Below are 461,373 nucleotides of genomic sequence, written 5' to 3' on the forward strand. Positions count from 1 at the left end.
GCCGGTCAGCTTGTCCAGCAAGCCGCGGACCTGCCACGCCAGGGGGAGGGAGTACCAGCCGTTCCGCCCGCCGATACCCTCGATCACTGTCCACACGTGCGCGGGGTCCACGTCGCCGTGGAAGGTCCGCTCGTCGATGTAGACCTTGTGTCCGGCCCAGTCGGGGTCGCTGGGCAGGGGATCGGCCGCCGCCCCCGCATTGGCCCACGTTGTTTGGACCTGGCCGTCGCGTTCCTTGCCAAGGGCCAGGGCGACGGCGCTGCGGTAGGTGGTCAGCCCGCCCTCGGGCTGCGGGATGAACTCGTCGATGTCGTGCTCGTCGGACACGGCATCATGCTGGAGGGACTGGACCAGGGGAACAGCCATGGATAACGGGATGGGGGTGGTCAGGGCAACCCACATGCCGGCGAGCTTGGGCGCCGGGACGGGCAGTGCCAGCACCACCCGGTAAGGGAGTCCGGCTTCGGCCGCGTATTCCTTCATCATTCCGGCGTAGGTGAGGACCTGCCGGCAGCCGATGTCGAACGTGCGGTTGATCGGCCCCTCGAGCGATGCCGCCGAGACAAGGTAGTACAGGACATCCCGCACCGCGATGGCTTCGATCCGGTTGCGGACCCAGCTGGGTGCCGGCATCAGCGGCAGCGTCTCGGAAAGGTGGCGGATCATTTCGAAGGACGCCGAGCCTGACCCGATCACCACGCCGGCCTGGAACACGATGGCGTCCACCGGACTGTCCAGGAAGACTTTCCCCACCGCTTCCCGGGAACGCATGTGGGTGGACAGTTCGACCCCCGTGGGGTGCAGCCCGCCGAGGTAGACAATCCTGCCAACGCCCGCGGCCGCAGCGGCCTCCGCTGCCGTCCGGGCCATGGCCTGCTCCTTGGCCTCAAACCCGGACCCGGCCGCCATGGAATGCACCAGGTAGTAAAAGACGTCGACGCCGTCCAGCGCCTTCCGCAGCGCTCCGCCGTCGTCAAGGCTGCTTTCCACCACCTCCACCTGGTCCCGCCACGGCACTCCGGCAATCTTGTCCGGCGAGCGCACCAGGACCTTGACCGTGTGGCCGGCCTCCAGGAGCTTGGGCACAAGCCGGCCCCCGATGTAGCCGGTGGCTCCGGTGACCAGGACAGTCCTGGAAGAACGCGGGGTGCTGCTGGTTTCAGTCATGGTGGCTCCTTATCGTCCACAGGCCATTCGGAGCGGCCCGCGGTCTGGACGGCTGCTTTCGTAGACTGCCGCCGGCATCAGCTGCCGGACTCGTCCGTCCCTGCCCAGCCTAGCCCCGCGCCAGAGTGCCAGCCCCGCGCCAGCGCACTGGTCCTTTGCCAGCGCGCATTGTCGGAGCTGCGCGGTAGGCTGGGTTTACCCGGGATTCGCAGCGAATTTCGGGTTTTCGCGCTGCCTGCTTTCCCGCAACACCACAGGAGCTTCTGCCATGAGCCTTCCCGGCCCGTCCACTCACGGTCCGTCCCTGGACGGACTCCGCCGCGCACTCGCCGCGGACCAGACCTTCGCGCGCGTCCGTGCCGAGGCTGCCCGCGGGTTCGCGGTCCGTGGCCAGGACTACCAGATCAGTGCACCCGCCGGGCTGCGGGCGGTGCTGCTGGCCGAAATGGCGGACGGCATAGCCGCCGCAGGGAACGACGACGGCGGGTCCGGCGTCGTGCTGGCCGTCACCGCGACGGGCCGGGAGGCCGAGGACCTGACGGCGGCGCTGCGGGCCTACCTTCCGGCGGACTGCGTGGCCGAGTTTCCCAGCTGGGAGACCCTGCCCCACGAGCGGCTCTCGCCCCGTTCGGACACCGTCGGCCGGCGGCTCTCCGTGCTGCGCCGCCTGGCACACCCGGAAACGTCGACGGCGGGCCCGCTCCGGATTGTGGTGGCTCCCGTCCGCGCCGTGGTCCAGCCGGTGGTTGCGGGCCTTGGCGAGCTCGTCCCGGTCACCTTGAAGGTAGGCCAGGAACGGCCCTTCACCGAGGTGGTGCGGAGCCTCTCCGACGCCGCCTACGCGCGGGTGGACATGGTGACGCACCGCGGTGAGTTTGCTGTCCGCGGCGGGATCATCGACGTCTTTCCGCCCACTGAGGACCACCCCATCCGCGTGGAGTTCTTTGGCGACGAAGTGGACCAGATGCGCTGGTTCGCCGTGGCAGACCAGCGCTCGCTGTCCTCGCCCGGGCTGCACCACCCCACCGAGCTGCACGCCCCGCCCTGCCGCGAAATCCTCATCACCCCGTCCGTGATGTCCCGGGCGGCCACCCTCAAGGCGCAGCTCCCGGCAGCAGCAGACATGCTCGAGAAGATCGCCGGCGGAATCGCCGTGGAGGGCATGGAATCCCTGGCGCCCGTGCTGGTGGACGCCATGGTCCCGCTCGTGGAACAGCTGCCCGCAGGCTCGATCTCGGTGGTCATCGAACCCGAGAAAGTCCGCACCCGTGCCCACGACCTCGCCGCCACCAATGAGGAGTTCCTCGAGGCCGCCTGGTCCACGGCTTCGGACGGCGGGACGGCGCCGCTGGACCTCAGCTCGCAGGCAAGCGCCGCGCTCCATTCCGCCAGCTTCCGCTCCCTCACGGAAACGCGCAGCTCCTCCCTGGACCACGGGGTCTCCTGGTGGTCCATCACGTCGCTGGCGCAGGACGAGGAACTGCTCCCGGATATCGACGTCCTGAACCTGCATGCCCGGGAACCGCGGGGCTACCAGGGCGATGTGGCCGAGATGATGGAGTTCATCGGTTCCCACGTCCGGGACCAGTGGCGGATCGTCGTCGCCACTGAAGGCCCCGGACCTGCCCAGCGCCTGGCCGAGCTGTTCCACGAGAACGACATCCCCTGCGCCAGGGTGGACAGCCTGGACCACGAGCCCCAGGCGGGCATCATCGAGGTGACCACTGCCGCCGTCGGACGCGGTTTTGTCCTGGACGGGCTCAAACTGGGCCTGCTCACCGAAGCCGACCTGCTGGGCCGTACCTCCGCCGGGTCAACCAAGGACATGCGCCGCATGCCCTCCAAACGCCGCAACGCCGTGGACCCGCTGCAGCTCGTGGCGGGCGATCACGTGGTCCACGAGCAGCACGGCATCGGCAAGTTCGTGGAACTGATCCAGCGCAAGATCACCGTCGGCGGCTCGAAAGATACAGCCGGGGTGCGGGAGTACCTGGTGCTGGAGTATGCCCCGTCCAAGCGCGGCGCGCCGGGGGACAGGCTGTTCGTTCCCACGGACCAGCTGGACCAGGTGACCCGCTACGTGGGCGGCGATACCCCTGTCCTGAGCAAGATGGGCGGCGCGGACTGGGCCAGCACCAAGTCCAAGGCGCGCAAGGCCGTCAAGGAGATCGCCGGGGAGCTCATCCGGCTGTACTCTGCCCGGATGGCGTCCCGCGGGCACGCGTTCGGCCCGGACACCCCCTGGCAGCGGGAACTGGAGGAAGCCTTCCCCTACGTGGAGACGCCGGATCAGCTGACCACCATCAACGAGGTCAAGGCGGACATGGAGCGCGAGATCCCCATGGACCGGCTGGTCTCCGGTGACGTGGGCTACGGCAAGACGGAGATCGCCGTGCGGGCCGCGTTCAAGGCGGTCCAGGACGGCAAGCAGGTGGCCGTGCTGGTGCCCACCACGCTGCTGGCCCAGCAGCACTACGAAACGTTTACCGAACGGTTCTCCGGCTTCCCCCTGCGCGTGAAGCCGCTGTCCCGTTTCCAGGCGTCCAAGGAGGCCAAGGAGACGGCGGAGGGCGTCAAGAACGGCACCGTGGACGTGGTGATCGGCACGCACCGGCTCCTGTCCAAGGACTTCGAGTTCAAGGACCTTGGCCTGGTGATCGTGGACGAGGAACAGCGCTTCGGGGTGGAGCACAAGGAAGCGCTCAAGAAGATGCGCACCAACGTGGACGTGCTCGCCATGAGCGCGACCCCCATCCCGCGCACGCTGGAGATGTCCCTCACCGGCATCCGCGAAACCTCCACCCTGGCCACTCCGCCGGAGGAACGGCACCCGGTCCTGACGTACGTGGGCCCGTACACGGACAAACAGACCTCCGCCGCCATCCGCCGCGAGCTGATGCGCGAAGGCCAGGTGTTCTTCGTCCACAACCGGGTGTCCACCATCGAACGGACGGCCGCAAAGATCCGTGAGCTGGTGCCCGAGGCCCGGGTCGAGGTGGCGCACGGCAAGATGTCCGAAAGCCGCCTGGAACAGATCATCGTGGACTTCTGGGAGAAGCGCTTTGATGTCCTGGTGTGCACCACCATCATCGAGACCGGGCTGGACATCTCCAACGCCAACACCCTGATCGTGGACGGCGCGGACAAGTACGGCCTGTCCCAGCTGCACCAGCTGCGCGGACGCGTGGGCCGCGGCCGGGAACGTGCCTACGCCTACTTCCTCTACCCGTCGGAGAAGCCGCTGGGCGAGGTGGCCCTGGAGCGGCTCAAGGCCGTGGCCACGCACAACGAGCTCGGCGCGGGCATGCAGCTGGCCATGAAGGACCTGGAGATCCGTGGTGCCGGCAACCTGCTCGGTGGTGAACAGTCCGGCCACATCCAGGGCGTCGGATTCGATCTGTACATCCGCCTGGTGGGCGAGGCCGTGGCGGACTTCCGCGGCGGGGCCGAGGAAAAGGCAGCAGAGATGAAGATCGAACTGCCGGTGAACGCCCACCTTCCGCACGACTACGTGCCGGGGGAGCGGCTGCGCCTGGAGGCGTACCGCAAGCTCGCGGCTGCCCTCACCAACGAGGCCATCGACGAGGTCCTGGCAGAACTGGTGGACCGGTACGGAGAGCCGCCGCTGCCGGCGCAGAACCTTGTGTCCGTGGCCCGCTTCCGCGTGGGCGCCCGTGAAGCCGGCCTCTCCGATGTTGCCCTGCAGGGCAACTTCATCAAATTCTCGCCGGCCACCCTTCCGGAATCCAAGGTCATGCGGCTGAACCGGATGTATCCGGGGTCCCAGTCCAAGCCTGCTCTTGATGCCGTGCTGGTCCCCAAGCCGAAGACGGCAAGGATCGGCGGTCGTGACCTGCAGGATGCGGAGATCCTGGACTGGGCCAACGGAGTCATCCGCAACATCTTCTCCGACGCGCCGCTCACCGCTCCGGCAGTCAGCGGATAGCCGCATGATGGGAGGACACCACGCCGCGTCGGGAGCCGCGGCGTGGGTGGCTATTGCCTCGACGGGCCCGTACACGCTGGGCTGGTACCCGCTGGACGCCGCCGGGATCCTGATCGGTGGAATGGCGACGGCGGGAACAGCCCTGGTGTGCGACTGGGACCACCGGCACAGCACAGTTGCGAATTCCCTGCCGCCGCTGTCCAACGTGATCGCCGTCGGGATTGAAAATGCCAGCGGCGGGCACCGCCAGGGAACGCACTCCGTCCTGGGTGCGGCTTTCTTTGTCCTGCTGGCCACGCTGGCGGGGCAGGTCCAGCTGCAGACGGACTGGGGCCTGCTTTCCGTGGGCGCAGGGCTGCTGTGCATGTTCATGATCAACATTGCGGCCAAGGCCTTGAAGCTGTTCCCGAAGGCGGGGTTCATCAGCAACTGGATCTTCGCGCTGACCATGGCGGGGCTGGTCACCTGGTTCGCGCCGGACCAGTGGACCTGGCTTCCGGTATCCATGCTGACCGGCGTTGTGGTCCATATCGTGGGGGACCTGGTGACCACCGGCGGTGTTCCTTTGCTGTGGCCGCTCGTGGTCAGGCCGCCCAAACCCCTGCGCCGGGTGCCGCTGCTGCGCCAGGTGTGGCGGCCCAACGGGGCGCTGTCCCTCCCGCTGCTGGGACGGGCCGGGTCAAAACGCGAGTGGCTTGTCCTGATTCCTGTGAGCGCCTACGCCATGGTGGGCCTGTCCGTGGCCGCCTGGTCCCTGGCCCACGCCCACTGGGGCCGCGCGGCCGACGCCGCGGTGGCGTGGGCGCGCATCTGGTTCTGAACCTTAAGCAACAAAGAACCCTTGGACCGTCCGGTCCAAGGGTTCTTTGTGGTTTCGTGTGCCTAGTGTTCGCCGGCGGAGTCTGAGCGTCCCAGGATGCTCTGCGGAATCCAGAAGGCCAGGGCAAACAGCGCAAGGCAGACTGCCATGGGCCAGGGGTTATCCAGCGTGAGGAAGGAGAGGGAGTACACGGCTCCCAGGAACAGCGCGATCATGGCGACAAAGAGGAGGATGCTCGTGCCGAGCTTGTTCTCGTTCTGCGGGGTCTGGATGGTCCCTTCGTGGGACGATGAGCCCTGGCTGGACGCCGTGATCTTGCTGGACATAATTCCTCCTCGGCCCCGCGGGGCTCAATCTGTGGCGGCTTCCGGTGCCTTCAGTACGACGACGAACCCTGTTCACCGTTCACAATGGCAATCCCGGAGCTGGCACCAATACGTGTTGCACCAGCTGCAATCATAGCCTGCGCATCCGCAAGGGAGCGTACCCCGCCGGAGGCCTTGACGCCCAGGCCGGGTCCCACCGTTGCGCGCATCAGGGCGATGTCCTCCGCTGTTGCACCGCCCCCGTTGAAGCCGGTGGAGGTCTTCACGAAGTCCGCGCCGGCTTCCACAGCCGCCTGGCAGGCCGTGACCTTCTGGCTGTCGGTGAGCAGCGCCGTTTCGATAATGACCTTCAGAATCGCGCCGCTGGCGTGCACTGCCTCGGCCACGGAGGAGATGTCCTCAACGAGCGCGCCCTTGTCCCCGGCCCTTGCAGCGGCGATGTTGATGACCATGTCCACTTCATCGGCCCCGTCCAGCACCGCGCCGCGGGCTTCGAAGGTCTTGACGTCGGTGGGTGTGGCACCCAGCGGGAACCCCACCACCGAGCAGGTGAGGACCCCGGTGCCCCTGAGCGCGGTCTTGACGGTCTTGACCCAGATGGGGTTGACGCAGACTGACTTGAAACCGTATTCGGCCGCTTCCGCGCATACCTTGAGGACGTCGGCTTCCCCAGCCTCAGGCTTCAGCAGCGTGTGGTCGATGTAGGACGCTATGCTGCCGGAACCTGCGGCGCCGGTGGCTGTGGTCTGAACGGAAGGGGTGGCTTCGTTGCTCATGATGGTCCTCTCCAGGGGCCTGTGGGCCGGGCGTTGTAACGCCCATGACTCGTTTCGGAACCATCTTGCCACAGCAAGGATCGCCGCCTGCCCCGGGGGCGGGAGGCGTCCCTTCGTGCCGTCAGGCCGCTGCCTGCAGCGGGACGGCGCCCGAGTCAGCCGAGGCCGCGGTCAGCAGCTGGGTGGCGCAGGCGCCCGCAGCGGAAGCCGCCGCAACCAGCAGGCCCAGCCGGACGCCGTCGAACGCTGCGGCGTCACCGAGGGCCCAGATGCCGGGAACCGACGTCCGGAAGTCCTGGCTGATGACAATCCCTCCGCTGGGCGCGGTCCGCAGGCCGGCGCTGGCGGCCAGTCCGTCCCGTGAGACCCGCTCCTCCGCCAGAACCACCAGGTCACCGTTCATGCTGCTGCCGTCCTCGAAGATCACCGCGGACGCAGCCAGGCCGGACGCGGACGTGCCGGGAACGACGGCGGCCGGGCGGGCTGTGGTGCGGACCGGGCGGACGCCCTGGGCGCGGAGCACGGCCTCAGCCTGGCCGGCCGCCGTGCCGTTGCCCACCAGGATGCCCAGTGGGCGGCGGCCGAGCTCCCTGGCTACCTCGCTGACGGCCTCCCCGATGCGGGCGGCATCGTCAATGGTGGAGTAGCTCAGGCAGGCGCCCGCTCCTTTCACCGGGCTGGCCACGGGTGCCGATCCGGTGGCGATGACCAGCTGGTCGTAGGCGAATTCCATGCCGTCCGCGGTGGCCACGGTGCGGTTGACGGCGTCGATGTGGCTTGCCGGCTGGCCGAACCGGACCGAGACCTGCGGCAACAGCGCCAGCTCCAGCAGTTCCTCCGGGGTGTCGTCCCGGTTGCTCAGCACGGTGATGGTGCCGGTGAAACGGGCCCGGTCCAGCTGGCTGACAAGCGCCTGGGCAGCAGGACCTGCCCCCGCGATGACAATGCGGGTGGCGGCGGAGGTGGATGTGGAGGGTGCCGGAGCGGACATGTGCTGGCCCTTTCGCTGGCGGCCGGAAGCGGCCGGAACTTCGTGATGGAACCCAGCGTAGGCCCGTGCCTTTTCCGGCGTGTTTCCCGGCAGTTGCTGTTTAAAGCCCCGGTGTTCGCCAGTGTTTACCGGCCGGTAACAGAACCCGTGACCTGCCTCTCATCCGCCAGCTGGCCGACACATTTGCCCTGTGCTGCTGCCCGTCGGTGCTGTCCGTCCCGGGATTCCTAGACGCGGATACGGTAGCCGCGCTTCACCACAGTTTCCACCAGGCGGCCGTCAGGCAGCGAGGAGCGGAGACGGCTGACGGTCATGTCCAAGGCGTGGACGGAACCGCGGAGTTCCAGCAGGTCGGACAGCGATTCCCGGGACAGGACCGCGCCGCCGGCACCGAGCAGGGCGCGCAGGAGCAGCAGCGGTGCGGGGGCGAGCTCCACCGGTTGCCCGTTGATGCGCAGGCTGCGGCCGCGCAGCTCGATGTTGCCGGACCGGGTATCCAGCCGGCGCACGTGGTTGAGCGCGAGGTGCTCGCACACCAGCCGGATCAGTGCACCCATCCGGAACCGTTCCGGGATCAGCGGTGTCACGCCGGCATCCAGCAGGGGCTGCGCCGTGACCGGACCCACCACTGCCGTGGTGACGTTGGTCTTCAGGCTCTCGATCAGCTGCTTGTAGACGCCCATTTCGTGGGCGGTGCTCCACATGGCATCCACCGCGGGTGCGCTGGTGAAGGTGAGGACGTCCAGGTTCCCGCTGCAGGCAGCCTCGATGAGCCGGGGGAGCCGGTCCTCGCCGTCGGGCTTCACCCAGCGGTACGGCGTGACTGTCAGGACGGTGGCGCCGGACATGCGCAGGCGTTCCAGCTGCCGCACATCGGTGTAGCCGTGCAGCTGCACGGCAACGGTTTTCCCGCGCACGCCCTCGGCCAGCAGCATGTCCACCAGCGTTGCGGTGGTTTCGTCGCTGCTTATTCCGACGTCGGCGAGGCCGGCGGCGCGCACCGCACCGCGGGCTTTGGGTCCGCGGACGAACATCCGGCAGGCGCCCAGGGTCTCGAGCAGTTGCTCGCCAATACCGAAGGAATCCGCGGCCTCGCACCAGCGCCGCATCCCGTAGGCGGTGGTGGCGATGCAGAGGTCCGGCCGCGCCGCGATGATGGCACAGGTGTCCTCGATGAGCCGCATGTCCTCCTGCACGGGTGCGATTTTCAGGGCGGGGGCGTGCAGCACTTCCGCCCCGCGGCGTTCCAGCGCCTCGATCAGGTCCTGGGACCGCCGGTGCGAGGTGACACCGATGCGGAAACCCTCCAGTGGAGCCTCTGCGGCGTCGGGTGCTTCTTCAGGCGTTCGTTTGACCTGCGGTGGTTCGGCCGGTGCAAGTGCAGTCATGGGGGTCAATCCTTTCACGAACCCAGCAGCGAGGCCGCCAGCCTGTCCAGGTCGGCTGCGGCCTCGGCATGCCCGCGGTTGGCTTCAGCCACGCGAACCACCTCGCCGATGACCAGCACGGCGGGGTTGCTGCAGCCGGCGGCGGCGGAGGCGATGGTGCCCAGGTCCGCGATGGTGGTGCGCTGGCCGGGGCGGTAGCCGCGCTCCACCACGGCCATGGGCATGTCAGCCCGCATCCCGGCCCGGCGGAGTCCGGCAGCGAGCTGGTGGAGCGTTCCGATGCCCATCAGCACCACGATGGTCCCGCCGAGGCCGGCAAGGTGCTGGTGCTCCTTCTCGGTCAGCGGGGCGTGGCCGGACACCACGGTGAACATGTGGCTGACTTCGCGGTGGGTGACGGGGATGCCCGCGGCAGCCGGGACGGAAATGGCGCTGGTGACGCCGGAGATCACGCGGACCTTGACGCCGGCGGCCACGCAGGCGGCAACTTCCTCTCCGCCACGGCCGAAGACATACGGGTCCCCGCCCTTGAGGCGGACAACATTGTTGCCGGCCAGGGCGCTCTCCACCATGAGCTTCTCAATGTCGCCCTGGCTTACCTTGTGGTGGCCGGGCTTCTTGCCCACGTCCACCAGTTCGGCCGAGGTGAGGGAGGGGAGCTCCTGGTACGGGGCCAGCCGGTCGTAGAACACCACGTCGGCGTCACGGAGGGCCTTGACGGCGGCGACGGTGAGGAGCTCGGTGGTGCCGGGGCCGCCGCCCACCAGGGTGACGTGGCCCGGGGTGCCGGCAGCCGGCTCCACAGCGACCGGAATCCCCGTGTCGCGGCAGCGGCCAAGGAGGGATTCCCAGCCGGGCTGTCCGTCCTCCACGGCCGCCACCAGGAAGGGGCGTTCGGGCAGCGGGCCGTCGTGCGCCGAGCCCTGCGGAGTGCTGAGGCGGTAGACGACGGCGCCGGCGGCTTCGTAGCGGCGGACCGCCTGGCGGGCAGCGTGGTCCGAGCCCGTCACCAGTACTTCACGGCCGGTGAGATCAATGCTGAGCTGCATGCCTATACCTCGTTCTCGTCGCGGGACCTCAGGGGGATGGAAGCGCCAATCAGGACTGGCTGCTGGGCGGCTGCCGCCTTCTCCTCGGCGGTGGCGGGGCGCATCTGGCCGCGCTCGTCCGGGACGAAGGTGATGGAGTCGTCCTTCTGGTCGGGTGCATTGACGAAGGAGCGGAAGCGGCGCAGCCGCTCGGGGTCCTTCAGGGTGTCAGCCCATTCGTCGATGTAGGTATCCACGTGCTTGGCCATGGCGGCCTCGAGGTCAGCGGCGATGCCCAGGGTGTCCTTGACCACGACGTCCTCAACGTGCTTGATGCCGCCGTCGAGCTCTTCCTGCCACCGCGCGGTGCGCTGCAGCCGGTCGGCGGTGCGGATGTAGTACATGAAGTAGCGGTCGATGTATTTGATCAGCGTTTCGTCGTCGAGGTCCTTGGCGAGCAGCTGCGCGTGGGCGGGCGTTGCGCCGCCGTTGCCGCCGACGTACAGGTTCCAGCCGTCCGCGGTGGCAATGACGCCCACGTCCTTGCCGCGGGCCTCGGCGCATTCGCGGGCGCAGCCGGAGACGCCCATCTTGAGCTTGTGCGGGCTCCGCAGGCCGCGGTAGCGCAGTTCCAGCTGGATGGCCATGGCCACCGAGTCCTGGACGCCGAAGCGGCACCAGGTGGAACCGACGCAGGACTTCACCGTACGCAGGCTCTTGCCGTAGGCCTGGCCGGATTCGAAACCGGCGTCCACCAGTTCCTTCCAGATTTCCGGCAGCTGCTCCAGGCGGGCACCGAACATGTCGATCCGCTGGCCGCCGGTGATCTTGGTGTACAGGTTGTACTTTTCGGCGACGGCGGCGATCACGCCCAGCTTCTTGGGGGTGATCTCACCGCCGGCGATGCGGGGGACCACCGAGTAGGTGCCGTCCTTCTGCATGTTGGCCAGGGCGCGGTCATTGGTGTCCTGCAGGGTGCCGCGGCCGGCGTCCAGCACGTAGGCGCTGTTCTGGCTGGCCAGGATGTTGGCGATGGTGGGCTTGCAGATGTCGCAGCCTGCGCCGGTGCCGTACTTGGCCATGATCTCTTCGAAGGAGGTGAGTTCCAGGACGCGGATGGCGTCGAACAGTTCCTGGCGGGACAGTTCGATGTGCTCGCAGAGGGCCTTGGAGACCTCGACGCCGGACTTGGTGAGTTCGGTTTCCAGCAGTTTCTTGAGCATCGGCACGCAGGAACCGCACTGGGTGCCGGCGCGGGTGCAGCCCTTCAGCTCGCCCAGTTCCTGGACGGGGGCGTTGCCCTCGCAGGCGCCGCAGCCGTTGATAGCGTCGCGGATGCTGCCGGCGGTGACGTTATTGCAGGAGCAGAGGGTGGCGTCGTCCGGAAGTTCCGTTTCGGGGGCTTCGCCGCCGCCTGCCGCGGTGAGGAACGCGCCGGGTTCGGCGGGAAGCTCGCGGCCGAGGAGCGGGCGGAGGCTCATGTACGGTGAGGCGTCGCCCACGAAGATGCCGCCCAGCAGGGTCTTGGCATCGTCTGTGGTGACGATCTTCTGGTACACGCCGCGGGCGGGGTCGGCGTACACGATTTCGAGGGCGTGTTCGGTCTTGGCGAACGCATCGCCGAAGCTGGCCACGTCAACGCCGGAGAGCTTGAGCTTGGTGGCGGTGTCGAAGCCGGGGAACGTTGCGTCGCCGCCGTGCAGCCGGTCGGCCACAATCTCCGCCATGGTGTTGGCGGGGGCAACCAGGCCCAGGCACATGCCGCCGAAGTTGGCCACCTCGCCGATGGCCCAGATGCCGGGCACTTCGGTTTCGCAGTAGTCGTTGATGACCACGCCGCCGCGGGGACCCAGGCTGAATACCTGTTCCTCGCCCTCGGCGGCGCGGAAGAGTTCGTCACGGGGCCGGACGCCGATGGCCACAATGACCATGTCTGCTTCGATGATGCGGCCGTCCGCCATGAGGACGCCGGTGACCTGGCCGTCGTCGTCGGACAGGACTTCTGAAGGGAACACGCCGCCGTGGACTTCGAAGCCCTTCGCCTTGATGAGCCGTCCCATGGCCTGGCCGGCGCCTTCGTCCAGCTGCGTGGCCATCAGCCACTGCGATCCGTCAATGACGACCGGGTTGGCGCCCAGCTGCTCCGTGCCGGCGGCGGATTCGAGGCCAAGGAGGCCGCCGCCGATGGTGACTGCGTTGACTTTGCGGCCCAGCTTCTCCTTCAGCCCGGCGATGGCCTCGTTGATGGCCCATACGTCTTCGAGGGTGCGGTAGACGTGCGTATGTTCGGCGCCCGGGATGGGCAGGCGTGCGGCGTTCGAGCCGGTGGCCACCACCAGCTCGTCGTATTCGAAGGTGTTGCCGGCAGCCGTCTCCACGGTCTTGGCCCCGGCATTTATCCTGATGACCCGCTCGCCGGTCTTGAGCTCCAGGGACGGGTGGTCCCACATGGCTGCGGTTCCCAGCGTAAGGTCCACGTCCTTGTCCGTGAGGGCCTTGGAGAGGGCAACACGGTCGTAGGGCAGGTGGGCTTCCTCAGTGAGGACCGTGACATGCCAGCCATCGAGGCCACGGGCATGCATTGCGTCCGCAAAACGGTGGGCCGCGGGGCCGCCGCCGGCGACGACGATGCGGCGCGGAGTCTCTGTGCTTGAAGTCTGTTCGGTCACTGATGGCCTTTCGCATGGGCCGCAGTGGAACTGCAGCCTTCTCTGTCGAGCTGTCCATCCAGACTAGGGAGACGCAGTTTCGCTTCAGTTTCCCAATTGTTTCGTCAACTTAACTTCTGCATCACGAACGCATTTCCGGCCGTGTGAGGTGTCTTTTACGCGCCGGACACATTCACTGCACGCCTCTGAAACACCCGGAGCCTAGCGTGGTTCACGGCTGCAAAGGCGGCCCACTGAGAAGGATTACCCGCACAGGGAGAGGAGCCGGACATGACGGCAACACTGGAACTTGGGGCACTCGAAGCCGGCCTTGACGAGGCGGTATCCGGGATCACGGGCGGCTGGCACAGCGTGTGCCCGGTGGAGGACCTGGAGATTGCCTGGGGCGAGGCAGCCCTGGTTGCGGGACGCCAGATTGCCCTCTTCCGCACGGGCGCCACCGAGGTTTTCGCGGTTGCGCACGAGGACCCGGCCACGGGAGCACACGTCATGGCGCGCGGGATCCTGGGCTCACGCGGGGAGCGCCCCACCATCGCCTCGCCGCTGCACAAAGAGGTCTACGACCTCGAAACCGGTGAATGCTTCAGCACGCCCGGCCTGGCCATCGCCACCTTCCGCACCCGCATCAGCGACGGCATGGTCGAGGTTGAGCTGTAGCGGCTAGAGCCCCAGCGCTTCACTGACGTCGCGGAGCACGTCATCCAGCGCCGCCCGTACTGCCTGGCGGGCGGCCGGCAGTTCCGCGGCGGAACCCACATGCTGGATTACTTCGAGGTAGCACTTGAGCTTGGGCTCGGTGCCGCTCGGACGGATGATCACGCGCGTCAGGTCCCTGGTGACGTACAACAGCCCGTCCGTGGGCGGCAGCTCGTCGCTGCCCTCGGCCAGGTCCGTGTACACCTCAACAGCGGATGATCCGAACGTTTCCGGCGGGGAGACCCTGAGCCGGTTCATCATCGCGTCCAGGAGCCCCAGGTCCGCAACCCTGATGCTGAGCTGGTCGCTGGCGTGCAGGCCGTGCTGCAGGTAGAGCTCGTCCAGGGTGTCGAAGACGGTCTTGCCGTCAGCCTTGGCGGCCGCCGCGAGCTCCGCGATCAGCAGGGCAGCCGAGATCCCGTCCTTGTCCCGCACCAGATCCGGCGCCACACAGTAGCCCAAGGCTTCCTCGTAGCCGTACACAAGCCCGGGAACCCGGGAAATCCACTTGAACCCGGTCAGCGTCTCCTGGTGGGCATAACCGGCCGCTGTGGCGATGCGGGCCAGCAGCCGGGAGGACACGATCGAATTCGCGAACACTCCCTGGGCACCTTCCTCCGTGCCGCCGTCGTCCGTTGCCCTGCCCGCGGCGATCCTGGCGGCCACGTGGGCTCCCAGGAGCGCGCCAACCTCGTCCCCGCGGAGCATCCGCCAAGCGCCGGTATCAGGGTCTTTCGCCGCAACGGCCGCCCTGTCGGCGTCGGGATCGTTGGCAATCACAATGTCTGCCCCCAGCCGTTCAGCCGACTCCAGCGCCAGGTCCAGGGCGCCGGGTTCTTCCGGGTTGGGAAAGCTGACGGTGGGAAAATCCGGGTCCGGCTCGGCCTGCTCCGCCACCAAGGTGATGTCCTTGAAACCTGCGGCGTTCAACACCGACAGCGCGGTCCCGCCGCCCACACCGTGCAGGGGAGTCAGGACGATGCCCAGGTCGCGGGCCGGGAACTCACCGGGCATGGCCAGCGCGGCCGTGGAGCGTTCGTAGTCGGCTGCAATGGTTCCGTCCAGGACAGTCCAGCCGGAAGGGGCAAGGGTGATCGAATCCAGAGGCCCCACCGCGTTGATCCGGGCGGCGATGGCGGCATCGTACGGGGTGACGATCTGTGCACCGTTGCCGTTCTCCGGCACGGCATGGCGGCCCAGGTACACCTTGTACCCGTTGTCCTGCGGCGGGTTGTGGCTGGCAGTCACCATGACCCCGCCGTCGCATTCCAGCGCCCTGACGGCGAAGGCCAGCAGGGGAGTGGGCAGCGCCGCAGGCATCAGGAACGTCTCGATCCCCGCTGCCGTGAAAATCGCTGCGGTTTCCTCGGCAAAGATGTCCGAGTTGTGCCGGGCGTCGTAGCCGACGACGGCGCGCGGCCAGGTTCCCGGGGAGGACTCGCCGACCGCCGAGAGCAGGAAGTCCGCCAGGCCGGCGGCGGCCCGGCGCACCACCACCCGGTTCATCCGGTTCGGACCAGGACCCAGGGCCGCCCGCAGTCCCGCCGTGCCGAACTGCAGGGTCCCGCGGAAGCTGTCCGCGAGTTCCTGGCGGGCTGCCGGGACACCGTTCTCCACCTGCCGGATGAGCTCGAGGAGGGAGGTCGACGTCACCGGATCCGGGTCTTGGGCAGCCCACGCGCGGGCATCATTGAGCAGTCGGATTTCGGCATCGGAAGACGTCATAGGCCTAACGCTATCGTTATTGGCCCGCCACTTCTTCCAACCCCGGCCACGAAATGCCCGTGGCAGGGGCGCCGCGGGTGACCGCGCCGCCGGTCAGAGCCGGGCGATGATCTCTGCCAGCAGCTTCGAAATCCGCGGTCCGGCAGCCTGACCGGACTCGATGACCTCCTGGTGGCTCAACGGCTGGGGGCTGATGCCCGCTGCAAGGTTGGTGACCAGCGAAATGCCGAACACCTCCATGCCGGCGTGCCGCCCCGCGATGGCCTCCAGCGCCGTCGACATGCCCACCAGGTCGGCGCCGATGCGCTTGGCGTACTGCACCTCGGCGGGCGTCTCGTAGTGGGGGCCGGGGAACTGGGCGTAGACGCCTTCTTCCAGGGTGGCATCGACGTCACGGGCCAGTCCGCGGATCCGGGCAGAGTAGAGATCCGTCAGGTCCACGAACGTGGCACCCTCCAGCGGCGAGGCGGCGGTGAGGTTGATGTGGTCGCTGATCAGCACCGGGGTGCCCGGGGTCCAGTTTTCCTGCAGCCCGCCGCAGCCGTTGGTCAGCACCAGGGTCTTGCAGCCGGCGGCAGCCGCTGTGCGGATGCCGTGCACCACCGCGCGCACGCCCTTGCCTTCGTAATAGTGCGTCCTTGCACCCAGCACCAGTGCCCGCTTGCCGCCCGGGGTCAGGACCGAGCGGATGGTGCCCACGTGTCCTTCCACCGCCGGGGCGTGGAAACCGGGGACCTCGTCGGCGGACAGGGTGGCGGTGGTTTCGCCAATCAGGTCGGCTGCCTCGCCCCAGCCGGAGCCGAGGACCAGGGCGACGTCGTGGCTGTCCACGCCCGTTTCCTCGGCGATGTAGTCGGCAGCGGCACGCGCGGCGGCAAAGGGATCGGTGTTCAGGAAGTCAGTTGTACTCACTGGTACAAGCTATCCTGCCGTCCGTCGCGCCGCCCACCCTGGGCCGGTTTTCCTGAGAGACCGTTTTCTTTGGCCGTGCGGGGGAGTTGCAGGAGAATGATTGTTTGTGACTACGCATCCAGATTTCAGTTCCCCCCGGATCGCAATCCTGGGAGGTGGTCCGGGCGGGTACGAAGCCGCCATGGTGGCCGCCTCGCTGGGGGCGCAGGTCACCATCATCGAGCGTGCAGGACTGGGCGGATCGGCCGTGCTGACGGACGTCGTCCCGTCCAAGACCCTGATCGCCACCGCAGACCTGATGACCCGCGTGGGGGAGGCGGGCGAGCTGGGAGTGAAGTTCGACGTCGACGGCGGCGACTTCGTGCCCGTGATGCGCGCCGACCTCAAGCACATCAACGACCGTTTGCTGAACCTGGCCCGCAGCCAGTCCAAGGACATCCATGACGGCCTGGAGAACCTGGGCGTGCGGATCATCACCGGGTCCGGCCGGCTGCTGGATGACCGGACCATTGAAGTCCTCACCGCGGACGGCACCGAGACCGTCGAGGCGGACACCATCCTGCTCGCCGTGGGCGCCCATCCGCGCGAGCTTCCCACGGCACGGCCGGACGGCGAACGGATCCTCAACTGGACACAGATCTATGACCTCGATGAGCTGCCCGAAGAACTGATTGTGGTGGGTTCCGGTGTTACCGGGGCCGAATTCGCCTCCGCTTACAACGGACTGGGATCCAAGGTCACGCTTATTTCCAGCCGTGACAGGGTGCTTCCCGGATCCGACGTAGACGCGGCAGTAGTACTGGAGGAAGTCTTCGAACGCCGCGGCGTCCGGGTCCTCTCGCGCTCCCGTGCCGAGACCGTGGAGCGGACGGACGACGGCGTGGTGGTCACCCTCAGCGACGGGTCCAAGGTCACCGGCAGCCACTGCCTGCTGTGCCTGGGCTCCATCCCCAACACCGCAGGGATCGGCCTTGAAGAGGCCGGCGTGGCGGTCAGCGAAAGCGGCCACATCAAGGTGGACGGCGTGTCCCGCACCTCGGCCCCCAACATCTATGCCGCCGGTGACTGCACCGGCGTGCTGCCGCTGGCCTCCGTGGCGGCCATGCAGGGCCGCATCGCGGTGGCGCACTTCATGGGTGACACCGTCACCCCGCTCAAGCTGCACCAGGTGGCCTCAAACATCTTCACGTCCCCGGAAATCGCGAACGTGGGCGTCTCGGAAGCTGAGATCGACTCGGGCAAGTACCAGGGCGACATCATCAAGCTCTCGCTGCGCAGCAACGCCCGCGCCAAGATGCGGAACCACCGCGACGGCTTCGTGAAGATCTTTGCCCGCAAGGGCTCCGGCACGGTGATCGGCGGGGTGGTCGTAGGACCGAACGCCTCGGAGCTGATCTTCCCCATCTCCATCGCGGTGAAGCAAAAACTGCACGTGGACGACGTCGCCAGCACCTTTACCGTCTACCCGTCCCTCAGCGGCTCCATTTCGGAGGCGGCCCGCCGCCTGCACGTCCACCTGTAGGGGCGCGTCGGAATCCACCGGGTTCCAGGAGCCCGTGAGTCTGGACCACTCCGCGCAGCCTGCATAGACTCCTCAAAGGGACGGCCGGGAATTCCATCAGCGGATTTCCCGGCCGTCCCTGCACCAGCCATCAGAAGGGTAGGCGGAAGAAATGTCAGCAGCACTCGTGAGGCCGCGCAGCGGCAAAATCATCGGTGGGGTGTGCGCGGCCCTGGCAGCCCGTTTTGGGCTTCCAAAATTCCTGGTCCGGTTGGGCTTCGTCATTTTTGGCCTGGTGGGGGTCGGCGAACTGGCCTACATCGTGCTCTGGATCCTTATTCCCAAGGCCCCGGCCTAAGTATGCGCGCACCGGGGACGTTGTGCCCTACTGCTCCACCGCACCCTGCAAGCACAGTGGAGCATGGCTTCCATATACATTGCCTACGGCAGCGTTGAAGGGCAGACGGCCCACATAGCGGAGTACATCGCCGATGTGATCCGGGCGCACGGGCACCACGCTGAAACCGCGGACCTCAAGCATGCTCCGGACAGCATTCCGGACGGGCAGGACGCCGTCATCGTGGCGGCGTCGGTGCATATTGGCAAGCACGAGGGTTATGTTGCGGACTTGTCCGCAAGAACCGCAGCGAACTTGATCGTTTGCCGTCCGCCCTGGTCTCGGTCAGCCTTGCCGCCCAAGGGGATGAAGCCAGTGCGGAGTGCTATGTGGAAAAGTTCGAGGAGGAGACCGGCTGGCACCCCCGCCATGTAGCGATGTTCTCCGGTGCGCTGATGTACACCCACTACAACTTCCTGAAACGCCAGATGATGAAGAAGATCGCCAAGGACATGGGCTCCCAGGACCTGGACACGTCCCGGGACTACGTCTACACCGAGTGGGACGGCGTGAAGCGCTTCGCCGAGGACTTCCTGGCCGGGGTCCCGGGATCTCCTCCTGGCGTCAACAAGTGAGAACGCCGGCAGCCGCACCCGTCCTGTTCCTTGCTGCGTCCGCTTTGCTTGGCGGGTGTTCGCAGCCCGGGAACCAAAATACTCCGGCGCCGGCACCCCGCCCCTCCACCGGCGGGACCAGCCCTGCCTGCGACCTCATCACTCCTGAAATTGCCGCGAAAGTCGTACCCGGGATCATGCCTGCAGGCCAGAACAGCAGTGACAGGCCACCCGGAAGCAAGGCCTACCTCTGCACGTATTCGAGCAAGTCCATGGACGGAGGCATCACGGCCCTGTCGGTGGCACTCACCTCGCCCGCCTCATCGCAGGACATCTCCACAGCGAAGTCGGCGCCCGGCTGCTCACCCGTCACCGGAATCGGTGACTTCGCCTGCCTGCAGTGGACCGGCTACTTCCGGGGCGAGGCCGGGGGCGCCTCCGCGAACGTTGTCCTCACGGCTGTCCGGGGCGACGAAACGCTCGAAATGCCATACGTCACCTCTGCGCCCACGAACGGCGCTCCCGCTCCCGACGGCGATGCGATGGCCCGTGCGCTCGCACAGGCAGCAGTGGACGCCGGCTGGGGCAACGGCACCCCGCTCGGCGTTCCCGCGGCCCCCGCTTCCTAGTCAGGCGGCCTGGACCGCCCGGAAGTGTTTTTCGATAAGCCCCTTGATGTCCTCATGGCAGCCGCCGCAGCCGGTTCCGGCACGCGTTGCCTTGGACACCTCGGCTACCGTGGAGCAGCCCTCCTCAACGGCGCCCTGGATGGCGGCTCCGCTGACTCCGGCGCACCGGCAGACGGTGCCGGCGGGATCGGCGGCACCCGTGCCCGGCAGCTGGTCCGGCCCGTCGAGGCGCAGCAGCAGGGACCGGTCAGCCGGAAGTTCCGCGCCGCGTTCGAACAGCCCCACCAGCTCGGCCGCCGTGCGGGGCATGCCCACGGCCACCAGGGCCTCCAGGACGCCGCCGCGGGTGGTCATTTTGACATAGCGGCCGTGCTCCGGGTCCGCCCACTGGGAAACCTGGAGCCGCGGGCGCCCGTTCACGGCACCGGCAGCAAGGGCGTCCTCGTCCCAGGGCTCTGCGGAATTGTCGCCGGCTACGGCCATGTTCATGCCGCGCGCCTTCAGGACGATCACGCCCGGCTGCTCCGCCGGCAGCGCCGGCAGCAGGGCGGCGTCCTCCCCGCCGTCTGCCAGCAGGGTCAGGTACCCGGCCAGCCACTCGGCCTGCCGCCAGCCCGGCCCCACCAGGCCGGAGGGCCCCTTGGCGTTGCGGCAGGGTGCGCAGTCCGGATCCGGGCAGCGCACCTCGGCGCAGTCACCAATGGCAAAGATGTGCGGCTCGTGGTGCGCGCGGAGTTTGTGGTCCACCAGGATGCCCGCGGACGTGGAGAGCCCGCAGCCCTCGGCGAGTTCAGTGCGGGGGCGGACGCCGCAGGAGAGCACCAGGAGGTCGCCGTCGATCGCGGACCTGTCGTCGAGCAGCAGCGCCGAGAAACCGCCGTCGGGCGCGTTGTGCTCCACGCCCGTGGAGCGCGCGTTGCCGGCCATCCGCACGCCGCAGCGGCGCAGGCTCGCCGCCAGCACGGAGCCGCCGCCGCGGTCGATGTTGCGGCCCAGCGGATGCGGGCCGTTGTGGACCACCGTGACGGTGGCTCCTTCTTCCGCCGCGGCCAGGGCGGTCTCCAGGCCCAGGACGCCGCCGCCCAGGACCACCACCCGCTTGCCGCCGGTCACGGCCCGCCGCAGCGCCTCGGCGTCGCGGAGGTCGCGAAGGGCGGTGACGCCGGCGGGGAGGACGGGGTGGGTGGGATCGGGGTTGATGCCGGTCAGGTTGGGAATGACCGGGCGCGACCCCGTGGCGAAGACCAGCCGGTCGTAGTGGACGGCACCGCCGTCGGACAGGAGGACCTGCTGCCGGGCGCGGTCCACACGCTTCACCCGGACGCCCAGGCGGATGTCGGCGCCCTGGGCAGTCAGCTCCGCGGCGTCTGAGAGGGCCAGGGCCTCGACGGTGGTCCTGCCCACGCCGAGATCGGCCACGAGCACGCGGTTGTAGGCGGCTTCAGCTTCCTCGCCCACCACCGTCAGGCCCACCTTGCCGCTGCGGACGGCAGGCAGGAGTTCGTCAACCAGCCGGGCCGCCACCGGGCCGAATCCCACAATGACAATCTGCTCGCTCATGAGGCCTCCGTCGTTTGAAGCACGTTGGTGGAAAGGGACGCGGCTACGGGCCGGACCCACACGGTGTTGAACTTGAACTCCGGCATCCCGGAGACGGGGTCCGTGGCCGCTTCCGTGAGGCGGTTCGCACTCTCGAGTTCGGGGAAGTGGAACGGCAGGAAGACGGTTTCGGGACGGATGGCGGTGCTGAGCTGGGCCCGGCACTGCACCTCGCCGCGCTCATTGGCAACGGACACGAGCGACCCCTCGGTGATGCCCATCGACGCCGCAGCCGCCGGATGGATCTGCACCTTCGCTTCCGGCTGCGCCGCCAGCAGCTCCGACACCCGCCGGGTCTGCGCGCCGGACTGGTAGTGCTCCAGGAGGCGGCCGGTAATGAGGGTCATGGTTGTCGCTGCGGTGCCGGCCCCTGCAGGGGGCGCAGCAGGAGCACGACGGCGGCGCGGCGTCACCGGGGTCATCACGGCTTTGCCGTCCGGGTGCGCGAACCGGTCCTGGAACAGCCGCGGTGTTCCCTGGCTGCCGGCGGGGTAGGGCCAGTAGGCGGCTTCGCCGCGGTCCAGCATGCCGTAGTCGATCCCGGAGTAGTCCGCCAGTCCGCCGGCAGAGGCAAGGCGGAGTTCCTCGAACACGGTTTCGGGGTCCTCGCTGTAGGTGGAAGGGGCGTCAAGGGCTTCGGCCAGCCGCGCCATGATCCACAGTTCACTGCGGGCGCCGGCCGGCGGAGTGAGGGCCCGGCGGCGGCGCAGCACGCGGCCTTCGAGGTTCGTCAGGGTGCCCTCTTCCTCCGCCCACTGGAGGACGGGAAGGATGAGGTCGGCCTCAGCGGCCGTCTCAGACATAAAGAAGTCGCAGACCATCAGGAAGTCCAGGCTCCGGAGCCCCGCGATCACGGCGTTGGCGTCGGGGGAGGCCACGGCGATGTTGGAGGCGTGGACAAGAAGGCAGCGGACGCCGTCGGGCTTGCCCAGCGACTTCAGCAGCTGCACGGCGGGCAGGCCCGGGCCGGGAATGAGGTCCTCCTCCACGCCCCAGACCTTGGCCACGTGGGCGCGGGCGGCGGGGTCGGTGATCTTGCGGTAGCCGGGGAGCTGGTCGGCCTTCTGGCCGTGCTCGCGTCCGCCCTGGCCGTTGCCCTGGCCGGTGAGGGTCCCGTAGCCGCTCCGGGCCGATCCGGGCAGGCCCAGCAGGAGGCTCAGGTTGATCGCGGCCGTGGCGGTGTCGGTGCCGTCCACGTGCTGCTCCACACCGCGGCCGGTGAGGATATAGCTCCCGCCGTCGCGTGCGCCCCGGGCCAGCCGGCGGGCCGTTTCGCGGATCAGTTCAGCCGGGACGCCGGTGAGGGACTGCACCCGTTCGGGCCAGAAGGAGTTGACGCTGCGGGCTACGGCACTGTAGCCGGACGTGCGCCCAGCCAGGTACGCGCTGTCCACCAGGTTCTCGTGGATGACCACGTGGGAGATGCCCAGGAGAAGGGTAAGGTCGGTGCCCGGCAGGGGCTGGAGGTGGAGGCCGCCGCCGTCGGCCGTGAACGCGGCAGTGGCGGAACGGCGCGGATCCACCACGATCAGCCCGCCGGCGTCGCGCGTTCCCTTGAGATGCTGCACGAACGGCGGCATGGTTTCGGCGACGTTGGAGCCGAGCATCAGGATGGTGCTGGCGGTGTCCAGCGCTTCGAGGGGGAAGGGGAGCCCGCGGTCAACGCCGAAAGCGCGCATCCCGGCCGCCGCGGCCGAGGACATGCAGAACCGGCCGTTGTAGTCGATGCGGGAGGTGCCCAGGGCGAGCCGGGCGAACTTCCCCAGCATGTAGGCCTTTTCGTTGGTGAGGCCGCCACCGCCGAACACGCCGACGGCGTCGGCGCCGTACCGGGCGCGGGCGTCCTTCACAGCGGACACGGCGAGGTCCAGGGCCTGGTCCCAGCTGATGGGCCGGTGGACGCCGTCAGCGCCTTTCAGGAGCGGCTCCGTGATCCGTCCGGGGTGGTTCAGGAGGCTGGCGGAGGTCCAGCCCTTGCGGCACAGGCCGCCGCGGTTGGTGGGGAAATCCCGGCCGCTGACTTCGAGGGGTGCCGCCAAGGGGATTCCGGGGGCGGCAGTTCCCGGCACGGGGACTGACCCCGGCTGGGAAGCCGGGGCCAGTGCCGTGGGAGACGTGAGCGTCATGGCGCACTGCAGGGCGCAGTAAGGGCAGTGCGTGTCGGCGCTTTTGGTCATGTTAGACGTGTCCCATCGCATTTCGGTTGGCGTTGCGGATGTAGCAGGACCAGCACACAACCAGCATCAGGACGTACGCCCCGACGAAGCCGTAGAACGCGGGGGTGTACGAGCCGCTGGCCGAGTTGGAGGCGTTCAGCACCTGCGGGATCACAAACCCGCCGTAGGCGCCGATAGCGGAGATGAGGCCCAGGGCGGAGGAGGCGAGGCGCTGGGTGGCCACCGAGCTGGCGCCGTTCCGGGCAGCGCGGCTGTTGGTGGCAAAGATGATGGGGATCATCCGATAGGTGGCACCATTTCCGAAGCCGCTGGCGGTGAAGAGCATCAGGAAGAGGGCCAGGAAGAGCCAGAAGTTCTTCAGCGGAAGGGTCCAGATCATGGTGAGGGTGATGACGGCCATGGAGGCGAAGGCCGCCACAGTCATGCGGGCACCGCCCATCCGGTCAGCCATGCGTCCGCCGTACGGGCGGGCCAGGGAGCCCACCAGCGGGCCGAGGAAGGCCAGCGACAGTGCCACAGTGCCCACTCCGATGGAGGAGAAAGCCGGGAAGTAGTCCTTGATCAGTTTGGGGAAGACACCGGCGAATCCGATGAACGAGCCGAACGTGCCGATGTAGAGCAGCGCCATGATCCACAGGTGCGGTTCCTTCAGCGCTGCGATGGAGCCTGCCACGTCACCCTTGGCACTGGTGAGGTTGTCCATGTACTTCCAGGCACCGAAGGCGGCGATCAGGATGAACGGGACCCACATCCAGCCGGCCAGGGGCAGGTTGACCGTGCCGACGGCGAGGAGGGTGATGGCAATCGGGACGGCCAGCTGTGCCACGGCGGCACCCATGTTGCCGCCGGCGGCGTTCAGGCCCAGGGCCCAGCCCTTTTCGCGGGCGGGGTAGAAGAAGGTGATGTTGGCCATGGAGCTGGCGAAGTTGCCGCCGCCGAAGCCTGCCAGGGCGGCCACCAGGAGCATGACGCCGAACGGGGTTTCCGGGTTGGAGACACACAGGGCCAGGCCGATGGAGGGGATCAGGAGCAGCAGGGCGGACACGATGGTCCAGTTGCGGCCGCCGAAGCGGGGAACCATGAAGGTGTACGGGATGCGCAGGGTGGCACCCACGAGGCTCGGCATGGAGATCAGCCAGAATATTTCGGAGGTGGAGAAGGTGAAGCCGGCTGCGGGGAGCTGGACCACCACGATGGACCAGAGCTGCCATACGACAAAGCCGAGGAATTCGGCGAAGATTGACCAGTTCAGGTTGCGGCGTGCAATGGAGCGGCCTGCAGTTTCCCACTGCTCCTTGTTCTCGGCATCCCAGTTGGCGATCCAGCGGCCGGGGCGGAATTCAAGGGCGGGGGAGTCTGTGGTGCGGGTAGGGCCGGGCTGTGCGCTGGCGGATGCGGCGGTTCCGGGCAAGGCGGAATCTTCGAGATCAACGGAACTTCCGGTGCCGGCATCGGCGGTGCGGTCAACAGTCACGGGGTACCTCCTTCTGGGGGATGTTGTTCCTCCAAGGTAGGGAAGCCGCGTTTCACGGACGGACGCCGTGTGTTAACGCGCTGTGACATTTGCCTATCGGCGGGCCTTGCCGGGTGTGAGGCGGACGGCGGGGACCACAAAATGAGACACACCACACAGGTCCGCATGCTGGACCTTTCGTCCATTGACTGGACGGAGGGAACTAATATTGAACTCTGACTATTTCGAGCCGTTCCTTTACCCCGGGTCCGGCCGGTCCTCACGAAAGCGTTTACCTATGTCATCCACCCATACCTCCACGGTGTCCGGGTCCCAGCCGGTGAACTCACGCGGACGCGTGATCGTCGCCAGCCTGATCGGCACCACGGTCGAGTTTTACGACTTCTACGTCTACGCCACCGCCGCAGTGCTGGTTTTCCCGCAGCTGTTCTTCCCCAACCAGAACGAAACCACCCAGCTCCTGAGCTCGTTCGCCGTGTTCGGCGTGGCCTTCATCGCCCGCCCCCTCGGCTCGATCGTCTTTGGCCACTTCGGCGACAAATTCGGCCGCAAGGGCACCCTGGTGGCATCCCTCCTGACCATGGGTATTGCGACCTTCCTGATCGGCTGCCTGCCCACCGCACTGGTTCCGGGCTGGGAGTTCTGGGCTCCGGCCCTGCTGGTGGTCATGCGTTTCGCCCAGGGCCTGGCCCTGGGTGGTGAATGGAGCGGCGCCGCGCTGCTGGCCACGGAGAATGCCCCGGCCAACAAGCGCGCCATCTACGGGACCTTCCCGCAGCTGGGCGCGCCCATCGGCTTCATCATCGCCAACGTCATCTTCCTGGTGTTCAGCTACGCGCTCTCGCCGGCTGACTTCCAGGCCTGGGGCTGGCGCGTGCCGTTCCTGCTCAGCGCCGTCATGGTGATCATCGGACTGTACGTCCGCCTGAAGCTGATCGAAACTCCTGCCTTCACCAAGGTGATCGAGTCCAACGAGGTGGCCAAGCTGCCGCTGGGCCGGGTGTTCAAGACCAGCTGGCGCCAGCTCATCCTGGGCACGTTCATCATGCTCGCCACGTACGTGCTCTTCTATCTGATGACCACCTTCACCCTCACCTACGGCACCCGTCCCGCCACGCTGGACGCTGCCAGGGCCGCGGCTGAAAAGGCCGGAAAGCCGATGTCGGAAGCGGCCGCCGCGGCGTTTGTCCCCGGACTGGGCTACACCCGCAACGACTTCCTGTGGATGCTGATTGCCGGCGTCGTCTTCTTCGGTATCTTCACCCTCGTGTCCGGGCCGCTGGCCGAGAAGTACGGCCGCCGCAAGATGCTCCTGGCCGTCACCGGCGGGATCTTCGTTTTCGGCCTGCTGTTCGTCCCGCTGTTCAGCGGCGGATTTGTTGGCACCATGGCGCTGCTGGTGATCGGTTTCTCCCTGATGGGTCTGACGTTTGGGCCGATGGGCGCCCTGCTGCCCGAACTGTTCCCCACCAACGTCCGGTACACGGGGTCTGCAGTGAGCTACAACTTCTCCAGCATCCTGGGCGCAGCGGTGGCCCCGTTCATCGCCGTCGCGCTGTGGGAACTCGCGGACGGCAGTCCCGTGCTGGTGGGCGTCTACCTGACCTCCATGGCCGTGCTGACGCTCATTGCCCTGTTCGTGAGCAAGGAAACCCGCGACCTGGACTACGAGAACAACGTGGCCTAGGGATACGGACCGTACGTTCCAGCCCGGTTCGTGGCTGCGGTGCCCGGTGCGTTCCCCGTCAACAGGGGAGTGCGCCGGGCACTTTTGTGTCCGGGGCCGGAGGAAGTGGGCGGGAACGCACGACGGCGGCGCTTCGGGGCCGTGCGCGGTGTCACCGGGCGTAGCGGTCCACGAAGTTCCGGAGCACCTTCATGGGTTCGGTGACGGTGAACTGCCGGGCGTTCTCCATCAGGTCCTCAGCCGATTCGGGCGGGAAGTAGCCGGCGTTGCGGTAGATGTCGATGCGGGTGATGAGCCCGTCTACGTCCAGTTCGGGGTGGAACTGCGTGGCGTAGAGATTCGTCCGGATGCGGAACATGTGCACCGGGCAGGCCGCGGAGCGCGCAAGCAGCACGGCGTGCGCCGGCAGGGCGGTGCAGGCCTCCTTGTGGCCGGTGAAGGCGGTAAAGGAGCGCGGCATACCCTTCAGGACAGGGTCCTCGAGTCCCGCGTCCGTGAGTTCTATCTCCACTCCGCCCAGCGGTTCACCATAGGTCCTGTCGATGACGGCGCCCTGGTGCGTGCCGAGCGTGCCCACGCCGTAGCAGGCGCCCAGGAACGGGAAATCCCGGGCCACCAGCCTGTCCAGCAGCCCGGACAGCTCACGTTCCACCCGGTGCTGGACGGCTGATTTCCCTTCCGGCGGATCGCTGGAGGTGAAGGGGCTTCCGCCAACAATGACCCCCGAGTAGTCCGCGAGGTCCAGGTCCGGCAGCGGTGCAGCCTCGAGCCTGACGCGGCGCAGTTCCCGCTCTTCCAGGCCGCCATAGCGCAGGTAGGCGTCGTATTCGTCGTCGGCGGCGGCGTCCTCGGCCCGGGAGGCCAGGAGCAGGAAAGGCAGCATCTGCTAAGTGTGCCGGTTTGGGCCGGAGCTGTCAGCTAGGCCGGAGGCTGGGTGAGGGAGCGGCGCGACTGCGGGCGCGCGGCAGGGTCGGCATGCCGGTGCACGAGCTTCCAGTAGCCTTCCTCGCGCCGGAAGATGCTGGTCACCCGGAGGGCGAACTCCTCGGCAACAGCCGCACCGTCCAGGCGGGCCTGGAAGTGTTCGGTCTCCACCAGGTAGGCGGTGTCCCGTGCGGTGTAGGACGTGACGGTGTCGAACCCCAGCATCCGGCCGTCCTGGAACTGCCGGGCAGCCTGGTCCAGCCTTGCCTCCACCTGCGCCCAGCCGCGGGCGATCCCGCCAAAGGGGTTGGCCAGCGTGACGTCGTCCAGCCGGGAATAGAGCTCCTTGACGGGCTCGGGATTGCCCCGGGTAATCTCGGGGACGGCCAGGTGGTACCGGCCCACTTCTTCCTGGAAACTGGGTGCGAGCATGGGTGCCTCCGGCGCTTACTGGTCTTCGATCATGGCGATGATGGCGCCGGCAGACACTGTCTCACCGGAGGACGCCTCCAGCCCGATGACGATTCCGGAGCGGTGCGCCGTCAGGGGCTGCTCCATCTTCATCGCCTCGAGGACCACCACCAGGTCTCCTTCGGAGACGACGTCGCCGTTGGCAACAGCCACCTTGACGATGGTTCCCTGCATGGGGGAGGTCAGGGCATTGCCGGTGGCCGCTGCAGGACCGCCGGAGCGGGAGCGCTTCTTCGACTTTGCCGGCTTCGCTGCTGCCGACCCGCCGGTTCCGAGGGCACCCAGGGATGCGGGCAGGACCACTTCCAGGCGCTTGCCGCCCACTTCCACCACCACGCGCTGGCGGTCGTCGGCTGCGCCGTCCGCGTCGGCGGGCCCGTCGGGGGTCCAGGCAGGAAGGTTGTTGACGAATTCTGTTTCGATCCACCGGGTGTGGACCGTGAACGGGCCCTCGGCCGGGGCGAATGCGGGATCGGACACCACCGCGAGGTCGAACGGGATAACCGTGGGGATGCCCTCCACCACCATTTCCTCAAGCGCGCGGCGGGCACGCTGCAGGGCCTGGGGGCGGTTGGCTCCGGTGACGATCAGCTTGGAGAGCATGGAGTCGAAGTTGCCGCTGATCTCATCACCCTGCTCGATGCCGGAGTCGATGCGGACTCCGGGGCCGGTGGGGTTCTTCAGCACGCGCACGGTGCCCGGCGCCGGCATGAAGTTGCGGCCCGGGTCCTCGCCGGTGATGCGGAACTCGAAGGAGTGCCCGCGCACCTCCGGGTCGCCGTAGCCGAGCTCTTCGCCGCGGGCCAGCCGGAACTGCTCGCGCACCAGGTCGATGCCGGTGACTTCCTCGGACACGCAGTGCTCCACCTGGAGGCGGGTGTTCACTTCCAGGAAGGAGATGGTGCCGTCCTGTCCCACCAGGAATTCGCAGGTGCCGGCACCCAGGTAGCCTGCCTCCTTGAGGATTGCCTTGGAAGACTCGTAGAGCCGGCGGTTCTGCTCCTCGGTGAGGAAGGGTGCCGGGGCTTCTTCGACGAGCTTCTGGTTGCGGCGCTGGAGCGAGCAGTCGCGGGTGGAGACCACCACGACGTTGCCGTGGGCGTCCGCCAGGCACTGGGTCTCGACGTGCCGGGGAGCGTCCAGGAAGCGCTCGATGAAGCACTCGCCGCGGCCGAACGCGGCGGTGGCCTCGCGCACGGCGGATTCAAACAGTTCGGGGATTTCCTCGCGGGTGCGGGCAACCTTGATGCCGCGTCCGCCACCGCCAAACGCAGCCTTGATGGCCACCGGCAGTCCGTGCCGGTCCACGAACTCGAGGATCTCCTCGGCGGATTCCACCGGGTCAGCGGTGCCGGGGACCTGAGGGGCGCCGACCTTTTCCGCGATGTGGCGGGCCTGGACCTTGTCGCCCAGGGCGGAAATGGCTTCGGGGGAGGGGCCGATCCAGGTGATGCCGGCGGCGATCACCTTGGCGGCAAACTCGGCATTTTCGGCAAGGAAGCCGTAGCCGGGGTGGATGGCGTCGGCGCCGGACTGGCGGGCGGCGTCGATGATTTTGTCCATGACCAGGTAGGACTCGGCGGCGGTGTTGCCGCCCAGGGCGTAGGCTTCGTCAGCGAGGCGGACGTGCAGGGCGTCGCGGTCCGGGTCCGCGTAGACAGCCACTGAGGCGATGCCTTCGTCGCGGGCGGCCCGGATGATGCGGACGGCGATCTCACCGCGGTTGGCGATCAGCACCTTTGTGAGGGTCGACTGCGTGGTTCCTGCGGACTGCTCCAAATTTGCTGACAAGGCGTCTCCTTCTTTCCTTCAGGGAGCCTAGCGCGGTTTTGAGGGTTCCGCCGATATTACTTGCGGAATCCGCGTGTAAACGGGCCAAGCTTTGTAGGGAAGCTACAAGACCCTGCCAATTGCGGTGCTTTTGTTGCGGGCGCTGCAGGTGCCGTCAGCCACGCCAGAGGTCAGTGATGCGCACGTTCGCGGCGGCAAGGAGGCTGCGGAGGGTGGAGACGGAAAGTCCGACGACGGTGTGCGGGTCGCCGTCGACCTTCCGGATGAACGCCCCGCCCAGGCCGTCGATGGTGAAGGAGCCGGCACAGTGCAGCGGCTCGCCCGTGGCGATGTAGGCGTCGATTTCTGCCGGGTCCATCTCCAGGAAGCTGACCTCGGCCGAGGCCACCGTCCCGAGGGTGGCGCCGGTGCCGGTGCCGGTACCTTCGCCGTCGGGATGTGTGTCCCGGCAGTCCACCAGCCAATGGCCCGTATGCAGCACCCCGGTGTTGCCACTCATCCGCAGCATGCGCTCGCGGGCGATCTCGGCGGTGTACGGCTTGCCGTGCGCCTCGCCGTCGAACTCGAACACAGAGTCGCAGCCCAGCACCAGCGCGCCCTCAGCTTCCGGCAGCGCCGCCACCGCCTCGGCCTTGGCCCTGGCAAGCAGCAGGGCGGTGTCGTGCGGATCGGTGACGCCGTAGCTGGCCTGGACGGCGTCCTCGTCCACGTCGGACACCAGGATGGAGTGCCGGATGCCGGCCTCGGCCAGGAGCTTGGTGCGGGCGGGGGACTGGGATGCAAGAATCAGGCGGACCACAAATCCAGCCTAATTGACCGGCCCGGCCTGGTGGACCAGTTCCCCGGGAACCGGTGCAGAATCGGACCGGGTGAGCTTGGCGCCTTCCACGTCCACGTCAGGCAGGATCCGGTCCAGCCACCGGGGCAGCCACCAGGACTTTTCACCCAGCAGGTACATCACGGCAGGGACGATGGTCATGCGCACCACGAAGGCGTCCAGGAGTACACCGAACGCCATGGCGAAGCCCAGCGGCCGGACCATGGTGAGGTGGCTGAAGATGAAGCCCGCGAACACGCTGACCATGATGATCGCGGCGGCGGTCACCACAGCGGCCGCGTGGCGGAAGCCCACCCGGACGGCCTCCTTGGCGGTGGAACCGTGCATGTAGGCCTCCCGCATGCCCGAGGCGATGAACACCTGGTAGTCCATGGCCAGGCCAAACAGCACACCGATCAGGATGATGGGCAGGAAGCTCAGCACGGCGCCGGGGTTGGCGACGTCGAACACCCCGCCGAGCCAGCCCCACTGGTAGACAGCCACCACGGCGCCGAAGGCAGCGGCGAGCGAGAGGAGGAAACCGCCCGTGGCCAGCAGCGGCACCACGATGGAACGGAACACCAGCAGCAGCAGGATCAGGGAAAGTCCGACGACGATCGCCAGGTAGGGCGGCAGGGCGTCACCCAGCTTGGTGGAGACGTCGATGTTCCCGGCCGTCTGGCCTGTCAGACCCGTCGCCACGCCGTGCTCGGACTGGATGTCGTCATTGAGGCCGCGGAGCTCGGACACCACGTTGACGGTGCTGGCGCTGGCCGGGCCTTCCTCGGGGATGACCTGGAAGACGGCGGTCCGGCGGTCCTCGCTGAGGGCAACCGGCACGGCTGCCACCACATTGTCCACGGCGCGGAGCTTGTCCGCGACGTCGTACTGCAGGGTCTGTGCCTGGGCTTCATCAAGGCCGGCCGGGAACTCGCCCACGGCGACGATGGGGCCGGTGACGCCCTCGCCGAAACTGCGGGCCGTGAGGTCGTACGCCTGATAGGCCTCGGAGTCCACGGGTTCGGAGCCGCCGTCGGGCAGTGCGAGCTGCAGCTGGGTGGCCGGCAGCGCGAGGGTGCCCAGGAGGAGCACGCCGGCCAGGAGGGCCAGGATGGGGTGGCGGGTGACCAGGCCGCCCCAGCCGCGGGTGCTGCGCTCGCGGTCCCTGGCCTCATCGGCTGCTTCGTGGCCGGGCTCCGCGTTGTGGGCATCGGCTTTGGCCCAGTCCCGCCGGGAGATAATGCGCCGGCCGATCAGGGACAGCATGGCGGGCGTCAGGGTGATGGCCACCAGGACGGCCACGGCAACGGTGCCGGCCGCGGCCAGGCCCATGACGGTGAGGAACGGCAGGCCCGGCACCACCAGCGCGGCGAGGGCGATGATCACGGTCAGGCCGGCGAAAACCACGGCGTTGCCGGAGGTGCCGGTGGCCCGCGCCACGGACTCCTCCGGATCCATCCCGGCAAGCAGCTGCGTCCGGTGGCGGTTGACGATGAAGAGGGAGTAATCGATGCCCACGGCCAGGCCCAGCATGAGGGCCAGCATGGGAGAGATGGAGCTCATGTCGAAGAGGCCGGACAGGGCGAACGTGATGCCGACCCCCACGCCGACGCCCACCACGGCCATCAGCAGCGGCAGTCCGGCGGCGACCAGCGTACCCAGCATCAGGATCAGGACCAGGGCTGCCACCGCAATGCCGATGATCTCAGCGGCGCCGAAAAGTTCGGAAATGTCCTCGGTGATTTCCTTGCTGGCGTAGGCGGTGACGCCGGCGCCGGACGTCTCGTGGGCGATGTCCTGGACCTGCTGGCGGACCTCGGGGCCCAGGCCGTTGATGGAGGTGTTGAACTGGACCTGGGCCACGGCGGCGCGGCCGTCTTCGGACACGAACCGAATGGCCGAGGACGCTTCTGCCTGGCGCTTGCCGAGTTCGAGCTTTGCCTTGCTGGTTTCCAGCTCCCGGGCGCCTGCCTCGAGCCTGGCCTGGCCCTCGGCCAGTGCCGCCTTTGGCTGGCCGAGCTGGGCCTCGATGAGTGTGGCAGGTGCGCCGGCTGCGGAAAGCTGCTGCTCTGCTGCGGCCAGCTGCGCCTGGCCGGCTTCGAGCTGGGCTTGGGAGGCGTCCAGCTGGGCCTGGCCCGCGGCAAGCTGCTGCTCGCCGTCGGTGATGGCCTGCCCTGCCTGGTCCACCTGGGCCTGCGTGGCGAAGGGATCCACGGTGCCGCGGACGTCCGGCACGGTCTCAAGCTTCCTGAGCGCATCCGTGACGGCGGTCCGGCTCTCGGCGGTAAAGCCGCCGTCGGGCGCCTCAAAAACGATGGTGGCCGTGCCTCCGGATGCCGAGGGAAGCTCTTCCTTCAGCTTGTCCGCGATCCGCTGCGTTTCGGTGCCGGGAATCTGGAAGTTGTTGGACAGTGTTCCGTGGAACGCTGCGGCGGCACCGCCCACGGCCAGCAGTGCGGCAAGCCAGAGGGAAATGACCAGCCAGCGCCGGCGGTAGGAGAACTTGCCCAGGCGGTAAAGGAACAGTGCCATATGAGGTGACCGATCTGATCAGGAGGAACGGGAGGCTGAGGATGAGGGGGCGGGCGTGCCGCCGATGGTGAAACCGGAACCGAGCAGGGCCATGGCATCGATCAGGAGCTGCCTGAGCTCCGCGAGGGATGCCGGTGAGAGGTCGGCGCCGCGGCGGGAAAACCAGACCTCCATGGCGGCCTTGCCGCAGGAAATCACCGACCCCGCGAGGGCGCGGAGGTAGAGCTCGTCCGCTGCGCCGGGAGTGGCGGACGCACGTTCGCGGGCCACGGCGGTGATCTGTTCCCGGCAGTGGTCCCAGGCTTCCAGCTCGGAATGGGACATCAGGCTGCTCTGCTGGGTCAGTGTGAACAGTTCTGCCAGCGGGGCCACCGTCATCGGGTCCGCAAGCGCCATGAGTGCCTCTTGGGCGGACTGGAGGACGGGTTCGTCGGCGGGCCGGAGCCTGAACTGCTGGATGGCGTTGTCCAGGAAGCCATGGGTGACGGAAGCCAGGGCGGCGTCCGTGCTGCCGAAGTAGTTGAAGAAGGTCCGGCGTGAAATTCCGGCCGCGTCTGCAATGTCCTCCACGGTGAAGTTCCCGGGCCCGCTGCTGCGCAGGAGGGTCAGCGCCGCGTCCGTGATGGCCTGGCGGGTGGCGGCTTTGTTCAGCTCCCGCCGGGAAGGCGGCGCGGAAGGCTGGTCGCCTGGTTGTCCGGGGGCGTCCGGCGGGGCAGGGGTCATCGACACCCTTTTACACTATGTGCAAGTTTGCACTCTGGGCAACTTATTTTCACAGCAGAATGAAAGGTTCCCGACAGCTCTCCCATGAGTTGCTTGCCGATGCTGGAAATGTCCCGAAAAGGACTGACGATCAGCAGCCGTCCCGGACGGCAGTACCAGGAGACAAGAAATGTCACGCACAAAGAAAATGACCCTCGGCCTGTCAGCCGCGGCGCTGGCCCTTGGTGCCGGCATCGGCGTTGCCGGCATGGCCTCCGCTACCACGACACCCACTCCCACCCCGAGCGCGAGCGCATCGGCCGACGGCAGCACCAGCACCATGCCCGGCGGCATGGGCAAGCACGGCGGCCGGGGCGGTGAGCGGGGAATTGCCCAGGCGTCCGCGCTGGCGGAGAAGCTGGGCGTTGAGGAAGCAAAGGTGACGGAGGCCCTGCAGGCCTTCCGCGATGCCAACAAGCCTGCCGGTCCTCCGGCGGAGGGGGAGAAGCCTGATGCAGCCACCCGCGAGGCCGCCCTTGCGAAGTCGCTGGCTGAATCGCTTGGCATCGAGGAATCCAAGGTCACCGCGGCGCTGGGGGAGCTCCGCAGCGAGCGGCAGGCAGAAAAGGCGGCGGGTCTCAAGACCCGGCTGGACCAGGCGGTCGCGGACGGGAAGCTGACGCAGGCCGAGGCGGACGCCGTCACCAAGGCGGTGGAGAACGGCGTGATCGGCGGCGGCGGGCACTGACCGCACGCCTGGCCTCCTGCCGGGCAGCGCCTTGCACAGAGATGGCGCTTCACACAGAAAGAAGTCCCCGGGAACCGTTGGGTTCCCGGGGACTTCTTTGTGGTGGGTGAGCAGGGGCCTTTAGGCCTTCGCATCCTCAAGGTGGCGCGGAGCGGTGTCCGTGGTGGTGCCGTCCTGGGGAGCGGCGTCAGCGTCGAAGCTGTCGTCGACAAACGGTGTGCCGTTGCGGGGCGCGTTGTACAGGTGCTCGTCCAGGATGCCCTGGCGCTTGGCCACGATGGTGGGAACCAGGGCCTGGCCGGCCACGTTGACCGCGGTGCGGCCCATGTCCAGGATCGGATCAATGGCCAGGAGCAGTCCGACGCCGGCCAGCGGCAGTCCCAGCGTGGACAGCGTCAGCGTAAGCATCACCACGGCGCCGGTGGTGCCGGCCGTGGCGGCGGAACCAAGCACGGAAACCAGGGCGATCAGCAGGTACTGGGTGAAGTCCAGCTGGATTCCGAAGAACTGGGCCACGAAGATGGCTGAGATCGCGGGGTAGATTGCGGCGCAGCCGTCCATCTTGGTGGTGGCTCCCAGCGGCACGGCGAAGGAGGCGTAGGCGCGGGGGACGCCCAGGCTGCGCTCGGTGACTCGCTGGGTCAGCGGCAGGGTGCCCACGGAGGAGCGGGAGACGAAGGCCAGCTGGACGGCGGGCCACACGCCCGAGAAGTACTGCTTGACCGAGAGGCCATGGGCGCGGACCAGGATGGGGTACACCGCGAAGATGACCAGGGCCAGGCCAACGTAGATGGCGAAGGTGAACTTACCCAGGGAACCGATGGTGTCCCAGCCGTAGACGGCAACGGCGTTGCCGATGAGGCCCACAGTGCCCAGCGGGGCGATCCGGATGATCCACCACAGCACCTTCTGGATGACGGCCAGCGCCGAAGCGTTCAGGTTCAGGAAGGGCTCGGCAGCCTTGCCTACCTTGAGTGCGGCAACACCGACGGCGATGGCGATCACGAGGATCTGGAGCACGTTGAAACTGACGGAGGTGGTGACCGCGCCGGATTCGGCAACGGTGGAGCTGGCGCCGAGTCCCAGGAAGTTCTTGGGGAAGAGGCCCACCAGGAAGGCCCACCAGTCACCGGACTTGCCGGAGTACTTGGCTTCCTCTGAGATGCCGGTGTTGGCACCGGGCTGCAGCAGGACACCCAGGCCGATGCCGATCAGCACGGCGATCAGGGACGTGATGGCGAACCACAGCAGGGTGTTCCAGGCGAGCTTGGCGGCGTTGGAGACCTGGCGCAGGTTCGAGATGGAGCTGACCACTGCGGTGAAGATCAGGGGTACGACGGCGGTCTGCAGCAGCGACACGTAGCTTGAGCCGATGGTCTGCAGCGTGGCGCCAAGGGCGTTGGGGCTGGCCTTGGTGCTGCCGGTGTACTTGGCCAGCAGGCCGAGGCCGAGCCCGACGATGAGGGCGGCGATGATCTGGAAGCCGAACGAGCCAGCCCATTGGGGCAGCTGGAAGCCGGTCTTTCCTGCGGGGGGAGGAGTGCTTGTCTGAGTGCTCACCCGAATACGCTAAGGGCCATTCGCATACCACGGCGAACGAACATTGAGAAATATTACGTCCCCCAAGTTTCCACCGAAGCCAAAAATCCTTGTGAGGACAAGGGTTTCAGCCCCCTATGTTAAGTATTCCCGGCCCTGCTGTGGTTAATGTCTCTCTGTTGCAGGGGCAAAAGGCCCGACGTGGGTGCCTTCCGGCAGCTTGCTCCCCACCGGCTCCCTAGCCTCGCAAGCTCGGCCAGGGAACCCTGCCGGCGTGGGCCCATTCAGTGGAACTCAGAGCAGTGCCCGCCTGAGCGTGTCGAGCCCGACTGAGCCGATGTTGAGTGCCCTTGTGTGGAACTCCTTGAGGTCGAACCCGGGGCGTGCCTCGAGTTCCGCGCGGATCTGTTCCCAGAGCCGCTGGCCCACTTTGTAGGACGGTGCCTGGCCCGGCCAGCCCAGGTAGCGCGTGAACTCGAAGTTGAGCTGTCCTTCGCTGATGGGCAGGTTCTCCTTCAGGAACTCATAGCCTTTGTCCGGGGTCCAGGTGCCGGAGCCCCAGCGCCCGGGGACTTCCAGCTCAAGGTGGACGCCGATATCGAACACCACGCGGGCGGCCCGCATCCGTTGCATGTCCAGCATGCCCATGTGGTCGCCGGGATCGTTGAGGTAGCCCAGTTCCTGCATGAGGTTTTCCGCGTACAGCGCCCAGCCTTCGCCGTGGCCGGAGGTCCAGCAGACGTTGCGCCGCCATTTGTTCAGCAGTTCGCGGCGGTAGGTCGCGGTGGCCACCTGGAGGTGGTGGCCCGGCACGCCTTCGTGGTAGACGGTGGTGGTTTCGGCCCAGGTGGTGAAGGTGTCCTCGCCGGCGGGGACGGACCACCACATGCGGCCGGGGCGGCTGAAGTCATCCGAGGGGCCGGTGTAGTAGATGCCCCCTTCGTCGGTGGGCGCGATCAGGCATTCCAGCTTCTTCATGACGTCCGGGATGTCGAAGTGGACGCCGGCGAGTTCGGCCACGGCTTTGTCCGAAAGCTCCTGCATCCATTCCCTCAGCGCCTCCTTTCCTTTCAGCTGGCGCGCGGGGTCGTTGTCCAGGATCTCCTTGGCCTCGGCGATGGTGGCGCCGGCCTTGATGGTGTCCGCCACTTGTTCCTGCCGTGCGATGAGCCTGTCCAGTTCCTCGACGCCCCAGGCGTAGGTCTCTTCCAGGTCAACCGTCGCGCCAAGGAACGAGCGGGAGGCGAGGGCGTAGCGCGCCCTGCCCACGGCGTCCTTCTCGGGCGCGGCGGGCAGCAGCTCCGCGCGGAGGAACTCCGCCAGCCCGGCGTACGCTGCCCGGGCGGCGGCAGCGCCGGCGTCGAGCTCTTCCTGGACGGCGGCGGGCAGCGGCCCGGCGGCCGTGGCTGCCCCTGCCGCGAGCTTCGCAAAGAAGCCGTCCCCGGCGGCGTACTTTGTGACCTGCTCAATGACGATCCTGACCTGGCGCACCGCGGCGACCCGGCCGGCGTCCTTCGCCTGGCGCAGGGATTCGGTGTAGCCGGCGATGGCTGCGGGAACGTTGGACGCGCGGCCGGCAATGTGCTGCCAGTCCTCCACGGTCTCCGTCGGCATGAGGTCGAAGATCGCGCGGATGTCCTGGGCCGGGGAGGCGATGTTGTTCAGGTCGGCGTAATCCCAGCCCGAGGCGTGGATCAGCAGCTGCAGGCCCAGCCGCTCCTGCATGGCGTCGAGCGTCACGGCGTCAACATCGTCCTCCGGCTCGAGGCCTTCGAGGTCGGTCAGTGCCTTGCGCGCGGCCTCTGCAAATTCGGCAATGCCGGCGGGGGAGAAGTCCTGGTATTCGGTTTCGTGCCCGGGGACGCCGAGGGTAGTGGCGAAGGACGGGTTGAGCCTGATGAGGGTGTCGGTGTAGTCATCTGCGACGGCGTCGATGCGGGTATGCGGGCGGGCGGCAGGAGAGGTGTCTGTAGTCACCCTCAGAGACTAACGGCGCTGCGGCTCTTCCGGACAGGCCCACGCCGCCGGAGCGTGCGGCAGGCCCCGCTAGCCGCGGCTCCGCTTCCACGCGCCGGGACCCGGGGTGGGGTCCAGCCTCAGCTGCTGGCGGCGGACCCAGTGCCGGACCGGCGGCTTGTCCGTCCCGGTGTTCTGGACGCCGCCCAAGGAAAGCACGACGGCGGTCAGCGCCGCCAGCTCCTCGGCTGTCGGCTGCCCTTTCACTACTGAGAGGAGGGGCGTGGCGGGTGCGTTGTTGTCGCCAGCAGGCTCGGTGGGGGTCACAGCGGAATGTTCCCATGCTTCTTGGTGGGGAGGCTGGCGCGCTTGTCGCGCAGGGCGCGCAGGCCCCTGATGATCTGCAGCCGGGTTTCGGAGGGGGCGATGACGGCGTCAACGTACCCGAGTTCCGCCGCCTGGTAGGGGTTGAGGAGCTCCTCCTCGTACTGCCGGATCACTTCGGCGCGCCGTGCCTCGACGTCGCCGCCGGCCTCCGCCACCGCGGCGAGGTCGCGGCGGTACAGGATGTTGACGGCGCCCTGGGCGCCCATGACGCCGATCTGGGCGGTGGGCCAGGCCAGGTTCAGGTCTGCGCCGAGTTTTTTGGAGCCCATCACGATGTAGGCGCCGCCGTAGGCCTTGCGGGTGATCACGGTGAGCTTGGGCACGGTGGCCTCGGCGTAGGCGTACAGGAGTTTGGCTCCGCGGCGGATGATGCCCTGGAATTCCTGGTCCTTGCCGGGAAGGAAGCCGGGCACGTCCACCAGGGTAATGATGGGAATGTTGAACGCGTCGCAGTGCCGGACGAACCGGGCGGCCTTTTCCGACGCCGCGATGTCCAGGGTGCCGGCGAACTGCAGGGGCTGGTTGGCAACGATGCCCACCGTATGGCCTTCCACCCGGCCGTACCCGATCATGACGTTTGGCGCGTACAGGGCCTGCATTTCCAGGAAGTGGCCGTCGTCCACGATCTGCTCAACCACCGTGCGCATGTCATAAGGCTGGTTGGCGGAGTCGGGGATGAGCGCATCCAGGGCGAGGTCGTCGTCGTCGAGTTCCAGTTCCTGGGTGTGCTCCAGGACGGGTGCCTCGGACAGGTTGTTGGACGGCAGGAAGTCCAGCAGTTCGCGGACGAACTCGATGGCGTCCCCTTCGTCGGAGGCAAGGTAGGTGGACGTTCCCGTGGTGGCGTTGTGCTGCCGGGCGCCGCCGAGGGTTTCCATGTCAACGTCCTCGCCGGTCACCGTCTTGATGACGTCCGGGCCGGTAATGAACATGTGGGAGGTCTTGTCCACCATCACCACGTAGTCGGTGAGGGCAGGGGAGTAGGCGGCCCCGCCGGCCGAGGGGCCCATGATCAGGGAGATCTGCGGGACGACGCCGGAGGCGTGGACGTTGTTACGGAAGATGTCCGCGAACATCGCCAGGGAGGCCACGCCTTCCTGGATACGGGCTCCGCCGCCGTCAAGGATGCCGACGACGGGGCAGCCGTTGCGCAGCGCAAACTCCTGCACCTTGACAATCTTTTCGCCATTGACCTGGCTGAGCGAGCCGCCGTAGACGGAAAAATCCTGGCTGTAGACGGCCACCAGGCGGCCGTCCACGGTGCCGTAGCCGGAAACCAGGCCGTCGCCCAGCGGCTTCTTCTTCTCCATGCCGAACGCTGTGGATCGGTGCACTGCCAGGGCATCGAACTCCACGAACGAGTCCTCATCCAGCAGGAGGCCGATGCGCTCCCGGGCGGTGTTCTTGCCGCGGGCGTGCTGCTTTTCGATGGCTTCGGGGCCGGAGGGCTGTTCGGCACGCGCCTGGCGGTCGCGGAAATCGGCGATCTTTCCCGCTGTCGTTGTCAGATCGTGGCTCATCAAGTGTCTCCGGCTCTGTAGCAGATTGATTCTGTGGTGCTGAGTTTGCTGGCCGGCAGTTGTGCAGGGTTTTAAGTAGCTTCCACACAAAAGACGAACCCTGCTGGCAAGTCTAGTGACGCTTCCGGCCGCCGCAGCTGTAGGGAACCTACAATTTTCTGCGCCGCGATCACCAGCAATGTCATGTTACTCGTCAGTAACTTAGCTGGGTTAGAGTGGTGCCATGACTTCGAGCAATGATGCTTTGCACGCCCCCGCAGGCCCCTACCGGGCCGCCGCCTCCCTCCACGGACGGACCCTCGTGATCTCCGGCGGAAGCCGCGGCATCGGCCTGGCGATTGCCCTCCGTGCGGCCCGGGACGGCGCCAATATCGTCCTGATGGCCAAGACCGGGGAGCCGCATCCCAAGCTTGCCGGGACCGTCTATTCCGCCGCCCGGGAGATCGAAGACGCCGGCGGACAGGCGCTGCCCCTGGTGGGGGATGTCCGGAACGATGACGACGTGGCCCGCGCCGTCTCCTCTGCGGTGGAGAACTTTGGCGGGATCGATGCCGTGATCAACAATGCGTCCGCCATCGACCTCTCCCGCACCGACGACGTGGACATGAAAAAGTACGACCTCATGCAGGACATCAATGTCCGCGGGACGTTCCTGCTGTCCAAGCTGGCGCTGCCTGCGCTGCGGTCATCGGACAGTGCCCACATCCTCACGCTCTCGCCTCCCCTGAACCTCGATCCCCACTGGGCAGGAAAACACCTTGCCTACACCATGGCCAAGTACGGCATGAGCCTGACAACCCTTGGACTCGCCGAGGAACTGAAGGCGGACGGTATCCGGGTGAATTCGCTGTGGCCGTGCACCCTGATTGATACGGCGGCCATCAGGAACATGCCCCACGGGGAGAGCATTGCCCAGGCAGCGCGCGGCCCGGAGATCATGGCGGACGCGGCCCACGCCGTGCTCACCGGCAGCAACGTGGAAAGCGGCAGCCGGCCCAGCGGGAATTTCTACACGGACGAGGCAGTGCTCACAGCTGCTGGAGTCACTGATTTCCGGCCGTACAGCCTGGGGGCTCCGGAAGACCGCCTGGTGCCGGATATTTTCCTGTAGCCGGCCCTCCGCCGGTCCCGCAGGTGCCCCGGCTGCGGGCAGCCGGGGCCGGGCCGGGTCGGTAGAGTTTAGGTATGGATGACGCACATGCCCCCGGTACGCCGCTGAACCGGAGCGACCTCGCGGACCAGGACTTCCTGTCCGCCACCGGCATCGCACGGCTCGAGGTGGTGGACTCCACCGGGTCCACCAACGCGGACCTGCTCCGGTCGGTGACCGTGGAGCCCTCGGCGTGGCCGGACATGTCGGTGCTGACGGCCGAATACCAGACGGCGGCCCGGGGACGCCTGGACAGGCACTGGGAGGCGCCGCCCCTGAGTTCCGTGTCCGTTTCGGTGGTCCTGAGGCCCGCGAACGCGGAAGGCAGGCCGCTCCCCACCCAAAGCTATTCCTGGCTGTCCCTCATCGGAGCCCTGGCGCTGCGCGAAACCCTGCTGGAGACGGCCGGCCTCCCCGCGGAGCTGAAGTGGCCCAACGACGTCCTGGTGCGCGGAAAAAAGATTGCCGGAATCCTGGCCCAGCTGGGTCCCATGGTGGACGGCTCGGTGCCGCCCGTCATCCTTGGAACCGGCTTGAACGTCACCCTCCGGGAGGAGGAGCTCCCCGTGCCCACCGCCACGTCCGTGGTCCTGGAGGCGCCGCGGACAGCGGACCGGACCGAGTTGCTGAAGAGCTATCTGTCGCACTTTGCCGTTCTTTACCGCAGCTTCTGCAATGCCGACGGCGATCCCGCGGCGGGCCTGGCCGGCGGCCCGTCGCTGCACAAGCGCGTGGAGGCCGTCATGACGACGCTGGGCAAGCAGGTGCGGGCGCAGCTCCCCGGCGACCACGAAATCATCGGCCACGCATCCCGGCTCGACGAGTACGGCTCACTGCTGGTGGTTGACCGGGATTCCCGTGAGCACGTTGTGACTGCCGGCGACGTGGTGCACCTGCGTCCGTGGACCTCCCCGGATGCTTCCGGCCAGGGCGGATATGCGTAAAGACCTCGTCCCGGGCGAGCAGGTGATTGTCACCACCCGCCCGCAGCCGAGGAAGCTGGCGGGGGCAGCCGCAGCCTTCATACTCTCACCGGCACTTGCCGCCTTTGCTTCGGCGTGGGTGGTCCGCGGGGAAGCGTTGAGGGTCATCCCCGGCCTGGAGGCACGATGGACGCCGGCGCTGGTGGCAGGATGCATCCTGGCGGCGGCCGGCGTCTGGCTGGGTTACTGCCTGCCCCGGCTGCTGCGATGGCAGGGCACCCGGTATACGCTCACCAGCCGGAGGCTCATCTCCAGGTCCGGCCTGGTGCGGCGGCAGGACCAGCAGGTGAACCTGGCATCGGTGCGCCACCTGACCGTCCACGAGTCGGTACTTCAGCGCCTGTTGCGCTCCGGGAATATATCCTTGGAAACCGGGTATCAGGGCGTCGTGACTTTCCGGGATGTGCCGGAGGTTGCCAGGTTCCGGGATTTCATCCTTGACGCCCTCGAGGAACTGCCCGACGAACGCGAAGGCCAGTCCGGCGGGGCGCTCGATTACCCTGCCGGAGCATTGCCATGGGAACTGAGAGAAGGTGGACGGGATGAACGATGAGGACCAGCAGGAACGCGTGGACTCGATCACGCCCCCGTCCGCGATGGACGCCCATCCCGCGACGGGCACCATGTCAGCCGAACGGCTCGCCATGAAGGCGCTGGAAGCCCGGCTCCTTGGGGGCGAACGCAAGCTCCGCCGTCGTGAAGTCGCAGCCGGCGCAGGGCTGTCCCTGCTGTCCGCCCGCAAGCTGTGGCGCGCCCTGGGCTTTCCCAACTTCGGCGACGAGGACGTTGCCTTCACCGAGCGGGACCAGGCCGCACTTTCCACCGTGGTGGACCTGGTGCGCTCCGGCAAGCTGACGGAGGAGGCCGCCATCTCTGTCACCCGTTCCATCGGGCAGATGACGGACCGGATGGTGGTATGGCAGATCGAAGCCCTTGTGGAGGACATGGTCCACGAACAGGGGGTCACGGATGCCGTGGCGCGCAAGCGGCTGGTCAACGAACTGCCCGCGCTGGTGGACGCCCTCGAAGAAATACTGGTGTACTCCTGGCGGCGCCAGCTCAATGCCGGCGTGCAGCGGCTCGCCGTCCGGGCGGAGGCGGGGCTCCAGGCCAGTGAGGAAGGCCGGGAAGGCGATGAGGACGACGCGCCGCTGCCGCTGGCACGCGCCGTGGGTTTCGCGGACCTGGTCTCCTACACCAGCCTGTCCCGGCGCATGAATGAAAAAACCCTCGCCCGCCTGGTCCAGCGCTTCGAGAACAAGTGCGCGGAGATCATCTCCGTCGGCGGCGGCAGGCTGGTGAAAACAGTGGGGGACGAGGTCCTGTACATCGCGGAAACCCCCGCTGCCGGCGCTGAGATCTCCCTTGCCCTGGCGCAGGCCTTCACGGAGGATGAAATCCTTCCCGAAGCGCGGGTGGCCATGGTGTGGGGAAGGATCCTGTCCCGGCTTGGTGACATCTACGGGCCCACGGTGAACCTGGCGGCGCGGCTTACCACCCTGGCCGACCCCGGGACGGTGTTGGTGGACTCGATGACGGCCTCGGCCCTGGAGCACGACGAACGGTTCGTGCTGGAGCCCCAGCCGCCCGAAAACGTCCGGGGTTTCGGCGAGATCCGGCCGGTGCGCCTGGAGCGGGGTCTTGGCAAGGGGCTTGTGCTGGACTAGGACGCCTGATTCTTCAGGTGGAGGGACCAGCCCTAAAATAGTTTCTCCAGTTGTTGGTCAATCACGGTATAGTCGGTGCGGCGGCGAAGGACGGCAACCTCCCGTGGGCAGGGCTCCCCATCGCGGCCACATGTGGCCGTGGGTATGCTTGCCACCGGGCAAGTTACCTTTGCCGGCACTCGGCGCCAAGCGTGGCCGGGTGTCATTCATGTCGGGTCTCGGCTGCTTCCTGCCAGGAGCAGCACAACATCAAGGTCCGGGCGAGTCCCGGCCGGACAGCTGCCTGCGGCAGCAGTAATTTCAGGGGATATCAAGCTGTGACAAGTCTGCTGGGGAAACTTGGACTGAATCGGCGCCACAAAAAAATGGTGACGGGCACTGCTTTCAGTGCAGCCGCTGCTGTTGTGGTGACGGGGGCAATTCTGTATCCGGGGTTCAAAACCACCGAGGTGGAATTGAACGACGGCGGCGTGTGGGTGGTGTCCAAGTCCAAGAACGCAGTGGGCCGGTTGAATTATCCTTCCCGGGTCCTTGACGGGGCGGTAACGCCGGCGTCCACGACGTTCGACATCCTGCAGGACGCGGGGGATGTGTTCGTTGATGACGAGACCGGGTCAACGTTGAACCAGGTGTCGCCGGCGAACATGCGGCTGGGCGGGGACAAGCAGCTGCCGGGGTCCGCGGATGTGAGTTTCGGATCTGAGGTGATCTCGGTGACCGACGCAGCGTCAGGCAAGGTGTGGGCGGTGTCTCCGTCCACGGTCAACGGTTTTGACGAGGAAGCCTCCGAGCCCGTCATGGTGGGCTCAGAGGGCATTGTCTCGGCGGTGGGGGAGGACGACCGGATCTATTCGGCGGATCCCAAGTCCGGTGCGGTGACGGTCACCGGTGTTGACGCCAACGGGGAAGTAACGTCCTCGGAGTCCGAGACCTGGGCGGAGCTTAAAGGTGCAGGGGACCTCCAGATCACGGTGGTGGGCGATAAGCCCGTGCTTCTTGATGCGGCGGCGGGAAGGCTGTTCCTGCCCGGCGGGAAGCGTCTCCAGGTGGAGAACGCGCGGGATGCGAAGTTGCAGCAGGGCGGGCCGGGCAGTGATTTCGTGGCGGTTTCGACGCCCAAGGCGCTGTTGAAGCAGCCGCTGGACGGGTCCACGGCGAAGACGGTGACGTTCGACGGCGAGGGTGTGCCGGCTGCCCCTGTCCAGCTGGGCGGGTGTGTGCATGCGGCGTGGTCGGGGGCGAACAAGTATGTTCGGGACTGCGTGAACGATGGCGATGACAAGAACGTTGACGTGCCCAAGGCGAGCGCCTCGCCGTCGTATGTTTTTCGGGTGAACCGTGACCTGGTGGTCCTGAACGACGTGAACTCGGGCAACGTGTGGCTGGTCAACCAGAACATGCAGCTGGTCAACAACTGGGACGACGTCGTCCCGCCCAAGAATGAGTCCGACGAGCAGGACCAGGAGTCCGCGGACAACAACACCATCAACGTCCTTCCGGACCGCACCAAACCCAACCGTCCGCCGGAAACCAAGCCCGACGCCGTCGGCGTGCGCCCCGGCCGCACCACCATCCTCAGCGTCCTGGACAACGATTCGGACCCCGACGGCGACGTGCTCACCGCAGCGGTGGGGGACTCCGGACCCCAGGCCGGAAGCCTCCAGAACATCTACGGCGGCACCGCCTTCCAGATCTCCGTTCCCGCCGACGCGAAACCCGGCACCGAGACATTCAGCTACAGCGCCTCCGACGGCCGCGGCCTCTCCGCCGGCGGGCAGGTCACGCTCAGCGTGGTTGGGCCCGACGAGAACAAACCTCCGCAGTTCAAGCGCGGGGACAACACCACCACCATGCTGGTGGAACAGGGCAAGACAGTCAGCCAGAACATCCTCACGGACTGGATCGATCCCGACGGCGACGACCTGGTGCTCCTCGACGCCAAGGCGGACAACGACCAGGACCAGGTGAAAGTCCGCCGTGACGGCCTGCTCACCTTCCAGGACTCCGGCGCGACAGCCGGCAAGAAAGCCGTGGAAGTCACCATCTGGGACGGCCGGGACACCGTCACCGGGAAAGTCGTGGTCAACGTCCAGCCGCCGGGAGCCCTCGCACCCGTGGTCAACGCCGACCACGTCACTGCCGTGGTGGGCCAGGACCTGGTCATCTCACCGCTGAAGAACGACGTGGACCCCAACGGCGGAGCCCTCCGGCTGGCACAGGTGGAGGCCAACGGCCCCGCCGAACTGGGTCCCGTGACCGACGGCGGAACCTTCACGTTCCGCAGCACCACCCCCGGCCCGGTCTACCTGACGTACATCGCCAGCAACGGCCCGCAAAGCAGCCAGGGGCTCATCCGCGTTGACGTGGAATCCGGAGACGAGGCCGGTGACCCCGTCGCCGTCCACGACGTGGCGCTCATGCCCACCGGCGGCAGCGTGCTGCTGGACCCGCTGGCCAATGACTCCGACCCCTCCGGAGGCGTCCTTGTGCTGCAGTCCGTGAAACTGCCCGAAAACTCGACTGCGTCCGTCAGCGTGATCAACCACGGTGTCCTGCGCATCACCGACATCCTGGGGACCAAGGACCCGATCCTCTTCGAATACACCATGTCCAACGGGAAGAAGTCCGCCACGGGCAGCGTCTCCGTGGTCCCCGTCCCGGCGCCCGCCGTCGTGGAAGCACCCCAGCCCAAACCGGACGAGGTCAACGTCCGCGTCAACGACGTCGTCACCATCCCCGTCCTCGAGAACGACACCCACCCGCAGGGCCAGGAACTCACGGTGGACCCTGTCCTGCCGCAGGGCGTGGATCCAGTGGACGGAAAGAGCTTCGTCTCCGAGAACACCCTCCGCTTCATTGCCGGCCCGCAGCCCAAGACGGTCCGCGCCATCTATAACGCCGTGGACCCGCAGGGCCAGAAGAGCGCCGCCGCGGTCACCATCCACATCCTTCCGCTGGAAGGGGCCGAAAACTCGCGCCCGCAGCCGCGCAACCTGACCGCCCGGGTGGTGGCCGCCGGCACGGTGCGCATTCCCGTCCCGCTGGACGGCATCGATCCGGACGGCGATTCGGTCCAGCTGACCGGCATCGACAGCACGCCGGCGATGGGAACCGCTGCGGTCGGCAGTAACTTCATCGACTTCACAGCTGCCGGTGACGGCGCCGGAACCGACACCTTCCGCTACAAAGTGGTGGACCGGCAGGGCGCCGTCAACACCGGCACCGTCACCGTGGGCATCGCGCCGCGCGGGGAGGTCAACCAGAAACCCACTCCCGTGGATGACGAGGTCCGGGTCCGCCCGGGCCGCCAGATCGCCGTGGACGCCACCGGCAACGACACCGACCCCGACGGCGACCTCATCCGCATCCTCAGCGACGGCATCGAAGCCGACCCCGCGCTGCAGGCCACGGTGAGCAAAACCAGCGGCCGGATCATCCTGCTGGCACCGGAGGAAGCCGGGACCGTCAACGTCCGCTACACCATCGCTGATGACCGGGACGCCACCGCGCAGGCCACCATCCGCGTTGTGGTGGACAACGAGGTGCCCCTCAAGGCACCAGTCGCCCGCGACGACAGGGTGACCTCCGCCCAGACCATGGGGAAGACCGCTGTGGACGTCCCCGTCCTGAAAAACGACGAGGACCCCGACGGCGTCGGGGAGAACCTCAAGGTCAGCACCGAGGCCACCACCGCCCGGCCCGGGGCAGACGGCACCATGATCGTGGACCTGACGGAGCAGCCGCAGCTCATCCCGTACAACGTGGAGGATGTTGACGGCCAGCAGTCGACGGCGGTGATCTGGGTGCCGGGCCTCGGCCAGCAGGTGCCTACCCTGGCCAAGGACGAGGTCCTCGAGGTCGTCGCCGGCCAGTCCGTGGACGTTGACCTCGACGAGTGGGTCAAGGTACGTGAAGGCCGCTCGCCGCGGCTTACCCAGACCGACCGGATCAAGCTCATCGGCGCCGACGGCGGCGACCCCGTCATCGGCGACGGCACAGGCCTGAAGTACACAGCGGGCACCGACTACGTGGGTCCCGGCTCGCTCACTTTCGAGGTCACGGACGGGACCGGTCCGGACGATCCGGAAGGCCTCAAGTCCACCCTCAGCATCCGCACCAAGGTCCTGCCCGACCCCAACAAGAACAATCCGCCGGAACTGTTGGGTGCCAACGTCGACGTGCCCAAGGGCGACTCCGCCAGCACAGACCTGGGCAAGCTGACCTCGGACCCGGACGCGGACGACGTCGAAAAGATGAAGTACGAACTGGTGGGCGGAGCGCCTGCCGGATTCAACGCCAGCATCGACGGCAGGACCCTCAAGGTCTCCGCGGCCGACTCAAGCGGCTCAGGAACCACCTCGGCCGTCCAGGTCAAGGCGAAGGATCCCCGCGGGCTCGAGGCCACTGCCACCTACCAGCTGAAGGTGACCGCCTCCAACCGGCCGAAGCCGGTGGCCAACGACGACGTGCAGGACAACGTTGCCGCGGGCAAGCCCGTGACGGTCAATGTGCTGGACAACGACGCCAACCCGTTCCCGGAGACCGCGCTGAAGATTATTGCGGCCGCCGCGGAAACCGGCAGCGGCAACGTGGACGTGAACGGCGATTCCATCACCGTCACGCCTGCGCCGGGCTTCACCGGCACCATGGTGGTGTCCTACACCGTGGCGGACAAGACGGAGGATCCCTCGCGCCAGGCAACAGCCCGCGTCCGCCTCACCGTCAAGGACAAGCCCCAGGCGCCCACCACCCCGCAGGCGCAGAGCGTGGGGGACCAGACGGCGCTCCTGAACTGGACGGCGCCCGCGGACCGCGGCTCACCCATCACCAAGTACACCGTGTACGGCGAGGGCGGATTCCAGCAGGACTGCCCCGCCAACACCTGCACGCTCAATGGACTGGTCAACAACACCAAGTACCACTTCCAGGTCTCGGCCACCAACGAGTTCGGCGAGTCGGACCGGTCGCCTGCCTCTGCCGAGGTGCGCCCCGACGTGAAGCCAGACACCCCGCTGGCGCCGTCGATGAAGTTCGGTGACAAGGAGCTGTCCATCACCTGGTCCGCCCCTGCAAGCAAGGGCTCGCCGGTGAAGTCCTACGACCTGGAGATCTCACCGCCTCCCGCCGGGCAGAACGCCCAGATCCAGAACCTGACAGCAGTCAGCTATGTCTGGAAGGGACTGCAGAACGGCGTCTCCTACAAAGTCCGGGTCCTGGCGCGCAATGATGCCAAGGAACCGTCCGAATGGAGCCCCTACTCGGCAGCCGAGGTGCCTGCCGGAGTCCCGGCCACCCCTGCTGCACCATCTGCTGCGCAGGCGGGATCCGTGGGTTCGCAGAGCCAGCTGAAGGTGAGCTGGACGGCGCCGAACAACAACGGCGACGCCATCTCGGCCTACACCCTGACCACCCTTCGCGGCGGCGCGGTGGTGGCCAGCCAGCAGGTTGCAGGTACTTCGCAGAACGTGACCGTGGACAACTCGGAAACGAACTACACCTTTACGGTGTCCGCCACGAACAAGGCGGGTACCAGCGGGACGAGCGCCCCGTCGGCGGCCATCCGGGCAGTGGGCAAACCGGGCATGGTGGGCACGCCTGGTGCCACACTGGTTGACACCGGGGGGAACGGCGGAAAGATCGATGTACGGTTCCCGGTATTGACGGCTGCCCAGCGCAACGGTTCGACCTCCGACGAGATTACGTATAAATACAGCCTGACGTCCGGCGGGGGCAGCGGCAATATCCCTGCAGGCGGCGGGATCGTGGCGGCAGCCAATGGCACCCAGACCGCCGTGGTGGTGTGGGCCGTGTCATCCCGCAGCTCCACCGCCGGCGATGCAAGCCCTGCGTCGAACTCCGTCAATCCCTACGGCCTCGCTTTCGCGCCGACCGTTACTGGCAGCAACAGCAGCGGCGTAGGGGACAGGACGGTGTCCTGGACGTGGAACCAGCCGGACGGCAACGGCCGTGCGGTGACCGGATACCAGTACAGCCTGGACGGAGGTGCCTGGCAGGATACCCAGGAGAGGCGTTTTTCCAAGACCGTGGGGTACAGCGAGACGCACACTCTCCGGGTTCGTGCCATCAGTGCCGGCCAGCCGGGACGTATTGGCAGCGATACGTCCCGCAGTGGCGCGGAACCGCCGCCTCCCGTACCCACCTCGTGGAACATCACGGCAACCCCGGTCCGCAGCTGCACCGAGCCCCGCAAGGGAACCGACAGCTACGTTGCCGGCAACCCGTCACAATGCAACGGCGAGGGCAAGTGGCTGGACGCCGGGGCAGCAGCGACGACCGACCGTTACCAGGTCTGGTACAAGACCTCGAACAACCCCACCGGCATCTGGTACCACCTGACCTCGGGCATGGCGGCCGGAAACTGGATCCGCTGCGACACCTCGAACCTTGGGTGCAACCCGCCCAACGGCATGCCAAACCGCTAGCCCGTCACCACCGACGCGACGATGGGGGCCGGTCTCCCGGGCCCCATGAAAAACCTGAAACCTTAAGCAGGAAGAGCAACACGATGACCATGACCCCCGAGCAGGCCGCCTGGTTTGCAGACACGTTCGAGAAGCTCGTTGCCAACGTGGGACAGGCCGTGCTGGGCAAGGAACACGTCATCCGGCTCACCTTCACGGCCATGCTGGCCGAGGGCCACGTGCTGTTCGAGGACGCCCCCGGCACCGGCAAGACCTCCCTGGCCCGGGCGCTGGCCGCCACCGTGCAGGGCTCCAACAACCGCATCCAGTTCACCCCGGACCTGCTGCCCTCGGACGTCACCGGCGTGACCATCTACGACCAGAAGACGCAGAAGTTCGAGTTCCACAAGGGCCCGATCTTCAACAACATCGTCCTCGCGGACGAAATCAACCGTGCCTCGCCCAAGACCCAGTCGGCCCTGCTGGAGGTCATGGAGGAATCCCGGGTCACGGTGGACGGCGTCACCTATGAAGCCGGACGGCCGTTCATGGTCATGGCCACGCAGAACCCCATCGAGCAGGCCGGCACCTACCGCCTGCCCGAGGCGCAGCTGGACCGCTTCCTGATCAAGACCTCCATCGGCTACCCGGACCACGCCTCCACCGTCCGGCTGCTGGGCGGCTCCAACCTCAAGGACCGGTCCCAGGAACTGTCCGCCGTCATCACCACCCAGGCCGTGGCAGACATGGCAGACCTGGCAGCCACCGTGCACGTGGACACCGCGGTGCTGGAGTACATCTCCAGGCTCTGCGAGGAAACCCGCAACGCCCCGGAAACCCGGCTGGGCGTCTCGGTGCGCGGTGCCCTGGCCATGGTCCGGGCAGCCAAGGTCTGGGCCGCCGGGCAGGGCCGCAACTTCGTCCTCCCGGACGACATCAAGGAACTGGCTCCCGTGGTGTGGACCCACCGCTTTGTCATGGATCCCGAAGCGGAGTTCTCGGGAGCAACCGCCGAAGCGGTGCTGACGCGGATCCTGGCGGACATCGCGGCCCCCCAGCAGCGCACCAACGCCTGACGCCCCGGCCAGGACACCACCACTTTCCACGCAACAACGAAGGCACATATATGTCCAGCGGCACCCCGTTGACCCGGCTCACGGAGCGTCTGAAGCAACCCTTCGCCAGGAACGGCAGTCCCGGCGCCCTGCACCCCTCAGCCGTCTGGGCCGAGGCAAGGAACACCGCAGCCATGGCATCGGCCCCCGCCTGGCGTGCCGTCCGTGGAGCCTGGCTGAAGTACGCCTGGCCCGTGCTGTCAGTGGTCAGCGTCCTGGGCTGGTCAGTCCTCGCTGCCGCCATCCTGCTCTGGGCAACAGGGCAGGCGTTTGGCTGGCAGGAGGCGAAGGCCGCGGCCATCGCCGCGTTCGTCATGTTCGTGATTGCGGTGGGGTTCGTCCTGGGCCGCTCGTCCTATGGCGTGGTCCTTGACCTGGCCCGGACCCGTGTGGCGGTGGGGGACAGCGCCGTTGGCAGCATCGCGGTCTCCAACACCTCCGCCCGGCCGCTGTTGCCCGCCGCCCTGGAATTGCCGGTGGGCAGCGCCACCGCCGTGTTCCACCTGCCGCGGATGAAGCCGCAGCAGGTCCACGAGGACCTCTTCACCATTCCCACCGCGCGCCGTGCCGTGATCGTCGTCGGCCCCGTCAGGTCGGTCCGGGCGGACCCGCTGCACCTTTTGCGCCGCCAGGTCCTGTGGACCGAACCGGAGGACCTGTTCGTCCACCCGCGCACAGTGGCACTGGCCGGTTCGGCGGCCGGATTCATCCGGGACCTCGAAGGCATGCCCACCACGGACCTCTCCAGCGCGGACGTGTCCTTCCACGCGCTGCGCGACTATGTGCCGGGGGATGACCGGCGGCACATCCACTGGAAAACAACGGCCCGGACCAACAAGCTCATGGTGCGCCAGTTCGAGGAAACCCGCCGCGCCCACCTGGCCATCTCGCTGTCCATCAACACCGACGAGTACGCCTCGGAAACCGAGTTCGAGATGGCCGTCTCCGCCGCCGCCTCCATCGGCAGGCAGGCCATCCGCGAGCAGCGTGAGCTGGACGTCCTCACGCAGAAAGGCCCGCTGCGCTGCGAAACCGGGCGGAACCTGCTGGACGACATGACACGGATCATCGGCGCGCCCATGCGCCGGACCGCCGTCGACCTTGCCAGGACCCTGGCCGACACTGTTCCCAACGCCTCCGTGGTGTTTTTTGTGGTGGGCAGCCACGTGACCGCCACGCAGCTGCGTTCCGCCGCCGCTTCCGTGCCTCCGGGCGTCCGCAGCCTCGCCGTCCGGGTGGAGGCCGGCGCCTCTCCCACGCGGGCGAACATCGCAGACCTCACCGTGCTGACGCTCGGAGACCTGACTGACCTGGCCATTGTGCTGAGAAAGGCCGCAGCATGACCTCCCCGGAAGGCCTGCGCCCGCGCAGCACGCGCCCCCGCGCCAACCAAACCCGCACCGCACAGCCGCGCACCATCCGCACCGCACCCCGGGACCAGGCAGACTCCGCCTTTGCCAACGGGCAGCCGTTCTGGCACTTTGTGCTCGACGCCGGTGCACTGACTGTGCTGCTGGGGCTGGGCCTGCTCGGGTTCGGGCTCAGTTTCGGCGGCGACCCCTACTACCTGCTGTCCGGCTTCGGCGGAATCTTCCTGGGGCTGGCCCTGGGCGCCCTGAACGCACACCTGCGCCTGGGGCTGCTCATCACCACGGCACTGGCCCTGGGCGCCTACCTGGTCTTCGGTACCCTGCTGGCGGTTCCCGATTCCGCCATCGCCGGCTTCGTCCCCACCCTGGACTCGCTCCGCATCCTCCTGCTGGGGATTGTGTTTGCCTGGAAGGACATGCTGACGGTCGGTGTCCCCGTGGGCACCGCGGGCGGTGTGCTGATCGTTCCGTTCCTGAGCTCCATGATCACCGCGCTGGTGGCCGCCATCCTGACCTGGAGGCTTCGTAGCCCCTACTTCCCGCTCCTGCCCGTGCTGGTCCTGTTCGTCACCGGCATCGCCTTCAGCACCAACGCCGCCTTCCTCACCGTGGAACGAGGCATTGGCCTCACCGTGCTGGGGATCGCCTGGGCCACCTTCCGCAGGGACGCGCTCCGGAAGAACTCCACCCGGAAGGTTTCCGTCAACAACCCGCAGACAGATACCGCCACCGCGCAGCGCGCCAGGCTCCGCCGGCTGGGAATGGCGGCCGGCGTCATCGCCGTCAGCGTGGCCGTCACCGCGCTCGCCGCACCCCTGGTCACGGCGGGCAACGACCGGAAGGTCCTCCGGAACGTCGTGGTCCCGCCGTTCGATCCCAAGGACTACATCACACCCCTCGCAAGCTTCCGGACCTTCGTCAAGGACAAGAAGGACGACACCCTGTTCGTGGTCCAGGGCCTGCCGCGCGACGGCCGCGTCCGGCTGGGCGCCCTGGATTCCTTCAACGGCACCAACTACACGATGGACCCCAACGGCTCCGGCAACTTCAGCAAGGTGGGAGACACCGAATCGATCAACACCCTGGCCGATACCTCCGGCGTTGTTCCCACCAACGACTACGCCATCAACATCACCGTTGAGGACTACCAGGGCTTCTTTGTCCCCGGCGGCCGCAAGACCACCGGGCTGAGCTTCGACGACACCGCCTCAGCCGCGGCATCCGGCCTCTACTTCAACTCCGGCACCGACACCGCCGTCACCACCAACGGGTTGTCCCGCGGCGACTCCTACCGGGTGCAGGTCTCGGACCCCGTAAAGCTGGAACACGGGCAGCTGGCGCAGTACGACTTTGCGAAGCTGTCCCTTCCCGGCGCCGTGGAAGTGCCGCCGGTGGTGGGATCACAGGCCAACGACCTCTCCTCCGACGCGCCCACGCCCATCGACCGGGTCCGCCAGATTGAGGCCCATTTCCAGAAAACCGGGGCCTTCAGCAACGGGCTGGTCAGCGAGGGCCAGCTGCCCAGCGTCTCCGGCCACGGATCCGCCCGGATCAGGGACCTCCTCACGGCCAAGCAGATGCTCGGCGACGACGAGCAGTACGCCGTGGCCATGTCCCTGATGCTGCGCCACCTCGGCATCCCGTCCCGCGTGGTGATGGGCTTCTACCCTGAACCCACCAGCCCCGAGAACGGTGCGGGCGAGGTCAGGATCACCGGCAAGGACGTCCACGCGTGGGTTGAAGTGGCGTTCGAACGGGTGGGCTGGGTGAGCTTCGACCCCACGCCGCCCAAGGACAATATCCCCATCCCGCCGGACCCGGAAAACAAGTCCAAGCCCAAACCGCAGGTGCTGCAGCCGCCGCCCCCGCCGCAGGAGCCGGCGGACCTCCCGCCGGACTCCTCACCCGACGCGCTGGATGCGGATGAGAAGAAGAACAACCCCTGGCTCTTCTGGGGCGCGCTGCTGGGGGCCCTGGGCATCGCCCTGATCCCGCTGGCCGTCCTTCTCTTGCCGCTGCTGCTGATTGCCCTGCTGAAGTCCCGGCGGCGGAAGTCGCGGTTCAGTGAAGGCCATCCCGCGCAGCGCGTGGGCGGCGGCTGGAGCGAGGTGGTCAGCCTGGCCACCGACATGGGTGCCGCCGTTGACTCCCGGGCCACGCGGCGCGAAAGCGCAGCGGTCCTTGCCGAGGCGTTCCCCGCCGCGGGCGGCACCACCACCCTGCTGGCAAGGCGTGCGGACGCGTCCATCTTCGGCGCTGGCCAGCCGAGTGAGGAGGAGGTGCGCGAGTACTGGACCATCGTGGACAGCTCCCTGCAGGAGATGACCTCGACGGCCGGCTTCTGGCGCCGGCAGCAGGCGAGGTTCTCGCCACGGTCGCTCCTGGCCGATGCCCGCCACGCCCTGGCCCTGCGTGGCCCGCTGGCACTGCCTTCCCTTAAGGCCCTCAACCCGGCGTCCCGCCGTCGTACGGGGCCGGCTGCCACCGGCCAGGGTGGGACTGCGCCGGAGCGGAATGAGCCGCAGGGTCCTGCTGCGGAGGGGACTCCGGAGCACGACCGCACGACGCCGGAACCACCCCGGCAGGGACCCGCGGCACCGTGACGGCGGACCTCCAGACGTGCCCCCGCTGCCGGCAGGCCATCCGCGCGGGGGCGGCCTTCTGCACCTCCTGCGGAGCGCCCCTGCCCAACCGGGCGGCGCGCAGCGCCCGCACCCTGCAGCCCGGCGGCGCCGCGGCCAGCGAACCCCTGCACGCGGCGCCGGCTGCCCACGGAACAGGTATTCCCGGTACTATCCCGGTAGTACAAAGATCCCCGGCTGCCCAGGCCGCGGATCCACTCAACGCAGGCACCGGGCGGGGGAGCGCCGGCGGTACCACCGCGCAGTCGGGGTCCGTCCCAGGGGGAGGAACGGGAATGGGAGTGAACCTTCAGCTTGCCCCGGCCACGGCCGGCAAGCGGCTCGGCGCTGCCGTCATTGACTGGCTGCCGCCGCTGGCCGTCCTGGTGGTGACGTTTGCCATCGGCTTTGCCGGGATCACGCGGACCCGCAGCGGGCAGTTCATCACCTATGACACGGCGTCGCTGGTGCTGTCCGGAGGCATCGGCCTGGCGCTGACGGCTGTGTACCTCTTCACGGTCATGGGCATCGAAGCCAGGACGGGCAAGACTCCCGGAAACCTGCTCATGGGCATCCGCAGCGCGGACAACGACGGCTATGCGCCAGGCGCCGGCACGGTGTTCCTCCGGGGACTTATCACCGGTGCCGGGATCATCCTGGCGCTGCTGGCGGCCGTCCTGGTGGTGGTCTTCCGATGGTTCGAGCCCGCCCTGTTCATCCTTGCGCCGCTGGTGCTTGCGGGCGCTGCCTGGGCCGTGCTGGTGGTGGTGTCCAGCCACTGGGACAAGAACAGCGGCCTGCGCGGCTGGCACGACAAAGCAGCCAAAGCACTGGTCTTCGATGTGAAGGCCGGCCGGAACCCCATCACCACCGGCGGCATCCAGGGCCCTTACAGCTTCGCGCCGCTGGACCTTCCCCCGGTGCAGCAGGTGCACTCCCCGGTGGCCGGCCCCCAACCAGCTCCGGCGCCGCCAGGCCCCGTGGTGGCATCCGCGCCTGCCTCGCCTGCCCGGACGCCGTCCGCCCCGACGCCGCCGTCGCAGACCATGCCTTACGCCCAGCCGGCGTCCTTCGCGCCGCCGGCTGCTCATGCGCCAGCCGGCCAGCCTGTTCCCGGCGGCCTTGTTGTGCCCGCTGCCCCGTCCCTTCCCGTTCAGGGTGGGCAGGGCACGCAGCACCACGTGGACGACGACGTCGAACGCACCCAGGTGCGGCCGGGCGCAGGCGGTCCGGCGCCCGTCGCTGTGCTGCGGATCCGGCTGGACGACGGCCGCGACTTCCAGCTGGACCGGAGCGTCCTGGTGGGCCGCAACCCCGTGGGCCAGGCGGGCGAACAGCATGCCCAGCTCCTCGCCGTCGACGATCCCGGCCGCTCCATCTCCAAGACCCACCTCCACCTGCTGACCGATGGCGCAGGAATCTGGGTGACGGACCGGAACTCCACGAACGGCAGCGCCGTGACCACCCCCGACGGCGCCAGGACGCCCCTCGCGCCGGGGGTCCCCACTTTTGTTACCCCGGGATCCAGTGTCCACTTCGGAGACCGGACCTTTTACCTAGGACAGGCATGAACCAACAGCCCGCCAGCGTTCCCTCCACCTTCCAGCCGGGCCTCAGCCTGGGCTACGGCTACGGGACAGACCGGGGACTCCGCCGGGAGTTGAACGAGGATTCCTACATCGCTTCCGATCCTGTGTTTGCCGTGGCAGACGGGATGGGAGGCCATGAGGCAGGCGAAGTGGCCAGCGGCATGTGCGTCCGCGCCCTCGCTGCCATCCCGCAGCTCGCTACGGGTGAACGGACCGTCACCGCAGCGGTCCTGCAGCAGTACCTGGTCCAGGCGGACACCGCCATCCGCGAGGCCACCGGGGCGCGCGCCGGAACCACCCTGGCCGGTGCCGTGGTGGTGGAACAGATGGGCATGCCCTACTGGCTGGTGATGAACATCGGGGATTCCCGCACGTACCGCCTCAGCCAGGGCCGGTTTGTCCAGATCAGCGTGGACCACTCCGAGGTGCAGGAACTGGTGGACGCGGGGGAGATCACCGCCGAACAGGCCACCGTCCATCCCCGCCGCCACGTGGTGACCCGCGCGCTTGGCACGGGAGACGAGACCGAGGCCGACTATTGGCTGCTCCCCGTGGAGGAAGGCGACCGGGTCCTGGTCTGCTCGGACGGCCTCACCGGCGAGCTGACGGACGATCACATCCTCCGCATCCTCAGCACGGTGGGTGACCCCCAGGAAGCCGCCGATGCCCTGATCCAGGCCGCGCTCCGGAGCGGGGGGAGCGACAACATCACGGTGATCGTGGTGGATGCCAGGAATGTCCTGAATGACGCCGGTGCAGCCACCACCGCACCGCGGCGCGACCCTGATGTGGAAGATGAAGACACGCTGCCGCGGTCGCAGGCGGCACAGGCTGGGCCCCAACCCGGCAGCGAAGCAGCCGTGCACCAGGAAGGGGAGCCTTCCGATGACCGGCACTAGCTACGTTCCGGGCACCTGGCTGGGTATCGTCCGTGGGAGCACGGCCGTCATCCTCGGCCCGGATTCCCCGCCGGCTCTGGCAGGTGCGGTGTGGGACCTGCTGGGCACCAATCCCGAAGTCCACGAGGTACTCCATGCGGTGACCAGCAGCTCGGGCGGCTCGCTGGCGCAGATACCGTCCTTCGGCATCCTCGAGGCCACCGGTCCCTTGCGGGTCTTCCTCCGCGGCGACCTCGACCTCGCAGTGGAGCTGTCCGACGGCCGCGTGGAGCTCGACGGCCGGGACGTCACCACCTGGAACGAGCGCCGGTTTGCCCTGCCTGGGGCATGCCGGCTGGCCATTCCGGCTGCCGGCGCCCCGGGGCAGCAGGAACTGCCGCTGGGGGAGGGTGTTGTCCTGCTGCAGTCCCTGGCGCTGGTGCTGGCGCCGCGCCAGCCGGAACTTGGACCGTCCGCAGCCGTTCCCTCGGTTGTGGTGGACTCCGTCGGCATCGCTGACGTCCGGGACACCGCCCCCGATGCTGATGCCTGCGCAGAAATGACCATCGTCCCGGACCACGAGGCCCCGGCGGAGACCGTCGCTCCTGACCACGAGGCCCCAGCGGAGACCGTCGCTCCGGAACACGGCGCCTCGGCCGAGACCGTTGTCGGCATTCTCGACGACGACCTGCCGGCAGACGGCGGCGATCTTGAGGACCGGGAAGGCGACCTGGCGCAGGAAGACGGCGCCGCGCACGTTGGGATGACAGGTTCCGTTCCGGACTCCGGCGCGGCTTCCGACTCTGACGATGCTTCAGCTGACGGCTCCGCGCCGTCAGAAATTATCTTCTCGGAGGTACGTCCGGCGGACGTCCACCCGGCAGAACCCGCTCCCGGCGAGCCGGCACCTCCCGCCAGCGACCACACCGGCTCCTACGACCACCTCTGGGAGAGGACCGTTGTGCGGAGCATCGAGGACGCGGCAGTACGGGACGACGACGAGGAGGAAATCGACGGAACTCCCGAAACGGGCCCGGACGGGGAAGACCAGGCAGAACCCCCAGTTAACGCACAGCCTGACGGACACGAACTCCCGACGGCGGCCCCCACGCCCGCGGCAGGGCCGCCGGCAGCCCCTGCTTCTCCGCTGCCCCTTGCTTCTCACGTGCCGGCTGCATCTCCCGCCCCTGCCGGGGGGCTCATTGACTCCGTTCCGTGGAAGAAGGGTGCGGACGCCGCCGTGCAGGGCAGCGCCCCGCAAATCCATGTCCCGCAGGGCAGCGCCCCGCAGATACCTGACCCGCAGATACCTGTCCCGCAGGCGAATGTCCCGCAAACCGGCGCTGGGCCACGGGCGGCCGTGGCCGCGCCGGCAGCAGCCGCGCAGCAGTCCCATCCCGGCAGCGCCGCCGTCGACACTGACCACGACGGCCAGACGGTCATGAAGAGCAGCATCCCCACGTCAGCCGGACAGCCCGCCCTACCGGTTGCGGAGGATCCGGCGGCCGGGCCCACCGTCCTGGCCCGGGTCTGCCGCCAGGGCCATGCCAACCCGCCCACCCGGGCGCAGTGCGCCGCGTGCGGGGCGGGGCTGCTCCCGGACGCCGTCCAGGTGCCGCGCCCCCGGCTGGGCAGGGTGCGCGTGTCCACGGGGGAACTCCTGGACCTCGACCAATCGCTGGTCATCGGACGGCAGCCGTCCGTGTCCCGGGTCCAGGGCGGCGTCATGCCCAGGCTGGTCCAGGTTCCAAGCCCGGAAGGGGACATCTCGCGGTCTCACGTGGAGGTCCGGCTGGAGGGCTGGCACGTCATGCTGTGCGACCTTAAGGCCACGAACGGTACCGTCCTGGTGCGTGAAGGCCAGTCTCCCCGCCGCCTGGCACAGAACGAGATGGCCATCCTGCTGGACGGTGACATCGCTGAGCTGGGCGACAACATCTCGCTGCGTTTTGAGGAGATTCCTTGAGTTCCAAACGGCCCGTCGCGCCGCCTCCCCGCATCCAGGGGTTCACCTATATCAGCCTGCTGGGGTCCGGCGGTTTCTCCGACGTCTACCTGTATGAACAGGACAGGCCGCGCCGCAAGGTTGCAGTCAAGGTGCTGCTCTCGGACCTGAAGACGGAGGGTGCCCGCCGCAGGTTCGAATCCGAGGCGAACCTGATGGCCCAGCTGTCCTCGCATCCGTACATCGTCACCATCTTCGAGGCGGAAGTGACCGACGACGGCCACTCCTACCTGGCGATGGAGTACTGCTCCAGGCCCAGCCTGGACGTCCGGTACCGCAAACAGCGGTTCAGCGTGGATGAAGTCCTGGCCGTCGGCATCCAGGTGGCCTCCGCCGTCGAAACCGCCCACCGTGCCGGCATCGCCCACCGCGACATCAAGCCTGCCAACATCCTGGTCACGGACTACAACCGCCCCGCCCTCACGGACTTCGGCATCTCCGGCACCCTCGCCGGGGACGCCGACGACGACTCAGGAATGTCCATCCCCTGGTCCCCGCCGGAGCAGTTCACCGACGGCGCGGTGGACGGGGTCATGGTGGACGTGTGGGCCCTCGGTGCCACGCTTTACACCCTGCTGGCCGGCCGGTCGCCCTTTGTGATGCCCGGGGCGGACAACTCGCAGCGCGAGCTGATCAGCCGGATCAGCAACACGCCGGTTCCGCGGCTGGGCCGCGCGGACGTCCCCGAGTCGCTGGAACTGGCGCTCTCCACGGCCATGGCAAAGTCGCCACAGTCCCGATACTCTTCCGCGCACGCCTTCGCCCTTGCCCTGCAGCGCATCCAGGCGGAACTCAACCTCTCCGTCACACCCTTTGAAGTGCTGGAGGAGCCGCACCACGAGGACAGCCAGCCGGACGACGGCGTCGAGGAGACCCGCGTCCGGAGCATCGCGGCGATCGATCCGGAGCGGACCGGCAGCGCCCCCACCTTCCCGGCACGCACCTGGCCCCAGGCCGGCGGCAGCCAAAGCGGTAGCGGCCAGGGCTCCGCAGCGGAGGCCCCGCCGTCGCGCTTTACCCCGACAGCCTCCGCGGGCTTCCCGCCGGCCCCGGCCCCTGCCCCGCAGCCGCAGGAGTGGGCGGATGCCACCGTCCTGCGCGGTTCCGGCGGCAGCGCCGGTGCAGCCCAGGACGAGGGCACGCTGCCCGGAAGCCGCACCGGCTCGGGCGCTGACGCCGCGGACACCACCGTCCACCGGCCGGCAAGGGTGGAGGAGCCGGCCATTGCAGCGCCGGCTGCGGACCACGGCCGGCGCAACCTCTGGCTGGCAATCTCGGGCGGCACCCTGCTGGCCCTCACTGCGGTGGTGGGCCTGGTGGTGGCCAACGCCTCGCCGGAAAAACCCGCTGCGGTGGAGACCCAGCAGGCCAGCAGGCCGCCGGCCGATGCTCTGGACAACGGAACGGTGCCGGATGTGGAAGGCCTCACCGGGACAGTGGCAGGGGACGGCAACGCCTCCTTCACCTGGGTGAACCCGCAGCCCAAAGAGGGAGACACGTATAAATGGCGGGTTTACACCATCGGTGGCGGCGGCGAATACCAGTCCATCGACCAGCCGCCGGTCAGGGTGACGGTCAATCCGGCGGGGGAGACCTGCATCCAGGTCATGATCGTGCGCTCTGACGGCGCCTTCTCCCCGATGGAGGAAAGCTCCATTGCGTGCACCGGCTCCTGAGCCGCGGACCATCCCAGCAGCAAGTACGACGACGAAACGCACCATGCGGCCGCACGACAGGTTGTCGGGCGGCGGCTTGTCCAACGAAAAGTTAGCCGGTGAAATTTTGCCCAACGAGGAGGCACAGAAAATGGGGGATCTAGCAATAGATTTCTGTGGCGAGTGGTACGAGCCATCGGACGAGGACGTCTTCAATATCGGCCGAGAAGGCGACCTGGAGGTCGATGACAACCCTTACCTGCACCGGCAGTTCCTGCAGGTGGCCCGCTACGACGGCATCTGGTGGCTCAGCAACGTGGGCAGCATGCTCTCCGCCACGGTGGCGGATGCCTCCGGCGGAATGCAGGCCTGGCTGGCGCCGGGCGCCCGGATCCCGCTGGTCTTCAGCCATACCAACATCATCTTCACCGCCGGACCCACCACCTACGAGTTCGCGGTGCACCTGAAGACGCCGTCGTTCCGGCAGGAGTCGCGCGAGGGCGACAGCAACGGCGACACCACTATCGGCCCGGTAGTGTTCACGGACTCCCAGAAAGCACTCATCGTGGCGCTCGCCGAACCTATGCTCCGGCGGGAAGGGACCGGCTTCAGCGCCATTCCCTCCTCGGCCGCGGCCGCCAAGACCCTGGGCTGGGCCCTGACCCGCTTCAACCGGAAGCTGGATAACGTCTGTGACAAACTCGACCGCGTGGGTGTGGTGGGCCTAAGAGGGGGCGGCGGGAAGCTGGCCACCAACCGCCGGGCCAGGCTGGTGGAGCACGCCGTCACGTCGCACCTGGTGACCCCCGAGGACCTGTACCTGCTGGAGAAGATGAGGGGCGTGGACGAAGGATGAGGATCCGCCTGACCCTTCGCCGGGATCCTGCCGAGTCCAAGGACCTCGCCGTCACAGTTGACGGCCTGGCCACCGTTGCCGATACCGCTGCCGTGCTCTGGGCCGCGGACCCGGGCCGCAAGGGCACGCCGGCCCCGGACAACCTCTCCCTGCGGATCGAGGAAGCCTTCGTGGGCTCCGGCCTGAGCGGAAACATGCTCACCCGGACCGACAACCTCCTGGAGTCCGGCCTCCGCCCAGGCTCCGTGGTGTCACTGGCCCAGGTCAGCACGCAGTTCGACGTGCCCGGTGCCGGCCGCGGTCCCGCAGCGGCCACCCTCCGGGTCCTTTCGGGGCCCGACGCCGGCCGGGAGTTTTCGCTGCCCACCGGCACCAGCTACATCGGCCGGGACCGTGACGTGGACATCCGCCTCTCGGACCCCCTGACGTCCAAGCGGCACGCCCGGATCACGGTGGGCGACGGCGTGGAAATCGTGGACACCAACTCCGCCAACGGGCTCCTGATGGACGGGCTTCCGGTCACCCGCGCCACCCTCAATTCCTCGGACACGGTGACCTTGGGCGACACCACCGTGACCGTGGTGCCGCTGGGGCACAGCCATGCGGCAGCCCCGACGTCGCCCCTGGTCAGCTTCAACCGCTCACCCCGGGTGGTTCCGCGCTTCGAGGAGCCAAAGCGCGTGGTCCCGTCAGGGCCCAAACGGCCCGAGGACAATCCCTTCCCGTACATCATGATGATTACCCCGCTGCTGATGGGCGCCGTGATCTTCGCCGTGACCGGCAACCCGCTCTCTGTGCTGTTCATGCTGATGATGCCGCTGTTCGTCGTGGGCCACTACGTGGACCAGCAGATGCGGACCAGGCGCCAGCAGAAGGAACAGCTCAAGCAGTTCCGCGCCTCCATGGCCGATTTCCGGCACGACCTCACCGAACTGCAGCAGGTGGAACGCGCCGTCCGCCTGCAGGAGGCGCCGTCCGTCAGCGACACCGTTGACGCCATCTACAAACTGGGTCCGCTGCTGTGGACCCACCGTCCGGAACACCGCGGATTCCTTGGCCTCCGGTTTGGCCTGGGCACCGCACCCTCGCGGGTCCTGCTTGAGGAACCGCAGAACAACGACACCGAAGTCCAGTACGCCCGGGAGATCCAGGACTGCCTGAAGCAGTTCCGCAACGTTGAGGGCGTTCCCGTTGTCTCGCAGCTGCGGAGCTCCGGCTCCCTGGGCATTGCCGGCGCCCGCGGCCTGGTGGATGACGTGGCCCGCGGCATGGTGCTGCAGCTCGTGGGGCTCCACTCGCCCGCGGAGGTGGTCCTCACGGCCATCACGTCAGCCCAGTCCCGGGAACGGTGGAACTGGCTGCAGTGGCTGCCCCACGTGGGCTCAGGGCACAGCCCCCTCGCCGGCGACCACCTGGCGGCCGGCTCAGCCGGCGGGGCTTCGCTGCTGGCCCGGCTCGAGGACCTCCTGGACGCCCGGGAGGCGGCGGCCAAACGCACCGGCGCCGACCTTCGGCCGGAGCTGGACCCCGCCAAGCAGGAGGTGGCCGAACCAGTGCTGCCGGCCGTGCTGGTCATCGTGGAGGACGACGCCCCGGTGGACCGCGGCAGGCTCACCCGGCTCGCAGAGCGCGGCCCTGACTCCGGCGTCCACGTGATCTGGGTGGCCACCGACATCCAGTCGCTTCCCGCAGCCTGCCGCGACTTCATGGTGGTGGACGGTGACCACGGCACCACCACGGGGCAGGTCCGCCTGGGCAGGCACACGTACCCCGTCAGCTGCGAAAGCGTTGACGCGGAACTGGCCGCCCAGCTGGCCCGGATGCTGGCGCCCGTCATGGATGTGGGCAAGCCCGTAAACGACGACTCCGACCTTCCGCGGGCCGTCTCCTATGCCACCCTGATTGGCAAGGACTTCCTGGACAACCCCCAGTCCGTCGCCGAACGCTGGACGGAAAACAACTCCGTGCACGCCAGCGCCGTGGCCAACCGCAAGGACAACGGGACCCTGCGGGCCCTGGTGGGCTCCAAGGGCATCGAACCGCTGTACCTGGACCTCAAGAACGAGGGGCCGCACGCCCTGGTGGGAGGCACTACGGGTGCCGGCAAATCCGAATTCCTGCAGTCCTGGGTGATGGGAATGGCCGCCGCCTACAGCCCGGACCGGGTCAGCTTCCTGTTCGTGGACTACAAGGGCGGGGCCGCCTTCGCCGACTGCATCAACCTGCCCCATACCGTGGGCCTGGTGACAGACCTCTCGCCGCACCTGGTCCGGCGCGCCCTGACCTCGCTGCGCGCCGAACTCCACTACCGCGAGCACCTGCTGAACCGGAAGAAAGCAAAAGACCTGCTGGCCCTGCAGCGCGAGGCCGACCCCGACGCCCCGCCCTACCTGGTGATCGTCGTCGACGAGTTTGCCGCGCTGGCCAGCGAGGTGCCTGAATTCGTGGACGGTGTTGTGGACGTGGCAGCCCGCGGACGGTCCCTGGGGCTGCACCTCATCCTGGCCACCCAGCGCCCGGCAGGCGTCATCAAGGACAGCCTGCGTGCCAACACCAACCTGCGGGTGGCCCTGCGGATGGCCGATGAGGACGACGCCACGGACATCCTGGGCGTGCCGGACGCCGCATACTTTGACCCGTCCATCCCCGGCCGTGGCGCGGCGAAGACGGGCCCCGGCCGGATCCAGGGCTTCCAGACCGGCTACGCCGGCGGCTGGACCACGGAGAAACCGCAGCGGCCGCAGATCGACGTTGTTGAGATGGCCTTCGGCTCGGGGCCCAGCTGGGAAGCCCCGGCACCGGAGAAACCCAAGGCGGCGGAGCCCACAGGCCCCAACGACATCGCGCGGATGACTTCAACCATCGTCCGGGCTGCCGAGACGCTGTCCATCCATGCCCCCCGCAAACCCTGGCTGGACGAACTGGCCAAGACCTACGACTTTTCCAGGCTGCCCAACCCCCGCACGGACGAGCAGCTCCTCCTCGGCGTTGCCGACGATCCCGCCCGCCAGTCCCAGCCCACCGTGTTCTACGAACCGGACAAGGACGGGAACATGGCCATCTACGGCACCGGCGGGTCAGGAAAGTCCGCAGCGCTGCGCGGCATCGCCATTGCCGCGGCCATCACGCCGCGCGGCGGGCCGGTGCATGTCTACGGCATCGACTGCGGCTCCTCCGGGCTGCGAATGCTGGAAGAGCTTCCCCACGTGGGCGGCATCATCAACGGCGACGACGTGGAACGCGTCGGGCGCCTGCTGCGCCTGCTGCGGGACATCGCGGAGCAGCGCTCCGCCCGGTACGCTGAGGTCCGCGCCGCCACCATCGTGGAGTACCGCAAGCTGGCCAACAGGCCCGATGAAAAGCGCATCTTCGTGCTGGTGGACGGCATGTCCGCGTTCCGGGAGGCCTACGAACACAGCAGGCTATCCGCCCTGTGGGACATCTTCCTCCAGCTGGCCACGGACGGCCGCGCCGTCGGCATCCATCTAGTGGTCACCGGCGACAGGCCGAACGCCGTGCCGGCGTCACTGCTCGCTTCCATCCAGCGCCGCCTGGTCCTGCGGCTGTCCTCCGAAGACGACTACATTTCCCTGGACGTGCCCCGGGACGTCCTCAACGCCGCCTCACCTCCCGGACGCGGACTCCTGGACGGCCTCGAAGCCCAGCTGGCAGTCCTCGGCGGGAACTCCAACCTGGCGCTGCAGGCCCGCGAGGTCCACAAACTCAGTGAAGCCATGCAGCGCCAGGGACTGGACGCCGCCCCCGTCATCGAGAGGCTTCCGGAACAGGTGGACCTGGAGGTCCTGCCCGCCGGCAGCCAGGGCCTTCCGGTCATTGGCGTCGACGACGAGACCCTGCAGCCCGCCGAGATCCTGGCCAGGGGACCGCTGCTCCTGGCCGGCCCCCCGGGTGCAGGCCGCACCGTCGCCCTGGTGACACTCGCGTACGCCCTGCGCCGGTCCAGCCCTGACACGGAGCTGGTCTACATCGGATCCCGGCGCTCCGCCGTCGCGTCCCTGCCCATCTGGAACCGGTCCATCGTGGGCGCAGACGACCTCGCCGAGGTGGTGGAGGACCTGGTGGAACACTCCTCCGGGAATCCCGGGGCCCTGGGCATCTTCATCGAAGGACTCACCGAGTTCACCGACACCCTGGCGGAATCCGGAGTGGCCCAACTGGTGACGGCGTCCATCAAGGCGGACCAGTGGGTGGTGGGGGAATCCGAAACCTCCACCTGGTCCTCCGCCTGGTCCCTTGCCCAGCCGTTCAAATCCGGCCGGCGCGGGCTGCTGCTGAACCCCGGCGACATCGAAGGGGAGAGCCTGCTGAACACCTCCCTGGGCCGTGTCAGCCCGGACTTCATCCCGGGCCGCGGCTACGTGGTGGGCCGCGGCAAGGCCCGGAAAATCCAGGTGGCGCTGCCCCCCGAAAACAGGGTCTGACGCATCGCGTTACGCATCGCGTCCACGGAGGGCCGCAGATCCGGTGGATTTGCGGCCCTCCGTGGAGGTATAGAAAACTACCGGGGACACCAGAAAGCCGCAGCGGGGGACTGCGCGCATCGAAAGGTAGCAAATGTCCCCGTCCTTACCAGCACTCCGCGCTGTCCCGGCGACGGCGTCGGCCGCCGTCCTGGCGCTCGCAGTAAGCCTGTCCGCGGCCGGGGCCGCAGCGGCTGAGACTCCGGATCCCACGGCAACCACCATCACCAGCCCCTCGTGCGGGGCATCCTGTACGCCGGAGCCCACCGAAACAAAACCCGGCGAAGGCCGGGCGGACAAACCAAAGGGACCCGACGAGCCGCCCGGCCAGCCAGGTGGCCCTGAGCCGGCGCCCCCGGCGGCGGCCCAGCCAATTGCGACCTCCACCCCGGCACCCCCGCCCGCCGAGTCCATCGTTCCCGCGGCTCCAGACCCCGCGGAAGCATCGCCCGACGGATCCGCCACCCCGGAAGCCGCAATCACGGAACCCGGCACCACGTCCTCGGCCACTGCCTCCACCGAATCAAACTGGACCAAACCCGTCACCAGGCCGGCCAGGCCAACCCAGGCCGCGGCCGTTGCCCCCGCCGGCGGTCCGGGAACGGGAGGGCCGGACCCCCTGACCATCACGGCCGGTGTGCTGCTGGTGGGAACCGCAGGGCTGGCTTTCACCTGGTGGGGCAGGACCCGGTTCCGGGCACACTGACGGACGGTGAGGCAAGATAGGTCTGTGACTACAGGACCTGGCCCCGCAGAAAAGACCGCCTCGATGTCTCCGCACCGGACCCCCGGTGCCGGAACAGCCACCGGCGGGACACCAAAGGAACCTGAGGCCGTCCCCACCGAATCCGTCCGTGAGGAATACGAGAACCTGGTGGACCTGGTCAGGAAGTACCGGTTCGCGTATTACCAGGAAGATGCGCCGCTGGTCTCCGATGCCGAATTCGATGACCTCTTCCGGCGCCTGGAGGAGATCGAGGCGCTCCACCCCGAACTCGTGGCGAACGACTCGCCGACCCAGGAGGTGGGCGGGGAAGTCTCCGCCGCGTTCGAGCCCGTGGAGCACCTGCAGCGGATGTACAGCCTCGAGGATGTTTTCTCCCTCGAAGAACTGGAGGCCTGGCTCGCCAAGGCCGAGGCCGGCATCGGCAAGCTCGGCGACGGCACCCCTGCCGTGGCCTGGCTGACGGAGCTCAAGATCGACGGACTGGCGGTCAACCTCCTGTACCGCGACGGGAAGCTGGTCCGCGCAGCCACCCGCGGGGACGGCACCACCGGTGAGGACATCACGCACAACGTCCTCACCATCAAGGAAATCCCGCAGCAGCTCCAGGGCGGGGACTTTCCGGCCGAGATGGAAATCCGCGGGGAAGTCTTTATCCCGTCCAAGGCTTTCGCCGAATTTAATGAAGCACTGATTGAAGCCGGCAAAGCGCCCCTGGCCAACCCCCGCAACGCTGCAGCCGGCTCGCTCCGCCAGAAGGACCCTGCCGAAACAGCCAAGCGCCCGCTCAAAATGTTTGTCCACGGCATCGGCGCCCGCGAAGGTCTGCAGGCGCGCAGCCAGTCCGGGACCTACGCCCTGCTGAAGGAATGGGGCCTCCCTGTCAGCCCCTACTCCGAGGTGCTTAAAAGCGTCGGGGAGGTCCTGGACTTCATCAAGCGCTACGGGGACCAGCGCCACAAGCTGCTGCATGAGATCGACGGCATCGTCATCAAGGTGGACGACTTCGCCACCCAGCGCGCACTTGGCTACACCACCAGGGTCCCGCGCTGGGCGGTGGCCTATAAATATCCGCCCGAGGAAGTGCACACCAAGCTGCTCGACATCCTGGTGAACGTGGGCCGCACCGGCCGCGTGACGCCCTTCGGCATGATGGAACCGGTCAAGGTAGCAGGCTCAACCGTGGAAATGGCCACCCTGCACAACCAGGACGTGGTCAAGGCCAAGGGCGTGAAGATCGGCGACATCGTGGTCCTGCGCAAGGCGGGCGACGTGATTCCCGAGATCGTGGGCCCGGTCCTTGCCCTCCGCGACCAGCAGGACCCGCCGGTGCGGGATTTTGTGATGCCCACCGAATGCCCCTCCTGCGGTACACCGCTGGCTCCGGCCAAGGAGGGCGACGTGGACATCCGCTGCCCTAATGCGAAGTCCTGCCCGTCCCAGCTGCGCGAGCGCGTGTTCCACCTGGCCGGCCGGGGAGCCTTCGACATCGAGGCCCTCGGCTGGGAAGCCGCCATTGCGCTGACCCAGCCGGCCGAGCCGGAAGTTCCGCCGCTCACCTCCGAAGCCGCGCTGTTCGACCTCACCCGCGAGGACCTGGCCGGCGTCCGCATCCGGCGGGAGAAGCGGTCCAAAGGCGTCCCGACGGGCGAATACGAGCTGGTGCCCTACTTCTACAGCAAGGGCACGGCCAAGTCACCGTCCAAGCCCACGGCCACCACGGAAAAACTCTTCACGGAACTGGAGAAGGCCAAGGCCCAGCCGCTCTGGCGGGTGCTGGTTGCACTGTCCATCCGGCACGTGGGCCCGCGGGCATCCCGTGCGCTGGCTACCGCCTTCGGCACCATGGACGCCATCCGCCAGGCGTCGGAGGAGGACCTGGCGCATGTTGACGGAGTCGGCCCCACCATCGCTGCAGCCCTGAAGGAATGGTTCGCGGAGGACTGGCACCAGGAGATCGTGGACCGCTGGGCGGCCGCGGGGGTCCGGATGGCGGACGAACGCGACGACTCCATGCCCCGCACGCTCGAAGGACTGACGGTGGTGGTCACCGGCTCGCTGCCGAACTTCAGCCGGGACGAAGCCAAGGAAGCCATCCTGGTCCGGGGCGGAAAGGCGGCCGGTTCCGTCTCCAAGAACACCAGCTACCTGGTGGCCGGTGAAAGCGCCGGTACCAAGCTGGACAAAGCCGAGCAGCTGGGCGTTCCGGTGCTGGACGAGGACGGTTTCCGCAAGCTCCTGGCCGGCGGGCCGGCAGCACTGGAGGGCGGGGCTGAAGCAGAGGGGCCTGAGTCCGCGGCTCCGGCAGAACACACTGACGCGGAGGTAACGGCATGACGAGTCCTACAGACCTGCTGGAGGTGGCCAAGGCTGCAGCGGGGGCGGGAGCCGCGGTGCTGGCCGGCCGCAACGCAGAGGCCCTGCAGGCCAGCAACAAGGGCGACGCCGGTGACTGGGTCACGGCATTCGACGTCGCGGCCGAGCACGCCGTCCGGGACGTCATCACGGCAGCCCGCCCGCGCGACGCCATCACCGGCGAGGAACACGGCACCACCCGGCCGGCCGAACCCACCGGCTACCGCTGGTCCATCGACCCGCTGGACGGCACCACCAACTTCATCCGCAACATCGTCTACTACGCCACCTCCGTGGCAGTCGCCGATGCCGACGGCGCCTGGCTGGCCGGCGTCGTCAACGCCCCTGCGCTGGGCCGCGTCTACTACGCCGCACGCGGCCAGGGCGCCTGGCTGGAGGAAGCAGGGAGGGTGACCCGGCTGGAGGGGCCCGTCCCGGGCCGGAAGGGCCAGATCCTGGCCACCGGGTTCAGCTACGATCCCGGGGTCCGGGCCGAACAGGCCGTTTTCCTGGCCGGACTGATGGACGGCTTCGCCGATGTCCGGCGCCTGGGATCCGCCGCCCTGGACCTGTGCCTCGTGGCCGACGGGACCCACGATGCGTACGGGGAGCGCGGCCTCAACGAGCACGATTTCTCGGCCGGTGCGCTCATTGCGGAAGAGGCCGGCTGCTGGGTCCGGCGGCCGCGCCTGGCCAGTCCGCTGGAGGGCGGGCCCACCGACGCCGACCGCCTGGACGCCTGGACCTGCGCCGGGGGCCTGGAGCTTTCGGGTAAATTCCCGCTCTGATAGTTCGCTCACGAAAAGCGCCGGTTTGCCAGGTGCTACCGGCCAGTACCACTACCATTGACGGGTGCAGCCGCAGATAACAGTCCGTCCCGCCGTCGAAGCAGATTACGACGCCGTTGCCCGCATTACGCGTGATTCCTACCTCGCCGCGGGCTACTTTGAGGACGCCGACCACCCCTACATGCGCAAAGTGCAGGACGTGGCGCTGCGGGCCGGGCACGCCACCATTTGGGTGGCCGAACGGGACGGCCAGGTTGTCGGTTCGGTGACACTGGCGCGGGCAGGTGAGCCATACGCGGACATCGCCCTCGAGGACGAGCTGGAGTTCCGCATGCTGGTGGTGGATCCGGCGGTGCAGCGCAGCGGCGCGGGCAGGGCCATGGTGGATGCCATCCTGGACTATGCCAGGCAGCTGGACGGCATCAAGGCTGTTGCCCTCACCACCGGACAGACCTGGGAAAGCGCCCACGGCCTCTACCGCAAGACGGGCTTCCGCCGGGTGCCCGAACGTGACTGGCTGGTCCCCGGAACTGACATAAAACTGCTGGTTTACCGCCTCGACGTGTAGCAGCCCTACAGTGGTGCCGAACCCCATCCAGCAGTGAAAGGCCCACCATGCGCAAAACCTTCGGCACCGGCTCCGTCTGGGAGCAGACCCTCGGCTACTCACGGGCCGTCCAGGTGGACGACACCCTCTACATCTCCGCCACCGCGGCCAGCGGCGAGGACGGAATCGTTGGGGACGATTTCTACACCCAGACCCGGTACATCCTGCAGAAACTCGGCACAGTCCTCGCTGAGGCCGGCTTCTCCTTCGGGGACGTCGTCCAGTCCAAGCTCTACCTCACGGACATCAGCAAGTGGGAAGACGCAGGCCGGGCCCACGGCGAGGTTTTCGGCGATATCCGCCCCACCCTGTCACTGGTGCATGTCCTGCCGTTCCTGGACCCCAAGATGCTCGTGGAGATCGAGCTCGTGGCGCAGAAGGGCAGCAACTAGGAGCACCGGCTCACGTGGCGGGGAGGCCGTAGCGGTGCTCCGGCCTTCCCGTCGTTCCGTACCGCAGCTGGATGTCCACGGCGCCGTCGTCCGCCAGGGAGGACAGGTACCGTTGCGCGGTGGCGCGGGAAACCCCCACCCGGCCGGCCACCTCCGCCGCCGAGTACTGCTCGCCGGGAATCAGGGATTCCAGTACTGCCGCCTCGGTTGCCGAGCGGGGTTTTGACGACGGCGTGACGTCGCCCGGGATCAAAGCGCGCTTGGCGCGCTCCACCGCCTCCTGGTCCAGGGCCCCGGGCTGCGCCAGCAGGCGGCGGTACCGGGCATACGACCGCAGCTGCTGGGACAGCGCCTCCGACGTAAAAGGCTTCAGGAGGTAGCCCAGCGCGCCGCGGCGGAAGGCCACCCGGACGGAAACGGCATCGGAGGCCGCCGTCAGCATGATGGTGTCCACGTCCAGCTGCTGGAGCAGGTCCAGTCCCGACGCGTCCGGCAGGTAGACGTCCAGCAGCACCAGGTCCGGCCTCAGGCTGTGGATGGACTGCAGCGCCAGCGACGCGGTGCCCACCGGTGCCAGCGCCATGAATCCCGCCACGGAATCCACGTAGGCGGCGTGGAGCTTGGCCACGTGGAAGTCGTCGTCCACGATCAGCACCCGAAAATCTTCAGGCATGGGTTTCCTTTCCGGCTGTTCCTGTGCTTGTCCTGCCCGCCGTCCCTGCCGTGGTCCCCGGCAGGGTGGCCATGAATACTGCGCCTGGCCCGCCCGGACTGCCCGATTCCAGGACCCTGACGTCCCCGCCGCGCCGCCGGGCCAGCTGGCGCGCCAGGGCCAGCCCAAACCCCTGGCCGCCGCTGCCGTTCCGGGCCAGCGGCCCGGACGCCGTGCTGAAGCCTTCCGCGAAGATCGCCTCCGGGTCCGTTCCCTCCGCCAGCCCGTCACCCGAGTCGGCGACGACGATGTGCAGCGTGCCGCCGTCGTCGTCCGGCTCGTCCAGCACCTCCAGCTCCACCCAGCGGTCCGTGGCGGAGCCTGCCACCGCGGCGTTGACCGCGTTGTCGATCAGGTTGCCGAGCACTGTGGTGACGTCCTGGGTCTCCGCCACCTGCCCGCGGACCAGGGTCTCGGGGCCGATCCGCAGGGCCACCCCGCGCTCGTCCGCCTCCACGCCCTTGGCGCCCACGAAGGCCTGCAGGTACGGGTCCTGGAGCAGCTCGGCCTGGTCCACCGGGAATTTCAGCGGCCCGGTGGCTGCCAGCCGTGCCAGGTACTCCCGGGCCTGCTGGTGCTGGCCGATGCTCATGAACCCGGCAATGGTGTGCAGCTGGTTGGCGAACTCGTGGCGCTGGGCCCGCAGCGCCGTGGACATGGTTCCCACGGCATCCAGCTGCCGGGTGAGCTGCTGGAGTTCCGTGCGGTCCCGGAGCATCACCACCCAGCCAAGGTCCTCCCGCCGGTGCAGGGCCTTGCGGGCATTGGCCACCAGCACGCGCCCGCCGGCCACCAGCTCAAGCGCCTCGGGGCTGTTGGAGCCTGCCCGGGTGAGGGACTTCACCTGGTCCGGCACCGGAGCGTCCTCCCAGCGGCTGCCGGCCAGGTCCGGCAGGTCCAGCAGCCGTTGGGCGGCTGCGTTGAACACGGTGATCCGCCCGTCGGCGGAGACGCCGACGACACCGTCGTCCACGCCCTGGAGGACCGCCACCTGGTCGTGGACCAGCGTGCTGATCTCCTCGGGTTCAAGCCCCAGGGTGAGCCGCGTCAACCGGCGCCGCAGCAGGAAGGAACCCAGCACGCCCGCCAGCAGCGCCCCGGCGGCGGTGAGGGCGACGGGGCCGATATCCCGTGCCACGCTCTGGCCCACCGTTTCCATGGAGTAGCCCACGCTGACCTCGCCCACCACAGTGGTGCCGTCCGGCGCGTAGACGGGTACCTTCGCCCCGGCAGAGGGCCCCAGCGTTCCCGTGTTCCGGGTGGTGACCTCCCGGCCGGCCAGGGCCTCGGACGGGTCGGTGCTGACCTTTTCGCCCAGGCGCTCCGGGTCCGGGTGGGCAAGCCGCAGGCCGGTCTCGTCGGTGATCACCACGAACAGGGCGCCGGTCCGGGTCCGTGCCGCTTCGGCTGCTTCCATCAGCGGGCCCGCCGCGAGTTCGGCGGCCGGGGGAGTGCCGGGCTGCTGGCTGATGGCCAGCACGTCAGCCCGCACCGAGGCGTCCGAGGCTACGGTCCGCGCCAGCGTCAGGGCCTGGTTTTCGGCCTCGCTGCCCACCCTGTCGTAGGTGAGCCAGGCGTGCACGGCGGCGCTGAACAGGACAACGAGGATCACCACGGACAACTGGAGCAGGAGGGTCTGGGTGGAGAACCGCAACGGCCGCCGGGGCACGGAACGCTGCATGATCCTCCTTGATTAGGGCGGGCAGCCGCGGACACCGGCAGCCGTGAGCACAATGAGCAAAATGCTCCCAATAAGCAGTATGCCAATCAATTGAGCCAAAGGCACGGCCGTGACGGCCGCCACCCTACAGTCTGTAGCACGCGTCACACCGCTGTGCCGCTGTTCACATAGTAAGGAGCCGGCTGTGCTGGTATTACTTGGATTCGCAATGATCGCGGTATTCATGGTGCTGATCATGACGAAGAAGTTGACGCCAGTGCTGGCGTTGATCATCGTCCCCACCGTTTTTGGCCTCTTCGCCGGTGCAGGCCTCGGCATTGGCGACATGGTCATGGATTCCATGAAGTCCATGACCTCAACCGCAGCCCTGCTGATGTTTGCCATCATCTACTTCGGCCTGATGATCGACGTCGGGCTGTTCGACCCCCTGGTCCGGTTCATCCTCCGCAAGCTCGGCAACGACCCCGCCAAGGTGGTCCTGGGAACTGCCATCCTCGCGGCCGCCGTATCCCTCGACGGTGACGGCTCCACCACGTTCATCCTCACCACGGCGGCCATGCTGCCCATCTACCTCCGGCTGAAGATGAGCCCCGTGGTCCTGACCTGCGTGGCCGGCCTGGCCAACGGCACCATGAACATCGTGCCGTGGGGCGGTCCCACCGCCCGAGCCGCCAGCGCCCTGAACATCGACGTCAACGACGTCTTCGTCCCGATGATCCCGTCCCTCCTGGCCGGCATCGCCGTCGTCCTGGCCTTCGCCTGGCTGCTCGGCCTGCAGGAGCGCAACCGCCTCCGCGCCACCCAGCCGGAAATCTGGGCAGTGCCGTCCACGGCAGAGCCCTTTACCGCTGAAGCGTTCGACGGCGGCACGCACCCTTCAGGTGGTACCCGTGGTTCAGGTGCCGGCCGCGGACCCAAGGCGACCAACCCCGGAGGCGCAGCCCCCGCCGTCGGCGGCGTCTCCACAGACGGCTCGTCCGTTGCCGTCCTGGATCGCACCGAGGACCTGGTGGACGAACACGACACAGCCATGGCGGACACCGCCCTGGACCCCAACCGCAGCACCCTGCGCCCCAAGCTGCAGTGGTTCAACCTGGGCCTCACCGTCGCCGTCATGGGCATGCTCATCGCCGACCTCGTGCCCCTGCCTTACGTCTTCATGGTGGGCTCCGCCATCGCCCTGCTGGTCAACTTCCCCAACGTCAAGGACCAGGCCGCACAGATCGTGGCCCACGCACCGTCGGTCGTGGCAGTCGTCAGCATGGTCATGGCCGCCGCAGTCCTGACCGGCGTCCTCACCGGCACCGGCATGGTGGAAGCCATGTCCGCCTGGCTGGTCCAGATCATCCCCTCCAGCATGGGCCCGCTCATGGCCGTCATCACCGGCGTCCTGAGCATCCCCATGACGTTCTTCATGAGCAACGACGCTTTCTACTTCGGCGTGCTGCCCGTCCTGAGCGAGACGGCCGGACACTACGGAATCAGCGCCGCCGAGATGGCCCGCGCCTCCATCACCGGCCAGCCGTTCCACATGCAGAGTCCGCTGGTTCCGGCCATCCTGCTGCTGGTTTCACTGGCCAAGGTCGACCTGGGCGACCACCACAAGAAGGTCCTGTGGCGCAGCGCCGTGGTCTCCCTGGTCATGCTGGGAATCGGCATGCTGACCGGAGCCATCGGAATCGGTTAGTCTATAGCTGCCGTGCTCCCGCCACCCGGTGGCGGAACCCGGCATCAAGGTGCCCGTCTGACGCCCGCTGGGGGATGTCAGACGGGCATCATTGTTTCCCCACTAGAATGGATCGGAAATCAATTCGAACTTTGCAGGGGAGATCCATGGCTGCGATCAACCGTGACGACGTCGCGCATCTCGCGCGGCTCGCTCACATTGAGATGAGTGACCAAGAGCTGGACAGGATGGCCGGAGAACTGGCCGTCATCGTCGATTCGGTCAAATCCGTCAGTCAGGCCGCCGGAGACGACGTCCCGGCCACCTCACACCCCATTCCGCTGAGCAACGTGTTCCGCGAAGACGTTGTGGGCCACACCTTCACCGCGGAACAGGCACTCTCCGGGGCGCCGGATTCCGACGACAACCGTTTCAAGGTCCCGGCAATCCTGGATGAGGCATAACCCATGACTGACACCAACACACTGATCCGCCTCTCAGCCGCACGGCTCGCGGAAAAGCTGGCAGCCGGCGAGGTCACCTCCGTCGAGGTCACCCAGGCCTACCTGGACCGGATCGCGGAGGTTGACGGCGGTGAACGCGGCGTCCACGCCTTCCTGCACGTCAACGCCGAAGAGGCGCTCGCCGTCGCCGCCGAGGTGGACGCCATCCGCGCCGCCGGCGGAGCCGAAGCCGAGGCGCTGCACGTCCTGGCCGGCGTCCCCATCGCCGTCAAGGACCTCATCGTCACCATTGGCCAGCCCACCACCGCGGGCTCCAAAATCCTCGAGGGCTGGCACAGCCCGTACGACGCCACCGTGGTGGAGCGCCTGCGCGCGGCGAAGATGCCCATCCTGGGCAAAACCAACCTGGACGAGTTCGCCATGGGCTCCTCCACCGAACACTCCGCCTTCGGCCCCACCCGCAACCCGTGGGACCTGGACCGTATCCCCGGCGGTTCCGGCGGCGGGTCCGCGGCCGCCGTCGCCGCCTTCGAGGCACCCCTCGCGCTGGGAACGGACACCGGCGGGTCCATCCGCCAGCCCGGCGCCGTCACCGGCACCGTGGGCGTCAAGCCCACGTACGGAAGCGTCTCCCGGTACGGGGCCATCGCCATGGCGTCCTCGCTGGACCAGATCGGCCCCGTGTCCCGGACCGTCCTGGACTCGGCACTCCTGCACCAGGTCATCGGCGGGCACGACTCCCGCGATTCCACCTCGCTGCCTGACCCGCTGGCCGACCTCGTTGCCGCCGCGAAGACAGGCAACGTCGAAGGCATGCGGATCGGCATCATCAAGGAGCTGCACGGCGAGGGCTACCAGGCCGGCGTCGAAAACCGCTTCAATGACTCCCTGGAACTCCTCAAGGAAGCCGGCGCGGAAATCGTCGAGGTCTCCTGCCCCAACTTCCAGTACGCCCTGGGCGCCTACTACCTGATCATGCCCTCCGAGGCCTCCTCCAACCTCGCCAAGTTCGACGGCGTCCGCTACGGCCTGCGCGTCCTGCCCGAGGACGGTCCCATGACCATCGAACGCGTCATGGGTGCCACCCGCGCCGCCGGCTTCGGCGACGAAGTGAAGCGCCGCATCATCCTGGGCACCTACGCGCTGAGCGCCGGCTACTACGACGCCTACTACGGCTCGGCCCAGAAGGTCCGCACCCTGGTGCAGCGCGACTTCGATGCCGCCTTCACCGTGGCGGACGTGCTGATTTCGCCCACCGCCCCCACCACGGCCTTCCGCCTTGGCGAAAAGCTGGACGACCCGCTGGCCATGTACCTCAACGACGTCGCAACCATTCCGGCCAACCTGGCAGGTGTGCCGGGCCTGTCCCTGCCCGGCGGCCTGGCGGACGAGGACGGCCTCCCCGTGGGCATCCAGCTGCTGGCACCGGCCCGCGAGGACGCCCGCCTTTACCGGGTAGGCGCCGTACTCGAGTCGCTGCTGGAGGCCAAGTGGGGCGGACCGCTGCTTGCGCAGGCGCCCGAGCTTGCCGCCGCGGCCGGGCCCGTCGAAACCCTTGTAGGAAGCCAGGAGGCAAAGTAATGGACACAGAGGCAATCCTGAGCTTCGAAGAAGCCATGGAGAAGTACGATCCCGTCCTGGGCTTCGAGGTCCACGTGGAGCTCAACACCAAGACCAAGATGTTCTCCTCCGCGCCCAACGTCTTCGGCGACGAGCCCAACACCAACGTCAACGAGGTGGACCTCGGCATGCCCGGCGTCCTGCCCGTGGTGAACAAGACCGCGGTGGAGTCCTCCATCAAGATCGGCCTGGCGCTCAACTGCAAGATCGCCGAGAGCTGCCGGTTCGCCCGGAAGAACTACTTCTACCCGGACACCCCCAAGAACTTCCAGACGTCCCAGTACGACGAACCCATCGCGTACGACGGGTACCTGGACATCGAGCTCTCCGACGGCACCGTGTTCCGCGTGGAGATCGAGCGCGCCCACATGGAAGAGGACGCCGGCAAGCTGACCCACATGGGCGGTGCCACCGGCCGCATCCACGGCGCCGACTTTTCCCTGGTGGACTACAACCGCGCCGGTGTTCCGCTGGTGGAAATCGTCACCAAGCCCATTGAGGGGGCAGGCTCCCGCGCCCCCGAACTGGCCAAGGCCTACGTGGCTGCAGTCCGCGAGATCGTCAAGAACCTCGGCGTCTCCGATGCCCGGATGGAACGCGGCAACGTCCGCTGCGACGCCAACGTCTCGCTGCGCCCGCACGGCCGTGAACGGTTCGGCATCCGGTCCGAAACCAAGAACGTGAACTCGCTGCGCGCCGTCGAACACGCCGTCCGCTACGAGATCCAGCGCCACGCCGCCGTCCTGGACGCCGGCAACCCGGTGGTCCAGGAAACCCGCCACTGGCATGAGGACACCCGCACCACCACGTCCGGCCGGCCCAAGTCCGACGCCGACGACTACCGCTATTTCCCGGAGCCGGACCTGGTTCCCGTGGTGGCGTCGCGTGAATGGGTTGAGGAGCTGCGTGCCACCCTGCCCGAGCCGCCGGCCGCCCGCCGGAAGCGCCTGCAGGCTGACTGGGGCTACTCGGACCTCGAGTTCCGCGACGTCGTGAACGCCGGCGTCATGGACGAGATCGAGGAAACCATTGCTGCCGGGGCCTCGGCCTCCGTGGCCCGCAAGTGGTGGATGGGCGAGATCGTGGGGCGTGCCAAGAACGCCGACGTCGATCCCGGCCAGCTCGGCGTCCAGCCGGCCACCATCGTTGAGCTCGCACGCATGGTGGAAGACGGCAAGATCAACAACAAAATGGCCACGGAGGTCCTGGACGGCGTGCTGGCCGGCGAGGGCACTCCGGCGGACATCGTGGAGAAGCGCGGCCTGGCCGTGGTCTCCGACGACGGGCCCCTGCTCGAAGCCATCGATGCTGCGCTGGCCGCCCAGCCCGGCGTCGCGGACAAGATCCGCGGCGGCAAGGTCCAGGCCGTCGGCGCCATCGTGGGCGGGGTCATGAAGGCCACCCGCGGCCAGGCCGACGCCGCCCGCGTCCGGGAACTCATCCTGGAGAAGCTGGGCGTCACCGCCTGACACCCCGCCCAACTGGGTAGCAGTAGATGTCGTTTTGAGCGCTCATAACGACATCTACTGCTACCCAGTTGCGTTTAAGTAGTACTTCACTTCCCGGCAGCCGCTGGCTACTCGTGTGCGGCGGTACAGCCCGTCCTACACTGAACCACCAGGGCTCCGCTCACGGGGAATGCCCTGCCGGTGCTGTGGGAGGTGTGGGTTTATGTGGGTAAAGGAACCGCTGGGATTCCGCAAGGCTGCGCTCGGCGGGGCCGTGGCACTCGTCATGACCGGGACCGGGGTGGCGTTCGCATGGGCCACGAACGAGTCGCCGCCGCCTGCACCGCCGTCGTCCTCGTCGCCGGGAAAGTCCGGCGACGCCCCTGGACACAACAGGGCCCGCGGCCAGGACAAGGGGCCGGGACACGCCAAGCCTGACAAGGCCCAGCGCGGGCAGCACCTGCATGGCGAGAGCGTGGTCAAGAATGCTGACGGGACTTTCCACACCGAGGTGACCCAGCGCGGCACCGTGGAGTCCGTCAGTGAAACCTCCATTACCGTTCGAAGCGAGGACAACTACTCGCAGGCCTACACCATCGGCGCGGGAACGAAGATCACGCAGGTGGCAGCCCCGGCGGCGGGTGGTCCGGTGGCAGGGGACGACGGCGGCAAGCGGCCCAAGCGGGCCGACGGAACCATTGCGGACATCACCACAGGCGACGAGGTCCGGATCTCCGGGGTGAAGGATGGCGAGACCGTGACAGCGCAGCGGATCGTTGAGGGCGCCGGCGGGGGTCCGGGCTTGGGGCTGGGCCGCGGCCACGGCAAAGGACCCAACTAGGTAGCAGCAGGTGTCGTTTTGGGGGCTCATAACGACATCTGCTGCTACTTGGTTGGGTCAACCCTGCTCCACTAGCCCCGCCATGATGCCCTGCAGCGCTTCGCAGACCATAGTTACGGACCGCCGCTTCAGGTTTTCAGGCCTGGCCAGCAGGTCGATCCGCCGCCGGGTGCTGATTCCCTTGAGCGGCCGCAGCACGATATCGGGATTCAGTACCGGCCCCGCGGTGTACCTGGGGAGCAAGCCCACCACCCCGCCGGTGGCAACAAGGGCGGCCACCGTGGAGTAGTCGTTGATCCGGTGGACGATGTTCGGCTCGCGGCTGGATACGGCGGCGACGGCGGACAGCACGTCCGCGGGGGAGTAGCCGGCGTGGCTGGTCACCCAGGCCTCGCCGCCGACGTCGTCCGCCGTGACCGCTGCCTTGGCCGCGAGGGGGTGCCCGGCAGGCAAAGCCACGTCCAGGGGCTCGTGGGCAAGCGGGATCACCGTCACCCGTTCGGCAGGCCAGCGCGGGCTGTGGTCCATCCGGTGGGCGAGCACCAGGTCATAGCGCGCGGTGAGGGCCGGGAAGTCCTGCTGGGCCACGTCCTCGTCCGAGAGTTCTATCCGCGGCTGTCCAGGGGCGGCGAGGATGCGGGCGAGCGGGGCGAAGACCGCCTGCCCCGCACTGTGGAATCCGCACAGGCTTACCCTGCCGGCAGCGGATCCGTGGTAATTCCCGATGGCATCCTTGGCATCCGCCATGGCGCTGAGGACGGCGGCCCCGGCGTCGGCCAGCACCTGGCCCGCCTCGGTGAGTACGAGGTTCCTGCCCTCCTTCCGGGTGAGGGGCACCTCGACCTTCCGCTGCAGCAGGGCCAGCTGCTGGGAGACGGCGGACGGGGTGACCATGAGGGTGTCCGCCACTGCCTTGACGCTTCCGAGGGCGCCCAGTTCGCGGAGGATCTCAAGCTGGTGTATCTCCATCACACCAGTCTATGCGTTAGGAAACGCTACATCGTCGATTGAGTATTTTGCTGTTGTGCTAAAGCTTCTACCTCGTTGTAATAGGGAAGGCAGGACCTGCCAACGACAGACAAAGAGTGAGGAAGCCGATGAAGGCTCTGTATAAGGCCGGACCCCAGGCCGGCTTCGAACTGGTGGACCGCCCCGAACCGGTGGCGGGCCCTGCTGATGTGAAGATCCGGGTCATGACCACCGGCATCTGCGGTACCGATCTCCACATCCAGTCCTGGGATTCCTGGGCGCAGGGGATCATTGAAGCTCCGCTCATCCCGGGCCACGAGTTCTATGGCGAGGTTGTGGAAACCGGAGAGGACGTCCGCGACGTCAAAGTGGGAAACCGGGTGTCCGGGGAGGGCCATGTGGTGTGCGGGATCTGCCGGAACTGCCGCGCCGGCAGGCGGCAAATGTGCATCCATACCGTCAGCGTTGGCGTGCAGCGTGACGGTGCGTTCGCCGAGTATGTGGTGATCCCGGAAACCAACGTCTGGGTCCACCACGATTCCTCGGTCACGCCCGAACTCGGTGCCATCTTCGACCCATTCGGCAATGCCGTGCACACCGCCCTCAGCTTCCCCCTGGTTGGGGAGGATGTGCTCATCACCGGCGCCGGACCCATCGGCCTGATGGCCATCGCCGTTGCCCGGCACGCCGGGGCCCGCAAGATCGCCATCACCGACGTTTCGCGCCCACGCCTTGAGCTCGCCCGCCGGTTGGGGGCAGACCTCGCGATCGATGTTTCCACCACCCGCGTGTGTGATGCCCAGCGCGACCTCGGCATGCGGGAGGGCTTCGACATCGGCATGGAAATGTCCGGCCATCCCGGTGCGCTGCCGGAGATGATCGACAACATGAACCACGGCGGCCGGATCGCCATGCTCGGCCTGCCCAGCCAGGACATCATCATCGACTGGGGCAAGGTGGTCACCCACATGCTCACGCTCAAGGGCATCTATGGCCGCGAAATGTATGAAACCTGGTACGCCATGAGCGCCATGCTCTCCTCGAACCCCGTGCTGCATGCGGGAATATCCGCCGTCGTCACGGACACGCTCCCTGCCGGCCAGTGGGAGAAGGGCTTCGACCTTGCCCGCAGCGGCGCAGGTGGCAAAGTTGTCCTCGACTGGACCCAACTCTAAGGAACACCATGTACACCTCGATCAAGGACCAGCTGCGCACGGAGCTGGACGATATCCGCAGCGCAGGCCTCTTCAAGACCGAACGCAGCATCAGTTCCCCGCAGTCCAGCCACATCACCGCCGGACAGATCGGGCAGACGGGCGCGGACGTGCTGAACTTCTGCGCCAACAACTACCTTGGCTTGGCGGACCACCCGGACATCATCCACGCGGCCAAGGCGGCCATGGACGAGCGAGGCTTCGGCATGGCCAGCGTGCGGTTTATTTGCGGAACCCAGGACCTGCACCTCGAACTCGAATCCCGGGTTTCCCGCTTCCTGGGCACCGAGGACACCATCTTGTTCTCCAGCTGCTTTGACGCCAACGGCGGGGTCTTCGAATCGCTCTTCGGGCCGGAGGATGCCATCATCTCCGATGCCCTGAACCATGCCTCCATCATCGACGGGATCCGGCTCTGCAAGGCACAGCGGTACCGGTACGCCAACCAGGACATGGCAGACCTCGAGGCAAAGCTTGTGGAGGCGAAGGACGCCCGCCGCAAGATCGTGGTCACCGACGGCGTCTTCTCCATGGACGGGTACCTCGCCCCGCTGGAGGCCATCTGCGACCTCGCCGAGAAGCACGACGCGCTGGTCATGGTGGACGACTCCCATGCGGTCGGCTTCATGGGTGCGACGGGTGCAGGCACGCCCGAACACGCCGGTGTGTCGCACCGGGTGGACATCTACACCGGAACGTTCGGGAAGGCGCTGGGCGGAGCGTCCGGCGGTTACGTGTCCGGCCGGGCCGAGGTAGTTGCCATGCTCCGCCAGAAGGCCCGCCCCTACCTGTTCTCAAACTCGGTGGCTCCGGCCATTGTCGCAGCCACCATCAAGGCCCTGGACCTGGTGGAGAACTCGGCGGACCTGCGGCGCACGCTCTTCGAGAACGCTGTCCTGTTCCGGCGCAGGATGACTGAGGAAGGCTTCGACCTCCTGCCCGGCGAACACGCCATTGTGCCGGTGATGTTCGGCGACGCCGTGCTGGCTGCAAAGGTGGCTGACCGGATGCTGCAGCACGGCGTCTTTGTCACTGCCTTCAGCTTCCCGGTGGTTCCGCGGGGTGCCGCTCGGATCCGGGTGCAGCTATCGGCTGCGCACTCGGCGGACGACGTCGAAGCGTGCGTGAGTGCCTTCGTCGCCAGCCGTGCCGAGGTAGCAGGCCAGGAAGGGTAGCGCCGGGAGCCAAGTCTGCGAGGATAGGGAAATGGCAGCTCATTATGATGTCCTGATTGTCGGCGGCGGCATTGCCGGACTGTCCCTGGCGTCCGCGCTGGCGGGCAAATGCAGCGTGGCATTGGTGGAGGCGGAACAGGAACTGGCGTACCACACGTCATCCCGCTCGGCCCGCCAGTTCATTCCGAGCTACGGCCCGCCCGTGGTCCAGGAACTGACCGTCCGGACGCTTGAGCTGCTTGCCGCCCGCGATGCGGAGTTGCCCGAACCCATCCTGACGCCCCGCAGCTTTATGCTGATCGGCGCAGAGGAAGACGTGGCCGCGGAAGCCAGTGGGCTCATGCGGTCCATTACCCCCGCTGAGGCGCTGGAGCTTTGCCCGGCGCTGGTCCCCGGTACCTTCGAGGCCGCGGGGCTGGATGAAGGGTCCTTCGGATGCAACGCGCCGCTGCTGCTGGAGGACCACCGGGGGAGGGCCGCCTCTGCCGGGGTGGACATTATTACCGGCGCCAGGGTTCATACCGCGCAACGGCTTGGTTCCGGGTGGCAGGTGGGCGCGGGCACGGAGGGCTTCCAGGCGGGTGTCCTGGTGAATGCGGCCGGCGCCTGGGCGGACGAACTTGCCGTGATCAGCGGCGTGGAAAAACTCGGACTCCAGCCGTACCGGCGCACGGCGGCGATTGCCGCCGTCGACCATCCCTTACCTGAGCACAGCCCCATGGTGGCGGCAGCGGACAATTCGTTCTATTTCCGGCGGGACGGGGATGACGTGCTCATCTCGCCCTCCGAGTCGGAGCCCAGCGGGCCCGAGGATGCCCGGCCCCGGGCGGGTGACATCGAGCGGCTGGTGGACAGGCTGAACCGGATCACCACGCTGGGAATCACGGAAGTCCGCAGGGCATGGACGGGGCTGCGGACTGAGGCGGCCGACGGCGTTCCGGTGGCGGGGTTCGACGCCGAGGCTCCGGGCTTCTACTGGCTCGCCGGGCAGGGCGGCTACGGATTCCAGACGTCTTCGGCCATGGCGGAACTGGCGGCCGCCCAGATTTTGGCGGGCCAGGGCGGTGCGGGCCAGGGTGCTGCGGGCGGGGCCGGTGCAGCTGCCGCAGCCGGGACAGCGGGTCCGGAATCCCGGACAGCGCAGGCGCTGGCGGCCACCCGCTGGTCCGTGCGGCGCTGAAGAATGGCTGTATGAGCACCCTGATTACCAATATTGCCGAGCTGATGACGCAGGACCTGGAGCACCGGGTCCTGAAGGACGCCGCGGTGGTGGTGGAGGGTGAGCGGATTTCATGGATCGGCGCTGCTGCCGATGCTCCGGCCGCGGATGACGCCGTGGACGTGGGCGGCCGCGCCGTGCTGCCCGGCTGGGTGGACTCCCATACCCACCTGCTGTTCGCAGGGGACCGGACCGCCGAATTTGAGGCGCGGATGGCGGGGGAGTCCTACGCGGCCGGAGGCATCGCGGTGACCATGAACGCGACCCGCGCCACGTCGGATTTTGACCTGACCCGCCTGGCGCTTGGCCGTGTTGACGAAGCCGTCTCGCAGGGAACCACCTACCTCGAGACAAAAACGGGCTATGGCCTGGATGTTGAGCACGAAACCCGGAGCGCGCGGATTGCCTCCACCGTGGCGGACCAGGTCACCTACCTGGGGGCGCACCTGGTTCCCGCGGGGCAGGACCCGGAGGAATACACCAGCTTGGTATGCGGTCCCATGCTGGATGCCGTCCGGCCCTTTGTGCAGTGGGCGGACGTCTTTTGTGAGGAAGGAGCCTTCACCGCGGAACAGTCCCGGCGGGTCCTGCTGGCCTGCCGCGACGCCGGCCTGGGACTCCGCGTCCATGGAAACCAGCTTGGCGAAGGTCCGGGCGTGCAGCTCGCGGTGGAGCTCGGTGCCGCCAGCGTGGACCACGTTAACTACCTCGCCACCGGGGATGTCGATGCCCTGGCCGGGACCTGGACCGGTTGGGACGCCGGCACGGGCAGCGGTAGCCGCGGCACGGTTGCGACCTGCCTGCCTGCCTGCGACCTTTCCACCCGCCAGCCGCTGGCCCCTGCCCGGGCGCTCCTGGACGCCGGCGTCCAGATGGCGCTCGCGTCCAACTGCAACCCGGGAACGTCCTACACGAGCTCCATGGCGTTTTGCGTTGCCACGGCCGTGCTGCAGATGCGCCTCAGCGTCCATGAAGCTGTCCGGGCAGCCACGTACGGGGGAGCCCTCGCGTTGCACAAGGACACAGGGAACGACGCCGACGGCGAACGGGCGGTGGGGTCCATCGCCGTCGGCCACCGGGCCGATCTGCATGTCCTCAATGCGCCATCCGCCACCCACCTCGCCTACCGGCCGGGGATGCCTTTGACATACGCTGTGTGGCGGGCAGGAAAGCAGGCGCGGTAGCTTCCGGTTCTATTTGACGTTAGGTGATCGTTTGAGGTCTGTTATGATCATAAAACGTCATCTGGAGTGGTGGCTTGAGTACGTGGAGGCCCTGCATGACCCGCACTGACAGATTGACGGCAATCCTTGACCTCCTTGCACGGACCGGCCAGGTGGAGGTCGAAGAGATTGTCAGCACCCTGAACGTGTCCCCAGCCACCGCCCGGCGCGATCTGGACAGCCTGGCCAAGCGCCGGCTCCTCACCAGGACCCGCGGCGGCGCCACCACGGGAGCCCTTGCCTACGATTTGCCCGGCCGGTACAACCGCGATGACCACGCCGAGGCCAAGGAGCAGATTGCCCACGCTGCCTCTGCGCTGATAGCGCCCGGTGCCGTGATCGGATTGTGCGGCGGGACCACCAGCACAGCGCTGGCACAGATCCTGGCCACGCGCGAGGACCTCAACGCTCCATCCAACCAGCCCACCCTCACAGTGGTCACGAACGCCATTAACATCGCTTCGCAGCTGGCGGTCCGGCCCAGCATCAAAGTCATGGTCACGGGAGGGATCCTCAATCCACGTTCCTACGAGCTGGTGGGTCCCTATACGGACATCATCATGCAGAAGGTGGTGCTGGACATCGCCTTCATCGGCGTGAACGGCATTGATCCCGAAGTGGGGCCAACCAATACGGGTGAGGGTGAGGCCTCCGTCAATGCCCTCCTAGCCAGCAGGGCACGGGTTTCCTACGTCCTGGCGGACTCGTCAAAGGTCGGAGTGCGTGCCTTTGCCACCATGGACGGGTACAACTTCACCCGGCTGATCACAGATTCCGGGATCTCGGCGAAGGACAAGGCCGCCTTCGAAGCCAATGGCACGGAAGTGATCGTCGCCGCCGGCTGAGCAGCTTTGGCTGGGCGGCACCGGCGGCGCGGCGCTGGCTCGTCGCCACCGGATGGGAGGCACTGGCTGGCGTCCCGGGCCCTGCGGATCCAAGCCTGACGGATCCCTTGGAGGCAGCCGGGCAGGTACCCGCGTGACACTGGATGGGCAATCAGCCCGGATCCAGAAACTGAAGGCAAGATGGGAGCATGCTGGTTCCCTCCCGCCGTCGCCTTAGGTTTGAAGTCTGGATTGTCCTGGGCCTGTCCCTGGGCCAGTCTGCTGTGTACTCCGTGGTTCAGCTCTTGGACAAGATGACCCGTGCACCGCTGGCGGAAGGCACCTCCACACTCAACCGCTCGCAGAGCACCCGGGAATACTTCGACCTGACGTACCAGCTGCTGGATATCCTTTTCGCGCTGGTTCCGGTGCTGCTGGTGCTCTATTTCCTTACCGACCATCGGCAGGCGGCGTCCGGCGAAGGCGGCAATACGGGGTCAGCGTTCCACAAGCTTGGCTTCAATTTTGCCCGCCCCGGCCGGGATCTGCTCCAGGGCCTGGGTTTGGCGGCGCTGATCGGCGTCCCCTCCCTGGGGCTTTACGCCGCAGGCAGGGCGCTGGGGATTACCACGGCCATCATCCCCAGCGCACTGGACGCGTACTGGTGGACGGTGCCGGTGCTGATCCTGTCCGCGATGCGCCATGCCGTGGTGGAGGAAGTCATCGTGGTGGGATACCTGATGAACCGCTTTGGGAAGTTCGGCTGGAGCATTCCGCTGTCCATCCTGGCGAGCTCGCTGCTTCGCGGCACCTACCACCTGTACCAGGGCTTCGGTCCTTTTATCGGCAACGTGGTGATGGGGATCGTCTTCGCGTGGCTCTATACCCGAACGCGGCGGGTGATGCCGCTGGTCATTGCCCACGCGCTGCTGGATATTGTGGCCTTCGTGGGCTTCAGCCTGTTCGGCAAGGCAGTCGGGCTGGGCTGAATCCTTGGGGGCGACGGCGGGGGATTGATGGGCACGACTGCGGGGCCGGTGGGCACAACGACGGGCATCAGGTGACATCTAGGTCAGTACCGGTTCCACTTCCCTGAGCGGGTCCTCCGCCAAGACGGGCGGGGCAGCGTAGAAGTGCTCCCAGAGGCAGTCATCAGCCGGGATGTCGTCAGGGTCCACAAGGTTGTCGCCCGCAGGCTCCTCCGAAGGAGGTAGTAATTCCTCCGGTGGGGGTTCTGGCCACGGAAGGTCGCCAGCGAGGCAGCCACGAGCAGCGGGCACGGGCGGGCAGGGCTGCTGGCGGTGTTCTTGCCCCCTGAGACGTTCCCGGCGCTGCTCCTCTGGTTTCAGGTGCGCGGGCATGGCCGAAAGGGCAGACTCTGGCCAGTGGGGTGGTTCCCAGTCCTGGTGTTCGCTTGTGTAGTGGCGTCCGGTGGGTGAGGTCCAGCCGGGTGGTTGGTTTTTGGTGGCTGGTGTCGGTGTCCAGCCGCTGGTGTGCCGGAGTTTGTGGTGTTTCGGGCAGGGCTGTCCCAGGTTGCTGATCCCGGTGGTCCCGCCGTGGTGCCAGGCGAGGAGGTGGTCTGCCTCATTATCCAAAGACGGGTTGCTGCAGCCGGGGAACGGACACTGGCCGTCGCGAAGCCGGAGCCAGTTCCGCATCGCCTTGGTCACCCGGTAGCTGCTCCGCCCGATCTCCAACGGCGCCCCGTCCCGCGGATCAACCAGGACCCGGTAGAACGAATCAGCTCCGTCAGCGACCAGGTCCCGTGCCATCGAGGCTGGGATGGGGCCGAACCCGTCCAGCACCGCCGGCTCCTCCGTCAGGCCCATCAGCGAGAACACCGGCACGGTGACCAGGACCTGCGCCCGGATTGACGAAGACGGGGTGGTATCCGTTCCGGCACCTGCACCTGTACCTGCACCGGTGCTGGTGTCTGCCGGGACGTTGGGACTGTCGGTACTCCCGCGACTGCTGCTGCTGGTGTTGGTGCCGCTGGTGAGGATGGCTTCGGCGAAGGTGTCGGCGCGGAGTTGGGTGAGGGTGCGGGCCTCGTGGGGGCCTTGCATTCCCCGGGAGAGGGCGTTTAGCCGGTTCCAGCCTGCCATGGCCTGGTCGGCGGGGAGGCAGGCCGAGAGCCAGGCCATGCCGTCCTGGTCAGGCCGGTATTCGATCCGCCGGTCCGCCGCGGCCTTGGTATGGCGTTTCCCGATGGATTCGGTGTGGTGGCGTTCACGCCAGGTCCGGGCTTTGTGCCGGAGCCGGTGCGCCGGCATCTCCCCGATCGTGGCTGCGGCGGCTGGCCGTGGTGTGTCCGGGTCCAGGAAGTGGGCTTCCAAGGCGGCGACCCCGGCCGGGTCCAGGGTTGCGGCCTCGTCCACCATGACCCGGGCGTGCTGCCACGAGATCGTGCCGGCGTGCAGGGCCGCGAGGGTCAGCGGCAGGGTGGTGGTCAGTGCGTGGGATACGGACAGGAACGCGCTGGCGGCCCGCGGCCCGAGGGCCAGCACGCACCCGATCTCCGCGGCCACAGCCATTTCCTGTGCCTGCACCGGCATTCCGGGAGGGGCCAGGGCGTGGGCGGTGTCGGCGTACTTCATGGCAGCGCGGGCCTTCAGGCCTGCAAGCCCGGCTTCGGCCTCCCTGGCGCCGGCGAGGATGTCCAGGCTCCCGTCCGCCAGCCCGGCCAACGGATCAGCGGCCGGGAACGGCTCCGAACCGCACGCGTCCACCTCCGCGTTGAGCACGGCAAGGGCGGCCCTGATATCCGCAAACGCCGTCTCCACCGCTTCCCTGCCCATACACCCATCATGGCAAGGGGGTCCGACAATGACGTTTGGCCTAGGGCAGCCGGGAGATAGCACAGTGGCGTCCTGCGCATTGGAACGCAGCTAGGAGACGAATTCGGCCGCCATCGGCGGGTGACGCCGTTGTCACCTGCTGATGGCGGCCGAAGCTTTGTCGGGCAGAAGGCATTTCCTGCCCATGTTGGTGCCCGGACGTGGACGCCCGGGCAGGCGGGCGGAGCGTCAGATGGTGACTGCCCCGTTGGCGGTCTCGAATGTCACTGAAAGGATCCCGGGGGTTCCGTGCGGCGCCACCCACTCCACGGCTACGTCTTCCAGCGGCTTCTCCACTGGTTCACCCAGCCACTCGGTCACCCGGGCTGCCGATCCGGCAATGGTGAGGCAGCTCATCTTGACGTTGCTCTCGTAGGCGTTGGACGGGTGCAGGGAAGGGTCGCCCTCCCACTTGAGCATGTACGGGACCTGGGGGTCGGCGATCAAGCCGAGGATGCCGATCTGCTTCCACACGAGTTCGCGGCCGTCAGGGAATTTGCGGTTGCCGTTGACTGCCGAGCGTCCCAGGCGTTCCTCGAAGGGGGCGAGGTCGTCCACTTCGACGCACCAGCCCATCCATCCGCCACCTGCGGCGGAGCGTGCCCGCACTGCCTGGCCAAAGGGGGCCTTGTCAGAAGCCGGGTGGTCCAGGACCTCAACGACCTCAAGGTACTTGTGCCCCGCAAGCGGGATGATCATATTCCGGGTTCCGAACCGCGGGTGCACTCCACCCTTCACTGCCTCAACTCCGAGGGCAGAGGAAATACGTTCGGTGGTGGCAGCCAGGCCATCGTGTTCACAGGCGTAAGAGACGTGATCCATGCGCATGGCAACATCTTGGCACTTTGTGATCGGGCTCTCAGCTAAGGGTAGCCTTACTGGGATTTTTGGCGGCAGCCGTGCTCGAATTCCCTGCTGACAACGGCCGGGAATGCGCGCTTATGGACCGGTCTGGCTTGCACCCTAAAGCCGGTCGGTCCATATGCTTCCGTTGGACCAGTAGATGATGCCGTTGTCGAAGCGCTGTGCACGAGTGGACGCATTCAAGGAGTACTCATCGGTGACCGGGCGCCCGATGAAGAGATAGCCTCCCCTTCGCTCGTACTCCCATCGGATGGCCCCTTGCAGCAGCCTGGTTCCGTACTGGGGTGTGAAATAAAAGGTTCCGCCCTGAAAGGCTTGGACGGCGCCTCCCTCATACCAGCGGCTCTCGTCGGACACAGGATAACCGGCTACTCCGGTCTGCCCTCCCTTATTCCACCACGCCTCCCGGATTCCGGCTCCGATGTAATGCAGGCCAATCTGCGGTGTGTAGTACATCGTTCCGTTCGTGAAGTGCTGGGCTATGGCTCCGCCGCCTAGAGGTTCCTCGTCCCGGATGGGGTAGCCCGCGTCATGCCCGTTGAACCACTTCTTCTCAATTGCTCCCCACAGCGGGTGTGCCCCACCTGAAGGAGACCAGAAAATCAGGCCATGTTGGAACTGCTGCTGTGCCCCGCCTTGGACGGTCTGCTCCTGGCTGGTGGCAGCGCCCAGCTGCGACGCCGGTCCGCCCATTGAGTAGTACTTGGCCCCGATCGCGCCCCCCACTGCAAAGGCGTTGACCGAAGCTGACGGGGCTTGGAGCAGCCGGTTCGGCGTTCCACTTCCGGTTGCTGTAATGGTTCCCCCGAACGCGGAAGAGACCAGCCGATCAGCCACCTGCCCAGGTGTCAAAAGGGGGTTGCCGGACAGGATGAGTGCGGCAGCGCCAGCCACATGGGGGGTGGCCATGGACGTTCCGCTGAGTGAGGCTGTGGCCGTCGTCGACGTGTGCCAGGTGGAGCTGATGCCAACGCCGGGAGCATAGAGGTCCACGCATTTGCCGAAGTTGGAAAAAGAGGCCTGACGATCCGAAGAATCGCTGGCCGCCACTGTGACGGCGGCGGGGGTGCGGGCCGGGGAAGCCGTGCAGGCGTCCACAGCGTTGTTTCCGGCTGAGACGATGGCAGGCATGCCGTTGGAGATGATGGACTGGACTGCTGCGTCGAGCACGCTGCTGGTGGGGCCGCCGACACTCAGGTTGACGACGGCGGGAGTGCCAGGCCGGTGTTGCCCTGCAATCCAGTCGAGCCCTGCGATGATGTCCGAGTAGAGGCCGGAGCCATCACACGCCAAAGCCCGCACCGGAATGAGGGTGGCGGACTTGGCCACACCATGGACGGTGCCGCCGATTACTCCTGCCACGTGCGTGCCATGTCCGTTGCAGTCGCTTGATCCCAAGCCGTCAGCCTTGAATGTCCACCCCGCCGTGACACGGCCGCCGAAATCGACATGTGACGCGAGGATCCCAGTGTCCACGACGTAGACCCTGATGCCCTGGCCGGTGCCAGCAGGAGTGTAAGTGGTGGAAAGGGGAAGAGCCTGCTGGTCAATCCGGTCGAGCCCCCACGGGGCGTTGCGCTGCGTCTCGGAGACAGTGACGGCGTGGTCCGGCTCCACTGCTGCCGCCCGGCCGGAGCGGAGCAGGGCGGCAGCCTGCGCCGCGCTGGCCTCGATGGCGGCGCCCTTCACGGCCTTCGTAAATGTCCGGGTGACACCGATTCCCTGGGCGCGGAGGGCCGCCGCCTCGGCCGGGACGTCCCTTCCCGGGGCGAATTGGACAAGGTAGCGGCCGCCGTCGTTTGCCGGCGAGGCAACAGGCGCAGCGGGGGCGGCGTCCGCGGCGGGTGCCGGCCAGGACGCTGCTGCCACCGCGCTTGAGCAGAGGGCGACGGCGGAGAGAAGGACGGCGCGACGTGCCAGGCGCAAGAACTGGGGCAACGGAATGTGTTCCTTTGGTGTCTGAGGAGAACTGCCGGGTGACGATTTCCCGGCTCAAATCTAACGGAGGACCGGCGTCAAACGGCCAAACTTCGCGCAATCCTGCGCATCTCCTGTGGAACCTTGGGAAATCAACATCCGGGGCCTCTCCACCCGCCCTGCGTGAGGACAATCCCGCCCCGGACCAGGGCCGGAAGTCACAACCGGTCACACTCATGGCGGCGGACACCCGCTGTTCCTACACTGGGCTCAGGTCATGAGCGCCAGCGCCAAGCCCCGGCTCGCTGGCCGGCAACCCTCCTTCCGCGGTGGGGTGCCCCGGGTGAGGACCTGGCAGTCCGGTAAACGGCCGGATGGCAAGCGCGGCCCGCGGTGCTTCGAGCATGCCGGGCCCAGTCAAAGGAGCCTTAATTGTCCAACGGATGGTCATTCGAAACCCGCCAGATCCATGCAGGACAGGAGCCGGACAGCGCCACGGGCGCCCGGGCACTCCCTATCTACCAGACCACGTCCTTCGTGTTCCCCAGCGCCGAGAGCGCCGCCAACCGCTTCGCCCTTGCTGAACTGGCACCCATCTATACCCGCATCGGCAACCCCACCCAGGAGGCCGTGGAACAGCGGATCGCCAGCCTTGAAGGCGGGCTGGGGGCACTGCTGCTGAGTTCAGGCCAGGCGGCCGAGACCTTCGCCGTCCTCAATATCGCCGAGGCGGGGGACCATATCGTTGCCAGCCCCAGCCTGTACGGCGGGACTTACAACCTCTTCGCCCACACCCTGAAAAAGTTCGGCATTTCCGTCACCTTCGTAGCGGACCCGGACAACCTCGACCAGTGGCGCACAGCAGTGCAGCCCAACACCAAGCTGTTCTTCGGCGAAGTGGTGTCCAACCCCCGGCAGGACGTCCTGGACATCGAAGGCATCTCCCAGGTGGCACACGATGCCGGTGTGCCCCTCATCGTGGACAACACCTTGTCCACCCCGTACCTGATCCGGCCTCTGGAATGGGGAGCGGACATCGTTGTCCATTCGGCAACCAAGTACCTGGGCGGCCACGGCTCCGCGATCGCCGGCGTGATCGTGGACTCAGGCAACTTCGACTTCGGCAAGGACCCCGCAAAGTTCCCGGGCTTCAACACCCCGGACCCCACCTACAACGGGCTGGTGTACGCCAGGGACCTCGGCAAGGACGGTGCCCTGGGCGCCAACCTGTCCTACATCCTCAAGGCCCGCGTCCAGTTGCTCCGGGACCTGGGCTCCGCCGTCTCCCCGTTCAATGCATTCCTGATCGCACAGGGCCTTGAGACGTTGAGCCTGCGCGTGGAACGGCACGTTGCCAACGCCGCGGAAGTGGCGCGTTGGCTGGAAGGAAGGGACGACGTCGAATCCGTCGCCTATGCGGGGCTGCCCTCCAGCCCGTGGTACGAGCGGGGCCGCAAGTATGGCCCCAAGGGCACGGGCGCGATTGTGTCCTTCAACCTCGCTGGCGGAGCCGAGGCCGGCAAGCGCTTCGTGGACGCGCTGGAGCTGCACTCGCATGTGGCGAACATCGGCGACGTCCGTTCCCTTGTCATCCACCCGGCGTCGACCACCCACAGCCAGCTGACCCCGGAGCAGCAGGCTGTTGCCGGCGTAACCCCCGGGCTGGTCCGGTTGTCCGTGGGCATCGAACACATTGATGACATCCTGGCGGACCTGGAAGCAGGCTTCCGGGCAGCGAAGGACGCTACCGGAGCCTAGCCGGACGCCCAGGGAACCCACTGCGGCGGCAAGCCGGGGAAGTCACAACCAGTCACACTCTTGGCAGCAGGCGGGGGCTGTTTCGTACACTCGAACAAGGTCATGAGTGCCAGTGACAGCCCCGGCTTGCTGGCCGGCAACCCTCCTTCCGCGGTGGGGTGCCCCGGGTGAAGACCTGGCCTGCCGGTCATTCGACGGCGGGCAAGCGCGTAGAAGAGGTCTTGCCATGACGGTTACCGTCACCCGTACCACCGTCCCCGAACACGGAATTGTCCGCTATGCCTCCGTTGGGGGGCTGGAACTTGAAGCCGGCGGCTACCTGCCCGACGTCACGCTGGCCTACGAAACCTGGGGCACCCTTAACGCGGATGCCAGCAATGCCGTCCTGATCGAACACGCGCTGACCGGCAGCACCCACGTGACCCGCGGCGACACCGACGAACCGGGCTGGTGGGAGCAGCTGGCAGGGCCGGGTGCGCCCGTGGACACGGACCGTTTCTTTGTGGTGTCCATCAACATTGTGGGCGGCTGTTACGGGTCCACCGGTCCGTCGTCGCCGGCACCGGACGGGGCTCCCTGGGGATCCCGGTTTCCCCTGGTCACGCTGCGGGACAGCACTGTGGCAGAGGCCCGGCTGGCTGACCAGCTGGGGATCAGGAGCTGGTTTGCGGTGCTCGGAGGTTCCATGGGCGGAGCCCGCGCACTTGAGTGGGCCATCACGTTCCCGGAGCGGGTGCAGCGCTGCGCGGTGATTTCCGTGGGGGCCGCAAGCACGGCCGAGCAGATTGCCTTCGCCCAGGCGCAGACCCTGGCGATCCGCCAGGATGCGAATTTCAAGGGCGGCGACTATTACGGCGGTCCCTTCCCGGAGGACGGGCTGGCCCTGGCCCGGCGGATCGCGCACATCACCTACCGCTCAGCGGCGGAACTCGAAGGCAGGTTCGGCCGCGAACCGCAGGCTCCGGAGTCGCCCTTGCAGGGTGGTGTCCTGGCCGCCCGCGGACGCTACCAGGTGGAAAGCTACCTGGACCACCAAGGAAACAAACTGGTCCGGCGGTTCGATGCCAACAGCTACATCGCCATCACCGAGGCCCTGATGAGCCACGACATCTGCCGGGGCCGGGGGCCGCTTCCCGAGACCCTGGCGCGGTCGGGTGCGCGCTTCTTTGTGGCAGCCGTGGATTCTGACCGGCTCTACTTCCCGGCCCAGTCCCGGGAACTTGCCGCCGCCCTGCCGGGAGAAGTGGACGTCCACGTCATTGAAGCTCCGATAGGCCATGACGGCTTCCTGACCGAAATAGGCCAGCTGGGCCGCCAGCTCAGGGCGCACCTTTCGGCTTAAGGCTGCCCCTCACAGGCAGGTAAATGTGCATTTATGCAGATAGCCTCTGCATGATTCGCCGTTGAGCTTGGCGTTCAGGCGGACCATACTCGTTGGGACCCGGCGGTTCGTGGCCAAAATCACACGTATCCGCCTCAGACTGTCCCAGTGGTGTCGAAGAAGATGCCGAAGGAGTTCATCAATGAGTACGGAAAAGTCCGCCGCGCGGCGGCCCGAGGAAACCGACGTCAAGTCCTCAGGCCTGAAGAAGGTCGTCACGGCCTCCATGGCCGGCACCGTGGTTGAGTGGTACGAGTTCTTCCTCTACGCCTCCGCCGCCACTCTGGTGTTCGGCAAGCTGTTCTTCCCCAACTCCGGAACCGAGCTGGACGGCATTATCGCAGCCTTCGTCACCTATGCGGTCGGCTTCGTTGCCCGCCCCATCGGCGGCATCGTCTTCGGCCACTTCGGCGACAAGTTCGGCCGCAAGCAGCTGCTGCAGCTGAGCATCATCCTGGTGGGTGTTGCCACCTTCCTCATGGGCTGCCTGCCGACCTTTGCGCAGATCGGCTACTGGGCGCCGGCGCTGCTGGTGTTCCTGCGCTTCGTCCAGGGCTTCGCGGTGGGCGGCGAATGGGGCGGCGCTGTGCTCCTCGTCGCCGAGCACAGCCCGAACAAGTCCCGCGGCTTCTGGTCAAGCTGGCCGCAGTCCGCTGTCCCCATGGGCAACCTGCTCGCCACCGCCGTGCTGTTCACCCTGTCCTCCACCCTCTCCCCGGAAGCCTTCCTCGGCTGGGGCTGGCGCGTAGCCTTCTGGCTCTCCGCAGTGATCGTCATCATCGGCTACTACATCCGCACCAAGGTCCAGGACGCGCCGATCTTCCTGGAGGCCCGCAAGGAAGTCACTGTCGAGAACAAGGGCTACGGTGTTGCCGAAGTCTTCCGCCGGTACCCTCGCGGCGTGTTCACCGCCATGGGCCTGCGCTTCGCGGAGAACATCCTTTACTACCTCGTGGTCACGTTCTCCATCACCTACCTGAAGGTGGTTGTGCAGACGGACACCTCCCGCATCCTGCTCCTCCTGCTGGTGGCACACTTCATCCACTTCTGCGCAGTACCCCTGGTGGGCAAGATGTCCGACTCCCTGGGACGCCGCCCGGTATACATGGCCGGTGCAATCCTCGCCGGAACCTGGGGCTTCTTCGCCTTCCCCATGATGGACACCGGCAATGACATGGTTATCCTGGCGGCCATCACCATCGGCCTGCTGTTCCACGCCCTCATGTACGCCGGCCAGCCGTCCATCATGGCCGAAATGTTCCCCACCCGCATGCGGTATTCGGGCGTTTCCCTCGGCTACCAGGTGACCTCCATCGTGGCCGGCTCGCTGGCGCCCATCATCGCCAGCTCGCTGCTGGGCAGCTTCGGCTCGTCCGTTCCGGTGGCGTTCTACCTCCTGGGCGCCTGCGTGGTGACTGCGATCTCAGTGTTCTTCCTCAAGGAAACCCGCGGTATCTCGCTGCATGACGTTGATGCCGCCGACGCCCAGGGCACCGCCGACCTTCTGGCCGCAGCCAGGAAATAGCCGTCAGGAAGCAGTCCCCACGGCACAGCATCACGGACACGGCAGCTGCCCGGACCTGCACGCAGCGCAGGGCCGGGCAGCTGCCTGTTGACAACCATAAAGTCAGGAACACCATGCGAGCAGCAGTCCTCTATTCCACAGTCCCTCCCGGCACCAGCTATGCCGAAGCGCAGCCGCTGGTGGTCCAGGAGCTCAGCCGTCCCGAACCCCGCGCCGGCGAGCTGGGTGTCACCGTCACCTACTCCAGCCTGTGCCACTCAGACCTGTCAGTCGTGGACGGATCCCGCGTCCGGCCGCTTCCCATGGCACTGGGGCACGAGGCCGTGGGACGTGTGGCGGCGGTGGGTGAGGGCGTCACCGACGTTGCGGTGGGGGACCACGTTGTCCTCGTTTTCGTCCCCAGTTGCGGTTCCTGCCGCGCCTGCCTGGCGGGGCGGCCCGCGCTCTGCCACCGGGCAGCGGAGGTCAACGGCTCCGGGGACCTTCTGCACGGCGAGGCGCTGCTGCGCACGCCTGCGGGGGAGCGGATCAACCACCACCTGGGGGTTTCGGCGTTCGCGGATTACGCGGTGGTGGCCCGCGAATCAGTGGTGGTGATCGACGACGACGTCCCCGACACAGTCGCGGCGATGTTCGGTTGCGCCGTGCTCACCGGAATGGGTGCCGTCCTCAACACGGCCGACATCCGGGAGGGCCAGTCCATCGCCGTCTTCGGTCTCGGTGCCGTGGGGCTTTCGGCCGTTATGGCTGCCGCGCTCGCCGGTGCCTCCGCCGTCATTGCCATTGATCCGAACACGGCCAAGCACGGACTTGCCCTGAAGTGTGGGGCAACCGCGGTGGGGACTCCGGAGGACGCTGGCCGCCTGATCGCGGAAGCCGCCGGTGACGGTGTGGACATCGCGGTCGAGGCCGTGGGCTCGGCAAGGGTGATTGCGTCCTGCCTCGGGCATGTGACGAGGGGCGGCGCCGTGGTTTCCGTCGGCCTGCCGCACCCCACCGCGGAGCTGACGGTGCCTGCGCTGCAGTTTGCCGGCGCGGGCAAGCGGCTGCTGGGCTCCTACATGGGCGATGCCGTCCCGGACCGGGACATTCCCCTCTACCTGGGGTACTGGCGCGAGGGCAGGCTCCCCGTTGAGCTGCTGCACACGGACACCAGGCCCCTCGCGGAGATCAACGAAGGCCTTGATGCCCTCGCAGCCGGGCAGGTGGTGAGGCGGCTCTTCCAGGCGTGAAACCGGCACGCCGGCCACCACCCGGGCTTGTCAACAGCGCAGTGTCCCAACAGCAGCTCAGGCGGCCAGCAGATCCTGGCGCTCCGCCACCTCATGCTGGAGCGCGCCGATCACGGCCTGCACCCGCGCGGACCGCAGCGACTCCGGGCGGGCCACGGCCCAGATGGGGACCTGGCGCTGGAACGCTTCGGGGAGTACCGGAACGAAATCCGGGTTGCGCGCCACCATGAAGTTCGGCAGCAGCCCGATCCCGGCGCCCCGGCGGACCGCCTCGACTTGGGCAAAAATGCTCGTCGCCTGGAAGCTGGACTTCGGCATCGGCAGCTGCGAGGACCGGTGCCCCAGTTCGGCTACCTGGAGCGCCGACTCAACGTAAGAGACGAAGCCGTGCTGCCCCACGCCGTCGGGCGTTCCCGGCAGGCCGTGCTCCGCCGCGTAGGCGGGGCTGGCGTAAAGCCGGAGGAAGTAGTTGGTCAGGAAGATGGCCTGGGCGTTGCTCACGTCGGTGCGGCCCACCACCACCTCAAGGTCCACGCCGGAGCGGTTCTGGCTGACCCTGCGCGTGGCGCTCAACATTTCCACGTTCAGCAGTGGATGCCGCTGTTGCAGGCGGACCAGCGCGGGCGTGACGAATTCGGCGCCGAAACCGTCCGAGGTGCTGATGCGCACCATGCCGGAGAGAGCGTCCCGGTCCTGGCTTGTGGCAGCGGCCAGTGAACCCAGTGTTTCCTCGATCCTTTCCGCCGCGGCGACGGCCGAAGCTCCGAGCTCCGTCAGTTCCCACCCATGCGGGCTTCGCTCCAGGGTGCGGCCGCCCAGCTGCCTGTCGAGGGCCAGGATCCGGCGCGAAATGGTGGTGTGCGTCGTGCCCAGCGTTTCGGCGACGGCGTTGAAACGCCCCAGCCGGGCCACTGTCAGCAGGATCAGCAGGTCGTCCGGACTCGGCAGCTGCGCCATCCCTGCCTCCCATCTATGTGCATCAGTGCACATGCCATCTGTGATTTTTTCCCTTGATTGCACTATAGCGGGGTGTGATGGTGGACACAGACTTTACGGCCGCCGGCCGGAGACAAAGCAAAGGAGCTTAAGCCATGGCAGTAATCGGTTGGATTGGTTTGGGGAACATGGGCGGGTCCATGTCGACGAACCTGGCAAAGGCCGGGCATGACGTGAGGGGGTTCGACCTCAACCCGGCAGCCTTGGCCGCGGCAGAGGCCGGTGGGGTAAAGCCCGCGGGGAGCATCGCCGAGGCGGTCGCGGGCGCGGACGCCGTGTTCACCATGCTTCCGAAAGGCGAGCACGCCAAGGCGGTCTACCTGGGCGGCGACGGGGTGCTGGCGCACGCCGATACCCGTACCCTCCTCATCGATTCCTCCACCATCGACATCGCAGCCGCGAAGGAACTGCACGACGCCGCCGCTGCCGCCGGCTTCCGCTTCGTCGACGCCCCGGTGTCGGGCGGGATGAGCGGCGCCAAGGCAGGAACGCTGACGTTCATGGTGGGCGGCGAGGCGGATGCAGTGGCCGACGCCAGCCGCTTCATCGAGCCGATGGCCGCCAACATCATCCCCACCGGGGGTGCCACGACGGGACAGGCGGCCAAGATCTGCAACAACCTGATGCTCCTGATCAACCTGGCGTCCACGGCCGAGGGTGCCGTGCTGGCGGACAGGCTGGGCCTGGACAAGAAAGTCTTCTGGGACATCGCCTCGGTTTCCTCCGGAGACAGCTGGGCCCTGCGCACCTGGTACCCCGTACCCGGTGTCGTTCCCACTGCCGCATCCAACAACGGCTTCGCACCCACGTTCACCGCCGAACTGGCGAACAAGGACATCGGACTGGCCATCAGCGCCGCGGAGGACACGGGAACGCCGCTAGAAATCGGCCGGCATGTGCAGCAGCTGTACCAGCGCCTTATCGACGCCGGTGACGCCGGCAAGGACTGCTCCATGATCATCAAGCTTGCCGACGGCTCGCTCGATGCAGCGAAGTAGCTGTTTCCGCGAACCCGCCGTCCACACCACAGCCATCTGAACGCCTTAGAAAGAGACCTCCGTGCACACCATTCCGCATTACATCAACGGCAGCCGCGTCACCGATGCCGAGCGCTTCGGCCCCGTCTTCAACCCCGCCACCGGAGAGCAGGACAAGCAGGTGGCCCTGGCCTCCGCGGCCCGGGTCGAGGAAGCCATTGCCGCCGCCAAAGCCGCGCTGCCCGCATGGAGGGCAACGAGCCTCGCCAAGCGGACCAACATCTTCTTCCGCGTCCGCGAAATCCTGACCCAGCGGAAGCCTGAGCTGGCTGCCATCCTGACCAGCGAGCACGGCAAGGTACTCTCCGACGCCGAAGGGGAGATCTCCCGCGGCCTCGAGAACATCGAGTTCGCCACCGGGCTGTCCCACATGCTCAAGGGCGAACGCTCAGAGCAGGTGTCCAGCGGCGTGGACGTCCACTCGGTCCGGCAGCCCGTGGGCGTCGTGGCCTGCATCACCCCGTTCAATTTTCCGGCCATGGTCCCGCTCTGGATGATCGGCAGCGCCTTGGCCTGCGGCAACACAGTGCTCCTGAAGCCCAGCGAAAAGGATCCGTCGTCAGCCGTGTTCATCGCGGAGGCCTTCGCGGAGGCGGGCCTGCCTGCCGGCGTGCTGAACGTGGTCCAGGGCGACAAGGAGGCGGTGGACGTCCTGCTCGAGCACCCGGACGTCAAAGCCGTCAGCTTCGTGGGCTCAACGCCCATCGCGCAGTCGATCTACAAGCGCGCAGCGGACCATGGCAAGCGGGTCCAGGCCCTGGGCGGCGCCAAGAACCACATGGTGGTCCTGCCTGACGCTGACCTGGACATGGCGGCGGACGCGGCCATTTCGGCTGCCTACGGCTCCGCGGGTGAGCGCTGCATGGCGGTCAGCGTGCTCGTCGCCGTCGGCAATATCGCCGACGACCTCGTCGGGGCCATCAAAACCCGGATGGCCACCCTGAAGATCGGTCCGGGCACCGATCCTGCTTCGCAGATGGGCCCGCTGATCACTGCAGAACACCGCGACAAAGTGGCGTCCTATGTGGCGGGCGCGGAAAACGAGGGCGCCACGGTGGTTGTTGACGGGCGCTCGCAGCAGTTCGATTCAAACGGGTTCTTCATCGGCGTCAGCCTGGTGGACCACGTGAAGCCGGGAATGAAGGTGTACGACGACGAAATCTTCGGCCCCGTCCTGTCCGTGGTCCGCGTGGACACGTACAGTGACGCAGTCCGCCTGGTCAACGACAACGAGTTCGGCAACGGGGTTGCCATCTTCACCCGCGACGGCGGCGCCGCGCGGCAATTCGAGTTCGACGTCGAGGCGGGCATGGTGGGCGTCAACGTGCCCATCCCGGTGCCGGTGGGCACTTTTTCCTTCGGCGGCTGGAAGAACTCGCTGTTCGGGGACACGCACATGTACGGGCCGGAGAGCATCCGGTTCTACACGCGCGGCAAGGTAGTGACCACCCGGTGGCCGGACCCGGCGACCTCAGTCATCGACCTGGGCTTCCCCCAGGTGGACTAAGCCAGCAGGTCGACTGAAGAGACGGACGCCCGCTGTGCCCTAGCCGTCCATGATCTCGCTGCGGCGGGCCATGTACTCCTCAACGGACAGTTCACCGTTGCTGTACTGCTGGTCCAGTTCCGCGAGCTTGCGCGCCCGGAACCCCTGCGGGGCCGACGGCGGCGGGGGAGTGGCGGGGGCAGCGGGCTGCTGCGGGGCTTCTTCGCGCTGGTTCTGCCCGTATGGCTGCTGTCCGTAAGGCTGCTGCCCGTACGGCGGAAACTGCTGGTCCGCGGGCGGGACCGGCGGGATGGGCTGGATCGGGGGCAAAGGCTGGCTGGGCGGGAGCGGCGCCGGCTGCCCGATCTGGCGGAAGCCTCCCGCGAGGTAGTCCTGCTGGGTAAAGCCGTCACGGGGCTGCTTGCTCTGCGGGCCGCTGGAACCGGGGAACTGCCCGGAACCCGGGAACTGGTCCGGGTACCGTCCCGAGAAGGTTTGCTGCTGGTCCCGGCGGGCTACAGACTTCCGGTACATCCGCATGGCCATCGGAATCACGAATGACAGGATGATGATCCAGAAAAACAGGTTGCTCACGGTGCTAAGCCTCTCGTGTGTGTCCCTCCAGCTTAACCCCGGGGCGTTAACACCGGGCTCAGTTCCGGCTGCCGGCTGCCGACCCCAGCGGACCCTCGCCGGATCCCAGCGGAACGCCCGGACCAAAGACGGGACCCGGCGTCGGCCGTTTTGCCGTAATGCCGTCCCCGGACGACTGGTTGCGCAGCCGGCGCAGCACCCACGGCACAAAGTACTGGCGGGCCCACACCAGGTCGCCCGAGCGGGCCTCCCGCCAGCTCCGGGGCGGGAACGGCTTGGGCTGGAGGGGCTGCAGGGTGTGCTCCACGTTCAGCGAATCCAGCACCATGGCGGCAATGGTGTGGTGGCCCAGGGGCGAGAAGTGAAGCCGGTCCTCGTCCCACATCCGGGGATCGCTGAGCTGGCGGAGGGACCACATGTCCGCAATGACGGCGTCGTGCCGGGCGGCGACAGTCCGCAGGTTCTCGTTGTAGATGGCAACCTTGCTGCGGATCCTGCCGAGCACGGACGTGCCGGTGTCCGGGCCGTTGAACAGCACCACTGTGGCGCCGCCCATCGTCAGGATCTGGACCACCGAATCGAGCTTCGCGGCGAGGACATCGGGATCCCCGCCCCTCCGCAGCAGGTCGTTTCCGCCCGCGGACAGGGTGACCAGGTCAGGCTTCAGCGCAAGGCACGGGGCGAGCTGCTGGTCCACGATCTGCTGCAGCAGCCGGCCGCGGACGGCGAGGTTGGCATAGGCGAAATCCGGCTGGGTCCGGCCCAGTTCCTCGGCAACGCGGTCAGCCCAGCCGCGGAACCCGCCCGGGCTTGAGGGCTCGGGGTCCCCGATGCCTTCGGTAAAGGAGTCACCCATGGCCACATAACGGCTCCAAGGGTGGGAGCCGGCGGTCATGGACGGGGTCTCGATGGCGCTTGTGTCACTCACGGTCCTATCCTGCCTTTCGCTTCCCTGGCTACGCCAACGTAGGTAGTTACCTGTGGGTAACTGGTATGAATGGAAACCATGACTGACGCCGAAGTATTTCCTGCCCCTGTTGTCCTGTGGTCCCATCCGGAGGACCAGCGTGATGGCAAACCCCTGCTGGTGCTCCTGCACGGCTACGGCGCGAACGAACAGGACCTGCTGAGCCTGGCCGACATGTTGCCCGGCGACTTTGCCGTCGCGTCCGTCCGCGCCCCCATCGCCATGGGCCCGGGCTTCACCTGGTTTCCGCTCACCGCGTCCATCGACTACTCCCTGGACCGCGTCAAGGAAGCATCGGCCTACGTGCTCGAGTGGATCGACGCCATCCGGGTGGGGCACCCGTCGGTAACCCTGCTTGGTTTCTCGATGGGCATGGCCATGGCCACCACGCTCCTGCGGCAGCGGCCCACCGACTTCGCCGCCGTCGTCGGACTCTCAGGCTTCGTGGTGGACGCCGGCGACGATCCCAGCTTCCGGGACAGCGAACTAAACGGCACCGTGCCCATGTTCTGGGGCCGGGACCAGCAGGACCCCGTGATCACCCCGGACAAGATCGACTTCACCATGGCCTGGGTCCGCAAGCACGTCAAGCTCACCAAGGTCCTCTACACAGGCATGTGGCACGGGATCAACCAGCAGGAGATCGGGCATGTGGGCGAGTTCCTCACGCATGAGGTCCTGAAGAAATAGCAAGGTACGACGGCGGGCGGCCGCTCTGGCCGACCCCGCCGCCGGCGGCCAGCCTGCCCCGGGGCGGCGGTCAGGCCTCCGGCGCGACGACCTTAACGGTCTGGCCGTTCACCGTCACGGTGTCGCCATTGTGCAGCTGCCGGCCGCGGCGGTCATCGATCTCCCCGTTGACTTTGACGAGCCCGTTCTTGATGAGCTCCGCCGCCTCAACACCGTCCTCCACCAGGTTGGCGAGCTTCAGCAGCTGGCCAAGGCGGATCATGCTGTCGCGGATGGTGATCTCTTCAACATTGCTCATACAGGCAATGATGCCTGACGTAGGGTTGATTCAATGACTTCCAGCCCCCGCCTGCCGCTGCTCGCAGGCCTTCCACTCGCGGTGGGCGCGGGCCTCGCCATTCCCGTCCAGGGCCGGATTAACGGCGCCCTCGGCACCCGCCTCAATGACGGCATCGCCGCCGCGGTGGTCAGCTTCAGCACTGGGCTGGTGGTGATGATCCTGATCTCGCTGCTCCTGCCGCGCGGCCGGGCCGGCCTTGCAAAGATCCTGCCCGCGGTCCGCAGCCGGGCCTTTCCGCGCATCTATGTGCTGGCCGGCGGCATCGGTGCCCTGTTCGTCTTCGCGCAGTCCTTCACGGTGGGCATCCTTGGGGTCGCCCTCTTCACAGTGGCAACAGTCACCGGCCAGACCGTCAGCGGCCTGCTGGTGGACAAGCTCGGAATTGGACCGGCCGGCCGGAAGCCGGTGACTGCCATCCGGGTCATCGGATGCCTCCTGACCATCGCCGCCGTCGCCTGGGCTGTGTCACCCCGGTTCGCGGCAGCAGGCGGCACGCCGGGAATGTCGGCCGGGGGCGGCGCAGGGCCGGACGGCCCCGCGGCGCTCCTGGTTCCACTCCTCCTGCCGGTGGCGGCGGGGTTCCTGATGAGCTTCCAACAGGCCATGAACGGGACGGCCACTGTCTACTACGGCACGCCCATCGCGGCCACCCTGGTGAATTTCGTTGCCGGCTCCGTTGTGCTGTGGACGGCCTACGCGGTCAAAGTCTCCGTGGCCGGACCGGGGAACCCGCTGCCCGCCGAATGGTGGTACTACCTTGGCGGCCCCATGGGATGCGTGTTCATCGGCCTCGGCGCGCTGCTGGTCCGGAGCCTGGGCGTGCTGGTCACCGGGCTGGGCATGATCGCCGGACAGCTGCTGGGCTCGCTCGCCCTCGACGTGGTCCTGCCGGCTCCGGGAACAATCGTGGCTCCGGCCACGGTCCTCGGCACAATCCTTACCCTCGCCGCCATCATCCTGGCCACCCTGCCCTGGCCCCGGGGCGCGCTCCGCAGATAACACCTGCGCAGATAACGCCTGCGCAGGTAACATCCGGGCAGGTAGCGGCCGGTAGGCTGGTACACGCAGCTTTTCGCATTACCCTTCATCCGCCCCGCCGTGCAGCCAGAGGTATCCCGCCGCTGGCTTCGCCGGAGCCAGAAACCGCGGACCGCACCCAGCGGCCCTGTAGAAATTGGAGTTACCCCCATGGCAGCAAAATCCGTACTCGACCAGGTCATCTCCCTCTCCAAGCGCAGGGGATTCGTGTTCCAGGCCGGTGAGATTTACGGAGGTTCGCGCTCTGCCTGGGACTACGGGCCCCTCGGCGCCGAACTGAAGGAAAACATCAAGCGCCAGTGGTGGCAGTCCATGGTCCGCGGCCGCGAGGACGTGGTGGGCCTGGATTCGTCCGTCATCCTGCCCCGCCAGGTCTGGGAAGCTTCCGGCCACGTGGAGGTCTTTTCCGATCCACTGGTGGAGTGCCTCTCCTGCCACAAGCGCTACCGCGCGGACCACCTCGAGGAAGAGTACGAGGAAAAGAAGGGCCGCCCCGCCGAGAACGGCCTCAAGGACATCGCCTGCGCCAACTGCGGCACCCGGGGCGAATGGACCGAGCCGCAGGAATTCTCCGGCCTGCTCAAAACCTACCTGGGTCCCGTTGCCAGCGAAGAGGGCCTGCACTACCTGCGCCCCGAAACAGCACAGGGCATCTTCGTGAACTTCAACAACGTGCTCACCACCTCCCGGAAGAAGCCGCCGTTCGGCATCGGCCAGATCGGCAAGTCCTTCCGCAACGAAATCACCCCGGGCAACTTCATCTTCCGTACCCGCGAGTTCGAGCAGATGGAAATGGAGTTCTTCGTCGAGCCCGGCACGGATGAGGAATGGCACCAGTACTGGATGAAGGAGCGCATGGCCTGGTACACCGGCCTGGGCATCCGCGAGGAAAACCTGCGCTTCTTCGAGCACCCGCAGGAAAAGCTGAGCCACTACTCCAAGGGCACTACGGACATTGAGTACCGCTTCGGTTTCCAGGGCTCCGAGTGGGGCGAGCTGGAGGGAATCGCCAACCGTACCGACTTTGACCTCTCCACCCACGCCAAGGCCTCCGGCACGGACCTGAGCTACTTCAACCAGGCCACCAACGAGCGCTACACCCCGTACGTGATCGAACCCGCCGCAGGCCTGACCCGCTCCTTCATGGCGTTCCTGGTGGACGCCTACACCGAGGACGAGGCCCCCAACGCCAAGGGCGGCGTGGACGTCCGCACCGTCCTGAAGCTGGATCCGCGCCTGGCGCCGGTCAAGGCCGCCGTCCTGCCGCTGAGCCGCAACGAGGACCTGTCCCCGAAAGCCAAGGACCTCGGCGCCCAGCTGCGCAAGAACTGGAACATCGACTTCGACGACGCCGGCGCCATCGGCCGCCGCTACCGCCGCCAGGACGAAATCGGCACCCCGTTCTGCATCACCGTGGACTTCGACACCCTCGAGGACCAGGCCGTGACCATCCGCGAGCGGGACACCATGAGCCAGGAGCGCGTCTCCCTGGACAAGGTGGAGGGCTACCTGGCCGCACGCCTGATCGGCGCCTAGCATGGCCATCGAATACCGCGAATGGCGGGAAGGTGACGATCTTGCCCTGCTGGAAATCTGGGGCGACCCGGAAACCCACCAGGCCCGCCAGTTCCGTGGCGCGCTGGCGCTTTCTTCCGCCGGGACCAACGGCACGCCGTGGCGGCGCTGCATCGTGGCCGAGGACGTGATCGACGGCGTCGGGATTCCGGTTGGCGCCGGCGTCGTCTACGAAGCTTCCCTGCATCCCGAACGGCTCTGGGCCTACATCGAGGTGGCACGGGACCACCGGCGCGCCGGGATTGGTGCCACGCTCCTGGCGATGCTGCGCCGCGAAGCTGAACACTCGCCGTCGGGCGTTACCAGGCTCCGCGCCAAGGTGGAGCCGGGCACCCCGGGTGCCGCCTTCGCGGAGGCCTTCGAGCTGGAACCCATCCAGCGTTCCCGGCTGGTGGTCATCGAACCAGGAGCCCTGCGGCTGCCGGTCTTCCCGGCCAAGGACGACGGCGGCAGCCCGGCCAACGACGAGAACGCGGGCTCCGACGTGGTGATGGACCTGGCCACGGGCTCCGTGGAACTGACCGACGTGGTGGGCAGGTATTACACCTCCATCCACGGCTGGGACTCGCCGGGCGTCCTGTCCATGGGCCAGGTGCAGAAGCTCTTCCTGGACGACCTCACCGGCGCGCACGGGGCAATCGTGCTGCGGGCCCAGCCTGAGTCGGCTTTCGGGGCAGGCGTTGCACCCAGCAGAAAGGGCCGGATCCGGGCCTTCGCCGTGAGCTACGCGGCGCCGGCCAATCCGGACGCGGCACCTGGCCAGGAGGATGCCGGGGCGGAAACGCCCACGGACGTCTTCGTCGGCCACGAGCCCGCCCTCGCCGCGGACGACGCCGCGGAAGCCGTGCGCGACATGCTCTCGCTGATCGCGTACCAGCACCCTGTCATGCTGGAACTGGACGATTCCATGACTGCCCTCCGTGCCGCCGTCGAACCCCTGCTCGAAAACGGCAAGGCGCGGCTGGCGGGCGCGGAAACCCTGGTGGTTTCGGACTAGGCGCCGCTGCGCAACCGCGTCGCAGCAGATGTCGTGATGGAGCTCCATGACGACATCTGCTGCTACCTGGCTGGGCGGGGACGACGGCGGCCCTTCGCGGCGTCCTGCGCATCGAGCAGCTGCCGTTCGGGTTCAGTCGGGGCGCTGCCGCCCAGGTGCGCGGGCATCCACCAGGCTCCGGGCTCCGGGAGCAGCGGAAAATCGGCGATGCACGTCCCGATCCCGTCCTGGAGCCGGGCGCGGAGTTCCGCTGTGCGGGCGCCGGCATCGTCCCCCGGTGCGAATACCAGCGGCTCACCCACATGGATCCGCACGGGTGCGCGCCATGTCCTTCCGGCCGAGAAGCCGCGGCCGCGGGTGAGGATCCGGTGGGCGCCCCACACCGCCACGGGGATGACGGGGACGCCGGCTTCGGCCGCCATCCGGACTGCTCCGGTCCTGCACTCGCGCACGGTGAAGCTGCGGCTCACGCCCGCCTCGGGGAACACGCCAAGGTATTCGCCGGCACGCAGCTTGGCCACCGCCGCCTCATAGGCGTCTGCACGGCCGGTGTACCCAACCACCACGTGGCCGGCGGCGCTGATGGCGGGCCCGGCAAGCCAGTGATCGGCAGCGCCCTGGTGGACCAGGAACCGCAGCTTTCCGCGGGAGTGTTTCCACAGCAGCAGTTCGGCGGCGGCAAAATCGACGTAGCCAAAGTGCGTCACGGCGAAAACGGCGCCGCTGCCCGGTACTACGGTCCTGGACTTTTCCGTCCGTGGTCCCGCAGGCGGCAGGTGTTCCGTTCCGCTGCTGATGATCCGGATCCGGAAGGCCCACCGGAGCAGGAGCCCGCTGCGGACGATGACGCGGTAGAAGAGGTCATTGGGTGCGGGGCGCCAGGCCATGGAACCTCCTACAGGGTCACCTGGACCGCTGACTCCGGCAGCAGCCTGGTGTACTCCGCCGGCAGGGGAAGCTCGGCCCCGATGCGTTCGGAGAAAGCCTTCATCACAAAGCCGGTGGTCAGTGTCTGCCACACCCCGATCTTGCGGAGCATGAAGTGGCCGGCGCCCTTGAGGGCAACGTACTGCATGCTGGCGGCCTCGGCAGAGGCACGCCGGGCGAACAGCAGGGACGCCGAGGCGCTGGTCCACCTGTCCGTGGTTCCGTGCACAATGAGCACCTTGCGGTTGGCCACGCCGGATGTGGGTGTTGCGGGGTTGAGCCAGGGGGCAAGGGCGACGACGGCCTCCACACCCGGATGGTCCGCGGCGATCACGGCCGTGAGCCCGCCCATGGAATGGCCTACCAGGAACACGGGCACATCCGGGTGCTGTTCCCGGATCCGGGCGAGTGCCCAGCGGGCGTCCTGCAGCGGAGACATGTCCTGGCCATTCCAGCCGCGAACGCTGTTGCGGAGCGACCACACAGCCAGCCCGTGCGTCCGCCCGGCGCGGTGAAGATGCCAGGCGAAAGGCACCATCCGTGCCGGACTCAAGTGCCTGGCCTCCACCGGCTCACGGCTTTGGGATTTGCCCCCGTGCAGGACCAGGGCCACTCCCCGGGTGGGACCTGAGGATTTCCGGACGCTGAGGACTGCCTGCCGCGCAGCGCCGGGCGCTTCGGAAGGGCGCGAGCCGCCGTTTTTCTCCGTATTGCTGTTGGCCATACCTGGTACCTCCGAGTCCCCGATGATCCATTTATCAACCCTACGGTGCCGGACGTAGAGTTCAATGTATGAGGTTCTACAGCTGATGGGGTCCGGTCACTCCCACGCTTCCACATGTCATTCGGAGCCAACGCCGCAGGCGATGGCCGCCAGGCGGAAGGCAAACCGCATCCTCGCGGCAGTACTCATTCCGCTGACGCTGCTCACCCTCGCAGGGATGGCGATGCTCTGGCCCTCGGGCAGCAAGGAGGGCATCTCCCTGGCCAACCCCTACTCCGCCGCGCCCGGTGTCACCTTCGACACCGGCACCATCCAAAGCGTGGTGTCCGAAAACTGCATGCAGGGTATTGCCCAGCAGGGCCAGGGAGGCCAGGCGCAGACCCAGCAGGGCCAGCAGAGCCAACAGGGATCCGACTGCACCTTTGCCTTCACGGAACCGGACAAGGGAGGAAGCCCGGTCAAGGTGGTGATCAACCCGGACGTCGCGAAGTCCCATGGGGTTAAGCCCGGTGACCAGATCCGGTACCTGAACCTGTCCAACGCCCAGGGCGCGTCCGCCTCCCAGGGTTCGCCCGCCTTCATCTTCGTGGACTTCGTCCGGACCCTGCCGATCGTCCTGCTGGCGCTGCTGTATGCGGCGGTGGTGATCGCTGTGGCCCGCTGGCGGGGCCTCCGCGCCCTGATCGGGCTTGTCGGCGCGTACTTCGTGCTGGCCAGCTTCATGCTTCCCGGGCTGGTGGAAGGGAAACCGCCGCTCCTGCTTGCCCTGGTGGGATCCACGGTGATCATGATCGGGGTGCTGTATTTCGCCCACGGCTTCTCGGCACGGACCTCCACCGCACTGCTGGGCACCATGTTCGGGCTGGGGATCACGGCGCTCCTGGCGGCGTGGGCAACCGGCGCGGCGAACCTCGCCGGGGTGGGGAACCACGAGGCAACCACCCTGGTGAACACCTCCGCCAACATCTCCATTTCCGGCGTCATCCTGTGCGGGCTCATCATCTCCGGCCTGGGTGTCCTCAACGACGTGACCATCACCCAGTCCTCCGCGGTGTGGGAGCTGTACGAACTGGCGCCGGGCAGCAGCGCCCGGAAACTCTTCACCTCGGCCATGCGGATCGGCCGGGACCACATTGCGTCCACCGTGTACACCATCGCGTTCGCCTACGCCGGCGCGGCCCTTCCCATCCTCATCATCGTGATGCTTTACGACCGGCCGCTCGCTGACACGCTCACCAGCGCGGAGCTGTCCGAGGAAGTCATCCGGACCCTCGTGGGTTCCATCGGGCTGGTCCTGGCCATTCCGGTCACCACGCTGATCGCCGTGCTGGTGGTCAAGGCCACCGGCGTCCGGGCAGGACTCCCGGAGGCGCAGGTGCCCCAGGCAACGGAACCAGGCAGCCAGGCGGAGCCGGGCGTGGATGACACGGGGTCGCTGGCCGCAGCAGCCCTTGCCCGCAGGTCGCGCCTGTCCGCCGCTGAACCGGAGGACACACCGCCCACCAGGCGCGGACGCCGGGCAGACCGCGGCTGACCACATTGGTTGGCCAGCACGTCCGGCAGCCCGATTTGCCCGGCTTTGCAACAATGGACAGGTGACTGTTGCAGCAACCCCTCCCGCCCCCAAGCTGGAACTCCCGCCCCTGAAGCTGGGTCCCATCACCGTGGACACGCCGGTGATCCTGGCGCCCATGGCCGGCATCACCAACTCCGCCTTCCGCCGTCTGTGCCGTGAATACGGCGGCGGCATGTACGTGGCGGAGATGGTCACCTCCCGTGCCCTGGTGGAGCGCACCCCGGAGTCCCTGCGGATCATTTCCCACGACGACGACGAAAAAGTGCGGTCCGTCCAGCTGTACGGCGTGGACCCGGTCACCGTGGGCAGCGCCGTGCGGATGCTCGTCGAAGAGGACCGCGCGGACCACATCGACCTGAACTTCGGCTGCCCGGTGCCCAAAGTCACCCGCCGGGGCGGCGGCTCGGCCCTGCCCTGGAAGATCGACCTTTTCACGTCGATCGTGCAGACTGCCGTCAGGGAAGCGTCGAAGGGCAACGTCCCGCTGACCATCAAGATGCGCAAAGGCATCGACGACGACCACCTCACGTACCTCGACGCCGGCCGCATCGCCCGCGACTCCGGAGTGGCCGCCGTCGCCCTGCACGGCCGGACGGCCGCCCAGTTCTACTCCGGACAGGCAGACTGGTCCGCCATCGCGCGCCTGCGCGAGGCCCTGCCGGACATCCCGGTGCTGGGCAACGGTGACATCTGGTCCGCGGAAGACGCGGTCCGGATGGTCCGCGAAACAGGAGTCGACGGAGTTGTGGTGGGACGCGGCTGCCAGGGCCGGCCCTGGCTGTTCGGTGACCTCCAGGCCGCCTTCGAAGGCAGCGATACCCGGCACAAGCCGAATCTGGGCCAGGTGGCCCAAGGCGTGTACCGGCACGCCGAACTGATGGTGGAGACTTTTGGTGACGAGAACAAGGCGCTGCGGGAGATCCGCAAGCACATCGCCTGGTACTTCAAGGGCTACGTGGTGGGAGGCGAACTCCGCACGCGGATGGCCCTGGTGAGCAGCCTGGAGGAGCTGCGCGCCGCCCTGGACGAGCTGGACGCCGGTTCGCCCTACCCGGGCGGCGACGCCGAAGGCCCCCGGGGCCGCGCCGGCTCACCCAAGAGGCCGGCGCTCCCGAAGGACTGGCTGGAGTCCCGGGCCCTCAATGCCGACCAGTCGCGGGACATCTCCGCGGCGGAACTGGACGTTTCCGGTGGCTGAAACGCGCACGGCTGCCCCTGTCCTGCCGGGCTATGACACCCACGACTCCGCGCGCTGGGTGGAGGAGCCGCCCAAGAACGTCTACCGCTCCGATTTCGAACGCGACCGTGCCCGAGTGCTTCATTCCTCGGCGCTCCGCCGGCTGGGTGCCAAAACCCAGGTGGTGGCACCTGACACGGATGATTTCGTCCGCACCCGCCTGACCCACAGCCTTGAGGTTGCCCAGGTGGGCCGCGAGCTGGGCCGTTCCCTCGGCTGCGATCCGGACGTTGTGGACACCGCCTGCCTCAGCCATGACCTTGGACACCCGCCGTTCGGCCACAACGGGGAATCGGCGCTCAACGAGGTGGCGCACGCCATCGGAGGCTTCGAGGGCAACGCCCAGACCCTGCGGCTCCTGACCCGGCTCGAGCCCAAGGTGCTGACGCCGGACGGCCAGCCCGCAGGGCTGAACCTCACCAGGGCCAGCCTGGATGCGGCAGCCAAATATCCGTGGTCCGCACTGGAAGCCCCGGTGATCCACGGCCAGCGGACCAGCAAGTTCGGCGCCTATGAGGACGACCTGCCGATCTTCAACTGGATCCGGGAGGGCGCTCCGGAGCGCCGCTCCTGCCTGGAAGCCCAGGTGATGGACCTCGCGGACGACATTTCGTATTCCGTGCACGACGTCGAGGACGCGATCGTGGCCGGGCACTTCCAGCTGCGCTGGATGGACAACCCGGACCACCGCGCCCGGGTGGTGGGGTACGCCAAGCAGTGGTACCTGCCGCACAACGATCCCGCCGCCATTGACGCCGCGCTGGCCCGGCTCGAAGCCACGGACGTGTGGGTGCGCGAGGCCGACGGCAGCCGCAAATCCATGGCGGCCCTGAAGAACATGACCAGCCAGCTGATCGGCAGGTTCTGCCAGAGCGCGCTGGAAACCACCCGCGCCGTGTACGGCCCGGAGAACCTGACGCGGTTCAACGCCGAGCTCATGGTTCCGGACGAGACCGTCATGGAGATCGCGGTGATGAAGGGCCTGGCCACCACGTTCGTGATGACCACCGAGCACCGCCAGCCCATTTACGAGCGCCAGCGGGAGGTGCTCCACGCCCTGGTCACCGCGCTGAGCGCCACCGGGGACCGCCACCTGGAACCGATGTTCGCGGCGGACTGGCGGGACGCGCCCGACGACGGTGCGCGCCTTCGCGTCGTGATCGACCAGGTGGCGTCGCTGACCGACGGCTCGGCGCTGGCCATGTACGAACGGCTGGTAGGGAGCCTGCCGTCCCTGTGGTGACCCTGGTTACGCCGGCGCGTCCGATGTCCGGCCCCGGCACTAGGATGGCTCTGTGCCAGGCCTGATCAAACGCGAAGACATAGACGAAGTACGCCAGCGCACGGACATCAAGGAAGTGGTTGACGGGTACGTCACGCTCAAGGGCGCCGGACTGGGGACTTTCAAAGGCCTGTGCCCCTTCCACGACGAACGTTCCCCCTCCTTCACCGTCCGGCCGCAGGTGGGCCGCTACCACTGCTTTGGCTGCGGCGAGGACGGGGACGTCATCGCCTTCGTGCAGAAACAGGACCACAGCTCCTTCCAGGAGGCCGTGGAGAAGCTGGCAGCCCGGATCGGCTACGAGCTGCGGTACGAGGACGGCGGAACCGGCCCCAACCGCGAGGAAGTGGGGCGCCGGCAGCGGCTGCTGGACGCCCACAAAATCGCCGACGAGTTTTTCCAGGCCCAGCTGCTGACCCCCGGCGCCGCGGAGGCCCGCACCTTCCTGCATGGCCGCGGGTTCGACCGGGCGGCCGCGGAGCAGTTCGGCGTTGGCTACGCCCCGCAGGGCTGGGACGCGCTGCTGAAGCACCTCCGAGGGCGCGGATTTACGGACGCCGAGCTCAAACTCACGGGGATGTTCTCCGAAGGCAACCGGGGGATCTACGACCGTTTCCGCGGGCGCCTTATCTGGCCCATCCGGGACATCGCCGGGGACACCATCGGCTTCGGTGCCCGAAAGCTCTATGAGGACGACCAGGGCCCCAAGTACCTCAACACCCCCGAGACCGCGCTCTACAAGAAGTCCCAGGTGCTGTACGGCATCGACCTCGCCAAGCGCAGCATCGCCAAGGACCGGCAGCTTGTGGTGGTGGAGGGCTATACGGACGTGATGGCCTGCCACCTTGCAGGAATCACGACGGCGGTAGCCACCTGCGGGACCGCGTTCGGCACCGACCACATCAAGATTGCCCGCCGCCTGCTGTCCGACGACGGCACCGGGGGAGAGGTCATCTTCACCTTCGACGGCGACGCCGCCGGGCAGAAGGCGGCGCTGCGCGCCTTCGAGGAGGACCAGCGCTTCACTGCCCAGACCTACGTGGCGGTGGAGCCCACCGGCGCAGATCCCTGCGACCTGCGGCAAAGCAGGGGAGACGAAGCCGTGCACGCGCTGGTGCAGTCCCGCCGGCCCCTGTTTGAGTTCGCCATCCGGACCACCCTGAAGCAGTTCAACCTGGACACCGTGGAGGGGCGCGTCCAGGGCCTGAAAGCCTCGGTGCCCGTGGTTGCCGCCATCCGCGACGCCTCCACCCGGACCGGCTACTGCCAGGCCCTCACGGGCTGGCTGGGCATGCCGGACCCGAATGAGGTTCTGCGGCTGGTCACCACGGAAGTCAAAAATGCCGGCAAGCGCGGCGACCAGGGTGGGGCTCCCGCCGCCGCTCCGCGGACCTCCGCCCCCGCAGCCCCACCCGGCGGTCCCGGCGTAGCTGCAGGGCCGCCGTCGGGAGCGGTTCCCTCCTACCACCGGCCCGACCCCCGGGACCCCGTGGCCTCCATGGAGCGGCAGGCGCTCGAGGTTGCCCTGCAAGAGCCGTCGCTCCTGGTGGGCGGGGTCTGGGAGCGTTTTTCCGCCGCCCGTTTCGCCACCCCCGCCTTCCAGGCCGTCCACGACGCCATGCGCGCCACGGATCCCGCCCTCACCGCCGACCCCGTCCGGTGGGTTGAGCATGTGATGCACGAGGTTCCGGAACCACTGCGGCCCCTGGTATCCGAGCTTGCTGTTGTTCCGCTGCCCGCCAGCACCGAGGAAGCGGTGCAGAAGTATTGCCGGGACATCCTCTCCCGGCTGTTCGAGCTCCAAATTACCCGGGTCAAGGCGGACAAGATGGGCCAGCTCCAGCGGCTGGACCCTGCGGCCGATCCGGAAACGTACCAGCGGCTCAACCGTGAACTGATGATGCTGGAAATGGAACGCCGGGCACTCAGGTCTGACGCCTGAGCCGTCCCGGCGGCGGAGCAGGGCCCTTTGGCGCCGTGCCCGATTTCGCTTCCAGCCGGGGTCTTTGCTAGGCTAAAACCCGCTTCATTCCTCCTTAGCTCAATTGGCAGAGCATTCGACTGTTAATCGAAGGGTTGCTGGTTCAAGTCCAGCAGGAGGAGCGCACGATCCCCGTTCCGGCCTCCGGAACGGGGATTTTTTGTGCCTGCAACTCCCCGTTCCGGCCCGGGTTGACGCCGATTTCACTTTGGTCGGAAACCTTTGCTAATGTCATACCTGCTTCATTCCTCCTTAGCTCAATTGGCAGAGCATTCGACTGTTAATCGAAGGGTTGCTGGTTCAAGTCCAGCAGGAGGAGCAACAGAGAAAATCCCCGTCCCTCCTTTGTGGGGCACGGGGATTTTTGTTCCTCAGACGAAGTCCATCTCCACCTGCAGGAATCGCTCCGCCTCCGCGATGGCGGCCAGGAACGCCTCCTTTTCCGTGGGTGACGTCCGGGGCTGGCGGGGATTCCATTCGTGGGGAGCCGAGTGTATGCGCACCACTCCGGTGTCCGGCGGCGCGTAGAAGATGCCGAAGCGCTGTACCGGCCATTCGGGGGAGGCCTCGGGGGCTACCAGCAGCGCGGCGTTGAAGGCGGGGTTGAACCACTGGGCGATGGGCCGCCGCCGGTCCTCCGTAAACAGTCCCGCGGCATAGAGTGCTGCCGATTGTTCGCCCGCCTGGGCACACAGCCGTTCCCACCACAGTGGCAGTATCCGGTGGTCGCACCGTTGCCATGTGGCCGGAAGCGGCGGTTGTTCCTGCCAGGAGGGCACAAACCCTATTTTATCGCGGGCGCCGTGCGGGTGGCAGGTACCCCGAGCCCGCCACGCGCTTTGCGTCCGCCCCCGGGGTGCGGCGGCGTCAGGGTCGGTTCCACGGCCCCGGGTTGACCCGGTACAACAGCGCCGACCCTGCAACCATGCCCAGGACAATGCCCATGGCAGGGTTGCCCAGGGCCCGGCCGGCGAAGTAGCCCACGACGGCGCCAATCACCGCTCCGAGGAAAAGTCCCCGGCGGTTCCGGTGCGGCCTGCGCTTTGGCGTGTTCTTCACGGCGTCAGTGGATCGACGGAACGGTACGCGGCCGGACCACCAGCCACAGGGCTGCAATGGCCAGCAGGATGCATGCTCCCTGCACCGCGCCCATGGGGGCGGCGCTGGTGATGCCCAGCCAGCCCACCACCGGGGAGATGAGCCCCGCCATCATGAACGTCGAGAATCCGAGCAGGGAGGCTGCGGTGCCGGCCTGGCCCGCATGGCCGGCCAGGGCGAGTACCTGAACGCAGGGGAACATGAAGCCCGTTCCCAGGATGTAGAACCACAGGGGAACCAGCACACCCCACAAGCCGAACCCGAGCTGGTCGAACACCACGATCAGCGTGGCCATCAGGAACATCCACGCGGTGGCCGCAGCGATGATCCACTGCGGCGGCACCCTGCGGATGAGGCGGGAGCTGGTTTGGATGCCGGCAACAATGCCCAGCGAGTTGATGCCGAACAGCAGGCCGTACTCCTGCGGGGTGAAGCCGAAAACGTCCTGGAACAGGAAAGGGGAGGCCGACAGGTAGGTGAACAGGCCGCCAAAGTTCAGCCCGGCCACCAGCAGCAGCCCAACAAACACCCTGTCGCTGAAGAGGATCCGGTAGCGCTGGCGGGCGGTCATGCCGCTCTGCCGGCGTTTTTCCGGCGGCAGGGTCTCGCGGACCAGGAACAGGGCGGATGTGATCACCACGGTTCCGTAGGCGGCAAGGAACACGAAGATTCCAGGCCATTCCATCACCAGGAGCAGCTGCGAACCGATCACGGGCGCCAGGATGGGTGCCAGGCCATTCACCAGGGCCATGCGGGAAAACATCTTCACCATGGCGTACCCGGAAAACAGGTCCCGGACCATCGCCATGGCCACAACGCCGCCGCCGGCAGCGCCCACGCCCATCAGCACGCGGAAGATGCCCAGGGTGGTGATGTCGGTGGACAGGGCGGCGCCCACGGAGGCTGCAATGTGGACCGCCGTCGCCAGGATAAGCGGGGTGCGGCGGCCGAACCTGTCGCTGAAGGGGCCAACCACCAGCTGGCCGATGGCGAATCCCACGGTGGTGCCTGCCAGGGTCAGCTGGACCTGGGCCTCGGTCACGCCGAGGCTCGCCTCCAGGGCCGGGAACGCGGGAAGGTAAAGGTCGATCGTGAACGGACCCAGCGCCGTCAGGGCGCCGAGCAGCAGGATGTACAGGAGTTTCCGGCGGCGGCTCAGGAGATCGCCCGGATTGCTGGGAATGGTCACGGAGATCAATCCTAGGCCCGGCGCTGCCTAATTTTGCAGCGTTGTAGGCCACGCCGCCCGGCAAGCCCCGAAGTTCGCCCTGAACCTGAATGATAGTTTTGGTGCGGGGACTGTGCAGCTGCACTTTCCTGCAGCACACGGAAGCCGATTCGACCCATAACCAGTAAGGCGGAACCGATGAGCGGACGTCACAGCGGGCGTACCAGCCAGGGATTGCGCATCACTGCGCTGCCCAGGACGCTTAAACTCCTTTTCCGGTTGGCGCCGCGCCAGCTCAATGACGAAATCGCCTTCGCGAAGATCGAGCTTAAGCGCAAGGGAATCCAGGTCGGAGTCGCCGCTGCCTTTTTCGCCGTCGCCCTTGTTTTCCTCCTTTTCCTGGTGGTGGGCCTCATCGTGGCAGCCATCATGGGACTGGCCACCATCATGCCGGCCTGGCTGGCCGCACTCCTGGTGTCCGCGGCGTTCCTGCTGATAGCCCTGATCGGCGGCCTGATTGGCGTCCGGAAGTTCAAGAAGGCCATGCCGCTCGTGCCGGAAGAGACCATCCGCGGCATCAAGCACGATATCGGCGTGGTCAAAGAAGGCTCCGCGTTCAACCCGGCTGTCCTTGACCCGCAGAGCCCCGAAGCCAAGGCGGCGAAGGCGGCAAAGGATGAAGCGGCTGCAAAGGCCAAGGCGGAGAAGGCAGCCAAGGCCGCCGAACACGAGAAGGAATTCCCGCACGCCTCCGAACCGGAGCTGGTGCGCCGGCTCAGCCAGCGCCGCCACCACCTCACCGAAGTGCGCGACGAACTCGGCACCGAGCTGGACGTCAAGCCCCAGGGCAGGTACCTGCTGGCAACAGCCCAGGACAAACTGCGCGAAGGCCAGGCCCTGGCCGGCCACGGCAGGGACATTGCCGGACGGAAATTCGCGGCGTTGTCCGGATCCGCGGACCTGGAACAGCGCTGGAAGCCGCTGGCCGCCTTCATCGCCGCTGGAACCGTCTTCCTGGTCCTGGTGCGCAAACTCCTCCGGACGTACTAGCACCCGGATCGGGCAGGCTCTTCGGCAGCCCGCAGAAGTTCAGGGAACGGCAATAACGCTCGCAGGGGCAGCAGAAAGGAAGGGGGACGGGGTGAAGTTCATTGGTGCCGGCTCCCGTCCCGGACGCCCCCAGGTGGACCACGACCTCGTGTTCACCATCCCCAACCTGCTGACCGTGGTGCGCTTCATGGGGGTGCCGCTCTTCATCTGGCTTGTCCTGGCCCAGAAGGAGTACGGTGCCGCCGTTGTGGTCCTCGCCGTCATGGCCAGCACCGACTGGGTTGACGGCTACATTGCCCGCCGCTTCGACCAGGCCTCGAAGCTTGGCAGGGTCCTGGACCCGATCGCCGACCGGCTGGCGCTGATAGCGGTCGCTGTCACGCTGGTAATTGCCGGCGTCGTCCATTGGCTCTACCTGGCTGCCCTGGTGGTTCCGGACGCCGTCCTGCTGACCATGACGCTCTTTTTCTTCCGTGGCCACCCCGACCTTCCCGTGAGCGTGATTGGCAAGGTGCGCACCGGCCTGCTGCTGCTGGGGACCCCCATGCTGGTCCTCTCACGGCTGGATACAGGATTCTCCACTGAGTTGTTCGTCGCCGCGTGGATAGTCCTGGGCCTCGGGTTGGTCGGCCACTGGATCGCGGCCTACCACTACTTCTGGGCCATCCTGCGAAAGGGCAGAATGCAGGCGCACCACGACGACGGGACCGCCTGATGGTATGGCTGGCAGTTGGGCTTGCGCTGCTTGGTGCGTTTTGCCTGGCCCTTGGTGCGCAGCGCCAGGGGAGCGCCGTCAAGGCCGACACGGGCGGCCTGGCCCTGAGCTCCAACGGCTTCCTGCGCCTGCTTCGAAACCCCCGCTGGGTGTTCGGCCTCCTGCTCCTGTGTGCCGGCATGGCCATGAACGCCGTGGCGCTCGTGTCCGCACCGCTCACTGTTGTCCAGCCCATTGGCGCGATCGCCCTGGTGATCACCACCATCATCAATGCCAAGGACCAGGACCTCACCATCAACCGGGCAACCGTGGTGGCCATCGCGGCCTGCGTGACGGGCTCTGCGCTCTTCGTCCTCCTGGCGGTCAACGTCACGCAGGAAAACCACGACGTAACCCTCGCCGACGAGGTCACCATCGTGCTGCTGCTGGCCCTCGCCGTCGGACTCTTCGGCACCCTGGCCGTGATGTTCAGGCACAGGATCAACGCCTTCGTCTATATCCTCGGCGCCGGGGTCCTCTTCGGGTTCGTGGCCGTCCTGACCCGGATCATCGGCAAGCACCTGCTCGATCCGAACGGGCTGTTCCTGCTGAACGTGCAGTGGTATTCGGTGGTGGCCCTTGTCGCCGCGGGCGGGCTGGGGTCGTGGTTTGTCCAGAGCGCCTACTCGTCGGGTCCGCCGGACCTGGTGATCGCGGGACTGACCGTCATTGATCCCCTGGTGGGAATAGCCATCGGCATTGTGATCCTCGGCGAACTGCGGCCGGATGTCCACGCCGTGATGGCCATTGCCATGGGAACGGCTGCCTCCCTTGCTATCGTTGGGGTGATCGCCCTTTCCAGGCACCATCCCGAGGTCACGAAGCGCAAGAAGGACGCGCGGAAGGCCGTGGGACGGGCGAGCCGCTAGCCACTGACCACCAGATCCCGCCCGTTATTTACGCAAGCAAGATTCACCACGAGGCCAGGCGCCATCGCGCCAACGGCCAACTGTGCTGCCAGTCCATGCTGTGCGCACCGTGACCATCAGGAGCTCTCCACGTGACCACGCCCGCAGACCAGCGTCCCCTGACCATCCTGATCGCTGCAGACACCTACCCGCCCCACATCAACGGAGCAGCACAGTTCGGCTACCGCCTGGCCAAGGGAATGACCGGCCGCGGGCACAACGTCCATGTGCTGGCCTGCCGGGCGGACAACGGAAAGAGCTTCACGGAGTTTCGGCCCGAGGGGACTGTCCACCGGCTGCGTTCCCACGGCGTCCCCACGCACGAGTACTTCCGGATCTGCCTTCCCTGGGAGATCAAGAAGGAGATCAGCCTCCTCTTCGACCGGGTGAAACCCGATGTGGTCCACATCCAGAGCCACTACATGATCGGCGAACATGTCCTGTACGAGGCCGTGAAACGCGGCGTCCGGATTGTGGCCACCAACCACTTCATGCCGGAGAACCTCAACCCGTTCCTGCCGTTTCCGCAGTGGTTCAAGGACATTATCGGCCGGATCTCGTGGAAGGACATGGGCAAGGTCATGGGCAAGGCGGACGTGGTCACCACGCCCACCCCGCTCGCGGCCAAGGCCATGCACCAGCACGCCTTCCTGCGCAAGGTGCTGCCGCTGTCCAACGGTATTGACTCCGCCGCCTACGAACTCCAGCCAGGCGAGCAGATCGAACCCCACCCGTACCCCACCGTGATGTTTGCCGGGCGGCTGGCCGAGGAGAAGCACGTGGATGTGCTCATCGAAGCCGTCAGCAAGACTCCGCCGGAACTCAACGTCCACCTGGAAATCGTCGGCGGCGGCGAGGTGCGCTCCTCCCTGGAGGAGCTGGTCCGCCGGCTGCACATGACGGACCGGGTAAAGTTCCTGGGCCTCGCGAGTGACGAGGAACTGCGCCGGGCCTACATCCAGGCCGACCTGTTCTGCATGCCCGGAACAGCGGAGCTGCAGTCGCTGGTCACGCTCGAGGCGATGTCTGCCTCCACTCCCGTGGTGCTGGCGGACGCCATGGCCCTGCCGCATCTGGTGCGCGACGGCGAAAACGGCTACCTGTTCACGCCGAACGACAGCGACGACCTCGCCAAGAAGATCACCATGGTCCTGGAACTGCCTGCCGACCAGCGTGAAGCCATGGGCCAGGCCAGCCGGCAGATGGTGGAACCCCACAGCATCGAGGGCACGCTGCAGACCTTCGAGGACCTTTACCGTGGAGCCCGCTTCGAGGACAAGGTGGTCTGAACGCTTTCCCGGGTTTGCTAGAGTAATTTTGCCCTGCCACCGCGTACCAATCGCCGGAGGTTCCGGGCATAAGGGGCTATAGCTCAGCTGGTTAGAGCGCGGGACTCATAATCCTAAGGTCCTCGGTTCAAGTCCGAGTAGCCCTACCCCCCCAACGCGGAAACCGCGGCCGTCATACATGCCGGCCGCGGTTTCCTTTCTTAAGCCTTCGATCTGCGGTATGTTACTGAGCAGTAACTTACGGCGCTCCTTCCTGGCGAGCCCCGGTCACCGCTGATCATTGTGAGGTAATCATGTCCACTACCGCTGCCGACCTCAACGACCTTCCCTACGCCGACGGCGACTTCTACGCCTTCGAACAGCTGCTGAGCGACAAGGAGCGGGACCGGCTGGCCGAGGTCAGGGAATTCCTGGCCCGTGAAGTGCGGCCCATCGCCGTGGACTTCTGGAACCGGGGGGAGTTCCCCATGGACCTCATCCCGAAGCTCGCCGGCATCGACCTTGTAAGCCCAGTGCGCCGGCAGGGCCACTCGAACCTGTTTGCCGGCCTTGTCCACGCTGAGTTGACCCGTGCGGATGCTTCCATCGCCACCTTCATGGGGGTCCATGACGGGCTGTTCACCGGGTCCATCGAAGCGCTGGCTTCGCAGGAGCAGAAGGATGCCTGGCTTCCGGACATCTACAGCATGAAGAAGATCGGGGCTTTTGGGCTGACTGAGCCGCTTGGCGGATCGGACGTGGCGGGCGGAACCCGCACCACGGCGCGCAGGGAAGGGGACTCCTGGATCCTCAATGGCGAAAAGCGCTGGATCGGAAATGCAACCTTCTCCGACTGGGTGGTGGTCTACGCCCGCGACCTCGCCGATGACAAGGTCAAGGGCTTCCTGGTGGACACCTCACTCGACGGCTTCAGCGCCAGTAAAATCGAGAACAAAATTGCGCTCCGCACCGTCCAGAACGCCGACATCAGCCTGGACAACGTGGTGGTGCCGGACTTCAACAAGCTTGCCAACGCCAACAGCTTCCGCGACGTCAACAAGGTCCTGAAGGTCACCCGGCTCGGTGTCGCCTGGCAAGCCGTCGGGCAGCAGCTGGCTGCGTTCGACGTGGCCCGGCGCTATGCCGTGGAGCGCCACCAGTTCGGCCGGCCACTGGCATCCTTCCAGCTGGTACAAAGCCAGCTGGTCCAGATCCTGGGCAACGCGGTCAGCTCCATGGGCATGATGGTCCGGCTCTCCCAGCTGGAGGACGCCGGCGAGGCCAAGGATGAGCAGTCCGCCCTGGCCAAGGCGTTCACCACCGCGCGGATGCGTGAGAGCGTGGCGATCGGCAGGAGCCTGCTCGGCGGCAACGGCATTGTGACGGACTTTGAGATGGCCAAGATCTTTGCCGATGCAGAAGCCATCTACTCCTACGAGGGAACGCATGAGATCAACACGCTGGTGACCGGCAGGGCCATCACCGGGATCTCTGCCATCGTCTAGCGTCCATGGCAGGGGCCGTCCGGCCTGCTGCTGCCTACCTGTCCAGCGGCAGCAGGACCGATGGCCTCAGGTCCATCACGAACTGCAGCGGGTCCACATAGTCATCCCCGCGCCGGACGCCCCAGTGGACACAGGGCACGCCCGTGCAGTGTCCGGGGAGAACTGTGCCGATAACCTGGCCCTTCGCCACTGGGGCGCCGGCGGCCAGGGTGCTGTCTACCGGTTCGAAGCTGCTCCGCAGCCCGTCCCCGTGGTCGATCGTGATCACCGGCCGGTCCACCACCACGCCCACGAAGCTGACGGTACCGGCCGCCGGGGAGGTGACCGGTGCGCCGTCGGCCGTTGCTCCCACATCAACGCCCCGGTGCCCGCTCAGCCAAGGCTTGGGCGGGGGATCGAAATGCCGCAGCACCTGCGGGCGGGGGGCAAGCGGCCATTGCCACGAGGGCACGGCCGCCGCCGGGGAACTGGCGTCCGGCAGGGGTTGCCCCGCCTGCTGGATGGAATAGGCCGGCCCGAATGCCAGTGGCTCGCCTGCCGGGGCCAGCGAAGCCGGCAGCAGGAGGAGGGCCGCGAGCCGCAACGGTGGTTTCATGCCACCAGAATGCTCCTGCTTCAAAGGCGGCGGGAGTGCCCATCCTGGCTATGTGGACAAGCCCCATGCCGGTGTCCCTACCGTCCTCGCCGGTGTCCTCCTGCCTAAGGTGCCTGTAGTACACTTGGTGGAGCAGTTTGCTGCGCCCTCAATGCTTTCGGTCCGGCGGATATCCCAGCGGTTTTTCCAACGGTATATGTCCGTGTCCGGAATGCGTCGGCACATCTCATTCAGGAGTGTGGGGGAGCAGCAGCTGACTACGCGCATCCAGCCCTCCAGCAAGCGACGCTCCGGCCTCGCCGATGGGGGATCAGGCCTCCTGCGGTCAGGACCATCGTCCTGATGGGAAGCATGGTGGATGCCAGGAGCACGGCCCAGCCTGGGCCACGCTAATCAACCGTCAACTATTGGCAGGGTAAGAAGCCTTCGGGCTCTCTCATGAATGACCTGCCGGAAGGAGCGTCGGCATGCCCGTCGTAACCATGCGCCAGCTGCTTGACAGCGGCGTCCACTTTGGACACCAGACCCGCCGTTGGAACCCGAAGATGAAGCGCTTCATCTTCACCGAGCGCAACGGCATCTACATCATCGACCTTCAGCAGTCGCTGTCCTACATCGACCGCGCCTACGAATTCGTGAAGGCCACCGTTGCCCACGGCGGCACCGTCCTCTTCGTCGGCACCAAGAAGCAGGCCCAGGAAGCGATTGCCGAGCAGGCAACCCGCGTTGGCCAGCCCTACGTCAATCAGCGTTGGCTCGGCGGTATGCTGACCAACTTCCAGACGGTCGCCAAGCGCATCCAGCGCATGAAGGAACTCGAAGAGATCGACTTCGACGACGTTGCCGGTTCCGCGTACACCAAGAAGGAGCTGCTGCTCCTCAAGCGCGAACTCACCAAGCTGGAGTCCAACCTCGGCGGTATCCGCAACCTGACCAAGGCACCGTCCGTGCTCTGGATCGTGGACACCAAGAAGGAACACCTCGCCGTTGACGAGGCCAAGAAGCTGAACATCCCCGTTGTTGCCATCCTGGACACCAACTGCGATCCCGACGAAGTCGACTTCCCGATCCCGGGCAACGACGACGCCATCCGCTCCGTGAACCTCCTCACCCGCGTTGTTGCCGACGCCGTTGCCGAGGGCCTCATCGCCCGCAACAACCGCGGCACCGGTGCTGCCGAAGCTCCGGAAGAGCCCCTGGCTGAGTGGGAGCGCGAGCTCCTCGAAGGCAGCAAGGCTGAAGAAGCTGCCGCTCCGGCCGCTGAAGAGGCTGCTGCTCCGGCTGCCGAGGAAGCTCCGGCCGCTGCCGAGGCTCCCGCCGAAGACGCCAAGTAACACAAGTACATCCGGATTTTCCGGCGCTGCCTGCAGCGCCGGAGCTGCTGACAGGATGGCGGCCCACCCGTGGGCTGCCGTCCTGTCAGTCCGTACACCACCACACATTTTCTAGACAGAGGGGTTCACATGGCGAACTACACTGCCGCGGACATCAAGGCCCTGCGCGAGCGCACCGGCGCCGGCATGATGGACGTCAAGAAGGCTCTTGACGAAGCCAACGGTGACGCCGAGAAGGCCATCGAAATCATCCGCATCAAGGGCCTCAAGGGCGCTACCAAGCGTGAAGGCCGTTCCACCGCCGAGGGCCTGGTGGCTGCCAAGGTCAGCAACGGCGTCGGCGTCATGATCGAGGTCAACTGCGAGACCGACTTCGTGGCCAAGGCTGACAAGTTCATCCAGCTGGCCGACAAGGTCCTGGCCGTCGCTGTCGAGTCCGGCGCTGCCGACCTCGAGACCCTGCTCGCCACCGATGTTGACGGCAAGCCCCTCTCCGAGGTTGTCGTCGAAGAAGGCGCAGTCCTGGGCGAGAAGGTTGTTGTCCGCCGCATCTCCCGCATCGAGGGCGCAACGGTCGACGCTTACCTGCACAAGACCTCCAAGGACCTCCCGGCCCAGGTTGGCGTGCTGTTCGCTGTTGACGGCGAAGGCGAAGCCGCTGCAACCGCAGCACACGACGTCGCAGTCCACATCGCTGCCATGGCTCCGAACTACCTGACCCGCGAGGACGTCCCGTCCGACCTGGTCGAGTCCGAGCGCCGCATCGCCGAAGAGACCGCCAAGGCTGAGGGCAAGCCCGAGGCCGCGCTCACCAAGATCGTGGAAGGCCGCGTTACCGGCTTCTACAAGGGTGAGGTCCTGGTTGACCAGGCATTCGCGAAGGACGCAAAGAAGTCCGTGGCGCAGGTCCTCGCAGAGGCCGGTGTCAAGGGAACCGCGTTCACGCGTTTCCGCGTCGGCTCCTAGCCGAAACTGCAAGGGGGTGGCCACTTCGGTGGCCGCCCCTTTTGCATGCGCGGGGGAAGGCCCCGTGCGGGACAGCCCGCATAGGGCCTTTGGCCGCGCAGCAGGATAACCTTTTTAGAGTCCACCAACGGGAAGGCATCATGGAAGCCGTCAACACTGTAATCCAGCCAGAGAAAAGCCGACGCCGGGTCCTCTTGAAGCTCTCAGGTGAAGTCTTCGGCGGCGGAAAGCTGGGCGTTGACCCCGAGACCGTCCGCGACGTCGCAAAGCAGATCGCCGCGGCCGTTCCCCAGGTGGAGGTGGCCATTGTCGTCGGCGGCGGCAACTTCTTCCGCGGTGCGGAGCTTTCCCAGAGCGGCATGGACCGGTCCCGCGCGGACTACATGGGCATGCTCGGCACCGTGATGAACTGCCTTGCCCTGCAGGACTTCCTGGAACAGGCCGGCGTCGAAACCCGGGTCCAGAGCGCCATCACCATGGGCCAGGTCGCCGAGGCCTACATTCCCCGCCGCGCCATCCGCCACATGGAAAAGGGCCGCGTGGTCATCTTCGGCGCGGGTGCGGGCCTTCCGTACTTCTCCACCGACACCGTCGCCGCCCAGCGGGCCCTCGAGGTCCACGCCGATGTGGTCCTGATGGCCAAGAGCGGCGTGGACGCCGTCTACACCGCCGACCCTAAGAAGGACCCCACCGCCGAGCGGCTGGAAACCCTCAGCTACGACGACGCCCTCCGCCGCGACATCCGGGTCATGGACCAGACGGCCATGACCATGTGCAAGGACAATGACCTTTCCATGGTGGTCTTCGGCATGGAAGGCGAAGGCAACGTCACCAGGGCTATCCTCGGCGAAAAGCTGGGCACGCTGGTCACCGCCTAGCTGCGGCTAGGATGATTTCAGGACTGTTCCGTCCCTGCCCCTGCGGGCGGGGGCGGGCCGGCATCAAAGAACCACGATTGTGCATGGACCCGGCGCCCCGGACTGCACCAGAATCTGAGGAGAGACCGTGATCGAAGAAACCTTGCTCGAAGCCGAAGAAAAGATGGACAAGGCCGTAGAGGTAGCCAAGGAAGACTTCGCTTCCGTCCGCACCGGGCGTGCCAACCCGGGCCTGTACAACAAGGTCCTCGTGGAGTACTACGGCTCACCCACCCCGCTGCAGCAGCTCGCCTCGTTCGCCATTCCGGACGCCCGCACCATCCTCATCACGCCCTTTGACAAGACGGCGCTGCGGGACATCGAGCGTGCGCTCAGTGATTCCGAGGTTGGCGCGAACCCGTCCAACGACGGCAACGTCATCCGGATCACCATCCCCGAGCTGACCAAGGAACGCCGCAAGGAGTACGTCAAGATCGTCAAGACCAAGGGCGAGGACGCCAAGGTCTCCATCCGCAACATCCGCCGCAAGGCCAAGGAAACCCTGGACCGCCTGGTCAAGGACGGCGAAGCCGGCGAAGACGAAGGCACCCGGGCCGAAAAGGAACTGGACAGCCTCACCAAGGCGCATGTGGACGGCATCGATGAGCTGCTCAAGCGCAAGGAAGCAGAGCTGCTCGAAGTCTGATGGGCCAGGCAGATCAGGCCCCCGCACCCAGGGCGCGCATACGGGGGAAGCAGCCCAGGAGCAACCCGACGCCGAAGGCAGGGAGGAACCTCCCTGCCGCCGTCGTGGTGGGCCTGGCAATGCTCTTCGCCGTACTCGGCGGACTGCTGCTGCTCCCGCTTGCCTTCGTAGCGGTCACCACCACCTTCGCCGTTTTCGGCGTGTGGGAAATCTACCGCGCCCTGGAGGCCAACGGCACCAGGATGCCCATCATCCCGGTCATGACCGGTACGGTGGCCATGCCTTTCGCCGCCTACCTCGGGGGCATTGAGAGCCTCCTGTTCGCCATGCTGCTGAGCTCGGTGGCCGTGCTGTTGTGGCGGTCCATCGAAAGCGCGGCAGGTTCGGCCAACAGCATCTTCGCCGGAGTTTTCACGCTCGGCTGGGTACCGTTCTTCATCAGCTTCGCCGTCCTGCCGCTGCACGCCGCCGGCGGTGCAACGCCGCTGGGCCTCTGGCCGGGCGGGACGGTTCCCCACGGCGCCTGGCAGGTGGCCGTGATGCTCCTGCTGGTGGTCTCCAACGACACCTTCGGATACCTGGTGGGCGCGTCCCTGGGCAAGCACCCCATGGCGCCCAAAATCAGTCCCAAGAAGTCCTGGGAAGGATTCGCCGGCTCCATCGGCGGGGCCATGCTCATTGGAATCCTGGCCTGCCTCTTTGTGCTGGACCAGCCCTGGTGGGTGGGCGTCGTACTGGCGGTCGGCCTGGTGGCGGCTTCCACGGCGGGCGACCTGGCGGAATCCATGGTCAAGCGCGAACTGGGCATCAAGGACATGAGCAGCATCCTGCCCGGACACGGGGGAGTCATGGACAGGCTCGACTCCATCGTGTTCGCGTCCCCGGCCGCGTTCATCCTGTACGGACTGGTGTCCGGCGCCTGACACAAACCCTGCCGGACCTGCAGAGAACCCCTGGCACAAATAAGCTGGTGCAGAAGCACCACAGCTGAAGAGCATCGAAGGAAACATAGTGGCATTGGACATTCATCGGCAGATCCCTGCGTCCTTTGAGCGCGTCCAGCGCGGCGAGTACGGCTACAACGCCAAACAGGTGGACCAGTTCCTGCAGCAGGCGCGCGTATCGCTGGAGAACCCGGAGTCAGCGCCGCAGCCCATCAACAGCGCGGACGTGCGGGCTGTCTCCTTCGATCCCGTCAAAGGCGGATATTCCGCCGCCATCGTGGACGCAGCCCTGGACCGGCTGGAGGATGCCTTCGCCCGCCGGGAACGTGATGAGCTGATCGCTGCCAGTGGCGAGGAAGCCTGGCTGCGCGAGATCGGTCACCTCTCGGGCATCCTGCGCGGCCGCCTGCACCGGCCGGACGGCGACCGCTTCCGCCGCCCCGCCAGGAAGAAGGCCCGCAGCTACAACACGGCCGACGTCGACCGGCTGTGCCGTGAGCTCATCGCCTACCTTGAGCAGGACAAGCCGCTCAGCGTGGACAGCGTCCGCCGGGCGGTCTTCCGCCCCGCCGTAGGCCATGAAGGGTACGAGGAAGCCCAGGTGGACGCCTTCCTGGACCGGGTCGTCGAGCTCATGGCTGCCATCGACTGATCCTGCTGGCCCCGCCTCAGCGTTCGGTGGCCAGCGGCCGTTCGGGCGTGTGCAGCCGGGTCATCACCTTCGACATCGTCTTCGGAATCCGCTGCGACGTTGCGCGGGACACGATGACCATCACCGCAAAGGCTGCGGGAACCGTCCACGCCGCCGGCTGGGCCAGCCAGCCCGGCGTGCTGGCGGCCCCGGCCAGCGCTCCTGCGATCATCGCCCCGCCGCACAGCACCCCGCCGGTCAGCATGCCGGCGATGGCGCCGGCGTCAGTCAGACCGCGCCACCAGATGCCCAGCAGCAGCACCGGGCAGACTGTTGACGCTGTGAACGCGAACACCAGCCCCACACTCCCGGCGAGGGCGAACGAGTCGGTCATGAAGGCGAAGCCCAGCGGCACCACGGCGGAAATGACGGCTGCCAGCCGGAAGCTGCCCACGCCCGCGCCCAGGACGTCCTGGCTGATAACGCCGGCCAGCGAAACCACCAAGCCCGACGTGGTGGACAGGAACGCAGCGAAGGCTCCCGCCACCACCAGCGCTGACAACAGGTCGCCTGCTGTTCCGCCCACCAGCTCTCCCGGGAGCAGCAGCACCATGGCGTCCGCCTGCCCCGCGGTCGCCAGGCCGGGAGCGAACATGCGTCCCACCAGCCCGTACGCGGTAGGGAACAGGTAAAACACGGACAGCAGGCCCAGGACGATCAGCGTGGTGCGGCGGGCGGACTGCCCGTCCGGGTTGGTGTAGAAGCGCACCAGGACGTGCGGCAGGCCGAGGGTTCCGAACAGCAGGGCCACCAGGAGCGAGACGTTCTGGTAGAGGCCAGCAGGCGGCGCGCCGGTGGGATTGACCGACGGCGGCGCGATCGCGGGGGTCCCGCTGCCTGCAAGGACAAAGATGATGAACAGGATGGGCACAGCCAGCGCGGTGAGTTTCAGCCAGTACTGGAACGCCTGGACGAACGTGATGGAGCGCATGCCGCCCGCCACCACGGTGAGGCACACAACGATCACCACCGCCACCGATCCCACCCAGGACGGCAGACCTGTGGTGATGCGGATGGTGAGGGCAGCACCATGGAGCTGGGGGACGATGTACAGCCAGCCCACCAGCACCACCACCAGGCTGGTCACCTTGCGGACCGGCAGGGAGTCAAGCCTGGCCTCGGTGAAGTCCGGGATGGTGTACGCCCCGGACCGCCGCAGCGGCGCGGCCACGAAGAGCAGCAGCATCAGGTATCCGGCCGTGTAGCCCACCGGAAACCACAGCGCATCCGTGCCGGACAGCAGGATCAGGCCGGCAACACCCAGGAAGCTGGCGGCGGAAAGGTACTCGCCGCCGATGGCCGAGGCGTTCCACCACGGCCGGACCGTCCGGGAGGCAACATAGAAGTCACCCGTGGTCCGTGAAATCCGCAGGCCGTAAAACCCGATGACCGCGGTGGCCACGGACACCCCTACCAGGGCAGCCAGCGCCACGCCGGGGTTCACGGTGCCCTCACCGGTCCTCGGCCAGGTCCCGGTAGCGGGCCTCGTTGCGCGCCGCCGTCCGGATGTACAGCCACGCACTGAGCCCGATAACCGGATAGATGCCCGCTCCCAGCAGCAGCCAGGCGAACGGAATGCCCGCCACCCGGGTTTCCGCCAGGCCGGGGACTGCTGCGAGCAGCAGGGGGAAAGCGCAAAGGATCAGCAGGAAACCCGCGGCCACCACCAGGGCCAGCCGCAGCTGGGACCTGATCAGGGACCTGACGAACACCTGGCCCACTTCCGAGTCCTGCGCCGCCTCCCTCGTCTCCTTGGCCGGACGAGCCGCAGTCCGCGGAGCCGTGACCCGCACCCTGGTCATGTAATGGGCCTGATCCGGGTGGCCTCAAGCTTTTCCCGGACCGTGGGCAGGTGCCGCCTGCTGATGGGAAGGCCAGCGCCCGCCACCGTGACGCTGGGACCGTCCGCGGCGAGCTTCATCGAGGTCACGTGCTTGAGGGCCACCAGGTAGGACCGGTGCGTCCGGATGAAGCCCGCATCCGCCCACTGCTGCTCAAGGTCGGCAAGCGGGACCCTGATCAGGTAGCTGGCTTCGGCGGTGTGGAGCCTTGCGTAGTCTCCCTGCGCCTGGACGTATGTCACGTCGTCGCGCCTGATCATCCTGGTGGTCCCGCCCTGGTCCACCGTGATCATCTCCGGGGCGGCGCCGCCGTCGCGAAGTTCACTGATGCGCCCCACGCAGCGTGAAAGGCGCTCCGCCCGCACGGGCTTGAGCAGGTAGTCCACTGCCGCGAGCTCGAAGGCGTCCAGTGCGTGGTCCTCGTCCGCCGTCACGAACACGACGGCCGGCGGCCGGCTGCTCCCGGCGATGGCGCGGGCAATGTCCAGGCCGGACACCGCCGGCATGTGGATGTCCAGGAAGACGGCGTCAACAGGGGCGGAGGCGAGCGCTTTGAGCGCATCGCTGCCGGAGGTTGCCCGGAGGATTTTGCCCACGCGCTCGTCCTTGCCCAGCAGGAAGGCCAGTTCCTCTACGGCAGGCAGCTCATCATCAACGACGAGGACGTTAATCATGCTCCTAGGGTAGCTTTCCGGAGCAGGGGCAAGGCGCCGGCGGTACGCTGTGCGGTCCGGGCGGGGTCATGCATCGTGCCCGGGCTGGGACTTGGGGACCCGCATGGTGATCAGGGTTCCTTCCCCGGGCGCGGTCTCGATGACCAGCCCGTGGTCGTTGCCGTAAACCTGGCGGAGGCGGGCATCGACGTTGCGCAGGCCCACATGCTCGCCGTCCGTGTGCCCGGCCAGCATGGACTGCAGCTGCTCCGGATCCATGCCCACGCCGTCGTCCTCGATGGTCACCTCCGCGAACGCGCCGGCGTCGTTGGCGGTGATGCTGATGTGTCCCGGCCCCTCCTTGGCCTCGAGCCCGTGCCGGACCGCGTTCTCCACCAGCGGCTGCAGGCTCAGGAACGGGATCACGGTGCTGAGCACTTCCGGAGCTACCCTCAGGCTCACCTGGACGCGCTCGCCGAACCGCGCCCGTTCCAGCAGCAGGTACCGGTCGATGCAGCGAAGTTCCTCAGCCAGGGTGGTGAAGTCCCCGTGCCGCCGGAACGAATACCGGGTGAAGTCGGCGAACTCAACCACCAGCTCCCGGGCGCGGGCGGGGTCGGTGTTGATGAAGGATGCGATGGCATTGAGCGAGTTGTAGATGAAATGCGGGCTGATCTGCGCGCGCAGGGCCCGCACCTCGGCCTCCATCAGCTGGGTGCGGGAGGCGTCCAGCTCCGCGAGTTCCACCTGCACGGCCACCCAGTCCGCCACTTCGTTGGTGGCCCTGACCAGTCCCGCGCCGGCGGAGGGAGCGAAGGCGGCGACGGCGCCCACCACCCGGGTGCCGGCACGCACCGGTGCGATCACGGCGGCGAGCGGACCGCCGGTGGCCTCCGTCGCGGCGCCGGCGTCCCCGGCGGGAAGGACGGCCGTGCGGCCGCTGGCCAGGACGCCGGCAGCAAGGTCCATCATGCGCGGCTTCAGGTCCTCGCCGGTACCGTCCCACGCCAGCACACCGGAGGTGTCCATGATGGCCAGGGCGTCACAGCCCAGCAGGGTGCGCAGCTGGCGGCTGGCCTTGGCAGCGCCGGCGGGGTTGAGGCCACGGCGCAGGTGTTGGCCCGCCTGGGAAGCGGCATGCAGGGTGTGGTAGGTGGCGCGTTCCGCATCCGTGCCCAGGTCGCGGAAGGACCTGAGCACCTTGAGCCCCACGCCGACGACGACGGCGATGGCCATGGCGATGACGGCCACGGCCGCGGCGGTCAGGAGGGGGGAGTCCGGCATGGTGCCCAGCGTAGCCGCGGGTGCCGTTTGTCGCAGCATCCCGACCGTTGAGCGCCCGCAGGCCTGCAGGCTCTGGAACTGGCGGGATGCAGCCCGCAGAGTGATTGCAGTCACATTTGCGGTATCCCGTCTTCCGGGCCTGCCGTTGGGTGTGTTCAGGCAAGTCTCAACGAGGAGGAACGATGGGTAACGATGCCCACACTCCGGACGCAGCGGCGTCCGTGGACTTCGAGCAGGTCCAGTCGACGGAGCAGTTCAAGGAACTGCGCAAGCGTCACCGCAGCTTTGTCTTTCCCATGGCAGTCGCATTCCTGCTGTGGTACTTCGCATACGTCCTGCTCGCCGACTACGCCGTGGAATTCATGTCCACCAAGGTCTGGGGCAACATCAACGTGGGCCTGATCCTTGGCCTGCTCCAGTTCGTGTCCACGTTCGCCATCACTGGCTGGTACGTCAGCTACTCCAACCGGCGGCTGGACCCCATCGCGAAGGAGATCCGGGACGAGATCGAGGGTCACGAATTCGACAAGCACGGCAACCGAGTGAGCGGAGTTAACAAATGATCGGCATCGCCGCAGCGGTGGACGTGGCCGCCCTCAAGGACACCACGCTGCTCAACATGGGAATCTTCGGCATCTTCGTGGCCGTGACCATGGTGATCGTGCTGCGCGCCAGCCGGAACAACAAAACCGCCGCGGACTACTACGCCGCCGGCCGCTCCTTCACCGGCTCGCAAAACGGAACCGCCATCGCCGGCGACTACCTCTCCGCAGCCTCCTTCCTGGGCATCACCGGCGCCATCGCCATCAACGGCTATGACGGCTTCATGTACTCCATCGGCTTCCTTGTGGCCTGGCTCGTCGCGCTCCTGCTCGTGGCCGAGCTCCTGCGCAACACCGGCAAGTTCACCATGGCCGATGTGCTGTCGTTCCGGCTGAAGCAGCGGCCCGTCCGCATCGCCGCCGCCATCTCCACCCTCGCAGTCTGCTTCTTCTACCTCCTGGCCCAGATGGCAGGAGCAGGCAGCCTGATCTCCCTGCTCCTTGGCATCAGCGACTGGGGCGGACAGGCCCTGGTAATCATCGTCGTCGGCGCCCTGATGATCATGTACGTCCTGATCGGCGGCATGAAGGGCACAACCTGGGTGCAGATCATCAAGGCGATCCTGCTCATCGCAGGCGCAGCCGTCATGACCATTTGGGTCCTGGCCATCTACGGCTTCAACCTCTCCAGCCTCTTGGGCGCCGCAGTGGAAACGGCCAACAACCCGGCTGTGCTGAATCCCGGCCTGCAGTACGGCAAGACGGAAACCTCGAAGATCGACTTCATGTCACTCGGCCTCGCACTGGTCCTGGGCACGGCAGCGCTGCCTCACGTACTCATGCGCTTCTACACGGTCCCCACGGCCAAGGAAGCCCGCAAGTCCGTGGTGTGGTCAATCTGGCTGATCGGCCTGTTCTACCTCTTCACCCTGGTGCTTGGTTACGGTGCAGCTGCCCTGGTTGGTGCCGAGACCATCAAGGGCGCACCGGGCGGCGTGAACTCGGCCGCCCCGCTGCTGGCCTTCTACCTGGGCGGGCCGCTTCTGCTGGGCTTCATCTCAGCTGTGGCCTTCGCCACCATCCTGGCCGTTGTGGCCGGCCTGACCATCACGGCTGCCGCTTCCTTTGCCCATGACATCTACGCCAGCGTCATTTCCAAGGGCAAGGCCGACGCCGACACCGAGGTGAAGGTGGCCCGGCGCACCGTTGTGGTCATCGGCGTTCTCGCCATCCTGGGCGGCATCCTTGCCAACGGACAGAACGTGGCGTTCCTCGTGGCGCTCGCATTCGCCGTCGCCGCCTCCGCCAACCTGCCCACGATCGTCTACTCCCTGTTCTGGCGGAAGTTCACCACCCAGGGTGCAGTCTGGAGCATGTACGGCGGCCTGGGTTCCGCGATCATCCTGATCATCTTCTCGCCGGTGGTTTCCGGCGGAGCAACATCCATGATCAAGGACGCCAACTTCGCACTCTTCCCGCTGAGCAACCCGGGCATCGTGTCCATCCCCCTCGCCTTCTTCCTGGGCTGGCTCGGAACGACGCTCGACAAGAATCGGGAGGACACGGCCAAGCAGGCCGAAATGGAAGTCCGCTCCCTTACGGGGGTGGGTGCCGAAAAGGCCGTCGACCACTGACCTGACGGCAGCAACAACAAAGCCTCCGCACCGGGGAGCAGTTCCCCGGCGCGGAGGCTTTGTTGTGCCGGCCGGGACTACGCTGCCGGCCGCAGCTTGATGTTGGTCATCTTGAGATCGTCAGTGCCCTCGAAACGGTAGGCAAGGTCCACGTTTTTGCCGTCGCAGGTGATCAGGCCCGCGATATCCGCCGACTTAACGCCGTTCTCGGTGGCCACCTTGAGGTCGCTGTAGTCCGGCGTGCAGGTTTCGTCCATCTCCAGGCTGTTGACGCCTTCAATGAAGGCCTCCTTGGACAGCTGCTCCTGCAGGGCGGGGTCAAGGTACTCGTCGTAGGCCCTGGAGCTGTCCCCGGCGAGGACCAGCTTGGTGAAACCGTCAGCCAGGCCCCTGGCCTGGTTGGTGGCGCCGCCCACCACGTTCACCAGAATGATGATGCCCAGGACCACCAGCAGCAGGACGCCGCCGGCGCCCGCCAGGATGATCCACAGTTTCCGCCGGCTCTTCGGCGGGGGCTGCCCCGGGAGCCCAAACGGGGACCCCTGGTCCTGCCCGTAGCGGGAAGGCTGTGCCGGCTGCGGGGACGCGGCGCCGGCGCGGCCCGGCGGAAACGGTTCCTGGGGAGTGCTCAAGGTGGAGCCTTTCCGGAAAATGGTGCATGGCACCGCCTGGAGGCGGGGCGCTGTGCCTGCCGCCGATTAACTGGCATTCAGCCTATAGCGTGCGGCGCCGCCGTCGTGCTCCAGCCCGGCCCCGGCGTCGTGTGTTCCGCGAAAACGCGCCGGCTGCTAGGTGCGTCCAGGGCCGCGTTCAAGGAGGGGCTGGACGCGGAAGGGAATAAGTTCTCCCATGGCAAGCGCCGTATCGGTCCGGTCCACCCCTTCGCACGCCAGGATTTTCCCGTTGATCCTGAACAGGTCCTCGGCGTCCAGCGCCACCACGCGCAGCAGCAGGTCCGCCGAACCGGTCAGGCCATATCCTTCGAGGATCTCGGGAATGTCTGCGAGTTCCTTCGCCAGCAGGGCGAGCCGCTGCTGCTGGACATGGACGGAGATGAAGGCCATCAGCGGGTAGCCCAGGGCCGCCGGATTGATGCGCCGTTCGAAGGACAGGAAGACGTGTTTCTTCTCCAGCTGCGCCATCCGCGCCTGCACGGTGTTCCGGGAGAGGCCCAGCTTCTGGGCCAGGGCCACCACCGTTTGCCGGGCGTCCTGGGCCAGGGCGGAGAGCAGGCGGGCATCGGTGCCATCCAAGGCTTGCATAATGCGCAACGCTAGCACGGTCCCGTGCCCTCCGGCAGAGCATTTTGCTCAGTGATCGCGCTGGTAGTTGTACCTCCTGAGCATTGTGAGTAGGGTCACAAATATCCGGGGCAACGGCGCCCGGGCGGCCGGCGGCCGAAGGGGCCACAAGTCCCAAAACCGCGGGTCAACGACGTGAGAAGGTTGCGGGCTATCGTGTCTACAGACGAAACGGGCCAGGGCGGGCCAGCCGCCCCCAACAGCGCCCGGCACCCCCATGGACAGGGGCGGGATTTGGTCCAACTGGTTACTCCGTCCGGTGAGCGGATCAGCCACCCGGAGTTCGACTATTGGGTCAGGGACGTCACTGACGAGCAGTTGTGTTTCCTCTACGAGGACATGACCGTGATCCGGCGCATCGACGTCGAGGCAACCGCCCTGCAGCGGCAGGGCGAACTCGGGCTCTGGCCGCCGCTGCTGGGGCAGGAAGCCGCGCAGATCGGTTCGGGCCGGGCGCTCCGCACTGACGACTTTGTCTTCTCCAGCTACCGGGAGAACGGGGTGGCCTACTGCCGGGGAGTGGACCTGACGGACATCCTCCGGGTATGGCGCGGCACTGCGTCCTCGGGCTGGGATCCCTACACCATCAACATGGCCACCCCGCAGATCATCATCGGCGCCCAGACCCTCCACGCCACCGGCTATGCAATGGGCATCCAGAATGACGGCGCCGATTCCGTGGCCGTGACCTACTTTGGCGACGGCGCCACCAGCGAGGGCGACGTCAACGAGGCCATGGTCTTCGCGGCAAGCTTCCAGGTGCCCGTGGTGTTTTTCTGCACCAACAACCACTGGGCCATTTCGGAGCCTGTCCGGCTCCAGTCGCACATCCAACTGGCAGACAGGGCTGCCGGGTTCGGCATCCCCAGCCTGCGCGTGGACGGCAACGACGTCCTGGCCGTGATGGCTGCCACCCGCGTGGCCCTGGACCGGGCCCGCCGCGGCGGCGGCCCCACGTTCATCGAGGCCGTCAGCTACCGCATGGGCCCGCACACCACGGCGGATGACCCGACGCGCTACCGTGACGCCAACGAACTCGAGGACTGGGCCGCCAGGGACCCGATCACCCGCATCGCCGCGCTCCTCGAACGGAAGGGCCTGCTGACGGAGGAACTGCAGCAGCAGGTGAAGGACAAGGCCGACGCCGTGGCACGCGAGATGCGGGCGGGCTGCACCACCATGCCGGATCCGGAGCCACTCGACGTCTTCAGGAACGTCTACAGCACGCCCAACTCCTGGCTGGACCGGCAGCAGGACCACTACGCCCGTTACCTGGCAACCTTCGGTGATCCCGCAGGAGCCGTTGCAGAAGAAGGTGCACGCTGATGACCCAGATGACCTTTGCCCGCGCGATCAACGCGGGCTTGCGGAAGTCCCTGGAGAACGACCCCAAAGTGGTGCTCATGGGGGAGGACATCGGCACCCTCGGCGGCGTGTTCCGGGTGACCGACGGACTGCAGAAGGACTTCGGCACGCACCGGGTGGTGGATACGCCCCTGGCCGAATCGGCCATCGTGGGCACCGCCGTTGGCCTCGCCTACCGCGGCTACCGCCCGGTGGTGGAGATCCAGTTCGACGGATTCATCTATCCGGCGTTCGACCAGATCGTCAGCCAGGTGGCCAAGCTCCACTACCGCACCCGCGGGGCAGTCAAGATGCCCATCACCATCAGGGTCCCGTTCGGCGGCGGGATCGGCTCGCCCGAGCACCACTCCGAATCGCCGGAGGCCTATTTCACGCACACGTCCGGCCTGCGCGTCGTCACCGTTTCCAGCCCGCAGGACGCGTACACCGTGATCCAGCAGGCCATCGCCTGCGACGACCCCGTGCTCTATTTCGAGCCCAAGCGGCGGTACCACGACAAAGGCGACGTTGACGAGTCCCTTGACCACACTTCGCCCATGTCCATGGGCGAGGCGCGCGTCCTCACCCAAGGCACCGATGTCACGCTGGTGGCCTACGGTCCGCTGGTCAAGACGGCCCTGGACGCCGCGTCGGCCGCTGCCGATGAAGGAGTTTCCATCGAGGTCATCGACCTGCGCTCGCTGGCACCCGTGGACTACGAAACAGTTGTGGCCTCCGTCCGCAGGACCGGGCGCCTGGTCATCACCCACGAGGCCGCACAGTCGGGCGGCCTGGGGGCGGAAGTGGCTGCCAGTATTACCGAGCGGTGCTTCTACCACCTGGAGGCGGCACCAGTCCGCGTCACCGGATTCGATATTCCCTACCCTTACTCAAAGCTTGAGATGCACCACCTGCCGGGCCTGGACCGGATCCTGGACGGCGTAGACCGTGCCCTGGGCCGGCCGAACTCCCTCAGCGGGCTGGAAGGATGAGCGCGACCATGATCAAGGAATTCCGGCTGCCGGACCTGGGCGAAGGCCTCACCGAATCGGAGATCCTCAGCTGGAAAGTGGGGGTGGGCGATACCGTCTCGCTGAACCAGGTGATCGCCGAGGTTGAGACGGCAAAGGCGGTGGTGGAGCTTCCGTCCCCGTTTGCCGGGGTCATCAAGGAACTCCACGAGCAGCCGGGCACCGTTGTGGAGGTGGGCAAGCCGATCGTCTCCTTCGAGGTGGCGGACGACGCCGGCCCGGCACCTTCGGCGGCAGGCGCCCCTGCCGCTTCGGGCCAGGATGCGGGCCAGGATGCGGGCAAGGATGCGGGCAAGGGCGCAGGGGATGCGGCGGGGCAGGCAGCGGGGGAGAGCTCCGCCGGGACTCCCCGGAGGGAGCCTAACCTCGTAGGCTACGGTGCCGTCGTCGAAAGCACCGGCCGGCCCGTGCGGCGCCCGCGGACCTTCCCCGCGGCTGGTCCTGTCGATGCCTTTGCCGCGGAGACCAGGCCCGCGGCAACCATGCGTGGGGAGGCCGCGCCTGCTGACACGACGCCCGCGGCAACCATGCGCGGCACAGGCAAAACCCCCGCGGTTGAGCACCTCGCAGCTGCGTCCGACCAGCCCGCAGGCGAGCGCCCACGGTCCACCCCGCCTGTCCGGAAGCTGGCCAAAGACCTTGGCGTGGACCTGGCCAGGATTACCGGTACCGGACCCCAGGGGCTGATAACCCGGGAGGACGTCCGGCACTTCATGGACGGCCAGTCCGCGGAGGCAGGGTCGCCCGGCGAAGCTGCCGCGGATCAGGGTGGCGGGAAGGCCGGCCAGGGTGAGCGGGAAACGCGCACCGCCATCAAGGGTGTCCGCAAGTTCACGGCTGCCGCCATGGTGCAGAGTGCCTTCACCGCGCCGCACGCCACCGAGTTCCTGACTGTCGACGTCACGCCGTCCATGGAACTGCTCGCCAGGCTCCGGGAGGGCAGGGAGTTCGCGGGCGTCAAGCTCACACCGCTGACCCTGGCCGCGAAAGCTGTACTGATCGCCCTCCGGCGCAATCCTTCCCTCAACTCGCGCTGGGACGGGGAGAACCAGGAGATCGTCACGTTCCATTACGTGAACCTGGGCATTGCAGCCGCCACGCCCCGGGGGCTCACGGTCCCCAATATCAAGGGCGCGGATTCGCTGTCCCTGGTCCAGCTGGCTCAAGCCCTGTCAGCGCTCGCCGACACGGCCCGCGCCGGAAAGACCCCTCCGTCCGACCTCACGGGAGGCACAATCTCCATCACCAACATCGGTGTTTTCGGGATTGACGCCGGCACGCCCATCCTCAACCCCGGCGAGGCGGCAATCCTTGCCCTGGGAGCCGTGCGCAGGATGCCCTGGGAGTACCAGGGGGACGTTGCCCTGCGCCAAGTCATGACCCTCAGCCTGTCCTTCGACCACCGGCTGGTGGACGGCGAACAGGGCTCACGCTTCCTTGCCGACGTCGGTGCCATCCTCGCTGACCCCGGCCGGGTGCTGACCATGGTGTGACCCCTGGAGTTTTTGTCCGGATCCGCAGGCTTCCCACCGGTTTAAGCCTGCATATCCGGACAAAAACTCCGGGCTTCAGGGGGTGGTTCGGCAGTCCGCCAGCAGCGCGGCCAGGGCCATGCTTTCGAGCAGGGGCCGGGCGGTTCCGGACGCCATCTTCCGGCCGTGGCTGCGCACCGAGTGGGGGGTGGAATTGATAAGCCCGAACGTGGCATGGGCCCGCATCCGGAGCTCCGAAGCGTCGGTCTCCGGATGGAGATCCGCGAGGACCTCCACCCACACCTCCACATAGCTCCGTTGGAGGGTCCTGACCGCCGCCTGGTCCTCATCGGAGAGGCAGCTGAAATCCCTGTCCTGGACCCTGATGACGTCCGGCTTGCCCAGCGCGAAGTCCACCTGGAATGCCACCAGGCCGCGCAGGGCCGCCAGGGGATCTGCGTTTTCCGCCGCCACCCGGCGTCCGCCGTCCAGGAGTTCCTGGCTGACGGTGACCAGCAGGTCCGCCAAGACCGCCTGCTTGCCGGGAAAGTGGCGGTATACGGCCGGGCCGCTGACGCCGGCGGCAGCCCCCAGATCCTCCAGGGAGACGCGGCTGAACCCGTGCAGCGCAAACAGCGAAGCTGCAGCGGACAGCAGCGCCTGGCGGCGGTTCTCCTTGGCCCGGCTGCGCTGGGTTGGGCCGGTGGACTCGGTTGCGCTGCCGGGCTGGGTTGCGCTGCCGGGCCGGGTCGTGCTGCTTGCCGCAGCGGCGTCGGTGCTTGGCACAATTCCTCCTCGGGACCCCGGAAGTCTAGCAAGGCAGCTGCTGTGTTGGACATCACAGTTAATCGAGACTAACCTGAATTTCAGTTATTGGGCACTAACCGAGTTGGCTTTCTTGCCCCCGGCCGGAACAGGAACAGGACGCGTCGATGGAGACCCTTGCCAGCAGGATCGACCCCGCCAGCAGCACTTACCTGGCGAACCGCGAAGCGCAGCTGCTGCTGACGGAGGACCTGCGAAAAAGGCTCGCGGACGCTGCCCTGGGCGGACCGGAAAAGTCGAGGCAGCGGCATATGGGCCGGGGCAAGCTCCTGCCCCGCGAGCGCATCGACCGGTTGCTGGATGACGGCAGCCCCTTCCTTGAGATCGCCCCGCTGGCCGCCAACGGCATGTACAACAACGAGGCTCCCGGCGCGGGCGTCATTGCCGGCATCGGCCTGGTCCACGGCCGCCACGTGCTGGTGATTTCCAACGACGCCACGGTCAAGGGCGGGACCTACTATCCGCTGACGGTGAAGAAACACCTGCGGGCCCAGGAGATAGCCCTGGACAACAGGCTGCCGTGCATCTACCTGGTGGATTCCGGCGGTGCCTTCCTGCCCAAACAGGATGAGGTGTTTCCGGACCGGGACCACTTCGGCCGTATCTTCTACAACCAGGCCCGGCTGTCAGCGGCCAAAATTCCCCAGATCGCCTCGGTCATGGGGTCATGCACGGCCGGCGGCGCCTACGTGCCGGCCATGAGCGACGAAACAGTGATTGTCCGGAACCAGGGCACCATCTTCCTGGGCGGGCCTCCGCTGGTGAAGGCTGCCATCGGCGAAATCGTCACGCCGGAGGAGCTCGGCGGCGGGGAAGTCCATTCGAGGATCTCCGGCGTCACCGACCACCTCGCGGAAAACGATGAACACGCACTGCAGATCATCCGGGACATCGTGTCCACGCTCCCGCCTTCTGCGCCGCCCGCCTGGGAGGTGGACGCCGCCGTCGAACCAACGGCTGCGCCGGCGGAGCTCTACGGTGCCGTCCCCACGGACGTCAACGCCGCCTACGACGTCCACGAGGTCATCGCCCGGCTGGTGGACGGCAGCAGGTTCCACGAATTCAAGAAGGAGTACGGCGCCACGCTGGTCACCGGGTTCGCGCGGCTGCACGGGCACCCGGTGGGGATCGTGGCCAACAACGGTGTGCTCTTCAGCGAATCCTCCCTCAAAGGGGCCCACTTCATTGAACTCTGCGACCAGCGCGGCATTCCGCTGGTGTTCCTGCAGAACATCTCCGGCTTCATGGTGGGCAGGGACTCGGAACAGGGCGGCATCGCCAAGAACGGGGCCAAGATGGTCACCGCCGTAGCCACCGCCCGGGTGCCCAAGCTGACAGTGGTCATCGGCGGTTCCTTCGGTGCCGGCAACTACTCCATGTGCGGACGTGCCTATTCACCGCGGTTCCTGTGGATGTGGCCGGCCGCCCGGATCTCGGTCATGGGCGGCAACCAGGCCTCAAGCGTCCTCGCCACCGTCAAGCGGGACCAGTACGAAGCCGCCGGACAGGAATGGTCCGCCGAGGACGAGGAAGCCTTCAAGGCGCCCATCCGGCAGCAGTACGAGGACCAGGGCAGCCCGTACTACTCCACGGCCCGCCTCTGGGACGACGGCGTGATCGATCCGGCCGACACACGCACCGTCCTTGGCCTGGCACTGGACGTGGTGGCCCGCACGCCGTTGCCGGAAACCTCCTTCGGCCTCTTCAGGATGTGAGCGAGCATATGACCACCCCTTCCCTGGCCGGCACCCCCGCCGCCACCCGGCCGATGTTCGGCACCGTCCTGGTGGCCAACCGCGGCGAAATCGCCTGCCGCGTGATCCGGACGCTCAAGGCCCTGGGCATCCGCCCCGTGGCCGTCTACAGCGATGCCGACGCCGGCGCCCGGCACGTGCGCGAAGCGGACACCGCCGTCAGGATCGGCCCGGCAGCCGCCACGGAGAGCTACCTGAACATCGGGGCGATCATCGAGGCCTGCCGCAGGACCGGTGCGGAGGCCGTGCACCCCGGCTACGGCTTCCTCAGCGAGAACGTGGAATTCGCCCGGGCCTTGGAACAGGCCGGGATCGCGTTCATCGGCCCGGGCGTGGAAGCCCTGAATATCATGGGGGACAAGATCCGGTCCAAGAACCAGGTGGCCGGCTACGGCGTCCCCGTGGTGCCGGGCGTGGCACAGCCGGGAATGACCGATGCGCAGCTGGCTGACGCGGCCGCCGGCGTGGGTTTTCCGCTGCTGATCAAGCCCTCCGCGGGCGGCGGGGGCAAGGGCATGCATGTGGTGCAGCGCCCCGAAGACCTTGCGGCCACGCTGGCCACGGCCAGGCGGGTGGCGGCCAGTGCGTTCGGCGACGACACCCTGTTCCTGGAACGCCTGGTCACCACCCCGCGGCACATCGAGGTGCAGGTCCTGGCGGACAACCACGGCAACGTCATCCACCTGGGCGAACGCGAATGTTCGCTGCAGCGGCGGCACCAGAAGGTCATCGAGGAGGCGCCGTCGCCGCTGCTCGAGGGCCTGCCCGACGGCGCCGCCATCCGCGCCCGCATCGGTGAAGCAGCCTGCAACGCGGCCCGCAGCGTGAACTACAGCGGCGCCGGAACGGTCGAATTCCTCGTCTCCGACGACGCGCCGGACCAGTTCTACTTCATGGAGATGAACACCAGGCTGCAGGTTGAGCACCCCGTTACGGAAATGGTCACCGGCATAGACCTCGTCGAGTGGCAGGTGCGGATCGCCGCCGGCGGGGAACTCACCGTCCGGCAGGCCGACGTCGAACTTCACGGCCACGCCGCGGAAGCGCGCGTCTACGCAGAGGTCCCCGAGAGAAACTTCCTGCCCTCCACCGGAACGGTGCTGCTGCTGGACGAACTGCCCGGTCCGCAGCAACGTCCCGGCGCCCCCGCCCGCGTGGCAATGGAAACGGGCCGCGGCAGGGTGCGCGTGGACTCATCCCTGATGGAGGGCGTGGAGGTTTCCTCCAGCTACGACCCCATGATCTCCAAGGTCATCGCTTGGGGGGAGGACCGCACGGCCGCGCTGGACACCCTGGATGCGGCGCTCGCCGGCTATACGGCGCTCGGGCTGGATACGAACGTGGAATACCTGCGGCTGCTGATCAACGATGCCGATGTCCGCGCCGGACGGCTGGAGACCGGGCTGATCGAACGCAAATTGCCCGGTTTGTCCTTCCGGAGGGCTGCCGACGCCGAGCTGGCGGTGGCAGCGCTCTTCACGCTCGCCATGGAGGGACAGAACAACACGCCCCCCGCGCCCGGGCCCTGGCAGGCGCGCAACGGCTGGCGGCTCGGGGCACCGGCGCCGCGCCTGGTCAGCCTGGGAACGCCCGACGGCGGCGTTGCGGCCGTGCGTGTCAGCGGCGGCCGGGATACGGGCGCGGAAGCGGACGGGACGGCTTCGGACGGCACTGCCCTGGACAGCACTGTTTCCGGAAGGACGTTCCTTGTGGCAGTGGGGGACGGGCCTGCGCGGCCGGCACGGCTGGAATTCCCCTCCCGGCGGCAGGCAGTGCTGACCCTCGACGGCCGCACCAGTACGTACTCCATTGCGCCGGTCTTCCGCGGCCCGGCGGACCCAACACGTGATTCGCCGGTTGTCGGCATACCCGCGGAACTGTTCCTGGGCAATGGGGGCTGGTCCTGCCGGCTGGTCGTACTGAGCCGGGAAGCGCGGCTTGACCGGGTGCTTGCGGCCCTCCAGCGGGAGGAGGGTGCCACCGATCCCGCGGTGCGTTCACCCATGCCGGGAACAGTGGTCTCGGTTCCGGTCAGTGACGGGGACACCGTTGCGGCCGGCCAGCTTCTCGTCTCGGTCGAGGCCATGAAGATGGAGCACCAGCTGGTGGCCCCGCTGGACGGCACCGTCCATCTCACCGCCCGCCCCGGCGACCTGGTGAAGGCGGACCAGGTGCTGGCCACCATCCACCCCCGCGCGGGAGACGAAGGCGCAGGCACAAACACCGACACAGATGCATTCAAGGGCGAAGGAGCCTAGACATGGCAGGTTTTGAACTCAGCGAGGAATACCAGGACCTCAGCGACACTGTCCGGGACTTCGCGGACACGGTGGTGGCGCCCGTTTCCGCCAAGCACGACGAGGAGCACAGTTTCCCGTACGGCGTCGTCAAGCAGATGGCGGAAATGGGGCTGTTCGGCCTGCCCTTCCCCGAGGAATTCGGCGGCATGGGCGGGGACTACTTCGCGCTGGCCCTCGCCCTGGAGCAGCTGGGCCGGGTGGACCAGTCCGTGGCCATCACCCTGGAAGCCGGCGTCTCGTTGGGAGCCATGCCCATCTACCGCTTCGGCACGGACGCCCAGAAACAGGAGTGGCTGCCCATGCTCGCGTCCGGCCAGGCGCTCGCAGGCTTCGGGCTGACAGAACCCGAAGCAGGATCGGACGCGGGCGGCACCAAAACCACGGCGCGGCGCGAGACAGTCGGAGACAAGACAGAGTGGGTGATCAACGGCAACAAGGAGTTCATCACCAACTCCGGAACCGACATCACCCGGCTGGTGACGGTCACCGCCGTTACGGGGCAGAAGGAACGCGGGGACGGCACGGTGCAGAAGGAAATCTCCACCATCCTGGTGCCCACGGACACCCCCGGGTTCAAGGCGGAAAAGCCGTACAACAAGGTGGGGTGGAACGCCTCGGACACCCACCCGCTGACGCTGAAGGACGTCCGCGTTCCGGAAGGGAACCTGCTGGGGGCGGAGGGCCGCGGCTACGCCAATTTCCTGTCCATCCTGGATGAAGGGCGGATCGCCATTGCCGCCCTGGCTGCTGGCGCAGCACAGGGCTGCGTGGACCTGTCAGTCAAGTACGCCAAGGAGCGGAGCGCCTTCGGCCACCAGATCGGCAAGTACCAGGCCATCTCCTTCAAGATCGCGCGCATGGAGGCCCGTGCCCACACCGCGCGCCTGGCCTACTACGATGCGGCGTTCCGTATGCTTGCCGGAAAGCCGTTCAAGACCCAGGCGGCCATCGCTAAGATGGTCGCAGGCGAGGCAGCCATGGACAACGCGCGGGATGCCACCCAGGTATTCGGCGGCTATGGCTTCATCAACGAGTTCACCGTGGCACGCCACTACCGCGACTCCAAGATCCTTGAAGTGGGGGAAGGCACCACGGAGGTGCAGCTGATGCTGATCGCCCGCGAACTGGGTCTGTAGTACTGGCACTGTAGTAACTGGCACCGTAGCCGGCCTGAGAGGATCACCGATGATTGACAAGGTTGTTGCCAGCGCTGGGGAAGCCGTAGCAGACATCCCGGACGGAGCGTCCCTGGCGGTGGGCGGATTCGGCCTCTGCGGAATCCCCGTGACCCTCATTGACGCGCTGCACCGGGCAGGGACAACGGACCTGGAAACCGTCAGCAACAACTGCGGCGTGGACGACTGGGGACTCGGCATCCTGCTCCGGGACGGGCGGATCCGCCGCACCGTCAGCTCCTACGTGGGCGAGAACAAAGAGTTCGCACGGCAGTACCTGGCCGGCGAGCTTGAAGTGGTGCTCACCCCGCAGGGCACCCTGGCCGAGAAGCTGCGCGCCGGCGGCGCCGGGATCCCCGCCTTCTACACCAAGGCGGGCGTGGGCACCCAGGTGTCAGAGGGCGGGCTGCCCCAAAAGTACGACGCCGACGGCGGGATTGCCGTGGCCTCCGCACCCAAGGAGGTGCGGTCCTTCGGCGGGGTCGACTATGTGCTGGAGGAAGCCTTGACCCCGGACTTCGGGCTGGTCCATGCCTGGAAAGGTGACCGGCACGGAAACCTGGTCTTCCACGCCACCGCCATGAACTTCAACCCCCTGTGCGCCATGGCCGGCAGGATCACCATTGCCGAGGTGGAGGAACTCGTGGAGCCGGGCGAGCTGGACCCGGAACACATCCACACCCCGGGCATCTTCGTCCAGCGCGTGGTCCTCGCCGCCAACGCGGAGAAACGCATTGAAAAACGGACCGTGGCCCTGGCCCGCCCCGGACAGGCAGCATCCGCAGACAACGCCGGCGACCCCCGGCAGGCAGGAGCATAGCCATGGACCCCAACAGCCCCGACGCTCCCCGGCCCGAAGGCGTCCGCCCCGAGTACCGCCGGGCCGCGGCGCAGCAGCACGAGGTGCAGGCTGACGGAGCCGGCGCCAAAGGGTGGACCAGGAACGAACTTGCCGCCCGGGTGGCCAAGGAGCTCAGCAACGGCCAGTACGTCAACCTCGGCATCGGCATGCCCACCCTCATCCCCAACTACATCCCCGATGGCGTGGAAGTGGTGCTCCACTCGGAGAACGGAATCCTCGGCGTCGGACCCTATCCGGAGGAAGACGCCATTGATCCGGACCTGATCAACGCTGGCAAGGAGACTGTGACCGTCAACAAGGGGGCTGCTTTCTTCGATTCGGCTTCGTCCTTCGGTATGATCCGCGGCGGCCACGTGGACGTGGCCGTCCTGGGGGCCATGGAGGTGGCCGCCAACGGCGACCTGGCCAACTGGATGATTCCGGGCAAGATGGTCAAGGGAATGGGCGGCGCCATGGACCTGGTGTTCGGGGCCAAGAAGGTGATCGTGATGATGGAGCACGTGGACCGCAACGGGAACCCGAAGATCGTCCAGCAATGCTCCCTGCCGCTGACCGGCAAAGGCTGCGTGGACCGGATCATCACGGACCTGGCCGTCATCGACGTCGTGGCGGACGAGTACGGGTCCCGGCTGGTGCTGCGCGAACTGGCGCCCAACGTGTCAGCGGAGGACGTTGCCGCCGCCACCGGGGCCGAGCTGTTCGAAGAGGACCAGGAACTGACAGTATGAGCGGCGCCGCGGCAGGCCCAGCCGGCGGGGAACCGCGGGTGATCGAACAGCGGGGACTGTACTTCGAGGAACTGGAAGAAGGGGTCACGTACGCCCACCGCCCCGGCCGCACCGTAACAGAGGCGGACAACGTCCTCTTCACCACGCTCACCATGAACACCCAGGCCCTGCACCTGGATGCCGCCTGGAGCGCCGGGCAGCCCTTCGGCCAGCGGCTCATCAACTCCATGTTCACACTGGCCACAATGGTGGGCCAATCCGTTTCCCAGCTGACGCAGGGGACCATCATCGCGCAGCTGGGCCTGACGGAGGTCTCGTTCCCGCACCCCCTCTACCACGGCGACACGCTCTACACCGAGACGGTCATTAGCGGAAAGCGGCTGTCGGGCTCCCGGCCCGGGCAGGGAATCGTCACCATGGAGCACACCGGCCGCAACCAGGACGGCACGGTGGTGGCACTTGCCACGCGGAGCTGCCTGATGTGGACGCGGGAAGCCCATGCGGGCCAGCCCGGCAGCGGGCAGGGGAACGGACAGGAGACAATGCCGGTATGACTTTTGTGATGGGCCCCGCCCTGCTGTTCTGCCCCGCCGACCGGCCCGAGCGCTACCAGAAGGCCGCTGCCCGGGCGGACGCCGTGATCCTGGACCTCGAGGATGCCGTGGCGCCAGCGGACAAGCAGCGTGCCCGCGGCGCCATCCTCGCCCAGCTGGGGACCACCGGGGTGGAGCCGGAGCTTGAACCCAGCTGCACCATCGTGCGGGTCAATCCTGCCGGCACCGAGGAGTTCGAGAAGGACCTTCACTGCCTTGCCCACACGCCCTACCGGACGGTCATGCTGGCCAAGGCGGAAACTGTCCAGCAGCTCGAAGCCCTGGACGGCTACAAAGTCATCGCGCTGTGTGAAACAGCGCTGGGAGTCCTCAACGCCTCCGCCATTGCCGCCGCCCCCAATGTAGTGGGCCTCATGTGGGGGGCAGAGGACCTGCTGGCATCGCTGGGCGGAACGTCCAGCAGGAAGGCCGACGGCGGCTACCGGGACGTGGCGCTGCACGCCCGTTCCGCCGTGCTGCTGGCTGCGCGCGCCCACGGCAAGGAAGCGGTGGACGCGGTGTACACGAACATCCCGGACCTTGCCGGGCTGGAGGTGGAAGCGGCCGACGCCGTCGCCTCCGGTTTCAGCTCCAAAGCATGCATCCATCCGAGCCAGGCCGCCGTGGTCCGGGCCGCCTACGCACCCTCCGCCGCCGAAGTGGCGGACGCTGAAGCCCTGCTGGAGGCTGCAGCATCCGCCGGCTCCGGAGTGTTCAAGCACCAGGGAAAGATGATCGACGGCCCCATCCTCAAGCACGCGCAGGAAATCATCCGCCGCGCCCAGGCCATCGGGTAGCCGGCCCGCTCATCCCGGCCGCCCGGGCGACCGCCGCAATGACAACGGCGGAATCGGCTCGTAGAGCAGCGTCCGCACCCAACGGTTTCCGGTCTGCCTGAACTCTTTCCGGCCGGCAAAGCGGTAGTGGTAGCTGCGCACGCGCACCCAGCGTGGCGGTGCGCCGTCGAACGGGTCATGGCGGAGGAGCCGCAGGGTCTGGCGGTCCGCCTCCAGCAGCTTTCCCAGGAAGGCATAGAACCATTCCTCGTGGACGGTCCTCAGCGGCAGGAACCACATCAGCCAGTCCAGCCGCAGGTGGTAGGGAGCCCATTGGCGGGGGAGCCTGCGGACGTCACCCGGCTTGCCCCTGAAGCCGTACTCACGCCAGTCGGAGGTGTCGTCCGGATCCTCGTCGAGGGTTCCCTCCACCACAATCTCGATCCGCTGCTTGGTCACGGTGCCAAATGCCCCATAAGTGTTGACCAGCTGCCACCGGTTGAAGCTGGCGTTCATCAGCTGGCGGCGGGAGAAAAGGTTGCGCAAAGGCCAGTAGCTGAGGACCACCAGCAGCAGCGTGGCCGCCAGGGTGAGGGCCAGCCACCACAGGGGAGCCTCCCTCTCGACGCCCGCCTGGCCGTGCCAGTCCAGGGGGATGGCCGGCAGCACGGCATGCGCAACGGGGTCGCTGACGGCGGCGAAGGCAAGCACGATGGCAATCCAGTTCAACCAGGCGAAGTTGCCGGTGGCCACCAGCCACAGCTGCGTGAAAATGACGATGCCCGCGGCCACGCTGGCGATCGGCTGGGGCGCGAACAGGAAGAACGGCACCACCAGTTGGGCGAAGTGGTTGCCGAGGACTTCAACCTTGTGCAGGGGCTTCGGCAGGAGGTGCGCCTGCCGGCTCAGCGGCCCCGGCATCGGCTGGGTCTCGTGGTGGTAGTACAGGGCCGTCAGGTCGCGCCATTCCCGGCCGCCGCGGATCTTGATCATCCCGGCACCGAATTCCAGGCGGAACACGAGCCACACGATCAGGATCAGGATGGTGCGCGGCGGGTCCGTCTGGTCCGAGCCCAGGAAGGCAACGGTGAAGCCGGCCTCCAGGAGCAGCATCTCCCATCCGAAGCCGTAGAACGTCTGCCCCACATTGACGATGGACATGTACAGCAGCCACAGGGCCAGGAACGCGATGAGCGGAACCCATGGCGGGCCCTGCTGCGGGATGCCGGCCACCAGCAGCGCCGACACCAGCAGCCCGGCGGCGCACACCCAGCGCAGCAGCCGGTCCGTGTACCGCCAGCGGAACAGGGTGGGCCGCCGCAGGCGGCTGAAGCCGGACAGGAAGTCAGGTACCGGGAGGAGGCCACGCTCACCCAGAAGCGCCGGGAACTGGTTCAGTGTGGACAGGAACGCAACGAAGTACAGGGCCGCCACGCCCCGCTGCAGTACCTGCCGGGCGAATTCGTATTCCGGCGCATCAAACCAGGAGAGCCAGTCCACGCAGTCCACGTTACGCCGACCCCCGCCAGGGAGGCCACAGGGGAATGCCACCGCGGGAGGCCACCGGGGAATGCCACTAGGATCGAGGGATGTTCGTGCTGGTGCTGGTCGCCGTTATTGCAGGCGCGCTGGCCCAGCGGATCGCGGGCCTGGGCTTTGGGCTGCTCGTTTCCCCGGTGCTGGTGGTGCTCCTGGGCCCTTTCGACGGCGTGATGATCATCAACCTTTGCGGCGCCACGTCGTCGCTCCTTATCCTCTCCCGGGTGTGGCGGCACGTGGCCTGGAAGAAGTACTTCGGGCTGGCGCTCGCAGCGTTGGCCGGCGTACTGCCCGGCGCCTGGCTGGCGAGTAATGTCCCGGAGGCCCCGCTGGAGATCTGCATCGGCGTCCTGCTCATCACCGCCCTGCTCGTGTCCCAGCGGCTGACCCGGAGTTCCTGGCGTGCCAGCGGCCCCGTCCCCATGGCATCCCTGGGGTTCTCCAGCGGCCTGATGAATGCCGCAGCGGGCGTAGGCGGTCCTGCCATTACGGCCTATGCCATTGCCACCCGCTGGGAGCAGAAGAGCTTCAGCGCCACCCTGCAGCCGTATTTCATCACCACCGGCTTCACGTCGCTGCTCAGCAAATACGTGCTGTCCGGCGGGCACGTGCCCGCGTTGGAAGGCTGGCAGTGGCTGGCGATCCTGGCGGCGATGGTGACGGGCATTGTTGCCGGCGACCTGCTGGCCGGCCGGGTGCGCCCCGCGTCCGCCCGCCGCATCGTCACGGTCATTGCCTACCTGGGTGCCGTGGCCACGCTGGCCAAGGGCCTGCTGGAACTCGTGGCTGCCTGAGTGCTTGGCCGGGTGCCCGGCCCGCACAAACATGTTTTGCTGGATCCATGACACGTGTTGCGGTAATAGGTGCAGGTATCGTCGGGCTGTCCGCAGCCCATTTCCTCCAGAAGGCAGGTGCGGACGTCACCGTCTACGAGTCCGGGACCCCGGGCTCAGGGCAGTCGGCCGGGGAGTCGAGGATCTTCCGGCACGCCCACGACGACGTCCGGCTGGCCGCGTTTGTGCGTCACAGCCGCGCCCTCTGGCGGGAGTGGGAGGCGGAGTTCGGCGTGGAACTGGTCTCCAGCGCCGGTGCGGTGGCTATCGGGGACAGCGTGGAGGACAAGCTCCGCGTTCTCAGCGGCCTGCCGGAAGTTCCCGTAAAGCTGCTGGCACCCGGACAACTTGCGGCCGCGCTGCCGATCCTCGCGGACTTCCAGGGCAAGGCGATGCTCGATGCCCACGGCGGGGCAATCCAGACCCGCGCCGCATTCGAGGCCCTGGCGGGCAAGCTCGGGGACGCCCTCGTGGCGGACCACGTCATGGCGGTCCGGCCCGCTGCCGGCCAGGGCGTGGAGGTCCGGACCGGGACCCGCGTGGACAGGTTCGACCACGCGGTCCTGTGCGCCGGGCGCGGCACGGCAGCCCTGGCACGGGGCGCCGGACTGGACATTCCTGTGGAACTCGCCGCGCACGCCCGCGTGACGTTCCGCGTGCGGGATGTCCAGCCCGCTCCGCTGCCAACATTCCAGGACGGCAGCGGGGTATTCGGGGAGACGGGCGTTTACGCGGCGCCCTCGGCCGACAACCTGCGCTACTCGGTGGGCCTGAGCGAAACAACCGAAGTGCGCCAGGACGGCAGCCTCGCCGACCCGGCGGCGCTGGAGTCGTTGGCGGCACGTGCGGCAGCCTACGTGCGGACCGCGCTCCCCGGCCTGGATCCCGTACCGGCCGGCTACGTCCACTGCTGGGTCACCCGGCTGCCGTGGGGCGATGACGGGGTGGGAATCTGGTCTGCCGGCAGCGTCAGCGCCGTGGCCGGGCACAACCTCTTCAAGCAGGCACCGGCACTGGGCGAGGCGCTGGCGGAAACAGCACTGTCCGGCGTCGTGCCCGCTGTGCTGCGGCCTGAATCACAGCTCGGAAAGTCCTGAACGGCCGGGCAGCACGGTGCGGGATACTTAAGCAATGCAGCCACGCAGAATCGTCCTCCTCGGATCCACCGGTTCCATCGGCACCCAGGCGATTGACGTCGTCGACGGCGCCCCGCACCTTTTCGAGGTGGTGGCCCTCAGCGCCGGGGGAGGCAACCTGGAGCTCCTCGCCCGCCAGGCAGTGCACACCGGCGCGTCCGTGATCGGCATTGCCGGCGGTGACCCCGGAAAGCTGGCATCGCTGGTGGCCGACGCTGCCGCGGCGGCGGGAAAGCCCGGCTACCGGCCGGAGATCATCGCCGGACCGGACGCCTCCACGCAGGTCGCCGGCGTCGAGGCGGACGTGGTGCTCAACGGAATTACCGGATCGATCGGACTGGCCCCCACGCTGGCCGCCCTGCGCTCCGGCGCCACACTGGCCCTGGCCAACAAGGAATCCCTCATTGTGGGCGGATCGCTGGTGAAGGCTGCCGCCCGGGAAGGGCAGATCGTACCCGTCGACTCCGAGCATTCAGCCATCGCCCAGTGCCTGCGCTCGGGCTCGGCCGGGGAAGTGGAAAAACTCATCCTGACCGCCTCCGGCGGTCCCTTCCGCGGCAGAAACAGGGACGAACTGCACGGGGTCACCCCGCAGGAAGCCCTGGCCCACCCCACCTGGGACATGGGCGTCATGGTCACCACCAACTCGGCCACGCTCGTCAACAAGGGCCTGGAAGTCATCGAGGCGCACCTGCTCTTCGACGTGCCGCTCGACCGGATCGACGTGGTGGTCCATCCCCAGTCCGTGGTGCACTCCATGGTGCAGTTCATCGACGGTTCCATCATCGCCCAGGCATCCCCGCCGGACATGCGCCTCCCCATCGCGCTGGGACTGGGCTGGCCGGACCGGGTGCCCAAAGCCGCCGCTGCCTGCGACTGGACTCGCGCGGCCACCTGGACCTTCGAGCCACTGGACACGGAAGCCTTTCCCGCCGTCGGACTCGCCAAACACGCAGCGGGGCTGGGCAGCACGTTCCCCGCCGTGTTCAACGCCGCGAACGAGGAAGCCGTCACAGCCTTCCACGCCGGGCGCATCAGGTTTACCGACATTGTGGACACGATCGATGCCGTCCTCAGCGAACACCCAGGGTCCTCCGGGCTGACGGTGGAGTCAGTGCTGGATGCTGAAAGCTGGGCACGTGCCCGCGCCAACGAACGTTTAGCAGTCAGAAGTCTCTAGGAAGCAGCAGCACGTCAATGACCCCCGTCCTCCTTTTTGTCCTCGGCGTCGTCTTTGTGGCGATCGGCATTGCCGTGTCCATTGCGCTGCACGAAGTGGGGCACCTGGTGCCCGCCAAGCTGTTCAAGGTCCGCGTCACCAAATACATGATCGGCTTCGGCCCCACCCTCTGGTCCAGGCGGAAGGGTGAAACCGAATACGGTGTGAAGGCCATCCCGCTGGGTGGCTTCGTGTCCATGATCGGCATGTACCCGCCCAACAAGGACGACGGCTCCGTCCGCCCCTCCAGCACCGGCATGTTCCAGACCCTCGCCACCGAAGCCCGGTCCATGGCCCACGAGGAAGTGGGGCCAGGTGACGAAGAGCGGGTGTTCTACCGGCTGCCGGTCTGGAAGAAGGTCATCGTGATGCTGGGCGGTCCGGCCATGAACATGGTCCTCGGCGTGCTCCTCACCGCTGTCCTGCTCATGGGCTTTGGCGTGGCCACAGCCACCACCACCATCTCCGAGGTGTCCAAATGCCAGGTGGCGGCTGGGGAGACCGTGGACCCGGATTCGGCGGATTGCCAGCCCACGCCCGCTGCCGCGGCCGGCCTCAGGCCCAACGACAGGATCACCTCCTTCGACGGCAAAGCCGTGACCGGCTGGGACCAGCTGACGGAATGGATCCGGGCCTCCGCAGGGCGCGAGGTGGGCATTACCGTTGAGCGGGACGGCGCCCAGGTGTCCACCACGGTGACCCCGGTGCTGTCGGCCCGGCCCGTCATCGGGGCGGACGGCCGCCAGGAAACGGACGACGCCGGCACCCTCCGCTACCAGGACGTCGGCTTCCTCGGCATCGGCTCCCAGACCGAACTTGTGGCCCAGCCGGCGTCGTCCGTCCTGCCCATGGCGGGGGAGAACATCCGCCAGGTGGCAGGCGTAGTGTTCAACCTGCCGGCCCGCGTGGTGGGTGTGGCAAAGGCTGCCTTCAGCGAGGAACCCCGCGACCCCAACGGCCCCATCAGCGTGGTGGGCGTAGGACGCGTCGCCGGGGAAGTGGCCGCCATGGAAGAAATCCCGGTGCAGTCCCGGCTGGCCGCACTGATCGGGCTGCTGGCGGGCCTGAACTTCGCACTCGCTGTCTTCAACCTGATACCGCTGCTGCCCCTCGACGGCGGCCACGTTGCCGGTGCCCTGTACGAGGGGGCGCGGCGCCAGGTGGCCAAGCTGTTTGGCAAACCCGACCCGGGCGCGTTCGACATCGCCAAGCTGCTGCCTGTGACCTACGTGGTGGCCGCCCTGCTGATGGGCATGAGCGCCCTCCTCATCTACGCCGACATCGTGAAGCCGGTGAACCTCTTCGGCTGACACTGGGTCCTCCATCCGGAGGGACGCCGTGCAGCCACTTCAGGAAGGGCGCCCACATGAATCCGCAGGACACCGGCCGCTGGATCCGCGCGGGACTGTGGGTGCTGCCTGCATCCTGGCTTCTCACCGCATCGTCTTCCCTGGAGCCCCAGCCGGACCAGGAGATTGACCCCGTAGCCTGGGCCCGGTTCGTCAGTTCGGACTCCTACCAGGTCAGCCATCTCGTCGGCAGTACGGGAGGCACCCTCCTGGCGGTCTTCGGGCTCTTTGCGCTGGGCTGTTTTCTGGCGGGCAGCCGGTCAGGACGCCTGGCGCTGGCGTCAATGGTCATGGCGGTTGCCGGTACCACGCTGCTGTTGGTGCCTGCAGTTATTTCCACCTTCGTGACTCCGGCAGTGGGCAGGGCTTACCTGGCGGGAAACCAGGATGTCATGCAGCTTGAGTTCCCAGGATCGATGTCGGCGGCGTTTATGGCCGGGCTCCTGCTTGCTTTTGCCGGGACTGTCCTGCTCGGCGTCGCGGCCTGGCGTTCACGCATGCTCCCGCGGTGGGCAGGAGCACTGTGGGTGGCCGGCGCCGTCGTGTTTTATGCCCTCGGGGTGGTCATGGGGCTGGCAACAACGGGGAGCAGCCTGCCCACCCAAAGCGCCGGAGCTGCGCTGCTGGCCGTGGCCGCCGGTGGGATTGCCTGGCGTGGTACCCGGAAGGGGCGGGAGTTGCCTCCTGCAGGGTGACTGGCAAAAATCAGCCTATTTCGACTGATATTAAATAATCAGCCAGATATGTTTGATTAGCGATACTCACCTGCGTACGGTTAGGGCATGTACGTCCTCACCATCGACCAGCAGGGCAGCACCTCCGATATCGACCGCGTCCCGGAACTGATCGCCGCCTTGCGGAACCTTACGCCCGTGCCCTTCGAGCGTTCAGTCGGCGATGAACTCCAGGGAGTGGTGGAACAGGCTGCCGATGTGGTGGATGTGGCACTGCACGCGCTCCGCGACGGGCACTGGTATGTGGGCATAGGAATCGGGGCGGTGGGGCTGGCACCCGGTGCCAGCCCGCGCGAGGGCTCCGGCAGCGGCTTCGTGGCGGCCCGCAAAGCCGTGGAACTCGCCAAGGGCGCCGCCGGCCAGGTTCCGTTGTCAGTGGTGTCCGGCACCATGGTCCGCAGCAAGGATCTTCAAGCCCACGCCGGGGAGGACGCCATGGCCAGCGCCAATGCCCAGGCGGTGCTCCGCCTGATCGGACGCCTGGTGCAGCAGCGCACCCAGGCTCAGTGGCGGGTGGTGGACCGGCTGCGGGCCATCCAGGGTGAAGCCAGGCATGGCAGCCAGAAGCAGGTTTCCCGGGAGTTGGGAATAACCGAACAGTCGGTGAGCCGTGCCGTGCTGCGGTCCGGGTGGCAGGAAGAATGGGCGGCGAGGCCGGCAGCCGCCATGCTGCTGGACTACGCCCACTCCCTGGCCGCCCGCACTTCAACGGAAGGAAACCAGTGAACGCACTCTGGATTACGGTTGCGCTGCTCGTTGCCGGATTCGCCGGGTGGCCAGTCACCGCACTGGTGTTCAGGTTGGCAAGGACCATCGATGACAGGGCAGACGCAGCCAAGGCTGCGGAGGATGCCACAAGGGCCGCCGAGGATCCGTCCGCGGATGTGACGGTTGACCTGCCGCCAGCCGGCGGGTCCCAGGGTGTCGATGGCGAGCTGACCGCAGCCGCCGATGCGCCGCCGTCTGGTTCTGCCGGCTCCGGACCGGCCGCTCCCACCCAGCGGATCCTTCGGGGCGGTGCCATCATCGGAATCCTTGAGCGGCTGGGGGTGTGCCTTGCCATCCTTACCGGCCAGCCGGTGGCCATCGCCTACATCGTGGCCATCAAGGGCCTGGGCCGGTTCGCGGAGCTCAAGGAAACACCGGTGGCGGCTGAACGGTTCATTATTGGAACGCTCACGTCCATGCTGTGGGCGGCAGGAACAGCCGCAGCCATCAAGGTCCTCTTCCTTGCCTGAGCCAGGGCACCCTGTTCCGTTGCCGCACCGCCCCTCCGGCCAGGCGCGTCCACACTCCGGATGGGTGCGAAGCCAGGCATGGAGATAGGGTAGCGGTATGACAGTTTTTGCCGTTGAGTACGTTTATGCCGCCGATTCTACAGAAGCCCGCAACGAGGCCCGGCCAGCGCACCGCGAATGGCTCGCGGGCCTGGCGGAGGATGGAGCCGTCCTTGCCAGCGGTCCTTACGGTGACGGCGCGGGAGCGCTCCTGATCTTCAAGACAGCAGACGAGGCCGCCCTCAACTCGATCCTTAAGCAGGATCCCTTCGCCGCTGCCGGAGTCATCGCCGGGACACGCATCACGGAGTGGTCACCCATCATCGGCGTGCTCGCCGGCCTCACCGCCTAAGCCGCCTCCCTTTTTCAATCTCTAGGAGTCCACGTGACCTCGGTCAGCCTGGGAATGCCCTCAGCACCGCCACCCGTCCTTGCCCCCCGCCGCAAGACCCGGCAGATCAAAGTCGGTTCCGTGGGCGTGGGATCTGACTCGCCCATCAGCGTGCAGTCCATGACCACCACCCCCACCACGGACATCAACGCCACCCTGCAGCAGATTGCGGAACTGACAGCGTCCGGCTGCGACATCGTTCGCGTCGCCTGCCCTTCCGCTGACGATGCCGAGGCACTGCCCATCATTGCCCGGAAGTCGCAGATCCCGGTGATTGCGGACATCCACTTCCAGCCCAAGTACGTCTTCGCGGCGATCGAGGCCGGCTGCGCGGCAGTGCGCGTCAACCCGGGCAACATCCGCAAGTTCGATGACCAGGTCAAGGAAATCGCAGCTGCCGCCCGCGACCACGGGACGTCCATCCGCATTGGCGTGAACGCCGGATCCCTGGAACCGGGCATCCTCAAGAAATACGGCAAGGCCACCCCCGAAGCCCTCGTGGAGTCTGCTGTCTGGGAAGCGTCCCTCTTCGAGGAGCATGGTTTCCACGACTTCAAGATCTCGGTCAAGCACAACGACCCCGTCATCATGGTGGCGGCCTACGAGATGCTGGCGGAAAAGGGCGACTGGCCCCTGCACCTTGGCGTCACCGAGGCCGGCCCGGCGTTCCAGGGCACCATCAAGTCGGCCACGGCCTTCGGCGCGCTCCTGTCCAAGGGCATCGGCGACACCATCCGGGTATCCCTCTCGGCCCCGCCGGTGGAGGAAATCAAGGTGGGAAACCAGATCCTGCAGTCCCTCAACCTGCGTCCCCGCAAGCTCGAAATCGTCTCCTGCCCCTCCTGCGGCCGTGCCCAGGTGGACGTGTACACGCTGGCCGAGCAGGTCACTGCCGGGCTCGAGGGAATGGAGATTCCGCTGCGCGTAGCCGTCATGGGCTGCGTGGTGAACGGACCCGGTGAAGCCCGCGAAGCCGACCTCGGTGTTGCCTCAGGCAACGGCAAGGGCCAGATCTTTGTGAAGGGCGAGGTCATCAAGACTGTCCCCGAGAGCCAGATTGTTGAGACACTGATCGAAGAGGCCATGCGTATCGCGGAAGAGATGGGGGAGGCCGATGGCGAAGATGCTGTCAAGGGTAGCCCCGTGGTTAGCGTCTCGTAAGGACATCCCCGACCCGCCGGGGATTTCCGTCCGCACCCTTGACGGGGACGACACTGCTGCCCTGGTACTCCTGGCGCAGCGTGATCCGGTCTCCAACGTGTTCATCCTCGCGCACCTGCGCGCAGCCGGCACCGCCGCTCCCACCAGCGGCGGTGCCGGTGTCCTGGGCGTGTTCGACGACGGCGTCCTGGCCGGTGCGTGCTGGGCCGGAGCCAACCTGGTGCCGGTCCAGCTTGATCCCACCCTGGCCGGAGTGGTGGCTGCCGCCGCCAACAGGTCCGGACGCCGCTACGCATCCGCCTTCGGGCCGGCCACCGCCGTGCTCGCGCTGCACGCCGAACTTGTTGAACTGGGACACCGTGCACACGAAGTCCGCCCGGACCAGCCGTTGATGACCATCACCGAGCCGCCTTCCGTGGAGCCGAACCCGGGGCTGGGGCGTGGAAACCTGGCGGACTTCGACCGTATCCTGCCGGCCTGCGCCGCCATGTTCGAAGAGGAAGTGGGGTATTCACCCTTCCTGGGCGGCAGGGAATTCTACAGCCGCCGCGTGGAAGGGCTGATCCGGCAGGGCCACTCCCTGGTGCACCTGAACGAAGCCCGCGAGGTGGTGTTCAAGGCCGAGCTCGGGGCCGTCACCTCCGAGGTCACGCAGATCCAGGGTGTCTGGATGAACCCGGTGTACCGGGGCCAGGGCCTGAGCGCCGGGTACATGGCTTCGGTGGTGGAGCAGGCACGGAAGATCGCGCCCGTCACCAGCCTCTACGTCAACGGCTTCAACACCCGGGCGCGGGCAACCTACGAGCGGGTGGGCTTCAACCAGGTGGGGACCTTCGCGACGGTGCTCTTCTAGGCGATTGAGGTGTCCGTTGATGGCAGGAAAATGGGAAGCACTTGTCATCGTGCGCTGCATCACATAGGTTCGATCTAGCTGCGCTGGAGTGGCGTGGGCGGTCTCACCAGTCCTCACCAGTACTTGGGCGATAACGGCGTAGAGCCACGCCCGGATGCGATGACCAGCCTCTTGGGGGGCCAGGGGCTTTGCATGTCCGGGCGTGGCTCAACTGCGTTCCAGGGTGTTTTGTCTGCCGGGCGGCGCCCCTCACAACCGGGCCGCCGGAAAGGCCCCCGCAAGCCGGTAGATTAGTACCCAGACGAAATGCCCGGCCTGCTGTTGCTCCAGCACCTCCCCAGAAACGGATACCCACCCGTGGTTACAAGACTGTCCCAGCTGTTCCTGCGCACCCTGCGTGAAGATCCCGTCGACGCCGAAGTGGCAAGCCACCGGCTCCTGGTCCGCGCAGGCTACATCCGCCGCGCAGCCCCGGGCATCTACACCTGGCTGCCGCTGGGATTGAGCGTGCTCCGCAAAGTGGAAGCCATCATCCGGGAGGAGATGGCCGGCATTGGGGCGCAGGAAGTCCATTTCCCGGCCCTCCTGCCCCGCGAACCGTATGAGGCCACCAACCGCTGGACCGAGTACGGCGAGGGACTGTTCCGGCTCCAGGACCGCAAGGGTGCCGACTACCTGCTGGCCCCCACCCACGAGGAAATGTTCACCCTGCTGGTCAAGGACCTGTACTCGTCCTACAAGGACCTCCCGCTGAGCCTCTACCAGATCCAGAACAAGTACCGTGACGAGGCCCGTCCCCGGGCGGGCCTCCTGCGCGGACGCGAGTTCATCATGAAGGACTCCTACTCGTTCGACGTTGACGACGCCGGCCTGGACGCCAGCTACGCCGCCCACCGCGGTGCCTACCTGCGCATCTTCGAGCGCCTGGGCCTGGAAGTCATTCCCGTTACCGCGACGGCCGGTGCCATGGGCGGGTCCAAGAGCGAGGAATTCCTGCACCCGACGGACATCGGCGAGGACACGTTCGTGCGCTCCGCAGGCGGCTACGCAGCCAACGTTGAGGCCGTCACCACGGTTGTCCCGGCGGACATCGACTTCAGCGCGGCCCCCGCCGCCGAAGTCCGCGACACCCCGGACACGCCCACCATCGACACGCTGGTGGCCGCCTCCAACCAGATCGCGCACCGCAGCGAGGCCGACGGCGGCGCGTGGACTGCCGCCGACACGCTGAAGAACGTGGTGCTCGCCGTCACCCTGCCCACCGGAGAGCGCCAGCTGGTAGTCATCGGCGTACCGGGCGACCGCGGCGTGGACCTGAAGCGCGTTGAGGCAAACATCGGCTCGTTCCTGCCCATCGGCGGGGAGATCGGCCTGGAAGCGGCCAACGACGACGACCTCAAGAAGCAGCCGCTCATCGTCAAGGGATACCTTGGTCCCGGCCTGTCACTTGACGAGCCCCTGCTGGGCGCCGAAAGCGCAACGAAGCTCCTGTACCTGGTGGACCCCCGCGTGGTCCGCGGCACCTCCTGGATCACCGGCGCCAACGAGGCCGGCAAGCACGTCTACGGCCTGGTGGCCGGACGCGACTTCACGTGGGACGGCGTCATCGAGTGCACCGACGTCCGCGAAGGCGACCCCGCCCCGGACGGTTCCGGCCCGCTGGAGACTGCCCGCGGCATCGAGATGGGGCACATCTTCCAGCTCGGCCGCAAGTACGCAGAAGCCCTGGAACTGAAGGTCCTGGACCAGAACGGCAAGCAGGTCACCGTCACCATGGGCTCCTACGGTGTCGGTGTCACCCGGGCCGTTGCAGCACTGGCCGAGTCGAACCACGACGCCAGGGGACTCGTCTGGCCGCGGGCTGTTGCCCCGGCCGATGTCCATGTCGTCGCGGTGGGCAAGGGCGAGGAGATCTTCGCAACCGCAGAGCGGCTCGCAGCCGAACTTGAGGCAGCGGGGCTCGACGTCCTCCTCGACGACCGGCCCAAGGTATCGCCCGGGGTCAAGTTCGGGGACGCGGAACTGGTGGGCGTTCCCACCATCCTGGCTGTCGGACGCGGCCTGGTGGACGGCGTTGTGGAGATCAAGGACCGCCGCAGCGGCGACGCCGAGAACGTGGCGGTGGACAAGGCTGTTGACTACGTAGTCAACGCTGTCCGCACCAACTGACGCAACGGTGGAGTTCGGACTCGAATCCCTCGGGCTGGCAACTCTCCTTTTGATCGTGCTGGCCGGCTTTGCCGCCGGATGGGTTGACGCAGTGGTGGGCGGGGGCGGGCTGATCCAGCTCCCGGCCCTGCTGCTGGTCCCTGGGATCACCCCCGTCCAGGCGCTGGCCACGAACAAAATGGGGTCCATCTTCGGTACCGCCACGAGCGCCGCCACCTACTACCGGCGGGTTGGGCCCGACCTGAAGACGGCCCTGCCCATGGCGGTAATTGCCCTGGCGGGCAGCTTTGGCGGTGCCGTCCTGGCGGCAAACCTGCCCGCCAGCGTGTTCAAGCCCATCATCGTCACGGCGCTGGTCGCCGTCGCGCTTTTCACAGCCCTGAAACCGGACGTCGGCGGCATCACCGCGCTGCGCCACGATGGCCACAAGCACTATGTGGTGGCCTGCCTGATCGGAGCCGTCATAGGTTTCTACGACGGCCTCATCGGGCCGGGGACGGGCTCTTTCCTGGTCATCGCGCTGGTCTCGGCCATGGGGTATGCCTTCCTTGAGGCCAGCGCCAAGGCAAAAATCGTCAACATGGCCACCAACGCGGGGGCACTGCTGTTTTTCCTGCCCCACGGGTCCATCCTGTGGGGCGTGGGCCTGCTGCTGGGGGCGGCGAACATGGCCGGCGGTTACCTGGGCGCCAGGACGGCCGTGAAGCAAGGGAGCCGGTTCGTCAGGGTGGTCTTCCTGCTGGTGGTGTCGGCATTGATCATTAAGCTCGGCTACGACGTCTGGCAGGAAAACTTCGCCTGATATTGCCCGTCACCAGGGCCTCGTGGGCGCTGGCAGTGGGGCGTAGCATGCAGGTATGTCACACGGCGACGACGACTACGTCCGTGCCCTGGCGGCGGCGGTACGGCACTCCACCGCCTGGCTGCGAAGCCTTCCCGGCCGGCGGGTGGGACCGGCGGCGGCAGCCCACGACCTCACGGATTCCTTCGGCGGGCCGATGCCCCGGGGCGGCATGCCCGCCGAGGATGTGGTGGACCTCCTGGCAAGGACGGCGGAACCGGGTCTGATGGCCATGCCCTCCGGCCGGTTCTTCGGCTGGGTGATCGGCGGGACCCTGCCTGCCGCCCTCGCTTCGGACTGGCTGGTCAGCGCCTGGGACCAGAACGCCGGGCTCCGGTATGCCACCCCGGCCATGGCAGCGATCGAGGAGAGCGCAGGCCACTGGCTCCTGGAGTTGCTGGGGCTCCCGTCCGGTGCCGACGTGGGCTTTGTTACCGGTGCCACCATGGCCAACTTCACGGGCATGGCCGCCGCACGGTGGCGGTTGCTTGCGGACGCCGGCTGGGACCTGGACCGCGACGGGCTGTTTGGCGCTCCGCGGATCCGCTGTCTGGTGGGGCGGGAACGGCATGACACCGTGGACCTCGGCCTCCGCTACCTGGGCCTGGGCAAGCCCGCGGTAGTGGATGCCGACAGCCAGGGACGGTTGATCCCGGGAGCTTTGGACGCGCTACTGGCTGAAGGGTCGGGCCCCGCATTGGTCTGCCTGCAGGCGGGAAACCTCCATTCGGGCGCCTTTGATCCCTTCCCCGAAGCGATCCGTGTTGCCCGGAAGCATGGCGCATGGGTGCACATCGACGGCGCGTTCGGCCTGTGGGCAGCGGCAGCGCCCGAGCTGCGGAGCCTGACCCGCGGTTACGAGGAGGCTGATTCGTGGGGCACCGATGCCCACAAGACGCTCAACGTGCCTTACGACTGCGGCATAGCCATCGTCAGGGACGCTTCAGCCCTCCGTTCGGCCATGGGCCTGCACGCCAGTTACCTGGTGCACGACGCCGAAGGGCCCGGCGATCCGTTCGAGAAGGTCCCCGAACTGTCGCGGCGCGCACGCGGCGTTCCCGTCTGGGCGGCGCTGAAGAGCCTCGGCAGCGACGGCGTCGCAGCACAGGTGCGGGGGCTGGCTGCGGCTGCCGCGGACATCGCAGCAGGCCTCGCCGGGGAAGAGGGCGTGGAGGTACTGAACGACGTCGGCTATACCCAGGTGTGCCTGGCATTCGGCGACGACGCGACCACCCGCGCAGTGACCGCGCGGATCATCGCCGATGGCAGGGTGTGGATGTCCGGCTCCCGCTGGCGGGACCGGGACATCCTGCGCGTCTCGGTCAGCAACTGGCATACCTCGGAAGACGAGGTCCGGACTGCCGTGGACGCGGTCAAAGCCGCGTTCTCCGCCGTGCGCGGCGGCTGACCGCTGCATAGTGCCCACCGCCCGGTGTGCAGGAGAAAGCCGTGCCCGGTTGGGTATTACGTGCCGGGCATCTGGCCGGGCTCCGGCAGTGCATGGGCAGGCGGCAGTCCCTCCAGGGTGCGGCCGGCGAGGGTGCTGGCAACCCAGAGTGACCGCGCCAGGTCGCCGCGGTGGCCTGGCTGCCCGACGTACCCCAGCGCGTTTGCCACCTCCCTGGCAAGGGCCCACTCCCGCGCGGCGTCAGGGTCAAGCCCGGCAGCGGCGCTGAAGTCCGCGCAGCGCTGCCGCAGGCCGGATTCAGGCTGGTTCAGCGGCAGCTCCTGCAGCCGGTTCCACAACAGCGGCGCCAGGCCGAACTCCGCTTCGCCGACCATGGGCTGCGGATCGATGGCGGCGAAGGCTTCAGCCATTGGCCTCCCAGCCGTTGCTTCACCATCCGGCCTGGCCAGGATGTTGAGGAAGTGCAGGTCCGTGTGGACCAGAACGTCCCGCCCCGAGCGACGCCCCACCGCGCCCCGCGTCTGGCACACCTCAAGCGCCGCTTCCAGCAGCCACCGTGGAAAGGGGCGGCCGAGCTGTTCCCAGTCCGCGGGGAGGTCGTCGCTCCACTGTTCGGCGCGAGCGGCAATGTGCTCGAATTCCCGCCACTGCGGCCGGTCGTCCGGAACAAGGCTCAACTGCCGCACAAGCCCGCCCCACACGGCCGCGGCGTCAGCCATGGGGACGCTAGCCAGGGAGCGCACTGCGTCCAGCCTTTCGAGGAGCATGGAACAGGTGCCGGCGTCGGCCGCCAGCAGTGCGACGGCGCCGTGCCCGCCCCATAACGCCAGCGCATGCCGCTCAACGCGCGCTTCCTCGTGCGGGAAGGCGATCTTGAGGGCTGCGGGCCGGCCGTCCTCCCGGCGTACCGGTACCACTACCGCGCCGTGGCCGTTCCACGGCAGTGAGCCAGGGGCGAGGTCCGGCACGAGCCGCCACCGCTCCAGCAGGCCCGCAGTGACGCCGGGCAGGGAAGCGAGCCACTCCCGTCCGGCGGCGGTGCGGGCGTAGCGCACGGAAAGGTCCGGCGGGACTGGTACTGCCGTTGGCTGGCTCATCAGTCCCAGCCTAGGTGCATCGGGCCCTGCCGTGTGGCCTGCACGCATCAGCGGACGGCAGGTTCCCTACACGACACCCGTGGCGCCGAGCATGGTGCCAATGCTGAAGGTGGCAGCGAGTGCCAGGGCGCCGCCCACCACCACCCGGACTGCTGCCCGGGTTTTCGACCCGCCGCCAATCCAGGCACCCAGCGTCCCTGTCAGCGCCAGTGCCACCAGGACAGCGGCGAAGGTCAGGGGAACCCGGATCCCGGGCGGGGGGAGAAGGATCGCCAGCATCGGCAGTATGGCGCCGATGACAAAAGCCACGGCCGAGGCGAAGGCTGCGTGCCACGGACTCACGATGTCCGTCTCGTCGATGTTGAGTTCGGCGGAAAGGTGCGCCGCCAGGGCGTCGTGGGCTGTGAGCTCCTCAGCGACCTTCCCGGCCGTTTCCGGGCTGAGGCCCTTGGCCTGGTAGATGGCGGTGAGTTCGGCGAGTTCCTCTTCCGGTTCCTCGGCCAGCTCCCGGCGTTCCTTCTCGATCAGGGCCCGCTGGCTGTCGCTTTGGCTGCTCACGGAGACGTACTCGCCGAGTGCCATGGACACCGCTCCGCCCACCAGCCCGGCGGCGCCGGCGGCGAGGATGGGACCCGTTTCGGAAGTAGCTCCTGCCACACCCACCACGATCGCCGCGACCGAGACAATGCCGTCGTTTGCGCCCAGGACACCCGCCCGGAGCCAGTTCAGCCGTTGGGCGATGTCTGTTCCATGCGGTTCAGTCTCCATATGGCGGCGGAGTTCGGGGCTCGCGGCGTCCGTGCCCGCAGGCTGGGACGGGTCCTGTGCATCCATGCCTTCAGCAAACCATCAGAACCCCGCCGGGGCCACCCCCTCGGCAGGCCGCCGCCATGGCCCACGGGAGTTCACGTTCCGGTGGATGCGGGAGCAGGGCTGGCCGGAAGCTCCGGAAGCCGGTCCTCGTCGAGCGGGAGGCCGGGAACCGGCCCTACACCGCCGTCCCAGTGGGCAGCGCGCCGCGCGGCGGACTGCAGGGCGGCGATCGCCCAGCTCCGCAGACCGCCGTCTGCCTGCGCAATGACATCCCCGTAGGCGGACAGCGACGCAACTTCCAGGCGGGCCAGTCCGTCGCGGGGGTTCGCGAGGAAGCCCGGGTCCAGCACGAAGCTCGGCGGCTGCGCGGGCGGGGCGCTGCAGGCGGCACGGGTGTGCGCCGCGGCCTGGGCAGCGAGTTCCCGGTGCTGCCCCAGGAAGGCCTCCGCTGCCGGAGCATCGCCAGCGCCAAGGCGTGGGAGTGCAGCCTGGTAGGCGTAGAGGCCCTGCTGCTCGGCCGCCACAGCTGCGGACAACGCACTGCCCAGTACAGCAGACATGCCCGCGGCAGATGGTTCCTGCCCTGCGGCAGCGGGTGCCGGAAGGATTGACGGACAGGCTGACGCCGTAGAATCGCTCGCCGGCGCGCCCGCGGCCGGAGAAACTGCCGCACCGGCATGGGGAAGCGTTTCCGCGGGGACGCCCGCGGCGGCGGCAAGGTCCTCCGCCGCGAGCAGCTGGGCGGTGCCGGCACCGGCCAGCAGCCGTGCCATCCCGCCGTCGGCCGTTGCCGCATCGGTCAGGCGCTGGACACCACTGGCCGAGAGCGCGGAAGCCAGCCCTGCGAGCGTGGGCTCCGCCGTCGTTGCCGCCCCGGCGGCCGGACCGGACTGGCCGGACGGCAGGGTAGTGGCAGACGCCGGGTCATCCTCCGCGGCGGAAGGATCTGCCGGCGAAAGGAGGGCGCGGGCCTGCAGGGTCAGCAATGTCACAGTCTTGTCCGCGGCGGCCGGGCCTGCGCCGCCGCCTGCTGCCGCGCTGGCTGAAAGCCGCCCGGCCGCAGCACGCAGATCCAGCGAATCCTGCAGGGCGGCCGCCCTGGCCTGCTCGGAGAACGGGGGATCCGCGGGCGCCGGCGGATCAGCGGGAATCAGCGAGAAGCCCAGGCTGAGCACAACCAGGGCTGTGAAGGAAATAACGGCGTACCGGAAATAGCGCAGCTTTGGGCGGTTTTCCGGATCGTCTTCTTTCACAACAGACCATGGTGTCACGACGCCGGGGGATCTCCGCCCCACCGGACCGGTAAAATAGCTACGCTAGTACACACAACATCATCTATAAGGGAGGCGGCGCGGCATCGTGAGCAACGCAGAAGCCACGGCTTCATCAGACCAAACCGGAACGGGTAAGGCTGAAGCCGCCCCCGCACACAACCCGGAAGCTGACCGGCTCCGCGCACTCCTTGAACCCGCGGTCCAGGCCAACCGCCTTTACCTGGAAGACGTGGCCATCGTGGCCGGTTCCCACCGGGTAGTCCACGTCGTGGTGGACCTTCCGCAGGAGGAAACCGGCGGCGTCAGCCTTGACGTCATCGCCGACATCTCAAAAATCCTCTCCGACGTCCTGGACAACGATCCCGGAGACGACGGCCGGCCCTATGACCTTGAGGTGTCCTCTCCCGGCGTCGGGCGCCCGCTGACGGAACCGCGGCACTGGCACCGGGCCAAGGGCCGCATGGCCAGGATCAACGTTGTCCAGGGCGAGAACGTCATGGGCCGGATCACGTCGGTGGACGGTGACGGAGTCACCATCGTGCCGGAGATCGCCGTGAAAAAGGGCATGAAGCCCAAACAAGGCGACCCCATAAAACTTCCTTTCGACAGGATCCGCAACGGAAAAGTCGAGATCGAATTCAGCCACCTCAATGGGGATGGTCTGGAACCTGGACACAATGGACCTTCTGAGGAGGCCTGATGGATATTGACATGAGCGCACTGAGACTTCTGGAGCGTGAGCGTGAAATCCCGCTGGACCTCCTGATCCCCACCATTGAGCAGGCGCTCCTGGTGGCGTACCACAAGTCGCCCGGCGCCTTCGAAAAGGCCCGTGCCGAGCTGGACCGCAAGAGCGGCCATGTGACCATCTGGGCTGTGGAGATTGACGACGACGGCGCCCCCATCGGCGAGTTCGAGCACACTCCCGAAGGCTTCGGCCGGATCGCTGCCAGCACCGCACGCCAGATCATCCTTCAGCGCCTGCGCGACGTTGAGGACGACAACGTCCTGGGCGAGTTCAAAGGCCGTGAGGGCGAACTGGTCTCCGGCACCATCCAGCAGGGCAACAACCCGCACATGATCCAGGTCAACCTGGGTTCCGTGGAGGCGCTGCTGCCGCCGCCGGAGCAGGTTCCCGGGGAAAAGTACATCCACGGCAACCGGCTGCGTGCGTTGGTTATCGACGTCCACCGCGGCTCCAAGGGCCCGTCCGTCACCCTGTCCCGGTCCCACCCGGGCCTCGTCCGCAAGCTCTTCGAACTCGAAGTGCCCGAAATTGCGGACCGCTCGGTCGAGATCGTTGCCCTGGCCCGCGAAGCCGGCCACCGCACCAAGATTGCCGTCAAGGCAAACGTTCCCGGCATCAACGCCAAGGGTGCCTGCATCGGCGAAATGGGATCCCGGGTCCGCGCCGTGATGACCGAACTGAACGACGAAAAGATCGACATCGTCGACTTCAGCGAGAATCCGGCTACCTTCATCGCCAGCGCCCTTTCGCCGTCGCGCGTGAATTCGGTCACCATCACGGATGAAGCCACGCGTTCGGCGCGCGTGGTGGTCCCGGACTACCAGCTGTCCCTGGCCATCGGCAAAGAGGGCCAGAACGCCCGGCTGGCGGCCAAGCTGACCGGCTGGCGGATCGACATCGTGTCCGACGCCGCGGCTGCCCGCGATAACTGAACAGATTTCGACGCCCTCCCGTCCTCGAATCGCACGCGCAGTTTCGGGCAGACAGGCCGGGAGGGGCTAGAATAGTAAAGACCGCGCCTAACGGCCGGCAGCCGTGCGCCCTGGGCGTGCCCCATTCCGTTCACACCGGAGGAAGGCCGTCCGAGGCCAGCAGATATGAACGTCAGGAAGATGACCGTGCCAGTAGCAAGCGGGAATCAGCCGGAGCGTACCTGCATCGGATGCCGGAAGAAGGGTGCGCGGAATGAGTTACTCCGGCTCGTCGCCGAAGGCAGCGGATCAAACGCTGTCCTGGTGGATGAACGACGCCGGATGGCTGGCCGGGGTGCATGGCTGCATCCCAGCGAATCGTGCCTGGCTCTGGCGTTGAAGCGGCGAGCATTCGGACGTGCCCTGCGGGGAGCGACCGGTACCGCCGCCGTCAAACGCCGGATCACGTCAGGTCCGAGCGTTGCATGCGTTCCGGCAACTGCAACACCAATCGTCCAACCTGAAAGCGGGTCAGAAAACTGATGGAAACCCGATGAGTTCCCAGCGATGAGTGCGCAACGATGACAACTTTGTTGCGCTCTGCAATGGGCCCTTCTGCAGCATTTGCGGCTTGGGCCCGCAGTAAGAAGTAGACGGTTCGTGCCTGGCTCGGTGCGGACCGAGACAGGAGAAATGTGGCCAAGGTCCGCGTACATGAGCTCGCCAAAGAGCTCGGTATTACTTCCAAAGATGCAGTGACAAAACTGCAGGAACTGGGCGAATTCGTTCGCTCTGCCTCTTCAACCATTGAGGCCCCCGTTGTGCGCAAACTGCGCAACGCCTTCCCCGACGCCGCCCCCAAGGCTGCCGCACCGGCAGCCGCCCCCAAGGCAGCCGCTCCGGCGGCAGAGGCGCGTCCCTCAACACCGGCACCCGGTCCGGCAGCTCCGAAGGCTCCGGCCCCCAAGGCTGAGGCTCCCGCGCCCGCCGCTCCGGCTGCACCGGCACAGGCGGCTGCTCCGGCAGCCCCCGCTGCCAGCGCCCCCGCAGCTCCGGCTGCACCCGCCCCGGCCGCTCCGTCCACCGGAGCGAAGCCCGGCGCACGCCCGGCACCCAAGGCTGAAACCCCCGCTGCACCTGCCCGCTCCGGCGGCTCGGGGCAGGGCGGCTCGGCTCCCCGTCCCGGCGGTCCCCGCCCGGGCAACAACCCCTTCGCCACGTCCCAGGGCATGCCCCGCGGCCGCGGCGGCGACGGCGAGCGTGCTCCCCGTCCCGGCAACAACCCGTTTGCCACCTCACAGGGCATGCCCCGTCCGGGTGGAAGCCGCACCGACGGCGACCGTCCCGGTGGTCCGCGTCCCGCAGCAGGTGCCGGCGGCCCCCGTCCCGGTGGTCCGCGCCCCGCAGCAGGTGCGGGCGGTCCCCGTCCCGCAGCAGGTGCCGGTGGCCCCCGCCCGGGTGCACCGCGCCCCGGTGGCGCCGGCGGGAACCGTCCTACTCCCGGCATGATGCCCAACCGCACTGAACGTCCCGCACCCGCTGGTGCAGGCCGTCCCGGTGCCGGTGGCCGTGGTCCCGGACGCCCCGGTGGCGCTCCCGGAACCGGCGGTCCCGGTGGCGGCGGCGGTGCTCCCGCCGGCGGTGGCTTCGGCAAGGGCGGCCGCGGCCGCGGCGGCACCCAGGGTGCCTTCGGCAAGGGCGGCGCCGGACGTGGCAAGCAGCGCAAGTCGAAGCGTGCAAAGCGCCAGGAACTTGAGCAGATGAGTGCCCCGTCGCTGGGTGGCGTGAGCGTACCCCGCGGCGACGGCAACACTGTGATCCGGCTGCGCCGCGGCTCGTCCATCACGGACTTCGCCGACAAGATCGAGGCAAACCCCGCCGCGCTGGTGACCGTCCTCTTCCACCTCGGTGAAATGGCCACGGCCACGCAGTCGCTGGATGAAGAGACCTTTGCCCTGCTGGGCGAGGAGCTTGGCTACAAGCTCCAGGTTGTGTCCCCGGAAGACGAGGAGCGCGAGCTGCTCTCCGGGTTCGACATCGACTTCGATGCCGAACTCGAAGCCGAAGGCGACGAAGAACTTGAGGCCCGTCCTCCGGTTGTCACCGTCATGGGCCACGTGGACCACGGTAAAACCCGCCTGCTCGATGCCATCCGCAAGTCCGACGTCATGGCCGGCGAGCACGGCGGCATCACCCAGCACATCGGTGCCTACCAGGTCACGCACAACCACGAAGGCGACGACCGCAAGATCACCTTCATCGACACCCCCGGCCACGAGGCGTTCACCGCCATGCGTGCCCGTGGTGCGAAGGTCACCGACATCGCCATCCTGGTGGTTGCAGCGGACGACGGCGTCATGCCGCAGACCGTTGAAGCCCTCAACCACGCACAGGCGGCCAACGTGCCGATCGTGGTGGCCGTGAACAAGATCGACAAGGAAGGCGCCAACCCGGACAAGGTCCGCGGCCAGCTGACCGAGTACGGCCTGGTTCCGGAAGAGTACGGTGGCGACACCATGTTCGTGGAGGTCTCTGCCCGCCAGAACCTCAACATCGACGAGCTGCTCGAGGCCGTCCTGCTCACCGCGGACGCTGCCCTGGACATGCGCGCCAACCCGAACAAGGACGCCCGCGGTATCGCGATCGAAGCCAACCTGGACAAGGGCCGCGGTGCGGTTGCCACCGTCCTGGTTCAGTCCGGTACCTTGCGCGTCGGCGACACCATCGTTGCAGGCACGGCCCACGGCCGCGTCCGCGCAATGTTCGACGACGACGGCAGCGCCCTGACCGAGGCCGGCCCGTCCCGCCCCGTGCAGGTGCTGGGTCTGTCCAACGTGCCGCGTGCAGGCGACACCTTCTTCGTGACCGCTGACGAGCGCACCGCCCGCCAGATCGCCGAGAAGCGTGAAGCAGCCGACCGCAACGCCGCCCTGGCGAAGCGCCGCAAGCGCATCAGCCTGGAAGACTTCGACCAGGCAGTGGCCGACGGCAAGATCGACACCCTCAACCTCATCCTCAAGGGTGACGTGTCCGGTGCCGTGGAAGCCCTCGAAGACGCCCTGCTCAAGATCGACGTCGGCGAAGGCGTGCAGCTGCGCGTCATCCACCGCGGTGTTGGTGCCATCACGCAGAACGACGTCAACCTGGCAACAGTGGACAGCGCCGTCATCATCGGCTTCAACGTCAAGCCTGCCGAGCGCGTTGCCGAACTGGCAGACCGCGAAGGCGTGGACATGCGCTTCTACTCCGTCATCTACTCGGCAATCGATGACATCGAGATGGCGCTCAAGGGCATGCTCAAGCCGGAATACGAAGAAGTCCAGCTGGGCACCGCCGAGGTCCGCGAAGTCTTCCGCTCCTCCAAGTTCGGAAACATCGCCGGCTCGATCGTCCGCTCGGGTGTTATCCGACGCAATTCGAAGGCACGCATCAGCCGCGACGGCAAGATCATCGGTGACAACCTCACCGTTGAGACGCTCAAGCGCTTCAAGGACGACGCCACCGAGGTCCGCACGGACTTCGAGTGTGGTATCGGCCTTGGCTCGTACAACGACATTAACGAAGGCGACATCATCGAGACCTTCGAGATGCGTGAGAAGCCGCGCGTCTAACGTGTTCGTTTAGGTGGGTGCCGTTGGAATTTCCCGGCGGCCCCGCCCCTACGCTGGGCGGCAACGGATCTGCGATCCTTTGCCGCCCAGCTCCGGCAGGCCCGATGCCACTCCCAGGCCGCCGGGAAATTCCAACTGGTCTGTTGATGCCTCACGTTCGGTGTGTGGCCAAAACCTGACATGCGCGCATCCTCACCGGACCGCCGTCGTACGTCCCAAATGTTTCTTTTTATAGGAGTTGTTCATGGCTGATCCGGCACGTGCTGCCAAGTTGGCGCAGCGGATTAAAGTTGTTGTTGCTGAGGCCCTGGGCCGGAAGGTTAAGGATCCCCGGCTGGAGGGCATTACTGTTACCGATGCCCGGGTGACCAATGATCTGCAGCATGCCACTGTCTACTACACCGTTTTTGGCGACCAGGCCGTGCAGGCCGATGCCGCCAAGGGACTGGAGAAGGCCAAGGGGGTGCTTCGGCAGGAGGTGGGCCGGAACATTACCGTCCGCCTGACTCCCAGCCTCGAATTCGTGGCCGACCAGATTCCCGTGGTTGCCTCCAACCTCGAGGAACTGCTGCGGGAGGCTAAGAAGCGTGACGCCGAGGTGGCCGCCCTTGCCGCCAAGGCACAGCACGCCGGCGACGCCGACCCCTACAAGAGCGACGCTGCAGCAGAGGTGGACATCGACGAGGACGACTTCGACGAAGAGGACCTTGACCTCAGCGACGACGGGGAACTCGACGAAGACGGCCACAAGTAAACCGTCAGCACGGCAGAAGGCCCGGACCGCCCATGCGGTCCGGGCCTTCTGCTGTACCGGTGACTGTTCCTTTCCCCGTTACAGGCCTATTTTGATGACCTTGCCTTGAGTGGGATCAGCGAAACTGAAGCCGGCTGTGGCATAGAGCGAGTTACCGCGGATTTCCACTGCAGCCGGGCCGTCGATCGCGAGGAACTGCTTCCTGTGGCTGGCCGAATCATCGATCTCAATGATTTCGTTGCCGAACATCGATGCAACGTACACGTCGCCGTCGTCAGCGATGGCCAGGCCCGTGGGGCTCAGTAGGTCCTCCGCCCACACCTTCGTGCTGCCGGTGGAAGGGTTCACGCGGAAGATGGCCCCCCGGGCTCCCAGGGAAGGATCCTCCGGTCCGCCGGGAAGGGTGGTGACATACAGCCGGCCGTCCGGGCCGAATTCCAGATCCGTCGGGACCGGTTCAAAGGCGTATTCGTGGCCCACCACGCACGCTGGAACCTCTACGGTGGTCCCCTCCATATCCACGGGGATCCTGGTCCCGGCGGGGATCACTGCTGGCTGGGGCGGCAGGACTGCCAGCGTGGAAACGTCACCCGAGTCCAGGTCCACTTCCAGGATGGCGTTTGCGCCCGCGTCCGCGATGTACGCTGTATCACCCTGTATGGCAACGCCGTAGGGATGCGAGTCGAGGCCGCCCTGGTACCGGGCGGGCGGGAAGGCGGGCCACTCTGCCAGGCATGCGTCCGTAACCTCGGGTCCAAAGCCGTAGTGCTGGGCGCCGTCCGGGTTCTTTTCCCGTTCGTAGCCGGCGAGGTCGGCCAGATCATCGATATCACCCTGTGGGTCGATGGCCTTCAGCCAGCCCTGGAGAGCGGCCGGATCACCTCCTCCGGCGCCTGCGCTCTCCACGAAGTACCGCGTTCCGTGCCGGGTTTCCACGCCTCCAACGTCCCACCCCTCTTTCCCCTGGTAGAGGGCAGTGGTGCTTCCGTCGTCGTTGACGCGGCTGAGCAGTCCGGCGAAATTCTGGGTGACCAGGACGGTCTCTTCGTCGTAAGTAACAGTGAGGCTCAGGGGCCCCACCAGCCCCTCCGCCAGAGTGCGCGGCGTCGAATGCTCGGGGTCGGAACCGGCCAGTGCGGGTCCGGCGGGAACAACCATCGCCGCAACAGCGATACATGCGACGATCGGAAACTTTGTCTTCATTGGATACTCCGGTTTGGCGCCCTTGACGGGCCGGATAGGGAGCCTCCTTGCGGGAGGCAGGAACTGCGGAAACCCCCCGGCGCCAGAGTATTCCTGCAAGGTCGGAATGTCGCCGGGATTTCCCCCTATCCGCCCCCTAATGTCATCCCCTAACGGCAGCCCCAATGACTAGGATCTAGCTATGAACGAGCCGAATGACACGGACCACACCGCGAAGTACCTCGAGCAGGCCGTGGAGCTGGCCACCCGGAACGTCGGCGCAGGAGGAGGACCGTTCGGCGCGCTGGTGGTGACCGCCGACGGGCGGGTGCATGAAGGCGTCAACCGCGTAACCCTGGACAACGATCCCACCGCCCACGCCGAAGTGGTGGCCATCCGCGCCGCAGCAACGGCCATAGCCAACTATGACCTGCAGGGAGCGGTCCTCTATGCCAGCTGCGAGCCCTGCCCGCTGTGCCTGGCGTCCGCACTGTGGGCAAGGATCGACCGCGTCTACTTTGCCGCGGACCGCCACGGCGCCGCAGCCGCAGGTTTCGACGACGCAGTTTTCTACGAGTACTTCGACGGGACCCGGCCGGAACTGTTGCCCGTCACCCGAAGCGACATCCCGTCGTCGCACGCGCCGTTCCAGGCGTGGGGGGACTTCGCGGGCAGGAAGGAATACTAGGAATGGAACCCGCACTCACCTCCTGTCCGGCCTGCGGCAAGACCAACAGGGTCCCGGCCCAGGCGGCAGGCAGGCCCCGCTGCGGCAGCTGCAAGGCGGAACTGCCCTGGATCGTGGCCGCGGGGGATGCGGACTTCGCGGCCGTCGCGGAGCAGTCACCCGTTCCCGTGCTCGTGGACTTCTGGGCTGCCTGGTGCGGCCCCTGCCGCATGGTGAGCCCGGTGCTGGACAAGCTGGCCCGGGAACGGCCCGGCCGGATCAAGCTCGTCAAGGTGGATGTGGACAAGTCGCCGGGCCTGTCGCGGAGGTTCGACGTCCAGGCGATTCCCACGCTGATGGTGATGGTTGACGGGAAAGTGGCCGCCCGCCAGGCAGGGGCGGCCCCCGCGGAGGTACTCCGTTCCTGGCTGGACGGTGCGCTGGCGGGACGGGCAAACTAACTGCGCGCCTACGGCAACCGGCCTGCCCGGCCAGACCAGCTGAACTAACCCTGCCCGGTCCGGCCCGGCAGCCGGCCCAGCCCCTCCACGAGATCCTCCTGCCGTCCGCACAGGGCCACCCGGACCCACCCTTCGCCGATGGAACCGAAGGCCGTTCCCGGCGCCAGGGCAACGCCCGAGTCTGCAAGGAACCGCCGCACCCACCCGCGGACGTCCCCGCCGGTGGCATGGGAGACATCCGCCCACAGATAGAACGCCCCCTGCGCCTTAAGGTAGGGAATTCCCTTGGCGTCCAGGACGGCGGCCGCCGCATCGCGGTTTGCCAGGTAATGCCCGTGCGCGTGCTGCACATAGTCCTGCGGCCCGGTCAGGGCAGCGAGTGCAGCGTACTGGGACGGTGAAGCGACGCAGGAGACAATCGCCTCCATCACATTGTCCATTTTCTGCTTGATGCCGGGCGGGCAGATCAGCGCGCCGATGCGCAGCCCGGTGAGCCCGTAGGTCTTGGACAAGGTCAGGGAGGTGAAGACGCGCGCGTCACCCGGCGCATCGCCGTCGAACCTTGCGGGGCTGACGTGCGGCACATCGTAGGTGAAAGCCTCATAGCATTCGTCGGAGATGACCCAGAGGTCGTGACGGCGGGCCAGATCCATCAATTCCCGGGTCAGGTCCTCGCCCAGCACGGCGCCGAGCGGGTTGGAGGGGGAGTTCAGGACCAGTACCCGCGTGCGGTCAGTGACGAGCGCCTCGATGTCCGCGGGCCGGGGCTGGAAGCCGTGGTCCGGGTAGAGCGGGTAGCCCACGGGGACGGCGTTCAGCAACCGGGCGGTCATCGCAAAGGTGGGGTAGCCGGGGTTGGGGACCAGGATTTCGTCGCCGGGGGAGAGCAGCAGGCTCATGGCAAAGTGCAGGCCCTGCTGGGCGCCGTCCACCACGTACACCCGGTCGGCGCCGATGCTGTCGATGCTGCCGCGGCTGGTGCCGGCGCGTTCGCGAAACCGCGCCGCGAAGGCTTCCCGCAGGGCCGGGAGGCCGGCGTTCGGAGTGTAATTGGTCTCATCCCGGTCCAGGCATGCCATGGCTGCTTCCAGCACATGCCGGGGGACCGGAAAGCCAGGCTCGCCGATGCTGAGGACCAGGGCGCCGGGGGTGCGCCACGCGGCCTCGGTGATTTCGCGGATCTGGTTGACGGGCACGTCGCGGACATGGGCGGCAAGCTCAGGCATGCCTGCCATCCTAGCTGGCGGTGGAAGTGCCTCCGGAGTGCCGGTGCCCGGGCGTGGGCAGGGGCCGGGACCAGCGCCGATATACTGGGAGGCGTGCTTTCTGGACTGGTGATAGTGGACAAGCCGCAGGGATGGACCAGCCATGATGTGGTTGGCCGGATGCGGCGCCTCGCAGGTACCCGGAAAGTAGGGCACGCCGGAACGCTTGACCCCATGGCCACCGGCGTCCTGGTGGTGGGCATCAACAAGGCAACCCGGCTGCTCACCTACATCGTGGGCACCTCCAAGACCTACACCGCCACCATCCGCCTGGGCCAGTCCACCGTGACGGACGACGCCGAAGGCGACGTCATTGCCACGGCCGGCACGTCCGGGGTCAGTGAGCAGGGAATCCACGACGGCGTTGCGGCCTTGACGGGCGACATCCAGCAGGTGCCCAGCAGCGTCAGCGCCATCAAGGTCAACGGGGAACGCGCCTACGCGCGCGTGCGGTCCGGTGAAGACGTGAAACTTGCCGCCCGCCCTGTCACCATCCACAGGTTCGAGGTGCACGCCATCCGGCGGGACCCCGAGGCAGACGTCGTGGACCTGGACGTCACCGTTGAATGCTCCTCCGGCACGTACATCCGCGCCCTCGCCCGGGATTTGGGCAACGCGCTGGGAGTGGGCGGACACCTCACCGCGCTCCGCAGGACCCACGTGGGCCCCTACTCCCTGGACCAGGCCCGCACCCTGGACCAGCTGGCCGAAGAGCTCAACGTCCTGGAAATGTCGCAGGCTGCCCGGGCCCTGATGCCCAACCGCGAGCTCAGCGCAGAAGAAACCACCGAGATCTCCTTTGGCCGGCGCATCGCGGCCGGCGCCGCCCCCGGAAGCCCAGCCGCTGCCACCGCCGACCACCCCGCAGCCGCTTTCGCGCCGGACGGAAGCCTGGTGGCACTGTTGGCCGATGCGGGCAGCTTCGCCAAACCCGTGCTGGTGTTCGCCCCCGGCAACGGCGCCCCGCCGGTCCGCAACACGGGGGAGGGGTGACGGTGGACGCGTATTTCTACATCATCCTGGTGGTCGGACTCCTGTCCACGGCGGTGTGCCTTGCGGCGGGCATCCTTCGGAAGGCGCCGAACGATGTCACGATCTTGTCCGTCGCCGCGGTGGAGGTCGCGCTCCTCGTCTACCTGGTGGGATCCGTCATCCGGGTGGTTGCCGGCGAGCCCATCGCCGGCGAGGCATGGGAGTTCTGGGGCTACCTTGTCACCGCCATGCTCCTGCCCCCTGCCGCCGTCTACTGGTCCATCCTGGAACGGACCAGATGGAGCAACTTTGTCCTGGCCGCCGTCGGCGTTACCGCGCTGGTCATGGCGGCCCGAATGAACCAGATCTGGTACTGAAGTGGAAGAAGCACCCAACGTGAAAGACCAGCACACCACAACCACCGGGCCCGACCACGCGGGCAGCAGCGCCTCGAACAGCCGGAACACCGGTCCTGGGCGGCTGCTGATCGCCGTCTACGCCGTCTTTGCGATTTCCGCCTCGGCGAGGGCGGGCTACCAGATCCTCACCAAGTTCTCCGAGGCGCCGCTCGCGTACCTTCTGTCCGCCTTCGCCGCCGTTGTGTACGTTGTGGCCACCGTCTCACTGGCACGGGCCGGAAGCACCTGGTTCAAGGTTTCGGTTGCCGCGGTGCTGGTGGAACTTGTCGGGGTGCTGGTGGTGGGCGCCCTGAGCCTCTTCGACCCCGTCCAGTTCCCGCATGAAACCGTCTGGTCCCTGTTTGGCCGCGGCTATGCCTTCATCCCCCTGCTGCTGCCCATCCTGGGGCTAGTGTGGCTGTACCGCCGCCGCCCGGGTGCGCGGGCCGCTGCCTGAGGCACATCTTCCCACCAGGCCGCGGCCGCTGACGGCTCCTGTAACGGCGCCTGCAAGTGCGGCTGGAAAATTGTGCCGGAACCCTTGTCCGAAAACATGAAATATGCTTCACTGTTTCGTGTGGAGGGGAGTATCCCCCGAATGCCTCGTCGTCAGTCCGGCCGCCCCTGAGCGGCCCGGCGGGGCAGGCTCCCGCCGGGGGCCGGGAAAGACCTCCAGTTGGTACATCTGACTGGAAGCAGGTTCCCACTGATGAACGTTCCCCTATGGGCCTGGCTGGCCGTACTTCTCTTCATCGTCCTGATGCTTGCCCTTGACCTCTTCGCGCACCGCAAAGCCCATGTGATCGGAGTGCGGGAGGCAGCACTATGGTCCGCGGTCTGGGTGGCCTTCGGAGTCGGCTTCGGCGTGCTGGTGTGGCAGGTCTACGGCGCCGAGTATGGCCAGCAATACTTTGCCGGTTACCTCATCGAGAAGTCCCTTGCCGTGGACAACGTCTTTATCTGGGCCATCATCTTCACCTACTTCGCGGTACCCCGGGAATACCAGCACCGCGTCCTCTTCTTCGGTGTCCTGGGCGCCCTGGTGTTCCGTGGCATCTTCATCGCCGCCGGCGCCGCCATCATCGCCAGTGCCGGCTGGGTGCTGTATATCTTCGCCGCGTTCCTGCTCGTCACCGGATACCGGATGATCCGGCACCGGGACGACCACCTGGACCCGGAAAAGTCCCGGGCGTTGAAGCTGTTCCGCCGGCACGTACCCATGACCAATGATTTCCACGGGCAACGGTTCCTCATCCGGCGTGGCGGCGTCCTCCTGGCCACCCCGCTGCTGGCGGTCCTGGTCCTCGTCGAGGTCACGGACATTATCTTCGCCGTCGACTCCATCCCTGCGATCTTCGCCGTCACCGATGACGTGTTCCTAGTATTCACCGCTAACGCCTTCGCCATCCTGGGCCTCCGTGCCATGTACTTCCTCCTGGCGGACCTCATCCACCGGTTCATCTACCTCAAGACCGGCCTGGCGCTCGTCCTGATCTGGGTGGGCATCAAGATGTTCCTGAAGATCGACATCTACTACATCCCCACGCCGATTTCCCTTGCCGTCATTGCCGCGATCCTCCTCGTGTCAGTGGCAGCAAGCCTGTGGGCAACCCGGGGCCAGGGGCGCCGGCCGCTTCCCACGCCGGAGCGTGCACCGTTCGGAACCGCATCACCTGAGGAAATGCGTGCCCTGGAACCGTTGTGGCGGCTCGGGGTGCCAAGCAGGGCCGACCACCCATGACACCAGGAACGACGGAGCATCCATGACAGCTGAGCGTTCCGGCGGAAGCGGCCTGGAAGCTTCACGTCCAGGCGGGCCCGCCCGGCCCGCCTGGACGTTCCTCACCAACCACGGGCACGTCCTGCTGTCCGTGGCAGGGGATCCGGACATCCTGGTGGCAGACATCGCCGAGCGGGTGGGTATCACCACCCGGGCCGCCCTCCAGATCCTCAAGGACCTCGAAAGTGCGGGCTACCTCCAGCGGGCGAGGGTGGGCCGCAGGACCCACTACACCATCCGCCCGCATCAGCATTTCCGGCATCCCGCAACTGCCGCGCAGGAAGTGGACGGCCTGCTCCGCCTGTTTGCCGCACCGGCTCCGGACGAGGGGCCGGCAGCGGCGGCGGAACAATAACAGCCCGGACCCCGCCCTTCCCGTCGTCCGGGCGGGCTCCCGAATGCAGGTAATCTTAGAGAGTTCCGCGGCCGGTACCAGGCCCGAACATTGATACTTGCAAGCGGTTAAGGCGAGGGTGATGGTCTACATCTGGAACGATCCGTCCGAGGTCCCGGCGGACTTCGGCCCATCTGTTGTCACCATCGGGAACTTCGACGGCGTTCACCGGGGACACCAGCAGGTGCTGTCCGAACTGATCCGCACGGCCCGGATCACAAGGTCCAAAGCCGTTGTGGTCACCTTCGACCCGCACCCGGCACAGGTCCACCGTCCCGAGTCCGCGCCTGAACTGATCATGGGGCTGCAGGACAAGCTGGAGGCGCTGGGGGAGTTGGGCCTGGACGCCATCCTGGTCATGAAGTATTCGCTTGACCTGGCCAGCCTCACCCCCGAGGAATTCGTGGAGCAGTACCTGGTGGACTGCCTGCATGCCGGCCATGTTGTGATCGGCCACGATGTACGCTTCGGCCGCGGCAATTCAGGGGACCTGGACACCATGAAGCAGCTCGGCCGGAAGTTCGGGTTTGAGGTGCAGGTGATCAGCGAGTTCGGCTCCGAGGGCTACCCCCTGCATGACGACGACGGCACGGACCGCCGCTGTTCCTCCACCTGGGTGCGGGAAGCCCTGCAGGAGGGTGACGTTGCCACGGCGTCCGCTGTCCTGGGACGCCCGCACCGGATGCGCGGCGAGGTTGTGCACGGCGCCGCCCGCGGCCGTGCGCTCGGTTTCCCCACCGCCAACCTGGCCAGCAACGCCAGCGGACTGATTCCTGCCGACGGCATTTACGCGGGCTGGCTGGTGGACCAGGCAGGGACCCGGTGGCCGGCGGCCATCTCAGTGGGCTCAAACCCCACGTTCGACGGCGTCAGCCGCCAGGTGGAAGCCCATGTGATCGACCGGCCCAAAGAGGACGTGGAAGACTTCGATCTGTACGGCCAGACAGTAGTTGTGGAATTCGTTGCCCGCCTCCGGGGCATGGTGGCCTACCGTGGGCCTGAAGCACTCGTGGAGCAGATGCGCCTGGACGTCGTCCAGGCACACGAGCTGCTGGCCAGGCGCTAGGGGCGCCCACCAGGGAAAGGCAGCACCGTGTCCGTCGAAAAGAACACCCGGAAGCTGGACAAGGGCATTGTCCGCGACTTCAGTTCGCGGATGAGCTACTCCTCCTACCTCCAGCTGCCAACCCTCCTCAGCGCGCAGCAGCCGGTCAGCGAGCCCGAGCACCACGATGAGATGCTTTTCATCATCCAGCACCAGACCACGGAGCTGTGGCTCAAGCTGGTCCTGCATGAACTGCGCAGCGCGGCGGCCTGGCTGCGGGCCGATGACCTCGGATCAGCGCTGAAGGGCATTGCCCGGGTCAAGCACATCCAGAAGACCCTGACCGAACAGTGGTCGGTCCTGGCAACGCTGACCCCCACCGAGTACTCCCAGTTCCGCGGCTTCCTGGGCAACTCCTCGGGCTTCCAGTCGAGCCAGTACCGGGCCGTGGAGTTCGTGCTGGGCAACAAGAACCGCAAGATGCTCCCGGTGTTCGAGTCGGACCCGGATGCCCACGCCATGCTGGAGGAACTGCTGGCAGCCCCCAGCATCTATGACGAATTCCTGGGCTACCTCGCCCGGCAGGGCTTCGACGTTCCGGCGTCGGTCCTCCAGCGGGACGTGACCAGGGCCCACGAGTACACGCCGGCCCTGGTGCCACTCTTCAAGCACATCTACGAGAACGCCGCAGCCAACTGGGGCGCGTACGAGGCCTGCGAGGAACTGGTGGACCTTGAGGACAATTTCCAGCTGTGGCGGTTCCGGCACCTCCGGACGGTACAGCGGACTATCGGCATGAAGGCGGGCACCGGCGGCTCGAGCGGCGCGGCCTTCCTGCAGAAGGCGCTGGAACTGACGTTCTTCCCTGAACTGTTCGCAGTCCGGACGGAAATCGGCCAATGAGCACGCACCAGGGGGCGCTCCGCCCGGGCACCAACCACCAGCCGGTCCACGGGAAGGCGGCCATCACTTTGCAGCAGCGCGCGGAAGAGCTGGACAGCCATGATCCGCTGGCCCACTACCGCCACCACTTCATCGGCTCGGACACCCCGGTGTCCTACCTGGACGGCAACTCCCTGGGCCGGCCCCTCAAGCGGACCGCCGACGACGTCGCCGCCCTCATCCGCGACGACTGGGGCGGCCGCCTCATCCGCAGCTGGGATGAACGATGGCTCGCGATGCCCCAGGCCATCGGTGACCAGCTGGGCCGGGCAGTGCTGGGAGCGGCTCCCGGCCAGACCATCATTGCGGACTCCACCACCGTGGTGCTGTACAAGCTGATCCGTGCCGCCCTCGCCGCGGTGGCCGACCCAGACCGCAACGAGCTGGTCCTGGACACCGAAAACTTTCCCACGGACCGCTACCTGGTGGAGGGCATAGCGCTGGAGGAGAGACTCACCCTCCGCTGGATCCAGGCGGATCCGGCCGCCGGGGTCACCGTTGACCAGGTGCGCGAGGCAACCGGCCCGCGCACCGCCGTCGTCCTCCTCAGCCAGATCGCCTACCGTTCCGGCCACCTGGCGGACCTTCCCGCCATCACGGCCGCAGTGCACGACGCCGGCGCACTGGTGGTGTGGGACCTGTGCCATTCCGCGGGGTCGGTGGAGATCGGGCTGGACGATGCGGGCGTGGACTTCGCCGCCGGCTGCACCTACAAATACCTCAACGGGGGACCGGGGTCGCCGGCTTTTGCCTATGTTAACCACCGGCACCTGCCGTCGCTCAACCAGCCGATCTGGGGGTGGATGGGCCGCAAGGACGCCTTTGAGATGGCTGCAGGATATGAGCCGGCCGCCGGGATCCGGGGCTTCCTCAGCGGAACGCCCGCCATCTTCGGAATGATCGCCATGCAGGGCACCCTGGACCTGATCGAGGAAGCGTCCATGGCTGCCATCCGGGAGAAATCGGAGAAGCTGACAGCCTTCGCCGTCGAGGTTTTTGACGTCCTGCTGGCTCCCCTCGGGGCGGAGCTGGCAACGCCGCGGGATCCCGCCCGGCGGGGCAGCCACATCACGGTGGACCACGCGGAGTTTACCAAGGCAACAGTGGAGGCGCTCTGGGACGGGGACGTCATTCCGGACTTCCGTGCTCCGCACGGCATTCGCGTGGGCCTCTCTCCGCTGAGCACCAGTTTCCGGGAGGTCCTGCAGGGCATGGAGGCCATGCGGAAGCGCCTCCAGGCATAGCGCGGGCACTGTTTCGACAAGATTAGGCACCGGCCGGTAAACTGAACGATGGATCCGGCTGCAGTCCGTGGCGGCTGGTTCCTGTTGCGTACGGCGCTGACCGGTTTCCGGTTGCCAGCCGCGGCAGCAGACCCGGCAGTGAAGTACTGACCTGGGCCCTCACGGCACATCCCAAGGAGATATTGTGGCACTTGACGCCGCTGTAAAGCAGTCCATCATCAAGGAATACGCAACCGGCGAAGGTGACACCGGTTCACCCGAGGTCCAGGTTGCTGTCCTGACCCAGCGGATCAAGGATCTGACTGAGCACATGAAGGAGCACAAGCACGACTACCACACCCAGCGCGGTCTGCTGGCCATGGTTGGTCGTCGCAAGCGCATGCTGAGCTACCTCAAGAAGACTGACATCGCCCGCTACCGTTCGCTCATCGAGCGCCTCGGCCTGCGCCGCTAGTCACACTTGGGGCGGCCCTTTCCTCCGTGGAACGGGCCGCCTTCTTCACCTGAATAACTAAACAGGAGGATCAACCGCATCACGCATTCGCGGTCCTCGGTAGTGATCCCCGGGAACGGCTTCCTTGACGGAAGCCCCGGCCCGTGGGTCTCGATCGATGACCGGGTGCAGGGCCAGTAGACAGATGCTGGCTGGGTTGATGCGGCTGGACTTCCGTAAAACAGAAACGGAGGTGACTCTCTTGGAGGGTCCCGAAATCCAGTTCTCAGAAGCAGTCATTGACAACGGCCGATTCGGCAAGCGGGTCATCCGCTTTGAAACCGGCCGCCTTGCCAAGCAGGCAGCCGGCGCGGCAATGGTGTACATCGACGACGACACCGCACTGCTGTCCGCCACCACCGCGGGCAAGCATCCGCGTGAAGGCTTCGACTTCTTCCCGCTGACGGTCGACGTCGAAGAGCGCATGTACGCTGCCGGCCGCATCCCGGGCTCGTTCTTCCGCCGCGAAGGACGCCCGTCCACCGAAGCCATCCTGGCCTGCCGCCTGATGGACCGCCCGCTGCGCCCCGCCTTCATCAAGGGCCTGCGCAACGAGGTCCAGATCGTGGTGACCGTGCTGGCCATCAACCCCGACGAGCTCTACGACGTGGTGGCCATCAACGCCTCCTCCATGTCCACCCAGCTCTCCGGCCTGCCGTTCTCCGGGCCCATCGGCGGCGTCCGCGTTGCCCTGGTTGCCGACGAAAACGGTTCACAGTGGGTTGCTTTCCCCAAGCACTCCCAGCTGGAAAACTCCGTGTTCAACATGGTTGTTGCCGGCCGTATCGCCGGTGACGACGTCGCCATCATGATGGTGGAAGCCGAAGCCACGGACAACTCCTGGAACCTCATCAAGGAACAGGGCGCCACCGCCCCCACCGAAGAGGTTGTCTCCGAGGGCCTTGAGGCTGCGAAGCCGTTCATCAAGGCACTGTGCGACGCCCAGGCCGACCTCGCCGCGCGTGCAGCCAAGCCGACCGTCGAGTTCCCGGTCTTCCTCGACTACGAGGACGACGTCTACGCCGCCGTTGAGGCCGCTGCGGCCGAGAAGCTCACCGCTGTCTTCCAGATCGCTGACAAGCAGGAGCGCGACAACGCTTCGGACGCCCTGAAGGACGAGGTCACCTCTTCACTGGCCGGCCAGTTCGAAGGCCGCGAGAAGGAGCTGTCCGCAGCGTTCCGCTCGGTCACCAAGCACGTTGTGCGCCAGCGCATCCTCAAGGACCAGATCCGCATCGACGGCCGTGGCCTGACGGACATCCGCCAGCTCACCGCCGAGGTTGAGGTCCTGCCGCGCGTCCACGGCTCGGCCATCTTCGAACGCGGCGAGACCCAGATCATGGGTGTCACCACGCTTAACATGCTGAAGATGGAACAGCAGATCGACTCGCTGTCACCGGTCAAGACCAAGCGCTACATGCACAACTACAACTTCCCGCCGTACTCCACCGGCGAGACCGGCCGCGTGGGCTCGCCCAAGCGCCGAGAAATCGGCCACGGCGCCCTGGCCGAGCGCGCGCTCGTGCCGGTCCTGCCGTCCCGCGAGGAGTTCCCGTACGCCATCCGCCAGGTGTCCGAGGCTCTCAGCTCCAACGGTTCGACGTCGATGGGTTCCGTCTGCGCCTCCACCCTGTCCATGCTGAACGCCGGTGTGCCCCTCAAGGCCGCCGTCGCCGGTATCGCCATGGGCCTGGTGTCCGACCAGGTTGACGGCCAGACCCGCTACGCGGCCCTGACCGACATCCTCGGTGCCGAAGATGCCTTCGGCGACATGGACTTCAAGGTTGCCGGCACGTCCGAGTTCGTCACGGCCATCCAGCTCGACACCAAGCTCGACGGCATCCCCGCATCAGTGCTGGCAGCAGCCCTGAAGCAGGCCCGCGAAGCCCGCCTGCACATCCTCGAGGTCATCGACTCCGCCATTGACACCCCGGACGAGCTCTCCGAGTTCGCGCCGCGCGTCATCGCAGTGAAGATCCCCGTGGACAAGATCGGCGAGGTCATCGGCCCCAAGGGCAAGATGATCAACCAGATCCAGGAAGACACCGGCGCCGACATCTCCATCGAGGACGACGGCACGGTCTACATTGGCGCCACCAACGGTCCGTCTGCCGAGGCAGCACGCTCCGCCATCAACGCCATCGCCAACCCGCAGGTCCCGGAAATCGGCGAGCGCTACCTTGGTACGGTCGTCAAGACCACCACCTTCGGTGCCTTCGTTTCGCTGACCCCGGGCAAGGACGGCCTCCTGCACATCTCCGAGCTCCGCAAGCTGGCCAACGGCAAGCGCGTGGACAATGTCGAGGACGTCGTCTCCGTCGGCCAGAAGGTCCAGGTGGAAATCACCAAGATCGACGACCGTGGAAAGCTCTCCCTCGCCCCCGTAGTTGCCGAGGAAGAAGGCGCCGCGGCCGAGACCGAGCGTGCCCACGCCACGGAACCTGCTGAAGGCGCTGACGTCTAGCATTCCGCCTTGCGGGCACGGCCTGCAGGTTGAAGTATGAATCGGCGGGGCCGGTGGATGATCCACCGGCCCCGCCGCTGTTACGATGGCAGCCAGATCCCGGCTGCCCCTTTTGAAAGGCCTCAATGACTGTTGTACCCCTGCCGCTTGAGCAGAACCACCCCGGCGACACCCTGGTCCACGGTTCCGACGGCGGCTCCGAAGTCCGGCGCTCGGTGCTGCCCGGGGGAGTGCGGGTACTCACCGAGGCGATGCCCGGGCAGCGGTCGGCCACCATTGGTTTCTGGGTGGGCGTCGGTTCACGGGATGAGGCACCGGGACAGCACGGCTCCACCCACTTCCTGGAACACCTCCTGTTCAAGGGCACCAGGCGCCGGACGGCGCTGGAGATCGCTTCGGCCTTCGACGAGGTGGGCGGCGAGTCAAACGCCGCTACGGCCAAGGAGAGCACGTGCTACTTCGCGCGGGTCCTGGATACGGACCTGCCCATGGCTATCGACGTCATCGCGGACATGATCACCGGAGCCGTCCTGGACCCCGCTGAGATGGAGCAGGAGCGCGACGTCATCCTGGAGGAAATCGCGATGGACAGCGACGACCCCACCGACGTCGCCCATGAGCACTTTGTGGCGGCCGTGCTTGGCAGCCACCCCCTGGGCCGCCCCATCGGCGGCACCCCGGACGCCATCAGGGCCGTGGCCCGCGACTCGGTCTGGGAACACTACCAGCGGTACTACCGCCCGGATGAGCTGGTCATCACCGCAGCCGGAGGACTGGACCACGACGTCGTCTGCAACCTCGTGGTGGATGCCCTCGAGTCGGCCGGCTGGTCGCTGGAGTCCGATGCCGCACCGGTGGAACGCCGGTCCACCGACCGTGCCCTCATCACGGGAACGGCGGGCCTGCACGTGGTCAAGCGCGCCGTGGAACAGGCCAACATCATCATGGGCTGCCCCACCATCGTGGCCACGGACGAAAGGCGCTACGTCATGAGCGTCCTGAATGCCGTGCTGGGCGGGGGCATGTCCTCACGGCTGTTCCAGGAGATCCGGGAGAAGCGCGGGCTCGTGTACTCCACGTATTCCTTCGCATCCTCCTATGCGGACGCCGGCTATTTCGGCATGTACGCCGGGTGCACACCGTCGAAGGTACGCCAGGTGCTGGAGTTGCTGGCCGTTGAGCTGGACAAACTGGCGGAGCACGGAATCTCCGACGACGAGCTCCGCAAGGCCGTGGGCCAGCTGGGTGGCGGAATCGTGCTGGCCCTGGAGGACACCGGTTCCCGGATGTCCCGGCTGGGCCGCGCCGAGCTCGTCTCCGGCGAATACCAGGACATCGACGAAACGCTTCGGCTGATCAAGGCTGTCACCGCCGAACAGGTCCAGGAACTGGCGGCCGAACTGGCTGCTGCACCCCGGACCGTGACCGTGGTGGGACCGTTCGAGGAGACTGAAACTTTCGGCTTCTGATCTCCGGGGCCCAGGCTTAGGATGAACCCGTGAAGGGCAGGCCACTGCCCGGGCTAGGGGAGGACGAAACATGGACCGGCCCCGCACCGATCATGGCCACCCGGCCCTGGCGAACCTGCTGGGCCGGTGGCGGGGGACCACACGGCTCGAGTCCGGCCCCTGGGGCGCGGAACGGACCGTGGACGCCGAAATGACGTTCACCCTGGTTGCCGGAGGCTCGGCCGTGGTGCAGAGCTACCGTCACACAGAATCGGATGGAAGCCACTTCGAGGGCCACGGCATCTTCACGGTCGATCCCGTCCGCCGGGATGTCCTTTGGTACTACGTCGACAACGTGAGCCCCGGCCCGGACGCTCCTGCGCGGTGCACCTGGCATGGCGGGGACCTGCAGATGGAGCGCCACACCGGAGCGGGTTCCATCCGCCACACCCTGCGAGTCAGAGACGGAGTCCTCCTGGACGTCGCTGAACTCCGCCGGGATGACTCTGCCGGTGCGGATCTTCGCATCCGAAGCGCAGCTGACGGGGCAGCGGCCTCCTACAAACCCTTCATGACTTCCCGGTACAGCCGTGATCCCGGCGTGCCGGCTGTGTGACTCCCCGCGCCGTGGACTGGAATGCCGGACGCCCGGTCCTACGTTGGTGCGGCTGTCACCACGTGCCCGGTCAGGGCCAGCATCAGGTAGAACTCCCCAAACACATCCTGCGGGAGGTCGCACTCGGCTACGCCCGGGTCTTCCGGAGTCTCGAATTCCGGCAGGTCCACCAGGGGCGGATCATCCCCGGCAGTTTCGGGAGCACCGTCCAGATCTGCATTGGCCGGGTAGGGGGCATGGCCTGCCAGCCCGCTGTCGCCCTGCCCGACGCGGTCGCTGTACCCCAGCGTCAGATGCTCCGGCCAGTGGGGTGGTTCCCAGTCCTGGTGTTCGCTTGTGTAGTGGCGTCCGGTGGGTGAGGTCCAGCCGGGTGGTTGGTTTTTGGTGGCTGGTGTTGGTTTCCACCTGCTGGTGTGCCGGAGTTTGTGGTGTTTCGGGCAGGGCTGTCCGAGGTTGCTGATCCCGGTGGTTCCGCCGTGGTGCCAGGCGAGGAGGTGGTCTGCCTCGTTATCCAACGACGGGTTGCTGCAGCCGGGGAACGGGCACTGGCCGTCGCGAAGCCGGAGCCAGTTCCGCATGGCTTTGGTGACCCGGTAGCTGCTCCTGCCGATCTCCAGCGGGGCCCCGTCCCGTGGATCGACCAGGACCCGGTGGAACGACTCCGCCCCGTTGGCGATCAGGTCCCGTGCCATGGAGGCTGGGATGGGTCCGTACCCGTCGAGCATGGCTGGCTCGTCGGTTACTCCCATGAGGGAGAGGACCGGCACGGTGACGAGGACCTGCGCCCGGATTGACGAAGACGGGGTGGTATCCGTTCCGGCACCTGCACCGTCGCCGCTGCTGGCATTGGTGCCGCTGGTGAGGATGGCTTCGGCGAAGTGGTCGGCACTGAGTTGGGTGAGGGTGCGGGGTTCGGTGGGTCCTTGTGCGGCGCGGGAGAGGGCGTTGAGCCGGTTCCAGCCTGCCATGGCCTGGTCGGCGGGGAGGTAAGCCGAGAGCCAGGCCATCCCGTCCTGGTCAGGCCGGTATTCGACCCGCCGGTCCGCCACCCCCTTGGCATGGCGCTTTTCGATGGATTCGACGTGGTGGCGTTCGCGCCAGGTGCGGGCTTTGTGTTTGAACCGGTGCGCGGGCATCTCCCCGATCGTGGCTGCGGCGGCTGGTCGTGGTGTGTCCGGGTCCAGGAAGTGGGCTTCCAAGGCGGCGGCGCCGGCGGGGTCGAGGGTGGCTGCCTCGTCCGCCATGACCCGGGCGTGCTGCCACGAGATCGTGCCGGCCTGGAGGGCCGCGAGGGTCAGGGGCAGGGTGCTGGTCAGCGCATGGGATACGGACAGGAACGCGCTGGCGGCCCGCGGCCCGAGGGCCAGCACGCACCCGATCTCCGCGGCCACAGCCATTTCCTGTGCCTGCACCGGAGTCCCGGGAGGGGCCAGGGCGTGGGCGGTGTCGGCGTACTTCATGGCAGCGCGGGCCTTCAGGCCTGCAAGCCCGGCTTCGGCCTCCCTGGCGGCGGCGAGGATGTCCAGGCTCCCCTCTGCCAGCCCGGCTAACGGATCGGCAGCAGAGAACGGCTCCGAACCGCACCCGTCCACCTCCGCGTTGAGCACGGCAAGGGCGGCCCTGATATCCGCAAACGCCCTCGTCACCGCTTCCCTGCCCATAAACCCATCCTGCCAAGGGGGTCCGACAATGAGGGACAGAACAGGAGGACCGGCCGGATAGGCGTTCCTTACCCCCCGGCGAAAGGTGGCAAAACGTCCACGACGTCGCCGGCTTTTAACACAACTGAGTGGTCACGCACCGCCACTTCGTTGAGCAGGAAGCTGCTCCGGGAGAGGATGCGGGGAAGCGGGGGAGTGCCGGCCGGAGGTTCAGGGCGCTCCACGGCCAGCACGGCCTCCAAAAGGTCAGCCACGGTGGCGCCCTCCGCGAGGTGGAAGCTCTCTTCGTCCAGGCCGGCAGCAGCGCGTGCGGCAGCGAAGTAACGTACGTCCAAGAGATTCAGCCCCCGATGGCGCTCATGCTGCGGTCCGGCTGGACGAAGTCCGGAGCATCAAGTCCCACGTGGTCCATACCGTGGGCCTTCGGCTTAAGCCACATTGCGTCCTGCCAGCGCTGGGCGAGGGCTGCGTCGCCGGCACCCGAGCGCAGCAGTCCCAGCAGATCGAACTCCTCGCGGGAAAAGAGGCAGCTCATGATCTTGCCCTCCGCCGTGATCCGGGTCCGGCGGCAGTCGGAGCAGAAGGGTTCCGTCACGGACGCAATGATTCCCACGGTTCCCAGCACCGGACCGGACCCGGCATCGGAGCCCGCCGTCCGGCGTCGTACTTCAAAACGTTCCGCAGGCGCACCATCACGGGCCCGGGGATCGGCGCTGAGGACAAAGTCCTCGGAGAGCAGCCGGCGGATCTCGGCAGCCGTAATCATGTTCCGCCGTGTCCAGCCGTGGTCGGCATCCAGCGGCATCTGCTCGATGAAGCGAAGTTCGTAGCCGCGGCCGAGCGCCCAGTCCAGCAACGATGGCGCCTCGGCGTCGTTGATTCCACGCATCAGCACCGCATTGAGCTTGACCGGCCCAAGCCCCGCGGCCCACGCGGCATCCACGCCCGCCAGTACCTGGTCCAGGAACGGCCGGCGGGTCAGCTGGGTGAAGGTTTCCTCGTGCAGCGAGTCAAGGGACACGTTGATACGGGTCAGTCCGGCGGCCTTCAGGGCGGCCGCCTTCTTCGCCAGGCCAACGCCATTGGTGGTCATAGAGATCGGCAGGTCCGGGTGGTTGCTGCGCAGGGCGGAAATGATGTCCACGAGGTCGTGCCGGACCAGCGGCTCGCCGCCGGTCAGCCGCAGCTCGCGGACTCCCAGCTGCCCGACCCCAATGCCCACGATGCGGACGATCTCCTCCGCGGTCATCACGGCCTGCTTGGAAAGCCACTCCAGACCCTCTGCCGGCATGCAGTAGGTGCAGCGCAAGTTGCATTTGTCAGTCAGGGACAGCCTCATGTCCGTCGCCCTGCGGCCATACCGGTCTGCGAGCCCGGCCGGCGCATCCCCGGGGCGTGCGGCCGGAACTGACGGCAGGGGTGCGTCTGCTTCCCCCCGTGGCTGCGGCATGCCTAGCTGGACACTCATGAATTCAGGCTACGCCACCTTGGGGCGCACATCACACACGGTGCGGATCGGAGGACGCAACACATTCCCGGCAGGACCGGCGCCATGCGTATTCCGCGAACCTATGCTGGAGGGGTGAGCAGCTCCGAGCCAGGGCAGGCAACGCCATCAGCGCAGGCAAGGCAATCACGGCCGCCAGGGCAGGCAACGCCATCAGGGCAGGCAACGCACGACGGCGGGCCGCGGCACCCTCCGCGGGCCGCAGCAGCTGCCGGCGTCGTCGCAGTGGGGAGCGCCGCCGTGCTGGGAGAACTGCTGGCCGGATTCTTCAGTCCATCGCTGTCACCCGTCACCGCTGTTGGCGGAGCGGTGATCGACGCCGTTCCCCCGGGCGTCAAGGACTGGGCGGTAGCGGCGTTCGGCACCGCGGACAAGGCGGCCCTCCTCGTGGGCATGGGCCTGGTGATGGCTGCACTGGCGGCCCTGGCAGGAATCCTGGAATACCGGAAGCGCTTTGCCGGCGCGGCGCTGACCGGCATCTTCGGCACGGTGGGCCTGGCCGCCGTCCTGACCCGGGCCCAGGCCAGTGCCAACGCCGCAGTGCTGGCCGTGCTCACCGCCGTCGTCGCCGTACTTTTGCTCAGGTTCCTCATTCGCAGGCTCCAGGAATGGGAGACCCACCCGCTGGAGCCTGCCCCCGGTGCCCCGCCGCGCCGCCGTTTCCTGCAGGCGCTGGCCGGGGGAGCGGTGTTTACGGCGGCAGGAGGCCTGCTGGCGGGACTCTGGCGTGGTGCTGCAGCCGTCGCCGGCGAGGCCCGGAGCCGCGTGACCTTGCCCGTTCCCGCATCACCGGCACCGGCCATACCCGGCGACGCCGAGGCCGGAGTGGACGGCATGCAGCCGCTGGTCACCCCCAACAAGGACTTCTACCGCATCGACACCGCCCTGACGGTTCCCGCCGTGGACCCTGCCACGTGGGTCCTCAAAGTCACAGGGCTGGTGGACCGCGAGGTGGAACTGACCTTCGCCGACCTCCTGGCCAAACCCCTGACCGAGCGCCACATCACCATCGCCTGCGTGTCCAACACCGTGGGCGGAGACCTCATCGGCAACGCCCGCTGGCTCGGCTGGCCCGTCCGCGAACTGCTGGCACTGGCCGGACCCAGGACCGGCGCGGACATGGTGCTGTCAAGAAGTGCCGACGGCTGGACGGCCGGCACGCCGCTTGAGGTACTCAGCGACGGCAGGGACGCCTTGCTCGCCGCCGCCATGAACGGCGAACCGCTGCCCCTGGAGCACGGCTTCCCCGTCAGGCTGGTGGTGCCCGGGCTGTACGGGTACGTCTCGGCCACCAAGTGGGTCACGGAGCTGAAAGTCACCCGGTTCGCGGACGACGTTGCCTACTGGACGCCGCGGGGCTGGTCCGAGCGCGGGCCCATCAAGACCTCTTCGAGGATCGACGTGCCCCGCCCCGGAAGGCAGGTGAAGGCCGGGACAGTCATGTTCGGCGGTGTCGCCTGGGCGCAGCACACCGGCATCGGCACCGTAGAGCTGCGGCTGAACCGCGGACCCTGGCGCCAGGCAGACCTGGCCCAAGGCATCTCGGTGGACACCTGGTACCAGTGGAAACTGGGCGTGGAGCTGACGGAGGGCCAGTACGAAGTCCAGGTCCGTGCCACGGACCTCGCGGGACGCGCCCAGGACGAGCGGAGCCGGCCGGTTGTCCCGGACGGAGCCACCGGGCTCCACACGATTAGAGTGGACGTGACACCCTGAACGCTCGACCTGAAGGCGGAACCATGGCCAGCCCGCAACCGCATGGAACGTCTGCAGAGGCGGAGCGCCGGACGGAGCACCAGCGGCATCACGCACAGCACCAGGCGAGGTCCGTGGCAGACCATGCAGCCGCCGTCACTGCGTTGCTGGAGCCTTTGCACTCGGTGCACCGGACGGAAACGTTGCCCCTTGCGGATGCCCTGGGCCGCGGCCTGGTGGCGGACGTGCGTGCCGCCCTCAGCCTGCCGCCTTTCGCCAACTCCCAAATGGACGGCTATGCCATCCGTTCCGTAGACGTGCCCGACGGCGGCGCAGAGCTGGGCATCATGCCTCCCGTCCCAGCGGGCGCAAGCCCTGCACCACTCCAACCCGGCATGGCTGCCCCGATCATGACCGGAGCCATGCTGCCGGCGGGGGCTGACGCCGTCGTCCCTATCGAGCGGGCCGTTCCGGACCGCTTCCTGCCAGCCGCCGCCCAGGCCAAGGAACACGCCACCGTGTGGCTGCCGCCGGCAGCGGCAGGCACGTTTGTCCGCGCTGCAGGCAGCGACGTGCAGGCCGGAGCCACGGCCCTGGCGGCGGGCACCTTCCTTGGCCCGGCCCAGCTGGGACTCCTGGCCGCGCTGGGCATCCCGGACGTGACGGTGTACCAAGCCGTGACCATCCTGCTGGTCACCACTGGCGACGAAGTGGTGGAGCCCGGCCGTGAGCTCCCGCCCGGCAGGATCTTCGACTCCAACGGGACCCTCCTGGAAGCCGCCATGAAACAGGCAGGACTGCACGTCCGCCGTGCTGGCATCGCCACGGACAACCCGGACGCGCTCAGGACGCTGCTGCGGGAAGAAGGTGCCGGAACGGACTTGATCGTGACCACCGGCGGGGTCAGCCAAGGCGCGTACGAAGTGGTCCGGCAGGCCATGGCGGACCAGCCGGTCGAGTTCCTGCATGTGGCCATGCAGCCGGGCGGGCCGCAGGGGATCGGCACCTTCGAGGGACGTTCCTTCCTCGGGTTCCCCGGCAACCCGGTCAGCTGCCTCGTGTCCTTTGAAATGTTCCTCCGCCCCGTCCTCGCTGCCCTGCTGGGCGCCCCGGCGCCCCGCCTGCCGGTCCGCGCCCGGCTCAGCCAGCCGCTCACCTCGCCCGGGCACAAGCACCAGGTCCGCCGCGGCACCCTCAAAGCGGACGGAACCGTCGAACTGCAGGGCGGCGAAAGCTCACACCTCATGCACGCGCTGGCAGGCTCCAACGTGCTCGTCCATGTTCCGGAAGGAGTGGCCGTGCTCGCGGCAGGGGCGGAGGTGGAAGTATGGATGCTGTGAATGCAGAACAGACCCCGGCCGCGCTGACGCACCTGCGCCAGGACGGCAGCGCCCAGATGGTGGACGTCTCCGCCAAAGCCGAAACCACCCGTGAGGCCACAGCCACCGCTACGGTCCGCACCACCGCAGAGGTCATGGGCCTGCTCGGCTCGGGCGGCCTGCCCAAGGGGGACGCCCTGGCCGTGGCACGGGTGGCCGGGATCATGGCCGCCAAAAAGACCCCCGAACTGATTCCGCTGTGCCATCCGCTTCCCCTGTCCAAGGTCACCGTGGACTTCGAGCTGGCACCGGAGGCCGTCTCCATCCTGGCTACCGTCAAGACGCGCGGCGTTACCGGCGTGGAGATGGAAGCACTCACGGCAGCCTCGGTGGCGGCGCTCAGCGTTTACGACATGGTCAAGGCGGTGGACAAGCACGCCGTCCTCACCGACATCAAGGTGCTGGCCAAAAGCGGCGGCAAGAGCGGGGACTGGACACTGTGAGCAGCCCCGGCACCCTGAATGCCCCCGACCCCCACAGCCACGGCGACGTGCAGGGCAGGAAGGCAGGCGTCGTCATTGCCTCCACCCGTGCTGCGGCCGGGATCTACGACGACGAAACCGGGCCCGTCATCACCGACTGGCTCACGGAACACGGGTTTGACGTGTTTCCCGCCATGGTGGTTCCCGACGGCGAGCCGGTAGGAGCAGCCATCCGTGCCCTCCTGACCCAGCGCCCCGCCGTCGTCATCACCAGCGGCGGCACGGGCCTCAGCCCGGACGACCGGACCCCCGACGTCACCCTACCGCTGCTGGACCGCGAAATTCCCGGCATCATGGAAGCGGTCCGCCGTGCCGGAGCCGCGAAAACCCCGCTGGCGGCGCTCAGCCGTGGTTATGCCGGTGCAGCCGGGACCACGTTCATCATCAACCTGCCCGGATCACCCAAGGGAGTCATGGACGGGCTGACCGTCCTTGCCCCGGTGATCGGGCACCTTTGCGACCAGCTGGAAGGCGGACATGGGCACTGAAGCAGCATTCGAGGTAGTCAACGCCGTGCTGAGCGCGGAACCCATCTCCGTCGACCAGGCCATCGCCGCGGTGGAAAGTGACACAGCCGGTGCGGTGGTGAGCTTCAGCGGCGTGGTGCGCAATCACGACGGCGGCAAGGCGGTTGAGCGGCTCAGCTACAGTGCGCACCCCACGGCCCACCAGGTGATGGCCGACGTCGTGGCCCGCCTTGCAGCCGAACAGCAGGCTGCCCGCGGCAGCGGCGAAGGCGAAGGCGGCACCGGCCCGTTGCCGCAGCCCGTGCGGATCTGGGCAGCGCACCGGATCGGCATGCTGGAAATCGGTGATCCCGCGCTGGTGTGCGCCGTGTCCGCGGCCCACCGCGGGCAGGCCTTTGCGGTGTGTGCGGAACTGGTGGACAGGATCAAGGAGCAGGTGCCCATCTGGAAGGAACAGTTCTTCGCTGACGGCACCGTGGAATGGGTGGGTGCGGGCAGCTGACGCTGCTGCTGCGGTTCCGCTGCCGCCATAGCCGGCCCTGTTCCTGCGAGGTAACGCACAGTCCCCGGTTCCCCTGCCTCCCTGCCCCGCCGGTAGGGTTAACGGCATGACCGAACAACTCTCCGATCCCAAGCTGGTGGCCGTCCTGGGCGCCAATGGCCGCATGGGCGCCGAAGCCGTAAAAGCCGTTGAAGCCGCACCCGACATGAAACTCGTTGCGGCCCTGGGGCGGGGTGATTCGCTGGACAAAATCACTGCTGCCGGCGCCCGGTACGTTGTGGACCTGACCGTTCCGGAAAGCACCGAAGCGAACGTCCGCTTCGCCGTCGAGCATGGCATTCACGCCGTGGTGGGCACCACCGGCTGGGATGCCGACCGCCTTGCCGGGCTGGAGGGCCTGCTGGCCGGCCACCCGGAGACGGGCGTCCTGATCGCCCCGAACTTTGCCCTTGGTTCGGTGCTCGCCTCGGCCTTTGCCGCCAAAGCATCCAAGTACTTTGAATCCGTGGAGATCATTGAGCTCCACCACCCGGACAAGGTGGATGCCCCCTCCGGCACCGCGGTCCGTACCGCGCAGCTGATCGCGGCCGAACGCAACGCCGCAGAGGTGCCGCCCAGCCCGGATGCCACCACCAGTGAGCTGGCGGGAGCGCGTGGCTGTGAGGTTGACGGCATCCGGGTCCACAGCGTCCGCCTCCGAGGACTGGTGGCACACCAGGAAGTCCTGCTGGGCGGTTCCGGTGAGCAGCTGACCCTGCGCCACGACTCCTTTGACCGTGCCTCCTTCATGCCGGGCGTGCTTCTTGGCGTGCGCAACGTGGCTGCCCACCCCGGGCTGACGGTGGGCCTGGACGGCTACCTGGACCTGGGGTTCTAGGCCATGGGCGGACTGCTGGCAGGGTTCCGGAAGAACCGCACCAAGATCTGGGTGGGGGCGGTAACGCTGCTGCTGGTCTTCTACCTGGTGGTGTCCTTCCAGCGTTCCATCCTCCTCCTGACGGACAGCAACCTGGCGGCCCAGGCAATCGGGGCTGCGTACCTGGTGCTGCCGGTCATAGGTGCGTGGGCCCTGATCCGGGAACTGATGTTCGGGGCCCGGACCGAGCAGATGGCAAAGGTCCTGGAGGCCGAGGGCGGCCTGCCGGTGGATGAGCTGCCCCGCACGCCCGCTGGCCGGATCGTCCGCTCGGCAGCGGATGCGGAATTCGAGAAGTACAAGGCCGAGGCCGAGGCCGCTCCGGACGACTGGCGTTCCTGGTTCCGGCTGAGCTGCGCCTATGACGCCGCGGGCGACCGCAAGCGTGCCCGGGCCTCCATGCGCGACGCCGTCAGGCTCTTCCAGGGAAACGCCCCCGCCTAGGGGAGGACAGCCTTGACCTGGCCGCGGCCCACCTGGTTTGCCGCGTGACCCAGCCATTCGAGGGGGCCGCGCCACTTGAGCAGCACGAACACGATGCCCACGATCATGGCCGTGGCGGCCTGGGCAAAATACATCCCGTCCTCGGTCCAGCCGGCGGGCAGCGGCTTCAGGTAGAACCCTGAAACCACCCAGACGTGGACGGTGTAAAGGCTCAGGGTCATCGCGCCCGCGCCGCGCAGCGGCAGCAGCAGGTCCAGGTCCACCCATTCGGCCAGCCGGCCCAGCAGGAGGCATGCCCCTATCACGGCCACGGCCACGGCGGATGTGTGCAGCAGGTCCAGGGTGGTTGCGGAGTGTGGCGCGGCAGATGCCAGCCACCACCAGGAACCCTCCTGTGGGATACCCGTCAGGTTGACCTGCAGCACGCTGTCCAGCGGGTATCCGGGGGAATTGAGCACCTCCTCCAGGGCAGCGCGGCCGCCCCAGCTTTCCATGGCGGTGACCCCCAGGGTCTTGGCCAGGACGGCAGCCACCGAACCGGCCACCAGCAGGACCACCGGAACCATCGCCCTGCCCAGCACCAGCCGGCCCACGATGAGCCCCACCAGCAGGTACGAAAGCCACTGGAACACGGGGTAGTAGCCGGTGAAGAACACGTCGGCCAGCAGCCGTGACGGAGTGGCGAGGTCCTCCCAGGACGGGTTGTGGCCCAGTTTGAGAGGAGGCTCGGCGGCCAGGAGCCATGGGCGCAGCATGTACGCCAGGACGGGGGAGGCCAGGATCCAGCCGCCGGCCCACACGCAGAGCCGCCTCAGGCCCATCCCGAGGAAGGGCAGGACACACAGGAACAGCACAGCGTAATGGACCAGGATGATGGCAAGGTTGACTTCCAGCCCGCCCAGGGTAAGTCCGACGGCGGCTATCACCAGGGCGCGCAGGGCAATGCCGCGTCGGGCGGCGGTGAGGTCCGGGCCCTGCACCGGCTTGTGCTTGCCCGTGGACAAGGCCAGGCCCACCCCGGCCAGGACAGCGAACAGCGCTGCTGCCCTGCCCGAAAACGTGAGACCGATCCATGTGGGAGTGAGGCCGGCGTTTGATTCGAAGGTGGGGAGCAGATGGGTGGCCATCATCCCGAGCAGCGCGAGGCCACGGGCCGCGTCGATGCCGTGGAGGCGCCCCGAGGCGGGCTGCCCGCCGGATTTCCGGGACGTTCTGGCCGCATTACGGGACGTCATGACCAGATCGTCTCACACCTCCCTGTGCCGGGGTTGCCCGCCGGACCTCCTTGTATTCGAATATATGTTCGAATAAGATTGCCGCCATGTACACTCCATCATGCGGAAGCCCTGCCGATAACTCCGGCAGTGACGGGCTCGCCAAGGCCATGAGCCCGGGGGTCGTCGACTACCTGTTCCGCCAGTTGGTGGCCGGCCGGCCGCCCGAGGATGTCCAGTGGGAGCGGGAGGGCATCAGCCTCGCGGCCCAGCCTGAGGGAGCGGAGCTGGCCCGGCGCCTCGCCGAGACGGACATCGATGCGCTCACCCCCGTGGAGCTTTTCCACTACGTCAGGGCCGCCCAGCGGCTGTCGTCGTGGGCCGAGGACCTGCGCCAGGCCGCCGTCGGACGGTATTGCCACCCGCCGGCTTACCGCCCGCCGGTGGAGCCGTCCCGCCCCGCCCGGCACCCTGCCTCCTGACCAGCGGGGCACCCCATTCCTTGGCCGGCTCCCATGACCGGCGGTGCACCCCATGTATGACTGGCGGGCGACCCACGTCCTGGCCGGGGGCGGCTCCCGCTGCTGGTTCGGTGCCGGGCGTTGACCGGAAAGTGGTGGCGGAAGGGGTGGGTCGCGCGCGGCGGTGGTTCGGCCGGTCCAGTATTTGACGTGCATCACGCCCCTGGCATTGTCCTAACCAGCCGTGGACAGGGTAACGTTTTTTCCATGGCTGACACATCCGCGCATCTCCCTGCCCTTGGTACTCTTCTGACCGCCATGGTCACACCGTTCACCAAGGACGGCGCAGTGGATTATGAGCAGGCTGCAGCACTGGCCAGCAGGCTGGTGGACGACGGCTGCGACGGCCTGGTGGTTACCGGAACCACAGGCGAAACCTCCACGCTGACCGACGAGGAAAACCTCGGCATGTTCCGCGCCGTCAAGGACGCGGTGGGCGGCCGTGCCGCCATCATCGCCGGCACAGGCACCAACGACACCGCCCACTCAGTCCACCTGTCCCGGCAGGCCGCAGCCCTCGGCGTCGACGGCCTCCTGCTGGTGACGCCGTACTACAACAAGCCCAGCCAGGCCGGTGTCCGCGCGCATTTCGAAACCGTCGCCAACGCCGTGGACGTCCCCGTGATGCTGTACGACATTCCCGGACGATCCTCCATCCCGATCGAGCCCGACACCATGATCCGGCTGGCACAGCACCCGAACATCGTGGCGGTGAAGGATGCCAAGGCCGACTTCGTCGCTGCCACCCGCGTCATGGCCGAGACGGATCTCCTGTTCTACTCAGGTGACGACGGACTGACCCTTCCATGGATGGCGCTGGGCGCCGTCGGCCTTGTGGGCGTTACAACGCACGTGGCCACGCGCCGCTTCCGCGAGCTCATCGACGCCGTCAACGCGAACGACCTCAGCACCGCCCGCAAGATCAACTTTGAACTCCAGCCCGTGGTGCGTGCCACCATGACCCGGGTCCAGGGCGCCGTTGCGGCCAAGCAGATTCTTAAATGGCAGGGAGTCCTGCCCAACTCGATTGTCCGTTTGCCCCTCGTGGAGCCGGACGAAGCCGAGATCGAAACCATCCGCGGGGATTTGGCGGAAGCGGGGCTGGTCTTTTCCTGAGGAGTAAGACCAGCACCCTTCCGCCTGGAAAGTAGTGCAATATGACCCAAACTGCCCTCACCGGCCTTGTCACCCCTCCCCGCCTGCCGCAGGGAACGCTCCGGATTGTTCCTTTGGGCGGACTGGGGGAGATCGGCCGGAACATGGCCGTGTTCGAGATCGACGGCAAGCTGCTGATCGTGGACTGCGGCGTCCTCTTCCCCGAGGAAACCCAGCCCGGCGTTGACCTGATCCTGCCCGATTTCTCCTACATCGAGGACCGGCTGGACGACATCGTGGCTGTTGTCCTCACCCACGGCCACGAAGACCACATCGGGGCCGTTCCGTACCTGCTGCGGCGCCGCAACGACATCCCGCTGGTGGGCTCCCAGCTCACCCTCGCCCTGATTGAGGCGAAACTGCAGGAGCACCGCATCCGGCCTTACACGCTCACTGTTGAGGAAGGGCAGGTGGAGAAGTTCGGGCCCTTCGAATGTGAGTTCGTGGCCGTCAACCACTCCATCCCCGACGCCCTCGCCGTGTTCATCCGGACAGCCGGCGGCACAGTGCTGCATACCGGCGATTTCAAAATGGACCAGCTGCCGCTGGACGGGCGCATCACGGACCTCCGCCACTTCGCCAAGCTCGGCGAAGAAGGCGTGGACCTCTTTATGTCCGACTCCACCAACGCCGATATCCCGGGCTTCACTACCGCCGAGAAGGAAATCGGCCCCACGCTGGAACGGCTTTTCGGCCAGGCCACCAAGCGCATCATCGTCGCGTCCTTCTCCTCGCACGTGCACCGCGTGCAGCAGGTCCTGGACGCAGCCGCCAAGCACAACCGCAAGGTGGCCTTCGTTGGCCGCTCCATGGTCCGCAATATGGCGATTGCCGAAAAACTTGGCTACCTGGACGTCCCCCCGGGCCTTATCGTCGACATCAAGAACATCGACAACCTGCCGGACAACCGCGTGGTGCTGATGTCCACCGGATCCCAGGGCGAGCCCATGGCCGCCCTGTCCCGGATGGCGAATGGCGACCACCGGGTGGTGGTGGGCGACGGCGACACCGTCATCCTGGCCTCAAGCCTTATCCCCGGCAACGAGAACGCCGTGTTCCGGATCATCAACGGGCTGCTGAAGCTGGGCGCCGACGTGATCCACAAGGGCAACGCCAAGGTCCACGTCTCCGGCCACGCCGCGGCCGGGGAGCTGCTGTACTGCTACAACATCCTCGAGCCGTTGAACGCCATGCCGGTGCACGGTGAAACCCGCCACCTGATCGCCAACGGCAAGATCGCCATCGAGTCCGGTGTTCCGGAAGCAAGCGTCATCCTCGCGGACAACGGCACGGTCATCGACCTCAAGGACCACCGCGCTGACGTGGTGGGACAGGTCGAAGTCGGCTTCGTCTACGTGGACGGCTCCAGCGTGGGCGAGATCACCGACGCCGACCTCAAGGACCGCCGGATCCTCGGCGACGAAGGCTTCATCTCCATCATCACCGTCATCCACCGCGCCACCGGCAAGGTGGTGTCCGGGCCGGAAATTCACGCCCGCGGCGTGGCAGAGGATGATTCCGTCTTCGACGACATCATCCCCAAGATCAACGCTGCGCTGGAGGAAGCCGTGCTCAACCATGCGGACCACACCAGCCACCAGCTCCAGCAGGTGGTCCGCCGGGTGGTGGGCACCTGGGTCAACCGCAAGCTGCGCCGCAAGCCCATGATCATTCCCGTGGTGCTCGAGGCCTGACATCCGCTGCCGCTGCCGGCCTGCGTTCCCGTGCCCCACGGGACCGCGGGCCGGAGGCGTTTAAGGGGCCGCGAACCGGGGAACGGCGGCACCCAAATCCCCGGAAATCCGGCCCAACTCGGGTACCGTGGCTAGTATGGCCACTCGTACTACTTCCGCGCCCAATGGATCCAGCAGGGGCCGCGCCGGCAGCAAAACCGGCAGCTCCTCCGGCCGCGGCGCTGGCTCCACGGCCGCCAAAACCGGACGTGCCGGCGGCTCCACGAGCACTGCACGCACCCGCCAGCTTCCCGCCGTCGAGCACCACCAGCCGTGGCTGCTGCGCGTGGTGGGCGGGGCATGGCTGGGCCTCGGCCACCTGGTAGGCGGAGGGGTGCGGCGCATCGGCCATGACGTCAGCGACCTCCCGTCAGAGGACCGCCGGGACGGCGCCGCCCTGTTCAACCTCGCCCTCGGAATCTTCATCGCCACCTTTGCCTGGTGGGGCCTTACCGGCTGGTTCCCGGACGCCGTATATGCCGTGGTCAACGGAACCTTCGGCTGGATATCACTCCTGCTTCCGCTCATGCTGTTTGTCTGCGCGTTCCGGCTCTTCCGCCAGCCGTCCGACGGGCGGGGCAACAACAGGGTGGGCATCGGCTTCCTGATCATGACCTTTGCCGGCTGCGGGCTGGCACACGTCCTGGGCGGGCAGCCCACGGTTGCCCAGGGCTTTGACGGCCTCCGCCAGGCCGGCGGAATGCTCGGATTCCTTGCCGCATCGCCCCTGGCCGCCATCCACTCCGCTGTTCCGTTGGTGCTGTACTCCCTGCTGGCGTTCGTCTCACTGCTGATCATCACCGCCACGCCGTTCACTGCAGTCCCGCGCAGGCTGCACGCTGCCTACGACCACCTCATGGGCATCGACCTCCTGGATGAACAGGACCGTGACAAGCACGACCGCAGCTACCTGGAACGGACCCCCGCCGCCGCACCCCCCAAGAATGCCAGGAAGAAGAAGCGCCGCTTCTTCGGCAAGGATGAGGAGGACGGCGACGCCGGACTGGAAGGCTATGTGGGCGACGAAGCGTTCGAGCACGCCGTGATCGACGACGACGACCCGAAGCCGCCGCGGCCGGCCCCCGGCGTCCGCCGTCCCACCCAGGCGGAGATCGCCGTCGAAAAGATCAAGGCAGCCCAGGGACTCGGTGCCGGCGCCCCGCCCTCCGCAGGGGAGAACGCCACCGAAGCCATCCCTATGATCACCCCCGGCATGGCCCCGCCAGCGGCAAAGCCGGCCGCCGCGCCCACCGTGCCGTCCAACCCGGTGGCACCCGCACCACCGCCGGTTCCCATCCCGCAGCGCACCGAGCAGCTGTCCCTCGCCGGCGACGTCACCTACACGCTCCCGGCCTCGGACTACCTGACCCCCGGATCCATCCCGAAGGAGCGCACGGAAGCGAACGACGCCGTCGTCGCTGCCCTGACCGACACCCTCCAGCAGTTCAACGTCGATGCCACGGTCACCGGCTTCAGCCGCGGCCCCACCGTGACCCGGTACGAGATCGAGCTGGCCCCGGGCACCAAGGTGGAGCGCGTCACCGCACTGTCCAAGAACATCTCCTACGCCGTGGCGTCCAGTGACGTGCGCATCCTCAGCCCCATCCCGGGCAAGTCCGCCATCGGCATCGAGATCCCCAACACCGACCGCGAAACCGTCTCCCTGGGCGACGTCCTCCGCAGCCAGAACGCCCGCCGCACGGACCACCCGATGGTGATGGGCGTTGGCAAGGACGTGGAGGGCGGCTACGTGGTGGCCAACCTCGCCAAGATGCCCCACCTGCTGGTGGCCGGTGCCACCGGTGCCGGTAAGTCATCCTTCGTGAACTCGATGATCACCTCCATCCTGATGCGCGCCACCCCCGACGAGGTGCGCATGGTCATGGTGGACCCCAAGCGCGTGGAGCTCACCGCCTACGAGGGCGTCCCGCACCTCATCACGCCCATCATCACCAACCCGAAGAAGGCGGCCGAGGCGCTTCAGTGGGTGGTCCGCGAGATGGACGCCCGGTATGACGACCTCGCCAACTACGGCTTCAAGCACATCGACGACTTCAACAAAGCGGTCCGCGCCGGCAAGGTCCAGCCGCCGGTGGACTCCAAGCGCGTCATCCGGCCCTACCCGTACCTGCTGGTGATCGTGGACGAGCTCGCCGACCTGATGATGGTGGCTCCCCGCGATGTTGAAGACTCGATTGTCCGCATCACCCAGCTCGCCCGCGCCGCCGGCATCCACCTGGTCCTGGCCACCCAGCGGCCGTCCGTGGACGTGGTGACCGGCCTCATCAAGGCGAACGTGCCCTCACGCATGGCGTTTGCCACGTCCTCGGTGACCGACTCGCGCGTGGTCCTGGACCAGCCCGGGGCCGAAAAGCTTATCGGCCAGGGTGACGCCCTGTTCCTGCCCATGGGTGCCTCCAAGGCCATGCGCGTCCAGGGCGCATGGGTCACCGAATCGGAAATCCACAAGGTGGTTGAGCACGTCAAGGGACAGCTCCAGGCCACCTACCGCGACGACGTCGCAGCCGAAGCGCCCAAGAAGCAGATCGACGACGACATCGGGGACGACCTCGAAGTCCTGCTGCAGGCCACCGAGCTTGTGGTCACCACGCAGTTCGGCTCCACGTCGATGCTGCAGCGCAAGCTGCGGGTCGGCTTCGCTAAGGCCGGCCGGCTGATGGACCTGCTGGAATCACGCGGGGTCGTTGGCCCCTCCGAAGGCTCCAAGGCCAGGGATGTCCTGGTGAAACCGGACGACCTCGCACCCGTCCTTGCCGCCATGAAGGGGCAGGAAGCCCCGGCAGCACCCGATTCGCAGACCGCCGCGCTGAGCGACAACGCCAACGCCAACATCGCCCAGGGCGGCTACGCCGAAGACCTGGTGGCCGCAGACCTTGACCAGCGGAAGCAGAACGTCGAATATTACGACGGCTCGGATTCCCCGCCCGGCGGCTATGACGACGAAGACGGCTCCGAGGACGCCTGGTCCCTGACCGGGCGTTAGCCCGGGGACTGTAGCCTAGAAACGTGACTAGCACCGATGCAACCGCCGCCGGCCCAGGCCGTGCCGGGGTCTGGAACCTTCCCAACATCCTGACCATGATCCGCATCGCACTGGTGCCGTTTTTTGTCTGGTTCCTCATCGCGGACGCCCCCGGGCTGCGCAGTGAGGCAGGCGTGTGGCGCTGGGCGGCGGTCCTTGCGTTCGCCGTCGCCATCTACACGGACAAGCTCGACGGCGATATCGCCAGGAGCCGGAACCTCGTCACCGACTTCGGCAAGATCGCCGACCCCATTGCGGACAAGCTCCTCATCGGCTCGGCGCTGGTGATGCTCTCGGTGCTCAGCGAACTGCCATGGTGGGTTACCGTACTCATCCTCGTCCGCGAATGGGGCGTCACGGCCCTGCGCTTCTTTGTGATCCGCTACGGCGTTATCCCGGCCTCCCGCGGCGGCAAGCTCAAGACCGTGGTCCAGACCGCAGCGATCTTCCTGTACCTCCTGCCGCTGGGCTCTTTTGCCCCGTGGCTCGTGTGGGTGGCGTTTGCAGTGATGATGGCCGCTGTGGTGATCACAGTGTGGACCGGCGTGGAATACGTGGTGGAAGCACTGCGGATCCGGGCCAAGGGAAAGCTGCAGGCGCGCAACGAAAAACGCCAGGAACCCGCATGACCAATCTCCACCACTTGTCGGCTGAAGCGGTCCGCAAAGCCCTCGACGCAGGGCGGACCGTGGCCACCGCCGAATCACTGACCGCCGGCATGGTGTCCGCAGTCCTTGCGGACACCCCAGGCGCCTCAGGCATCCTGCAGGGCGGCGTGGTTGCCTACCAGAACTCCGTTAAGGAAAAAGTCCTGGATGTCCCGTCCGTGCTCCTGGCGCGCGTCGGATCCGTCGACCCGGACGTTGCCGCGGCCATGGCGGCAGGAGCCCGGACCGTCCTCAACGCTGACATCGGCATCTCCACCACAGGCGTTGCCGGGCCGGAGGCACACGACGGAAAGCCCGTGGGCACCGTCTACGTCGGCATAGCCACCGCAGCCGGAACGGCGGCCTTCGAGTACGCCTTTTCGGGAAGCCGGGCCGAGATCCGCGGACAGGCGTGCGGGGCGGCCCTTGAAAGGCTCCTCGAAGCCCTGTCCGGGTAGGCCCGGTACCCCGAAGTTACTGGGCGTAAAGTTGATGGGAACAAAAGCCGGTACCGATTAGTTATTACATTGTGTCGCTTCCGGAGAGCGGAGGCGCCTAGGATGAAATGACCACGACGGTTCGCCTTAGGGCGGACCTGACCAATGAGGGAGCAAGGCGATACAGATGGTAAAGCAGCCCGTATCCGTAAACGGCGTTGTCCGCTGGAAGGATGTGGGCCTCGCCGATCAGGGCAAGAGCGAACAGAAGGAGCGCAAGATGGTTGTACTTCGTCACGAAATTGGTGATGTCCTGCGCGATGTCCGCCAGCGTCAGGGGCGTACGCTCCGTGAAGTTTCGCACAGCGCCCGTGTCTCCCTGGGTTACCTCAGTGAAGTGGAGCGCGGCCAGAAGGAAGCATCATCCGAACTGCTGTCCTCGATCTGCTCGGCCCTGGACGTTCCGTTGTCCAGCATGCTTCGCGAGGTGAGCGACAGGGTGGCGGTTGCAGAAGGCGTTGCCGTTCCGGACACCGTTCCCCAGGAATTCTCCCAGCGTTATGGCCGCGACCTTGAGCGCGACCTCAACACTGAACTTAACGACGAACTTTCCACGGGCCTCCTTTCCGGCGCCCGGTAGGGTTCCGCCGGAAGGCGGCTCCCGGAATGTAGCAAACACTGAAGCCCCCGGCCGCGGCCGGGGGCTTCAGTGCGTTTCTGCTATTGATTTTCCAGGGTGGGCGCCTGGCCATCCTTCGGGAAGCCGTCCCGTTCGTAGGTCGAGTTAAGCTTGGCCATGCAGCGGGCCAGTTCCTCGAGTTCCTCCACGGGCCACTCGCCGAGGCGTTCCCGGAACACCTGCCGCCGGGCGTCCTGGACCTGGTGCATCTTTTCCTCGCCCTTGGGGGTCAGCCGGATTGCCTGCGCCCGTCCGTCCAGGGGATCTGCCTCCTTGGACACAAGACCCAGGCTCTCCAGGAAAGCGATTTGCCGGCTGACGGACGGCTTGCCGACGCCGATGTTCATCGCCAGGTCGGTGAGGCGGATCGGTCCCTCACGACGGATCACCGTCAGGAGGCCGTACGCCGCCGGCTCCATGTCCGGATGGACCTCGCGGGAAAGCTGGTTGGAGATCGACCGTGCGCGCCGCCAGAAGAGACTGATCTGGTGTTCCACGTTTTGGACCGCGGCGTCCACGGTCGCCTCATCATGGCGGCCTTGCGGGGAGGGGACGTCAGGGGAGTTGCTCATGGCAACAATTCTAGTGCGCCGGATCGTGAGAGACTTTTCTGGTGCGAATCAGCGATTATTGGCGACTCATGGACGACGAATTCGGCGCCGGGTACTCGCGGGTCCTCAGCAGCAGCCTTGTCCTGGCAGGGGTGGGCGGGCGCACCGCGGACCAGGCGCTTGCCGCCGGCATAGAGCCCCGCAGGGTGTGGCTGGCCGTCTGCGACGTGCAGGATGTTCCCGCCGAGCGCCGCCTGGGCCGGGATATCAAGCCCCGCACCGACTAGCCGGTTTCTCCTGACACGCCGTGCGGTTGTTCGAATACCTGTTCGGGTAAAGCTATGCTTTTCCTAGCGGGTTATCCACATAGCCGCCCTCACCCGGCCGGAATGTCAGTGGGTCCCAGTAGCGTCAGAGATGACCAATAAACGGCCGCTGAGGCCACTCCAAAGCGAGAAAGCATTAGAGGTGTGAACCATGGCGGCAGCCCCGGATCGTGCAAAAGCGCTCGAAGCAGCGCTGGCCCAGATCGACAAACAGTTCGGTAAAGGCTCGGTCATGCGGCTCGGCGACGAAGTCCGGGCCCCGATCGAGGTCATCCCCACCGGATCCATTGCCCTGGATGTTGCTTTGGGAATTGGCGGCCTTCCCCGTGGCCGCGTTGTCGAAATCTACGGGCCGGAATCGTCCGGTAAGACCACCGTGGCGCTCCACGCCGTGGCCAACGCCCAGCGCTTGGGCGGCATCGCCGCCTTCATCGACGCCGAGCACGCCCTTGACCCCGAGTACGCCGCCAAGCTCGGTGTGGACACCGACGCCCTCCTGGTCTCCCAGCCGGACACCGGCGAGCAGGCGCTGGAAATCATGGACATGCTGGTGGGCTCGGGCTCCCTGGACATCATTGTGATCGACTCCGTCGCAGCGCTGGTGCCCCGCGCCGAAATCGAGGGCGACATGGGTGACAGCCACGTCGGCCTCCAGGCCCGCCTCATGAGCCAGGCCCTGCGTAAGATCACCGGCCGCCTCAGCCAGACCAAGACCACTGCGATCTTCATCAACCAGCTCCGCGAGAAGATCGGCGTCTTCTTTGGCTCCCCGGAAACCACCACCGGCGGTAAGGCCCTGAAGTTCTACGCCTCCATCCGTATCGACGTCCGGCGCATCCAGACCCTGAAGGAAGGTGCCGATTCCGTTGGCAACCGGACCAAGGCGAAGATCGTCAAGAACAAGATGGCTCCGCCCTTCAAGGTGGCCGAATTCGACATCATCTACGGCCAGGGCATTTCCCGTGAGGGCGGCATCATCGACATGGGCGTCGAGCACGGCATCATCAAGAAGTCCGGCTCCTGGTTCACCTACGACGGCGACCAGCTTGGCCAGGGCATGGAGAATTCCCGCAGGTTCCTCCGTGACAACCCTGAACTTGCTGCCGAACTCGAGCGCCTGATCAAGGAAAAGCTCGGCGTGGGCGTCAAGCCTGCGGAACCGGAGTCCAAAGACTCCCCGAAGCTGAAGGCCGTTGACGGGTTCTAGCCGTTGACCGGTATCGACAATCCGCGTCCCCGCCGGGCGACAGCCGGCGGGCGGCGCGGAGTTTCAGATGACGGCGCGTTCCAGGTCGGCCCGGACCACGGCTCTTCCGTTGCCGGGGACGCAGAGCCGGATCCGGTGTCCGTTGCGCAGAACATCGTGTACCGGCAACTGACCGCGTCGGCCAAAAGCAGGCTGCAGCTCGCCCGGAAACTCGCCGAACGGAACATCCCGGAGGACGTCGCCGAGGCAGTCCTGGACCGCTTCCAGGAAGCACGCCTGATCAACGACGCCGAATTCGCGGACATGTGGGTGAGGAGCCGCTCCCAGTCGCGCAAACTTGCGAAAGGCGCGCTGCGCCGCGAACTCGCGGAGAAGGGCATCGACCAGGAAACCGCCGCCGCAGCCTTGGACCAGCTGACAGACGCGGATGAGGAAGCCGCCGCCCGGCAGCTCGTGGAGCGGAAGCTCCGCCCGGGAACGGATCTGCAGGACCAGGCTGCAAGGGACAAGGCAACCCGGCGGCTGGCCTCCATGCTGGCGCGCAAGGGCTATCAGCCCTCGCAGGCGTTCCGGATCGTCAACGAGGTCCTGGACTCCTGCGCCGGAGCCGACCGTGGCAACCCGTAAAACCGGTACCCTTAACAGGTGAGTTTGACCATCCCTTCCCCTTTTCCCGGTACCAGCCCCTCTGCAGAAGCTGGCGGTGCTCCGCAATCCGGTGCTCCCAAGCCCCGCACCTACCAGGTGCGGACGTTTGGCTGCCAGATGAACGTCCACGACTCGGAGCGGATGGCCGGGATGCTGGAGGACGCAGGGTACGTGCCGGCAGACGGTGAGCAGGCCGACGTCGTGGTGTTCAACACTTGCGCGGTCCGGGAGAACGCTGACAACAAGCTCTACGGCAACCTTGGCATCCTGGCTCCGGTGAAAGCAGCAAACCCCGGCATGCAGATTGCTGTGGGCGGCTGCCTCGCGCAGAAGGACAGGGAAACCATCCTGAAGAAGGCCCCGTGGGTGGACGCCGTTTTTGGCACCCATAATGTCGGCGCCCTGCCCGCCCTGCTGGACCGCGCCCGGCACAACAACGAGGCACAGCTTGAAATCCTCGAGTCGCTGGACGTCTTCCCCTCCACGCTTCCCACCAAGAGGGACTCCGTCTACTCAGGCTGGGTATCGATCTCCGTCGGCTGCAACAACACCTGCACTTTCTGCATCGTGCCCGCCCTCCGCGGAAAAGAGAAAGACCGCAGGCCGGGAGACATCCTGGCGGAGATCCAGGCCCTGGTGGACGACGGCGCCATCGAGGTCACACTCCTGGGCCAGAACGTCAACTCCTACGGTGTCGAGTTCGGCGACCGCCAGGCATTCTCCAAGCTCCTCCGGGCCTGCGGGGACATCGAAGGCCTGGAGCGGGTCCGCTTCACAAGCCCACACCCAGCCGCTTTCACCGACGACGTCATTGACGCCATGGCCGAGACCCCCAATGTGATGCCGCAGCTGCACATGCCGCTGCAGTCGGGGTCGGACAAGGTTCTTCGGGACATGCGGCGTTCCTACCGGTCCAGCAAGTTCCTGGGGATCCTGGACAAAGTGCGCGAAAAGATCCCGCACGCGGCGATCTCCACCGACATCATTGTGGGATTCCCCGGCGAAACCGAAGAGGACTTCCAGGCGACGCTGGATGTTGTGGAGAAGTCACGCTTCGCCACCGCCTTCACGTTCCAGTACTCCAAGCGCCCCGGAACCCCTGCCGCTGACCTGCCGGACCAGCTTCCCAAGGCAGTGGTCCAGGAACGGTTCGAACGCCTGACTGCCCTCCAGGACCGGATTGCGGCAGAGGAGAACCGGCTCCAGCTCGGCCGCCGCGTTGAGGTTATGGTGACGGCGCAGTCCGGACGGAAGGCAGGCGAGACGCACCGTCTGTCCGGCCGTTCGCAGGACCAGCGGCTGGTGCACTTCTCGGTCCCTGAGGGTGCTCCCGCTCCCCGGCCGGGAGACCTGGTCACGGTGACCATCACCGAGGCCGCGGCATTCCACCTCGTCGCCGATCCGGCCCTGGAGGATTACAGCCTCCGGCGTTCCCGGGCGGGCGACGCCTGGGACAGGTCGCAGGCAGATTCCTGCGGAGCACCCACGCCCGGGGCAGGGGCAGGCGGCAAGGGCGTTTCGCTGGGCATGCCCTCCTTGCCTGTCCGCACGCGCTGACCGGTGGGCGCACCGCCTGTCATCGCCGTCGTTGGCCCCACAGGGTCCGGCAAGTCAGACCTCGCCGTAAGCCTTGCCCTTGAACTCGGCGGCGAGGTCATCAACGCCGACGCCATGCAGTTCTACCGCGGCATGGACATCGGCACCGCAAAAATCACGGACGCTGAACGCAGGGGAGTTCCCCACCACCTGCTGGACATCCTGGAGGTAACCCAGGAAGCCAGCGTGTCGCAGTTCCAGCAGCAGGCCCGGGAACTCATCTCGGACATCCACGGCCGCGGCAAGCGCGCCATCCTGGCCGGCGGGTCCGGCCTCTACGTGCGGGCCGCGCTGGACGTCCTTGAGTTCCCGGGGACTGATCCGCTGGTGCGGCAACGGCTGGAAGCCGAACTCGCTGCGCAGGGGACCGCGGTGCTGCTGGAGCGGCTGCGGGAGGTGGACCCTGTGTCCGCCGGCAGGCTCTCGGATGACCGGCGGATCATCCGGGCCCTGGAAGTCCATCAGCTCACCGGGCGGCCGTTCAGCTCCTTCATGCCGCAGCGCGAGTACTTCCAGCCTGCCGTCCAGATCGGCCTGGCAGTGGACCGCGAGGTGCTTCGGGACCGGCTCGCCGGACGCGTCCACCGCATGGTTGACGCCGGCCTGCCCGCCGAAGTCCAACGGCTGGACGCCCGCGGGCTGCGGCAGGGAAAGACCGCCCCCCGCGCCCTGGGGTACTCACAGTTCCTGCGGGTTATCGACGGCGAATGGACCGTTCCCGAGGCCGCGGAGGCCACCATCGTGGCCACCCGGCAGTTCGCCCGGCGCCAGCTCACCTGGTTCCGGGCCGATCCGCGCATCCACTGGCTGGACTGGCAGGATCCGGCCCTGGTGGACAAAGCGGCGGCGCTCTCCCGTTTTTAGCGCTGCACCGCCCGGCCGGTACCCTTGGAAGCATGGACACAAGCCTCGCAGAAACCACCGAGCCGGCCTTGCGCACCCTGAGCGGGCTCCGCTTCTCCAAGGGGCACGGCACCGGCAATGACTTCGTCCTGGTGGCTGATCCCGAGGGCGTCCACACCATCAGTGCCGACGCCGTGGCCGCCCTGTGCGACCGGCACCGGGGGATCGGCGGGGACGGCCTCATCCGGGCGGTCCCGTCGCGCTTGCTTCCGGAGGGCCGCGAGCTGCTGGCCGCCGACCCCGACGCTGAGTGGTTCATGGACTACCGCAACGGCGATGGGTCGCTGTCCGAAATGTGCGGCAACGGCGTCCGCGTGTTTGTCCATTTCCTCCGGACCGAGGGCCTGATCGAACTGCCCGACGGCGGCGCCCTGGCCATCGGCACCCGCGCCGGGATCAAGACCGTGGTGCGCACGGGCGACGACTACGCCGTGGACATGGGGCCGTGGGAGTTCATCTTCCCCGGGGAAGCTACGGCCAAGGCCATGGATTCACTGGTGACCGCCGAAGGCCTGGAAGTTCCCCGCCCTGCCCTGTCCGTCAGCATGGGCAACCCGCACACCGTTGTTGCCCTTGCCGAGCTTTCCGAACTTGCCGGAACGCGGCTGTTCACCGCGCCCGTGGTGGACCCCGTCCCCGCCAACGGGACCAACGTGGAATTCGTGGTCCCGTCCGAGCCGCTGGTGCACGACGGCGTCGGATCCGTGACCATGCGGGTGCATGAACGCGGCGTGGGGGAGACCCAGTCCTGCGGAACGGGTGCCTGCGCCGCCGCTGTGGCCATCCGCCACTGGGCTGGGGCGGAAGCCCCGGACTCCTGGCGGGTCCACGTCCCCGGGGGCATCGTGGGAGTGAAGTTCTTCGCTGGTCCCGCAGGCCACGAACATGTCGAGCTCAGCGGGCCGGCAGTCATTGTGGCAACCGGGACGCTTTCCTGACCTTGAGGATCCGGAACGACTTCGAGGTGGCTTCCCGGCTGACGGTGAACGATTCGTCCAGCTCAGCTGCAAGCCACCGCTGCAGCGAGTCCGCCCCCAGGTTCTTCTGCACCACCAGCCAGGCGGTTCCGCCCGGAGCCAGGCGGGGCAGCCATAGTTTCAGCAGGGAGTGCAGTTCGTCCTTGCCGATCCGGATGGGCGGATTGGACCAGATCGTGTCGAAACGCAGGTCGGGGTCCACCGCGTCAGGGGTGCTGGCAGTCACGTTGGCCAGCCCCAGGGCTGCGGCGTTCTCGTTTGTCAGCGCGATGCAGCGCTCGTTGACGTCCACCGCGTAGACCCGGGCGGACGGCGCCTTGAGGGCCATGGTCAGGGCAATCGGCCCCCAGCCGCAGCCGATGTCCAGGAGGTTTCCCTGCGGCGCCGGTGCGGGCACCTCGGTAAGCAGGATGGCCGTGCCTTTGTCGATCCCGTCGGGGCTGAAGATGCCGGAGGAAGTCTGCAGCCTGCGCGTTTCCCCTGCCAGCTCAACAGTCAGGGGCTTGCGGGTAAAAGGGCCGGCGGGTGTTGCGCTGAAATAATGTGCGGACTCCATAACTGGCCAGAGTAGTTCCCCTTGCAGCGTAAAGGGAAACCGTGGGCAGGGCGCTCTGCTACGCTGGAGGGCATGTTCCTGATCTTCGAGTAACCGGCACGGGCCACGCCCGTCCCGAAGCCTGCCCTCCAGCGGCAGCATGTCCCACCAGCGACGCCGGTCTTTCGACCCTTCCGCTGCGTGCACCGGACCAAGCAGATCCCGTTTGCTCCGGTCGCCGGACCACACTCGAAAGTCAGCCTCCCGCTGAACTTATCGCCGTTTCCGGCTGCTTTCCTTCCGCCGCGTATCCGTACGTGGCACGTCTGCCGGCGCCGCCCTCCGCGGCACCGGCCCAGCATGCCAGGAGGCGTGGATGACCGCAGGCCGTCAGCCCAGCGCGAATACTTCCCCCACCACCAGCAATCGGCACTATTCTGGAACTGCCGAATCTTCAAAGGAGACCATGACCAGCCAGCCCAACACCGGATCAGATCCAGCCGCCCAGGACATGAGTCCCGAGGAAATCCAGGCTGTCATCGACCGGATTCTCTCCAAGGACGTACCTGCCAGGAACCCCGGCACGCAAAACGGCGACGGGAAGGGCAGCGACGGAAAGGCAGTGTTCGGCAAAGCCCAGGCAATTTCCCGCCTGGACGAAGAACATTCAACGTACGACGGCGACCAGCAGGACCTTGAGGAACGGCGCGCCTTGCGCCGTACCGCAGGACTGTCCACCGAACTGGAAGACGTCACCGAGGTCGAGTACCGCCAGCTGCGCCTTGAGCGGGTGGTCCTGGCAGGGCTCTGGTCCGAAGGCACCCTGGCCGACGCCGAGAACTCGCTCCGGGAACTCGCCGCCCTTGCGGAAACAGCCGGCTCCGAGGTCCTTGACGGACTGGTCCAGCGCCGGGACAAGCCGGACCCGGGGACATTCCTGGGCTCGGGCAAGGCGCTTGAGCTTCGGGACATCGTGATGTCCACCGGCGCGGACACCGTGGTGGTGGATGCCGAGCTTGCACCCTCCCAGCGCCGAGGCCTGGAGGATATCGTCAAGGTCAAGGTCATCGACCGGACAGCCCTGATCCTGGATATCTTCGCCCAGCACGCCAAGAGCCGCGAGGGCAAAGCCCAGGTGGAGCTGGCGCAGCTCGAATACCTCCTGCCACGCCTTCGTGGTTGGGGCGAGTCGATGTCCCGCCAGGCAGGCGGCCAGGTGGGCGGTGCCGCCGCCGGCATGGGCTCGCGCGGTCCCGGTGAAACGAAGATCGAGCTGGACCGCCGTCGCATTCGCACCCGGATGGCCAAGCTGCGGCGGGAGATCGCCGCAATGAAGCCGGCCCGCGAGACCAAGCGGGCCAACCGCCGTCGTAATGCCGTGCCGTCCGTGGCGATCGCCGGCTACACCAACGCGGGCAAGTCCTCGCTGCTCAACCGCCTGACCGACGCCGGAGTCCTGGTGGAGAACGCTTTGTTCGCCACCCTGGACCCGACTGTCCGGAAGGCGGAAACCGCGGACGGACTGGGGTACACGCTCGCGGACACCGTGGGCTTCGTCCGGTCCCTGCCCACGCAACTGGTGGAGGCGTTCCGCTCCACGCTGGAGGAAGTTGCCGACGCAGACCTGATCCTCCACGTGGTGGACGTTTCGCACCCTGACCCTGAGGGTCAGATCGCTGCCGTCCGCAAGGTCTTCAGCGAAGTGGATGCCCGCAAGGTGCCCGAAATCATCGTGCTCAACAAGGCCGACGCCGCTGACCCCTTTGTGGTGGAACGGCTCAGGCAGCGCGAGCCGCGGCATGTGGTGGTGTCCGCCCGCACGGGGCAGGGCATCGCGGAGCTGCTGAAGGCCATCAGCGACGCCATTCCCAGGCCAAGCGTCAAGCTGGAGCTGCTCATCCCGTACGACCGCGGAGACCTGGTCAGCAAACTCCACGAGTCCGACGCCGAGATCATCAGCGTGGACCACGTGGAGCAAGGCACGCGGGCCGTGGTGATGGTCCGTGAAGGCTTTGCGGCCGAACTGGAACCCTTCGTCAGCAATGACTGACCTCGTGGCGCCGGAAGCCACGGAAGCGGCCGGCGAGCAGTTCGTGATCGAACTGCTCGACCGGGCCGTTGCCGGCATGGGCGGGCAAAGCCGTGCCGGCCAGCATGAGATGGCCAGGCAGGTGGCCCGTGCGCTGGGAACGGGGGACCACCTCCTGGTCCAGGCAGGCACGGGCACCGGAAAGTCACTGGCCTACCTGATACCCCTCATTGCGCACGCTTTGGAAAGCAACAAGCCTGCGCTCGTGTCCACGGCCACGCTTGCTCTTCAGACCCAGATCGTGGGCCGGGACCTGCCCCGGCTGCTCAAGGCCATAACTCCTGCCCTGGACCGGCCTGTCAAAGTGGCCATGGTCAAGGGGCGGTCCAACTATGTTTGCAGGCACAAGCTGGAAGGCGGCTTCCCGAGCGAGGAACCGTCGGAAGGCCAGCTGTTCAGCCTGGGCGAGGACACCAGCGTCCCGCACTTCGCGGCAGCCGTGGGCGGCCCCTCGTCCCAGCTCGGCAAGGAAGTGGTGCGGCTGCGGGAGTGGGCGGAGAAGACCGCCACGGGTGACCGGGACGAGCTCCTGCCGGGTGTCACGGACCGGGCTTGGCGCCAGGTGTCCGTGACGTCCATGGAATGCCTGGGCGCCCAAAAGTGCCCCATGGCAGCAGAGTGCTTCAGCGAACTTGCCCGCCAGGACGCTGCCGAGGCCGACGTTGTGGTCACGAACCACGCCATGCTTGCAGTCAGCGCCTTTGAGGGGCTGGCGGTCCTGCCCGAGTATGACGTGGTGGTGGTGGACGAGGCGCACGAACTCCAGGACAGGGTTACCGGTGCAGTGTCCGGCCAGCTCTCGGTGGCCATGGTGCACGCCGCGGCCGCCGGTGCCCGCAAGCACACCGCCATCACCGTTGACGCCCTCAACGCCGCGGCCGCCAACCTGGAGCTCGCCCTTGCCGGCGTACCGAACGGACTGCTGCCCAACGGACTGAATGACGAACAGCTTGATTGCGTGGACCAGTTGCGCGACGCCTGCCGGGCCGCCCTCTCGGATTCGAAGGGCGACAGCAATACAACGCCCGACGGCGGCCGGCAGCTTGCGCGGTCCCGCCTGATGCTCATCCTGGAACTTTGCGAACGGCTCCTCGCTGCCCGGGAGAACCGCGAAGTCGTGTGGTTTTCCCGCGCCAGCTCCTTTGACCCCGCACAGGGGTTCTCCCCGCCGGATGACTCAGCGCCGGCGTTGATCAACATTGCACCCCTCTCGGTGGCCGGGCGGCTGCGGGAAGGCCTGTTCGCCGGACACACCGTTGTGCTGACCTCCGCCACGCTGGCCATTGGTTCAGCCTTTGAACCTGCCGCCGGCGGACTGGGCCTGGTGGGTGAGGGTGCTCCCCGCTGGAAGGGCGTGGACGTGGGCTCGCCGTTCGACTACCCCAAACAGGGGATCCTCTATGTGGCCGGGCACCTGCCGAAGCCCGGCAGGGGCGCATCCCCGGAAGCGCTGGACGAGCTCGAGTCCCTGATCCGCGCTTCCGGCGGGGGCGCACTGTGCCTGTTTTCTTCCCGGCGCGCCGCAGAGGAAGCCGCCGAGGCCCTGCGCCCAAAGCTGGACATGACGGTCCTCTGCCAGGGTGACTCCACCATGACCGCACTGGTGAAGCAGTTCGCCGACGAGCCCGACACCTGCCTTTTCGGAACCATGTCCCTGTGGCAGGGCGTGGACGTTCCGGGCGGTTCATGCCGGCTTGTGGTGATAGACCGGATTCCCTTTCCGCGGCCGGACGATCCCCTCATGACGGCGCGCTCCCGCGCCGTGGCGCAGGCCGGCGGAAACGGCTTTATGTCAGTTTCGGCCACCCATGCCGCCATCCGGCTTGCCCAGGGCGCAGGCCGCCTGATCCGCTCTACCGGGGACAAGGGGGTGGTGGCAGTACTTGACTCCAGGCTCGCCACCGAGCGCTACGCCGGGTTCCTCCGGGGAGCGCTGCCGCCGTTCTGGTCCACAACGGACCGGAAGACGGCAATCGCCGCCTTGGAGAGGCTGGCCGGGGAGAACCCCTGACGTCCCTTCACATGCCGGGGCTCCGGGAAGCCCGCACTGCGCAGGGCCGGATCTGCCCAAGGTGGATCCGGCCAGCGCTGCGCACGGCCGAATGTGCCTCGGGCTGACTGTGTTGTGGGCTGGCCCTGCCTGGGGCCAGGAGCGGGCGGCTACAGCGAGCGGAGCACCGACACGACCTTGCCCATGATGGTGGCGTGGTCCCCGAGGATGGGCTCGTACTGGGTGTTCTGGGGGAGCAGCCAGGTGTGGCCGTCACGCTGCCGGAACGTCTTCACAGTGGCTTCGTCATCAAGGAGGGCAGCGACGATGTCCCCGTTGGCCGCGTCCGCCTGGCGGCGGACCACCACCCAGTCGCCATCACAGATGGCTGCGTCCACCATCGAATCGCCGGCCACTTTGAGCATGAACAGTTCGCCCTGGCCCACCAGCTGCCGGGGGAGCGGCATAACGTCCTCCACCTGCTGGTCGGCAAGGATGGGACCACCAGCAGCGATGCGGCCAACGAGCGGGACCATCGCGGTGTCCAGGGCCGTAGGCAGCTCCGTGACGGTGGCACCGCCGGCTGGAAGTCCGGCTGATGGCTGGCTGCTTGGCTTGGCCGCACCGCCGTCCAGGGTCAGGGGCATGAGGACTTCCATGGCGCGCGGACGCTTCGGGTCACGGCGGAGGTAGCCGAGTTTCTCCAGCTGGGCCAGCTGGTGCGTGACACTTGAAAGGCTGGCCAGCCCCACCGTGTCACCGATCTCCCGCATGGACGGGGGGTAACCGTTCTCATTGACGGAGCGCTGGATGGTTTCGAGGATTTTTTTCTGCCGTGGCGTCAGGCCCTTGGCGGTCCTCTTCGGTTGCGCGGTTGCCCTGCCCCCGGCGGCTGCTGCTGCCATATTCGCCAATGCCTTTCGGTGTCCGCCGGCCCCTCCACGGCCAGGCCCTGGAGGATCCCGCCCCATAATGTCAGACCCTGCTGATCGACTGTCCGGGTGGTTGTTCTTTCGTTCAAAACTAGGCCAGCCACACTGCTTTTTCAAACATTTGTTCTAGCGAGTCTCGACAATGTTCGTTGATAGGTGCTAAAACAGAGAAAGCAAAGTTCGAATATATGTTCTACTGCGAACCCCGGCCATTCGATGATGGTGCCGGGAAGCCCCCAGAGGGGCGCGGAGCAGAACATCCGGGCAGCACAGTATGGTCCAGGAGGGCTCAGTTCATGTCAGCTACATCTGTTTCGCGGGGTTCACGTCCACAGCTGCTCTCAGTGCAGCAACTTCTCTCCGGGCCTGAAGAGCGGCAGCCGGAACGGCCGGCAGCCCTTCCGCCCCTGCGGCTGACCCGCCGCGGCCGCATCGTGCTGATCGGGATTCCCCTGGTGCTCCTGGCCGCCCTGCTGCTCTCACTGGCAGGCTTCTTCAACTCCCCGGCGAAAGCCTCCGACTCTGCTGCGGACCTTGAGACAACGTCCGCGGTCACCGTGACGGTCCAGCCCGGCCAGTCACTGTGGGGCATCGCGGCCACCGTTGCGCCGGAGCGCGACGCACGCGATGTTGTGGCGGACATCGTGCAGCTGAACAACCTGTCCGCAGGTGCGGTCTTCCCCGGGCAGCAGCTGTTCGTCCCCGCCGGCTGATCCGGCACATGCCGAGGGCGAACAGGATGCCGTCACATTTTCCGGCACCCGGCACGGGCACTAAACTGTTCAGGTGAATGACCAGCTAGAACGCCTGAACCGGCTTCCCCTCCGCAGCAACCTCCGCGGGCTTACCCCTTACGGTGCGCCGCAGCTGGACGTCCCCATCCTCCTCAACGTCAACGAGAACACCCATGGTGTTCCGGCGGACGTGCGGGCCGCCATCAGCGCGGCGGTGTCCGAGGCCGCCGCCGGGCTCAACCGCTACCCGGACCGCGAGTTCACGGAACTGCGGAAAGCGCTGGCGGAATACCTCGGCCACGGATTGGACGAGACCAACCTCTGGGCCGCGAACGGCTCCAACGAGGTGCTCCAGCAAATCCTCCAGGCCTTCGGCGGCCCCGGACGCACAGCGCTCGGCTTTCCGCCCACGTACTCCATGTACCCGCTGCTGGCCAGTGGAACGGACACCGAATACATCGTTGGTGAGCGCGCCGAAGGCTACGGCCTCAGCGCTGAATCCGCAGCGCGGCAGGTCAAGGAACTGCAGCCCAACATCGTCTTCCTCTGTTCCCCCAACAACCCCACGGGGACGGGGCTGGGCCTGGACGTCGTGGAGGCCGTCTACGAGGCCGGTGAAGCAAGCCAGACCATCGTCATTGTGGATGAGGCCTACCATGAGTTCGCCCACGACGGGACGCCCAGCGCGCTGACGTTGCTGCCCGGCCGGGAGCGGCTGATCGTGTCCAGGACCATGAGCAAGGCCTTCGCGCTGGCGGGAGCACGCCTGGGCTACATGGCTGCAGCACCCGAAGTCGCCGATGCGCTGCGCCTGGTCCGGCTGCCGTACCACCTCTCCGCCATCACGCAGGCCACCGCGCTGGCCGCCCTCCGGCACCGCGAGGCGCTGATGGCGGATGTGGAAGACATCAAAAAGCAGCGGGACCGCATCGTGTCGGAGCTGACGCGCATGGGCCTCAAGCCGGCGGCGTCCGACTCCAACTACGTCTTTTTCGGCGGACTTGAGAACCCGCACCGGGTCTGGCAGGAACTGCTGGAGGCCGGGGTGCTGATCCGGGACGTCGGGATCCCGGGCCATCTCCGCGTCACGGCCGGAACTGAGACCGAAACCACAGCCTTCCTCACATCCCTGGAAAGCATCCTTGCAAGCCAGGCCACGCTTCCCGCCTAGACTGGAAGCAGAGGCGCTGGACGCCCTGAACCGCCCCTTCTGCCCAAAAGGACCCAACGCATGAGTACCACCGGATCGAACGTGGCTGCGGCCCGCACTGCGCGCATGGAACGTGCCACCAGTGAGTCGTCCGTGCTCGTGGAAATCAACCTGGACGGCACCGGCACCTCGGACATCGACACGTCGGTACCGTTCTACGACCACATGCTCACGGCGCTGTGCAAGCACTCGCTGATCGACATGACCGTCAAAGCCACGGGCGACATCCACATCGACGTCCACCACACCGTGGAGGACGTCGCCATCACCTTCGGAGAGGTGCTGCGCACCGCACTGGGGAACAAAGCCGGCATCCGCCGGTTCGGAGAGGCCACCGTTCCCCTTGACGAGGCGCTTGCCCACGCAGTCGTCGACGTTTCCGGGCGCCCCTACCTGGTGCACGGCGGCGAGCCCGCGGGCCAGGAATACCACCTGATCGGCGGCCACTTCACCGGATCCCTCACCCGCCACGTCTTCGAGGCCATCACCCTGCACGCGGGCATCTGCCTGCACATGAACGTCATCGCAGGCCGCGATCCGCACCACATCGTCGAGGCCCAGTTCAAGGCGTTCGCGCGGGCGCTCCGTGCTGCTGTGGAACCGGATCCCCGCGTTGAGGGGATCCCCTCTACCAAGGGTGCGCTGTGAGCGGCCAGGTCCTGCGGGACGGTGCCATCGTCGATCCCTCGGCCTCCCGGAAGCTGCCCTCGCCCGAGGGCAAGCCCACCGTCACCGTCCTGGATTATGGCTCCGGAAACGTCCGGTCCGCCGTGCGGGCGCTGGAACGGGCCGGTGCGGAAGTCATCCTGAGCTCAAAGCCCGAGGACGTCCTGAACGCCGATGGCCTGGTGGTCCCCGGAGTCGGAGCGTTCGAAACCGTGATGCGTGAGCTCAAAGCCGTGGACGGCATCCGCCTCATCGGCAGGCGGGTGGCCGGCGGGCGGCCGGTCCTGGGTATCTGCGTCGGCCTCCAGGTCCTCTTTGAGGCCGGAGTTGAACATGGCACCGAAGCTGAAGGCATGGGTGAATGGCCCGGCAAGGTGGAACTCCTGCCGGCCGACGTGGTGCCGCACATGGGCTGGAACACCGTCAAGGTGCCCGAAGGCTCGAAGCTGTTTGCCGGCGTCGAAAACGAGCGGTTCTACTTCGTGCACTCCTATGGCGTCCAGGAATGGAACTTCGATGTCATCCAGCCACGGATGGCAGCGCCCCTGGTGACGTGGTCCGAGCATGGCGCCCCGTTCATTGCCGCCGTCGAGAACGGCCCGCTCTGCGCCACCCAGTTCCACCCGGAGAAATCCGGTGATGCGGGCGCGCGCCTGCTCCACAACTGGGTGGAAGCGCTACGCAGGCCCGCTGCCGGCGGCCACGCTGACAACACCCACCACGCCGAAGCCAGCACGGCCGCCGACACCCTGTCCGGCAGCAACCAGGCCAACGGCGGGACGCCGGCGCCGGAAAGCGGCACCGCTTAGATGTGGTCCGTTCTCCTGATGGGGCTTGCCGGCGTGCTCGTCGGCGGTGCCCTGTCCTTCAGGCAGCAGCACAAGCCGCTCTGGACACAGATTTCGTTTTATGTTCTTGCGGGCATGTCGCTGCTCGCCGCCTATCTGCTGACGCTGCCGGGCAACTGACCGCGGCAGGCCATCCTGCCCCCACCCTGAGGATTCACCATGACCACTGCAACTGACCTTCCCGTTCTCGAACTGCTGCCCGCCGTCGACGTCGTCAACGGCCAGGCCGTCCGGCTGGTGCAGGGGGAAGCGGGCAGTGAGACCAGTTACGGGACGCCGCTCGAAGCGGCGCTGAACTGGCAGCAGCAGGGAGCTGAATGGGTCCACCTGGTGGACCTGGATGCAGCCTTCGGCCGCGGCTCAAACGCGGAGCTGCTCCGCGAAGTGGTGGGCAGGCTGGACATCAAGGTGGAACTGTCCGGCGGGCTGCGTGACGATGAAACGCTCGAAGCGGCACTGGACCTCGGCGTTGCCCGCGTGAACCTGGGAACCGCCGCGCTGGAAAACCCCGAATGGACCCGCCGGGCCATCGAGCGCTTTGGTGACAAAATCGCCGTCGGGCTCGACGTCCGCGGAACCACGCTGGCCGGCCGCGGCTGGACGAAGGAAGGCGGAGACCTCTGGGAGGTCCTGGGCCGCCTTGAGGAAGCCGGCTGCAGCCGCTATGTAGTCACGGACGTGACGAAGGACGGAACCCTGCAGGGGCCCAACGTGGAACTCCTCCGCCAGATGGTGGAGAAAACGGGCAAGCCCGTAGTGGCTTCCGGCGGCATCTCCAGCCTCGACGACCTCAAGGTCCTCCGCTCCCTGGTGCCCCTGGGCGTTGAAGGTGCCATCGTGGGCAAGGCCCTCTACGCGGGCGCCTTTACGCTGCCCGAAGCCCTCGACGTCGCCGGCCGCCGCTAAGGGCGCACACCGGCATGGCCAGCAATGAATCAGGGACTCCGTCAGCCCGCCAGCTGCCGGGGCACATCGCTGCGGCGCTGGCAGGTGCCGGCGGTGCCACGGACTCCGCGGGCCGGCCCTGGGCAGGCCGGAGCCTGGCCGGCGACGACGCCAGGATCCACAACTTCGAGAACGACGACGGGACGGCCAGCGGTGCCTATCTCGCCGCCATAGCCGCACTCCTGGGCGGAACCGGGGACGAGGCGGCCGTCGTCGCCTCGCTGGCCACCGCACGGGTGTTCATCCCGATTGTTGCCCAGCTCGCGGAGGAAGCGGAAGGCCAGGACGGCCTGCAGGCCGACAAGCAGGCCGACATGGCGCTGGTCACGCTCAAAGCCGCCGACGGCAGGACCGCAATGCCCGCCTTCACGTCCACGGCGGCCCTGGCCGCCTGGCATCCCGGAGCCAGGCCCGTTGCCGTGTACGCCGCACGCGCCGCGCTCTCGGCCGTCGCCGAAGGCGCAGAACTGCTGGTCCTTGATCCGGGCTCTGCCTTCACCTTCGTGGTGCGGCGGCCTGCCGTGTGGGCGCTGGCCCAGCAGCAGCAGTGGACCCCGTCCTACAAGGACCAGGAACTCGCTGCCGAGATGGGCAGGGCGGCGGCCGTTTTTCCCGCTGTCCGGAACCTCGAACTGGTGCAGGGCAGGGGAGTGGCCGCCCGTGCCGCCGACGGGACCGTGGCGGCAGGCGGCGGCGCCGGGCCGGAACTGCAGGTGGTGCTTTACCTGGAGGACGGGCTGGATGCCGCGGGGGTCCAGGAGCTGGTGGGCGGACTCCAGGCCGAATGGTCTCGGAATGTATTGTTTGGGGAGCGCGTCGACTCGATCGACATCAAGTTGAGGCGTGCAGACCACTAGCCGGCAGCCAGCGGGGTGATCCCCGGCCACTGCGGCAGGACTTAAGGATCACTCCGTGAATTTCGCTCTCTACCGGGAGTTGCTTGCCGTACGGCCTATCCGCCGGCTGTTGCTGGTGGGCATGGTTGCCCGCATTCCCCACTCCGCTGCCGGAGTGCTGCTGACCCTGCACATCGTCCTCAGCCTGGACCAGGGGTACGCCGCCGCTGGCGCTGCCGCGGCCGTCATGACCATCGGCATTGCGGTCGGCGCACCATGGCGCGGGAGGCGGGTTGACACCGTGGGCCTCCGGACAGCACTCATCCCCTCCGTCATCTCGGAAGCGGTCATCTGGTCGGTTGTCCCGCACGTGTCCTACCAGTGGCTCCTTCCGCTGGTGTTTGTGGGCGGCCTGCTCACGCTTCCCATTTTCAGCGTGGTGCGCCAGTCCCTGGGTGTGCTGGCCGACGGCGACCAGCGCCGTACGGCCTTCGCCCTCGATGCGATCACCACTGAGGTGGTGTTCATGATCGGTCCCGCTGCAGGCGCCATCGTTGCCACCAGCGGCTTTACGGTGCTTGGCCTCACCATCGTGGGAGTTTCCACCTCGCTGGCCGGGCTGTTCCTCATGTGGTTCAACCCGCCCACCCGGAGCCCTGCGCAGGATGAGGAATGCAGTGCCGATGAACGCCACGCCGCCGAGGCCGCCGTGGTGTCCGCCGCCCCTGCCCACCTGCAGGAGGCGGCGGCAGAACTGGTGCCTGCGGGCGCAACGCACCGCGGACCGGGCCTGCGCAGCAAGGTGGCCCACAACTTCGCCTGGTTCACCGCCACCGTGGCGGCCGTCTTCGCCGTGGCGGCGGGAGCGGGCATGGTGCTGAGCGGAACCGACGTTGGCATCGTCGCCGCCCTGGAAACCGGGGGACGCCAGGCAGAAATCGGCATCGTCTTCCTCTTCTGGTGCGCCGCGTCCGTGGTGGGGGGCCTGGTATACGGGGCCATGCACCGCCCGGTCTCGCCGATCCTCCTGCTGCTCGGAATGGCTGCGCTGACAATCCCAATGGGTTTCGCGCACGATACGTGGTCGCTGGCGTTCACCGCGATCCTGCCGGGACTTCTTTGCGCACCCGTATTGTCGTCCGCGTCGGAAAAAGTTGCGGACCTGGTGGCCGAGGAACGCCGCGGGGAGGCCATGGGCTGGTACGGCTCGGCACTGACCGGCGGCGTGGCTTTGGGTGCACCGCTTGCGGGTGTCTTCATCGACGTGACGGGGCCGTCCGGAGGCTTCGTCTCGGTGGGTGCTGCCGGCGTCGTACTCTGCTTCGCAGGCCTTATCCTCCAGCAGCGCCGCCGGGGCAAATCCCCAGCCCAGTAGGCCGGGTTTTTGTCCGGATACGCAGGCTTCCGAGGCGCTGAAGTCTGCATAGCTGGACAAGAACTCCATTAAAAGCGCGACGGCGGGACGACCTGTGAAGGCCGTCCCGCCGTCGTCAACTGCTTGGGCTGGTTTATCCCTAGTTCACTGCCCCGGTGTACTTCTCGCCCGGGCCCTTGCCCGGGGCATCGGGGATCAAAGACTCTTCGCGGAATGCCAGCTGCAGCGAACGCAGTCCGTCACGCAAGGGTCCGGCGTGCTGGGATCCGATCTCCGGGGCGGCGGCAGTCACCAGGCCGGCCAGTGCGGTGATCAGTTTCCGGGCCTCGTCCAGGTCCTTCAGCTCCTCGGCGTTGTCCTCGGCCGCCAGCCCCAGCTTTACCGCGGCTGCGCTCATCAGGTGGACGGCGGCTGTGGTGATGACCTCGATCGCCGGCACTTCGGAAATGTCGCGGATCTGCTGCGAGACGTCGCCGGCGGCACCTGCCTCATCCGCCGCAGGCTCGAAAACGTATGAATTACTGTCTGGGGTGCTCATACTGGTAAGCTTGACACAGACCGACTGGATGTCGATATTTCAGAGATTGTTCCGAACGATCAAGGTTCCCACCGGCGCTGCACAGCGTTGACGGGAATTTTTTCTGTAAGATGGCATGCAGTTTGCAAGCGGAGTTCTCTCCCACCCGCGCCAGCCGCTGTTCCTATATTCAGGAACGCAAGGTTGCCGGGTACCTGGTTGGGCATGGAGCCGGCATGAGCCGGACCTGTGTGCGCAGTCCCTTCGCGGGACCTGCATCCGATCTTTCAGAGGCCTTCGATTGCTCCGGCAATTGGGGGCCTTCTCTATTTGCCGGATTCCACAACAAAAACAGGAGCTTTAACATTAGCGAGCCAAGAATCAATGAGCGTATCCGCGTCCCCGAGGTGCGGCTGGTCGGCCCTGCAGGTGAACAGGTAGGAATCGTCCGTATTGAGGATGCCCTGCGTCTGGCTGCCGAGTCCGACCTTGATCTCGTTGAAGTTGCACCTCAGGCGAAGCCTCCGGTGTGCAAGCTGATGGACTTCGGCAAGTACAAGTACGAGGCCGCGGTTAAGGCACGTGAAGCACGGAAGAACCAGACGAACACCGTTCTGAAGGAAATCCGCTTCCGCCTGAAGATCGACACCCACGACTACGAGACCAAGCGCGGGCACGCACTGCGCTTCCTCGGCGCCGGGGACAAGGTCAAGGCCATGATCCAGTTCCGAGGCCGCGAGCAGCAGCGTCCGGAAATGGGCATCCGCCTGCTGCAGCGCTTCGCCGACGACGTTGCGGAAGTTGGCGTTGTTGAGTCCAGCCCCCGCATCGACGGCCGAAACATGGTCATGGTGGTTGGTCCGCTGAAGAACAAGGCAGAGGCCAAGGCCGAAGCCCGCCGCGCTACGCAGCGTGCCGAGGCAAAAGCGCAGAACGAAGCCAAGGCTTCCGGCCGCGTTGACACCTCCGGCGACGACCAGGCACCCATGACGCAGTCACTGGCCGACCTGCTGCCTGAGGGATTCACCGTCTCAACCGAACCTGAGGCAGCAGCCGAGGCACCTGCGCAGGAGCCGGCCGCCGTCGTCGAGCCCGCCGCAGCCGAAGCCCCCGCCCAGGCCGCCGAGGCGCCGAAGCAGGAAGCACCCAAGGCTGAAGCCCCGAAGCAGGAGGCCCCGAAGGCTGCCGCTCCCAAGGCGGCTGCTGCTCCCAAGGCAGCAGAGCCCAAGGCGGCACCGGCACCGAAGGCTGCAGCGGAGAAGCCCGCTGCAGCTGCTCCGGCCGCCGCGCCGAAGCCGGCAGCAGTGCCTGCTCCGCCGAAGCCGGTGGCCAGGCCCGCTGCGCCGAAGCCTGCCGCACGGCCCGCCCCCAAGGCGGCGCCAAAGCCGGCCGGCAAGAAGACCACTTAGTCCACAGCTGCCGGAGGTCGCCCTCCGGCAGTCAGCAACCAGCACGCTGCCCTGAGGGGCAGCTGCGCGATAGAGCTGCAGGCCCAGCCTGCGGAACGTAAGGAGATCGGTTCCCATGCCGAAGATGAAGACCCACAGTGGTGCCAAGAAGCGCTTCAAGCTGACCGGCAGCGGCAAGCTGCGCCGCCAGCAGGCCAACCGCCGCCACTACCTCGAGCACAAGTCCTCCAGGCTGACCCGCCGCCTCGCCGGCGACAAGATCGTCTTCAAGGGCGACGCCAAGGTCATCCGGAAGATGCTCGGCATCTAGTTTCCAAGTTCTTTGACTGACCACCACCAGGTGTAAGTCACCTACCAAAAAGCCTTCTCAGGCCGCCGGGAATACCGGCAGTAGATGCTTGGGAGCAGAATTTTCGAAGGAGTACGCACGTGGCACGTGTGAAGAGGGCGGTCAACGCCCACAAGAAGCGCCGGGTTATCCTTGAACGCGCAAAGGGCTACCGTGGACAGCGTTCACGCCTGTACCGCAAGGCCAAAGAGCAGCTGCTGCACTCGTTTGTGTACAGCTACGGCGACCGCAAGAAGAAGAAGGGCGACTTCCGCCGCCTGTGGATCCAGCGCATCAACGCTGCGTCCCGCGCCAACGGACTCACCTACAACCGCCTGATCCAGGGCCTGAAGGCCGCTGAGGTTGAGGTTGACCGCCGCATGCTGGCCGAGCTGGCCGTTTCCGACGCCAACGCTTTCGCAGCGCTGGTCAAGGTTGCCAAGGATTCCCTGCCTGCCGACACCTCCGCCAAGAAGGCTGTCGCCTAGCAAACGGCTGTTCCCCGTCAGGGACAGTTCAAGAACCGGTGGCAGCAGCAACTAAAGTTCTTATATGAACGAAACCGGGCGCCCGCAAGATTTTCCACTGTCCAATCCCCGAGCTGATCGGGTCAGGGACGTGGCAAAGCTTGCCGGGCGCCCGGCCCGTTTAAAGCGTGGACAATTCCTTGCCGAGGGGCCGCAGGCAGTGCGGGAAGCGCTCAGGCTCCATCAGCAGCGCCGTGCCGCGGGCCAGCCAGGCGTGGTCACCGAAGTGTTCGCCAGTGAGAGCTGCCTGGACCGGCACCCGGAGTTCGAGGAACTGTCCCAGGGAGTCAATGCCCGCTTGGCCACCGACGAGGTCCTGGCTGCCATGGCGGACACCGTCAACCCGCAGGGGATCATCGCCGTCTGCCGTTTCCTTGACGTAACGCTGCAGGAAGTGCTCGACGCCGGCCCCCGCCTGGTTGCCGTGCTCTGCCAGGTCCGGGACCCCGGCAACGCCGGAACGGTCCTCCGCGCGGCGGATTCAGCAGGAGCCGACGCCGTGGTCCTCACGGCGTCCAGCGTTGACATCTACAACCCCAAGGCCGTCAGGTCCACGGCCGGTTCGCTTTTCCACCTACCGGTGGTGCTGGGAGCGGACATCGACGAACTTGCGGCCGCCTGCCGTGCCAGGGGGATCGGCGTCCTGGCGGCGGACGGCTATGGGACCCTCAACCTCGACACCCTCCAGGACGAGAACGCCCGGCGCCGGCTGACCGGAGACGGGCCGCAATCCGAGTACGCACTGGAGCGGCCCACGGCCTGGCTGTTCGGCAACGAGGCCCAGGGCCTGTCCCCGGAGGAGCTAGCGCTGGCGGACCACCGGGTAGCCGTGCCGGTGTATGGTTCCGCGGAAAGCCTCAACCTGGGGACAGCCGCCACGGTTTGCCTCTATGCCAGCGCGCGTTCCCAGCACCTGCCGGTCCCGGTAACCGCCTAGGATCTGGACGCCGCGGCTGCCTGCGCATCAGGCAGTGCGCGCCTCAGCAGGCAGGCGGGATTAAACGTATAAGGGCTCCGGTTCACCGGAGCCCTTTGCCTGTTGATGTTCTTCCCGGGAGCGGATCAGGGTGCGCGGGTGGCCTTGCCGCGACCGGTGATTGCTCCGTAGATGCCGGCCACGACCAGGCCGCCGACGATAGCGAGAATCCAGGTGCCGAGGTCGAAGAAGGCAAGATCGCCCCTGTTGAACAGGAGGCTTCCGATCCAGCCGCCGACGATGGCGCCCACGACACCCAGCACCAGGCTGGTTACCCAGCCGCCGCCAACCCGTCCGGGCATAACAGCCTTAACAATGGCCCCTACGATGAGGCCCAGAATAATCCAAGCAAGAAAACCCATGTCTCCTCCTTATAGTGACCGGGATCTCATGGTCCCGATGTGGCTCAAGCTAACACACGGGTCCCCTAAAGTCAGCAGGCCTGCAGGCAGTTTGCCCGTCAGGCCGGCGGGAAGGCCGCCGGGTGCCGGGCCACGAGCGAATCAGCACTCCACGGATCAGGCCGCCAGCGGCCTCTTCCGCTCCAGCAGTCCGCTGGTGATCGCGACGCCGAGCCCCAGCAGGGCGAGGACGGCGCCTACCAGGGCGGGGGCTGTATAGCCCCAGCCCAGGGCGATCACCAATCCGCCCAGGAATGCCCCGAGGGCGTTGGCGACGTTCAGCGCAGCATGGTTCAGCGATGACGCCAGGGAGGGGGCATCGGGGGACGCGTCAAGGAGCCGGGTCTGCAGTGCGGGGATCAGCATGGACCCGGAAGCGCCCACCACGAACACCATGACAAAGGCGGACCACGGCCACTGGACGGCCACGGCGTAGACCACCAGGGCAACGGCGATGCCGGGCAACACCTTGTAGAGGGTGCCCATCACGGACCTGTCCGCAATCCGGCCGCCCACGATGTTGCCGGCCACCATTCCCAGCCCATACAGGGCCACCACCAGGGGAATCAGCGAGGACGGGATGCCGGCCACCATGGTCATGGTGTGGGCGATGTAGGTGTAGGTGGCAAAGAAGCCGCCAAAACCGACAATGCCGATCAGAATGGCCAGCCACACCTGAAGGCGTTTGAGCGCGCCCAGTTCGCGCCGGATGCTTGCATCCGGGTGGGCTTCGTGGAAGGGGACGAATTTCCATACCAGGCCAATGGTCAGCAGGCCGATCAGTCCCACCAGGATAAACAGCAGCCGCCAGCCGTAGGTCTGGCCCATCCAGGTGGCAAACGGAACTCCCACCACGTTGGAAATGCTCAGGCCGGCCATCACCATTGAGATGGCCCAGCCCCGACGCGTGGGCGGAACCAGGGAGGCCGCGATGACTGCTGCGACCCCGAAGAATGCGCCGTGCGGCAGCCCGGCGGCGAAGCGCGACACCAGCATTGTTCCGTAATCCGGGGCGAGGAAGGACGCCAGGTTGGCCACCGTGAAGAACACCATCAGTCCGAGCGCCAGGTGCTTGCGGGGGAGCTTCGCGCCCACCGCGGCCAGCAGCGGGGCTCCCACCACCACCCCCAGGGCATAGGCGGAGATGAGGTGGCCTGCTTCGGGCGTGGAAACCCCAAGGCCCTGTTCGACCTCCGGCAGCAGGCCCATCATGGTGAATTCGGTAACCCCGATGCCCACCCCGCCCATGGCCAGGGCGAGGATGGCCATCGCCAGGTTGGTGGATCGGGCGGGGGCTGCCGTGGACGTTTGGAGGACGCTGCTCATAAGCCTGCTTTTCGAAGGAGGAAAGTGGTGGTGGACCAATGCCACGGCAGTGGGGCTGATGAAGTCCGGACCCTGCAAACAACCCGGAAAGGGGAACCCGTATTCCCGGTGTGGGAGGAAATTTGCAGCTGGTCTATTCATTGTCCCCCATAGAATGGGGCGGTGAACGGACAGATACAGGTGGTAGGCGGAGCCGTCGTGGACAGCCTGGCGGAACCCTCCATGCTGCTGGTGGCGCGGCGCAGCGCTCCGGAGCAGCTGGCAGGACTCTGGGAGTTCCCCGGTGGAAAAGTGGAGCCCGGCGAGGAGCCGGAGGCGGCGCTGGCCCGCGAACTGCTTGAGGAGTTGGGGATCGCCGTCCGGCTCGGCGCTGAGCTCCCGGCGCAGGTTCCGGGCGGCTGGCCGCTGAACCACCGGGCCAGCATGCGGGTGTGGTTCGCGGAAATTGCCCACGGGGAGCCGAAAGCACTCGAGGACCACGATGAACTCCGGTGGGTGCCGGTGGAGGACCACAGCGGCGTCCTGGGCCTGCCGTGGATTCCCGCGGACTTCCCGATAGTCCGGGCCCTGCTCGGTGCCGTCGCCGTCAGGGCAGCAGGCGCACGGTCCTAGAAGAGCGTTGCCTGCCCCTCGGAGGCTGCCTTTTTTCCGGTCAGTGCCTGGCCGGGCGCTGCCGCCTGGGGGACGATGCCGGCGGGATATTCGGCTTCCTCGCCGCGGGGATCGTCCTCGAGGTCCCTGTGGCTGAAGCCGGACGTGTTGGTAAACCCGTGGCGGGCTTTGAAGTACCGGACTTTGCCCGCGAGCCACGAGCGGTACTCCTTGGACGCGTACGAACCTGTCCCGTAGAGCCGCCGGTAGCGGCCCGCCAGCCCGGGATGGTTGGCAGCAATCCACTTCATGAACCACTCCCTTGTCCCGGGCTTGAGGTACAGGGCCCCGGCCGTGACGCCGGTTGCGCCCGCCGCCGCCAGGGACGCGAACAGCGCGTCGAGTGCCTCATCGCTGTCCGAAAGCCACGGCAGGATGGGCATGGCCATGACACCGCAGGGCAGGCCGGCTTCACGGAGGCGGAAAACGAGCTTGAGGCGCGCCCGGGGCCCGGGCGTTCCAGGCTCGATGGCCTCGGACAGGGCTTCGTCCGTCATGGCCAGCGAGATGCCTATGCCCACGGGCACCTGGGCGGCCGCGCTCTTGAGCAGGGGAATGTCGCGGGCAAGCAGGGTCCCCTTGGTAAGGATGGACAGGGGAGTGCCGGACTCGGCAAGTGCGGTGATGATGCCGGGCATGAGCTGGTAGCGGCCCTCGGCCCGTTGGTAAGGATCCGTGTTGGTACCCAGGGCAACCTGCGGACGCGTCCACGATGGCTTGGCCAGTTCCTTCCGGAGAACTTCGGCCGCGTTGACTTTCACCACCACCTGGCTGTCAAAGTCCAGCCCGGCGTCAAAATCAAGGTAGGTGTGGCTCTTGCGGGCAAAGCAGTACACGCAGGCGTGGCTGCAGCCCCGGTACGGGTTGATGGTCCATTCGAAGGGCATCCGTGAACCGGCAGGCACCTTGTTGAGCACCGATTTGGCGGTGACCTCATGGAAGGTGATGCCAGCGAACTCGGGGGTTGTGATGGAGCGGACCAGCCCGGCCAGGGGAAGCAATGCGGGGGATGGGGTTTGCGCAGCCGTTTCCGCTGGCCGGGGCATCAGTGCTTGGGCGTCCCATCTCATGCCGTCCATTCGAATCTATGTTCGAACTAATGTCAAGCATGGGCGGTGTGGTGCGGGGAACGTCTAGGCGCCGGCCAGGAGCTCCCATTCCACGGTGACTGCCACGTCCACCACGGAATTGCCCGCCTCCACGCTGAGGGAATCAACGGCCGCTGCCCGCTGCATCCGTGGCAGCGGCACCGGGCCCCGGGCCGGTCCGTCCTCGGATACGGAAAGCACCCGTCCCAGCCGGGCAGAGGCAAGCTGCGCATACTGCGTGGCGGTGCTGAGGGCGTCCAGCCAGGCGGCCTCCCGGGCGCGTACCCGCACAGCCGCGTCATCGCTGAAAGTGAGCTCCGCACCGTTCAGCCGGACATCGTTCCCGCCCGCCTCAACTGCCTCCGAGATGGCGGCTGAAGCGGAACCCGGGTCCCGCAGCTTCACGGTGAGGGTGCTGGCTGCCACGTATCCGGTGACCCGCTGTCCTTCGCCTTCCCGCCAGGCGAGCTCCGCGCGGACGTTAAGGCCCGACGTGCGGATGTCGGAGTCGGCCACCCCGTGCCTGCGGAAGGACGCCGTCACGGCGTCTGAACCGGTTCCGGCCCGCGCGTAGGCCTGCCCCACCGAATCGGCCCGGCACTCCACTCCGATCGAGACAACCGCAAGGTCCGGCGCAGCTTCCGCCGAGCCCGCTCCCGACACGCGGACCGTGCCGGGAGAAGCGTTGCCGCCGGTGGGGCTCCCACCCGCTTTACCGGCGTCGTACGGAGTGGCCATGGCTCAAACCTCCACTTCAGACGGGCGGCGGCGTGAGGGACGGCGCCGGGTTCCGGGTGCCGGGTATCCGCCGGCCTCAAGGCCGGCGTGGCGCTCGAAGATGTTGCGCGTCCCCGGGTTGCCGGAGCGCACCAGCGACCAGCCTGCGGCCAGGAAGTACAGGGGAAGGAACGGCGCGCCCAGGCACCAGGCGTACTGCGTGCAGTGTTTTTCCTCGTGACCGAGCAGGGCCGGGCGGGACAACATCTCGGCGGCGGTGCACCGGCACAGCACCACGTTGCCCAGCGTAAAAGCTCCGGCGAAAGGCAGCCGCGGCCGGTACCCGGAGGCAAGGATCAGGCCGCGGGGGCCGTTGCTGATCCGGGTGCGCGCGGCAAAGGCGACGGCCAGGCCAAGGGCAGTGCTGCCGTTGGCCATGTTCGCCGCCTGCCGCAGTCTCTGCGCAGCCGTGAGGCGCTTCTGGGCTCCCGGGCGCCGCGGCACTGTCATGAGGCTATGGTAGCCGGAGCCTTCAATTAGACTGGGGGGCAGTGGCCGCCGGCTCAACCGGTGTGCCCTGACCTGGTCATTGAATGAACCGGAATGCACAGTTGGCATTGGGGACATTCATCCATGACCTGCCAGTGACGGACGCGCCGCCGGGAAACCGTGCAGGGCTGCCCCGTTCACCGGCAGCCACGACTCGTAGCTAAGAACAGTAGATGACTGAAACCTTGCCGGGCGCCGCCATCCCGAACCCCACGGATGAAGCCGCCATCACTGCCGCTGTAGACCAGGCCATCGCCGCCATTGCCGGCGCGGGCACCCTTGATGAGCTGAAGGCGGTGCGGCTCGCCCACACCGGCGAGAAGTCCCCGCTCAGCCTCGCCAACCGTGAGATAGGCAAGCTGCCCAAGGACCAGAAGGCCCTCGCCGGAAAGCTGATGGGCGCATCGCGCGGACGGGTCAACAAGGCGCTCGCCGACCGCACGGCAGAGCTGGAAGCGGAAAACGACGCACGCATCCTCCTGGAAGAGACCGTTGACGTCACCGCCGCGCCCCGCCGCCGTCGTGCAGGTGCACGGCACCCGCTCTCCACGCTCCAGGACCGCGTGGCGGACATTTTTGTGGGCATGGGCTGGGAAATCGCCGAGGGGCCGGAAGTCGAATCCGAATGGTTCAACTTCGACGCCCTGAACTTCAAGCCGGACCACCCTGCCCGTGAAATGCAGGACACCTTCTTCGTGGAACCGCCCGAGGCGCACCTGCTGATGCGCACGCACACCTCGCCGGTGCAGGTCCGCTCCATGCTCGAACGCGAGCTGCCCATCTATGTTTTGTGCCCGGGCAAGGTGTTCCGCACCGATGAACTGGACGCCACCCACACTCCGGTGTTCCACCAGTTCGAGGGCCTTGCCATCGACAAGCACTTGAGCATGGCGGACCTCCGCGGCACGCTGGAGCACTTCGCGCGGCAGATGTTCGGCGACGAAGCCCAGATCCGGCTGCGTCCCAACTACTTCCCGTTCACCGAGCCGTCAGCGGAGCTGGACATCTGGCACCCCGGCGCCAAGGGCGGTCCGCGCTGGATCGAGTGGGGCGGCTGCGGCATGGTCAACCCCAACGTGCTCCGCGCCGCCGGCATCGATCCGGACGTCTATTCAGGTTTTGCCTTCGGCATGGGCATCGAGCGCACCCTTATGTTCCGCAACGAAGTGGGGGACATGCGCGACATGATCGAAGGCGATGTACGTTTCAGCGAGCACTTCGGGATGGAGATCTAACAGTGCGTATCCCACTTTCCTGGCTGCGTGAATTCGCAGAGGTACCGGCCGGAGCAACGGCAGAAGACGTCATGACCGAACTGGTCAAGGTCGGTTTCGAAGAAGAGGACGTCCACCGCCCCACGGACACCCTGCAGGGGCCCATCGTGGTGGGCCAGGTCCTGAGGCTGGTCAAGGAACCCCAAACCAACGGCAAGACCATCAACTGGTGCCAGGTCAGGGTGGTTCCCGAGGGTCAGGAACAGACCCTCACCGGCGACGGCATCGACCCCTCCGGCGTGCAGGGCATCATCTGCGGCGCGCACAACTTCGTTGAGGGCGACAAAGTGGTGGTCACCCTGCCGGGCGCCGTGCTGCCGGGCAACTTCCACATCTCTGCCCGGAAGACCTACGGGCACCTGTCCGCGGGCATGATCGCCTCGGTGCGCGAACTCGGCATTGGCGAGGACCACGACGGCATCCTGGTGCTGTCCCGGATCGGGCTGGACCCCGAAATCGGCACTGACGCCATGGAGCTGCTGGGCCTCTACGACCAGGCTGCCGAAATCAACGTGACGCCGGACCGCGGCTACGCCTTCTCCATCCGCGGGGTTGCCCGCGAGTACGCCCACGCCACCGGCACTACCTTCACGGACCCTGCTTCCCGCGTCACCGCTCCTGCGGAGCTGGCCGGCGGGTACGGCGTCAAGATCAATGACGATGCCCCCATCTACGGCAAGCCCGGATGCGACAGGTTCGTGGCCCGCACCGTCCGCGGCGTGGACGCCACAAAGCCCACCCCGCCCTGGATGGTTTCGCGGCTGCGCCTTGCCGGCATCCGTTCCATCTCACTGCCGGTGGATATTTCCAACTACGTGATGCTGGAACTCGGCCAGCCCACGCACTGCTACGACCAGGACACGCTGTCCGGGGACATCGTGGTGCGCCGGGCCCTGGCCGGCGAGAAGATCACCACCCTCGACGGCAAGGAACGCGCGCTCGACGCCGAGGACCTCCTGATCACGGACGCCTCCGGACCGATCGGCATCGCCGGAGTGATGGGCGGCGCCGCCACAGAGGTGGGCGATTCGACGTCGACCGTCCTGGTGGAAGCCGCGCACTTCGACGAGGTGTCCATTGCCCGTTCCCGACGCCGCCACAAGCTGCCGTCTGAAGCGTCCAAGCGGTTTGAGCGCGGCGTGGACTGGCACGTGGCCGGCATCGCCGCCCAGCGCGTGGTTGACCTGCTCGTCGAGCTGGCCGGCGGAACGGCGGACCAGGCCGGAACCGATGTGGGGACCGCCCCTGACTCCGTCAGCATCGAACTTCCGGAGGCCTTCGCTGCCGCCCGCATTGGCATCGACTTCACCGAAGAGCAGATCGTCACGTCCCTCGAGGACCTCGGCGCCGCGGTGGAAAGGAACGACGGCGGCTGGACCGTTACGGCCCCCAGCTGGCGGAACGATCTGGAAACCAAAGAGGACCTCTCCGAAGAGATTGCCCGGCTGGTGGGCTACGACAAGATTCCCGCCACGCTTCCTGTGGCGCCTCCCGGGCGCGGCCTGACGCGGGTGCAGCAGCAGCGCCGCCGCCTGATCCAGGCCCTGGCGGATGCAGGCCTCACCGAGGTCCTGTCCTACCCCTTCGTGTCCAAGGCAGCCAATGACACGTTTGGCGTGGCCGAACAGGGCGCGGACCGGACCGCGGTCAAACTGGCGAACCCGATCAGCGAAGAGCAGGGCTTCCTGCGCACATCCATCCTGCCGGGGCTCATCGAGGTGGCCAAGCGGAACCACTCGCGCGGTTTCCGCGACCTGGCACTCTTCGAGTCAGGCCTGGTGTTCCTGCCCGGCGGCACGGTAGGCACCGCCTCCATCCCGCCGCTGGGGGCCAAGCCTTCCGATGAGGTGCTGGACGGACTGTACGACGGCGTCCCGGACCAGCCATTCCACCTCGCCGCAGTGCTCACGGGACACGACTCCCCGGCAGCCGCCGGCCATACGCCGCGGCCCTGGGACTGGGCTGACGCGCTGGATCTTGCCCGCATTGCCGGGGACGTCCTTGGCGTGGAGGTCCTGGCCAGCCAGGGCAGCCACCAGGCTTTCCACCCCGGCCGTGCGGCCCGGCTGTCGCTCCGCAACGGGAATGTGGTGGGCTACGCCGGTGAGCTGCACCCCAAGCTGCTGGCGGCAGCGGATATGCCTGCACGCTCGGTGGCCCTGGAGCTCAATGCTGACGCGCTGTTCGACGCGGCCCCGGACGTCATCGTGGCGCGCCACATCTCCACGTTCCCCGTGGCCACCCAGGATGTGGCGCTGGTGGTTCCTGCCGAAGTCCCCGCCGACGACGTCCTGGCGGCCCTGCGCGAAGGTGCCGGTGAACTGCTGGAGGACGTGGCGCTCTTCGACGTCTACGCAGGCGAGGGCATCGAGGAAGGCAAGAAGTCCCTCGCGTTCGGGCTTCGGTTCCGTGCCAACGACCGCACCCTCACGGCGGACGAGGCATCAGCGGCACGGGAAGGCGCGGTGGCCCTGGCGGCCGAGCGCTTCGGCGCCGTCCAGCGCTGACCGCAAAACACGCATCAACAGGGAAGGTCCCCGCAGCCGCACGGCTCGGGGACCTTCCCTGTCTCCCGTCCTGTCTGTCCTACGGAACCAGGATGACCTTTCCGGTGGTCTTCCGCCCCTCAAGGTCGCGGTGTGCCTGGGCAGCCTGCACCAGGGGGTAGCGGGCACCGATCCGGACCTTCAGGCTGCCGTTCGCCGCCGCCGCGAACACTTCGCCGGAGCGCCAGCGCCGCTCCGCAGCGTCCCTCAGGTAATGCCCCAAAGTGGGCCTGGTCAGGAACAGCGAGCCGCCGGCATTCAGGCGCTGGGGATCCACGGGCGGAACGGGTCCGGAGGCGGCGCCGAAAAGCACCAGCATGCCCCGGACGCGCAAAGCGGCCAGTGAGCCGTCGAACGTGTCCTTCCCAACGCCGTCGTACACCACGTCGGCGCCGGTGCCGCTGGTGATCTCCCTGACCCGCTCGGCGAAGCCCTCGTACCGCAGCACATGGTCGGCGCCGGCCCCGCGTGCGAGCTGCTCCTTTGCGTCCGTGGATACGGTGGTGATGACTTCCGCACCGCGGGCCTTGAGCAGCTGGATCAGCAGCAGGCCCACGCCGCCCGCGCCCGCATGCAGCAGTACGGTATGGCCCGGTTCCACCTTGAAGGTGGAGTTCATCAGATAGTGGGCGGTGATGCCCTGCAGGGGAAGCGCAGCTGCCGTCAGGTCGTCCAGGCCGCGCGGGACTGGCAGGGCGGCGGCCTCATCAACGAGCGCATAGTCCGCGTAGCAGTTGATGCCCTCCGCCGTGGCCACCCGGTCGCCGGGGACGAACCCCGTGACGCCATCGCCCACCGCTTCAACGGTGCCGGCGGCTTCGGACCCGGGGGTGAACGGGAAAGGGACCTTGTAGGTGCCGCTGCGCTTGTACGTGTCAATGAAGTTGACGCCCGCAGCCCCCACCTTCACCAAAAGCTGGCCGGGCCCAGGGACAGGGCGCTTGACGTCCTCGTAGGTAAGGACTTCCGGTCCGCCTGCCTGACGTGCGACGATTGCGTGGGTCATTGCTCACCTTTCCCGGTCCCGGCGTTTCCGGCTCCGGCTGCTACCACCATCCTAGGGACAGTCCGCGGAAGCCCCATAGCGGGCACCTTCCGCTGCATGCATAAATATCGGTATCAGTGAATACTTTTGCTGTATGGTGGTGGTCATGACTATTTCTGTTGCAGTGTCCGGCGCCAGCGGATACGCCGGGGGAGAGGTCCTGCGCCTCTTGGCCGGGCATCCTGGCGTCACCATTGGAGCCATCACAGCCCACAGCAATGCCGGATCCCGGCTCGGCGAACTGCAGCCCCACCTGCACGGGCTCGCAAGCCGCATCCTCGAGGACACCTCGGTGGAGAACCTGTCCGGCCACGACGTCGTCTTCCTGGCCCTGCCGCACGGCGCCTCCGCGGAGATAGCAGCCCAGCTGCCGGCGGGGACCGTCGTCATCGACGCCGGGGCAGACCACCGGCTGGAGGACCCGGCGGCGTGGGAAAAGTTCTACGGTTCCGCCCACGCCGGCACCTGGCCCTATGGCCTGCCGGAGCTCCCGGGCCAGCGCGAAGCGCTCAAGGGCGCCAACCGCATCGCCGTGCCCGGCTGCTACCCGACGTCGGCCCTGCTGGCCCTTGCGCCCGGCTTCGCCGCCGGGCTCCTCCAGCCCGACGACGTCGTCATCGTTTCTGCCTCCGGCACCTCGGGTGCAGGCAAGGCCGCCAAAGTGAACCTCATCGGTTCAGAGGTCATGGGTTCCATGAGCCCTTATGGCGTTGGCGGCGGACACCGCCACACCCCCGAGATCGAACAGGGCCTGTCCAACGCCGCGGGCGAACAGGTCACCGTGTCCTTCACGCCCACCCTGGCGCCCATGAGCCGGGGCATCCTCACGACGGCGACGGCGAAGGTCAAAGCCGGCACCACGGGGGAGCAGCTCCGCCAGGCCTGGACCGATGCCTACGACGACGAACCGTTCGTGCACGTCCTCCCGGAAGGCCAGTGGCCCGCCACGAAGTCCGTGCAAGGGTCGAACCATGCCGCCATGCAGCTGGCATTCGATTCCCACACCGGCCGGGTGATCGTTACCTGCGCCATCGATAACCTCACCAAAGGGACCGCCGGCGGCGCCGTCCAGTCCATGAACATTGCCCTCGGCCTCGCGGAAACCGCCGGCCTTGACCTGCAGGGAGTTGCCCCGTGACCGTTACCGCCCCCCGTGGATTCCGGGCCGCCGGCGTCACCGCCGGACTCAAGGCCTCCGGCAAACCGGACCTTGCCCTGGTGGTGAATGACGGCCCGTCCAAGGCCGCCGCTGCCGTCTTCACCAGCAACCGCGTCGCCGCAGCACCTGTGCACTGGTCCCGCCAGGTGGTCTCGGACGGCCGCGTGGACGCGGTTGTCCTCAACTCCGGCGGAGCGAACGCCTGCACCGGGCCGGCCGGCTTCCAGAACACGCACAGCACCGCCGAAAAGGTGGCCAAGGTCCTGGACATCTCCGCCACGGACGTGTTTGTGTGTTCCACCGGCCTGATCGGCGAGCAGCTGCCCATGGACAAAATCCTTCCCGGCGTGGAGGCTGCTGCTGCCGCGCTGAGCGCCGACGGCGGCCCCGAAGCGGCGACGGCAATCATGACCACCGACTCCGTTCCCAAGGCGGCGCTGTTTATCGGCACCGATGCGGACGGCGAGGAATTCGCCATCGGCGGGATCGCCAAGGGCGCGGGCATGCTGGCTCCGGGCCTGGCCACCATGCTGGTGGTCCTCACCACTGATGCGGCCGTGGACGCGGAACTGCTCGACGTCGTCCTCCGCGACGCCACCCGGGTCACGTTCGACCGGGCAGACTCGGACGGCTGCATGTCCACCAACGACACCGTGGTCCTGCTGTCCTCAGGTGCCTCCGGCGCCGTGCCGTCGGCAGAGGCCTTCGGTGCCGGCCTGACCCAGGTCTGCGCCGAACTCGCGCGGAAGCTCATCGCCGACGCCGAGGGTGCCAGCCACGACATCGCCATCCGCACCTTCAACGCTGCCAGCGAAGCGGACGCCGAAACCGTCAGCCGTTCCGTGGCCCGCTCCAACCTCTTCAAGGCCGCCATTTTCGGCAAGGACCCCAACTGGGGACGGGTACTGTCGGCCGTCGGCACCACTGACGCCGTCTTCGAACCCGACCAGCTCAACGTGGCCATGAACGGTGTCCAGATCTGCCGCAACGGCAGCATTGGCGACGACCGCGGCCTGGTGGACCTGGAACCGCGCGAGGTCCTCGTGGAAATCGACCTCCAGGCCGGCGACGCCGAGGCTACCATCTGGACGAACGACCTGACCCACGACTACGTGCACGAGAACAGCGCCTACTCAAGCTGACGCACCACCTGAGCCGGCCCCTTCCGGCGCCCGGCAACCTTGGAGAAACTGCCTGATGAACACCCGCACCCGCGAAACCACGTCCACGCTCGACGCCCAAAGCAAGGCCGGCACCCTGATCGAGGCGCTGCCCTGGATCCAGCGCTTTGCCGGCACCACCATGGTGATCAAGTATGGCGGCAACGCCATGGTCAACGACGAGCTGCGCCGTGCCTTCGCCGAAGACGTCGTGTTCCTGCACCACGTGGGCATCCACCCTGTGGTGGTGCACGGGGGCGGGCCCCAGATCAACTCCATGCTGGCCCGGCTGGGCATCGAGTCCGAGTTCAAGGGCGGCCTGCGGGTCACCACTCCGGCAGCCATGGACGTGGTCCGCATGGTCCTCACAGGCCAGGTGGGCCGCGAACTCGTGGGCCTGATCAACTCCCACGGCCCCTACGCCGTGGGCATGTCCGGTGAAGACGGCGGACTGCTGCGCGCCGTGCGCACCGGCACCGTCATCGACGGCGAGGAAGTGGACCTGGGGCTCGTGGGTGAAGTGGTGGGCGTAAACCCGGAAGGCATCCTGGACATCCTCGCCGCCGGCCGCATCCCCGTGATCTCCACGGTGGCCCCGGAGATCGACGTCGAGGGGTTCGCAGCAGACGGCAGCGTCCAGACCACGGGACAGGTGCTCAACGTCAATGCGGACACCGCAGCGGCAGCCCTGGCCGAAGCCCTCGGTGCCTCCAAACTGGTGATCCTCACCGACGTCGAAGGCCTGTATGCCAACTGGCCGGACAAGAGCTCGCTGATCTCCTCCCTGAAAGCATCGGACCTGCGGGAGCTCCTGCCCTCGCTGGAATCCGGCATGATCCCCAAGATGGAGGCTTGCCTCAAGGCGATCGACGGCGGCGTGGAGCGTGCGCACATCGTGGACGGACGCCTGGCCCACTCCATGCTGCTGGAAACCTTCACCACCGCGGGCATCGGCACGCAGGTGGTCCCCGACGAGGAGACGAACGCATGAACGAAACTGTTGACGTGAGTCCGGTCAGCGACCGGGACGCCAAAGCCTCCGTGATGACCGGCAGCGGCAACGGCTCAGAGTGGCTTGCCCGCTACTCCAGCTCCCTCATGGGCGTCTTCGGCACCCCGCAGCGCGTCCTGGTCCGCGGCGCCGGCTGCCTGGTGTGGGACGCCGACGGCAAGGAATACCTGGACCTGCTCGGAGGCATCGCCGTCAACGCGCTGGGCCATGCCAACCCGTTCGTCACGTCGGTGATCTCCAGCCAGCTGGCCACCCTCGGCCATGTCTCCAACTTCTTCACCAGCCCCACGCAGATCGCGCTGGCCGAAAAGCTCCTGGCCCTCACCGACGCCCCTGCCGGTTCCAAGGTGTTTTTCACCAACTCCGGCACCGAGGCCAACGAGGCCGCCTTCAAGTTGGCCCGCCGCAATACGGGCGGCAGCGGTGCCAAGCGGACCAAGATCATCGCCCTGGAAGGGGCCTTCCACGGCCGGACCATGGGCGCCCTTGCGCTGACCGCCAAAGAGGCCTACCGCGAGCCGTTCGAGCCGCTGCCCGCCGGCGTCGTGCACATCCCGTTCGGTGACGTGGAGGCGCTGAAGGACGCCGTTGACGAGACCGTGGCCGCCGTCTTCCTGGAGCCCATCCAGGGCGAGGCGGGCGTGCGCCCCCTGCCGTCCGGATACCTTCGGGCCGCCCGCGAACTGACTGCCAGGGTGGGAGCACTGCTGATCCTCGACGAGGTGCAGACCGGCATCGGCCGTACCGGGAAGTGGCTTGCCAGCGAGGATGCAGGGATCATGCCGGACGCCGTTACCCTGGCCAAGGGCCTGGGCGGCGGCTTCCCGATCGGTGCCCTGATCACCTACGGTCCGGAGACGTCGTCGTTGTTGGCTGCGGGCCAGCACGGCACCACGTTCGGCGGGAACCCGGTGGCGACGGCGGCCGCCCTCGCCACCCTCCACGCCATCGAAAGCCAGCACGTGCTGGCCAACGCCGCAGCCGTGGGTGGCCACCTGCGGGCCGGGCTGTCACGCCTGCCGGGCGTCACCGAAGTCCGCGGCGAAGGCCTCCTCATCGGCTTCGACCTGGACGCGGACGTCGCCCCGGCCGTGGTGCAGGCCGGCCTTGACGCCGGGTTCATCGTCAACAGTCCCGGCCCCCGCACCATTCGCCTTGCGCCGCCGCTTGTCCTGACCACGGCGCAGGCAGACACCTTCCTCGCCGCCTTCCCGGCAATCCTCCAAGCAGCTAAGGACGCCCAGTGACACCAGCAGCCAGCGCTACCCGGCACTTCCTCAAGGACACGGACCTCAGCCCCGCCGAACAGGCCGAGGTCCTCGGCCTCGCAGCCCGAATGAAGGCGGCGCCCTACAGCGTCCAGCCGTACGCCGCCGAGGGCAGCGGCCGCAAGACGGTGGCCGTGATCTTCGACAAAACCTCCACCCGGACCAGGGTCTCGTTCGCCACAGGGATCGCGGACCTGGGCGGCAACGCCCTGATCATCAACCCTGGAGAGGCACAGATCGGGCACAAGGAATCCGTGGAGGACACCGCCAGGGTCCTGGAGCGGATGGTGTCCACCATCGTCTGGCGGACCGGCGCCCACGCCGGTTTGGTGGCCATGGCGGAGAACTCAAGGGTTCCGGTGATCAACGCCCTGTGCGACGATTACCACCCCTGCCAGCTGCTGGCGGACCTGCTGGCCGTGAAAGAGCACAAGGGCGAACTCAAGGGCCTCACCATGAGCTACCTGGGGGACGCCGCCAACAACATGGCCAACTCCTACCTGCTGGCCGGAGTCACGGCCGGGATGCACGTGCGGATCGCCGGGCCGGAGGGCTACCTGCCGGCAGCAGACATCGTGGCCGCAGCAGAGGAACGCGCTGCGGAGACGGGCGGCTCGGTGCTCATCACCACTGACGCGGCGGAGGCCTTGAAAGGCGCCGACGTCGTTGCCACGGACACGTGGGTGTCCATGGGGCAGGAAGCGGAAAAGGAAGCCCGGATGCAGCTGTTCCGGGAGTACGCCGTGGACGAGGCCGCCATGGCACAGGCTGCGGAAGACGCCGTCGTACTTCACTGCCTGCCCGCCTACCGCGGCTACGAAATCTCTGCCGGCGTCATCGACGGACCGCAGTCCATCGTCTGGGACGAGGCCGAAAACCGGCTGCACGCACAGAAGGCCCTGATGGCCTGGCTGATGCACCGGTCGGGCCTGGCCTTCGTCGACGGACTCGCACCCGTTGAAGGCACAGGGGAGAGCACGTTCTAGTGTCCGCCCAACCGGCGTCGCCGGGCTCCAGCCCTGCGACCAAGACAGCCCGCCAGGCGCGCATCACCGCCATCCTGACGGGGGAGTCCGTGCGTTCCCAGGCGGAGCTGGCAGCACTGCTGGCGGACGACGGCGTGCAGGTCACCCAGGCAACGCTGTCGCGGGACCTCGTGGAACTCGGTGCGGTCCGGGTCCGCGGCAAGGAGGGCGTGCTGGTGTACGCCGTACCCGGCGAAGGCGGCGAACGGGCTGCCCGGAGCGGCGTGAGCCAGGAGATCCTGGACGCCCGGCTGGCCCGGCTGTGCAGCGAACTGCTGGTCACCGCGGAGGCCTCGGCCAATATCGCCGTGCTCCGCACCCCGCCGGGGGCCGCGAACTTCCTGGCACTGGCCATCGACCACTCGGTGATGCCGTCCATCCTGGGCACCATTGCCGGGGACGACACCGTGCTGCTGGTGGCCCGGGACCCGCAGGGCGGCCAGGACCTCGCCGCCAGGTTCCTGCAGCTGGCTGAAGAAGCCGGGCAATAAGCTTGAAGACAACATCAACAAACCCCAATCACAAGGAGCATTCGAAGTGACTGAACGCATTGTGCTCGCCTACTCGGGCGGCCTGGACACCTCAGTAGCCATCGGCTGGATCGGTGAAGCCACCGGCGCCGAGGTCATCGCCGTGGCGGTTGACGTCGGGCAGGGCGGCGAGTCCCTGGAAACCATCCGCCAGCGTGCCCTCGGCTGCGGCGCCGTCGAAGCCTACGTGGCCGACGCCTCTGACGAGTTCGCCAACGAATACTGCATGCCCACGCTGAAGGCCAACGGCCTCTACCAGGGCCACTACCCGCTGGTGTCCGCCATCTCCCGCCCGGTCATCGTCAAGCACCTGGTCAAGGCTGCCCGCGAATTCGGCGCCACCACCGTGGCCCACGGCTGCACCGGCAAGGGCAACGACCAGGTCCGCTTCGAAGTGGGCATCCAGACCCTCGGCCCGGACCTGAAGTGCATCGCCCCGGTCCGCGACCTGGCGCTCACCCGCGACAAGGCCATTGCCTTTGCCGAGGAGAAGGGCCTGCCGATCGAGACCACCAAGAAGAACCCGTACTCCATTGACCAGAATGTCTGGGGCCGCGCCGTGGAAACCGGCTACCTCGAGGACATCTGGAACGCCCCCACCAAGGACATCTACGACTACACCGCCACCCCGGAGTTCCCCCCGGCACCGGACGAGGTCGTCATTTCCTTCGAAGCCGGCATCCCGGTGGCGATCGACGGCGTCAAGGTCACCCCCCTGCAGGCCATCAAGGAACTCAACCGCCGTGCCGGCGCCCAGGGCGTGGGCCGCATCGACGTCGTCGAGGACCGCCTGGTGGGCATCAAGTCCCGCGAGATCTACGAGGCCCCCGGCGCCATGGCCCTCATCACGGCCCACAAGCACCTTGAGGACATCACCGTGGAGCGCGAGCAGGCCCGCTTCAAGGCCACGGTTGGCCAGCGCTGGTCCGAGCTGGTGTACGACGGCCAGTGGTTCTCCCCGCTGAAGCGCTCCCTGGACGCGTTCATCGAGGACACCCAGAAGTACGTCTCGGGCGATATCCGCATGACCCTGCATGGTGGCCAGGCCATCGTCAACGGCCGCCGGTCCGACACCTCGCTCTACGACTTCAACCTCGCCACCTACGACACCGGTGACACCTTCGACCAGTCCATGGCGCGCGGCTTCATCGAGCTGTGGGGCATGTCCGCCAAGGTTGCGTCCGGCCGCGACATCCGCGTCGCAGGACAGTAATGGCCTCGGCAACAAACGAAGGTGCACTGTGGGGCGGCCGGTTTGCCGGCGGCCCCGCGGATGCACTGGCGGCGCTGAGCAAGTCCACCCACTTTGACTGGCGGCTCGCCCGCTACGACATTGCCGGATCCAAGGCGCACGCCCGCGTGCTGCACAAGGCCGGCCTGCTGGATGACGCCGAACTGGAAGGCATGCTGGCCGCCCTCACGCAACTGGATGAGGACGTGGCCTCCGGCGCCTATGTGCCGGCGGAGTCCGACGAGGACGTGCACGGCTCGCTGGAACGGGGCCTGATCGAGCGCGCCGGAACCCAGCTGGGCGGCAAGCTCCGCGCCGGCCGGTCCCGCAACGACCAGGTGGCCACGCTGGGCCGCATGTTCCTGCGGGACCACGCCCGGATCATCGCCCGCGGCGTGCTGGCCACGGTGGATGCGCTGGTGGAGCAGGCCAAGGCGCACCACGGTGTTGCCATGCCCGGCCGCACCCACCTGCAGCACGCCCAGCCGGTGCTGCTCAGCCACCACCTGCTGGCCCACGCCTGGGCGCTGCTGCGCGACGTGCAGCGGCTCCAGGACTGGGACAAGCGCGCCGGCGTCTCGCCCTACGGTTCGGGCGCCCTGGCCGGCTCCTCGCTGGGGCTGGACCCGGAGGCGGTGGCCGCGGACCTGGGCTTCTTCTCCGCCTCGCACAACTCGATCGACGGCACGGCCTCGCGCGACGTCTTCGCCGAGTTCGCCTGGGTGTGTTCCATGATCGGCGTGGACCTCTCGCGGGTGTCGGAGGAAGTCATCCTCTGGGCCACCAAGGAGTTCTCCTTCGTCACGCTGCACGACTCCTACTCCACGGGTTCGTCCATCATGCCGCAGAAGAAGAACCCGGATGTGGCGGAACTGGCCCGTGGCAAGGCAGGCCGGCTCATCGGCAACCTGACCGGGCTGCTGGCCACGCTCAAGGGCCTTCCCTTGGCGTACAACCGCGACCTGCAGGAGGACAAGGAGCCGGTGTTCGACGCTGCAGACACCCTGGAGCTCCTGCTTCCGGCGGTCTCCGGCATGATCGCCACCCTGAAGTTCAACACGGAACGGATGGAGTCGCTGGCACCGCAGGGCTTCGCGCTGGCCACTGACATTGCTGAGTGGCTCGTCCGCCAGGGTGTTCCGTTCCGGGAAGCGCACGAGCTGTCCGGCGCGGCCGTGAAGCAGGCCGAATCCCGCGGCGTGGAGCTGTGGGACCTGACGGACGGGGAATACGCGGCCATCTCGGAGCACCTGACGCCGGAGGTCCGCACGGTCCTGTCCACGGAGGGCTCGCTGAACAGCCGCAACTCCCAGGGCGGAACTGCGCCCGCCGCCGTCGAACGCCAGCTGGTTGCGCTGGAAGCCGAACTCGCCGGCGTCCGGGAGTACGCGCACTAACCGTCAGACGCTCTCTCACTTAATGTCGGTTTTTGGCCGACGCTCTCTCACTTAATGTCGGTTTTTGGCCGACGCTCTCTCACTTTCTTCAAGAAAGTGAGAGAGCGTTACCGATTTTCACGCATCAAGTGAGAGAGCGTTGGGCGTTGGGCGCCGGACGCTGCCCGCTAGCATGGTGCCATGAGCGAACCGTTCCACAGGCAACTCCGCGCGCTTCCCGATTTCCCGGACACGCTGCCGGGCTTTGACCCGGAGAGCGCCCCCACGGATCCTGCCGAGCTGTTCAGGCACTGGCTGGGGGAGGCGCTGGCAGCGGGGGAGCGGCAGCCGCATGCGTGCAGCCTGGCCACGGCGGGCGGAGACGGCAAACCGTCGTCCAGGATGCTGATCCTGAAGAACATCGACGACGACGGCTGGCACTTCGCCACGTCCCGCACCTCACGCAAGGGCAGGGAACTGAACGCCAACCCGCATGCCGCCATGACCTTCTACTGGCCGTCCCAGGGCCGGCAGGTCCGCGTGGCCGGGGCCGTCGTCGAACTGTCCGCCGAGGCATCCGCGCGGGACTGGGCGGAGCGGCCCCGTGGCGATGGCAGCACCAACCCGCACTGGCAGCTCTACGCCCTCCGGCCCGCCGAGATCGAGTTCTGGCAGGCCAGCCACGACGGCAACCATGTCCGGCACCGTGTGGCCCCCGACGGATCGCCCCTGGGTTAGGCTGTCGCCATGACAGCTCCCGCACCCGACGAACTGCTTCCGGCGCTCCACAAGGCCGCAGCCGACGTGGCAGCCGACGCTGCAAAGTTCAGCGACTCCGAGGTGCAGGCGCCCTCCGCCCTGCCCGGCTGGACGAGGGGGCACGTGCTGGCCCACCTCACAGGCATCTCCAACGCCATGGCCCGGCAGCTTGAGTACGCTGCGCGCGGAGAGGCCGTGGAGCTTTACGACGGCGGCATGGAAGGCCGGAACAAAGCAATCGACATGGCAGCGGGCCACGACGCCGCCACCCACCGCGCGGACCTCACCGCCGCGCTGGACCGGGCACTCAGGGCCTTCGACGCACTGCCCGGCGTCAAGGATTCAGCCGCGAACCGGACCGGCTGGTACGCGCCCATCACGTATCGCGGGGGCGTGGTCCTGGACGGCGGACTGGCGCTGTGGCGGGAACTGGTCATCCACGGGTCGGACCTGCTGGCGGGGAGGGGCCCGGAAACCTGGAGCCGGCCGTTCTGCGAGCACCTTTTCGATTTCCTGGCGGCCAGGGTCCAGCCAGACGACAGGCTCGTGCTGCAGCCACTGGGGCTCCAGCCGCTGGCCCTCGGCAGCGGCGCCCGGTCCACCGTCATCAGCGGCATGATCACCGACATCGCAGCCTGGCTTGCCGGCCGCGAGCCGACGCTTGGCAGCCTCAGGGCGTCCGCCGCGGCCGACGGCGTGGATTTGCCCGGGCTGCTGCCGTGGCCGTCCGGAACCCCCGCCGCCACACAGGACTGACCCGAAGGGCTAACCGGCTTCGCGCGCCAGCAGGCTCCGCTTGACGGGAAGCCCCCAGCGGAAACCGCCCAGCGTGCCGTCCGTGCGGATCACCCGGTGGCAGGGCACGAACAGCGCGGCAGCGTTGAAGGCGCAGGCGCTGGCGGCTGCCCGCACGGCCCTGGGGTTGCCGGCGAGCTCCGCGTACCGGGCGTACGTGACGGGCTGACCCGGCTGCACCAGCCGCAGGACGTCCCAGGCGTGGACCCGGAAAGGTCCCGACACCTGCCGCACGGGAACGTTCATCGCCGGCACCGGGTCACCGGCATAGAAGGCTTCGACGGCGGACGAGATGTCCCCCAGCCCGGTGACCGGTTCGAGCACGCCGGGCCGGAGGGACGGATGGATCTGCCCGGTCAGCTCACCAGGGTTGTCTGTCCATCCGCTGGAGAGCACGACGCCGTCCTGGGCCAGGATGGTGAACGGACCGTCCGGGGTGGTCATCTGAAGCAGCTGGGCCTTCATCGATTCGCTTCCTCTGCTGGTCTGGTGCCGTGGTCTGAGTGTGCTGCTGTGCGCCTGCGGGTACCGGACGCAGGCCGGGCTGCTGCCCGCCACAGGTGCATGGTGGCGTATGAGCGCCAGGGGCTGGCTTCCCTGAAGTCCGGAGTGGAGGCCGCGGTTCCCTCCCCGAGGACACGGATCCCGTTCCGTACGGCTGCGTCGTTGGCGAGGAAAATATCCGGGGCGCCGAGGATGCGCATGGCAAGGTATCCCGTGGTCCATGGTCCCACGCCGGGCAGCGGCAGCAGTTTGGCGGCCAGGCTTTCCGGGCTGTCGCCATAGCCAAAGTCGAGTCCGCCGTCCGCCATGGCGGCAGCTGCCGCAAGGAGGGCGGCGGTCCGCCGTTGCGGTCCACGCAGGACCGCGGAGCCGCCGCCGGCGATTTCGGCCGGGGTGGGAAACATCCGGTCCAGGCCCTCGCCGGGGCTTTGGCTTGCACGTCCGACGGCGGCCAGCCGGGTGAGGGCGGTCCGTGCAGCTGCAACGGTGATTTGCTGCCCGGCCATGGCCCGGACCAGCATTTCCGCCGGATCCAGGGCACCGGGCATCCTGATCCCCGGAGTGCCCGCCACCGCGGCAGCGAGCCTGGATTCCCCTGCCAGCGCACTGTCGATCGCCACTGGATCCGCATCGAGGTCAAAGAGGCGCCGTACCCTGCTCAACAGGGCCGGCAGGTCCCTAAGGTCCACCGCGCCGATGGTGAGGGTCAGCGGCCGGCCCGGAGCGCCGGCGTCGTAATCCACCCGGAACCTCGCATCACCCTGGGGCAGCCGCAGTGTTCGGGCGTAGGACGCGGGCGTTCCGGCTTCGATCCCGGGGATGGCGCGGACAGCCAGGAAGGTGAAGACGCCGGGGTCGAAAGGTTCCCGGTAGGGGAGGTTGAGGGTGAGGGCGGTGGATCCGGCGGGGGCCTTGGGATGCCTTGCGCTGCGGAGCGCGGTGGGAGTCATGCCAAAAACTTCCGCCATGGTTTCGTTGAACTGGCGGACGCTGCTGAACCCGGCCGCAAAGGCGACGTCGGCGAGCTTCATGGAGGTGGAGACCAGCAGGGTACGGGCAGTCTGCGCGCGGCCGGCCCGTGCAAGCGAGAGGGGGCCCGCCCCGAGCTCCTGGCTGAGGATGCGGTTGAGCTGGCGGGAGGAATAGCCCAGGCGGGCGGCAAGGCCATCGACGCCATCCCTGGTGACCACGCCGTCACTGATCAGCCGCATGGCGCGCCCGGCAATATCCTGGCGAAGGTTCCAGGCGGGTGTACCGGGAACCGCCTCGGGAAGGCAGCGCTTGCAGGCCCGGTAGCCGGCGTCGTGCGCTGCTGCGGAGGTCTCATAAAAGGTGACGTTGGAGGCCTTCGGGGTCCTGGCCGGGCAGGACGGGCGGCAGTAGATGCCCGTGGTCCGGACGGCAGTGTAGAACTGCCCGTCGAACCGGGTGTCCCGGGCGTCGATCGCCCGGTACCGCTGCCAGAAGTCCATTCCTCCATCCTGTCAGCCCTCCCGCGCCCCGGCTAGCGGAAATCGGACACGGCCGTGGCTCCTCCAGCCTGTCAATGGCGGGGTGGCGGCGCCGGCGTTGGATAGAGTCTGGCCATGAGCAGAAATCCGCTGACGGCCGGCCAGCCGCTGCGGGAGTTCCTCTCCGGAGACGCCCGCCAGCTGGCGCCCCTGCTGCTGGGCGCCGTCCTGACCCATGACTCCAGGGACGGTGCTGTGTCGGTGCGGCTCACCGAGGTGGAGGCCTACCTGGGGCCCGAGGATTCCCTGCACCCGGATCCCGGATCACACACCTACCGCGGTCCCACCCCCCGCAATGCGCCCATGTTCGGCCCGGCCGGCCACCTGTACGTCTACTTCACCTACGGGATGCACCACTGCACGAACATCGTGTGCGGGCCGGAAGGAACGGCTTCGGCCCTCCTACTGAGGGCAGGGGAAATCGTGGACGGGGTGGAACTTGCCCGGCACCGGCGGACCACCTCCAAAAGCCCCGCCGACCTGGCAAGGGGGCCCGCCCGGCTGGCCAAGGCGTTGGGCCTGACGACGGCGGACAGCGGCCGTGATGCGCTCGCTCCGCCGTTCGGGCTGGTCCTTCCGCCCGGGCCGGCAGGGCCGGTGAGCTCCGGGCCAAGGGTTGGAGTCTCCGGCGCAGGTGGAACGGACCGCTACTCATGGCGCTTTTGGATCACCGGCGACCCCACGGTCTCCCAGTACAAGGCGGCGAAGCCCAGGGGGGCCAAACCGGATCCTGCAACGTTTCACGGGCGTTAACGGAAATGGTTGTAGAATGGTAGGTCTGTCTTTTGCGATAGGGGAACGTTAATGCTTGACGCCGATTTGGCCCACGAACGCGACTATGTAGCCGGCCTGTACGCACGGCTGGAAGAGCTGCGCGAGGAAAAGCGCCGCCAGCTGGCGCAGGTCCGCCGGGCCGGGGCTGTGGGCACCATGCAGAACGTCTCCGAGCGGGACGCGTTCGCTGCCCTCTACGAGGACCGGCTGGCCCAGCTGGACGCGGTGGACGACCGGCTAGTCTTCGGCCGGCTGGACCTGGACTCCGGCGAAGCCCAGTACATTGGACGCATCGGCCTCACCACCGAGGACCTGCAGCGGCTCATGGTGGACTGGCGCGCGCCCGAGGCCGGCCACTTCTACCAGGCCACGGCCTTCGACCGGCAGGGCGTCCGCCGGCGCCGGCACCTGATCCTGCAGGGCCGTGAGGTCAAGGCCATCGAGGATGACGTCCTTGACGCCGGGATGCTGGCGGACAACGAATCGCTGCAGGGCGAAGGAGCCCTGCTCGCCGCCCTGAACTCCAAGCGCACCGGCCGGATGTCCGACATCGTCAGCACCATCCAGTCCGAACAGGACCGCATCATCCGGTCATCCATCTCCGGAGCGCTGGTGGTGCAGGGCGGACCCGGCACCGGCAAGACTGCCGTGGCCCTCCACCGGGCTGCCTACCTGCTCTATACCCACCGTGACCGCCTCAAGACCGCAGGCGTGCTGCTGGTGGGCCCGTCGTCGTCGTTCATGAAGTACATCGAAAGGGTGCTGCCCTCCCTGGGCGAGACCGGCGTGGTGATGGCCAGTGTGGGCCGCCTGATGCCCGGCATCCACGCCGTGCCGGAACCGGACGCCGACGTCGCCGCCATCAAAGGCCGCCTGGACATGGCCACCGTTGTGGCCAACGCCGTGGCCAACCGCCAACGGATTCCCGCTGAAAACCGGATCCTGGAGGTGGACGGCCGCAAGCTGGTGCTGACGCCGCGACAGGTGCGCCGTGCCCGCGAGCGTGCCCGCTCCACCGGCAAGCCGCACAACGAGGCGCGCGTGACGTTCGTCAAGATCCTGCTGCGCGAACTCACTGAACAGATGACCGAACTGGTGGAAGCCGGGAACATCGGTAATAACGCTGACCGTTCCTACCTGGCGGAGGACGTCCGTTCCGCACGCGATGTACGGATTGCCCTCAACCTCTGCTGGATGCCCATGACGCCGGAGAAGCTGATCTCGGAGCTCTTCAGCAAGCCGGCCATACTGGAATTCTGTACCCCCGCCATGTCCCCGGCCGAACGGGCGCTGCTGCAGCGCCCGGCCGACGCCCCCTGGACTGAGTCCGATGTGCCGCTGCTGGACGAGGCCGCCGAACTGCTCGGCGAACTGGACCCGGCCGCCGGACGCGGGCTCGCCCAGCAGGAGCACGACCGTGCCCGCGACCTTGCGAACGCCAAGCAGACCCTCGTGAACATGCAGGCGGCAGGGGTGGATCCCTTGATGTCCGCCGAGGAACTGGCCGAGCAGAACCAGGAACAGGAAACGCGGCAAACCGCCGCAGAGCGCGCCACCAGCGACCGCACATGGGCCTTCGGCCACATCGTGGTGGATGAGGCGCAGGAGCTTTCACCCATGCAGTGGCGCCTGCTGGTCCGCCGCTGCCCCCTGAAGTCCTTCACCATCGTGGGGGACATCGCGCAGACCAGCTCGGTGGCCGGGGCCAACTCCTGGCAGGGCGCACTCGCACCCATGTTCGGGGACCGCTGGCAGCTGGAGGAGCTGACGGTGAACTACCGCACGCCGTCCCAGATCGCCGAAGCCGCCGTCCGGATGGCCAACGCGGCCGGGCTGGTGGTGTCTGCGCCCAAGGCCGTTCGTGAAGGACGCTGGTCGCCTGTCATCGACGAGGTGGATCCCGGCCAGGTGGTCAGCCGCCTGGTTGAGGTCCTGCCGGAGGAACTGGACGCGCTCGACGGCGGCCTGCTCGCCGTCATTGCCGACGGACACTTCCTGCCGGAAGCCACCGCCGCCCTGCGCGCCGCCCACGGACGCCGGGTGGGCACGGGTGCCGGCAGCTACGAGCAGGACATCGTGGTGATCAGCCCCCGCGAAGCCAAGGGGCTGGAGTTCGACGGCGTCGTGGTGCTTGAGCCGTCCATGATGCTCAACCATGAGCACGGCAAAGTGGGGGACCTGTACGTCGCGATGACCCGGGCCACCCAGCGGCTCCGCCTGATTGCTTCGGAACCGGTGCCGGCAGGGATCAAGCGCTGATCAGGCGCGCCGCATACTGCTAACTTAGAAGGCGTGCCAGAACTCATCAGCCTCGAATCGCAGCAGAACGACCCCACTTTTGCCAACATTTGGCAGGAACTGAAGTGGCGTGGCCTGGTCCACGTCTCCACCGACGAGGCGGAGCTTGAAAAACTCCTCGCCGACGGACCGGTGACGTACTATTGCGGGTTCGATCCCACCGCGCCGAGCCTGCACCTGGGTAACCTGGTCCAGCTGCTCGTCATGCGGCGGCTGCAGCTGGCGGGCCACAAGCCCCTCGGACTGGTGGGTGGGTCAACCGGTATGATCGGGGACCCCCGTCCCACGGCCGAGCGCACGCTGAACACCAAGGACATCGTGGCCGAGTGGGTGGGCTACCTCCAGGCGCAGGTCCGCCGTTTCCTCAGCTTCGAGGGCGACAACGCAGCGCAGATGGTCAACAACCTTGACTGGACGGCGCCGCTGAGCGCCATCGATTTCCTGCGCGACGTTGGGAAGCACTTCCGTGTGGGCACCATGCTGCGCAAGGACGCCGTGGCTTCACGGCTGAGCTCGGATGAGGGCATCAGCTACACCGAGTTCAGCTACCAGATCCTGCAGGGGATGGATTACCTCCAGCTCTACCGTGATTACGGTTGCGTGCTGCAGACCGGCGGCTCGGACCAGTGGGGCAACCTCACCAGCGGCACGGAACTGATCCGCAAGGTGGAGGGCAAGAGCGTCCACGCCCTTGGGACCCCATTGATCACCAATGCGGACGGGACGAAGTTCGGCAAGAGCGAGGGCAACGCCATCTGGCTGGATGCCGGCATGTGCAGCCCATACGCCTTTTACCAGTTCTGGGTCAACACGGCGGATGCCGACGTTGTGGACCGGCTGAAGGTCTTCACCTTCCTTACCAAGGCGGAGATCGAGGAGCTTTCCGTTGCTGTGGCTGAACGGCCGTTCGCCCGAGAAGGCCAGCGGAAGCTGGCCTACGAAGTGACGTCCCTCGTTCACGGCGTGGACGCCACGGAGAAGGTCATTGCGGCATCCGCCGCACTTTTCGGGAACGGCGACTTGACCGCCCTGGACAAGCCCACGCTCCAGGCGGCGACGTCCGAGCTCCCCTTCGCCACTGTGCAGGTGGACGAGATGGGCATTGTGGACCTGCTTGTTGCCTCCGGGCTGTCCGACAGCAAGTCGGCGGCCAGGCGCACCGTTGGCGAAGGCGGGGCCTACGTCAACAACGAGAAGGTGTCGGACCCCGAGGCAGTCATTCCGGAGTCCGAACTGCTGCATGGGCAGTACCTGCTCCTGCGCCGCGGAAAGAAGAACCTGGCAACCGTGGAGGTCCTGGTTCCCTAGACTCTTCCGCCGCTTCATAGAGTCCCCTGCACGCTCCTCCGCAGCCGATTTGCACGGCCGCGGGGGAGCGTGTAATGTTTTCTGAGTCGCCGCCGCTGAAGCGGAAAAATAGCGACAAACCCCCACCAAAAAAGTGAAGCAACTTCACCATGTGCGGAAGCGCAGAACGAAGAAATGCTTCACTTTATGATGGGCGGATTCATTCCACCGAGTGAATTCCGGGAAAACAACCGGATTTGCAAAGTGAAAATGAATGAAATAAGATTGAAACATCGCAGCGAAGAAATACGAAACAAAGAATTCATGAAAATGAATTGTTTCGGGAATATTCGAATGTGTCTGTTGTTTGAGAACTCAATAGTGTGCCAAGTTTGTTGATACCAATTGTTTTAGTGATTGGTTGAATTGACTGGATCGTCCGCCCCTGTGGGTGGTCTGGTTTTTACAGCTGGTTTCAAATTTTGTGCAGCCTTTTTGTCCCGTTTTCCCGGGGCTGGGGGTTGTGTCTGTTTTACTTCAACGGAGAGTTTGATCCTGGCTCAGGATGAACGCTGGCGGCGTGCTTAACACATGCAAGTCGAACGATGATGGGAGCTTGCTCCTGGATTAGTGGCGAACGGGTGAGTAACACGTGAGTAACCTGCCCTTAACTCTGGGATAAGCCTGGGAAACTGGGTCTAATACCGGATATGACTCCTCATCGCATGGTGGGGGGTGGAAAGCTTTTTGTGGTTTTGGATGGACTCGCGGCCTATCAGCTTGTTGGTGAGGTAATGGCTTACCAAGGCGACGACGGGTAGCCGGCCTGAGAGGGTGACCGGCCACACTGGGACTGAGACACGGCCCAGACTCCTACGGGAGGCAGCAGTGGGGAATATTGCACAATGGGCGCAAGCCTGATGCAGCGACGCCGCGTGAGGGATGACGGCCTTCGGGTTGTAAACCTCTTTCAGTAGGGAAGAAGCGAAAGTGACGGTACCTGCAGAAGAAGCGCCGGCTAACTACGTGCCAGCAGCCGCGGTAATACGTAGGGCGCAAGCGTTATCCGGAATTATTGGGCGTAAAGAGCTCGTAGGCGGTTTGTCGCGTCTGCCGTGAAAGTCCGGGGCTCAACTCCGGATCTGCGGTGGGTACGGGCAGACTAGAGTGATGTAGGGGAGACTGGAATTCCTGGTGTAGCGGTGAAATGCGCAGATATCAGGAGGAACACCGATGGCGAAGGCAGGTCTCTGGGCATTAACTGACGCTGAGGAGCGAAAGCATGGGGAGCGAACAGGATTAGATACCCTGGTAGTCCATGCCGTAAACGTTGGGCACTAGGTGTGGGGGACATTCCACGTTTTCCGCGCCGTAGCTAACGCATTAAGTGCCCCGCCTGGGGAGTACGGCCGCAAGGCTAAAACTCAAAGGAATTGACGGGGGCCCGCACAAGCGGCGGAGCATGCGGATTAATTCGATGCAACGCGAAGAACCTTACCAAGGCTTGACATGAACCGGTAATACCTGGAGACAGGTGCCCCGCTTGCGGTCGGTTTACAGGTGGTGCATGGTTGTCGTCAGCTCGTGTCGTGAGATGTTGGGTTAAGTCCCGCAACGAGCGCAACCCTCGTTCTATGTTGCCAGCACGTGATGGTGGGGACTCATAGGAGACTGCCGGGGTCAACTCGGAGGAAGGTGGGGACGACGTCAAATCATCATGCCCCTTATGTCTTGGGCTTCACGCATGCTACAATGGCCGGTACAAAGGGTTGCGATACTGTGAGGTGGAGCTAATCCCAAAAAGCCGGTCTCAGTTCGGATTGGGGTCTGCAACTCGACCCCATGAAGTCGGAGTCGCTAGTAATCGCAGATCAGCAACGCTGCGGTGAATACGTTCCCGGGCCTTGTACACACCGCCCGTCAAGTCACGAAAGTTGGTAACACCCGAAGCCGGTGGCCTAACCCCTTGTGGGAGGGAGCTGTCGAAGGTGGGACTGGCGATTGGGACTAAGTCGTAACAAGGTAGCCGTACCGGAAGGTGCGGCTGGATCACCTCCTTTCTAAGGAGCACCTACAGATTGTTCGTGCCGTGTATGCGGTGCGGGGGTTTGTCAGGAGTACAGCCCGTTGCGCAGACGATTGTTCTGCGGCGGGTGCTCAAGGGTGGAATATCAGCGAATAGCGGCTGCCGGTCTTTTCCGGTGCTTAGTACGGTTCCTTCCTTTGTGGGGGTTCCTGGAAGGGTGCTGGTGTGGGATGGGTGGTTTAGTGTTTGGCACACTGTTGGGTCCTGAGGCAACAGGGCCGTGATGTCTTGCCCCTTCTTTTGTGTGGGGGTGGGGGTTGCGGGTTTGTGTGTTTCTGGTTTCCTGGCTGCAGCGATCATGCATGTTTGTGTGTGTGGGGTGTGTGGTACGGGGTTGTTGTTTGAGAACTACATAGTGGACGCGAGCATCTTTTATAAGAAGCAATTTCCAAGAATATGAACCTGGATCTGGCTGCGCGTGATGGTGTCATCCTTTTGGGGGTGGTGTTGTTGGGTGTGGTTGGTTTCTGTGGTTCTCTCGAAAATTAGCGTTTTTGATCTTTTGTGGTCAAGTTTTTAAGAGCACACGGTGGATGCCTTGGCATTAGGAGCCGAAGAAGGACGTAGGAATCTGCGATAAGCCTGGGGGAGTCGATAACCGGACTGTGATCCCAGGGTGTCCGAATGGGGAAACCCCGCCAGGGGCGCGAGTTGCCTGGTGACCCGCATCTGAACACATAGGGTGCGTGGAGGGAACGCGGGGAAGTGAAACATCTCAGTACCCGCAGGAAGAGAAAACAATAGTGATTCCGTTAGTAGTGGCGAGCGAACGCGGATCAGGCTAAACCGTTCCATGTGTGATAGCCGGCGGGCGTTGCATGGTCGGGGTTGTGGGACTTTCCGTACTGTCTCTGCCGGGGCAGTGGGGTGTGATGTGCAGGCATAGGTGAACGGTCTTGAAAGGCCGGCCAGAGAGGGTGTTAGCCCCGTAACCGTAATGTTGTGTACCGCCCGGATGAGTATCCCAAGTAGTACGGGGCCCGAGAAATCCCGTGCGAATCTGTCAGGACCACCTGATAAGCCTAAATACTCCCTAATGACCGATAGCGGACCAGTACCGTGAGGGAAAGGTGAAAAGTACCCCGGGAGGGGAGTGAAACAGTACCTGAAACCGTGTGCTTACAATCCGTCGGAGCCAGTCTGATTCTGGTGACGGCGTGCCTTTTGAAGAATGAGCCTGCGAGTTAGTGTTACGTCGCGAGGTTAACCCGTGTGGGGCAGCCGTAGCGAAAGCGAGTCTGAATAGGGCGTTGCAGTGGCGTGATCTAGACCCGAAGCGAAGTGATCTACCCATGGCCAGGTTGAAGCGACGGTAAGACGTCGTGGAGGACCGAACCCACTTCAGTTGAAAATGGAGGGGATGAGCTGTGGGTAGGGGTGAAAGGCCAATCAAACTTCGTGATAGCTGGTTCTCCCCGAAATGCATTTAGGTGCAGCGTTGCGTGTTTCTTGCTGGAGGTAGAGCTACTGGATGGCTAATGGGCCCTACAAGGTTACTGACGTCAGCCAAACTCCGAATGCCGGTAAGTGAGAGCGCAGCAGTGAGACTGTGGGGGATAAGCTTCATAGTCGAGAGGGAAACAGCCCAGACCACCAACTAAGGCCCCTAAGCGTGTGCTAAGTGGGAAAGGATGTGGAGTTGCGAAGACAACCAGGAGGTTGGCTTAGAAGCAGCCATCCTTAAAAGAGTGCGTAATAGCTCACTGGTCAAGTGATTCCGCGCCGACAATGTAGCGGGGCTCAAGTACACCGCCGAAGTTGTGGCATTCAGATATTAGCTAAGCCCTTGTGGTTCAGGCGTCTGGATGGGTAGGGGAGCGTCGTGTGGGCGGTGAAGTCGCGGTGTAAACCAGCGGTGGAGCCTACACGAGTGAGAATGCAGGCATGAGTAGCGAAAGACGGGTGAGAAACCCGTCCGCCGAATGATCAAGGGTTCCAGGGTCAAGCTAATCTGCCCTGGGTAAGTCGGGACCTAAGGCGAGGCCGACAGGCGTAGTCGATGGACAACGGGTTGATATTCCCGTACCGGCGAAAAACCGCCCATGCTGAACAGGGGATACTAACTGCCCGAGACCTGCCCGATCGCCCTTGTGGTGTGAGGGTTTTGGTGGAGCGCAGGACCTGATCCTGGGAGGCAAGCGTATTAACAGGTGTGACGCAGGAAGGTAGCCAAGCCGGGCGATGGTTGTCCCGGTCTAAGGATGTAGGGCGAACGGTAGGCAAATCCGCTGTTCATGATGCCTGAGATCTGATGGGACCCCCGTTTGGGGGGATTTGGTGATCCTATGCTGCCGAGAAAAGCATCGACGCGAGGTTTTAGCCGCCCGTACCCCAAACCGACACAGGTGATCAGGTAGAGAATACTAAGGCGATCGAGAGAATTATGGTTAAGGAACTCGGCAAAATGCCCCCGTAACTTCGGGAGAAGGGGGGCCCCAACCTTGATACACCCTTGCGGTGTGGAGGGGATCGGGGCCGCAGAGACCAGGGGGAAGCGACTGTTTACTAAAAACACAGGTCCGTGCGAAGTCGCAAGACGATGTATACGGACTGACTCCTGCCCGGTGCTGGAAGGTTAAGAGGACCGGTTAGCCGCAAGGCGAAGCTGAGAATTTAAGCCCCAGTAAACGGCGGTGGTAACTATAACCATCCTAAGGTAGCGAAATTCCTTGTCGGGTAAGTTCCGACCTGCACGAATGGAGTAACGACTTCCCCGCTGTCTCAACCATAAACTCGGCGAAATTGCAGTACGAGTAAAGATGCTCGTTACGCGCAGCAGGACGGAAAGACCCCGAGACCTTTACTATAGTTTGGTATTGGTGTTCGGAGTGGCTTGTGTAGGATAGGTGGGAGACGTTGAAGCCCGGACGCCAGTTCGGGTGGAGTCATCGTTGAAATACCACTCTGGTCACTTTGGACATCTAACTTCGGCCCGTAATCCGGGTCAGGGACAGTGCCTGATGGGTAGTTTAACTGGGGCGGTTGCCTCCTAAAAAGTAACGGAGGCGCCCAAAGGTTCCCTCAGCCTGGTTGGCAATCAGGTGTCGAGTGTAAGTGCACAAGGGAGCTTGACTGTGAGAGAGACATCTCGAGCAGGGACGAAAGTCGGGACTAGTGATCCGGCGGTACATTGTGGAATGGCCGTCGCTCAACGGATAAAAGGTACCTCGGGGATAACAGGCTGATCTTGCCCAAGAGTCCATATCGACGGCATGGTTTGGCACCTCGATGTCGGCTCGTCGCATCCTGGGGCTGGAGTAGGTCCCAAGGGTTGGGCTGTTCGCCCATTAAAGCGGTACGCGAGCTGGGTTTAGAACGTCGTGAGACAGTTCGGTCCCTATCCGCTGCGCGCGCAGGAAATTTGAGAAGGGCTGTCCTTAGTACGAGAGGACCGGGACGGACGAACCTCTGGTGTGTCAGTTGTACTGCCAAGTGCACCGCTGATTAGCTACGTTCGGATGGGATAACCGCTGAAAGCATCTAAGCGGGAAGCTCGCTTCAAGATGAGATTTCCATACACCTTGTGTGTGAGAGGCCCCCAGCCAGACCACTGGGTTGATAGGCCGGATGTGGAAGCGAGGACTAACGACTCGTGAAGCTGACCGGTACTAATAGGCCGATAACTTACACCACACACCCTTTTCGTGAACGGATTCAAAAGACGTTCACACCAGGAGAGGGTAAAAAGAAAAAACAAGACTGCTTGCGTCCACTATGTGGTTCCCAACCAACAAACCCGCCACGGGCACGTTGCGACAGGAACACAACTGAATAACAACACCACAATGTTGTAACCACACAGACTTCCCACCCCCGGCATCAGACCCGGGCGGACGGGTACAAGGGTTACGGCGGTCATAGCGTGGGGGAAACGCCCGGTCCCATTCCGAACCCGGAAGCTAAGACCCACAGCGCCGATGGTACTGCACCCGGGAGGGTGTGGGAGAGTAGGTCACCGCCGGACACACATTAAAAGGGTCGAGGCCCCAACCACCACGGTTGGGGCCTCCCACATTTAAACCCCCACCACACAAACTGGCCCGGCACCGCTCACAGCCACCACCAGGGCGCCCCCCATCCAGGCCCCCGGCACACCCCACATCAAGTGAGAGAGCATCCCGGGAAACCCCACATCGAGTGAGAGAGCGTCCCGGGAAACCCCACATCAGGTGAGAGAGCGTGTGAATATTCCCACGAAGCGGCCTGCTGGGCTTCACCCGTGCTGCTCTGCGGGGCGGCTCCTCTAGAATTGATGAAGATGTACGGACTTCGAAGCGCTTGATTTCGGGTTGCGTAGGAAACGAAACACGGATACGAGCGGCTGCAGTTGCGCCAGTGGTCGGCTCATAACAGGAGGAATCCACATGGCTGAGCACAACGGCGGCAACCGCGGCGGAAATGACCGCGGCGGATTCCGCGGCAACAACAATTCAGGCGGAGACCCCAGGGGTTTCCGCTCCCGCGGCAACCGCGACGGCGGCGAGTCCTCCGGACGTCCCTCCGGTGGCGGCGAGCGAAAGCCGTTTGGCGATCGAGACCGCAAGCCCTTCGGTGATCGTCCGCGTCGCGATGGCGAGGGTGACCGTCGCGGTTTCGGCGGCGGGGAGCGGAAGCCGTTCGGTGACCGTGACCGCAAGCCGTACGGCGATCGTGACCAGAAGCCCTTCGGTGACCGTCCGCGTCGCGATGGCGAAGGTGACCGTCGCGGTTTCAGTGGTGGTGAGCGCAAGCCGTTCGGTGACCGTGACCGCAAGCCGTTCGGTGACCGTGACCGCAAGCCGTATGGCGATCGTGACCAGAAGCCCTTCGGTGACCGTCCGCGTCGTGACGGCGAAGGGGATCGTCGTGGTTTCAGTGGTGGTGAGCGCAAGCCATTTGGCGACCGTGATCGCAAGCCCTTCAGCGGTGGTGGTGAGCGGAAGCCCTTTGGCGACCGTGACCGCAAGCCGTATGGCGATCGTGACCAGAAGCCCTTCGGTGACCGTCCGCGTCGTGACGGTGAAGGTGACCGTCGCGGTTTCGGCGGGGGAGAGAACAGGAAACCGTTCGGTGACCGCAGCGACCGTACCGGCCGCGGCGACCGCCAGGACCGCGCACCGCGCAGTTTCGATCGTGGCCCCAGCCGGGGAGATGCAGGTCCCCGTACCTTTGGCCGGGACCGCCAGGAAGATCGTCCCGTCCGCGAACCCAACGTCCGCGACCTCCGCAGCGCGAACCGTCCGGACCGGGAGAGGTCCCCGCAGATCGACGAGGACGTTACGGGCAAGGAACTCGACCGCGCCACCCAGCACCAGATCAAAACGCTTGAAGCAAAGAGCGCGGAATGGGTCGCCCGCCACCTTGTGATGGCCGGCCGGCTTATCGATGAAGAACCGGAACTCGCCTTCCAGCACGCCCTCGCTGCAAGCCGCCGCGGCGGCAGGCTGGCGGCCGTCCGTGAAGCCGTGGGCCTGACCGCTTACGCAGCTGGCCATTACGGCGAAGCCCTCCGCGAATTCCGCACCTACCGGCGTATCAGCGGTTCCAACGTCCACCTTCCGGTCATGGCTGACTGCGAGCGTGGACTGGGGCGCCCTGACCGCGCCCTTGACGTAGCCAGGTCCGACGAAGCCCAGGACCTGGACGCTCCCGGTAAAGCAGAACTCGCCATTGTGGCAGCAGGTGCCAGGACCGACCTGGGGCAGCTGGATGCGGCGGTAGCCGAACTGGAAATCCCGCAGCTGGACATCAACCGGGCGTTCTCCTACAGCCCCCGGCTGTTCCGTGCGTACGCTGACGCCCTCGCCGGCGTGGGCCGCGACGATGAAGCCGAGAAGTGGCGGAAGCAGGCCGTGGTTGCCGAAAACGCGCTGGGCCAGGGCGTAGACGAAGAGCCCGACATCATTGACCTCGGCTGGGATGAGGAGGAAGAGGCAAAGGAGGAAGCAGAGCGCCGCCGCCTTCTCGACCGCGCATCACAGGCATCCGAGGCTGCCCCCAAAACCGCATCCAGCGCCGGCGCCGCAACCGCCCCCGCTGCAGACCTGCACGCCGCCGAACTGCACGCCGCCGAGCCGCAGGACGCCAGCATCGACGACCAGGAAGCTGACTACTTCGTTTCCGACGACGCCGAGTCGGACGAGGATTCGGTGGAACGGGACGAGCTGGAGTCCGCTGAAGCCCCGGAAAGCGGCGCTGCCGACGAACACGACGATTCGTCCGCTGCGGGGTACCAGGACCAGCAGGACCGCCGGGAAGACTGACGAATGGCCGACGTTCCCCTGATTTCCCTGTTCGATGCCCTCCTGGCAGACCTGGACGGCGTGGTTTACGCCGGTCCGCACGCCATTCCGGGTGCCATTGAGTCGCTGAAGCAGCTCTCCGGCATCGGCGTAGGCCTGGGATACGTGACCAACAACGCGTCGCGCTCCCCGGGCCAGGTTGCTGCCCACCTCCGCGAGCTCGGGGCGCCCGCCGAAGACAACCAGGTGGTGAGCTCCTCACAGGCCGCCGCGGACCTGCTCGCGTCCCTGCTGGCTCCCGGCTCCCGGGTGCTCATCACGGGAAGCCCTGCCCTCGCCGCCGAAATCGAACTCGTCGGGCTTGCCCCCGTGTACAGCCAGGACGAGGGGCCGGTGGCGGTTGTCCAGGGCTTCAACCCCGAGATCGGATGGAAAGACCTTGCCGAAGCCACGTACGTGGTGAACGCCGGAGCCTTGTGGGTGGCCACCAACACGGACATGTCCATACCGCAGGCCCGCGGCATCGCGCCCGGAAACGGCACACTGGTCTCGGCGGTGGCAGCCGCAACAGGGCAGACACCCCGCGTGGCCGGCAAACCCGAAGCGCCGCTCTTCCACTCCGCAGCCAAGCGGCTCGGGGCAGAACGCCCGCTGGTGGTGGGGGACCGGCTGGACACCGACATCCTGGGCGGAAACAACGCCGGCTTCGCCACCGTGGCGGTACTGACCGGCGTCGACACCCGCCAGACCATCCTGGCCGCCCGCGCCGCCGAACGCCCGGACTACATCATCAGCAACCTGGCGGACCTGCACCGGCCGTACCCTGACGTGACGCACCACGACGGCACGTACGCCTGCGGCACAGCCACAGCGCGGGTGGCGAACGGTGCGGTGGGCATCATTGGCAGCCAGGACAACCTGGACTCCTGGCGCGCCGCGTGCGCAGCGTGGTGGGCGGCGACGCCAGACGCCTCCACCCCGCAGGCTCCCGAGCTGGTGTGGCTGGATCACTAGACTGGTGGAATGACTGAGCTGACCGAACCGGAATCCGCAGCAGCCCAGCCAACCCCGGACTGGCCCGGCATCAGCGATGCGGGAGTGACGGACCCCGTGGTGGCACAGGCGCTGGCCCGGCTGGAGGCACTGCCGCAGGTCCCGGTGTCCGACCACGAAAACGTCTACAACGAACTCCACGACGAACTGCTGGCCGCGCTGAACAGCGTTCCCGGCAACAGCGCGCCCACGAGCGCGGATCCGACGGACGGTGCCGCCTGATGCCGGTACGCCTCGACCAGGCTTTGGTGGCCCGGGGGCTTGCAAGGTCCCGGACGCACGCAGCCGCCTTGATTGCCGAAGGCAAAGTCACGTCAGCAGGACAGGTCCTGGCCAAGGCGTCCCTCCAGGTGGACGAGGACAGGCCCCTGGACGTCGAACATGACGAGCGGGACACCTACGTGAGCCGGGCCGGACATAAACTTGCCGGCGCGCTTGACGCTTTTCCCGGCATCACACCGGACGGCAAAAGGTGCCTCGACGCCGGTGCCTCCACCGGCGGCTTCACCGACGTCCTGCTGCGGCGCGGTGCGGCGCACGTGGTGGCGGTCGACGTCGGGCACGGCCAGCTGGTGCAGCGGCTGCGGGAAGATCCCCGCGTGGACGTCCACGAGGGACTGAACGTCAGGTACATGTCGCCCGCGGACATCGGGGGCGCCGCGGAACTCACCGTGGCAGACCTGTCCTTCATCTCCCTCACCCTGGTGGTCCAGCCGCTGGCACTGTGCACCGAACCCGGCGGGGACCTGGTGCTGATGGTGAAGCCGCAGTTCGAGATCGGCAAGGACCGGCTGGGACGGACAGGGGTTGTCACCTCCGAGCGGGAACGCCGCCTGGCGGTGGAGAAAGTGGCCAGGGCAGCGCTCGACGCCGGGCTGGACCTCTGCGGCCTGGCGGTCAGTCCGCTGCCGGGCCAGGACGGAAACGTTGAATACTTCCTGTGGATAAAACGCAGGATCAGCCAAGACTTGCCTAAGATCGAAGAGCGGGAGGCAGCGGCTGCTGCCTTGCTCGGACGAATCTGGCCGAACCACTAGAGAGCGGAACCTGATGAGCAGGCGTGTACTGGTCCTCGCCCATACCGGCCGCGAGGACTCGCTGAAGGCCGCCTGGGAGGCGTGCGCCCTCCTGCACGCCTCGGGCATCGTGCCGGTCATGCAGGAATCCGAACTTGCAGACATGGAACGGTTCTTCGGACACCTGGCCCAGCCCGTGGAGGTCCTCCACGACCATGTCCAGCTGCCGGATGTTGAACTGGTGATGGTCCTTGGCGGCGACGGCACCATCCTGCGCGCAGCTGAACTGGTCCGGGAGGTGGACGTGCCGCTGCTGGGCGTCAACCTTGGCCATGTGGGCTTCCTTGCCGAAAGCGAGCGGGCGGACCTTGCCCAGACCGTCGAGTGGATCGCCAGCCGCGAGTACACGGTGGAAGAGCGGATGACCATTGACGTCCAGGTGTGGGTCCGCGGCCAGAAGATCTGGCACACGTGGGCGCTGAACGAAGCGGCCATCGAGAAGGCCAACCGCGAACGCATGCTTGAGGTCGTGACCGAAGTGGACGAACGTCCCCTCACCTCCTTTGGCTGCGACGGCATCGTCCTGGCCACCCCCACCGGCTCCACCGCCTATGGTTTTTCGGCCGGCGGGCCCGTGGTGTGGCCCGAAGTGGAGGCACTGGTCATCGTCCCCATCAGCGCCCACGCACTCTTCGCCAAACCGCTGGTGGTCTCGCCGCGTTCCCGGCTGGCTGTGGAGGTCCTGGGCCGGACGGATGCCCAGGGCGTCCTGTGGTGTGATGGCAGGCGGTCCGTGGACCTGCCGCCCGGTGCCAGGGTGGAAGTCACCAAATCAGCAACCCCCGTGAGGCTCGCCCGCACCCACCAGACGCCGTTTTCGGCCCGCCTGGTCCGCAAGTTCGAGCTTCCGATCCACGGCTGGCGGGGACCTGTGCCCAAGGCGGACGCCATCCACACCGGCCCCATACCCGTCGTCCGGACACCGCGGCCCATGCCGCCGCTCCAGGTGCCGCCGGCCGGCCAGCCCGACATTGACTCCGATCCGTCCACCGCAAAGTGAAGCCATGCTTGAAGAACTGAGAATCCGCGATCTTGGCGTCATCACTGACGCAACGCTGCCGCTGGGGCCGGGCCTGAGCGTGGTGACCGGCGAGACCGGCGCCGGCAAGACCATGGTGGTCACCGCCGTCGGCCTGCTCCTGGGCGCGCGTTCCGATGCCGGAGCCGTCAGGAGCGGCGCAAAGAGCGCCACGGCCGAGGCCGTGCTGAAGCTCGACGCTGGCCACCCCGCGATTGCCAGGGCATTGGAGGCGGGGGCGGATACGGAAGAGGTCGATGGCGGCGCGGAGCTGATCCTTGCCCGTCGCCTTGGTTCCGACGGCCGCAGCCGTGCCTTCCTGGGCGGCAGGGCCGCGCCGGTGGGTGTCCTGGCCGAAATCGGCGAGACCCTGGTGGTGGTCCACGGCCAGTCGGACCAGATCCGGCTCAAGGGAGCGGCCGCCCAGCGGGGCGCCCTGGACAAGTTCGCCGGTGAAGCACTGGCCGCTCCGCTGGCCGCCTACCAGGACCTCTACAACCACTGGAAGTCCAGCCAGGCCGAGCTGGACGGCCTCCGCAGCGCTGCGCGTGACAGGCTGCGTGAGGCCGAATCCCTGCAAAGCGCCCTCGCCGAAATCGATGAGGTTGATCCGCAGCCGGGGGAGGACGAAGTCCTCAAAGCCGAAGCGGTGAAACTTGCCAACGTCGAGGAGCTTCGCATCGCCGCGAGCACGGCCCACCAGGCGCTCATCGCCGAGGACTTCGGTGAAGAGGGGGACGCCACCACCCTCGTTGACGCTGCCAAGCGGACGCTGGAACACGTGGCCGAGCACGACGCCGAGCTGGGGTCCGCCGCCTCGCGGCTGGCCGAGGTGGGCTTCCTGCTGAACGACATCGCCACCGAGCTGGCCAGCTACCAGGCCGGGCTGGACACGGAAGGACCCGAACGGCTCGCGGAGATCGAGGACCGCCGTGCCGTGCTGGCCAAACTGGTCCGCAAATACGCTCCCACCATCGACGAGGTGTTGGTCTGGGCGGAGAACGCCCGCGTGCGCTTCGATGAACTGCAGGACGATTCCACCCGGATCGAAAAGCTGGACGCCGAAGTGGTCCAGGCGGAGGCAGACCTGAAGAAGCAGGCCGCGGCCATCAGCAGGATCAGGGCCAAGGCAGCGAAGGACCTCTCGGCCCGGGTCAGCGCGGAGCTTAAGGCGCTGGCCATGGCTGATGCCACGCTGGTCATCAACCTCGAGCCCGGTGGCCAGCTGGGGCCGCACGGCGCGGACGAGATCAGCTTCCTGCTGCAGCCGCACTCCGGGGCCCCCGCCCGGCCCCTCGGCAAGGGCGCCTCCGGCGGTGAACTGTCCCGCGTCATGCTCGCCATCGAAGTGGTGCTGGCAGCCGTGGACCCTGTCCCGACGTTCGTCTTCGACGAGGTGGACGCCGGCGTGGGCGGCCGCGCCGCCGTCGAAATCGGCCGCAGGCTCGCCATGCTGGCCCGCCACGTCCAGGTGCTGGTAGTCACCCACCTGCCGCAGGTGGCCGCTTTCGCGGACCAGCACATCACCGTCACCAAGACTTCCGTCCGGGGAGCCGACGGCGGAACCGCCACCGGGTTCACATCCAGTGATGTCCGCCTCCTCGACGGCCCTGAAAGGGTCCGCGAACTGGCCCGCATGCTGGCCGGCCAGGAGGATTCGGAGTCGGCGCAGGCGCACGCCCAGGAACTGCTGGACGACGCAAAACTCCTGCCCCAGGGGGCCTGAGGGCGGGTTCGGCCGGGGCTCCGCGGGCGGGCCGCCCCTTGATCGGCGGCCGGCACAGGGGCAAACTTGGACGTTTGGGGAACAGTGCCGGCGATCCGTGGAAGGCTCAAATGATGATAGGCTCGAATTCCGTGGTGCAGCGATCAAATTCCCGTGTAAATTCCCGGTTCCCGGGCTCATCCAAGACGACCAAACACATCTTCGTAACCGGTGGTGTGGCGTCCTCGCTCGGTAAAGGACTGACGGCATCCAGCCTCGGTCACCTCCTGCGCGCACGCGGCCTGTCTGTGACCATGCAGAAGCTCGATCCGTACCTGAACGTGGATCCGGGCACCATGAACCCCTTCCAGCACGGCGAGGTCTTCGTCACCGACGACGGCGCCGAGACGGACCTGGATATCGGACACTACGAGCGCTTCCTGGACGAAAACCTGGAAGGTTCAGCGAATGTGACCACGGGGCAGGTGTACTCAACTGTCATCGCGAAGGAACGCCGCGGCGAGTACCTCGGCGACACCGTCCAGGTCATCCCGCACATCACCGATGAGATCAAGCGCCGCATGCGCCTGCCGGCCGAGGGCAAGAATGCCCCGGACGTTATCATCACCGAAATTGGCGGCACCGTGGGCGACATCGAATCCCAGCCGTTCCTCGAATCGGCCCGCCAGGTGCGCCAGGACATCGGCCGCACTAACGTGTTCTTCCTCCACGTCTCCCTGGTCCCCTACATCGGGCCGTCCCAGGAGCTGAAGACCAAGCCAACCCAGCACTCCGTGGCAGCCCTGCGGTCCATCGGTATCCAGCCTGAGGCGATCGTTATCCGCTCGGACCGCGAAGTGCCCGAAGCCATGCGGGAAAAGATCGGCCGGATGTGCGACGTCGATATCGATGCCGTGGTGAACGCCGCCGATGCCCCCAGCATCTACGACATCCCCAAGACCCTCCACACGCAGGGCCTGGACTCCTACATCGTGCGTGCCCTGGACCTGCCCTTCAAGGACGTGGACTGGACAAGCTGGGACAAGCTCCTCGAGGCCGTGCACAACCCCAAGCACGAGGTCGAGATCGCGCTGGTGGGCAAGTACATCGACCTTCCCGACGCCTACCTGTCGGTGACCGAGGCCCTGCGTGCCGGCGGCTTTGCCAACGACACCAAGGTCAAGATCCGCTGGGTTCCCTCGGACGAGTGCGAAACCCGCGAGGGCGCCGTCAAGGCGCTCGACGGCGTCGACGCCATCTGCGTTCCGGGCGGCTTCGGCATCCGCGGACTTGAAGGCAAGCTCGGCGCCCTGAAGTTCGCCCGCGAAACCAAGCTGCCGGTCCTGGGACTCTGCCTGGGCCTGCAGTGCATGGTCATCGAATACGCCCGCAACGTGGTGGGGCTCGAAGGTGCCTCGTCCAGCGAATTCGAGCCCGACTCCAAGTACCCGGTCATTGCCACCATGGAAGAGCAGCTGGAGTTCGTCGAAGGCCGCGGCGACCTCGGCGGCACCATGCGCCTGGGCCTCTACGAAGCAAAGCTCGACCCCGGATCCGTCATCGCTGAGACGTACGGCAAGACCACCGTCAGCGAACGCCACCGCCACCGCTACGAGGTCAACAACAAGTACCGCGACCAGATCGCAGCCGAAGGCCTGGTGTTCTCCGGCACGTCCCCGGACGGCAAGCTCGTTGAATTCGTCGAACTGCCTGCGGACGTCCACCCGTACTATGTGGCCACCCAGGCTCACCCCGAGCTGAGCTCACGCCCCACCCGGCCGCACCCGCTGTTCGCCGGCCTGGTCAAGGCAGCCCTGAAGCACCAGGGGGGCCCCGACACGGCCGCCACCGCGGATGCCGGCGCTGCCGACGCCCTGCAGTCCGGTACGGTAGCCGCTAAGTAGTTCCAACAGAAAAAGGACGGCGCGATGCCCGGTACACCTGAAGCCACCCCTGCTGCGAAGCAGGTTTCGGATGCACCGAGCCCGCGCCGTCTTTTGTCTACCGAGAAGGTCTACGAAGGCCGGATCTGGGACGTGGTCAGCGACAGCTTCCAGCTGCAGGAAACCGGAGAGGCACTTACCCGCGACTACATCGACCACCCCGGCGCGGTGGCCGTCCTGCCCATGAACGCCGCCGGGGAGATCCTCCTCCTCAGGCAGTACCGCCATCCGGTGGGCATGGATCTTTGGGAGATCCCCGCCGGCCTGCTGGACGTTGAGGGTGAGGACTTCGTGGTGGGGGCCGCCCGGGAACTGGCCGAGGAAGCGGACCTCGCCGCGGGTACCTGGAACGTCCTGGCGGATTTCTTCAATTCCCCGGGCTCCTCCAGCGAGGCCATCAGGATCTACCTGGCCCGGGACCTGGCAGACATACCCCATCACGAACGCCACGAGCGGACGGATGAGGAAGCCGAGATCGAGTTCCACTGGATCAGCCTGGACGACGCCGTGGACTCCGTCCTGGCCGGCCGGCTCCACAACCCGTCCGCCGTCGTCGGAATCCTGGCCGCCGCTGCCGCACGCGCCGGAGGGTACCAGGGGCTTCGGCCGGCCGATGCACCCTGGCCGGCGCACCCCAGCCAGCGCTGATGGTTCCCCCTCCCTCCACCGAATTGGCCTCCGCAGACCCGGTCCCCGCCGAGGCAGCCCGTGCAGAGCCGGCCAGGGATGCCGCCCCGCCCGCCCCGCCCACGGCCATCGACCGCGGCATCACCGACTACCTGCAGCACATGGGAGTGGAGCGCGGCCTGGCGGCCAACACCCTCTCCGCCTACCGGCGGGACCTCACCCGCTATGCCCGCTACCTCTCGGCGGCGGGCTGCGCGCGCCCGGAGGACATCACCCGCCACCACGTCACGGGATACGTCCGGGCACTGGCTGACGGGTCCGACGGCGGTTCCACCCTGGGCGTCAGGTCCGCCGCCAGGACCGTGGTGGCCGTCCGCGGACTCCACAAGTTCTGGGCTTTGGAAGGCTTCACGCCCACGGACCCCGCCAGCGAAGTCCACCCGCCCATGCCCGGGAAGCGGCTGCCGAAAGCCATCAGCGTGGATGAAGTCACACGGATCCTCGAAGCGGCGGGAACGGACACAGCAACAGGGCTGCGCGACCGCGCCCTCCTTGAGTTCCTGTACTCCACCGGAGCAAGGATCAGCGAGGCCGTGGGCCTGGACGTTGACGACATCTCCCTGGATGCTGAGGCGTCCGGCCCGGCCATCGTGCGGCTCTTCGGCAAGGGTTCCAAGGAACGGCTCGTGCCCCTCGGCTCCTACGGTGCCAGGGCCATGGAAGCGTATCTGGTGCGGGGCCGTCCGCTGCTGGCAGCCAAGGGAAAAGGCACCCCGGCGCTGTTCCTGAACGCCCGCGGCGGCCGGATCAGCCGGCAGAGCGCCTGGACCATCCTGAAGGCGGCGGCCGAAAAGGCGAACATCACCAAGGACGTTTCCCCCCACACCCTCCGGCACTCCTTTGCCACCCACCTGCTCGAAGGCGGCGCGGACGTCCGCGTGGTCCAGGAGCTGCTGGGCCACGCCTCGGTGACCACCACGCAGGTGTACACCCTGGTCACTGCCGAAACCCTGCGGGAGATCTACGCCGCCGCGCATCCCCGGGCGCTGGGCTGAGCATGGCTGCTGCAGTTGCCCTGTGCTTCCTGCTCCGCGACGTTGACGGCGTATCCCAGGTGCTGCTGGGGCTGAAGAAAACAGGGTTTGGGCGCGGAAAGATCGTGGGCATCGGCGGCCACGTGGAACCGGGCGAGAGCGACGCGGAGGCAGCGATCCGCGAGGTGCGGGAGGAAGCGGACGTCGGGCTCCGCCACGAGGACCTTCGGGACGCCGGAGTCATCCGGTTCGTGTTCCCTGCCAAGCCGGAATGGGACATGCGCACGAGGCTGTTCACAGCGGTGCGCTGGGACGGCGAGCCCACCGAAAGCCTTGAGATCGCCCCGGCCTGGTTTGAGACCGCAGCCCTGCCCGTTGAGCGGATGTGGCAGGATGCCGACCACTGGCTGCCGGTAGTGCTGGAAGGCGGGAAGGTCAATATCGTTGTGACCATGGACTACGACAACGAGGCCGTCGCCTCCTCCGAGAGCCTCCTCTTCTGAAAACTTCGGGAAAACGACGGCGGCCGGGCCCGCAAGGTGACCTGGCCGCCGTCGCGCCTTCCGGCTGGGGCGCCCTGCCCCGCACCAGCCTTAGGACAGGTGCCGCTCCTCCGGGCCGACGTATTCGCTCAGCGGACGGATCAGCGAGTTGGAGTCCAGCTGCTCCATGATGTGCGCCGTCCAGCCCGTGATCCGGCTGGCGACGAACAGGGGAGTGAACGTCTCGGTGTCAAAGCCCATGAGGTGGTAGGTGGGCCCCGCCGGATAGTCGAGGTTGGGCTTGATGGCCTTGGCCTCGTCCATGGCAGTCTCGAGGCCCTGGTACAGGCCCAGGAGTTCAGGCCGGCCGTAGTGCGCGATCATCTTGTCCAGGGCCGCCTTCATGGTGGGCACCCGGGAATCGCCGTGCTTGTACACCCGGTGTCCGAACCCCATCACCTTCTTCTTGTGGGCCAGGGCGTCCTCCATCCAGGCTTTGGCGCGCGCTGCCGCTTCTTCCAGCGATTCCTCCGGCCGGATGCCGATCTCATCGAAGGTGTGCATGACGGCCTCGTTCGCGCCGCCATGCAGCGGGCCTTTCAGGGCCCCGATGGCGCCCGTGACCGCTGAATGCAGGTCCGAGAGCGTGGAGGTGATGACCCGTGCCGTGAAGGTCGAGGCGTTAAAGCTGTGTTCGGCGTAAAGGATCATGGAAACGTTGAAGGCCTCCACCACTTCCGGCACCTGTTCCTCACCGAAGGCCATCCATAGGAAGTTGGCCGAGTAGCCCAGGTCGTCCCGGGGCGCTACCGGTTCAACGGGGCGTCCCGCCGCGTGCCGCCGGCGCTGGTCGTAGGCCACCACGGCCGGCATCGCTGCGAACAGGTCCACGGCCTTTGCCATGTTGGCTTCCCGCGACGAATCACCGGTCAGCGGATGCCTGGCACCCATCACAGAGGCTGCCGTCCGGCAGACATCCATGGGGTGGGCGCTGGTGGGCAGGGCATCGACTACCTGCTTGACCACTGGGTCCAAAGCCCGCCCGGCCCGCTCCCGCGCTGTGAATTCGGCCAGCTGGTCCGCGGTGGGCAGCTCCCCGTTCCAGAGCAGGTACGCGACTTCCTCAAAGCTGCACCGCGCCGCGAGCTCCTGGACCGGGTAGCCACGGTACAGCAGCGAGTTGGTGTCCGGGTTGACCTTCGAGACGGACGTGTAGTCCACTACGACGCCGGCGAGACCTTTTTTGATGTCCTGTTCAGCCATGCTGAAACTCCCTTGTTCCTGTCGCCTTTCGGATGCCGGCCGCGGCCGGCGGTGGTCCTTTAGTGCTTTCCGGGGACCTGGAAATTGAAGACCCCGGTGTCAAAACGGTTGTAGGCCTCGTAGTCCACGAGGTCGTACAGCCGCGCCCGGGTCAGCATGCTGCCGACCTGTGCCTCCTGCGTTCCCTCAGCCTTGATCGAGTCCAGCGTACGCTCAGCAGCGCCCATGGCACTACGGAGCAGGGTGACCGGATAAATCACCATGTTCACGCCCACAGCTGCCAGCTGGTCCACCGTGAAGAGGTCGCTCTTTCCAAACTCCGTCATGTTGGCCAGGATGGGCACGTCCACGGCATCGCGGATGGCCTGGAACTCGTCCAGGGTGGCCATGGCTTCCGGGAAAACAGCGTCTGCGCCGGCGTCCACGAGTGCTTTTGCCCGGTCCTGTGCCGCCGCCAGTCCATCCGTGGCGCGGATGTCGGTGCGGGCCATGATCAGGAAGTTGGGGTCGCGGCGGGCGTCCGCAGCAGCGCGGATGCGTTTGGTGGCGGTGTCCAGGTCCACGACGTTCTTGCCGTCGAGGTGGCCGCAGCGCTTGGGGTTGAACTGGTCTTCGATGTGCAGTCCGGCGAGGCCGGCGTTCTCGAGTTCCTGCACGGTGCGGGCAACGTTCATTGGTTCGCCGAAGCCGGTGTCCGCATCCACGATGGCGGGCAGGTCCGTCATGCGGGCGATCTGTCCTGCGCGGGTGGCCACTTCGGTGAGGGTGGTCAGTCCGATGTCCGGCAGGCCGAGGTCGTTGGCCAGCACTGCACCGGAGATATAAACCCCGGCGAAGCCCTTCTCCTCGATCAGCCGGGCGGAAAGGGGGTTGAACGCGCCGGGGAACTGCTGGATGGTTCCGGAGGCCAGGAGCTCCCGGAACCGGATCCGCTTCTGCTCCGGCGTGGTCCTGGAATACAGCATCAGAACAGTCCCTTGGGTGCGGCGGCGAAGTCGATAACGCCGGGGGCAGCGGTGATGTTCAGCTGGTCCAGCTCACCGGCGGAAAGTTCCGGCAGCCGCTCGGCGGCGGCCAGGAACCGTTCAATCTCGGCTTCCTCCACCAGCCCCGCGGCGAGGGTGCGGAACTTGTTGACGTACTGGTCCCGTCCGAACGGCCTGGCGCCCAGCGGGTGGGCATCAGCCACGGCAATGTCGTCCTTGATGACCGATCCGTCCGTCAGGGTGATCTCAACGGAACCGCCGAAGGCCTTCTCTGCAATGTTGAGGGAGTGGTAGCGGCGGGTCCACTCAGGGTCTTCCTCGGTGCTGACCTTCTGCCACAGGTCCACCGTGTCCGGCCGTCCGGCACGTTCGGGGGAGTAGGAGTCCACGTGGTGCCAGGCGCCATCCTGCAGGGCCACCGTGAAGATGTAGGGGATGGAGTGGTCCAGCGTCTCCCGGCTGGCCTTGGGATCGTACTTCTGCGGATCGTTGGCGCCGGAGCCGATGACGTAGTGCGTGTGGTGGCTCGTCCTGATCAGGACGGACTTCACGTTGGCCGGGTCCGTGGCTTCGGGATGTTCACGGTTCAGTTTCCGGGCCAGGTCAATCCAGGCCTGCGCCTGGTACTCGGCGGAGTGTTCCTTGGTGTAGGTGTCCAGGATGGCGCGCTTTGCTTCCCCGGCCTCCGGCAGCGGCACCATGTAGGAGGCATCCGGGCCGTCCAGCATCCAGGCGATGACGCCGTCTTCACCTTCGTAGATGGGCACCGGAGAGGTCTGTCCGCGCATGGCCCGGTCTGCGGCCTCGACGGCCATCTTTCCGGCGAACGCCGGGGCGTGCGCCTTCCAGGTGGAGATCTCGCCCTTGCGGGACTGCCTGGTTGCCGTGGTGGTGTGCAGGGCCTGGCCGACGGACTGAAAAATGGTCTCGACGTCGAGACCCAGGAGTGTGCCGATGCCTGCGGCTGCCGACGGGCCAAGGTGCGCCACGTGGTCGATCTTGTGCTTGTGCAGGCAGATTGCCTTGACCAGGTTCACCTGGATTTCGTACCCGGTGGTGATGCCGCGGATGAGGTCCTGTCCGCTGGCACCGGTGTGCTGGGCAACGGCAAGGATGGGCGGGATGTTGTCGCCCGGATGCGAGTAGTCGGCGGCCAGGAACGTGTCGTGGTAATCCAGTTCCCGCACGGCAACCCCGTTGGCCCACGCCGCCCATTCCGGTGACACGCGCTCGCCGATGCCGAAAACCTTGGCGCCCTGGCCACCGGTGCTGGGGCCGTGCGCCAGGGCCTGGGCGCGGGCAGCCACAATCGGCCCGCGGTTCAGGGAGGCGATGGCCACCGAGGCGTTGTCGATGACACGGTTGACCACCATGTCGGCCACCTCGGGCGTTACCGCGACGGGGTCGGTGGCAACCTTGGCGATCTTGTAGGCGAGCTGTTCCTCGCGGGGCAGGTTTTCCTCGCTCCTGTAAACCCGGACGTGGTGTTCCTTAACCATGGTGCTCCTTGTGGTGGGGTGTATGCGTGTTCTTGACGTGCGTAAGGCTTCGGTGCAGGTGGAGGATGGTGGCGGCTTCGGCCAGCCGGGGGTTGCGGGCGGCGATCGCTTCGGCGATGGCTGCGTGCTCTGCTGCTGCGGCCGTGAGCCGCTGCGCATCGTCGGCTGCCAGGCGGCGTACGCGCACCAGGTGCACCCGCAGGCCGCGCATGGCCTGCGCCAGGTAGGAGTTGGAGACGGCGGCATCGATGGCGGCGTCGAGGCGTCCGGCCAGATCGTAGTAGGCATGCCTGCCGGGGTCGCTGCCGTCAATGAGGGCGGGGGCTTCGAGGAGCTCCTTGTGGAGCTGGAGGAAAACACCGGGATCACCGCGTTCGGCTGCCAGCGCCGCGGCTTTGCTTTCGAGGGTTTCGCGGAGCTCGAAGAGTTCGTCGATGTCATCGAGCGAAACGTCGGTGACGACGACGCCGCGGCTGCCGGCCGTCGTCGTCAGCCCTTCGGCGGTGAGCCGGCTCAGCGCCTCCCGCAGTGGAGTGCGCGAGACACCAAGCCGTTCGGACTGTTCCACCTCAGCAAGCACCGTGCCCGGCAGGAGGCGCCACTCGGTGATGTCTTCGCGGAGGGCGGCGTAGGCCCGGTCACTGGCGCGCATCGTTGCCTCCTTCGGTCTTGGACTCCTCCCAGTGTATACATGGGGCTCCAATTTGCCAATGAACGGCAGCTAAAACGTGGAATAGCCACATTCATGTATACAAAAACCCTTGTTTCGCCGTCGGGCTCCCGGCTAACATGGCGTCTACACAACGTCGTGGATGGGAAGCACTTTCATGGTCACCAGCAGCTATCGGCAAACGTACGAAGAAAGCCTTGGTAATCCCGGGGAGTTTTGGCTCAATGCAGCCGCAAAGGTTTCCTGGTCGGCGCCGCCCCGGCACGCGCTGGACGCAAGCCGGGCCCCGCTCTACACCTGGTTTCCGGACGGGGTCCTCAACACCTCCTACAACGCCCTGGACCGCCACGTGGAGGCCGGCCGGGGTGACCAGGACGCACTCATCTACGATTCGGCCATGCTCGGCACCCGCCGGCGCTTCAGCTATGCGGAACTCACCGGGCTGGTGGCACGCTTTGCCGGTGCCCTCCGCCGCCGCGGGGTGGGCAAGGGGGACCGCGTCGTGATCTACATGCCGATGATTCCCGAGGCAGCCATCGCCATGCTGGCAACAGCGCGCCTCGGAGCCGTCCACTCAGTGGTCTTCGGAGGGTTTGCCCCGAAAGAACTCGCGGCGCGCATCCGCGACGCCGCCCCCGCCGTAGTGGTCACCGCCTCCGGGGGAATCGAGCCCACCCGCCGCATTGAATACCTCCCCGCCGTCGAGGAAGCCCTCCACCTGGCGGGAGTGCCGGACCTCCCCGTCATCGTCCGGGCCCGGGAGGGCTTCGCAGCCACAGCGGCGGACCATGGCTGGCAGGACTGGGACTCGGAAATGGCCGCTGCGGAACCTGCCGCACCCGTGGACGTCGCGGCCACCGATCCGCTGTACATCCTCTACACCTCAGGCACCACCGGGACGCCCAAAGGCGTGGTGCGGGACAACGGGGGCCACGCCGTCGCTCTCACCTGGACCATGGAAAACATCTACGGCGCTGGTCCGGGGGACGTCATGTGGACCGCGTCCGATGTCGGCTGGGTGGTAGGGCACTCCTACATCGTCTACGGCCCGCTGCTTGCCGGTGCCACCACGGTCCTCTACGAGGGCAAACCGGTTGGAACGCCTGATGCCGGGGCGTTTTGGCGCGTGATCCGGGAGCACGGAGTCAACGTCCTCTTCACCGCTCCCACGGCGCTGCGGGCCATCCGGAAGGCCGACCCCGAGGCGGCCCTGCTGCGGGACTATGACATGTCCAGCCTGCGCACGCTCTTCACGGCGGGGGAGCGGCTGGACACGGACACCTTCCACTGGGCCTCCCGGTCGGTTGGCGTTCCTGTGGTGGACCACTGGTGGCAGACAGAGACGGGCTGGGCCATCTGCGCCAATCCCCGCGGCCTGGAAGAACTGCCCATCAAGGCAGGTTCGCCCAGCGTCCCCATGCCGGGATTCAGGCTCAACATCGTGGACGGCCTTGGCGTGGAAGCGGCACCCGGCACGGAAGGCAACATCGTGCTCGGGCTTCCACTGCCGCCCGGGACCCTGGCCACGCTCTGGGGCAACGACGAACGGTACATCTCCTCCTACCTGCAGGCTTTCGAGGGGTTCTACGCCACCGGGGATTCCGGCTACCGGGACGCGGACGGCTACGTGTTCGTGATGGGGCGGACGGACGACATCATCAATGTCGCGGGGCACCGGCTGTCCACCGGCGCCATGGAGCAGGTGATCGGACAGCATCCGGCCGTTGCCGAATGCGCGGTGATCGGCCTGGCTGATCCGCTGAAGGGCCAGCGCCCCAGCGGCTACGTTGTGCTCAAGTCCGGGGTGGAGGTGTCCGAGGACGTCCTGGCCAAGGACCTGGTGGCGATGGTCCGCCGGGACATCGGCGCTGTTGCGGACTTCAAGCACGTGACGGTTGTTGATGCCCTGCCCAAGACCCGGTCCGGGAAGATCCTCCGCAAGACGATGCGCCAGATTGCCGACGGCGAGGAGTACACGGTGCCGTCCACGATCGAAGACGCCGGGGTGATTGACCAGCTGATCGGGAGCCTCCGTCCCGGCGGGAGCGGAGACTAGCAGCGGACGGAGCCAGTGGCCCGAGTCAGCGGCCGGGTCAGCGCCCGCTCCAGCGGTACTCGTTTTCCGGCCGGCCCGGTGTTCCGTAGCGGGCAGTCCTGGAGACCGTGCCGGCGTCCGCCAGATACTCGAGGTAACGGCGTGCGGTGACGCGGGACATGCCGAGTGCGTCCATGACTTCCGTGGCGGATACGGCGTCGCTCTGTTGCCTGACGAACTCCTGCACCGAGCCCAGCGTGGAAGCGGAGAGGCCCTTGGGCAGGGGAAGTTCCGACGGCGCCCGCAGGCTTGCGAAGGCCTGGTCCACTTCGCTTTGGGACGCTCCGGCCTTTCCGGAGCCGGCGTTCGGGCCTGCGAGCTGCTGCCGGAACTGCCGGTAGCTTTCCAGCTTGTCGGCGAACGTGGCGAACGTAAACGGCTTGATCAGGTACTGAACCACGCCAATGGCCACGGCGCTCCGCACGATCGCCAGCTCCCGGACCGCTGTGATGGCGATGATGTCCGCGAGGATGCCGGCCGCACGCATCCGCCTGGCGATATCCAGGCCGTGGAGGTCCGGCAGGTTCATGTCCAGGAGGACGAGTTCCACCGGGTTGCCCGCCGCCGAGAGCTCACCGAGCAGCCGAAGGGCGGACTGGCCGTCCGGCGCGCTTCCGGCCAGCTCAAAACCCGGCAGCCGCCCGATGTAGGCTGCGTGTGCCGCCGACGCGATGGCCTCGTCCTCAACGACGAGGACCCGGATGTTGCTCACGGTGTGTGCTCCTTTTGCGGGGACGCTGCTGCGGGAAGGAATACTTCGAATTTCGCTCCGCGCCGTCCGTTAATGGTCAGGGTACCGCCCAGCCGCTGCACTGCCTGCCGGACCAGGGCCAGCCCGATGCCCCGGCCGCCGGGCCCGGAAGGCTTGGTACTGAAGCCGTGGCGGAAGATGCTGTCCGCGGCCTGCGCGTCCAGGGCGGCGCCGGAATCGTGGACGGCGATGTCCAGCCCCTCCTCATCCGACTCCACTGTCAGCTCCACCCGCCGGGGCGGGGGAGCGTCCGCAGCCGCATCGATGGCGTTATCCAGCAGGTTTCCCAGGATAGTCACCAGGTCCTGCACAGCCACTCCCGCCACCGTACCGGAACCCAGCGTGGCAACATCGAGCTGGACCCCGCGTTCGTGGGCTTCAGCCACCTTGCCCATCACCAGCGCACCCAGGACAGGTTCATCAACGGAGCTGACCATGTCATCCGTCAGCTGCTGGCTGAGTTCCAGGTCCCGGGTGGCGAAGTCCAGTGCTTCCTGCGTCCGGCCCAGCTCCAGGAGCGAGACCATGGTGTGGAGCCTGTTGGCGTGTTCATGGGTCTGGGCGCGGAGGGCACCGGAGAGGGTCCGCATGGTTTCGAGTTCGTTGCCCAGGGCCTCAATTTCGGTACGGTCCCGCAGCGTGGCCACCGTACCGTACACGGGCGTCCTGCCCCGGGTTCCCGGGGAATCGGGCGCCCTGGCCGGCCCCTGGTTGACCACCAGCACCCGGGAACCGGTAAGGATGATCTCGTCATTGGCCGGCCGGCCGGACTCGAAGAGGTCCCGGAGCTCCTCCTCGAGCGGCAGCTCCGCCAGCGACGGCGGCCTGGTGGGGTCCTTGCTCCCGGCACCTTCGAGGCCCAGCAGTTCTGCCGCCTGGTCGTTGTACATCACCACCCGGCCCTTCGTGTCAATCAGGATCAGGCCTTCGCGCACCGAGTGCAGGACGGATTCGTAGTAGGCGAACAGCTGCGAGAGCTGCTCAGGACCCCAGCCCCGGGTCACCCGGCGAAGGTACCGGCCCAGAAGCCAGGACGCCAGTGAACCGCCCACCAGCAGGGCAAGGCCAATCGACAGCAGGGCGGGCAGGCGTCCTGCGAACGCAACATCCACCGTGCGGACCGTGACGCCCACCGCCACCAGCGCCTTTACCTCACCCGCTTCATCCTTGACCGGGACAATGGTCCGCACTGACGGGCCCAGTGTCCCCGCCGTCACTTCGGTGAGCTGCCCACCCTGCAGTGCAGCGTCGATGGAGCCGATATACGGCCGGCCGATTTCCTCGTCCCGCGGATGGGTCCACCGGGTGCGGTCCGGCGCCATGATGGTGACGAAGTCGACGTCGGCCCCTGCCATGACGTCCCTGGCGTAGGGCTGCAGCGTCGTGGTCGGGTCCGGGCTTGAGGCCGCCTCAAGCACCAGCGGGCTGGCCGCGATGGCAGCGGCGATCCCCGCCATCCGCTGGCCGGCCTCGTCGTAGGTGCGGTCACGGGCATCAACAAAGGTGGCCGAACCGACGACGGCGAGAAACACCACCACAATCAGCAGGTTCGCCACGAAGAGCCGGCGGGCGATACTCCAGGGGTGGATCACGTGTGCCTCCCGCGCCGTTCCGGACGCCATCCGTAGAAACCATGTGCGCCGCGACCAATATGAACGCAACGGTGAGCTGGGTCACGGCGTGCCCAATGATGGATATCACACCGGAGGACGCGTTGAGCCCAGAGAATGTGCCGCAGCGTCTATCAGATTATCCATATAAGGAGACACATCATGGCTTCTCAACGAGGAGAGTCGCTTGACACCGTGAAGACGCGGCGCAAGGGCATCGACAAATCGCATTACCTCTACATTGCCGTCATCGCCGCCGTTATCCTCGGTGCCGTGGTGGGCCTGATGTTCCCCGAGGTCGGCAAGTCCCTGAAGCCGCTGGGTGACGGGTTCATCAAGCTGATCAAGATGATGATTGCGCCCATCATCTTCTGCACCATCGTCCTGGGTATCGGCTCCATCGCAAAGGCCGCCACGGTGGGCAAGGTTGGTGGCCTGGCGCTGGGATACTTCGTGCTCATGTCCACCTTCGCGCTCGCCATCGGCCTGGTTGTTGGCAACCTGATCCACCCGGGCGAGGGCCTGAAGCTGGCGCCGTACGATCCCTCCAAGAAGGCCGAAGTCGACAGCACCGTCGCCTTCCTCCTCGGGATCATCCCGGGAGACATTCCGGTCCTTCCGACGCTCTTCGCCGCACTCCTCGTAGGTTTCGCCCTGCAGAAGATGGGCCCGCAGGGTGCCCCGGTACTCAAGGCCATCGGCCATGGCCAGGCCGTCGTGTTCCGCATCCTCATCATGATCATGTGGCTTGCCCCGGTGGGCGCATTCGGTGCCATCGCCGCCGTCGTGGGAGCCACCGGCTTCCAGGCCATCGTCAGCATGTTCACCCTGATGGCCGCCTTCTACATCACCTGCGCACTGTTCATCGTCATCATCCTGGGCGGTCTGCTGAAGGTTGTGTCCGGGGTCAACATCTTCAAGCTCATGAAGTACCTGGGCCGTGAATACCTGCTGATCTTCTCCACGTCCTCTTCCGAAGCTGCCCTGCCCCGCCTGATCGCAAAGATGGAGCACCTCGGCGTCTCCAAGCCTGTGGTTGGCGTCACGGTACCCACCGGCTACTCGTTCAACCTGGACGGCACCGCCATCTACCTGACCATGGCGTCACTCTTCGTAGCCAACGCCATGGGAACGCCGCTGGACCTGGGAGCCCAGATCTCCCTGCTGGTCTTCATGATCATCGCCTCCAAGGGTGCCGCCGGTGTCACCGGCGCCGGCCTCGCCACACTGGCTGCAGGCCTGCAGGCACATAAGCCTGAACTCCTGGGCGGCGTGGGCATGATCGTGGGCATCGACCGGTTCATGTCCGAAGCCCGCGCCTTGACCAACTTCACCGGCAACGCCGTAGCCACCGTCCTGATTGGCACGTGGGTCAAGGAGATCGACGGCGGCCAGGTCAACAGCGTCCTCTCCGGCGAACTGCCCTTCGACGAGCAGACCATGATCGCCGGCCACACCGGCCACGCCGAACCGGCAGCCACGGATACCGACGCGCCCCGCGTTCCGGCCGCCGTCTAGGCACCGCGCCACGCGCATACAGTATCAACGCAGCAGCCCCCGCAGCCCCGGCCGCGGGGGCTGCTGCGTGCCCCGTCAGAACCAACCTTCGACCTCAGCTAGAGGGTCAAGGCTCAACATGGGGGGAAAGTCAAGTTCCGCCGAATACCGTGTCGGTCGCTGTAACCTTGGGAAGAAGAAGGAACGGCGCTGGCACCCAGCGGCAGGAAATCACCGTCATCGAAAGTGTGGATAGATACGTGAGCAGCGAACAGGGTTCGGCAACTCTGGAGGGCACGGAATTTGACCTGGACAACGCGGTGATGGGCCCCACGGGACGCCCATACCGGGAGTTCCCGGAACCGGCACCGCTGTCCTCCCACGGTCCGGCGCGTGTGATCGCCATGGTGAACCAAAAGGGCGGCGTCGGCAAGACCACCTCCACCATCAACCTCGCGGCAGCTTTGGCGGAGTACGGGCGCCGGGTGCTCCTGGTCGATTTCGATCCCCAGGGTGCGCTGTCGGCAGGCCTCGGCGTGAACCCCCACGAGCTGGACCTTACGGTCTACAACGTGCTGATGGACCGCAAGGTCAACATCCGTGACGCCATCCACCAGACCGGCGTCGAGAACGTCGACCTGCTGCCGGCCAACATCGACCTCTCCGCTGCCGAAGTCCAGCTCGTCAATGAAGTGGCACGCGAGCAGGTCCTGGACCGGGCCCTGAAGAAGGTGGAGGACGATTACGACGTCGTCCTCATCGACTGCCAGCCCTCGCTGGGCCTGCTGACCGTCAACGCCCTCACCGCGGCGCACGGCGTGATCATCCCGCTGATCTGCGAGTTCTTCGCCCTCCGTGCGGTGGCCCTGCTGGTGGAAACCATCGACAAGGTGCAGGACCGCCTCAACCCGCGCCTGCAGGTGGACGGGGTGCTCGCCACAATGTATGACGCCCGGACCCTCCACAGCCGTGAAGTCATCACCCGGCTGGTGGAAGCCTTCGGGGACAAGGTCTTCGAGACCGTCATCAAGCGTTCCATCAAGTTCGCGGACGCCACGGTGGCCGCGGAGCCGATCACCAGCTACGCCGGCAACCACATCGGTGCGGACGCCTACCGGCGCCTGGCCAAAGAACTGATTTCGCGCGGCGGCGCACCCTAGCCAGGACGTGGCCGAATCCAAGCCCGGCTTTGAGGTGCGGCTGGCCAACTTCACGGGTCCCTTCGACCTCCTGCTGGGACTGATCGCCAAGCACCAGCTGGACATTACCGAGGTGGCCCTCGCCACGGTGACGGACGAATTCATCAAGTACATCCGCAACCTGCAGAAACTGGGCGGGGAATGGGCACTGGATGAAGCCAGCGAGTTCCTGGTGATTGCCGCGACGCTCCTGGACATCAAGGCTGCCAGGCTCCTTCCTGCCGGCGAGGTGGAAGACGACGAGGACATGGCGCTGCTTGAGGCCAGGGACCTCCTCTTCGCCCGGCTCCTGCAGTACAAGGCCTTCAAACATGTGGCCGGCCTCCTGGGTGAATCACTGCACCAGGAAGCCATGCGCTTTCCCCGCCAGGTTGCCCTGGAGGAGCATTTCGCGGCGATGCTCCCGGAACTCGTGTGGAAGCACACCCCGGAACAGTTTGCCGCGCTGGCGGAAACTGCGCTGCGGCCCAAGGCGCCGAAACCCACCGAAGTGGGGCTGGCCCATCTCCACGGCGGCAACGTCAGCGTCAAGGAGCAGGCCGAAATCATAGGGCTGCGGCTCCAGCGGGAATCGCCGCTCACCTTCCGGGCCATGATCGCCGACGCCGAATCCACCCTTGTGGTGGTTGCGAGGTTCCTGGCGCTGCTGGAGCTGTTCCGGGACAAAGCGGTGTCCTTCGACCAGCTGTCGCCGCTGGCGGACCTTGCCGTCCACTGGACCGCCGGCGGCCGGCAGTGGTCCGCAGACAACCTAAGTGAAGAGTTCGAGGAGCAGCTGTGACCAGGGAAGCACCGGAAGCCACGCAACCGGGGGAGGAGGACCTCGAAAACCTCCCGGGCGGGGCCAAAGCTGCCGTTGAGGCTGTGCTGATGGTCATCGACCAGCCGGCCACGGAAGAGGAACTGGCCGCCGGCCTTGGCCTGACCGTTGAAAAGGTGAGCGGGCTGCTGGCTGAACTGCAGCGCGAGTATAGCGGCTATACTGTTAAAGCCCCGGATATGGATCAAGCCAGCCACGCTGGTTTCGGCTCCAGCCCCCGGGGTTTTGAATTGCGGAACATCGCCGGTGGCTGGCGGATCTACTCCCGCACGGACTTCGCCGACATTGTGGGCAAGTATGTGCTGGAGGGCCAGACAGCCAGGCTTACCCAGGCAGCCCTGGAAACGCTCGCGGTCATCGCGTACCGTCAGCCCGTCTCCAGGGCCAGGGTTTCCGCAATTCGGGGCGTCAATGTTGACTCTGTGGTGCGGACACTCGCCCAGCGCGGGTTGATCGAGGATTCGGGAACGGATCCGGAATCCGGGGCCATGCTGTACCGGACCACATCGTATTTCCTGGAACGGATGGGCATCGGTTCTGTGGCCGAGCTGCCGCAGTTGTCTCCTCATCTTCCGGGCCTGGACGGCATCGCGGAGTACTACGACGCCGAAGGGATCTAGGCAGTTTCGAGCTGCCTGGGCAAGGATATTTATCAGGGCAGATTATTTCTGCACGGCTGGTTAGGGTTGTCTCTGGACACCTTTCCGGCCAAACAATTGAAGGACGGGTCATGACACAGGCGGGACGCCAGGGTTCACCACGTAACAGCTCGGGACGCAACAATCCCCAGCGCAACACCTCCCAGGGTGGCAAGTCAGCGGGCGCGTTCCGCGGCGGTGCCCCGAAGCGGGGCGGCGGGTTCGGCAGCGACCGCCCGCAGCGCGCACCCAAGCCGCGCGAGGAACGCTTCATCGATCCGGATCTGGCGTCGGACGGCCCCCAGCAGGGCCGTGGCGCCGCAGATCCGAAGGCCGCCAGGCCTTCCTCTCGGAAGCCTGCAGCGCGCAAGCCCGGAGCCAAGAAGGCGCCGGGCACTCCAGGCGCCCTCAAGCCGAAGCCGCGCACCGGGGCACCCGGTGCCGCAGCCTCCCGTGCGTTCGGCAGCGAACGCTTCGGCCAGAACCTGGGGCCAGTGCGCAGGCCGTCACGGAAGAAGGGCCCGCGCGGCGACGTTCCCCAGTCGGAACTGCACGACGCCGACGGCGTGCGCCTGCAGAAGGTCATGGCCTCGGCCGGCGTCGCCTCGCGCCGCGTCTGCGAGGAGATGATTGCCGAGGGCCGGGTGGAAGTGGACGGACAGGTCGTCACCGAGCTCGGTGTCCGGGTTGATCCCAAGACTTCCGTCATCCACGTGGACGGCCTGCGCATCCAGCTGGATGAGAACCTCGTCTACATGGTCTTCAACAAGCCGAAGGGCGTTGTCTCCACCATGGAGGACCCCGAGGGCCGGCCCTGCATCAGCGATTTCCTCAAGAGCAACAAGAACACCGGCGAACGTCTCTTCCACGTGGGGCGCCTCGACGTCGCCACCGAGGGGCTGCTCCTGCTGACGAACGACGGCGAGCTGGCCAACCGCCTGACGCACCCTTCCTACGAAGTGCCCAAGACGTACCTGGTACAGGTCCGCGGTCCCTTCCCCCAGGGTATTGGCGCGCAGCTCAAGGAAGGCGTGGAACTGGAGGACGGCTTTGCCTCCGTCGACTCCTTCCGGCTGGTTGACTCAACCCCCGGCCACGTGCTGATCGAAGTTGTGCTGCACTCGGGCAAGAACCGTATTGTCCGCCGCCTCTTCGACGCCGTCGGCTTCCCGGTGCTTCGGCTGGTGCGCGTCAAGGTGGGCCCCATCGGCCTGGGCGACCAGCGCCAGGGCAGCATCCGCAACCTCGGCAAGCAGGAAGTCGGGCATCTGCTGGCATCCGTAGGGCTCTGAGGCATGTCCGCCTTCCACAGCCAGGGCCGCGGGCACCTGGATGGTCCGGTGGTGGTCCTCGGGACCGGCCTGCTCGGTGCCAGCATTGGCCTGGGCCTGCGCGGACGGGGCGTTCCGGTGTTCCTGTCCGACCCCTCGCCCACGAACCAGGCGGTGGCCGTGGACATCGGCGCAGGCCGGCCGCTGCCGGAACTGGGCAGCGCTGTCCCGCAGCTGGTGGTGGTTGCTGCGCCGCCGGACGTTACGGCCGACGTCGTGGAAAACGCCCTCTCGGATTTTCCCCGCTCAGTTGTGGTGGATATAGCCAGCGTCAAGGCGGGCATCCTGGAAAGCCTGCGGCGCCGCGGCGTCGACCTCTCCCGGTACGTGGGCACCCACCCCATGGCCGGGCGGGAAAAGTCAGGCCCCGTGGCTGCCCGGGGCGAGCTGTTCACCTCGATGCCGTGGGTGGTGTGCCCCTCAGAGGAAACCTCTGGCGCCGCCCTGCAGGCCGCCCGTTCCCTGGCCTCGGACCTGGGCGCAGTTGTATCCCAGTTCACGGCGGATGAGCATGACGAAGCCGTTGCCCTGGTATCCCACCTGCCCCAGGTCATGTCCTCGCTGCTGGCGAGCCGGCTCCAGGGCACGCCGCTGCATGCCCTGTCCCTGGCCGGCAACGGACTCCGGGACGTCACGCGGATAGCGGCGAGCGACCCGTCCTTGTGGGTCCAGATCCTCGGCGGCAACGCTGCGAAAGTCGTGGAAATCCTCTACGGCGTCCGGGATGACCTGAACCGCCTGATCGGAACGCTCGAGGACCCCACGGCTCCGGGCGCACGGCTGGACCTCGCGCAGCTCATGAGTGAAGGCAACGCCGGCCAGGCACGTATTCCGGGCAAGCATGGGGGGCCGCCGCAGGCGTACTCCTGGCTGACCGTCCTGGTAGACGACAAACCCGGGCAGATCGCACGGCTCCTCACGGAAATCGGCGAGATCGGCGTCAACCTGGAGGACCTCCGCCTGGACCACTCGTCAGGGCAAAACGTAGGTATGGTGGAAATCTCCGTGTTGCCGAACAAGCATGACCACCTGATCGAAGCACTCAACGACCGCGGATGGCGGGTACTCCAGTAATGACACAGGAACTTCTCGATACCATGCCTGCGCTGCGCATCGGCCGGCCGCTGGTGGTGGCCATTGACGGCCCGTCCGGGTCCGGCAAATCCAGCGTCAGCAAGGAAGTGGCCCGCAGGCTCAGGCTTGCGTACCTGGACACGGGCGCGATGTACCGGGCCCTCACCTGGTTCTGCGTCAACGAGGGCATCGACCTCGACGACGCCGCAGCAGTGGAGCAGGCCGCACGCGACCTGGTCCTGGAACTGAGCACCAGCCCGCTGGAGGAGTACGTGCGGGTGGACGGTGTTGACGTCACCGACGCCATCCGCGAGCCTGCCATTTCCTCTGCCGTCAGCGCCGTGGCCACCACCCTGGGGGCCCGGACTGAGCTTATCCGCCGGCAGCGGGAACTGATCGAAAAGCACCACCGCCGCATGGTGGTGGAAGGCAGGGACATCACCACCGTCGTCGCGCCCGGAGCGGAAGTGCGGATGCTGCTTACCGCCAGTGAGGAGGCGCGGCTGCGCCGGCGTGGAATCCAGCTTGGCGGCACCCAGAACGCCGAGCAGCTGGCGGCGCAGGTGACCCACCGCGATGCCAAGGACTCCTCCGTCGTGAACTTCACCAAAGCCGCCTCCGGCGTCGTGACGCTGGATTCGTCGGACCTCGACTTCGACCAGACGGTGGCCGCTGCCCTGGTGATCGTCACAAAGGTCCTCAACCGTGACTGACCGCAGGCCCGGCGTTCCCTCCGGACTGACCATGGCGTGGAGCAGGCCGGTGGGCTGGGTCCTCGACCACGTGGTGTACCGGACCACTGTCAAGGGCAGGGAGAATGTGCCCACCGGCGGACCCGTGATCTTCGCGGGCAACCACATCAGCTTCCTGGACGGGCCGGTCATGTTCGGCGCGTCACCTCGCCCCATGCACATCCTGGTCAAACAGGAGATGTTCAAGGGCTTCCTCGGCCAGGTGCTGACCGCTTCGGGCCAGCTGCCGGTGGACAGGCGCGGCGACCGGACCGCGCTGCAGCGGTGCAAGGAAGTGCTCGACGCCGGCCGGTGCGTCGGCATCCTTCCCGAAGGAACCAGGGGGAGCGGGGCAGCGGCGGACATCAACGGCGGCGTCGCCTGGCTCGCGCTGAACTCCGGAGCCCCGGTGGTCCCCGTGGCCATCCTGGGCACCCGCACGGATGCGGAGCACCTCGATTCCGTGCCCCGGCCGGGCAGGCGCTTCCACGTCAGCTTCGGAAATGCCCTCACCCTTGCCCGCCGGGCAGGGGAAAGCGGGCGTGCTTCAATGGACAGGGCGGCGCTGGAAATCCGCGCCGCGCTGGCAGGGCACGTCCAGGACTCCATTCAACTCAGCGGGCAGCCACTGCCTTTCGCAGATGCCCGCCAAGACTTAACAGCAGTAGCCGGGACGCCGGCAGATGACCACTAAGGACAGTGCAATGAGCGATACGACTCAAACTCCCGGCCACTTCGGCGCCGGCGAAGACGAATACACGCCCACGGGCACGGACCAGGTGGCGGAACGGCTGGCTGCCATTGACGACGACGAGGCAGAGCTCCGCGCCGCGTCCCTCCGGGCGGGCCTGGAGGACTATGACCTCGACGAGGAAGATGCCGCACTGCTCAGCGGCGAATACGGGGACGAGGACTTCGACGGCCCCGTCAAGCTCGATCCCGTCCTGGCCATCATCGGCCGGCCCAACGTGGGTAAGTCCACGCTGGTGAACCGCATCCTTGGGCGCCGCGAGGCCGTGGTGGAGGACACCCCCGGCGTCACCCGCGACCGCGTCATGTATTCCGCCAACTGGAACGGGCGCAACTTCACCCTGGTGGACACCGGCGGCTGGGAACACGACGCCCGCGGCATCCATGCCCGCGTGGCCGAGCAGGCAGAAATGGCCGTTGAGCTCGCGGACGCAGTGCTCTTCGTGGTGGACTCCGCCGTCGGGGCAACCGCCACCGACGAGGGCGTCATGAAGATGCTGCGCCGCAGCAAGAAGCCGGTCATCATGGTGGCCAACAAGGTGGACGACTTTGCCCAGGAGGCGGACTCCGCCACCCTGTGGGGCCTGGGCTTTGGCGAGCCCTACCCGGTCTCGGCGCTGCACGGCCGCGGCGTGGCCGACCTGCTGGACCACGTGATGGATGTGCTTCCGGAATTCTCCACCATCGAGGGCCTGGAACGCTCCGGCGGACCCCGCCGCATCGCCTTGATCGGCCGCCCCAACGTGGGCAAGTCCTCCCTGCTGAACAAGCTGGCCGGCACTGAACGGGTGGTGGTGGACAACACCGCCGGCACCACCCGCGATCCGGTGGACGAGTTCATCGAACTCGGTGGCCGGACCTGGCGCTTCGTGGACACGGCAGGCATCCGCCGCCGCCAGCACATGGCGCAGGGCGCGGACTACTACGCTTCCCTCCGCACGCAGGCCGCGCTCGAAAAGGCGGAGGTCGCCGTCGTGCTCCTTGCCGTGGACGAGGTCCTCAGCGAGCAGGACGTGCGGATCCTGCAGCTCGCCATTGAGTCCGGCCGCGCCCTGGTGCTGGCCTTCAACAAGTGGGACCTGCTCGACGACGAACGCCGGCGCTACCTCGAGCGTGAAATCGAGCAGGACCTGGCCCACGTGGACTGGGCGCCCCGCGTGAACATCTCGGCCAAGACGGGGTGGCACAAGGACCGCCTGGTTCCTGCCCTGGACCTGGCCCTGGAGAACTGGGACAAGCGCATTGCCACCGGCCGCCTCAACGCGTTCCTGGGCGAGCTTGTTGCCGCCCACCCGCACCCCGTCCGCGGCGGCAAGCAGCCGCGCATCCTCTTCGGCACCCAGGCCTCCAGCCGCCCGCCGAAGTTCGTCCTGTTCACCACCGGTTTCCTGGACCCCGGATACCGGCGCTTCATCACCCGCCGGCTGCGGGAAACGTTCGGCTTCGAGGGCACACCCATCGAGGTCAGCATGCGCGTGCGGGAAAAGCGCGGCAAGAAGCGTTAATTCCGGTGTTGTCTCCGACACACCACAGGGCTGATTCCGGGAAAGTGTCACTGGCACCCTCCGGGATCGTGTAAGCTCTTCTAGGTGGTTCGGCCGGACTGCTGGTGGAAATCCTCGAAGTGATTCAGGGATGAAGCTCAGCGGAGAACGGCAGAACCAGCGGGCTGTAGCGCAGCTTGGTAGCGCACTTGACTGGGGGTCAAGGGGTCGCAGGTTCAAATCCTGTCAGCCCGACCACAAACAGCAGGGGCCGCTTCCGGAGAAATCCGGAAGCGGCCCCTGCTGTTTAACCTGCTTGACCGTCCTTGGACCCTTCCGCACGGAACCCGTGCCGGGACCGTGAGCCTTCCTACTTCAGGAACTTCGACGTCCTGCGGTCGGCCAGGATCTTGCCCTTCGTCTGGCAGGTGGGGCAGTACTGCAGCGAGGTGTCGGCAAAGGAAACCTCACGAACAGTGTCTCCGCACACCGGGCAGGGCTGGCCCGTCCTGGCATGGACGCGCATGTGGCTCCGTTTCACGTCCTTGAGATCCTTTGGCGGCTTGCCGCTTGCCTCCGCCAGTGCAGTGCCCAGGACGTCATGGATGGCGTCGTACAGCACCTGGACTGTTGCGCGGTCCAGGGATTTGGCCGTGGCGAACGGCGAGATACGGGCGGCATGCAGGATCTCGTCGCTGTAGGCGTTGCCGATCCCGGCGATCACACCCTGGCTTCGCAGGAGCCCCTTGACCTGCTGGGAGCTGGAGCCAAGGATCCCAGCCAGCATGTCGGCGTCGAACGCTTCACTGAACGGGTCCGGGCCCAGCGTGGCGATGCCCGGGACCTCCTGGGGATCCCTCACCACATAAACCGCCAGGCTCTTCTTGGTGCCCGCCTCTGTAAGGTCGAAGCCGCGCGGCCCCCCGGGGCCGGTGAAGGCAAGGCGGGCGGCGATGTGCCCCTTGCCCATTTTCAGCTGGGCGTCGGTGGGGGAGTCCGTGAAGCGGACCCAGCCCGCCCTGGCCAGGTGGAAGACAAAGGAAATGCCGCCGGTGTCAATGCTGATGAACTTTCCAAAGCGCCGGACGCCGGTGACAGTCCTGCCCTCAAGGGCAGTGAAGGGGGGATCGGCTGTCTTGAGTACGGCAAAGGACACGATCTGCACCTTGGATACAACGGTTCCCTGCAGATGGTCGTCCAGGTAGCCTGCCAGGCCGGAAACCTCGGGGAGCTCAGGCATCCGTCACCCGCCGTTCCTGGCGTGGCCGCGGACGATGCATGAGCTCATGCGTCCCATCTTGTCAGAAACCCCGGCGAACGCTCCGGCAGTTGTGCCTATACTTTCAACGCAGCCCGTTTCCCGGGCCGCGTTGACTCTGGTGTTCGACCCGATGAAAGGCCCCTGATGAGCAACATTCCCGAAGATCTGTCCTACACCGCCGAGCACGAGTGGGTCACCGCCCCAAATGCCGACGGCGTGGTCCGGGTAGGCATCACCGACTTTGCCCAGGACGCACTCGGGGATGTTGTCTACGCCCAGATGCCGGAAGTCGGCACCAAGATTACGGCAAACGAAGTTGTCGGCGAGGTGGAGTCCACCAAGAGCGTCAGCGACATCTACGCCCCCGTCAGCGGCGAAGTTGTGGGCCGGAACGAGTCCCTGGACACCGATTCCGCCCTGATCAACACCGATCCCTATGGGGACGGATGGCTGATCGAGATCAAGCTTGCCGAAGCTGACGCCGTCGACTCATTGCTCAGTGCATCGGAGTACGAACAGCAGGTAGGCTAAAGCTAACCGGAATTTCCGGTCCGGCCCGGGGCGAAGCCAGAATGTCTTCGCACGTCAGCTGCCGGATCGGCAGCCGGTTCCGGACCTGCGCGGCAGGCCCGGAGGACATACGTTGGTTGCAGGCCTGACGGCCGCAGCGGAAAGAGGAGGAGTCCATGGCTGGCCACACACAGAACCCTGCCGACGGGGAATACGGCGCGGGTGCGGCCAGGGAGTCGGAGACCACCTCCATCCATCTCACCCCGGTGAGGGATGAGCCCACAATCGCACCCAAGCTCTCGTCCGAGGAGCGCAGCTCCGTGGAGGCACTGCCGGCCGGGTCGGCTCTGCTGGTCGCCCACAGCGGCCCCAATGCCGGCGCCCGGTTCCTCCTCGACTCCGATGTCACCACGGCAGGCCGGCACCCGGACGCCGATATCTTCCTGGACGATGTCACCGTCTCCCGCCGCCACGTCGAGTTCCGCCGCACGGCACGCAGCTTTGAAGTGGTGGACAAGAACAGCCTGAACGGCACCTACGTCAACCACGACCGCGTGGACAGCGTGGAGCTCAAGTCCGGCAGCGAAGTCCAGATCGGCAAGTTCCGCCTCACCTTCTACCTGAGCCCTGCCACCGCTGCAGGCCGCGGCTGAACCGGGGACCACTGCCTGTGGCAATGGCACAACCGGAACGCCGGGGACCCCAGGTCCTCAACATCGGGGAAGTCCTCGCACAGCTCAGCGGGGACTTTCCCGGCATGACTGCGTCTAAAATCAGGTTCCTCGAGGAAAAAGGGCTGATCAACCCCCGCCGGACGCCTGCCGGGTACCGGCAGTACTCCGACGGCGACGTCGAGCGGCTGCGCTTCGTGCTGGCCCTGCAGCGGGACCAGTACCTTCCCCTGAAAGTCATCAAGGACTACCTTGACGCCATCGACAGGGGCGAACGCCCGGAGAACCTGCCGCCCGGCGTCGTTGTTTCCCCCCGCGTCGTCTCCGACGAGCTGGCGGCGGAACTGCAGAGCCGGGGGCGCAAGCTCACCGAGGAACAGCTCCGCACTGAGTCCGGTGCAAGCGTGCCGCTGCTGCAGTCCCTCCTGAGCTTCGGCCTGATCAGCCACACCAACGGGCAGTTCGACGAGCACGCACTCCAGGTGGCCCGTGCCTGTGTCCAGCTGGAGAGCCACGGCCTTGAACCCCGCCACCTGCGCCCCTTCCAGGCGGCTGCCGAGCGGGAGTTCGGCCTCGTGGAACGCGTCGTGGCGCCGCTGGCGTCCCGCAAGGACGCTGCATCCCAGGCTCGCGCGGCCGAGGCCGCCCGCGAAATCAGCGATCTCTGCCTCACCCTGCACCGGGCTCTGGTGCAGGACCATATCTCACGCATGGACATCTGATGATTGAAGTCGAGATTGTAGGCGTTCGCATCGAACTGCCTTCCAACCAGCCGCTGGTCCTGCTTCGGGAGATGCACGGTGAGCGGCACGTTCCCATCTGGATCGGCACGCCCGAAGCCAGTGCCATCGCCCTGGCCCAGCAGGGCGTCGTGCCGCCCCGTCCCATGACCCACGATCTCCTGGTGGATGTGGTGGAAGCGCTGGGGCACTCGGTGGTCAGCGTCAACATCGTGGCAGTGGAGGACAACATCTTCTACGGCCAGCTCCAGTTCGAGAACGGCACCACGGTGAGTTCCCGGGCTTCGGACGCGCTGGCCGTGGCGCTTCGCGCGAAGTGCCGGATCTGGTGCGCCGATTCCGTCATGGATGAGGCCGGCGTGCGCATCACAGAGCACGATGAGGGCGAGGACACCGAGCCCGGCCCCACCGTTGACGAAGAGCGCGAACTGCGCCGGTTCCGCGAGTTCCTGGACGATGTGGAACCCGAGGATTTCGACGGCTAAGGTCACGTTAAGGTTAAAGTTGAGGATGAAACTTTCGACACGCCTCGTGAAACCCCTCAGGGTCTTTGACCTTGCAGGCCGCCGGGCCTAACGTCGAAGTATCAAGTTCCCATTGCTTACGGCAGCCTCGCAAGTCACACTGGAAAGTGCGCCCAGCGAAAATTACATGCATGGTCTTCATGCACCGCTGCTGCAGTAGTTACCCGGGAGCGCATGACAAGGAGGATCCAGGTGAGTCCCAAAGGCGAAGCAGGCGGGCTAAAGCAGCCCACGGCTGGTGTTGCTGTGCCCGCGAGCGGTGCCCAGGGCCTCCTGTTTACCGAGGACCTTCCCGTACTGGACGAGGACGCCGGTTACCGGGGACCCACCGCATGCAAGGCTGCCGGCATCACCTACCGCCAACTCGACTATTGGGCCCGCACCGGCCTGGTGGAGCCTGCGGTCCGCGGCGCTGCCGGGTCCGGATCCCAGCGCCTCTACGGCTTCCGTGACATCCTTGTCCTCAAAGTGGTCAAACGCCTCCTGGACACGGGGGTTTCCTTGCAGCAGATCCGCAGCGCCGTGGAGCACCTGCGGGAACGCGGTGTCGAGGACCTTGCCCAGATCACGCTGATGAGCGATGGCGCGAGCGTCTACGAGTGCACCTCCGCCGATGAAGTCATTGATCTTGTCCAGGGCGGTCAGGGCGTCTTCGGAATCGCAGTGGGCCGCGTCTGGCGTGAAGTGGAAGGCAGCCTGGCATCACTTCCCAGTGAGCACGCCGCCGAACAGTCCTTTCCGGACGACGAACTGAGCAAGCGCCGCGCAGCCCGCAAAATCAGCTGATGTTCAACGGATAAGGGGCCGCCCTCCATATGGAGGGCGGCCCCTTATCTATTAAACCGGGTGTGGGGGCTCGCTGCCTTAGCGGGCGCGGCTGCGCAGGCCGCTTCCCACTGCCATCAGGTTTGCCAGCAGGTCATCGAAGAGTGCCGCCGCGGACTTTGCGGAGTCGCCGGGCCAATGGTGCACGGGGTGGGCGGCGCCCTGGATCTGCTGCCAGTTGGCTTGCTCGGGGATCCGGGGGCTCAGGAGGAGGTCGCCGAACATGGATTCCATTTCCGCGAGCCGGTAGGTGTGTTCGGAGGACCCTGACCGCACCCGGTTTGCCACGATGCCTGCGGGAGAGAGATTGGGGGCGAACTCCTGCCGGAAAAGCTGGATGGCCCGCATGGTCCGTTCGGTCCCCGCCACCGAGAACAGGCCGGGCTCGGCTACCAGTGCCACCTTGTCGCTGGCAGTCCACGCCATCCGGGTCAGGCCGTTGAGCGACGGCGGGCAGTCCACCAGGACAAGCTGGTAATCGCCGCCGGTGGCCAGCACCGAGGAGAGCCTGCGGAGGTCCCGGCGGCGGAGGTCCGGACGGTCGTAGATGCCCGTGTAGGCGGATCCGACGGCCACGTCAAGCACTGCGGGGGCGGAGCCGTTGGCCTGGGTCCGCGCCGTCCAGCTGCTGCGGACCACGTTTTCGGCCAGGTTGGCGCGGCGGGGGCTTTTAAGCATCCGGCCAATATCCAGCTGGTCGCCGGGCTGCACGCCCAACGCAGTGGTGGCATCTGCATGCGGATCAAGGTCCACCACCAGCGTGCTGATGCCTGCGGCCAGCGCCGCGGACGCCAATCCTGTGGTGACGGAAGTCTTGCCGACTCCACCCTTGAGGCTGCTGATGCTGACTACTTGCACTTGAGAGACCAAAACCTAACGCCGGATGCCGTGTTGGGGGTAATGTTTGCTCCGGCAGTGCCGAAGCCGGACGGTCCTGCCGCCCTACTCATCATATGTTGATGCGTCGGCGAATCCTGCTTTATCGGGCGTCGGCATGGCACCGACTGTGCTGCGGGGGCGGTTTCCGCCCGCGGCGGCAAAAGGGTTCGGGACATGACGGGGAAATCTGTGATGGTGGCCACAAAGATTTGTGTTTGTCCTTGTAGGTCCTAGACACTGTGACCACTCACCGATCCACCCGCAATGATGCAGGAGAAGTATGTTTTCCAAAGTTCTGGTGGCCAACCGCGGCGAAATCGCGATCAGGGCCTTCCGCGCCGGCTACGAGCTGGGCGCCAAGACCGTTGCCGTATTCCCCCATGAGGACAGGAACTCGATCCACCGCCAAAAAGCGGACGAGGCCTACCTGATTGGCGAAGAGGGCCACCCCGTCCGGGCATACCTGGACGTTGACGAAGTAGTGCGGGTAGCCAAGGAATCCGGAGCGGACGCAATCTACCCGGGCTACGGCTTCCTTTCCGAGAACCCGGACCTCGCCCGGGCAGCCAAGGCTGCGGGCATCACGTTCGTTGGGCCGCCCGCTGAAGTCCTGGAACTGGCAGGCAACAAGGTGGCAGCGCTGAAGGCTGCCCGCGACGCCGGCGTGCCCGTCCTGAAGTCCAGCGCGCCGTCCAAGGACCTGGACGAACTCATTGCGGCCGCCGACGACATCGGATTCCCCATCTTCGCCAAGGCCGTCGCCGGCGGCGGTGGCCGCGGCATGCGCCGGGTGGATACCCGGGAAGCCCTGCCGGAGGCCCTGCAGTCAGCAATGCGCGAAGCCGATGCGGCGTTCGGCGATCCCACCATGTTCCTGGAGCAGGCTGTCCTCCGCCCGCGCCACATCGAGGTGCAGATCCTGGCCGACGCCGAGGGCAACGTCATGCACCTCTTCGAACGCGACTGCTCCATCCAGCGCCGCCACCAGAAGGTCATCGAAATCGCGCCGGCGCCCAACCTGGACGAAGGCATCCGCCAGGCGCTCTACCGGGACGCCGTCAAGTTCGCCAAGGCACTGAACTACGTCAACGCCGGCACCGTGGAGTTCCTGGTGGACACCGTCGGTGAGCGCGCCGGCCAGCACGTCTTCATCGAAATGAACCCCCGCATCCAGGTGGAGCACACGGTCACGGAGGAGGTCACCGACGTCGACCTGGTCCAGGCGCAGATGCGCATCGCTTCCGGCGAGACGCTGGCTGACTTGGGCCTCTCGCAGGAGACGGTGCACCTCAAGGGCGCAGCGCTGCAGAGCCGCATCACCACGGAGGACCCCGCGAACGGCTTCCGTCCCGACGTCGGCAAGATCACCGGTTACCGCTCCGCCGGCGGCGCCGGAGTACGGCTCGACGGCGGCACGGTTTACTCGGGCGCCGAGATCAGCCCGCACTTCGATTCCATGCTGGTGAAGCTGACCTGCCGGGGCAGGGACTACCCGTCCGCCGTCGCCCGCGCCCGCCGTGCGCTGGCGGAGTTCCGCATCCGCGGCGTCTCGACGAACATCTCGTTCCTGCAGGCAGTACTTGACGACCCCGATTTCATCGCAGGCGACGTCGCTACCTCCTTCATCGACGAGCGTCCTCAGCTGCTCAAGGCCCGCGTCTCCGCCGACCGCGGCACCAAGCTCCTCACCTGGCTGGCCGAAGTCACCGTCAACAAGCCCAACGGCGAACTGACCGTCCACTCCAACCCGGCCAGCAAGCTGCCGTCGGTCAAGGACAAGCAGGCTGCACCCGGCTCCCGCCAGAAGCTGCTTGAACTGGGACCCGAGGGTTTTGCCAAGGCCCTGCGCGAACAGAACCCGGTTGCAGTCACGGACACCACCTTCCGTGACGCCCACCAGTCGCTGCTCGCCACCCGGGTGCGCACCCGCGACCTGGTGGCGGCCGGCCCCGCGGTCACGGCACTGCTGCCGGAGCTGCTGTCCGTTGAGGCCTGGGGCGGCGCAACCTACGATGTGGCCCTCAGGTTCCTGGGCGAAGACCCCTGGGACCGGCTCGCTGCCCTCCGCCAGGCCCTCCCGAACGTGTGCCTGCAGATGCTCCTCCGCGGACGCAACACCGTGGGCTACACGCCCTACCCGGAAGAGGTCACCGAGGCCTTCGTCAACGAGGCCGCAGCAACCGGCATCGACATCTTCCGGATCTTCGACGCCCTCAACGACGTCAGCCGGATGGCTCCTGCCATCCGGGCAGTCCGGGCAACGGGCACCGCTGTGGCCGAAGTGGCCCTGTGCTACACGGCCGACATGCTGGATCCGGAGGAAAAGCTCTACACGCTGGACTACTACCTGGAGCTGGCACAGAAGATCGTGGACGCCGGAGCCCACATCCTGGCGATCAAGGACATGGCAGGCCTGCTCCGGCCCGCCGCTGCCGCGAAGCTCGTTGCGGCCCTGCGGGAACGGTTCGACCTGCCGGTCCACCTGCACACCCACGACACCGCGGGCGGCCAGCTGGCCACCCTCCTGGCTGCCGTGGACGCCGGTGTGGACGCCGTCGACGTTGCCTCGGCATCGCTGGCCGGAACCACCAGCCAGCCGTCGGCCTCGGCACTGGTTGCGGCACTGGCCCACACACCCCGCGATACCGGCCTGAGCCTGGCAGCGGTGAGCTCCCTCGAGCCCTACTGGGAAGCAGTCCGCCGGGTCTACGCGCCCTTCGAGTCCGGACTGCCGGGCCCCACCGGCCGCGTCTACCAGCACGAGATTCCGGGTGGCCAGCTGTCCAACCTCCGCCAGCAAGCCATGGCGCTGGGCCTGGGCGAACGGTTCGAAGCCATTGAGGACATGTACACCGCCGCCGACCGCATCCTTGGCCGCCTGGTCAAGGTCACGCCGTCGTCGAAGGTTGTCGGTGACCTTGCCCTTCACCTGGTGGGCCTGAACGCGGACCCGGCCGACTTCAACGAGAACCCGCAGAACTACGACATTCCCGATTCGGTCATCGGGTTCCTGTCCGGCGAGCTCGGCGACCCCCCGGGAGGATGGCCGGAGCCGTTCCGCACCAAGGCCCTGCAGGGCCGCAGCGTGAAGGTCCGGGACGTGGAACTCAGCGCCGAGGACAGCGCCGCCCTGAAATCCGATTCCAAAACCCGGCAGCACACGCTCAACCGGCTGCTCTTCGACGGTCCCACCAAGGACTACCTCAAGAGCGTGGAAACCTACGGCAACCTCTCCGTCCTGGACACCCGTGACTACCTCTATGGCCTGCAGCGCGGCGCGGAGCACGAAATCCAGCTGGAGAAGGGCGTACGGCTGATCGCTTCCCTGGAAGCGGTGTCGGAGCCGGACGAGAAGGGCATGCGCACCGTCATGTGCACCCTCAACGGCCAGTCCCGGCCGGTTGTTGTGCGGGACCGGTCCGTGGTCAGCAACGTCAAGGCCGCCGAGAAGGCGGACCCGGGCCAGCCCGGCCACGTTGCGGCCCCCTTCGCCGGCGCCGTCACCCTGACAGTCAAGCAGGCCGATGAGGTCAAGGCAGGCGACACGGTGGCCACCATCGAGGCCATGAAGATGGAGGCATCCATCACGACGCCGGTAGCCGGCAAGGTTTCCCGCCTCGCCGTCTCCGCCGTCGAGCAGGTGGAAGGCGGAGACCTCCTGCTGGTCGTCGAGCAGTAATCCCGGCCGCACGGTAAGACAACGAAAAGGGTCCTCCCACTGAACACCAGTGGGAGGACCTTTCCCTTTCCAAACGGCCGCGCTTCCGGACCAGGCAACGGATACAGGCGGCCCCCGGTCCGGCAGCGTGCGTAAAAGGGGCCCTGCGCCCCGGCTCGCCGCGCAGCGGCCTCAGCGGGGCGCGGGGAATAGCACGCAGAGGACCGGGGCCGCCGGACCCCGGCGAACAGTCAGGAACGCGGTGCGGCGTACATCTCCTCGATGACCGTTTCGAAGTCCTTCATCACCTGGGCCCGCTTGACCTTCATGGAAGGCGTCAGGTGGCCGGAGGCCTCGGTGAAGTCGGCGGGCACGATGCGGAACGACTTGATCGCTTCCGCCTGAGAGACGGAGGTGTTGGCTGCGGTGATCAGGTCCTGGACGGCTGCCTTGACCACCGGGTTGTTCGCGGCGTCCGCAAGGGAGGTGTCCGCGGGGAGGTTGTGGCGCTGCAGCCAGCCGGGGAGGGCTTCCTGGTCCAGGGTGACCAGCGCACCGATGAACGGCCGGTTGTCACCCACCACCAGCACCTGCGAGACGAGCGCATCAGCCCGGATCTGGTCCTCCAGCAGGGCCGGGATGACGTTCTTCCCGCCGGCGGTGACAATGATTTCCTTTTTGCGCCCCGTGATCCAGACGAAGCCGTCCTCATCCAGGCGGCCGATGTCTCCGGTGCGCAGCCAGCCGTCGTCGAACGTCTCGCTGGTGAGGTCCGGCCGCTGGTAGTAGCCCCGCATGACGCAGACACCCTTGGCAAGGATCTCCCCGTCCTCGGCGATCTTGACCGAGTTCCCGGGCAGGGGCTTCCCGACGGAGCCGATCTTGATCCTTGACGGTGTGTTCACGGAAATGGGGGCGGTGGTTTCGGTCAGGCCGTATCCCTCAAGGACCTGCAGCCCGATGCCCTGGAAGAAGTGGCCCAGGCGTTCGCCCAGGGGACCGCCGCCGGAGACTGCGTGGGCAACGTGCCCGCCCATGGCCGCCCGCAGCTTTCCATAGACGAGCTTGTCGAACAGGGCATGGCGGAGCTTCAGGCCCAGGCCGATGCGGCCGTCCTGCCGTGCCTTGGAATACGCGATGGCAGTATCGGCCGCCTTGTGGAAGATCGCTCCCTTCCCGCCGTCCTCCGCCTTGGTCAGTGCTGAGTTGTAGACCTTCTCGAAAACGCGCGGCACCGCGAGGATGAACGTGGGCTCGTAGCTCTGGAGGTCCGCCAGGAGGTTCTTGATGTCCGGGGTATGGGCCACCGTGGTGCCGGCAGCCATCGCAAGGACGGAGATAAAGCGGGCGAAGACGTGTGCCAGGGGGAGGAACATGATGGTCTTCGCGTTTTCATGGACGATTTCGCCAATAATGGCCAGCGCGTTGTCCGACAGCTCAACGAAGTTGCCATGCGTGAGTTCGCAGCCTTTGGGCCTGCCTGTGGTCCCGGAGGTGTAGATGATGGTGGCGGTATCGCGCAGTCCGGCGGTCTTCCGGCGGGCCTCAAGGTCGTCGTCGCTGACGCCGCGGCCGGCTTCGCGGAGGGCATCGAGACCGTTGCCTTCCAGCTGCCAGACATGCTGGAGCGAAGTGAGTGCTTCCGCCGTCACGGCCTGGCGGATGATGTCCTCATGGTGGGCTGCCTCGCCGAAGGCGGCCACGGCGCCGGAGTCGCCGAGGTTCCACGCAACCTGGGAAGGTGAGGACGTTTCGTAGATGGGGACCGAGACCGCTCCCGCGAACCAGATGGCAAAGTCCACCAGTGACCACTCGTACCGGGTGCGGGACATGATGCCCACGCGGTCGCCCGCTCCCACGCCGCTGGCCATCAGTCCTTTGGCAAGCGTCCGGACGTCTGCCAGGAAATCGGTGGCGGAAATGTCCTGCCAGGTTCCGGAGGCATCGAGCCGCGAAAAGAGTGCCGGGTTGCTGGCCTTCGCTGCCTGCCGCAGCACAAGGTCGGTGATGTTGGTCTCCGGTGGGACAACAACAAGAGGCGGAACACTGAATTCGCGCACTATAGCTCCTTTGATATCCGAGGTCCCGCGCAGGGGTATGCCTAAAGACTAGTACGCCCATGCGGGACCATGCAGTAACTAAAGTTACTGGCCGGTAACTTTGCCGTCAATGCTGCCTGGCGGACATGTCCGCGGCAGCTCCGCCTGTCCGCGCACGGACGTGGAATGTGCCCACCTAGAATGGGGAACTATGTATGCACCGCCCCCCGGCAAGCAGCCCGGGCCCCTGAGCAGACCTGCCCCCTGGAGGGCGCGGCCCACCTCGCGCGGGGCAGGGACACGGCACGACGGCGGGGGCTTCCGTGAGCATTTGCGCCTCGGCCGCAAGGGCCTCGCCATTGGAATCGACATCGGCGGCACCAAGGTGGCGGCCGGCGTCGTGGATGCCGACGGCCGCATCCTCCGCGAAGCCCGCCGTGCCACGCCCGGCAGCGACCCCCGGGCCGTGGAGCAGGTCATCGTGGAGCTGGTCGAGGAACTGGGCAAGGGGCACCGGATCTGGTCAGTGGGCATCGGCGCCGCCGGGTGGATGGACCTCGACGGCGGCACGGTGCTTTTCAGCCCCCACCTGGCCTGGCGCAATGAGCCGCTCCGGGCCAACCTGCAGCAGCTCCTCCGCAGGCCCGTGCTCCTGACCAACGACGCCGATGCCGCCGCATGGGCGGAATGGCGCTTTGGGGCGGGGCAGGGGGAAGACCGGCTGGTCTGCATCACCCTTGGCACCGGTATTGGCGGTGCCATGGTGATGGACGGCAGGGTGGAGCGCGGGCGGTTCGGCGTGGCAGGCGAGTTCGGCCACCAGATCATCATGCCGGGCGGTCACCGGTGTGAATGCGGAAACCGCGGCTGCTGGGAACAGTATGCGTCCGGGAACGCGTTGGGGCGCGAAGCCCGGATCCTGGCGCGGGCAAACTCTCCGGTGGCGCAGGACCTGCTCGCGGCCGTCGGCGGGCGGACGGATGCAATCACGGGCGCGATCGTCACGGAGCTGGCACTTGCCGGTGACCCGGCGTGCCGGGAGCTGCTTGAGGAAGTGGGGGAATGGCTCGGGCTGGGGCTGGCCAATCTGGCTGCGGCGCTGGATCCGGGACTTTTTGTCATCGGCGGTGGCCTGTGCTCAGCAGGCGACCTGCTGGTGGAGCCCGCACGGAAGGCCTTCGCCCGCAACCTGACGGGGCGTGGTTTCCGGCCGGCCGCCGGCATTCAACTGGCTGCCCTCGGGCCGAGCGCCGGACTCATCGGAGCCGCCGACCTGTCCCGCGTCAGCAGCCGGGCGCGCCGCTGACGGAACGCGCACTCCTCCGGTGTTGAGCACGGGAACAGCGCAGCCCGGGGGAGCAGGCCACGCTAGACGCGTGCGCCGTCGTCGTTCTCGTCCTTTTCCTGCGGAAGCTTCATGATCAGGTAGACCGTTCCGAGGACGAACGCAGCCACAATAGCCACGATGGCCAGGAGCGGGGCGGAGCGCCAGAACATCACGGACAGCAGGAGGGCGACTGGCCCACCCACCGCGGCGAGCCACGCAAGCATGGTCAACGGATCTGTTCCGGCCAGGCTGGGCGGTTCCTCCGGGACGAATTCACCGTCATTCGGGTCCACGTCGTAGTCGCGGGGGCCGGAAGGGAAGCCTGCCTCGACGCCGGGGCCCGGCGTTTCAGCCGAGGCCTGCCGCTCCGCCGCGGACAATTCCGCGGGGACTGCGCCCGCAAGGCCCAGCGGGTCAAAATCCCGGAACACGGGCGGCCTTCCCCCCTGGGCTGAAGCGTCCGGGCGCGGCGCCGCGTCCGTCGCCGGATCGCCGGAAATTCCCGTGCCGCTGATGCCGCCCGTGCCTGCATCAGGGGCTCCGGATTCAAGGCGGGCCACCAGGTCCAGCCAGACGGCGTCGTCCGGGTTCGCTCCCTGGTCCTGGGGTCCGGGGTCAGGCTTGTTCATGGGGCGTGGCCTCCAGGGTCGATGCTGCGCTTGCCGTTGGCCGTTCCGGATTTACGCCGGAAACCACCGCCCGGATGAACTCCACGGAGCCCTGGAAAATCTGGTCGGCGTCGTTGTCCAGGGTGGCCACGTGGTAGCTGTTTTCAAGACGGACCAGATCCAGGGGTGCGTGGGTCAATCCCCGGCGGAGGGCATGGATGCTGGAGTCGGATACCACGTGGTCAATGGTGGACCGGTAGACCCGGACGGGGGCGGTGACCCTGGGCAGGATCCTGATGGTGTCCTTGAACAGCTTGTTGAGCTCATGCGCGGCAGCTACCGGGGTCCGCGAATAGGCGCCCTCGTCCATGCCTTCTTTAAGGATGTCGTTCCCGATGGCAGGCGTACTTTTCATGACCAGCTTCAGGATGCCGGCGAGGGGCGCGCGCGGATCGTCAATGACCAGCCCCGGGTTGACAAGGACCACCCCGGCCACGGGCCGGGTGGCAGCGATCCGCAGGGCCAGCGCTCCACCCATGCTCAATCCTGCTGAAAAGACGTAATCGCAGCTGGCGTCCAGCTCCAGGTATGCGTCGTCCAGGGCGCCGTGCCACTGCTGCCACCGCGTGCGGGCGAGTTCCTGCCAGCTGGTGCCATGTCCGGGCAGCAGGGGCATGCGCACCGCGAAGCCGGCGCCGGCCAGTGCCTGGGCCCAGGCACGCAGCCCGTGCGGGCTGCCGGTAAACCCGTGGGAGAGGACCACGCCGATGCGGGGCCCCCCGCCGGTGCAGCCGCTGCTGAAGGGGCTGTGGTCCAGGCTGGAGGTCATGGAGTCTCCAATGCGGTGTTCTGGCGGGCGAGGGCGTGGACGAAAGCACTGGATTTTGCAAAGATCTCCGGTGCGTCCACGTCCAGCGTAGCCACATGTCCGCTGCTGTGGAGATCCACAACTTCGGCGAGGCGGCTGCCGAGGCCTTTCCGGAGCAGCGCCAGGGACGTCGGCGGTACCACGGCATCGGTGCGGGACTTGAAGACCTGGACAGGCGCCGTGACCTTTGACAGGCCGCGGGCCGCGGCACGAAAGAGCTTCTTCAGCTCGTGCACCGCCGCCAGGGGAGTGCGCGAGTAGTCCCCGTCGTTGGTGACTGCCGCCGTCGCCTGTTCCTCCTCTATGGGGAGTGTTGTCCGCTGGAAGTACTTCAGCACTCCGATCACCCGGACCCGCCGGTCGTAGAAGCTCAGCCCCGGGTTGACCACGGACACCCCGGCAACGGTGTGCCGGGAGGCCGTCAGCAGCGCAATGGCCCCGCCCATGGAGAGCCCGGCCACAAAGCACGTTTCTGTGTTCCGCGCGAGCTCCAGGTAGGCGGCCTCGAAGCTGCGGTACCAGTCGGTCCACCGCGTCCTTGCCAGGTGGCGCCAGTCAGTCCCATGACCGGGCAACAGGGGGACGGTGACGGCGTAACCCTGTGAGGCGAGGTGCTCGGCCCACGGCAGGACACTGAGGGGGCTTCCCGTGAAGCCGTGGCAGATGGCGATGCCGATCCGCGCATTGGGCCCGTGTCCGGGATAGCTGAAAGCGGCAGGAGGGGACGGGATGCTGCTTTCGCTCATGGCTCCATCGTGTCACTGTTCCGGACAAATCTCACTAGAGTAGGGTTGCATTGAACTGCTGGCCAGGCCCGACGCGGGGCCTGCAGGCCGCCTTCCGGAGAGGTTTCTCACGTGTTCTATTGGGTCATGAAGCGGATCTTCCTTGGTCCTGTGTTGAAGCTCCTTTTCCGCCCCTGGGTCAAGGGACTGGACAATATTCCGGCTGAAGGCCCGGCGATTATTGCGTCCAACCACCTCTCCTTTTCCGATTCGATCTTCATGCCGCTGATGGTCCGCCGGCCGGTGGTTTTCCTGGCCAAGTCGGAGTACTTCACCGGCACCGGAATCAAGGGCAGGCTGACTGCCCTGTTCTTCCGGCTGACCAACCAGCTGCCCATGGACCGGTCCGGGGGAGCTGCCTCGGCAGCCTCATTGACCGCCGGCATGGAGGTCCTCACGCATGGCGGACTGCTGGGCATCTATCCCGAGGGCACGCGGAGCCCGGATTCCAGGCTCTACAGGGGCAAGGTTGGCGTGGCCAGGCTTGCGCTGCAGGCCGGGGTCCCGGTGATACCTGTCGCGATGATCGGCACGGACAAGGTCCAGCCCATTGGAAAGCGGCTGCCGAACATCCGCAGGATCGGCATGATCTTTGGGGAGCCGCTGGACTTCAGCCACTACCGGGACCAGGCCGAGGACCGCGACATCCAGCGTAAAGTCACCGACCAGATCATGTTCGAACTGATGCGTCTCTCCGGGCAGGAATACGTGGACGAGTACGCCGCCGTAGTCAAGCTGCGGCTGGCCGGCAAGGCCGTCGAACCGGCGGCCGCAGCCGAACTCCTGGCACCGCCCGCACCTGCATCCGGCAGTACGGGCGAGCCCACTTCCGGTGCCGGCAACGGCGGTTCTTCGGGTGACACACGAACAGCGGACGACGGCGGTGCTGCCGCGGGCTGAGCGGGTTGTGACGCGGCGGGCCCGAAGCGTGACAGTGCGGTGTCCCGGGGACCTGCGCGACCGCTAGTCTTAGATGGTGACTGAGCTATCTGCAAAACCCGCCTTTTCGCTGTCCAGCACCGCCCAGAGCGGAGCAGCCGACTATCCCGGACTTGATAACTGGCGGGACCTTCCCATTTCCCAGCAGCCCAGCTGGCAGGACAGGGACGTGTTCAACGCCTCGGTGAAGGAACTCTCCGTCCTTCCCCCGCTGGTTTTTGCGGGTGAGGTGGATGTCCTCCGCGAGCGGCTGGCCGCTGCTGCCCAGGGCAAGGCCTTCCTGCTGCAGGGCGGTGACTGCGCCGAAACCTTCGAGGCCGCCACGGCAGACAAGATCAGCGCCCGGGTCAAGACCATCCTCCAGATGGCCGTGGTGCTCACCTACGGTGCCGCCATGCCCGTCATCAAAATGGGCCGCATGGCCGGTCAGTTCGCCAAGCCCCGTTCTTCCAATGACGAAACCCGCGGCGGCGTTACCCTGCCCGCATACCGGGGCGACATCGTGAACGGCTACGAGTTCACTCCGGAGTCCCGGGGCCACGACGCTTCCCGGATGCTCCGCGCCTACCACACGTCCGCTTCCACGCTGAACCTGATCCGCGCCTTCACGCAGGGCGGTTTTGCCGACCTCCGTTCGGTGCACCAGTGGAACAAGGGCTTCACCGAGAACCCGGCACACGCACGCTATGAGTCCCTGGCCCGCGACATCGACCGCGCCATCAAGTTCATGGCCTCCTGCGGCGCCGACTTCGAAGCACTGAAGCGGGTCGAATTCTTTGCCAGCCACGAAGCACTGCTGCTGGACTACGAGCGGGCCCTGACCCGGATCGATTCACGTACCGGGTTCCCGTACGACACGTCTGCCCACTTCCTCTGGATCGGCGAGCGGACCCGCGAACTGGACCACGCCCACGTCGACTTCCTTTCACGGGTGCGGAACCCCATCGGCGTGAAGCTGGGCCCGTCCACCACCGGCGACGACGCCCTTCGCCTGATCGACAAGCTGGACCCGGACCGGGAGCCGGGCCGGCTGACGTTCATCACCCGCATGGGGGCCGGCAACATCCGCGAGAAGCTGCCCGCCGTCGTCGAAAAAGTCACCGCGTCAGGCGCGCAGGTGCTGTGGGTCACCGACCCCATGCACGGGAACACCGTAACGTCCCCCAACGGCTACAAGACCCGCAATTTCGACGACGTCATTGACGAAGTGCGCGGCTTCTTCGAGGTGCACCACGCCCTGGGGACCGTCCCCGGCGGCCTGCACGTGGAAATGACGGGCGACGACGTCGCAGAGTGCCTCGGCGGGGCCGATCCCGTGGACCAGGACGCCTTCCTGGACCGTTACGAATCAGTCTGCGACCCGCGCCTGAACCACATGCAGTCCCTCGAAATGGCCTTCCTGGTGGCCGGAGCCCTGGCAAAGCACTAGGCGCCGCACACTCATGACCTGACAGTGGTGTGGCCGGCAGGTCCGGCTACACCACCGTCAGGGTGATGACCGATCCTTCCGGAACCTCTTTGTTCACCGGATCCTGATCCCTGACGGTTCCGAAGAAACCGCCGAGGATGTTATTCACTTTCACCTCGAAGCCGAGTTGGCGCAATGCCTGTTCGGCCTCTCTGGCCTGCTTGCCGATGTAACTGGGGACTTCCACCATCCGGGGTCCCTTGGAGATCGTCAGGGTTACGCTGCCGCCGCGGGTGAGCGTTCCTTCCGCCGGCGCCTGGCTGACCACAGCGCCCTTGGGAATATCCCGGCTAAAGACTTCCTCGCCGGCCACATCCGCCTGGAGTCCGGCTGCCGTGATGGCATCAACGGCATCGTCCTCGTCCTGGCCCACCACCAGCGGCACCGGGATGGGCTCGGGCCCCTTGGAAACCACCAGGCCGACGGGCGTGCCGCGCCGGACCTCCGTACCCGCAGCGGGGTCCTGGGACAGGACTGTACCCGCGGGCGCCTGCTCATCGAACTGCTCCGTCACGGGACCCAGTACCATCTCGGCCGCATTGAGGCCGTTCTTGGCTTCGTCCAGGGTGCCGCCGGCCAGCACTGGCAGCGGAAAAAGCTGGGGGCCCTTGGAAACAAAGAGGGACACTGGCTGGAACTTGCGGATTTCCGTGCCCTCGGCCGGCTCGCTGCCCACCACCAGGCCGGACGGCACCTCGTCGTCGAAGACGTCCCTGGTGGTGGACCGGAACCCGGCCTCGCTGAGCAGGTGCTGCGCCTGCGCCACGGTCTTGTTGGCGACGGAAGGAATGGACGCGGCTGCGCCGGGGCCCATACCGAAAAACCAGCCCGCGCCTGTCGCCAGGAGGGCGGCCACCACCAGCACTATCACCCACAGGACGCCGCGGCGCCGGGGATTCCCTTCCCGAAGGGTCCGTGCGGGGGTGGCTGCGGCACGGGCCCGTGCCTTCTCATCCTCCCTGTCCGCTTTGCGCTGGGCACGTTTGCCCAGCATCGGAGGAGGGGGAGCCCACCCCTGGTCGTCGTCAGGTGGTGACAGTGTCCGCCTGGCAGCACCAGGTGCCGGACCTGAAGGCTGCAAGGCAGAACGGGACTGGCCCGGCGTCGGCTGGTAGGCGGGTCCGGCCGGCTGTCCGTACGGCATCACCGTTGTGGGATTGCTGGTGCGGCCGATGACCTCGGTGGGATGCTGGACGAGCACGGTGTTGTCAGGTTCACGGGATGGCGGAGGACCCGCGGGCGGGGAAGGAATCCGCAGCGGGGCAACCTGCTGGGGCGCGGTTACGGTGCCCACCGCAGCAGCCGCCGGCGGACGAAGGTCCAGTTCAGCATCTGTGAGGTTGGTCCGGATGTGCCGCAGTTCCTGGAGCAGGGCGTTCCCGTCCACCGGCCGGTTCTCGGGGTCGTTGGCGGTGCACCACTGCACGAGTTCATCCACTTCCGCGGCCAGGCCCGGGACCAGGGCCGACGGCGGTCCGACCGTCCCGTTGACGTGCTGGTACGCCACCTGGATGGGGACCTCGCCGTCGAACGGCTGCTGTCCGGTAAGCATTTCGTACAGCATGATGCCCAGGGAGTAGATGTCGCTGCGCGCGTCAGCCGGCCTGCCCAGGACAAGTTCAGGGGAGAGGTAGGCGACCGTGCCGATCAGGGCACCGGTGCTGGTAGAGGTGGTGACAGCGCGGGCCAGGCCGAAATCCCCGATCTTGATCCGTCCGTCGTCCGAGATCAGCACGTTTTCAGGCTTGACGTCACGGTGGATGAAGCCGGCGGCATGCGCGGCACCGAGCCCTTCAACAACCGGGTCGATCAGTGCCAGTGCCAGGCGGGGCGGCAATGCGCCTTTCTCGTTAATCAGGTCACGGAGGGTGTGGCCTTTGATGTATTCCATGACCAGGTAGGCCGTGCGGCCGTCGTTCCCCTGGTCGAGGACCCCCACCACGTGGGGATGGGACAACCTTGCAGCCGCCTTTGCCTCCCGGCCGAGCCGGCCCAGGAAGTTGTCGTCAGAGGAGAGGTGGGGGTGCAGCACCTTCAGCGCCACGTCCCGTTCCAGCCGTTGGTCCGTGGCAAGGTAAACCGTGGACATGCCGCCGCGCGCGAGCTTGGACCGTACGGCGTACCGGTTGTCCACCAGCGTTCCTACAAGAGGGTCTGACACGTGTTCCTGCACCCTACGATCCTAATCCCCGCAACGGAACGGGCCCGAACCTTTACCGGTCCGGACCCGTTCAAAATTCACTGCCCCACAGTGTGCGGGCCGCAGCAGCAGCTCAGCCGAAGTTTTTCTGGTGTGCCTTGATGGCCGCCACATAGGCCTTGGTGTCGTCGTACATGCCGTACTTGCTCACGGAGTACTGGCCCTGGTAGTAGCCGGCGATGGCCGTGTCCCTGTCCTTGCTGGTGGCCAGGAGCTGGCGGATGATTGCCACCCCGGCCGTGGCATTGTCGTAAGGGTCCAGCAGGTTCAGCTTGCGTCCCACCAGATCCGAAGCCCACTGGCCGGAAGTGGGGATGACCTGCATGGTTCCGATGGCGTTGGCCGGGGAAACTGCCCGCTGGTCGAACCCTGATTCCTGGTGCGCGAAGGCGAGGGCCAGGGAGGGTTCCACTCCCATCCTGCGCGCGGTATCTGCCACGATGTTCCGCATTTCAGCTCGGGAGGGCACAGGGGAGGCGTTCAGCAACGCCTTGTTCTCGTTGGCCGAGCTGACCACTGCAGCAGGGTAGCTGAAGCCCAGGAATGAGCTTGGGACCAGAGGCGTTACCGAGGCGGCCGGCTGCGGAGCGGCCGTCTGGCCGTTGGCGCCGGGGATGGCCAGCTTGTTTCCCGGGTAAATGACACTGGTCATGCCCAGGCGGTTGGCGGACAGCAGCTCGGAAAGCTTGACGCCGTGCCGGGACGCGATCGCGGAGAGCGTGTCTCCGGCTTTGACGGTGTAGGAGCCGGAGGCCGGGGCCGCAGGCGCGGCGGGAGCCGATGTTGAGGCCAGCCCGCTTGAGGCAGGAGCCGCGGCGGGCGCGGGAGCCGCGTCACCGGCCCCCACCTTGATCTTCTGCCCGGGGTAGATAACCGAGCGCATGTTGAGGTTGTTCCACGAGAACACATCCGCCAGGCCCACGTTGTGGCGGGCCGCGATGGCACCCAGCGTGTCACCCGGTTTCACCGTGTACGTGGCTCCGCCCGCGGGGGCGGAGGCAGGTGCGGCAGGAGCGGGCGCGGCGGACGGCGCTGCCGGTGCGGCGGCCGAACCGGAAAGCTTGATCTTCTGCCCGGGGTAGATGATCGTGTTCGCCTGCAGGTTGTTCAGCTTCAGGACCTCGGCCGTGCTAAGCCCGAATTTGCCTGCTACGGCGCTGATGGTGTCGCCGCGGGCAATCGTGTACTCCGCCGGGGCCTGCGGCTGTGCGGGCCTGAAGGCTGAGGGGATCGCCGTCGACACCGACGCCGCGGGGATGACTGCCGCTGTGGCCGTCGCGGCCTGGGCTTTCATGGCCGCTGCAAGCGTCCCCGGAATGGCCCGGACCGGCTGCTCTGCAGCTGCTGGCTGGGCCAGCGCCAAGGATGACAATACGACCGCTGGCAGCGCTGCCGTCGTTGCGGCGAGCATAGGCAGGCTCGGCTTGGGGGGCTGCTTGTGCGAGCGGGACATCGTCATGGAAAGAATCCTCTTCTCAACTGCGGGCGCGGGCGGGGATGCCGCTGATTCCGATACTACTGTTACTGCTGTTAATACTGTTACAAATGTGGTCAATGAGAATCTCTCACGGATTGGGGATTAGCACAAGAATTCCGGGAACAGTTGCAAGGAAGAATTTTGGGAGTGTCCGCACGTCAATGGGTTCCCCGGAGTGCATCAACTAGGCGCCAGGGCGCACGCCGTGGCAACCTTGATCCGTGAGTAATGTAGAAAACCTTGTGGGCGACTGGTTGCCCCTGCCCGACGTCGCCCGTTTATTGGATGTTTCCATCACCAAGGTGCACAGCCTGCTTGATGAACGTGCGCTGGCGGCGCTGCGGGTTGGTGAGCGGAAAATCAGGTCGGTGCCTGCAGGGTTTATCCAGGACGGTCAGGTGGTGGACAGCCTCAAGGGAACCATCGTTGTCCTGGCTGACGCAGGGTATTCGGACGAGGACCTGATCGTCTGGCTCTTTACCCCGGATGAGTCACTGCGAGGACGGCCCATCGACGCTCTTCGTGAGGGCCGGAAAACAGAAATACGGCGCAGGGCACAGACCCTCGCCTGGTAGTTCCCGGCCCGGCACTTCGCCTGGCCCGCACTGGACCGCTAGGAGGCCCGGCTGACAGTCGCTTCAGCCAGCCGCCGAAGGGCAGTCTTGGGCAATTCGACCAGCGGAAGTGCCTCCAGGGCCTCGAAGGCCGCGGCACCGAATTCACTGATGAGGACCTCGGTGGCCGCCAGCGCCCCGGACTCCTCGATAATCCGCCGGAGCTCGTCGACGTCTTCCTCCGAGAGGTCCGGGCTTCCGAGCCTGGAGTCGATGAAGGCCGCCTCTTCAGCCGTTGCCTGGTCCATGGCCAGGGCGACCAGCACAGTGCGTTTCCCTTCCCGCAGGTCGTCGCCGGCCGGCTTGCCGGTTGTCAGCGGATCGCCGAAGACACCGAGCACGTCATCCCGGAGCTGGAACGCTTCCCCCAGAGGCAGCGCAAACGCCGAGTATCCGCGGAGCAGGTCATCCGAGGCCCCAGCGAGTGCGCCTCCCAGCGCCAGCGGATGTTCTGTGGAGTACTTGGCTGACTTGAAGCGGATGATGGACTGGGCCCGCGAGACAGCGCCTGCGCGGTCCCTGGCGGGCCCGGCAACCTCTTCCAGGATGTCCAGGTACTGGCCCGCCATCACTTCGGCCCGCATGAGGTTGAAGATCAGCCTTGCCCTGCTGCCCGCTGCGGCCCGCTCGCCGATGTCCGTGAAGGCTTCCTCGCTGAAGGAGAGGCACAGGTCTCCCGCCAGAATGGCAGCTGCCTGGCCGAAGCGTTCGCTGTCCAGCGCCCAGCCCTGTGATCCGTGCAGGTCGCTGAACCGCCGGTGGACACTCGGTCCGCCCCGCCTGGTGTCAGACCGGTCGATGATGTCATCGTGGATCAGCGCGGCGGCCTGGAACAACTCAAGGGCTGCGCCTGCCGTCACTACCTGCTGGGCCGCAGGTTCTCCACCGGCACCCCGCCAGCCCCAGTAGCACATCAGCGCGCGCAGGCGCTTGCCGCCAGTGACAAGGTTGGAGATTGACCCCATGATCGGATCAATGTCCGGCGAAATGGCGGACATGACTGATTGGCGCGAGGCCAGGAACCCCGTCAGTTCGCCGGCCACCGCCGCCACGAAGTCGGCCTGTTCATGCCTGAGCTGCTCGGCCGCCGTCACTTGGCTGACTCAGCTGGCACGTTGGCGCCGATGGTAAAGGTGGAAACTCCGGCTGCTTCAACGACCGAGATATTGACGGTCTCGCTGTCCCCCCGGAGAAAGTCCCTGGAAGCCACGGCCCCCACGGCTTCGCCGGGCACGGCCTTGAAGCCCTGGCCTTCCAGCGCCTTGACGTAGAAATCGAGGACTGCGGCGGTGGGGGCCGCCACCGTGCCCACCAGGGCGGCAGTGGCGGGGGCCGACGCTTTGTCGAAACTGCTCGATACCACTGTGGCCCCCGGCATGAGGGGAAGGAGCTGCTGGGGGAAGCCGTCCACCAGTGCCCCTACCGTGGCGGAGGTATTGGGCGAAGCGGAAGGGCTGGGGGAAGCCGTGACGGTGGAGGCGGCAGTTGCCGGCGCCGATGCGGAGGCGGAAGGGTCCGGGCTTGCTGACGGGGTTGGACTGCAGGCTGCAAGTGCCATGGCTGCGCCGGCAGCTAGGACTGCAGCGCCCGCTGGCTTGAGGTTTCCAAAGACCGTCACAGGGACTTTCCTCCTGGTGTTGATGCCGGATTCAGCCTCCAGTTTAGTCAGTACAAAAGAGCTAGGATTGCAGCCGTGGGGCCCGAAGGTATGAACCAGCCACCCGGAGCGGTGCTTCCGGGACAGCGGCGCAAGTGCATCATGCACGTGGACATGGATGCCTTCTACGTCTCTGTCGAGCTGCGGACGCGCCCTGAGCTCCGCGGCAGGCCTGTCATTGTTGGCTTCCCCGCGGACCGCTCCGTGGTCCTCTCTGCCTCCTACGAAGCCCGTGCATTCGGCGTGAAATCTGCCATGCCGATGGCCGTGGCGTCCAGGATGTGCCCGCAGGCGGTCATCATCGAACCGCGCCACAAGCTGTACTACGAGGTGTCCGCCCAGCTGATGGCCATTTTTGGGTCCGTCACCGAACTCGTGGAACCACTCAGCGTCGACGAAGCGTTCCTCGACGTCACGGGCGCCATACGCCGCCTGGGGGCGCCGCGGGGCATCGGGGAAATGATCCGGCGCAGAGTAGCTTCGGAACTGGGCATTACTGCGTCCGTAGGGATCGCGGAATCCAAGTTCGTGGCCAAGATCGCGTCAACCCGCTGCAAGCCGGATGGACTGCTCCTGATCGGTCCGGACGAAACGGTGCCTTACCTCCACAGCCTGCCGGTTGGTGCGCTGTGGGGCGTGGGTGCCAAGACCGCGGATGTCCTGGCAAGGATGGGCATCAGGACGGTTGCGGACGTGGCGGCAACGCCGGTGTCCACCCTCAAGAGGATGCTGGGTGCTACGGGGGAGCATGTCCACCAGCTGTCGTGGGGCATTGACCACCGTGCGGTGACTCCAATCCGGCTTGAGAAGAGCATCGGTGCGGAAGAGACCTTTGCCGTCGACACGGGTGACGACGCACTGCTCCACCGTGAACTCCTGCGGCTCTCCCACCGGACGGCCTCACGCCTGCGGAGTTCCGGGATGGTGGCCCGGACCATTGCCCTGAAGTTGCGCTTCGCCGATTTCTCCACCATCACCCGCAGCCGGACGGTCCAGACGCCGGTGGACAGTGCCCAGCTGATCTATGCCGTGGCGCTCCAGTTGCTGGAATCGGTGGGGGACAGGACCATGACGGTGCGGCTCGTGGGCGTCAGGGCCGAACAACTGGAGGAAGCGGCCCGCACCTCGCTGCAGCTGAGCATCGACCGGCGGGACGAGAACTGGCGTGCGGCCGAACAGGTCCTCGACGAAGTGGCGCGCAAGTTCGGCAGCAAATCCGTCCTTCCGGCCCGCCTGATGGAGCCAGGAGCCGGCCCTGGATAACACGCCGGTTGCGGCAGCCGGGAGGTCCCGGATAAGTCATTGCCGTCTTTCAGAACAGCCCTCAACAAACTATCCTTAGATGTACATAGTTTTTGAGTGACTGGACTTACTGCCGGACCCTCTTGGACATGCTCCCGCTCCTGCGACGGCGTGCCTGGTTACCGACTTTTGCCATTGTGGGCAGGGCGGGAACCTCTTAGGCACAACAGCCGTTAACGGTGCAGAAGTAGTGGCTGGGATCAGCCCGGACGTTGGCCTACAAAAGGAGGTCGTGATGCCGCTGTCGGAGCACGAACAGAAGCTGCTTGAGCAGCTGGAGAAGCAGCTTCACGAGGACGACCCGAAGTTCGCAAATTCCATGGGGTCAGACCCAGGGCGTTCATGGTCCACGAGGCATGTGGTGATTGGCGTCCTCTGCGCCTTGGCTGGCGTCTTCCTGTTGCTCGTGGGCGTCACTCTCCAAAATATCTTCGTCGGAGTACTGGGCTTCATAGTCATGGGCGGCGGCGTCTACTTCGCCACCATGCGCAGCAGTGCGGGAGCGAAGCCGGGATCCAAGGCCGCCGGCCGAAAGCCCGGCAGGCCGAAGAACTCCTTCATGAGCAGCCTCGAGGAGCGCTGGGACGAAAGGCGCAGGGGAGAACCCTAAACCTCCAGGTGCTGCCCGCGACGGCAACTCCACTTCCCTCCCCCTAGGGGGATAAACGCGAAGAGACCCGCCTTTGGGCGGGTCTCTTGGCGTTTAAGCCGGCAGTGGCCGATATGTTCCTCCTTCGCCCGGACCCGGCCGGAAGGCCACTGGATAGGGTCCCTTGTCCGTGCCCTCCTTCCTGGCCGGGAACCGCCCGGTGACACATTTCCCTCCACTTTCCGCCACCGGGGCGAAATCCGCGCCAATTCAGCCTGCTTTTCCCAGAAAGTGGAGGCCAGGAAGCCCTGTTTGCGTTGACTGTGGGGGAAAGTGGAGTAATGTGGAGGGCATAAGAGGGTAGTTGCAACATAGGGGATGTGCAGTTCCTGACATCGGACAGGCGGTGGGCCAGTGTTTCTTGGCACTCACTCGCCGCGTCTGGATGAAAAGGGACGGATTATCCTCCCCGCCAAGTTCCGCGAGGAACTTGCCAGCGGGCTGGTGCTCACAAGGGGCCAGGAACGTTGCATCTACGTCTTCAGCGAGAAGGAATTTGCGCGGGTCCACGAGCAAATGCGGGAGGCGCCAATCTCCTCGAAACAGGCGCGGGACTACATCCGCGTCTTTCTCTCTGGAGCCTCGGACGAGGTACCTGACAAGCAGGGGCGCGTAACCATTCCACCGGCGCTCCGGGAGTACGCAGGCCTCGGCAGGGAGCTTGCCGTGATCGGCGCCGGTTCCCGCGCCGAGATTTGGGACGCCCAGGCCTGGACTGAATACCTCGCGGAGAAGGAGACGGCCTTCTCTGAAACTGATGACCCCATTCCGGGCATTCTCTGACCGGGGGCAGCAGGCAGTTTCTTGGATGAGATCTCCAGCCGCCCATCGGCTGGCCATCCTGGCTCACTTCCCCGGAGCCAGGCTGGCGGACGATAGGCGCGGATGGGGATCTGATCCCAGAAGCACCAAAGGCAACACCCTACGGCGAGAAAGGACGAGGCATGAACGAACACCCGAAGCCCACGTCCGAACGCCATGTGCCGGTCCTTCGGGACCGGTGCATCAATTTGTTGGCACCTGGATTCGAGGCTGCCAGGCTGCGCGGAGAAACCCCGGTGGCCGTTGACGCGACCCTGGGCATGGGCGGCCACTCCGAGGCCATGCTTCAGCGTTTTCCCGACGTACACCTCATCGGCATCGACCGTGATGAAGAAGCCCTGGCCCTCGCCGGCGAGCGGCTGGCCCCGTTCGCCGCACGCACGGACCTGGTGCACGCCGTCTATGACGAGATCCGGGACGTCCTGGCTGACCTCGGCGTTTCCGAGGTCCACGGGATCCTGATGGACCTCGGCGTCTCCTCGCTCCAGCTCGATGAACGCGAACGCGGCTTCGCCTACTCCTTCGACGCCCCGCTGGACATGCGGATGGACACCAGCCGCGGCCAGACGGCGGCGGATGTTGTGAACAACTACTCCGAAGAGGAACTCGTCAGGATCATCCGCAAGTGGGGCGAGGAAAAGTTCGCGGGCCGAATCGCGAACAGGATCGTTGCAGCGCGGGCCACCAAGCCCTTCGCAACAACCGGAGAACTTGTGGAACAGATCCGCTCGGTGGTGCCGGCATCCGCAGCGAAATCCGGCGGCCACCCTGCCAAGCGGACGTTCCAGGCTCTCCGGATCGAGGTCAACGAAGAACTCGACGTCCTGGAGCGTGCTGTTCCTGCTGCGGTCGACTCCCTGGCGATGGGCGGGCGGATTGTCGTCATGTCCTACCACTCCCTGGAGGACAAAATCGTCAAGAGCGTCCTGCAGGCACGTTCCAAATCCTCGGCTCCGCTCGGATTCCCGGTGGAGCTGGAAGAACACAAGGCCGAACTGAAAACCCTCACCAAGGGCACCGAGGTGCCCACCGCCGTCGAAATCGCCGAAAACCCGCGTGCTGCCTCTGCAAGACTGCGCGCGGCGGAACGAATCAGAGCCAGGAGAGCTGCATGAGCACCGCTGCCGTCAAGAACTTTCCCGCCGTTTCAGGCAGCTCGGCGGCCGGCAGGAATCTTCCCGCCCGCACTTCCGGTGACGGACGGAGGGCCCGCACTCCGCTGTCTGTGGTGCGCACCGTGCCCCGGAAGCGCCGGGCACCCTTCGTGGTGCTGTGCTTCGCCATGCTTGCCCTGGCACTGATTGCCGTGCTGGTGTTGAACATCTCGGTGTCAACCGCCCAATACCAGCTGGTGGAGCTTCGGGCCAAGCAGAGTACCTTGACCAAGCAGAACCAGGACCTCACCCAGCAGGTACAGAATTTCGAGGCACCCCAGAACCTGGCTGCGAAGGCCACGGAACTGGGAATGGTTGCCTCCACTGTCAAAGGCCAGATCGATCTGTCCACCCTGTCAGTCACCGGGAAGGCAACGCCCGCAGTCAAGGGCGGTGCTGCAGGGGCGGTGATCCCCGCGCCCGCCGTTGCCGGGCAGCTGATCGTCGTGCCGCCGGCAAGCAAGGGGGAACCGCTGGAAGGCCGCAAGCCGGCAGAAGCGGCTGCTCCCGCAGCCCAGGGAGCTGAAGCAGCGGATGCTGCTGCTGCGTCCGGAGCAGCAACACCGGGTGCTGCGGCCCCGGCAGCCGGTGATCCCGCTGCCGCGGCTGCTGCCGCTGCGGCTGCCGCGGCTGCTGCAGCAGCACCGGCCGCGGCCGCCGTTGAACTCCACGGGGGATCCGTCCCCGCGCCGGAACAAAAGGTGCCCGGACAGTAATACGGCAGGTCTGACAGGCAGCAGGGTCGAACAGCAAGGGATTTAACGGTGGCGCAGAGGACCGGCAAGGCAAACAACAGCAGGGTTCCCAACGCCACCAAGCGCCTGCGCCTGGGCCTGGGCATCATGCTGACGCTCCTGCTGGTGGTGGGCGGCAAACTCTTCCTGGTCCAGGGGCTCGACGTGGGGGGAATGGCCGAGGCCGCGCTGAACAGCCGGATGAAGCAAACCGTCCTCCCGGCAGAACGCGGAAGCATCCTGGACTCCAGGGGTACCGTGCTCGCCAACAGCGTGATCCGCTACAACGTGGTGGTGGACCAGCGGGTCAATACCAAAACGGAGACATTCAAGCGCCTGGACGACGCCAAAGAGAAGCTGGTGGACGTCAGCCGGGAGCAGGGGCTGACGGAACTTGCGGCTGCCCTCGGCATGGAAAAGGATGCGATCCGCGAGGCAGTCACCGGGCAGCAGCCCTATTACATTGTGGCCAAGGACGTGAAGCCGGACGTTGAGGACCGCATCTCGCAGCTCCAGATTCCCGGCATTGTGACCGAGGGCGTCAGCAAGCGTGTCTACCCGAATGGATCCGTTGCCGGCGGCATCATTGGTTTCCTCCAGGACGGCACCACCGGCCAGGCGGGGATCGAGCAGACCCAGGACGGCCTCCTGAAGGGTGCTGACGGCAAGAGGCTCTTCGAGATCGGTGCGGACGGCCTGCGCATCCCCGTCGGCGTGGATGAACTGACTCCGCCGGAGGACGGCAAGGACGTCAAGCTCACGATCAACTCGGACCTTCAGTACTTCGCGCAGCAGGCCATCCAAAGCCAGACGGAAAAACTGAATGCCGAGTGGGGCTCCATCATTGTGATGGATGCCAAGACCGGTGACCTGGTGGCCATGGCGGACACCAATGCGCCGGACCCGAACGACCCCGGCAGGGTGGCCGCGAAGGACCGCGGTGTCCGCTCCGTCACCGCCGCCTACGAACCCGGCTCGGTGCAGAAGATGATGACCGTGGCCGCGCTGATCGAAGAAGGCAAGGCGGGCCCGCTCGATGAATTCACCCTGGACCCGACCTATACGGTGAACGGCCAAACCTTCAGCGACTCCTTTGCCCACGGCACGGAGGACCGGACGCTCGCCGGCATCCTGGGCTACTCGATGAACACCGGAACCGTCATGGCCGGGCAGCGGCTGAGCAAGGAACAGCGCTACGACTGGCTGAAGAAGTTCGGCATCGGCGAAGCTCCGGACATTGGCCTGCCTGCCACGGCGTCCGGGATACTTACACCCTGGCAGCAGTGGGACGGCCGGCAGGAATTCACGGTCCTCTTCGGCCAGGGGGTCTCCCAGTCCACCCTGCAGACCGTGCGGGCGTTCCAGTCCATCGCCAACAACGGCGTGATGCTGCAGCCGCGCCTTATCGACTCTTATGTTGCCGCGGATGGTACCGAGGAAAAGGTTGCGCCCGCGGAACCACGCCAGATCGTGTCGGAAAGCACCGCCCAGCAGGTGCAGGACATCCTGGAGAGTGCGGTTACCGAGGGCCAGATCAAGGACGCAGGCATCGACGGGTACCGGGTGGGGGCAAAAACAGGCACGTCCGAGTCCCCGTGCGACGACGGCAAGTCCGGCTTCTGCGGCTACACGGCCTCGATCGTGGGCATGGCCCCCATGGATGATCCGCGGTTTATTGTTGAGGTGGTACTCCAGCGGCCCAAGGGCAGCATTTACGGGATTACCAACGGGCCGGTCTTCCGGTCGGTCATGAGCCAGGCACTGCGGACCTACAACGTCCAGCCGTCCACGGGTGAACCGGCCAGGCTGCCCCAGTTCGCCAAGTAATACCCCGGCAGCAGCCGCAGCAGCCCCCGGCTGCCCCGGCTGATCCACGCCGGGCACGGTCCACTAGCACCATCGGAGATCCCTTGTCAGAGTTCAACGCGTCCGGTCAACGCCCAGCCCCGCAGGAAGCGGCTCCCCAGGGAGCTGCCCCGCACGGAACGGGCGGCCAGGCACGCTTCCGCCCCTCGGCTGTGGAGGCGGTCCAGCTGGAAAGCATTGGTGACGCGGTCGGCGTCGTCATTCCGGGAGCCTCGGCGGATGTGGCGGTGACCGGCATCTCCCTGAACTCCCGCACACTGGAACCTGGTGACCTGTACGTGGCCCTGCCCGGTGCCGTCCGGCACGGCGCAGACTTCGCCGCCCAGGCCATTGCAGCGGGAGCCGCGGCTGTCCTGACGGACGACGCCGGTGCGCGCCTCCTGGCCCTGTCCTCCGACACGTCGGTACCTGTGCTGGTGGTTGATGCGCCGCGGAACGTAGTGGGCCCGCTGTCCGCGATGATCTACCGCAGCGGACAGGACACCGCCCCGCAGTTGTTCGGTGTGACGGGCACCAACGGCAAGACCACCACCACGTATTTCATCACCTCGCTGCTGCGCTCCCTTGGCAAAAGGACCGGGCTGATCGGGACCATAGAGATCCTGGCAGGCGGGGACCCCATTCCCAGCCTGCTCACCACGCCGGAATCCCCGGAGGTCCACGGGCTCCTGGCGCTCATGCGTGAAAAAGAACTCGACGCCGCCGCCATGGAGGTCTCCTCCCACGCCATCTCCTACCAGCGGGTGGACGGAGTGCTGTTCGACGTAGCCGGCTTCACCAACCTCACCCAGGACCACCTGGACCTGCACCACACCATGGACGACTACTTCGCCACCAAGGCAGAGCTTTTCACGCCTGCCCGTGCGCGGAAGGCCGTGGTGACGGTCGACGACGAATGGGGCCGCCGCCTTGCCGGCAGCGCCGGGGTGCCGGTCACCACCCTCAGCACCTCAAGGGCGAACCCCGCGGACTGGACCGTGACGGAAACCGTGCCCCGCGGGCTGGGCACCGAGTTCACGCTCAGCGGGCCCGGCGGCACCGTCCTTGCGGTCCACACGGGTCTTCCCGGCAGCTTCAACGTAGCGAACGCAGCCCTGGCCGTGGTGATGGTGCTCGCCGGCGGCGTGGACGCCGCAACGCTGCAGGCCGCACTCGACGCAGGCGACCCCTTTACGGTGGCCGTGCCGGGACGGATGCAGCTGGTCTGCGAGCAGCCCGCCGCCGTCGTGGATTTCGCCCACAACACCGACGCGCTGGCCCGGGCCCTGGAAGCTGTCCGGTCACCGGAACCGGACTCCCGCCTGATCGTTGTGTTCGGTGCGACGGGCCAGCGTGACCAGGGCAAACGGCCGGCCATGGGCGCCATCGCTGCCCGGCTGGCGGATACCGTGATCATCACCGACGACGACCCCCACGACGAGGACGCGGCCGCCATCCGCGCCGATGTCCTTGCAGGGGCACGGGAGGCCCAGGAGCGGGAAAAGCTGCCCTGTACCGTGCTTGAGGTCTTCCCCCGCGACGCGGCCATCCAGCGCGCCGTGGAACTCGCGCGGCCGCACGACACCATCCTGGTGGCAGGCCGCGGCCACGAGGTGTGGCAGGAAGTGAAGGGCGTCAACCTTGCGCTCGACGACAGGGTGGAGCTGCGCAGCGCCTTGACAGCCAGGGGATTCAACGTTCTCCAAGACGACCGGATAGAGTCCTAGACCGAGATGATTGCATTTACTGCGGCGGAAATCGCCGATATCACCAAGGGGCGCCTGGACGCCGATCCTGGAATCACGCCTCTTTCGGTGGTCACGGATTCCCGCGAGGCCGCACCCGGGTCGCTCTACGTAGCGAAACCGGGGGAGTACGCTGACGGCCACGACTTCATAGCGGCCGCTTTCGCCGCCGGCGCCACCCTCGCGCTCGTGGAACGCCCCGTAGCCGGCCCCGACGGTGCTGCCTACCCTTCCATCGTTGTCCCTGATGCCGTGCTCGCCATGGGCGCACTCGCTGCGGAGGCCGTCCGCAGGATCCGCGCCGCACGGGCTGCGGCAAACGGGGAACTGACGGTCATCGGCATCACCGGCTCGGCTGGGAAGACCACCACCAAGGACCTGCTCGCGGGCATCCTCTCGCTGCACGGCAACACCGTGGCGCCGAGGGGTTCCTACAACGGCGAGATCGGAGTGCCCCTCACGGTGTTCACCGCCGGAACGGACACCCGGTACCTGGTCATCGAGATGGGCGCCACAGGCGTTGGCCACATCAGCTACCTCGCAGACATGGTCAAGCCGGACATCGGCGTGGTACTTGGGGTTGGAACCGCACACGCCGGTGAATTCGGGGGAGTGGACAACATCGCCCTGGCCAAGGGCGAACTGGTGGAAGCCCTTGCAGCCTCCGGAACCGCCGTCATCAACCTCGACGACGACCGGGTGTCGGCCATGCGCGCACGCACCTCAGCGTCCGTCGTCGGATTCTCCGCCGAAGGGCGGACCGACGCCGCAGTGCAGGCACTCAATGCTGACACCAACACTGACGGCAACCCGGAATTCGACCTCCTCCTCCCCGGCGAGGACACGCCGCACCATGTCAAAAGCCGGCTGATCGGCGCCCACCACACCGGCAACCTGCTGGCGGCGGCAGCGGCCGCCCGGGCTGCGGGAATCGCCGGCGCAGACATTGCCGCGGCCCTCAGCAGCCAGGCGGCTGCCAGCCGGTGGCGCATGGAGCGCACCGAACGGGCTGACGGCGTGACCATCATCAACGACGCCTACAACGCCAACCCCGAATCCATGCGGGCCGCGCTGCGCACCCTCGCCGACCTGGGGCAGGGCAGGCGCACCTGGGCAGTCCTGGGCGCCATGCTGGAGCTCGGCGAGGATTCCATCCGCGAGCACACAGCCGTGGGCACCCAGGTGGTGCGGCTCAATATTTCCCGGCTGGTGGTGGTGGGCAGGGAAGCCCGCGCGCTCTACGTATCCGCAGTCCAGGAGGGCTCCTGGGGGGACGAATGCGTCTTCGCCGAGACCGCCGAGGAAGCCTACGAACTGCTCAACGCCGAACTCGAACCCGGCGACCTGGTGCTCTTCAAATCGTCCAACAGTGTTGGACTTCGCCACTTGGGCGATCGGATAGCATTACCCGGACAAACCCCGCAACCCGCCGATGGAAGGAGCACTCTGCTGTGATTGCACTTTTGATCGGCGCCGGACTGGCCCTGTTGTTCGCGCTGGTGGGCACGCCGCTCTTCATCCGGCTCCTCGTGCGCCGGGGCTACGGGCAGTTCATCCGCGACGACGGGCCCACGTCCCACCACACCAAACGCGGAACGCCCACCATGGGCGGGACCGTGGTGGTGGCTGCCGTCCTGCTGAGCTACGGCCTGACCCACCTCATCATGCTGATGGTGAACCCGGCCTCCCCGGGCCCCTCCGCGTCCGCCCTCATCCTGCTCTTCCTGATGGTGGGCATGGGGCTTGTGGGTTTCCTGGACGACTTCATCAAGATTTCGCGGCAGCGCAGCCTGGGGCTCGACGCCAAGGCCAAGCTGATCCTGCAGGCCGCCGTCGGCATCATCTTCGCCGTCCTGGCCCTGAACTTCCCCGACGAGGACGGCCTCACGCCGGCCTCCACCAAGATTTCCCTGGTGCGCGACCTGCCGTGGCTGGACCTTGCCTTCGGCGGGACTGTGCTGGGGGCAATCCTCTTCGTTGTCTGGTCCAACCTGATCGTTACCGCTGCAACCAACGGCGTGAACCTCACCGACGGCCTCGACGGGCTGGCTGCAGGGGCCTCGGTCATGGTGTTCGGCGCCTACACGCTCATGGGCATCTGGCAGAGCAACCAGGCCTGCGGCTCGCCCCGGGAAGCGGGCAGCGGCTGCTACTCGGTCCGGGACCCCCTGGACCTCGCCCTGCTGGCAGCGATCATGAGCGCGGCCCTGGTGGGCTTCCTCTGGTGGAACACCTCGCCGGCCAAGATCTTCATGGGCGACACCGGCTCGCTGGCCATCGGCGGCGCCATCGCGGGATTCGCCATCCTGTCCAGGACCGAGCTGCTGCTGGGCATCATCGGCGGGCTGTTCGTCCTGATCACGCTGTCCGTCATCATCCAGGTGGGCTACTTCAAGGCCACCGGAGGCAAACGCGTTTTCAAAATGGCGCCTTTGCAGCACCACTTCGAACTGCAGGGGTGGGCCGAGGTGACCGTGGTGGTCCGGTTCTGGATCCTCGGCGGACTCTTCGTCGCCGTGGGCCTGGGAATCTTCTACGCTGAATGGGTCGTGCTGCTGTGACCGTTTCCCCACGCCTCCAAACCCTCGTGAGCTGGGACTCCGACTGGTCCGGACTCCGGGTGGTCGTTACCGGCATTGGGGTCTCCGGGTTCGCCGCAGCGGACACGCTGATTGAACTCGGCGCCCGTGTGGTGGTGGTGGATGCGGCCACCAGCGACAAGGCGAAAGCCCATGCCGACACCCTGAAAATTGTTGGCGCTGCGGATGTCCTCCTCGGAGAGGATGCAGTCACCCGTATCCCCAGGATCGACGGCGGGCTGCCGGAGCTGATTGTCACGTCCCCTGGCTGGCGTCCGGACCAGGCCCTGCTGGCCGCAGCCGCACGCGCCCACATCCCGGTATGGGGAGACGTTGAACTGGCTTGGCGCGTGCGCGTGCGGGAAGGCCGCAAGACCGCGGACTGGCTTGCCATTACGGGAACCAACGGAAAGACCACCACGGTAGGGCTCACCGAATCAATGCTGCGCGCGGGCGGGCTGAAAGCCATTGCCGTGGGCAACGTTGGCACGCCCATCCTGGATGCGCTCCGGGATCCGGTGGAATACGACGTCCTGGCTGTGGAGCTTTCGAGTTTCCAGCTGCACTGGTCCGAGTCGATCTCGCCGGTAGCCAGCGTCTGCCTGAACGTTGCCGAGGACCACGTTGACTGGCACGGATCCTACGATTCGTACCTGGCGGACAAGGCCAAGGTCTACGAACGCACCCAGAAGGCCTGCCTCTACAACGCGGAGCAGATCGAAACAGAGCGCATGGTGGAAAACGCCGACGTGGTGGAAGGATGCCGCGCCGTTGGTTTCACCACCGTCACCCCTGCCGTCAGCATGCTCGGAGTTGTGGAAGGGCTCCTGGTGGACCGGGCGTTCATCGAAGAGCGCCGGGACAGCGCAGCGGAACTCGCCTCAATGACGGACCTTGGTGCACTGGCGCCGCGGCACATGGTGGCCAACGCCCTGGCGGCAGCAGGACTGGTGCGCGCCTACGGCATCGAGCCCAAGGCGGTCCGGCAGGGAATCCAGGACTACGTGCCGGGGGACCACCGCATCCAGCCGGTGGCACGCCACAACGGCGTCCTGTGGATTAATGACTCCAAAGCCACCAACCCGCACGCGGCATCGGCCTCCCTGGCCGCCTTCAGCAACGTCATCTGGATCGCCGGCGGCCTCTCCAAAGGCGTGACCTACGACGACCTGGTGCGGGAACACGCCCCCCGGCTCAAGGCCGTGGTGCTCATCGGAGCTGATTCCTCCGCACTGGCCGACGCCCTCCGGCGACACGCGCCCGATGTCCCCGTGATCGGGACGGCCCCGGGTGAAACTGAACAGGTGCAGACTGCTGCAACAGACGGCACTGAGGCCGGTTCTCCCGACGCCGGGAAAACCGTCATGTCCCGTGCAGTTGCGTCAGCAGCCCAGCTGGCCGCATCCGGCGATACTGTGCTGATGGCTCCGGCAGCTGCTTCCATGGATCAGTTCTCTTCCTACGCTCACCGTGGTGACACTTTCATCGAAGCTGTCCGCGAGCTGGTGGAAGGGCAGGCCCAGACCGGCGAGGAGTAACAATGGTCAGCACGCCCACACGCCCGCCAGCCCGGAAGCAGGCAGGCAAGCCGCGTCCCGGCTCCTCCGCATCACCGCTCCGGCCACCTGCCGCCGCCGGCACCAGGCTGCGCGCCGCCTACCGGAAGTTCTGGTCGGCGCTTGAAGGGACCGGAACGTCCAGGAACGGCTCCACCTACTACCTCATCCTGGGCTCCACCCTGGCACTGACGGCCATCGGCATCATGATGGTCCTCTCCGCCTCGAGCGTGGAATCGATCGCCGCCGGCAAGTCGCCGTACGGGGATGCGCTGAAACAGGGCATGTTCGCCGCCATCGGCATCTTCACCATGTTCGTGCTGTCCCGCATCAACGTGGTCTGGCTCAAGCGGCTTGCCTGGCCCGCCGTCATCGCCGCCGTCGTCCTCCTTGGACTCGTCCAGCTGGTCGGCGCGGAAGTCAACGGCAACAAGAACTGGATCGACCTCGGCGGTATCACCTTCCAGCCGTCCGAAGCATCAAAGCTCGCACTCGCGCTCTGGATGGCCACCGTCCTGGCCCGGAAGGGAAAGCTGCTCAGCCGGTGGCAGCACGTCGCGGTCCCCGCCGTTCCGATGGCCATCATCATCGTTGGCCTGGTCCTGGTGGGAAACGACCTCGGAACCGCCATGATCATCATGATGGTCACGGCTGCCGCACTCTTCTTCGCCGGGGCGCCTCTCTATCTCTTCGGCATTGCCGGCCTGGCCGCAGCCGCAGGGACGGCTGTCATGGCCGTCACCAGCTCCAACCGCATGTGCCGCATCACCTCATGGTGGACCGGGCAGTCCTGTGCCGACGGTATCGACGCCAACTACCAGGCCACGAACGGCCTCTACGGGCTTGCCTCCGGAGGATGGTTCGGGGTGGGGCTGGGACAAAGCCGGCAAAAGTACAGCTGGATCCCCGAAGCCCACAACGACTTCATCTTCGCCATCATCGGCGAGGAACTCGGACTGGTGGGGACCGTCGTCGTCCTGATCCTCTTCGCCATCCTGGGAGCCGCCATCTACCGCGTGGTAGTGGCTCAGGAGGACATGTTCCACCGTGTCCTCGCCGGCACCATCATGGTGTGGCTGCTGGGCCAGGCAACCGTGAACATGTCCGTGGTGACCGGCCTGATGCCCGTCATCGGCGTCCCGCTGCCCTTCATCTCCTACGGCGGCTCGGCGCTGCTGATGTCGCTCTGCGCCATCGGGGTTGTGCTTTCCCTGGCCAGGGAACAGATGGCCCCGGCCATCCGGCCCAAACGGATGCTCAAGTTCAAGGCCAAGCCGGCGCGGAAAAACGCGGACCGGAAGAAAACTGCAAGAAAGCGTACCTAGCCCTCCATGACCACCAATACCCCGTCCATCGTCCTGGCCGGCGGCGGCACTGCCGGACACATCAGCCCGCTGCTCGCCATCGCCGCGGCACTCCGGGAAGCCTCCCCGGAAGCCGCCATCCTCGCCGTCGGCACGCCGTCCGGCATGGAAACCAGGCTGGTTCCCGCCGCAGGGGTGGAACTGGCCACCATCGACCGGGTGCCGTTCCCGCGGCGGCCTTCCGCGGACCTGCTGCGCCTCCCTGCCAGGCTGGCCGGGGCCGTACGCCAGGCCGGAGCAATCCTGGATACAGCAGGCGCTGATGTCCTGGTGGGAGTTGGCGGCTATGTTTGCACGCCCATGTACCTTGCCGCGCGCAAACGCCGGATTCCCATCGTGATCCACGAGGCCAACGCGCGTCCGGGACTCGCGAACAGGGTGGGAGCCCTGATGACCCGCCGCGTCGCCGTGGCGTTCGCCAACACTCCGCTCCGCCACGCCCGGCACGTTGGAATGCCCATGCGCACCGAAATCTCAGGCCTGGACAGGGCAGCCGCGCGCACCGCCGCCCGCGCTGCCCTCGGCCTGGACCCGGTCCGGCCTGCGCTGATCGTCACCGGAGGGTCCTCCGGCGCCCAGAGCATCAACCGCACCATTGCCGCCGCTGTTGAACGGCTGTCGGCGGCAGGCATCCAGACCCTGCACATCACCGGACGCGGCAAGGCTGTCATGGACAGCGACGGCCGGCCGCTTGCCGCAAAGGACTACCGCCAGGTGGAGTACGTGGACGGTATGGAGCTTGCCTACGCCGCCGCGGATGTGCTCCTGGCCCGCTCCGGGGCGGCCACCGTCTGCGAGGTCGCCGCCGTCGGCGTCCCCGCCGTGCTGGTGCCGCTGCCCATAGGCAATGGCGAGCAGGCCCTGAACGCTGCCGGACTGGTGGCCGCGGGCGGTGCGCTGCTGGTGAATGACCGCGATTTCACTCCCGAATGGGTGGACCGGGAACTGATCCCGCTCATCACGGACCAGCCGCGGCTCGCAGCCATGGCCGGCAGTTCCTACCGGCTTGGCATCCGAAACGCCGATCAGCGCATGGCTGACCTCATCCTGGAAGCAGCAGCATCATGAACCACGCCACCATTCCCAGCCTCGAGTCGCTGGGCCGCGTCCACTTTGTGGGAATCGGAGGCGTCGGCATGTCCGCCGTTGCCAGGATCATGGTTGCCCGCGGCGTTCCGGTCAGCGGCTCCGACGCGAAAGACCTGCCGGTGATGGCCGACCTCGCCGCCGCGGGTGCCCGCATCGCGGTGGGATACGCCTCCGCCAACCTGGGAGATGCCCAGACAGTCGTGGCCGGATCCGCCATCCGCCCCGACAACCCGGAGCTGGTGGCCGCCAGGGAGGCAGGACTGCCCGTGCTGCACCGGTCCGAGGCGCTGGCCGCCACCATGGGCGGCGACACGGTGGTCACGGTGGCTGGCACCCACGGTAAGTCCACCACCACGTCCATGGTGACGGTCCTGCTGCAGGGCGCCGGGCTGGACCCTTCATTCGCCATCGGCGCCAATGTTCCCGCGCTCGGCGTCAACGCAGCGCACGGCAGTTCCGGAATCTTCGTGGCCGAGGCCGACGAATCCGACGGCTCCTTCCTCAACTACCGGCCCAGGATCGCCGTGGTGACCAACGTTGAACCGGACCACCTGGACCACTACGGCACGGCCGAGGCTGTGTACGAGTCCTTTGACCGGTTCACCGCGCTGCTTCCCGCGGACGGCGTGCTGGTTGCCTGCGCGGACGACGCCGGCGCGCTGGCCCTCGCTGAAAGAACACGGACCAGGGGCAACACGCGCGTGGTGCTGTACGGAACCACCGAGGGGGCGGATCTCGTGCTGCACGACGGCGGTCCCGGCGACGTCGCGGTCTCCACGGCTTCCGGACGTTTCCCGCTGGCCCTTCAGGTGCCCGGACGGCACAACGCACTGAACGCCGCGGCCGCGTTCGCCGTCGCGCTTGAACTTGGCGTCGACCCCGCAGCGGCCGCAGCCGCCCTGGCGCACTTCTCCGGCGCCTCCCGGCGCTTCGAGCTCAAAGGCGAGGCCCGCGGAGTCCGCGTGTTCGATGACTACGCCCACCACCCGACCGAAGTCCGGGCCGCCCTCGCCGCTGCCCGTTCGGTCGCCGGCGCACACAAAGTGCACGTCCTCTTCCAGCCCCACCTGTTCTCCCGCACCCGCGAGTTCGCGCAGGAGTTCGCCGAGGCGCTCAACCTCGCCGACACCGCCCTGGTGCTGGATATCTATCCCGCCCGTGAGGATCCCATTCCGGGAGTGACCAGCCAGCTCATTGCCGACCACCTGGACAGCGGGGGACGCCTTGTGAATGCCGGCGACGCCGTCTCCGCACTGACGGCCGCTGCCGCGGACGGGGACATTGTGCTGACAGCCGGCGCCGGCGACGTCACGGCGTACGGGCCGCGGATCGTCGAGGCCCTGCGTGGCTAGCACCCGCCGCCCCACGTACACCTCCACCGGCCGCCCGGCCCGCTCCGGCGGCGCAGGCGGCAGCGATGGAAATACCGGCAACGGTGGAAAGGCCGGACCCGCGGCCGACGACGTCATCTCGGCCTCCCGGAGCGTTCCGGAGCCCGGGCCCGAAGGGGGCGGCAAGGGTACGGATCCGGCAAAACCGAAACGGGCCGGCATTCCAGGCCTGGGCAGGGGCCGGAAGGCGGAACCGTCCGCGGCAGCCGCCGGGAACGTGCTGGTTTTTCCCGAGCCCAAAGGGAAGCGCCGCAAACGGAATATCCTTGCTGTCGCCGGAACGCTCATCGCCCTCGTGGCCGGCCTCCTGGCGGTGGCCACCTTCTCGCCGGTCCTGGCCGTTGACACCATCTCCGTTTCCGGGACGCGCCTGCTGACGCCTGCCCAGGTGGAAACCGCGCTTGAGCCCCTGCGGGGAAAGCCGCTGCCGCAAATCAGCGACGACGAGGTGGCGAGGCTGCTGGAGCCCCTGGTCCAGGTTAAGTCGGTCTCCGCGGAAGCCCGGCCGCCCTCAGGGCTGGCCGTGGCAGTGCGGGAACGGGTGCCGGTGGCACTGGTCAAGCAGGGGGAGCAGTACCAGCTCGTGGACGTCGAAGGAGTCCAGCTGGCGGCCACCGCCGATCCCGAGTCCGTCTCCCTGCCCGTCATCGACGGCGGTGCGGGAGCCATCGGGCAGGATCTCTTCCGCGCGACGGCCGCTGTCCTGGGCGCCCTGCCCGCCGACGTCCTCGCCAGGCTTTCCAACGCCTCCGCCCAGTCGGTGGACGCGGTGGAACTCAAGCTCGTGGACGGCCAGACCATCATCTGGGGCAACGCGGGGGAGAAGGAGCTCAAGGCCAAAGTCCTGGCGGCGCTCCTGAAAGTTCCCGCCGATCCCAAGAACCCCGTCAAGGTTTATGACGTCAGCGTGCCCCGGCACCCGGTGACGCGCTGACGGTTTATTTCCGGTATTAATCCGACACGCGGAGCCGGTTATTGAATGTGGCCAGCAGAGGAAATACCGTCACAGACATGAGTTACTTGACATAACTATAACCTTCAACTCGAAGGTTAAGGTTACTGGCTTCAAGCTCTCCATCAGTTTTCGCAATAAGACACGAACAAGGGACACGTAACGTGGCAGCTCCGCAGAATTACTTGGCCGTCATCAAAGTCGTCGGCATCGGCGGCGGTGGCGTGAACGCAGTCAACCGCATGATCGAGGTCGGCCTCCGAGGTGTTGAATTCATCGCCATCAATACCGACGCCCAGGCCCTGCTCATGAGCGACGCGGACGTGAAGCTCGACGTCGGACGCGAGCTGACCCGCGGGCTCGGCGCAGGCGCCAACCCGGAGGTGGGCAAGCAGGCCGCCGAGGACCACGCCGACGAGATCGAGGAAGTGCTCCGCGGCGCGGACATGGTCTTCGTCACGGCCGGCGAAGGCGGTGGCACCGGCACCGGCGGCGCTCCCGTCGTCGCCCGCATTGCCCGTTCGCTGGGTGCACTGACCATCGGCGTGGTCACCCGTCCCTTCACCTTCGAGGGCCGCCGCCGCGCCGGGTCCGCAGAGGCCGGCATCGACGCCCTCCGGGACGAGGTGGACACCCTCATCGTCATCCCCAACGACCGGCTCCTGTCCATCAGCGACCGCAACGTGTCGGTCCTGGACGCCTTCCGCTCAGCAGACCAGGTGCTCCTCTCGGGCGTCCAGGGCATCACGGACCTCATCACCACCCCGGGCCTGATCAACCTTGACTTCGCCGATGTGAAGTCCGTCATGCAGGGTGCAGGCTCCGCGCTGATGGGCATCGGCTCTGCCCGTGGTGAAGACCGCGCCGTCAAGGCAGCCGAGCTGGCCATCGCATCGCCGCTGCTGGAAGCGTCCATCGACGGCGCCCATGGCGTTCTGCTGTCCATCCAGGGCGGTTCTGACCTTGGCCTCTTTGAGATCAATGAAGCCGCGCGCCTGGTCCAGGAAGTCGCCCACCCTGAGGCGAACATCATCTTCGGTGCCGTGATCGACGACGCCCTCGGTGACGAGGCCCGCGTAACGGTCATTGCTGCCGGCTTCGACGACGTCAAGGCCACCTCGCCGTCCATGGACCAGTCGCAGCCCCAGGTTGCTCCCCAGCGGCCCGCAGCTCCGGCAGCGGCCCCAGCGCCGTCGCAGGCTCCCTCCGCCGGAAACCACCAGGTGCACGTCCAGCCGGTCCACGCAGGTGTCGGGGCAACAGGCCTCAGTAACTGGGGGCAGCAGCGCCCGTCGGCCGTTCCGGCCGATTCCGGCTTCGACGTTGACCTTCCCTCCGTCGTGGAACCGGACCTCACCGGCAGCCGCTCGGATGACCTGGATGTCCCCGACTTCCTGAAATAGGCCGCGGGTTGTTCCATTGGCGGGCCGAGATCCTTCCCGGGGTCTCGGCCGCTTTTACTGACAGCGGTGCGGGGAATCTCGCCCTGCACGTGGGCGACGACGCCGGCGCCGTGCAGCGGCGGCGCGAACAGCTCGAAGCCGCGGCGGGAATCGAACCCCGCAGCCTCCGGTTCATGAATCAGGTGCACGGCACCACGGTGGCCGTGATGGACAGGGGCAGCGGGACGCCGGAAGCAGATGCGATGGTTTCGCGTTCCCAGCCGCTGGCTGTCATGGTGGCTGACTGCATCCCGCTCCTGCTGGCGGGAACGTCCGCTGACGGCCACGTCCTGGCCGCCGTCCACGCCGGGCGGCCCGGCGTGGCCAACGGGGTCATCCCGTCCGCCGTGGACACTATGAGATCGCTCGGCGCGGCGGACATCCGCGCCTGGCTCGGTCCGTCCATTTGCGGCAGGTGCTACGAGGTGCCGCCTGCGCTGCGGGACGAGGTTGCCGCGGCGGTGCCCACCACCTGGTCCACCACCTCCTGGGGAACCCCGGCGCTGGATCTTCCGGCCGGCGCCCGCAGCCAGCTGGAAAACGCCGGGGTCGGCGTTGAATACGCCGGTCCCTGCACCTTGGAAACGGCTTCCCTCTACTCCTACCGCCGCGACTCCGGCACCGGCCGTTTCGCCGGCCTTGTCTGGTGCCATGACTGACCCCGCACTGAACGACGGCGGTGCAGGCGCAGGCGATCCGCGCACCGCCGAGCTTGCCGGGCGGCTCGAAGCAGTCCGGCGCCGGATCGGTGTGGCCGCGGCTGCGGCCGGCAGGGAAGACAGGCTGCCGACCCTGATCGTGGTCACCAAGTTCCATCCCGTGGAGGACATCCGGCGCCTCGCGGCCCTGGGAGTGACCGACGTCGGGGAAAACAGGGACCAGGAAGCTGCGGGGAAAGCGGAAATCCTGGCCGAGTGCGGGCTGACCTGGCACTTCGTGGGCCAGCTGCAGACGAAGAAAGCCAAATCGGTGGTCCGCTACGCGTCCGCCGTGCACTCGGTGGACCGGCCCCAACTCGTGGATGCCCTGGCGAAGGCGGCGCACAACGAGCGCGCCGCGGCGGGGCGTGCGCCACTGGACTGCTTCATCCAGGTCAACCTTGAAGACCATGCCGACGCCGGTGCGCACCGGGGAGGTGCCGCGCCCGGTGACGTGTTGCTCCTGGCGGACAGGATTGCCGAAGCCGAAGGCCTGCGGCTGGCGGGCGTGATGGCAGTGGCGCCCTTGGGCGCCCCACCCGAGCGCGCCTTCGAAAAGCTGGCCGGAGTCTCAGCGCGGCTCGTGGCGCAGCACCCAGGCGCTGCCGCCATTTCCGCCGGCATGAGCCAGGACCTTGAGGCAGCCATCGCGTTCGGGGCGACACACCTGCGAATCGGTTCCGATATTCTCGGATCGCGTCCCGCCGTGGGGTAGCGTCGGAGCTATTGCAAGTGATGGGCGGGGGACTTCAATGCTGTCAAGTCATTGGGCGGCCCGCTTACGGGACACGATTAGGAGTCGACCATGGCCGGCGCTCTGCGCAAGACAATGATCTATCTTGGGCTCGCCGACGGCGATGAGCATTACGAGTCCGAGCAACAGACAACACGTAAGGATGAGGACGAAACTATGGAAGCTGACCGCGAGGAACGCCGTGCACCTGCACCCGTCCGTGAGGTCAGCCGCGAAACGTCCTACACCCCCGAAGAGGAATACCGCGCCCCAGTGACCCCCATCAAACGTGCGGCGTCGAGCCGCGAAGAGACCAGCGGGCTCCGCCAGATCACCACCATCCACCCGCGCTCCTACAACGATGCCAAGCTCATCGGTGAGAGCTTCCGGGACGGCATCCCGGTGATCATGAATGTCACGGACATGGGCGAGGCCGACGCCAAGCGCCTGGTGGACTTCTCCGCCGGCCTGGTCTTCGGACTCCGCGGAAGCATCGAGCGGGTGACCAACAAGGTCTTCCTGCTGTCGCCGTCGTACGTTGAGGTCATCGGTGACGACAAGAAAATCAGCGAAACGCAGGCCAGCTTCTTCAACCAAAGCTGACCCTCGGGCAGTACAGGGATGCCAGGCAGGGACACCTGTCTGGCATCTGTGTTGAAATAGACAGGACACATCGGCAGGAAGCCGCGGTACACAGATGAACATGGAGATATGAGTTAAGTCATGGGAATTGCTTTCGGACTTGTCTATCTCGCGCTGCTCCTGTTCTTCGTTGCCCTGATCATCCGCCTGGTCTTTGACTGGGTGCAGATGTTCGCCCGGGAATGGCGTCCGCGGGGCGTCGCCCTGGTGGCCGCCCACGCTGTGTACTCCATCACCGATCCGCCACTGAAGGTACTGCGCCGGGTGATCCCGCCCCTGCGGCTTGGCGGCATCTCCCTGGACCTGGGCTTCCTGGTTCTGTTCATCGCCGTCAGCATTGCGATGGGAATCACAAGGGGCCTGGCCTGATTTACCCCGTATAGACCTAGCAGCACAGGGTGGACCCGTCCGGGAACAGCTACTGTGAAGCGAAGAAAACTCACGTTTGACACCGCAGTGTTGAATTAGAGTAACCAGACCAAATTTAGGTACCGTAGTTTTGACGGCCGGAAGGCCTACTGACTAACTAGACCAGTGAGGTGACCAGATGGCTTTGACGCCAGAAGACGTTGTCAACAAGCGCTTTCAGCCGACCAAGTTCCGCGAAGGGTACGACCAGGACGAAGTTGATGACTTCCTGGACGAGATCGTCGTTGAACTCCGCCGCCTGAACCAGGAGAACGACGAACTTCGCAAGAAGCTCGCCGAAGCCGGTTCCAGCGTTCCGGCCAGCTCGGCCGCTGCCCCCGTTGTGGAGAAGGTTCCCGCGCCCGTCAAGGCCGACAAGGATGAGGCACGCGAGAAGGCGGAAGCCGAAGCCAAGGCTGCCGAAGCCAGCAAGAAGAAGGACGTCCAGCCTGCCGCCGCTGCTGCCCCTGCAGCAGCTGCCGCCGTCGCCACGCCTTCCGCCGAGTCCGCAGCCGGCCTCCTGGCCATGGCCCAGCAGATGCACGACCGCCACGTGGCCGACGGCCAGGCCCAGAAGGACAAGATCATCGCCGAGGCGCAGATCGAAGCCAGCAGCCTGGTCAACGATGCACAGGAGAAGTCCCGCAAGATCCTGGGCGCCCTCGAGCAGCAGCGTTCGGTCCTGGAGCGCAAGGTGGAGCAGCTCCGCGGCTTCGAGCGCGACTACCGTTCGCGCCTGAAGGCCTACATCGAAGGCCAGCTGCGCGACCTGGACGCCCGCGGTTCCGTGGCTACGCCGGAAGTCAGCGAAGCCAACTAGTCCGTCAAAGCACGTATTCTGAAAGCCGGTGGCTGAGGATTCCTCGGCCGCCGGCTTTTGGCATTGTCACCTGTTGTACGAATGAAAGCACCATGACTGACGAACTTGCTGCGGATCCCGCACGCCCTGTCCCACCCGCACCGCGCCCGCGCCGGGCCGTGCTGCTCTCCGTCTTCGCCGGGTTCGGCCTCTTTGCCTACGTCCTGGACCAGCTCACCAAGCTCTGGGTTACCTCCAGCATGGTGGAGGGCGAACGGATCCCCGTGTTCCCGCCGCTCCTGCACTGGTACTTCATCCGAAATTCGGGCGCGGCCTTTTCCATCGGGGAAAACGTCACCTGGGTGTTTTCGATCATCATGGCCGCGGTGTCCGTGGCCATTCTCTTCCAGGTCCGCAAGCTCGGCTCGGTCTGGTGGTCCCTGGCGCTGGGCCTGCTCCTGGGTGGAGCGCTCGGCAACCTGACCGACCGGCTGTTCCGCGAACCCTCCTTCGGCATGGGCCATGTGGTGGACTTCATCCAGCTCCCCAATTTTGCCATTTTCAACATCGCGGACTCAGCGGTGGTGTCCGCCGTCGCCATCATCTGCATCCTGACGCTGCGCGGCATTACCCTCGATGGAAGCAGGCTGACCCCTGAACGCAAGGACAAGTCCGGCGATGCCTGAAGCAATGCCTGAGCAGATTATCGTTGCCGACGAATACGGGGGAACCCGTGCGGACGCCGGGCTCGCGGCCCTCCTGGGCATCTCGCGGTCCCTTGCCGCGTCCCTCCTTGCGGAGGGGCATGTGGAGAGCAAGGGCAAGCCCTTGGGCAAGTCGGCAAAGCTGGTGGCGGGCGATGTCCTCAGGGTCAGCATGCCGGAGCGGCGTGACCCGCTGGAAGTCGTGGAGGAAGTTGTGGAAGGCCTGAAGATCCTGCTCGACGACGAGGATTTCGTCGTCGTCGACAAACCGGTCGGTGTTGCCGCGCACCCCTCACCGGGATGGGTGGGGCCCACGGTGGTGGGAGGGCTCGCAGGGGCCGGCTACCGCATCTCCACCTCCGGGTCGCCGGAGCGGGCAGGAATCGTGCACCGGCTGGACGTCGGGACATCCGGCGTGATGGTGGTGGCAAAGTCCGAGCGTGCCTACACGGCCCTGAAGAGGGCCTTTAAGGAGCGGACGGTGGACAAGGTCTACCACGCGGTGGTGCAGGGCCTGCCCGACCCCCTGGCGGGTACCATCGACGCACCCATCGGCCGGCATCCTGGGCATGACTGGCGTTTCGCTGTGATCGAGGACGGACGCCCGTCCGTAACGCACTACGAAGTGATTGAAGCGTTCGGCAAGGCCAGCCTGGTGGAAGTCCACCTGGAAACGGGCCGCACCCACCAGATCCGCGTCCACTTTTCCGCGCTCCGGCATCCCTGTGCCGGAGATCTCACGTACGGCGCCGACCCGCGGCTGGCCGCCACCCTCGGCCTGACCCGGCAGTGGCTGCACGCCCGCGAACTGGGGTTTGACCACCCGGTGACGGGGGAGCGCGTCCGGGTCACCAGCGACTATCCGCAGGACCTGGCCTATGCCCTGGAAGTCCTCGGGTCCGGGCAGGCCTAGCGCTTTCGCCGCCTGTCCGGCGCATAGAATAGTGCGGTGACTTCCAGCAATGACTCGTTTGTCCATCTCCACAACCACACCGAGTACTCGATGCTGGACGGCGCCGCCAGGCTCGGTGAGCTGTTCGACGAGACCGAGCGGCTGGGGATGCCCGCACTCGCAACCACCGACCACGGCTACCTCTTCGGTGCCTTCGACTTCTGGAAGAAGGCCACCGACAAGGGGATCAAACCGATCATCGGCGTCGAAGCCTATGTGACTCCGGGAACGGCCCGCGGCGACAAGAGCCGCGTGCGGTGGGGCGAAGAGCACCAGCGCAAGGACGACATCTCCGGCGGCGGTTCCTACACCCACATGACCCTGCTCAGCTACAACAATGCGGGCATGCGGAACCTGTTCCGGGCGTCCTCCATCGCTTCGCTGGACGCCGTGTTCGGCAAATGGCCACGCCTGGACCGGGAACTGCTCAACACCTACTCCGAGGGATTGATCGCCACCACGGGCTGCCCCTCCGGGGAGATCCAGACCCGGCTGCGGCTGGGCCAGTACCGTGAAGCGCTGGAAGCCGCCGCGGAGTTCAGGGACATCTTCGGGGCCGAGAACTACTTCTGCGAGCTCATGGACCACGGGCTGGACATCGAGCGGCGCGTCACCGGCGACCTGCTGCGGCTTGCGAAGGACCTGAACCTTCCCCTGGTGGCCACCAACGACCTCCACTACACCCACGAGCACGACGCGAAGGCCCACGAGGCGCTCCTGGCCATCCAGTCCGGGTCCACCCTCTTGGAGCCCACTTACGACAACGGCGGTTCACGCTTCGCCTTCTCCGGCAGCGGCTATTACCTGAAGTCCCCGCAGGAAATGCGCGAACTGTTCCGCGACCACCCGGACGCCTGCGACAACACGCTCCTCATCGCCGAGCGCTGCGAGGTCTCCTTCAATACCGGCGCCAACTACATGCCGCGTTTCCCCTGCCCGCCTGGGGAGGACGAAACGTCCTGGCTGGTGAAAGAGGTTGCCAAGGGTCTCGAGTACCGCTATCCGGGCGGTGTCCCCGACGACGTCCGTGCCCAGGCGGACTACGAGCTGGGCGTCATCACCTCGATGGGTTTCCCGGGGTACTTCCTGGTGGTGGCGGACTTCATCAACTGGGCCAAGAACAACGGCATCCGCGTAGGCCCGGGCCGTGGTTCCGGCGCCGGTTCCATGGTGGCGTACGCCATGCGCATCACGGACCTCGACCCGCTGCGCCACGGCCTGATCTTTGAACGGTTCCTGAACCCGGACCGCGTTTCCATGCCCGACTTCGACGTCGACTTCGATGACCGGCGACGCTCCGAGGTCATCGATTACGTGACCCGGAAGTACGGCGACGAGCGCGTGGCCATGATCGTCACGTACGGCACCATCAAGACCAAGCAGGCGCTGAAGGACTCCTCCCGCGTGCTGGGCTACCCGTTCAGCATGGGCGAGCAGCTGACCAAGGCGCTCCCGCCGGCCGTGATGGCCAAGGACATTCCGCTGGCGGACATCCAGAATCCGGAAGCCAAGCGCTACGGCGAGGCGGGCGACTTCCGCCAGCTGATCAGCACCGACCCGGAGGCTGCCAAAGTCTTCGAGACGGCTCTGGGCATCGAGGGCCTGAAGCGGCAGTGGGGCGTCCACGCCGCCGGCGTCATCATGTCCTCGGACCCGATCATCGACGTCATCCCCATCATGCGCCGCATCCAGGACGGCCAGGTCATCACCCAGTTCGACTACCCCACGTGCGAGGGCCTGGGGCTGATCAAGATGGACTTCCTGGGCCTGCGGAACCTGACGATCATTTCCGATGCCCTGGAAAACATCAAAATGAACCGCGGCATCGACCTGGACCTCGAGTCGCTGGAACTGGATGACGCCCCGTCCTACGAGCTCCTGGCCCGCGGCGACACCCTGGGCGTGTTCCAGCTCGACGGCGGGCCCATGCGGTCCCTGCTCAAGCTGATGAAGCCTGACAACTTCGAAGACATCTCCGCCGTCCTTGCCCTTTACCGTCCCGGGCCCATGGGCGCCAACGCGCACACGGACTACGCGCTCCGCAAGAACGGAATCCAGGAAGTCATCCCGATCCACCCCGAGCTGAAGGAACCGCTCGCGGAGATCCTCGGCGGAACCTACGGCCTGATCGTGTACCAGGAGCAGGTCATGGCGGTGGCGCAGAAGCTGGCCGGCTACTCGCTGGGCCAGGCGGACATCCTCCGCCGCGCCATGGGCAAGAAAAAGAAATCGGAGCTGGACAAGCAGTTCGCCGGGTTCTCCCAGGGCATGCAGGACAACGGCTACTCAATGGAGGCCGTCAAGACCCTGTGGGACATCCTGCTTCCCTTCTCCGACTACGCGTTCAACAAGGCACACTCCGCCGCGTACGGCGTGATCTCCTACTGGACCGCCTACCTCAAGGCCCACTACGCGCCGGAGTACATGGCCGCGCTGCTGACATCGGTGGGGGATGACAAGGACAAGTCGGCGATCTACCTTAACGAGTGCCGCCGCATGGGCATCACCGTGCTGCCGCCGGACGTCAACGAGTCCGCACTGAACTTCACCCCAGTGGGCAACGACATCCGCTTCGGCATGGGCGCCATCCGCAACGTCGGCGTGAACGTGGTGGAGGCCATGGTGGCCGCCCGCGAGAGCGAGGGCGCGTATACGTCCTTCAAGGATTACCTGATGAAGGTCCCTGCCGTGGTCTGCAACAAGCGGACCATCGAATCACTGATCAAGTCCGGCGCCTTCGATTCGCTGGGGCACCACCGCCGGGCCCTGGCCATGATCCATGAAGAGGCCATCGACTCCGTCATCACCCTCAAGCGGAACGAGGCGATCGGACAGTTCGATCTCTTCGCCGGGTTCGACGAAGCCGAATCCGAGTCATCCCTGAGTATCGAGATCCCCGACCTGCCGGAGTGGGAGAAGAAGGACAAGCTTTCCTTCGAGCGGGACATGCTCGGACTGTACGTCTCGGACCATCCGCTGCAGGGCCTGGAGGGACTGCTCAGCCAGCACGCGGAGATGAGCATCACCTCCGTCCTCGGCGAGGACGGGCCGCAGGACGGCGCCATCATCACCATTGCGGGCATGATCACCTCGCTGAGCCGGCGCATTGCCAAAGCCAGCGGCAACGCGTACGCCCGGGCCGAAGTGGAGGACCTTGGCGGTTCCATGGAAGTCATGTTCTTCGGCCAGGTCTACGGACCCATCGCCTCTGTCCTCGCGGAGGACCTGATCGTGGTGGTCAAGGGGCGCCTCCAGAAACGGGACGACGGTGCCATCACCCTGAACTGCATGGAGCTGTCCGTTCCGGACCTCAGCGAGGGGCTCAACGGGCCGCTGGTGATTACCATGCCCACGTACAAAGCCACCGAGGCTGTGGTCACCGAGCTGGGCGACGTCCTCCGCACGCACCGCGGCAACTCCGAGGTGCGCCTGCACCTGCAGGGCGATACGCGGACGGAAGTCATGGGACTGCCGGTCCACCTCCGCGTGAACCCCAGCCCGTCACTGTTCGGCGACCTCAAGGTGCTGCTCGGCCCTGCCTGCCTGGACGCCTAAGCGGCCTGCTGACGAGAGGACGACGAGGGAAGGACGACGACGGGAGGCGTGTCCCGTCGTCGTCCGCGGGTGGTGGGGGACTGCTAGATCTCGTAGTCCAGCGGGACGGGCTGGCCGTACGCGCCGCCGTGGTACAGCAGCGGTGAGCCGTCGCCGCCCACCTGGCCGTCCACCACCTGGACCACCACCACGGCGTTGTTCTCGAAGGACAGCCGCATCTGCACTTCGCCGATCAGCCAGCCCGCCACGTCCTTCAGGATGGGCACCCCGTGCGGACCGGTTTCCCAATGGTCGCCCTCAAAACGGTTGCCTGCCCCCGCGAACCGGTCGGCCAGCTGCATGTTCTCGAGGCCCAGCATGTGGACCCCCAGGTAGGTGGTGTTGGCGACAGCAGGCCACGACCGGGAGCTGCGGGCCATGTTGAACGTGAAGCGCGGCGGCTGTGCGGACAACGAGGCCACGGAGGTGGCGGTGAAGCCGTAGGGCTGGTCCTGGTAGTTCACCGTGATGATGGCGACACCGGCGGCGTGGCGCCGGAACATCTCCCTGAACGTCCGCTCGAACGGAACGTCATTAGTTGTCACGGAAACTCCTGGTGGCTGGAAGGCGGGTACGTGTGCTCTCATTCAAGGGTATGGCTCTGCCGCTCCGGTAGTGAACTCCCGGAAAGGCCCTGATCCGGCGATGAACGCCGCGGACATTTGTTAAGGTTTGTTGCATGACGAAAGCCACCCGCCGCACACGCCTGCGGCTGCCCTGGGCGATGCTGGTGATCCCGGCTGCGGCAGGTGTCCCGCTGGGCGTCCTTTGGTGGATCCTGGCGCCCGGGGGAATGAACCTGGTCACCAGGGACCCGGCCCTCGGCAGCGGCACCAACCCGAATGTCTGGCTGCCGCGGGACTTGACGCTGGCAGGACTGCTGGTGCTTGCCGGATGCCTCCTGGCCGTTGTCGTGGCAGACAGGAAACGGGCGGATCCGCAGGCGGACCTGGTGGCGGGCCTGGCGGGAGCCCTGTGCGGTGCAGTCCTGGCGTGGCAAACGGGGCTGCTGGCAGCGCAGCTGTGGGCGCCTGCAGTTGATGCCTCAGCCAACGCCAGCATTGCCTTTTCGCTCCGCGCCTGGCCGGTGCTGCTCCTGTGGCCCGCTGCCACGGCCGTCTCGGTTTTCGTGTTGGAGCTTCTCGACCTCATGAGCCGGAAGCCGGCGGCGGACCACGGGAGTCGCCGGACGCAGTGGCAGGGCCAGTAAAATAGGCCAGTGACCATTTCTTCGGAGAACTCCGCCAGCCCAGCCGCCACCGCCGTGGACTTCCGCACCGTTGACCTGCGTGGCCAAAGCCTTACCCTCGCCGGACTCCGGGCCGCCGTGCCGCGGGCCCAGGGCCAGACCGTGGCCGACGCCGAGGAGAAGGTCCAGGACATCATTTCGGCTGTCCGGCAGGGAGGATTCGCGGCGCTGGGCGAACTCGCCCGGCGTTTTGACGGCGTGGCGCAGGACCACCCGCTGGTTCCCGCGGAGGCCCTGGCGTCCGCTCTGGAGGAGCTGGAGCCGTCAGTCCGCGGCGCGCTTGAGGAGTCCATCAGCCGGGCCCGCCGGTTCGCTGACGGCCAGCGTCCGCGCAATATCGAAGTACAGCTCGGCGACGGCGCAGTGGTGGCACAGAACTGGGTTCCGGTGTCGCGGGTGGGTCTTTACGTCCCGGGCGGCCTCGCCGTCTACCCCTCCTCCGTGATCATGAACGTCGTCCCGGCCCTGGCCGCGGGAGTCCAGTCCATCGCCCTGGCGTCCCCTCCGCAAAAGGAGTTCGGCGGGCTGCCCCACCCCACCATCCTTGCCGCTGCCGCGCTGCTGGGCATCACCGAGGTGTATGCCATCGGCGGCGCCCAGGCCATCGCCGCGTTCGCCTACGGTGTCCCGGCAACCGAGGCGGGCCCGGCCCTGGAACCGGTGGACGTGGTGACCGGACCGGGCAACATCTTTGTTGCCACCGCCAAGCGTCTGGTCAAGGGCGTGGTGGGGATCGACTCCGAGGCGGGCACCACTGAAATCGCGATCCTCGCAGACTCCACGGCCCAGCCGCGCCTGGTGGCAGCCGACCTCATCAGCCAGGCCGAGCACGATCCCAAGGCAGCCTCCGTGCTGATTACGGACTCCGGGGACCTCGCCGCCGCCGTCCGTGCCGAGCTCGACCGGCAGGCCGCGGCCACCAGGCACTCCGCCCGCGTCCGCGAGGCGCTGTCCGGTCCGCAGTCCGGGGTGGTCCTGGTGGACAACCTTGAACAGGGCATTGCGGCGTGCGATGCCTACGCGGCAGAACACCTGGAGATCATGACGCAGGATGCCCCAGGGGTCGCCGCCAGGATCCGGAATGCCGGTGCCATCTTTGTGGGCGACTACAGCCCGGTCAGCCTGGGGGACTACTGTGCCGGATCCAACCACGTCCTGCCCACCAGCGGAACGGCTGCCTTCTCGTCGGGCCTGAACGTCACCACTTTCCTGCGGGCCATCCAGGTGGTGAACTACACCCGTGACGCGCTGGCGGAAGTCAGCGGCCACATTGTCAGCCTTTCCGGAGCCGAGGACCTTCCCGCGCACGGGGATGCGGTGACCGCCAGGTTCTCCTGACATCTGCCCGCAATGTCGACATGTAGTGGTGGCAACCACAACATGTAGTACTTACACGCTTGTTATTAGCCGGAGCGGAGACGTAAACTGGGATACGGCGCAGTTGCGCCTGCAGTTTTTCGCCGGCACAGATCCTGGGAGAGGGAGGCACAATGTACTGTCCGTTCTGCCGCAACCCCGATTCCCGGGTGGTGGACAGCCGCATGGCGGATGACGGCTCAGCCATCCGGCGCCGCCGCCAGTGCCCGGAGTGCGGACGCAGGTTCACCACCGTCGAAACCACCAGCCTTTCCGTGATCAAGCGCTCCGGCGTGGGCGAGCCCTTCAGCCGCAGCAAGGTGATCAACGGGGTACGCAAAGCCTGCCAGGGGCGTCCCGTTAGCGAGGACGACCTCGCACTGCTGGCGCAGGAAGTCGAGGAACAGATCCGTTCCTCCGGCGCCGCCGAAATCGACGCCCACGAGGTGGGCCTGGTCATCCTCGGACCCCTGCAGAAGCTGGACAAGGTTGCCTACCTCCGCTTCGCGAGCGTCTACCAGGCCTTCGAATCCCTTGAGGATTTCGAGACTGCCATTGCCCTGCTCCGCCAGGAAGAACAGGACGCCCGGGGCGTTGCCGCGAAGGGCGCCAAGAGCTCCGAGAAGAGCCCCCTCTAAACTCCGGTGGCGGCAGCGGAGGGGAAGCCGAAGCCGCCACCGGCACTCTGTCCCGGCATGTTGCCCGACGGGAGAATGTGCCGCCTGCGGCGGAACTACCGAGCCGGCTGACGGACTCCTGCCACACTCCAGCGGAACCCCCGCGCCGCCGTCGACCCTTATGCCTGCCCTGGCGACGCCACTCCGGCGGCCGGCAGGAAAGGGCCCGCGACTCCCGTTTATCCCTTGTGGGCAGCAAGCCGCTCTCTAAGAGCACTAATTCTGCGGCTGGCGCCCTTGGCCGGTGCCGCCCCGGTCCGGGGCGGCACCGATCCCACGGCTACTTGGCGAGCTTGTGCTGCAGGGCGATTTCGATCGCGGCGCCCACGATGCCGGCCTCGTTGCGGAGGACCGCCGGCACGATCGGCGTGCGCAGCCGCAGGTTGGGCAGGTACTCGTCGGCGCGCTTGGAAATGCCGCCGCCCACAATAAACAGTTCGGGCGAGAACAGGAATTCGACGTGGGAAAAGTAGCGCTGCAGCAGCACGCTGTACTCGTCCCAGGACAGGCCGTCGCGTTCGCGGGCCACCGCGGAAGCCTTGGTCTCGGCGTCGTGGCCGTCGATTTCGAGGTGGCCAAGTTCAGCATTGGGGACGAGCTTGCCGTCGAAGATAAAGGCCGAGCCGATTCCGGTGCCGAGCGTGATGACCAGGACCGTGCCCTTGACACCGGCACCGGCGCCGTAGCGCGCCTCGGCCAGGCCCGCGGCGTCGGCGTCGTTGATGACCTCAACGGGCCGGCCAAGGCGGGCAGTCAGGAGCGCATCGATGTCCGTGTTGAGCCAGCTCTTGTCCACGTTGGCCGCGGAGTGGACCACGCCGTGCTGGATGATGCCGGGGAAGGTCACGCCGACGGGGGAGCCGGCAGCAGGCGCCTCGGGGCGGGCGGACAGCTCGGCAACCACCAGCGCCACGGCTTCGGCAACTGATTCAGGCGTGGCGGGCTGAGGAGTGGGGACACGGAACCGTTCCCCCAGCAGTTTGCCCTTCTTCAGGTCGACAATGCCGCCCTTGATTCCGGTACCTCCGATGTCGATGCCGATCAGCGGGGCGTTCTTGTGCGACTTTTCGTCCTTCTTGGCCAATGGGTTTCCGTTCGTGGCAGGGGCGGTCAGGGTTGCGGCGGCCGGTGGCCGGCCGGGAATTGATGTCCGGTCAAAAACCGGGAAGGGGTGGGGCCATGGTGTGTGCGTCGTAGGGGTGCCAGGTGGGGGCAGGGCTAGGGCAGCGTGAGGATTTCCGCGCCGGAGTCCGTCACCAGCAGCGTGTGCTCGAACTGGGCAGTGCGCTTCCGGTCCTTGGTGACAACGGTCCAGTCATCGGCCCACATGTCCCATTCCACGGTGCCGAGGGTGAGCATCGGTTCAATGGTGAAGACCATGCCGGCCTCGATCACCGTGTTGTAGGCCGGTGCAGCGTCGTAGTGCGGAATGATGAGCCCGGTATGGAAGGCTTCGCCCACGCCGTGCCCGGTGAAATCACGGACAACACCATAGCCGAAGCGCTTGGCGTAGGACTGGATGGCCCTGCCGATGACATTGATTTCCCGTCCGGGAGCCACAGCCTTGATGGCCCGGTTCAGGGACTCCCGGGTGCGTTCCACCAGGAGCCGGGATTCCTCGTCCACGTCGCCCACCAGGAAGGTGTAGTTGGTGTCCCCGTGGACTCCGTTGATGAAGGCGGTGATGTCGATGTTGAGGATGTCCCCGTCCCGGACCACTGTGCTGTCCGGGATGCCATGGCAAATGACCTCGTTCAGGGAGGAGCACAGCGACTTGGGGAAGCCCCGGTAACCGAGGGTGGACGGGTAGGCGTGGTGGTCAAGGAGGAACTCATGTCCCACTTTGTCCAGCTGGTCGGTGGTGACGCCGGGCTTGATGTGCTTGCCCACCTCCACGATGGCCTGTGCCGCGATCTTCCCCGCGATCCGGATCTTCTCGATTGTTTCCGGGGACTTGACCTCCGAACCGGTGAATTTCGCCGGTGCGGGCCTGCCGACGTACTCCGGCCGGGGGATGGACGCCGGGACGGGACGCTGCGGACCTATGGTTCCCGGGGTGAGGGTGCCGATGGGTGCAGTCGAGGCAAGGGAAGGCATAGATTGATCATATAAGGCAGTGCAGAACGCCTAACAACCGGAAGCCGCGCAGGGCCTGCGTAAGAATTTAAGTTACGCGGGTCACGCCGCAGCTTTCCCGCCGCCGGAACGAGGAGCAACGATGACTGAGTACTGGTACAACGTCAATACGCATGAGATCGAAGAGGACCGGCTGTCCGACTGGAGCCAGCTGATCGGACCGTACAAAACGCGGGAGGAAGCCGAACACGCGCTGGAAAAGGTGCGGGCCCGCAATGAGGCCTGGGAAAAGGACGACGACGACTGACCGTCGGGCGGGCAGGCCGGCCGGGTGCCGGCCCGCCTGTTCCGTCGGCGCCTTTTAGAACGAGTGTTCCGGCCCGGGGAACTGTCCTGACCTGACGTCATTGCCATACTGCGTGGCAGCGTCCAGCAGCGTGCTGCGCAGGTCTGCGTACTGCTTGACGAACTTGGCCATCCGCCCGCCCCGCAGCCCGGCCATGTCCTGCCACACGAGCACCTGTCCGGTTGTTTCCTTGCCCGCGCCGATGCCCACGGTGGGGACGGGAACAGCCGCGTCCACGGCAGCTGCCGTCCCGGCGGGGACCATCTCCATCAGCACGCAGAACGCGCCCGCCTCAGCGAGGGCGACTGCGTCGTCGATAAGGCGCTGCGCATCGTCGCCGCGGCCCTGCACGCGGTAACCGCCCAGGGCGTGCTCGCTCTGCGGGGTGAAACCGATATGTGCCATGACCGGAATGCCGGCCTGGACCATGGCCTTCACCGTGGGCGCATAGTAGGCGCCGCCCTCGATCTTGACGGCGTGCGCCAGGCCTTCCTTGAGGAACCTGACGCCGGCCCCGACTGCCTGTTCCGCGGACACCTCATAGCTGCCGAACGGCAGGTCGGCCACGATGAGAGCGCGCTTGGCGCTGCGTGCTACGGCACGGCAGAGAGGCAGCAGTTCGTCCACCGTGACGGGAAGGCTGGTCTCGTTGCCGAACACGTTGTTCGAGGCCGAGTCGCCGACCAGGAGAACCTCGATTCCGGCGGCGTCAAAGATTTCAGCCGTGTACTGCTCGTAGGCAGTCAGCATGGCGAACTTGGTACCGTCCCTCTTGGCCTGCTGCAGGTGGTGGATGCGCACCTTGGCCGGCTTCGGCTCTGCCGCAGCCGCAGGCGCAGCTGCCTGGCCCGGCCCGGTGCCGTAGGGGGCGGGGACGTCGGCGGACATGCTGGAATCGGAGCTGGTGCTTGAGGCCATGGCATGAGCGTAGTGGGGGAGCCGCTGTCCTAGCTACCGCGGACCGGAGGCTCCCCTGGTGATAAGGGTCATAGGGACCGGCCTGCGGCGGGTCCGGACGGTGCGCACAGCCCGGTTGCGCGGCTCAAATCCGGTGGCGGGGCGTTAACGCTGTGTTACGCGCGGCGCAGGCTTCAGCATCGGCGCCGAATGCTTAGTACAGTGTTGGTGAACTGCTGCCGGCTTCCCTTTACTGCGGGCCCGGAGCATGGACGTTGACCGGAGAAGAGGCCATCATGGACCGCCAGCAAGAGTTTGTCCTGCGCACAATCGAAGAGCGCGACGTACGTTTCGTGCGCCTGTGGTTCACCGACGTCGTGGGTTCGCTCAAGTCCGTGGCACTGGCCCCCGCAGAGGTTGAGGGTGCGTTCGAGGAAGGCCTGGGCTTCGACGGCTCCGCCATTGAAGGCCTGGCCCGGGTATTCGAGTCAGACATGCTGGCCCAGCCCGATCCCTCCACCTTCCAGATCCTGCCGTGGCGCGGGGAGACGGAACAGACCTCGCGCATGTTCTGCGATATCCTCACGCCGGACGGCGAACCGTCTGCCGCGGATCCCCGCAACGTCCTGAAGCGGACCCTCGCCAAGGCCGCCGACATGGGCTTCACCTGCTACACCCACCCCGAAATCGAGTTCTACCTCCTCAAGTCCCAGGAACCCGGCCCGGACGGCGCCCCCGTGCCCGTGGACGAGGGCGGCTATTTTGACCATGTTCCTGGCGGCGTGGCCCAGGACTTCCGCCGGACAGCTGTCACCATGCTCGAATCCGTGGGCATCTCCGTGGAATTCAGCCACCACGAGGCGGGCCCCGGCCAGAATGAAATCGACCTGCGCTACGCGGACGCCCTGCAGACCGCGGACAACATCATGACCTTCCGCACCGTCATCAAGGAAGTGGCTCTGCAGCAGGGCACCTATGCCACCTTCATGCCCAAGCCGTTCACCGCCCACCCGGGCTCCGGCATGCACACGCACTTCTCGCTGTTCGAAGGCGACACCAACGCGTTCTACGAGGCCGGCGCCGAATTCCAGCTCTCAAAGACCGCCCGCCAGTTCATCGCCGGCATCCTCAAGCACGCGCCCGAATTCACCGCAGTGACCAACCAGTTCGTTAACTCCTACAAGCGCCTCTGGGGCGGCGGAGAGGCTCCGAGCTATCTGAGCTGGGGCCACAACAACCGCTCAGCCCTGGTTCGGGTTCCGCTGTACAAGCCGGGCAAGGGCCAGTCCGCACGGATCGAGTACCGCGGCATCGACTCCGCGGCCAACCCCTACCTGGCCTACGCGGTCCTGCTCGGGGCCGGCCTGAAAGGCATCGAGGAAGGCTACGACCTCCCGGCCGCCGCCGAGGACGACGTGTGGTCGCTGAGCTCGGCCGAACGTCGCGCCATGGGACACGATCCCCTCCCTGCCAGCCTGCATGACGCCATCCGGACCATGGAAGACTCTGAGCTCATGCCCCAGATCCTGGGAGAGCAGGTGTTTGAGCACTTCCTGCGCAACAAGCGTGCCGAGTGGCAGGACTACCGCCTGCAGGTGACGCCCTACGAGCTGCAGCGCAACCTCGGCATCCTCTAGGCTGCCGGCGTGAGCCTGGCACGCCGCCTCATTGCGGCCGGATTCAGCGACCTCGACAAGGGGGAGCGGTTCCTTGCTGCGCCGGAACTGGAAGGGCTGGACCAGGACAGGCTGTTTGCGGGCCTGCAGCTGGCAGCCAGCCCGGACACCGCGCTGCAGTCCCTGGTCCGCCTGATCGAAAAGCACCCGGCGCTCCGGGAACTGGCCGCCGCCGACCCCGACGCCAGCGAACCGATGTACCGCGTGCTGGGCGCATCCGAAGCCCTGGGGGAGTTCCTGATCCGGCATCCGGAACACCTGGAGGCCTTCCATGTCCGCGCCAGCCCCGAGCCGATGCAGGCCGATCCCGCCGCCCTGCGCGGGGTCCTCCTGCAGTCTGTGGGAGCCGACCCCCGCGCCGTCCGGCCCGTGGCAGCAAGCACCGGGAATGACGCCTATGCGGCGCTTCGCACGGCGTACCGCAGGGGCGTAGTGGACCTGGCCGTCAAGGACCTGTGCGCAGCCGATCCCCTGGACTTCCTCCCGTCAGTGGGGGCGGAGCTCGCGGACCTTGCCGGCGCAGCCATCGAAGCCGCGCTTGCCGTCTCGCGCGCAGAGGCGGTCGAGCAGTACGGCTCCGGGGACGTTGCCGACGTCGGCCTTGCCGTGATCGGGATGGGCAAGTGCGGCGCCCGCGAACTGAACTACATTTCCGACGTCGACGTCATCTACGTGGTGGACCCCGGCGCCCTCGATGACGCGAAGGCGAACACCATAGGAACAGCGCTGGCGAGCGGAATTTCCCGTGCCATTTCCTCCGTTGCCCGTGAACCGGGCCTGTGGGAGGTGGACGCGAACCTCCGGCCGGAAGGAAAGTCCGGGCCACTGGTCCGTACCCTGGCCTCGCACCAGACGTACTATGCCCGCTGGGCTGAAAGCTGGGAGTTCCAGGCGCTGCTGAAGGCCCGGACCATTGCCGGCGACGCCGACCTTGGCCGCCGCTACGAGGAAGCCGTAGCGCCGCTGATCTGGAGTTCGGCCAGCCGGGACGGATTCGTGGAATCGGTGCAGGCCATGCGCCGCCGGGTGACCGAACACATTCCGGCTGCGGAGGAGCAGCGGCAGATCAAGCTTGGCCGCGGCGGGCTGCGTGACGTCGAATTCACCGTGCAGCTGCTCCAGCTGGTCCACGGCAAGGCAGACGAAACATTACGGCGCCGGGACACCACCTCCGCCATTGCGGCCCTGTCCGCCGGGGGCTATATCGGCCGCTCGGACGCGGCCGCCTTCGACAACGCCTACCGCTACCTGCGCCTGCTGGAACACCGCATCCAGCTCTTCCAGCTGCGCAGGACGCACCTGATGCCCGTTGCCGAACCGGCGCTCAGGTCGCTGGCAAAAGCCGTGCTGGGCCCGTTCTCCAACGAGCGGCCCCATCCGGACGCCCTGCTGTCCACCTGGCAGAAGACCAAGCGCTCCGTCCGGGAACTGCACGAGCGCATCTTCTACCGCCCGCTGCTCAACACGGCGGCCAAGCTCAGCAGCGAAGACGCCAGGCTGACGCCGGAAGCTGCCGAGGGCCGCCTGGCTGCGCTGGGGTACCGGGACCCGAAGGGCGCCATGCGCCATATCGAGGCGCTGACCGCCGGGGTCAGCCGGCGCGCAGCCCTCCAGCGGCAGCTGCTGCCGATCCTGCTCGACTGGCTGGCTGAAGGCGTGGACGCGGACGCCGGGCTCCTTGCGTTCCGGCGCGTCAGCGAAGCCCTGGGAACCACGCACTGGTACCTGGGGATGCTCCGGGACTCCAACGCTGCCGCAGAGCGGCTGTGCCACATGCTGTCCAACTCACGGCTCATCGCGGATCTGCTGGAGGTTTCGCCCGAGTCCGTGGCCTGGCTGGGCCAGGACAAGGACCTGGCACCTGTGGGGTTCGATGCCCAGTGGCAGGAAATCACCTCCAAGATGTCTCGGCATGCGGATCCGGAAAGCGCCATGCGCCTCATCCGGCTGATCCGGCGTCGTGAAATCCTTCGGATCGCCATCGCCGATTCGGCCGGCCTGCTGGACCAGGACCAGGTGGGGAGGGCCCTGGCGGACACGGACAGGGCCGCGGTCCTGGGCGCCCTGCGCGTGGCGGAGGGCATCGTCTCCGCCAACGGGCCGCTGAAGACCACCGTGCTGGTGGTTGCCATGGGACGCCAGGGCGGCCGCGAGATCGGCTACGGTTCGGACGCGGATGTGATGTACGTGCACAGGGCCCTGCCCGGGTTCAGCCCCGAAGAAGCACAGGAGCAGGCCACCCGGATCGTCAACAAGGTTTCCACCCTGCTGACGCAGCCGTTGAAGCCGGCCATCATGGCCGAGCGGGTGCTCCAGATGGATGCGGACCTGCGCCCCGAGGGGAAGAACGGTGCCATGGTCCGTTCCCTCGACTCCTTTGCGGAATACTACCGGCGCTGGTCCCTTATCTGGGAGGCGCAGGCACTGCTCAGGGCCCGTCCCATGGCCGGCAATGACGACCTGGCCAAAGACTTCCTGGAACTTATCGACCCCATCAGGTACCCGGAATCGGTTGCGGAGACCGACGTGCGGGAAATCAGGCGCATCAAGGCGCGCGTGGAGTCCGAACGACTGCCCCGCGGCGCGGACCCCGCCCGCCACCTCAAGCTGGGCCGGGGCGGACTGAGCGACGTCGAATGGCTTGTGCAGCTCCTGCAGCTGCAGCACGCTGGCAGCCACCCGGAGCTGCGGACCACGTCCACCCTGGAAGCGCTGGATGCTGCCGCCCGGTCCGGCCTGCTCGCACGGGATGACGCCGGCCTGCTGGCCGCCGCCTGGCGTCTTGCAAGCCGGATCCGGTCCGCGAACGTCATCTGGAGCGGCAAGGCGTCGGACCTTTTGCCGTCGTCCCGGCGGGACCTGGAAGCTGTCGCCCGCTGGTGCGGGTACGAGCCGGGACAGGCAGCGGCGCTGGAGGAGGATTACCTGCGGGTCAGCCGAAGGGCGAGGGCTGTCTTCGAGCGGGTCTTCTACGGCCAGTAGCCGGCAGGGGGCGGCAGGAAGCGGCTGACGCCTGTCAGGGTCCGGTGCTAGGTTGAGCGCATGGCAAGCCAACTCTTCCTCAACCTGCCCGTCCAGGACCTCCAACGCTCGGTCGGTTTCTTCACGGCCCTGGGCTTCACCTTCAACCCTGATTTCACGGACGAGAACGCCACGTGCATGGTGGTCAACGAGAACGCGTACGTGATGCTCCTGGTGGAGGCGTACTTCAAGACCTTCACCACCAAGGAGGTCGCCGGCACCAGCGGTTCAGCGGAGGCAATCATCGCCTACTCCGTGGACAGCAGGGAGGCCGTGGACCAGGCAGTGCAGACTGCCCTGGCCAACGGCGGCTCGGCGTCCCAGGATGCCCAGGACTACGGCTTCATGTACAACCACAGCTTCCAGGATCCGGACGGTCACCTTTGGGAGGTTTTCTGGATGGACCCGGCAGGCCCGCCGGCCGGCTCCCCTTCAGGCGAAGATCCTGCCGGACCGCAGTCCTGAACAGCATGGGCACGGGGGTCTGGCTGATTTCGTTCCAGGACCTCGACGACGACGCCCGCGCCATCCACCTTGAGGCAGTTGCCGGACTCGAAACGGGGCCGGGGCAGGACAGGTTTGTTGGCGATCCGCTCCGCATGGCACTGGCCGGACTCGCCGAGGAATCACGCCGGCCCTATGTGATCGAGTCCGCAGGCCGGGCCGTTGGTGTCCTGACCCTGCAGGCCGGGGCGGCGCGCCTGGCAGGCTGGCCGGACGACCACTCTGCGTGGCTCCTCAGGGGTTTCCTGATCGACAGGCGCGAACAGGGCAGGGGGCTCGGTCCGCTCGCAGCGGCCGCCGCTGTGTCCGCCGCCCAAAAACTCACCGCCAGGCACCAAACGGGGGAGGCCGGCGTCGTTCTTTCCGTCAATGAAGCGAATGCTGCGGGCCTGTCCGCCTACCGCCGCGCCGGGTTCGTGGACCGGGGACAGTACATTGGCGGGCAGGCGGGTCCGCAGCGGATCATGTTCCACAGTTTTTGACCACAATGGCATAACAGGCGGCGGGCCGCATTGCGCTGAGAAAGCGATTGCCCGATCATGTGGAATGGCGGTGTTCTTCAACCTTGTTGGGGGGAGGGCTGAAACTGGTCTTCGTCCCGGGGGGCATTCGTCAGGGGGTCCGGCTCCCGGTCTCAGCACGTCTGGAGCCGGGCTCCCACCTTCGGGCCACACGCAAAAGGCGGCCACCGGTGAAGCGGTGGCCGCCTTTGGTGTCTCAGGAGACGGTGATGCTAGACGCCGTAGTAGAGCTCGAACTCGTAGGGGTTCGGGCGCAGGGACAGCGGGCGGATCTCGTTCTCGTACTTGTACTCGATCCAGGTGTCGATCAGGTCCTGGGTGAACACGCCACCGGCCTGCAGGAACTCGTTGTCCTCGCGCAGGGCCTCCAGTGCTTCCTCGAGGGTGCCCGGAGCCTTGGGGATGTCCTTGGCCTCTTCGGCGGGGAGCTCGTAGAGGTCCTTGTCGATCGGGGCCGGGGGCTCAATGCGGTTGCGGATGCCGTCGATGCCGGCCATCAGCTGGGCAGCGAACGCCAGGTACGGGTTGGAGGAGGGGTCCGGAGCGCGGAACTCGATGCGCTTGGCCTTGGGGTTGGAGCCCGTGATCGGGATGCGGATACCTGCGGAGCGGTTGCCCTGCGAGTAAACCATGTTGACCGGAGCTTCGAAGCCCTTGACCAGGCGGCGGTAGGAGTTCACCGTCGGGTTGGTGAAGGCCAGGACGGCGGAGGCGTGCTTGAGCAGGCCGCCAATGTACCAGCGGGCGGTGTCGGACAGGCCGGCGTAGCCCTTCTCGTCGTAGAACAGCGGCTCGCCGCCGTTCCACAGCGACTGGTGGCAGTGCATGCCGGAGCCGTTGTCGCCAAAGACCGGCTTGGGCATGAACGTTACGGACTTGCCCCAGGCGTCTGCGGTGTTCTTGATGACGTACTTGAACTTCTGCAGGTCATCGGCAGCGTGCGTCAGGGTGGTGAACTTGTAGTTGATCTCTGCCTGGCCGGCGGATCCAACTTCGTGGTGGCTGCGCTCGACCTCAAGGCCGGCCTCGTCCAGGGCGACACACATGGCGTCGCGCAGGTCAGCCTGCTTGTCGGTGGGGGAAACCGGGAAGTAGCCGCCCTTGACGGGGGTCTTGTAACCCAGGTTTCCGCCTTCTTCCTCGCGGCCCGTGTTCCAGTGGGCTTCCTCGGAGTCGATCTTGTAGAAGCTGCCCTGGGGGGAGGACTGGTACTGCACGTTGTCGAACACGAAGAACTCAGCTTCGGGAGCGAAGAACGCGGTATCGGCAATGCCGGTGGAGGCCAGGTAGGCTTCGGCCTTCTCGGCCACGCCGCGGGGGTCGCGGTGGTACGGATCGCCCGTACGCGGGTTGACGATGGAGAAGTTCAGCGCCAGCGTCTTCTCCATGCGGAAGGTGTCCAGGAACGCAGTGGTGACGTCCGGGATCAGCTGCATGTCAGATTCTGCAATGCCCTGGAAGCCGCGGATGGAGGATCCGTCGAAGAGCTGGCCGTTGACGAAGAAGTCAGCGTCAACGCTCTTGGCCGGCACGTTGAAGTGCTGCTGGACGCCGGGGAGGTCGGTGAAGCGGATATCGACGAATTTAATATCTTCGTCCTTGATGAACTTGAGGACTTCGTCCGCAGTCTTGAACATCTATGCTCCTAACGCATATGTAATATCTGGCTGGCAAGCCAGCTGATCCAGCGCAATCCGAAGCGCAGGGAAACGCAGTTTCCCTGCTGTAAGTACCCTGCTGGTGTTACCTGCCCTGTACTGCCCGCCGGCGGATTGCTTGAAACTGGTAACAGCCTATGGACGCGGCATTTCCCGTCCGTGTCCGCATTGTTTCGGGCAGGTTACATAGTGCCCTGATATGGCAACGCTATCTTCCGTCCACTCTGTGGTCTAACTCCATCCACAGTGTGGTCGGCGGGAAGTCGCTAAGCTTGGACCGTGGTAGATCGCAAAGACATCGGCTCCTGGCTCTCCGGCCCCGATACATCGGGCATCTCGAAATATCCGGGGGAGCGGCTGGGACTGCCCGAGTCGGGACCGGGCTCCATTGCGCGGGCGGGCCGCAGGATCGCGGCCATCATGATCGACTGGGGCGTCGCGCTCCTGATCAGCAACTTCGCTTTCGGAGGAGATCCGTGGGCCACCCTGGCGATCTTCGCCGTCGAACAGACCCTGCTGATAGGAACCCTGGGCTACAGCATCGGACACCGTGCCATGGGCATCCACGTGGTGAAGGCCGGCGGCGGGCCGGCCGGGCCGCTGGCGGCGCTGGTGAGGTCCCTGCTGCTTTGCCTGGTCATCCCCGCGGTCATTTTCGACCCCGACCACCGGGGCCTCCACGACAAGGCCATGGATACGCTGCTGGTGCGGCGCTGAAGGCTGCAGCGTTGGGCTCCCGGCCCCTGAAGCGCCGCTAGACGGAGCTGGCTTCCCGGACTGCCGTGGTGTCCGGCGTCGCCGGGGCGGCGTCCAGGTAGTTCCGCTTGTCCGCCCAGCGCTCGAACAGGACCGTGGCGAACGGGAAGACGGCGGAGATGCCTGCGAACAGCGCCACGACGAAGGGCCACCGCTGCAGCCTCCAAAGGGCAAGGGCGGCAATGCCGTAGCCCACGAAGAGTGCACCATGTATTGGTCCGGCAACCTGGACGCCAATTTCGGTGGTGCCGGCAATCCATTTGAAGTACATGCCGATAAGGAGCGCCGCCCAGCTGAAGGCTTCGGCGATGGCCAGGATCCGGAATGCGCGGATCACCGCTGTTTTCTTGAAGCTCACAATAACGTCCTCTCCTGCCGTGAAAGCGGCAAAGAAACGCCCCGGCTGCCGGCCGGAGCCGGAACCGGGGCAGGTTCAAAAACTAGCGTCCGCGGTTGGGACGCGCCTTGTAGGGGTCGATGCCCTTGGGGATCGGGAGGCGGTTGCCCAGTGAGGAGATGCGCTTGGACACTGCGTTCACCTCAAGCTTGGTCAGTTCCTTCTTGAGCTTGCCCATTTTCTTGGCCACCTCGCTGATGGGCACCTGGCCCTCGCCCCGGCCGCTTTCGATGACGTGGACGGTGACGTTCGGCAGGATGCGCGCAAGCCGTTTGCGTTCCGCGTCCAGCAGAGGCTTTACCCGGTGCGTGGGGCCTTCGCTGACAAGGACGACGCCGGGACGGCCGATGGCGCGGAAGACGGCGTCCTGCGTCCTTGGGTTGACGGCAACAGGCTGTTCCTCGGTGATCCAGCCGCGGCGTAGCGTTCCCAGTGCGGCGCCGGAAGCGCCGGGCTGGTTCTCGATCTGGGCGAATGCGGCGCGTTCTGCCCTGCGGGACAGGATGAACGTGGCGCCAAGCAGGCCCAGGGGGATGCCGATGATCAGGCCGGTGATCCAGTTTTCCAGCCAGAAGCCCACCAGGAAGCTGACAGCCACGACGCCAAGGAAAACCAGCAGCATCAGCCACGGGACCATGGGGTCATGACGGCGGGTCATGGTGAAGACTTCGCGGATCTGCTTGAGCCGGCTGGGCTTCTTGGCCTTCGCTTCTTTCGGCTTGCGGGAGAAGAGGCCACGCTTGACTGCGCTGGAGCCAGACGGAGTGGAGTTGCTGGAATCAGGGGATTTCGCCATAGTGCCTTAATTCTACGTGACCAAAGCCGCAGGGCCGGCACCGGATTATTCCTGTGCCGGCCCTGCGGGGACGCTGCGTTTTTTGGGGAACTGCAGATCAGTGGTGTGCTGCGATGAGTGAGCTGGCTTCCTGGCGGGTGCTGCCGGAGGACTCGATGTGGGCGAGTTCGGCGGGGATCTCCCAGCCTTTCTTCCGCATCGCGGTGGCCCAGAGCCGCCCGGCGCGGTAGGAGGAACGGACCAGCGGCCCGGACATCACGCCGAGGAACCCGATCTCGGTGGCCTCGTCCTGGAGGTCCACGAATTCCTGGGGCTTGACCCACCGGTCCACCGGGAGGTGCCGCTCACTCGGGCGCAGGTACTGGGTGATGGTGATCAGGTCGCAGCCGGCCTCGTGCAGGTCCCGCAGGGCCTCGGAGATTTCCTCGCGGGTTTCGCCCATGCCCAGGATCAGGTTGGACTTGGTGACCATGCCCAGGTTCCGGCCCTGCGTGATCACGTCCAGGGACCGCTCGTACCGGAACGCGGGCCGGATCCGCTTGAAGATCCGTGGCACGGTCTCGACGTTGTGAGCGAACACCTCGGGTTTGGAATCGCAGATCGCCTTGATGTGCTCGGGTTTGCCGGAGAAGTCCGGGATCAGCAGTTCCACGCCGGTGCCGGGGTTCAGCTCGTGGATCTTCCGGACTGTCTCGGCGTACAGCCACACGCCCTCGTCTTCGAGGTCGTCGCGGGCCACACCGGTGACGGTGGCGTAGCGCAGCTGCATCGCCTGCACGGACCGGGCCACCTTGGTGGGTTCGAACATGTCCACCGGGGAGGGCTTGCCGGTATCGATCTGGCAGAAATCACAGCGCCGGGTGCACTCGGACCCGCCGATCAGGAACGTGGCTTCCTTGTCCTCCCAGCACTCGAAAATGTTGGGGCAGCCGGCCTCCTCACACACCGTGTGCAGGCCTTCTTTCTTGACCAGGTTCTTGAGCTGGACAAACTCCGGGCCCATCTGGACCTTCGCCTTGATCCACTCCGGCTTACGCTCCACCGGAACAGCAGAATTGCGCTGTTCAACGCGCAAAAGCTTCCGGCCTTCAGGTGCCAATGTCACAGTAGTGCTCCTTCGGGGGTAGCGACCAGGGCGTCTTCATTCTTGCGCAGTTCTTCTGTAATGCGGGCCACGAGGTCAGCCGGGGCGACGTCACGGCCCGTTTCCTGGGCGATGGTTGTCACGCCGGCGTCAGTGATGCCGCAGGCGATGATCTGGGAATAGGGGGCGAGGTCGTTGTTGCAGTTGATGGCGAACCCGTGCATGGTCACGCCCTCATGCACCCGAATGCCGATGGCGGCAATCTTCCGGTCCGGGCCCTTGCTGTCCGCGGTGATCCAGACTCCGGCCCTGCCCTTGATGCGGACTGCGGTGATTCCGTAATCGGCCAGCACCGCGATGATCACGGCTTCCAGGCGTTCCACATAGTCGCGGATGCCTGCCCGGTTTTTCAGTTTGATGATGGGGTATCCCACCAGCTGGCCGGGCCCGTGCCAGGTCAGCTTTCCGCCCCGGTCCACGGGGACCACCGGAGTGCCGTCGAAGGGCCGTTCATGATCCTCGGTCCGTTTGCCTGCGGTGTAGACCGCAGCGTGTTCCAGGAGGAGGACAGTGCTGGGGGCCATCCCCGCGACCACTTTGTCGTGGAGTTCGCTCTGGATCTGCCAGCCACGGATGTAGTCGACAAGATCGGGAGCAAGACCCAGCTGTGAAAACTCAAGAGTCATGGCATCCAGCTTAGACCCCGCGGCGTCCCGTGCCCGGTTTAGTGTTGAAGCTCACCCACCTGCCGGAGGGACGTCACACGGAGCTTCCAGCGTGGCCGGGCGCTGCCGTGAAGCCTGTGGATAACTTCTGCACGGCGAAGAGGATTCGGCTAGACATGTCGTATGGAAATTTCGCAGGTGCCCGAGGTGCCGCCCGGGGTGCCCGGCTTCGCCGTGGGACGCATGCTGGGGCGCGGAGGGTGCGCGACGGTCTGGCTGGCCAGGGAAAACCGGACCGGGCGGGACTTTGCCCTCAAGTGCTTCCACCCCGGCACGGCCGGCCCAGCCGGTGGTGAACCGCTGACTGAGGACGCGGTCCGGCGCGAGGTCCGCATCCTGTCAGTCCTGGACCACCCGCACCTGGTCAAGGCACATGATGCCGTCCGGTTTCCAGGACAGCCCGAAGGCGGCACGGCCCTGGTGATGGATTATGCGCCGGGCGGGTCCCTGGCCGGCCTCATGGCCAGCCGCGGAAAGTTGAGCGTTGGCGAAACGGTCACGGTGCTGACACCCATCGCCCAGGCGCTGGGATACCTGCACAGCAAGGGATTCACCCATGCGGACGTCTCGCCGGGAAACGTCCTGTTCACCGGGCAGGGAAAACCCTTGCTGTCAGACGTCGGCATCGCGCGGATGCTGGGCGACCCCGGCCATGCAGCAGCGTCAGGAACACCGGGCTTCGTGGACCCGTCACCGGTGGACGCCGTGCGTGGCCTGCAGCCCGAAAGGGATGTCTATTCGACGGCGGCGCTGGGCTGGTTCTGCCTCACGGGCCAGGCTCCGCCCAGGACGTCGGGCCGGCCGCCGCTGCAGCTCCTGGTTCCGGATGTTCCGCGGGAGCTGGCCGCTGCACTGGAAGCAGGCCTGAACGAGGACCGGCGTGCCCGGCCCACCGCGGCGGCGCTGGCTACCGCCGTCTACCGCAGCGCGTCGCCCCGGCCACTGGACCTCGCCGCCTCCGTCCATCCCACGGTGATTCCGGAGCTGTTGACCCGCCGGCAGAACCCGGCACCATCCCGGCCCAGGGCAGCTGCGGAAAAGTACAAGGCCGCAGGAAGGTGGATCGCCACTGCCAGATGGTCCGGCCATTCCTTCGCCGGCCCGCGCATGCCGTTTCCACAGCCCGTCAACGAACGCCGCCCTTCCGGCGGGAAGCACGCCGGCCGAGCGGACGTTGGCAGCGCCCAAGCTGGCCCGGCAGATGTTGGCACAGCAGAAGTTGGCACAGCAGATACCGGCACGGCACGATCCAGCCCAACAGGTGGAGGTCCAGTACGATCCAGCCCGGCAGATGCGGGCGTGGCACATCCTGGCCCAACCCACCTCAGCAGGGGACGGCGCCGCTCACCCCTGCAGCGCCGCGCGCCACTGCTGCGAGGCTTCCTCCCTGCGGCCGCCGTGGTGGCGGCGGCCGTGGCATGGTGGCTTGCAGGGGCCGCAGAACTGCCTTTTAAGCCAGGTCCTGCGCCGGAGTCCGTCACGGTCCGGGAGTCCAGTGTTGGTCAGGAATCCGGCGGCGGACGGGCGCCCGACACTCCCTCGGGTGGGGCTGCGGAAAGTGAAGATGCAGCAAGTGGACCTGCTGCCAGCCCAGCAGCCCAGGACATCTCCGGCGCTCCCACCGAAATCGGCGGGAGCGAACAGGGAGCAGTGAAAAACGGCGGGGGCGACAACAGCGGTGGCCCTGCGGCTGCGGCCAGGCAGCAGGCGCGGGCGTCGGATCCCATCCAGGCTGTCCAGGGCCTCGCTGCCCTGCGGGACCTGGCCTTCAGCACGGGAGAGCTCGGGCTGCTCGACGAGGTTAACGCGGGAGGCTCCCCGGCAGCTGCCGCCGATGGGCGGACAGCCGAACGGCTTCGAAGCTCCGGCCACGTCCTCGCCGGGTTTTCCGGCACCCTTGCCGAGTTGCATCTGGAGGACGAAGCCACTGCCGCCCGCGCCCTGGTGCGGGTGCGCTCCAGTTCCTCCGCATATGAGGAGAAGGATGCCGGGGGCTCCGTCGTCGGGACGGGCCCGGCCACCACCAGCCGCCAGCTCCGACTGGTCCTCGTGACCGTGGGCGGCGCGTGGCGCATCAGCGAGATCCTTCCAGGGGACTGATCCCCACCTAGTCCTTGCCGGCAACCCACTGGGCGGCCTCTGCCACCGTGGGGTGCTGCCACGCGAAACCGGCCCCGAGGAGCACCGCCGGTTCCATGCGCTGGCTGGAAAGCAGGAGTTCCTCCGCCAGATCCCGCATCAGCAGCCGCAGCACAGGGGCGGGGACCCGCAGGGCCGCGGGCCGGTGCAGTGCACGCGCAATTTCCCCCACCAGCGTGCCCACGTCAGCCTGCTCGGGAGCGCACAGGTTCACTGGCCCGCTGACCCGTGACTCGAGCAGAAAGAGGAATGCCGCCGATACGTCCGGCAGGGTGACCCAGGGCCAGTACTGCCGGCCGCTCCCCAGCGGCCCGCCCAGGCCCAGCCGGATCAGGGGCAGCAGCCTGCCCAGCGCCCCGCCTGACCGGCTGAGGACAACGCCTGTCCGCGTTGTCACCACCCGCACCCCGTCCGGGGCCGAACGGGCTGCGTCCTCCCACTCAACGCAGATCCGCGACAAGGTTCCCGATCCCGGCGGTGCGGACTCACGGAGTACGGTGTTGCCGGCGTCGCCGTAATAGTTCGAGCCGGACTGGCTGATAAAGGCCGCCGGCGGGGAATCCAAGTGCCGCATCGCCTGCGTGAGGGTCCGCGTTGATCCAATCCGCGAGCTGAACAGCTCCTCCACCCGTTTGCGGGTCCAGGGCCGGTCCCCGATGCCGGCGCCGGAAAGGTTAACCACGGCATCCGCCCCGGCCAGGGCCTGCGGATCCAGGTCACCGGCCGCGGGATCCCACCTGACCTCGGACGCGGAGGCGGGGTCCCCCCTGACCAGGGACACGACGTCGTGGCCTGCCTTGGTGAAGGTTTCTGACATGGAAGTGCCGAGGAGCCCGGAGGCGCCGGCCATGACGATGCGCATGGTCCATCTCACCACGCCGCAGCGCCGGCGGCACCTCCCGACAGGCCGCAGGAGGGTTGACTATGATCGAACGATGACCTTTTCCAGCTACTTCCGTTTCCCGCATCTGCACGGCGATCTGGTCACTTTCGTGGCCGAGGACGACGTGTGGATCGCGCCCTTGGGCGGCGGCCGCGCCTGGCGCGTCTCGGCCCTCCAACTGCCCGCCCGCAACCCCCGGTTCACCCCCGACGGGAAGCGGCTGGTGTGGACGGTGGTCCAGGGAACGGCGCCGGAAGTGGTGTCGGCAGAAGTCGACGGCGGCGGGTACAGGCAGCTGACCTTCTTCGGCCACACCACAACGCGGGTCAAGGGATTCACTGCCAGCGGTTCAGTGGTGGTCACCAGCGCGTTCCGCCAGGCCGAAAGCAGGCACACGCACGCCTACAGCGTCCCGCTGGAGGGCGGCTGGGCCGAGGAACTCCCGTACGGGCCGGTTGAGTCCGTAGCCTTTGGTCCGGAGGTGGGCGACGAGCGGCCCGTGGTGGTGGGCAGCGTGCTGTCCCGCGAACCCGCCTGGTGGAAACGCTACCGCGGCGGCACCGCGGGGAAGCTGTGGATCGACGCCGACGGCAACGGGGAGTTTGAACGCCTGGTGCCGGAGCTTGACGGCAACCTTGCCGATCCCATGTGGGTGGACGGCCGGATCGCCTTCCTTTCGGACCACGAGGGCTACGGCAACCTCTATTCGGTCCTTCCCAGCGGAAAGGACCTGCGCCGCCACACGGACCACGAGGACTTCTACGTCCGGCATGCCGCCACCGACGGCAAACGGGTCATTTTCGAATCCGCCGGCGAGCTGTGGGTACTGCACGATCTCGGCTCCGACGCCGTTCGGCTGGACATCACCCTTGGCTCCGCCTCGCAGTCCAGGCGTCCTGCCCTGCTCAAGACCGCCAGGCACCTCGGTGCGGCAGTACCTGACACGACCGGTTCCGCCAGTGCAATCGAAGCCCACGGCACCATCCACTGGCTGCGCCACAAGGACGGGCCGTCCCGCATCATCGAGGCGACGCCGGGTGTCCGCGCCCGCCTGCCCCGGCCCCTGGGGGACGGTCGGATCGCCTACCTCGCAGACCACGGCAACGTCGAGGCGTTGTACATCAAGGACATCGCGGCTCCGGTGCCGCATGCCGGGCTTGGCGGCACGGAAGGGAGCGCGGGCCCGGGTGGCGCCGCAACCCGCAGCACGGCGGACGTTCCCACGCCGGTGGCCGCAGGAAAGGAAGAGACCGTAGTCCTGCCGCAGCCGGTCCCCGCTGCCGGTGCTGCCGCGCTGGCCGGGAACCCTGCGCTGGCCGGGAACGCCGTGCCGGCCCACGCCTCTGATGAGCAGGCCGACGTTGCTCCTGAAGCCGGCACCTCCGCCGAAGCACAGGCACTTCCGGCAGCAACCCGCATCGACTTTCCCCGTCCGTCGCGTGCCAGCGCCCTGGAAGCCAGTCCTGACGGGCAACGGCTCGCCCTCGGCACGTCCTTCGGCGAGGTTTATGTGGCGGACACCCGCACAGGTGAACTGACGCTGGTGTCCAGCATTGGCGAGGGCACGGTTGCCGACCTCTCGTGGTCGGCGGACTCGCAGTGGCTCGTGTGGTCGGAACCGGTCACGTCCTTCGGTTCCCGCAGCCGGCTGCGGATGGCCAGCGTGGCAAAGCCGGGATCCGTCCCGGTGGATGTCACGGACGGCCGCTTCGGAGACAAGTCCCCGGTCTTTACCCCGGACGGGAAGTTCCTGGCGTTCCTGTCGAACCGCAGCTTCGACCCGGTGTACGACGGACATTCCTTCGACCTCTCCTTCCCCAGCCCCATCAAGCCGTACCTTGTGGCACTCGCGGCGGACACGCCGTCGCCCTTTGGTCCCGCGGTGGACTCCGATGCAGGGGAAGCTGCCGCCGCAGGGGGAGACGGGCAGGGCCCGGACGGGGAATCGGCAGCACCGGACGTTCGGGTGGACGCCGAGGGCCTGGCCCACCGGGTCATCACCGTTCCCGTGCCGCAGGGGAACTACACCTCACTGAAGGCAACTGAGGGGGCCCTGCTGTGGCTCGACTGGGCCCTCGCCGGGGTCACCGGCGACGGCAAGGCCAGCCAGGACGACAAGGACGCCCGCCCCAGCCTGGTCCGGTTCGACCTTGGACGGCGAAAGCAGGCCACCCTGGTGGACGCGCTGGACAGCTACCGGCTGTCAGGGGACCGCAGCAAGGTGGTGCTGGTCTCGGACAAGCAGGTCACCGTGGTGCCCGCAGATGCCAAGGCGGATGAGGAATCCGGGAAGCTGGTCAAGGTTGACCTCGGCCGGATCCGGGTCATGATGGAACCGCTCAGCGTATGGGGCCAGGCCTTCGACGAGGCGTGGCGGCTGCAGCGCGACTTCTTCTGGACCGAGGACATGGCCGGCCAGGACTGGGAATCCATCCACAAGCGCTACCGTCCCCTGGTGGAGCGCCTGGGCTCCCACGATGACCTGGTGGACCTCCTCTGGGAACTGCACGGCGAGCTGGGAACCTCGCACGCCTACGTCCGGCCGGCACTCGTCACGGAGAACGGCAGCCACGGCCAGGGCAGGCTGGGCGCCGACCTGGCCTACACGTCCGCCGGCTGGGAAATCACGCGGATCCTTGCCGGCGAGTCCTCCGACCCGCTGGCGACGTCGCCCCTGACCCGGCCCGGCGTCGGCGGCAAGGCGGGGGATATCCTGCTCGCCATCGACGGCGTGCCGCTCTCGGAAAGCGTCACCCCGGCCATGCAGCTTGTCGGAGCCGCAGGGCGCGCCGTCGAGCTGACCCTCCTGAACGGTGCTGCGCACGGAGCCGCAGCGGGCACCCAGCGCCGCGTCGCCGTCGTGCCCGTCAAGGACGAGGAGCGCCTCCGGTACCAGGAATGGGTGGCTTCGAACCGGCGGACCGTCCGTGAAGCGTCAGCGGGCACATTCGGCTACCTCCACATCCCGGACATGATGGCGAACGGCTGGGCACAGCTGCACCGGGACCTGGACACCGAAACTGCCCTGGACGGACTGATCGTCGATGTGCGGCGCAACCGCGGCGGGCACACCTCGCAGCTGGTGGCAGAGCTCATTGGACGCAAGGTCACGGGCTGGAGCATGCCCCGCGGCGAAAAGCCGCGGACGTACCCCCACCATGCGCCGCGCGGTCCGGTGATCATCCTGGCCGATGAGTTTGCCGGCTCGGACGGGGACATCATCACGCAGGTGTCCAAGCTGAGGGGGATCGGGCCGGTCATCGGAACGCGCACGTGGGGCGGGGTGGTGGGCATTGACAACCGCTTCGCCCTGGCCGACGGCACCGGCGTGACGCAGCCGCGGTACGCCACCTGGTTCGGCGGCGGTGTGGGCTGGAGCGTGGAGAACTACGGGGTGGACCCGGACATCGAGGTCACGTTCCCGCCCCATGCCTATGCCGCGGGCCGGGACCCCCAGCTGGAGTACGGCATTGGTGCGCTGAAGGAAATGATCCAGGAACTGCCCACCGACCGTCCGCCGGCCCGCGAAGGCTACCGCCGGCTGCGTCCCGCCCCGCTGCCGGCACGCCGCCAGGGGAAGTAGCCCCAGCAGCAGAAGCCGCATCGGCAGTAGAACCGCAGCGCAGCAAAAAGCCCTGCCTGGCCGGAATGGCCAGGCAGGGCTTTTTTACTTTTGCCGGATCAGGACTCCAGGGTCGCATCCAGGGTGATGTCGATGCTGGCCAGGGCGCCGGACACGGGGCAGCCCACCTTGGCCTCGCCCGCGATCTTCTGGAACTCCTCCTCGGAAATGCCGGGGACCCGCGCTGACATGGTGAGGTGGCTGCCAGTGATTCCCGTGCCGGGAACAAACGTCACGTCTGCCTTGGTGCGGACTTCCTCAGGTGTGTGGCCCGCCTTATCGAGCTCGTTGCTGAAGGCCATGGAGAAGCACGCGGCGTGGGCTGCGGCGATGAGTTCCTCCGGGCTGGTCTTGCCGTTGGCCGCTTCGGTGCGGGCCTTCCAGGTGACATCGAACGTGCCCAGGCCTGAGGTGGCCAGGCTGGTGGTGCCGGCACCTTCCGTCAGGTTGCCGTTCCATACTGCGTTTGCTGAACGTGTTGCTGCCATGTTCACTCCTCAGGTCGATGTGTACCGGGGCAGGCCGGTGCCCGGGCCCCGCCGTGTCCCATCCTAGGGACAACACCCGCGGCATGCACCGGCTGTCCGCTGTCAGAGGATTATGACCGGGGTAGGAAACAACGACGGCGGCGCTCCCTGGGAAGGAAACGCCGCCGTCGTGGTTTTGGCCGGGGCTGCTACTGCCAGAGCGTCGCGATGGCGATGTTCAGCAGCGCGAGTCCGCCTACGCCATGCGCCAGGCCTGCGCTGATGTCCTCGCCCTTCTTGTACTTGCGGCGGCCGATGAAGGCGAGCACGCCAACGGCCAGCGCCACAGCGAACTTAATGCCGAGCTTGAAATAGTTGGCGTCCATGTCCAGGGCCGGGATAAGCCCCATCAGTGCCACTCCGGTCAGCAGCTGGAGCATGGCGCCGTCGAACTGGCGGGGGTGGACGGTGGGCTTCTTCATCTGGCCGATCCAGATGCCGACGATCATGGCGGCGCCGACGATATGCAGGAAGACCACGATGTTATAGACGATGTTCATGGGACCAGTGTAGCCATTCGTTCTACCGGGCGTAGTAGCGGTTCGGGTGCGTGGTGCCCCGTCCGCATACTTTCCGGGCGGGAGCCTGAGCGTTAAACGACGACGGCGGTGCAGGCCGTCCGGGAGGTATCCCGCCGTTGCCTGCACCGCCGTCGTGTGCGTCCGGGTGTTACAGCCCCAGGTCCGCTTCGAAGGCGCCTTCTTCAAGGCGTGCCTTCAGGGTCTGGAGGAAACGGCCGGCGTCCGCGCCGTCCACCAGGCGGTGGTCGTACGTCAGGGACAGGTACATCATGGAGCGGATGGCGATCGAATCGTCACCGTTCTCATCGGCCACCACCACAGCGCGCTTGACGATGGCGCCGGTGCCGAGGATGCCCACCTGCGGCTGGTTGATGATCGGGGTGTCGAACAGGGCCCCGACCGAACCGATGTTGGTGATGCTGAATGTGCCGCCGGACAGCTCGTCCGGGCCGATCTTGCCGTCGCGGGTGCGGCCGGCAACGTCGGCGATCTTGCCCGCCAGTCCCGCAAGGTTCAGGCTGCCGGCATCGGAGATGACCGGAACCAGCAGGCCCTTGTCAGTATCGACGGCGATCGCCAGGTGCTCGGCGTTGTGGTAGGTGATCTCCTGCTTGTCCTCGTCGTAGGCAGCGTTCAGCTTGGGGTGCTGCTTGAGGGCCTCGGCGACAGCCTTGGCGATGAACGGCAGGAAGGTCAGCTTGACGCCGTTCTGTGCCTGGAAGGAGTTCTTGGCGCGGGCACGGAGCTTGGCGACCTTGGTCATGTCCACTTCGTGGACCTGGGTCAGCTGCGTGGAGACCTCAAGGGACTCGCGCATGCGGCGGGCGATGACCTGGCGGATGCGCGGGGCCTTCTGGGTGGTGCCGCGCAGCGAGGAAGCGGCCTGGCCCGCGGATGCGGAGGCTGCCGGGGCGGACGCTGCCGGAGCTGCGGGCGCGGCCGCGGGAGCTGCCTTTGCCTCGGCTGCGGCGATGACATCCTGCTTGCGGATGCGGCCGCCGACGCCGGTGCCGGAGAGGGAGGTGATGTCCACGCCGTGCTGGTTGGCGAGCTTCCGGACCAGGGGAGTCACATAACCCGACTCGGATCCGCCTGCTGACGGTGCAGCTTCTTCGGACGCCGGTGCAGCAGCCTGGGGAGCCGGGGCAGCCTTGGGGGCTTCCTCCTTGGGTGCTTCCTGGGCGGGAGCGGCCTGCGGTGCGGGTGCTTCAGCCTTCGGCTCTTCCTTGGCCGGTGCCTCGGTGGAGGGGGCCTCGGCCGGGGCGGCAGCAGCGCCTGAACCGATGACGGCAAGGACGGATCCAACCTCGGCGGTCTCATCCTCGTTGACGCGGATTTCCTGGAGGGTGCCGGCCACGGGGGAGGGAATTTCGGTGTCGACCTTGTCGGTGGAAACCTCCAGCAGGGGTTCGTCCACCTCCACGGCGTCGCCAACAGCCTTGAGCCAGCGGGTGACGGTACCTTCCGTGACGCTCTCACCGAGGGCCGGCAGGGTGACGTCGTGGCTTTCGCCGCCGGCGGCCGGCGCCTCAGGTGCGGACTTTTCCTGGGCAGGTGCTTCTGCGGGAGCGGGCGCCTCGGTGGAGGGCGCTTCGGCGGGAGCCGGCGCTTCCTCGGCAGCAGGGGCCTCCTCGGCGGGAGCCTCTTCGGCGGGTGCGCCGCCGCCGGAGCCGTCCCCGATGCGAACCAGGGGAGCGCCGACCTCGGCGGTCTCGTCCTCGGCCACCAGGATTTCCTCAATCACGCCAGCTACAGGAGAGGGGATTTCAGTGTCTACTTTGTCGGTGGAGACTTCGAGCAGCGGCTCGTCCACCTCTACCCGGTCACCTACCTGCTTGAGCCAGCGGGTGACGGTTCCTTCGGTGACGCTCTCACCGAGGGCGGGCAAGTTAACGGATTCAGACATGTCGTCCCCGTTCTCCTTATTGATCTTTAGTGCGGATGATTGCTGCCGTTTGGCCAGCCTAGTGCACCCGGCATTCCGTGCCGGGTGCACCAGGCCCTTGGGTTTTGGGGAGACTAGCCGTGAAGCGGCTTGCCGGCGAGTGCCAGGTGGGCTTCGCCCAGGGACTCGTTCTGGGTGGGGTGGGCGTGGAGCAGCTGGGCCACATCCTCCGGGTAAGCTTCCCAGTTCACGATCAGCTGGGCCTCGCCCACCTGCTCGCCCATGCGCGCGCCGATCATGTGGACGCCCACCACGGGGCCGTCCTTCTGCCGGACCAGCTTGACCAGGCCGGAGGTGCCCAGGATGGAGCTCTTGCCGTTGCCTGCGAGGTTGTATTCCTGGGTCTGCACCTGGTCCTCGCCGAACTTCTCCTTGGCGGCCTTTTCGGTGTAGCCCACGGTAGCGATCTCCGGCTCGGAGTAGGTGACCTTGGGAATGTTGATGTCCTCGACCACCACAGGCTTCAGGCCGGCGATTTCCTCGGCCACGAAGATGCCCTGCTGGTAGCCGCGGTGCGCCAGCTGCACGCCGGGGACGATGTCGCCCACCGCGTAGATGTTGCCGACGCCCGTGTGGAGGCGCTCGTTGGTGATGACGAAGCCGCGGTCAATGGTGATGCCCGCTTCCTCGTATCCGAGGTTGGCGGTGACGGGGCCGCGGCCCACGGCAACCAGCAGCAGGTCGGCTTCGAACGTCTTGCCGTCCACCAGGGTGACCTTGACGCCGTCGTCGTTCTGCTCGACGCCCTGGAAGAACACGCCGGTGGAGAACTTGATGCCGCGCTTTTTGAAGGCGCGCTCGAAGTTCTTCACGATGGTGGCGTCCTCGTTGGGAACCAGCGAGGGCAGGCCCTCCACGATGGTGACGTCGACGCCGAAGGACTTCCACACAGAGGCGAACTCGACGCCGATGACGCCGCCGCCCAGGATGATGGCGCTCTTGGGGATGAAGTCCATGGTCAGGGCCTGGTCGGAGGTGATGACCTTGCCGCCGAGCTCCAGGCCGGGCAGGGTGCGCGAGTAGGAACCCGTGGCCAGGACGATGTTCTTGCCCTTATACGCGGTGCCGTTCACCACGACGGTGTCGGTGCCCTGGAGCTTGCCTTCACCTTCGATGACGGTGATGCCCTTGGACTTGATGAGTCCCTGAAGGCCCTTGTACTTGCCGGCGATGATGCCGTCCTTGTACGCGTTGACGGCATTGATGTCGATGCTGTCAAGGGTGACGTTCACGCCGTACTTGGCGGAGTCACGGGCGTGGTCGGCCAGTTCCGCGGAGTGCAGGAGGGCCTTGGTGGGGATGCAGCCGTTGTGGAGGCAGGTGCCGCCCAGCTTGGCCTTCTCCACGAGGCCGACGGTGAGGCCAAGCTGTACTGCCCGGAGCGCGGCGGCGTATCCGCCGCTGCCGCCACCGAGTACCAGGATGTCGAATTCTTGCGCAGTTGCCTGATCGGCCACTTAAACGCTCCCTCGCGTGAACGATGACGCGATCCTGCGCATCATCTGGTCTTGGAACTTGCACTGCCGTGATTATGCCAGCAGGCCAATTCTCTTGCATTTGTGACTACCGTGGTTCACCTTAGCGAACCACTTATCCATGCTCCACCCTGGCACCACGTTTGTGGAGCGCTTGTGTCGAGTGTCACGCGGCTTTGTGGCACAGGGATCACCGGTCCCGCAAAGCCGCGTGACAGCACGCCGGAGGCCGCCAAAGGGTCAGGCGGCAGCCAGGATGTCCTCCACGTACGCCACCAGGGTCCGGACGGTGCAGCCCGTTCCCTGCTTGTGCGTGTAGCCGTACGGGCTCCCGTTATTAAAGGACGGCCCGGCGATGTCGATGTGGGCCCAGGGGATCTGTTCCCCGTCCTTGCCCTTACCCACGAACTCGCGGAGGAAAACGGCGGCGGTCATCATGCCGCCGTGGCGTTCGCCGATGTTGGCGAGGTCGGCGACCTGCGAATCCAGGCTGGGCCGCAGTTCCTCGGGCAGCGGCATGGGCCACACGAGTTCACCGGCCCGGTCCGCTGCCGCCTTGAGCGGGCCCGTCACGCTCTCGGATCCCATGACGCCGGCTGTCCGGTTGCCCAGGGCGATCAGCTGCGCCCCGGTGAGCGTGGCAACGTCGATGATGGCGTCGGGGTATTCGCGGCTCGCGGCCACGATGCCGTCGGCCATGACCAGCCGCCCCTCGGCGTCGGTGTTCAGGACCTCAACGGTCTTGCCCCCGAACATGGTGAGGACGTCGGCGGGGCGGGAGGCGGCGCCGGAGGGCATGTTCTCGGCGATGCAGAGCCAGGCGGTGGCCTTGACCGGCAGGCCGAGTCCCGCGAGGGCCAGGACAGTGTTAAGGACGACTGCGGCCCCCGCCATGTCGCTCTTCATGTCGCCCATGCCCAGGGCCGGCTTGATGGAGATGCCGCCGGTGTCGAACGTGATGCCCTTGCCGACCAGCGCGATCTTCGAGGTTGCCTTGGCAGGGGAGTACTCCACCTTGACCAGGCGGGGCTGGCGTGCCGAGCCCTTGCCCACGCCCATGATGCCGCCGAAGCCTTCCTTCTCGAGTCGCTTCTCGTCCCAGACGGTCACTTTGACGGGCAGCCCCTTGGCGAGGTCCTTCGCGGCGTCAGCGAAGGTTTCCGGGTAGAGGTGGCTGGGCGGCTGGTTGACCAGGGACCGGGTGGCGTTGACCGCCCTGCCGATCAGCGTGGCGCGCTTGAGGACCTCGTCCAGTTCCTTCTGGCCGGCCAGTTCAGTGAAGATCACGGCATTGCGGACGGGGTCCTTCAGGCCGTCCTTGGAGGACCGGAACTCGCTGAAGGAATAGGCGCCCAGCGCGGCACCTTCGGCTACGGCCTCAACGTCGGCGAGGGACGCCGTCGGGAATGCCAGGGCAACCGTGGCCAGGCCGGCGAGCTGGCGGACGGCGGAGCCTGCTGCCCGCCGCAGGGCTTCCCCTGCCAGTGGCTTCGTGGCTGATACCTTGCCCACCCCGGCGAGGACCAAAACGCCCGCGCCGGTCTCGGGAAGGCCCGGCAGGCGCACCAGCTGGTCCGCTGCGCCCGTAATGCCGAGGGCCTTCAGGGAATCGGTCAGCGCCTCGGCGGACCGGGCGGTCAGCGGGTTGTCCAGGAGGACGGGTCCGTCCGCACCCTGCCCCACACCTATGACGACGGCGTCACTGGGGCTTTTCTTCAGGTCCCGCGAGAGGGTACTAAGGTTGATTTCAGTATTCTTGACCACGCGGATCAGTCCTCGATTCTCGAAAGATGTTCGGGCAGGGGTGCATGTTCGGCGCTCTGCCATGGTTGCCCGGGTACCGCCGTTCGGAACGCAGTCCGGGTGCCTGCGGGCCCGTCTGGCAGGCCAGTTCCGATCGTAGCCCGTCCGTGTCGGAGCTGGTGAATTCCGTGAGAGGTGCGCCACAGCCGGCGCCGGAATGCCCCGCTGCCCCCGGGCGTTGTAAAGAATGTCCACCCGCACCTGTGAAAGGAACATGCCGTGCTTGAACGGATCTCCGGCTCCCTGCTGGACCCCGATGCGCTCTATGCGAGCAACATTGAGCTGTTCCACAGCCCTGAACTCCGCGGGCTGAACCTGGTGATGGGCTTCACCGGGTTTGCCGACGCAGGCCACGTGGTGAAGCAGATCAATGCCGAACTGCTGGATTCCCTCGACGCCGAGCCGGTGGCGGTTTTTGATGCGGACCAGCTTATTGACTACCGCTCGCGCCGGCCGCACCTGACGTTCGTGGAGGACCACCTCCAGGATTACCAGGAGCCCCGGCTGGCCCTGTACCGGCTGAAGGACGGGCTGGGTAAGCCCTTCCTGCTCCTGGCGGGCTTCGAACCTGACCTGCAGTGGGAGAGGTTCGCACGGGCCGTGGTGGGCATCGTGGAGAAGCTGGATGTGAACCTGGTGACCTGGATCCACTCCATCCCCATGCCCGTTCCCCACACCAGGCCGGTGGGTGTGACGGTGCACGGTAACCGTCCTGACCTGATCGAGGGTATCTCGGTGTGGAAGCCCACCGTGGAGGTCCCCGCCGCCGTAGGCCACATCCTGGAACTCCGCCTCGTGGAGGCAGGACGCAATGTTGCCGGCTATGTCATCCATGTGCCGCACTACCTGGCCGAGGCGGAATACCCCACCGCCGCCGTCGCAGGCCTTGAATACCTCGGTGCCGCCACATCACTGATGCTGCCATCGGACAGGCTCCGGGAAGCAGGCCGTGAGGTAAGCCGCCAGATCGCGGAACAGATCGACGCCTCCGAGGACGTCCAGCAGGTGGTGTCGCGGCTGGAGGCCCGCTACGACGAAAAGGCCGAGGGCACGGTCCGCCGGTCGCTCCTGGCGGACGAGAACGACGAGCTGCCCAACGCCGACGACCTCGGCGCTGCCGTGGAGGCCTACCTGGCCCGGGAGAACCCCGGCAAGTAAGGGCCCCGGCGGGCGCCCGGGCATAATGAAGGAGTGACTGCACCCCGCGCCTGGCTTATCTGGACCATCGGAATATTCGGGTACCTGGTGGCCGTGGCGCAGCGCACGTCCTTTGGCGTGGTGGGGCTGGAAGCCACCGAGAGGTTCCAGGCCAGCGCGTCAGCGATCTCCTTCTTCACTGTCCTTCAGCTCCTTGTCTACGCGGGGCTCCAGATTCCCGTAGGGCTTCTGGTGGACAGGTTTGGCTCCCGTGCCATGATCGCCGGCGGCGCAGTCCTCATGGGGCTGGGCCAGCTCCAGCTCGCCTTTGCAGACAGCATTCCCGGGGGAGTGGCCGGCCGGGTCCTGGTGGGCGCCGGGGACGCCATGACGTTCATTTCCGTGATCCGGCTGATTCCGCTCTGGTTCGCTCCTGCCCGGGTTCCACTGGTGACGCAGCTGACGGGCATGTCCGGCCAGCTCGGCCAGCTGTTCAGCGTTATCCCCTTCGCCTTCGTCCTGCATCTCGCGGGCTGGACCCCGGCGTTCCTCATGCTTGCCGGGATGTCAGCCCTCGCCGTCGTCCTTACGCTGGTGCTGCTGCAGGACGTCCCGCCGGGAACCGCCCGCCCGCAGGCCCAGCAGGGGCTGCGGGCTACCGGGTCCTCGCTGGCCCGGGCCTGGCGCCAGCCGGGGACCCGCCTGGGGCTCTGGAGCCACTTCACCATTCAGTTCAGCGGCACCGTGTTCGCCATGACATGGGGCTACCCGTTCCTGCTCTCCGGCCAGGGCCTGGACGCAGGAACGGTGGCGGCCCTGATGGCCCTCTACGTCGCCGCCGCGATGGCGGTGGGGCCCTTCATCGGACGCTTCGTCTCCCGCCACCCGTTACGGCGTTCCACCATGGTCCTGCTCATCGCCGGCGCAACCGCGGCAGCGTGGGCCGCCGTCCTGCTGACCCCCGGCCGTGCTCCGCTGTGGCTGCTGGCCGGTCTCGTGGTGGTGCTGGCCGTCGGCGGTCCGGGGTCCATGATCGGCTTCGACTTTGCCCGCACCTTCAACCCTGCGCACCGGATCGGGACGGCCACGGGCATCGTCAACGTGGGCGGGTTCATCGCCGCCCTGGTGGCGATCTTCCTGATCGGGCTCGTGCTGGACATCCTGTTTGCCAGCGGGTTCTCCCAGGGCGTCCTCTACGGCCTGGATCCTTTCCGGATCGCCCTGAGCGTCCAGTTCCTGCTGCTGGGGTTCGGGGCGGCAGCCATGCTCGTGTGCCGGCGCAAGGTGCGGCGGCAGATGGCCGCCCAGGGTGTGGTGGTGCCGCCGCTGCGCAGCACGCTGGCCCGGCAGCGGCGCGAGAACCTTGCGCGGCGGCGCGGGTCCTCGATCCCCGATGAGTGACGCTGGTCCTCCACTGGCACTGATCCTCCACAGGCCCGGTTTCCGCACATAGCCGCTGTCCGTTCTTATCGGGAGCCGGCGGGGGGCGGAAGCTGGAGCCATGACTTCTCCAGACCACCTGACAGTCCGCAGCCCCGAAGACATCCTCGGCTTCATCCCGCACTCGCTCGGATACTGGCCGGCGCAGAGCCTGGTGGCGATGACCCTGCAGGGTACGAGGCTTGGCGCTACCCTCCGGCTGGACCTCCCAGGACGCGAGGTCCTGGCCGCACCGGCCAAGTTCCTGCAGGCCGTCCGGCGCTACCTGGCGGCGGACAAGGAAGCTGACGGCACCTTGCTGGCTTTCTTCACCAGCAACGGCAGCGCGTCGTCGCCGTCCCCGTACGACGGTCTGCTGGCCGGCCTGGACTCCATGCTGGAAGACGCCGGGATGCCGGTCCGGGAAGCCTGGTATGTCGGTGATGATTTCTGGCGCGAGGCCTGGTGCCTGGATGTTTCGTGCTGCCCGCTCCCCGGCCGGCCGGTGCAGCAGATCCGTGACAGCACCTTGAACACCGAGATGGTCTACCGCGGAAGCAGCATTGGCCCGCAGCCGGAGGAGCAGGCACCCGCGCTTCCGGTTTCCAGCCTCTACCTCGCTGCCGTCAGGGAAGCTGAAACCGCGTGGTCCGCGCAACTGGACCTTCGCCGGGCAAGCAGGCAGCAGTTCGACTCGGTCCTCAGGCTCTGGCTGGATCTGCTGGACCGCCCGCTGAAGGAAGCCTGGCTGCCCGAGGCGGATCGCGACGGATTCCTGCGCGCCTCGCTGTTGGTCCCCGCGTACCGGGATGCTGTCCTGATGATGGCGGCAGCCGGTACACAAGCTGCCCGGGCCGGTGCCGGGCAGTTGGGGCTCTTCCGGGATGAATGCCTCCTGGCCCCTGTGGCGCCCCAGGCCTTCCCGGGGACCGGGGCATGCGCGGATGGACTGCAGGGCGCTGCGGCGGAGACAGGACCGCCGAAGGAAGGACCGCCCGGTGCAGGAATCCCGGGCTACGGGGACGTCCTGATGGGCGTGGCCCCGGCCGTCCCGGACTGGGAACGGCTCAACGCCCTGGACCTGGCCCTTGGGCAGCTTGCCGCAGCCGGCGGCCGGGCGGCGGCTGCATCGTTCACGGGAAGGGGCTGGATCGCCTGGTGCCGCGGCCGCGGCTCCTACTCGGCGGTCTATCTCCGGCAGGCCCTTGACGCGGAACCCGGGTACCGCCTGGCGGAACTGCTGCTGGAACTGGTCCGGCGCGGAACACTTTGCGGCTGGGCGGCACGGAAGGAGGCTGCCTGGCAGAAGTTCGGCCCGGACGCGGCGTGACCGCTGCCGGGGTCCGGGGGAGCGGCGGCAGACGGGGCCGGACGGCGGGGACACCCGGCGGTGGCGAATGACGGGGAGGCCCGATTCGGGGAAAACATGAGACAATGGAGGCCGAGACCCGGTTGGGTCCGTGTATTGAGCGCACAGGAGTGGACCCTGCGGGGAACATAACAGCGGCTCCGGCAGTTGTCTTAACAGACTCTGCCGGCCGTGGTGGCGCTTGGTTTTCACCACGGACTTGACAGGGTCATAGTGGTGTTGCCCGTATGGTGATTCCACAGACCACCGCTAGAAAGGTTTTCTGTGACCCCGTCTTCCACGAAGAAGGACCCCGCCGCCCAGGACGAACTGTCCGCCGAGGAGAAGCAGGCTGCGACCAACGCCAAGCGTGCAGCTACGCGGGCAGCCAACAAGGCGTCGGCCGGTGCGGCTGCAGCGGACGGCAAGCCCGAGCCCAAGAAGCGCGGCCCCAAGCCCGGTGCGAAGGCAGCAGCCGCAAAGTCCGCTGCCGGTGACACCGACGACGCTGAAGAAGTCGAGGAAGACCTCGACGACATCGTCCTCGAAGGACCTGAAGTCATCGAGGAGGACGCCGAGGCCGATCCCGCCAAGGCAGTTGCCGGCTCCGGCAAGGGCTTCGTCTACTCGGACGCTGACGACGACGACGCGCCTGTCCAGCAGGTCATGTCCGCCGGAGCCACGGCCGACCCCGTCAAGGACTACCTGAAGCAAATCGGTAAGGTGGCACTGCTCAACGCCGAGCAGGAAGTGGACCTTGCCCTCCGGATCGAAGCCGGACTGTTCGCCGAAGAGAAGGTCAACGCGGACGACGGTTCCATGGATCCGAAGTACAAGCGCGAGCTTGAATTCATCATCCATGACGGCAAGCGCGCCAAGAACCACCTCCTCGAAGCCAACCTTCGCCTGGTGGTCTCGCTGGCCAAGCGCTACACCGGACGCGGCATGCTGTTCCTGGACCTGATCCAGGAAGGCAACCTGGGCCTCATCCGTGCGGTGGAGAAGTTCGACTACACCAAGGGCTTCAAGTTCTCCACCTACGCCACCTGGTGGATCCGGCAGGCGATCACCCGTGCCATGGCGGACCAGGCCCGCACCATCCGTATTCCGGTCCACATGGTCGAAGTCATCAACAAACTGGCACGCGTCCAGCGCCAGATGCTCCAGGACCTCGGCCGCGAACCTACGCCCGAAGAGCTCGCGCTTGAACTCGACATGACCCCCGAAAAGGTTGTGGAAGTCCAGAAGTACGGCCGTGAGCCCATCTCGCTGCACACGCCCCTGGGCGAGGACGGCGACTCCGAGTTCGGTGACCTGATCGAGGACTCCGAGGCCGTTGTTCCCGCGGACGCCGTGAGCTTCACGCTCCTCCAGGAACAGCTGCACTCCGTCCTGGACACCCTGTCCGAGCGCGAAGCCGGGGTTGTGGCCATGCGCTTCGGCCTGACCGACGGACAGCCGAAGACTTTAGACGAAATCGGCAAGGTCTACGGAGTGACGCGTGAGCGCATCCGCCAGATCGAATCGAAGACGATGTCCAAGCTCCGCCACCCCTCGCGGTCGCAGGTACTCCGGGACTACCTCGACTAAAAGCAGGATGAGCTGGAAAAGCGGCCCGCCCGCTGCCGTGCCCTCGCGGGTGTGGCAGCGGGCGGGCCGCTTTTGCCGTTCCCGGCAGGACGCGCGGGCTGGGACTGGCCGGCCGGAACGGTGCCCCCCAATGGCGCCGGGCCGGGGATTAAAGAGGGACGCGGCTTAAAAGAATTGGGACCCCACCTTCCGGTGGGGTCCCAACAGCTTTGGGGAAGCTAGTCGATTTCTACGGCTGCCTTCTCATGAAGCTTGCCCGTCTCATCGTGCCAGTCGGAGCTCAAGGGTTTCAGAGTCGCCTCGACTGCGCGGGCGTGGTGGCCACAGAAGAGCAGCTCACCGCCGGAGGACTCCAATACAACCCGGACATAGGCCTGAGCTCCGCAACGGTCGCACCGGTCCAGTGCATTGAGTGTGCGGTCTGCCACTGCTGTTGTCATGTCGGCCTCCTTAGTAGATCAGTACGTCTATATAACCAGCATTCGTAACAAAACCATCGCAAGGATGGGGCAAGTTCGCTGTGCGCGTATCCCCAATGTTGGCTCAAGAACGCCCCAGCAGCCTGCGCAGGTACCGACGTGGTGCGGTCCACACCCCCGCCAGGTGTGGCAGCCGGACCGCGGGCGCCGCGCCGACTACGCTAGAGGAAGCGATCCCAGCCCGCTGTTTTACGTCCCTGAAGGAGCTCATCACCAGTGGCACCAAGTTCTGATTACACTGCCCGGCACCTGTCTGTACTGGAAGGCCTGGAGGCCGTCCGCAAGCGCCCGGGCATGTACATCGGTTCCACCGACTCCCGCGGCCTCATGCACTGCCTCTGGGAAATCATCGACAATTCCGTCGACGAGGCGCTGGCCGGGTTCGGCCACGACATCAAAATCATCCTGCACGCGGACAACTCCGTGGAGATCCACGACGACGGCCGCGGCATTCCCATCGACAAGGAACCCAAGACCGGCCTGACGGGCGTGGAGGTTGTCTTCACCAAACTGCACGCCGGCGGCAAGTTCGGCGGCGGCTCCTACACCGCGTCGGGCGGCCTGCACGGTGTGGGTGCTTCCGTGGTCAATGCCCTGTCCTCGCGCCTCGACGTCGAAGTGGACCGGGGCGGGAAGACCTACAAGATGTCGTTCCGCCGCGGCGAACCCGGTCGGTTCAAGGACACCGGCTCCAAGACGGACCCCGCCGCGCCCTTCACCCCGTTCGTTGACGACTCGGTCCTGGACATCGCCGGCAAGGCCAAGCGCGGCGTCACGGGAACCCGGATCCGCTACTGGGCCGACCGGCAGATCTTCACCCCGGACGCCAAGTTCTCCTACGAGGAACTGGCCGCCCGCGCCCGGCAGACCTCCTTCCTGGTCCCGGGCCTCAAGCTGACCGTGCGGGATGAGCGGAGGGTTCCGGGTACCCCCGGCGAGGCGGGCGTCCACGAAGAGGTGTTCCACCACGACGGCGGCATCTCCGAATTCGTCGAATTCCTCGCCGCTGACCCGGCAGTCACCGATGTGTGGCGGCTGCATGGCTCCGGAAAGTTCAAGGAGACCGTTCCCGTCCTGGACGAGCGCGGCCACAGCCAGCTTGCCGAGGTGGAGCGGGACTGTGAAGTGGATGTCGCCCTGCGCTGGGGGATCGGCTACGACAGCACGGTCCGCAGCTTCGTGAACATCATTTCCACGCCCAAGGGCGGAACCCACCAGTCCGGGTTTGAACAGGCCCTGGTGAAGACGTTCCGCAAAGCCGTGGAAAACAACGCCCGCAAGCTCAAGGCCGGGAATGACAAGATCGAAAAGGACGACATCTTCGCCGGGCTGACGGCCGTCCTGACAGTGCGGCTGGCGGAGCCGCAGTTCGAAGGCCAGACCAAGGAAATCCTGGGCACATCAGCCGTCCGCGCCATTGTTGCCAAGGTGGTGGAGCGGGAGATCGGCGCCAAGCTCAGCTCCGCGAACCGCAATGACAAGGCCCAGTCCGCCCTGCTGCTCGAAAAAATCGTCAACGAGATGAAGTCCCGCATCTCTGCCCGCGTGCACAAGGAGACCCAACGGCGCAAGAACGCGCTGGAAACCTCCTCCATGCCCACCAAGCTGGCCGACTGCCGCACGGACGACGTCGCACGCTCCGAACTGTTCATCGTGGAAGGCGACTCGGCGCTCGGAACCGCCAAGCTGGCCAGGTCCTCCGACTTCCAGGCGCTGCTGCCCATCCGCGGCAAGATCCTCAATGTCCAGAAGGCCTCGGTGGGGGACATGCTCTCCAATGCCGAGTGCGCTGCCCTGATCCAGGTGGTGGGGGCCGGGTCCGGGCGCAGCTTCGACCTCTCTGCCGCCCGCTACGGCAAGGTCATCCTGATGACTGACGCCGACGTGGACGGCGCGCACATCCGCACCCTGCTGCTGACCCTCTTCTTCCGCTACATGCGGCCCATGATCCTGGAGGGCCGGGTGTTCGCGGCGGTTCCGCCGCTGCACCGGGTGGAGGTCATCAACGCCGGCCAAAAGGCCAACGAGATGATCTACACCTACTCCGAGGCCGAACTCCACGTCCTGCTGGCCCGCCTGGCCAAGGAGGGCAAGCGGTACAAGGAGCCCATCCAGCGGTACAAGGGCCTGGGGGAGATGGACGCCGAACAGCTGGCGGAAACCACCATGGACCCGCGGCACCGTACCCTGCGCAAGGTAGGGATTGAAAACGCGCAGCAGGCAGAGGAGATCTTCGACCTCCTGATGGGCTCGGACGTGTCCCCGCGCAAGGACTTCATCATCGCCGGCGCCGCCAGCCTGGACCGGGAACGCATCGACGCCTGACGGCAGAAGGCAGCGGGCAGGCCGCGGAGGCCGCAGGCATCCTGTGCCGCAGGCGTCGGGGCAGCAAAGGGAGGACGACGGCGGGACTCAGCCCAGCAGGCCGGGCACCACGAGCAGGGCGGTGGGCAGGGCAAGGAGCAGCACGGATCCCGCCACGACCAAGCTGCGGATGGGCGCCGGCAGCTCCGGCCGGGGCGAGAGCAGCCGGCTGACCCGTGAAGCGGTGGTCCGGGCGGAGTCCGCGCCGGACGTGCCGGCGGCGGCGTCCAGGCCGGAGAGGGCAAGGCTTGAGGCCTCCGGGCGGAGGTCTGCGCCGCCGCTGTTCCCGGCCGACCCGCTGGCCACAATGGCGATGGCCTTGATCAGCGTGGCCTTGCTTTCGGTCTTGAGCGCGACGTCGTCGGCCAGCATCTCGATCAGGGAGTTCACCGATTCCTGCGCGAGGCGGGTGGTTGGCAGCCAGGGCAGTGCCTGCCGCCAGGCGGCGAAAGCCCACAGCAGCAGGTGGTGGCGCTGGCTGAGGTGGGCGTTCTCATGGATCAGGACCGCACGGAGTTCTGCGGGCTCCAGGGCTGCCATGAGGCCGTCAGACAGGACTGTCACGGACCGGGCGCCGCCGGGAAGGCAGTAAGCCACGGGGGAGTTGTGGCTGATGACCAGGGTTCCCGTCCCCTCAGCGGACGGCGAGGCCAGCAGGGACAGCAGTTCGCGGTGCCGCCGCCGCTGGCGCTCAATCTTGTAGTAGGTCAGCAGCAGGGTGAACACCAGGTGGGCGGTGAGCAGCGCTGCTGCGGACAGGGCGAAAATATGCCAGAAACCCAGGGCCGTGGTGGGGGCGTTGTAGAGCACCATGCCGGCCAGCGCCCGCAGGCCTGCGATCAGGTTGTCCCCGATCGGTTCCAGGCCATACACGAGCATTGCGCCGATCATGGACAGCCCGCCGGCCAGCGCTATCGCCTGCCACAGGATCATGGCGGTGAAGGGTGAGCGGGCGGGCCACTGCGCGCGTGAGAGGAGGACAGGCACCGGCCACGCCAGGACTATCGCAAGGACCGCCAGCAGGTACGAGGCCCAGAACATGGTCCGCTAGAGGTGGCCAAGCAGTTTGCGCAGAGTCTCGGCTTCACCCTCGGATACGGACCCGATAAAACGGGCCAGCACTGCTTCGCGGTCCGGAGCCGACCCCAGTACCTCGTGCATCAGCTCGGCGGTGTGGTCCTCGCGGCTGGACACTGCCTGGTAGCGGTGCGGACGGGTGCCGCGTTCGCGCTCCACCAGGCCCTTCTTCTCCAGCCGCGACAGTACGGTGAGCACGGTGGTCACGGCGAGCTCCTTGCCCTCGTGGCCGGCAGCACCGTCCTGGCCGGCCGAGGTCTGCGCGAGCCTGTCCCGCAGCGTGTTGGCTGTGGCTGCTTCCTGGCCCGCCCAGAGCAGATCCATCACTGCCCGTTCCAGTTCACCAAGACTAGCCATTGCACTTTTCCTTTGTTTCCCCGCGCCACCGCCGCCGGGCGGAAGTGGCTGCATGCTGTGTTTGAACTACAACCTCCAATTTACCCGGTTTTCCCAAGACTTTCTACGTTGGGTAGAACACGTGGCGTGACGTGGCCCTTGCCTGCCGACCCCGGGCAGTGGAAGCTGGTTTTTACACCGCCGCCGCCGTTGTTCTACACTCGGTAGAAGTTGAGTTCTACAAAACGTAGAAGATCTGCATTCGCTGACACGAGGAACCGCCTTGGACGCTATGGACGCGCTGGAAATCGCACGCTGGCAATTCGGGATCACCACCGTTTACCACTTCATGATGGTTCCGCTGACCATCGGCCTTGGCCTGGTTGTCGCAGTCATGCAGACGGCGTGGCACCGCACAGGCAATCCCGAGTACCTCCGGATGACCAAGTTCTGGGGAAAGCTGTTCCTTATTAACTTCATCATGGGCGTGGCCACCGGCATCGTCCAGGAGTTCCAGTTCGGGATGGCCTGGAGCGAATACAGCCGGTTCGTGGGCGACGTCTTCGGCGCGCCCCTGGCCCTGGAAGCGCTGCTGGCGTTCTTCGTCGAATCCACCTTCCTGGGACTGTGGATCTTCGGCTGGAAGCAGCTCAAGCCCGGCATCCACCTGGCGTGCCTCTGGATCGCAGTGATCGGGTCGATTTTCTCCGCGTACTTCATCATCGTGGCCAACAGCTGGATGCAGCATCCCGTGGGCGTGGAGATGATCGACGGCCGGCCCGTCATGACCGACGCCTGGGCCGTCTTCACCAACAACACCGCGCTCGTTGCCGTACCGCACACCCTCTTCGGTGCCCTCGCCGTTGCCGGCGGCTTCCTGCTGGGCATCGCCTGGTACCACCTCTGGCGCAGGCGGCGCGACGGCGTCGACACCGTCGGCGCCGACGGCAAGGTCATCCCGGGCGAATCGGCGGACATCCCCGGCCGGGACCGCGACGACCACAAAGTCTGGCTCCGGTCCCTGCGGATCGGCGCGGTGGTGGCCATGATCTCCTTCGCCGGCACCGCCCTCACCGGGGATCTCCAGGGCAAGCTGATGTTCGAGCAGCAGCCCATGAAGATGGCCGCAGCGGAAGCCGCCTGCCATGACGGCACCGGGTTCTCCGTCCTGAGCATCGGCAACCTTGGTTCGCAGAACTGCGACGACATCGTTGCCCTCATTGAGGTCCCCGGCATCCTCTCCTACCTGGCGAAGGGCGACTTCACCACCGAAGTCCAGGGCGTCAACAGCCTCCTGCCGCAGTACAAGGAGGCCTACGGGACCCACCTTCCGGACAATCCCATCTACGGCGAACGCGCGGGCCAGGAGATCGACTACCTTCCCGTCATGGAGGTCACCTACTGGGGCTTCCGCATGATGATCGGCTTCGGCGGGCTCGCGGCCCTCGCCGCCCTCGTTGCGCTGTGGATCACCCGGAAGGGCACCGTCCCCGAATCCCGCTGGCTCATGCGGCTCGCCGTCTTCGGCATCCTGGCCCCCTTCGGTGCCAACGCGGCCGGCTGGATCTTCACCGAGATGGGCCGCCAGCCGTTCGTCGTCGCTCCCAACCCGGATCCCAGCGGCATCGACCAGGTGTTCATGTTCACGGCGGCGGCGGTATCACCCGGTGTCTCTGCCGGGGAGCTGCTGGCCTCGCTGGTCACCCTGACGGCGGTCTACGCAGTCCTGCTGGTGGTTGAGGTCAAGCTGCTGGTGAAGTACATCCGCGGCGGAGTGGTCTCCGCCATGCCTGAGCTGGTCCATGCACCGGCCGACGAAAATGAGGACGCCACCCCCGGATCCGGTGGACCGGGCGGCGGCAAACCCGGCGACGACGTCCTGGCGTTCGCCTACTAAGCCGCGCACGAAGAGCAGAGGAAATACACACATGGAACTGCTGCCAACCGTCTGGTTCATCGCCATCGCGGTGCTGTGGACCGGGTACCTCTTCCTGGAGGGCTTCGACCTCGGCGTCGGGATGCTCATGAAGCTTTTCGCCCGCAACAACACGGAGCGCCGCGTCCTGCTCAACACCATCGGACCCGTCTGGGACGGCAACGAGGTATGGCTCCTGACGGCCGGCGGCGCCACGTTCGCCGCCTTCCCGCTCTGGTACGCCTCCCTGTTCTCGGCCCTCTACCTTCCGCTGCTGGTGGTGCTCGTTGCCCTGATTTTCCGGGCGGTGGCGTTCGAGTACCGGGGCAAGGTGGACACGGACCGGTGGCGTGCCCGCTGGGACTGGGCCATCGCGCTGGGATCCTTCTTCGCGGCCTTCGGCGTGGGTGCCGCGCTGGCGCTCACCACCACCGGCCTGCCGCTGAACGCCAATGGCGACCGAGAGGGAGGCCCGCTGGCCTGGTTCAGCGGATACGCCGTCCTGGGCGGCCTCGCCGTCGTGGGTTTCTCGCTGATCCACGCGCTGGCTTTCCTGGCCCTGAAGACCGACGGCGACGTGCGGCACCGGGCACGGACATGGTTCGTGCGCCTGCTGCCCGTCCTGCTCCTGCCCATCGCGGGGTGGGCACTGAGCATCCAGTTCCTGGAAGGGAAGCCCTGGACCTGGGCCCTTGTCCTGGTGGCTGTCGCCGCCGCCGCAGCGGCCTGGGTGTGGGCCCGCCGGGGAGCGGAAGGCAAGGCCTTTTCCGCCCTTGGAGCTTTCCTGGCACTGGGTTCGGCATCGATCTTCGCGGCCGTGTTCCCGGTGGTGCTGCCCTCCACCCTCAACGAGGCCTATGACCTCACCATCTCCAACGCGTCCTCCTCCGACTACACCCTGGGGCTCATGAGCATCGTGGCGGCCTTCGGCCTTCCCCTTGTCATTGCCTACCAGGCCTGGACCTACTGGGTGTTCCGCCGCCGGGTCAGTGCAGCGCACATCCCGGAGGCCCACAGCTTCCTGCCGGCCATCGCCGCCAGGGCTTTCACAACGAAGGGCTGACATGCGGCCAAGTTTCCCTCCCGGCCCGGCCACCCGCTCCGCCGTCTACCTGCTGGGACTGCTGGCAGCCCTGAAGGCCCTGTCGCTGGTCCTGATGGGCCAGGCCGTGGCCTCGGTACTGGCCGGACTGGTGGCGGGGGACCAAAACTGGGCAGGCCAGGTTGTGTTGGGACTGGCGGGCGTGGTCCTGCGGTCACTGACCGTCTGGGCACAGGCCGTCGCTGCCCGGCGCGCGGCCCTTGGCATCAAGGAGGAGCTGCGTGCCGGGCTGCTCGAACGGGCGCTGCGCAACGGCGCCCGGGGAACCGGCCCTGCCGACGGCGGGCTCGCCGTCCTGGCAACCCGTGGACTGGATGCGCTGGACAACTACTACACCCAGTTCCTCCCGGCACTGGTGAACTGCGCGGCGATCCCGCTGCTGCTGGGAGCACGGATCCTCTTCGCGGACTGGGTCAGCGCGGTGGTGATTGTCCTGACCGTACCGCTGGTGCCGCTGTTCATGGTGCTCATTGGCCGGTACACCGAAGACAACGTCCGCGAAGCGCAGGCGGCCCTCGGCAGGCTGTCCGCCCACATGCTGGAGCTGGCAAAAGGCCTGCCGGTCCTGGTGGGGCTCGGGCGGGCCACGGCGCAGCGCAAGGCCCTGGAGGAGATCTCCGAGGAATACCGCACCCGCACCATGGGAACCCTCCGCACCGCATTCCTCTCAGCGCTGGCGCTGGAACTGATCGCCACCATCTCCGTCGCGGTGGTGGCCGTGTTCATCGGCGTCCGGCTGGTGCACGGGGACATGCCGCTCGAAGCCGGCCTGCTGGCACTGATCCTGGCCCCGGACTGCTATCTCCCGCTGCGTGAACTGGGCACCGCCCACCACGCCAGCGACGACGGACGGGTGGCCCTCGCGGAAACCACCGCAGTCACGGAGGCCCCCGAACCCCGGCCGCTCCCGGCAACCCGGGCGGGACGGCCCGGTGCCCCAATCTCCGTCACGGACCTGACCGTGCGCTACAGCGGAAGGTCGGGCCCCGCTGTCGGCCCGCTCAGCTTCACCGCGCCGCAAGGCAGGATCACCGCCCTGGACGGAGCCAGCGGCGCAGGAAAGAGCACAGTCCTCGGCGTGCTGGCGGGAACCATCGGGGACGGATCCGGCACCACGGTCACCGGCACCCTCCAGGGCATCGACCGCAGCGCGCTGGCCTGGGTGCCGCAGCATCCGGTCATGCTCGCCGAAACTGTCCTGGACGAGGTGGTCCTGTACCTCTCCGGTGAAATCGAGGGCTCCCGCGGCCACGCCGGCGTGGAAGCGGCCGCACGCTCCTGCCTGGCCCGGGCCGCTGCCGGCCACCTGGCCCACCATCACCCCGCAGAGCTGAGCCCCGGCGAGCTGCGGAGGGTGGCACTCGCCAGGGGGCTGGCCCGGATCGAGGCAGGGGCGACAGTACTGCTGCTCGATGAACCCACCGCGCACCTGGACGACGCCTCGGCCATGGTGGTGGAAGATGCGATCCGCCGCCTGCGCGGACGCGTCACCGTGATCCTCGTGGCGCACAACGGGCGCACCCGCAACCTCGCTGACCACCTGGTGCCGGTGAGTGCGTACGCAGAGCCAGTCCAGGCACAGCCAGGGCGGGCAGGGGAACCAGACCTGCGGGCCGGGGAGCCGGCCACAGCCGCAGCGCCGGGGCAAGCCGCGCTGCAGCAGTCCCGGCCGAAACCACGGGGTGCCGTGGACGTCGCAGCGGACGACTGGCCGGCCTCCGCTGCTGCCCCGGCTGCAAACGCCAGTGCCGGCGCACCCTCCCGCAGGGCCGCAGGCACCCGCCAGACAACCCGGCTCCTCGCGGCGCTCCTGGCGCCGGTCCGCGGCAAGTTCGCAGCGGCTGCCGTCGTGGGCACCCTGGCGGCCGTCTTCGCCGTCGCCCTGTCCGGCCTGTCCGGCTGGCTGATCATCCGTGCCAGCGAGCAGCCGCCCATCCTGTACCTGCTGACGGCCATTGTTGGCGTGCGGTTCTTCGGGATAGGGCGGGCCGTGCTGCGCTACTGCGAGCGGCTCCTGCTCCACGACGCCGTGTTTGCCGCCCTCACCCGCCTCCGGGGGCGGCTCTGGGAGTCCCTGAGCCGCAGGGCCCTCGCCCTCCGCCGGCTGCTGCAGGGCGGCAACGTCCTCGGGACGGTCATTGACGACGTCGATACCGTCCGGGACCTCCTGCCGAGGGTTGCGCTGCCGCCGGTGACGGCGCTCGCTGTCTCCGCCTTGGCCCTGGCCACCACCTGGCTGCTGGTGCCGGACGCGGTCCCGGCTGTCCTGGCCGCCGCCGCAGCGAGCCTGCTCCTTGCCCCGGCCGTGGCGCTGTGGGCCGACCGGAAATCGGCCAGCGCCGAGCAGGTCCTGAGGTCCGGGGTCCTGCGCCGGATTTCCGCAGCCCTCGATGCCCGCGCCGAGCTGCATGCCAACGGCGTTGCCGCCCCGGTGCTGGCCGGACTGCGCGCCCAGGACCGCAGCGCCACCCGCGCGTCCCAGCGGTCAGCGTGGGCAGACGGACTGGGGCACGCGGTCACCACCGCCTCCTGCTGCGCGGCTGCCTTCGCAGCTGCCTGGCTGGCCGCTCCCGCCGTGCTCGGCGGCCGGCTGGCCCCGGCGACGGCGGCGGTGGTCGTACTGATGCTCCTCGCACTGGTGGAGCCCTACGCGGCCATGACGACGGCGGTGCGCCAGTTCCCCGCGCTACGGACAGTCATGCGGCGCGTATCCGCCTCGGGCGCCCTGGACGCCGGCACCGCGGGCCCCGAAGGCACCCCAGCCGACGGCCTGCACAAGGTGCCTGCCCGCCAGGCCGGTGCTCCCGGCGTCGAACTCGTTGACCTCGCGGTGGCGTGGCCGGGCGGTGCTCCGGTGTTTTCCGGGATCAACGCCGTTGCGGAGCCAGGCAGGTGGCTGGCCGTCACGGGACCGTCCGGTTCCGGAAAGTCCACCCTGCTCTCGGTCCTGCTCGGCTTCCTCCCCGCAGCAGCCGGGTCAGCCCGGGTGACCGGCCGGGCCGCCTGGTGTCCGCAGGAGGCCCACCTCTTCGACTCGACCATCCGCGGGAACCTGCTGCTGGGCAGGCCCCCCGCGAACGGCCCGGCCGGAGAGGGCGGGCTGATGGAGGTGCTGGAGTCCGTGGGGCTGGCGGGCCTGGTGGAGCGCCTGCCCGCCGGGCTGGACACCAGGATCGGTCCGGGCGGGGCCTTCCTGAGCGGGGGAGAGCGCCAGCGCCTGGCCGTGGCGCGCACGCTGATGACGGGCGCGGAGGTGATCCTGCTGGATGAGCCCACAGCGCACCTGGATGCTGCATCGGCAGAGGCCATGCTGGCCGACCTGCGCGCGGGACTCGGCAACCGGACCGTGGTGCTGGTGACCCACAACCCGGCTGACATCCACCCGCAGGATGCGAGGCTGGTGCTGGCCGGATCCGGGAACGCCGGAGGTGCAGGACGTAACGGTGCGCCGGCGTATGCCGCGGTGGCGGAAGGTGCTCAGCCGTCCACGTCGTGAAGGTGGTGGACGACGTCGTGCAGGAAGTACTGGGCCAGCGTCAGGACGGTGAACTCCGAGCCGTTGCTGCGCAGCCCTTTCCGTCCCCACTCTGATTCGCGGACCCTGGCAAAGGACTCCGCCGCCTGCTTTCCCTCAGCCGTCAGTTCTGCGCTGACCACTGCCGGATCGGCGTTGGCGTAATCCTTGTCGACGGCCGTCTGGTCCTGGTCCCAGTTCTCGAACCGTGCCTCATCCGATTCGAGCATGAGGTTCAGCCGCTGGTCGAAAAGGCTGAAGACGTCCCGGACGTGGCAGGCATACTCCAGTGCTGACCAGGTGTGCCCATTGGGGCGCTCGGCCACGTCCGGCCTGCGCAGGACGGCCCGCCAGCGGGGCAGCATGTTGTCGATGCTCCCCGGGGCGGTGGAGGGGGTTACCGTTGCGGCGTCGAACGAACACTCGGGGCAAGGACGCGTCAGGACCCAGGTCCAGTCCTTCTCATCAGGAACGATAGGCATGCATGCAGTCTAGGCCGGATCAGGCCGCCTGGCCGGGGTCAGACCACGCCATGGCGGGACCCACCACGTCCACCGGCTGCGACAACGGGACACCGGAACCGTCCCGCCGGCCGTGCTCCTGCGGCAACGATCTGGCGACCCCCGCAGCCGAGGCGGCCTTGGCCGGGCCGTGCCCCGCCCAGGCCAGCAGCAGCGTGTCCTCGCCCTTCAGGAAGCGGTGTGCCCGCACGCCGGCTGTTGCACGGCCCTTCACGGGGTACTCGGAGAACGCCGTGACCTTGGCCGTGCCGGGGGCGGTCCCGGGTAGGGCGCCCGTTGTCCCGGCGATGGTCACCACCACGGCGGCCTCGTCCCCGGGCTGGACCGCGCCGAAGAACAGCACCCGGTCACCGGCCGCCAGCTTGATTCCCGCCATGCCGCCGGCTGTCCGCCCCTGGGGGCGCACGCTCGCGGCTCCAAACTTCAGCAGCTGGGCCTGGCTGGTCAGGAACACCAGCTCAGCATCATCGGCTCCCGCCGGCGCCACATTGACCACGAAGTCCTTGTCCTTGAGGGCAATGACGTCCCAGTCTTCCCGGTTCAGGGGGTAGTCCGGCTGCACCCGCTTCACCACGCCCTGGGAAGTGCCGATGGCCAGCACTTCGTCCAGCGGCACGAACGCCACCAGGGTTTCCCCCTTGAGCAGGGTAAGGAAATCCTTGGCCGGAACCCCGCCGGCGAGGTTGGGCAGGCCGGACATGGGCGGCAGCACCGGCATGTCCATCACCTGGAGGCGCAGCATCCGCCCCAGGGAGGTGACCGCCGCGATCTCGCCGCGCGCGGAGGTCCTGACCACGGACGTGAACACGTCATGTTTTGCCCGGGGTCCCGCCTCGGCCAGCGGTTCCTGGTTGCTGGTGCGGGCCACCTGTCCGGAGGCGGTCAGGATGGCCCAGCAGGGGTCGTCGGCGATTTCCAGGGCCAGCGGCGCTGCCTTGCCCTTCTTCCCGGCGGCGAGGGCATGGTCGGCGGCCACGGTCGGTGCCACGGCCTCGGATTCGAGGAGGACGGTGCGCCGGGGAGTGCCATGCTCCTCGGCAATCTCTCCCAGCTCGTCGGACACCAGGGTCCGGAGCCGCTCCTCGGAGCCCAGGATCGCCTCGAGCTCCGCGATCTCGCGGCGCAGCTCGTCCTGCTCCTTCTCCAGCTCGATCCGGGAGTACTTGGTCAGCTGGCGCAGCCGGAGCTCCAGGATGTAATTCGCCTGGATCTCCGTGAGGTCATAGATGGACATCAGGCGAGCCCTGGCGGCGGCTGCCTCGTCCGAGGAGCGGATGATCTGGATGACCTCGTCAATGTCCACAATGGCGATGAGGAGGCCCTCCACCAGGTGGAGGCGGTCCTTCTTCCTGCCCAGCCGGAACACCGTCCGGCGGCGGACCACGTCGATCCGGTGGTTGACGTACACAGTCAGCAGCTGCACCAGGCCCAGGGTCTGCGGCTGACCGTCCACCAGGGTGACGTTGTTGATGCCGAAGGAGTCCTCCATCGGCGAGTAGCGGTACAGCTGCTGGAGCACCGCGTTGGGGTTGAAGCCGTTCTTGAGCTCGATGACCAGGCGCAGTCCGTGCTTGCGGTCGGTCAGGTCCACGATGTCGCTGATGCCGGTCAGCTTCTTGGCGTTGACGGCGTCCTTGATCTTCTCGATGACCTTTTCCGGGCCCACCATGTAGGGGAGTTCGGTGACCACCAGGCCGGTCCGACGCGCGGACAGCTGTTCCACATCCACCTTGGCCCGCGTCTTGAAGGACCCCCGCCCCGTGGCGTAGGCGTCGCGGATGCCGTCCAGCCCCACGATCCGGCCGCCGCTGGGCAGGTCGGGACCCGGAACGAAGCGCATGAGGTCATCCAGTGTGGCGTCCGGGTGGGCAATCAGGTGCCGGGCGGCGGAAATGACTTCCACCAGGTTGTGCGGGGCCATGTTGGTGGCCATGCCCACGGCGATACCGGTGGCGCCGTTGACCAGCAGGTTGGGGAACGCGGCCGGAAGCACATCCGGCTGGGTCAGCTGGTTGTCGTAGTTGGGGACGAAGTCCACCACGTCTTCGTCGAGGTGGTTGGTCAGCGTCAGGGCAGCCGCCGCAAGCCGCGCTTCCGTGTACCGCGGAGCCGCAGGGCCGTCGTCGAGCGATCCGAAGTTGCCGTGCCCGTCAATCAGGGGCAGCCGCAGCGAGAAGTCCTGTGCCATGCGCACCATGGCGTCGTAGATGGCGGTGTCGCCGTGCGGGTGGAGCTTGCCCATGACCTCGCCCACCACGCGGGCGCTTTTCACATGGCCGCGGTCCGGGCGCAGGCCCATGTCGCTCATCATGTACAGGATGCGCCGCTGCACCGGCTTGAGCCCGTCGCGGGCGTCCGGAAGCGCCCGGGAGTAGATCACCGAATACGCGTACTCCAGGAAGGAACCTTCCATTTCGGAGGTGACATCGATGTCCACGATGTTCTCCGTGTAGGGGGTGGTGTCTTCGGGAGGGGCTGAACTTTGGCGGCGGGCCATGGGGTTGGTGGATCCTTCTGCAGAGCGGTGCAATGGTTTGTTGGCCGCAGGCGGCAGTGCTGCGGGAGTTTTTGGCTAGGCTAAGCCTATGGTGGAACAGCCCGTGGACGGCGAATATCCGGAACATTGGGAAGCCGATGTCGTGCTCCGGGACGGCGGGACGGCACATCTGCGCCCCATCCACCCCTCGGACGCGGACGCTGTCCAGAAGTTCCACATGGGACAGTCGCAGAATTCAATCTACATGCGCTTCTTTGCGTTCAAGGCAAAGCTTTCGAGCAAGGAGCTCAAGCGGTTCACCGAGGTGGACTACCGGGACCGGGTGGCGTTCGTCATCACCATTGGCGGTGAAATCGTAGGGATCGGCCGGTACGACCGGCTGGATGACCCCACCGAAGCCGAAGTGGCGTTCAACATCGCCGATTCGCACCAAGGGAGGGGAATCGGCTCCATCCTGCTCGAACACCTCGCCGCCGCCGCCCACGAGAACGGGATCCGCCGCTTCAGCGCGGAGGTGCTGCCGGAAAACCGCAAGATGCTGATGGTCTTCTCCGACGCCGGCTATGACGTCAAACGGCATTTCGACGACGGCGTCGTCAGCCTTGAGTTCAACATCGACCCCACCGAAAAATCCCGGGCCGTGATGGAATCCCGCGAGCACCGCGCGGAGGCGAGGAGCGTCCGCGACCTGCTGACGCCGTTGTCCATTGCCGTCATCGGGGCCAGCCGCAAGTGGGGGACGGTGGGCTACCAGCTGCTGGAGCACATCATCGAAGGCGGCTTCCCCGGGCCCGTGTTTGCCATCAATCCCGAGGCCCTGGAACTGGCCGGCATGATCTCCTTCGGCAAGCTCTCCGAGGTTCCTGGACCTGTGCAGCTGGCCGTTATTGCCGTCCCCTACGAGGAAGTGCCCGCCGTCGTCGCCGACTGTGCGGCGGCGGGAGTGAAGGGCCTGGTGATCGCGTCGGCAGGCTTCGCGGACGACGGCGAACGCGGCCTCATGAGGCAGCGCGACCTGGTGCGGCAGGCACGCGCCAACGGGATGCGGGTGATCGGGCCTGCGTCCCTGGGGATCGTGAACACCCATCCGGCCGTCTCGCTGAACGCCTCGATGGCGCCCACGCTGCCGCTGCGCGGCGGGCTGGGGCTGTTCTCCCAGTCAGCGGCCATCGGCGTCTCGCTCTACGCCGCCTCCAGCAGGCGGCGGCTGGGACTGTCCACCTTCCTCTCCGCCGGTAACCGCGCGGATGTGTCAGGCAACGACATGATGCAGTACTGGGAGGACGACGCCGATACCTCCGCCGTGGGCCTGTACCTGGAATCGATCGGCAACCCGCGCAAGTTCTCCCGGCTGGCACGAAGGCTGGCGCGCATCAAGCCGGTCATTGTGGCCAAGTCCGATGCCATGGGGCTGCGGCTGCCGCCCGGCCACGCCGTGCGCACCACGCAGGCACCCGCAGGTGCGCTTGATGCGATGCTCCGCCAGTCCGGCGTCATCCGGGTGGAAACCATAGAGCAGCTTGTGGACGTGGCGCAGGTGGTCTCCAACCAGCCCCTGCCTGCCGGGCCGGGGCTGGCCATCTTCAGCAACTCCCAGGCCCTCGGAAAAGTGGTGGCGGACAGCGCGTCGTCCCATGGGCTTGACGTCGCCCGGCTGGTGACCGGCGTGGACCTCGACGCCGGCCAGTCGGTTGCCCTTCCCGCCCTGCGTTCGTCCCTGCTCGCCGCCCTCGAGTCCGACGCCGTCCATGGGGCCGTCGCCGCGGTGCTGCCCGCGCGCGGGCTTACAGTCGACAGCATTGCCGAGGTCCTGGCCGAATGCTCGGTGAAGGCGGGAAAACCCGTGGTGGCCGCGTTCACGGGGATCCTGGATCCCTCGGTCTATGTCGAGGGCATGGTGGGGTCCGCGGAGCAGGCTGTCCCCTGCTTCTCCAACCCGGGGGCTGCGGTGGCCGCGCTCGCCGCCGTCGTGCGGTACTCGGAGTGGGTGTCGCGCGACCATGGGCACTTCGTTGAGCCGGAAGGCTGCGATCCGCAGCGTGCACGGGCCGAGCTGGAGGGCCTCCTCCGCGACGTGAAAGGGGAGCAGCTCAAGCAGCTGGACCCGGCGGCCACGCGCTCCCTGCTGGGCCATTACGGCATCACCGTGCTGCCTTCGGTTGGCTTCGACACCCCGGACCAGGCGGTTGAGGCGGCGGACATGCTGGGGTGGCCGGTGGCGCTGAAGACCACCGACCCCACGCTGCGGCACCGGCTGGACCTCGGGGGAGTCCGCCTTGATATCCAGGACGCCGAGTCCTTGCGCCTGAACGTCCTGCAGATGCGCCGGACCCTGTCCCGTTACGGCGACCCGGCACTGGAGGTGCAGAGCATGGCGCCGGTGGGGCAGGCCTGTACCTTCCGGGCCATTGAGGACCCGCTCCTGGGCCCGGTGATCTCGTTCGGCCTGGCCGGGGACGCCGTCAACCTGCTGGACGACTGGGCGCACCGGGTGCCGCCCCTGTCCGCCGCAGACGTGCACGACTTCATCCGCGGGCCGCGGGCAGCCCGGAAGCTGTTCGGCTACCAGGGCCTGCCGGCCGTGGACGTGGCCGCCCTTGAGGACCTGGCCGGCAGGCTTGCCTGGCTCAAGGACAGCCACCCGGAAATCGCGCTGGTGGAATTCAACCCGGTGCTGTGCGGCGTGTCCGGGGCGGTGATCCTCGCCGCGGATGTCCGGATCGGCAACGCGGCCCAGCGCACCGACAGCGCCCGCCGGGCCATGCTGGGCTGACGCGGTTAGCAATGTGGCGGGCCGATCTGTGAAAATGGGGGAATGAGCTCACAGCCTCCCGCGTCGGCGCCCGAAACGCCCGGCAATGAAAACCAGGCAGTCCGCCACAGCTCACACAGCCACAGTGCCCAGGGCCAAAGCCTTGACGGCGCACTCCAGAAGGCGGGTTTTTACCCGCGCCTGGTGGCTGACGTGGTGGACGACGCACTGGACGGCCGCGAGTGCGTCGCCCACCTGGTGCACCTGGAAACCCACTTCGACCGTGCCGAGGTGCGCCGCCACATCACCGTGCTGGTGCTGACCGCGGACATGCTGGTGATCACCCACGTGGACGACCAGCAGCTCGATGAGGCGGGTGAGCAAATCGTGGCACAGATCTCCACCGAGTCCGTGCCCGTGGCCCAAATTCGCTCCGTGGTCCTCAGCTACATGTACGCCCAGCCGCAGGACTACAAGCCTTCAGACCCGGTCCGCGAGGTAACGCTGTCCATCGCCTGGTCCGGCGGCCAGCGGCTGGACATGGGCCCCGCCAGCTGCGGTGATCCCCAGTGCGAGGCTGACCACGGGTACAGCGGCACCATTGCGCAGGAAGACATCGTCCTGCGGATCAGCGCCGAGGCGGACGGATTACAGGCCGTCCAGGACGCCAAGCTTTTTGCCCGCGCCCTCCGCGCCGTGAACACAGGCTCTGCCGCCCCGGCGCCCCACATCCCGTCACTCCCGGCCCGGCCGCGTTCAGGCGTGTTCGGAAACCGCCTCAGCCGCGGGCACCAGCAGCGCTGAGATGCCGGACGAACGACGAACAAACAGCAACGTCCCACCCGCCGGCATCGTCCCGCCAACCCCCGCCAGCGGCGTTCCTGCTCCGGCCGGTGCCCCGGCCGTCCGTCCGGCCAAAGCGCCGGACCTGCCGTCCGCTCCCGCCTACGGCCGGCGTTCCGTGGCGGACGTGTTGACCAGCGCCGCGGCCAGCCTGGGCCTCGACGGGTTCACCAACATCCTTGGCCTTCCCGCGGCGTCCCGCGTGTGCGTCGTCGTCGCCGACGGCCTTGGCCGGAACCTCCTGAAGCAGAAGTCTGCCCACACCCCCTTCCTGCGCTCCGTGATCCAGGCAGGCCAGGGCGCCGTTCCGGTGTGGCTTGATTCGGCGTTCCCTTCCACCACGGCCGCCGCGCTGGCCAGTTTCGGCACGGGCCTGCCCCCGGGCCAGCACGGCCTGGTGGGCTACGACGTGCTGGATCCTGAGCAGGACAAAGTGGTCAACCTTCTTGGCAACTGGGACCCCGGGGTTGACCCGCTGGCATGGCAGCCGTTCCCCACAGTGCTGGAACGCGCTGCCGGCCAGGCCGCAGTGACCACTGTCAGCCTTCCCCAGTTCGGGGACTCACCCATGACCCGCGCCGCCCTCCGCGGCGGCAACTTCATGCCCGCCACCACCTCCCACGCCCGGACTGCCGCTGCCGCCGAAGCGCTGGCAGCGCCCGGGCCCGGCCTGATGTACTTCTACGTCAACGAGCTGGATAAGGCCGGGCACCGCTATGGCTGCCAGTCGCCGGAGTGGGAACACCAGCTGGAAGAGCTGGACGCCGTGATGAAGCGCCTGAATTCCTCCCTGCCGGCAGGCACCAGCATCCTGCTGACGGCGGACCACGGCATGCTCGACGTACCGGAGCAGCAGCGCCTCGATTTCTCGGCGGATCCGCAGCTGGTGGAGGGAGTACGCCATACGGCCGGCGAACCGCGGATGGTGCATCTGTACCTGGATGACGCATCCGACGCCGGTGCGCGGGAGCGGCTCCTCGCCGCCTGGCGCGGCCGCTTCGGTAACCGCATCTGGGCGTTCACCAGGGAAGACGCCATAGCCGCGGGGCTTTTCGGTCCGGTCCGGCCCGCCGTCGAGGGCAGGATCGGCGACGTGATGATTGCGGCCCGCGACGAGCTCGCCCTCTACGACACGAGGCGGGTCCGCCCCACCGCGATGGAGGTCGTGGGCCAGCACGGATCGCTGACCAAGGCCGAGCGGGAAGTTCCGCTCCTGTACTTCACAGCCGGCGGCAGGAGTGCCCGCCGTGGCTGAGCTCGTCTTCTTCTCCGGCACTATGGACTGCGGCAAGTCCACCCTCGCGCTGCAGATGGACCACAACCACCGGGTCCGTGGCCGGGGCGGCGTCCGGTTCAGCCGCAACGACCGCGCCGGCGAGTCCCGTATCTCCAGCCGGCTTGGACTGGAAACCGACGCCGTGGAAGTAGTGGACGGAACGGATTTCTGGGAGGAAGTCATGCGGCGGCGCACCCTGGGCCAGCGCGTGGACTACCTGATCTGCGATGAAGCCCAGTTCTACACGCCTGAGCAGGTGGAGCAGCTGGCGAAAGTCGTGGACGAGATCGACGTGGACGTTTTTGCCTTCGGCATCACCGCTGACTTCCGCACCCGGCTGTTCCCCGGCTCCCAGCGGCTGATCGAACTCGCGGACCGGGTGCAGGTCCTGCAGGTGGAAGCCCTGTGCTGGTGCGGCCGCCGGGCAACGCACAACGCGCGCACGGTCGACGGCGTCATGGTCACCGAGGGCGCGCAGGTTGTTGTCGGCGACGTGGACATGGCCGTGGACGGCCCGGCTGCCACGGCGGCAGGCCACGTCCCCGTGGTGGGATACGAGACGCTGTGCCGCCGCCATTTCATGCGCCGCGTCACGGCACATGGTGCCAACCTCATGGCCGAGCAGGACCAGCTGCTGCCGTTCGAGGTGGATGCGTGCCTGTGGCGGGGCACCGGCGGGACCGGTACGGACGCCTAGGGACAGTCCTTCGTTTCATTGCCGGCCGCGCCGGCCCGGTAGTCGGCGGCCGGCCCGGGCGTCAGTCCCCGCGGGTGCCGAAGACGATCTCGTCCCAGGACGGGACGCTGGAGCGCTTGGGCCTGGCAGGCTGGCGCTCGGGAGATCCCGCCTCCGGCAGCTGGCCGGTGGCGGGGGAGGAGTCGTCGTTCCGGGACGAATGCCGCTTAGGGGCACCGCCCAGCAATTCGTCCAGTCCCGCGCCACTGGCTGTGCCGTTCCCGTTGCCCTGTGCCGCGTCCGCTGCCGCGTCGCCGGAGGCCCGCTGCGGTGAAGCCACGATGGTGATCTCCCGGGTGTCCGTGCTGACGCCATTGTGCAGCCGCAGGTTCTCATCGGCGGGGTCGTGCTGGGGCGGAAGGAGGCTGAGCCGGGACAGCATGGACGGCCGGGCATCCCGCCGGCGGACGAAGGAGTCGCCCTGGGCAGCAGGAGCGTCGGTACGGTCCGGTTCCTGTCCGGCGTCGTGTTCTTCCGTTTCCGGGGTGATCTCCGAGGGCCGGGGGTGGGCGGCAGGAACACCGTTGGTCAGGAGCAGTGCCAGGGCGTCGTCAGAATCCTCATCCACGCCAAGCCGCTGGCCCCGGCGCGAGCGCAGCATGTCCAGGAGGCCGTCGGATTCCTTGTCCTTGCCGGCTGCCTGGCCGGCGGTGCCGCCCTGGTTGCCGGGAGCGGAGTCGGCATCGGTCTCAAAATCAAAGGGCCGGTCGGAGACGGCGGACAACCTCCGGGCCGGTACCGGTCCGTCCAGGGGCTCCAACTCACTGAGTTGCTGGGCCCAGCGGTTGGCGTTATGCAGGGACTTCCGGGCCGGGCTGAAGGTCCACAGCGCGGGCGGCTCCTCGCCGATTCCCGGTGCGCCGCCGTTCTTCGCCTCGAAGGTGGCAGACACAGTCCAGGTCCCGTCCTGGCGGCGCCATGAATCCCACTCCACGGATGCGGGGTCGATGCCATGCGCGGAAAGCCGGTGCGCCACCATCTCGCCCAACGTTGCCGGGTTGTCACCGAATGCTGAACGGTAGATGTCGTGCCCGGGCGAAGGCGCGGCCACTTCCACCTTGCGGGCCTGCTGGGCCACGTACTCCCGTTCGGCCAGGACCGGGCCCTCGTACCGTTCAACCTTGGCCAGCGGCAGCCCGGAAGCCTCGGCGACATCCGCCGCTGTGGCTCCGGCCCTGATCCGGGCCTGGATATCCCGCGGGGACATGGGAATGGCAGGCCGCTCGACCCGCGGCTTAACCGCGGACCTGCTGGCCGTCCTCAGCGCTTCATCGATCGGCAGCTGGAACATCTCGCCGCCGGCCCCGCTCAACAGGAGGTGAGTCCCGTCGTCGTGTACGCCTACAAGCCGTAGATCCTGCATACAAATCCTCCACCCTGGCATTGCTATCACTCGAAACTTTGCCATCCGGGGGCCGGGTTTTGGCTCAAGGGGCAGGGCGCGCCGCGATTTTCCGGGAGATCCGGGCAAATAGGGCCTGCAGGCTAGTGCTTGGAGAGGGCTGCCGTCAGCTCATCGGGCCTGCGGGTGGAGGTCAGCCAGTACGGCGTCGGGTCGGATGGATCCGTGATCTCAACCTTGACCACCGGATCGATCCAGCCCCTGATGCAGAGGTAGGCCAGCCCGTTCAGCCGGGTGCCGCGTTCCGCCGTCGCTTCCCCGCCCCGGAACGGCTGGACGGCGCCCACAAAGCGGCGCTCGATGGTGGCCCGCCCCACGGTGAGTGTTTTCCGGGTCACCACGATGGTCGGGGTGGAAAGGACCAGGAGTACGGCAATGATGGCAAAGAGCACCACTGCAGCAGTGTATCCGGCGGCCGCGCTGATGGGGGCGAACACCAGGATTCCCGCGCCTGAAACGCCGGCCGCGATGATCCAGATCCATGCGTTCGGCCACAGCTTCTCTCGATAGATCACGGCAGCCTCTGCGGCGGGAGTACTGGGAACGGACGCGGCGGAACTCGATTCGGGCATGGACCAAGCTTTCCACCTTTCCCTGGCTATTTCATCCCGGCCGGTGCCGTTCCGCGCCGGGAGGTCCAGCCCGGCAGGTTGTCCACAGTGGGCAGCCGCCCGCGGCCTAGGTCCCATCCGCGGGCGCGGGTTAGAGTGAGTGACTGTGACTGATCAATCCGCAGCAGTAGACACATTTCCCCCGGCCCCGCCTGCCGGGGATGAGCCCCTCGCCTCGGCTCCTACCCTGCAGGTCCAGCTGAAGATGCTGGACCCGGGCCTGGAGGCGCCGTCCTACGCGCACCCGGGCGACGCCGGCGCTGACCTCCGTGCCAGGGAAGACGTTGTCCTGCAGCCGGGAGAGCGCAAGCTCGTCCCCACGGGAGTGGCGATTGCCCTGCCGGAGGGATTCGTGGCCCTTATCCACCCCCGCTCCGGACTGGCCACCAGGCACGGGCTGACCATCGTCAACGCCCCGGGAACTGTGGACGCCGGGTACCGCGGGGAAATAGCAGTCACCCTGCTGAACACCGATGCCACCCAGCCCATTGAGCTGCACCGCGGCGATAGAATTGCCCAGATGGTGATCCAGCGTGTTGAGTACGCCCAGTTCATCCCCGTCAACGAATTGAGCGGATCCGTGCGCGGCACCGGAGGATTCGGGTCCACCGGCGGGTTCAAGCGGCCCGGGGCCTGAAGCAAGCATTTTTCCGTTCCGGCAGGCCCTTTGCCGGCAGGCGGCAGAGCACGACGGCGGGACCCCCTCAGGGCCGGACCGGCACATTTCACAACTAAGGAGACACCCTCATGGTCTTTGGGCTCGGCAGGAAAGCCAAGAAGGACGAAGCATCCGAACCGGATGACTCCCTGACCACCGCGGAGTCCCGGGAGGACGCTGCGGCAGGCTCCGGTGTCCGCGCCAACGGACCGCTTGATGAATCGGAAATTACCAGCCGCGACGGCTACGTGGACCTCGGCGCGCTGCTGATCGCCCCCAGCGATGGCCTGCAGTTGCGCCTCGAGGTTGAGGAAGCCACCCAGCGCGTGGTGGCCGTTACCTTGGATCTCAACGGATCGAGCCTGCAGCTCCAGGCATTCGCCGCACCCAAGACCGAAGGCCTGTGGGACGAAATCCGTGAGCAGATCGGCCAGTCCGTCGGGGCGCAGGGCGGCCAGGTCGAGGAGATTGAGGGCAGCTTCGGCACTGAACTCGTGGCCAAACTCCCGGCCGGGCTCCCTGACGGCAGCCAGGGGTACCGGGTGGCGCGTTTCGTAGGCGTTGACGGGCCCCGCTGGTTCCTCCGTGGCGTGCTGGGCGGCCCTGCGGCCCTGGAACGTGCCGCTGCCGAGCCGCTGGAAGCCCTCTTCAGGCAGGTCGTGGTGATCCGGGGCGGCAGCCCCATGCCGCCGCGGGACCTGCTGCAGCTCCGCCTGCCCAAGGACGCAGCCGCCACCCCGCCGCCATCCGCCGCCCCGCAGCCCGCTCCGGCGCAGCCCGCCCCCGCACTCCAGGAGCCCGAGCGCGGTCCGGAAACCACACAGATTGGCTGATCCTGCACCGGACGGCGTGCCCCGGCACGCCGGCACGCTCCCCATCAGCCAGCTCCCGGACAAGGGCCGTGTCACCTGCCAGGGCCGCATCGAATCGGTGACTTTCCTCCCGGCAGACCAGGCTGCCGCCTTCAGCGCCATGGTTTCCGACGCCGAGCCGGGGAAAGCCTCCGCCCAGCCCGGTGCACGGCGCGGAAGGCTCCGCGTTGTGTGGCTGGGGCGCCGGCGCGTGCCGGGCATTGAAGCCGGCGCTGAGATCCGGCTGGACGGAATGCTTTCCACGAACAACGGGCTGCCCACCATGTTCAACCCACGCTACGAAATACTGTCCCGCCAGGAGAACGAATGACCGCGCCCCAGCCCGACCCCTCCGCCGGATCCCAGGGGCCGGATACTCCCGGCCACGCAGGAACGCCGGGCCCGGCGCAGGAACCTTCCCCCATGGCGGGCCTGGCAGCGGAATATGCCGCCAAGGCGGGACTGCACCGGACCCACGACGGACGCGTCGACGTCCTCCGGAGCGCAGGCGGGATCCAGGGCATTGCCGAAAGCATCGCTCCGGGACTCGTCTTCCTCGTGGCCTTCACCGTCACCCGGGAACTGACGCTGTCCCTTGTGGCGGCCCTTGCCGCGGCCGCCGTCTTCACAGTGGTCCGGCTGGTCCAGCGCAAGCCCCTGACGCAGGCACTCGCCGGCGTGGTGGGCGTGGGCATCTCGGCCTGGCTGGCCAACACCACCGGCAAGGCGGAGGACTTCTACCTGCCCGGCTTCTTCACCAACGCCGGGTACATCCTGGCGATGGTTCTGTCCATTTTCCTCAAATGGCCGGTGGCGGGCCTGCTCTTCGGATTCATCCGGAACGAAGGCCTCGACTGGCGCAAGGACCCGGCGCGGGTCAAGGCCTACCAGCTGGGCACGTGGATCATCGTTGCGGTCCTTGCGCTCCGGCTGGCGGTACAGGTTCCGCTCTACCTCATGGGTCCGGACGGACTTGCTGCCCTTGCCACCACCCGGCTCATCATGGGCGCGCCGCTGTACATCCTCGGCGTCTGGATCGCCTGGCTTGTCACCCGGCCGGCCCCGGCCCAGCCCGCGCCGGAGTCCCAGCCGAAGGACGGCCCGGCCGCGGCAGACTAGCCGTCGAACCCGTCATCCTCCGGGCCCTGCTGCTCCAGGTGTCCCGCCTCGTCAGAGGGCCTGGGCTGCGGCGGTTCCGGGGAGTCGGGGGAGAGCAGTGCGCGCAGCTCGTCCTCGGCGGCGATAGTCGTTACGAAGAACAGCTCGTCGCCGCCGTCGATTACGTCGTCACGGCTCGGCGTGATGGGGGCGTGGTCCCGAAGGATAGCCACCAGCGTGGAGTCCTCCGGCCACTGGATCTGGCCCACGGTGCTGCCGATAACGTGCGAATCGTGCGGGACGGTGAACTCCACCAGGGAGGACACCCCGGTTTGGAGCGTCAGCAGCCGGACAAGGTCGCCGATCTCCACGGCTTCCTCCACCAGGGCAGTCATGAGCTGGGGCGTGTTGACGGCAACGTCCACGCCCCAGGAATCATTGAACATCCAGTCATTCTTGGGGTTGTTGACCCGCCCCACGGTGCGCCCCACCCCGAACTCCGTCTTGGCCAGCAGCGAGACCACCAGGTTGACCTTGTCGTCACCGGTGGCCGACACGACGACGTCCGCGTCCTCAACCTTGGCTCCCTGGAGCGTGCTCAGCTCGCAGGCGTCGCCCACCAGCCAGTGTGCCCCCCGCAGGCCGCTCCGTCCGATCACTTCCGGCTTGAGGTCGATGAGGAGGATCTCATGCTTGTGCGCCAGCAGTTCCCTGGCGATGGACGATCCGACGCTTCCCGCGCCAACGATCACGACTTTCACTGGGACTCCTTGGCAGGGGCTTTGGCCAGGATCTGGGCGACCTGTGAGCTGCGGTCCACCTGGAGCATGGCGTGCACGGTGTCGCCGTCTTGGTACGCCGTACCGGCGGCCGGCAGGATTCCCTCACCGAAGCGGGTCAGGTAAGCCACCCGGATATCGGCGGCTTTTTCGATGCTGCTGACCGGGTGCCCGATCCACCCGGCGTCGAGGTCCAGTTCGGCCAGCACCAGGCGGCCGGAGGGCTCCCGGAAATCACCGGCGAGATGCTGTTCGGGCAGGATGCGCCGGAGCACCTGGTCTGCGCTCCAGCGGACCGCCGCCACGGTGGGAATGCCCAGGCGCTGGTAGATCTCGGCACGGCCGGGATCGTAAATCCGGGCGACGACGTGGGGGACGTGGAACGTTTCCCGCGCCACGCGGGTAGCAAGGATATTGGAGTTGTCACCGCTGGACACCGCCGCGAAGGCGTACGCTTCAGCGACCCCCGCCTGCTTCATGGTGTCCCGGTCGAAGCCAACACCGGTGACCTTGCGGCCCGTGAACCCCTGCCGAAGGCGGCGGAAGGCACGGTCGTCCTGGTCGATGATGGCCACAGAATGCCCGGCGTCCTCCAGCGTGTGTGCCAGCGTCGCCCCCACCCGGCCACATCCCATGATCACGAAATGCGCCACGGTGTTTCTCCTCTGTAATCCTGTCAAGGTCCTGCTGCTAGAACTCTACCGCCAGCGTCCGGGCTGCAGCCGCCCGCCGCCCGTCATGACATCGTCCGGGAATCAGACTAGCTTTGTGGGGTGCTGACAATATTGAACGCCGCCAAGCGTGTGCTGGTGGGCCGGCCATTTCGAAATGACCGGCTGGCCCATACGCTGCTTCCCAAGCGGATCGCACTTCCTGTCTTCGCTTCCGACGCCCTCTCTTCCGTGGCGTACGCACCCGATGAGATCCTGCTCACCCTGGCGCTGGCGGGTGTCAGCGCGGTGGCGTTCTCGCCCTGGGTGGGCCTGGCCGTCATGGTGGTCCTGCTCACCGTTGTGGCGTCCTACCGGCAAAACGTCCACGCCTACCCATCCGGCGGCGGCGACTACGAGATCGCCGGCGAAAACCTCGGCAAGTACGCCGGCCTCACCGTGGCCTCTGCGCTGCTGGTGGACTACGTCCTCACCGTCGCGGTGTCCATCTCCTCCGCCGCCACGTACCTCACCACCGCCGTCCCGTCGCTGCACGGCAACCAGGCGGCCATTGCCGCCGTCGGCGTTGCGATCCTCGCCCTGGTGAACCTCCGCGGCGTGAAAGAGGCAGGCACCATGTTTGCCATTCCCACCTACCTCTTCATGGCGGCCATCCTGGGCATGACGGCCGTGGGCATTTTCCAGGCGGCCACCGGACAACTAGGGGAGGCACCCTCCGCCGCGTTCACGATCGTCCCGGCCCCCGGGTTTGACGAAGGCCTGGTCGGCCTCGCCGGCGCCTTCCTGCTGCTGCGCGCTTTTTCGTCTGGAGCAGCGGCGCTGACCGGCGTGGAAGCCATCAGCAACGGCGTGCCCAATTTCCGACCGCCGAAAAGCAAGAATGCGGCCACCACCCTGCTGCTGCTGGGCGTCATCGGCGCCACCATGCTGGCGGGCATCATGTACCTGGCCAACGCCACCAAGGTACACATCGTCCTCGACCCCGCAACGGAGTTCCTCCTCAACGGCAACCCGCTGCCCGAGGGGTACATCCAGACGCCGGCCATCAGTCAGATTGCCCACACCATCTTCGGGCCGGGATCCATACCGTTCTATATCGTGGTGGCCGCCACCGGCGTCATCCTGGTCTTCGCGGCCAACACGGCCTTCAACGGCTTCCCGGTGCTCGGCTCGATCCTCGCCCAGGACGGATACCTTCCGCGGCAACTGCGGACCAGGGGCGACCGGCTGGCCTTCAGCAACGGCGTCCTTGCCCTCGCCGCGGGCGCCCTGGTGCTGATCCTGGCGTTCAATGCGGACGTCACCAAGCTCATCCAGCTCTACATCGTTGGGGTTTTTATCTCCTTCACGGCCAGCCAGCTCGGCATGGTCCGGCACTGGGGCCGGAAGCTCAAACTGGCCAGGGACAAAGCCGCCCGGCGCCGCATGGCCAAATCACGCGTTATCAACAGCATCGGCTTCGGCATGACAGCCACGGTCCTCGTCATCGTGCTGATCACCAAATTCGAGCAGGGCGCCTGGATTGCCCTGCTGGCCATGTTCATCCTGTTCCTGATCATGTGGAGCATCAAAGCCCACTATGACAACGTGGCCAGGGAACTGGCAGTGGACGAGGACGCCTCGCCCCGGGCCCTCCCCACCCGGGTGCACGCCGTCCTGCTGGTCTCCCACGTTCGCAAGCCCGTGCTGCGGGCTTTGGCCTATGCCAGGGCCTCCCGGCCCTCCCGGCTTGACGCCGTCACCGTGGACATCGATCCGGAGGAAACCGCGCAGACCGTGGCCGACTGGGACAAGCTGGAGATCCCCGTGCCGCTGACGGTCCTGGCAAGCCCCTACCGCGAGACGGTCACGCCCATCATGGACTACGTCAAGCAGATGCGGCGTGACTCGCCCCGGGACCTGATCGTTGTGTACATCCCCGAATACGTGGTGGGCAAATGGTGGGAACAGCTGGTCCACAACCAGACAGCGCTCCGCATCAAGACCCGGCTGCACTTTGAACCAGGCGTCATGGTGGCGAGCGTTCCCTGGCAGCTGAAATCATCCGAAGAAGCCAAGAACCTGCAGGACGTCCAATGATTGCGAAGGCCCCGTTGCACACGACTCACCAGCCACCCGCCGGAGCCACCGGCACGGAAATAGTACTCGACGTCGGCCCGGTGGCCCATGGCGGCCACTGCGTCGCCAGGCACGAGGGCCGCGTCATTTTCGTCCGGCACGGCATTCCCGGCGAGAAGGTGCGGGTACGCCTGACGGATGCCGAAGAGAAGGCCAAATTCTGGCGGGCCGACGTCGTGGAGGTTCTTGCCGCCTCCCCGGACCGCGTGGACCACTTCTGGCATGCCGCCGATTCGCTGCGGGCGTGGGGCCACGGACATCCCCCGGTGGGGGGAGCGGAGTTTGGCCACATGACGCTGGCCCGGCAGCGCAGCCTCAAGGCAGAGGTCCTGGCTGAACAGCTCACGCGCCTTGCCGGCGTCGGACAGCTGCCGGATGGAGCCGGCCCCAGCGTTGAAGCAGTGGGCGGACAGGACGACGGCGGTAACGGCCTCGGGTGGCGGACGCGCGCAAGTTTCTCGGTCACCCCCGGCGGGAAGCTCGGCATGCACGCGCACCGCTCCACGCACATCGTTCCCGTCCGGGAGATGCCCCTCGCCGTCGATGCCATCAACGTCCTGCGCCTCTGGGACCTCGACCTGCAGGGCATCGACCGGGTGGAAGTGGCCGCCCCGGCCAACGGCTCACGTCCGCTGGTGCTGCTGGCACCAGGTCCGGGAACCAAGCCCAAGCGGCTTAACGCCGTCGCAGCCCAACTGCCCGGCGAGGTGTCCGTAGCCACCTTCGACCCCGCTACCGAGGCCGTGACCCAGGTGCGGGGCCGCACCTGGGTGCAGGAAACCGCGGCCGGCCATGACTACCGGGTAACCGGTGCCGGATTCTGGCAGATCCACCGCGACGCGCCCGGAGCGCTTGTGGGGGGTGTCACAGAATTCCTCCAGGATGGCGGCTTCCTGCACCCCGGCGCGGTGGTGGCCGACCTCTACGCGGGCGCCGGACTCTTCACTGCCGTCCTGGCCGACGCCGTGGGGGAGACGGGTTCTGTCCTGTCCGTGGAGGGGGCTCCCGGAACCAGCCGGGACGCCCGCAAGAACCTGCATGCAGCGCCGCAGGTGGAGATCGTCCAAGGCCGGGTGGAGCGGGTCCTCCGCCAGAAACCGCGGAACTTTGACGCCCTGGTCCTTGACCCGCCGCGGGCGGGCGCGGGGAAGGCCGTGGTCGGGCAGCTGGTTGAGGCGCAGCCCCGTGCCATTGCTTACGTCTCCTGCGATCCGGCGTCGTTCGCCCGGGACGTAGGGTACTTCCGCCAGGCCGGGTGGGACCTGTCAGGCCTCCGGGCCTTCGACCTGTATCCACACACCCACCACCTGGAGACGGTGGCCCTGTTGACGCCGCGCGCCTGAGGACCGGTCCATGATGCCACCGTCGGTTTCGACTACGATGGCCGTAGTAGTCCCACGTCGCGCTCCGTAATCACGGCCGGCCGTGTGCAATTTTCGGGCCCGGATCTAATTAGGGCTTCCTAACTAGCAGGCGGTCAACCGCGCGACAAAGATGAAACTGTTGCGAGAGGAGTCCTGCGATGAGCACTGTGGACAGCTTCGGTTCAAAAGGCAAACTTAATGTAGCCGGAACCGAATACGAAATTTTCCGGTTGAACTCCGTTGAAGGTGCAGAAAACCTTCCGTTCAGCCTCAAGGTATTGCTTGAAAACCTGTTGAGGACCGAGGACGGCGCGAACATCACTGCCGATCACGTCCGCGCCCTGGCAGGCTGGGATCCCAATGCCCAGCCCGATACAGAAATCCAGTTCACGCCTGCACGCGTGATCATGCAGGACTTCACCGGCGTTCCCTGCGTGGTTGACCTGGCGACGATGCGTGAAGCGGTCAAGGAACTGGGCGGCGATCCCAAGCGGGTCAACCCGCTGGCGCCTGCCGAGATGGTCATTGACCACTCGGTCCAGATCGATGCCTTCGGCAACTCCGGCGCGCTGGAGCGCAACATGGAGATCGAATACCAGCGCAACGGGGAGCGTTACCAGTTCCTGCGCTGGGGCCAGACCGCCTTTGACGACTTCAAAGTTGTCCCGCCGGGAACCGGCATCGTGCACCAGGTCAACATCGAATACCTGGCCCGCACGGTCATGACCCGCGAAGTTGACGGTGCGCTCCGTGCGTACCCGGACACCTGCGTCGGTACCGACTCCCACACCACCATGGTTAACGGCATGGGCGTCCTCGGATGGGGCGTCGGCGGCATCGAAGCCGAGGCAGCCATGCTGGGCCAGCCCGTTTCCATGCTGATCCCGCGTGTTGTGGGCTTCAAGCTGACCGGCTCCATCCCGGCCGGCGCCACCGCCACCGACGTGGTGCTCACCATCACCGAGCAGCTCCGCAAGCACGGTGTTGTGGGCAAGTTCGTGGAGTTCTACGGCGAAGGCGTTGCCGCTGTGCCGCTGGCCAACCGCGCCACCATCGGCAACATGAGCCCGGAATTCGGTTCCACGGCTGCCATGTTCCCGATCGACGATGTCACCCTGGACTACCTGCGCCTCACCGGCCGGTCAGACCAGAACGTGGCACTGGTAGAGGCTTACGCCAAGGAACAGGGCCTCTGGCACGATCCTTCCCGCGAGATCAAGTTCTCCGAATACCTGGAACTGGACCTGTCCACGGTTGTTCCGTCCATCGCCGGCCCCAAGCGCCCGCAGGACCGCATCGAACTGACTGAGGCCAAGGACGAATTCCGCCACGACCTGAAGAACTACGTCGCCCACGATGCCGACGCCGGCACCCTGGACGAGTCGCTTGAGGAGTCCTTCCCGGCCTCCGATGCGCCTTCCTTCACGGCTGGTTCGACCCACATCTCCGACACCGACCGCGAGCCCCCGAAGTACTCGGCGGCACACGGCGGCGCCGGGCGCATCTCCAGCCCGGTTCCGGTCAAAATGGCCGACGGACGCGAGTTCGAGCTGGACCACGGTGCGGTCACCATCGCATCCATCACGTCCTGCACCAACACGTCCAACCCGTCGGTCATGCTGGCCGCCGCTGTGCTGGCACGCAACGCCGTCGAAAAGGGCCTCACGGCCAAGCCGTGGGTCAAGACCTCCGTTGCCCCCGGCTCGAAGGTTGTCACCGACTACTACGAGAAGTCGGGCCTGACGCCCTACCTGGAGAAGCTTGGCTTCTACATCGTGGGCTACGGCTGCGCCACCTGCATCGGCAACTCAGGTCCGCTGGAAGCCGAGGTCTCCGAAGCAATCCAGGCCAACGACCTCGCCGTCGCAGCTGTCCTCTCGGGCAACCGCAACTTCGAAGGCCGCATCAACCCGGACGTCAAGATGAACTACCTGGCCTCCCCGCCGCTGGTCATCGCCTACGCCCTGGCCGGTTCCATGGACTTCGACTTCGAAACCGACGCCCTCGGCAAGGACGAAGCAGGCAACGACGTCTTCCTGAAGGACATCTGGCCCAACCCGGTTGAGGTCCAGCAGGTCATCGATTCCTCGATCGACAAGGAAATGTTCGCCAAGGGCTACGAAGGCGTCTTTGAGGGTGACGACCGCTGGAAGGCGCTCGACACGCCCGCCGGCGACACCTTCGCCTGGGATCCGAACTCCACGTACGTCCGCAAGCCCCCGTACTTCGAGGGCATGCAGGCCGAGCCGGAGCCGGTCAAGGACATCACGGGCGCCCGCGTGCTCCTGAAGCTGGGCGATTCGGTCACCACCGACCACATCTCCCCGGCCGGTTCGTTCAAGTCCGACACCCCTGCCGGCCAGTACCTCCTGGCCAATGGCGTGGAGCGCAAGGACTTCAACTCCTACGGATCCCGCCGCGGCAACCACGAGGTGATGATCCGCGGTACGTTCGCGAACATCCGCATCAAGAACCAGATCCTGGACGGCGTCGAGGGCGGTTTCACCCGCGACTTCACCCAGGACGGCGGCCCGCAGGCCTACGTCTACGATGCCGCGCAGAACTACCAGGCAGCCGGCACTCCGCTGGTGATCCTGGCCGGCAAGGAATACGGTTCCGGGTCCTCCCGTGACTGGGCTGCCAAGGGTACCGCGCTGTTGGGCGTCAAGGCCGTCATCGCCGAGAGCTACGAGCGCATCCACCGCTCCAACCTCATTGGCATGGGCGTCCTGCCGCTGCAGTTCCCGGCCGGCGAATCCGCCGCAACCCTGGGCCTGTCCGGCACGGAGACGTTCTCGGTTGAGGGCGTCACCGCCCTGAACGAGGGCACCACGCCCAAGACCCTCAAGGTCACGGCAACTGCCGAGGACGGCAGCTCGAAGACGTTCGACGCCGTCCTGCGCATCGACACCCCCGGTGAAGCGGACTACTACCGCAACGGCGGAATCCTGCAGTACGTCCTGCGCCAGATCTCCGCTAACTAGCGGTTCCTGACAGCAGGCACCACCTTCCGAAGCCCCGGCCGGTCACCGACCAGCCGGGGCTTCGGCTGTGCAGGTGAGCCTTGTCCTGCGGGCCAAGGCGTTAGAGTTAAACGGCACGTCTACCACCTGAAGGAGGGGTCAGTGGGAATCTTGGAGACCATCCGGAATCCGCAGGACCTGAACGAGTTGTCCGAAGACCAGCTGAAGCAGCTGGCTTCGGAGGTCAGGGACTTCCTGATCACGAACGTCTCCCAGACGGGCGGGCACCTCGGACCAAACCTCGGCGTGGTGGAACTGACCCTTGCCGTGCACCGCATCTTCGACTCTCCCCGTGACAGCATCGTCTTCGACACCGGGCACCAGTCCTACGTCCACAAGCTGCTGACGGGGCGCCAGGACTTCAGCACGCTGCGCCAGGAGGGCGGAATCTCCGGATACCCCTCCCGGGCCGAATCCGAGCACGACATCGTCGAGAGCTCGCACGCCTCATCCTCCCTGTCGTGGGCGGACGGCATCTCCCGCGCCCGCCAGCTCACCGGTGAAGGCGACCGGTACGTTGTCGCCGTGGTGGGGGACGGTGCCTTGACCGGCGGCATGGCCTGGGAAGCCATAAACAACATCGCCGCGGACAAGAAACGCCGCGTGGTGATAGTGGTCAATGACAACGGCAGGTCCTACGCGCCCACCGTCGGCGGCTTCGCGGACTACCTCGCCTCCCTGCGCCCCACGATTGACTCCTTCCGGACCGCACCGGCATACGAAGTGGCGCTGGACTGGTGGAAAAAGAAACTCCAAAACGGGGGACCGGCGGGCCAGTTCACCTACAAGAGCCTGCACGCCATGAAAAAGGGCATCAAGGACTGGTGGGCTCCGCAAGGCATGTTCGAGGACCTCGGCATGAAGTACATCGGCCCCGTGGACGGCCACAACCTCCAGGCCATGGAGCACGCCCTCTCCACAGCCAAGCACTACGGCGGCCCGGTCATTGTGCATGCGATGACCGAGAAGGGCCACGGTTACGCACCCGCCCGCGCCCACGAGGCGGACCAGTTCCATGCCGTCGGCATCATCGACCCCGAAACCGGCGAGCCCACAGGTGCCGCCGGCGCCCAGTCCTGGACCTCGGTCTTCGCCGACGAAATAGCGGCCATCGCGGATGAGCGGAAGGACGTCGTCGGCATCACCGGAGCCATGCTCATCCCCGTCGGCCTGCACAAATTCGCGGCCCGGCACCCGGACCGCGTGATCGACGTCGGCATCGCCGAACAGCATGCCCTCACCTCCGCCGCCGGCATGGCCTTTGGCGGGCTGCATCCGGTAGTGGCCGTCTATGCGACCTTCCTGAACCGGGCCTTCGACCAGCTCCTGATGGATGTTGCCCTGCACAAGGCCGGCGTCACTATAGTCCTGGACCGCGCAGGCGTCACCGGGCCGGATGGCGCCAGCCACCACGGCATGTGGGACATGTCCATGGTCCAGATCGTCCCCGGACTCCACCTGGCGGCGCCCCGTGACGCCAGCAGGCTGCGCGAGGAACTGCGCGAAGCCGTGGCAATTGGCGATGCACCCACCGTGGTCCGCTTCTCGAAGGGATCCGTCGGCGCGGAAGTGGAAGCGCTTGAACGCCTCAGCGACGGCGTGGACGTGCTGGCCCGGCGGCCCAGCGGTTCCACAGAGAACGACGTCCTGATCGTCAGCGTGGGCGCCATGTCCGAACTGGCGCTGGACGTGTCCAACCGCCTCGGCGCGCAGGGCATCAGCACCACTGTGGTGGACCCGCGCTGGGTCCTGCCCGTCCCGCGTTCCATCATCGCGCTGGCATCGCACCACCGCCTGGTGATCTGCATCGAGGACGGCGTCCGTGCCGGCGGGGTCGGTTCGCGGATCCGCCAGGAAATGCGGGCGGCCGGGGTGGATACGGCCTTGAACGAGGTCGGCCTGCCGGTCGAGTTCCTGGACCACGGCACCCGCGACCAGATCCTTGAACGCGTCGGCCTGACCGCCCAGCAGATCACGCACGACGTCGTCGCGCAGGTCCTCGGCACAAAGGTCCCCTTTGCGCGTCCCCTGCCCGGCCAGCAGCACCCCACCACCGGCAGCCTTCCGATCCTGTGAGGGGAGAGGCTGAGCTGAAATACCCCGGCGTCCTGGGGGAGCCTGCCGGGGAAAGCCATACGGCCGCAACGCGGGTACCGGAGAACCTGGAGCCCGGCCAGCTGGTGGTGGCACGGAACCGTAAATGGAACGGCAAAGCCCACTGGGTGGTACCGGGCCGCTACCTCGGCGAGGACCGGCATGGCTGGTGGATCTTCCAGGGCACCAATGAATTCTGTTCGCGACCCGGCGCGGCGTTTTACACCAAATCAGATGCCGTGCTCCTGGTGCCCCGTGAAGGCGACTGGGTGGCCACTTTCTACGATGACGCCCATCCGGGCGGCATGCGGGTCTACATCGACCTTGCCGTGGCCCACGAGTGGAGCACCATCCGCCCCGCAGTCACAGAATTCCACGTCATCGACATGGACCTGGACGTCGTCCATACGGCCGGCAGGGGCGTGTTCATCGATGACGAGGACGAATTCGCGGAACACCGCGTTGCCATGGACTATCCCGCAGTACTGGTGGAATCCCTCCAGGCAACGGCGGACCAGCTTTACCAGGCCGTGAAGGCGCAGCACGCACCGTTCGACGGCACCGACGCCGAATGGTTTACCAAAGGACGGTCATGAGCGGAATTGTCAGGGTTTACAAGCGCGACGACGAGGGCACCCTCCATTTCCGGGAGGCCTGGTACGACGAGGACTACGGCCAGTTCGTGATGAACTACGGCGTTGTGGGGCACCAGAGCAAAACCGAGGAAACGGACGTCGCCACGCCCGAGGCGGCGGAGAGCCTCCTGGACGCCTTCGCAGCCCAGTGCGCCGAGGACGGCTACGCCGAAATTCCGGAGAAGGAACAGTTCTGGGTGGTGGCCCAGTTCGCGCTGAAGACCCGGGAGGGCACCGACAGGGACCGCTACCTGGAGGAAAAAGCCACCGACGCGCTCATCAGCCATCTGGCCTGGCGCGGGCTGGGGACGGTGGAACGCTCCGAATTCACCGACTACAAGCTCAACATCTTCTGCCTGTGCCCGGAGGTGAACAAGGCCGTCAACGCCGTCAAGGTCTGCATCCGCGGCGAGGACCTGGACTTCACCAAGCTGAGCATCGGGGCCGCCCCCTTCACCGAGCCCACCACCTTCAAGCTCAAGCACTCCGCCAAGCCCGCTGCCGGCTTCAGCCTCTAGGAGCACCATGCCCACCTACCGCCGCCTCGGCAAGTCAGGCCTGACCGTGTCCACGGTGGGCCTTGGCTGCAACAATCTCGGCCGCGCCAACACCGCCACCGAATCCCAGGAGGCCACGGACGGCGTCGTCCACGCAGCGATCGACGCCGGGATCACCCTGTTCGACGTTGCCGACACGTACGGGCGGGAACCAGGGCTCAGTGAGGCGATGCTCGGGAAGGCGCTGGGCACCAGGCGTGGGGACATTGTCCTGGCCACGAAGTTCGGCATGGACATGAAGGGTGCCAGCGGCCCGGACTTCGGTGCCCGCGGCTCACGCCGCTACATCATCCAGGCTGTGGAAGCCTCGCTGCGGCGGCTAGGCACCGACTGGATCGACCTCTACCAGTTCCACACGCCGGACCCGTTGACCCCCATCGACGAGACCCTGTCCGCACTGGACACCCTCGTCAGCAGCGGCAAAGTCCGCTACATCGGGCACTCCAACCGTGCCGGCTGGCAGATCGCCCAGGCGGAGTACGTTGCGCGGGAACTGGGATGCGCCCGCTTCATCTCCACGCAAAACCACTACAACCTCCTGGATCGGCGCGCGGAGCTTGAGGTGACGCCGGCGGCAGAGGAGTTCGGGCTGGGCGTCCTGCCCTACTTCCCGCTCGCGAACGGACTGCTGACCGGCAAGTACTCGCCCGGCCATGCCCCGGACGGATCGCGCCTCAGCCACACCCGCCAGCACCTGGTCCACGACGCCGACTGGGACCAACTGGGCAGGTTCAGCACTTTCGCCCGGGAACGCGGCCTGACCGAAATCCAGGTTGCGTTTTCCTGGCTGGCAGCCCAGCCTTCGGTGGCCAGCGTCATCGCCGGCGCCACCGGGCCGGAACAGGTCCGCCAGAACGCTGAATCAGCCGGCTGGGCCCCCTCGGAGAAGGACCTCGCGGAGCTGGACAGCATCTTCCCTGCCGCTCCCAGGGTTGCCCTGTTCTAGGACCGGGATGACCGCCTTCCTGCTGGACGTGGACACGGGCATCGACGATGCCCTGGCCCTGGCCTACCTTGCCTCCCTGCCCAGTACGGAATTCGTTTCCGTGACAGCCACCCCCGGGAACGTGGACGCGGACCAGGTGGCGCGCAACACCCTGGCATTGCTCGAACTGTGCGGCAGGCCCGGAGTGGAAGTGGCCATCGGCGCACGCGAACCGCTGGCCATACCGCTGCTCACCACTCCCGAGACCCACGGACCGCAGGGAATTGGCTACGCGGTCCTGCCCCAGCCGGCCGGGGCGGTGTCGGAGCGGAACGCCGTCGACCTCTGGGTTGAACACGCCCGCAACCGGCCAGGGGAGCTTACCGCCCTCATCACTGCGCCGCTGACCAACTTTGCGTTGGCCTTGCGGCAGGAACCGGAACTTCCCGAACTGCTCGCCAAGGTGGTGATCATGGGCGGCAGCTTCTACCACCAAGGCAACACCACGCCCACTGCGGAGTGGAACACCCACGTGGACCCGCACGCCGCCAAGGAAGTGTACGCCGCTTTCCGGGGCCGGGCACCGGAGAAACTTCCCATTGTCTGCTCCCTGGACACCACCGAGCGGATGGAAATGCACCCCCACCACGTGCGCCGGCTGGCGGAAGCGGCCGGTGCCCGCATCCCCGAACTGGTGCTGCCTGGACAACCCGAGGGACTGCGCAGCACCTCGGACAACACCCTCGTCCGGCACCTGTCCGACGCCCTGCGGTTCTACTTCGAGTTCCACCGGCACTACGACCAGGGATACCTGGCCCACGTCCACGACTTCTTCGCCGCCGGCGTCGCAGCGGGCACCCTGGAGTTTGAGGCCCGTCCAGCCACGGTGGACGTCGAGACCGGGTCGCCGCTCCTGGCTGGCACCACGGTGGCAGACTTCCGCGGACTCTGGGGCGCACCGCCGAACGCCCGCGTGGTCTCCGCCAACTATCCCGCAGCGGCCTTCACCGAGCTGGTCTCAGCGGTGGGCGGCCTCGCCGCCCGGCTCGCCTAGCGGCCGCTTTCGACGGCGGAACTACAGCGGGGCGTCCTCCGGCAGGTCGACGTCCAGTGCCAGGAGGGCATTTTCCACCACCTCGGTCAGCGCCGGATGGATCCAGTACGGGCCACGGGCCAGCTCATGGACGGGCACCGACCCGGCCATGGCCTGGACCAGGGGCTGGAGGAGGATGGATGCTTCATGACCCAGGATGTGGGCACCCAGCAGCCTGCCTGAGGACTTTTCGGCCACAAGTTTGACGACTCCTTCGCCATCCTCCATGGCCCAGCCGTAGGCGGTGGTGCCGTAGTCCTGGACGGCGGTCACGATGTCGGTTCCCGCGGCTGCCCGTGACCGGGCTTCTTCCTCGGTGAGGCCGACCGATGCCACCTGCGGGTTGGAGAAGACTGCGGCGGGCACTGCGGTGTAGTCGATGCGGCGCAGCCGGTCCGGGTGCTCCAGGTTGTGCGCCACCACGCGGGCTTCCCGGTTGGCCACGTGCTTGAGCTGGTACCGGTTGGCTACGTCGCCCAGGGCGTAGACGCCGTCCAGCGGCTCGCCGTGGGAAAGGACCCGCAGCCTGGCATCCACGGCCAGGGTTCCGTCGTCGTCCACGTCGAACCCAGCGGCCTCCACGCCCAGCCGGTCCGTGTTGGGAACCCGGCCGGTGGCCAGGAGCACAACATCCGCCGGGACGCACAGCGGCCGGCCCTCGGCATCGGCGAAATTCACCTCAACGGTGCCGGTGCCGGTGTCCTTGATGGACTGCAGCGAGAAGCCCAGTTCCAGCCTCCACCGGCTTGCTGCAGCCGCCGCGAACCGCACGGAGATGTCGGCGTCGTGCCCGCGCAACAGCCGGTGCGAGCGGTTGACCTGGGTTACAACCGAGCCGAAACCGTGGAAGATCCCCGCGAACTCAGCCGCAATGTATCCGCCGCCAACCACCACCACCCTTTCCGGCAGCCCGTCGATCCGCATCACGGTGTCCGAGGTGTGCACCTGCGGCAGGCCGATTCCCGGCACATCGGGCAGGACGGCCCTGGAGCCTGCGGCAACCACAACCTGCTCAGCCGTGATATCTACACCGGATTCGGTCCGCAGGGCCCGGGGCCCGGTGAAGTGTGCGTAGTCCTCATAGAGGTCAACATGGTCCAGTTCCTTTGCCCGGTAGTCCCGGCCGGCTGAGGAGATGGAATCGATCCGGCCGAATATCCGGTCGCGGATCCCGTTCCAGTGCACTTTGTCCAGGCTGAGGTCGACCCCGAGCCGGGCTGCCTCATGGTGCGCCGCGGCCAGCCCGGCCGGATACACAAACATCTTGGTGGGAATGCACCCCACGTTGAGGCAGGTGCCGCCGAAGACGCCGCCGTCGATGAGGGCCACCCGCTTGTTGTCCCAATATGGCGTGATCAGAGAATTGCCGGAGCCGGATCCGATGATGGCGAGGTCATAGTGGGGCATGGCGGGTCTTTCCACGGCAACGGCAGGCGGAATTTGCCTGTCCGGGCAGTCTAGGGCAGTCCGGGACCGGATGCCCCGGCAGCGGTGCTTCGCCAGTAGAATAATCGCGGACGGAACAGGCGCAGCAGCCTGCCGCCAGCTGCCGAGGTGACATACGCAGCGTTCCACCGGCCCGGACTCCCGGGCCTCCACGCGCACCCTGAAGGAACTCCATGTCGCCCTCTCTGACGATGTCCGCCCCGGCACCGGCCGCCGCCCGCAAACGCCGCCTGCTGGAAATCCTTGGCGCGGTGGCCATCGCCGCCACCTACATCTACCTTGTGCTCAACCAGCCGGCTGACATCACCGGCGGGCCCGGCAGCGCGTCCGCCCTCATTGCCCTCTCCGGCTTCCTGGCGGGTGCCATCCTGCTGATCGTCGCCGTCCTCCCGGCGTTGCCGGCCTCCACCGTGGTGCTGATCCCCGTCGCCCTGGTGCTGAACATCGTGCTCGGTCAGTTCGTGGGCAGCACCCTGGTCCCGTTCTACCTCGATGCGATCGGCACGGTCCTCATCGCCGTGCTGGCAGGACCGGCTGCAGGCGCCGCCACCGGAGCGCTCAGCAGCATTGTCTGGTCCTTCTTCAACCCCACGGTGCTGCCCTTCGCAGCCGGCGCCGCACTGATCGGCTGCCTGGCGGGACTCGCCGCGCGCCACGGCATGTTCCGACGCTTCTACCTCGCCCCCGTTGCTGGCTTCGTCACCGGGATCATTGGGGGAGTGGTGTCCGCGCCGGTGGCGGCCTTCGTCTTCGGCGGCACCTCCGGCGTGGCCACCGGTGCCATCGTCAGCGCCTTCCGGTCCATGGGGGACACCCTGCTGGCCGCCATTACCAAGCAGGCGCTCATCTCCGATCCCATGGACAAGGCGATCGTCTTCACCGTGGTGGCAGTCCTGGCCTACGCCCTTCCCCGCCGTGCGCGCCTGCAGTTCCCGTTTGTCCGCCGGCACCGCGTGCTGGCCGGAACCACACCCGGACAGGACTCCTGACCACCCTGCCCATGCGCCTCCACCCGCTGACCTCCCTGGCAGCCGCCGGCAGCACGGCAGTGATCACGACGGCGGCAGCCAGCCTGCCGCTGTCCCTCGCCGTCATGGGTGCTGCCGTGGCCCTCTCGGCCCGGAGCGGCACGGCACGGAGGCTGCTGCCCGCGGCAGCGGCAGTGCTGCTCCCGCTGGGCTTGTCGCTGCTGGTCATGCACGGGCTGTTCTTCCCCGAGGGGCGGACAGTCCTGGCCCAATGGGGAATGGCACGCGTCACCGCGGAGGGGCTTGCCTTCGCCCTGGAAAGGGCAGCGCAGCTGGGGGCGGTGGTCCTTGCCCTTTTGGTGTTCTCCTTCAGCGTCCGCGTGCCGGACCTGGTGGCGGTGCTGTCCTCGCGCGGTCTCCACGGACGGTTCGCGTTCGTGCTGGCCTCCACCTTGACCCTGCTGCCGGCCATCACCTCCCGCGTGGAACGGATCCGGCAGGCACAGGAATCCCGCGGACTGGTGGTCCGCCGCGGACTGCTGCACCGCGCGGCCGCGTTCCGGCTCCAGGCAGTGCCCTTGGTCCTATCCCTGATCGAGGATGCCGGCACCCGGACAGCGGCCCTCGAAGCGCGGGGCTTCAGCAATCCCGGGCCCCGGACCAGCTACCGGGCCGTTCCGGATCCGCGGGGCCAGCGCGTGCTCCGGGCCGCCCTGCTGGCCGCCGCAGCAGCCGCGGTCGCGGCGCGGCTGCTGCTCACCCAGGCAGGAAGCTGAGCCATGTCCGCCGCGCCGCACTCAACGGAATCCCTGCCGGTACTGTCAGCCGGCATCCGGAGCTTCACCTACCACGGGGACGGGCTCCCCGTGCTGGAGGGAATTGATCTCGACCTCGCTCCGGGAACCTTGACTGCCGTCCTCGGGGCCTCCGGAAGCGGCAAGTCCACCCTGGGCCGGCTGCTGTCCGGATGGCTTCCGCCCGAAACCGGAGGCACCCTCCGCGGCTTCCTTGAACTCGCGGGCACGCGCCTGGAGTTCGGCGCTGGCGGCGACCCGCGGATCAACCCCGCGGAATGGGGCCGCCACGTTGGCTTCGTTCCCCAGGACCCCGCCGCCGTCCTGTCCACGGTGCGGGCAACTGTGGCGGAAGAACTCGCGTTCGGGCTGGAAAACGCGGCAGTGGAGCGGCAGGCCATGAAAGCCGCGGTGGAGCACACTGCAGCCCTCCTCGGGCTCACGGAGTTCCTGGAACGGGATCCGGGCTCGCTTTCCGGCGGGCAAATGCGCCGCCTCGCCATCGGCTGCGCCATTATCGCCGGGCCGCGGGTGCTGATCATGGATGAGCCCTTTGCGTCGCTGGACACTGCGGGAACTGCCGGGCTGGCACGCCTGCTGCAGGACCTCGTGAGGCTCGGAACCGCCGTCGTGGTTCTCAGCCAGGTGGTCGACGCGCCGCTCCTGGCCGCCGGAACCTGGGTTGTCCTGGAGAACGGCAGCGTCACTGGAAGCGGCACCCCGGCCGGGCTGCAGGCCGGCTCCGGGCTGCTGCCGCCCGGAATTCGGGCCTCCGGCGGCGCGCCTGCACCGGCCGTGGACCATGCCGGGGCGGCACACGCGGACCGTCTGCTGCCACGCGGCGGCGCCGGTGTCCCTGCGCTGGAACTCCGCGGGGTCTGCTTCGGCTACGGCACCAGGGGCAACGCAGCAAACGGCAGGACAACCTGGCGCCGGATCCGGGGCGGAAGCACTGCAGCCCATGCCTCCGCTCAGGTGCTTCAAGGCATCAGCCTGCGCGTCCGGCGCGGCGAGATCGTGGCGGTGACCGGCCCCAACGGAGCAGGAAAATCAACGCTGCTGCGCCATGTCAACGGTCTCCTGCGGCCCACCGCCGGCCGCGTGCTGGTCAACGGCAGGGACATTGCAGGGGAGTCGGCCGGCGAGGCGGCACATTCCGTGGGACTGCTGTTCCAGCAGCCCCGGGACCAGCTGTTCGAGCGGACCGCCCTCCGCGAAGTGCGTTTCGGCCTGGACCGCCTGTTCCACCCCGACGAGGCCGCCGGCCGTGCCCTGGAGGCGCTGTCCGCCGTCGGCCTTGCGGGGGCGTCCGACGCGCACCCCGCCGAACTTCCCGCATCAGGCCAGCGCCTCCTCGCCCTGGCCACGGTGCTTGCCCGCAAACCGGCAGTCCTCGCCCTGGACGAACCCACCGTGGCGCTGGACGGCGGCGGCCTTGCCCTGCTGGACGCTGCGGTGCGTTCCGCGGCAGGGGAGGGCGCCGCCGTCGTGCTGGTCACGCATGACCTTGACTATGCGCGGGCCGTGGCGCACCGCGTGGTGACGCTCAACGGCGGCCGGCTGGACGGCTAATCAGGCAGGGCGCGATGCCACTCCCGGCGGCAGGAAGCGCCGTCCGTTGACGCGCTCTGAGGCACCTACCCTGTCGAGGTAGGGGGTGATGCCGCCCAGGAACATGGGCCAGCCCGCGCCCAGGATCATGCAGAGGTCGATGTCCTCGGGAGCGGCAACCACGCCCTCGGCGAGCATGAGGCCGATTTCCTCCGCCAGGGCATCCTGCGTGCGCCGCAGCACCTGCTCCGACGTTGAAGGGGAGGTGCCGAAGGACATCAGCGCCAGCGTGGACTCCGGAATTTCCTGCGAACCGTCCGGTCCTGTTGCCCACAGGCTCTTCACGCCGTTGTCGATGAGCTTCTGCAGGTTGGCAGACACGGCGAAGCGTTCGCCGAAGGCAGCGTGCAGCGACTCCTGGACGTGCTGGGCTACGGGGAGCCCCACCATGGCGCCGAGGGTGAAGGGCGTCATGGGCAGGCCCATGGGCCGCAGGGCGTTGTCCGCCACCTCAGCGGGGGTGCCCTCGTCAAACGCTGCCGTCACCTCTCCCATCAGCCGGAGCAGGATGCGGTTGACCACGAACGCGGCGGCGTCCTTGACCAGCACAGCCGTCTTTCTCAGTCCCTTGGCCAGCTCGAAGGCGGTTGCGAGCACGGCGTCGTCTGTCCTGGGGGCGCGGACGATTTCCAGCAGCGGCATCACGGCCACCGGGTTGAAGAAGTGGAAGCCCACAACGCGCCCGGGGTGCTGCAGGTCCTCCGCCATGGCAGTGACGGACAGTGACGAGGTGTTCGTGGCCAGGATGCAGTCGGGTGAGACGATAGCCTCGAGTTCCGCAAAGACCTGCTTCTTGACGTTCAGCTCTTCGAAGACGGCTTCGATCACAAAGTCGGCGTCCGCGAAAGCGTCCTTGGACACAGACCCCGTCACCAGGGCCTTGGTCCGGTTGGCAGCGTCCTGGCTGATGCGCTTCCTGTCCAGCAGCTTGTCCACCTCGGCATGGACATAGCCCACGCCCTTGTCCACCCGGGCCTGGTCGATGTCCGTCATCACCACGGGGACCTTGAGCTGGCGGGCAAAGAGGAGTGCCAGCTGGCTGGCCATCAGGCCCGCGCCAACAACGCCCACCTTCGTGACAGGACGGGCGAGCTTGCGGTCCGGGGCGCCTGCGGGGCGCTTGGAGCGCTTCTGGACGAGGTCCAGGAACGCGTACACGGTGGCACGGAACTCGTCGGTCTGCATGAGGTCGGCGAGGGTTTCGCATTCGAGGGCAGCGGATTCCGCCTGGGTCATGGTGCGGTTTGCCTCGAGGATGTCCAGGACCTTCCCCGGCGCCGGCGCCGCATTGGACGTCTTCGCGTCAACGAAGGCCCGGCCGGCCTTGACGGCAGCATCCCACTGTGCAGCGGTCGCCGCATCGGCGGGATCGACGGCGTTTGCCCTTTCCGGAACCACGGCGCCGGAAATGACGCCGGCCGCCCACGCAAGGGACTGCTCCAGGAAATCTGCCGGCTCGAACAGGGCGTCCGCGATGCCGAGGCCGAACGCCTGGGCCCCGGTCAGGGTCTTGTTGTTGCTAAGCGGGTTTTCAATCATTACCTTCACGGCGTTTTCCGGGCCGATGAGGCGCGGCAGGATGTACACGCCGCCCCAGCCCGGGACCAGGCCCAGGACGGCCTCCGGCAGCGCAAGTGCGCCCGCCCCGGTGGAGACCGTGCGGTAGGTGGACTGGAGGGCAATCTCCAGCCCTCCGCCCAGTGCCGCGCCGTTGATGAACGCGAAGCTGGGGACGCCCAGGCCGGCCAGCGTGCTGTACACGTCGTGGCCCAACTGCGCCATCCACAGCCCGTGCTCGCGCTGGTCCAGGTTCTTGACGGCGGACAGGTCGGCGCCCGCCACCAGGTAGTAGGGCTTGCCGGTTACTCCGACGCCGACGATCTCACCCCGGTCAGCGCGTTCCCGCAGACCTTCCAGGACCTTGCCGAGCTCCACGAGCGTGTTGGGCCCCAGAGTGGTGGGCTTGGAATGGTCCAGGCCGTTGTCCAAGGTGATGAGGGCGAACGTGCCCGGGCTTTGCTTCCCGGCCGGTGCGGGCAGTTCGATGTCCTGGACGTAGGAATGCGTCACTGTTTCGTTGGGGAACAGGTCGGCAAGTCGGGTGAAATCTTCGGCGCTCATGCGGCTCCTTCGGAAACGGTGTGGGTGGCGGAGTTTGCCGGCCGGGCTCCGCTGTAGTCGGCGTGGTGGGGGTTTTCCCAGACCACCGTGGCGCCCATGCCAAGGCCAACACACATGGTGGTGATGCCGTACCGGACGGAAGGGTCCTCCTCGAACTGCCGGGCCAGCTGGGTCATCAGCCGCACGCCGGAGGAGGCCAGCGGGTGGCCCACCGCGATGGCGCCACCGTAGCGGTTGACCCGGGGGTCGTCGTCGGCAATGCCAAAGTGCTCCAGGAAGCTCAGTACCTGGACGGCAAAAGCTTCGTTGATCTCAAAGAGGCCGATGTCCCCGATAGCCAGCCCTGCGTTCTTCAGGGCCTTCTCGGTGGCCGGCACCGGGCCGATGCCCATGACTTCCGGTTCAACGCCCGCGTAGGCGTAGCTGACCAGGCGCATCCTGACCGGCAGTCCAAGCTCCGCCGCCGCGTCGGACGATGCCAGGACAGCGGCGGTTGCGCCGTCGTTCAGGCCCGCGGCGTTACCCGCAGTGACCCGCCCGTGCGCCCGGAACGGGGTGCGGAGGCCGGCGAGGTCAGCCAGGGAGGTGCCGGGCCGCGGCGGCTCGTCCACGGTATGGAGCGTCCAGCCCTGGCCGGGCTTCATGGCTGCCACCGGAACCAGGTCCGGCTGGATGCGGCCGTCGCGGCGGGCGGCCTCATATTTGTCCTGGGAGGCTACGGCATACGCGTCCGTGCGTTCCTTGGTGATGGACGGGAAGCGGTCGTGCAGGTTCTCTGCGGTGTTCCCCATGTTGAGGGCGGCGGGGTCCACCAGCCGCTCGGACATGAAACGCGGATTCGGATCAGCGCCTGAACCCATGGGGTGGTTGCCCATATGCTCCACGCCCCCTGCCACCGCCACGTCATAGGCTCCGAAACTGATTCCGCCGGCCACAGCCGTCACCGCAGTCATGGCCCCTGCGCACATCCGGTCGATGGCGAAGCCGGGGACCGTCCTGGGCAGGCCGGCCAGCAGCGCGGCGGTCCGGCCCAGGGTAAGGCCCTGGTCTCCGGTCTGGGTGGTGGCAGCGATCGCCACCTCATCAATCCGTTCCGGCGGCAACGAGGGGTTGCGGCGCAGCAGTTCGCGGATGCATTTCACCATCAAGTCATCAGCCCGGGTGCCCGCGTAGATGCCCTTTTCCCCGGCCCTGCCGAACGGTGTGCGGAGGCCGTCCACAAAGACGACGTCCCGGACAGTGCGCATGGATGCGCCGCTTTCCTGGTGGCTCACGTATAACTCCTCATCGAGACGTAGGCGCCGGATGCATGCCGGGATGCGGCAGCCAGCCTGGCGGCAATACCTTCGATGTTACTCGTGAGTAACTTAGCCCGCAAGGCCCCAGGATTTGATGGGACGCTCTCTCACTTAATGCATCGTATTGGCAAACGCTCTCTCACTTTGATCTTCAAGTACAGCGAGAGAGCGCCGCCAAAAAGCGCATCGAGTGAGAGAGCGTTGGGGTTGGACACGCATCGAGTGAGAGAGCGTTTGGGTTGGACCGGCATCGAGTGAGAGAGCGTCTGGGTTGGACCGGCATTGAGTGAGAGAGCGTTTGGGGAGTTGTTGGCTGCGGCTACTGGCCGGCCGGGGCTGCGTCCGCTTTGGGTTCCTTGGCGGGCAGCGGCTGGGGGTGCAGGAACGCGTCGGAGATGAGGGGGGCGGCCAGTTCCACTTGCCAGTCCCGTGCCCCCAGTGCGCGCAGTTCCGCGGCAATCGCGTCCTCGCTGACATCCGCCGGTGGCCGCCAGGCCACCCGCCGCAGGTAGTCAGGGGTCAGCAGGTTCTCCAGCGGCAGGTTCAACTCCTCGGCCCGCGCCTGCAGCAGCGGCCGGGCGGTGGCCAGCCGGGCAGCTGCAGCCGGATCGCGGTCGGCCCACACGCGCGGCGGGGGTGGCGCATTGGTGGGCAGGTGCAGCGGCGGGAGCTCATCCAGGTCCCGGGCTGCAGCGATGCACCGCAGCCAGCGGGGAGCCTCCCGCTGGGCAGCCCGGCCGTGGAAGCCCTTGGTCCCCAGCAGTTGCGGCACCGTGGACGGCATCGCCTTGGCTGCGGCCACCAGGGCAGAGTCCGGGATCAGCCTCCCGGGCGCAACGTCCCGCTTCTGCGCCAGGGAGTCCCGCTCCAGCCACAGCTCCCGCACGGCAGCAAGCTGCCGGCGGTCCCGGATCTGGTGGAGCCCTGAAGTCTTCCGCCAGGGATCGACGCGGGCCGGCGGCAGTCCTGCGGCCAGGATCGCAGCGAACTCCTGCTCGGCGTACTCCAGCTTGCCGTCGGCCTCCAGGAGTTCGATCAGCTCCTCCCGTAGTTCCGTCAGGACCTCAACGTCCAGTGCGGCATACCGCAGCCAGGGTTCGGGCAGGGGGCGGGTGGACCAGTCGGCGGCCGAATGCTCCTTGGCCAGCCCGAAGCCCAGCAGCTGTTCGATGACGGCCGCGAGTCCCACACGGGGGAGGCCGGCGAGCCGTGCCGCGAGTTCGGTATCAAAGAGTTTGTCCGGCCACATGCCCAGTTCGGAGAGGCAGGGCAGGTCCTGGCTTGCGGCGTGCAGGATCCACTCGACGCCGCGCAGGGCGTCATTGATGATGTCCAGGTTCCCAAAGGGCTCGGGGTCGATCAGCCAGGTACCGGCGCCTTCACGCCGGATCTGGACCAGGAAAGCGCGCTGCCCGTACCGGAAACCGGAAGCACGCTCAGCGTCAACCCCAGCCGGCCCCGTTCCTGCCGCTATGGCCGCAGCGCAGCGCTCCAGGCCGGACTGCGTTTCGATCACCAGCGGAACACCGTCCCGTGGTGCCGCAAGTTCGACGATTTCGGGGACGGGGCTGTCAAAGCCTTCCACCGTGATGTGGGGTGCGGTATCAGCAGCCGGGACGCCGGCCGTGGTGTTATCCGGAATGTTAGGGGTCATGATGCCCTTAGTTTACCGGCCGGCCGGTCCGCGCCTGCGTGCGGGACATCGTGCGGGCCTGCAAAGTGCTGCCTTCCGTCCCCGGGCGCCCTTTGTGCGCCACCGGCCAGGGCCCTCAGTTCCGCCGCCGGTGCGTCAGCGGCGTGACGCCGTCCGGCAGGGGCGGCAGTCCGGCGAACGTGCAGACCATATCCGACCACGCCTCGAGGTGGGCCCTGACATCGGATGTGGCTGGCGTCCAGGAGGCACGGAGTTCAATATCAATGGAACCAGGACGCTCCGAGAGGGTGCCGAAGCTTTCGGAGAGGACGCGCGTGGCCGTACCGCCCGCTGCCCGGTACGGTGCCTTGTGGTTTTCCAGTGCCTCCACGAGCCAGGTCCAGGCGACTGTTCCGAGCATCTCATCGTTGCCCATCTCGGGCTCCAGTTCCGCGCGGATATAGGTGACGATGCGGAACTCCCCGCCCCAGACCTCCGACCCGTCCGGGTCGTGCAGGAGGATGAAGCGTCCCGTTGCCAGTTCCGTGCCGCCGTCGTCTTCCGTTCCCGACGCGGCGGCCAGTGCCATGGCAGCCGGGCCGTGGAGCGGCGTTCCGGCCGTGCCGGCGCCGGGAGCATAAACCTCGGCACCGAGGGCCACGGCAAATGGCGCCAGGCGGGCAGGCGCCGGAATCTCCGCCAGGCGGAGCTCCCGGCGGCACTGGGCTTTCCTGAGGGTTCCCAAGGCGTGGAGAAACTCCGGGGGAACCTGGTCAAGTGCGTTCACCTTCGCAGGTTACGCAACCGGGCCGGGCCGGGCGGGTAGGCTCGCCGCCCGCCCCCTGCCCTGGTGCCCGCAGCGTCATCCCTCACGCTGCCGGAGTTCCCGGCGGATGGCGGCAGCAAAGGTATCCACGTCTTCCTCGGTGGTGTCAAAGGAACACATCCAGCGGACCTCCCTGGCAGCCTCATTCCAGTCGTAGAAGCGGAAGGACGTGCGCAGCCTGTCAGCCACGCCTTCGGGGAGGATGGCGAACACGCCATTGGACTCGGTCTTCTGGGTGGGCTGGACGCCGTCGATGGTGTCGACGGCGGCGCGGAGCCGGGCGGCCATGGCGTTGGCGTGGGCGGCAGAGCGCAGCCACAGGTCACCCTCCAGGAGCGCGATGAACTGCGCGGACATGAAGCGCATCTTGGACGCCAGCTGCATGTTCATCTTGCGCAGGTACACGAGCCCGTGCGCGGCTTCCGGGTTCAGGGCCACCACCACTTCACCGAAGAGCAGGCCGTTCTTGGTTCCGCCGAAGGACAGGATGTCCACGCCGGCGTCGCGGGTGAAGGCGCGCAGCGGAACCTGGAGGTGGGCCGCGGCGTTGGCCAGCCTGGCACCGTCCATGTGGAGCTTCATGCCCCGGGCATGGACGTGGTCGGCGATGGCGCGGACCTCCTCCGGCGTGTAGCAGGTGCCAAGCTCGGTGGTCTGGGTAATGGAGACGGCGAGCGGCTGGGCACGGTGCTCGTCACCCCAGCCCCACGCCTCCCGGTCAATGAGCTCGGGCGTGAGCTTGCCGTCGGGCGTCGGAACGTGCAGCAGCTTGATGCCGCCGACGCGCTCGGGGGCGCCGTTTTCGTCCATGTTGATGTGGGCCGTTGAGGCACAGACCACCGCCCCCCAGCGGGGGAGCAGCGACTGCAGCGAGAGGACGTTCGCGCCGGTGCCATTGAAGACCGGAAAGCACTCAATCCCGGGCCCGAAGTGCTCCTCCATCAGTTCCTGCAGCCTGGCTGTGTAGTCGTCCTCGCCGTAGGAGACCTGGTGGCCGTCGTTCGCGGCAGCCAGCGCCGCGAGGACTTCCGGGTGGACCCCGGAATAGTTGTCCGAGGCGAAGCCCCGCACGTTCGGATCGTGGAGGCGGATCCCGGCGGCGGTTTCAGCAGTTGTTGTCATGGGTTTGCTCACGCTTTCAGTCTAGGTAGGTCAGGGCGCCAGCAGCATCCGGCTGCCGTTCAGTTCCGCGGCAGGGGCCTGGAAGAGGCCGACGACGGCGCGCGCCAGGTCCCCGACGTCCGTCGCCCCCGGGAATGAACGCTCCGGGTGGCTGCGGCGCAGCCCCTCATCCACCAGGGCCTTGACCACCAGGACGACGGCGGCTGCCGTGCCGCCGTCGACCTTGCCGGCGTCCCGGCGGAAACCGTCCGCCACGGCCATGGTCCAGGCCTCCGCGGCTGCCTTCGCTGCCGCATAGCTGGCCGCCGCCGCCGAGGGCTTGGCGACGGCGGTGGAGGACACCATGGCGAAGCGGCCGTCGGGGGAGGCGGCGACGTCGTCGTAAAAAACGCGCGAGACGTTGCGGAGCGTCGTGATGGCTCCCCGCTCCAGGAAGTCCCAGTCCTCGTCCGTCTGGTCCGTGATGCCGCGCGCGCCCCGCCAGCCGCCCACCAGGTGGATCACCGCATCCATCGGCCCGGCAGCAGCGGAGACCTCGGCCCGCAGCTGGCGTACCTCCTCCATCCGTGCGAGGTCGCACACGAAGGGGGCAACGCCGTCGCCCGCCTGTTCGGCCGCGGCACTGATCCTGGCCTGGTCCGACCCCACGGTGAAGACGCGGTGGCCCGCTTCCCGGAGGGCGCGGGCCACCGCAATGCCGGACGCTCCGCTGCCGCCGGTGACCAGTACGTTCAGCCGCCGTTGTGTCACAGGGCAGAGGCTCCGGTGATGCCGGCCGTGGACTCGATGACGGGGCGCATCTTCTTCTCCAGCGCTTCGTAGAACATGGACAGCGGGAATTCGTCGTCCAGCACCTGGTCGGTGAGGCCGCGGGGCGGACCGGCCAGCGGCAGGGCCTCCGGGCCCTTCGCCCAGACGGACGCCGGGTGGGGCGTGACGGTCGCGGAAATCAGCTGGTACGCGGCCAGCCAGTGGGCAGTCTTGGGCCGGTCGATGGAGCGCCAGTACAGCTCGTCGATGCTCGCGCCGAGGGCGATGACGGCGTTGGCCACTTCGTCCCAGTCGATGGTGAGCCGGGTGTCCGTCCAGTGCAGGACCCGCTCCTGGTGCAGCCAGGCGAACAGGAGCTGGCCGCCCAGGCCGTCGTAGTTCCGGACCCGGCTGCCGGTGATCGCGAACCGGAAGATGCGGTCAAAGAGGATGGCGTACTGCACCAGTTTGGCGTGGCGCCGGGCTTCGGGATCGGCGTCCTCGTCTTTTTCTATCCTTACCGATTCGCGGAACGCCGTCAGGTCGCAGCGCAGCTCTTCGAGTGAGTACAGGAAGAAGGGCATCCGCTGCTTGATCATGAACGGATCGAACGGCAGGTCCCCACGCATGTGCGTCCGGTCGTGGATCAGGTCCCACATGACAAACGTGGACTCGGTCAGGTCCTGGTCGGCGAGCATCTCCGCTGCGCCTTCGGGCAGTTCCAGGCAGGTGGTCTCGGCTGCGGCTTTGAGGACGCGGCGGAACCTGGCCGCTTCCCGGTCCGCGAAGATGGCCCCCCAGGTGAAGGTGGGGGTCTTGCTGACGGCGACGGTCTCCGGGAACAGCACGGCGGAATTGGTGTCATAGCCGGCAGTGAAGTCCACGAAGCGGATGGGAACGAACAGCTTGTTCGAGTAGTCGCCCGCCTCGAGGCCGGCAATGAACTCCGGCCAGATCACTTCGACCAGGACTGCCTCCACCAGGCGGCTGCTGCTGCCGTTCTGCGTGTACATGGGGAAGACGACCAGGTGCTGGAGGCCGTTCCGGCGCTGCTCCTGCGGCTGGAAGGCGAGGAGGGAGGACAGGAAGTCCGGAGTGGCAAACCCGGTGCCGGCCCAGCTGGAGAAATCCGCGCACACGGCGTCCAGGTAGGCGGCGTCGTGCGGGAAGGCGGGGGCCAGGGCGCGGACGGCGCTGACGATGTCCTTCACCAGGGACGCGGCCTCGGAGTGGTGCGCGGCGTCCGGGATGGAGCCGTCCTGGACCTGGAGGGCCTGCAGGGCAGTGGCGGCGGCCTTGAGCCGCTTCCAGTCCTGGTTCTCTGCGGAAATCCCGGTGACGGCGGTGGTCAGGGTTTCGGTCATCGTCGGCTGCCTTTCTGGTTGCTTGCTACCTCATGCCGAGCGTAGCAAGCAACCAGCAGGGCTAATGCCGAAAGGGTCTTAGCCTAAGAAAGCGTTAGGCTCAGGTGCCCAATCTGCCACGGGAGGAGGCCCGCAGCTGGGGGATCAGTTCTCCGCTTCCGTTCCGCTGACCTGCGCATCCTCCTGCGGGACCAGCCGGATCGAAATGGAGTTGATGCAGTAACGCTGGTCCGTAGGGGTTCCGAAACCCTCGCCTTCGAACACATGGCCCAAATGGGAATCACACGATGCGCAGCGGACCTCCACCCGGTCCATCCCCAAGGTGCGGTCGTGGATGTAGCGGACGTTCCCCTCAGCGAGCGGGGCCCAGAAGGACGGCCATCCGCAGTGGGAATCGAACTTTTCCTTGCTGGTGAAAAGTTCTGTTCCACACGCGCGGCACTGGTAGACGCCGGCTGTGTGGGTGTCCCAGTATTCACCGGTGTACGGACGCTCGGTCCCCGCCTGGCGGAGCACATGGTATTCCTCGGGCGTGAGCTCCTCACGCCATTGGGCATCGGTCTTTTCAGCGCCCTTGCCGCCCACAGCGGATGCCGCTTCCGGAGCTGTGTCGGGGGCCTTGTGTCCGAAGATGCTGTTTCCGAAGATGCTCATAGCCTTGTCAACGCTCACGAGTCGCCAATAAATCCCGATCCCGCGTACAGGTGCAGTACGGGTACTCCCAGCTGGTCCTGTGCCTTGTTGGCCCAGTCCGTGTGGAACGTGTCTGCCACGGCGTGCGGCCGGGTAATCACTACTGCCTGCGCAGCGCCGGTCTCACGTACTTTCGAGACCAGGCCACTGACAGCGCCGCCGTCCACGACTTCCCCCGTGACGCCTGAACCCAGTCCTTCCAGGGCCGCAAGGGACACGGACAGGGTCTCGGCGGCCTTGGCACGTTCCTGGGTGGGATCCGGAGCGTGGGAGGTCAACTCCCGGAAGGCCTTGGCGATGTCCAGCAGCGAAAGGTTCTCGAGGAAGTCCACCAGCAGGTGCCGCTCGGTGTTTGCCGGCACCAGGACAACCAGGCGGGTATCCGCGCCGTCCACGAGGCGTTCGATGTTCAGGCGGTCGTCCGCCCCCAGGGGTTCTTCGGTCAGGATGACGATGGGTTCACTCATGGCCCTAGCCTAGTCCTGCAGCGCTGCCTGCGCAGTGGCAGCCGCGCCCGTCCGAAGGTGCCGGGAGGCCATGACCGCACGCGGCGGATGCGGGCATCCGGCCCGGGCCGGTAAGAATAGTTTCATGGCATCTTTCCAGCGAACCCGCCCCGCCCCCGTCCAGACCAGCCCCGATTCCGGGGGGATGTCGCTGCGGGCCAAATGGGCAATCGGCGGAGCGATCGGCGGAGGAAGCGTGGCAGGGCTCCTGGCCACGGGGTCATCGGCGCTCGCGGTGTACTTCGCGCGGCGGGTCATCACACCGGCACGGCAGCGGGCAGCAGACCAGGAGATGCTCGCGCTCATCAGGGACGGCCAGCGGCAGCAGGCGATCTTCGCCGCCTCGGACGACACCACGGTGGACGGTGTTTACGGGTTCTTCTTCGACGGCGGCAAAGGGCACGCGCGGATCGGCCGCATCGTTTCCTATTCGCCCGCCGAGCGGACCGTCCTGCGGGACGTTGAGGCGGTCTACTCCGGGGACCTCTCCACCGCCCGCCGCGGCTGGTGGAGCGGAGCTGTCCATCCGGACCCCGCCGCCGTCGGACTGCCGTATGAGGAGGTCATGATTGACGTTGACCGGGGGCAGGCCCCGGCGTGGCTTGTCCGGGCCGGCGGGACGGCCCGGACCTGGGCGGTCATGGTGCACGGACGCGGAGCCACGCGCCAGGAGGCGCTGCGCGCCGTAGGCCCCGCTTTGGAGCTGGGGCTGACCAGCCTCCTGGTGTCCTACCGCAACGACGGCCTTGCCCCCTCCGCCGACGACGGCCGGTACGGCCTGGGTTCCACGGAATGGCGTGACGTCGAGGCGGCGATCGAGTACGCACTGGCCAACGGTGCGGAAGAAATCGTGCTGTTCGGCTGGTCGATGGGCGGCGCCATCTGCCTGCAGGCGGCCGACCTTTCCCGCTGCCGGCACCTGATCCGGGCGATGGTGCTCGATGCGCCCGTCACCGACTGGGTGAACGTCCTGGCCCACCATGCACAGCTGAACAGGATTCCCTCTCTGGTGGGCCGGTATGGCCAACTCATGCTGGGGCATCCCCTGGGGAGGCGCCTCACGGGATTGTCTGCCCCGGTGAACCTGAAGGCGATGGACTGGGTGTCCCGTGCAGTGGAACTCCGCACGCCCACGCTGGTGCTGCACAGTGTCGACGACGAATACGTGCCGTACGGGCCCTCGGCCCTGCTCGCCGAGCGGAACCCGGAGATGGTGACCTTCGAGCCCTTCCACCAGGCACGGCACACCAAGGAATGGAACGTCGATCCGGAGCGGTGGGAAAGCCTGGTCAAGGCGTGGCTGCGGCAGCAGCTGGCGCCCAGGCTGAATCCGGGCGCGCTGGCCCCGGCCAGTTCCTGAGCCTGGTCAGGCGGCCGGCGTACCGATCGGTGCTGTCACTGCCTGGGTGAGGCGGACCAGGTCAGCCGGTGCCAGTTCGATGTCCAGGCCGCGCTTTCCGCCGGAGACCAGCAGGGTCTCCAGGGCCAGGGCACTTGAGTCCAGGACGGTGGGGGAGGGCTGCCGCTGGCCGAGCGGGGAGATGCCTCCCAGTACGTAGCCCGTGCGCCGTTGGGCTGCCGCCGGATCTGCCATTGCCGCTTTCTTGGCCCCGAGGGCGGTGGCCAGCGCCTTGAGGTCCAGGGTTCCGCTGACCGGGACGATGCCCACGGCCAGCCGGCCCTCCACCTCAACCATCAGCGTCTTGAAAACCCGTGAGGGATCAATGCCGAGGGCCTCGGCCGCCTCCGCCCCGTAGCTGGCGGCGGTCGGATCGTGCGTGTAGGGGTGCAGCACGAACGGAACCCCGGCCGCGGTCAGCGCCGCTGTTGCCGGGGTTCCCTGTGATGCGTTCCTGCGGGCCATAATGCTGGTCCGGGCTGCGGCTAGGAGCGCACGCCGGACGCGGCAGCGACCTTGCGCTTGATCCTTCCCAGCATGGCGGTCATGCCGCGCATGCGGAGGGGCGTGATGGCCCGGGTGAGTCCGAGGAGTTCAGGCATGTCGTCCGGGACGGAGAGGATCTCTTCCGCGGACAACCCGTCCAGGCCCTCGTGCAGCACGCCGGCGAATCCCCGCGTTGTCGGGGCCTCTGCGGGAGCCTTGAAGAACAAGCGCACGGCGCCGGCCGGGCCGCCGTCGTTCTCCGTCTCGATAGTGAGGAAGAGCGGCGACTGGCACTCCACCACCTGCTCCAGCAGCTCAGGGTGGTCCTTGAGCCGGTCCGGAAGTTCCGGAAGGCCCTCGGAGAATTCCAGCAGCAGCTGCAGCCGCTCGGGTTCGGACATGGCCTGGAAATCGTCCACGATGGCCGCGAGGGCGGAAGGCAAGGCTTGAGTAGTCATCGGTTCAAGTCTACGCAATTGCTGCGGCACGGGCCGCGTCAGGATCCGACGGCAACAGGAACAGAACCGCGCTCTGCGCCCTTGGCGATCGGCACCCGCACGGCGTTGCCCCATTCGGTCCAGGAACCGTCGTAGTTGCGGACGGAATCGAAGCCCAGGAGGTACTTGAGGGCGAACCAGGTGTGGCTGGAACGCTCACCGATGCGGCAGTACGCCACAACGTCGTCGCCTTCGGCCAGCCCGGCTTCGCCGAGGTAGAGGGCCTCAAGTTCCGCACGGCTGCGGTAGGTGCCGTCCTCTGCGGCGGCGCGTGCCCAGGGGATGGAGGCAGCCGTGGGAATGTGGCCGCCGCGGAGGGCGCCCTCCTCCGGGTACGCCGGCATGTGCGTGCGCTGGCCCGTGTATTCCTCGGGGGAGCGGACGTCGATGAGCGGCTTGCCCAGGTGGGCAAGGACGTCCTCCTTGAAGGCACGGATGGGGGCGTCGTTGCGCTCGACGACGGGGTAGTCACCCCTGGCCGGGGCCGGCTTCTCCCTGGTGAGTTCGCGCCCTTCGGCAATCCACTTGTCCCGGCCGCCGTCCAGCAGGCGCACGTCCTGGTGGCCAAAAAGCGTGAAGACCCAGAGGGCGTAGGCAGCCCACCAGTTGGATTTGTCCCCGTAGATGACCACGGTGCTGTCACGGGAGATGCCTTTCGACGCCGCCAGCTCGGCGAACGCGGCTCCGTCCACATAGTCGCGGGTGACGTCGTCGTTCAGGTCGGTGTGCCAGTCGATCTTCACGGCGCCGGGGATGTGCCCGGTTTCGTAAAGCAGCACGTCCTCATCAGATTCGACCACCACCAGCTCACCGTTGGCGACGGCGCCGCTTTCGATGGCGGCAGCGAGCCACCCGGTGGACACCAGCCGTTCCGGGTGGGCGTAGGCTGCGAACTTCTCGTTCTGTTCAACGGGGTAGGGCATGATCTTGGCCTTTCATTGAGGACACGGGGAGCCTGCTGGACCTGGCGGCGCCGGCATTGGGACCTGCTTCCACACTAGCCAGCACCCCGGCCGGTGTCCGTATTCCGTTAACAGGACGAAATGTTGCCTTCATCACGCTGCGCTGGCCGGAACCGGTGACGCAGTATGCGGGAGCAATGCGTGGCGCATCATGGGACGGAAACGGGGCGCCGCATTGCCGTATTCTTTCTGGGGACCAACCACCAGCAGAACGGACCCCCTTGGTACAGATCGAACAGCTTGCCGCCCGCACTCCGGCAGTTTCGGTGGATGAGCTCCTCAAAGGTTTCTATCCATCGCCGCGGTTCGGCCAGGTTTCCTTTTCCAGCTACCGCCCCGATCCCAAGCAGCCCAGCCAGTCTGCGGCCGTCAGGGCGCTGGAGGGGTTTGCCGACGGCGTGGGCTCCGCGGGCGGGGGAGGACTGTTCAAGAAGTTCTTCGCCAAGAAGGACGAAACCCGCGCCGGAATCTACCTCGACGGCGGGTTCGGCGTCGGCAAGACGCACCTGCTCGCCTCGCTCTGGCATGCCTCGCCCGGCCCCAAAGCTTTCGGCACCTTCGTGGAGTACACCAACCTGGTGGGTGCGCTGTCCTTCCGCAAGACGGTAGACGCGCTCAGCAGCTACAAACTTGTGTGCATCGATGAGTTCGAGCTCGACGATCCCGGCGACACCGTCCTCATGTCCCGGCTCATGCGTGAACTGGCTGACGCCGGGGTAAAGCTCGCAGCCACCTCCAACACCCTGCCCGGATCGCTGGGCGACGGCAGGTTCGCAGCCGTCGACTTCCAGCGTGAAATCCAGGTCCTCGCGGACCAGTTCGACGTCCTCCGGATCGACGGGGAAGACTTCCGGCACCGCGGACTGCCCGCAGCGCCGGCGCCCCTGAAGAACAGCGAACTGTCCTCGCACATGAAGGCGGAGTTCGATGGGAAGACGGTGGCCCAGGACGAGTTCAGCACGCTGATCCATCACCTGGCGGGCGTGCACCCCAGCCGCTACCGCCAGCTCATTGACGGCATTGACGGCGTGGTGTGGCGCAACGTCCACACCATCACCGAACAGGCCGTGGCGCTGAGGTTCGTGGTGCTTTCTGACCGGCTTTACGACAAGGATGTCCCCATCCTCGCCAGCGGTGTTCCGTTCGACCAGCTGTTCACGGAGGAAATGATGACGGGCGGCTACATGAAGAAGTACTTCCGCGCCGTTTCCAGGCTCACCGCACTGGCCCGCGAAGGCCAGAACCACGAACCGTCCTAGCGGCGGTCCGGCCCGGTCAGCCTGTTGCTCCGGGACTGCGCGGCCTTAGCACCAGGCGGACCGCCAGCCCGGCAGCGAGTGCCCAAAACGCCGACCCAATACCGGCGAAGGCAAGGCCCGAGGCCGCCATGAGGAAGGTGACGGCCGGGGCTATCCTGTCCTCCGCATCGGCCAGCGCGGCTGACACGGCACCGGCCAGGGTCCCCAGGAGTGCCAGGCCGGCCACGGCTTCGAGCATGCCGGCCGGTGCGGCCGTCACCAGGGTCACCAGCGCGGCGGAGAACGCAGCCAGCACAAGGTAGGCAAGCCCGGACGTGAAGCCGGCCACCCACCGGCGGTGCCGGTCCAGCCCTGCCTCCTCACCGGCTGCCAGGGCGGCGCTGAGCGCGGCGAGATTAATGGCGTGGGCGCCGAACGGCGCTGCTGCCGCGGTGCCCGCACCGGTCACCAGCATGGCGGGACGCCACGGGGTGTCATAGCCGAAAGACCGGAGCACTGCCACGCCGGGGACGTTCTGCGATGCCATCGTCACCACAAACAGCGGAAGCGCAATACCCGCCATGGCCTGCAGGCTGAAGGCCGGCGTGGTCCATTCAAGGGCTGGAAGGATTTCGCCCTCCCCCAGGGAGGTGCCCCCTGAGGCCAGGGAAATCCCGATAACGGCCAGGGCCGCCAGCAGGGCTGCCGGGACGGACCAGCGGGGCGCCAACTTCATCATCAGCAGCCAGCACAGGATGACCGGCGCAATGAACAGCGGGACTGTCCCCAGTGCCTTGAACGGTGCCAGGCAGAGCTGCAGCAGGACGCCGGCGAGCATGGCCTGCGCAAGGGTCGCCGGGATCCTTGCCATCAGCCGCCCCAGGGCCGGGACCAGGCCGGTCATGGCGATCAGCACCCCGGTGGCAAGGAAGGCCCCGACGGCGGCCGGCCACCCGCCGTCGACCGTTCCGGACGTTGCCAGCAGGGCAGCGCCGGGCGTGGACCAGGCGAGGGTCACCGGCACTTTGGAACGCCAGGAAAGCCAGAGCACCCCCAGGCCCACGGCCACGGTCAGTGCCAGCAGTCCGGACGCCGCCTGCGCGGGGCTGGCGCCCACTGCCCTGAGTCCGGCCAGGACCACGGCGAAGGAGGACGTGAAGCCCACCAGCGCGGTGACGATACCAGCCACAACGGGGCGGGAATCGAGCTTGTGCCGACCGGGTGACTGCTGTGCCGTGGGATATGCGGGGGACTTCGCCATAGGGGCAGGTTACCGGCCCTGTTTCGTGAAGCCTCAATCGGCCTGGGCATGCCGGCTGAACGTCCCGCTTAAACGCCAAAGGTGCAGGTGCCGCCTCCCGGCGGGACCTGCACCCCCTTGACGTGCTAGGGCAAGACCCTGGCCAAATCCTGTTTACGGAGTCCTGTCAGCCGGCGGAACCGGGTTGACGGGAGTGACCGGCGGAACCTGCTCGGCGGCAGGTGCCTGTCCCGGGGTGCCGTTCTTGTCAATGAGCTTGGAAGCGCCATCCTGGACCTTGTTGACGTGGCCCGAGTACTTGCCTCCGGTCTTGGTGTCCACAAAATCACCGGCCTTGTTGATGCCGTTCTTGATGGCCTGCTCGTTGCCGCGGATGAGACCCTGAGCCTTGCCCTTTAGATCGTCAATCAGTCCCACGAGCACCTCCCTTCAATCGCGGAGCCAGGTCGCTCCTCCGCATTCGATCCTAGCGCCGTCCGGAAGGCCTGCCAAGGAAATCAGGGGTACAAGGCGTTCGCCCGCAGCGGATGCACGCCTGCCTGCAGTGGTTGCCGTTCGTATGTCTCCGGCAAGGGCGCCGTGGATGAGGGCGCACACGGTGGCCGGGCACGAAAAAAGCAGCTCCGGGGAGCTGCTGCATGTGGGCGATACTGGGATCGAACCAGTGACCTCTTCCGTGTCAGGGAAGCGCGCTACCGCTGCGCCAATCGCCCGGAACCGGAAGACCGGCTGATGGGATCTTAAGAAACAAGAGAGCGGACGACGAGATTCGAACTCGCGACATCCACCTTGGCAAGGTGGTGCTCTACCAGCTGAGCTACGTCCGCAGATATGAAGTGCGTTCCGGCGGGGGGCCGGTCGAACTGCATGAAGCAAGTTTCCTTGCTTGGTGGGCGATACTGGGATCGAACCAGTGACCTCTTCCGTGTCAGGGAAGCGCGCTACCGCTGCGCCAATCGCCCATGTCCATCCGGAGGTGATCCGGAAACCATGGTTTTCACCGAGGTGGGTACGGGATTCGAACCCGTGTATACGGCTTTGCAGGCCGCTGCCTCGCCTCTCGGCCAACCCACCGTGTAAGCGTCGGTTCCGGAGAACCGTTGCTGTGACAGTGTCCTGCGAGCGGACGACGAGATTCGAACTCGCGACATCCACCTTGGCAAGGTGGTGCTCTACCAGCTGAGCTACGTCCGCATTTTGGAGGCTGATTCCCTGCCGTTTCCGGCATTTCCTCGCGTTCCAACGAGTAAAAACAATATAGGAGGTTCAAGGATTCTCCAAATCGCCGGCGCCCCGATTGCCCTTTGTGTCCTTTCTTCCCAGCAATGGCGCGGTTTTGGCCTACTTACAGCTGTGTAATTTACGACGGCGGATGCGCGCCTGGGTGCCACCTTCGGCAGGGTGCAGGGCGGGTCGGGGCGCTTTTGGCTGCCTGGGGATGGGGCCGGAAGCGCCGATTTTTGAATTGGGTGCGGCGTCGGCTAGCATTCAAGTGCATCAGGGCGATTGGCGCAGTGGTAGCGCGCTTCGTTCACACCGAAGAGGTCACTGGTTCGAACCCAGTATCGCCCACCGCACAAAGGTCCGTTTCCGCGCGCAGCGGAAGCGGACCTTTTTTGTGCGCGGATCCGTGCCTGCTGATTTTGTCGGCCCCCTGTGAAAGAGTTTTTTCCATGACAGCTCCACTCCTCGCCCACGCCACCGAATACGGCCGGATGTACGCCCGCTCAACGTCGGAGCAGTACTCGGTTCCGTCCATCACCACCGTCATCAGCCAGCAGCCGCACGGACTGGATGGCTGGTTCGGCTACATGGGCGCGAGCAGCCTGGCGAACGATCCCCTGCTGGCGGACTGCCTGGGCAGCCCTGCCAAGATCAAGCAGGCCGTCAGCCGGGCAGCCAGGGCGGCCGAGACGTACCGCGATGAAGCCGCGAAGCGCGGGGACCGGGTGCACAACTACTGCGAGCAGGTGGCGCTCCGCGCCCTGGGCCGCCCGCACGCCATGAAGGAAACCCGTGAGGCCCTGGCAGCCAACGGCGAGGAAGCCTTCGCGGTCCGCTTTGACGAGTGGTGGGAGCTGTACCGGGTGGAGCCCATCGCCCCGGAAATCACGGTCTGGAACAACGCAGTGGGATACGCGGGAACCCTGGACCTGGTGGCCCGCATCAACGGCCGCGTCTGCCTTATCGACTACAAGACCAAGGGCACCACCCGGGACGGCCTGGTCAAACCGCTCGATGACAAGGTGGTGATGCAGCTTGTCGCCGGGATGAAGGCGGAAGAGAGCCTTGTTGATCCCGTGGCCGGGACCTGGGAGCGGTGGAAGTACGGGGAGGACCCCGTCCTCCTGGCAGTGGCCATCGGGGAAACCGAAGTGCGTCCTGTGCGGGCCAATCCCGAGGTCCTCAAGCACCACTGGTGGAAGTTCTGTGCCTTGAGGCGGGTGTGGGAGCTCTCGGCGGACACCATCAGCGCCGGTGCCGCGCTGCTTCCCATCGGCCCGCCGCCGCTGGCACACGTAAAGACTGCTTAGGCGTTTGACGGCGGCCCATATGACTGCGCCTAAACTGGACAGGTTCCCTTTCCCGCCAACTGTAAGGAATTACTGCGCATGGCTATCCTGAATATCCGCATCATCGGCGATCCTGTGCTGCGCACAGTGGCCGATCCCGTGACGGAATTCGGGCCGGAGCTGGCCAAACTGGTCGCGGATATGACCGAAACCATGGAGGACGTGGACGGTGCAGGCCTGGCCGCGCCCCAAGTAGGCATCAGCCAGAGGGTTTTCACCTACCGGATTGACGGCGTGGAAGGGCACATCATCAACCCCGTCCTGGAAAACAGCGAGGATTACCAGGACGACCAGGTGGAGGGCTGCCTGTCCATTCCCGGACTTGGCTTTCCCGTCCGGCGCTTCCGCTCCACCCGCGTGACCGGCGTGGACATGCACGGCAACCCCGTCACGGTGGAAGGGGAAGGGATGCTCGCGCGGTGCTTCCAGCACGAGAACGACCACCTGGACGGCATCCTCTACACCGACCGGCTGGAGGGGGAAGACCGCAAGGCCGCCCTGCGGTCCATCCGTAATGCCAACTACGGCTCGGTCACAGAGCGGACGGCCGCCAAGCGCGCCAAGACGGTCGGTTCCAGCTTCGGCGGCTCCCTGCCCGGCTCCAGTTTTGGTCCCGGAGCGGCCGGTAACGCCGGGTGAGGGTCCTCTTCGCGGGAACCCCCGCCGTCGCCGTCCCGTCCCTTGATGCGCTGGTGGAGGCAGGCTTCGACGTCGTCGCCGTGCTGACCCGCCCCGACGCCCCCGTGGGCCGCAAGCGCGTCCTCACGCCGTCGCCCGTGGCTGCGCGCGCCGCCGAACTCGGAATCGAGGTCATCCGCGCAGCCCGCGTTGATGCCGGGGCAACCGCCAGGATCGCTGACGTAAACCCTGATGTGGCCGCCATCGTTGCCTACGGCGGGCTGGTTCCGCCTGCCGCCCTGGCCGTTCCCCGGCATGGCTGGATCAACCTGCACTTTTCCCTGCTGCCTGCGTGGCGCGGAGCGGCGCCCGTGCAGCGCGCCGTCATGGCCGGGGACGACGTCACCGGGGCTGTGACCTTCCTGCTGGAAGAGGGGCTGGACACCGGCCCCGTCTTCGGCACCCTGACCGAGTCCGTGGGGCCCGAGGACACCGCAGGCGAACTCCTGGAAAGGCTGTCCCGCAGCGGTGCGGTCCTCCTGGCCCAGACGCTGTCCGCCATTGGGGCAGGCAAGGCCTCGGCGCAGCCGCAGGCCGGCGAGGTGTCCCTGGCGCCCAAGCTGACCCTTGAGGATGGCCACCTGAAGTGGAGCCATCCCGCCCTTGCCATCAGCCGGCAGGCCCGCGGCGTCACTCCCGAACCGGGTGCGTGGACGGTGCTGGACGGGCAGAGGGTGAAACTGGAACCGGTCCGGCTGCGTCCGGACGTCACGACACTTGCTCCGGGAGCCCTGGCGCTGCACGGCAAGAGCGTGCTGGTGGGCACAGGTTCCCACGCGGTGGAACTGACCAGGATCCAGCCGGCAGGCAAAAAGATGATGGCCGCGGCTGATTGGGCACGCGGCATGGCTTCCCTTGAAAGCGTGGTGTTCGAATGAGCGGGTCCGGCGGCAATCCAGGCGGGCGTGGGAGCGGGCAGGGCAACTCCGGGCAGGGCCGCGGCAAAGGCGGACCCCGGGACAACAGCCGCCGTAACGCCCAGGGCCGTGAACGCAACCGCGGTCCGCAGCGGAGCTTCACGGACAGCGCCCCGTCCCAGCGCACCCGACGGGCGGATCCTGCCCGTCTTGTCGCCTTCGAAGTCCTGCGCGCCGTAGCGGCGGAGGACGCCTACGCCAACCTTGTCCTGCCGGCACGGATCCGCCACCACGGGCTGGACAAGCGCGACGCCGGATTCGCCACCGAACTGACCTACGGCGCCCTGCGCGGCCAAGGCACCTACGACGCCATCCTGGCCCGCTGCGTGGACCGCCCCCTGGACCAGCTGGATCCCGCCATCCTGGATGCCCTGCGCATCGGGGCGCACCAGCTGCTCGCCATGCGCGTGCCGGCACACGCCGCCCTGGACCAAACCGTGGGGCTGGCGCGCGCCGTGATCGGGGCAGGCCCGTCTGCGCTCATCAATGCCGTGCTGCGCAAAGTTGCCGCGCACACCCTGGAGGAGTGGCTGGACGACCTCGTGGCCGGGGAGACCGACGCAACGAAGATCGCTGCGCTCCGCTACGCCCACCCCGAATGGATCGTCCGCGCAATGCGCCAGTCATTGGTTGCACACGGGCGCTCCGCCGATGAAATCAACAACCTGCTGGAAGCGGACAACGCTGCCCCCGTGGTTAACCTGGTAGCCCTCCCGGGGCTCGGCAACCTGGACGAGGCCCTGGAACACGGCGCTACTCCGGGTGGGCTCGTCGAGGGTTCGGCTCTTTCCAGTGGCGGTGACCTGGGACGCTTCTCCTCAGTCCGGGAAGGAACCACCCGCGTCCAGGACGTTGGCTCGCAGCTGGTGGCCCGGGCCATGGCGGCCGTCGATCTTGGCGGGCCGCAGGGCGGGACAGGCGCCGGACAAGCCGAGGCATGGCTGGACCTGTGTGCCGGCCCCGGTGGGAAGGCAGCCCTGCTTGGCGCACTGGCAAAGCAGCAGGGCGCCACGCTGCTGGCCAATGAGCCCGCCCCGCACCGGGCCAAGCTGGTGAGCCAGGCTCTCTCGGCCGTGCCGGCCGAAACGTGGCAGGTCCGCACCGGTGACGGCCGAGACCTCGGCTCCGAAAGGCCCGGCTCCTTTGACCGCGTCCTAGTGGACGTTCCCTGCAGCGGGCTGGGCGCCTTGCGGCGCCGGCCCGAGTCCCGCTGGCGCCGGTCGCCCAAGGACCTGGCGGACCTCGGTCCGTTGCAGCGTGAGCTCCTCGCCTCGGCGCTGGCAGCCGTGCGGCCCGGGGGCGTGGTGGCCTACGTGACGTGTTCCCCGCACCCGGCGGAGACCACAGCAGTGGTTGCCGATGCCCTCCGCAAGCGTGACGACCTGGAGCTCCTGGACGCCGGGGCAGCACTGGACGCCGTCAGCCTTCCGGGGAAGCTGGACGCGGGCCATGAGTCCACGGCCCAGCTCTGGCCGCATATCCACGGGACGGACGCCATGTTCCTGGCACTCATCCATAAAAAGGCCTAGGCGAAAGCCAACAACAGACCCAGTGAAAGGCAACCCCGTGACGCAATGCTGCATCAACCCGAGCATCCTCTCCGCCGACTTCGTCAACCTGGAGGCGGAACTGCAGCGCATCAGCACCGCTGACGCCGTGCACGTGGATGTCATGGACAACCACTTTGTCCCCAACCTGACCATCGGACTGCCCGTGGTGCAGCGCATCCAGGCTGTCAGCCCCATCCCCCTGGACGCGCACCTCATGATCACCGATGCCGACCGTTGGGCGCCGGGATTTGCCGACGCCGGCCTGGCGTCGGTCACCTTCCATGCCGAGGCCTCCATCGCCCCGGTGAAGCTGGCGCGCGAACTCCGCAGCAGGGGGTCGAAGGCGGGGATGGCGCTTCGGCCCGCAACCCCTGTGGACCCGTACCTGGACATGCTCACCGAACTGGACATGCTGCTCATCATGACCGTTGAACCCGGGTTCGGGGGACAGGCCTTCCTGGACCTCACCCTGCCAAAAATCCGGCGGGCAAGGGCAGCCATCGACGGGTCCGGAGCGGACGTGGCCATCCAGGTGGACGGCGGCATCACGGAGGAAACCATCGTCAGGGCAGCCGAAGCCGGCGCCACCGTTTTTGTTGCCGGCTCCGCTGTCTACGGCGCTGACGACCCCGCCGCTGCCATTGAACGGCTCCGCATGCAGGGCGGCCGTTCGTTACGTGCGGCGTCTGCGGAATAGGCGGGAGCCCGTGCCGGTTATGGCACAATAGCAACACACATACGTGCTCCGGGGTCGGTGTAAGTCCGAACCGGCGGTGACAGTCCGCGACCCGCGAGCCGGTGCCTTCCGCAAGGAAAGCCCGGCAGACGGTTGAACCGGTGAAATTCCGGTACCGACAGTTAAAGTCTGGATGAGAGAAGCACGTACAGCTGTACCTGTGGGGCCGTCCCGGTCCCGCAGCCTTCTGCTGTCGTATACCCCCGGAGCCATCGCGGTTCGAGAGGGAAGGAACGACACGGAATGGACCCCAAGCGATGGCTCTTAAATGCCGGACATCCCGCCGCTTCAGCGGGGGACGCAGCCGTGGCGATGGTCGCGGCATGACGGCGGCCACACAATCTCTTGGTGCCGGAGCGGGCACCGCCCTGCATCCGGGCCACCCGCTCCAGCCCGCCGACGGCGTCGTTACCGCCTTCAGCGCAGGCGAGACCAGGGCCATGGAGGCTGCGCTGCAAGCAGCCCTGCGGGGCCCGCGCGGGGCGAACCCCCTGGTGGGCGCCGTCGTCGTCGATCCTGAGGGCAACCACCTGATCACCGGGTTCCACCGCGGCGCCGGCACCGCGCATGCGGAGGCCGACGCCATCGCCCAGGCGGCAGCAGCGGGCGTGGATCTCTCAGGCTGCACCATGCTGGTGACGCTGGAGCCCTGCAACCACCTCGGGCGCACCGGGCCGTGCGCGCAGGCCATTATTGCCGCCGGAATAACGGACGTCGTTTACGCCGTGGACGATCCGCACGACCCTGCGGCAGGTGGAGCAGCAACGCTGCGGGCCGCCGGCGTCCGCGTCCGCAGCGGCCTGGGAGCCGCTGAATCCCTGGACCTGAACCGGCAGTGGTTTGAGGCGGTGACCGCGAAGCGGCCTTTCGTCACCCTCCACATCGCCCAGACGCTGGACAGCCGCATCGCTGCCCAGGACGGCACCAGCCAGTGGATATCCAGCCCGGAATCCCTCGCGGACAACCACGCCATCCGCGGGCGGATCGACGCCATCCTGGTGGGCACCCAGACCGTCCTGGTGGACAACCCCCGGCTCACCGCCCGCGACCCGCAGGGAACACCGGCGCCGAACCAGCCGGTCCGGGCTGTCATGGGCTTGCGGGACGTCCCAGGCGGGGCCGCCGTACGCGGAACTGACGGGCGGGTCACGCACCTGCGCACCCGCGACCCGCACGAGGCGTTGTCCCTGCTCTACGCGTCCGGGACCCGCCACCTCATGGTCGAGGGAGGCTCGCGCATCCTGAGCGCGTTCCTTGCCGCCGGACTCGTGGATGAGCTCATCGTGTACCTGGCGCCCACCCTGCTCGGCTCCGGCACACCGGCCCTGGACGGCCTCGGCATCACCACCCTCGCCGACGCCCAGCAGTGGGAATGGGACGAGTCCGACGGCGGTGCCGTGCGCAGGCTGGGCCGCGACCTGAGACTCCACCTGAGACCGAAACGAACCGTTGCCCTAGACCCCCAACCATCCCGCGCAACCGCGGAACAAGCCCAGGAAGGCCACTGATGTTTACCGGAATTATTGCCGAACAAGGGCACGTTCTGTCCGTCGAGCGGGACGGGGACGCCAGCGCCACCCTTCGGCTGCATGCGCCTGGCAGCACTGAAGGGCTCGCCCTGGGCGGCTCCGTGGCCGTGAACGGGGTCTGCCTGACGGCCACCTGGATCAACGGCGCGGACTTCAGCGTCGACGTGATGGGGGAGACTTTGGTCCGCAGCACCATCGGCGAACTGGCGCCGGGCGACTCCGTCAACCTTGAGCGCTGCGTCCCTGCGGGTGGCCGGCTGGACGGGCATGTGGTGCAGGGGCATGTTGACGGCGTCGGCGTGCTGCTGGAACGGGAAGCACTGGGCAACTGGGAGCGGCTCCGGTTCGGCGTGCCCGCCAACCTGGCCCGCTACATCGCGGAAAAGGGCTCGATCGCCATCGACGGCGTCTCCCTCACCGTCACCGCCGTCAGCGAGGCCGCCGAGCCCGAGGCCTGGTTCGAAGTGGGCCTGATCCCCACCACCCTGGCCGAAACCGGGCTGGGTTCCAAGACCACGGGCAGCCGGGTCAACCTCGAAGTGGACGTCCTGGCCAAGTACACGGAACGCCTCCTTGCGTTCAGGACTTCGGCGCCGGCAGCTGCTGACGGAGGTGCACTGTGAACGCCGTGCTCCGGCTCGAACCAGAGGCAGCGCCGGCAGGCGTCGTTCCTGCCCCCGATGCCCGCGGGCTCGACTCGATTGAAGTGGCAGTGCAGGCTATGGCCGCCGGCAGGCCGGTGCTCGTGGTGGACAACGAGGACCGCGAAAACGAGGGCGACATCATCTTCGCGGCACAGCATGCCACCCCCGCGCTGATGGGATGGACCATCCGCTACAGCTCGGGCGTCATCTGCGTTCCGCTGTCCGGCGAGCGGGCGGATGCCCTTGCGCTGCCTCCCATGGTGGCGGTCAACGAGGACGCCAAGGGAACCGCGTACACCGTTTCCTGCGACGCCGCGCTGGGTGTGAGCACAGGAATCTCCGCCACGGACCGGGCCCTTACCGCCAGGGTCCTGGCCGACCCCCACGCCGTGCCGGCGTCCCTGACCAGGCCCGGGCATATATTTCCGCTCCGTGCAGTTGACGGTGGTGTGCGGGAACGCCCCGGCCACACCGAGGCTGCGGTGGATCTGTGCCGCCTGGCCGGCCTCGAACCGGTGGGCGTGATAGCAGAAGTTGTGTACGACGACGGCGAGATGATGCGCCTGGACGGGCTCCGGACCTTCGCGGCAGAGCATGGCTGCCCCCTGATCTCCATAGAGGATCTGGCGGCCTACCTCGCAGCGGGGGAAGCCCAGCCCACGGAGAGCGCCCGCGAAGTTGCGGGCGGCAAGAAGGAGACACGATGACCTCTTCGACAGCCCGCGACAGCGGTTCGCCGAACGGCCACGGAAATTCCCGGGACGGTTTGGGGACTTCCCCGAAAAGTCACGGATCCTCCGCCAACGGTCAGGAGCGCAGCAGCAGCGGCGTTGCCCCGCACCCCGTGAGTGGCGGCCCGATAGTGCAGCTGCCCACGGCCTTCGGTGATTTCGTGGCGCAGGCCTGGACCGACCTGGTGACCGGCGTGGAGCACCTGGCCGTCAGTTCCCCCAACCCGCCCAAGGACGGCAAGGCCCCCCTCGTCCGGCTGCACTCGGAATGCCTCACCGGCGACATTTTTGGGTCCTACCGCTGCGATTGCGGGGAGCAGCTTGCCTTCGCCCTGGAAATGATCCAGCAAAACGGCGGCACCCTGCTCTACCTGCGGGGGCAGGAAGGCCGGGGCATCGGCCTGGCCAACAAGATCAAGGCCTACGCACTGCAGGAGGCCGGCTTTGACACGGTCGAGGCCAACGAGCAGCTGGGCCTTCCCGTGGACGCCCGCTCTTACAACGCCGCGGCCCAGGTCCTCGCGGAGATGGGACTCCATGAGGTGCGGCTCCTGAGCAACAACCCGGACAAGCAGAACAGGCTGGCACGGGCTGGTGTGAAGGTTGTGGAGATGGTTCCCACCGAAGTACCGTCCCGCGACGAGAACATCCGCTACCTGCGCACCAAGAAGGACCGCATGGAACACCGGCTGCTGCTGGACACCCATGTGGTGGCTGTTCCCGTCACCACCCCGGAAACCTTCGACCACGAACAAGATTGACCGGCTGAGGCCTGCCCTACGGCCCCGGCACTGACAACACACACCACCACTGAACGGAAGAGACTGACCCATGAGCGGACACGGCGCCCCCGATATCGACCTCAGCACCCTCAACCCCGCAGAAACGTCCCAGCTGCGGCTGGCGATTGTGGCGGCCAGCTGGCACACCCAGATCATGGACGGGCTCCTGGACGGAGCGCTCCGGGCAGCGAAGGACGCCGGCATCGCCGAGCCCACCGTCCTGCGCGTACCGGGAAGCTTTGAGCTGCCGGTTGCCGCCGCCCGGCTCGCACCGCACTTCGACGCCGTCGTGGCCCTCGGCGTCGTCATCCGCGGCGGAACCCCGCACTTTGACTACGTGTGCCAGGCAGCGACGTCGGGACTCACCGACGTCAGCGTGCGCACCGGCGTCCCGGTGGGCTTCGGCGTCCTGACCTGCGACACCGAACAGCAGGGCCTGGACCGTGCCGGCCTTCCCGGCTCCAAGGAAGACAAAGGCCACGAGGCCGTCACCGCGGCGCTGACCACCGCCGTCGTGCTCAAGCAGTACGGCAAGTAACGGAGCCCGCAGGACGGGCGCGCGTGTGTATTCGCTCACATCGCGCCCGTCATGCAACGGCCCGGGAAGCGCCCTGTGGGCTGCAGCAAGTAGGCTGGAGGGCGTGAAGAATTTCGAGACGCTGTTCGCTGAGCTCAGCGAGAAGGCAGCCACCCGCCCGGAAGGCTCCCGCACCGTCGCTGAATTGGACTCCGGTGTCCACGGCATCGGCAAGAAAGTCGTTGAGGAAGCAGCCGAAGTATGGATGGCTGCCGAATATGAATCCGATGAAGCCGCGGCAGAGGAAATCTCCCAGCTGCTGTACCACCTGCAGGTTCTGATGCTCGCCAAAGGCCTGACCCTGGAAGACGTCTACAAGCATCTGTAGCCACCGGTCCGGCGCGCTCCACGCCGCCGGTGCCCGCCGTGGCCTGCATTGCCTGAACACCTAGACCTCCCCACACCAGAAAGACCCCCAATGCTGCGAGTAGCCGTCCCCAACAAGGGCTCCCTGTCCGAAGCCGCCTCTGCCATGCTCTCCGAGGCGGGCTACCGCCAGCGGCGGGACACCCGTGAACTCGTCATGGTGGACCCGGACAACGACATCGAGTTCTTCTTCCTCCGCCCGCGGGACATCGCGGTGTACGTCGGCCAGGGAACGCTCGACGTCGGCATCACCGGACGCGACCTTCTCCTGGATGCCGAAGTGGAGGCGGAAGAGCTCCTTCCGCTGGGCTTCGCGGCGTCCACATTCCGTTTTGCAGGTCCCGTCGGGGACTTCGCCAAGGTGGAGCAGCTTGAGGGCAAGCGGCTGGCCACCAGCTACGACGGCCTGCTCCGCGGCTACCTCGCCGGGAAGGGCATCAACGCCAAGGTAGTCCGCCTTGACGGCGCCGTTGAATCATCGGTCAGGCTGGGCGTGGCAGACGCCATCGCCGACGTCGTCGAAACCGGCAACACCCTCAAAGCCGCCGGAATGGAGATCTTCGGCGATCCCATCCTGAAGTCCGAGGCCGTGCTGATCCGCCGCACCGGCGAAGGCGGCGCCGCGAACGGCACCGCCAAGGAGATCGAGGTCCTGATCCGCCGCCTCCAGGGCGTCCTGGTGGCGCGCCAGTATGTACTGATGGACTACGACATCCGCAAGGAACTGGTGGAAAGCGCCGCTGCGCTGACCCCCGGCCTGGAATCGCCCACCGTCTCCCCGCTGCGGGATTCCGACTGGGTGGCCGTCCGCTCCATGGTCCCGAAGAAGGAAACCAACCGGATCATGGACGAGCTGTACGACCTCGGCGCACGCGCCATCCTGGTCAGCAGCATCCACGCCTGCCGCATCTGAGCCGGCCCCCGCAGTACCGACCCGCGCTCTAACAACCCAGCGCAGCAAAAAGACAGAATTTCCAGGAGCTCCCATGGCAGTAGCAGTACGCGTCATTCCCTGCCTCGACGTGGACGCCGGGCGCGTCGTCAAAGGCGTTAACTTCGAAGGCCTGCGGGACGCCGGCGATCCCGTGGAGCTGGCGCACCGCTACGACAACGCCGGCGCGGACGAGCTGACCTTCCTGGACGTCACGGCGTCCTCGGGCAACCGGGAAACAACGTTCGACGTCGTCCGCCGCACCGCGGAGGAAGTCTTCATCCCGCTCACGGTGGGCGGCGGCGTCCGCGGTGTTGCCGAGGTGGACAAGCTGCTGCGCTACGGAGCGGACAAGGCGTCCATCAACACCGCCGCCGTTGCCCGGCCCGATGTCATTGACGAAATCACCCGGCACTTCGGCTCGCAGGTGCTTGTCCTGTCCCTCGATGCCCGCCGCACCCGCCCCGGGTCCCAGCCCACGCCGTCGGGATTCGAAGTGACCACCCACGGCGGGCGGACCGGCACCGGGATCGACGCCATTGCATGGGCCAGGGAAGCCGCGGACCGCGGCGTAGGGGAGATCCTGCTCAACTCCATTGACGCTGACGGCACCAAGGACGGCTTCGACCTGGAGCTCATCAGGCTGGTCCGGGCTGCGGTCAAGGTGCCCATCATCGCGTCCGGCGGAGCAGGGGAGCCTGCCCACTTCCCGCCGGCCGTGGCCGCCGGTGCAGACGCCGTGCTGGCAGCATCGATCTTCCACTGGGGACCGGACAACATGATGTCCCAAGTCAAGGACGCTATCCGGAACGCAGGCTTCGAAGTCCGCTCCCCGCCCGTTCACTAATCTCGCTTCGCTTCGCCCAGGGAACCCTGCGGGCGTGGGCCAGCGCTTTTAGAGGCCGACTTCGGCTGACTGGAGGAGGGCGACGGCGTCGGGCTGGCCTTCGAAGGTCACCAGCGCGTGGCGGGTGCGGCCGTGGGCGTGCATCAGCAGCTCGCCCGGCTCGCCCACGATGGCCACCGAAACAGGTGCGCGCTTGGCAACGTGGCGGGGCCCGGACGGCCGGACCAGGACGATTCCCAGGTCAACGCCGCGGTAAAGGATCGCGGCGCGCTTGACGAGTTCGTCCCAGAGCGCCTCCGAGTACGCCTCGTCGAGTGCCCGCGGCGCCCACCGGTCAACGGCGCGGCGGATATCCTCCGTGTGCACGAAGTATTCGATGAGGTTGGAGCTCTCGTCGAGGGCCTTGATGTTCATAGGGGACAGCGCAGGCGGTCCTGCCCGGAACGTGTTGACCAGCTTTGCGTACGCTTCGGCGGTGGTCAGTTTCGCGGCGAGCCTGGCAGTGGCCTGGTCCGAGGCTTTGGCCAGCCGTTTGATAATCAGGCCCAGCCCTACGGCTGCTTTGCGTTCGCGCAGGTACAGGTGCGCGGCAAGGTCCCTGGTGCGCCAGCCCTTGCACAGCGTGGGCGCATCAGGACCGGCCGCAAGCAGGGTCTCGGCCAGGACTTCTCGGGACGGTTCGACGAAATGCATCACTTGTGAAACTAGCATGACCGGCGCGGAGTTGGGCAGCGCGGCCGCCCCTGCTGGCGTGCCGTTGTTCACACACGTTAGGGGCCGCGGCGCAGGCACTAGACTTGACCTGATGTCTGAGTACCCCGCCCCCGTCCCGAACCCCGGCTCCGCCGTGCCTGTGGCTGCCACGCCCGGCCCGGCCGCCGCATCATCCCCAAGCCCGCTCCCGGGGGAACTGGCCGCCGCGCTCAAGCGTGACAGTGCCGGCCTGGTGGCCGCGGTGGTGCAGCAATACGACACCAACGAGGTCCTGATGCTGGGCTGGATGGACGACGAAGCCCTGCACCGCACCATGACCACCGGGCGGGTCACCTTCTACTCGCGTTCCCGCCAGGAGTACTGGCGCAAGGGGGACACCTCCGGGCACGTGCAGTGGGTCAAGTCCGTGGCGATGGACTGCGACGGCGATGCGCTGCTGGTGCGGGTGGACCAGGTGGGCGCAGCGTGCCACACCGGCACCCGCACCTGCTTCGACGGCCGGGACCTGGCTGTCACCACCGGCCAGGCGGGCTGAACATCTTCAGGAACCGCAGCTAGTTGCGGTCACGCGGGGGAGGGCCGGCCACCCCCCGCAAGCACACCCACAGGCGCCGGCGCAGACGGCCCAACGAGAACAGGCGGAACAGCATAGCCATGCAGGACCTTGGAATCATCAGCCCGGGCCTCGAGGAATTCCGGGAGCTGGCCGGGCACAGCCGCGTCATCCCCGTCCGGCTTAAGGTGCTCGCGGACGCCGAGACCCCCATCGGCCTGTACCGGAAGCTCGCCAACGGCCAGCCCGGCACCTTCCTGATGGAATCCGCGGCAGTAGGCGGGGCCTGGTCCCGCTACTCGTTCATCGGCGCGAGGTCCAGGGCCACCCTGACCACCAAGGACGGTAACGCACACTGGCTGGGCCAGCCTCCCGCCGGCGTCCCCGTGGACGGCAGCCCCGTGGACGCCATCCGCGACACCATTGAAGCCCTCCGCACCGACAGGTTCGACGGATTGCCGCCTTTTACCTCCGGACTGGTGGGATTCCTGGGCTGGGAAACGGTCCGGCACTGGGAACGCCTGGTCAGCCCGCCCGAGGACGACCTGCAGCTTCCGGAAATGGCGTTGAACCTGGTTACGGACATGGCGGTCCACGACAATGTGGACGGCACCGTGCTGCTTATCGCCAACGCCATCAACTTCGATGACAGCTCCGAGCGGGTGGATGAGGCCTGGCACGACGCCGTGGCCCGGGTCAAGGCGCTGCTCGCCAAGGTCAGCACCCCCGTGGCGCAGCCCGTCTCGGTCCTGGCTCCCGTGGCACTGGACTTTGCCTCCAGCGTCCAGGAACGCTGGGACGAGGCCGAGTACCTGGCTGCCCTGGACCGCGGCAAGGAGGCCATCGTGGACGGCGAGGTGTTCCAGGTGGTCATCTCCCGCCGCTTCGAAATGGAGTGCCAGGCATCGGCCCTGGACGTCTACCGGGTCCTGCGGAACACCAACCCCAGCCCCTACATGTACATCTTCAGCCTCGAGGACGCTGACGGCCGGGAGTACTCCATTGTTGGCTCCTCGCCCGAGGCGCTGGTGACGGTGACCGGTGAGGAAGTCATCACCCACCCCATTGCCGGGTCCCGGCCTCGGGGCCGGACGGTGGAGGCGGACAAGGCACTCGCCGAGGAACTCCTGGCGGACCAGAAGGAACGCGCTGAACACCTGATGCTGGTGGACCTCTCACGGAACGACCTGTCCAAGGTCTGCGTGGCGGGGACGGTGGACGTTACCCAGTTCATGGAGGTGGAGCGCTTCAGCCACATCATGCACTTGGTCTCCACCGTTGTGGGACAGCTGTCGCCCCAGGCCAAGGCCTACGACGTGCTGAAGGCAACCTTCCCGGCCGGCACGCTGTCCGGCGCCCCCAAACCACGTGCGCTGCGGCTCCTGGATGAACTCGAACCGCACCGCCGGGGCATCTACGGCGGAGTGGTGGGCTACCTGGATTTCGCCGGCGACATGGACATGGCCATCGCCATCCGCTCCGCGCTGATCCGGGACGGGCGCGCCTACGTCCAGGCCGGGGGCGGCATCGTGGCTGATTCGGTCAACGACACCGAGGCCCTGGAAACCGTCAACAAGGCCGCGGCGCCCCTCCGCGCCGTCCACACCGCGGGCACCTTGCAGAACATCTCCGCGGACTCGCTTCCCGGCGGGTCGGACTCCTGATGCCCCGTCCGGAAGGCTCACAGGAACCCTCATCAGCACGGGAACCCGTATCGGGACAGGCAGGCGCAGGGCAGGCGGCAGCTGCGGCCAAGGGTCCCGCGGCGCCGGCCTGGGCCCGTAAGTCCACGCTGGTACTGCTCATTGCCGTGCTGGCGCTGGCGGTTTTCGGCACCACCACCCAGACCTGGATCAGTGTGACCCTCGACCCGAACCAGCTTGGCCAGGGCGGCGCCGCGCAGGAACCGCTCCCGGTGCAGGGCACCAAGGCGGCCACCGCCGTCACGGCCCTGGCTCTGGTGGCCCTCGCCGGGGGCCTGGCAGCCGCCATTGCCGGCCGGATTGCCCGGTGGATCATCACCGCCATCATCGTCCTGGCCGCCGCCGGAATTGTCGCAGCAGCCGCGACGGTCCTCGCCAGCCCACTGGCGGCCGCCCAGGGATCCATAGCGGAAGCGACCGGCGTCACCGGAAGCCAGGCCCAGGTGGCTGTCACAGCATTCCCGGTCCTCGCCGTCGTGGCCGGATGCCTGCTGGCACTGGCTGCCCTTGTGATCGTCCCCGCCGGACGGCACTGGAAAGCCCGGACGAAATATGACGCACCGGCCGCGGGCAGCCCCGCGGCCGCGGGTCCCGTCGACGAGATCGACAGCTGGGACCGGCTCTCCCGCGGCGACGATCCCACCTGACGCGCCCCGCTCGGACACCGGGCACCGGCAGCGCGCCGCCCGATAAACGGTTGCGGGCCAAAAAATGGCAGAATGTAAGCAGTATTCACCCTGAGGAGATTTCCATGAGCAAAGCACCTGCGTCCGTTTCCAAGTCCGGCACCCGCACGGTAGCCCCGGGCGTCATCGACCACAGCCAGGAACTTGGCCACGGCAACAGCCCCGCAGCCTGGACCTGCGTCATCGTGATGCTGGTCGGCGCCCTGATCATGTCAATCGCGTTCGTCATTGCCAACACCCCCATCTTCATTGCCGGCGGCGGCGTCATGGTGCTCGGCCTGATCCTGGGCTACATCATGCGCAAGGCAGGCTACGGCGTTGAAGGCAGCAAGCTGAAGAACTCCGGCCACTGATGTCCACTGTTCTCGATGACATCAACGCCGGTGTCAGGGAGGATATGGAGGCCCGGAAACAGCTTGTTTCACTGGCTGAACTGAAGGACCTGGCGCAGGCCGCGGCACCTGCCCGCGACGCCTGGGCAGCGCTCGGCGGCCCTTCGCCCTCCCGGGCTGAGCTCAAAGTCATCGCGGAAATCAAACGCCGCAGCCCCTCCAAGGGGGACCTCGCCGCTATCGGGGACCCCGCGTCCCTCGCCAGGCAGTATGCCGACGGCGGTGCCTCCGTCATCAGTGTCCTCACCGAGCAGCGCCGCTTCAGCGGGTCCCTCGCGGACCTCGACGCCGTGCGGGCCGCCGTCGACGTTCCGCTCCTGCGGAAGGACTTCACGCTTGACGAGTACCAGATCTGGGAAGCCCGCGCCCACGGCGCGGACCTGATCCTCCTCATCGTTGCCGCGCTCTCCGACGCCCAGCTCGCCGAGTTCAGCGCCCTCAGCCGCGAACTTGGCATGAACGTGCTGGTGGAAACGCACACCGAAGAGGAAATCGAGCGGGCCGTTGCCGCGCAGGCGCGCATCATCGGCGTCAACGTACGGAACCTGAAGACGCTCGACGTCGACCGTTCCGTTTTCGCCTCGCTGGCAGGGCAGATCCCGGCCGGGGCAGTGGTGGTTGCCGAGTCCGGCGTACGGGACGCCGACGACGTCACGCACTACGCCGCCAGCGGCGCCAACGCCGTCCTCGTCGGCGAGGCCCTGGTGAGCCACTCGACACCGCAGGAGCGGATCGCCGAGTTCAAGGCGGCAGGCGCCGCCGCCATTGCCGCCCGCGGCTGACGCACACAAAGGTGCAGGAGCAGAAGGCGGGGCTGTGCCCCGTCGGCCGGTCCTGCACGGCCGGCCCGCAGGAACCACACTTTGAGAAACATCCAACTGGAAGAGGACGGGACTGATGGCTGAAGCACCCTCCGGCAACGCCGACAACGATACTGACAACAATGCCGCCGAAGCATTCCTGCAGGGAGAGTCCCTCAAGCACGCCCCGGGACCGTATTTCGGAAGCTACGGCGGACGGTGGATGCCGGAATCCCTGATCGCCGCGCTGGACGAACTCGAGGAAACCTTCAACAAGGCCAAGGAAGATCCCGAATTCCGGGCCCAGATCGCCGACCTGAACAAGAACTACTCCGGCCGGCCGTCGCTCCTGACCGAAGCCAAGCGCTTCTCCCAGCATGCCGGGGGCGTGCGCATCTTCCTCAAGCGCGAGGACCTCAACCACACCGGATCGCACAAGATCAACAACGTCCTCGGCCAGGCGCTGCTCGCCAAGAGGATGGGCAAGACCCGCGTCATCGCCGAGACCGGCGCAGGCCAGCACGGCGTGGCCAGCGCCACCGCCGCTGCCCTCATGGGGCTCGAATGCGTGGTGTACATGGGTGCCGAGGACTGCCGCCGCCAGGCGCTGAACGTTGCCCGCATGGAACTCCTTGGCGCCACCGTGATCCCCGTGACCAGCGGATCGCAGACCCTCAAGGACGCCATCAACGACGCCCTGCGCGACTGGGTGGCCAACGTGGACAACACCCACTACCTCCTGGGCACCGCAGCCGGGGCCCACCCGTTCCCGGCCATGGTCCGGTACTTCCACGAAGTCATCGGCGAGGAAGCCCGCGCCCAGATCCTCGAGCAGGAAGGCCGGCTCCCCGACGCTGTCTGCGCGTGCATCGGCGGCGGCTCCAACGCCATCGGCATCTTCCACGGCTTCCTGGACGATCCGTCCGTGAAGATCTACGGCTTCGAAGCCGGCGGTGACGGCGTGGACACCGGACGCCACGCGGCTACCATCACGCTGGGCAAGCCCGGCGTGCTGCACGGTGCCCGTTCTTACCTCATGCAGGACGACGACGGACAGACCATCGAGTCGCACTCGATTTCCGCAGGCCTCGACTACCCCGGTGTGGGCCCCGAGCACTCCTACCTGGCGGACATCGGACGGGTGAGCTACGAGCCCATCACGGACAGCGAGGCCATGGAGTCCTTCCGGCTGCTGTGCCGCACGGAAGGCATCATTCCCGCCATCGAGTCCTCCCATGCCCTGGCGGGGGCCATCAAGGTGGGCCAGCGCCTCGCCGCCGAAGCCGCGGCCAGCGGCGGGACGGCGCAGGACAAGATCGTCATTGTGAACCTTTCGGGCCGCGGGGACAAGGATGTGGCCACCGCAGCCGAATGGTTCAACCTGTTGGACAAGGATTCCGCCGAGTCGGAAATCGGCAAAGAGGGGGAACAGCTGTGACCACTGCACAGACCGCCAGCAAGTCAGCGGCCGCCATTGACAAGGCCCGTGCCGAGGGCCGCGCAGCCCTTATCGGCTACCTTCCCGCCGGTTACCCCAGCGTCGAGGAGACCATCGCCGCCGGCATCGCCCTGGCTGAGAACGGTGCCGACCTCATCGAGATCGGCATTCCCTACTCCGACCCCGTGATGGACGGCCAGGTCATCCAGGCCGCCACCACCGAGGCGCTGGCCAAGGGTTTCTCCGTCAGCCAGGTGTTCGACGTCGTGCAGGGCATCACCAGCAGGACCGATGCCGCCGTCCTGGTCATGACCTACTGGAACCCTGTGGTCCGGATGGGCGTGGACGAGTTTTCCCGCCGCCTGGCCGAGGCCGGGGGAGCAGGGCTCATCACCCCTGACCTCATTCCGGATGAGGCTGCCGAATGGATGGACGCCTCCGACAAGTACGGCCTGGACCGCGTGTTTCTGGTTGCACCGTCCTCCACCACCGAGCGCATGCAGCGGACGGTGGACGCCAGCCGGGGCTTCGTCTACGCGGTGTCCATCATGGGCGTCACCGGCGCCCGGACCTCCGTCAGCACCGCGGCCAAGGACGTGGTGGCCGCCGCACACGCCGCCGGCGCCGAGCGGGTGTGCGTTGGCCTCGGCGTCTCCAACGCCGGACAGGTCCGCGAGATCGCCGCCTACGCCGAAGGGGTCATCGTGGGCACCGCCCTGGTGGCAGCAATCCGCGACGGCGGTGTGGACGCCGTCGCTGCCCTCACCAAGGACCTCAGCGCCGGACTGAGCCGCACCGGACTGACAGAGGAAGAAGCCTAAACCCATGCAGACCCTCCTTCAGGCAGCCGCCCTGGTGCCGGCCAGTATTCCGAGCCCGGACTGGTCCGGGTTCGATATTCCCCTTCCCTGGGGAACGCTGCGCATCCACGCCTACGCACTGTGCATCCTGGCGGGCATCGTGGCGGGCCTCTGGCTGACCTCCGTCCGCTGGGCACGCCGGGGCGCACCTGAAGGCAGCGTCTGGGACATCGTGGTCTGGGCCATCCCCTTCGGCATCATCGGCGGCCGCCTCTACCACGTGGTGTCCTCACCCGACGCCTACTTCGGCCCCGGATTCGACGGCACCGGCGACCTGTCCCTCATCCCGCAGATCCAGCGCGGCGGACTCGGCATCTGGGGCGCCGTTGTGCTGGGTGTCGTGGGTGCCTGGATCGGCTGCCGGCGCAGCGGCGTCAAGCTCAGCGCCTTCCTGGACGCCGCCGCCCCCGGACTGCTGCTGGCCCAGGCCATCGGCCGCTGGGGCAACTACTTCAACCAGGAACTCTTCGGCGGCCCCACCACCCTGCCGTGGGCCCTGCAGATCGACGCCGACAACCCCAACTTTCCGGGCGGAACTCCGGCGGACACGCTGTTCCACCCCACGTTCCTGTACGAATCGCTGTGGAACCTGGCCGGCGTCGTCCTCCTGCTCGCACTGGACCGGAAGTTCAACTTTCGCCGCAGCAGGCTCTTCTGGCTCTACGCCATGTACTACACACTGGGCCGGGTCTGGATCGAGGCGATGCGGATAGATGACGCCGAGCAGATCGAACTGTTCGGCATCACCACCCGCCTGAACGTCTGGACCAGCATCTTCGTTTTCCTGGCAGCCCTGGCGGCCTTCATCCTGCTGGGAAGGAAAAAGCGCACCGGGCGGGACACCGTGTACTTGCCGGGCCGTGAGCCGGAGAAGTCTGACGGTCCGAAGGCCGCAGCAGCGGCCGGCGACGAGGTCCGTGATCCGGACACTGTTGTCTCAGATAGTGAATCGCGTGATAATCTCCCTGATAACCAAAACGGTTCCCGGCGTGCTTCCGTGCCAACGGAAGAGGCCGCGGCTGCACCGGCGGGCCCAACGCCCGGACCGGATGCAACGGCCGCCGGAAAGTCCGGCAGCACTGCCACAGGAACCGCGCCGGAAGCCGGCGCTACCAAGTAGCGCGCGGGCCAGGCAGGGCAGCAGAGCCACCGCTCGAAGCGCCCAATCACCACAGCGTCGTGGCAGCGGGGCCACCCTGGACAGCATAGAGCTGCTGTCCGGTGTTGCCCGGGGCAGGGGCCTGCGTAACTGTTAGTTCAGCAGGCCATGCTGACCTACAATTTCCAGTAAATAACACTTTGTTGTGCCCATCAGAGCGGCGCCGACGAGTGGGGCCAACGGTGTCCCTTCCATACGCACGATCAGGAGGAAGGACGTCTCCCATGACCCAAACTCTTCACACTCCCAGCTGGTCAGAACCGGACCAGCCTGAGACTGCCATGTCGCCGTTCAAGCGCTTCGCAGCCCTGCCGGAGGCGGCCGGGCTCTACAACCCGGAGCAGGAGAAGGACGCCTGCGGTCTTGCGATCATCGCCACCCTCCGCGGCGAGCCCGGCTATGACATTGTGGACGCCGCCCTCACCGCCCTGCGCAACCTTGAGCACCGCGGTGCCGTGGGCGCGGACGAGGGCACCGGTGACGGCGCGGGCCTCCTCATGCAGATCCCGGACGAATTCTTCCGCGCGGTCACGGAGTTCGAACTTCCCGCTCCCGGCCAGTACGTGGCCGGCACCGCCTTCCTCCCCGCCGAACAGCGCGAGGCCGACGCCGCGAAGGCCGGCATCGAGGGCCTGGCAGCCGACGAGGGCCTGACGGTCCTCGGCTGGCGCGAAGTGCCCATCGTCGCGGACCTGGTCGGTGCCATGGCACGCGCCTGCATGCCCTACTTCTCCCAGCCCTTCCTGGCATCCGCCACCGGCGAGGAACTGGACCGCAATGAGCTGGATTCGCGCGCCTGGCGGATCCGCAAGCGGGCCCAGAACAAGTTCGGCGTCTACTTCCCGTCGCTGTCCTCGCGCACCATTGTCTACAAGGGCATGCTCACCACCGCCCAGCTGGAGCCGTTCTACCCGGACCTCTCGGACAAGCGCTTCAAGACCAAGCTGGCAATCGTCCACTCACGCTTCTCCACCAACACCTTCCCGTCCTGGCCGCTGGCCCAGCCGTTTCGCACCATCGCGCACAACGGCGAAATCAACACGGTCAAGGGCAACCGGAACTGGATGCGCGCCCGCCAGTCGCAGCTGGCCAACCCGCTGCTGGGCGACACCCCGGAAGAGCTGTACCCCATCTGCACCCCGGGCGCCTCGGACTCCGCGTCCTTCGACGAGGTGGCCGAGCTGCTGTGGCTGTCCGGCCGCCCCATCACGCACTCGATCATGATGATGATCCCCGAGGCCTGGGAAAACCACGCCACCATGGATCCGGCCCGGCGCGCGTTCTACGAGTACCACTCCCTGCTGATGGAACCGTGGGACGGCCCCGCCGCCGTCTCCTTCACCGACGGCAGCCTGGTGGGCGCCACGCTGGACCGCAACGGCCTGCGTCCCGGGCGCTTCTGGATCACCGAGGACGGCCTGATCGTCTTCGCCTCCGAGGTGGGCGTCATCGACGTCGAAGCCTCCAAGGTGGTCAAGAAGGGCCGTGTGTCCCCGGGCAAGATGTTCCTGGTGGACACCGAAGCCGGCCGCGTCATCGACGATGAGGAGGTCAAGGCCGAGGTCGCCGCCGCCAACCCGTGGGCGGAGTGGGTCAAGGACAACCTGATCGACCTCAACGAGCTCCCCGAGCGCGAGCACGTGGTCCACACGGCCGCGTCGGTGAACATCCGCCAGCGCACCTTCGGCTACACCACCGAGGAACTGAAGATCCTGCTCGGCCCGATGGCCCGCACCGGCGCTGAACCGCTGGGCGCGATGGGCTCGGACACCCCGGTGGCGGTGCTGTCCAAGCGCCCCCGCCTGCTCTTCGACTACTTCGTGCAGTCCTTCGCGCAGGTGACCAACCCGCCGCTGGACGCCATCCGTGAGGAATTGGTCACCTCCCTGACCTGTGCCATTGGCCCCAACGGCAACCTGCTGGACACCAAGCAGGTCCGCCAGCCGCAGGTCCAGCTGCCGTTCCCGGTGATCAACAACGACCAGCTCGCCAAGATCGCCAACATTGAAAACGCCGACGGCGACAAGGTGGCCATGAAGGTCCGCGGGCTTTACCGCCCCGAGGGTGGCGAGAACGCACTCCGCGCACGGCTCACCGAGATCTGCGAGCAGGTGTCCGGTGCCATCAACCGCGGCGTGCAGTACGTGGTGCTCTCCGACCGTGACTCCAATGCCCAGTGGGCGCCCATCCCGTCGCTGCTGCTGGTCAGCGCCGTGCACCACCACCTGCTGCGCAGCGCCAACCGCACCAAGACTGCCCTGGTGGTGGAAGCCGGCGACGTCCGCGAGACACACCATGTGGCCGTCCTGATCGGCTACGGCGCCTCCGCCGTCAACCCGTACCTGGCCATGGAATCGGTGGAGCAGCTGATTGCCGCCGGCGACGTCACCGGGGTCACCCCGCAGGACGGCGTGTACAACCTGATCAAGGGCCTCGGCAAGGGCGTCCTGAAGATCATGTCCAAGATGGGCATCTCCACGGTGGCGTCCTACACCGGCGCCCAGACGTTCGAGGCGCTCGGCCTGGGCCAGGAACTGGTGGACGAATTCTTCGCCGGCACCTACTCGCAGCTTGGCGGCGTGGGCCTGGACGTCATCGCCGCGGAGGTTTCCGCGCGCCACCAGATGGCCTACCCCGAGGGCGGCATCGAGCAGCCCCACCGCCCGCTGCTGGGCGGCGGCGAGTACCAGTGGCGCCGTGACGGCGAGCCCCACCTGTTCAACCCGGAGACGGTGTTCCGGCTGCAGCACGCCACGCGTGAGCGCCGCTACGACATCTTCAAGGCGTACACCAGGGGAGTGGACGACCAGTCCGAGAACCTGATGACCCTCCGTGGCCTCCTCAAGTTCAAGAACGAGCGCCCGCCCGTTCCGCTGGAGGAGGTGGAGCCTGTCTCCAGCATCGTCAAGCGGTTCTCCACGGGTGCCATGAGCTACGGCTCCATCTCCCAGGAGGCCCACGAGACGCTGGCCATCGCCATGAACCAGCTGGGCGGCAAGTCCAACACCGGTGAAGGCGGCGAGGACGTTGACCGCCTGCTCGACCCCAAGCGCCGCTCGGCCGTCAAGCAGATCGCGTCCGGCCGGTTCGGCGTCACCAGCCTGTACCTGACCAACGCGGACGACATCCAGATCAAGATGGCCCAGGGCGCCAAGCCCGGCGAGGGCGGCCAGCTCATGGCGCAGAAGGTCTACCCGTGGGTGGCCCGGACGCGGCACTCGACGCCCGGCGTCGGGCTCATTTCCCCGCCCCCGCACCACGACATCTACTCCATCGAGGACCTCGCGCAGCTCATCTACGATGCCAAGCGCGCCAACCCCTCGGCCCGGGTGCACGTCAAGCTCGTCTCCGAGGTAGGCATCGGCACGGTTGCCGCCGGTGTGACCAAGGCGAAGGCCGACGTCGTACTGGTCTCCGGCCATGACGGCGGAACCGGCGCCTCGCCGCTGAACTCGCTCAAGCACGCAGGTGTTCCGTGGGAGCTCGGCCTGGCCGAGACCCAGCAGACCCTGATGCTCAACGGCCTGCGCGACCGCGTGGTGGTGCAGGTTGACGGCCAGCTCAAGACCGGCCGCGACGTGGTCATCGCCGCGCTGCTCGGCGGCGAGGAGTTCGGCTTCGCCACTGCCCCGCTGGTGGTGGAAGGCTGCATCATGATGCGCGTCTGCCACCTGGACACCTGCCCGGTGGGCGTGGCGACGCAGAACCCGGAACTCCGCGCACGCTTCAGCGGCAAGCCGGAATTCGTGGTCAACTTCTTCGAGTTCCTTGCCGAGGAAGTCCGCGAAATCCTGGCCGAGCTCGGCTTCCGCAGCCTGGAGGAGGCAATCGGCCACGCCGAGGTCCTGGACGCCCGGGACGCCGTCAACCACTGGAAGGCCGACGGCCTGGACCTGGACCCCATCCTGCACGGGCTGGAGTTCGACGACGACGCCCCGCTGCGGAACATGACCGGCCAGAACCACGAGCTGGACAAGCACTTCGACCAGCGCCTCATCACCATGTCCACCGAGGCACTGACGGACCGCAGCCCGGTCAAGATTGCCGTGGACGTCATCAACACGGACCGTTCTGTGGGCAC

General features: G+C 66.9%; 396 protein-coding genes, 10 tRNA genes, 3 rRNA genes, 1 pseudogene and 3 riboswitches (2 of these 413 only partly in view). Of the genes and pseudogenes, 281 read left to right on the top strand and 129 right to left on the bottom strand.

All coding sequences use genetic code 11. From position 1 onward, the window contains the following. A protein-coding gene (locus AC4BCK_RS06530) for an SDR family oxidoreductase (protein WP_364406028.1) crosses the window boundary here: on the bottom strand, positions 1-1,167 show its 5' portion. The gene continues 342 nt to the left of window position 1, outside the view; only the first 1,167 of its 1,509 coding nucleotides appear in the window; its start codon is at positions 1,165-1,167; the stop codon falls past the left edge of the window. A gap of 268 nt (positions 1,168-1,435) precedes the next feature. Here AC4BCK_RS06530 and mfd point away from each other — a divergent pair, with 268 nt between their 5' ends. Then, the gene (mfd, locus tag AC4BCK_RS06535) at positions 1,436-5,113 is read left to right on the top strand and encodes a transcription-repair coupling factor (protein WP_490566759.1); all 3,678 of its coding nucleotides are present in this window, start codon (positions 1,436-1,438) and stop codon (positions 5,111-5,113) included. Positions 5,114-5,117: 4 nt separating this feature from the next. After that, on the top strand, positions 5,118-5,933 hold the full coding sequence (locus AC4BCK_RS06540; RefSeq protein WP_490566760.1) for a metal-dependent hydrolase: 816 nt from the start codon (positions 5,118-5,120) through the stop codon (positions 5,931-5,933). Between the two features lie 62 nt (positions 5,934-5,995). On the opposite strand, the gene AC4BCK_RS06545 is transcribed toward AC4BCK_RS06540, so the two are convergent. The 6 genes from AC4BCK_RS06545 to nirB all read right to left on the bottom strand — a co-directional run bounded on the left by AC4BCK_RS06545 (position 5,996) and on the right by nirB (position 13,111). Next, positions 5,996-6,259, bottom strand: coding sequence for a hypothetical protein (locus tag AC4BCK_RS06545; protein WP_174175624.1), 264 nt, complete (start codon positions 6,257-6,259; stop codon positions 5,996-5,998). A 50-nt stretch (positions 6,260-6,309) separates the two neighbouring features. Further along, positions 6,310-7,035: a deoxyribose-phosphate aldolase gene (deoC, locus tag AC4BCK_RS06550; RefSeq protein ID WP_174175626.1), complete on the bottom strand. Its 726-nt coding sequence runs from the start codon at positions 7,033-7,035 to the stop codon at positions 6,310-6,312. A gap of 121 nt (positions 7,036-7,156) precedes the next feature. Then, positions 7,157-8,026, bottom strand: a complete 870-nt coding sequence (locus AC4BCK_RS06555) for an FAD-dependent oxidoreductase (protein WP_310109737.1) — start codon at positions 8,024-8,026, stop codon at positions 7,157-7,159. 227 nt (positions 8,027-8,253) lie between these two features. After that, positions 8,254-9,414 carry a uroporphyrinogen-III synthase gene (locus AC4BCK_RS06560; RefSeq protein ID WP_490566761.1) on the bottom strand — a complete coding sequence of 387 codons (1,161 nt, stop codon included), beginning with the start codon at positions 9,412-9,414 and terminating at the stop codon, positions 8,254-8,256. 14 nt (positions 9,415-9,428) lie between these two features. Continuing rightward, entirely contained in the window at positions 9,429-10,463 is a 1,035-nt protein-coding gene (cobA, locus tag AC4BCK_RS06565; protein WP_251422503.1) for a uroporphyrinogen-III C-methyltransferase, read from the bottom strand. Positions 10,464-10,465: 2 nt separating this feature from the next. Continuing rightward, a complete protein-coding gene (gene nirB / locus AC4BCK_RS06570; protein WP_490566762.1) occupies positions 10,466-13,111 on the bottom strand; it encodes a nitrite reductase large subunit NirB in 2,646 nt (881 codons plus the stop codon). A gap of 270 nt (positions 13,112-13,381) precedes the next feature. Between nirB and nirD the strand changes: the two genes are divergently transcribed. Further along, entirely contained in the window at positions 13,382-13,768 is a 387-nt protein-coding gene (gene nirD / locus AC4BCK_RS06575; protein ID WP_251422509.1) for a nitrite reductase small subunit NirD, read from the top strand. Positions 13,769-13,771: 3 nt separating this feature from the next. Here the strand turns inward: nirD and AC4BCK_RS06580 are convergent, their stop codons facing one another. Together AC4BCK_RS06580 and AC4BCK_RS06585 are read right to left on the bottom strand one after the other, a co-directional pair. Continuing rightward, entirely contained in the window at positions 13,772-15,532 is a 1,761-nt protein-coding gene (locus AC4BCK_RS06580; protein WP_490566763.1) for a phospho-sugar mutase, read from the bottom strand. Between the two features lie 93 nt (positions 15,533-15,625). After that, positions 15,626-16,444, bottom strand: coding sequence for a purine-nucleoside phosphorylase (locus AC4BCK_RS06585; protein ID WP_310109730.1), 819 nt, complete (start codon positions 16,442-16,444; stop codon positions 15,626-15,628). A gap of 106 nt (positions 16,445-16,550) precedes the next feature. On the opposite strand from AC4BCK_RS06585, the gene AC4BCK_RS06590 reads away from it, so the two are divergent. From AC4BCK_RS06590 to AC4BCK_RS06605, 4 genes and pseudogenes are all read left to right on the top strand, one after another. Next, positions 16,551-17,966 carry an NAD(P)H-quinone dehydrogenase gene (locus AC4BCK_RS06590; RefSeq protein ID WP_174175643.1) on the top strand — a complete coding sequence of 472 codons (1,416 nt, stop codon included), beginning with the start codon at positions 16,551-16,553 and terminating at the stop codon, positions 17,964-17,966. 151 nt (positions 17,967-18,117) lie between these two features. Beyond that, entirely contained in the window at positions 18,118-18,303 is a 186-nt protein-coding gene (locus AC4BCK_RS06595; protein ID WP_174175645.1) for a PspC domain-containing protein, read from the top strand. Between the two features lie 63 nt (positions 18,304-18,366). After that, a pseudogene (locus AC4BCK_RS06600) lies at positions 18,367-18,917 on the top strand (flavodoxin domain-containing protein). Further along, the gene (locus tag AC4BCK_RS06605; RefSeq protein WP_363937952.1) at positions 18,914-19,525 is read left to right on the top strand and encodes a hypothetical protein; all 612 of its coding nucleotides are present in this window, start codon (positions 18,914-18,916) and stop codon (positions 19,523-19,525) included. Before AC4BCK_RS06600 ends, AC4BCK_RS06605 begins: the two are co-directional and overlap by 4 nt. On the opposite strand, the gene AC4BCK_RS06610 is transcribed toward AC4BCK_RS06605, so the two are convergent. The 3 genes from AC4BCK_RS06610 to AC4BCK_RS06620 are packed head-to-tail and all read right to left on the bottom strand — an operon-like array spanning position 19,526 to position 24,775. Beyond that, on the bottom strand, positions 19,526-21,085 hold the full coding sequence (locus AC4BCK_RS06610; RefSeq protein ID WP_490566764.1) for an FAD-dependent oxidoreductase: 1,560 nt from the start codon (positions 21,083-21,085) through the stop codon (positions 19,526-19,528). Further along, a complete protein-coding gene (locus tag AC4BCK_RS06615; RefSeq protein WP_174179490.1) occupies positions 21,082-23,301 on the bottom strand; it encodes a molybdopterin oxidoreductase family protein in 2,220 nt (739 codons plus the stop codon). Before AC4BCK_RS06615 ends, AC4BCK_RS06610 begins: the two co-directional genes overlap by 4 nt. Before the next feature lies 1 nt (position 23,302). Further along, positions 23,303-24,775, bottom strand: a complete 1,473-nt coding sequence (locus AC4BCK_RS06620) for an MFS transporter (protein ID WP_174179492.1) — start codon at positions 24,773-24,775, stop codon at positions 23,303-23,305. A 277-nt stretch (positions 24,776-25,052) separates the two neighbouring features. Between AC4BCK_RS06620 and AC4BCK_RS06625 the strand changes: the two genes are divergently transcribed. Next, the gene (locus tag AC4BCK_RS06625) at positions 25,053-26,462 is read left to right on the top strand and encodes an MFS transporter (protein ID WP_174179494.1); all 1,410 of its coding nucleotides are present in this window, start codon (positions 25,053-25,055) and stop codon (positions 26,460-26,462) included. A 151-nt stretch (positions 26,463-26,613) separates the two neighbouring features. Here the strand turns inward: AC4BCK_RS06625 and AC4BCK_RS06630 are convergent, their stop codons facing one another. The 6 genes from AC4BCK_RS06630 to AC4BCK_RS06655 form a co-directional block, all read right to left on the bottom strand. Then, entirely contained in the window at positions 26,614-27,345 is a 732-nt protein-coding gene (locus tag AC4BCK_RS06630) for a glutamine amidotransferase (protein ID WP_174179496.1), read from the bottom strand. Positions 27,346-27,380: 35 nt separating this feature from the next. Next, positions 27,381-27,818, bottom strand: a complete 438-nt coding sequence (locus tag AC4BCK_RS06635) for a YybH family protein (RefSeq protein WP_174179498.1) — start codon at positions 27,816-27,818, stop codon at positions 27,381-27,383. Between the two features lie 15 nt (positions 27,819-27,833). Then, positions 27,834-29,648, bottom strand: a complete 1,815-nt coding sequence (locus AC4BCK_RS06640; RefSeq protein WP_174179500.1) for an acetyl/propionyl/methylcrotonyl-CoA carboxylase subunit alpha — start codon at positions 29,646-29,648, stop codon at positions 27,834-27,836. 154 nt (positions 29,649-29,802) lie between these two features. Next, entirely contained in the window at positions 29,803-30,447 is a 645-nt protein-coding gene (locus AC4BCK_RS06645; RefSeq protein ID WP_490566765.1) for a Maf family protein, read from the bottom strand. Between the two features lie 9 nt (positions 30,448-30,456). Beyond that, entirely contained in the window at positions 30,457-32,997 is a 2,541-nt protein-coding gene (locus AC4BCK_RS06650) for an MMPL family transporter (RefSeq protein ID WP_490566766.1), read from the bottom strand. A gap of 18 nt (positions 32,998-33,015) precedes the next feature. Next, positions 33,016-33,720: a TetR/AcrR family transcriptional regulator gene (locus AC4BCK_RS06655; RefSeq protein ID WP_363959333.1), complete on the bottom strand. Its 705-nt coding sequence runs from the start codon at positions 33,718-33,720 to the stop codon at positions 33,016-33,018. Positions 33,721-33,889: 169 nt separating this feature from the next. On the opposite strand from AC4BCK_RS06655, the gene AC4BCK_RS06660 reads away from it, so the two are divergent. After that, positions 33,890-34,447 carry a hypothetical protein gene (locus AC4BCK_RS06660; protein ID WP_490566767.1) on the top strand — a complete coding sequence of 186 codons (558 nt, stop codon included), beginning with the start codon at positions 33,890-33,892 and terminating at the stop codon, positions 34,445-34,447. A gap of 120 nt (positions 34,448-34,567) precedes the next feature. Here AC4BCK_RS06660 and AC4BCK_RS06665 read toward each other — a convergent pair whose 3' ends face one another. The 4 genes from AC4BCK_RS06665 to AC4BCK_RS06680 all read right to left on the bottom strand — a co-directional run bounded on the left by AC4BCK_RS06665 (position 34,568) and on the right by AC4BCK_RS06680 (position 39,849). Then, positions 34,568-36,007, bottom strand: a complete 1,440-nt coding sequence (locus tag AC4BCK_RS06665) for a dicarboxylate/amino acid:cation symporter (RefSeq protein WP_490566768.1) — start codon at positions 36,005-36,007, stop codon at positions 34,568-34,570. A 273-nt stretch (positions 36,008-36,280) separates the two neighbouring features. After that, complete coding sequence (locus tag AC4BCK_RS06670; RefSeq protein WP_366277345.1) at positions 36,281-37,963, bottom strand: DUF885 domain-containing protein; 1,683 nt, start codon at positions 37,961-37,963, stop codon at positions 36,281-36,283. Between the two features lie 69 nt (positions 37,964-38,032). Further along, positions 38,033-38,269 carry an acyl-CoA carboxylase subunit epsilon gene (locus AC4BCK_RS06675; protein ID WP_251424847.1) on the bottom strand — a complete coding sequence of 79 codons (237 nt, stop codon included), beginning with the start codon at positions 38,267-38,269 and terminating at the stop codon, positions 38,033-38,035. Continuing rightward, on the bottom strand, positions 38,266-39,849 hold the full coding sequence (locus AC4BCK_RS06680) for an acyl-CoA carboxylase subunit beta (RefSeq protein WP_066274540.1): 1,584 nt from the start codon (positions 39,847-39,849) through the stop codon (positions 38,266-38,268). The genes AC4BCK_RS06675 and AC4BCK_RS06680 overlap by 4 nt, the downstream gene beginning before the upstream one ends. Positions 39,850-40,072: 223 nt before the next feature. Between AC4BCK_RS06680 and AC4BCK_RS06685 the strand changes: the two genes are divergently transcribed. The 19 genes from AC4BCK_RS06685 (at position 40,073) to AC4BCK_RS06775 (ending at position 71,507) form a co-directional block, all read left to right on the top strand. Continuing rightward, complete coding sequence (locus AC4BCK_RS06685) at positions 40,073-40,960, top strand: SDR family oxidoreductase (RefSeq protein ID WP_310109698.1); 888 nt, start codon at positions 40,073-40,075, stop codon at positions 40,958-40,960. A 74-nt stretch (positions 40,961-41,034) separates the two neighbouring features. Then, positions 41,035-41,943 carry a biotin--[acetyl-CoA-carboxylase] ligase gene (locus AC4BCK_RS06690; RefSeq protein ID WP_366277347.1) on the top strand — a complete coding sequence of 303 codons (909 nt, stop codon included), beginning with the start codon at positions 41,035-41,037 and terminating at the stop codon, positions 41,941-41,943. Then, the gene (locus AC4BCK_RS06695) at positions 41,936-42,535 is read left to right on the top strand and encodes a PH domain-containing protein (RefSeq protein WP_174179523.1); all 600 of its coding nucleotides are present in this window, start codon (positions 41,936-41,938) and stop codon (positions 42,533-42,535) included. Before AC4BCK_RS06690 ends, AC4BCK_RS06695 begins: the two co-directional genes overlap by 8 nt. Beyond that, a complete protein-coding gene (locus tag AC4BCK_RS06700) occupies positions 42,525-43,649 on the top strand; it encodes an adenylate/guanylate cyclase domain-containing protein (protein ID WP_174179525.1) in 1,125 nt (374 codons plus the stop codon). The genes AC4BCK_RS06695 and AC4BCK_RS06700 overlap by 11 nt, the downstream gene beginning before the upstream one ends. Before the next feature lie 365 nt (positions 43,650-44,014). Then, the gene (locus AC4BCK_RS06705; RefSeq protein ID WP_490566769.1) at positions 44,015-50,092 is read left to right on the top strand and encodes an Ig-like domain-containing protein; all 6,078 of its coding nucleotides are present in this window, start codon (positions 44,015-44,017) and stop codon (positions 50,090-50,092) included. Positions 50,093-50,175: 83 nt separating this feature from the next. Then, the gene (locus AC4BCK_RS06710; RefSeq protein WP_188809275.1) at positions 50,176-51,147 is read left to right on the top strand and encodes an AAA family ATPase; all 972 of its coding nucleotides are present in this window, start codon (positions 50,176-50,178) and stop codon (positions 51,145-51,147) included. A 50-nt stretch (positions 51,148-51,197) separates the two neighbouring features. Further along, positions 51,198-52,529, top strand: a complete 1,332-nt coding sequence (locus AC4BCK_RS06715; RefSeq protein WP_174179531.1) for a DUF58 domain-containing protein — start codon at positions 51,198-51,200, stop codon at positions 52,527-52,529. Next, positions 52,526-55,159 (top strand): transglutaminase TgpA family protein, encoded by a 2,634-nt coding sequence (locus tag AC4BCK_RS06720; protein ID WP_490566770.1) that lies wholly within the window; start codon positions 52,526-52,528, stop codon positions 55,157-55,159. The genes AC4BCK_RS06715 and AC4BCK_RS06720 overlap by 4 nt, the downstream gene beginning before the upstream one ends. Beyond that, positions 55,156-56,748: an RDD family protein gene (locus AC4BCK_RS06725; RefSeq protein ID WP_490566771.1), complete on the top strand. Its 1,593-nt coding sequence runs from the start codon at positions 55,156-55,158 to the stop codon at positions 56,746-56,748. The genes AC4BCK_RS06720 and AC4BCK_RS06725 overlap by 4 nt, the downstream gene beginning before the upstream one ends. Continuing rightward, positions 56,745-57,665: a PP2C family protein-serine/threonine phosphatase gene (locus AC4BCK_RS06730; RefSeq protein ID WP_363959311.1), complete on the top strand. Its 921-nt coding sequence runs from the start codon at positions 56,745-56,747 to the stop codon at positions 57,663-57,665. Before AC4BCK_RS06725 ends, AC4BCK_RS06730 begins: the two co-directional genes overlap by 4 nt. Beyond that, complete coding sequence (locus tag AC4BCK_RS06735; protein WP_490566772.1) at positions 57,652-59,610, top strand: FHA domain-containing protein; 1,959 nt, start codon at positions 57,652-57,654, stop codon at positions 59,608-59,610. Before AC4BCK_RS06730 ends, AC4BCK_RS06735 begins: the two co-directional genes overlap by 14 nt. Beyond that, a complete protein-coding gene (locus AC4BCK_RS06740; protein ID WP_400585860.1) occupies positions 59,607-61,325 on the top strand; it encodes a serine/threonine-protein kinase in 1,719 nt (572 codons plus the stop codon). The genes AC4BCK_RS06735 and AC4BCK_RS06740 overlap by 4 nt, the downstream gene beginning before the upstream one ends. 130 nt (positions 61,326-61,455) lie before the next feature. Continuing rightward, entirely contained in the window at positions 61,456-62,160 is a 705-nt protein-coding gene (locus AC4BCK_RS06745; RefSeq protein WP_174179541.1) for a hypothetical protein, read from the top strand. Beyond that, entirely contained in the window at positions 62,157-66,602 is a 4,446-nt protein-coding gene (locus AC4BCK_RS06750) for a type VII secretion EssC family protein (protein ID WP_490566773.1), read from the top strand. Before AC4BCK_RS06745 ends, AC4BCK_RS06750 begins: the two co-directional genes overlap by 4 nt. A gap of 133 nt (positions 66,603-66,735) precedes the next feature. Beyond that, positions 66,736-67,347 (top strand): hypothetical protein, encoded by a 612-nt coding sequence (locus AC4BCK_RS06755; protein WP_400634138.1) that lies wholly within the window; start codon positions 66,736-66,738, stop codon positions 67,345-67,347. Between the two features lie 63 nt (positions 67,348-67,410). Then, entirely contained in the window at positions 67,411-69,702 is a 2,292-nt protein-coding gene (gene ligA, locus AC4BCK_RS06760) for an NAD-dependent DNA ligase LigA (protein ID WP_363938108.1), read from the top strand. Next, positions 69,699-70,508 (top strand): inositol monophosphatase family protein, encoded by an 810-nt coding sequence (locus AC4BCK_RS06765; protein ID WP_490566774.1) that lies wholly within the window; start codon positions 69,699-69,701, stop codon positions 70,506-70,508. The genes ligA and AC4BCK_RS06765 overlap by 4 nt, the downstream gene beginning before the upstream one ends. Before the next feature lie 64 nt (positions 70,509-70,572). Continuing rightward, complete coding sequence (locus AC4BCK_RS06770; protein WP_174179545.1) at positions 70,573-71,076, top strand: GNAT family N-acetyltransferase; 504 nt, start codon at positions 70,573-70,575, stop codon at positions 71,074-71,076. A gap of 47 nt (positions 71,077-71,123) precedes the next feature. Continuing rightward, on the top strand, positions 71,124-71,507 hold the full coding sequence (locus AC4BCK_RS06775; RefSeq protein ID WP_364271710.1) for a RidA family protein: 384 nt from the start codon (positions 71,124-71,126) through the stop codon (positions 71,505-71,507). A 10-nt stretch (positions 71,508-71,517) separates the two neighbouring features. Here the strand turns inward: AC4BCK_RS06775 and AC4BCK_RS06780 are convergent, their stop codons facing one another. Next, positions 71,518-72,180, bottom strand: a complete 663-nt coding sequence (locus tag AC4BCK_RS06780) for a response regulator (protein WP_251424821.1) — start codon at positions 72,178-72,180, stop codon at positions 71,518-71,520. After that, on the bottom strand, positions 72,173-73,900 hold the full coding sequence (locus tag AC4BCK_RS06785) for a sensor histidine kinase (RefSeq protein ID WP_364271707.1): 1,728 nt from the start codon (positions 73,898-73,900) through the stop codon (positions 72,173-72,175). The genes AC4BCK_RS06780 and AC4BCK_RS06785 overlap by 8 nt, the downstream gene beginning before the upstream one ends. 184 nt (positions 73,901-74,084) lie before the next feature. Between AC4BCK_RS06785 and AC4BCK_RS06790 the strand changes: the two genes are divergently transcribed. From AC4BCK_RS06790 to AC4BCK_RS06810, 5 genes are all read left to right on the top strand, one after another. Next, positions 74,085-75,587 (top strand): CitMHS family transporter, encoded by a 1,503-nt coding sequence (locus AC4BCK_RS06790; RefSeq protein ID WP_310109677.1) that lies wholly within the window; start codon positions 74,085-74,087, stop codon positions 75,585-75,587. Positions 75,588-75,733: 146 nt separating this feature from the next. Further along, the gene (gene gatC, locus AC4BCK_RS06795) at positions 75,734-76,030 is read left to right on the top strand and encodes an Asp-tRNA(Asn)/Glu-tRNA(Gln) amidotransferase subunit GatC (RefSeq protein WP_059319419.1); all 297 of its coding nucleotides are present in this window, start codon (positions 75,734-75,736) and stop codon (positions 76,028-76,030) included. 3 nt (positions 76,031-76,033) lie between these two features. Next, positions 76,034-77,611, top strand: coding sequence for an Asp-tRNA(Asn)/Glu-tRNA(Gln) amidotransferase subunit GatA (gatA, locus tag AC4BCK_RS06800; RefSeq protein ID WP_364406077.1), 1,578 nt, complete (start codon positions 76,034-76,036; stop codon positions 77,609-77,611). Continuing rightward, positions 77,611-79,119 (top strand): Asp-tRNA(Asn)/Glu-tRNA(Gln) amidotransferase subunit GatB, encoded by a 1,509-nt coding sequence (gene gatB, locus AC4BCK_RS06805; protein ID WP_174179552.1) that lies wholly within the window; start codon positions 77,611-77,613, stop codon positions 79,117-79,119. The genes gatA and gatB overlap by 1 nt, the downstream gene beginning before the upstream one ends. 202 nt (positions 79,120-79,321) lie before the next feature. Beyond that, positions 79,322-79,939: a hypothetical protein gene (locus tag AC4BCK_RS06810; RefSeq protein WP_174179553.1), complete on the top strand. Its 618-nt coding sequence runs from the start codon at positions 79,322-79,324 to the stop codon at positions 79,937-79,939. Between the two features lie 57 nt (positions 79,940-79,996). Here AC4BCK_RS06810 and AC4BCK_RS06815 read toward each other — a convergent pair whose 3' ends face one another. Continuing rightward, positions 79,997-80,908 carry a LysR family transcriptional regulator gene (locus AC4BCK_RS06815; RefSeq protein ID WP_251424809.1) on the bottom strand — a complete coding sequence of 304 codons (912 nt, stop codon included), beginning with the start codon at positions 80,906-80,908 and terminating at the stop codon, positions 79,997-79,999. A 128-nt stretch (positions 80,909-81,036) separates the two neighbouring features. Here AC4BCK_RS06815 and tdh point away from each other — a divergent pair, with 128 nt between their 5' ends. The 6 genes from tdh (at position 81,037) to AC4BCK_RS06845 (ending at position 87,552) form a co-directional block, all read left to right on the top strand. Next, on the top strand, positions 81,037-82,083 hold the full coding sequence (gene tdh / locus AC4BCK_RS06820; protein ID WP_174179555.1) for an L-threonine 3-dehydrogenase: 1,047 nt from the start codon (positions 81,037-81,039) through the stop codon (positions 82,081-82,083). 8 nt (positions 82,084-82,091) lie between these two features. Then, positions 82,092-83,297: a glycine C-acetyltransferase gene (locus tag AC4BCK_RS06825; RefSeq protein WP_363940349.1), complete on the top strand. Its 1,206-nt coding sequence runs from the start codon at positions 82,092-82,094 to the stop codon at positions 83,295-83,297. Between the two features lie 31 nt (positions 83,298-83,328). After that, positions 83,329-84,477 carry an NAD(P)/FAD-dependent oxidoreductase gene (locus tag AC4BCK_RS06830; protein ID WP_377086178.1) on the top strand — a complete coding sequence of 383 codons (1,149 nt, stop codon included), beginning with the start codon at positions 83,329-83,331 and terminating at the stop codon, positions 84,475-84,477. A gap of 11 nt (positions 84,478-84,488) precedes the next feature. After that, on the top strand, positions 84,489-85,700 hold the full coding sequence (hutI, locus tag AC4BCK_RS06835; RefSeq protein ID WP_174179559.1) for an imidazolonepropionase: 1,212 nt from the start codon (positions 84,489-84,491) through the stop codon (positions 85,698-85,700). A 95-nt stretch (positions 85,701-85,795) separates the two neighbouring features. Further along, positions 85,796-86,584, top strand: a complete 789-nt coding sequence (locus AC4BCK_RS06840; RefSeq protein ID WP_174179561.1) for a DeoR/GlpR family DNA-binding transcription regulator — start codon at positions 85,796-85,798, stop codon at positions 86,582-86,584. A gap of 188 nt (positions 86,585-86,772) precedes the next feature. After that, positions 86,773-87,552 (top strand): CPBP family intramembrane glutamic endopeptidase, encoded by a 780-nt coding sequence (locus AC4BCK_RS06845; protein WP_310109661.1) that lies wholly within the window; start codon positions 86,773-86,775, stop codon positions 87,550-87,552. 78 nt (positions 87,553-87,630) lie between these two features. Here the strand turns inward: AC4BCK_RS06845 and AC4BCK_RS06850 are convergent, their stop codons facing one another. From AC4BCK_RS06850 to AC4BCK_RS06860, 3 genes are all read right to left on the bottom strand, one after another. After that, positions 87,631-89,361 carry an HNH endonuclease signature motif containing protein gene (locus tag AC4BCK_RS06850; RefSeq protein WP_490566775.1) on the bottom strand — a complete coding sequence of 577 codons (1,731 nt, stop codon included), beginning with the start codon at positions 89,359-89,361 and terminating at the stop codon, positions 87,631-87,633. A 228-nt stretch (positions 89,362-89,589) separates the two neighbouring features. Next, complete coding sequence (locus tag AC4BCK_RS06855) at positions 89,590-90,228, bottom strand: VOC family protein (protein ID WP_174179567.1); 639 nt, start codon at positions 90,226-90,228, stop codon at positions 89,590-89,592. Positions 90,229-90,363: 135 nt separating this feature from the next. Next, on the bottom strand, positions 90,364-92,202 hold the full coding sequence (locus AC4BCK_RS06860; protein WP_363960207.1) for a S8 family serine peptidase: 1,839 nt from the start codon (positions 92,200-92,202) through the stop codon (positions 90,364-90,366). A 252-nt stretch (positions 92,203-92,454) separates the two neighbouring features. Beyond that, a riboswitch (SAM riboswitch) is annotated at positions 92,455-92,571 on the top strand. 42 nt (positions 92,572-92,613) lie between these two features. Between AC4BCK_RS06860 and AC4BCK_RS06865 the strand changes: the two genes are divergently transcribed. The 4 genes from AC4BCK_RS06865 to AC4BCK_RS06880 all read left to right on the top strand — a co-directional run bounded on the left by AC4BCK_RS06865 (position 92,614) and on the right by AC4BCK_RS06880 (position 98,077). After that, positions 92,614-93,939, top strand: a complete 1,326-nt coding sequence (locus AC4BCK_RS06865; protein WP_363960210.1) for a bifunctional o-acetylhomoserine/o-acetylserine sulfhydrylase — start codon at positions 92,614-92,616, stop codon at positions 93,937-93,939. Between the two features lie 98 nt (positions 93,940-94,037). After that, a riboswitch (SAM riboswitch) is annotated at positions 94,038-94,153 on the top strand. Positions 94,154-94,165: 12 nt separating this feature from the next. Next, positions 94,166-95,281, top strand: coding sequence for a homoserine O-acetyltransferase MetX (gene metX, locus AC4BCK_RS06870; RefSeq protein ID WP_174179571.1), 1,116 nt, complete (start codon positions 94,166-94,168; stop codon positions 95,279-95,281). Positions 95,282-95,462: 181 nt separating this feature from the next. Beyond that, positions 95,463-96,845 (top strand): MFS transporter, encoded by a 1,383-nt coding sequence (locus AC4BCK_RS06875; RefSeq protein ID WP_377086816.1) that lies wholly within the window; start codon positions 95,463-95,465, stop codon positions 96,843-96,845. A gap of 113 nt (positions 96,846-96,958) precedes the next feature. Further along, on the top strand, positions 96,959-98,077 hold the full coding sequence (locus AC4BCK_RS06880; protein WP_174179575.1) for an alcohol dehydrogenase catalytic domain-containing protein: 1,119 nt from the start codon (positions 96,959-96,961) through the stop codon (positions 98,075-98,077). 57 nt (positions 98,078-98,134) lie between these two features. On the opposite strand, the gene AC4BCK_RS06885 is transcribed toward AC4BCK_RS06880, so the two are convergent. Continuing rightward, entirely contained in the window at positions 98,135-99,034 is a 900-nt protein-coding gene (locus AC4BCK_RS06885) for a LysR family transcriptional regulator (RefSeq protein WP_174179577.1), read from the bottom strand. A 134-nt stretch (positions 99,035-99,168) separates the two neighbouring features. On the opposite strand from AC4BCK_RS06885, the gene mmsB reads away from it, so the two are divergent. Further along, complete coding sequence (gene mmsB, locus AC4BCK_RS06890) at positions 99,169-100,071, top strand: 3-hydroxyisobutyrate dehydrogenase (protein WP_251424790.1); 903 nt, start codon at positions 99,169-99,171, stop codon at positions 100,069-100,071. 61 nt (positions 100,072-100,132) lie between these two features. Further along, complete coding sequence (locus AC4BCK_RS06895) at positions 100,133-101,617, top strand: CoA-acylating methylmalonate-semialdehyde dehydrogenase (protein WP_490566776.1); 1,485 nt, start codon at positions 100,133-100,135, stop codon at positions 101,615-101,617. A gap of 39 nt (positions 101,618-101,656) precedes the next feature. Here AC4BCK_RS06895 and AC4BCK_RS06900 read toward each other — a convergent pair whose 3' ends face one another. Further along, positions 101,657-102,190, bottom strand: a complete 534-nt coding sequence (locus AC4BCK_RS06900; protein ID WP_188809304.1) for an SHOCT domain-containing protein — start codon at positions 102,188-102,190, stop codon at positions 101,657-101,659. Positions 102,191-102,248: 58 nt separating this feature from the next. Next, on the bottom strand, positions 102,249-103,118 hold the full coding sequence (locus AC4BCK_RS06905) for an SGNH/GDSL hydrolase family protein (RefSeq protein WP_397426133.1): 870 nt from the start codon (positions 103,116-103,118) through the stop codon (positions 102,249-102,251). 78 nt (positions 103,119-103,196) lie between these two features. On the opposite strand from AC4BCK_RS06905, the gene AC4BCK_RS06910 reads away from it, so the two are divergent. Continuing rightward, positions 103,197-103,847, top strand: coding sequence for an alpha/beta hydrolase (locus AC4BCK_RS06910; RefSeq protein ID WP_363939442.1), 651 nt, complete (start codon positions 103,197-103,199; stop codon positions 103,845-103,847). Between the two features lie 70 nt (positions 103,848-103,917). Here the strand turns inward: AC4BCK_RS06910 and AC4BCK_RS06915 are convergent, their stop codons facing one another. Beyond that, positions 103,918-104,145, bottom strand: coding sequence for an RNA-binding S4 domain-containing protein (locus tag AC4BCK_RS06915; RefSeq protein WP_174178903.1), 228 nt, complete (start codon positions 104,143-104,145; stop codon positions 103,918-103,920). A 33-nt stretch (positions 104,146-104,178) separates the two neighbouring features. On the opposite strand from AC4BCK_RS06915, the gene AC4BCK_RS06920 reads away from it, so the two are divergent. The 3 genes from AC4BCK_RS06920 (at position 104,179) to AC4BCK_RS06930 (ending at position 107,797) form a co-directional block, all read left to right on the top strand. Continuing rightward, a complete protein-coding gene (locus tag AC4BCK_RS06920) occupies positions 104,179-105,186 on the top strand; it encodes a DMT family transporter (protein ID WP_490566777.1) in 1,008 nt (335 codons plus the stop codon). Between the two features lie 189 nt (positions 105,187-105,375). Further along, a complete protein-coding gene (locus AC4BCK_RS06925; RefSeq protein WP_104185255.1) occupies positions 105,376-106,761 on the top strand; it encodes a glycine--tRNA ligase in 1,386 nt (461 codons plus the stop codon). A gap of 1 nt (position 106,762) precedes the next feature. After that, positions 106,763-107,797 carry a GNAT family N-acetyltransferase gene (locus AC4BCK_RS06930; RefSeq protein ID WP_310109643.1) on the top strand — a complete coding sequence of 345 codons (1,035 nt, stop codon included), beginning with the start codon at positions 106,763-106,765 and terminating at the stop codon, positions 107,795-107,797. Between the two features lie 62 nt (positions 107,798-107,859). Here the strand turns inward: AC4BCK_RS06930 and AC4BCK_RS06935 are convergent, their stop codons facing one another. Then, positions 107,860-108,684 carry a lysophospholipid acyltransferase family protein gene (locus tag AC4BCK_RS06935; RefSeq protein WP_310109641.1) on the bottom strand — a complete coding sequence of 275 codons (825 nt, stop codon included), beginning with the start codon at positions 108,682-108,684 and terminating at the stop codon, positions 107,860-107,862. Between the two features lie 8 nt (positions 108,685-108,692). Next, the gene (locus AC4BCK_RS06940) at positions 108,693-109,448 is read right to left on the bottom strand and encodes an alpha/beta hydrolase (RefSeq protein ID WP_310109639.1); all 756 of its coding nucleotides are present in this window, start codon (positions 109,446-109,448) and stop codon (positions 108,693-108,695) included. A gap of 142 nt (positions 109,449-109,590) precedes the next feature. Here AC4BCK_RS06940 and AC4BCK_RS06945 point away from each other — a divergent pair, with 142 nt between their 5' ends. The 6 genes from AC4BCK_RS06945 (at position 109,591) to AC4BCK_RS06970 (ending at position 115,843) form a co-directional block, all read left to right on the top strand. Then, positions 109,591-110,982 (top strand): YibE/F family protein, encoded by a 1,392-nt coding sequence (locus AC4BCK_RS06945; protein WP_251425145.1) that lies wholly within the window; start codon positions 109,591-109,593, stop codon positions 110,980-110,982. A gap of 61 nt (positions 110,983-111,043) precedes the next feature. After that, complete coding sequence (gene dusB / locus AC4BCK_RS06950) at positions 111,044-112,222, top strand: tRNA dihydrouridine synthase DusB (protein ID WP_251425090.1); 1,179 nt, start codon at positions 111,044-111,046, stop codon at positions 112,220-112,222. After that, positions 112,215-113,504 (top strand): deoxyguanosinetriphosphate triphosphohydrolase, encoded by a 1,290-nt coding sequence (locus AC4BCK_RS06955; protein WP_104185250.1) that lies wholly within the window; start codon positions 112,215-112,217, stop codon positions 113,502-113,504. The genes dusB and AC4BCK_RS06955 overlap by 8 nt, the downstream gene beginning before the upstream one ends. Positions 113,505-113,556: 52 nt before the next feature. After that, positions 113,557-115,485: a DNA primase gene (gene dnaG, locus AC4BCK_RS06960; RefSeq protein WP_174178889.1), complete on the top strand. Its 1,929-nt coding sequence runs from the start codon at positions 113,557-113,559 to the stop codon at positions 115,483-115,485. An 88-nt stretch (positions 115,486-115,573) separates the two neighbouring features. Beyond that, positions 115,574-115,646: transfer RNA gene (locus tag AC4BCK_RS06965), tRNA-Asn, on the top strand. A 124-nt stretch (positions 115,647-115,770) separates the two neighbouring features. Then, a tRNA-Asn gene (locus AC4BCK_RS06970) sits at positions 115,771-115,843 on the top strand. A gap of 52 nt (positions 115,844-115,895) precedes the next feature. Here AC4BCK_RS06970 and AC4BCK_RS06975 read toward each other — a convergent pair. The 3 genes from AC4BCK_RS06975 to AC4BCK_RS06985 all read right to left on the bottom strand — a co-directional run bounded on the left by AC4BCK_RS06975 (position 115,896) and on the right by AC4BCK_RS06985 (position 117,811). Beyond that, complete coding sequence (locus AC4BCK_RS06975) at positions 115,896-116,303, bottom strand: hypothetical protein (RefSeq protein WP_174178886.1); 408 nt, start codon at positions 116,301-116,303, stop codon at positions 115,896-115,898. 88 nt (positions 116,304-116,391) lie between these two features. Continuing rightward, positions 116,392-116,583, bottom strand: coding sequence for a hypothetical protein (locus AC4BCK_RS06980; RefSeq protein WP_174178884.1), 192 nt, complete (start codon positions 116,581-116,583; stop codon positions 116,392-116,394). A 4-nt stretch (positions 116,584-116,587) separates the two neighbouring features. After that, positions 116,588-117,811 carry a multidrug effflux MFS transporter gene (locus tag AC4BCK_RS06985; protein ID WP_174178882.1) on the bottom strand — a complete coding sequence of 408 codons (1,224 nt, stop codon included), beginning with the start codon at positions 117,809-117,811 and terminating at the stop codon, positions 116,588-116,590. A 177-nt stretch (positions 117,812-117,988) separates the two neighbouring features. Between AC4BCK_RS06985 and AC4BCK_RS06990 the strand changes: the two genes are divergently transcribed. From AC4BCK_RS06990 to AC4BCK_RS07015, 6 genes are all read left to right on the top strand, one after another. Next, positions 117,989-118,840, top strand: coding sequence for a phage holin family protein (locus AC4BCK_RS06990; RefSeq protein ID WP_364321000.1), 852 nt, complete (start codon positions 117,989-117,991; stop codon positions 118,838-118,840). A gap of 91 nt (positions 118,841-118,931) precedes the next feature. Then, entirely contained in the window at positions 118,932-119,555 is a 624-nt protein-coding gene (locus tag AC4BCK_RS06995) for a CDP-alcohol phosphatidyltransferase family protein (protein ID WP_251425093.1), read from the top strand. Beyond that, entirely contained in the window at positions 119,555-120,463 is a 909-nt protein-coding gene (locus AC4BCK_RS07000) for a DMT family transporter (protein ID WP_174178876.1), read from the top strand. Before AC4BCK_RS06995 ends, AC4BCK_RS07000 begins: the two co-directional genes overlap by 1 nt. Before the next feature lie 131 nt (positions 120,464-120,594). Then, complete coding sequence (locus AC4BCK_RS07005) at positions 120,595-121,791, top strand: glycosyltransferase (RefSeq protein ID WP_174178874.1); 1,197 nt, start codon at positions 120,595-120,597, stop codon at positions 121,789-121,791. Between the two features lie 72 nt (positions 121,792-121,863). Then, a tRNA-Ile gene (locus AC4BCK_RS07010) sits at positions 121,864-121,937 on the top strand. Positions 121,938-122,084: 147 nt separating this feature from the next. Beyond that, entirely contained in the window at positions 122,085-123,275 is a 1,191-nt protein-coding gene (locus tag AC4BCK_RS07015; RefSeq protein WP_174178872.1) for an acyl-CoA dehydrogenase family protein, read from the top strand. Between the two features lie 34 nt (positions 123,276-123,309). Here AC4BCK_RS07015 and AC4BCK_RS07020 read toward each other — a convergent pair whose 3' ends face one another. After that, complete coding sequence (locus tag AC4BCK_RS07020; protein WP_251425103.1) at positions 123,310-123,870, bottom strand: M23 family metallopeptidase; 561 nt, start codon at positions 123,868-123,870, stop codon at positions 123,310-123,312. 467 nt (positions 123,871-124,337) lie between these two features. Between AC4BCK_RS07020 and rpsB the strand changes: the two genes are divergently transcribed. The 6 genes from rpsB to AC4BCK_RS07050 all read left to right on the top strand — a co-directional run bounded on the left by rpsB (position 124,338) and on the right by AC4BCK_RS07050 (position 129,329). After that, the gene (gene rpsB, locus AC4BCK_RS07025) at positions 124,338-125,204 is read left to right on the top strand and encodes a 30S ribosomal protein S2 (protein ID WP_174178867.1); all 867 of its coding nucleotides are present in this window, start codon (positions 124,338-124,340) and stop codon (positions 125,202-125,204) included. A gap of 129 nt (positions 125,205-125,333) precedes the next feature. After that, complete coding sequence (gene tsf / locus AC4BCK_RS07030; RefSeq protein WP_104997351.1) at positions 125,334-126,170, top strand: translation elongation factor Ts; 837 nt, start codon at positions 125,334-125,336, stop codon at positions 126,168-126,170. A 140-nt stretch (positions 126,171-126,310) separates the two neighbouring features. After that, a complete protein-coding gene (gene pyrH, locus AC4BCK_RS07035) occupies positions 126,311-127,048 on the top strand; it encodes a UMP kinase (RefSeq protein ID WP_174178863.1) in 738 nt (245 codons plus the stop codon). A 127-nt stretch (positions 127,049-127,175) separates the two neighbouring features. Further along, the gene (gene frr / locus AC4BCK_RS07040; protein ID WP_066274709.1) at positions 127,176-127,733 is read left to right on the top strand and encodes a ribosome recycling factor; all 558 of its coding nucleotides are present in this window, start codon (positions 127,176-127,178) and stop codon (positions 127,731-127,733) included. Then, positions 127,733-128,656, top strand: coding sequence for a phosphatidate cytidylyltransferase (locus AC4BCK_RS07045; RefSeq protein ID WP_310109621.1), 924 nt, complete (start codon positions 127,733-127,735; stop codon positions 128,654-128,656). The genes frr and AC4BCK_RS07045 overlap by 1 nt, the downstream gene beginning before the upstream one ends. A gap of 88 nt (positions 128,657-128,744) precedes the next feature. Beyond that, positions 128,745-129,329, top strand: a complete 585-nt coding sequence (locus AC4BCK_RS07050; protein ID WP_174178861.1) for a DivIVA domain-containing protein — start codon at positions 128,745-128,747, stop codon at positions 129,327-129,329. 16 nt (positions 129,330-129,345) lie between these two features. Here AC4BCK_RS07050 and AC4BCK_RS07055 read toward each other — a convergent pair whose 3' ends face one another. The 4 genes from AC4BCK_RS07055 to AC4BCK_RS07070 form a co-directional block, all read right to left on the bottom strand. Beyond that, entirely contained in the window at positions 129,346-130,812 is a 1,467-nt protein-coding gene (locus tag AC4BCK_RS07055; protein WP_364271658.1) for a sodium/solute symporter, read from the bottom strand. A gap of 7 nt (positions 130,813-130,819) precedes the next feature. Beyond that, complete coding sequence (locus AC4BCK_RS07060) at positions 130,820-131,170, bottom strand: DUF485 domain-containing protein (RefSeq protein WP_066274714.1); 351 nt, start codon at positions 131,168-131,170, stop codon at positions 130,820-130,822. Next, complete coding sequence (locus AC4BCK_RS07065; protein WP_174178857.1) at positions 131,167-131,883, bottom strand: LytR/AlgR family response regulator transcription factor; 717 nt, start codon at positions 131,881-131,883, stop codon at positions 131,167-131,169. Before AC4BCK_RS07065 ends, AC4BCK_RS07060 begins: the two co-directional genes overlap by 4 nt. A gap of 66 nt (positions 131,884-131,949) precedes the next feature. Beyond that, entirely contained in the window at positions 131,950-133,146 is a 1,197-nt protein-coding gene (locus tag AC4BCK_RS07070) for a sensor histidine kinase (RefSeq protein ID WP_490566899.1), read from the bottom strand. A 182-nt stretch (positions 133,147-133,328) separates the two neighbouring features. Here AC4BCK_RS07070 and AC4BCK_RS07075 point away from each other — a divergent pair, with 182 nt between their 5' ends. Both AC4BCK_RS07075 and AC4BCK_RS07080 read left to right on the top strand, forming a co-directional pair. After that, positions 133,329-133,709 carry a DUF485 domain-containing protein gene (locus tag AC4BCK_RS07075; protein ID WP_157238621.1) on the top strand — a complete coding sequence of 127 codons (381 nt, stop codon included), beginning with the start codon at positions 133,329-133,331 and terminating at the stop codon, positions 133,707-133,709. Beyond that, positions 133,706-135,322 carry a solute symporter family protein gene (locus tag AC4BCK_RS07080; RefSeq protein ID WP_174178855.1) on the top strand — a complete coding sequence of 539 codons (1,617 nt, stop codon included), beginning with the start codon at positions 133,706-133,708 and terminating at the stop codon, positions 135,320-135,322. The genes AC4BCK_RS07075 and AC4BCK_RS07080 overlap by 4 nt, the downstream gene beginning before the upstream one ends. A 77-nt stretch (positions 135,323-135,399) precedes the next feature. Here AC4BCK_RS07080 and AC4BCK_RS07085 read toward each other — a convergent pair whose 3' ends face one another. Beyond that, entirely contained in the window at positions 135,400-135,954 is a 555-nt protein-coding gene (locus tag AC4BCK_RS07085; RefSeq protein WP_490566778.1) for a hypothetical protein, read from the bottom strand. A gap of 156 nt (positions 135,955-136,110) precedes the next feature. Further along, a complete protein-coding gene (locus AC4BCK_RS07090) occupies positions 136,111-136,584 on the bottom strand; it encodes an Lrp/AsnC family transcriptional regulator (protein ID WP_174178851.1) in 474 nt (157 codons plus the stop codon). Positions 136,585-136,779: 195 nt separating this feature from the next. Here AC4BCK_RS07090 and pdhA point away from each other — a divergent pair, with 195 nt between their 5' ends. Genes pdhA through AC4BCK_RS07105 form a run of 3 tightly spaced genes read left to right on the top strand, consistent with a single transcriptional unit; the run spans position 136,780 to position 140,491 of the window. Continuing rightward, the gene (gene pdhA, locus AC4BCK_RS07095; RefSeq protein WP_251425115.1) at positions 136,780-137,949 is read left to right on the top strand and encodes a pyruvate dehydrogenase (acetyl-transferring) E1 component subunit alpha; all 1,170 of its coding nucleotides are present in this window, start codon (positions 136,780-136,782) and stop codon (positions 137,947-137,949) included. Continuing rightward, entirely contained in the window at positions 137,949-138,959 is a 1,011-nt protein-coding gene (locus tag AC4BCK_RS07100; RefSeq protein ID WP_174178846.1) for an alpha-ketoacid dehydrogenase subunit beta, read from the top strand. Before pdhA ends, AC4BCK_RS07100 begins: the two co-directional genes overlap by 1 nt. Positions 138,960-138,967: 8 nt before the next feature. Continuing rightward, a complete protein-coding gene (locus tag AC4BCK_RS07105) occupies positions 138,968-140,491 on the top strand; it encodes a dihydrolipoamide acetyltransferase family protein (protein ID WP_490566779.1) in 1,524 nt (507 codons plus the stop codon). A 75-nt stretch (positions 140,492-140,566) separates the two neighbouring features. Here AC4BCK_RS07105 and AC4BCK_RS07110 read toward each other — a convergent pair whose 3' ends face one another. Further along, complete coding sequence (locus AC4BCK_RS07110; RefSeq protein WP_490566780.1) at positions 140,567-141,256, bottom strand: SACE_7040 family transcriptional regulator; 690 nt, start codon at positions 141,254-141,256, stop codon at positions 140,567-140,569. Positions 141,257-141,402: 146 nt separating this feature from the next. Here AC4BCK_RS07110 and AC4BCK_RS07115 point away from each other — a divergent pair, with 146 nt between their 5' ends. From AC4BCK_RS07115 to AC4BCK_RS07145, 7 genes are read left to right on the top strand one after another with little or no spacing between them, the layout of a single operon-like run. Then, positions 141,403-143,010: a carboxyl transferase domain-containing protein gene (locus tag AC4BCK_RS07115; RefSeq protein ID WP_174178840.1), complete on the top strand. Its 1,608-nt coding sequence runs from the start codon at positions 141,403-141,405 to the stop codon at positions 143,008-143,010. Positions 143,011-143,018: 8 nt separating this feature from the next. Next, positions 143,019-145,307: an acetyl/propionyl/methylcrotonyl-CoA carboxylase subunit alpha gene (locus tag AC4BCK_RS07120; protein ID WP_490566781.1), complete on the top strand. Its 2,289-nt coding sequence runs from the start codon at positions 143,019-143,021 to the stop codon at positions 145,305-145,307. A gap of 2 nt (positions 145,308-145,309) precedes the next feature. Further along, on the top strand, positions 145,310-146,485 hold the full coding sequence (locus AC4BCK_RS07125; RefSeq protein ID WP_174178836.1) for an acyl-CoA dehydrogenase family protein: 1,176 nt from the start codon (positions 145,310-145,312) through the stop codon (positions 146,483-146,485). A 49-nt stretch (positions 146,486-146,534) separates the two neighbouring features. Next, positions 146,535-147,344, top strand: a complete 810-nt coding sequence (locus AC4BCK_RS07130; protein ID WP_490566782.1) for a CoA transferase subunit A — start codon at positions 146,535-146,537, stop codon at positions 147,342-147,344. Positions 147,345-147,346: 2 nt separating this feature from the next. Then, positions 147,347-148,114, top strand: coding sequence for a CoA transferase subunit B (locus AC4BCK_RS07135; protein ID WP_174178832.1), 768 nt, complete (start codon positions 147,347-147,349; stop codon positions 148,112-148,114). After that, positions 148,111-148,668: a MaoC family dehydratase gene (locus AC4BCK_RS07140; protein WP_363939473.1), complete on the top strand. Its 558-nt coding sequence runs from the start codon at positions 148,111-148,113 to the stop codon at positions 148,666-148,668. Before AC4BCK_RS07135 ends, AC4BCK_RS07140 begins: the two co-directional genes overlap by 4 nt. Then, the gene (locus tag AC4BCK_RS07145) at positions 148,665-149,504 is read left to right on the top strand and encodes an HpcH/HpaI aldolase/citrate lyase family protein (protein WP_363958596.1); all 840 of its coding nucleotides are present in this window, start codon (positions 148,665-148,667) and stop codon (positions 149,502-149,504) included. Before AC4BCK_RS07140 ends, AC4BCK_RS07145 begins: the two co-directional genes overlap by 4 nt. A gap of 9 nt (positions 149,505-149,513) precedes the next feature. Here AC4BCK_RS07145 and AC4BCK_RS07150 read toward each other — a convergent pair whose 3' ends face one another. After that, positions 149,514-150,983, bottom strand: coding sequence for a lipase maturation factor family protein (locus tag AC4BCK_RS07150; protein WP_377086767.1), 1,470 nt, complete (start codon positions 150,981-150,983; stop codon positions 149,514-149,516). 89 nt (positions 150,984-151,072) lie between these two features. Here AC4BCK_RS07150 and AC4BCK_RS07155 point away from each other — a divergent pair, with 89 nt between their 5' ends. From AC4BCK_RS07155 to AC4BCK_RS07215, 13 genes are all read left to right on the top strand, one after another. Then, complete coding sequence (locus AC4BCK_RS07155) at positions 151,073-151,816, top strand: TSUP family transporter (RefSeq protein WP_174178824.1); 744 nt, start codon at positions 151,073-151,075, stop codon at positions 151,814-151,816. A 47-nt stretch (positions 151,817-151,863) separates the two neighbouring features. Next, positions 151,864-152,952 (top strand): NAD(P)/FAD-dependent oxidoreductase, encoded by a 1,089-nt coding sequence (locus AC4BCK_RS07160; protein WP_174178822.1) that lies wholly within the window; start codon positions 151,864-151,866, stop codon positions 152,950-152,952. Between the two features lie 34 nt (positions 152,953-152,986). After that, complete coding sequence (gene dxr, locus AC4BCK_RS07165) at positions 152,987-154,171, top strand: 1-deoxy-D-xylulose-5-phosphate reductoisomerase (RefSeq protein ID WP_174178820.1); 1,185 nt, start codon at positions 152,987-152,989, stop codon at positions 154,169-154,171. Between the two features lie 17 nt (positions 154,172-154,188). Continuing rightward, on the top strand, positions 154,189-155,520 hold the full coding sequence (locus AC4BCK_RS07170) for a M50 family metallopeptidase (RefSeq protein ID WP_363958584.1): 1,332 nt from the start codon (positions 154,189-154,191) through the stop codon (positions 155,518-155,520). 56 nt (positions 155,521-155,576) lie between these two features. Next, positions 155,577-156,254, top strand: a complete 678-nt coding sequence (locus tag AC4BCK_RS07175; protein WP_490566783.1) for a DUF4386 family protein — start codon at positions 155,577-155,579, stop codon at positions 156,252-156,254. Between the two features lie 87 nt (positions 156,255-156,341). Beyond that, on the top strand, positions 156,342-157,019 hold the full coding sequence (locus tag AC4BCK_RS07180; RefSeq protein ID WP_174178814.1) for a MarR family transcriptional regulator: 678 nt from the start codon (positions 156,342-156,344) through the stop codon (positions 157,017-157,019). Beyond that, entirely contained in the window at positions 157,016-157,531 is a 516-nt protein-coding gene (locus AC4BCK_RS07185) for a hypothetical protein (RefSeq protein WP_174178812.1), read from the top strand. The genes AC4BCK_RS07180 and AC4BCK_RS07185 overlap by 4 nt, the downstream gene beginning before the upstream one ends. A 97-nt stretch (positions 157,532-157,628) precedes the next feature. Further along, on the top strand, positions 157,629-157,922 hold the full coding sequence (locus AC4BCK_RS07190) for a YciI family protein (protein WP_174178810.1): 294 nt from the start codon (positions 157,629-157,631) through the stop codon (positions 157,920-157,922). Positions 157,923-157,955: 33 nt separating this feature from the next. Next, positions 157,956-159,122 (top strand): flavodoxin-dependent (E)-4-hydroxy-3-methylbut-2-enyl-diphosphate synthase, encoded by a 1,167-nt coding sequence (gene ispG / locus AC4BCK_RS07195; protein WP_066274770.1) that lies wholly within the window; start codon positions 157,956-157,958, stop codon positions 159,120-159,122. Further along, on the top strand, positions 159,085-159,975 hold the full coding sequence (locus AC4BCK_RS07200; protein ID WP_310109931.1) for a GNAT family N-acetyltransferase: 891 nt from the start codon (positions 159,085-159,087) through the stop codon (positions 159,973-159,975). Before ispG ends, AC4BCK_RS07200 begins: the two co-directional genes overlap by 38 nt. Before the next feature lie 357 nt (positions 159,976-160,332). Continuing rightward, positions 160,333-162,144, top strand: a complete 1,812-nt coding sequence (locus tag AC4BCK_RS07205; protein WP_174178808.1) for a proline--tRNA ligase — start codon at positions 160,333-160,335, stop codon at positions 162,142-162,144. A gap of 7 nt (positions 162,145-162,151) precedes the next feature. Continuing rightward, positions 162,152-162,946 (top strand): sulfite exporter TauE/SafE family protein, encoded by a 795-nt coding sequence (locus AC4BCK_RS07210; protein WP_174178806.1) that lies wholly within the window; start codon positions 162,152-162,154, stop codon positions 162,944-162,946. Positions 162,947-163,001: 55 nt separating this feature from the next. After that, positions 163,002-164,393 (top strand): pyridoxal phosphate-dependent decarboxylase family protein, encoded by a 1,392-nt coding sequence (locus tag AC4BCK_RS07215; protein ID WP_174178804.1) that lies wholly within the window; start codon positions 163,002-163,004, stop codon positions 164,391-164,393. 56 nt (positions 164,394-164,449) lie between these two features. On the opposite strand, the gene AC4BCK_RS07220 is transcribed toward AC4BCK_RS07215, so the two are convergent. The 3 genes from AC4BCK_RS07220 to AC4BCK_RS07230 all read right to left on the bottom strand — a co-directional run bounded on the left by AC4BCK_RS07220 (position 164,450) and on the right by AC4BCK_RS07230 (position 167,556). Then, on the bottom strand, positions 164,450-165,490 hold the full coding sequence (locus AC4BCK_RS07220) for an aminoglycoside phosphotransferase family protein (RefSeq protein ID WP_174178802.1): 1,041 nt from the start codon (positions 165,488-165,490) through the stop codon (positions 164,450-164,452). A 66-nt stretch (positions 165,491-165,556) separates the two neighbouring features. After that, positions 165,557-166,258, bottom strand: coding sequence for a VIT1/CCC1 transporter family protein (locus AC4BCK_RS07225; RefSeq protein WP_174178911.1), 702 nt, complete (start codon positions 166,256-166,258; stop codon positions 165,557-165,559). 137 nt (positions 166,259-166,395) lie between these two features. Beyond that, positions 166,396-167,556, bottom strand: coding sequence for a DUF4439 domain-containing protein (locus AC4BCK_RS07230; RefSeq protein ID WP_490566784.1), 1,161 nt, complete (start codon positions 167,554-167,556; stop codon positions 166,396-166,398). Between the two features lie 106 nt (positions 167,557-167,662). On the opposite strand from AC4BCK_RS07230, the gene rimP reads away from it, so the two are divergent. The 5 genes from rimP to rbfA all read left to right on the top strand — a co-directional run bounded on the left by rimP (position 167,663) and on the right by rbfA (position 173,601). Beyond that, positions 167,663-168,277, top strand: a complete 615-nt coding sequence (gene rimP / locus AC4BCK_RS07235; RefSeq protein WP_174178800.1) for a ribosome maturation factor RimP — start codon at positions 167,663-167,665, stop codon at positions 168,275-168,277. Then, the gene (gene nusA, locus AC4BCK_RS07240; protein ID WP_066274794.1) at positions 168,277-169,257 is read left to right on the top strand and encodes a transcription termination factor NusA; all 981 of its coding nucleotides are present in this window, start codon (positions 168,277-168,279) and stop codon (positions 169,255-169,257) included. Before rimP ends, nusA begins: the two co-directional genes overlap by 1 nt. Before the next feature lie 180 nt (positions 169,258-169,437). Further along, positions 169,438-169,779 carry a YlxR family protein gene (locus tag AC4BCK_RS07245; RefSeq protein WP_490566900.1) on the top strand — a complete coding sequence of 114 codons (342 nt, stop codon included), beginning with the start codon at positions 169,438-169,440 and terminating at the stop codon, positions 169,777-169,779. 152 nt (positions 169,780-169,931) lie between these two features. Beyond that, a complete protein-coding gene (gene infB / locus AC4BCK_RS07250) occupies positions 169,932-172,847 on the top strand; it encodes a translation initiation factor IF-2 (RefSeq protein WP_310109568.1) in 2,916 nt (971 codons plus the stop codon). Positions 172,848-173,091: 244 nt separating this feature from the next. Further along, positions 173,092-173,601: a 30S ribosome-binding factor RbfA gene (gene rbfA / locus AC4BCK_RS07255; protein ID WP_174178794.1), complete on the top strand. Its 510-nt coding sequence runs from the start codon at positions 173,092-173,094 to the stop codon at positions 173,599-173,601. Between the two features lie 78 nt (positions 173,602-173,679). Here the strand turns inward: rbfA and AC4BCK_RS07260 are convergent, their stop codons facing one another. Then, entirely contained in the window at positions 173,680-174,804 is a 1,125-nt protein-coding gene (locus AC4BCK_RS07260) for a ScyD/ScyE family protein (RefSeq protein WP_174178792.1), read from the bottom strand. A 181-nt stretch (positions 174,805-174,985) separates the two neighbouring features. Between AC4BCK_RS07260 and AC4BCK_RS07265 the strand changes: the two genes are divergently transcribed. Both AC4BCK_RS07265 and trxA read left to right on the top strand, forming a co-directional pair. After that, positions 174,986-175,471, top strand: coding sequence for a nucleoside deaminase (locus tag AC4BCK_RS07265; RefSeq protein ID WP_174178790.1), 486 nt, complete (start codon positions 174,986-174,988; stop codon positions 175,469-175,471). A gap of 2 nt (positions 175,472-175,473) precedes the next feature. Then, on the top strand, positions 175,474-175,911 hold the full coding sequence (gene trxA / locus AC4BCK_RS07270) for a thioredoxin (protein ID WP_174178788.1): 438 nt from the start codon (positions 175,474-175,476) through the stop codon (positions 175,909-175,911). A gap of 44 nt (positions 175,912-175,955) precedes the next feature. Here trxA and AC4BCK_RS07275 read toward each other — a convergent pair whose 3' ends face one another. Beyond that, positions 175,956-177,137: a pyridoxal phosphate-dependent aminotransferase gene (locus AC4BCK_RS07275; RefSeq protein ID WP_174178786.1), complete on the bottom strand. Its 1,182-nt coding sequence runs from the start codon at positions 177,135-177,137 to the stop codon at positions 175,956-175,958. A gap of 93 nt (positions 177,138-177,230) precedes the next feature. Here AC4BCK_RS07275 and truB point away from each other — a divergent pair, with 93 nt between their 5' ends. The 12 genes from truB to AC4BCK_RS07335 all read left to right on the top strand — a co-directional run bounded on the left by truB (position 177,231) and on the right by AC4BCK_RS07335 (position 188,972). Then, entirely contained in the window at positions 177,231-178,169 is a 939-nt protein-coding gene (truB, locus tag AC4BCK_RS07280; RefSeq protein WP_174178784.1) for a tRNA pseudouridine(55) synthase TruB, read from the top strand. Positions 178,170-178,171: 2 nt separating this feature from the next. After that, positions 178,172-178,525 (top strand): hypothetical protein, encoded by a 354-nt coding sequence (locus tag AC4BCK_RS07285; protein ID WP_174178782.1) that lies wholly within the window; start codon positions 178,172-178,174, stop codon positions 178,523-178,525. Between the two features lie 19 nt (positions 178,526-178,544). Continuing rightward, on the top strand, positions 178,545-179,003 hold the full coding sequence (locus tag AC4BCK_RS07290; RefSeq protein WP_174178907.1) for a hypothetical protein: 459 nt from the start codon (positions 178,545-178,547) through the stop codon (positions 179,001-179,003). A 252-nt stretch (positions 179,004-179,255) separates the two neighbouring features. Then, a complete protein-coding gene (locus AC4BCK_RS07295) occupies positions 179,256-180,287 on the top strand; it encodes a TerC family protein (protein WP_364271605.1) in 1,032 nt (343 codons plus the stop codon). Positions 180,288-180,309: 22 nt separating this feature from the next. Next, complete coding sequence (locus AC4BCK_RS07300; protein ID WP_174178778.1) at positions 180,310-180,681, top strand: helix-turn-helix transcriptional regulator; 372 nt, start codon at positions 180,310-180,312, stop codon at positions 180,679-180,681. A 121-nt stretch (positions 180,682-180,802) separates the two neighbouring features. Continuing rightward, the gene (locus AC4BCK_RS07305) at positions 180,803-181,786 is read left to right on the top strand and encodes a bifunctional riboflavin kinase/FAD synthetase (protein WP_174178776.1); all 984 of its coding nucleotides are present in this window, start codon (positions 180,803-180,805) and stop codon (positions 181,784-181,786) included. 27 nt (positions 181,787-181,813) lie between these two features. Continuing rightward, complete coding sequence (kynA, locus tag AC4BCK_RS07310) at positions 181,814-182,668, top strand: tryptophan 2,3-dioxygenase (protein WP_174178774.1); 855 nt, start codon at positions 181,814-181,816, stop codon at positions 182,666-182,668. Further along, positions 182,665-183,951 (top strand): kynureninase, encoded by a 1,287-nt coding sequence (kynU, locus tag AC4BCK_RS07315; protein WP_490566785.1) that lies wholly within the window; start codon positions 182,665-182,667, stop codon positions 183,949-183,951. The genes kynA and kynU overlap by 4 nt, the downstream gene beginning before the upstream one ends. 184 nt (positions 183,952-184,135) lie before the next feature. Continuing rightward, complete coding sequence (gene rpsO, locus AC4BCK_RS07320; RefSeq protein WP_013600532.1) at positions 184,136-184,405, top strand: 30S ribosomal protein S15; 270 nt, start codon at positions 184,136-184,138, stop codon at positions 184,403-184,405. 241 nt (positions 184,406-184,646) lie between these two features. After that, the gene (locus tag AC4BCK_RS07325; protein WP_174178905.1) at positions 184,647-186,908 is read left to right on the top strand and encodes a polyribonucleotide nucleotidyltransferase; all 2,262 of its coding nucleotides are present in this window, start codon (positions 184,647-184,649) and stop codon (positions 186,906-186,908) included. 125 nt (positions 186,909-187,033) lie between these two features. Next, complete coding sequence (locus AC4BCK_RS07330) at positions 187,034-188,377, top strand: M16 family metallopeptidase (protein ID WP_251424775.1); 1,344 nt, start codon at positions 187,034-187,036, stop codon at positions 188,375-188,377. Between the two features lie 70 nt (positions 188,378-188,447). After that, positions 188,448-188,972, top strand: coding sequence for a DUF1579 family protein (locus AC4BCK_RS07335; protein ID WP_251424773.1), 525 nt, complete (start codon positions 188,448-188,450; stop codon positions 188,970-188,972). Between the two features lie 38 nt (positions 188,973-189,010). Here AC4BCK_RS07335 and AC4BCK_RS07340 read toward each other — a convergent pair whose 3' ends face one another. The 3 genes from AC4BCK_RS07340 to moaA all read right to left on the bottom strand — a co-directional run bounded on the left by AC4BCK_RS07340 (position 189,011) and on the right by moaA (position 192,101). Next, complete coding sequence (locus AC4BCK_RS07340) at positions 189,011-190,633, bottom strand: HNH endonuclease signature motif containing protein (RefSeq protein WP_490566786.1); 1,623 nt, start codon at positions 190,631-190,633, stop codon at positions 189,011-189,013. Between the two features lie 68 nt (positions 190,634-190,701). Then, positions 190,702-190,968 carry a MoaD/ThiS family protein gene (locus AC4BCK_RS07345; RefSeq protein WP_174180401.1) on the bottom strand — a complete coding sequence of 89 codons (267 nt, stop codon included), beginning with the start codon at positions 190,966-190,968 and terminating at the stop codon, positions 190,702-190,704. 5 nt (positions 190,969-190,973) lie between these two features. Then, positions 190,974-192,101: a GTP 3',8-cyclase MoaA gene (gene moaA / locus AC4BCK_RS07350; protein ID WP_174180399.1), complete on the bottom strand. Its 1,128-nt coding sequence runs from the start codon at positions 192,099-192,101 to the stop codon at positions 190,974-190,976. A gap of 279 nt (positions 192,102-192,380) precedes the next feature. On the opposite strand from moaA, the gene AC4BCK_RS07355 reads away from it, so the two are divergent. The 7 genes from AC4BCK_RS07355 to AC4BCK_RS07385 all read left to right on the top strand — a co-directional run bounded on the left by AC4BCK_RS07355 (position 192,381) and on the right by AC4BCK_RS07385 (position 198,025). After that, on the top strand, positions 192,381-193,856 hold the full coding sequence (locus AC4BCK_RS07355; RefSeq protein WP_400621327.1) for a molybdopterin-dependent oxidoreductase: 1,476 nt from the start codon (positions 192,381-192,383) through the stop codon (positions 193,854-193,856). 23 nt (positions 193,857-193,879) lie between these two features. Further along, on the top strand, positions 193,880-195,175 hold the full coding sequence (locus AC4BCK_RS07360; RefSeq protein WP_490566787.1) for a molybdopterin molybdotransferase MoeA: 1,296 nt from the start codon (positions 193,880-193,882) through the stop codon (positions 195,173-195,175). Beyond that, positions 195,163-195,657, top strand: coding sequence for a cyclic pyranopterin monophosphate synthase MoaC (gene moaC, locus AC4BCK_RS07365; RefSeq protein WP_251424765.1), 495 nt, complete (start codon positions 195,163-195,165; stop codon positions 195,655-195,657). The genes AC4BCK_RS07360 and moaC overlap by 13 nt, the downstream gene beginning before the upstream one ends. After that, positions 195,654-196,184 carry a MogA/MoaB family molybdenum cofactor biosynthesis protein gene (locus tag AC4BCK_RS07370; protein WP_490566788.1) on the top strand — a complete coding sequence of 177 codons (531 nt, stop codon included), beginning with the start codon at positions 195,654-195,656 and terminating at the stop codon, positions 196,182-196,184. Before moaC ends, AC4BCK_RS07370 begins: the two co-directional genes overlap by 4 nt. Continuing rightward, a complete protein-coding gene (locus AC4BCK_RS07375) occupies positions 196,174-196,665 on the top strand; it encodes a molybdenum cofactor biosynthesis protein MoaE (RefSeq protein ID WP_174180389.1) in 492 nt (163 codons plus the stop codon). The genes AC4BCK_RS07370 and AC4BCK_RS07375 overlap by 11 nt, the downstream gene beginning before the upstream one ends. A gap of 106 nt (positions 196,666-196,771) precedes the next feature. Then, entirely contained in the window at positions 196,772-197,542 is a 771-nt protein-coding gene (gene dapB / locus AC4BCK_RS07380) for a 4-hydroxy-tetrahydrodipicolinate reductase (RefSeq protein WP_490566789.1), read from the top strand. A gap of 3 nt (positions 197,543-197,545) precedes the next feature. After that, positions 197,546-198,025 carry a hypothetical protein gene (locus AC4BCK_RS07385; RefSeq protein WP_066274857.1) on the top strand — a complete coding sequence of 160 codons (480 nt, stop codon included), beginning with the start codon at positions 197,546-197,548 and terminating at the stop codon, positions 198,023-198,025. Here the strand turns inward: AC4BCK_RS07385 and AC4BCK_RS07390 are convergent. Next, entirely contained in the window at positions 198,022-199,260 is a 1,239-nt protein-coding gene (locus AC4BCK_RS07390) for a heparan-alpha-glucosaminide N-acetyltransferase domain-containing protein (RefSeq protein WP_490566790.1), read from the bottom strand. The genes AC4BCK_RS07385 and AC4BCK_RS07390 overlap by 4 nt on opposite strands. 86 nt (positions 199,261-199,346) lie before the next feature. On the opposite strand from AC4BCK_RS07390, the gene AC4BCK_RS07395 reads away from it, so the two are divergent. The 7 genes from AC4BCK_RS07395 to AC4BCK_RS07425 all read left to right on the top strand — a co-directional run bounded on the left by AC4BCK_RS07395 (position 199,347) and on the right by AC4BCK_RS07425 (position 207,415). Next, a complete protein-coding gene (locus AC4BCK_RS07395; RefSeq protein WP_490566791.1) occupies positions 199,347-199,721 on the top strand; it encodes a hypothetical protein in 375 nt (124 codons plus the stop codon). Positions 199,722-199,967: 246 nt separating this feature from the next. Further along, the gene (dapA, locus tag AC4BCK_RS07400) at positions 199,968-200,876 is read left to right on the top strand and encodes a 4-hydroxy-tetrahydrodipicolinate synthase (protein WP_174180382.1); all 909 of its coding nucleotides are present in this window, start codon (positions 199,968-199,970) and stop codon (positions 200,874-200,876) included. Positions 200,877-200,917: 41 nt separating this feature from the next. Continuing rightward, on the top strand, positions 200,918-202,609 hold the full coding sequence (locus AC4BCK_RS07405) for a ribonuclease J (protein ID WP_490566792.1): 1,692 nt from the start codon (positions 200,918-200,920) through the stop codon (positions 202,607-202,609). Positions 202,610-202,745: 136 nt separating this feature from the next. Next, entirely contained in the window at positions 202,746-205,652 is a 2,907-nt protein-coding gene (locus AC4BCK_RS07410) for an FtsK/SpoIIIE family DNA translocase (RefSeq protein ID WP_490566793.1), read from the top strand. Positions 205,653-205,675: 23 nt separating this feature from the next. Then, a complete protein-coding gene (gene pgsA / locus AC4BCK_RS07415; RefSeq protein ID WP_490566794.1) occupies positions 205,676-206,320 on the top strand; it encodes a CDP-diacylglycerol--glycerol-3-phosphate 3-phosphatidyltransferase in 645 nt (214 codons plus the stop codon). After that, the gene (locus tag AC4BCK_RS07420) at positions 206,317-206,796 is read left to right on the top strand and encodes a CinA family protein (RefSeq protein ID WP_310109495.1); all 480 of its coding nucleotides are present in this window, start codon (positions 206,317-206,319) and stop codon (positions 206,794-206,796) included. Before pgsA ends, AC4BCK_RS07420 begins: the two co-directional genes overlap by 4 nt. A 166-nt stretch (positions 206,797-206,962) precedes the next feature. Beyond that, positions 206,963-207,415: a helix-turn-helix domain-containing protein gene (locus AC4BCK_RS07425; RefSeq protein ID WP_041652016.1), complete on the top strand. Its 453-nt coding sequence runs from the start codon at positions 206,963-206,965 to the stop codon at positions 207,413-207,415. Between the two features lie 80 nt (positions 207,416-207,495). Here AC4BCK_RS07425 and AC4BCK_RS07430 read toward each other — a convergent pair whose 3' ends face one another. Beyond that, a complete protein-coding gene (locus tag AC4BCK_RS07430; protein WP_251424755.1) occupies positions 207,496-208,026 on the bottom strand; it encodes a MarR family winged helix-turn-helix transcriptional regulator in 531 nt (176 codons plus the stop codon). A 41-nt stretch (positions 208,027-208,067) separates the two neighbouring features. Here AC4BCK_RS07430 and AC4BCK_RS07435 point away from each other — a divergent pair, with 41 nt between their 5' ends. The 6 genes from AC4BCK_RS07435 to dapF all read left to right on the top strand — a co-directional run bounded on the left by AC4BCK_RS07435 (position 208,068) and on the right by dapF (position 213,623). Continuing rightward, complete coding sequence (locus AC4BCK_RS07435; RefSeq protein WP_066274882.1) at positions 208,068-208,292, top strand: DUF3046 domain-containing protein; 225 nt, start codon at positions 208,068-208,070, stop codon at positions 208,290-208,292. A gap of 190 nt (positions 208,293-208,482) precedes the next feature. Continuing rightward, positions 208,483-209,538: a recombinase RecA gene (gene recA, locus AC4BCK_RS07440; protein ID WP_490566795.1), complete on the top strand. Its 1,056-nt coding sequence runs from the start codon at positions 208,483-208,485 to the stop codon at positions 209,536-209,538. A gap of 12 nt (positions 209,539-209,550) precedes the next feature. Then, positions 209,551-210,165: a regulatory protein RecX gene (locus AC4BCK_RS07445; RefSeq protein ID WP_397426055.1), complete on the top strand. Its 615-nt coding sequence runs from the start codon at positions 209,551-209,553 to the stop codon at positions 210,163-210,165. Between the two features lie 18 nt (positions 210,166-210,183). Further along, positions 210,184-211,743, top strand: coding sequence for a tRNA (N6-isopentenyl adenosine(37)-C2)-methylthiotransferase MiaB (miaB, locus tag AC4BCK_RS07450; protein WP_174180368.1), 1,560 nt, complete (start codon positions 210,184-210,186; stop codon positions 211,741-211,743). 3 nt (positions 211,744-211,746) lie between these two features. Beyond that, positions 211,747-212,646, top strand: coding sequence for a tRNA (adenosine(37)-N6)-dimethylallyltransferase MiaA (gene miaA, locus AC4BCK_RS07455; protein ID WP_366286503.1), 900 nt, complete (start codon positions 211,747-211,749; stop codon positions 212,644-212,646). A 32-nt stretch (positions 212,647-212,678) separates the two neighbouring features. Next, entirely contained in the window at positions 212,679-213,623 is a 945-nt protein-coding gene (gene dapF, locus AC4BCK_RS07460) for a diaminopimelate epimerase (RefSeq protein ID WP_174180364.1), read from the top strand. Here the strand turns inward: dapF and AC4BCK_RS07465 are convergent. Then, positions 213,595-214,218 carry a class I SAM-dependent methyltransferase gene (locus AC4BCK_RS07465; RefSeq protein WP_174180363.1) on the bottom strand — a complete coding sequence of 208 codons (624 nt, stop codon included), beginning with the start codon at positions 214,216-214,218 and terminating at the stop codon, positions 213,595-213,597. The two genes, dapF and AC4BCK_RS07465, sit on opposite strands and share 29 nt — an antisense overlap. A gap of 445 nt (positions 214,219-214,663) precedes the next feature. On the opposite strand from AC4BCK_RS07465, the gene hflX reads away from it, so the two are divergent. Then, positions 214,664-216,247 (top strand): GTPase HflX, encoded by a 1,584-nt coding sequence (hflX, locus tag AC4BCK_RS07470; RefSeq protein WP_251424746.1) that lies wholly within the window; start codon positions 214,664-214,666, stop codon positions 216,245-216,247. Then, complete coding sequence (locus AC4BCK_RS07475; RefSeq protein ID WP_490566796.1) at positions 216,240-218,297, top strand: ATP-dependent DNA helicase; 2,058 nt, start codon at positions 216,240-216,242, stop codon at positions 218,295-218,297. The genes hflX and AC4BCK_RS07475 overlap by 8 nt, the downstream gene beginning before the upstream one ends. Positions 218,298-218,446: 149 nt before the next feature. Here the strand turns inward: AC4BCK_RS07475 and lexA are convergent, their stop codons facing one another. After that, a complete protein-coding gene (gene lexA, locus AC4BCK_RS07480; protein ID WP_174180356.1) occupies positions 218,447-219,181 on the bottom strand; it encodes a transcriptional repressor LexA in 735 nt (244 codons plus the stop codon). Positions 219,182-219,504: 323 nt separating this feature from the next. Here lexA and AC4BCK_RS07485 point away from each other — a divergent pair, with 323 nt between their 5' ends. From AC4BCK_RS07485 to AC4BCK_RS07520, 8 genes are all read left to right on the top strand, one after another. After that, positions 219,505-219,921: a LysM peptidoglycan-binding domain-containing protein gene (locus tag AC4BCK_RS07485; RefSeq protein ID WP_377086849.1), complete on the top strand. Its 417-nt coding sequence runs from the start codon at positions 219,505-219,507 to the stop codon at positions 219,919-219,921. Positions 219,922-219,994: 73 nt separating this feature from the next. Next, positions 219,995-221,113 carry a histidinol-phosphate transaminase gene (locus AC4BCK_RS07490; RefSeq protein WP_174180353.1) on the top strand — a complete coding sequence of 373 codons (1,119 nt, stop codon included), beginning with the start codon at positions 219,995-219,997 and terminating at the stop codon, positions 221,111-221,113. 60 nt (positions 221,114-221,173) lie between these two features. Continuing rightward, positions 221,174-221,800, top strand: coding sequence for an imidazoleglycerol-phosphate dehydratase HisB (gene hisB / locus AC4BCK_RS07495; protein ID WP_066274905.1), 627 nt, complete (start codon positions 221,174-221,176; stop codon positions 221,798-221,800). Then, entirely contained in the window at positions 221,797-222,627 is an 831-nt protein-coding gene (gene hisH / locus AC4BCK_RS07500) for an imidazole glycerol phosphate synthase subunit HisH (RefSeq protein WP_251424742.1), read from the top strand. Before hisB ends, hisH begins: the two co-directional genes overlap by 4 nt. Next, positions 222,628-222,786: a hypothetical protein gene (locus AC4BCK_RS07505; protein WP_181038237.1), complete on the top strand. Its 159-nt coding sequence runs from the start codon at positions 222,628-222,630 to the stop codon at positions 222,784-222,786. Between the two features lie 39 nt (positions 222,787-222,825). Beyond that, positions 222,826-223,572 carry a bifunctional 1-(5-phosphoribosyl)-5-((5-phosphoribosylamino)methylideneamino)imidazole-4-carboxamide isomerase/phosphoribosylanthranilate isomerase PriA gene (gene priA, locus AC4BCK_RS07510; RefSeq protein WP_251424740.1) on the top strand — a complete coding sequence of 249 codons (747 nt, stop codon included), beginning with the start codon at positions 222,826-222,828 and terminating at the stop codon, positions 223,570-223,572. Positions 223,573-223,586: 14 nt separating this feature from the next. Further along, a complete protein-coding gene (locus AC4BCK_RS07515) occupies positions 223,587-224,468 on the top strand; it encodes an SseB family protein (RefSeq protein ID WP_366286489.1) in 882 nt (293 codons plus the stop codon). 55 nt (positions 224,469-224,523) lie between these two features. Continuing rightward, positions 224,524-225,822 carry an MFS transporter gene (locus AC4BCK_RS07520; RefSeq protein ID WP_174180350.1) on the top strand — a complete coding sequence of 433 codons (1,299 nt, stop codon included), beginning with the start codon at positions 224,524-224,526 and terminating at the stop codon, positions 225,820-225,822. Positions 225,823-225,961: 139 nt separating this feature from the next. Here AC4BCK_RS07520 and AC4BCK_RS07525 read toward each other — a convergent pair whose 3' ends face one another. Further along, a complete protein-coding gene (locus tag AC4BCK_RS07525; protein ID WP_174180349.1) occupies positions 225,962-226,360 on the bottom strand; it encodes a DUF1844 domain-containing protein in 399 nt (132 codons plus the stop codon). 386 nt (positions 226,361-226,746) lie between these two features. Here AC4BCK_RS07525 and infC point away from each other — a divergent pair, with 386 nt between their 5' ends. The 4 genes from infC to AC4BCK_RS07545 all read left to right on the top strand — a co-directional run bounded on the left by infC (position 226,747) and on the right by AC4BCK_RS07545 (position 229,540). Continuing rightward, positions 226,747-227,748 (top strand): translation initiation factor IF-3, encoded by a 1,002-nt coding sequence (gene infC / locus AC4BCK_RS07530; protein WP_377086844.1) that lies wholly within the window; start codon positions 226,747-226,749, stop codon positions 227,746-227,748. 115 nt (positions 227,749-227,863) lie between these two features. Continuing rightward, on the top strand, positions 227,864-228,058 hold the full coding sequence (gene rpmI, locus AC4BCK_RS07535; RefSeq protein ID WP_009358635.1) for a 50S ribosomal protein L35: 195 nt from the start codon (positions 227,864-227,866) through the stop codon (positions 228,056-228,058). 119 nt (positions 228,059-228,177) lie between these two features. Then, a complete protein-coding gene (gene rplT, locus AC4BCK_RS07540) occupies positions 228,178-228,564 on the top strand; it encodes a 50S ribosomal protein L20 (protein WP_013600575.1) in 387 nt (128 codons plus the stop codon). A 64-nt stretch (positions 228,565-228,628) separates the two neighbouring features. After that, on the top strand, positions 228,629-229,540 hold the full coding sequence (locus AC4BCK_RS07545) for a TrmH family RNA methyltransferase (protein ID WP_490566797.1): 912 nt from the start codon (positions 228,629-228,631) through the stop codon (positions 229,538-229,540). A 125-nt stretch (positions 229,541-229,665) separates the two neighbouring features. Here AC4BCK_RS07545 and AC4BCK_RS07550 read toward each other — a convergent pair whose 3' ends face one another. Both AC4BCK_RS07550 and AC4BCK_RS07555 read right to left on the bottom strand, forming a co-directional pair. After that, the gene (locus AC4BCK_RS07550; RefSeq protein WP_009358633.1) at positions 229,666-229,941 is read right to left on the bottom strand and encodes a GlsB/YeaQ/YmgE family stress response membrane protein; all 276 of its coding nucleotides are present in this window, start codon (positions 229,939-229,941) and stop codon (positions 229,666-229,668) included. A gap of 156 nt (positions 229,942-230,097) precedes the next feature. After that, positions 230,098-231,306 (bottom strand): MFS transporter, encoded by a 1,209-nt coding sequence (locus AC4BCK_RS07555; RefSeq protein ID WP_251424732.1) that lies wholly within the window; start codon positions 231,304-231,306, stop codon positions 230,098-230,100. A gap of 162 nt (positions 231,307-231,468) precedes the next feature. Here AC4BCK_RS07555 and AC4BCK_RS07560 point away from each other — a divergent pair, with 162 nt between their 5' ends. Continuing rightward, complete coding sequence (locus AC4BCK_RS07560; RefSeq protein ID WP_490566798.1) at positions 231,469-231,918, top strand: (deoxy)nucleoside triphosphate pyrophosphohydrolase; 450 nt, start codon at positions 231,469-231,471, stop codon at positions 231,916-231,918. Here AC4BCK_RS07560 and AC4BCK_RS07565 read toward each other — a convergent pair. The 3 genes from AC4BCK_RS07565 to AC4BCK_RS07575 all read right to left on the bottom strand — a co-directional run bounded on the left by AC4BCK_RS07565 (position 231,915) and on the right by AC4BCK_RS07575 (position 234,272). Next, the gene (locus AC4BCK_RS07565) at positions 231,915-233,027 is read right to left on the bottom strand and encodes an Rv2578c family radical SAM protein (protein ID WP_363939874.1); all 1,113 of its coding nucleotides are present in this window, start codon (positions 233,025-233,027) and stop codon (positions 231,915-231,917) included. The two genes, AC4BCK_RS07560 and AC4BCK_RS07565, sit on opposite strands and share 4 nt — an antisense overlap. Before the next feature lie 63 nt (positions 233,028-233,090). Next, entirely contained in the window at positions 233,091-233,783 is a 693-nt protein-coding gene (locus AC4BCK_RS07570) for an SIMPL domain-containing protein (protein WP_366286483.1), read from the bottom strand. Between the two features lie 3 nt (positions 233,784-233,786). Further along, positions 233,787-234,272, bottom strand: coding sequence for a hypothetical protein (locus AC4BCK_RS07575; RefSeq protein ID WP_490566799.1), 486 nt, complete (start codon positions 234,270-234,272; stop codon positions 233,787-233,789). 212 nt (positions 234,273-234,484) lie between these two features. Here AC4BCK_RS07575 and pheS point away from each other — a divergent pair, with 212 nt between their 5' ends. Beyond that, a complete protein-coding gene (gene pheS / locus AC4BCK_RS07580) occupies positions 234,485-235,546 on the top strand; it encodes a phenylalanine--tRNA ligase subunit alpha (protein WP_174180341.1) in 1,062 nt (353 codons plus the stop codon). Between the two features lie 2 nt (positions 235,547-235,548). Beyond that, positions 235,549-238,092: a phenylalanine--tRNA ligase subunit beta gene (gene pheT / locus AC4BCK_RS07585; protein WP_490566800.1), complete on the top strand. Its 2,544-nt coding sequence runs from the start codon at positions 235,549-235,551 to the stop codon at positions 238,090-238,092. 79 nt (positions 238,093-238,171) lie between these two features. Here the strand turns inward: pheT and AC4BCK_RS07590 are convergent, their stop codons facing one another. Next, a complete protein-coding gene (locus tag AC4BCK_RS07590; protein WP_251424723.1) occupies positions 238,172-239,137 on the bottom strand; it encodes a quinone oxidoreductase family protein in 966 nt (321 codons plus the stop codon). Between the two features lie 145 nt (positions 239,138-239,282). Here AC4BCK_RS07590 and argC point away from each other — a divergent pair, with 145 nt between their 5' ends. The 10 genes from argC to AC4BCK_RS07640 all read left to right on the top strand — a co-directional run bounded on the left by argC (position 239,283) and on the right by AC4BCK_RS07640 (position 249,452). After that, on the top strand, positions 239,283-240,314 hold the full coding sequence (gene argC, locus AC4BCK_RS07595; protein WP_174180337.1) for an N-acetyl-gamma-glutamyl-phosphate reductase: 1,032 nt from the start codon (positions 239,283-239,285) through the stop codon (positions 240,312-240,314). After that, a complete protein-coding gene (gene argJ, locus AC4BCK_RS07600; protein WP_188732043.1) occupies positions 240,311-241,477 on the top strand; it encodes a bifunctional glutamate N-acetyltransferase/amino-acid acetyltransferase ArgJ in 1,167 nt (388 codons plus the stop codon). Before argC ends, argJ begins: the two co-directional genes overlap by 4 nt. Before the next feature lie 55 nt (positions 241,478-241,532). Then, positions 241,533-242,486, top strand: coding sequence for an acetylglutamate kinase (gene argB, locus AC4BCK_RS07605; RefSeq protein ID WP_490566801.1), 954 nt, complete (start codon positions 241,533-241,535; stop codon positions 242,484-242,486). A 53-nt stretch (positions 242,487-242,539) separates the two neighbouring features. Next, on the top strand, positions 242,540-243,754 hold the full coding sequence (locus AC4BCK_RS07610) for an acetylornithine transaminase (RefSeq protein WP_490566901.1): 1,215 nt from the start codon (positions 242,540-242,542) through the stop codon (positions 243,752-243,754). Further along, positions 243,751-244,761 carry an ornithine carbamoyltransferase gene (argF, locus tag AC4BCK_RS07615; protein WP_251424720.1) on the top strand — a complete coding sequence of 337 codons (1,011 nt, stop codon included), beginning with the start codon at positions 243,751-243,753 and terminating at the stop codon, positions 244,759-244,761. Before AC4BCK_RS07610 ends, argF begins: the two co-directional genes overlap by 4 nt. Continuing rightward, positions 244,761-245,291: an arginine repressor gene (locus AC4BCK_RS07620; protein ID WP_174180327.1), complete on the top strand. Its 531-nt coding sequence runs from the start codon at positions 244,761-244,763 to the stop codon at positions 245,289-245,291. The genes argF and AC4BCK_RS07620 overlap by 1 nt, the downstream gene beginning before the upstream one ends. Positions 245,292-245,337: 46 nt before the next feature. After that, the gene (locus AC4BCK_RS07625) at positions 245,338-246,543 is read left to right on the top strand and encodes an argininosuccinate synthase (RefSeq protein ID WP_174180325.1); all 1,206 of its coding nucleotides are present in this window, start codon (positions 245,338-245,340) and stop codon (positions 246,541-246,543) included. Further along, positions 246,543-247,958: an argininosuccinate lyase gene (gene argH / locus AC4BCK_RS07630; RefSeq protein WP_251424718.1), complete on the top strand. Its 1,416-nt coding sequence runs from the start codon at positions 246,543-246,545 to the stop codon at positions 247,956-247,958. Before AC4BCK_RS07625 ends, argH begins: the two co-directional genes overlap by 1 nt. A gap of 180 nt (positions 247,959-248,138) precedes the next feature. Continuing rightward, the gene (locus AC4BCK_RS07635; RefSeq protein ID WP_490566802.1) at positions 248,139-248,675 is read left to right on the top strand and encodes a pyridoxine/pyridoxamine 5'-phosphate oxidase; all 537 of its coding nucleotides are present in this window, start codon (positions 248,139-248,141) and stop codon (positions 248,673-248,675) included. A 9-nt stretch (positions 248,676-248,684) separates the two neighbouring features. Beyond that, the gene (locus AC4BCK_RS07640; protein WP_490566803.1) at positions 248,685-249,452 is read left to right on the top strand and encodes a maleylpyruvate isomerase family mycothiol-dependent enzyme; all 768 of its coding nucleotides are present in this window, start codon (positions 248,685-248,687) and stop codon (positions 249,450-249,452) included. A 9-nt stretch (positions 249,453-249,461) separates the two neighbouring features. Here AC4BCK_RS07640 and AC4BCK_RS07645 read toward each other — a convergent pair whose 3' ends face one another. Together AC4BCK_RS07645 and AC4BCK_RS07650 are read right to left on the bottom strand one after the other, a co-directional pair. Next, entirely contained in the window at positions 249,462-249,956 is a 495-nt protein-coding gene (locus AC4BCK_RS07645) for a methylated-DNA--[protein]-cysteine S-methyltransferase (RefSeq protein ID WP_251424712.1), read from the bottom strand. Next, the gene (locus AC4BCK_RS07650; RefSeq protein WP_490566804.1) at positions 249,953-251,467 is read right to left on the bottom strand and encodes an AlkA N-terminal domain-containing protein; all 1,515 of its coding nucleotides are present in this window, start codon (positions 251,465-251,467) and stop codon (positions 249,953-249,955) included. The genes AC4BCK_RS07645 and AC4BCK_RS07650 overlap by 4 nt, the downstream gene beginning before the upstream one ends. A 114-nt stretch (positions 251,468-251,581) precedes the next feature. Between AC4BCK_RS07650 and AC4BCK_RS07655 the strand changes: the two genes are divergently transcribed. The 6 genes from AC4BCK_RS07655 to rrf all read left to right on the top strand — a co-directional run bounded on the left by AC4BCK_RS07655 (position 251,582) and on the right by rrf (position 261,915). Beyond that, positions 251,582-252,259: a DNA-3-methyladenine glycosylase gene (locus tag AC4BCK_RS07655; RefSeq protein WP_490566805.1), complete on the top strand. Its 678-nt coding sequence runs from the start codon at positions 251,582-251,584 to the stop codon at positions 252,257-252,259. Positions 252,260-252,310: 51 nt separating this feature from the next. Next, positions 252,311-254,539 (top strand): HelD family protein, encoded by a 2,229-nt coding sequence (locus AC4BCK_RS07660; protein ID WP_174180313.1) that lies wholly within the window; start codon positions 252,311-252,313, stop codon positions 254,537-254,539. A 33-nt stretch (positions 254,540-254,572) separates the two neighbouring features. Next, on the top strand, positions 254,573-255,886 hold the full coding sequence (tyrS, locus tag AC4BCK_RS07665) for a tyrosine--tRNA ligase (protein ID WP_363958095.1): 1,314 nt from the start codon (positions 254,573-254,575) through the stop codon (positions 255,884-255,886). A gap of 516 nt (positions 255,887-256,402) precedes the next feature. Then, a 16S ribosomal RNA gene (locus AC4BCK_RS07670) occupies positions 256,403-257,925 on the top strand. Between the two features lie 532 nt (positions 257,926-258,457). Then, positions 258,458-261,584, top strand: a 23S ribosomal RNA gene (locus AC4BCK_RS07675). Between the two features lie 214 nt (positions 261,585-261,798). Further along, positions 261,799-261,915, top strand: a 5S ribosomal RNA gene (gene rrf, locus AC4BCK_RS07680). The 16S, 23S and 5S rRNA genes sit together here, the layout of an rRNA operon. A 466-nt stretch (positions 261,916-262,381) precedes the next feature. Here the strand turns inward: rrf and AC4BCK_RS07685 are convergent. Continuing rightward, positions 262,382-263,290, bottom strand: a complete 909-nt coding sequence (locus AC4BCK_RS07685; protein ID WP_490566806.1) for a hypothetical protein — start codon at positions 263,288-263,290, stop codon at positions 262,382-262,384. Positions 263,291-263,296: 6 nt separating this feature from the next. Here AC4BCK_RS07685 and AC4BCK_RS07690 point away from each other — a divergent pair, with 6 nt between their 5' ends. The 10 genes from AC4BCK_RS07690 to AC4BCK_RS07735 all read left to right on the top strand — a co-directional run bounded on the left by AC4BCK_RS07690 (position 263,297) and on the right by AC4BCK_RS07735 (position 273,131). Next, a complete protein-coding gene (locus AC4BCK_RS07690; RefSeq protein WP_377087264.1) occupies positions 263,297-264,193 on the top strand; it encodes a hypothetical protein in 897 nt (298 codons plus the stop codon). Positions 264,194-264,196: 3 nt separating this feature from the next. Next, on the top strand, positions 264,197-265,186 hold the full coding sequence (locus AC4BCK_RS07695; protein ID WP_188732282.1) for an HAD-IIA family hydrolase: 990 nt from the start codon (positions 264,197-264,199) through the stop codon (positions 265,184-265,186). A 9-nt stretch (positions 265,187-265,195) separates the two neighbouring features. Further along, positions 265,196-265,447 (top strand): hypothetical protein, encoded by a 252-nt coding sequence (locus tag AC4BCK_RS07700; protein ID WP_174176897.1) that lies wholly within the window; start codon positions 265,196-265,198, stop codon positions 265,445-265,447. Then, complete coding sequence (locus AC4BCK_RS07705) at positions 265,447-266,262, top strand: TlyA family RNA methyltransferase (protein WP_174176899.1); 816 nt, start codon at positions 265,447-265,449, stop codon at positions 266,260-266,262. The genes AC4BCK_RS07700 and AC4BCK_RS07705 overlap by 1 nt, the downstream gene beginning before the upstream one ends. A 13-nt stretch (positions 266,263-266,275) precedes the next feature. Further along, positions 266,276-267,301: an NAD kinase gene (locus tag AC4BCK_RS07710; RefSeq protein WP_188732280.1), complete on the top strand. Its 1,026-nt coding sequence runs from the start codon at positions 266,276-266,278 to the stop codon at positions 267,299-267,301. A gap of 4 nt (positions 267,302-267,305) precedes the next feature. Beyond that, positions 267,306-269,045 (top strand): DNA repair protein RecN, encoded by a 1,740-nt coding sequence (recN, locus tag AC4BCK_RS07715; RefSeq protein WP_188732279.1) that lies wholly within the window; start codon positions 267,306-267,308, stop codon positions 269,043-269,045. 113 nt (positions 269,046-269,158) lie between these two features. Then, positions 269,159-270,928 carry a CTP synthase gene (gene pyrG / locus AC4BCK_RS07720; RefSeq protein ID WP_217432310.1) on the top strand — a complete coding sequence of 590 codons (1,770 nt, stop codon included), beginning with the start codon at positions 269,159-269,161 and terminating at the stop codon, positions 270,926-270,928. A gap of 24 nt (positions 270,929-270,952) precedes the next feature. Beyond that, positions 270,953-271,615, top strand: coding sequence for an NUDIX domain-containing protein (locus AC4BCK_RS07725; RefSeq protein WP_104188803.1), 663 nt, complete (start codon positions 270,953-270,955; stop codon positions 271,613-271,615). Continuing rightward, on the top strand, positions 271,615-272,649 hold the full coding sequence (gene xerD, locus AC4BCK_RS07730; RefSeq protein ID WP_490566807.1) for a site-specific tyrosine recombinase XerD: 1,035 nt from the start codon (positions 271,615-271,617) through the stop codon (positions 272,647-272,649). The genes AC4BCK_RS07725 and xerD overlap by 1 nt, the downstream gene beginning before the upstream one ends. Before the next feature lie 2 nt (positions 272,650-272,651). Further along, positions 272,652-273,131, top strand: a complete 480-nt coding sequence (locus AC4BCK_RS07735; RefSeq protein WP_377087270.1) for an 8-oxo-dGTP diphosphatase — start codon at positions 272,652-272,654, stop codon at positions 273,129-273,131. Between the two features lie 90 nt (positions 273,132-273,221). Here the strand turns inward: AC4BCK_RS07735 and AC4BCK_RS07740 are convergent, their stop codons facing one another. The 4 genes from AC4BCK_RS07740 to AC4BCK_RS07755 are packed head-to-tail and all read right to left on the bottom strand — an operon-like array spanning position 273,222 to position 277,510. Next, on the bottom strand, positions 273,222-274,373 hold the full coding sequence (locus tag AC4BCK_RS07740; RefSeq protein ID WP_174176913.1) for a bifunctional 2-methylcitrate synthase/citrate synthase: 1,152 nt from the start codon (positions 274,371-274,373) through the stop codon (positions 273,222-273,224). Between the two features lie 59 nt (positions 274,374-274,432). Further along, the gene (prpB, locus tag AC4BCK_RS07745; protein WP_174176915.1) at positions 274,433-275,338 is read right to left on the bottom strand and encodes a methylisocitrate lyase; all 906 of its coding nucleotides are present in this window, start codon (positions 275,336-275,338) and stop codon (positions 274,433-274,435) included. Further along, a complete protein-coding gene (locus AC4BCK_RS07750; protein WP_174176917.1) occupies positions 275,338-276,858 on the bottom strand; it encodes an MmgE/PrpD family protein in 1,521 nt (506 codons plus the stop codon). Before AC4BCK_RS07750 ends, prpB begins: the two co-directional genes overlap by 1 nt. Then, positions 276,851-277,510, bottom strand: a complete 660-nt coding sequence (locus AC4BCK_RS07755) for a GntR family transcriptional regulator (protein WP_174176919.1) — start codon at positions 277,508-277,510, stop codon at positions 276,851-276,853. Before AC4BCK_RS07755 ends, AC4BCK_RS07750 begins: the two co-directional genes overlap by 8 nt. A gap of 175 nt (positions 277,511-277,685) precedes the next feature. On the opposite strand from AC4BCK_RS07755, the gene AC4BCK_RS07760 reads away from it, so the two are divergent. Then, positions 277,686-279,584 (top strand): AMP-binding protein, encoded by a 1,899-nt coding sequence (locus tag AC4BCK_RS07760; protein ID WP_490566902.1) that lies wholly within the window; start codon positions 277,686-277,688, stop codon positions 279,582-279,584. A 37-nt stretch (positions 279,585-279,621) separates the two neighbouring features. Here the strand turns inward: AC4BCK_RS07760 and AC4BCK_RS07765 are convergent, their stop codons facing one another. Both AC4BCK_RS07765 and AC4BCK_RS07770 read right to left on the bottom strand, forming a co-directional pair. Beyond that, positions 279,622-280,335: a response regulator gene (locus AC4BCK_RS07765; RefSeq protein WP_174176921.1), complete on the bottom strand. Its 714-nt coding sequence runs from the start codon at positions 280,333-280,335 to the stop codon at positions 279,622-279,624. Further along, on the bottom strand, positions 280,332-281,966 hold the full coding sequence (locus tag AC4BCK_RS07770; RefSeq protein WP_363936394.1) for a sensor histidine kinase: 1,635 nt from the start codon (positions 281,964-281,966) through the stop codon (positions 280,332-280,334). The genes AC4BCK_RS07765 and AC4BCK_RS07770 overlap by 4 nt, the downstream gene beginning before the upstream one ends. Before the next feature lie 180 nt (positions 281,967-282,146). On the opposite strand from AC4BCK_RS07770, the gene AC4BCK_RS07775 reads away from it, so the two are divergent. From AC4BCK_RS07775 to AC4BCK_RS07820, 10 genes are all read left to right on the top strand, one after another. Further along, the gene (locus tag AC4BCK_RS07775; RefSeq protein WP_251424660.1) at positions 282,147-283,502 is read left to right on the top strand and encodes a cation:dicarboxylate symporter family transporter; all 1,356 of its coding nucleotides are present in this window, start codon (positions 282,147-282,149) and stop codon (positions 283,500-283,502) included. A 239-nt stretch (positions 283,503-283,741) separates the two neighbouring features. Beyond that, the gene (locus AC4BCK_RS07780) at positions 283,742-284,641 is read left to right on the top strand and encodes a ParA family protein (protein WP_104188770.1); all 900 of its coding nucleotides are present in this window, start codon (positions 283,742-283,744) and stop codon (positions 284,639-284,641) included. Between the two features lie 7 nt (positions 284,642-284,648). Further along, complete coding sequence (locus AC4BCK_RS07785; RefSeq protein ID WP_174176925.1) at positions 284,649-285,461, top strand: segregation and condensation protein A; 813 nt, start codon at positions 284,649-284,651, stop codon at positions 285,459-285,461. After that, positions 285,458-286,120, top strand: coding sequence for an SMC-Scp complex subunit ScpB (gene scpB, locus AC4BCK_RS07790; RefSeq protein ID WP_174176927.1), 663 nt, complete (start codon positions 285,458-285,460; stop codon positions 286,118-286,120). The genes AC4BCK_RS07785 and scpB overlap by 4 nt, the downstream gene beginning before the upstream one ends. Before the next feature lie 110 nt (positions 286,121-286,230). Beyond that, on the top strand, positions 286,231-287,430 hold the full coding sequence (locus AC4BCK_RS07795) for a pseudouridine synthase (RefSeq protein WP_174176929.1): 1,200 nt from the start codon (positions 286,231-286,233) through the stop codon (positions 287,428-287,430). Positions 287,431-287,433: 3 nt separating this feature from the next. Beyond that, the gene (locus AC4BCK_RS07800) at positions 287,434-288,543 is read left to right on the top strand and encodes a prephenate dehydrogenase (protein ID WP_174176931.1); all 1,110 of its coding nucleotides are present in this window, start codon (positions 287,434-287,436) and stop codon (positions 288,541-288,543) included. Further along, the gene (gene cmk / locus AC4BCK_RS07805; RefSeq protein ID WP_188813295.1) at positions 288,543-289,256 is read left to right on the top strand and encodes a (d)CMP kinase; all 714 of its coding nucleotides are present in this window, start codon (positions 288,543-288,545) and stop codon (positions 289,254-289,256) included. The genes AC4BCK_RS07800 and cmk overlap by 1 nt, the downstream gene beginning before the upstream one ends. Positions 289,257-289,287: 31 nt before the next feature. Continuing rightward, positions 289,288-289,968, top strand: a complete 681-nt coding sequence (locus AC4BCK_RS07810; RefSeq protein ID WP_400586352.1) for a lysophospholipid acyltransferase family protein — start codon at positions 289,288-289,290, stop codon at positions 289,966-289,968. 10 nt (positions 289,969-289,978) lie between these two features. After that, positions 289,979-291,529, top strand: coding sequence for a ribosome biogenesis GTPase Der (der, locus tag AC4BCK_RS07815; protein WP_066275036.1), 1,551 nt, complete (start codon positions 289,979-289,981; stop codon positions 291,527-291,529). Positions 291,530-291,689: 160 nt separating this feature from the next. Next, positions 291,690-291,766, top strand: a tRNA-Pro gene (locus tag AC4BCK_RS07820). Between the two features lie 112 nt (positions 291,767-291,878). Here the strand turns inward: AC4BCK_RS07820 and AC4BCK_RS07825 are convergent. Next, a complete protein-coding gene (locus AC4BCK_RS07825) occupies positions 291,879-292,748 on the bottom strand; it encodes an Fpg/Nei family DNA glycosylase (protein WP_174176935.1) in 870 nt (289 codons plus the stop codon). Positions 292,749-292,913: 165 nt separating this feature from the next. On the opposite strand from AC4BCK_RS07825, the gene gcvH reads away from it, so the two are divergent. The 5 genes from gcvH (at position 292,914) to AC4BCK_RS07850 (ending at position 296,000) form a co-directional block, all read left to right on the top strand. Continuing rightward, entirely contained in the window at positions 292,914-293,300 is a 387-nt protein-coding gene (gene gcvH, locus AC4BCK_RS07830) for a glycine cleavage system protein GcvH (protein ID WP_104188752.1), read from the top strand. 155 nt (positions 293,301-293,455) lie between these two features. Further along, positions 293,456-293,932: an FHA domain-containing protein gene (locus AC4BCK_RS07835; RefSeq protein ID WP_174176937.1), complete on the top strand. Its 477-nt coding sequence runs from the start codon at positions 293,456-293,458 to the stop codon at positions 293,930-293,932. Positions 293,933-293,955: 23 nt separating this feature from the next. Next, complete coding sequence (gene ftsR, locus AC4BCK_RS07840; RefSeq protein ID WP_174176939.1) at positions 293,956-294,672, top strand: transcriptional regulator FtsR; 717 nt, start codon at positions 293,956-293,958, stop codon at positions 294,670-294,672. After that, positions 294,672-295,175 carry a bifunctional nuclease family protein gene (locus tag AC4BCK_RS07845; protein WP_009358600.1) on the top strand — a complete coding sequence of 168 codons (504 nt, stop codon included), beginning with the start codon at positions 294,672-294,674 and terminating at the stop codon, positions 295,173-295,175. The genes ftsR and AC4BCK_RS07845 overlap by 1 nt, the downstream gene beginning before the upstream one ends. Positions 295,176-295,406: 231 nt before the next feature. Further along, positions 295,407-296,000, top strand: coding sequence for a MerR family transcriptional regulator (locus tag AC4BCK_RS07850; protein WP_066275050.1), 594 nt, complete (start codon positions 295,407-295,409; stop codon positions 295,998-296,000). A gap of 78 nt (positions 296,001-296,078) precedes the next feature. Here the strand turns inward: AC4BCK_RS07850 and AC4BCK_RS07855 are convergent, their stop codons facing one another. Beyond that, on the bottom strand, positions 296,079-296,897 hold the full coding sequence (locus AC4BCK_RS07855; protein WP_490566808.1) for a ParA family protein: 819 nt from the start codon (positions 296,895-296,897) through the stop codon (positions 296,079-296,081). A gap of 301 nt (positions 296,898-297,198) precedes the next feature. Here AC4BCK_RS07855 and AC4BCK_RS07860 point away from each other — a divergent pair, with 301 nt between their 5' ends. After that, entirely contained in the window at positions 297,199-300,597 is a 3,399-nt protein-coding gene (locus AC4BCK_RS07860) for a pyruvate carboxylase (RefSeq protein WP_490566809.1), read from the top strand. Positions 300,598-300,827: 230 nt separating this feature from the next. Here the strand turns inward: AC4BCK_RS07860 and AC4BCK_RS07865 are convergent, their stop codons facing one another. Continuing rightward, on the bottom strand, positions 300,828-302,636 hold the full coding sequence (locus tag AC4BCK_RS07865; RefSeq protein ID WP_364318296.1) for an AMP-dependent synthetase/ligase: 1,809 nt from the start codon (positions 302,634-302,636) through the stop codon (positions 300,828-300,830). 190 nt (positions 302,637-302,826) lie between these two features. Here AC4BCK_RS07865 and AC4BCK_RS07870 point away from each other — a divergent pair, with 190 nt between their 5' ends. After that, a complete protein-coding gene (locus AC4BCK_RS07870) occupies positions 302,827-303,921 on the top strand; it encodes an ROK family glucokinase (protein ID WP_251424670.1) in 1,095 nt (364 codons plus the stop codon). 62 nt (positions 303,922-303,983) lie between these two features. Here AC4BCK_RS07870 and AC4BCK_RS07875 read toward each other — a convergent pair whose 3' ends face one another. Genes AC4BCK_RS07875 through AC4BCK_RS07885 form a run of 3 tightly spaced genes read right to left on the bottom strand, consistent with a single transcriptional unit; the run spans position 303,984 to position 306,164 of the window. Then, positions 303,984-304,571, bottom strand: a complete 588-nt coding sequence (locus AC4BCK_RS07875; RefSeq protein ID WP_490566810.1) for a hypothetical protein — start codon at positions 304,569-304,571, stop codon at positions 303,984-303,986. Continuing rightward, positions 304,558-305,379 (bottom strand): alpha/beta hydrolase, encoded by an 822-nt coding sequence (locus tag AC4BCK_RS07880; protein WP_174176958.1) that lies wholly within the window; start codon positions 305,377-305,379, stop codon positions 304,558-304,560. The genes AC4BCK_RS07875 and AC4BCK_RS07880 overlap by 14 nt, the downstream gene beginning before the upstream one ends. Beyond that, positions 305,376-306,164, bottom strand: coding sequence for an alpha/beta hydrolase (locus tag AC4BCK_RS07885; protein WP_174176961.1), 789 nt, complete (start codon positions 306,162-306,164; stop codon positions 305,376-305,378). The genes AC4BCK_RS07880 and AC4BCK_RS07885 overlap by 4 nt, the downstream gene beginning before the upstream one ends. Positions 306,165-306,275: 111 nt before the next feature. Between AC4BCK_RS07885 and AC4BCK_RS07890 the strand changes: the two genes are divergently transcribed. Next, positions 306,276-307,103: a lysophospholipid acyltransferase family protein gene (locus AC4BCK_RS07890; RefSeq protein WP_363955092.1), complete on the top strand. Its 828-nt coding sequence runs from the start codon at positions 306,276-306,278 to the stop codon at positions 307,101-307,103. 73 nt (positions 307,104-307,176) lie between these two features. Beyond that, positions 307,177-308,571, top strand: coding sequence for a class II 3-deoxy-7-phosphoheptulonate synthase (locus tag AC4BCK_RS07895; protein WP_251424676.1), 1,395 nt, complete (start codon positions 307,177-307,179; stop codon positions 308,569-308,571). Between the two features lie 46 nt (positions 308,572-308,617). Here the strand turns inward: AC4BCK_RS07895 and AC4BCK_RS07900 are convergent, their stop codons facing one another. Beyond that, positions 308,618-310,783, bottom strand: a complete 2,166-nt coding sequence (locus tag AC4BCK_RS07900) for a Stk1 family PASTA domain-containing Ser/Thr kinase (RefSeq protein ID WP_490566811.1) — start codon at positions 310,781-310,783, stop codon at positions 308,618-308,620. Between the two features lie 100 nt (positions 310,784-310,883). Continuing rightward, a complete protein-coding gene (locus AC4BCK_RS07905) occupies positions 310,884-312,269 on the bottom strand; it encodes a LysM peptidoglycan-binding domain-containing protein (protein ID WP_364318288.1) in 1,386 nt (461 codons plus the stop codon). Positions 312,270-312,508: 239 nt separating this feature from the next. Between AC4BCK_RS07905 and AC4BCK_RS07910 the strand changes: the two genes are divergently transcribed. Continuing rightward, complete coding sequence (locus tag AC4BCK_RS07910) at positions 312,509-312,862, top strand: Rv2175c family DNA-binding protein (protein WP_363935503.1); 354 nt, start codon at positions 312,509-312,511, stop codon at positions 312,860-312,862. Between the two features lie 38 nt (positions 312,863-312,900). On the opposite strand, the gene AC4BCK_RS07915 is transcribed toward AC4BCK_RS07910, so the two are convergent. Both AC4BCK_RS07915 and AC4BCK_RS07920 read right to left on the bottom strand, forming a co-directional pair. Then, positions 312,901-313,995 (bottom strand): polyprenyl synthetase family protein, encoded by a 1,095-nt coding sequence (locus AC4BCK_RS07915; protein ID WP_174176973.1) that lies wholly within the window; start codon positions 313,993-313,995, stop codon positions 312,901-312,903. Further along, positions 313,992-314,519, bottom strand: coding sequence for a hypothetical protein (locus AC4BCK_RS07920; RefSeq protein WP_310113914.1), 528 nt, complete (start codon positions 314,517-314,519; stop codon positions 313,992-313,994). The genes AC4BCK_RS07915 and AC4BCK_RS07920 overlap by 4 nt, the downstream gene beginning before the upstream one ends. Positions 314,520-314,609: 90 nt before the next feature. On the opposite strand from AC4BCK_RS07920, the gene dinB reads away from it, so the two are divergent. The 23 genes from dinB (at position 314,610) to dnaE (ending at position 341,673) form a co-directional block, all read left to right on the top strand. Beyond that, positions 314,610-315,821, top strand: a complete 1,212-nt coding sequence (gene dinB, locus AC4BCK_RS07925; protein ID WP_251424704.1) for a DNA polymerase IV — start codon at positions 314,610-314,612, stop codon at positions 315,819-315,821. A gap of 274 nt (positions 315,822-316,095) precedes the next feature. After that, entirely contained in the window at positions 316,096-316,470 is a 375-nt protein-coding gene (locus AC4BCK_RS07930; protein WP_251424682.1) for an SCO2097 family morphological protein, read from the top strand. Positions 316,471-316,863: 393 nt separating this feature from the next. Then, entirely contained in the window at positions 316,864-317,292 is a 429-nt protein-coding gene (gene mraZ, locus AC4BCK_RS07935) for a division/cell wall cluster transcriptional repressor MraZ (RefSeq protein WP_102977276.1), read from the top strand. A gap of 161 nt (positions 317,293-317,453) precedes the next feature. Then, on the top strand, positions 317,454-318,446 hold the full coding sequence (rsmH, locus tag AC4BCK_RS07940; RefSeq protein ID WP_174176979.1) for a 16S rRNA (cytosine(1402)-N(4))-methyltransferase RsmH: 993 nt from the start codon (positions 317,454-317,456) through the stop codon (positions 318,444-318,446). Continuing rightward, positions 318,443-319,201, top strand: coding sequence for a cell division protein FtsL (gene ftsL, locus AC4BCK_RS07945; protein ID WP_490566812.1), 759 nt, complete (start codon positions 318,443-318,445; stop codon positions 319,199-319,201). Before rsmH ends, ftsL begins: the two co-directional genes overlap by 4 nt. A gap of 48 nt (positions 319,202-319,249) precedes the next feature. After that, the gene (locus AC4BCK_RS07950; protein ID WP_174176983.1) at positions 319,250-321,046 is read left to right on the top strand and encodes a peptidoglycan D,D-transpeptidase FtsI family protein; all 1,797 of its coding nucleotides are present in this window, start codon (positions 319,250-319,252) and stop codon (positions 321,044-321,046) included. A gap of 83 nt (positions 321,047-321,129) precedes the next feature. Continuing rightward, positions 321,130-322,791 carry a UDP-N-acetylmuramoyl-L-alanyl-D-glutamate--2,6-diaminopimelate ligase gene (locus tag AC4BCK_RS07955; RefSeq protein ID WP_490566813.1) on the top strand — a complete coding sequence of 554 codons (1,662 nt, stop codon included), beginning with the start codon at positions 321,130-321,132 and terminating at the stop codon, positions 322,789-322,791. 6 nt (positions 322,792-322,797) lie between these two features. Beyond that, a complete protein-coding gene (locus AC4BCK_RS07960) occupies positions 322,798-324,264 on the top strand; it encodes a UDP-N-acetylmuramoyl-tripeptide--D-alanyl-D-alanine ligase (RefSeq protein WP_251424687.1) in 1,467 nt (488 codons plus the stop codon). Further along, positions 324,261-325,370: a phospho-N-acetylmuramoyl-pentapeptide-transferase gene (gene mraY, locus AC4BCK_RS07965; protein WP_104188696.1), complete on the top strand. Its 1,110-nt coding sequence runs from the start codon at positions 324,261-324,263 to the stop codon at positions 325,368-325,370. Before AC4BCK_RS07960 ends, mraY begins: the two co-directional genes overlap by 4 nt. Beyond that, positions 325,352-326,926, top strand: a complete 1,575-nt coding sequence (gene murD / locus AC4BCK_RS07970) for a UDP-N-acetylmuramoyl-L-alanine--D-glutamate ligase (RefSeq protein ID WP_251424688.1) — start codon at positions 325,352-325,354, stop codon at positions 326,924-326,926. Before mraY ends, murD begins: the two co-directional genes overlap by 19 nt. A 2-nt stretch (positions 326,927-326,928) precedes the next feature. Then, a complete protein-coding gene (ftsW, locus tag AC4BCK_RS07975) occupies positions 326,929-328,269 on the top strand; it encodes a putative lipid II flippase FtsW (protein ID WP_174176991.1) in 1,341 nt (446 codons plus the stop codon). A gap of 6 nt (positions 328,270-328,275) precedes the next feature. Next, positions 328,276-329,376 carry an undecaprenyldiphospho-muramoylpentapeptide beta-N-acetylglucosaminyltransferase gene (murG, locus tag AC4BCK_RS07980; RefSeq protein ID WP_364318280.1) on the top strand — a complete coding sequence of 367 codons (1,101 nt, stop codon included), beginning with the start codon at positions 328,276-328,278 and terminating at the stop codon, positions 329,374-329,376. Then, positions 329,373-330,749: a UDP-N-acetylmuramate--L-alanine ligase gene (gene murC / locus AC4BCK_RS07985; RefSeq protein ID WP_310113900.1), complete on the top strand. Its 1,377-nt coding sequence runs from the start codon at positions 329,373-329,375 to the stop codon at positions 330,747-330,749. Before murG ends, murC begins: the two co-directional genes overlap by 4 nt. Then, a complete protein-coding gene (locus AC4BCK_RS07990) occupies positions 330,742-331,722 on the top strand; it encodes a cell division protein FtsQ/DivIB (RefSeq protein ID WP_400618577.1) in 981 nt (326 codons plus the stop codon). The genes murC and AC4BCK_RS07990 overlap by 8 nt, the downstream gene beginning before the upstream one ends. A gap of 182 nt (positions 331,723-331,904) precedes the next feature. Next, a complete protein-coding gene (gene ftsZ / locus AC4BCK_RS07995; RefSeq protein ID WP_490566814.1) occupies positions 331,905-333,143 on the top strand; it encodes a cell division protein FtsZ in 1,239 nt (412 codons plus the stop codon). 8 nt (positions 333,144-333,151) lie between these two features. Beyond that, a complete protein-coding gene (locus AC4BCK_RS08000; RefSeq protein WP_490566815.1) occupies positions 333,152-333,841 on the top strand; it encodes a purine nucleoside phosphorylase YfiH/LACC1 family protein in 690 nt (229 codons plus the stop codon). After that, on the top strand, positions 333,834-334,595 hold the full coding sequence (locus AC4BCK_RS08005; RefSeq protein ID WP_251424694.1) for a YggS family pyridoxal phosphate-dependent enzyme: 762 nt from the start codon (positions 333,834-333,836) through the stop codon (positions 334,593-334,595). Before AC4BCK_RS08000 ends, AC4BCK_RS08005 begins: the two co-directional genes overlap by 8 nt. 90 nt (positions 334,596-334,685) lie before the next feature. After that, the gene (locus AC4BCK_RS08010; protein WP_104188679.1) at positions 334,686-335,216 is read left to right on the top strand and encodes a cell division protein SepF; all 531 of its coding nucleotides are present in this window, start codon (positions 334,686-334,688) and stop codon (positions 335,214-335,216) included. 120 nt (positions 335,217-335,336) lie between these two features. After that, positions 335,337-335,624 carry a YggT family protein gene (locus AC4BCK_RS08015; protein ID WP_066275136.1) on the top strand — a complete coding sequence of 96 codons (288 nt, stop codon included), beginning with the start codon at positions 335,337-335,339 and terminating at the stop codon, positions 335,622-335,624. 178 nt (positions 335,625-335,802) lie between these two features. Then, on the top strand, positions 335,803-336,483 hold the full coding sequence (locus tag AC4BCK_RS08020) for a DivIVA domain-containing protein (RefSeq protein WP_174177004.1): 681 nt from the start codon (positions 335,803-335,805) through the stop codon (positions 336,481-336,483). Between the two features lie 92 nt (positions 336,484-336,575). Next, on the top strand, positions 336,576-337,148 hold the full coding sequence (lspA, locus tag AC4BCK_RS08025; RefSeq protein ID WP_364318270.1) for a signal peptidase II: 573 nt from the start codon (positions 336,576-336,578) through the stop codon (positions 337,146-337,148). Between the two features lie 4 nt (positions 337,149-337,152). Continuing rightward, positions 337,153-338,079, top strand: coding sequence for an RluA family pseudouridine synthase (locus AC4BCK_RS08030; RefSeq protein ID WP_364318268.1), 927 nt, complete (start codon positions 337,153-337,155; stop codon positions 338,077-338,079). A 36-nt stretch (positions 338,080-338,115) separates the two neighbouring features. Further along, positions 338,116-341,673: a DNA polymerase III subunit alpha gene (dnaE, locus tag AC4BCK_RS08035; protein ID WP_363955122.1), complete on the top strand. Its 3,558-nt coding sequence runs from the start codon at positions 338,116-338,118 to the stop codon at positions 341,671-341,673. 83 nt (positions 341,674-341,756) lie between these two features. On the opposite strand, the gene AC4BCK_RS08040 is transcribed toward dnaE, so the two are convergent. Then, on the bottom strand, positions 341,757-342,257 hold the full coding sequence (locus AC4BCK_RS08040; protein WP_188813232.1) for a flavin reductase family protein: 501 nt from the start codon (positions 342,255-342,257) through the stop codon (positions 341,757-341,759). 134 nt (positions 342,258-342,391) lie between these two features. Here AC4BCK_RS08040 and AC4BCK_RS08045 point away from each other — a divergent pair, with 134 nt between their 5' ends. The 3 genes from AC4BCK_RS08045 to nrdR all read left to right on the top strand — a co-directional run bounded on the left by AC4BCK_RS08045 (position 342,392) and on the right by nrdR (position 344,955). Next, positions 342,392-342,922 (top strand): hypothetical protein, encoded by a 531-nt coding sequence (locus tag AC4BCK_RS08045; RefSeq protein WP_366284996.1) that lies wholly within the window; start codon positions 342,392-342,394, stop codon positions 342,920-342,922. 9 nt (positions 342,923-342,931) lie between these two features. Next, positions 342,932-344,299, top strand: coding sequence for a histidinol dehydrogenase (gene hisD / locus AC4BCK_RS08050; RefSeq protein ID WP_310113889.1), 1,368 nt, complete (start codon positions 342,932-342,934; stop codon positions 344,297-344,299). Positions 344,300-344,451: 152 nt separating this feature from the next. After that, entirely contained in the window at positions 344,452-344,955 is a 504-nt protein-coding gene (gene nrdR, locus AC4BCK_RS08055) for a transcriptional regulator NrdR (RefSeq protein WP_104188663.1), read from the top strand. A gap of 319 nt (positions 344,956-345,274) precedes the next feature. Here nrdR and ppgK read toward each other — a convergent pair whose 3' ends face one another. Together ppgK and map are read right to left on the bottom strand one after the other, a co-directional pair. Continuing rightward, positions 345,275-346,078, bottom strand: a complete 804-nt coding sequence (gene ppgK, locus AC4BCK_RS08060; protein ID WP_174177018.1) for a polyphosphate--glucose phosphotransferase — start codon at positions 346,076-346,078, stop codon at positions 345,275-345,277. A 134-nt stretch (positions 346,079-346,212) separates the two neighbouring features. Continuing rightward, a complete protein-coding gene (gene map, locus AC4BCK_RS08065) occupies positions 346,213-347,091 on the bottom strand; it encodes a type I methionyl aminopeptidase (protein ID WP_174177020.1) in 879 nt (292 codons plus the stop codon). A gap of 121 nt (positions 347,092-347,212) precedes the next feature. On the opposite strand from map, the gene AC4BCK_RS08070 reads away from it, so the two are divergent. Beyond that, on the top strand, positions 347,213-347,377 hold the full coding sequence (locus AC4BCK_RS08070; protein ID WP_188732230.1) for an SPOR domain-containing protein: 165 nt from the start codon (positions 347,213-347,215) through the stop codon (positions 347,375-347,377). Positions 347,378-347,431: 54 nt separating this feature from the next. Here the strand turns inward: AC4BCK_RS08070 and panB are convergent, their stop codons facing one another. Beyond that, positions 347,432-348,334: a 3-methyl-2-oxobutanoate hydroxymethyltransferase gene (gene panB / locus AC4BCK_RS08075; RefSeq protein WP_174177024.1), complete on the bottom strand. Its 903-nt coding sequence runs from the start codon at positions 348,332-348,334 to the stop codon at positions 347,432-347,434. A 275-nt stretch (positions 348,335-348,609) separates the two neighbouring features. Between panB and glnA (AC4BCK_RS08080) the strand changes: the two genes are divergently transcribed. From glnA (AC4BCK_RS08080) to AC4BCK_RS08095, 4 genes are read left to right on the top strand one after another with little or no spacing between them, the layout of a single operon-like run. Then, complete coding sequence (glnA, locus tag AC4BCK_RS08080) at positions 348,610-349,950, top strand: type I glutamate--ammonia ligase (RefSeq protein ID WP_066280551.1); 1,341 nt, start codon at positions 348,610-348,612, stop codon at positions 349,948-349,950. A 9-nt stretch (positions 349,951-349,959) separates the two neighbouring features. Then, positions 349,960-352,971, top strand: a complete 3,012-nt coding sequence (locus AC4BCK_RS08085) for a bifunctional [glutamine synthetase] adenylyltransferase/[glutamine synthetase]-adenylyl-L-tyrosine phosphorylase (protein ID WP_310113880.1) — start codon at positions 349,960-349,962, stop codon at positions 352,969-352,971. A gap of 60 nt (positions 352,972-353,031) precedes the next feature. Then, positions 353,032-353,475: a VOC family protein gene (locus AC4BCK_RS08090; RefSeq protein WP_310113879.1), complete on the top strand. Its 444-nt coding sequence runs from the start codon at positions 353,032-353,034 to the stop codon at positions 353,473-353,475. 5 nt (positions 353,476-353,480) lie between these two features. Then, the gene (locus AC4BCK_RS08095) at positions 353,481-353,996 is read left to right on the top strand and encodes a GNAT family N-acetyltransferase (RefSeq protein WP_490566816.1); all 516 of its coding nucleotides are present in this window, start codon (positions 353,481-353,483) and stop codon (positions 353,994-353,996) included. Positions 353,997-354,247: 251 nt separating this feature from the next. Here AC4BCK_RS08095 and glnA (AC4BCK_RS08100) read toward each other — a convergent pair whose 3' ends face one another. Beyond that, positions 354,248-355,672 carry a type I glutamate--ammonia ligase gene (glnA, locus tag AC4BCK_RS08100; protein WP_174177032.1) on the bottom strand — a complete coding sequence of 475 codons (1,425 nt, stop codon included), beginning with the start codon at positions 355,670-355,672 and terminating at the stop codon, positions 354,248-354,250. 300 nt (positions 355,673-355,972) lie between these two features. On the opposite strand from glnA (AC4BCK_RS08100), the gene AC4BCK_RS08105 reads away from it, so the two are divergent. Continuing rightward, on the top strand, positions 355,973-356,410 hold the full coding sequence (locus tag AC4BCK_RS08105) for an RDD family protein (RefSeq protein ID WP_174177034.1): 438 nt from the start codon (positions 355,973-355,975) through the stop codon (positions 356,408-356,410). Between the two features lie 37 nt (positions 356,411-356,447). On the opposite strand, the gene AC4BCK_RS08110 is transcribed toward AC4BCK_RS08105, so the two are convergent. The 4 genes from AC4BCK_RS08110 to lipB all read right to left on the bottom strand — a co-directional run bounded on the left by AC4BCK_RS08110 (position 356,448) and on the right by lipB (position 359,412). Next, positions 356,448-356,807 carry a DUF3817 domain-containing protein gene (locus tag AC4BCK_RS08110; RefSeq protein ID WP_310113873.1) on the bottom strand — a complete coding sequence of 120 codons (360 nt, stop codon included), beginning with the start codon at positions 356,805-356,807 and terminating at the stop codon, positions 356,448-356,450. Between the two features lie 82 nt (positions 356,808-356,889). Further along, positions 356,890-357,642, bottom strand: coding sequence for a DUF4191 domain-containing protein (locus AC4BCK_RS08115; RefSeq protein ID WP_174177038.1), 753 nt, complete (start codon positions 357,640-357,642; stop codon positions 356,890-356,892). A gap of 97 nt (positions 357,643-357,739) precedes the next feature. Further along, positions 357,740-358,747 carry a lipoyl synthase gene (gene lipA, locus AC4BCK_RS08120; protein ID WP_188732223.1) on the bottom strand — a complete coding sequence of 336 codons (1,008 nt, stop codon included), beginning with the start codon at positions 358,745-358,747 and terminating at the stop codon, positions 357,740-357,742. Beyond that, positions 358,744-359,412, bottom strand: a complete 669-nt coding sequence (gene lipB / locus AC4BCK_RS08125; RefSeq protein ID WP_490566817.1) for a lipoyl(octanoyl) transferase LipB — start codon at positions 359,410-359,412, stop codon at positions 358,744-358,746. Before lipB ends, lipA begins: the two co-directional genes overlap by 4 nt. A 162-nt stretch (positions 359,413-359,574) precedes the next feature. Here lipB and AC4BCK_RS08130 point away from each other — a divergent pair, with 162 nt between their 5' ends. Further along, positions 359,575-361,551, top strand: a complete 1,977-nt coding sequence (locus AC4BCK_RS08130) for a serine/threonine-protein kinase (RefSeq protein ID WP_490566818.1) — start codon at positions 359,575-359,577, stop codon at positions 361,549-361,551. 7 nt (positions 361,552-361,558) lie between these two features. On the opposite strand, the gene AC4BCK_RS08135 is transcribed toward AC4BCK_RS08130, so the two are convergent. Then, positions 361,559-362,452, bottom strand: coding sequence for a TIGR01777 family oxidoreductase (locus AC4BCK_RS08135; RefSeq protein ID WP_251423204.1), 894 nt, complete (start codon positions 362,450-362,452; stop codon positions 361,559-361,561). 73 nt (positions 362,453-362,525) lie between these two features. Between AC4BCK_RS08135 and AC4BCK_RS08140 the strand changes: the two genes are divergently transcribed. Continuing rightward, positions 362,526-366,056: a S41 family peptidase gene (locus AC4BCK_RS08140; RefSeq protein ID WP_363935549.1), complete on the top strand. Its 3,531-nt coding sequence runs from the start codon at positions 362,526-362,528 to the stop codon at positions 366,054-366,056. Between the two features lie 98 nt (positions 366,057-366,154). On the opposite strand, the gene AC4BCK_RS08145 is transcribed toward AC4BCK_RS08140, so the two are convergent. The 5 genes from AC4BCK_RS08145 to AC4BCK_RS08165 form a co-directional block, all read right to left on the bottom strand. After that, positions 366,155-366,583, bottom strand: coding sequence for an OsmC family protein (locus AC4BCK_RS08145; protein WP_104187558.1), 429 nt, complete (start codon positions 366,581-366,583; stop codon positions 366,155-366,157). A 188-nt stretch (positions 366,584-366,771) separates the two neighbouring features. Continuing rightward, a complete protein-coding gene (locus AC4BCK_RS08150; protein ID WP_066275205.1) occupies positions 366,772-367,122 on the bottom strand; it encodes a hypothetical protein in 351 nt (116 codons plus the stop codon). A gap of 169 nt (positions 367,123-367,291) precedes the next feature. Further along, positions 367,292-369,049, bottom strand: coding sequence for a 2-oxoglutarate dehydrogenase, E2 component, dihydrolipoamide succinyltransferase (gene sucB / locus AC4BCK_RS08155; protein ID WP_490566819.1), 1,758 nt, complete (start codon positions 369,047-369,049; stop codon positions 367,292-367,294). A 113-nt stretch (positions 369,050-369,162) separates the two neighbouring features. Further along, positions 369,163-370,545, bottom strand: coding sequence for a dihydrolipoyl dehydrogenase (lpdA, locus tag AC4BCK_RS08160; RefSeq protein WP_066275209.1), 1,383 nt, complete (start codon positions 370,543-370,545; stop codon positions 369,163-369,165). 258 nt (positions 370,546-370,803) lie between these two features. After that, positions 370,804-372,327, bottom strand: coding sequence for a leucyl aminopeptidase (locus AC4BCK_RS08165; protein ID WP_490566820.1), 1,524 nt, complete (start codon positions 372,325-372,327; stop codon positions 370,804-370,806). Between the two features lie 258 nt (positions 372,328-372,585). On the opposite strand from AC4BCK_RS08165, the gene AC4BCK_RS08170 reads away from it, so the two are divergent. The 4 genes from AC4BCK_RS08170 to AC4BCK_RS08185 all read left to right on the top strand — a co-directional run bounded on the left by AC4BCK_RS08170 (position 372,586) and on the right by AC4BCK_RS08185 (position 377,860). After that, the gene (locus AC4BCK_RS08170) at positions 372,586-373,524 is read left to right on the top strand and encodes a proteasome assembly chaperone family protein (protein WP_251423217.1); all 939 of its coding nucleotides are present in this window, start codon (positions 372,586-372,588) and stop codon (positions 373,522-373,524) included. Between the two features lie 33 nt (positions 373,525-373,557). After that, complete coding sequence (locus tag AC4BCK_RS08175; protein ID WP_490566821.1) at positions 373,558-374,904, top strand: MFS transporter; 1,347 nt, start codon at positions 373,558-373,560, stop codon at positions 374,902-374,904. 100 nt (positions 374,905-375,004) lie between these two features. After that, a complete protein-coding gene (locus tag AC4BCK_RS08180) occupies positions 375,005-376,252 on the top strand; it encodes a DUF4192 domain-containing protein (protein WP_490566822.1) in 1,248 nt (415 codons plus the stop codon). Positions 376,253-376,555: 303 nt separating this feature from the next. Next, on the top strand, positions 376,556-377,860 hold the full coding sequence (locus AC4BCK_RS08185; RefSeq protein ID WP_490566823.1) for an RNA polymerase sigma factor: 1,305 nt from the start codon (positions 376,556-376,558) through the stop codon (positions 377,858-377,860). A gap of 218 nt (positions 377,861-378,078) precedes the next feature. Here the strand turns inward: AC4BCK_RS08185 and AC4BCK_RS08190 are convergent, their stop codons facing one another. After that, the gene (locus AC4BCK_RS08190; protein ID WP_013600696.1) at positions 378,079-378,300 is read right to left on the bottom strand and encodes a DUF7455 domain-containing protein; all 222 of its coding nucleotides are present in this window, start codon (positions 378,298-378,300) and stop codon (positions 378,079-378,081) included. Positions 378,301-378,555: 255 nt separating this feature from the next. On the opposite strand from AC4BCK_RS08190, the gene AC4BCK_RS08195 reads away from it, so the two are divergent. Then, complete coding sequence (locus AC4BCK_RS08195) at positions 378,556-380,664, top strand: DNA gyrase/topoisomerase IV subunit B (protein WP_174177062.1); 2,109 nt, start codon at positions 378,556-378,558, stop codon at positions 380,662-380,664. A gap of 87 nt (positions 380,665-380,751) precedes the next feature. Here AC4BCK_RS08195 and AC4BCK_RS08200 read toward each other — a convergent pair whose 3' ends face one another. Together AC4BCK_RS08200 and AC4BCK_RS08205 are read right to left on the bottom strand one after the other, a co-directional pair. Beyond that, positions 380,752-381,744: a M56 family metallopeptidase gene (locus AC4BCK_RS08200; protein ID WP_174177064.1), complete on the bottom strand. Its 993-nt coding sequence runs from the start codon at positions 381,742-381,744 to the stop codon at positions 380,752-380,754. A 6-nt stretch (positions 381,745-381,750) separates the two neighbouring features. Continuing rightward, complete coding sequence (locus AC4BCK_RS08205) at positions 381,751-382,137, bottom strand: BlaI/MecI/CopY family transcriptional regulator (protein WP_174177066.1); 387 nt, start codon at positions 382,135-382,137, stop codon at positions 381,751-381,753. Positions 382,138-382,408: 271 nt separating this feature from the next. On the opposite strand from AC4BCK_RS08205, the gene AC4BCK_RS08210 reads away from it, so the two are divergent. The 3 genes from AC4BCK_RS08210 to cydD are packed head-to-tail and all read left to right on the top strand — an operon-like array spanning position 382,409 to position 388,629. Further along, a complete protein-coding gene (locus AC4BCK_RS08210) occupies positions 382,409-384,013 on the top strand; it encodes a cytochrome ubiquinol oxidase subunit I (protein ID WP_174177105.1) in 1,605 nt (534 codons plus the stop codon). Between the two features lie 31 nt (positions 384,014-384,044). Next, complete coding sequence (gene cydB, locus AC4BCK_RS08215; RefSeq protein ID WP_174177068.1) at positions 384,045-385,094, top strand: cytochrome d ubiquinol oxidase subunit II; 1,050 nt, start codon at positions 384,045-384,047, stop codon at positions 385,092-385,094. A 1-nt stretch (position 385,095) separates the two neighbouring features. Beyond that, complete coding sequence (gene cydD / locus AC4BCK_RS08220; RefSeq protein WP_490566824.1) at positions 385,096-388,629, top strand: thiol reductant ABC exporter subunit CydD; 3,534 nt, start codon at positions 385,096-385,098, stop codon at positions 388,627-388,629. On the opposite strand, the gene AC4BCK_RS08225 is transcribed toward cydD, so the two are convergent. Both AC4BCK_RS08225 and AC4BCK_RS08230 read right to left on the bottom strand, forming a co-directional pair. Then, entirely contained in the window at positions 388,611-389,129 is a 519-nt protein-coding gene (locus AC4BCK_RS08225; RefSeq protein WP_310113998.1) for a DinB family protein, read from the bottom strand. The two genes, cydD and AC4BCK_RS08225, sit on opposite strands and share 19 nt — an antisense overlap. A 19-nt stretch (positions 389,130-389,148) precedes the next feature. Then, on the bottom strand, positions 389,149-391,665 hold the full coding sequence (locus AC4BCK_RS08230) for a DNA gyrase/topoisomerase IV subunit A (RefSeq protein WP_366277590.1): 2,517 nt from the start codon (positions 391,663-391,665) through the stop codon (positions 389,149-389,151). An 88-nt stretch (positions 391,666-391,753) separates the two neighbouring features. Here AC4BCK_RS08230 and AC4BCK_RS08235 point away from each other — a divergent pair, with 88 nt between their 5' ends. From AC4BCK_RS08235 to AC4BCK_RS08250, 4 genes are read left to right on the top strand one after another with little or no spacing between them, the layout of a single operon-like run. Further along, complete coding sequence (locus tag AC4BCK_RS08235; RefSeq protein ID WP_251423237.1) at positions 391,754-394,438, top strand: bifunctional acetate--CoA ligase family protein/GNAT family N-acetyltransferase; 2,685 nt, start codon at positions 391,754-391,756, stop codon at positions 394,436-394,438. Between the two features lie 42 nt (positions 394,439-394,480). Next, the gene (locus AC4BCK_RS08240; protein ID WP_174177078.1) at positions 394,481-395,221 is read left to right on the top strand and encodes a DUF5998 family protein; all 741 of its coding nucleotides are present in this window, start codon (positions 394,481-394,483) and stop codon (positions 395,219-395,221) included. 1 nt (position 395,222) lies between these two features. Then, a complete protein-coding gene (locus AC4BCK_RS08245; RefSeq protein WP_251423240.1) occupies positions 395,223-396,515 on the top strand; it encodes an alkaline phosphatase family protein in 1,293 nt (430 codons plus the stop codon). Continuing rightward, positions 396,508-397,233: a thymidine kinase gene (locus tag AC4BCK_RS08250; protein ID WP_251423243.1), complete on the top strand. Its 726-nt coding sequence runs from the start codon at positions 396,508-396,510 to the stop codon at positions 397,231-397,233. The genes AC4BCK_RS08245 and AC4BCK_RS08250 overlap by 8 nt, the downstream gene beginning before the upstream one ends. Positions 397,234-397,294: 61 nt before the next feature. Here AC4BCK_RS08250 and sepH read toward each other — a convergent pair whose 3' ends face one another. Continuing rightward, a complete protein-coding gene (gene sepH / locus AC4BCK_RS08255) occupies positions 397,295-398,635 on the bottom strand; it encodes a septation protein SepH (RefSeq protein ID WP_251423246.1) in 1,341 nt (446 codons plus the stop codon). 122 nt (positions 398,636-398,757) lie between these two features. Next, positions 398,758-399,246, bottom strand: a complete 489-nt coding sequence (locus AC4BCK_RS08260) for a DUF3093 domain-containing protein (RefSeq protein ID WP_366277587.1) — start codon at positions 399,244-399,246, stop codon at positions 398,758-398,760. 145 nt (positions 399,247-399,391) lie between these two features. On the opposite strand from AC4BCK_RS08260, the gene dut reads away from it, so the two are divergent. From dut to AC4BCK_RS08280, 4 genes are all read left to right on the top strand, one after another. Next, positions 399,392-399,922, top strand: a complete 531-nt coding sequence (dut, locus tag AC4BCK_RS08265) for a dUTP diphosphatase (RefSeq protein ID WP_066275258.1) — start codon at positions 399,392-399,394, stop codon at positions 399,920-399,922. A gap of 110 nt (positions 399,923-400,032) precedes the next feature. Beyond that, positions 400,033-400,776 (top strand): DUF3710 domain-containing protein, encoded by a 744-nt coding sequence (locus AC4BCK_RS08270; RefSeq protein ID WP_366284961.1) that lies wholly within the window; start codon positions 400,033-400,035, stop codon positions 400,774-400,776. After that, positions 400,769-401,125 (top strand): single stranded DNA-binding domain-containing protein, encoded by a 357-nt coding sequence (locus AC4BCK_RS08275; protein WP_310114013.1) that lies wholly within the window; start codon positions 400,769-400,771, stop codon positions 401,123-401,125. Before AC4BCK_RS08270 ends, AC4BCK_RS08275 begins: the two co-directional genes overlap by 8 nt. Continuing rightward, positions 401,122-401,913 (top strand): DUF3159 domain-containing protein, encoded by a 792-nt coding sequence (locus AC4BCK_RS08280; RefSeq protein WP_174179327.1) that lies wholly within the window; start codon positions 401,122-401,124, stop codon positions 401,911-401,913. Before AC4BCK_RS08275 ends, AC4BCK_RS08280 begins: the two co-directional genes overlap by 4 nt. Here the strand turns inward: AC4BCK_RS08280 and AC4BCK_RS08285 are convergent. After that, on the bottom strand, positions 401,910-402,653 hold the full coding sequence (locus AC4BCK_RS08285; RefSeq protein ID WP_363955185.1) for a potassium channel family protein: 744 nt from the start codon (positions 402,651-402,653) through the stop codon (positions 401,910-401,912). The genes AC4BCK_RS08280 and AC4BCK_RS08285 overlap by 4 nt on opposite strands. Then, on the bottom strand, positions 402,650-403,324 hold the full coding sequence (locus AC4BCK_RS08290) for a potassium channel family protein (RefSeq protein WP_066275267.1): 675 nt from the start codon (positions 403,322-403,324) through the stop codon (positions 402,650-402,652). The genes AC4BCK_RS08285 and AC4BCK_RS08290 overlap by 4 nt, the downstream gene beginning before the upstream one ends. Positions 403,325-403,444: 120 nt before the next feature. Here AC4BCK_RS08290 and AC4BCK_RS08295 point away from each other — a divergent pair, with 120 nt between their 5' ends. From AC4BCK_RS08295 to AC4BCK_RS08330, 8 genes are all read left to right on the top strand, one after another. Further along, entirely contained in the window at positions 403,445-405,421 is a 1,977-nt protein-coding gene (locus AC4BCK_RS08295) for an APC family permease (protein WP_251423264.1), read from the top strand. Continuing rightward, a complete protein-coding gene (locus AC4BCK_RS08300; RefSeq protein WP_490566825.1) occupies positions 405,418-406,803 on the top strand; it encodes a class I SAM-dependent RNA methyltransferase in 1,386 nt (461 codons plus the stop codon). Before AC4BCK_RS08295 ends, AC4BCK_RS08300 begins: the two co-directional genes overlap by 4 nt. 179 nt (positions 406,804-406,982) lie before the next feature. Beyond that, on the top strand, positions 406,983-409,808 hold the full coding sequence (locus tag AC4BCK_RS08305; protein WP_363935593.1) for an aconitate hydratase: 2,826 nt from the start codon (positions 406,983-406,985) through the stop codon (positions 409,806-409,808). A 141-nt stretch (positions 409,809-409,949) separates the two neighbouring features. Continuing rightward, positions 409,950-411,923 carry a 1-deoxy-D-xylulose-5-phosphate synthase gene (gene dxs, locus AC4BCK_RS08310; protein WP_363935596.1) on the top strand — a complete coding sequence of 658 codons (1,974 nt, stop codon included), beginning with the start codon at positions 409,950-409,952 and terminating at the stop codon, positions 411,921-411,923. After that, positions 411,920-412,537: a DUF402 domain-containing protein gene (locus AC4BCK_RS08315; RefSeq protein WP_363935599.1), complete on the top strand. Its 618-nt coding sequence runs from the start codon at positions 411,920-411,922 to the stop codon at positions 412,535-412,537. Before dxs ends, AC4BCK_RS08315 begins: the two co-directional genes overlap by 4 nt. Beyond that, entirely contained in the window at positions 412,534-413,094 is a 561-nt protein-coding gene (locus tag AC4BCK_RS08320; protein WP_174179313.1) for a hypothetical protein, read from the top strand. Before AC4BCK_RS08315 ends, AC4BCK_RS08320 begins: the two co-directional genes overlap by 4 nt. A gap of 7 nt (positions 413,095-413,101) precedes the next feature. Beyond that, positions 413,102-414,079, top strand: a complete 978-nt coding sequence (locus AC4BCK_RS08325) for an aldo/keto reductase (protein WP_364273819.1) — start codon at positions 413,102-413,104, stop codon at positions 414,077-414,079. A gap of 7 nt (positions 414,080-414,086) precedes the next feature. After that, the gene (locus AC4BCK_RS08330; protein WP_490566826.1) at positions 414,087-415,112 is read left to right on the top strand and encodes a nucleoside hydrolase; all 1,026 of its coding nucleotides are present in this window, start codon (positions 414,087-414,089) and stop codon (positions 415,110-415,112) included. Positions 415,113-415,133: 21 nt separating this feature from the next. Here the strand turns inward: AC4BCK_RS08330 and AC4BCK_RS08335 are convergent, their stop codons facing one another. Continuing rightward, on the bottom strand, positions 415,134-416,558 hold the full coding sequence (locus tag AC4BCK_RS08335; RefSeq protein WP_363955206.1) for a mycothione reductase: 1,425 nt from the start codon (positions 416,556-416,558) through the stop codon (positions 415,134-415,136). A gap of 212 nt (positions 416,559-416,770) precedes the next feature. Between AC4BCK_RS08335 and AC4BCK_RS08340 the strand changes: the two genes are divergently transcribed. From AC4BCK_RS08340 to AC4BCK_RS08350, 3 genes are read left to right on the top strand one after another with little or no spacing between them, the layout of a single operon-like run. Further along, positions 416,771-417,586, top strand: a complete 816-nt coding sequence (locus AC4BCK_RS08340; protein ID WP_400575654.1) for an ECF transporter S component — start codon at positions 416,771-416,773, stop codon at positions 417,584-417,586. An 11-nt stretch (positions 417,587-417,597) separates the two neighbouring features. After that, on the top strand, positions 417,598-418,341 hold the full coding sequence (locus AC4BCK_RS08345; RefSeq protein ID WP_251423287.1) for an energy-coupling factor transporter transmembrane component T: 744 nt from the start codon (positions 417,598-417,600) through the stop codon (positions 418,339-418,341). Between the two features lie 3 nt (positions 418,342-418,344). After that, positions 418,345-419,931 carry an ABC transporter ATP-binding protein gene (locus AC4BCK_RS08350; RefSeq protein ID WP_490566827.1) on the top strand — a complete coding sequence of 529 codons (1,587 nt, stop codon included), beginning with the start codon at positions 418,345-418,347 and terminating at the stop codon, positions 419,929-419,931. On the opposite strand, the gene AC4BCK_RS08355 is transcribed toward AC4BCK_RS08350, so the two are convergent. The 9 genes from AC4BCK_RS08355 to AC4BCK_RS08395 all read right to left on the bottom strand — a co-directional run bounded on the left by AC4BCK_RS08355 (position 419,932) and on the right by AC4BCK_RS08395 (position 430,244). Beyond that, on the bottom strand, positions 419,932-422,091 hold the full coding sequence (locus tag AC4BCK_RS08355; RefSeq protein ID WP_400511824.1) for a 3-hydroxyacyl-CoA dehydrogenase NAD-binding domain-containing protein: 2,160 nt from the start codon (positions 422,089-422,091) through the stop codon (positions 419,932-419,934). It lies immediately after the preceding gene. Then, positions 422,088-423,365 (bottom strand): thiolase family protein, encoded by a 1,278-nt coding sequence (locus AC4BCK_RS08360; RefSeq protein ID WP_251423296.1) that lies wholly within the window; start codon positions 423,363-423,365, stop codon positions 422,088-422,090. The genes AC4BCK_RS08355 and AC4BCK_RS08360 overlap by 4 nt, the downstream gene beginning before the upstream one ends. Before the next feature lie 343 nt (positions 423,366-423,708). Then, positions 423,709-425,043, bottom strand: a complete 1,335-nt coding sequence (locus AC4BCK_RS08365; RefSeq protein ID WP_174179297.1) for an HRDC domain-containing protein — start codon at positions 425,041-425,043, stop codon at positions 423,709-423,711. Between the two features lie 115 nt (positions 425,044-425,158). Continuing rightward, positions 425,159-425,809 carry a DUF3000 domain-containing protein gene (locus AC4BCK_RS08370; RefSeq protein ID WP_174179295.1) on the bottom strand — a complete coding sequence of 217 codons (651 nt, stop codon included), beginning with the start codon at positions 425,807-425,809 and terminating at the stop codon, positions 425,159-425,161. A gap of 75 nt (positions 425,810-425,884) precedes the next feature. Further along, complete coding sequence (locus AC4BCK_RS08375; protein ID WP_174179334.1) at positions 425,885-426,970, bottom strand: threonine aldolase family protein; 1,086 nt, start codon at positions 426,968-426,970, stop codon at positions 425,885-425,887. A 30-nt stretch (positions 426,971-427,000) separates the two neighbouring features. Next, complete coding sequence (locus AC4BCK_RS08380) at positions 427,001-427,720, bottom strand: SDR family oxidoreductase (RefSeq protein WP_174179293.1); 720 nt, start codon at positions 427,718-427,720, stop codon at positions 427,001-427,003. Further along, the gene (locus tag AC4BCK_RS08385; RefSeq protein WP_377088622.1) at positions 427,717-429,084 is read right to left on the bottom strand and encodes a DUF6421 family protein; all 1,368 of its coding nucleotides are present in this window, start codon (positions 429,082-429,084) and stop codon (positions 427,717-427,719) included. Before AC4BCK_RS08385 ends, AC4BCK_RS08380 begins: the two co-directional genes overlap by 4 nt. 144 nt (positions 429,085-429,228) lie before the next feature. Further along, on the bottom strand, positions 429,229-429,738 hold the full coding sequence (gene msrB / locus AC4BCK_RS08390; RefSeq protein WP_174179289.1) for a peptide-methionine (R)-S-oxide reductase MsrB: 510 nt from the start codon (positions 429,736-429,738) through the stop codon (positions 429,229-429,231). Positions 429,739-429,752: 14 nt separating this feature from the next. Continuing rightward, on the bottom strand, positions 429,753-430,244 hold the full coding sequence (locus AC4BCK_RS08395) for a hypothetical protein (protein WP_174179287.1): 492 nt from the start codon (positions 430,242-430,244) through the stop codon (positions 429,753-429,755). Positions 430,245-430,368: 124 nt separating this feature from the next. Here AC4BCK_RS08395 and AC4BCK_RS08400 point away from each other — a divergent pair, with 124 nt between their 5' ends. Continuing rightward, positions 430,369-431,643 (top strand): alpha/beta hydrolase family protein, encoded by a 1,275-nt coding sequence (locus AC4BCK_RS08400; RefSeq protein ID WP_490566828.1) that lies wholly within the window; start codon positions 430,369-430,371, stop codon positions 431,641-431,643. Positions 431,644-431,649: 6 nt separating this feature from the next. On the opposite strand, the gene ybaK is transcribed toward AC4BCK_RS08400, so the two are convergent. Genes ybaK through AC4BCK_RS08415 form a run of 3 tightly spaced genes read right to left on the bottom strand, consistent with a single transcriptional unit; the run spans position 431,650 to position 433,588 of the window. Continuing rightward, positions 431,650-432,147 carry a Cys-tRNA(Pro) deacylase gene (gene ybaK, locus AC4BCK_RS08405; protein ID WP_174179283.1) on the bottom strand — a complete coding sequence of 166 codons (498 nt, stop codon included), beginning with the start codon at positions 432,145-432,147 and terminating at the stop codon, positions 431,650-431,652. Positions 432,148-432,167: 20 nt separating this feature from the next. Then, positions 432,168-432,626, bottom strand: coding sequence for a SufE family protein (locus AC4BCK_RS08410; protein ID WP_174179281.1), 459 nt, complete (start codon positions 432,624-432,626; stop codon positions 432,168-432,170). A 38-nt stretch (positions 432,627-432,664) separates the two neighbouring features. Beyond that, positions 432,665-433,588 carry a sulfurtransferase gene (locus tag AC4BCK_RS08415; protein ID WP_174179279.1) on the bottom strand — a complete coding sequence of 308 codons (924 nt, stop codon included), beginning with the start codon at positions 433,586-433,588 and terminating at the stop codon, positions 432,665-432,667. 260 nt (positions 433,589-433,848) lie between these two features. Between AC4BCK_RS08415 and zapE the strand changes: the two genes are divergently transcribed. Further along, on the top strand, positions 433,849-434,886 hold the full coding sequence (gene zapE, locus AC4BCK_RS08420; RefSeq protein WP_490566829.1) for a cell division protein ZapE: 1,038 nt from the start codon (positions 433,849-433,851) through the stop codon (positions 434,884-434,886). Between the two features lie 16 nt (positions 434,887-434,902). Here zapE and AC4BCK_RS08425 read toward each other — a convergent pair whose 3' ends face one another. The 7 genes from AC4BCK_RS08425 to AC4BCK_RS08455 all read right to left on the bottom strand — a co-directional run bounded on the left by AC4BCK_RS08425 (position 434,903) and on the right by AC4BCK_RS08455 (position 437,320). After that, positions 434,903-436,126: a benzoate/H(+) symporter BenE family transporter gene (locus AC4BCK_RS08425; RefSeq protein ID WP_174179275.1), complete on the bottom strand. Its 1,224-nt coding sequence runs from the start codon at positions 436,124-436,126 to the stop codon at positions 434,903-434,905. 153 nt (positions 436,127-436,279) lie between these two features. Next, positions 436,280-436,543 (bottom strand): antitoxin, encoded by a 264-nt coding sequence (locus AC4BCK_RS08430; protein ID WP_174179273.1) that lies wholly within the window; start codon positions 436,541-436,543, stop codon positions 436,280-436,282. Positions 436,544-436,767: 224 nt separating this feature from the next. Further along, positions 436,768-436,839: transfer RNA gene (locus tag AC4BCK_RS08435), tRNA-Val, on the bottom strand. Between the two features lie 41 nt (positions 436,840-436,880). Beyond that, positions 436,881-436,953 (bottom strand) — tRNA-Gly (locus AC4BCK_RS08440). Positions 436,954-437,013: 60 nt separating this feature from the next. Next, positions 437,014-437,088 (bottom strand) — tRNA-Val (locus AC4BCK_RS08445). A 41-nt stretch (positions 437,089-437,129) separates the two neighbouring features. After that, positions 437,130-437,200: transfer RNA gene (locus AC4BCK_RS08450), tRNA-Cys, on the bottom strand. A gap of 47 nt (positions 437,201-437,247) precedes the next feature. After that, positions 437,248-437,320 (bottom strand) — tRNA-Gly (locus tag AC4BCK_RS08455). Between the two features lie 306 nt (positions 437,321-437,626). Between AC4BCK_RS08455 and AC4BCK_RS08460 the strand changes: the two genes are divergently transcribed. The 14 genes from AC4BCK_RS08460 to hisF all read left to right on the top strand — a co-directional run bounded on the left by AC4BCK_RS08460 (position 437,627) and on the right by hisF (position 448,987). Then, positions 437,627-437,698: transfer RNA gene (locus tag AC4BCK_RS08460), tRNA-Val, on the top strand. A gap of 101 nt (positions 437,699-437,799) precedes the next feature. Then, on the top strand, positions 437,800-438,660 hold the full coding sequence (locus AC4BCK_RS08465) for a cytochrome (protein WP_490566830.1): 861 nt from the start codon (positions 437,800-437,802) through the stop codon (positions 438,658-438,660). A 78-nt stretch (positions 438,661-438,738) separates the two neighbouring features. After that, positions 438,739-439,338 carry a peptide deformylase gene (gene def / locus AC4BCK_RS08470; RefSeq protein WP_251423317.1) on the top strand — a complete coding sequence of 200 codons (600 nt, stop codon included), beginning with the start codon at positions 438,739-438,741 and terminating at the stop codon, positions 439,336-439,338. Beyond that, positions 439,335-440,255: a methionyl-tRNA formyltransferase gene (gene fmt / locus AC4BCK_RS08475; protein WP_251423320.1), complete on the top strand. Its 921-nt coding sequence runs from the start codon at positions 439,335-439,337 to the stop codon at positions 440,253-440,255. Before def ends, fmt begins: the two co-directional genes overlap by 4 nt. Then, positions 440,252-441,823, top strand: coding sequence for an RsmB/NOP family class I SAM-dependent RNA methyltransferase (locus AC4BCK_RS08480; protein ID WP_490566831.1), 1,572 nt, complete (start codon positions 440,252-440,254; stop codon positions 441,821-441,823). Before fmt ends, AC4BCK_RS08480 begins: the two co-directional genes overlap by 4 nt. A gap of 37 nt (positions 441,824-441,860) precedes the next feature. Then, the gene (rpe, locus tag AC4BCK_RS08485) at positions 441,861-442,541 is read left to right on the top strand and encodes a ribulose-phosphate 3-epimerase (protein ID WP_490566903.1); all 681 of its coding nucleotides are present in this window, start codon (positions 441,861-441,863) and stop codon (positions 442,539-442,541) included. Positions 442,542-442,580: 39 nt separating this feature from the next. Next, a riboswitch (FMN riboswitch) is annotated at positions 442,581-442,730 on the top strand. Between the two features lie 290 nt (positions 442,731-443,020). Continuing rightward, the gene (gene ribD / locus AC4BCK_RS08490; protein ID WP_364273868.1) at positions 443,021-444,088 is read left to right on the top strand and encodes a bifunctional diaminohydroxyphosphoribosylaminopyrimidine deaminase/5-amino-6-(5-phosphoribosylamino)uracil reductase RibD; all 1,068 of its coding nucleotides are present in this window, start codon (positions 443,021-443,023) and stop codon (positions 444,086-444,088) included. Further along, the gene (locus AC4BCK_RS08495; RefSeq protein ID WP_400592294.1) at positions 444,088-444,732 is read left to right on the top strand and encodes a riboflavin synthase; all 645 of its coding nucleotides are present in this window, start codon (positions 444,088-444,090) and stop codon (positions 444,730-444,732) included. Before ribD ends, AC4BCK_RS08495 begins: the two co-directional genes overlap by 1 nt. Beyond that, positions 444,729-445,460, top strand: a complete 732-nt coding sequence (ribB, locus tag AC4BCK_RS08500) for a 3,4-dihydroxy-2-butanone-4-phosphate synthase (protein WP_366284929.1) — start codon at positions 444,729-444,731, stop codon at positions 445,458-445,460. The genes AC4BCK_RS08495 and ribB overlap by 4 nt, the downstream gene beginning before the upstream one ends. Continuing rightward, positions 445,457-446,245: a GTP cyclohydrolase II gene (ribA, locus tag AC4BCK_RS08505; RefSeq protein WP_366284926.1), complete on the top strand. Its 789-nt coding sequence runs from the start codon at positions 445,457-445,459 to the stop codon at positions 446,243-446,245. Before ribB ends, ribA begins: the two co-directional genes overlap by 4 nt. A 70-nt stretch (positions 446,246-446,315) precedes the next feature. Further along, a complete protein-coding gene (ribH, locus tag AC4BCK_RS08510; RefSeq protein ID WP_363955242.1) occupies positions 446,316-446,804 on the top strand; it encodes a 6,7-dimethyl-8-ribityllumazine synthase in 489 nt (162 codons plus the stop codon). A gap of 103 nt (positions 446,805-446,907) precedes the next feature. Beyond that, the gene (locus tag AC4BCK_RS08515) at positions 446,908-447,171 is read left to right on the top strand and encodes a phosphoribosyl-ATP diphosphatase (RefSeq protein WP_015936881.1); all 264 of its coding nucleotides are present in this window, start codon (positions 446,908-446,910) and stop codon (positions 447,169-447,171) included. Between the two features lie 90 nt (positions 447,172-447,261). Beyond that, positions 447,262-448,122, top strand: a complete 861-nt coding sequence (hisG, locus tag AC4BCK_RS08520; protein ID WP_174179254.1) for an ATP phosphoribosyltransferase — start codon at positions 447,262-447,264, stop codon at positions 448,120-448,122. A 73-nt stretch (positions 448,123-448,195) separates the two neighbouring features. Further along, positions 448,196-448,987: an imidazole glycerol phosphate synthase subunit HisF gene (hisF, locus tag AC4BCK_RS08525; protein WP_364273769.1), complete on the top strand. Its 792-nt coding sequence runs from the start codon at positions 448,196-448,198 to the stop codon at positions 448,985-448,987. 48 nt (positions 448,988-449,035) lie between these two features. Here hisF and AC4BCK_RS08530 read toward each other — a convergent pair whose 3' ends face one another. After that, positions 449,036-449,680, bottom strand: coding sequence for a TIGR03085 family metal-binding protein (locus tag AC4BCK_RS08530; protein ID WP_066280589.1), 645 nt, complete (start codon positions 449,678-449,680; stop codon positions 449,036-449,038). 112 nt (positions 449,681-449,792) lie between these two features. Here AC4BCK_RS08530 and hisI point away from each other — a divergent pair, with 112 nt between their 5' ends. From hisI to gltB, 9 genes are all read left to right on the top strand, one after another. After that, entirely contained in the window at positions 449,793-450,236 is a 444-nt protein-coding gene (hisI, locus tag AC4BCK_RS08535) for a phosphoribosyl-AMP cyclohydrolase (RefSeq protein WP_188729999.1), read from the top strand. A 119-nt stretch (positions 450,237-450,355) separates the two neighbouring features. Further along, positions 450,356-451,918: an anthranilate synthase component I gene (locus AC4BCK_RS08540; RefSeq protein ID WP_363955253.1), complete on the top strand. Its 1,563-nt coding sequence runs from the start codon at positions 450,356-450,358 to the stop codon at positions 451,916-451,918. Beyond that, a complete protein-coding gene (locus AC4BCK_RS08545) occupies positions 451,918-452,604 on the top strand; it encodes a Trp biosynthesis-associated membrane protein (protein ID WP_363955256.1) in 687 nt (228 codons plus the stop codon). The genes AC4BCK_RS08540 and AC4BCK_RS08545 overlap by 1 nt, the downstream gene beginning before the upstream one ends. Before the next feature lie 104 nt (positions 452,605-452,708). Then, positions 452,709-452,996 (top strand): HGxxPAAW family protein, encoded by a 288-nt coding sequence (locus AC4BCK_RS08550; protein WP_104187722.1) that lies wholly within the window; start codon positions 452,709-452,711, stop codon positions 452,994-452,996. Then, positions 452,996-453,817, top strand: a complete 822-nt coding sequence (trpC, locus tag AC4BCK_RS08555) for an indole-3-glycerol phosphate synthase TrpC (RefSeq protein ID WP_174179244.1) — start codon at positions 452,996-452,998, stop codon at positions 453,815-453,817. The genes AC4BCK_RS08550 and trpC overlap by 1 nt, the downstream gene beginning before the upstream one ends. Before the next feature lie 115 nt (positions 453,818-453,932). Beyond that, positions 453,933-455,273 (top strand): tryptophan synthase subunit beta, encoded by a 1,341-nt coding sequence (trpB, locus tag AC4BCK_RS08560; protein ID WP_363955259.1) that lies wholly within the window; start codon positions 453,933-453,935, stop codon positions 455,271-455,273. Further along, positions 455,270-456,094, top strand: a complete 825-nt coding sequence (trpA, locus tag AC4BCK_RS08565; protein ID WP_490566832.1) for a tryptophan synthase subunit alpha — start codon at positions 455,270-455,272, stop codon at positions 456,092-456,094. The genes trpB and trpA overlap by 4 nt, the downstream gene beginning before the upstream one ends. Positions 456,095-456,098: 4 nt before the next feature. After that, positions 456,099-457,253: a prolipoprotein diacylglyceryl transferase gene (lgt, locus tag AC4BCK_RS08570; RefSeq protein ID WP_490566833.1), complete on the top strand. Its 1,155-nt coding sequence runs from the start codon at positions 456,099-456,101 to the stop codon at positions 457,251-457,253. Between the two features lie 263 nt (positions 457,254-457,516). Further along, positions 457,517-461,373: the 5' portion of a glutamate synthase large subunit gene (gene gltB / locus AC4BCK_RS08575; RefSeq protein ID WP_490566834.1), read on the top strand. The gene runs 757 nt beyond the window's last position; only the first 3,857 of its 4,614 coding nucleotides appear in the window; it begins with the start codon at positions 457,517-457,519; its stop codon lies beyond the right edge, outside the window.

It is taken from the genome of Pseudarthrobacter sp. As-47 (genome assembly GCF_058215595.1).

Excerpts from the sequence above, each read along its gene's own strand:
- tsf (WP_104997351.1), top strand. The coding sequence starts at position 125,334 with ATGGCGAACTACACTGCCGCGGACATCAAGGCCCTGCGCGAGCGCACC.
- dapB (WP_490566789.1), top strand. The coding sequence starts at position 196,772 with ATGACCGAACAACTCTCCGATCCCAAGCTGGTGGCCGTCCTGGGCGCC.
- AC4BCK_RS07225 (WP_174178911.1), bottom strand. The coding sequence starts at position 166,258 with ATGGAGACTGAACCGCATGGAACAGACATCGCCCAACGGCTGAACTGG.
- AC4BCK_RS06695 (WP_174179523.1), top strand. The coding sequence starts at position 41,936 with ATGCGTAAAGACCTCGTCCCGGGCGAGCAGGTGATTGTCACCACCCGC.
- AC4BCK_RS07340 (WP_490566786.1), bottom strand. The coding sequence starts at position 190,633 with ATGGGCAGGGAAGCGGTGACGAGGGCGTTTGCGGATATCAGGGCCGCC.
- AC4BCK_RS06745 (WP_174179541.1), top strand. The coding sequence starts at position 61,456 with ATGGGGGATCTAGCAATAGATTTCTGTGGCGAGTGGTACGAGCCATCG.
- dapF (WP_174180364.1), top strand. The coding sequence starts at position 212,679 with ATGGACACAAGCCTCGCAGAAACCACCGAGCCGGCCTTGCGCACCCTG.
- AC4BCK_RS06990 (WP_364321000.1), top strand. The coding sequence starts at position 117,989 with ATGAGCGGACGTCACAGCGGGCGTACCAGCCAGGGATTGCGCATCACT.
- AC4BCK_RS07090 (WP_174178851.1), bottom strand. The coding sequence starts at position 136,584 with ATGCAAGCCTTGGATGGCACCGATGCCCGCCTGCTCTCCGCCCTGGCC.
- cobA (WP_251422503.1), bottom strand. The coding sequence starts at position 10,463 with ATGCAGCTCAGCATTGATCTCACCGGCCGTGAAGTACTGGTGACGGGC.
- AC4BCK_RS07655 (WP_490566805.1), top strand. The coding sequence starts at position 251,582 with ATGAGCAGAAATCCGCTGACGGCCGGCCAGCCGCTGCGGGAGTTCCTC.
- glnA (WP_066280551.1), top strand. The coding sequence starts at position 348,610 with ATGGACCGCCAGCAAGAGTTTGTCCTGCGCACAATCGAAGAGCGCGAC.
- AC4BCK_RS06540 (WP_490566760.1), top strand. The coding sequence starts at position 5,118 with ATGATGGGAGGACACCACGCCGCGTCGGGAGCCGCGGCGTGGGTGGCT.
- hflX (WP_251424746.1), top strand. The coding sequence starts at position 214,664 with ATGACCAGCCAGCCCAACACCGGATCAGATCCAGCCGCCCAGGACATG.
- AC4BCK_RS07710 (WP_188732280.1), top strand. The coding sequence starts at position 266,276 with ATGAGCAGGCGTGTACTGGTCCTCGCCCATACCGGCCGCGAGGACTCG.
- AC4BCK_RS07275 (WP_174178786.1), bottom strand. The coding sequence starts at position 177,137 with ATGCCTGAGCTTGCCGCCCATGTCCGCGACGTGCCCGTCAACCAGATC.
- sucB (WP_490566819.1), bottom strand. The coding sequence starts at position 369,049 with ATGTCTGAATCCGTTAACTTGCCCGCCCTCGGTGAGAGCGTCACCGAA.
- AC4BCK_RS07515 (WP_366286489.1), top strand. The coding sequence starts at position 223,587 with ATGGCCAGCAATGAATCAGGGACTCCGTCAGCCCGCCAGCTGCCGGGG.
- ftsW (WP_174176991.1), top strand. The coding sequence starts at position 326,929 with ATGGTCAGCACGCCCACACGCCCGCCAGCCCGGAAGCAGGCAGGCAAG.
- AC4BCK_RS06920 (WP_490566777.1), top strand. The coding sequence starts at position 104,179 with ATGACTTCCAGCCCCCGCCTGCCGCTGCTCGCAGGCCTTCCACTCGCG.
- AC4BCK_RS07265 (WP_174178790.1), top strand. The coding sequence starts at position 174,986 with ATGAACGAGCCGAATGACACGGACCACACCGCGAAGTACCTCGAGCAG.
- AC4BCK_RS07295 (WP_364271605.1), top strand. The coding sequence starts at position 179,256 with ATGAACGTTCCCCTATGGGCCTGGCTGGCCGTACTTCTCTTCATCGTC.
- AC4BCK_RS07960 (WP_251424687.1), top strand. The coding sequence starts at position 322,798 with ATGATTGCATTTACTGCGGCGGAAATCGCCGATATCACCAAGGGGCGC.
- AC4BCK_RS06845 (WP_310109661.1), top strand. The coding sequence starts at position 86,773 with ATGCTGGTTCCCTCCCGCCGTCGCCTTAGGTTTGAAGTCTGGATTGTC.
- AC4BCK_RS06730 (WP_363959311.1), top strand. The coding sequence starts at position 56,745 with ATGAACCAACAGCCCGCCAGCGTTCCCTCCACCTTCCAGCCGGGCCTC.
- AC4BCK_RS07305 (WP_174178776.1), top strand. The coding sequence starts at position 180,803 with ATGGTCTACATCTGGAACGATCCGTCCGAGGTCCCGGCGGACTTCGGC.
- hisG (WP_174179254.1), top strand. The coding sequence starts at position 447,262 with ATGCTGCGAGTAGCCGTCCCCAACAAGGGCTCCCTGTCCGAAGCCGCC.
- AC4BCK_RS08020 (WP_174177004.1), top strand. The coding sequence starts at position 335,803 with ATGGCTTTGACGCCAGAAGACGTTGTCAACAAGCGCTTTCAGCCGACC.
- AC4BCK_RS07300 (WP_174178778.1), top strand. The coding sequence starts at position 180,310 with ATGACAGCTGAGCGTTCCGGCGGAAGCGGCCTGGAAGCTTCACGTCCA.
- rbfA (WP_174178794.1), top strand. The coding sequence starts at position 173,092 with ATGGCTGATCCGGCACGTGCTGCCAAGTTGGCGCAGCGGATTAAAGTT.
- AC4BCK_RS08415 (WP_174179279.1), bottom strand. The coding sequence starts at position 433,588 with ATGCCCTACCCCGTTGAACAGAACGAGAAGTTCGCAGCCTACGCCCAC.
- AC4BCK_RS08200 (WP_174177064.1), bottom strand. The coding sequence starts at position 381,744 with ATGTTCTGGGCCTCGTACCTGCTGGCGGTCCTTGCGATAGTCCTGGCG.
- AC4BCK_RS06935 (WP_310109641.1), bottom strand. The coding sequence starts at position 108,684 with ATGGCCTGGCGCCCCGCACCCAATGACCTCTTCTACCGCGTCATCGTC.
- AC4BCK_RS06880 (WP_174179575.1), top strand. The coding sequence starts at position 96,959 with ATGCGAGCAGCAGTCCTCTATTCCACAGTCCCTCCCGGCACCAGCTAT.
- AC4BCK_RS08335 (WP_363955206.1), bottom strand. The coding sequence starts at position 416,558 with ATGCCCCACTATGACCTCGCCATCATCGGATCCGGCTCCGGCAATTCT.
- kynU (WP_490566785.1), top strand. The coding sequence starts at position 182,665 with ATGAGCACGCACCAGGGGGCGCTCCGCCCGGGCACCAACCACCAGCCG.
- AC4BCK_RS07065 (WP_174178857.1), bottom strand. The coding sequence starts at position 131,883 with ATGATTAACGTCCTCGTCGTTGATGATGAGCTGCCTGCCGTAGAGGAA.
- lgt (WP_490566833.1), top strand. The coding sequence starts at position 456,099 with ATGCAGACCCTCCTTCAGGCAGCCGCCCTGGTGCCGGCCAGTATTCCG.
- AC4BCK_RS06885 (WP_174179577.1), bottom strand. The coding sequence starts at position 99,034 with ATGGCGCAGCTGCCGAGTCCGGACGACCTGCTGATCCTGCTGACAGTG.
- AC4BCK_RS08340 (WP_400575654.1), top strand. The coding sequence starts at position 416,771 with ATGTCGCCCTCTCTGACGATGTCCGCCCCGGCACCGGCCGCCGCCCGC.
- AC4BCK_RS07135 (WP_174178832.1), top strand. The coding sequence starts at position 147,347 with ATGGACCCCAACAGCCCCGACGCTCCCCGGCCCGAAGGCGTCCGCCCC.
- der (WP_066275036.1), top strand. The coding sequence starts at position 289,979 with ATGAGCGATACGACTCAAACTCCCGGCCACTTCGGCGCCGGCGAAGAC.
- AC4BCK_RS08135 (WP_251423204.1), bottom strand. The coding sequence starts at position 362,452 with ATGCGCATCGTCATGGCCGGCGCCTCCGGGCTCCTCGGCACTTCCATG.
- AC4BCK_RS08425 (WP_174179275.1), bottom strand. The coding sequence starts at position 436,126 with ATGGCGAAGTCCCCCGCATATCCCACGGCACAGCAGTCACCCGGTCGG.
- AC4BCK_RS06625 (WP_174179494.1), top strand. The coding sequence starts at position 25,053 with ATGTCATCCACCCATACCTCCACGGTGTCCGGGTCCCAGCCGGTGAAC.
- argH (WP_251424718.1), top strand. The coding sequence starts at position 246,543 with ATGGCCTCGGCAACAAACGAAGGTGCACTGTGGGGCGGCCGGTTTGCC.
- AC4BCK_RS08280 (WP_174179327.1), top strand. The coding sequence starts at position 401,122 with ATGACCGCGCCCCAGCCCGACCCCTCCGCCGGATCCCAGGGGCCGGAT.
- AC4BCK_RS08545 (WP_363955256.1), top strand. The coding sequence starts at position 451,918 with ATGCCCCGTCCGGAAGGCTCACAGGAACCCTCATCAGCACGGGAACCC.
- AC4BCK_RS06715 (WP_174179531.1), top strand. The coding sequence starts at position 51,198 with ATGTCCAGCGGCACCCCGTTGACCCGGCTCACGGAGCGTCTGAAGCAA.
- AC4BCK_RS07645 (WP_251424712.1), bottom strand. The coding sequence starts at position 249,956 with ATGAAGGCCCAGCTGCTTCAGATGACCACCCCGGACGGTCCGTTCACC.
- AC4BCK_RS07375 (WP_174180389.1), top strand. The coding sequence starts at position 196,174 with ATGGGCACTGAAGCAGCATTCGAGGTAGTCAACGCCGTGCTGAGCGCG.
- AC4BCK_RS06690 (WP_366277347.1), top strand. The coding sequence starts at position 41,035 with ATGGATGACGCACATGCCCCCGGTACGCCGCTGAACCGGAGCGACCTC.
- cydB (WP_174177068.1), top strand. The coding sequence starts at position 384,045 with ATGGAACTGCTGCCAACCGTCTGGTTCATCGCCATCGCGGTGCTGTGG.
- AC4BCK_RS07705 (WP_174176899.1), top strand. The coding sequence starts at position 265,447 with ATGCCGGTACGCCTCGACCAGGCTTTGGTGGCCCGGGGGCTTGCAAGG.
- AC4BCK_RS08030 (WP_364318268.1), top strand. The coding sequence starts at position 337,153 with ATGCCTGAGCAGATTATCGTTGCCGACGAATACGGGGGAACCCGTGCG.
- gatC (WP_059319419.1), top strand. The coding sequence starts at position 75,734 with ATGGCTGCGATCAACCGTGACGACGTCGCGCATCTCGCGCGGCTCGCT.
- AC4BCK_RS08140 (WP_363935549.1), top strand. The coding sequence starts at position 362,526 with ATGACCTTTTCCAGCTACTTCCGTTTCCCGCATCTGCACGGCGATCTG.
- AC4BCK_RS07130 (WP_490566782.1), top strand. The coding sequence starts at position 146,535 with ATGATTGACAAGGTTGTTGCCAGCGCTGGGGAAGCCGTAGCAGACATC.
- AC4BCK_RS07570 (WP_366286483.1), bottom strand. The coding sequence starts at position 233,783 with ATGGCCACTCCGTACGACGCCGGTAAAGCGGGTGGGAGCCCCACCGGC.
- AC4BCK_RS06855 (WP_174179567.1), bottom strand. The coding sequence starts at position 90,228 with ATGCGCATGGATCACGTCTCTTACGCCTGTGAACACGATGGCCTGGCT.
- AC4BCK_RS08410 (WP_174179281.1), bottom strand. The coding sequence starts at position 432,626 with ATGACTACTCAAGCCTTGCCTTCCGCCCTCGCGGCCATCGTGGACGAT.
- def (WP_251423317.1), top strand. The coding sequence starts at position 438,739 with ATGGCTATCCTGAATATCCGCATCATCGGCGATCCTGTGCTGCGCACA.
- AC4BCK_RS07100 (WP_174178846.1), top strand. The coding sequence starts at position 137,949 with ATGACCCAGATGACCTTTGCCCGCGCGATCAACGCGGGCTTGCGGAAG.
- AC4BCK_RS08070 (WP_188732230.1), top strand. The coding sequence starts at position 347,213 with ATGACTGAGTACTGGTACAACGTCAATACGCATGAGATCGAAGAGGAC.
- rpsB (WP_174178867.1), top strand. The coding sequence starts at position 124,338 with ATGCCCGTCGTAACCATGCGCCAGCTGCTTGACAGCGGCGTCCACTTT.
- AC4BCK_RS08205 (WP_174177066.1), bottom strand. The coding sequence starts at position 382,137 with ATGGCTAGTCTTGGTGAACTGGAACGGGCAGTGATGGATCTGCTCTGG.
- AC4BCK_RS07215 (WP_174178804.1), top strand. The coding sequence starts at position 163,002 with ATGTCACACGGCGACGACGACTACGTCCGTGCCCTGGCGGCGGCGGTA.
- ftsL (WP_490566812.1), top strand. The coding sequence starts at position 318,443 with ATGAGCACCGCTGCCGTCAAGAACTTTCCCGCCGTTTCAGGCAGCTCG.
- AC4BCK_RS06555 (WP_310109737.1), bottom strand. The coding sequence starts at position 8,026 with ATGTCCGCTCCGGCACCCTCCACATCCACCTCCGCCGCCACCCGCATT.
- AC4BCK_RS07760 (WP_490566902.1), top strand. The coding sequence starts at position 277,686 with ATGGTCACCAGCAGCTATCGGCAAACGTACGAAGAAAGCCTTGGTAAT.
- AC4BCK_RS08330 (WP_490566826.1), top strand. The coding sequence starts at position 414,087 with ATGACCGCCTTCCTGCTGGACGTGGACACGGGCATCGACGATGCCCTG.
- AC4BCK_RS06815 (WP_251424809.1), bottom strand. The coding sequence starts at position 80,908 with ATGGAGATACACCAGCTTGAGATCCTCCGCGAACTGGGCGCCCTCGGA.
- AC4BCK_RS07075 (WP_157238621.1), top strand. The coding sequence starts at position 133,329 with ATGGGTAACGATGCCCACACTCCGGACGCAGCGGCGTCCGTGGACTTC.
- AC4BCK_RS07590 (WP_251424723.1), bottom strand. The coding sequence starts at position 239,137 with ATGACCCACGCAATCGTCGCACGTCAGGCAGGCGGACCGGAAGTCCTT.
- AC4BCK_RS07695 (WP_188732282.1), top strand. The coding sequence starts at position 264,197 with ATGGCCGACGTTCCCCTGATTTCCCTGTTCGATGCCCTCCTGGCAGAC.
- hisF (WP_364273769.1), top strand. The coding sequence starts at position 448,196 with ATGGCAGTAGCAGTACGCGTCATTCCCTGCCTCGACGTGGACGCCGGG.
- AC4BCK_RS07385 (WP_066274857.1), top strand. The coding sequence starts at position 197,546 with ATGGGCGGACTGCTGGCAGGGTTCCGGAAGAACCGCACCAAGATCTGG.
- AC4BCK_RS06700 (WP_174179525.1), top strand. The coding sequence starts at position 42,525 with ATGAACGATGAGGACCAGCAGGAACGCGTGGACTCGATCACGCCCCCG.
- AC4BCK_RS07835 (WP_174176937.1), top strand. The coding sequence starts at position 293,456 with ATGGCTGGCCACACACAGAACCCTGCCGACGGGGAATACGGCGCGGGT.
- AC4BCK_RS06705 (WP_490566769.1), top strand. The coding sequence starts at position 44,015 with ATGGTGACGGGCACTGCTTTCAGTGCAGCCGCTGCTGTTGTGGTGACG.
- AC4BCK_RS08245 (WP_251423240.1), top strand. The coding sequence starts at position 395,223 with ATGCCGGACGAACGACGAACAAACAGCAACGTCCCACCCGCCGGCATC.
- AC4BCK_RS06560 (WP_490566761.1), bottom strand. The coding sequence starts at position 9,414 with ATGACTGCACTTGCACCGGCCGAACCACCGCAGGTCAAACGAACGCCT.
- AC4BCK_RS08385 (WP_377088622.1), bottom strand. The coding sequence starts at position 429,084 with ATGACCGAAACCCTGACCACCGCCGTCACCGGGATTTCCGCAGAGAAC.
- moaA (WP_174180399.1), bottom strand. The coding sequence starts at position 192,101 with ATGAGTGTCCAGCTAGGCATGCCGCAGCCACGGGGGGAAGCAGACGCA.
- AC4BCK_RS08400 (WP_490566828.1), top strand. The coding sequence starts at position 430,369 with ATGGCATCTTTCCAGCGAACCCGCCCCGCCCCCGTCCAGACCAGCCCC.
- AC4BCK_RS08190 (WP_013600696.1), bottom strand. The coding sequence starts at position 378,300 with ATGACAACAGCAGTGGCAGACCGCACACTCAATGCACTGGACCGGTGC.
- AC4BCK_RS08375 (WP_174179334.1), bottom strand. The coding sequence starts at position 426,970 with ATGACAACAACTGCTGAAACCGCCGCCGGGATCCGCCTCCACGATCCG.
- AC4BCK_RS08355 (WP_400511824.1), bottom strand. The coding sequence starts at position 422,091 with ATGAGCGCCGAAGATTTCACCCGACTTGCCGACCTGTTCCCCAACGAA.
- AC4BCK_RS07660 (WP_174180313.1), top strand. The coding sequence starts at position 252,311 with ATGCTTGACGCCGATTTGGCCCACGAACGCGACTATGTAGCCGGCCTG.
- AC4BCK_RS07575 (WP_490566799.1), bottom strand. The coding sequence starts at position 234,272 with ATGACAGTGCCGCGGCGCCCGGGAGCCCAGAAGCGCCTCACGGCTGCG.
- AC4BCK_RS07690 (WP_377087264.1), top strand. The coding sequence starts at position 263,297 with ATGGCCGGCCGGCTTATCGATGAAGAACCGGAACTCGCCTTCCAGCAC.
- AC4BCK_RS08530 (WP_066280589.1), bottom strand. The coding sequence starts at position 449,680 with ATGCATTTCGTCGAACCGTCCCGAGAAGTCCTGGCCGAGACCCTGCTT.
- AC4BCK_RS07360 (WP_490566787.1), top strand. The coding sequence starts at position 193,880 with ATGGCCAGCCCGCAACCGCATGGAACGTCTGCAGAGGCGGAGCGCCGG.
- xerD (WP_490566807.1), top strand. The coding sequence starts at position 271,615 with ATGGTTCCCCCTCCCTCCACCGAATTGGCCTCCGCAGACCCGGTCCCC.
- AC4BCK_RS07905 (WP_364318288.1), bottom strand. The coding sequence starts at position 312,269 with ATGACGATGTCCCGCTCGCACAAGCAGCCCCCCAAGCCGAGCCTGCCT.
- AC4BCK_RS07565 (WP_363939874.1), bottom strand. The coding sequence starts at position 233,027 with ATGAGATGGGACGCCCAAGCACTGATGCCCCGGCCAGCGGAAACGGCT.
- murD (WP_251424688.1), top strand. The coding sequence starts at position 325,352 with ATGGGTCGTGCTGCTGTGACCGTTTCCCCACGCCTCCAAACCCTCGTG.
- AC4BCK_RS08365 (WP_174179297.1), bottom strand. The coding sequence starts at position 425,043 with ATGACCCCTAACATTCCGGATAACACCACGGCCGGCGTCCCGGCTGCT.
- AC4BCK_RS07475 (WP_490566796.1), top strand. The coding sequence starts at position 216,240 with ATGACTGACCTCGTGGCGCCGGAAGCCACGGAAGCGGCCGGCGAGCAG.
- trpC (WP_174179244.1), top strand. The coding sequence starts at position 452,996 with ATGTCCACTGTTCTCGATGACATCAACGCCGGTGTCAGGGAGGATATG.
- AC4BCK_RS06545 (WP_174175624.1), bottom strand. The coding sequence starts at position 6,259 with ATGTCCAGCAAGATCACGGCGTCCAGCCAGGGCTCATCGTCCCACGAA.
- AC4BCK_RS08115 (WP_174177038.1), bottom strand. The coding sequence starts at position 357,642 with ATGGCGAAATCCCCTGATTCCAGCAACTCCACTCCGTCTGGCTCCAGC.
- sepH (WP_251423246.1), bottom strand. The coding sequence starts at position 398,635 with ATGCAGGATCTACGGCTTGTAGGCGTACACGACGACGGGACTCACCTC.
- AC4BCK_RS07335 (WP_251424773.1), top strand. The coding sequence starts at position 188,448 with ATGGACCGGCCCCGCACCGATCATGGCCACCCGGCCCTGGCGAACCTG.
- trxA (WP_174178788.1), top strand. The coding sequence starts at position 175,474 with ATGGAACCCGCACTCACCTCCTGTCCGGCCTGCGGCAAGACCAACAGG.
- AC4BCK_RS07775 (WP_251424660.1), top strand. The coding sequence starts at position 282,147 with ATGGCTTCTCAACGAGGAGAGTCGCTTGACACCGTGAAGACGCGGCGC.
- murC (WP_310113900.1), top strand. The coding sequence starts at position 329,373 with ATGAACCACGCCACCATTCCCAGCCTCGAGTCGCTGGGCCGCGTCCAC.
- AC4BCK_RS08225 (WP_310113998.1), bottom strand. The coding sequence starts at position 389,129 with ATGCCTATCGTTCCTGATGAGAAGGACTGGACCTGGGTCCTGACGCGT.
- AC4BCK_RS06655 (WP_363959333.1), bottom strand. The coding sequence starts at position 33,720 with ATGACCCCTGCCCCGCCGGACGCCCCCGGACAACCAGGCGACCAGCCT.
- lexA (WP_174180356.1), bottom strand. The coding sequence starts at position 219,181 with ATGGCAGCAGCAGCCGCCGGGGGCAGGGCAACCGCGCAACCGAAGAGG.
- ligA (WP_363938108.1), top strand. The coding sequence starts at position 67,411 with ATGTCTCCGCACCGGACCCCCGGTGCCGGAACAGCCACCGGCGGGACA.
- AC4BCK_RS07650 (WP_490566804.1), bottom strand. The coding sequence starts at position 251,467 with ATGGACTTCTGGCAGCGGTACCGGGCGATCGACGCCCGGGACACCCGG.
- priA (WP_251424740.1), top strand. The coding sequence starts at position 222,826 with ATGACCACTGCAACTGACCTTCCCGTTCTCGAACTGCTGCCCGCCGTC.
- AC4BCK_RS07395 (WP_490566791.1), top strand. The coding sequence starts at position 199,347 with ATGTACACTCCATCATGCGGAAGCCCTGCCGATAACTCCGGCAGTGAC.
- AC4BCK_RS07015 (WP_174178872.1), top strand. The coding sequence starts at position 122,085 with ATGTCCACTACCGCTGCCGACCTCAACGACCTTCCCTACGCCGACGGC.
- AC4BCK_RS06910 (WP_363939442.1), top strand. The coding sequence starts at position 103,197 with ATGACTGACGCCGAAGTATTTCCTGCCCCTGTTGTCCTGTGGTCCCAT.
- AC4BCK_RS08095 (WP_490566816.1), top strand. The coding sequence starts at position 353,481 with ATGGGCACGGGGGTCTGGCTGATTTCGTTCCAGGACCTCGACGACGAC.
- AC4BCK_RS07505 (WP_181038237.1), top strand. The coding sequence starts at position 222,628 with ATGTGGTCCGTTCTCCTGATGGGGCTTGCCGGCGTGCTCGTCGGCGGT.
- AC4BCK_RS06720 (WP_490566770.1), top strand. The coding sequence starts at position 52,526 with ATGACCTCCCCGGAAGGCCTGCGCCCGCGCAGCACGCGCCCCCGCGCC.
- AC4BCK_RS06610 (WP_490566764.1), bottom strand. The coding sequence starts at position 21,085 with ATGAGCGAGCAGATTGTCATTGTGGGATTCGGCCCGGTGGCGGCCCGG.
- AC4BCK_RS07155 (WP_174178824.1), top strand. The coding sequence starts at position 151,073 with ATGTTCGTGCTGGTGCTGGTCGCCGTTATTGCAGGCGCGCTGGCCCAG.
- cmk (WP_188813295.1), top strand. The coding sequence starts at position 288,543 with ATGACACAGGAACTTCTCGATACCATGCCTGCGCTGCGCATCGGCCGG.
- AC4BCK_RS07465 (WP_174180363.1), bottom strand. The coding sequence starts at position 214,218 with ATGGAGTCCGCACATTATTTCAGCGCAACACCCGCCGGCCCTTTTACC.
- AC4BCK_RS08325 (WP_364273819.1), top strand. The coding sequence starts at position 413,102 with ATGCCCACCTACCGCCGCCTCGGCAAGTCAGGCCTGACCGTGTCCACG.
- AC4BCK_RS07175 (WP_490566783.1), top strand. The coding sequence starts at position 155,577 with ATGAATCCGCAGGACACCGGCCGCTGGATCCGCGCGGGACTGTGGGTG.
- AC4BCK_RS06875 (WP_377086816.1), top strand. The coding sequence starts at position 95,463 with ATGAGTACGGAAAAGTCCGCCGCGCGGCGGCCCGAGGAAACCGACGTC.
- AC4BCK_RS06595 (WP_174175645.1), top strand. The coding sequence starts at position 18,118 with ATGTCAGCAGCACTCGTGAGGCCGCGCAGCGGCAAAATCATCGGTGGG.
- AC4BCK_RS06660 (WP_490566767.1), top strand. The coding sequence starts at position 33,890 with ATGTCACGCACAAAGAAAATGACCCTCGGCCTGTCAGCCGCGGCGCTG.
- prpB (WP_174176915.1), bottom strand. The coding sequence starts at position 275,338 with ATGCTGTATTCCAGGACCACGCCGGAGCAGAAGCGGATCCGGTTCCGG.
- AC4BCK_RS08300 (WP_490566825.1), top strand. The coding sequence starts at position 405,418 with ATGATTGCGAAGGCCCCGTTGCACACGACTCACCAGCCACCCGCCGGA.
- pyrG (WP_217432310.1), top strand. The coding sequence starts at position 269,159 with ATGATAGGCTCGAATTCCGTGGTGCAGCGATCAAATTCCCGTGTAAAT.
- cydD (WP_490566824.1), top strand. The coding sequence starts at position 385,096 with ATGCGGCCAAGTTTCCCTCCCGGCCCGGCCACCCGCTCCGCCGTCTAC.
- nirD (WP_251422509.1), top strand. The coding sequence starts at position 13,382 with ATGACGGCAACACTGGAACTTGGGGCACTCGAAGCCGGCCTTGACGAG.
- AC4BCK_RS07725 (WP_104188803.1), top strand. The coding sequence starts at position 270,953 with ATGCCCGGTACACCTGAAGCCACCCCTGCTGCGAAGCAGGTTTCGGAT.
- AC4BCK_RS07410 (WP_490566793.1), top strand. The coding sequence starts at position 202,746 with ATGGCCACTCGTACTACTTCCGCGCCCAATGGATCCAGCAGGGGCCGC.
- AC4BCK_RS07735 (WP_377087270.1), top strand. The coding sequence starts at position 272,652 with ATGGCTGCTGCAGTTGCCCTGTGCTTCCTGCTCCGCGACGTTGACGGC.
- AC4BCK_RS08480 (WP_490566831.1), top strand. The coding sequence starts at position 440,252 with ATGAGCGGGTCCGGCGGCAATCCAGGCGGGCGTGGGAGCGGGCAGGGC.
- pheS (WP_174180341.1), top strand. The coding sequence starts at position 234,485 with ATGACTGAAACCTTGCCGGGCGCCGCCATCCCGAACCCCACGGATGAA.
- AC4BCK_RS08145 (WP_104187558.1), bottom strand. The coding sequence starts at position 366,583 with ATGGCAGCAACACGTTCAGCAAACGCAGTATGGAACGGCAACCTGACG.
- metX (WP_174179571.1), top strand. The coding sequence starts at position 94,166 with ATGACGGTTACCGTCACCCGTACCACCGTCCCCGAACACGGAATTGTC.
- AC4BCK_RS07020 (WP_251425103.1), bottom strand. The coding sequence starts at position 123,870 with ATGAAACCACCGTTGCGGCTCGCGGCCCTCCTCCTGCTGCCGGCTTCG.
- hisI (WP_188729999.1), top strand. The coding sequence starts at position 449,793 with ATGTCTGAGTACCCCGCCCCCGTCCCGAACCCCGGCTCCGCCGTGCCT.
- AC4BCK_RS06755 (WP_400634138.1), top strand. The coding sequence starts at position 66,736 with ATGTCCCCGTCCTTACCAGCACTCCGCGCTGTCCCGGCGACGGCGTCG.
- AC4BCK_RS08180 (WP_490566822.1), top strand. The coding sequence starts at position 375,005 with ATGACTTCTCCAGACCACCTGACAGTCCGCAGCCCCGAAGACATCCTC.
- AC4BCK_RS08540 (WP_363955253.1), top strand. The coding sequence starts at position 450,356 with ATGCAGGACCTTGGAATCATCAGCCCGGGCCTCGAGGAATTCCGGGAG.
- glnA (WP_174177032.1), bottom strand. The coding sequence starts at position 355,672 with ATGTTCAAGACTGCGGACGAAGTCCTCAAGTTCATCAAGGACGAAGAT.
- AC4BCK_RS07930 (WP_251424682.1), top strand. The coding sequence starts at position 316,096 with ATGCCGCTGTCGGAGCACGAACAGAAGCTGCTTGAGCAGCTGGAGAAG.
- AC4BCK_RS08395 (WP_174179287.1), bottom strand. The coding sequence starts at position 430,244 with ATGAGTGAACCCATCGTCATCCTGACCGAAGAACCCCTGGGGGCGGAC.
- argC (WP_174180337.1), top strand. The coding sequence starts at position 239,283 with ATGACTATTTCTGTTGCAGTGTCCGGCGCCAGCGGATACGCCGGGGGA.
- AC4BCK_RS07330 (WP_251424775.1), top strand. The coding sequence starts at position 187,034 with ATGACTGTTGTACCCCTGCCGCTTGAGCAGAACCACCCCGGCGACACC.
- AC4BCK_RS07795 (WP_174176929.1), top strand. The coding sequence starts at position 286,231 with ATGACACAGGCGGGACGCCAGGGTTCACCACGTAACAGCTCGGGACGC.
- tdh (WP_174179555.1), top strand. The coding sequence starts at position 81,037 with ATGAAGGCTCTGTATAAGGCCGGACCCCAGGCCGGCTTCGAACTGGTG.
- AC4BCK_RS07080 (WP_174178855.1), top strand. The coding sequence starts at position 133,706 with ATGATCGGCATCGCCGCAGCGGTGGACGTGGCCGCCCTCAAGGACACC.
- AC4BCK_RS07105 (WP_490566779.1), top strand. The coding sequence starts at position 138,968 with ATGATCAAGGAATTCCGGCTGCCGGACCTGGGCGAAGGCCTCACCGAA.
- ybaK (WP_174179283.1), bottom strand. The coding sequence starts at position 432,147 with ATGGCCCGCAGGAACGCATCACAGGGAACCCCGGCAACAGCGGCGCTG.
- AC4BCK_RS07800 (WP_174176931.1), top strand. The coding sequence starts at position 287,434 with ATGTCCGCCTTCCACAGCCAGGGCCGCGGGCACCTGGATGGTCCGGTG.
- AC4BCK_RS07200 (WP_310109931.1), top strand. The coding sequence starts at position 159,085 with ATGCTGTCAAGGGTAGCCCCGTGGTTAGCGTCTCGTAAGGACATCCCC.
- AC4BCK_RS07635 (WP_490566802.1), top strand. The coding sequence starts at position 248,139 with ATGAGCGAACCGTTCCACAGGCAACTCCGCGCGCTTCCCGATTTCCCG.
- AC4BCK_RS08210 (WP_174177105.1), top strand. The coding sequence starts at position 382,409 with ATGGACGCGCTGGAAATCGCACGCTGGCAATTCGGGATCACCACCGTT.
- AC4BCK_RS07895 (WP_251424676.1), top strand. The coding sequence starts at position 307,177 with ATGGTGACTGAGCTATCTGCAAAACCCGCCTTTTCGCTGTCCAGCACC.
- ftsR (WP_174176939.1), top strand. The coding sequence starts at position 293,956 with ATGGCACAACCGGAACGCCGGGGACCCCAGGTCCTCAACATCGGGGAA.
- AC4BCK_RS07810 (WP_400586352.1), top strand. The coding sequence starts at position 289,288 with ATGGCGTGGAGCAGGCCGGTGGGCTGGGTCCTCGACCACGTGGTGTAC.
- nrdR (WP_104188663.1), top strand. The coding sequence starts at position 344,452 with ATGTACTGTCCGTTCTGCCGCAACCCCGATTCCCGGGTGGTGGACAGC.
- gatA (WP_364406077.1), top strand. The coding sequence starts at position 76,034 with ATGACTGACACCAACACACTGATCCGCCTCTCAGCCGCACGGCTCGCG.
- trpB (WP_363955259.1), top strand. The coding sequence starts at position 453,933 with ATGGCTGAAGCACCCTCCGGCAACGCCGACAACGATACTGACAACAAT.
- AC4BCK_RS07390 (WP_490566790.1), bottom strand. The coding sequence starts at position 199,260 with ATGACGTCCCGTAATGCGGCCAGAACGTCCCGGAAATCCGGCGGGCAG.
- AC4BCK_RS07170 (WP_363958584.1), top strand. The coding sequence starts at position 154,189 with ATGACCCCCGTCCTCCTTTTTGTCCTCGGCGTCGTCTTTGTGGCGATC.
- AC4BCK_RS07125 (WP_174178836.1), top strand. The coding sequence starts at position 145,310 with ATGGCAGGTTTTGAACTCAGCGAGGAATACCAGGACCTCAGCGACACT.
- AC4BCK_RS07120 (WP_490566781.1), top strand. The coding sequence starts at position 143,019 with ATGACCACCCCTTCCCTGGCCGGCACCCCCGCCGCCACCCGGCCGATG.
- AC4BCK_RS06930 (WP_310109643.1), top strand. The coding sequence starts at position 106,763 with ATGGCCATCGAATACCGCGAATGGCGGGAAGGTGACGATCTTGCCCTG.
- AC4BCK_RS06635 (WP_174179498.1), bottom strand. The coding sequence starts at position 27,818 with ATGCTCGCACCCAGTTTCCAGGAAGAAGTGGGCCGGTACCACCTGGCC.
- ribD (WP_364273868.1), top strand. The coding sequence starts at position 443,021 with ATGGAGGCTGCGCTGCAAGCAGCCCTGCGGGGCCCGCGCGGGGCGAAC.
- moaC (WP_251424765.1), top strand. The coding sequence starts at position 195,163 with ATGGATGCTGTGAATGCAGAACAGACCCCGGCCGCGCTGACGCACCTG.
- AC4BCK_RS06830 (WP_377086178.1), top strand. The coding sequence starts at position 83,329 with ATGGCAGCTCATTATGATGTCCTGATTGTCGGCGGCGGCATTGCCGGA.
- AC4BCK_RS07550 (WP_009358633.1), bottom strand. The coding sequence starts at position 229,941 with ATGGGTTTTCTTGCTTGGATTATTCTGGGCCTCATCGTAGGGGCCATT.
- murG (WP_364318280.1), top strand. The coding sequence starts at position 328,276 with ATGACCACCAATACCCCGTCCATCGTCCTGGCCGGCGGCGGCACTGCC.
- AC4BCK_RS07825 (WP_174176935.1), bottom strand. The coding sequence starts at position 292,748 with ATGCCTGAGCTCCCCGAGGTTTCCGGCCTGGCAGGCTACCTGGACGAC.
- AC4BCK_RS07545 (WP_490566797.1), top strand. The coding sequence starts at position 228,629 with ATGAACGAAACCGGGCGCCCGCAAGATTTTCCACTGTCCAATCCCCGA.
- gcvH (WP_104188752.1), top strand. The coding sequence starts at position 292,914 with ATGAGCAACATTCCCGAAGATCTGTCCTACACCGCCGAGCACGAGTGG.
- AC4BCK_RS08235 (WP_251423237.1), top strand. The coding sequence starts at position 391,754 with ATGGTGGAACAGCCCGTGGACGGCGAATATCCGGAACATTGGGAAGCC.
- lspA (WP_364318270.1), top strand. The coding sequence starts at position 336,576 with ATGACTGACGAACTTGCTGCGGATCCCGCACGCCCTGTCCCACCCGCA.
- AC4BCK_RS07525 (WP_174180349.1), bottom strand. The coding sequence starts at position 226,360 with ATGAGCACCCCAGACAGTAATTCATACGTTTTCGAGCCTGCGGCGGAT.
- map (WP_174177020.1), bottom strand. The coding sequence starts at position 347,091 with ATGCCTTCCCTTGCCTCGACTGCACCCATCGGCACCCTCACCCCGGGA.
- AC4BCK_RS06915 (WP_174178903.1), bottom strand. The coding sequence starts at position 104,145 with ATGAGCAATGTTGAAGAGATCACCATCCGCGACAGCATGATCCGCCTT.
- AC4BCK_RS08320 (WP_174179313.1), top strand. The coding sequence starts at position 412,534 with ATGAGCGGAATTGTCAGGGTTTACAAGCGCGACGACGAGGGCACCCTC.
- AC4BCK_RS06850 (WP_490566775.1), bottom strand. The coding sequence starts at position 89,361 with ATGGGCAGGGAAGCGGTGGAGACGGCGTTTGCGGATATCAGGGCCGCC.
- AC4BCK_RS08345 (WP_251423287.1), top strand. The coding sequence starts at position 417,598 with ATGCGCCTCCACCCGCTGACCTCCCTGGCAGCCGCCGGCAGCACGGCA.
- AC4BCK_RS07740 (WP_174176913.1), bottom strand. The coding sequence starts at position 274,373 with ATGGCTGAACAGGACATCAAAAAAGGTCTCGCCGGCGTCGTAGTGGAC.
- AC4BCK_RS06940 (WP_310109639.1), bottom strand. The coding sequence starts at position 109,448 with ATGGCCAACAGCAATACGGAGAAAAACGGCGGCTCGCGCCCTTCCGAA.
- mfd (WP_490566759.1), top strand. The coding sequence starts at position 1,436 with ATGAGCCTTCCCGGCCCGTCCACTCACGGTCCGTCCCTGGACGGACTC.
- hutI (WP_174179559.1), top strand. The coding sequence starts at position 84,489 with ATGAGCACCCTGATTACCAATATTGCCGAGCTGATGACGCAGGACCTG.
- AC4BCK_RS07885 (WP_174176961.1), bottom strand. The coding sequence starts at position 306,164 with ATGAGCGAAAGCAGCATCCCGTCCCCTCCTGCCGCTTTCAGCTATCCC.
- deoC (WP_174175626.1), bottom strand. The coding sequence starts at position 7,035 with ATGAGCAACGAAGCCACCCCTTCCGTTCAGACCACAGCCACCGGCGCC.
- AC4BCK_RS08495 (WP_400592294.1), top strand. The coding sequence starts at position 444,088 with ATGTTTACCGGAATTATTGCCGAACAAGGGCACGTTCTGTCCGTCGAG.
- AC4BCK_RS07485 (WP_377086849.1), top strand. The coding sequence starts at position 219,505 with ATGTCAGCTACATCTGTTTCGCGGGGTTCACGTCCACAGCTGCTCTCA.
- pyrH (WP_174178863.1), top strand. The coding sequence starts at position 126,311 with ATGGAAGCCGTCAACACTGTAATCCAGCCAGAGAAAAGCCGACGCCGG.
- recA (WP_490566795.1), top strand. The coding sequence starts at position 208,483 with ATGGCGGCAGCCCCGGATCGTGCAAAAGCGCTCGAAGCAGCGCTGGCC.
- ribH (WP_363955242.1), top strand. The coding sequence starts at position 446,316 with ATGAGCGGACACGGCGCCCCCGATATCGACCTCAGCACCCTCAACCCC.
- AC4BCK_RS06765 (WP_490566774.1), top strand. The coding sequence starts at position 69,699 with ATGACGAGTCCTACAGACCTGCTGGAGGTGGCCAAGGCTGCAGCGGGG.
- AC4BCK_RS08240 (WP_174177078.1), top strand. The coding sequence starts at position 394,481 with ATGAGCTCACAGCCTCCCGCGTCGGCGCCCGAAACGCCCGGCAATGAA.
- AC4BCK_RS06750 (WP_490566773.1), top strand. The coding sequence starts at position 62,157 with ATGAGGATCCGCCTGACCCTTCGCCGGGATCCTGCCGAGTCCAAGGAC.
- AC4BCK_RS06580 (WP_490566763.1), bottom strand. The coding sequence starts at position 15,532 with ATGACGTCTTCCGATGCCGAAATCCGACTGCTCAATGATGCCCGCGCG.
- AC4BCK_RS06685 (WP_310109698.1), top strand. The coding sequence starts at position 40,073 with ATGACTTCGAGCAATGATGCTTTGCACGCCCCCGCAGGCCCCTACCGG.
- AC4BCK_RS06775 (WP_364271710.1), top strand. The coding sequence starts at position 71,124 with ATGCGCAAAACCTTCGGCACCGGCTCCGTCTGGGAGCAGACCCTCGGC.
- AC4BCK_RS07430 (WP_251424755.1), bottom strand. The coding sequence starts at position 208,026 with ATGAGCAACTCCCCTGACGTCCCCTCCCCGCAAGGCCGCCATGATGAG.
- AC4BCK_RS07260 (WP_174178792.1), bottom strand. The coding sequence starts at position 174,804 with ATGAAGACAAAGTTTCCGATCGTCGCATGTATCGCTGTTGCGGCGATG.
- AC4BCK_RS06710 (WP_188809275.1), top strand. The coding sequence starts at position 50,176 with ATGACCATGACCCCCGAGCAGGCCGCCTGGTTTGCAGACACGTTCGAG.
- rpmI (WP_009358635.1), top strand. The coding sequence starts at position 227,864 with ATGCCGAAGATGAAGACCCACAGTGGTGCCAAGAAGCGCTTCAAGCTG.
- dxr (WP_174178820.1), top strand. The coding sequence starts at position 152,987 with ATGCAGCCACGCAGAATCGTCCTCCTCGGATCCACCGGTTCCATCGGC.
- AC4BCK_RS07160 (WP_174178822.1), top strand. The coding sequence starts at position 151,864 with ATGACACGTGTTGCGGTAATAGGTGCAGGTATCGTCGGGCTGTCCGCA.
- AC4BCK_RS07425 (WP_041652016.1), top strand. The coding sequence starts at position 206,963 with ATGGTAAAGCAGCCCGTATCCGTAAACGGCGTTGTCCGCTGGAAGGAT.
- AC4BCK_RS06780 (WP_251424821.1), bottom strand. The coding sequence starts at position 72,180 with ATGCCTGAAGATTTTCGGGTGCTGATCGTGGACGACGACTTCCACGTG.
- AC4BCK_RS08045 (WP_366284996.1), top strand. The coding sequence starts at position 342,392 with ATGACGAAAGCCACCCGCCGCACACGCCTGCGGCTGCCCTGGGCGATG.
- gatB (WP_174179552.1), top strand. The coding sequence starts at position 77,611 with ATGGACACAGAGGCAATCCTGAGCTTCGAAGAAGCCATGGAGAAGTAC.
- AC4BCK_RS08270 (WP_366284961.1), top strand. The coding sequence starts at position 400,033 with ATGGTCTTTGGGCTCGGCAGGAAAGCCAAGAAGGACGAAGCATCCGAA.
- AC4BCK_RS06825 (WP_363940349.1), top strand. The coding sequence starts at position 82,092 with ATGTACACCTCGATCAAGGACCAGCTGCGCACGGAGCTGGACGATATC.
- lipB (WP_490566817.1), bottom strand. The coding sequence starts at position 359,412 with ATGACTCTTGAGTTTTCACAGCTGGGTCTTGCTCCCGATCTTGTCGAC.
- AC4BCK_RS08465 (WP_490566830.1), top strand. The coding sequence starts at position 437,800 with ATGACAGCTCCACTCCTCGCCCACGCCACCGAATACGGCCGGATGTAC.
- hisB (WP_066274905.1), top strand. The coding sequence starts at position 221,174 with ATGAGTACCACCGGATCGAACGTGGCTGCGGCCCGCACTGCGCGCATG.
- AC4BCK_RS07420 (WP_310109495.1), top strand. The coding sequence starts at position 206,317 with ATGACCAATCTCCACCACTTGTCGGCTGAAGCGGTCCGCAAAGCCCTC.
- AC4BCK_RS07070 (WP_490566899.1), bottom strand. The coding sequence starts at position 133,146 with ATGCCGGACTCCCCCCTCCTGACCGCCGCGGCCGTGGCCGTCATCGCC.
- AC4BCK_RS07115 (WP_174178840.1), top strand. The coding sequence starts at position 141,403 with ATGGAGACCCTTGCCAGCAGGATCGACCCCGCCAGCAGCACTTACCTG.
- AC4BCK_RS07750 (WP_174176917.1), bottom strand. The coding sequence starts at position 276,858 with ATGGTTAAGGAACACCACGTCCGGGTTTACAGGAGCGAGGAAAACCTG.
- AC4BCK_RS08150 (WP_066275205.1), bottom strand. The coding sequence starts at position 367,122 with ATGAACATCGTCTATAACATCGTGGTCTTCCTGCATATCGTCGGCGCC.
- AC4BCK_RS06680 (WP_066274540.1), bottom strand. The coding sequence starts at position 39,849 with ATGAGCCACGATCTGACAACGACAGCGGGAAAGATCGCCGATTTCCGC.
- msrB (WP_174179289.1), bottom strand. The coding sequence starts at position 429,738 with ATGAGCATCTTCGGAAACAGCATCTTCGGACACAAGGCCCCCGACACA.
- AC4BCK_RS06735 (WP_490566772.1), top strand. The coding sequence starts at position 57,652 with ATGACCGGCACTAGCTACGTTCCGGGCACCTGGCTGGGTATCGTCCGT.
- AC4BCK_RS07000 (WP_174178876.1), top strand. The coding sequence starts at position 119,555 with ATGGTATGGCTGGCAGTTGGGCTTGCGCTGCTTGGTGCGTTTTGCCTG.
- AC4BCK_RS08130 (WP_490566818.1), top strand. The coding sequence starts at position 359,575 with ATGGAAATTTCGCAGGTGCCCGAGGTGCCGCCCGGGGTGCCCGGCTTC.
- AC4BCK_RS06810 (WP_174179553.1), top strand. The coding sequence starts at position 79,322 with ATGTGGGTAAAGGAACCGCTGGGATTCCGCAAGGCTGCGCTCGGCGGG.
- AC4BCK_RS07640 (WP_490566803.1), top strand. The coding sequence starts at position 248,685 with ATGACAGCTCCCGCACCCGACGAACTGCTTCCGGCGCTCCACAAGGCC.
- AC4BCK_RS08305 (WP_363935593.1), top strand. The coding sequence starts at position 406,983 with ATGAGCACTGTGGACAGCTTCGGTTCAAAAGGCAAACTTAATGTAGCC.
- AC4BCK_RS07870 (WP_251424670.1), top strand. The coding sequence starts at position 302,827 with ATGTATGCACCGCCCCCCGGCAAGCAGCCCGGGCCCCTGAGCAGACCT.
- AC4BCK_RS08010 (WP_104188679.1), top strand. The coding sequence starts at position 334,686 with ATGGCCGGCGCTCTGCGCAAGACAATGATCTATCTTGGGCTCGCCGAC.
- AC4BCK_RS08350 (WP_490566827.1), top strand. The coding sequence starts at position 418,345 with ATGTCCGCCGCGCCGCACTCAACGGAATCCCTGCCGGTACTGTCAGCC.
- AC4BCK_RS08005 (WP_251424694.1), top strand. The coding sequence starts at position 333,834 with ATGACTGACCCCGCACTGAACGACGGCGGTGCAGGCGCAGGCGATCCG.
- AC4BCK_RS07755 (WP_174176919.1), bottom strand. The coding sequence starts at position 277,510 with ATGCGCGCCAGTGACCGGGCCTACGCCGCCCTCCGCGAAGACATCACC.
- AC4BCK_RS08230 (WP_366277590.1), bottom strand. The coding sequence starts at position 391,665 with ATGGCCCGCCGCCAAAGTTCAGCCCCTCCCGAAGACACCACCCCCTAC.
- AC4BCK_RS07555 (WP_251424732.1), bottom strand. The coding sequence starts at position 231,306 with ATGAGCAGCGTCCTCCAAACGTCCACGGCAGCCCCCGCCCGATCCACC.
- AC4BCK_RS07610 (WP_490566901.1), top strand. The coding sequence starts at position 242,540 with ATGACCGGCAGCGGCAACGGCTCAGAGTGGCTTGCCCGCTACTCCAGC.
- AC4BCK_RS08260 (WP_366277587.1), bottom strand. The coding sequence starts at position 399,246 with ATGCCCGAATCGAGTTCCGCCGCGTCCGTTCCCAGTACTCCCGCCGCA.
- AC4BCK_RS06650 (WP_490566766.1), bottom strand. The coding sequence starts at position 32,997 with ATGGCACTGTTCCTTTACCGCCTGGGCAAGTTCTCCTACCGCCGGCGC.
- rsmH (WP_174176979.1), top strand. The coding sequence starts at position 317,454 with ATGAACGAACACCCGAAGCCCACGTCCGAACGCCATGTGCCGGTCCTT.
- dapA (WP_174180382.1), top strand. The coding sequence starts at position 199,968 with ATGGCTGACACATCCGCGCATCTCCCTGCCCTTGGTACTCTTCTGACC.
- AC4BCK_RS06630 (WP_174179496.1), bottom strand. The coding sequence starts at position 27,345 with ATGCTGCCTTTCCTGCTCCTGGCCTCCCGGGCCGAGGACGCCGCCGCC.
- AC4BCK_RS07190 (WP_174178810.1), top strand. The coding sequence starts at position 157,629 with ATGACAGTTTTTGCCGTTGAGTACGTTTATGCCGCCGATTCTACAGAA.
- dinB (WP_251424704.1), top strand. The coding sequence starts at position 314,610 with ATGAACCAGCCACCCGGAGCGGTGCTTCCGGGACAGCGGCGCAAGTGC.
- AC4BCK_RS08015 (WP_066275136.1), top strand. The coding sequence starts at position 335,337 with ATGGGAATTGCTTTCGGACTTGTCTATCTCGCGCTGCTCCTGTTCTTC.
- AC4BCK_RS06945 (WP_251425145.1), top strand. The coding sequence starts at position 109,591 with ATGGCCGCCAGGCGGAAGGCAAACCGCATCCTCGCGGCAGTACTCATT.
- AC4BCK_RS07245 (WP_490566900.1), top strand. The coding sequence starts at position 169,438 with ATGACCGTGCCAGTAGCAAGCGGGAATCAGCCGGAGCGTACCTGCATC.
- AC4BCK_RS08090 (WP_310113879.1), top strand. The coding sequence starts at position 353,032 with ATGGCAAGCCAACTCTTCCTCAACCTGCCCGTCCAGGACCTCCAACGC.
- AC4BCK_RS07405 (WP_490566792.1), top strand. The coding sequence starts at position 200,918 with ATGACCCAAACTGCCCTCACCGGCCTTGTCACCCCTCCCCGCCTGCCG.
- AC4BCK_RS07220 (WP_174178802.1), bottom strand. The coding sequence starts at position 165,490 with ATGAGCCAGCCAACGGCAGTACCAGTCCCGCCGGACCTTTCCGTGCGC.
- AC4BCK_RS06615 (WP_174179490.1), bottom strand. The coding sequence starts at position 23,301 with ATGACCAAAAGCGCCGACACGCACTGCCCTTACTGCGCCCTGCAGTGC.
- mmsB (WP_251424790.1), top strand. The coding sequence starts at position 99,169 with ATGGCAGTAATCGGTTGGATTGGTTTGGGGAACATGGGCGGGTCCATG.
- argB (WP_490566801.1), top strand. The coding sequence starts at position 241,533 with ATGAACACCCGCACCCGCGAAACCACGTCCACGCTCGACGCCCAAAGC.
- AC4BCK_RS07875 (WP_490566810.1), bottom strand. The coding sequence starts at position 304,571 with ATGAACAAGCCTGACCCCGGACCCCAGGACCAGGGAGCGAACCCGGAC.
- AC4BCK_RS06785 (WP_364271707.1), bottom strand. The coding sequence starts at position 73,900 with ATGCAGCGTTCCGTGCCCCGGCGGCCGTTGCGGTTCTCCACCCAGACC.
- AC4BCK_RS06840 (WP_174179561.1), top strand. The coding sequence starts at position 85,796 with ATGACCCGCACTGACAGATTGACGGCAATCCTTGACCTCCTTGCACGG.
- AC4BCK_RS07860 (WP_490566809.1), top strand. The coding sequence starts at position 297,199 with ATGTTTTCCAAAGTTCTGGTGGCCAACCGCGGCGAAATCGCGATCAGG.
- AC4BCK_RS07145 (WP_363958596.1), top strand. The coding sequence starts at position 148,665 with ATGACTTTTGTGATGGGCCCCGCCCTGCTGTTCTGCCCCGCCGACCGG.
- AC4BCK_RS07180 (WP_174178814.1), top strand. The coding sequence starts at position 156,342 with ATGTACGTCCTCACCATCGACCAGCAGGGCAGCACCTCCGATATCGAC.
- AC4BCK_RS06925 (WP_104185255.1), top strand. The coding sequence starts at position 105,376 with ATGGCAGCAAAATCCGTACTCGACCAGGTCATCTCCCTCTCCAAGCGC.
- ribA (WP_366284926.1), top strand. The coding sequence starts at position 445,457 with ATGACCTCTTCGACAGCCCGCGACAGCGGTTCGCCGAACGGCCACGGA.
- panB (WP_174177024.1), bottom strand. The coding sequence starts at position 348,334 with ATGGCCTCAAGCACCAGCTCCGATTCCAGCATGTCCGCCGACGTCCCC.
- nusA (WP_066274794.1), top strand. The coding sequence starts at position 168,277 with ATGGATATTGACATGAGCGCACTGAGACTTCTGGAGCGTGAGCGTGAA.
- AC4BCK_RS07140 (WP_363939473.1), top strand. The coding sequence starts at position 148,111 with ATGAGCGGCGCCGCGGCAGGCCCAGCCGGCGGGGAACCGCGGGTGATC.
- AC4BCK_RS07880 (WP_174176958.1), bottom strand. The coding sequence starts at position 305,379 with ATGACCTCCAGCCTGGACCACAGCCCCTTCAGCAGCGGCTGCACCGGC.
- AC4BCK_RS08550 (WP_104187722.1), top strand. The coding sequence starts at position 452,709 with ATGAGCAAAGCACCTGCGTCCGTTTCCAAGTCCGGCACCCGCACGGTA.
- AC4BCK_RS07700 (WP_174176897.1), top strand. The coding sequence starts at position 265,196 with ATGACTGAGCTGACCGAACCGGAATCCGCAGCAGCCCAGCCAACCCCG.
- recN (WP_188732279.1), top strand. The coding sequence starts at position 267,306 with ATGCTTGAAGAACTGAGAATCCGCGATCTTGGCGTCATCACTGACGCA.
- AC4BCK_RS07845 (WP_009358600.1), top strand. The coding sequence starts at position 294,672 with ATGATTGAAGTCGAGATTGTAGGCGTTCGCATCGAACTGCCTTCCAAC.
- AC4BCK_RS07045 (WP_310109621.1), top strand. The coding sequence starts at position 127,733 with ATGGGCCAGGCAGATCAGGCCCCCGCACCCAGGGCGCGCATACGGGGG.
- AC4BCK_RS07060 (WP_066274714.1), bottom strand. The coding sequence starts at position 131,170 with ATGACCAGGGTGCGGGTCACGGCTCCGCGGACTGCGGCTCGTCCGGCC.